The sequence below is a fragment of the Mesoterricola sediminis genome, assembly GCF_030295425.1.
In the GTDB taxonomy this organism is placed as follows: Bacteria; Acidobacteriota; Holophagae; order Holophagales; family Holophagaceae; genus Mesoterricola; species Mesoterricola sediminis.
In genome coordinates this window covers 3,371,230-3,832,602 of the sequence record NZ_AP027081.1, presented here as the reverse complement: position 1 = coordinate 3,832,602, position 461,373 = coordinate 3,371,230, and the positions used below count along the sequence as shown (strand labels likewise).

The window sequence follows — 461,373 nt, the reverse complement described above, 5'->3', positions numbered from 1 at the left end:
CCTGAAGCTGCTCGAGGACAAGCCCGACGACTGGAACCTCATGAACCGGGTGGGCGACGCCTACCTGCAGTCCGGCCGGGTGCCCGAAGCCATGGACATGTTCAAGCGCGCGGGCATCGGCTACGAGCGGGGGGGCTTCGCCGCCAAGGCGAGCGCCGTCTTCAAGAAGGCCCACCGCACGGCCCCGGACGACCTGGACGTGTGCGAGCGCCTGGCCGAGCTGTACCGCCAGACCAACATGATCAAGGACGCCATCCAGATCCACATCGGGGTGGCCGAGGCCTTCACCAAGAAGGGCCTCCTCAAGCGGGCCCTGGAGGAGTTCGCCAAGGTCGTCGAGCTGGATCCCAAGAACCTGAAGAACAAGGTCAAGCTGGCGGACCTCTACAACAAGGAGGGCATGAAGGAGAAGGCGGCCGCCATCTACTTGGATGTCTCCGAAGCCCTGGCCCTGGAGCAGATGCACGCCGAGGCCAGCCAGATCCTGGAGCGGGCCAAGGCGATGGTCTCCACCCCCCAGGTCTTCCTGACCCAGAGCCGGCTCGCGGTCATCCAGAAGGACCTGGCCTCGGCCGCCGCCCATCTGCGGGAGGGCCTGGCCGCCAACCCCCGCAGCGCCGAGATCCTGGACGCCCTCGCGGAGGTGGAGCTCCAGGCCAAGGCTCCCGACCGGGCCCTGGAGGCGCTGGCGGAGGTGCCCCAGCTGCCCGAGAAGAGCCTGGGCCTGGTGGAGCGCTCCCTGCGGGAAATGGTGCGCCTGGGCCACGTGGACGAGGCCCTCAAGCTCTTCAAGCCCATCGGGCGCGAACTGGGCCGGCGCGGGATGGGCGAGGCCGCGGCCCGGACCCTCCGGAGCGGCCTGCAGGGCGCCTTCAACGCCGAAGCCTGGATCCAGATGGCGGAGATCAGCCACCAGTCCGGGAACCGGACCGATCAGGTGGACCACCTGCGGCGCGCCCTGGCCGCCGCCCGGGCCAAGGGGGACGACGAGGTCGCCGCCGCCGTCCGGGCCCAGCTCCAGGGCATGGGGATCTCGGACGCCGACGAGGCGCCCGCGCCCACCGCCAGCCAGATCTCGGGCGCCAGCTCGGGCTGGGTGGCCTCGCCCCTCGAATCCGCCGAGCACCTGGAGGCGGATGCGGCCCGCCGGATCCAGGTCCAGCAGCTGGAACGGGAAGCCGAACAGGCCATGCGCAGCCGGTTCATGGACCGGGCCCACGACGCCTACGCCAAGATCCTCGAGCTGGAGCCCGCCAACTACCAGGCGATCGTCCGCATCGCCGAGATCCACCGCTCCACCGGCATCCTGAGCAAGGTGCAGATGCACTACGTGAAGCACGCCGAGAAGCTGGCGGCCCTGGGGAACCGGGCCCTGGCGGTGGACCTGCTGGACCTGGCCGAGAACCTCTTCCCGGGCTCCACCCGCCTCTACCGGCGCAACCTGGGCCTCCTGGACGCGCCTCCGGCCAGGCCCGCGTCGGCTTCCGCGCCCGCGATCCCGCTGCCGCCGCCCATCGAAGCCCTCCCCGTGGCGCCCCTCGACCTCCTGCCCATCCAGGAGCTGGAACCCATCCAGGAGCTGGAGGCCGCCCACGAGCTGCCCCCGATCCAGGAACTGCCGCCCATCATCCCCCTGGACCTGGAGCTGGAGCTGCCCGCGGCCGTCGTGCCGCCGCCGGCGCCCGAACCCCCCATCGCCCTGGAGGTGCCGGGCTGGGCGCCCCCCGCGGCGCCGGCCGCCTACCCCAGCCAGCCCGACTACGAGTGGTCCGAGATCACCGGCGGCGGGGCCGACCTGCCGCCCCTCGAACTCGAACCGCTGCCCTTCCCCACCGCCCCGGCGACCCCCGCGCCGGTGCCCGAGGACCTCGTCTCCTGGCTGGCCGACATCGACTTCCAGCTGGACTACGGCAGCCCCGAGGAAGCCAAGATCGAGATCGACAACGCCCTCAAGGTCCACCCGGGCCATCCAGAGCTGCTCAAGCGGCTGTCGGCCGCCGACGGCGCCCTCGCTCGGCTGGGCATGCCCACCCCGGGCGCGGCGGCGGAGCCCAAGCCGGAGTACGAGGCCTCCTTCTTCGACCTCTCGGACGTGCTGGGCGACGCCCTCCTGGAAACGGGCGAGGGCGAGGAAATGCACGACGCCACCCACGTGGTGGAGAAGATCCAAAGCGTTGATGAACTTTTCAACGCCTTCCGTGAAGGGGTGGAGCAGCAGGTCAAGGGGGACGACTACGAGACCCACTACAACCTGGGCATCGCCTACAAGGAAATGATGCTCCTGGAACCGGCCATCGAGGAGTTCAAGAAGGCCATGCGGGATCCGGAGCGCACGCTCGAATGCTGCTCCATGCTCGCCATCTGCGAGCTGGCCCAGAACAACCCGGACGCCGCCGCCGGTTGGCTGCGCCAGGGCATCGGGGCGCCGGGCTTCCCGCCCGAGGACGCCCTGGGCCTCCATTACGACCTGGGCATCCTCCTGCTGGGCCAGGGCCACCGGGACGAGGCGATGGCCGAGTTCCGCACCGTCGCCGACCAGGACCCGGACTACCGGGACGTCGCCCAGATGCTCCACGCCTGAAAAATCGGTGGATCCCAATCTGAGGTTGAGACTCTATCCTGATGGAGTCTGGAGGCCGCCATGCCGGACGCGCGTCCCATCCTCCCCCCCCATCTGGCCCGCCACGTGGTGGACCAGGCCTACGATGCCTACACCCCCCGGGACCAGGCCGTTTGGCGGCACATCCTCACCCGGCTGACCACCCACCTCGCCCACCGGGCCCACCCCAGCTACCTGGAGGGCCTGGCCTCGGCGGGCATCGGGGTGGAGGCCATCCCCCGCCTGGAGGAGATGGACGCCCGCCTCCAGCGGATCGGCTGGCGCGCCGTGGGCGTGCGGGGGTTCATCCCCCCCGCGGTGTTCACCGAGCTCCAGTCCCTGGGGATCCTGGCCATCGCGGCCGACATCCGCTCGGTGGAGCACGTCCCCTACACGCCCGCCCCCGACATCGTCCACGAGAGCGCGGGCCACGCGCCCATCCTCGCGGACCCCGCCTACGCCGCCTACCTGAAGCGCTGCGGGACCGCGGGCTTCAAGGCCATCGCGAGCCTCGAGGACGAGGCGGTGTACCAGGCCGTGCGCCACCTCAGCGTCGTGAAGGAGGACCCCGCCTGCGGGCCCGCGGAGGTGGCCGAGGCCCAGGCGCGGCTGGAGGCCGCCAGGGCCGCCCGCACCTACGCCAGCGAGAGCGTGAAGGCCAGCCGCCTCTACTGGTGGACGGCGGAGTACGGGCTCGTCGGCCCCGAGTCGGACCCCCGCATCTACGGGGCCGGCCTCCTGAGCAGCCTGGGCGAGGCCGTCCACTGCCTGGGCCCCGAGGTGCGCCGCGTGCCCCTGAGCCTCGCCTGCGTGGAGCGCGACTTCGACATCACCGCCATGCAGCCCCTCCTGTACGTGGCCCGGGACTTCGATCACCTCACCGAGGTGCTGGAGGCCTTCGAGGCCACCCTGAGCTGGCGCCGGGGCGGGGAGCACGGCCTGCGGGAGGCGATGCGGGCCCGGACCGTGAACCACCTCGTGCTGGACACGGGGGCGCAGCTCAGCGGCCGGGTGGTGGCCGTGGAGCCGGGACTGGCCGTCCTGGCCGGACCCGTCCAGGTCGCCGTGCGGGGCCGGGCCCAGGGCGAGCCCTGGCCGGGCCACGCCGTCGTGCTCCTGGACGCGGGGGACCCCCCCCGGGTCGGGGACTTCCGCCTGGAGACCCCCGGCGGCGTCGAGCTCTCGGGGCTCCGCCTGGAGGGCGGCGAGGTGCTGGACCTGGAGGGCTGGGCCGGAGGGCGGGACCTGGAGCTGCCCGCCGAGGCCCTGCTGTTCACGGCGGACGCCGTGGTCTCGGTGGCCGGCGGCCCCGCGGACCCGGAGGCCTGGGACCGGCGCTTCGGCCAGGACCCCGGGGAGGCGGACGCCGAGCGGCGGGCCCGGGACCGGCGGCGGCGGGCCCTGGATCCGGCCCTGGCCGCCCTGTACCAGGAGGTGCGGGACCTGCGCGCCGCGGGCCGGGTCGAGCCGGCCCGCCTGAACGCCATCCAGGCGGCCCTCGAGGCGTGGCCCGGCGAGTGGCTCCTGGCGGAGGAAGTGGCGGAACTTCGCCCCTCGGGCGCGCCACAGGAGAAGGTGGGCGCCGCGGCGGGGCCCCGTTGCGTGGAGCGACCATGACCTGGATCGAGAAGGACAACGCCCTGGAGCGGGAGATCCGGACCCCGGACTTCCTGTCGGCCTTCAACCTGGTGAGCCGCCTCGTGGCCCCGGCCGAGGCCCTCAACCATCATCCCGACGTGGCCTTCGGGTGGGGCTACGTGCGCATCCGGCTCACCACCCATGACGCGGGGGGCCTGACGGACAAGGACCGGACCCTGGCCGCCCGCATTGACGAGGCGATCAAGCCCTTCGCGGGATGAGGCGGGTCCCCTGGGATCCCAGGGGCTGGAGGGCCTGGAGGGCGGGCTGGACCGGCTTGCCGGGGCGCTGGAGGCGGATCAGCTCCAGGGCCTGGCCGTCGCCCGCCGTGAGCCAGGCGCCGTCCCGGCCCCAGGCCAGGGTGCCGGGCCGCGCGCCGTCGGGACGCAGGTCCCCCACCGCGCAGACCTTCAGGGGCGTCCCCTCCAGGTCCAGCTCGGTGCCGGGCCAGGGCGCCAGGGCCCGCACCTGGCGGTGCAGGTCCAGGGCGGGGCGCCCCGGGTCCAGGGGGGCCAGGCCCTTGTGGAGCTTGGTGGCGAAGGTGGGTTCACCGGCCTGGGGGGTGGGCCGGGCGGTCCCCGCCGCCAGGGCGGGCAGGTGGGCGAGTAGCAGCCCGGCGGCATCCTCCGCCAGGGCCGGCAGGAGGTCCTCGGCGGTGTCGCGCAGCGTGATGGGGCGCCGGGCCTCGGCCAGGATGGGGCCCTCGTCCAGGCCGGGGGTGATGGCCATGAGGCCCACGCCGGTCTCCGGGTCCCCGGCCAGGATGGCGTGGTTCACGGGGGCGGCCCCCCGCCAGCGGGGGAGGAGGGAGAAGTGGAGGTTCCAGGCGCCGAGCTGACAGCCGTCCAGCATCCAGCGGGGGAGGATGTGGCCGTAGGCGACGACGATGGCCAGGTCGATGGACAGGGCCTCCCAGGCCGTCCGGGTCTCCGGGGCCTTCCAGGAGAGGGGCTGGTGGACCGGCAGGCCCAGGGCCAGCGCGGCCTGCTTCACCGGCGGGGCCTCCAGGTGCCGGCCCCGGCCCTGGGGCCGGTCGGGATTGCAGAAGACGGCGGCCACCTCCCGCGCCCCGGCCAGCGCGCGCAGGACGGGCACCGCCGCCGCCGGGGTCCCCAGGAAGGCGATGCGGACCATCAGGCCCTCGACTTGCTGTACTTGCGCTGGATGATCTGGCGCTTGACGGGGCCGAAGTATTCGACGAACAGCCGGCCGCGCAGGTGGTCGATCTCGTGGCAGAAGGCCCGGGCCAGGAGGTCCTCCCCCTCCAGCTCCTCCCAGGCGCCCTCCCGGGTCCGGGTCTTCACCCAGACCTTCCGGGGGCGCTCCAGGATCTCGTGGATGCCGGGGATGGACAGGCAGCCCTCGGGGCCCCGCTGGGTGCCCTCCCCGCGGAGGACCTCGGGGTTGATGAGCACGATGCGGGCGGCGGGATCCTGGCCGCAGGAGGTGTCGATGACGGCGATGTTGAGATTCACGCCCACCTGGGGCGCGGCGATCCCGACCCCCTCCTCCGCGTACGAGGTGTCGAACAGGTCCTGGACGAGGGTCTCCAACTCGGGCGTCCAGTCGCCCACGTCCTCGGAGTTCTGCTTCAGTCGGGGATCCCCCCAGGTCAAGACGTTTCGGACTGCCATGAATCCCCCGGTCAATCAGTTTAGGACAAAGGGCATTCCTTTGATAACCTAGAAGATCTGGCCGATCGTCCCCGACCCTGGAGAACCCATGCTTCGCAATTTCCGCCAAGTCTTCAAAGGCAACCAGACGCCCATGGCCGTGGTCATGATGGTCGTTCTGCTGGGCCTGGTGGCCTACCTCGCGCCCAGCGGCGGCGGCGCGGCGGCGCCGGACAACGTCATGGCCCGCGTCTACGGGCGGGACGTGCTGCGGCGGGACATCGACCAGCTGATCGCCCAGTACATCAAGAGCCTGGGCCGCAACGCCAACATCGAATCCCGGCTGCCCATGCTCCAGGACCAGGCGCTTGAATCACTCATTCAGCGCGAGCTGCGGCACGAGCTGGCCGACCGGCACGGCATCGTCGTGACCGACGCGGAGATCCGCGCCGCCCTCGAGGCCCGCCTCAAGAGCATCCCCCTCTTCCTGGCCGAGAACGGCCAGCTGCGCGAGACCTCCGAGATCAACGGCATCCTGCGCGAGAACGGCACCTCCCTCAAGCAGTGGGAGCAGGAGGTGGCCAGCGACCTGAGCCTCTCCAAGCTGGTGGCCCAGGCCGCGAGCCGCGTGCCCGTGGACCAGGCCTGGGTCGACCTCGAGCACCGGGTCCGGGCCGAGAAGATCACCTTCGAGGCCGTGACCCTCGCCCCCGATCCGTCCCAGGTCCAGGATCCCGGCGACGCCCGGCTCGAGGCCTTCCTCAAGGCCTCCGGCGCCCGCTTCCAGGTGGGCCCCCGCCGCGTCATCGACTATGTCTCCGTGGACCAGGCCGCCCTCGGCCTCACCCCCGTGGACGACGCCAAGGTCAAGGCCCTCTATGAGACCCGCAAGGCCCAGTACACCGAGCTGAAGGCCCGGCACATCCTCTTCATGGTGCAGGGCGAGGCCCAGGCCGCCGAGGCCTTCAAGAAGGCCCAGGACCTCCGCGCCAAGATCGTCGCGGGCCTGGATTTCGCCAAGGCCGCCGAAGCCAGCAGCGAGGACCCCAGCGCCAAGGGCAAGGGCGGCGACCTCGGGTGGTTCAACCCCGGCCGCATGGACAAGGCCTTCTCCGCGGCGGCCGCCTCCCTCAAGGAAGGCGAGATCAGCCAGCCCGTGAAGAGCCAGTTCGGCTACCACCTCATCAAGCTCGAGGGCCGCCGCGAGAAGCCCTTCGACGAGGTCAAGGAGGAGCTGCGCGCCCAGATGGAGCGCGAGGCCTTCGCCACCAAGGCCAAGGACAAGCTCGAGCAGCTGCGCAAGCGCGCCGGTGAGCGTGGCGACCTGGCCGCCCCCGCCCGCAACCTCGGCCTGAAGGTCCAGACCTCCAAGCCCTTCACCATCGAAGACAGCATGGGCATCGATGGGATGCCCGGCAGCCAGTTCCTCGCCCCCGAGGCCTTCCGCCTCGAGGTGGGCCAGGTGTCCAAGGTCCGCCTCGCCGGCATGGCCTACGTGGTCTACCGGGTGAAGGAGGAGCGCCCCGTCGCCGTGCCGCCCCTCGCCGAGATCCGGGGCCGGGTGCTGGAAGGCTGGAAGCAGGATGAGGCCCGCACCGCCGCCATGGCCAAGGCCCAGAAAGCCGGCGCCGACCTGGCCGCCCTCGGCACCCCCGAGACCAAGACCGACGTGACCATCGCCACCCTGGGCGAGCTGGGCCAGCACCCCGCCATCCGCAAGGCGCTGCTGGACACCCCCGCCGGCAAGACCACCCAGCCCCTCTGGTCTCCCGATGGCAAGGTGTGGATGGCCCGCATCAAGGCCCGGACCCCCGCCGAGCCCCTCACCTTCGAGGGCCGCCGCACCCTCGTCACCCAGCTCCAGACCCAGGTCGCCGAGAAGCTCCTGACCGCCGAGCTGGTGACCCTGAGCCAGGAAGGCCGCCTGCACCCCGGCTTCAGCTCCCTCTACGGGCGCTTCAACGGCATCTGGCGCAACGAGGAGGCCATCCGGCGCGCCCAGGGCGATATGCCCGACACCCTGCCCGACTTCGAGTAGGGTTCCCCCGGGCCGATCCCCGGTCTTCGCGGCGCGCCGCGGGGACCGGGGACCTCGCGTACGGGGAGCTTTCCTGGCGCGGGAGGCCCGGGCGCGGCATACTCGGGGCACTTCGGCGGGAGGGCGGGGCATGGGGCTGGCGGGCAAGACGTTGTTCATCACCGGGGCGACCCGGGGCATCGGGCTGGCCATCGCCCTGCGCGCGGCGCGGGAGGGGGCCAACGTGACCGTCTTCGGGAAGACCGCGGCGCCCCATCCCCGCCTGCCGGGCACCGTCGCCTCCGCGGCCGCGGAGGTGGAGGCCGCCGGCGGCCGGGCCCTGCCCTGGGTGGGGGACGTGCGCAGCGAGGAGCAGGTCCTGGCGGCCGTCGCCGCCACCGTCGCCACCTTCGGGGGGCTGGACATCCTCGTGAACAACGCCAGCGCCATCTCCCTGGCCGGCACCGAGGGCACCGACCTGAAGCGGTGGGACCTCATGCACCAGGTGAACGCCAGGGGCACCTTCCTCTGCGCCAAGGCCTGCCTGCCCCACCTGCGGAAGGCCGCCAATCCCCACATCCTGACCCTGAGCCCGCCCCTGGACCTGCGGCCCAAGTGGTTCGCCCCTCACGTGGCCTACACCCTGGCCAAGTTCGGCATGAGCCTCTGCACCCTGGGCATGGCGGAGGAGTTCAGGCCGGACGGCGTGGCCGTCAACAGCCTGTGGCCCCTCACCACCATCGACACCGCCGCCGTGCGCAACCTCCTGGGCGGCGACGCCCTGTCCCGGGCGAGCCGGCGCCCGGAGATCGTCGCCGACGCGGCCGCCCTGATCCTGGACCGGGACGCCCGCGCCTGCACCGGCAACTTCTTCATCGACGAGCTCGTCCTCCGCGAGGCCGGCGTGACCGACTTCTCCCCCTACGCCGTGGATCCCTCCGCCGTCCTGGTGGCGGACTTCTTCCTGCCCGACGCCGTCCTGGAGGCGAGCGGGACGCCGCTCCAGGTCCTCGGGTAGCTTTCTCGTGCAGGTGGATCGCATCACCGGAACGCGATCGTTCCGGTGATCCGATCTGCCTGCTAGCGGATGACGTCGCAGCCCAGGTAGGGCCGGAGGGCCTTGGGCACGGTGATGGTGCCGTCCTCGTTCTGGTAGTTCTCGAGGATGGCCACCCAGGTGCGGCCCACGGCGAGGCCGCTGCCGTTGAGGGTGTGGAGCATCTGGGGCTTGCCGGCCGAGGGGCGGTAGCGGATGTTGGCGCGGCGGGCCTGGAAGTCCCCGAACCAGGAGCAGGAGCTGATCTCCCGGTAGGTGTCCTGGCTGGGCAGCCAGACCTCCAGGTCGAAGGTCTTCCGGGAGGAGAAGCCCATGTCGCCGGTGCACAGGAGCATGCGCCGGTAGGGCAGCTCCAGCGCCTCGAGCACGGTCTCGGCCTCGCGGGTGAGCGTCTCCAGCTCCTCCTGGGCCTTCTCGGGCGCCGTGAAGGACACGAGCTCCACCTTGTGGAACTGGTGCTGGCGGATGATGCCCTTGGTGTCCCTGCCGTAGCTGCCGGCCTCGCTGCGGAAGCAGGGCGTGAAGGCGAAGTGGCGCAGGGGGAGCTGGTCCTCGGCCAGGATCTCCTCCCGGTAGAGGTTCGTGACCGGCACCTCGGCGGTGGGGATCAGGTAGAGGGTGTCCTCGCCGCGGCTCGTGCGGAAGAGGTCCTGCTCGAACTTGGGGAGCTGGCCGGTCCCGTACATGGCCTCGGGGAGCACCATGTAGGGCGGGAGCACCTCGTTCCAGCCCGCGCCGGCGTGGAGGTCGGCCATGAAGGAGACCAGGGCCCGCTCCAGCTTGGCCCCCAGGCCCTTCAGGACCGCGAACCGGGCGCCGCTGAGCTTGGCGGCGCGGTCCAGGTCCAGGATGCCCAGGCGCGTGCCCAGCTCGACGTGGTCCTTGGGGGCCGCGATCGCGCGGGGGGCGCCCCAGCGCTTGATCTCCACGTTGGAATGCTCGTCCTTGCCGACGGGGACGCTCTCGTGGGGCAGGTTGGGGATCGTGGCGAGGAAGGCCCGGAAGGCGGCCTCCGCCTCCTTCTCCGCGGCCTCGAGGGTCTTCAGCTTGTCGCCGGCCTCGCGCTGCGCGGCGATGAGGTGGTCGGCGTTCTCCTTGGCGCGCTTGAGGCGGGCCACCTCCTCGGAGACGCGGTTGCGCTCCGCCTTGAGGACCTCGGCTTCCTGGATCACCCGGCGGCGCTCCTCCTCGAGGCGGGAGAAGGTCTCCCGGTCGAAGGCCGCCCCCCGGGCGGCGAGGCCCTGGACCACGGCGTCCAGGTCGGTGCGGAACAGGGCAGCGTCGAGCATCGGGTCCTCGGAAAACTCCAGTGTAGCGCGGACTAGAGGGGCTCCCCCGCCCAGGACGTGGCGAAGGCCTCCTCCGCCTCCTTCCGGCCGCGGCCCGCGCCCAGCACCAGGGCCAGTTTGGCCACCGCGGCCCAGCGCGTGTGGCGGCCGCCCGGGATGGCGCCGAGCTCCCGGGCCTGGCGGCCCAGATCGTAGGTCTGCAGGTCCACTCCGCCGGACAGGCACTGGCTCACCACCACCACGGGCACGCCGCGGTCCCGGCAGCTGGCGAGGAAGGCCTGGAGGTCGGGGCGGTCCATGGGGAGGTTCCCCGCCCCGAAGCCCTGGATGACGACGCCCCGGGTGCCCTCCCCGAGGGGCAGCCAGGGCTGGCCGGGGAAGGGGGTGCGCACCTCGATGGCGGGCTCCAGGGCCTCGCGCACCCAGGCGGGGGTGCGCCGCTCGAAGGCGCCGGCGTGGGGGTGGAACTGGATGGTGAGCCCCAGCTCGGCCAGGGGCGGCAGGTTGGGAGATTCGAAGGCCTGGTAGCGGTGGACGCTGACCTTGTCGCAGGCCACGCCCCGGAGCCAGTGGTCTCCGAAGCAGATCCCGACTTCCGGCACGCCCTGGGCCGCGATGGAGACCGCGTCCACCAGGTTGCCGCGGGCGTCGGTGCGCACGTAGGCCAGGGGGCGCTGGGAGCCCGTGAGCACCACCGGCTTGCCCTGGCCGCCCAGGAGGAAGCCCAGCACCGAGGCCGTGAAGGCCATGGTGTCGGTGCCGTGGACCACGACGGCGCCCTGGCAGTCGGCGAGGCCTTCGCGAAGCAGACGCGCGAGCTGGAGGATGTGCTCGGGCTCCAGGGCCGCGGAATCCCGGTTGAAGGGCACGGCCAGGCTCAGGTCCGCCACCTTGGCCAGTTCGGGGACCTGCTCCAGGATCCGCTCCAGGGAGGGGCCCGGGGCCAGGGAGGAGGGATCGCCCTGGGGGGCCATGCCCAGGGTGCCCCCGGTGTGGATCATCAGAATGCGAGGCTTCATGGCGGCTCCCGTCGGCGCGGATCGGCAGGGGAAGGGCGGGGAAGGGCCGATGGGCCGAAGCTTCCCCGCCCGGCTTCCTCTATCTTACTGTGCCCGACCCGGCCGGCGCCCGGCCTCAGGGCCGGGGCGTCGCCGCCAGCAGGGCCTTGATGACATCATCGGTGGTGACGCCGTCCGCCTCGCTTTCGTAGGTCAGGAGGAGGCGGTGCCGCAGGACGTCCGGCGCCAGGTTGGCCACGTCCTCGGGCAGCACGTGGTCACGGCCGGCCAGGTAGGCGACGGCCTTCCCGGCGGCCTGGAAGGCCAGGGCCGCCCGGGGCGAGGCGCCGCACCGGAGCAGTTCCCGCCCTTTCCACGCCTTGCCCTGGCCCGGGCGCGTGCCCTGGACCAGCCGGACGATGTAGGTGCGGATGGCCTCGTCCAGGCGGACCCGCTGGGCCTCCTTCCGGGCCTCGATGAGGGCCTGGGCGTCCACGGCGGGATGGACGGGCTCCTCGTGCCCGTCGGCGCGGCGCAGCACCTCCGCCTCTTCCTCGGCGCCGGGATAGTCCACCTTCAATTTGAAGAGGAACCGGTCCATCTGGGCCTCGGGGAGGGGGAAGGTCCCCTCCTGCTCGAGGGGGTTCTGGGTGGCGAGGACGAGGAAGGGGTCCGGAAGGGTGAAGGCCTCCTCGCCCAGGGTCACCTGACGCTCCTCCATGGCCTCGAGGAGGGCGGACTGGACCTTGCTGGGGGCCCGGTTGATCTCGTCGGCCAGGAGCAGGTTGGCGAAGATCGGGCCGATGCGGGGGGAGAAGGTGAGGTTCCGCGGGTCGAAGACGAGGGTGCCCACCACGTCCGAGGGCAGGAGGTCCGGGGTGAACTGGATGCGGCGGAAGGCCATGCGGCTGGCCGAGGCCAGGGTCCGGATGGTCCGGGTCTTGGCCAGGCCGGGCAGGCCCTCCAGGAGGACATGGCCGGGGACCAGCAGGGCGGCCATCAGCCGCTCGAGGACCCGGGGCTGGCCCACGATGACCTTCCGGCATTCGTGCAGCAGGGGGGCAAGGGGGAGTGCGGGTTTCGCGGGCATGGACGGTCCTGGGTTGCCCTGATTCTGGCCCCAACCGGATCCGAAGGAAAGGGAGGGGAGGCCGCCTGGCTGTGACAATCGGAGGCGGGGGGGGCGCCGCTCCCCGGCCAAAAGGGGCTGGACGGCCCTTCGCCATGGGGGTCGGCCGCAAACCTCTTCGGATCGGAAACCGACAAGGACATCCCTTGATCCATATGCGTTTTGCAAGAACATGCCGCCCGATGGCGCGGCCCTTGTGCCTTAAATCACGAGAAAGTTCCTGTATCATTCACAAAATTTCTCATCGTCATTCGAAGTGTGCTAACCTACGTGACAAATCCATCCCCGGATTGAAGCTCCCAGTAGCAAGGCCACTTTTGCCTGCAGGTAAGGTCTACCCCTCTGCCCTTTGCGGCAAAAACTTGCAACCAAACAACTTAGGAGGATGCAGATGCATCGCTACTTCAACCAGCTCGGCAGGATCGGCGCCATCATCGCCGTCGGTTCCGTCTCCCTCATCGCCCAGGGCACGCAGACCTGCACTATCACGGGTGAGGTGCTTGAGTCCAACGGCGCCGGCATCGCGGGCGTCACGGTCCGCCTGACCTCCCCCAACCTGCAGGGCGCCCGCGTCCTGGCGTCGGACGAGAAGGGCCGCTTCATTGCGCGCCTCCTGCCTCCCGGCGTCTACACGATTGAACTCACCAAGACCGGCTACAACGCCTTCAAGACCACCGAGAAGATCGGCATCGACCAGAACTACCAGCCGCGCTTCACGATGGCCAAGACCGTCGGCGCCGTGGTCGAAGTGGTCGCCACCAACACCGCGGTTGACAAGACCGACGTGAAGACGGCCTCCAACTACAGCCTCGACAACGTCGACCAGCTGCCCACCACCAACCGCACGATGGAGACCGTGGCCCTCCTGACCCCCGGCGTCGTCTCCGGTGTCGGCGGCCGCGTCCAGATCCGCGGCGCCATGACCAGCGGCAACCTCTACCTCGTCGACGGCCAGAACGTGGCCGACAACGCCTACGGCAACCGCGGCGTGCGCATGATCGATGACGCGGTGGAAGAGATGCAGGTCATCACCGGCGCCATCTCCGCCGAGTACGGCAGCGTCGACGGCGGCGTCATGAACGCCGTCACCCGCTCCGGCGGCAACACCTTCACGGGCCAGTGGCGCGAGGAGCTGAGCAATCCCCAGTGGAACGCCGTGCAGCCCATGCAGAACCGGGCCGCCATCACGAACCAGCTCTCCGAGCAGAAGACCTTCAGCCTGGGCGGCTACATCCTCAAGGATCGCCTCTGGTTCTCCGGCTCCTACTTCCGCACCAGCGTGAACACCTCCTCCTCGCTCGGCTCCGGGGCCCTGGGCACCATCGCCGGCAACAGCAACTACAACTACAACCGCGAAGAGATCCGCCGCCAGCTGAAGCTGACCTGGCTCATCAACCAGAACCACACCCTGGTCTATGCCTGGCAGAACAGCCAGAACGCCGAGAACCTGCGCGACTACAGCGCCGGTGAGCTGGCGTCCCTGATCCCCCAGACCTACAAGGACAGCCTCTACAACGTGGCCCTCCGTTCCGTCTGGAGCTCCAACCTGACCTCCGACCTGCGCTTCGGCCAGAAGAAGCAGACCTACGGCGCCGGCCCCAGCGTCGACGGCAGCCAGATCGCCAACAGCCCCATCTATGACGATGCCACCGGCTACTACTACAATCACGGCATCTTCAACGCCAACGACGGCGGCGACCACCGCGACAACCACACCATCAACGCCAAGGTGAGCCTCTTCTGGGATGCCGCCGGCTCCCACGCCACCGACTTCGGCGCCGACTACTACGAGGGCATCCGCCGCTCCCGCAACGAGCAGACCTCCACGGGCTACATCCTCGAAGTGGACGCCTTCAGCTACGCCGCCCGCACCGGCATCCCCGTCGCCATGTGGGTCTACGAGTCCGGCGCCGGCGAGGCCAAGACCAAGACCACGGGCGTCTACCTGAACGACAAGTGGACGGTCAACAACAAGCTGGCCTTCCAGATCGGCCTGCGCTACGACAAGTACAAGGCCGAGTCCGACACCGGCATCACCACCGTGTCCGCCAACGGCTTCTCCCCCCGCCTCGGCCTGAAGTACGACATCCTGGGCGACGCCCAGTGGGTCCTCGGCGCCAGCTGGGCCCGCTACAACTCGGCCGTGGCCGAGGGCATCACCACCCAGGTGACCCGTCAGGGCAACCCCAAGGAAATCGACTACTACTGGACCGGCGATCCCAACACCGCCCTCCCCGTCGCCCCCGGCAGCGACATCTGGAACCTGGCCAAGTACCCCCAGACCGCCGCGAACGTGGCCTGGTATGGCAACCCCAGCCTGAACGTCAAGCTCTCCAACGACCTCAAGGCCCCCCACGTCGACGAGACCCAGCTGTCCGCCGCCTACTCCTTCAAGAGCGACCTCTTCGGGACCGGCGCCGTCAAGCTGACCTACGTCAACAAGGAATGGCATGACCTGCTCGACTACCAGCAGGGCAACATGGGCACCGTCACCGACACCGCCGCCGCCTTCACCGCCTACATGAAGGTGTGGGGCAACAGCAGCGTCGCCAAGCGCAAGTACCACGACCTCGAGCTGGACGCCCAGGCCCAGAAGGGCACCTGGTCCTTCGCCGGCAACATCACCTGGGCCCGCACGGAAGGCAACTACGAGGGTGAAGGCTCCTCCACCCCCGCTCGCGGCGAGGGCCTCCAGGCCTGGACCACGACCAACATCGCCTCCTCCCATGCCGCCGCCACCCTCGGCCAGCCCCGCACGGTCTCCTTCTCTCCCGACATCACCTCGCCCTACGGCGCCCTCACCGGCAACGTTCCCCTCCGCATGCGCATGACCGGGTCCTACTACCACGACAGCGCCTACGGCCGCACCACCTGGGGCCTCATCTACCGCTTCGATTCGGGCGCGCACTACAGCCTGACCCGCAACATCACCCCCGGCCAGATCGACGTCGACCTCGCCTACGTCGGCGCCGGCACGAACTTCACCCAGTACTACGGCAACCAGCGCGGCCAGTTCGTGGCTCCCGCCTCGGCCTTCATGGACCTTTCCATCACCCAGGACTGGCAGCTGGCCAAGGTCAAGGGCACGCCCGTCAAGGCCTTCGTGAAGATGGTCATCACCAACGTGTGGAACCACCAGCAGATCCTCGGCTGGAACACCACCATGAACAAGGCCACCGGCGTCGCCGCCAACAGCAGCAGCTACAACGGCAGCAACCTCGCCGTGAACAGCGCCTGGGTTCCCGGCTCCTCCTTCGGCAAGCAGACCGGCTCCTCCAACTTCGGCGCCGCCCGCTCCTTCTTCCTGTCCGCCGGCGTCCGCTTCTAGGACACCCGCCGCACCACCTGAAGGGGGGCCCGCAAGGGCCCCCCTTTTTTGGTGTCCCGAAGGCGAAAGGGGCCCCCATCCGGGGGCCCCTTTTCGCGTCCCGCGGCGCGGGCGGGTCAGGCGTCCATGGCCTGCAGGCGCTCCGCCTCGAAGGCGGCCCGCAGGGGCTCCAGGATGGGCTCGATCTGGCCCTGCATGAAGGCGTCGATCTGGTGGATGGTGACGTTCACCCGGTGGTCCGTGACCCGGCCCTGGGGGAAGTTGTAGGTGCGGATCTTCTCGCTGCGGTCGCCGGAGCCCACCTGGGTCTTGCGCAGGCTGGCCTCGGCCGCGTCCTTCTCGGCCTGGGCCTTCTCCAGGAGGCGGGAGCGGAGGACGGTCATGGCCTTGGCCATGTTCTTGAGCTGGCTGCGCTCGTCCTGGCAGCTGACCACGGTGTTGGTGGGCAGGTGGGTGAGGCGTACGGCGGAGTAGGTGGTGTTGACGCTCTGGCCGCCCTTGCCGCCGGAGCAGAAGGTGTCGATGCGCAGGTCCTTCTCGTGGATGACGATGTCCACCTCCTCGGCCTCGGGCATGACGGCCACGGTGCAGGCGGAGGTGTGGATGCGGCCCTGGGTCTCGGTCTTGGGCACGCGCTGGACCCGGTGGACGCCGGACTCGAAGCGGAAGAGGCTGTAGGCGCCCTCGCCTTCGATCTCCGCCACCACCTCCCGGAGCCCGCCCTGTTCGGCCTCGCTCTCGCTGAGGACGGAGACCCGGTAGCCGCGGCGTTCGGCGAAGCGCACGTACATCCGGAACACCTCCGCCGCGAAGAGGGCGGCCTCCTCGCCGCCGGTGCCCGCGCGGACCTCCAGGATGACGTTCTTGGCGTCCTTGGGGTCCTTGGGCACCAGGAGGGCCCGGAGTTCGGTCTCGCCCTGCTGGATGGCCTCCTTCAGCTCCGGGATCTCCAGGGCGGCCAGGTCGCGCAGGTCGCTGTCCAGGGTCTTGTCGGCCAGGATGGCCTCGGCCTCCTCCAGCTGGTGGAGGCGGGTGCGCTGGGCGTGCCAGGCGGCCACGACGGGCTCGAGCTCGGCCCGGTGCTTGGTCAGCTCGCGCAGGCGCTTGGGATCGCTGACCACGGCCGGATCCTGGAGCTGGGCCTCGATTTCCTGGAACTTGGCATCAAGGGATTCAAGCTGGTCGAGCATGGGACCTCCGGGGGCGGGGCACAAAAAAAGAACGGGCCGGTGACCGGCCCGTTCCTGGGAAACGCCTCGCTACTGGTTGGCTTCGGTGGCTTCGGGAGCGGCTTCCGCGCTCACGGGAGCTTCCTTCTTCGCATACTTGCGGTTGAACTTCTCCACGCGGCCGGCGGTGTCCATGACCTTCTGCTTGCCGGTGAAGAAGGGGTGGCAGGCCGCGCACACTTCCACGCGGAGCTCCTTCTTGGTGGAGCGGGTCTGGAACTCACTGCCGCAGGCGCAATGGACGGTCACGTCATGCAGCTGGGGATGGATCTTGTCCTTCATCGAGGCCTCCTGGAACCGACCGGATGCCAAGGCGGCACGCGGCTTGTTCACGCACAAGGGGAATAGTTTATCCAAGATACCCTTGGATCTCAACGGGAAATCACTGGGGCGCCAGCAGCCAGCGGCCGGACATCAGGCGCTTCAGGTGGATGGCCACGAGGACCCCCAGGGCGAGGGTGAAATTGAAGCTGAGTTCAAGGAGCCAGGCGTACGGGCGCCGGTGGTGGAACACGAACGTCCACAGGAAGGCATCCACGAGGGTGAAGGCGAGGGTCTCGGCGACGGCCTGCCAGGCCGGTCGCGTCGTGGAGTGCCGCTCCAGCATGTAGCCCGTGAAGGCGCCGTACATCAGGCGGCTCGCCATGAAGCCCCGCAGGCTGGTGAAGCCCAGGGGAATGGCCATGAGGGTGCCGAAGAGGGCGGAGGTCAGGACGCGCACGCCCGGGCGCAGCGTCTGCCAGCGGCGGCGGACCAGGAAGAGCCCGGCCCCGACGGCGAGCCCGTGGGCGAAGCAGAAGGCGAGGCTCAGGTGCCAGGGCCAGTTGCCCTGGAGGAAGAGGTAGCCGCCCGTGGCCAGGCCCAGGAGGGAACCGGCGAGGAGGGAGGTCTCGCTGCGGTGCGTGGTGTCGGTGTCCTCGCCCTCGGAGAGCTGGGAGGCCAGCTCCCGGGGCATCTCCTTCTCGGCCAGGAGGGCCTCCATGTCCGACTCGGTCAGGAGGCCGCGGGCCTCGGCCTCGTCCCGGAGGTGGGCTTCCAGTTCGCGCACGATGAGGCGGCGCCTGCCGGAGGACAGTCCGCGGAGGGACTGCTCCACCTCGGCGAGGTAGCCCGCCAGCGCCTGGTTCACGGCCGGGGCCCCACGAACCCGTCGACCATGGCGACGAACCGGCCCCACTCGGCCTTCTTGGCGTCGAGGAAGGCGGTGCCGGCCGGGAGGATCGCATAGTAGCGGCGGTCGCGGCCATTGGGCTGGGTCTGCCAGTACGAGGTGATGAATTCGGCCGCCTCGAGCTTGTGCAGGGCGGGGTAGAGCGCGCCCTCCTTCAGCGTGTAGCTTCCGTCGGTGCGCTGGCGAACCGTCTCGATGATCTGGTACCCGTACATGGGTCCGTCCGTGAGCAGGGACAACAGAAGGAGCGGTGTGCTCCCCTTCAGCAGTTCACGGTCCATGGTGCCTCCCGTTTAGGCTTCAAGTTTACCTCGCCTTGCGATAGGGTCAACGCGGCGAGCCGGCCCAGTCTAGCATAAAATATTAGACATTCATCCTCGCATCGCCTCGGTGACGGGAATCCTGCTCGCTCGCCAGGCGGGCAGGAAGCCCCCGGCGAGGCCCATGAGGATGCTGAAGGCCACGCCCTGGGCCATCAGGCCCGGGGTGATCGCGAAGGCGTAGCTGACGTCGGACCAGGTGGTCATGTTCACGCCCCCGGACCGGGTGCCGTTGAAGAGGAGGGCGAGGGACGCGCCCAGGAGGCCCCCCAGGGCGGTGAGGAGGATGGCCTCCCACTGGAAGCTGGCCAGGATCTCCCGGCGCTTGAAGCCGATCGCCCGGAGGGTCCCGATCTCGGAGGTGCGGCCGGCGACGGCGGCGTACATGGTGTTCATGGCCGCGAAGATGGCGCCCACCGTGAGGATGGCCGTGATGATCTGCCCGAGCACCTGCATGGGCCGGCCCGCGTCGCCCAGGTCCGCGAAGTAGGCGGGCTCGGGTTTCGCCTCCAGCTTGAGGCGCACGTCCCGCTCCATGTCCCGGACGAAGGCGGGCACGTCCTCCGCGCTGCGCAGCCGGACCGCGACGGAGGAGTCCACGCCGTAGCGCCGGTAGGCCTGGCGCAGGTCCGCCACGTCCGTCCACACCTCGGAGTCGTAGACCGAGCCGCTGCCGTCGAAGACCCCCACCACGGTCCAGGTGCGGCCGCCCATGGCGATGGTGCCGCCGAGATCCACGCCCGCGTAGCGGTTCTGCATGCGCCGGGGCACCACGGCCTCGGATAGCCCGGGGCGGAACCAGCGCCCAGCCACCAGGGTCACCTGGCTGCGCATGCGGGCCCCGGCGCGGGTGGTGCCGCGCACGGTCACGGTGAGGCTGCCCGAGCCGTCCGCGAGGGGCAGCTGCTTGCTCACGATGATGTCCTCGGTGAGGAGGGGACCCTGGGCGTCCCGGGCGATGAGGGGATGCGTGGCGATGAGGCGGGCCTGGGCGAGGGTCACCGAACTCATCATCTCGACCCGTGCGTTCTGGCGCAGGATGATGACCTGGTCGTCGCGCCCGCTGCGCACGTAGGCCCGGGAGACGCCCTGGGCCATGGAGAGCACCACGACGAAGATCATCACGACGATGGCGATGGCGCCCACGGTGGAGAGGGTGCCGGCCTTGCGGACCCAGATGGAGCGCCAGTTGTAGGCCAGGGGCACGGGGTGGAAGAGGGCGGCGTGGAGCAGCCAGAGCAGGTAGGGTGCCAGCGGCACGAAGAGCCAGCCGATCATAGCGCCCTCAGGCCGTCGGTGATGGGCCTGCGGCTGGCGCGGTAGGCCGGGGCGAAGGTGGAGAGGAGGCCCAGGGCGAGGGTGATGAGCACGCACAGGAGCAGCGTCTCGCCTGTGATGATGAAGTCGGCCATCCAGGGCAGGATCGCGCCGCCCACCTTGGCGGCGAGGTCGGCGGCGCCCATGGCCATGAAGATGCCCAGGCCGCTGCCGAGAAGGGAGAGGAGGAGGCCCTCGGCCATGAGGAGGCTCAGGATCTGGGAGGACCGGAATCCGAGCGCGCGCATGGTGGAGATCTGCGTCGTCCGCTCCCGGATGGCCATGGCCATGGTGTTGGCGGTGACGATGAGGATCGCCACGAGGACCGCCCCGGTGATGGAGTGGATCATGGTGGAGTAGTCGCCCAGCATCTTCATCATGTTCAGGTTGAAGGCGTTCTCCGTGATGGTGAGGGTCTCCTGGGCGGAGTTCGCGAAATGCCGGTCGATCCGCTCGCAGAGGCGGGGGATGTCGGCGGGGTTGCGGGCCCGGGCGGTGAAGGCGCCCACGCGGCCCTTCATGAAGGGGACGGCCTCCTGGAGCTGGCGGATGTTGAAGGCCAGGAACATCTCGTCGGACTTGCGCTTCCCCACGAAGATGATGCGGATGTTGAGGCGGACGGTGATGTTGAAGATGCTGCTCCGCAGCGGCACGACGTCGCCCACCTTCCAGCCGAAGCGGTCCGCGAGCGTCTTCCCGACGATGCAGCCGTTGCCGTCGCGCAGGAAGTCGCGGACCTGGGCCGGGGGGATGCTCGCGAGGTTGGCCTCCTCGCGGTACACCTGCAGGTACGTCTCGGGCTCGACGGCGAAGTTGGCGAAGAAGTTCTTGGGGTCCTTGTACTCGCCGCCGAACCACTGGAAGGCCGTGAAGGCCTCGATCTCGGGCTGGGCGCGGAGGTAGTTGGCGTAGGACTGGGGGATCACGTTGGTGAAGGAGGCCTTGTCCTGCACCACGAACCGGGTGCCGCTGCCGCCCGAAACCGTCAGGGCGTCCATGGTGCCCAGGAGGCTCTGGAGGAGCGCGATCAGGAAGACCGACACGGCGAGGCTCAGGACGGTGAGGACCGTCCGCCGCTTGGAGCGGAACAGGGAGCGCAGGACCAGGGTCAGGAAGTTCACCCGCGGTCCTCCAGGATGCGGGGGAGCACGGGGCGGTCGTGCACCTCGACGGTGCGGTCCAGCACGCCCTTCTCCAGGTGGATCTGGACCCGTGCGTGCTGGGCGGCCTTGGGGTCGTGGGTGACGAGCACGATCGTCTTGCCCAGCTCCTGGTTCAGGTGCTCGAGGAGGACGAGGGCCTCCTCCGCGTTGCGCGCGTCCAGGGCGCCGGTGGGCTCGTCGGCCACCAGGAGGCCCGGATCGTGGACGATGGCCCGGGCGATGGCCACCCGCTGCTCCTGGCCGCCGGAGAGCTGCCGGGGGTAGTTGCGCATGCGGTCCGCGAGGTTGACGAGGCGGAGGGCCCGGTCGACCCGGTCGCGGCGTTCGCTCCGGGCCATGTCGGTGAGGAGGAGGGGCAGTTCCACGTTCTCGAAGGCGGTGAGCACGGGGATGAGGTTGTAGTTCTGGAAGATGAAGCCCACGTTCCGGCTCCGCCACCCGGCGAGCTCGTCGTCGTCCAGGCCGTTGAGGTCGTAGCCGCACACCTCCAGTTCGCCGCCGGTGGGGCGGTCGATGCCGGCGATGAGGTTGAGGAGCGTGGTCTTGCCCGAACCGCTCGGCCCCATCAGGGCGTAGTAGCCCCCCCGGGGGATGTCCAGGTCGACGCCCGTGAGGACGGGGATCTCCAGGGCGCCGCGCCAGTAGCTCTTGGCGAGTCCGCGCAGCCGGACGCTGAGCTCGGGGGCCGCCACGTCAGCGCTCCTTGGGGGCGACGCGCTTGCCGGGCTCCAGCTTGACCTCCTGCGGCACCACGAGGAGGGGCAGGTCGGGCGGGATGCCCTTCACCTGGCACCCGACGGGGTTCTCCGCCCCCGCCTCCACCTTCCGGAGGACGGCGCGGCCGTTCTCGACGGTCCACACGAAGGTGGCCCCGTCCCGGGCCACCAGCTGCTCTCGGCCCACGTAGACCGCGCGCTCCGCGAAGGGCTCGCCCATGAACGTGACCTTCGCGCCCATGTCGGGCACCAGCAGGGGATGCCGGTCCACCAGGGCCACGCGCACCAGGACGGTGGCCTTCTGGCGGTTGGAGGCGGGATAGATCTCCCGGAGGGTGCCGCGGAGCGGCTTCGCGCCCGGCTCCGCGTCCAGGGCGTCCACGCGGATCTCCGCGGGCATGCCCCGCTTCAGCCGGGGCAGGCCGGTCTCGTTGACCTCCACCTCCAGCTCCAGGCTGTCGAAGTCCGCGAGCGTCGCGATGGCGTTGATGGCGTTGGCGCCGCCGGCGGTGCCGGGGCTCACGGTCTCGCCCACTTCCGAGAGCTTCTGGGTGACGGTGCCGGTGAAGGGGGCGCGGAGCACCATGTTCTCCAGGAGGGCGTCCTGGTAGGCCAGCTGCGCCTTGAGGGTGGAGACGGCGGTGCGCAGGCGGTCCAGGCTCGCGCGGTCCAGCACCCCCTCCTTGAAGAGGGTCTCGCCCCGGTCCCGGTCCAGCTCCGCCTGGCGGAGGCTGGCCTCCACCTGGGCCCGGGAGGCCTCCAGGTCGGGGGCCTCCAGGCGGGCGATGATCTGGCCCTTGGTCACGCGGGTGCCCTCCTCCACGCCCAGCCAGGCCAGGCGCCCGGGGACCTTGGCGGAGAGGGTGGCGCGGTGGCGGGCGACGAGGTAGCCGCTGGCGGTCAGCACGGGATTCCGCTCCCCGGCCTGGAACACCGTGGGCCGGCTGATGGCCAGGCGCAGCGGCGCGTTCCGGGCCGCCACCATGCCGGCCACCGCCAGGCCCGCCACCGTCGCCAGGAGCACCCAGCCCCACGGAAAGCGCTTCTTGAACACAGGCTTCGGGCTGCCATCAGCCATGGATTCCCCCCGGGCAAGATCATTTCTTCAAGTAGACACCGGGCGGCCATGTACGTCATCCCCGGATCGGTGAAAAACCGGCCCGGACCGGTGAACGCCGTCCTGCCGCCGGCGCCTTCAGCGCCCCAGGGTCCGGGGATGGCTCACCCAGGGCGAATCCGCGTCGGCGAAGCGCCACGGGCGGTCGCGGTCCGCGGGGTCGGCGAAGTCCACGCCCACGCGGGGGCCCGTCCGCACCCTCCGGGGCGGGGTGCCGGCGAGGAGTTCCAGGCCGCCGGCCTCGTAGAGGCGGTGGCGGGTCCAGGCGAGGTCGAGGCCGAGGGCCTGGGCCACCTTGCCGGGGCCCGTCAGGAGGGCCGGACCCTGGAGGCCGCCCCGGCGTTCCCGGATGCGCTCCAGCCCGGCCACGGGCTCGCAGCTGCGGATGAGGACGCCCTCCGCCCGGCCTTCGGGGCCCGAGATCACATTGAGCATGTGGTGCATGCCGTAGCAGAAGTACACGTAGACCCGGCCCCCCTCCTCCCACATCACCCGGTTGCGGGGCGTGGGGCCGGAGCGGGCGTGGCTGGCGGTGTCCCGGGGGCCCCCGTAGGCTTCGGTCTCCGTGATGCGCAGCTCCACCTCGCCCAGGCGGAGGTGGCGCCCCAGGAGGTCGCGGGCGACCGCCGTCACGGCGCGGAGGTAGAAGGCGAGGGGAAGCCGGTCGCCGGGCTGGAAGGGAGGGCGGGCCATGGGCCCAGGGTACCCGGGGGCGCCGGCAACCCCCAAGGCCCGCGGCTACCGCCCGTGGACCCTGCGGCCGCGGACGTAGGCGGCCTGGACCATGCCGGGGGTGGAGCGGTAGATGCAGCGGGAGAGCACCTCCTCGGGCCGCAGGACCGCGCGGTCCGCGAGGGGGTCCGCCGCCCGGGGATCCAGGACGATGAAGTCCGCGTCCTTGCCCGGTTCCAGGCTGCCGATGGTCCGCTCGAGCCCCAGGGCCCGGGCGCCGCCCAGGGTCGCCAGGTGGAAGGCCTCCACGGGGGTGATGGGCGCGTGCGCGTGGAGGCCGAGGGCCTCGGCCACGCGGCCGCGGGCGTCGGCGTCGAGGTCGAGGGCCTCCAGGCGCCGGAGCTGGGCCCTGCGCTCGGCCCAGCGCTGCTTGGACTGGTCGCAGGCGGCGGCCATTTCGCCCCAGAGGTCCAGGCTGGGGCCGCCGCCCACATCGGAGGCCAGGCCGACGCGGTGGCCCTCGGCGAGCCACTGGCGCAGGGGCATGATGCCGCTCTTGATGAAGGCGTTGGACCGGGGGCAGTGGACCAGCGTCGCGCCGGCCTCGCGCAGGACGGCGCGCTCGCCCTCCGACAGGTGGATGCAGTGGCCCAGGAGGGTGCGGGGCCCGAGCATGCCGGCCCGCGCGTACACGTCCGTGTAGTCCCGCGCCTCGGGGAAGAGCTCCCGCACGCGGGCGATCTCGTCCAGGTTCTCGCTGAGGTGGGTCTGGATCCAGGCGCCATGCTTCTCGGCCTCCCGGGAGAGGCCGGCCATGAGGTCCATGGAGCAGACCGGCGCGAAGCGCGGCGTGAAGGCGTAGCCCAGCCGGCCCCCGTCCCGCCCGTGCCAGGTCTCGCAGAGCTCGGCGCTCTGGGCCAGGGAGGCCGCCGTGTCCTCCCGGAGGGCGTCCGGGCAGTGGCGGTCCATCATCACCTTGCCGAGGATGGCGCGGATGCCGCACGCCTCGGCCTCGCGGAAGGCGCGGTCCGCGGCCTCCTGGTGGACGGTGAGGTAGGCGACGGACGTGGTGGTGCCCCAGGCGAGCTGGTGCGCGAAGAAGAGGCGCGCCGCGGGGACCGCCGCTTCCGGATCGGCGAAGCCCGCCTCGAGGGGGAAGATGTGGTTCTCCAGCCAGGGCAGCAGCTCCAGGCCGTCCAAGGCCACGGCGCTGTACTGGGGCAGGTGGGCGTGCAGATCCACGAGGCCGGGGAGGATCCAGGCGGGGCGGAGGTCCTGGACGGGTTCGCCCGGATGCAGGCGCTGGAGGGCGGCGAAGGGCGCGGCCGCCAGGATCCGTCCGGCCCCGTCCACCATCAGGCCGCCGTCCGGAATGTCCTCCAGGCGCGCAGGCGAAGCGGGGCTCAGCAGGTGAGCGCGATAGATCAAGACGGTTCCCCCAGATGGCCGACAGCCGGGTCGGCGCAAAACAGGGGGAAGATAGCATGATTTTTTCAGTGGACGGACAAGAATCTTTCCAAGGGCCGCCCGGCGGGCCCCGTCAGTGCAGCTGGATGGGGCGGAGGAAGCCGAGGGCCCGGTCCTTCTCCCCGTCCATCACCACGTCCAGTTCGTGCCCTGGGCGCACCTTCTCCAGGTCGATCACGCGCACGGCCTTCTCCAGGCGGATGTGTTCCGGGAGGAGCTGGGTGAGGACGCTGGGGCTGTTCCGCAGGAAGTCCTCGTTGAAGAGGTTCCCCTCCTCGTCGGGGTACAGGGCCAGGTAGTGGATGCGGGCCTCCACGAGGTCCTGGAAGAAGTGCGTCCCGAAGGAGAGGTCGGGGACGTAGTTGCCCTTCTTCCGGGCGATCTCCACCAGCAGCTGCGTGTTGTTGATGCCCGAGTAGGTGATGCCCACGCCGAGGGTGACGTCCCCGCGGCTGCCCCAGCGCCCGGGGCCCATGAGGATGAACTTCCGGCGGGGGAGCATCCCGTTCAGGCGGTTGACGCAGTCCGCGATGGCCAGGAGGTCGGCGAGGTCGGGGATGGTCCGGTACTCCTCCGGGTCCACGTAGACGATGTAGCGGATGCCCTCGACGTAGCCGTTGGTGATGTACTTGCTCGCCGAGAAGAGCTTGTCCTCGTAGGGGACCTTGGTGGGCATGTGGATGCGGCCCTCCTCGTCCATGCGGCTCTGGGGCCGGCACTGGAGCAGGTAGAGGTTGGACCCGTCGTGGGCGAACTCCAGGTCCACCGATGTGCCCAGGGCCTCCTGGAGGATGCCCAGGACCGTCCGGATCTGGGCCACGAACTCCGTGCGCTCGACCAGGCCCGCGAAGGTGACGACGAGGTCGTCCTTGGCGGCGTTGATCATGCCCCGCATGGGCTTCTTCAGGAAGCCGTCCTCGAGGAGGGAGACGATCTGCTCCAGCATCGGGTAGTCGTCCCCGGCCTCGCGGAGCAGGTCGGGGATGGCGAGGCTCTCGAACCGGCCGGTCTCGAGGTTGATGACGTCCATGGAGGTCTGGGCGTAGTGGGCCACCTGCTCGGGCGTGACGTTGACGCGCAGGTTGGGCTGCCCCGGGCTCATCATGAAGGGGAAGTCGCTGCCCAGGCGGTCCACGGCGCGGGTGCCGAGGCCCATGACCATGCGGACGATGCCGTCCTCGCGGCGCAGGCGCGGGGACCAGCGGAACTCGTTGTGGCTGAAGGCCACCCCCGCGAAGGCGGGCATGAAGTACTTGCCGACGCGGTGGCCCACCACCTTCTGGATGATGATGCCCATCTCCTCCACGAAGTCGAGGAGCCCGCGCTCGGCCCGGTACTGGATCGGGTCCGGCCCGAAGACCGACGCGTAGACCTCGGCCACGGCGTCGACGAGGGCCTCCAGGCGCTCCTCGCGGCTGCCCACGTTGGCGAGGAAGAGGCTTCGGTACTTGCCGGAGAAGGCCATGCCCTCGCTGTCCTCCAGGAGGGAGGAGCTGCGCACGATCAGCGGGCCCTCGCCCAGGTCGTCCATGGCGAACTGGATCTGCTGGAACATCTCGGGGGAGAAGAAGGAGTTCTTGAAGACCTGCTCCAGGTAGGGGAAGGTCTGGCGGACCTCCTCGATGGGGCTGAACTTCAGGCTCCACAGGTCCTCCAGGCTGTTGTGGCGGAGGAAGTTGTAGATGCCGTCCGAGGTGATGTACCAGGTCTTGGGGGTGCGGATGGAGTCGATGAGCGGGTTGCCCGTGCCCTGGCGCTTGAGGATGCGGGCGGCGAGGATGAGGCCGGCCGCCTTGCCGCCGAGCTTGCCGTTGCCCTGGGCGGGCCCGAGCACGTGGGTGAGGATGTTGCCGAAGTCGTAGACGGAGAGGTGGGCCTTGGCGATGCCGATGAACTTGAGGCTCTCCGTGAGGAAGCGGCGGATGAGCGCCACGCGGACGTTCGTGTCGTCCGGCACGGCCAGGGCGGGGAGGTCCTCGCGGGTCTCCCGGCAGAACCGGTCGACGATCTCCTTGATCTCCACCAGGGGGATGTCCCGCTTCTCGGTGGCGATGGCGAGGAAGCCGAGCTTGTCCTGGCGCATCCACTGCTTGAGGAGGGCCGTGAGATCCGCGTCCTCGAAGACGATGGAGGCGATCTCCTCGATCTCCTTGAACGTCTGGCTGACCAGGTTCATGTCCCGCTTGGGCAGCGGGGCATTGGAGCCGTGGGAGGCCTCCTCGCCCTGGGCGTAGATGGCCGGGTCGAACTGGGCGATCATCTTCTGCACGCCCGGGACGCCCACCTTGGTGGCGTGGTTCATGAGCCGGCGGATGATGCGCAGGTGCAGGGCCGGATCGATCTCCGTCAGGAGGTCCAGGATGTAGCGCCACTCGGGCTTGGCCGCGGGGGCCGGCGCCGCCGGGGCGGAGGTCTTCTCCTCCTCGCGCTGGGCGATGCGGATCTCGGCGAGCTGGCCCAGCTTCTGGGCGGTGAGGTCGACGAGCTTCTTCTGGTCCAGGTGGAAGGGGCTGCCGGGCGCCCGGGACGAGCGGTTCTCCAGGTAGACCACCTCCACCTCGCCGAGGGTCTCGCCCTTCACGACGATGGGGGCGCGCAGGGTCCAGGGGCCCGGCTGGAAGCCCTTGGTCTCGAAGCACTCGCCCCAGAAGTGGATGCGGGCCTGGCAGACCTCCTCGTGCTTGAATCCCTTGGGCAGGGCCTCGGCCACCACCTGGAGGATCTGGGTGAGGCTGAGGTCCTCCCGCGCCAGCAGCCCGGCGATCGTGAAGATGGTCTGCAGTTCTCGGGACTGGCCGAAGCTGGGGTCGTTGATCATCTGGAGATCCCTTGCGAAGGTGGGACCATTATGACCAGGGGATGCCGCCCGGAGCCAGGAACTGCCAGCGCCAAGGCCTGAGGGCCCGCTGCGGCTTCGCGACCAGCCGTTAGGGTCCTTCAAACCTCCGCCATGATTGAGCGCACTTTTGGCTCGAAGGGGGTAGTCATGGGTCGGGCTTGGGGCGAAGGTTGGGAAGACCGCTCAATTTCCATACCAGGCTCCTCCTTATGGCGAGGTCTTTTCCGCTACACCCTTATCGCCGAAGTTCCAATCTGGATCTGGGTGGCCATCCTGGCCATGGCGTACCGTCGCGGAATATATACAGGCGATTCGACGCCCTCCCCGTTCCTGGGGTGGGGAGTCCTCGAACTCCTGTTCTGGGGCGCAATCTGCGAATCATTCCTGGTGGCGGGTCTGGCAGAGCTCCTCCGCCGGACCTCTCTGTCGCCGCTTTGGATCTGTGGCCTTGCCGGTTTCGCATGGGGCGCCCTCCACGCCAAGGACCTGGGGGTTTCCTTCTGGAGCCCTGCCTGGGGGTTCTTCGTGTACACGGCTGGGTACCTGGCGTGGCGCCCTCGATCCTTCTGGCACGGCTACCTCGTCGCCATGGTCCCCCATCTCTACCATGACATCCAATGGAAGCTCCTGACCCTTCGCTGATCCACGGTCCAGGGCTCCCCGGCAGATCCGGTGTCGCCCTGCGGAGGGGCCCACCTCCCTTGGGGGCGTGAGCGGCCATTCCGGGCGTCCAAGAGGCATGCCTCTGCTCCGGCGGATAAGGCGGGGGAAGGCGTCGAGGCGCGGGTCTGGGGTGGCAAAGAAAACGGCCCGCGTGGGCGGGCCGTTTTCCTGCGGTTACGGATGGTTCGGTTTACACCCAGCCGCGCAGGTGGGCGGCTTCGGCGACGCGCTTGATGGAGATCATGTAGGCGGCGTCGCGCATGTAGACCTTCTTCTCGCGGGCCAGGGCGGACACGGCCTTGAAGGCGTTGGTCATCTTCTGGTCGAGCTTGGAGAGGACCTCTTCCTTCTCCCAGAAGTAGTTCATGTTGCACTGCACCTGCTCGAAGTAGGAGCAGGTCACGCCGCCGGCGTTGCAGAGGAAGTCGGGGATCATGAAGATGTTGCGGCTGTGGATGACCGCGTCGGCCTCGGGGGTGGTGGGGCCGTTGGCGCCCTCGGCGATGATCTTGACGCTGGGCTTGATCTTGTTGACGTTCTCAGCGGTGATCATGTGCTCCTGGGCGGCGGGGATCAGGACGTCCACGTCCTGCTCGATCCAGGCGTCGCCTTCCAGCTTCTCCCAGCCCATGGCCTTGGCCTTGGCGGGGTCGATGGTGCCGAACTTGTCGATGGAGCCCATGAGCTGGTCGAACTTGATGCCGTCCTTGCAACGGTAGGTGTAGGGCTTCTTGTCGGTGTTGTCCCAGCAGGAGATCGCGATGACCTTGCCGCCGTACTGGGTGAAGAGGTCGAGGCTGTACTGGGCCACGTTGCCGGCGCCCTGGATGGAGGCGGTGGCGCCCTTGATGTCCAGGCCCAGCTCCTTCATGGCTTCGCGCACGGTGTAGATGACGCCGTAGCCGGTGGCCTCGGTGCGGCCCAGGGAGCCGCCCATGCCCACGGGCTTGCCGGTGATCATGCCGGGGAAGCGGCCGCCCATGATCTGCTCGTACTCGTCCATCATCCACAGCATGTGCTGGCCGTGGGTCATGACGTCAGGGGCGGGGACGTCCTGCAGGGGGCCGACGTTCTTGGCCACCTGGCGGACCCAGCCGCGGCAGATCTGCTCCTGCTCACGGTCGCTCAGCTCGCGGGGGTCGCAGATCACGCCGCCCTTGCCGCCGCCCAGGGGGATGTCCACCACGGCGGTCTTCCAGGTCATCCAGGTGGCCAGGGCGCGCACGGTGTCGACCGTCTCGTGGGGGTGGAAGCGGATGCCGCCCTTCGCGGGGCCGCGGGCGTCGCTGTGCTGCACGCGGAAGCCGCGGAACACCTTGACGGAGCCGTCGTCCATGCGGACGGGAATCGTGAAGTGGTACTCACGGGTGGGGTTGCGCAGGAAGTCGCGGCTTCCCTGATCCAGGTTCAGCTTCTCGGCGACGCCGTCGAACTGCTTCTGGGCCATTTCGAACGGATTGAAGGGCTTCTCAGCCATGACTCAACTCCTTGGTGGAAGGGATGGAAGGTGGGAGGGACGCCACTCAGGCGGGCATGGGATCCAGGCGTGACGGCCTGACGCCGATGACTATACTCCCTTGGTTCGGCCGGAAACCCGCGCCTGGCAAGTACGTGACTTTGCTCACTGGGACGCGGATGCACCAAGGGCCCGGCGGTCGGATCAGGTCATGAACCTGTGACAGTCGGGCCCCTGGAACGGAAGGGAGACTACTTCTTCTCGGCCATCTGCGCGGCGGCCTTGGCGAGGACCTTGGGCTGGACGAGGTAGTGGATGTAGATGATGCTCTGGGTGCCGTCAGCCTTCTGGCGGGCGGTGAGCTCCATGATGGGCTTGCCCTGGAGGCCGAGGAGCAGCGCGGTCTCCTGGGTGTTCTTGGGATTGGGGGTGCTCTTCATGACGGCGATCTCGCCCCAGAGCGCTTCAGGAACGCCCTTGATGAGGCGGTAGAGGCCGGTGTTGTAAAGGGCGCGGAGCTGGGGGCCGTTGAGGGCGGCGAAGTCCTTGGCCTTGGTCTTGTCCTTCTCGTCGGTGGGGACCTGGTCGAGCTTCAGGACGTCGAGGCCCTGCATCTCGGCCGGGAGGGCCGGGATCTGCTTGGCGCTGAGCTTGTCCATGGCGGCCTGCAGGGAGGCCATGCTGACGCCGGGGGCGATGTAGCCCATGGCCTTGATCTCATCGGCGCCCAGGGCCTTGATCTCCTCGGCGGTGAGGCTCAGGTCCATGCTGCCGGCGTGCTTGTGGAACCACCAGGCGTTGCCGTACAGGCCGGCCAGGTCCTGGGGGGCGATGACCGCCACGTCCTGCAGGTCCTTGCGCACCCCGATGTACTTCAGGTGGGGCAGCAGGGCATGGGCCTCCTTGGCGGCCATCGGCGCCGTCTTGGGCACACTGTCCGCTGGCTTGGAATCGCAGCCGACCAAGAGGGCAAGGCCTGCGAGGGCGGGTAGGCACAGGTTCTTCAAATTCATGGGACCTCCTCATCGGAACCGCTAGATTATGGGAGGTATTGATCGCCTTTTCAAACGGGATTCCCTTGTACCCCATCCGCCTCATCACCGTCGGACGTCCGAAGACCGGGCCGATCCGCGATCTGGACCAGCACTACCGCACGCTGCTCAAGGCCCATGCCCGCCTGGACGTGGACGAGCTTCCGGAGGGGCGGGGCGATGCGGCCCGCCAGCTCAAGGAAGAGGCCGAGCGCATCCGGGCCCGTCTGGAAGGCATCCGCTGTCCCGTCCTCCTGTGCGCGGAAGGGCCCGCCCGGACCTCCGAGGACTTCGCCCGCTGGCTCGGGGTCCGGATGGACCGGGGCGAGAGCCTCGCCTTCGCCATCGGGTCCAGCCACGGGCTGGACCCGGCGCTCAAGGGGGAGGTGCGGGAGCAGCTGAGCCTCTCCCCCATGACCTTCCCCCACGACCTCAGCCGGGTGCTCTTCCTGGAACAGCTCTACCGGGCCTTCACGATCCTGAAGGGCGGACCGTACCACAAGTGACGGCGGTCACCCGACCGGCGGATTTCGGTCCCGGGGTTCTGAAATTTAATAAAAACTTTATATATGATTTTTTTGGGACATCAATCCCCGCTTCCGACTGACCCGCAAGGGGAAGCCTGGATCGGGCGCCGGATCCAGAGACTCGGTATCCGTGGGTTTCGGAGCATGAAAATTTTTTTGAGATTCCCGGGAACCTTTTGGAAACTGGATCATTGGTCGCTCCCCCGCACGCAACGTGCCGGAAATTTCATAATAAGGACCATAGAATCTGTTTTATGTCGGAGATGAATGTCCGATTTGAAACGTCGCGAGGGCGGGGGAAAAGGGCCCGATTTCGCGATAGCAGAGCGAATTCGTCGGATTTATTCGTGGCTTGCGGCCCCCCGGCAGGCTTACTAGCATTCTTCAAAACAGATCTTCGGAGCCAGACGTCTGGTTTTCCGCGTTCCCATTTTTGATCGGAAATCTCACCTTTCATTTCCCGTGGAGGAGGCCCTCGATGCGCACGCGACCCATGGTCTTGCCGACCGCTCCGTTGCGGCGGATTGCGGCTGGAGGCCAGTCATGAAACAGCGAATTCACCTGGCCCTCCTGGCCGCCCTGGTCCCCGCGGCGGCGTTCGCCCAGGACGTCAACGTGTACAGCACCACGATGGCCCAGATGTGGAAGACGGACACCCCCGGCTTCGACAAGGCCACCTACGCCCCCGTCACCGAGTTCCTCGGCATCGACGCGACGAAGCTGGGGACGGACGCCCTCTCCCTCCATCTGTACGGCTGGGGCCGCACCGACCTGAAGGACCAGTCCGCCCTCGGCGGGAAGTCCGCCGGGGACCTCACCTACGGGTACCTCCAGTACGACTTCGCCCAGGCCAACGGCCAGATCAAGGCCGGCCGCATCACCGCCTTCGGCACCACGGGCGTGGAGCAGCTGGACGGCGTCTACGCCCGCACGGACCTCAAGGGCGGCTTCGCCATCTCGGCCTTCGGCGGCATTCCCGTCATCTACAAGAACTACGGCGTCCTGCCCCAGGCCGACATCACCTTCCAGAAGAACTTCCTGGCCGGTGCCCGCCTGTCCTACCGGATCCCCCGCATGGGCGAGCTGGGCGTCTCCTACCTCCAGGACGGCTCCAACGCGGCCAAGGACCTGGACGTGGCCACCCCCCGCACCGTCGACTACTCCCGCCGCCAGGTGGGCGTCGACCTGACCCTGGCGCCGGTGGCCTTCTTCGACTTCACGGGCCGCACCGTGTTCGACGTGGCCAACCATCCCGCCGCCGCCCCCGGCGAGGACCGCAAGCGCGTCGCCGAGCAGGAATTCCGGGGCACCTTCCACATCCTCGAGAACCTCTCCGCCACCGGCGGCTACGTCCAGCGCAACTTCTACTCCTACTACGCCGGCGGCACGCTCCCCTCCCTCTTCAACCAGAACGAGCGGGGCACCTACACCGCCACCAGCGGCGCCGTCACCTACGCGCCGGTCTCCGCCCTCACCCTGACGGCGGACCTGCGCCACACGGAGCGCGAAGTCTACGGGTACACCACCCGGGCCGGCCTCGAGGGCCGCCTGAACGTGCCCGCTGCCAACCTCGTGTTCGGCGGCGCCTACCACAAGACCGTCGCCTTCCGCGTGACGCTCGTCGACTCCGTCACCCCGGCCTACAGCCTCAGCCACAGCGAGATGCGCGGCTGGGTGATGTACGAGAAGGGTCCCTTCTCGGCCAGCCTCGACGGCATCCGGCTGCACTTCACGGACGCCGCCCTCAACCCCGCCCTCAACGGCAAGGCCATCCAGTCCGCCATCGTGGGCTCCGTGGGCTACCAGGCCGCCAAGTCCTTCAAGGTCTCCGGGGATCTGAGCGTCGAGGACACCGCCCTCTACAAGAAGCAGGTCATGGGCCTCCTCCGGGCCGAGTACCGCTTCGGCTTCGCCCTCAAGGGAGGCAAGTGATGCACAAGAAGATCCTCCTCCTCGCGGCCGCCCTCGGCCTCGGGATCATGTCGGCCTGCGCCCTCGTCTCTCCCGAAGCCAGCTTCGCCCGCACCCACCCCCAGGAGCTCCCCAACGGGCGCCCCACCTGCTCCGAGTGCCACGGCACCGAAGTGGTGAAGAGCACGCAGAAGACCTACGCGTCCCTGAACCACACGGCCGCCTTCGCCAAGGACCACAAGGTCCAGGCCACCCAGGACGCCACGACGTGCGCCACCTGCCACGCCCAGTCCTTCTGCGCCGACTGCCACGGCGGCAAGACCGTCATGCCCGCCTCCACCAAGCTGGGCAACCGTCCCGACCGGGTCTCCCCGCACCGCGGCGGCTACCTGACCATGCACCGCATCGACGGGAAGATCGATCCCACGGGCTGCTACAAGTGCCATGGCCGCGCCAACAACGAGAAGTGCAGTGCTTGCCACCGGTAGAGGTCCCGTCATGAACCAGCGTCTGATTGCCAAAACCCTCCTCACGGCGGCGGCGGCCCTGGTCTTCTGGGGCTGTTCCACCAGCGCCACCAACGCGCCGTCCCTGAACCCGACCACCGGCCAGCACCCCGCCACCTGGCAGTCCTCCCACTGGAAGGACTACCTGATGAACCCCGACAGCTGCAAGCCCTGCCACGGCTCCACCACGGACAAGACCCAGGCCGGCGGCACCTCCAAGGTCAGCTGCTTCGGCTGCCACCACCCCGACGGCCCCCACCACCCCGCCGACTGGGCCCAGGCCAGCCAGCACGGGCGCCTCGGCGCGCAGCCCAAGGACAACGGGCTGACCGGGCTGCTCCGCACCAGCTTCGTGGCCTGCACCCGCTGCCACGGGGACCAGTACACGAACCCGGTGGGCATCACCCCCGCCTGCACCGCCTGCCACACCACGGCCCCGCACCCCGCGAAGCCCTGGGTCAGCGGCGTCTCGCCCAGCAACCCGAACCACGACCGCACCGACCCCAGCAATGCGGCCGAATGCGCCAAGTGCCACGCCCTGGGCGCCCACTCCTCCATCACCCCCAAACCCCCCGCGGCAGCGGGCACCACCCCGGGCTGCTTCAACGGCACCCTCTGCCACACCACGAATCTCTAGTCCGACGGCTTCCAACAACCCTGCGAACCCCATCGCACGCTGAGCCCCCAAGGGAGGTGCCCGACTTGAATGATCCCCGACATCCCGATCTGCAGTTCCATCGCAATTGAAACAATCATGCGTTTTCAACAAGGAGGAAAAAGCATGGAAATGAAACCTCTGAAGAGGTTGGGCGCCCTGGCCGCCAGCGCGGTCATCGCCCTCGCCCTCGTCGGCTGCCGTGGTGAGAAGGGTGATACCGGCGCCGCCGGCCCCGCCGGCCAGAACGGCAGCAACGGCACCAACGGCACCAACGGGACCAACGGCACGAACGGCACCAACGGGACCACCCCGACCGCCAACGTCGCCAACATGACCCAGGACCAGTGGGCCAACCTCGCCCTCACCGGCACGATCACCAAGGCCGCCGTCGTGAACGGCCAGCCCGTCGTGACCTTCAAGGTGACGGACGCCAACGGCACCCCCGTGACCGGCCTGGGCTGGACCTCCAAGTCCGCCACGGCCCTCTACGCCAGCTACCCCAACGTCGCCCTCTCCATCGCCAAGCTGGTGGTGGGCGCCGACGGCAGCGGCCAGTGGATGAACTACATCGTCACGTCCAACCCGACGACCACCACGGCCGCCGGCCCGACCAAGCCCACCACCGACAGCATCGGCACCCTGGTTGACAACGGCGACGGCAGCTACGTCTACACGTTCCGCCGCGACATCACCAAGGCCCAGGGCATCCTCGACGCCGCCACCTACACCGGCAACAACGTCCGCGCCGACCTCGGCGACGTGACCTACGTCGACACCCTGACCCACCGCGTCTCCCTGCAGATCGCGGGCGCCTTCCGCGGCACCGGCAGCAACACCGCCGACGGCTCCACGTCCGCCCAGAGCGCCGTGAACCTCAAGGTTCCCGTCAACGCCACCTACGACTTCATCCCCAAGACCGGCGCCGCCATCACGGCGACCGACGCGGGCCGCACCATCACCACCACCCAGGCCTGCAACGACTGCCACACCCGCCTGAGCACCTTCCATGGCGGCAGCCGCTGGGATCCCAACTACTGCTCGATCTGCCACACCGACCAGCGGAAGTACGGGAACGCCGAGGCGACCACCACCACCGGCGGCTACACCGGCAGCACCAACAAGATCGCGAACCAGGCCGTGGGCAACATGCCCCAGTTCATCCACCGGCTGCACGCCGGCGAGATCCTGAGCAAGACCGGCTACAACTACGCCGGCATCGCCTTCAACGAGACCACCTACCCGATGGACCACCGGAACTGCGTGCAGTGCCACGACGGCTCCAAGTCCGCCCAGGGCGACCGCTGGAAGACCAACCCCGGCCGTAACGCCTGCGGCGCCTGCCACGACAGCATCGACTGGGTCCTCGGCACGAACCACCCCGGCGGCTCCGCCTCCGACGACAAGTACTGCTCCCAGTGCCACAGCGCCAGCGACATCGCCACCGTCTACCACGTGGCCGTCGTTCCCCCCAACCCCAACAACACCTGGCTGGGCGGCACCAACGCCAACACCAACGCGTCCTACGTGGCCGGCATCACCAGCAACCTGCCCGCCGGCGCCATCAAGCCCACCTGGGACCTGAAGAGCTTCACCCTGAACGCCAGCAGCCAGCCGGTGTTCGTGTTCCGCTTCCTCCAGGACGGCCAGCGCGCTGACTTCAACACCTACAGCGCCACCGGCAAGACCGAGTTCTGGGACAACTTCGTGGGCGGCCCCAGCTTCTACGTCGCCATGGCCCTGCCGCAGGACGGCATCGCCACCCCCGCCGACTACAACGCCACCGCCAGCACCTACTTCAAGAACGTCTGGAACGGCACCGCCACCGGCACCGCCGCGGGCACCCTCACCGGCCCCGACACCAACGGCTACTACACCCTCACCATGACCGGGGTGAAGATCCCCACCACCGCCACCATGGTCACCGGCGGCATCGGCTACACCTACGGCCTCACCTCCACCCAGCCCCTGACCCAGACCAACGTTGCCGGCTACGCCTACAACGTCGAGGGCAAGCGGCAGGGCGGCCTGTCCGTCCCCGCGCCCAACGTCTACAAGATGGGCGCCACCTCCAGCACCCTGCTGTCCACCCAGGTGGCCGCTCGCCGTGCCATCGTCAGCAACGCCAAGTGCAACGAGTGCCACGCCGCCCTGGGCGTGTTCACCGAGAAGGTCTACCACGCCGGCCAGCGCAACGACGCCCCCACCTGCGTGTTCTGCCACAACGTGAACCGCGTCAACAGCGGCTGGTCCGTGAACATCAAGGACGCCATCCACGCCATCCACGGCGCCGGCAAGCGGGTCAACAAGTTCAGCTGGGAAGTCTCCGCCGGCGACTACTACTGGCAGGTCGAGTACCCCGCCATCCTGAACAACTGCGAAGCCTGCCACGTTCCGGGGTCCTATGACTTCCAGAACACCGCCAGCGCCAACGCCCTGCCCAACCTGCTGTGGAGCACCGTGGCCACCGGCACGACCCCTGCCACGATCAACGCGATCGTGACCGGCACCGAGACCGTCCCCGGCACCTACTACAGCCCCTTCGTGGCCGCCAACACCGCCTACGGCAGCGGCTACTCCACGAACCTGGCCACCGCCGCCACGACCAACTACACGGATGCCGCCAGCACCACGCTGGTGAACTCCCCGATGGTCGCCGCCTGCGCCGGCTGCCACGACACCCCCGTCGCCATCGCCCACTACAAGACGAACGGCGGCGCCTTCTACGAAGCCCGCGCCACCGCGCTCCTGAAGGTCGAGCAGTGCGCCCTGTGCCACGCCTCCGGCAAGACCGCCGACGTCCGCACGGTCCACATGACCTTCAAGTGATGTCCAGGCCGGGGCGGGCCCTGCCCGCCCCGGCGCGTTGATCCACGAACAGGGATGACCCGGGTGCCCCGCATCCGGGTTATCTTTTTCAGGCACCATCGTGACGGAGATCCCGCATGACCCGATTCCCCCAGCTCCTCCTCGCCGCCACCCTCGCCCTCTTCGCCGCCGCGCCCGCCATCGCCCAGGAGGAGGAGGCTCCCCGGGCGCCGGTGCACAAGAAAACCACCAAGCAGGCGAAGCCCCGCAAGGCGCCCAAGAAGATCCCCTACGAGAAGCGGGTGGACATCAACAAGGCGAGCCGGGAGCAGATCCTGAAGGTGAAGGGCATGACCCCCACCCTGGTCGACCGCATCCTCCGCGACCGCCCCTACAAGACCAATGCGGAACTCATCACCCGCAGCGGCTTCCAGCGGAAGGACTACGACGCCGTCCGCGGCCTCATCGTCTGCGGCCAGGACCTGAAGGCCCCCGCCAAGCCCGCCCCGAAGAAGTAGCCGGCCCGCCCCCGGGGCGGAGGCCCGGAAGGCCCTGGCGGCCATCCGGCCTGTCCCGGCCAAGGCTTGAAGGCGAACCTGCCTCGCTTTGCCTCGGAAGCCTGCTCGACGCACGGCGTCGAACAGGCTTCCGAGGAAGGACTTCTGGCGGCCCGTGTTAGCGGCGGACCGTCGCCAGTTCCCGGTGCTCCCGGTGGTGCTGCAGGTCCAGGATCTGCAGGTCCCGGATGGTCACGTGGGTCATGGACGCGTCCATGTGCGCCTTGACCTCGTTCCAGGCCTTGTGGAGGGGGCAGGGGTTGTCGTGGTTGTCGCACTGGGCGAAGCCCATCACGCAGCCCGACATCGTCTCGATGCCCTCGAGGGCCTCGACGACCTCGCCCACGGTGATGCGGTGGGCCGGCCTGGCCAGGCGGAAGCCGCCCCGGGGCCCGCGCACCGAATGGAGGATGCCCTCCTGGGCCAGGGACTGGAGGATCTTGGCCAGGTAGGGGCCAGGCAGGCTGAGGTGCGAGGCCAGGTCCTTGGCGAGGCTGTACGTGCCATCCTCTGGCATGGCCGCCAGGGCCCTGAGTGCGTATCCGGTGGCAGTCGAGAAAAGCATATCGAATCCAAGGTCTAATTCAGGATAGGTTTGTCGGATTAAAATTCAATTAAAAAAAATGCAGGGGGCCTAGGACCGGCCCCGGCGCAGCACCCGGCCCTTGACTTCCAGCAGACCCTCGTCCTGCATGGATCGCAGTCCCCGGGACAGGGTCTCGGGGGTCATCCCGAGCTGGGCGGCCAGCGTCTTCTTTGTGACGGGAAGCACGAAGCTCCCCCCCCGGGGCACATATTCCTCCACCCAGGACCGGAGGCGGTCCGAGCTGTCGGAGGCCGTCAGCTGCTCCACCTTCTGGATCAGGCGCCGGAGCCAGAGGGTCTGGGCGTGGATGATGGCCAGGGCCAGGTCCGGGTCCTCCCGCATGGCGCCGAGGAAGGCCGCCTTGGGGAAGTGGACGACCCGGGAGGGCTTCACGGCCGTGGCCGTGGCCGGGAAGGCCTCGCCTCCGAAGAGCGCAGCCTCGGCGAAGCTGTTGACGGGGGTGACCACGGCCAGGGTGGGGTGGGCCCCGGGAACGGAACTGCTCCGGGTGAGCTGGATCGCCCCCTCGACGAGGACGTAGAAGCCGGTGCAGGGATCCTGCTCCATGAACAGCATGGCCTCGGGTTCGAGGGTCCGGGTGGTCACGATGCGCGCGAGGCGCTCACGCTGGGGGGCCGCCAGGGTGCGGAAGAGGGGGGCTTGGTACCAGACCGGGGTGTCCATGCTGCCATTCTGCCATCAGCGGGCGGGTCCGCGCGCCGGGAGGACCAGGGCCGCGGCCAGGGCGGCGCCGAGGAGGGCGAGGAGGGCCGGGACGAGCCAGGGCGCCCGGGCCGGGGTGGCCACAGGGCGCCACGCCAGGGGGAAGGCGTAGGCGGCTTCGGTCATGGGGCCGCCCCAGAGCTCCCAGCTCCCGTCGGCCCGGAAAAGGCCCGACTTGCCGGTCAGGGTGGCCCGGAGGAGGGGGAGGCCGGTCTCCACCGCCCGCAGGCGGACCTGGGCCGCGTGGAGGTCGGTGGCGGGGCTCCGGTCGAACCAGCCGTCGTTGGTGTGGTTGGTGAGGAGATCGCCGCCGGCCAGGGCCAGGCCGCGGGCCACGCGGGTCTCCACCAGGGCCTCGCTGCAGATGAGGGGGTGGGCCTTCAGGAGGCCGCCGGGGGCGGGGAAGGCGAAGCTGGAGCCGGGGCCCAGGTCGCCGGGTTCGGCGGAATAGAATCCCAGCTGGGCGTCGAGCCAGGCCCGCACGGGGGCGGGCCCGGGCATGCGCTCGCCGAAGGGCATGGGGAGGACCTTGGCCTGGACGAAGGCGGGCCGGCCCGCGGCCTCGCCCCGCACCAGGTTGAAGGGGCCGCCCTCGGTGCCGTAGAGCCAGGCCACTCCGCGCCGGCGGGCCTCCTCCCGGAGGCGGTCGGAGGCCAGCCGGTCGTCGCGGCCGAGGACGGCGCTCTCGGGCCAGAGCACCAGGGTGGCCCGCTCCGGACGGGGCAGGGACGCGGCGCGGAGGGCCGCGTCGGTGCGGCGCCACATGTCCGCCTCCATGAGGGGGAGCCGGACGCCGGGGGGATACCCCGGCTGCACCATCACCACGTCGAGGCGGTGCTCCGGGCCGCGGGGCAGCAGGCGCCACGCCCCGCCGAGCCCGGCCAGGAGGGCCAGGAGGAGGCAGGGGGCCGTGAGGCGCCGCCGCCAGGGGGCGCCCGCGGCGGCCTGGAACCCGCTCCAGGCGCCCAGGCCCCAGAGGAGGGCGGCCAGCCCGTGGGTGCCCAGGAAGGCGGCGCCCCGGGCCATCCAGGGCACTCCGCCCAGGGAGGCCCCGAAGCTGAAATCGTAGATGTGGAACGCGAAGGCCTGCCACAGGACGATGCCGGCGGCCGCCGCGAGGGCGCCGGCGGCGGGGCCCCGGCGCAGGGCGAGCCGCCCCAGGAGGGTGACCGCCAGGAGCCCCGCGGCCTCGTAGCCCCAGAAGAGGAACCCGGCGCCCAGGGCCCCGGCCCAGGGCAGGCCCCCCTTGCTGCGCATCACCTCGGGCACCCAGTGGAACCCCCCGGCGGTGCCGGCCAGGAACCCCAGGAAGATCCATCCCGCCCGGCGGCCCCGGCCCAGGGCCGCGAAGGCCGCCGCGGGCAGGAGGAAGGCGCCCGCGGCCTCGGCGTAGCCCCATCCGGAGGGCGCGGGAAAGCGGTTCGCCAGCAGGTAGGCCAGGGCCACCAGGGCCGCGTCGCGGAGGCCCCTCACGGCCGGAACCCCCGGCGGCGGGCCGTCTCGTGGCAGGCGATGCCCGCGGCGACGGCGGCGTTCAGGCTCTCCACCCCCCGGGTGGGGATGGCCACCCGGATGAGGCCCGGGGGCAGGTCCGCGCCCCGGAAGCCGTGCCCCTCGTTGCCCACGAGGAGCCGCAGGGGGCCCTCCAGGGGGGCTTCGGCCAGGGGCAGGGCGCCCTCGCCGCCGTCCAGGGCGAGCCAGGCCGCGCCGTCGGGCTCCAGCCGCGGGACGCGGCGGAGGGGCATGAGGAAGGCGGCCCCCATGGAGCCGCGCAGGGCCCGGGGGGCGAAGGGGTCGGCGCAGCCGGGGCCCAGGAGGGCCTCCCCGAAGCCGAAGGCGGCGGCGCTGCGCAGGATGGCCCCCAGGTTGCCGGGGTCCTGGATCCCCCAGGGGACGATGACCCGGTCGGGAAGGGGCCCCTCGGGGTCCGGCCGGAGGCGGGCCAGGAGGGCCTGGTCCGGGGGGCTCCCCGCGTCCGCCAGGTCCCGCATCAGGGTCTCGCCGAGGACGAGGGCGGGCAGGCCGAGCCCCGCCTCCAGGGGGTGGGGCGCGGCCCCCTCCAGGCGCAGCCACAGTTCCGGTTCGAGCCGGGAGGCGTGGGGGGCCGCCGCCCAGGCCTCGATGAGCTTGGCGCCCAGCAGCAGGGTGTGGGACCGGCGGGCACCCCCCTGGGAGATCCGGTCGCGGAGGTCCCGGTATCTGGGATTCGCCCGGCTAGTGATCAAATTCTCTTTTTCCATGCGGACGCACCCAGCTTGAAGGAAACCATAGGACGCACGGCCGTAACAAGGCAGAATCAAGACAACGTCCAATGGTAGGCCGGGCCGAACCGGTCCAACAAATGCCTCATTCAGGGGGGAAGGAATGCAACCGTATGTCTCATCGGACCAGAACCTGAGGGAATTCTCCCTCAGGGCCGTCCTCATCGGCCTCGTCCTGGCCGTCGTCCTCGGGGCCGCGAACGCGTACCTGGGCCTCAAGGCCGGCATGACGATCGCCGCCACGTACCCGGCCGCCGTGATCTCCATGGCCCTCATCAAGCTCATGAAGGGCACGATCCTCGAGGAGAACATGGGCCGGACCGTCGGCAGCATCGGCGAGTCCGTCGCCGCCGGCGCCATCTTCACGATCCCGGCCTTCGTCATCTCCGGCATCTGGCCGAAGTTCTTCTCGGCCGCCAACTACCTCACCTCCACGGCCATCATGTTCGTGGGCGGCACCCTGGGCATCATGTTCGTCGCCCTCCTCCGCCGCGTGATGGTGGAGGACGCCGAGCTGCCCTACCCCGAGAGCGTGGCCGCGGCCGAGATCCACAAGGCCGGCGCCAAGGGCGGCGGCGGCACGAAGATCCTGTTCACCGCCATGGGCGTGGGCGCCGCCATCCAGGCCCTCGTCCAGGTGCAGCTCTTCAGCAGCTTCTGGCAGGAGTTCGTCTACTTCAAGGAGAACGCCTTCACCCTCATCGGCAAGGGCAAGGCCGCCCTGGCCAAGGGCGGCATCTACCTCACCGCCCCCGGCATCAGCCCCGCCTACATGGGCGTCGGCTACATCATCGGGCCCAAGCTGGGCGCCCTGAACTTCGCGGGCGGCATCCTGGCCTGGGGCCTCATGGTCCCCCTGATCATCTACTTCATCGCCCCCTACGCCATGCCGGCCGAGGCCACCAAGGCCGACTGGTTCGCCCTGTCCGCCGCCGTCTGGAAGTTCATCGTGCGGCCCATCGCCATCGGCGGCATGCTCGTGGGCGCCGGCTACACCCTCTTCCGCATGCGCAAGAGCCTCACCACCGGCCTGGCCCGCTCCGTCTCCGACGTGAAGAAGGCCGCCGCCGGCGAGGGCTCCATCGACCGCGTCAACCAGGACCTGCCCTTCACCTGGGTCCTGATGGGCATCGTGGGCGCCGCCGTGGCCACCTTCCTCATCACCTGGCAGGTCTTCCACCTGACCTTCATGGTCTCCGTCGTGGCCGCCCTCGTGATGGTCATCGTCGGCTTCTTCTTCTCGGCCATCTCCGGCTACCTGGTCGGCATCATGGGCTCGAGCAACAACCCCATCTCGGGCCTGACCCTGTCGGCCCTGGTGGTGACCGCCATCATCATGGTGGCCCTGGGCGTCAAGGGCCAGGCCGGCGTCGCCGCCGTGCTCGGCGTGGCGGCCATCGCCTGCGTGGCGACCGCCGTCGCCGGCGAGATGCTGCAGGACCTCAAGGTCGGCTACATCCTGGGCGGCACCCCCTGGCGCATGCAGGTGGGCGACATCCTCGGCGTGGGCCTGGCCGCGGCCGTGCTCTTCCTCCCCCTGATGATCCTCCACGAGGGCGACATCAAGAAGGTCGGCGAGGCCCAGATCGTCCAGCTCGAGAAGCAGAACATCAAGTCCGTCACCTACGGCGAGCAGACCTACACCATCGAGCAGCTCCGCCAGCTCCCCGCCGACCAGAAGAAGGTCGTCATGCAGCTCGACGCCGGCTTCGGCAGCCCCAACATCCCCGCCCCGCAGGCGGGCCTCATGGCCATGCTCAGCAAGGGCATCGTCGAGGGCAAGATGGCCTGGCCCCTCATCATCGTGGGCATGCTCATGGGCTTCGCCTTCATCCTCATGCAGGTCCGCAGCCCGATGCTCGTCAGCGTCGGCATGTATCTGCCCCTGGGCACGACCTTCGCCATCTTCCTGGGCGGCTGCGTCAAGGGCATCGTGGACATGATCGCCGAGAAGCGGGGCCTCAACGAGGCCCAGAAGGTGCGGGTGGAGAACACCGGCGTCCTCGTCTCGGCGGGCCTGATCGCGGGCGAGGCCCTCGTGGGCCTGGCCTTCGCGGCCCTCACCTTCTTCGAGGTGAAGTACACGATCTTCGCGGATCCGGCCCGGATCACCTTCCTGGTGAGCCTCGCCATCCTGGTCGCCATCGGGATCTACCTGGTGCGGCTGCCCCTCGCCCACGCCGGCGAGGCCGACGAGCCCGCGCCCCCCAGCGCCAACTTCTGATCCTGTCCTGCCTGCGCGCGGGTCCCGGCCAGCCGGGACCCGCGCCCTTTGTCCGGAGGCACCCATGGCGGGCCTGTCCCTCGATGCGTTCATGGCCCTCGTGCCCGTCCAGGCCGTGGCCTGCGAGCGCCTGGAGGACGGGCGGGCCGTGCTCCTCCGCCCCAAGTTCACGAGCCCGCGCCTGGCCTGGCTCCAGAAGCGCCTGCCGAAGCCCCACTTCCGGGTCCGCCTGGACGTGCGGGGCTCCTTCATCTGGGACGCCATCGACGGGCGGAGGACCGTTCGCGAGGTCGTCGAGGCGGTCCGCGCGGGCCTGGGCCCCGAAGCGGAGCCCGTGGAGGAGCGGGCGGTGGCCTTCCTCCATCACCTGGTCTCCGGGCGCTTCGTGCGCCTTGAAACGCCGACGATCCCCGCGGCCACTCGTATACTGGAGTCATGAACGTGCGCAGCCTGAAGGCCCGGTCCATCCTCACCCTGCTCAGCGTCTACCTGGGGGTGGGGGTCCTCTGTCTGCTGGCCTTCCTCTGGGCCGCCCGGGGCCTGTCCCGGGCCTTCGCCCGGCGCTACGCCATCACCCACGCCCAGCTTGATAAAGAAAGGTTCATGGGACCCGTCATGCGGGAGGCCGCCCTGGCCCGGAAGATGGCCGGGGAGGGCACCATCCGGGCCCTCTGCCTGGGCGACCAGGATCCCCGCGTCCGCGCCGCGGGCCTGGCGGAGCTGGAGGCCTACCGCCGGACCTTCGCCGACCGGAGCTGCTTCCTCGTCGCCGCAGCCACCCGCCACCACTACTTCGGCGGGGACGACCGCGGGCCGGCCAAGGCGCCCTTCCAGACCCTGGACCCCGCCAACGTCAACGACCGCTGGTTCTTCGACGGCATGGACCGGGGCCGGGATTTCGAGCTCAACGTGGATTCGGACGTGGCCCTCGGCCTCTACAAGGTCTGGATCAACGTCCTCGTGAAGGACGGGGGCCGCCGCATCGGCATGGCGGGCACCGGCATGGACCTGTCGGAATTCGTGCGGGACATCGTCCGCAGCGGCGACCGCGGGGCCACGACGATCATGGTGGACGCCAAGGGCATCCTCCAGGCCCATCCCGACGAGGCCCTCATGGCCCGCAATGCGGGCATCAAGGACGAGGCCCGGCGCACGACCTTCTACCAGCTCCTGGAGACCGACGCAGACCGGGCCCTCCTGAAGGAGCGCCTGGACCGCCTCATGAAGGGGGGCTCCCCCCGGGAGACCTTCGTGCTCCGCCTGGGCGGCAAGCGCCAGCTGGTGGCGGCCCTGCCCATGCCCGAGATCGGCTGGGCCACCGTCACCCTCGTGGATCCCTCCCAGGTCATCGGGGTGCGGCGCTTCCTCCCCATCCTCGCCGTCCTGGCCCTCGGCTTCCTGGCGACGGTCGCCCTGGCCTCCTGGTTCCTGAACCGCACCGTCCTGATCCCCCTGGCCCGGCTGACGGCGTCCGCCGGGGAGGTGGCCTCCGGCCACTACGACGTCGCCCTGCCCGTGGAGCGGGACGACGAACTGGGCCGCCTCACCGCGGTGTTCAACCGCATGGCCGGGACGGTGCACGAGGTGACCACCGGCCTGGAGCGCCTGGTGCAGGCCCGCACCGCGGAGCTGGAGCGCTCCCGGGCCCAGATCCTCGACAGCGTGGCCTACGCCCGCCTCATCCAGGCCCGCACCCTGCCCACGGCCCAGGAGCTGGGCTCGGCCCTCCCCGACCACTTCCTCCTCTTCCGCCCCCGGGACCTGGTGGGCGGCGACTTCTACACCCTCCGGAGCCTGGAGGGCGGGTTCCTCCTCGGCGTGGGCGACTGCACCGGCCACGGGGTTCCCGGGGCCTTCATGAGCATGGCCTCCCGCGCCGCCTTCGACCAGGTCGCGGCCCGGCACCCGGAGGCCGATCCCGCCATCCTCCTCGGGGAGATGAACGTCGCCCTCCGGACCCTCCTGAACCAGGAGGACCCCGAGGGCAGGGATCGCGCCATGGACAACGGCCTCGACCTGGGCCTGCTCCGCTTCGTGGGCGGCCGGATCCGGTTCGCCGGGGCCCGCATCCCCCTGTGGATCCTCCGCCCCGGCGCCGGCGAGCCCGAGATCCTGCCCGGCGACGCGCACAGCCTCGGCTACCGCCGGAGCCGCCCCGACTTCGCCTTCACGGGCCAGGAGCTGGACCTGCCCGCGGGCACCTCGGTCTACCTCTTCACCGACGGCATCCTCGACCAGCACGGGGGCCGCCACAACTTCGGTTTCGGCCGCCGGCGCCTGGCGCGGATCCTCCTCGGGGTCCGGGACCTGCCCATGGCCGCCCAGGGCGAGGCCCTGGCCCTGGCCCTGGCGGAATACCAGGGCGCCAATCCCCAGCGGGACGACATCACGATGCTCGGCTTCCGCATTCCGGAGGTCCGATGAGCGACCTGCACGCCATCCACCAGTACCTCGCCGGCGACGGCATCCTCATGTGCTTCAACGGCCCCTTCCGCCACAGCCTCATCGAGGAGCTGGGCAAGGCCGTGCGCCGCCACCTGGAGTGCGAGGCCGTGGCCAAGCCGGCCATGGCGGACGTCTTCACGGTGTTCATCGAGGCCGCCCAGAACGTGGCGAACTACGCGAACCGCCCCCTGTGGGACGAGGCCACCCGCTCCCGGGTCCAGCACGGCGTGCTGGTCATCGCCCGCCATGAAGACCGCTACGTCGTCCGGTGCGGCAACCTGGTCCACCCCGCGGACGGTCTGGCCCTGATGGCCCGCCTGGATGACCTGGCGGCCCTCGACCAGAAGGCCCTCAAGGCCCGCTTCAAGGCCCAGATCCACGCCGGGGGCTCCGCCGCCGGCGGCGCCGGCCTGGGTCTCATCCGCATGGCCCGCACGGCGAGCCTCCCCCTGGAGTACCGCCTCGTCTCCGGGGACGGCGGCCTGGACTTCTTCTCCCTGACGGTGACCCTATGAGCGCGCCGGTCCTGGACGACCTCCACATCGCGGCCACCGCCTCGAGCCCCGCCGTCGAGGCCCTGGCGGGCGACGGCTGCCTCCGCATCGCCGGTGAATCGTACCCCGAGAACGCCTTCGCCTTCTTCTCGCCCGTGCTGACCTGGGTGGACGCCTACCTGGAAACGCCGGACCGCCCCCTGCGGGTGGAGCTGGAACTGACCTACCTGAACACGAGCAGCATCAAGTGCATGATGGACCTCCTGGACGGCCTCGAACTGGCGCACGCCGGGGGCCGGGAGGTGCGCATCGTCTGGTTCTACGATCCCGAGAACGACCGGGCCCTGGACCTGGCCGAGGAGTTCCGGGAGGACCTGGCCCTGCCCTTCGAGATCGTGCCGCGGGCCCTCCACGGGGAGCCCGCATGAACGCTCCGGTCGAGGAACGGGGTCCCCTCCTCGAGCCCGAGGCCGTCGCCCTGAAGGCGCGGCTGGAGGCCCTGCGGGAGAACCCGGCCTTCCGGAGCCACCCGCTCATGGAGGAACTGGAGGCCCTGGCCCGGGACCACCTGCGCCTCCTGCGGCGCATGGACAAGATCACCCGCATCTCCGACGGGTTCCAGATCCAGCTCAAGGAGCTGAACGACTCCCTGCAGGTGGCCAGCCGCACCGATCCCCTGACCGGCATCCCCAACCGCCGGGCCATGCTGGAGGCCCTGGAGGCGGAGCACGCCCGGACCCTGCGCGCCCGGGGCGAGCTGTGCATCGTCATGGCCGACGTGGACCGGTTCAAGCACATCAACGACACCTTCGGCCACGCCGCCGGGGACCGCGTCCTGCACACCCTCGCGCAGGCCCTCCGGGACGCTCTGCGGGGCTACGACCTCTGCGCCCGCTGGGGCGGGGAGGAGTTCCTGGTCCTCCTGCCCGGAACGGGCCGGGCGGGGGCCCTGGAAGTGGCGGACAAGCTGGTGCGGGTCGCCGCCGGCCTCGAACTCTCCTCGGGCAGCGAGGCGATGCCGGTGAGCCTGAGCGTGGGCGTGGCCCAGCTGGAGCCGGGCGAGAACCTGGACGCCCTCCTGCGCCGCGCCGACGGGGCCATGTACGAGGCCAAGGCCGCCGGCGGGAATGGCGTGAGGGGCTGAGGCGCCGCGCCTACTCGATGGGCAGGCGGCCCTGCGTCATGCGGATGATGGCGGGGACGTGCAGGTCCTCCTGGATGCCGGGCATCTCCCCGCTGGGGGTGGGGGCCTGGGGCAGGAGGCGGGTGGGGGTCAGGGGGGGCACGGCGTCCGCCTGGACGGGAGCCTCGCCGTAGACCCGGCCGCTGTCCCCGTAGGCCTGCCGGGGCAGCTCGGCGAAGCCGGAGCGGTCCTGGGGCTGCACCTCGACCACCGCCATGGGGATGGGTTCGATGGCGTCCTCGGGCTCCTGGAATCCGGAGGCGAGCACGGTGACCAGGGCGCGGTCCTCCAGCTCGGGGGCCTCCACCTGGCAGAGCTTGATGTCGGCCAGGCCGTGGTAGTGGCGGCTGAGGAAGCCCATGGCCGTCTCGACGGCGGAGAGCTCGACCCGGTCCCAGTCGGCCATGACGGAGACGATGACCTGTGTGGCGGAGCCGCGGTTGTCGCGCTCGAGCAGGGGGCAGTCCAGCGCCCGCTGGAGGGCGTCCAGGAGGGCCTCCTCGCCCCGGCCGGAGCCGGTGCCGATGAGGGCCTCGCGGCCGTTGCGGAGCACGGCCTCCACGTCGGCGAAGTCGCCGTTGAGGATGCCGGGGCGCAGGATGAGGTCGGTGATGCCGCGGACGCCCTGGATGAGGACGCCGTCGGCGACGCGGTAGGCCTCCTTGGCCTTGACCCCGCGGTCGCACAGGGTGAGCAGCTTCTCGTTGGACACGACGATGACGGTGTCGGCCGTGTTGCGCAGGTTGTCGAGGCCCTGGTTGGCGCGGTCGGCCTTGTTCACGCCCTCCCACTTGAAGGGGGTGAGCACGACGGCCACGGTGAGGGCGCCCTGCTCGCGGGCGCAGGAGGCCACGATGGGGGCCGCGCCGGTGCCGGTGCCGCCGCCCATGCCGCCCGTGATGAACACCATGTCGGCGCCCTGGAGCTGGGCCAGGATCTCGTCCCGGCTCTCCTCGGCCGCGACGGCGCCGCGCTCGGCGTTGCCGCCGGCGCCCAGGCCGCGCATGGACATGGGGCCGAGGGGGATCTTCACGTGGGCCCGGCTGAGCGCGAGGCTCTGCTGGTCGGTGTTCATGGCGATGAACTGGACGCCTTCGACGCCGCTCTGGATCATGCGGTCCAGGGCGTTGCAGCCGGCGCCGCCCACGCCGACGACCTTGATGTTGGCGCCGGGGAGGTGGACGGGGTTGGGAAGGAAGGGAATGTCGTTCATGGGCATCAGATCCATCGCTTGAGCTTATCCAGGATCCCTCCCGTCCGGGGGGCGCGGGTGGTGGTCTCGTTCATGCTGCGGTGCAGGGCCTTCACGGCGCCGAGGGCGTTCGTGTAGAGCGGGTTCGCGATCGCGTGGGACAGGCCCTGGACGCCGCTCACGCGGCCCAGCACGACGCGGGGACGGCCCAGGATGTTCTGGGCCAGGATGGGCAGGTGGGGCAGGAGGGCGCCGCCGCCGACGAGGTGGACGCCGCCGTGGATCTCGTGGATGAGACCGGACCGGCCGATCTCCGCCAGCACCATGTTGAGCAGCTCGATGGCGCGCGCGTGGAGCACTTCCGCGAGCTCGCGGCGGGAGACCTGGCGGCCCTCCTCCTCCAGGTCCACCATCTCCTCCGCGGGGACGTGGCCTGGAAGGGCGGTGCCGTAGACGCGCTTGATGCGCTCCGCGCGGGAGATGCCGCCCAGGTGCTTGGTGATCTCCAGGTCCTTGGTGAAGTGCATGCCGCCGATGGGGATGACCGCGGAGTGGAAGAGCGTCCCGCGCAGGAAGACGCCGAGGTGGGTGAGCTGGTCGCCGATGTCCACGACCACGGCCCCGTTCTCCGCGTCCTCGCGGCTCAGGACGGCCTCGGCCGAGGCCAGCGGCGAGTACATGAGCTCCGCGCCCTGGAGGCTGGAGAGGTGCAGCGCGCGGTTGATGTTCTCCAGCACCGAGCCGGGCGCCACGATGATGCGCACCTCGGCCTCGAGGGTGTCGCCGATCATGTTCACGGGGTTGCGGATGTCGCGCTGGCCCTTGATGTGGAACATCTGGGGGATGCGGTGCAGGACCGTCTCCTCCTTGGCGAGCTTGCAGCCGTTGGTGGCCTGCTCCATCACGCGGTCCCGGTCCTGCGTCGTGATGACGCGGTTCGCGGACGCGATGGTGATGGAGTCGCGCAGGTTCTCGCCCTTGAACTGGATGCCGTCCACGGCGACGCGGATGCCGTCCACGCGGGTCTGCCCCGCCGTGCGCATGGCCTCCTCCACCGCCCGCATGATGGCGGCGACCGTGAGGTTGATGTCCGTGATCTCGCCCTGGCGGATGCCGCCTTCAGGGGCGGCCAGGCTGGCTCCGGTCACGTTCAGCAGGCCGCCTTCCTCCTGGACTGCGACGACGGCGACGACCTTGCTTGCTCCGAGATCCAGTCCTAGCAGTACGGCTGGTTGCACCATGAGAATTCCCGTATCCTTGGTCCAAAGCATAACCGCGCGTCAACTGAATTTACAGGGCGGAAATCAGCGGGGGCGCGCCTGGGTCCGCGGCGGCTGGGCATCCATGGGTTCTCCGACCGCGATCTCGTCGTCCCAGCGCAGGTCGACGTAGCGCAGGGAGGCGAGATCCGGACGTTTTGAGAGTTCATTGAGGTACAACATCTGGAAATTTGGAATATTCTTGGTGGGTTCCGCTTTCGAGAGATAGATCGGCGCGTCAAGCCCTTCCAGGTAGGCGACGGGGCCCTTGGCGCTCCAGCGGAGCTCCGTGAGGCGGTCGTAGAATTCCTTCTGGCGGTTGCGAAGGCTCGTCGCGGCCCGGATGAGCTGGACCATGGGGCCGTCTTCCTGGCTTTTCGGGTCGGCGACGACGGGAATGGCCGATAAATCGACTTGATTGAGCCTGTCGAGCACAATGCCGTCGTCCGAGACGAGGTAGACGCCTTCCGGGCGGGCGAGCCAGAGGATGGGTTTTCGCTCCTCGATGACGAGGCTGAGGCGGTCGGGGGGATCCCTGCGGATGAGCAGGCCCTTGACCCACCGGCGGGCCTCCAGCGTCTCCCGGAGGCGGTCCGCGTCGAACCAGAACAGGGGCTTGCCCAGGCAGAGGCGGTCGGCGATGGCCTGGGCCTGTTCCAGACGCTCGCCCCGGCAGCCGGAGATGGACACCGTCTCGATGGTGAGCTTCTGGAGGCCCAGGAAGCGGTGGCCCAGCTCCAGGGCGGCGTAGGCGGCCCCGGTCACCAGCAGGGCCACGAGGGCCACCCGGGCCCAGGGCATCCAGGGACGTCGCGTGCGGGTGCGGGGGAGCAGGGGCATGGGAGACCAGTCTTACCAGATCTCGACCTCGGGTTCGAGGTCCACCCCATGGTGGTCCCGGACCCGCTCCCGCACCAGGGCCATGAGCTCGCCGAATTCGGCGGGGGTGGCGGCGCCCAGGTTCACGAGGAAATTCGCATGCTCCAGGCTCACCTGGGCGTCCCCGATCCGGGTCCCCTTCAGCCCGGCCTCGTCGATGAGGCGCCCCGCGCTGGTCCCCGGGGGGTTCCGGAAGATGCAGCCCGCGTTGCGCCGGCCCAGGGGCTGGCTGGAGCCCCGCCGGGACCGGCAGGCCTCCACCCGCTCCCGGATGGCGGCGGGGTCCCCCTCGGCGAGCCGGATCCGCAGGCCCAGGGCCAGGCGGTCCCCGGGCAGGCCCCGGCGGTAGGCGAACTCCCCGGGGGCGGGGGCCGCGTCCACGATCTCCCCGTCCGGCGCCACGTACCGGCAGCGCGCGAGGACGTCCACCAGTTCCCGCCCGTAGGCCCCGGCGTTCATGCGCAGGGCCCCGCCCACGGTCCCCGGGATGCCCGAGGCGTATTCCATGCCCGAGAGGCCCATGGCCGCCACGTCCGCGGCGAGGCGCATGTGGCCGTAGCTGGCCGGGGCCTCCACCTCGCACCCCTCCCGGCGCAGGACGGCGGGGAGCCGAAGGCGGACCACCGGGATCTCCACGTCCCCCAGGACCACCAGGTTGCTGCCGCCGCCCAGGACCTTGAAGGGGATCCCCTCCCGGGCGCAGGCGCGCACGAAGGCCGCGGCCTGGGCCTCCTCGACCGGCTCGAAGAGCCAGCGGCAGGTCCCCCCCACGCCCAGGGTCGTCAGGCGGCTGAAGGGCACATCCCGCCGGTGCGGGAGGGCCAGGAGATCGTCGGGCCAGGGGTTCACGGCACCTCAATCATGCCAGGAAGCCGCACGCCCTCCAGGGCCAGGAGGCGGGCCTTGGTCTCCAGGCTCCCGAACAGCGAGAACCCGCCGGGGCCGTCCGAGGCCACCACCCGGTGGCAGGGCACGAGGACCGGGAGGCGGTTGGAGGCCACCGCGCGCCCCACGGCCCGGGCCGCCCCCGGCGAGCCCGCCATCAGGGCCACCGCCCCGTAGGTGAGGGTCTGCCCCGGGCGGGTGGCGAGCAGGACCTCCGCCACCCGGCGCTGGAAGGGCGTCAGGCCCTCCAGGTCCAGGGGGATCCCGTCGAGCCCGTCCCCGGCCCCGGCGAGATGGTCCGCCAGGCGCCGCGCCGCCTCCGCCACGAAGGGCGGGGGCGGGTCCCCGGGGCCGGGTTCCACCCCGAAGGAGAGCGAGCGGATCCCCCGGGAGGTCCATCGGATCCGGCAGGGGCCCAGGGCGGTGGGCAGGTCCAGGAAGCGCTCCATGGGGTTAGGATGGCACATATGCGCTGGATCGGCCTGGACCACGGAACCAAGAACATCGGCATCGCCTTCACGGACGAACTGGAGATCCTGGCCTCCCCCTTCGAGGTGTGGCCGAACCAGGGCGAGCCCACCCTGGCGAAGCTGGCGCGGCTGGCCCGGGAGGAGGGGGCCCAGGCGCTCCTGGTGGGCCTCCCCGTCCACAAGGACGGCGCCGAGAGCGCCACGGCCCCTCTGGCCCGGGCCTTCGGGGAGGACTTGGCCGCGCGCACCGGCCTGCCCCTGGTGTTCTGGGACGAGCGCCTCACCAGCGTGGAGGCGGAGCGCCTCCTGGCCGCCCGGGGGGTGAAACCCCGGGATCGAAAGGCTCGCTTGGACGCCGCTGCGGCCGCTGTCATGCTGAATGATCTGATCGAGACCCGCCGGACCCGTGGGATCCCCGCCAACCGGCTGGACTGAGCGAGGGACCATGGACGAAGGGACCGCCTCCCTGGGGGCTTGTCTGGATTGCGGCGCCGAACTGCACGGCCGCTACTGCTCCGCCTGCGGCCAGCGCGGGGGCCCCCGCGACCTGCGGCTCCTGCACGTGCTGGAGGAGATGGTCCACGACCTCTCCCATTTCGACGGGCGCCTCCTGCGCACCCTGCGGCTGATGCTGCTCCGCCCGGGCCAGGTCACGGCCGAGTACCTCGCCGGACGCCGGACCCGCCACGTTCCGCCCTTCCGCCTCTACGTCTTCATCAGCTTCGTCCTCTTCCTCCTCCTGGGCTTCGCCCCCGCGCGGAAGGGGGCCCCCGCGGCCCACGGCCCGGCCGCGGTGCGTGTCGCCGAGGACGTGCCCGTGGATGCGGACATCCGCGTGGAGGGCATCCCCCACGCCGAGCAGCTCCGCAAGGGCGTCCTCTGGGCCAAGGAGGACCCCCGCGCCTTCCGGGAGGCGCTCCTCCACTGGACCTCCCGGGCCATGTTCGTGCTCCTGCCCACCTTCGCGGCCCTGCTGTTCCTGGCCTTCTTCCGGTCCCGGCGCTACTTCGTGGAGCACGTGATCTTCTCCCTGCACGTCCACGCCTTCGCGTTCTCCGTCTTCATCCTGCAGCGGCTGCTCGACCTGGTCCCCTGGGAACCCGCGGGGAGCGCGGGGAGCTGGCTGATCCTGGCCCTGCCGGTGCACCTGGGCCTGGCCATGAAGCGCGTCTACGGGGGTCCCGCCTGGAAGATCGTCCTGAAGGGGGCCCTGATCTCCGCCGCCTACCTGATCCTCGTCCTCGTGGTCCTCTTCGGGGCCCTGCTCTGGGTGCTGGACCACGGCGGCCACTGACGGAAACGCCCGTCCCGCCGGAGCGGGACGGGCGTTCCGGCCGCGGGCCGGACCCGGGTCAGGGGGCCATCGTGGTGATCTGGAGGCTGGGGCTGCTGCCCCACCCGTCCGTGAGGGTGACGACCCGCAGGCCGTCCCCGCTCACCTTCATGCCCGAGCTGCGGATGGGCGAACCGGTGTTCACCAGCTTCATGGCCTTGAGCTGCACGCCGGCCGCGTTGTAGATCCAGAAGTCGTACGGGGAGGCCGATTCGGACAGGCAGAAGATCCGGCCGTCCTTGGCCACCTCCACGTTGCCGGGGTAGGCGGCGCCGGGCAGGGTCTGCACGAGGGGCATCAGGATGTCGGTCCCGGTCGTGTCGAAGACGTAGAAGTCGTAGGGGGCCGCGAAGGCCGCGTAGAACCGGGACCCGTCGGCGTTGAAGGCGTAGTCCGCGGTGTTCCAGGCCGTGCCGTTGGGCCAGCGGCCCATTCCGAGGAGGAGCTTCCCGCCGCCCAGGGCGGTGTAGTCGAGGCTGTAGACGGAACTGTCCAGCGACATCAGGCCGCCCTGGAGGCTGGCGGAGACGGGCGCGCTGGAGGAGAGCCGGTCGGCGGCCTGGCCCAGGGCGGCGCCCGTCAGCGCGTCGAACACCGTGCCGGTGCCCGTGAGGAGGACGAGATGCCCGTTGGCGCGGGCGCAGGCGAGGTGGGGCCCCGCGGTGGCGCCCACGGCCCAGGAGGCCTCCACGGTCCCCGCGGGCAGGGCCACGCGGGCGATCCTGAAGTTGGTGGCGTCGGAGACGAAGAGCTTCGAGCCGTCCGGGGCCACGGCCAGGTGCCGGATCTGGGCCCCCAGGGAGGCCAGGGTGGCGACCTTGGCGTTGGTGTGGACGTTCCACACCTCCACGTCGGAGCCCCCGGTGGCCACATAGACATAGGGGCGGACGGGGTCCGTGGCGAGCTCCACGCCCGCCGTGAGGTACTGGGACAGGGCCGCCGGCGCGGTGCCGCCCACCCAGCATCCGACCTGGATGCGTTCGGCGCCTTCGACGGTCGGATCCGCCGCGGTCAGGGTCACCGTCGCGAGGTGGATCTGCCCCGCGGCCAGGCCCGCCGGGTTCGCCACGAGGGTGACGGTCCCGCCCGCGGTGCCGGAGGGGGTCACGGCCAGCCACGGCTGGTCGGAGACCGCGGTCCAGGCGGTGGGCAGGCCCAGGTTGTCGCGGACGGGGATGGCCCGGGTGAGGGCCGTGAGCCCGGGCATGGAGGCGAAAGCCGCCCCGGTGTCCTGGGCCAGGAGCCGGTGCGCCTCCAGGTTGAGGTCCACGGGGACGGCGGCGGTGAGGACATCGCCGTTGACGGTGGCGTTGACGGTGATGGACCCGGTGTAGGTGCCCGCCGTCAGACCCGCCGCGACCGGCGCGACGCTGACGGCCGCGGGGGTGGCGGAGGCGCTGCCGGCCTTGGCCGCGGGCGCGATCCAGGGTTGGCTGGCCGTGAGGGTCCAGGGGAAGGCGGCCGCGCCGGTGCCGAGGGCCACCTGGAGGGTCTGGGCCGAGAGGTCCCGGCCGTTGGCGCCGCCCAGGGTGAGGCTGGCCGGGGTCACGGAGAGGGCGGGCCGCGCCAGGGCCAGGGTCACCGGCACCGTCCGGGTGAGGGTGGTCCCGCCGGCGACGGCGCTGAGGGTGATGGTGCCCGCGTAGGACCCGCTGGCGAGGGGCCCCCGGGAGGGATCGGCGGTCACGGCCAGGGACCCGGGCGTCGTCCCCGAGGTGCGGTCCAGCACGATCCAGCTGTCCGAGGCCGAGGCGGTCCAGGCCACGGCGGCCCCGCTGGTGAGGGTGACCGGGAGGGACTGGGGGGCCAGGGCGGTGCCGTTGGTGCCGGAGAAGGCGAGGGCGGCGGCGGGCGCCTGCAGGGCGGGGGCGTTGACCGTGAGCTTCACGGCGAGCGTGGCCTTGTCCGTGCCCCCGGTGTGGGCGAGGATGACGGTGCCCGTGTAGGTGCCCGCGGGGAGCCCGGTGGGATCGGCGGAGACGGAGAGGGTGGCGGGGGTGACCCCCGACGCGGCGCCCAGCTTGATCCAGCTCTGGTCGGCCGAGGCGGTCCAGGGCAGGGCCTCGCCGGTGACGGCGACCTGGGCGGCCGCGGGCGGCGTCCCGCCCTGGATGAAGTCGAAGGCGAGGGACGAGGTGTTCGTGCCCACCTCCGACGTCACCTTGTAGGTGACCGGGATGTCCTGGGCGTCGATGACGCTCTGGTCGGCCTTGCCGATCCCGGCCCGCAGGGTGCAGGTGTAGGTGCCGGCGGGAAGCCCCGTGGTGTTCACGTGGACCGACAGGGTCCAGGCGCGGCCCGAGCCGGTGAGGGTCGGAGTGTCCATCCACGCGGGCGGGGTGCCCACGAATCCCGCGGCCACGTAGGCCGCCTCGGAGGTGGTGAAGGTCATCGTGACCGCCTGCGCCGCCGGCGCGGCCTTCCCCTGCACGCCGTTGAAGGTGAGGGAGGCCGGCGTGACCTTGAAGCCGCTGCCGCCCCCGGAGCCGCCCCCGCCGCAGGCGGAGAGGAACAGGCACAGAAGGGCGAGGGCGGCACAGGCCAGGCGCTGGCGCATGGAGACTCCGGAGCAGGGCCTCCCCCGCGATCAGGGGCAATCCGGACTGGAAGGGGAGGGATGACCGGTCATTCTCGCAGGTCCCGCCACGCCCGTCCGTCCTGATTCATGCCCTGCGTCACAACCGGGGCGCCTCGGGGGCCCGGCCCCGGCGGCCGCCGTAGCGCAGCTTCGCGACGAGGATGGACAGGGCCAGGGCCAGCGTCACCGCGTTGGCCACGGCCACGGGGGCCGAGCGGATCCAGAGGCCGTACACGAGCCAGAGGAACACGCCGGAGGTCATCATGGAGTACATGGCCAGGCTGAGGTCCTGGACGGAGCGGGTGCGCCAGGCCTTGATGACCTGGGGGAGGAAGCTACCGGTGGTGAGGAAGGCGGCGAGGTATCCGACGAATTCGGCCATGGCTGGCTCCAGGGTTCACGCCCAAGGTAGGCGGCGCGGATTCCGGCGCCATCCGCTGTTTTGATGAAAGTTGATGAGTACCGGGGCCTCAGGCGCCCAGTCGTACGATGCGTCCGCAGCGCTCGGCCAGGGCCGGGTTGTGGGTCACCAGCAGCGTGGTGGGCCGCAACTCGCGATGGAGCTTGAGGAGGAACTCGAAGACCTCCAGGGCGGTCTCCGGGTCGAGGTTGCCGGTCGGCTCATCCAGGAGCCAGAGGCCCGGCCGCCGCACCAGGGCCCGGGCGAGGCCGGCCCGCGCGGCCTGGCCTCCCGACAGGGTCGAGGGCAGCCGGCCCCCGAGGCCGCCGAGGCCGACGGTCTCCAGCAGCTCCTCCACCCAGGCGTGGCCGCCGGGCTCGGGGCCGCCCGCGATCCGCAGGGGCATGAGGAGGTTCTCCTCCACGGTGAACTCGGGCAGCAGGTGCGGCTGCTGGAAGGCCAGCCCCACGTGGGCGCGCCGGAAGAGGGCCGACGCCTCGGGCCGGCCCATGGGGACCTCCTGCCCGCCGGCGTTGATGGAGCCGCCCTCCCAGCGGTCCAGGCCCGCGATGCAGTTGAGGAGCGTGGTCTTGCCCACGCCCGAGACGCCCATGACGGCGCAGAGCGAGCCGGCCTCGACCTCCAGCGAGAACCCGTCGAACACGGGGTGCTCCGCCCCCGCGTAGGTCTTGTGGAGGTCGCGGATGCTCAGGGCGAGGCCGCTCATGCCATGCGCCCCACGAGCTTCCAGTAGAGCTCGAAAGTGGCGAGCGCATCCCCGAGGGCGGTATGCCGCTTCTCCTCGGGGACCTCGATGCCGAAGTGGGCGAACAGGCTCGAGGAGCCGAGGTCCTCCAGGGGAAGGCGGCCCGCGTCCCGCAGGGCGGCGGCGATCGCGTGGGTGTCCACCGTGCGGTGCCCGAACCGGGACTCGAAGGGGATCCCGAGCCCCTCCCAGAACGTCTCCAGGAAGGCCTGGTCGAAGGCCACGTTGTGGCCCGCCAGGATCACGGGCTTGCAGCGGTGCGGGAAGTGCTGGTCGAGGAAGACGCCCATCACGTCCATCGCCATCCGCGGCTCGAGGGCCGCCTCGGCGTGGCGGACCAGGTCGATGCGGTTGACCCGCATCCCGCCCGCGGACACGACGAAGGGCTCGTGGCGGATGAGCACCTCCAGGCTGTTGATGACCTTCGGGCCGTCGCCCACGACGAAGGCCACGCTCAGGAGGCTGTGCTTCCGGGGGTCGACGCCGCCGGTCTCGGTGTCCACGAAGAGGAGGGGCTGGGCCATGTCAGGTCTCGGTTCACTGGGCCCGGAGGGCGTCCACGGGGTCCACGGACGCCGCCCGGCGCGCGGGGTAGCGGCTCGCCGCCCACGCGACGAGGAGGGGGAAGGCCGCCACCACCAGGATGTCCGTCACCGAGAGCCGCAGGGGCACGTAGGTGATGAAGTCGTACACCGCGGAGGGCAGCTTGATCAGGCGGTAGTGGTCGGCCAGGAGGCACAGGGGCACCGAGGTGCCGAGGCCCCAGAGGGTGCCCACGGCGCCGATGCGCACGCCCTGCAGCTCGAAGAGGCGCTGGACCTGGGCCGGCGTCGCCCCGAGGGCGAGGAGCACGCCCAGGTCGCGGCGCTTCTCCGTCACCAGGAGCACGAGGCTGGCCACGATGTTGAAGACGGCGATGAGGACGATGAGGCTGAAGATCGCCCCCATCATCCACTTCTCCACCTTGAGGGCCGCGAACAGGGCGCGGTTGGTGTCCCGCAGGTCCTGGGCGAACCAGGGGCCGTGGGGCTTGCCGTTGAGGCCGGCGAGGACCTGCCCCTTGACCCGCTCGATGGCGTCGACGCCGGTCGTCCTGACCTCGATCATCTCCGCCTCGGAGGTGGAGGCCAGGCGCATGGCGTCGTTGATGTGGATGATCCCCCAGCTCTTGTCGTACTCGCCGATGTGGCTCTCGAAGATCCCGGCGATCCGGTACGCCGCCATGCGCGGCTGCAGGCCGGAAAGGCTCATCTCCAGCCGGAGGAAGACCACGGCCACGGTGTCGCCCACGCGGAGGCCCAGGTCCTGGCACAGCTGCCGGCCCAGGATGATCTCCCCCTCCTTGAGATCCTCGACCCGGCCCGGCTTGAGCGTGTCGAAGATGCGGGAGGTGCCGTGCGCCGAGGCGGGGTCGACGGCCTTGACGAGGATGGGCGAGGGTGGCGCGTCCGTGGCGACGGGGCGCACCAGGCCGCGGTCGAGGCGCATGGGGTTGGCGGCGACGACGCCGGGCGTGCTGCGGATCTTCGCCAGGGCCGCGTCGGTGCCGGGAATGTCGCCGGACACGTGGCAGACCGTGAAATGACCCGTGGCCGAGAACAGGTTGCCCTGGATCTCCTCCATCAGGCCGTTGGCGATGGCCAGGGCCACCACCATCGCGAAGACTCCCAGCGCAATGCCCCACCGCGCGAAGCGGACCATGACCTTGACGAAGGCCCCCTTGGTCCGGGTGTGGAGGTAGCGCGCGGCGACGAACGACTCGAAGGTGGCCACTAGCGCTCCCGTTCCCTTTCGTGATCGTGGAGGAACCTCACGAGGATCCGGTCCACGAGCTCCCAGACCTCGATGAGCGCGGCCACCGACATGGCCAGGCCGATGCCCAGCAGGAGCCCGCGCCCCAGGGGCGTGTAGAAGAAGCGCGCCACCTTGGGCCAGGTCCAGACGAAGGCCGGGAGGCGGATCCGGTTGTAGGCCGCCAGCGTCCCGAGGAGCATTCCCCCCCAGAGGAGGTAGAAGAACCTCAGGCTCCGGCCGAGGGAGTCCATCAGCGGGGAGTACGCCCGGGTTCTGGCCATCAGTTCCGCGCTGCGATCTGGGAGCCCTTGGGCGCCTGGAGGCTGAGCACCTTCCGCTTGAGCATGGAGGTGGCCTCGGGCAGGACCTCCAGGGCCTTCTTCACCTGGGGGTCGCGGGCAGTGATGTACTTGAACCCGGCGTCCATGCCGAAGGCCACGTTCTGCATCTCCATGGCCAGCTGGTCGCGCATGTCGGCCTGGTTCTGGGGATCCTTCCAGTCCGCGTCGGAGCATTCGATCTTCTGCTCGTGCATCCAGGTCCGGAAGCGCGCCATGAGGGCGTCGTCCGGGACCTCCTGGGGACGGATCCCGCGCTTCTCCTTCTCCAGCACGGCGAACTTGAAGAAGGCGCTGTACCGGCCCCGCAGGTTGCCCACGAACGTGGTGAGCCTGCCGGCCTCCACTGTGAAGTCCGGGGTGATGCCGCCGCCGCCGTAGACCGTGCGGCCCAGGTCCGTCTTGTAGACCGGGCCCTTCTGGCCGAGGGGCTCCTTGGCGTCCTCCGGCAGGAGGTAGTCGTCGATGTTGTGCTGGTAGTCGCGCTGGATGCAGCGACCGGAAGGCGTGTAGTACCGGGCCGTGGTGAGGGCGAGGCCGCGGGTGCGGTTGATGGGCATCACTGCCTGGACGAGGCCCTTGCCCCAGCTGGTCTGGCCGACCACGAGGCCGCGGTCGTGGTCCTGGATGGCCCCCGTGACGATCTCGGAGGCCGAGGCGGTGGCGCGGTTGATGAGGATCACCAGCGGGAAGGATTCCAGGGCGGATCCGCGGGGGGTCCGGGTCTCCTGCACGTCCCGGCCGTCCCGGCCGCGCTGCGTGACGATCAGCTCGTTGGGTCCGAGGAGCTGCCGGCAGATGCCCGTCGCCGCGTCCAGGAGGCCGCCGCCGTTGTAGCGGAGGTCCAGGACGAGGTCGACCATGCCCTGGGCCTTCAGGTTCCGGACCGCCTTCTCGAACTCCTCCGAGGTGGTCTCCCCGAAGTCCTTGATCGCGATGAATCCGGTGGTGGGGGTGAGCATGAAGGCGTACTGGACGCTGTTGGCGGGGATCTCCGACCGGGTGATGGAGAAGCGGAGCAGGCCGGGGAAGCCTGCGCGCTGGACGGCGACCTCGACCACGGTCCCCTTGTCCCCGCGGAGCCGCTGGACGACGGCGTTGCTGGTCAGGCCCTCGGTGCTCTTCCCGTCCACCTCGCGGATGAAGTCGCCGGCGCGGATCCCCACCTTCTCGGAGGGGCCCCCGCGGACCGTGCTGACCACCACGACGCCGTCGGCCTGCTGCTGGATGATGGAGCCGATCCCGAAGAACGACCCCCGCTGGTCCTCGCGCAGGGTCCGGAACTCCGTCTCGTCCATGTAGTACGAGTGCGGGTCCAGGGTGTGGAGCATGCCGGAGATGGCGGCGTGGGAGACCTGCTTGGGGGTCGGGGGGTCCACGGACTGCTTCTGGACCAGCCCCATGATCTCCGTGAGGGTGTCGACGCTGCGCTGGCGGGCGCGCTCCTCCCCGGTGCGCCCGGCGAGGGGGGCGTACACGGCCGTGGTGCCCACGATGACCAGCCAGATCCAGCTCTTGTTGAACCACCGCGCCATGCCTGCGTCCCCTCAGAAGCCCTTCAGTATCGTTTCCGCGACGGCACCCATCCGTTCACGCCGGGCCCGGGTGGCCAGGATGACGGCCTGGAGGTCCCGGTAGGCCAGGTCCAGGGTGTCGTTGACCACAAGATAGTCATATGCGGGGAACTGCGACAGCTCGTGGCGCGCGTGATCCAGCCGGACCTGGATCTCGGCTTCCGGGTCCCTCCCCCGCTTGCGCAGCCGGGAGGCCAGCTCCTCCGCCGAGGGGGGAATGAGGAAGATCATGACGGCCTCGGGCATGGCCGCGTGGACGTTCCGGGCCCCCTGGGTCTCGATGTCCAGGAGGATGTCGCGTCCGGTCGCCAGGTGGGAATTGATCCAATCCTTGCCCGTGCCGTACTTGTGCCCGTAGACCTCCACCCATTCCACCAGGCCGCCCTCGGCGATCATCCGGTCGAACGTGGCCGTGTCCACGAAGAAGTAGTCCTTCCCGTCCACTTCCCCCGCCCGGGGGGCGCGGGTGGTGAAGGAGATGGAAAAATCAAGATCCGGCAGCTCCTGGACCAGCCGCTTGGCGAGGGTGGATTTCCCGGTGCCCGAGGGGGCGGACAGGACAAAGACATTCCCGGAATGACTGGTCAATGCACGACTCCAAAGGAACATCTTAGCCGCTTGCGGGCCCGCGAAGGCGGTTCCATACTTGGGATCCCTGACCGGCCGGACCTCGTGGGGCGAGGCGGCGGGGACGCCAACCCGGGGGTGACTGGTTTCGACAGGTTGCCGCAGGGGTGAGAGGCGCAGGCGGGGGTTCATCGGTTGGCCCCCTTATCAAGCCGATGAAAACCAAAACGCCAACGATAACTTCGAACTGGCCCTCGCCGCTTAACCGCGACGAGCGAGTCCCCGTGATCTTCCGGTAGCGGGCTCGTAAAACCTCCCGACGGGTGACTTCGGTCTGCCGAAAGGAGGGACGGAATGGATGGCCGCGACGCTCCCTGACGGCCATCGAGACCAGGGAGCACGTCCTCGATCAGGGTCGTCCGGTCCCCTGCAGAGGTCACGCGAACCGGACCAAGCCTGTAACGACCCTCCACGTCTCGCTTCTTGGACGCGGGTTCAATTCCCGCCACCTCCACCAATCCGCAAAATCCCAACCCTCATCGGTTGTGTGTCGCGGAACCATAACCTGTCGAGAACGACAGGTTATGGTTCAAAGTCCGCGGCGACAAGTTATGGTAAATTTCCGGTCCGGCAGGCGTTTCGGCGATAATTGGTGAATGTCGCCTCCAAAGCCTGATACCAAGCCCTCCAAGGCAGAGATGCGCCTCCTCTCCAAAGAATGGACGGAGGAATCCCAGGATCATGACCAGGACCTCCTGGAATTGCTGGCTTCCGTGGGAGTCAGGGCGCCCGATTGGTCGATTGCAGCCGACTGGCTGGAACCGGCCGTCCGTCTTGGAGAAGGGATGGAAGTTCCAATCAAACGGCCCGGGGAAACCGAGGTCTCCGGAGTCTATCTCTTCTACGATTGGACGCCATCGTTGGACCCGAGTGAACTCAGTGCTGGTCGAATTGTAGAAATACCACGGCATATCGTCCCTTTGTACGTCGGCAAAGCCGCGAACCTATGGAACCGCATGCAAGCGCACTGGGCCCGTCCCCAGGAAGGCGCCTGGATTACCACCTACTTTGAAGAGGTCGAAAAGGACCTTTTGGCCGGCCATTTGCAGGCATGTGCCTGGAGGGAGGAGGAGCGAGCCGGAATGGAAGCACGCTTGCTTAAACGCCTGCGACCCAGGTACTGCAAAAGAATGGAATGATCTGGCGGAGAAGGATTTATGGAATCGAAGCCTCAACGACAATCTGAGCCAGAGGATTCTGGACACCAGGACCCAGAAGAAGGGTTCACCTGGTCGCCCAAACCTCTCTCCGAGTTGACCCAGGCTGATGTCCAGCGCCTCGCGGCGCCAGCTCTCCGCATCTTCCACCACGTGGCAGACGCATGGCAGTTGAATGCGGATCAACGCCGTGGGCTCCTCGGGGCGGATTCGATCCTCGGAATCGAACAGATCGAGAGGGTCAGCCTGATCCTTGGAATCTACCGCAACCTTCACACGGTCCTTCCTGCCAGCGCGGATGGCTGGGTTCACCGGCCCAACAGCAATCCCAGGTTCGATGGGCAGAGTGCCTTGGCCTTGATGATCTCCAATGGCCTTGATGGGATTTGGCTGGTCAGGAACCATCTCGAAGCCTGGGCTCAAGGAGAATGAGGGGCTCCGGCGGACGAGGACCGAAAAAGGACTGCCCCCTTTGAACCATGGGGGGGGCCATCTCAGGCAAAGGTCCGAGCCACCGTTCCTGATTCCGGCTCCCCTGGCTCTCTGCCGTCGTGCCATGCCAGACTTGGGTTATTCGGTCCAATAGATCCGTAGGGTGCCACTATGCCTTCTCTGGCTTCCATCGTCCTCTGTCCCCTGGTGGCCCTGGGGCTCCTGGCCGCACCGCCCATCAAGGGGCACCAAGGTTTCCCGGACGGCACCCTGGAGGCCGTTTACGTAACCCCTGATCCCGGGGCCTGGCTCCCCGAGGACCTTGGCATGCCTCCGCACCCCGACAGGTTCAACGTGGCCTTTCAGCACACAGGCATCCGCGACACCCGCGGCGTCGACGTCAAACCGATGATGGCCATCACGGCTTGGAAGCTACCGGCTCCGAATGGGATAAGCTTGGAGGACTTTTCGGCCTACCTGCTCCGCCAGGTCCCCATGAAGAATCCCAAGAGGGAGATCCGGGATGGAAGGCTCTACGTCACGGGTACAGCGGAATACGGGGGCTATACCCACATCCTCCGCCGTGCCTTCGTCGTCAAAGGCCGGATCGGCCTGGACCTGCTTTGCGATTCCACCGACACCGTCTTCGATAAGGTCCGGGAAGACTTCGAGAAATGGGTCTCAACCGTGGCTCTTGAGCCCAGGATCGTGCCCGTCGACGTTCAACTCCCGGAACCTCCGAAAGAGAAGGGCAACCGCGTGGTTACGGCCTATACCCACACTCTGGAGAAGCAAAAACCCGGGGGCAAGCTCGAGGGCGACGTGGTCGCGATGTATGTGAAAGACGGCATGGCGATCTACTGGAACCGCTCCAAGCCCTATTTCAAGATCATGGTGGAGGGACGGACCTTCGAAGGTTTCAGCGGTTCCCCGCATATGGCCTTCACCGCCGACGGCGCGTTCCTCCAACTTGTCTGCGCAGATGCGGATGAGTTTTGTCCTGATCACGCCTCGCAGAACCCAGAACGGGTGCTCCTGGCCCATCGGGACTGGGAGTTCCGCTACTTGGAAGAGACCACCGGTGTCCCATTCCAGCTGCGTTCCTGGGCCGGGACTTTGGCGGACGGGACGCCGATTCTCTATTGGGACGTCACGCCGGAAAAGACTCCCGCTAAGGACCTGCCGCGGCATGTCTTCTGCACCCGATACAAAGATGGCGTCGTGATCGGCCTCAATTCCGTTGAGGAGAAGGCAACCACCCTGGCACGCGCGATGGACCTCGTCTACGCCGGCACGGCCACGATCCAGTTCTCGGGCCAGGCGTTTGATCTCGGGAAGATCCAGGAGCAGGAACGGAAGCACGCCGGCGCCCCCGCCCAAGGGAAGTCCGATTGACCAGCGCACGCCTTCCCTTCGCCACGGCTCGGGGGCTTCCTCACCCGATCCAGAGGAAGGCCACGGACAGCAGGAGCACGGCCAGCAGGAGGTTGAGGACCCAGCGCCCCGATCGGTGAGGGTCGCCGGGGGATGCACCCGGGTGGATCACGTCAGCTCCTCAATGGGACGCGCGAATGGGTTGCCCCTGGCTGTCCAGGAGGTCCACCGTGGTTCCTTCCCTGGTCACGGTGCGGGCCATGAAGACCTCTCCATCGGGTCCCTGGGTGGACGCTCCGAGGATCGTCAAGGCATCGCCGATCGCCAACGCGAGGCCTCGGCGCGCGAGCATGCCCTCCGGCCCGACACAGACGGTCCTGGACCCCGACGCCACGGTGAAGGTGAGCATCACCATGTTCATGGGCCCTTGCCCCCGGGTTTGGATCCGGGCCACCGTGCCCTGGAGGGTCTGTTCCTGGCTCAGGTCGTACTGCATGCGGGGCGGCTGCCCCGAGGCGGGAGGGGGAGGTGGGGCCTGGTGGGCGATGCCGAGGGTGCCCATGGACAGGACAAGGCTCAGAAGGGGGAGGTGTTTCATCTGGGGCTCCAGGCCGGAAGGGCCGGCTGACCTTCAGATGCGCCGACGGCGTTCGGGCGCTTTCCGGACCTGCGACGCCTGGGTGAACGTTGTTGATCCGCCGTCGAAGGGTGCGCCCGGACCGACGAAAGGCCGGATCCCCCGGCGGATGGGGAGCGGGAGGGGCCCTGCGCGCCTTCCTTCGGCGCCGGGGCGCAGGCCGTCGGCGGGCGCATGGACCTGCCCGGCGCCCCGGAGGGGGACCGCTTCCGCCGGTCCGGGTGGAATCCCACCGACCCGCCGCCGGATTCCGGATGGGGCCGGCACCCGGCTCCTGGAGGGGGACCTGGCCACCTGCTCGGCATGCGGAGCCTGGCCGGAGGGGCGCGAGGGCGCCTGGACCCGGGCTGCCCCGGGGGCCCTGGCCTGCATGTTTGCCCGTGAGCCAGCCCGTGGATCGCGGGCGGCCCTGCTCAGGCCTGGGCCGTGATGCGCCGGAGGTAGTTGGCCTGGCCCAGGTGGTAGGTCAGGTGGACGGCGAGCCGCAGCAGGAAGACATCGGTGGGGAATCGCTGGCCGTCCTTGGTGAGCGGGAATTCCTTCTGGAGATCGGCGTCGGTGAGGCGGGGCAGGACCGTCTCCACGGCCCGGCGGGCCTGGTCCAGCTCCCGCACCACCTCCTCGCGGGTTCCGGAGCGCCGGCTGAATTCCCCGTCCCTGTCCCGCTGGTAGCCGCTGCCCCCCAGCAGGGCCCCCACGCAGAACTGGAGGTTGCCGGCCACATGCAGCGCCAGGTTGCCGGCTGGATTGGCGATGCCCTGGGGCGCCCGCCAGAGGGCCGAATCGTCCGGGAAGGCTTCGATCTCCCGGGCGAAGGCTTGCAGATCCTTGATGAAGTGGGCCTGGAGGTGCTCGAGCAGGGGGTTCATGGTCGCCTCGTCCGGGTGGGGCCGGCGGACGCGGCCGGCGGCCCTGGGGCCAGTCTAGCCGATCCTGCGGCCCCCCTTCGTTTCAACCGGCCGGGCTTGATGCGGTCACCGGCCGGAAGCAGGGGCGGGCGCCTGGGTGGGGGCCGCCGGCTCCCGCAGGGCGAAGGCGAGCATGTCCCCGTGCCGGAAGCAGAGGAAGAGGGACTTCCCCACCACCTTGGCGGGCGGGACGGCTTCGTCGGGGATCTCGGTGCGGGAGATCTCCGCCCCGGTGGCCAGGTCCAGGAACTGGAGGATGGACTTCTTCCCGTTGACGGTCTGGATGACGAAAAGGGACCCGCCCAGGATGATGGGCTTGGAGTCGAGGAATTTCATCTTCTCGGTGGGATTGGCGACCCACAAACGCTCGCCGGTCCTGGCGTTCAGGCCGATGAGCCGGCGGTTGGTGTCGAGCACGCAGATGTCGCCGTTGGAGATCACGCCGCCGATCTGCTCGTGGAACCAGCCGTCGTCCGCGCTCGTGGTGTACTGCCAGAGCTGCTTCCCGGTCTTGAGGTCGACGGCGGTGACGAACACGGTGCCGCCCACCCCCACGATGGGCGTGACGTTCCGGCGGGTGAGATACATGACGGACTTGTGGACGGAGCGCTCGAAGGCGTCGGACTCGAGGGGGAACGTCCAGGCCTCGGTGCCGTCGGCGAGGTTCAGGGCGATCACCTTTTTGCCGGGGCCGGGGGTGAAGATGGCGAAGGCCTCGGTGAAGAAGATCCGGCTGGCGCCGCGGGTCTTGTAGGTCCAGATGTCCTTCCCGTCCTTGCCGAGGCAGTGGAGGGTGGAGGAGAAGGTCGAGCAGAAGAACTGGTAGATGCGGCCATCGAAGACATGGAGCCAGGCGCCCCGGGTATTTTCAATGGTCCAGCGTTCCGTGTTCGTCCGCATGTCGAAGCCGTGGAGCCAGGTGTCGCCGCCCATCAGGCCCATGCGGTGGTCCGTGTAGACGAGGAGGTCCCCGTCGCTGATGTAATCGTCCAGGTCCCGCTCGAAGGTGTGGTCCCACGTGAGTTCGCCGGTGGCGGGGTCCATGGCGGCGAGCCGCTTGTGGTCGCACAGGAGGATGCGCTCCCGGGTGAAGCCGGGGTTGTAGACCTTGAAGCCGGCCTCCACGAGGTTCTTGCTCCACAGGGGCCTGCGCCCGACTTCCAACTCGAGCGGATAGACCGGGTTGTTGTTGTAGAAGTCGTAGTCGGGGGGGGCGCTCCGGGCGGGGCTGGGGGTGTCCGCGCCGCTGGCCGCCGGGACGGAGACGGGCGGCGGGGCCTGCTTCGGGGCCGTGGCGCCAGGTTCCTGGGCCAGGGCGAGGGACGACAACAGGCAAAGCGTGGCCAGGGGGCGCACCATGAATCCACCTTTCTCGGTTCGGGTCAATGGGATGGGCTCCAGTGTAGACGAGGCGCCCGGTCCGGTCAGCCCCGGAAACGCCGCCGGTACTGGCCCGGGGTGAGGCTCGTCGCGCGCTTGAAGAGGCGGCGGAAGGTGGCGGGGTCGGCGTAGCCCACCCGCGCGGTGATGGTCTCGAAATCGTCGGCAGTAGCCTCCAGGAGCTCCTTGGCCCGGTCGGTGCGCAGGGCCTGGAGGCAGGCCATGGGGGCCAGGCCGGCCCGGTCGCGGAAGCGGCGGAAGAGGGTGCGGGGGCTGGCGTTCACGGCCCGGGCCAGGGCCTCGAGGGTGATGGGTTCGGCCAGGTGGGCGGCGAGCCAGTCCACGGCCCGCTGGACCAGGGGATCGGGGTAGCGCCGGGCCAGGGAGGTGAAGGGCAGCTGGGAGGTGCGGGCGCCGTCCAGGAGCATCACGGCGCCCACCTGGCGGGCCAGGGCGGCGCCCCCCAGGCGGCGCAGCAGGTGCAGGGCCAGGTCGGCGTGGGCGGTCATGGCGCCGGCGGTCACAACTCGGCCGCCGTCCACCAGGGCCTGGTCGGCGTCCAGGCGCACGCGGGGGTAGCGGCTCCGGAAGGCCTGGGCCAGCCACCAGGTGGTGGTGGCGGGGCGGTCGTCCAGGAGGCCCGCCTCCGCCAGGGCGAAGGTGCCGTAGCAGCTGGCGCCCACGAGGGTTCCGGCGGGCAGCGTCCGGAGCACCGCGACGGCGTCCCGCCACGTGGTCGCGAGGGCCTCGGCGATGCCCTCCGGCGATTCCGCGAAGAACCCGGGCAGAAGCAGGGCCTCCAAGGGCGGGAAGGGGCGGGGCCGGGCTTCGGTCGCCACCGTCACCGCTTCCGTGAGCTGGACGGGGCCGCCCCGGCTGGAGAAGAGGGCGGGGGTGAAGTCGCCGCTGGGCTGGAAGCGCTGGGCGAGCCGGAAGAGGTCCAGTGTCGTGGCGACGCTCGAGGCCGTGGCGCCCGCTTCCACCCACAGTGCGATCCGCATGGCGGCAGTATGGCAGGATCGGCCTTTTTTTGGGCGGAGCCGCCACTTCTGTCCGGAGGCCGGGCCGGGGACCCTGGACCCGGGGCCCGAGGCCCCGTGGAGGTTGCCATGACGATCCGTTCCCTGGCCCTGACCGTCGCGCTCGGCCTGCCCGGCGCCGCCGGGACGCCCCGGACCCTCTTCCAGATGGGGGGCGCGGTACCGGCGCCGGCCCGCCTTTCGGAGGCGGTCCTCGTGCTCATCGACGCCCAGCGGGAGTATCTGGACGGGGCGCTGCCCCTGGCGGGCATGGAGGCGGCGGTGGGGACCGCGGCCGGCCTCCTGAAGCGGGCCCGGGCCGCCAACACGCCCGTGATCCACGTGGTGCACCGGGGCGGGGGCGGGGTCTTCGATCCCGCGACGCCGGGCTTCGAGATCGTGGCGCCCCTGCGCCCCCTGGCCGGGGAGCCCGTGGTGGAGAAGCGGCGCATCAGCGCCTTCGCGGGAACGGGCCTGGAGGCGGCCCTCCGGCGCACGGGGCGGACCCGGGTGATCCTCGTGGGGTTCATGACCCACAACTGCGTCAGCACCACGGCCCGGGACGCCAACGACCTGGGCTTCTCCGTCACCCTCCTGGCCCCGGCCACGGCCACGCGGGACCTGCCCGACGGCCGCGGGGGGGTCCTGTCCGCCGCGGCCCTCCAGGCGGCGGAACTCGCGGCCCTGGCCGACCGCACGGCCTGCGTGGCGTGGCGGAGCGAGGAGATTCCCGACTAGTGCAGCGTCCGCCAAGTTGCCTGAATCATCCGAGGGGAGCGGCCGCTGCACGTCCATCGGGGGCATAGCCCCCCATGGCGTCGGGAAGGCAGTGCCTTCCCGACTGTCGCCCCCTGGGGGCCCCATGCCGGGCCCCCAGACCCCCGGCCAATGCCGCTCCCATCGCGAACGGATGATCCAGGAGCCTTGGCGGACTCGGCACTAGGCGTTCGCCGGGTCCTCGCGGGCGGCCCGGTGGCGCTGGGGGGCGATGCCGACGCTGCGTTTGAAGGCGTGGCTGAAGGCGCTCTCGGAGGTGTAGCCCAGGGAGAAGGCGAGGGTCGACACCGGCGTGTCCGTCTCCCGCAGGGCCTTCCGGGCCAAGCGCATGCGCCACTCGGTCAGGTAGGCCAGGGGTGGCAGGCCGGCGGCGGCCCGGAACCGGGTGGCGAAGCTCGTGCGGGACATGCCGGCGGCCTTGGCCAGTTCGCCGAGCTGCCAGGACCGGCCGGGCTCCCCGTGCATGAGGCGGAGGGCGGGGGCGAGCTGACGATCGGTGATCGCCCGGATCCAGCTGGGGGGGAAGGCCTCCTGGCTGGCCAGGTGGGCCCGCAGCAGGTGGAGGAAGAGCAGCTGGGCCAGGTGCGCGGTGGCGGAGCCGGCGCCGGGCTGCCCTGTCAGCCGCTCCTGGACCAGCTGGTCCAGGATCCACTGGGAGGCCGTGGCCGGGGCGGAGCCGGCGCGGGCCAGCAGCATGGGCGGCAGCACGGCGTGGAGGAGGTCCCCGTTGTCCGGATTCAGGTCCACGTGGCCGCCCACCATCAGGAAGTCGTCGCCGTCGTTGAGGCGGGCCGCGGCGTCCGCGCAGCCGCGGAACGCGGCCGCCACGTCCAGGGGCGGCAGGGCGGGATCGCTGGCCAGCACGAAGGCCAGGGGGGCCGACAGCAGAAACACGTCGCCCGCCTCCAGCCGCGCGGGCTCGGCGCCCTCCAGCCGCATCCAGCAGGCGCCCCGGGCGATGCCGAAGAACTTGACCTGGGCGGGCGGCGGGAACCGCGCGGCCCAGTCGCCGCCGGCCTGGAGGGCCCCCGTCACGACGGACTGGGGATTGGCCAGGGAGAGGATGTCCGAAAGCAGGTCCGGCATGGCTGAACGATCGCGCATGTCTTTGGGACTTGCAAGCATTCAGGGTCCAGGCGCGGCGGCGTAGGCTTGCTGCCTGGCAACCCGGGACGGTCCCGGGCCCAGGGTTCCGAACGCAGGAGTTCCCATGTCCCTCGACCAGTACGTCACCCTCGGGCGATCCGGCCTTCGGGTCAGTCCCATGTGCCTCGGCGCCATGACCTTCGGCGAGGACCTCGGCTGGGGTTCCAGCGTGGAGGAATCCTGCCGGATCATGGACCGCTTCCTGGAGCTCGGCGGCAATTTCATCGACACCGCCAACTTCTACACCAAGAGCCACTCGGAGAAGATCATCGGCGATCACCTCGGCCGCCACCCCGCCAAGCGGGACCGCCTGGTGCTCGCCACCAAGTTCAGCGGCAACCTCTATCCCGGCGACCCCAACGGCGGCGGCTCGGGACGCAAGTCCATCCTCGCGGCCTGCGAGCAGTCGCTGCGCCGCCTCCAGACCGACTACATCGACCTTTACTGGCTCCACAACTGGGACGTGCACACCCCCATGGACGAAACGATGGCCGCCCTGGAGGCCCTGGTGCAGGCGGGCAAGGTCCGGTACATCGGGGTGTCGGATACGCCTGCCTGGAAAGTGGTGGAGGCCAACATGCTGGCCCGCTTCCGGGGTTGGGCCCCGTTCATCGGCCTCCAGATCGAGTACTCGCTGCTGGAGCGCTCGGTGGAGCAGGACCTGGTGCCCATGGCCCTGGAATTCGGGCTCGGCATCACCCCCTGGTCCCCCCTCAAGAGCGGGGCCCTGAGCGGCAAGTACACCCGGCTCACGGCGGCCTCCCAGCCGCGGGACCGGGGTCCCTTCCTGGACGCGGCCCTGAACGACCGGGCCTTCGCCCTGATCGATGAGCTGGCGGCCATCGCCGCGGCCCACGGGACGACCGTGGCCCGGGTCGCCCTGGCCTGGGTGTGCGGCCGGCCCGGTGTGGCCTCCCCCATCATCGGCGCCCGGCGCCTGGCCCAGCTGGAGGACAACGTGGGGGCCCTGGACCTGAAGCTGGCGCCGGAGGCCGTGGCCCGGCTGGACGAGCTGACCCGGCCCACCTTCGGGTTCCCCCAGAGCATGATGCCGATATTCCCGTCCATTCATAACGCCGGGACCACGGTGAATGGGGTGTACGGGGCTCCCAGCCCCTTCTCCATCCAGCCCGGGGAAGCTACGTATTGATCATTCAATGGCCCGCGGCCCGGCAGGATCCCGCGGGCCATTTTGCTTCCAGGCAGGGGTTTCCTGGGTGAGAATGGAGGCATCAAATCCATCGCTTCGCCTTTTTCAAGGACCCCGCCATGCGTTTCTGGCTTCGATGCCTTATAACCCTCTGTTCATCCCTGGCCTTCGCCCAGGCCCCTCCGGCGGGCCTTCCGTTGGGTTTCAAGCTCACCTTGGCCGGCACCCCCCGGCAGGTGAGCGGCCTCACCTGGAAGACCGGGCGCGCGGAACTCACCGTGAAGTCCGGGGTGGCCGACCGCGTCATGGCCAACGGCACCTGCGTGGGCCTGTACTTCACGGGGGCCGGCTCCTTCCGCTACGTCTCCACCTTCCAGCCCGATATCAAGGTGTTCCGGTACAACGGGGAGAACAGCTCCACGCCCATGGGCGTCCTGAACTACAAGTGGGAGGAGAAGGACGGCAGCCTCGGCGCCGCGATGCCGGTGGAGGATGGCCTCGTCCTGGGGGCGCCCGAGAGCCTGCTCAACGGCCCCGCCGCCACCGACGCCGACCTCGACAAGGCCTTCCAGGAACACGCCAAGCGGTTCCGGCTGGACTTCCAGGTCGGGCAGCTGACGGCCCCCTATTGGCACGGGAAGGAGGAACTGCTGGCCTACGCCTCCCGGAATGCCCCGGGCAAGGCCGCGGCCGTGGCCGAACTCCGGAGCGGCAAGTTCGCGCTCATTTACCGCCTCGACGAGGCCTGGAGCAAGGTGGAGGCCCTCGACGCCATCCACGTGGAGTTCCACAACAACGAGGAATACCACCACTTCCAGCCCCTGTCCTTCCAGCCCCTGGGGTGGAAGCCGGGCGTGCCTTCGGACCCCCGGTACATCCTCAAGGATGTGGACCTGAAGTTGACGGCAGAGCCGACCGGCATGGCCGCCCTGACGGCGGTCGAGACGGTGGTTCCCTTCGAGGCCATGCGGGTGCTGCCCCTGCGCCTCAACAGCAAGCTCTACCGCTTCGGCGCCCGGTTGTGGGAGGCCTCGCCCGTCCGGGTCACCTCGGTCACGGACGCCGCCGGGCGCGCCCTGGCGTTCCACCACGGGAACAATGATCTGCTGGTGGACCTCGGCCGCACCGCTTCCCCCGACGAGGTGATCACCCTGCGGGTCGAGATCCAGGGCCGGCTCCTGTTCAATCCGGACAACGTGGACTGCTTCAAGTTCGACATCGAGCCGTGGTTCCCCCTGCCGGAGGCGTCGGGCGAGTACTACACCCTCCGCGCCGAGGTCCGCACTCCCAAGGCCTGGGTGGCCGTTTCGGGCGGCGAGACCATCAAGCGGTCCGAGGAGGACGGCATGAACGTGATGCGCGTCGCCTTCAACCGGCCCGTGTGCAACTACGCGTTGTTCATTGGCAAGTTCGTGCTGACCGAGGAGGTCTTCGGGAAGCGCCGGATCAACGTGGCCAGCTACGTCTCGGCCGGCGTCCAGTCCAAGCAGATCGCCAAACTCGCCAACGCCTTCATCGACCTCTACGGCGAGATCCTCGCCCCCTTCCCCTACGACGAGTTCGTCATCGTGCAGGACCGGGACCTGGGCTACGGGCAGGCCCCTCCGGGGATGATGATCCTGAGCGACGAGGCCTTCGAGGGCAAGACGGACGACTTCGCCAAGTTCTTCACCCACGGCCTCAACCAGCGCATCGCCCATGAGGTGGCCCACCAGTACTGGGGCGGCCTCCTGAAGACCCCCTCGGCCGAGGAGGAGTGGCTGGACGAGGCCTTCGCGGAGTACATGAGCGGCGAGGCCATGAAGTTCGTCCGGGGCAAGGGCGACTCGGCCTTCGACGGCGTCGTGGGCCGCTGGAAGGTCAACGCGGAATTCGCGGCGCCCCTCGGCCCCATTCCGATGGCCAACCGCATCCACCTGGCGAAGGACAGGCGACATTCCGCGCTCATCCGGTTCGCCCTGCTCTACGGGAAGGGGCCCTTCCTGCTCCAGCGCATCCGCGAGCGGATCGGGGACAAGGACTTCTGGCGCTTCATGAAGTCCATGCAGATCAACTTCAAGGACAAGTTCGTCACCACGGACGACGTGCGGATGGTCCTCGAGGCGGTCACCCGGCAGGACTTCAAGCCCTTCTTCGACAAGTACTACTACGGCCTGGCCCTGCCCCCGAAGGGCGGCCAGTAGGCGGGTCCGGCGACGGCCCCGGGCGGCTCAGGCGCCGCCCGGGGCCGCGTTCATGGCCTCGAACAGCGCGGGCACCTGGTCCCGCATGGTCTCCACGAAGCGCCGCAGCCGGGTGGGGTAGCTGGGGGCGTAGGGGTAGACGAGGCTGAGGGGCAGGGGGGTGCCGCGCCACGCGGGCAGGGGCTGCACGAGCCGCCCCCGGGCCAGGTCCTCCGCGAAGATCCACGCCGATCCCACGCAGGCGCCGAGGCCGGCCGAGGCCGCGGCGCGGAGGGCGACCAGGTTGTCCGTGCTCAGGCGGGGCTGGATGCGGAACGTGCGGGTCTCGCCGGTGGCGGCGTGGACCAGGGCCACCTCCCGGTGGTAGTAGGTGCGCAGGGCGAGCCAGGGCAGGGCCGCCAGGTCCTCCGGGGTCCGGGGCGGGGCCGCTCCCAGGAGGGCGGGGGCCGCCACGGCGATGCGGGGCACCTGGGCCAGGCGGATCGCCACCAGGTTGGGATCCTGCACCTCCCCCACCTGGAGCGCGCAGTCGATGCCCGCGGCGATGAAGTGGCCGGGCTCGTCATGGAGGATCCACTCCACCGCGACGCGGGCGTGGCGCTCCAGGAAGGTCGCCAGGGGCCCGACCAGCACCTCCTGGCCGAAGGCGTGGGGCACCACGACGCGCAGGGTGCCCTCGGGGTCGCCGGCGGGCAGGGAGAGTTCCGTCTCGAAGCCCTCCCAGTCCGCCAGGAGGCGCTTGACCCGCTCGTAGCAGGCCTCGCCCTCGCGGGTGAGGCGGAAGCTGTGGGTGGTGCGCTGGACCAGGTGGACACCGGTGGCCGCCTCCAGCTGCTGGAGGCGGCGGCTCACCGTGGGCTGGGTGGTGCGCAGGTGGCGGGCGGCGGCGGTGAGGTTCCCCGCCTCGACGATGCGCACGAAGGTCTGCCAGAGCTCCAGGCGGTCCGCGGGGGACGGGGAGGGGGGATGGTGAGGGAGGGGCTTGGCCATACGCCAGAAGTATAAGCCTCATGCCCCCGGCGGGCCTACGCAGGATGGAGCTCCGGCCGGACACTGATCCTGCATTGGATCAGACAGGAGACCGACCATGGCCTGGCACCCCGAACCCCTCACCGCCCCGGCATCGGCCGCCGTCCCCGTTCATTCGCAAGAGGTATTGACCCCGGGCCTCCTGGGCCTCATCGGCGCCGGGGCCGGCCTGTCGGTGGCCACCCTCTACTACAACCAGCCCCTCCTGGGCCTGCTGGCGGAGAGCCTGGGCGCCGGGAGCCAGGCCATCGGCTGGATGCCGACCCTCACCCAGTGCGGGTACGCCCTGGGCCTGCTCTTCCTGGCGCCCCTGGGGGACCGGTACGACCGCAAGCGGGTGATCCTGGCCAAGGGGGCCGTGCTCATCGCGGCCCTCCTGCTGGTGGCCTCGGCGGGCTCGCTGGCCCAGCTCCTGGCGGGGAGCCTCCTGGTGGGGCTGGCCGCGACCCTCGCCCAGGACTTCGTCCCCGCCGCCGCGGCCCTCGCGCCCGAGCGCACCCGGGGCCAGATGGTGGGCTACGTCATGACGGGGCTCCTCCTGGGCATCCTCCTGTCGCGGGTGGTCAGCGGGGTGGTGGGGGCCCGCTTCGGCTGGCGGTGGACCTTCGGCGGGGCCGCCCTCAGCGTCGCCGGGATCCTGGCGGCCGCGTGGCGCCGCCTCCCCGCCTTCCGCCCCACCACGTCCCTCGCTTACGGGGACCTGCTGCTGACCCTGGCCGCGCTCCTGCGCCGCCACCCGGCCCTGCGCCGCGCGGCCCTGGCCCAGGGGCTGCTCGCGGTGGGCTTCAGCGGCTTCTGGTCGACCCTGGCCGTGTACCTCCACGGCGCGCCCTTCCACCTGGGCTCCGCCGCGGCCGGCGCCTACGGGCTCGCGGGCGCGGCGGGGGCCCTCCTGGCACCCCTGGCGGGCCGGCTTGCGGACCGCAGGGGGCCGGCCTGGGTGGCCGGGGCCGGCGCCGTCCTGACCCTGGCGGCCTTCCTGCCCATGCTCGCCTTCCCCTGGATGGCCCCGCAGACCCGGCTCTGGGTGCTCGGCGTGAGCGCGGTGGGCTTCGATCTCGGCGTCCAGTCCACCCTCATCGCCCACCAGACCCTCGTCTACGGCCTGGAGCCCGAGGCCCGCAGCCGCCTCAACGCGGTGCTCTACGTGGGCATGTTCCTGGGCATGGCGGCGGGGTCGGCCCTGGCCTCGGCGCTCTTCCAGCGCGCGGGATGGCAGGGCGTGGCGGGCCTGGCCGTGGGCGCGTCGGTCCTGAGCCTCGTGGCGCGCCGCCGGTCCTGATCAGGCCTGGCGGCCCTTCCAGAAGGCCTCGAGGGCCGCGACCAGGGGCCGGGAGGCGGGCTCGCGCCGCGCGGCGGCGAAGGCCTCCGCCAGCGCCGCGTCGTGGGCGGGCCGGGCCCGCTCCAGGACGGCGAAGCCCTCGGGGGTGACGTTGGTGTAGATGCCCCGGCGGTCCGTGGGACAGAAGAAGCGCGCCAGGAGGCCCCGCTCCTCGAGCCGGGTCACCAGGCGCGTCGTCGCGCTCTGGCTCAGGAGGACCGCGTCCGCCACCTGCTTCATCTGGAGGTGGCCGCCGGGACCCGCGTGCTGCCGGCTGAGGACGTCCAGGAGGTCGTATTCCCGGGCGGAGAGGCCCCAGCCCTCCGCGAGGACCCGCTCCAGGTGGCCCTGGACGTGCGCGTGGAGCAGCGACAGGGCGCCCCAGTTCCGGGCCAGGACCGTGCCTTCTGGGGGTTGTGGGGCCATCGCGCCTCCGGGGGCTGCCCCAGAATCATGGCACAAGACAAAATTTGCAGCGTCAAATAGTTTTTATTTGAAATAGTCGGCGCGTGCAATTAATTTGGAACCTGTCCCTCGCGGAGGTTCCCATGCCCGGACTGTTCGACCCCCTCGCCCTCAAGGGCGTCACCCTGCGCAACCGCATCGCCGTGCCGCCCATGTGCCAGTACATGGCCGACGAGGGCCGGGCCACGGACTGGCACCGCGTCCACTACGGCTCCCTGGCCCGGGGCGGCGCCGGGCTCGTGGTGGTGGAGGCCACCGCCGTCTCCCCCGAAGGCCGCATCACCTGGGCGGACCTGGGCCTGTGGAACGACGCCCAGGCCGCGGCCCTGGAGCCGGTGGTCGCGGGCATCCGGAGCGCGGGCGCGGTGGCGGGCCTCCAGATCGGCCACGCGGGCCGGAAGGCCTCTGCCAACCGGCCGTGGGAGGGTGACGATCACATCCCCCTGGGCCAGCCCAACGCCTGGGAGACCCTGGCGCCGTCGGCCGCGGCCTTCGGCAAGGGCCTCGACCGGGTGCCCCGGGCCATGACCCTGGAGGACATCCGGCGGGTCCAGGCGGACACGGTGGCCGCGGCCGTCCGGGCCCGGGACCTGGGGTTCCAGTGGCTCCAGCTGCACATGGCCCACGGCTACCTGGCCCAGGCGTTCTTCTCGCCCCTGGTCAACGCGCGCACCGACGCCTACGGGGGCAGCGCGGAGAACCGGGCCCGCTTCCTCCTCGAGACCTTCCGGGCCGTCCGGGAAGTGTGGCCGGAGGACCGGGTGCTCAACGTGCGGCTCGGCGTCGTGGAGTTCCACGGCGACGACGAGGCCATGTTCCTGGAATCGGTGGACCTGCTCAACCGCATGAAGGACGGCGGCCTGGACTTCGTGGACGTCTCCATGGGCTTCAACACGCCGGACGCGCAGATCCCCTGGGGCCCCGGCATGCTGCTGCCCCACGCGCGCCGGATCCGGGAGGCCACGGGCCTCCCGGTGGGCACCAGCTGGAACCTCAGCCGCGACGCCCGGGAGGCCGACGCCCTCCTGCGGGAAGGCCAGCTCGACCTCTACACCCTGGGCCGCCCCTTCCTGGACGATCCCCACTGGCCGTTCCACGCGGCCCGGGAGCTGGGCCTCGAGGACGCCGCCGCCCGGACCCTGCCCCCGCCCTACGCGCACTGGATCGCGCGGTACCGGTGAGCGGTCTCACCGGCCTCCGCCGAAGCGCACCCCCACGGAGACGTCGAGCCAGGTGAGGGTGTCGAAGGGGAAGGGGTCGGAGCCGGACTTGTCCACGAACACGTGGTGGTAGGTCGCCGAGGCGAAGACGCGCGGCGTGAAGAAATGCCCGCCCCCGATCTGGAGGGCGGGCTTCGTGTCCTGGCGCGCCGTGTAGGTGGACCCGACGGTGGGCCAACCGGGGCCGGCCGTGTAGTGGGTGTTGAGGCCGAGTTTGGGGGAGGCGAAGCCCGCCCCGGCCTCGACGAACCACCCCGCGCCGCCCTTGAGCCAGTCATGGCGCCAGTCGACGCCGAACTCGGGAATGCTCCACTCCGGTTCGAAGGTCAGGGTCTCGTTCGGGTCGCCCGTGTCGATGCGGTGGCTGGCGCTGGTGCCCAGGCCCGCGAGGTCGAGGCGCACCCGGAGGCTGTCATGGGGGCGGAGCCTCCAGACGACGGCGGCCCCGAAACTGGTGCCGATCGAGCCGTCCATGCCCGCGTCGGGATGGGTCCGGACGGACCCGAGGGGCGCGGTGAGGCCGGCCTTCAGTTCCCAGGCGACATCGGCGGCCTGGAGCAGGGGGGTGGCAAGCACAAGGAGGCTGATCCGTACGAGGGGAATCCGCATGGCCCGTTCCTTTGATGTTGATTTTGTCCAAACTACCAGGAGGCGGTAGAACGGACAAGCACGATCGTTCAGCGGGCCAGGGGCGCGGGGGGACCCTCGGTCCACGCCTCGCAGCGGTCCCGTCCGAGGGACTTGGCCCGGTAGAGGGCCTCGTCGGCGCGGGTGAGGAAGGTCTCGAGGCCCTCGCCCTGGGCGGGGACGGCGGCGTGGTAGCCCAGGCTCAGGGTGACGGGGATGGCGGTGTCGCCCCAGATCACCGGCGCGCCGCGCACCGCGAGGCGGAACCGCTCGAAGGCGAGGGCCGCGCCGGCGGGGCCGGTGTCGGGCAGGAGCAGGGCGAACTCCTCGCCGCCGTAGCGGCAGAGCACATCCCCGGCCCGGAGGGCGCGGGACAGGCGGCGGGCCACCTCCTTCAGGGCGGCGTCCCCGGCGTCGTGGCCGTAGTGGTCATTGACGAGCTTGAAGTGGTCCACGTCCAGGAGGGCGACGGCCAGGGGCCGGCAGGTGCGCTGGGCCAGGCCGGCCTCGCGCGAGCCCAGCTCCTGGAAGCGCCGGCGGTTGAAGAGCCCCGTGAGCTCGTCGGTGACGGCCATCTCGGTGAGGCGGTCCATGAGGACGGTCAGTTCGGTGACGTCCCGGATGACCACCACCGAGCCCGTGAGCCGGCCGCGCGGGTCCCGGAGGGGCAGGGCCTCCAGCGCCAGGTGCCGCGCGTCTCCGCCCGGCTGGACCGCGCGGATCTCCAGCCGCTCGGACCCCGGTCCCCGGCGTTCGCCGCGGGCGAGGGCGATGACCCCGGGAAGCCAGGGCGCGTTGCCGCCGGGGTCGGCGATGGGCAGGCCCTCGCGGACGGTCACCCCCGCCAGGAGGTGGCGGGCGGCGGCGTTGGCGTCGGCGACGACGCCCTTCCGGTCCAGGACGAGGAATCCGTCCCGCAGCGAGTCGATGGCCAGTTCCCGGGCCGCCGGGACGAGCTCGAGGATGCCCAGCCGGAAGATGGCCCAGGAGAACAGGAGCCCCGAGCAGACGGTTCCGAGGGGGGAGATGTCCAGGTGCCAGGGCGTCGCCCCCGCCAGGTAGGCGAGGAAAACGACCATGGGAAAGGCCGAGGCGAAGGCCGCCGTCAGGGCCTGGCTCCGGTGGCGGTGCCGGGCGCCCCGGGCGTAGGCGAGCAGGACGGCGATGCCGGCCATGAGCTCGACCTGGGCGATCCCCACATGGATCCAGTACGCCGGCCCGTGAACCACGCCGATGAGGGGGAAGGGGGCGTCTGTGCGGACCCAGGAACGGACGTAGAACCACCCGTGCAGGTCGTTGGTCCAGAAGAGGAGGACCGCCGCGACCGCGGGGGCGGCCAGGACCGGGCGCAGGATGCGGAAGGGCCGCTCCAGGCCGGTGAACCTCAGCGCGAAGAGCAGCCAGCAGTAGCAGATGAAGGGGATGCCCAGGTACTGGAAGCGGAGGGCGCCCAGCATGCCCGGCAGGTCCGCGCACCCCAGTTCCAGGGCATAGCCCAGGGCGTAGATCGCCGAGGCGCCCATGAACCCCGAGAACTCCACGGCTCCCCGGCTCCCCCGCCGGGACAGGCCGAAGCCCGCCAGGAAGAAGGACAGGGCCGACGAGGCCGCCAGGGTGGCCGCGAGCAGGTCGGGGGTCCTCAACGGGCGCCTCCACGGCCGAACGGCCAAGCCGGTGTGCGGACGGTGCGTGCCTGGACGTGGGTTCCTGTAATTTCCATAGAATCGGCGAAGTCGTTTCAATCCATCATAAGGCCGGAGCCTCCGCCGGTGGGCCCTGGATTCCCGGAGCCAAGCTAGACATCATGCATTGGCCCCTCAAGCAGTGACGGGCCAAAACATGATGCCTAGCCGAGCTGGCCCAGGCAGGCCTTCAGTTCCAGCGCGGTGAAGGGCTTGACCAGGAGGGCCACCTTCGGGAACCGCGCGAGGATACGCTCGGCACGCTCGTCCAGGTACCCGGAGGAAAGGAGGACGGGCACTTCGGGGAGCAGGAGGCGGAGGCGGGCCAGGGTCGCCTCTCCGTCCATCTCGGGCATGCTCAGGTCCAGGATGATCGCGTCCGGGGGGGCGCCTTCGCCCAGGCGCCGGAGGGCCTCCAGGCCGCCGGTGAAGGACCTCACCCGGTGCCCGAGCATGCGGAGCATGCCGGCGACGGAGTTGCGGACGAACTCGTCGTCGTCCACGAGGACGATGTCCAGGAGCCGCCCGGGACCGGTCCCGGCCTCGGGGGCCTGGGCGGAGGCCGGCGCCTCGGCGCGGATGGGGGGGAAGGCGAGGATGACGCAGGTGCCTTCGCCGGGGGTGCTCGCGATGGCCACGCGTCCATCGTGGGCCTTCATCACCCCGAAGACCTGGGACAGGCCGAGCCCCGTGCCCTTCCCGGCGGGCTTGGTGGTGAAGAACGGCTCCATGGCCCGCTGCAGGACCTCCGGGGCCATGCCCTGGCCGCTGTCCCGGACGGTGACTTCCACGAAGCCGTCCGGCGCCAGCCGGGTCCCGAGCTCCAGGCGGCCACCGCCGGGCATGGCGTCCAGGGCGTTGACGCAGAGGTTCATGAGCGCGTTGGAAATGGAGCTGGCATCGCCCATCACCCCGGGGAGGCCCTCGGCCAGCAGGGCCTCGACCCGCACCCGCTGCAGGGTGGTCCGGCTCAGGAGGTCCGCCTCCTGGCGCACGAGGACGTTCAGGTCCAGGGCCCGGGATTCGGCCACGTCCTTGCGCACGAAGTCCCGCAGGCCCTTCACCAGGTCGCGGCCGCGTTCAGCCGCGCGCAGGAGCATGTCCAGCCCGCGGCCCAGTTCGGGGTCCTCCCCGTGCCGGGCCTGGAGGGCGGAGCCGACGGCCATGATCGCCGCCAGCACGTTGTTCATGTCATGGGAGATGCCCCCGGCCAGGGCGCCCAGGGACTCGAGTTTCTGGGCGTGGGCCACCTCCGCCTCCAGGCGGCGGCGCTCGGCCTCGGAGCGGACCTGCTCGGTCCGGTCCTGGAGGAGGGTCAGGAGGACGCGCTCCCCGTCCATGTCCACCAGGTCCGTGGTCCAGGTGACGTGGACGGGCGCGCCGCCGGGGGTCCGGAGCTCGTGGTCCTCGGCCCGGAACCGCCCCTCGCGGAGCAGGGCCTCCATGATGCGCTCCCGCGCGCCGGGGTCGGGCCAGAGGCCCAGTTCCGTGCTGGTGCGGCCCACCACCGCCTCGGGCTCCAGGGCGAAGAGCCGGATGAAGGCCGGATTGGCCTCCAGGATGACGCCGTCCCGGGCCCGGCTCAGCACGATGGCCACGGGGCTCACCTGGAAGACCTTCTGGAAGCGGGCCCGGCTGGAACGGAGTTTGAGCTCGGCCACCTTGCGGTCGGTGATGTTCTCGACCATGGTGATGAACTCGTCTTCCGCCTGCCGGTAGGCGGTGATTCCGAACCAGCGGGCCAGGGCCGGCACGTAGGTCTCCAGCTTGCCCAGCACGCCGGTGCGGACCACGCCCGCATAGAAGGGCAGGAGCTCGGGGTTGTCGGCGAGGAGGGTGGGGAGCACCTCCGAGGCCCGGCGCCCGGCGATCCGCCCGAGGCCGGTGATGCGGTGGTAGGCGGGGTTGGTGGCCAGGAACAGGTAGTCCCGGGGCTCCCCGTCCTCCAGGATGAGGCGGCAGTGGGCGAAGCCCTCCTCCAGGTGCTCGAACAGGCTGCGGTAGCGCTGCTCGCTGGCCTGGAGGGCCCGCTCCGCCTCCTTCATGGGCGTGACGTCCGAGAGGATGCCCAGCATGTAGTCGCGGCCGCCCAGCTTGACCAGGGCGGCGGAGACGAGCAGGTCGAACTCCGAGCCGTCCGCGCGCCGGGCCCGGCAGGACCAGTTGCTGACGCGGCCCCGGGCCTCGAGGAGGGCCCCCAGGGACGCCCGGTCCCCGGGGTCGACGAAGTGCCCGGCCTCGAGGGAGGTCCGCCCGATGAGCTCCTCCCGCCGGTTCCCGAAGATGGCGAGGAGGGCCGCGTTGGCCTCCACGAGCCGGCCCGAGGCCCAGTCGCTGAGGCCCATGCCCAGGGGGCTCAGGTTGAAGAGGGTGCTGAAGCGGTCCTCGCTCTCGCTGAGGGCCGCGGCGAGGGTGCGCGCCTCCCGCGCTTGGCGGAACCCCTCCAGCGCCTGCAGGAGGGCGCCGGCGAGGCGGGTGGGGCGGTCCTTGAGGACGAAGTCGGTCAGGCCCTGGCGGAGCAGGTCCAGGGCGGTCTCCTCCCCGATGCTCCCGGAGAGGAGGATGACGGGGACCTGGGGGAGGCGGGTGCGGAGCGTGGCCAGGGTCCGGCCGAAGTCCAGGGACGGGACGTTGTAGTCCGAGATCACCGCGTCCCAGGGCCCGGCGTCCAGGGCCGCCTCCAGCCCGGCGGGATCGTCCACCCGGTGCAGGTCGGCCTGGATCCCGTGCTGGCGGAGGTTGCGGGCCGTCAGCAGGAAGTCGGGCTGGGAATCCTCGATGACCAGGATCTTCATGGGCGTCAGTTCGCCTCCGGGGGTTCGTTGAGGGCCATCCAGTAGAGGCCGAGGCGGGCGACGGCGTCCGCGAACGCGGCGAAATCCACGGGCTTCCGGACGAAGCTGTTGGCGCCCATGCGGTAGCTCTGGAGGCGGTCCTGCTCCTCATCGGAGGAGGTGAGGATCACGATGGGGATGAGGCGGGTGCGGGCGTCGGACCGGAGCCGCTCCAGGACCTCCAGGCCGCTCACCTTGGGCAGGCCCAGGTCGAGGAGGACCACGGCGGGCTGGTCCGTCCCGGGCCGGCCCGCGAACTCGCCCTCGCGGAACAGGAAGTCCAGGGCCTGCTGGCCGTCCCGGACCACCTGGACGGCATTGGCGAGGTGGGCCTTGGCCAGGGAGCGCAGGGTGAGGCGCTCGTCCTGGGGGTTGTCCTCGACCAGGAGGATGTGGCGGGGGTTCATGGGGTCGTCTCCTCCGGGGCGGGCAGGGTGAAGCGGAAGGCCGCCCCCCGTCCGGGTTCGCTGCGGGCCTCGATCCGGCCGCCGTGGCGGCGCAGGATGCGCTGGACCGTCGCGAGTCCGATGCCGAGGCCCTGGAACTCGTCCTGGCGGTGGAGGCGCTGGAAGGGCTTGTAGAGGCGGGCCGCGTGGGCCATGTCGAAACCGGCCCCGTTGTCCGTCACGCAGATCCAGGAGGCCCCGTCCTCCCGGGATCCGTGGACCCGGATGAAGGGATGGGCCGTCCGGGCGGTGTACTTCCAGGCGTTGCCCAGGAGGTTGCGGAGGACGACGTCGAGGAGGCGCGGGTCCCCGTGGGCGGCGAGGCCCGGCTCGACCTCCCAGGCGACGGCCCTGTCCGGGTCGCCGGCCTGGAGCTCGCCGAGGATCCGCCGCGCGAGGTCGCTGAGGTCCACGTCCTCCCGGGCCAGGTCGCCCCGGGTGCTCCGGGACACGTCCAGGAGGCCGTCGATGAGGAGGCCCATCCGGCGGCTGGCCTCCATGATCTCCTCCAGGTACCCGCGGGCGTCCGGGGCGAGCCCCTCGCCGAAATCCTCGAGGAGGGCCTGGCTGAACCCGTTCATGGCCCGCAGGGGGGCCCGGAGGTCATGGGAGACGGCGTAGGCGAAGGCCTCCAGCTCCTGGTTGGCGGCCTGGAGTTCCGCGGTCTTCTCCTCCACCCGCTGCTCCAGGGTGGCGTTGAGGGCCCGGATCTCCTCCTCGGCCCGGCGCCGGCCAGTGATGTCCTCGACGACGGAGATGAAGTAGTCGGGATCCCCCTCCGGCGTCCGCGCGAGGGTCGTGGTGAGCTGGGCCCAGAACCAGGTCCCGTCCCTGCGGAGGTAGCGCTTGGGGAGGCTTTCCGAGCGGCTCTCTCCGGCCATGAGGCGGGCCACGGCCTCCGTGGAGGCGGTCAGGTCCTCGGGGTGGGTGAGGGCCTGGTACGAGGATCGGGCCAGGTCGCCGGGCTCGTAGCCGAGGAGCTCGCACAGCTTCCGGTTCACGCGGAGCCACCGCCCGTCGGGGGCGACCATGGCCATGCCCACCGCGGCCTGCTCGAACAGGGCCTCGAAGCGGTGTTCGATGGAGGCCAGCCGGCCCTGGACGGAGGAGATCTCCCGGAAACCCGCGTAGGGGAGGATGGCCGCGTCGTCCCCGCGGCCCATGCCGGCCACGGCGCGGCCGAAGCGGCGCGCGGCCCAGGCGGCCGCACCCAGGCCCACGAGGCTGGCCGCAACGAGGCCCAGGCCGAGACCCAGGAGGACGGAGAGGGCCGGCGCGCGCCCCTGGGCGCGGGGGACGGCCGTCACCGCCGTCCACGGCGCCAGGGGCGAGGTGGCCGCGAACCGGGTGACGTCCTGGTCCGGGGCCGGGTCGCCGGCGATGAGGGCCCCCGTGGAATCCACCAGGGAGAGGCGCCACCCCGCGGGGAGGGGGACCCGGTCCACGCAGTCCTGGAAGGCCCGGATCTCGAAGGTGGTGAGGAGGCCCGCCACCGGCGCGCCGTCGCGCAGGACGGGCACGGCGATGGTCACCAGCAGTTCGTCCGCGACGGGACCCAGGAGGCGGTCGCTCACCGCGGGCCGCCGGGAGGCGAGGGCCGTCGGAAAGGCCGCGCGGCCCTTCACGGGGGGGAGGAGGGGGAGGGGGCTGCCGAAGGGGGCGCGCGTGTTGAACCGCATGCGGCGGTCCAGGTCCGCCAGGATCACGTGGCTGCCGAAGATGGCGCGGAAGCTGAGGGCCTCCTGGTAGAGGAGGGGCCAGGTTGCCGGGCCGTCAGCCGCGGGGGAGGCCGCGAGCATGGCGAGGGCGCCGATGCGCTCGTTGAGGCGGCCCTCGGCGAGTTCCATGCACCGGTGGGCGATGGCCGAGGCCTGGGCGTCCCGGTTCGCGCGGGCCCGGCGGGCCTCCTTCCACACCAGGCCGAGCCCCACGACCATGAGGGGCGCCATGCCCAGGGCCACGAGGCGCAGCAGGTAGGCGCCCAGGGTCCCCCCGCCCCGGGGCCGGGGCGGTACGGCGGGGTCCTTCGGATGGGCTCGCATGGAATGGGGACGTCGCTTCCGGGGGGCGCGATGGGATTGGGAAGGGTCTGGACGTGATGGATAGGATTATCAGCCGCCTTCGGGTCCCGTCATCCGGGTTTTTTCAATAATTAATTCAATCAAACGGGGGTTCTAATAGCTCATAGGAAGGTTCGGGACCGGGGCCGGGGGGGCTGGATCGTGAAGCTGTGCAGCTGCCGGTCCCGGGGGCCGGAGCTGATCCAGATCCGGAGCGTGAAGGGGCCCTCGGGCAGGGGGGTCCCGGGGAACCATTCGTCGATGACGCAGGCCTGCTCGGGGATCGCCACCTTCGGCAGGGCCAGGAGGTGGAAATGGTACCCGGTGTAGCCGTGGAAATTGAGCAGTGGGCCGCTCGAGGCCTCGTCCCCGGTGACGGGGACCTCGAGGGACCGGCCCCCGCCCCCGAGGAGCTGGGACTGCTGGATGTTCCAGTTCCTGGGCTCGCCGGGCGCCAGGGCCTCGGCCACGTAGAGGATGCCCAGGCCCCGGACCACCTTGGCCCTGGGGCCCCCGCCCGGATCGGGGACGTACCGGATCTGCTCGGAGCACTCCAGGAGGCGGACCCGCACCTCGCCCCGGATGGATTCGGCGTTGACCTCGGGCGCGGGGGGCGTGAACCGGGCGCGGCGCGGGATCCGGGCGCAGGCCAGGGGCAGCAGGAGGCACAGCAACAGCGGAAGGTATCGCACGGGAGCTCCCGGTGGATGGGGGGGGTGGCCCCAGCCTAACGCCGGACGGCCCCCGTGTCAGGCCCCCGTCAGGATCGCCCGGCGGACGGGCCCCTCCAGGCGTCCGGGGGCGGTGAGGGGGGCGAAGCGGCGGAGGGGCCTCCCCTCCCGGTCCACCAGGAACTTGGTGAAGTTCCACATCACCCGCGGTCCGAGGAGGCCCGGCAGGGCCCGGGTCAGCCACTGGAAGAGGGGGTGGGCCCCGGGTCCGTTGACCTCGACCTTTCCGAAGACCGGGAAGCTCACCCCGTAGTTGAGGAGGCAGCCGCCTTCGATGGAGGCCGCGTCCCCGGGCTCCTGGCCCCCGAACTGGTTGCAGGGGAAGCCGAGAATGGCGAGGCCTTCGGGGGCGAGGCGCCGGTGGAGCTCCTCCAGCCCCCGGTACTGGGGCGTCAGCCCGCACTGGCTGGCCGTGTTGACCACGAGGACCACCTTCCCGGCGAAGCGGGACAGCGGGACCTCCTCGCCGCGGAGGGAAGGGGCCGAGAAATCGTGGAGCGTCGGCATGGCGCCTCCGGGATGGCGTGCTCGCCGGATCCTGTTATAGCGCATGCGGCAACGCGGGGCGGCTCCATCCGAGGGGGAAAAGGGCCTGGATGGCTTCCAACCCCGCCGCGGGGCCGGTGCAGTGGCCAATCCTTGATCCGGAGCACGCGCGGCCCGGGCGCCGGCCGAATACTGGAGCCTCCGGCCCCACCCAGATGCGGGGCAGGCGCCGGGTTGGTTGATGGAAGGTCGAACCCATGCTTGAAGGCGTCGAGTGCTGGTCCCATCCCCTGGTCTCGGCCCAAGGGCTGACAAAGCGGTTCGGCGGCACCCTCGCCCTGGATCAGGTCTCCTTCGTCCTGTCCCCGGGCGAACTGGTGGGGTTCGTGGGGCCCAACGGGGCGGGCAAGACGACCACCCTGCGAATCCTGGCGGGCATGGAGACGGCCTTTGAGGGGGGACTTCGCCTTTCTGGCAAGGGGTTCGCCCAGGACCGGCGGGAGATCCTGGCCCGGATCTCGTACCTGCCCCAGGATGTGGCCTTTGCCACCTGGAGGACGGCCGGTGAGACTTTGTTGTTGTTCGGGCGGCTCTCCGGTATTCCCGACGCCGCCCTCCGGTCGCAGATTCCGACGGTCCTCCGGCAGGTCGGTTTGGGGGGCAGGGAGGCCTCGCGGGTCGAGACCCTGTCGAGGGGCATGCGTCAGCGTCTCGGGCTGGCCCAAGCCATGCTGAACCAGCCGAACCTGATGATCCTGGACGAGCCCTTCAATCACCTCGACCCGGCTGGCCGGCAGCATCTCAAGTCGGTGCTCGCGGAGCTGAACGAGCAGGGCGTGGCCATCCTCTTCTCGAGCCATATCCTGGCGGATGTGGAGGAACTCATGCGACGCGTCCTCATCCTCAAGGCGGGCCGTCTCATCTATGATGGCGGCGTCGACGCGCTCCGGGCCGGCCATGGGAACGCCGGCGTCCTGGACATCGGCTTCACCGGGATCCTCGCGCACGCACGGCTGAGCGCGCTGAACGGTGTCGCCCGGCTGGAGCTGACGGCCCCCAACGTGGTGCGCCTGCACGTGGCGGAGGAGGGGGATGTCCTGGCGGTGGGGACGGCGCTGCTGGGGCAGATGATTGCGGGCGGGCACGCCATCCGGTTCGTGAAGCCCGTGGTGCCCACCCTGGAGGCCATTGTCGGAGGGCTGACGGACGATTCGGTCGAGATGGAAGGAGCGTTGCCCGCATGTTTGTCCTGATGGTTCGCGATGAATGGAGGCACCTCCGCAGGAACCGCCTGCTCAAGGTCGTCCTCGCCCTCCTGGTGTGCCTGATGCCCGTCACCCTCGTCGCGAGCGGGACGCTGGCGTCCCGACTGGTTCCGGTCGCCGTCATCATGCTCGTTTACCTGTCGGCCCTGACGATGGGTGCCATGATCGCCACCTCCCTGATCGCGGATGTGCAGCAGGGCATCCCTGTCCTGTATGCCGTGCGGCCCATTCCCAGGACCTCCTTCCCGCTCGCCCGGGCCGCAGGCCAGGCCAGCGCCCTCCTGGCCGCCACGGGCCTGGGCCTCGCCGGCCTGTTCCTGGTGAACGAAGGGGTCGTCAAGGCGCCCCTGGCCTGGGGGCCGATCCTGCGTGGCCTCGTCCTGCTGCGGGTGCCAGGCGTCCTGCTCGCGGTGGCCTGCGGGACGCTGATCGGCGTGGCGAGCCGAGGGCTCGCAGCTGGGATCGCGGGCTTCCTCGTCCTGGCCAACCTCCTTGCCATCCTGATGCCCATCCTGTCTGAACGGCTGGTCCGGTGGACGGGGTGCCCCGCCGCCCGGGCAGATGGGGTGCAGGCGGGGCTGACCGCGCTGGTCGCGGTGCTGCTGCTGGCTGGCGCCCTCCGGACCTACGCGCGGCGTTCCATTTGAAGGACCGTTGCACGCTCCGGTGCAGTCGGCAGGCAGGGGACCGGTGCACATCCAGGAAGCGGGTCGGCCGTATCCAGGGGTGGGCGATGTCCGCCCGGGGGACCGTGAATTCATGCGCCTGCGTTGCCGTCCAGCACCCTTCCTGTTGACCCTCGGCCTGGCCATCGGGCCCCAGGCGTCCGCAGCCGGCCCAGGCGGCGCGGGGGTCCGTATGGCGGAGGCGGCACCCCGGGAGGCCGCCCCGGGGCGGTCGGCGCTGGCCGGGTCCCGGCCGTCGGCGGACGGACCCGCCATCCCGGGGCACCCACGCGGGACGCCCATCTTCTTTCGGAGTCGGATTGTGCCGTGGGCCCAGCGGATCGCCCCTGGCCTGCCCTGGCTGGGCGCCTATCTGTGCAACCTCCTCTGTCTCCTGGCCTGGGTGGGCGATGCCCTCCTGGGCATCCATCAGCTGGGCTGGATTCTGGTGGCCCTGCTCACGCTCGGGCTCGTGGTGGTCGGGTTGCTCACCCTGGAGGGCCGGAAGCGGCGGCAGACCCGGTGACCCCTCAGCCCGGCAACTGACGGGAGGCCCGCTCCAGGCGGTTTACCGCCTCCTCGAGCTCCACGGGGTCGGCCTGGGCGAACCCCAGCCGGAAGGCGGCTGGCGGTTTCTCCAGGCCGAAGTGCGAGGGCGGATTGAGGATCAGGCCGCCCTGGCGCGCGATCCGGACGAGACCCTCCACATCCGTTCCTCCGCGGCCCCGGACCCACAGACTGAGGCCGCCGCCCGGCACGGTGAAGTCCAGCCTGTCGCCCAGCCGTTCACGCAGGAGCCCGGCCAGGATATCCCGGCGTTCCGCGTAGATCCTGCGCACCTTCCGGAGGTGGCGGATGAGCTCGCCGTCCCGGATGAGGTCGGCCACCGCCCATTCGAGGACGGGGTCGCCCAGTTCGCTCCGGCTCCGTCGGAGCTTGGTGACATAAGGGATGAGCGGTGTCGGGAGCACCATGTAGCCCATCTTGAGGCCGGGCGCCAGGAGGCGGGACAGGGAGCCGATGTGGATGACCTGGCCCGTGCGGTCCAGGGAGAGCAGGGGGGCGGTGCGGCCCTCCTCGAAGCAGTACTCCCCGTCGTAGTCATCCTCGATGATCGCCGTGCGGTAGGTCTCGGCCAACCGCAGGATCTCGTGCTTCCGCGCCTCGGACAGGACGGCCGTCGTGGGGAACTGGCGCCGCGGGGTGATGTAGAGCAGGCGGACCCGCTCCCGGCTCAGCACCTCCCCCAGGGCGGAGGGCAGGAGGCCTTCCGCGTCGACGGGCACAGGCCGGAGATCCATCCGCCCGACCTGCTGGAACAGGGTCCAGGCAGCCCGGTTGCCGGGGTCTTCCACAGCCGCGAGGCCGCCCGGCCTCATCATGGCGGTCGCGAGCAGGGCCAGGGACTCCCGGCTGCCCCGGGTGATGAGGATGCGTTCCGGGGGAATCGCCACGCTGTGGCGCTCCGCCAGCCACTGGGCGACCACCTCCCGCAGCAGGGGGGTTCCCTGGGGGTCCCGGTCGTCCAGGATCCGGGGGCCGTTGCGGCGGAGGGCGCGCTGGTAGCCCTTCGCGAGCTCATCGGCAGGCGCTAGCCGGGGGTCGGGGGATCCGTCCTCCAGGAGCAGGTCCCCCGCCACGGTGGTGGAGACGGCCTGCATGACGCTGGGGAGGTCGAAGCCCACCTGGGCGTCGGACGCCCCGGTCTTGAGCACCTGGGCCGCGGCGCCGGACGGGAATTCATCGGCGATGAAGGTACCGCTGTTGGGCCGGGTGACCAGCCATCCCTGCGCCTCGAGGTCCTGGAGGGCCGCGATGACGGTCCGCCGGTTGACATGCCAATGGTCGGCCAGGATCCGGGAGCCGGGCAGGGCGGATCCCCTGGGAAGCCGTCCCTCCAGGATGGCGTTCTGGAGGGTCTGGGCGATCCGCTGGTAGAGGACGCCCCCCGGGGCGCCGGCGAGTTCGAGGAGGAAGTCGTTGGGACGCATGGGGCCGCTCAGGAAAGGGGGATCGACAACTGTCTGGCCTTCGCGGCCAGGGGGGCCAGGCGCCGCGCCACGAGGGGATCGCCCGCAAGGCAAGCCTGGATGACGGCCAGGGCCTCGCGCGCCAGGTGGGCCCGCCGTTGGGGCTGGGTGTTCCGGCCGGCCAGTTCGACGAGGATCTCGGCCTTGAGGAGGCGGATCCGGCCCAGGGCGGCCACGTGGTCCGGGAACCTTTCCGGCCGGGAGCGCTGGGCGGCTCCACGCGCGGTGGGGCTCGGCGGGAGCACCTGGACCAGGGCCCGGTCCACGGCGTCCAGGGCCTGCCCCAGCTCCCGCCCGGGATCGGGGGCCCGGCGCGCGCCCAGGAGATGGAGGGTCGCAGACCAGGTGAGCCAGTCGGGACTCAGGGCGTACTGATTGAGGGGAGGCTGGTGGAGGCAGGCCTGGACCAGGCTGAGGCGGGGGCCGGGATCCAGGTCCGATGTCAGCTCATGCCGGGCGAGGAGCTCCTGGAATTCGATGTACCAGGTAAGCTCCCGGTCCAGGGTCCCGCGACGGGGCGCCTGCATGTGCGTCACCTCGTCCCGCAGGCGCCGCCAGGTGGCTTCGTCGCCGATCAGCCTGGCCTGGGTGCTCAGCAGCTCCCGGGCGAACTCCGTCCGGAAGGGGGAGGGGGTGGGCATCCCTTCGAGGACGGCTTCGGCCCGCTGGATCCAGGGGGCGGGATCGCCGCCCCGTTGCCACTGCTGCTCGGCCACCCTGAGGTCGGCTCGGCCGAGGGCATACTGCCCTGGAGGTTCGGCGGGGAGGGGCGCTTGATGCACCGCCTCGAGGAGGGGGGTCGCGTCCTCGCCCATGTCCAGGAGGGTCGTGGCCAGGTCCAGGCGGGTCGTGGGGTCCGAGGGCGCCGTACGGGACCAGGCCTCCTGGACCTGGCTGCGCAGGGCGTCGACCAGGGCCCGCGGAGGGGCGGCGCCCAGGGACCGGCAACACCTGACGAAGGTGGCTCCGGTGGCCCGGAGGCCCTTCCACACCTTGGCCTGGGGTCCGGAGGCGGGGTCGGGCCGGAGCTTCAGCCAGGCTTCCGCCAGGGGGCCGGGGTCCTGGCCCGCGGCGAGGCGGAGCGGCAGGAGGTACCGCGCCAGGCACTGGGCCTGGAGGACCACCAGGGTGGGGTCGTCCCGGCGCACCGCGAGGCCCGCCCTTAGCCAGGTTTCCGTCCTGGAAAGCAGTTCGAGCGTCGGTGCCGTGGCCGTCGTCGGCATCGTGTTCTCCCGGAGGCAGCTCTCCGCCAGGGCCGCATAGACCTTGGGGAGGCTGGGGGCAGTCCGCTGGATGCGGAGAAGCAGGTCCCGGGCCTTGGCCCGGCAGGCGTCCGCCTCCGGGGCGTCCGGAGGGGCGCCGCCTTCCGGCTTCGTGTAGGTGGGCATCAGCAGGAGGACCGCTTTCAGGTTGAGGGCCGCCGCCTCCTCGAGCTGGCCGTCCAGATCGTCGGGGCGCTGAGCGCGGAAGGCCTGGACGATCTGCAGCTGGCGCTCGATGTTGGATACATCGAGGGTCTGGGCGTCGGCAAGGTCCACGAGGAAGGCGAGCTTGACCTGGTCAGCGCTGGAGCGGCCCTTGAGCATCGCCCGGGCCGGATCCAGGTATTGCCGCCGGATCTCCCTCACCCGGCCCGCGTTGGCCGGATCCTGGATGCCCGGCATGAAACTCCACATGGCCCCGCGGTAGTGGGCGAGGCGCGCGACCGTGAGCCAGGCGCGGGCGCTCTCGGTGCGGTAGCCCAGGTCCCAGGCCTTCTGGAGCAGGGCTGCAGCCTGCGGGTCCTCGGGGTCGATCATGAAGTGGGCCTGGCCGAGCGCGAGGCAGGCCGGACCGGCAGCCGCCTCGCCTCCGCCGCCCATGGAGGCCTCGATCTGCCCCAGGCTGGTGGAGGCCTCGTCCAGATCCCCGCGGATGTCGTGGGCCGGACGCCGATGGATCCGGTCCAGGCGCGCGCCGAGGTCGCCGACGATCTTCTGGAAATGGTGGTCCCACTCGGCCTGTTGGGAGACAAAGGTCAGGCGCCGAAGGAAGAGCCCTAGCGCGGCCAGGAGGAGGGCGAGGCTCGCCGCGCCCATCCACTGGAGCTTCCGGTTCCGGCGGAGCCATTTGGCCAGCCGGTAGCCGGGGGCGGCGCCCCTCAGGGCGAGGGGCTCGCCGCGGAGGTAGCGGTCCAGTTCCTCGGCCAGGTCCCGGGCACTGGCGAACCGGGCACCGGGTGCCTTCGCCATGCACTTGGCCACGATCGAAGCGAGATCCCGGTCCACGCTGGGCACCCGGGTCCGCAGCGGGACGGGGGGATCCTCCGCCATGGCCCGGAGCAGGCCGGGGAAGTCGCTGGCCTCGAACGGGATCCTCCCGGCCAGGAGCACGTACGTCATGACGCCGAGGGCGTAGACATCCGTGGCCGGCCCGAGGCGGGTGGGGTCCTTGGCCAGCTGCTCAGGGCTGGTGTAGGGCGGCGTTCCGAGGTTGCAGCCCTGGTCCGAAGGCCCGGAGGCGCCCATGACCATGCCGAAATCGCTGACGATCGGATGGAAGGATCCGTCCTCGTGGGGATCCATGAGGATGTTGTTCAGCTTCAGGTCCAGGTGGATGAGGCCCTTCTGGTGGGCGGCGTGGACCCCAAGGGCGATGTCCCGCATGATCCGGAGCTTCTCCCGGACCTCGAGCTGGGGGGCCAGCTGGGCGAGGGTCGGACCTTCCACGAGCTGCATGACCAGGTAGCCCTGTCCGACTTCGTAGACACGGCAGACCCCGGGGTGCTCGACCCGCGCCTGGGCCCGGGCCTCGACGAGGACAGGGCCGCGCGGGTCCTTGAGGGCCTTGATGGCCACGTGGCGCTGCAGGAGGGTGTCCATGCCCTTGAAGACATGGGCGCTGGCCCCTTCGCCGATTCGAACCAGGTCCTGGTAGCGGTCGCCCAGGCCCTTGAGCCCACCCATGGGCGCGGGGCCCCGGAAGAGCGGGTCCGCCCAGGACCCGGCCTCGCCGCCGATGGCCTCCCAGGCGAGGCCATGGAGCGAACTTTCGGTCAATTGGCCGGTGGCCAGGAGAGAGGCCAGTTCCGTGCCCCAGTAGGCGGCCTCCCGGTCCTGGTAGCCCGCGGCATCCCCTTCCTGGCCCGGGCGCGGTTCGCCCAGGAGCCCGCGGGACTGGGCCTCCTGCTGGATCCTGGACGTGAGGTGGGCGGAGAACATGGGAGGGGAGTCCAACGGACGGCGTGGGCGGAGGCAACCTAGGGGGGAGGCTCAGGCTTCAGCCTAAGGTTGGCAGGCCGGCGGGTCACCCGGGAAGTTCTACGGCGGAAGGCCATGCTGGCTTATCCAGGGTGGGGTCAAGGGTGGGCGGGCGCTTTCCCGGAGGCTGACGGCTCGACCTGGGCGAGGCGTTTCTGGAGCCCCTCCAGGGTCGCCTTCGGCGCTTGCTCGGCGTTGGCCGCCTGGACGGCGCGCCGGAGCGTGACCAGGGCCTTGCCGGTGTCGCCGGCCTTCTGGTGGGCGGACGCGATCTCGCCAAGGAGGGCCGAGGGGGATCCCCCCGTGTTCGGCGCCATGTCCGGGTTGTGCAGGCAGCGCTCCAGCACTTTGACGATGGCGGTGTAGGCGGCCCGGGGAAGGTCGTCCCTCCGTAGGCTCATGGCCGCCGCATCATGCAAGTTGAGGTAGCGGGACAGAGGGTCGGAAGCCATCTGCTCCAGGATCCCGGGGAGGCGGCCCGGATCGAGCTCCAGGAGGGCCATGAATTTGTAGAAGGCGACGGCGTCCTTCCGGTCGGGGAACTGGGCTTCGAAAGCTTCGGCCCTCGCCAGCATCTCGCGGAGCGCCTTGTCGTGGGCCGGGCCCTGGACCTTGAAGGAGGCGATCATCGCGTCCTCGGCGGCGTCCCGGCCCTGCATGACGTCCCTGGCTTTTGCGCTGTCCCAGGTGCCCGCCAGCACCTGGTCCAGGGCCCAGGTCAGGTGGTCGAGGTTGACATCGATCCAGGCGATCCGCCCCTCCTGGTCCACGATGAAGGTCGTGGGGAATCCGCCCCTCCGGAGCGGCTTGATCCAGGCCTGGAACAGGGGGTTGCCGGGGCCGTCCACGGCGACATCCAGCGTCAGCTTCTTGCCGGATGGCGTGGCGAGGAAGGCCTTGACGAGGGCGACGGGGTCCTTGCCCTTGTTCTCCCCGAGCCCCTCGTAGCTGTCCACGGACACGAAGGTGACCCGGTCCCGGTACTGCTCGGCGATGCCGCTGATGCGGGGGAAGGACATCACACACCCTCCGCACCAGGTCGCCCAGAAATCCACCACGTGGACACGCCCCTTCCTGAAGCCGGACAGGGGCTGACCCCTCACCCACGCCTGGGGGGTGAAGGCGGGGGCGGCGTCACCGATCGCCAGGGTCGGGTTCGGATTGAACTGGGCCTGGGCGGGCGTGCAAAGGGCTACCAAACAGACCGCTGAAAAGAGGCGGGGGACACGGGCGGTCAAAAGTCGCACGTTCAACTCCATGGCTGGCCCGGAGGCGTTCCGGGGGCCCCATCATCTTCCTTGCGCCGGTCCGCCAGGTGCTCCGGATCGCGCATTCCCGGGCGCACCGGCAAACTGGAGGGGCCGGTGCGCATGGATCTTCAAGAACCGGTGCGCAACCAGCCTCCCTCGCCACCCTAAGCTTGGGGGAAATTCCACTCCCCATCCTTCCAGCCTTGAGGTGACCATGCATTCCTCATCAAGCCTCCTGACACGCGGGCGCCTATGCGCCCTGCTCATCGGGGCCTCGCCCCTCCTGATCGGTCAGACGAGTGCGGTCGGTCATGTCACCGGCACTGTCGCCCGGCCTGACGGATCGCCTGCTGTTGGCCAGGCCATCCTCGTGGAGACGCCCCGCGGCGCGCGGGAACTCCGGACCGACGAGAAGGGCCAGTTCCGCCTTCCCAACCTCGTTCCAGGCAAGGTGGTGGTGAAGGTCCATGCTGCCGGCATGATGGACTTCCGGAGCGAAGTCCTGGTGATGGTCAACCAGACCACGGCCCTTGCCATCCGGCTCAAGCCCCAGGCCTCGACGACGGTCGAGGTGGTGGCCATCAACTCGTCCGTGCCCCTGAATACGACCGATCTGGACCAATCCAAGACGGGTTTCACGACCACCATGGAGCAGATCGACAATCTGCCGATCCCGCTGACGACGACCACCGATCGCCTTTCCCAGACCCTCCTGCTCGTGCCTGGCACCAATACTGGGTACGCCTACCACGGGGCCTCCAACCTGGCCTACAACGTGGATGGTGTGGACACCACCGATTCCAACTATGGACAGGCCATCACCCAGCTCAACAACGACCTCCTCGACCAGGTCCAGGTGATGACAGGCGGCGTGTCCGCGAAGTACGGACGGTTCGATGGTGCCCTGGTCGCCGTGACGACCCGGAGCGGATCCAACGCGTTCGAAGGCTCCATGAGAATGGTCCTCAGCAATCCCAAATGGCAAGGACTCGGCAAGACCCCCGAACTCTACAAGGCCCTCGGGATCTCCATGACCCGGTCGGCCGACGCCACCACCACCATTCAGTCCTACACCTTCCTGGGTCCCATTCTCAAGGACCGGCTGTTCTTCTCCCTTGGCTACCAGACGTACTCACCTGAGCAGAAGACCTACGGGAAGACGGGTGGCTTCGTCTTCAGCGGACTACCCTATGTCGCCAGCCTCAGCGAAGAGCGCAAGGACGCGAAGCTGGATTGGATCGTCGACACGGCCAATCGGATCTCCTTCCAGTGGAACGCGTCGGAAACCCGTTCCGAGAACCGGTTCAACAACCTCGGGAACCCGTCCACCCTTGAGACCCTCAGCGGCCTCAAGCGCGAGAAGCGGGGCTACTACTCCGTGGGCTGGACGAGCCAGCTGACGTCGAGCCTCCTCCTGGACCTCAAGTACAACGATGCCTACTACAAGTCGGGCGGTCCGGGCACGGGGTCCACCGGCGGAGCCCTGGTGCCGACGTGGAAGGACATGACGACCTCCACCCTGTTCGACAACGGGACCTTCAGCAGTGAACCGGAGGAGCGCCACCAGAAGGTGTTCAGCCTGGGTGTCACCTGGTTCGCCCACGGGATGGGCGAGCACCAAGTGGAGGCCGGGGTCCAGGGGTACGAGTACACGCTGGAATCAGCGGCCCTGGATTTCCCGTCCGGGTACCTCATTTCCTTCAACGGGTTCGTGCCCGGCGCATCCACGCCGGCCCTCGCGAACCGCGTGATGGCGGTCCAGAACGCCGCCCTGACCAGCCTGGTCTGGCAGGTTCCGGTCCACGGCAAGTCGAACACCAAGAACAAGGCCGTCTACCTGAACGATACCTGGACCCTGGACAAGCATCTCTCCTTCAACCTGGGCCTGCGGTACGACGGGTTCACCAGCGACACGACGCCCGAGAACAACCACTATTCGGCCAGCGCCCTCGCGCCGAGGCTGGCCGTCAATGTGGATCTTGCCGGGGACAAGCGCCACGTCGTCAGCTTCACGGCGGCGGAGTATGCCTCGCAGATCCTCCAGAGCAACCTGGCCGGCGCTTCGGTCACCAAGACGCCTATCACCCGGACCTACCTGTACGTGGGCACCGGAGGCGCCAACCAGGGCCTGGGCACGGATGCCTTGACTTCCACCGGCGCCATCAATTGGGCAGCCTGGGGCAAATCCGCGGGGGTCACGGGGCAGGCCAACCCGGTCACCACCCAGGATCCGATCCAGAACCGAACGACCTTCGTGGACCCCAACCTCAAGGCCCCCCGCACGCGGGAGCTGACCCTGGGCTATCGGCATGAGATCCCCCAGCAGGCCTTCAGCGCCACGCTGGTCAGGCGCTGGATGGATCGGTTTGTGGATGATATCTGGTATGGCGACGGGATCGCCCCTGGCCGGGCCAAGATCATCATCTCCAACGATCCCGATGGGAAGCGCGACTACTACGGGCTGGAATTGACCTACCGCAACAATGCGATCGAGCATGTCTCGTTCGGGGGCAACCTCACCTGGTCCCGGTCCCTGGGCAATGATTCCGCCGTGACTGGGGGGCAGGCCAACAACTTCGGGAACGGCATTTCCCGTGACCGCCTGGCACCTCAGGGGCCGACGGCGTCCTTCGACCGTCCCTTCATCCTCCATGCCGACGCCACCTACCAGAACACCCTCGGGCAGGGCCGCTACAATTTCTCCTTGCTGGGCAGCTACTTCAGTCGGCAGATCAGCAGCTGTCCTTGGGGCACCGCCAACACGCCGGCCAATCTGGTCGCCCAGGGCTACGCCGCGACCTACCGCAAGTTCTTCCCGGAGCTGGGGGTCCTCCACCAGCCCGAGTACTTCACGTTGGACCTGCAGATCGGCTACGAGCACCCGATCGCCGGGAAGGCCAAGGCCTTTGGCAAGGTGAACATTCTGAACATCCTGAACTACATGCCCACCACCTCGATCCAGTACTACGGGACCGCCTACGCTGGCCCCTACGTCCCCTTCACCCTCTACGACGGCAAAGGGGTGGTCAATCAGCCTGCCCGGTCGTTCAGTTTCGACCTGGGGATCCGCTTCTAGGACGTTCGGCACCGCCCAGGAAGGCCCCGGCAGCAGGACCGCGGGGCCTTCCTGGACACCGTCCGGCTCCGGGAGCAGCGTCCTGCCTCCGGTGCAGCCGGCAATCCGTGAACCGGTGCCCAACCCCGCCGTTGCTCACCCGAATCCCTGATATCCGGACCGGTCCGGACCCCTCTGGAGGACACCATGTCCTTGTTCAAATCTCTCGGCCCCCTGGCCCTTGTTCTGGCGGCCACGCACGTCTGCCTTGCCGCGGCGCCAGCGCCCCGGGCTGCAGCCGTTCAAACCAAGACGGTGACGCTCAAGGAAGGGGATCCTGCCCCCGCCTTTACACCGGGCGCCTGGGTGAAGGGGGAACCCGTCAAGGCCCTCGCCCCGGGGAAGATCTATGTCATGGAGTTCTGGGCGACCTGGTGCGGCCCCTGCAAGGCCGCCATCCCCCACCTGACGGCCCTGGCCCGGCAGTATGCGGGCAAGGTCACCATCATCGGCGTGAACGTGATGGAGACCGGCAAGCCGGAGGAGGTCGACCGCAAGGTCAAGGCCTTCGTGGACGGCAAGGGCGCCGAGATGGACTATCTGGTCTGCCGGGACACTCCGGACGGAGCGATGGCAACGAAGTGGCTGAAGGCGGCCGGGAAGGAAGGCATCCCCGCCACCTTCATCGTCGATGGCAAGGGCCGGATCGTCTGGACAGGCCATCCGATGGCCCTGGACCCCATCCTGCAGAAGGTGGTCGCGGGCACCTTCGACCCCGCCGCCGAAGCGGCCGCGACCGAGGAGAACAAGAAGGTCGAGGGCGAGATCGCCAAGGCGGCCCAGGCCCAGGAATGGCAGCGCGTCCTGGACCTGCTCCCGGGGTTCAAACCGATCAACCCCATTGCGACTGCCTGGGCGGGCTTCTATCGATTCCAGGCCCAGCTCCACCTCGATCCGAAGGTCGCCGAGGCCCAGCTCGCCAAGGTGAGGAAGGACCAGCCCGAGCTGCTGATCACGTACCTGGGCATGATCACGGGGACGGATGGCCTCGCCGCGTCCTGGTACGAGATGGCCGTGGCGGACCTCAAGGGCATGGTCGAGCAGAACAAGGCCTTCTACGGCATGCTGGCCAAGGCCCAGGCCAAGGCTGGCGACTTCAAGGGCGCCGCCAGGAGCAAAGCGGAGGACCTCAAGCAACTGCGCGCGCGCGTTCCCGAGATCCTCAAGGATCACCCCGAAGCCGGCCCCATGATCAAGGAGCAGCTGGCCAAGGACGAAGCGCTGCTGAAGGATTACGAGGCCAAGGCCGCGAAGCGGCCCTGAGCCCGCAGGAAGCCTGGCGAGGCGGACCTCCGCGGGCCGCGGAGGTCCGCCTCGCCCCCGTACCGGACTCAGGCCCCCGTCGCCCGCGCCCACTCGCGGAGGGCGCGGCCGGCGCAGTCCTCGATGGACATGCCGGAGAGGTAGTTGCCGGCCACCAGGAGGTCCTGGCCGGCCAGGGCCCGGTCCAGCTCCGCCAGCCAGGCCTCGTGGCCCAGGGCCAGGGCGGGCATGGTGTGGTCCCGGCGGTGGGCGGCCTCGATGCGGGCGGGGTCGGCGCCCAGGACCTGGCAGGCGTAGGCGCGCATGGCCGCCTCGCTGTCGTCGCGGTCGCCCCGGAAATGGAAGCTCCAGGCCCGCTTGCCCTCCACGGGGAAGGCGTCGCCGGAGACGGCGGAGAAGCAGGGACCCTCGGGAAGGATCAGGCCCGTGAGCCGGGGCAGGTGCGGCAGGGGATCGGCGAGGACGAGGCCCAGGGTGCGCACCGTGACGGTGCGGATCCGGCCCAGGACCTCGGCCACCCCCGGGAAGTCCGCCGCCGCCAGGGCCGCGGCCTCGGGGGCGGGGACGGCCAGGGCCACCCGCTTCGCGGCGATCTCCTCGCCCAGGCCGGTGCGCACCCGGAACCCGTCGCCGGTGCGGGCGAGGCCCGCGGCCTCACGGCCCGCGGCCAGGTGGATGCCGGGATGCTCCGCCAGGGCCTGGACGGCGGGCCCCAGGCCCCCGCGCACGGCGAAGCTGCGGAGCACCTCCTTGCGCCGGGAGGGGCGCTTCTGGAAGAGGGCGCCGGCGGGGAATCCCGCGGTCTCCTGGGAGGCCACGGCGTTGAGGGCCGGGTGGAGGACGCGGTCCCAGTTGCCCCGGCCCAGGATGCGGCCGTAGTAGCCCTCCACGGTGAGGCCCTCCTTCCGGGTCCAGAAGGCCTTGGGGACGGAGACGGCCGCCTCCAGGACGTTCAGGCAGGAGCCGATGGAGCGGACCTTGCCGCCCACCACCATGCGGAAGCCCAGCCCCTTGCGGGGGGAGGGCAGGGCCAGGAATCCGGCCTCCTCGGCCAGGCCCAGGAACTGGGTGTAGGAGTTGTAGCAGGTGTGGGCGCCCAGCTCGAGGACGCCGGCGGGGGGCACGGGGGCGGAGCTCAGGCAGCCGCCGGCCTCCGGGCGGCGCTCGAGGACGATCACCTTCTGGCCGGCCCGGGCCGCGGCCCGGGCCAGGCAGAGGCCGCTGACCCCCGCGCCGACGACGCAGAGATCGAAGGAGGTGCCGGGGAGGGGGGCCATGTCGCGCATGGCACTACGCTAGCAGGATTGGGGGCCCCTCCGGCGGGGAGGATGGGTCAGGCCGCGCGCCGCGCCGCCCCGCCCAGGAGGCCCGAGGCGAAGGCCAGGCCCAGGAGGGGGGAGATGCCGTAGCCCAGGACGGGCACGGGGAACTGGCCCAGGGCCGGCGCGAGGAAGGCCCCGGCGGCGAAGGCCGCCAGGCCGGCGGCGACGGGGGCCGCGCCCGGGTCCCGCCGGCGGGTGTCCAGGGCGAGGATCGCCAGGGAGGCCGGCAGGGCCAGGGCCGCCAGGCGGGCCAGGACCCCCAGGACGCCGGCCGTGGTCGCGGCCAGGGCCAGGATGCCCTCCACCACCGGCACGGGGGAGAGGTGATCGGGGCGTGTCCAGGCGGGCACGGCCAGGGCCAGGAGGGCGAGGGCCAGGCCGGTCCGGGCGGGCCGGGCCAGGGCGGGGGTGGCGGCGGCCGCCGCCGCGGCGCCCAGGGCGAAGGCGGTGGCCGTTCCGGCATCGGGCTGGAGGCAAAGGAGGGCCTGGGTGGCCCCGGCCAGGAGCAGCGCGGCCCGCCAGCGGCCTTCGGCGAGCCCGCGGGCCAGGGCCACGAGCAGGAGGGGACAGGCCAGGAAGCCGGTGTGGAGGTGGATCGGGCCCAGGCTCACCCACCGGTGGATGCCGATGAGGCCCACGTCCAGGAAGGCGGCCCCCAGCAGGGCCAGGGCCGGCAGCCAGAAGCGCGCCTTGGCGACCGCCTCGGCGGGCACGGACCGCAGGACCCAGGCCAGGCCCAGGGCCGCCCCCAGGGCAACCAGCTGGGTCGCCACCCGCGCGGGCGCCGCCCCGGCCAGGGCCATCACCAGGGCGCCGATGAGTCCGCCGAAGGCCAGGCAGGCGATGGGCGCGAGGGGGGTCCAGGGGGGGAGGGTACGGTCCACGGGCAATCCAACCTTTCCTCCATTGGACCACGGCCCGCCACCTCAGGCCGGGGGCAGGTCCTCGTGGCGGAAGGGCCGCGCGCCGGGCCCGGCGTAGTCGGCGACGCGGTGGCCCTGGCCCTGGAGCAGGTACTTGACCGTCACCAGGCCCTCCAGGCCCACCGGGCCCCGGGCGTGGAGCCGCCCCGTGGCGATGCCCACCTCGGCCCCGAACCCGTAGCGGTAGCCGTCGGCGAAGCGCGTGGAGGCGTTGTGGTAGACGCCGGCCGCGTCCACCTCCCGCAGGAAGCGGGCCGCGGCCTCCGGATCCCCCGTGACGATGGCCTCGGTGTGGCCGCTGCCGTGGGCGGCGATGTGGGCGAGGGCCTCGTCCAGGCCGTCCACAACCCGCAGGGCGAGGATGGGCGCGCCGTACTCGGCGTCCCAGTCCGCCTCGGCCGCCTCGGCCATGGGCGCCAGGGCCCGGGCCCGGGGGCAGCCCCGGAAGGCGACCTCCGGCAGGGCCGCCACCAGGGCCGGGACCAGGCGGGGGGCGGCCGCGGCGTCCACGAGGACCGTCTCCACGGCGTTGCAGGCGGCGGGGTACTGGAGCTTGGCGTCCCGGACGAGGTCCAGGGCCATGGCCGGGTCCGCCGCGGCGTGCAGGTAGAGGTGGCAGACCCCTTCGGCGTGGCCGAGGACGGGGATGCGGGTGCGGGCCTGGATGGCCCGGACCAGGTCCGAGGAGCCGCGGGGGATCACCAGGTCCACGTCCCCGTGGAGGGCCAGGAGGGCGTCCACCTCGTCCCGGTCCTCCAGGCGCTGGAGGGCGCCGGGGGGGAGGCCCTCCGCCGCCAGGGCCCCGCGCAGGAGGTCCACGAGGAGGGCCACGGTGCGCGCGGCCTCGCGGCCCCCCTTCAGGAGGGCGGCGTTGCCGCTCTTCACGGCGAGGGCGCCGATCTGGACGGCGGCGTCGGGCCGGCTCTCGAAGATCACCGCCAGCACCCCCAGGGGGACGGTGATCCGGGTGAGCTCCAGGCCTTCGTCCAGGCGACGGCGCAGGTCCACCCGGCCCAGGGGGTCGGGGAGGGCCGCCACCGCCTCGAGGCCCCGGGCCATCTCCTCCACCTTGGCCGCGTCCAGGTGGAGGCGGGCCAGGAGGGCCGCGGGCAGGTCCGCGGCGGCGGCGCAGTCGGCCGCGTTGGCCTCCAGGACGGCCTGGCGCCCGGCGCGCAGGGCCCCCGCGGCCTGGCGGAGGGCGCCGGCGCGCTGGGCGTCGGGGCAGGTGCCCAGGGTCCGGGTCGCCGCCCGGGCGGTGGCCGCGAGGACCTTCATGGCCTGGCTCATGCCTCCACCTCCTTCAGCCACCGGTCCAGGGGATCCTTCTTCGGACGGGCCCCCGGCACGAAGAGCGTCCCCGCCTCCGCCCCGGCCAGCACCGCCTCCACGATGCCGGGGCGCTCCCCGGGGGCGATGACCACGGTCACGCCCGCCGCCATGCCCAGGCGCGCCGCCTCCAGCTTGGTGGCCATCCCCCCCCGGCCCCGGGCGCCGCCGCCCTGGGCCAGGGCCTGGATCCGCGCGTCGATGCGCCGCACCTCGGGCAGGAGGGGGGCCCCGGGGCTCTGCCGGGGGTTGGCGGCGTGGAGGCCATCCACGTCCGAGAGCAGCAGGAGCAGATCCGCCCCGAGGCCCGCGGCCACCAGGGCGCTCAGCTTGTCGTTGTCCCCGAAGACCCGCAGCCGCTCCAGCTCCAGGGTGGCCACGGTGTCGTTCTCGTTGATCACCGGCACCACGCCCATGCGCAGGAGCTTCTCCAGGGTGGCGCGGAGGTTGGCGCGCCGGCCCGGGTCCCGGAAATCGTCCTGGGTGAGCAGCACCTGGGCGCAGACCGTCTCCAGGCGCAGGAACCCGGTCTGGTAGAGGGCCATGAGCTCCCCCTGGCCCACCGCGGCGCAGGCCTGGGCGAGGGCCAGGCCCTGGGGCTTCCCGGCCAGGGCCAGGCGCCGCGCCCCCAGGCCCGTGGCGCCGCTGGTCACCAGCAGCACCTCCCGTCCCTGGCGGCGGAGGCCCGCCAGGCTTTCCACCAGCGCGAAGAGCCGCCCCAGGGCGGGCAGCCCGTCCTCCCCCAGGAGGACGTTCGTGCCGGCCTTCACGACGATGCGGCGGGCCTGGGCGAGGCGGGCCCGGGCGGGGGATGGGGAGGTCTGGGGCGGGGTCATGGGGGGTCCTGGCATGAAAAAGCCCCCGGAGGACGGGGGCGGGTGCGGAAGGGGGCGGCTTCGCTCAGGCGGACGGCACGCGCTCCGGGGCACCCAGGTGGCTAGGGCGCGGGGAGGCGGGGCGCACGGCGGCGGAGGTCATGGGGAGAAGATAGGCTCCCCCCGCGGGCGCCGCAAGCGGCGCGGGCGGGGGGAGGCATTCACGTTGCTTATCGATGATCCCGCGGGCATCGGGCCGCGGTCGATGGGACCTCGGAAGTTTGATAAGCCTTTTTGTTGAAGCTTTTGAATGTGAAATGGCAACTGGACTACTGGGATTGTTCAGGACTGGATCACTGGCTGGCGGGCAGGCCCAGGCACCCTGGAGCACGGCCGCACGTCGCGGCCCCCCTTCCCGTTCATTCAAAACCCGGAGCGCCTATGGGCAGAACATGTCAACCCGCCAGGGCCGTCCTGGCCTTCCTTTGCGCCCTGGCCCCCCTCGCGGGCCAGGAGGTGAAGGTCCTCGAGCGCACGCTGCCCAATGGGTTCAAGGTGCTGCTGGTGGAGCGCCACGACGAGCCGTCCATCGCCTGTGGCTGGGTGGCCCGGGCCGGAAGCGCCAACGAACGGCCTGGCATCACGGGCGTGGCCCACCTCTTCGAGCACATGATGTTCAAGGGCACCCGCACCATCGGCACCCGGGACGCGGTCCGCGACGGCGAGCTGAACCGGAAGCAGGACGAGGTGATGAAGACCGTCCGGGGGGAGCAGGCCCTCCTCCGGGAGCGCCTGCGCCGGGGCGAGATCCAGGACCTGCGGGACCCCGCGGTGCGCACGCCGCGTCTCCAGGCCGCCCTGGCGGAGCTGGACACCCTGGTGAAGGCCCAGCGGGAGCTCATCGTCAAGGACGAGCTCATGAAGCTGTACGGCCAGGCCGGGGGGACCGGGCTCAACGCCAACACCACCATGGACCGGACCTTCTTCCACATCGACCTGCCCGCCAACAAGCTGGAGCTGTGGGCGTGGCTGGAGTCCGACCGGCTCCTGAACCCGGTGTTCCGGGAGTTCTACAGCGAACGTGACGTGGTCCTGGAGGAGCGCCGCTTGCGGGTAGAGGCCACCCCCACGGGCAAGGCCCTGGAGACCTTCCAGGCCATGCAGTGGCAGGCCAGCCCCTACAGCTGGCCCGTGATCGGCTGGCCCAGCGACATCTCCAGCCTCACCCGGGACCAGGCCGACGCATTCTTCTCGACGTACTACGCGCCCGGCAACATCACGCTCATCCTGGTGGGCGACTTCAGAGCCGACGAGGCGATGGCGACCGTCACCCGCTACTTCGGCCGGATCCCTGGGAACCCCGTGCCGCCGCCGCCGGTCACCGTGCTCGAGCCGCCCCAGGGCGGCGAACAGCGGCTGGTGGCCACGGTCGAGTCCATGCCCTTCGTGCTGATCGCCCAGAAGGCAGTTCCCGCCGTCCACCGGGACGCCGCGGCGCTGGACATCCTTTCGGGCATCCTGAACGGGGACTCGGGCCGGCTCAAGCGTGCCCTCGTGCAGGACCGGAGCGTGGCGGTCTTGGCCGGCAGCGGATTCGACGGCATGAAGTTCGGGGGCGTCTTCCGCCTCTACGCGGCCCCGGTCCCGGGGAAGGCCCCCGAGGAGATGGAGGGACTGCTCCTCGAGCAGGTCCGTGCCATCCAGGAGCAGGGCGTCACTGACCACGAACTCCAGAAAGCGAAGAACCAGATCGCCGCCAGCATGTACCGGCGCATGGACAGCAATGCCGACCTGCGTGACCAGCTGGCCGAGGCCGAATCCGCCGGGACCTACCGGGATTTCCTGGAAGAGCCGGGACTGCTCCAGGCCGTGACCCGTGAGGACGTGCAGCGCGTGGCCCGCGCCTATTTCGCCCTTGAGGGCCGCAACACCCTGGTGGTCCGCCGGAAGGAGGCCAAGTGATGATCCGCCCCATCCTCCTCTCCCTGGCCGCGGGCCTGGCCCTCCAGGCCCAGGCCATCCCGCCCCGGCCCGAGGCCATCGCGTTCAAGCCCCTCGCCTTCTCCGTCCCCAAGGCGGGCGCCTTCAAGGCCGACCTCTCCAACGGCATTCCGGTCTACATCGCCGAGGAGCCCGACGGTCTTCCATTCGTGCGGATCCGGGTCTTCATCAAGGGGGGGGCGTACCTGGATCCCGCGGGCAAGGAGGGCCTCGCGGCCCTCGCCGGAGCCCAGCTGCGCGCCGGAGGCACCCTTCGCACCCCGGCCGCGGCCCTGGACGAGCGCCTGGAATTCCTCGCCGCCTCCATCCAGAGCAGCCTGGGCGACACCAGCGGCTCGGTCTCCCTGGATATCCTGGAGAAGGACCTGACCGAAGGCCTGGACCTGTTCATGCAGGTGCTGACCCAGCCGGCCTTCGCGCCGGAGCGGCTGGACCAGGCGAAGCGGGCCATCCGCCAGAACCTGGCCTCCCGCGGCGACAAGCTGGAATCCATCGCGGCGGTGGAGCTGCCCCGGCTGCTCTACCGGGCGGGCCACTTCACCTCGGCCCAGCCCACGGCGGCCAGCGTCGCCGCCCTCACCCGGGAGGACCTGGCGGCCTTCCATGCCCGGCTCCTCCACCCCGCCAATCTGGTCGTCTCGGTTTCGGGCAAGTTCCAGCGCAAGGCGATGCTGGCCCGCCTCGACGCGACCCTGGGCCGCCTCAAGGCCGGCCCCGCGGCGAAGCCGAGCCCCGTCGTGCCCGCTCCCGGTGCGCTGGCGAAGCCCGGCATCTACGTCGTCGACAAGGCGGTCCCCCAGAGTCTCGTCCAGTGGGCCCTGCCCGGCCTGCGGCGCACCGATCCGGACTGGGCCGCCGCCACCGTGCTGAACAGCATCCTGGCCAGCGGCGACTTCACCTGCCGTCTGATGAAGAAGATCCGCAGCGACGAGGGCCTCACCTACGGCATCGGCGGCGCGTTCGGCGAGGGGTCGTACTGGCGGGGCCACTGGAGCGGAAGCTTCCAGACCAAGAACAAGTCCGTGGCCTACGCCCTGAGGCTCTTCCTGGGCGAACTGGACCGCATCAAGCGCGAGCCCGTTCCCGCCGAGGAGCTGGGCTCCATCCAGAACACCATCGTGGAAGCCTTCCCCGCACGGTGGGGGCGGAAGGCCAACGTGGTGAACCTCTTCGCCGGTGAGCGGCTGGTGGGCTGGCCTGAGGACGGGTGGACCGACTACCGCGAGCGGATCCGGGCCGTGACGGCCGCGGACGTGCAGCGGGTGGCCAGGACCTACCTGGACCCCGCGAAGCTCGTCCTCCTCGTGGTGGGGAAGGCCGACGAGGCCCTGGCCGGCGATCCCGAGCACCCCGGTCCCCTGGCGGCTGTCGCCCCGCTGCCCGTCGTGCGCCTGCCCCTGCGCGACCCCCTGACCCTGAAACCCCTTTCCTGAGGCCTGCCCCATGTTCCTTTCCAGACTGCTATCCCTCGCGGCCCTGGTGCTCGCGTTGACGGGGACGAACCCGGCCGCCGCCGCGGATCCCCGGATCGACGTCGCCTTCAAGAAAGGCGAGGTGGTGATCACCGTCCCCCAGGGGACCCACATCAAGAAATCCTTCACCGAGGTGCGTCTGGACGGTCGCGGCCGTCTCAAGCCGGCCGCCCTGCCCAGGGCCGACGCGAAGGACGAGCTCGGCGACGACATCTACCACGGCACCGTGCGGATCCCCGTGGCCGGGGAGGGCCTCCAGGACCCGGCGAAGCTCCTGGTGCAGTACCAGGCCTGCACGGAGGGCGAGGGCGGCAACTGCTACCCGCCCACCGAGGTGGAGCTGAAGATCAAGGCTGCGGACCTGAACCGGGCCGCGGACTCCCAGGGGAAGGCGGAGGCCGTACCGGCCATGGCTGACGCCGCCGCCGGGACCGCCCAGGCCGAACCCGCCTCCGGGACGGCCGAGGCCGCCCCTGCCCCCGGGGCCGCGCCCGCCGCGGCCCCCGCCCATGCCGAGCCCCCCGCGCCGGCCGCCGAGGACAAAGGCTTCCTCCTGAGCCTCCTCGTGGTCTTCCTGGCGGGGCTCGGCGCCTCCCTCACGCCCTGCGTCTACCCCATGATCCCCATCACCATGGCCATCATCGGCGCCAAGGGCGGCGGGAAGCTGAAGGGTTTCTCCCTCTCCTTCGTCCTCGTCCTGGGCATGGCCGTCACCTACACCGTGCTGGGCGTCGTCGCGGCCCGGAGCGGCGCCACCTTCGGGGCCTTCGCCCAGAAGGCCGCCTTCCTCGTGCCCGTGTCCGCGCTCTTCGCGGTCTTCGCCCTGTCCCTCTTCGGCGCCTTCGAGATCAGCCTGCCCCAGGGTCTCCAGAACCGCCTCCAGGGCGGCGGCCCCCGCAAGGGCTACGCCGGCGCCTTCTTCATGGGCCTCGTCCTGGGCCCCCTGGCCGCGCCCTGCGTCGGCCCCATCATCGGCACCGTGCTGGTGGGCATCGCCCAGAAGGGCAGCATGGTCCTGGGCGGCCTGCAGCTCTTCGTCTTCGCCCTGGGCATGGGCGTCCTCTTCATGGCCGTGGGCACGTTCAGCGCGGGCCTGCCCCGCAGCGGCGACTGGCTGACCCGCCTCAAGCACGTCATGGGCCTGGTGGTCCTGGGCTTCGCCGCCTGGAACGTGCGCTTCGTGGTGCCCGGATGGGCCAACTACGCCCTGTGGACCGCGACCGCCCTCGCTGGTGCGGCGGTGTTCGGGGTCTTCGAGGCCGCGGAGGGCCTGGCCGCCCAGGCGCGCAGGGCCCTGGCCGCCGTCCTCCTGGTGCTCGCCGCGGTCCTCGCCCTGAAGGCCGTGGAGACGGGCCTGGACGTGCAGCTCCTGCCCGCCGGCGGCGCCGCGCAGGCCGGGAAGGCCGAGGCCTCCGCCTGGGGGACCGATTTCGAGAAGGCCCTCGCCGAGGCCAAGGCCTCCCGCAAGGTGGTCCTCCTGGACACCTGGGCCGTGTGGTGCGCCCAGTGCCGGGAACTGGACGAGAAGACCTGGCCGGATCCCGAGGTGACGGCCTGGATCAAGGCCAACGCCGTGGCCGTGAAGGTGGACGCCGACAAGGTGCGCCCCGACCTGGCGAAGACCTACGCCATCCGCAGTTTCCCCACCGTGATCCTGATGGACGCCGAGGGCCGGGAGATCCGGCGCAGCCTGGGCTTCCGCAAGCCGGCCGAGATGCTGGCCTGGCTCCGCTCCTGAACCCGAGGTCCCCATGTCCCAACCGGTCCGCAACGTCCTCATCATCGGCGGAGGCCCCGCCGGGTATACCGCCGCCATCTACGCCTCCCGGGCGGGGCTGCAGCCCCTCCTGCTGGAGGGGCCCCAGCCCGGGGGCCAGCTCACCATCACCACGGACATCGAGAACTTCCCCGGCTTCCGGGACGGCATTGCCGGCCCCGAGCTGATGGCGACCATGCGCGCCCAGGCGGAGCGCTTCGGGACCGAGATCCTGACGGCCACCGTGGCCTCGGCCGACCTGTCGGCCCGTCCCTTCGCGGTGGAGACGGACCAGGGCCGCATCCTCGCAGAGACTGTCATCCTCGCCACGGGCGCCTCGGCCAAGTGGCTGGGCCTGGGCAAGGACGAGTCCCTGAGCCGAACCGGGGGCGGGGTCTCGGCCTGCGCCACCTGCGACGGATTCTTCTTCCGCGGGCGGGAGGTGGCCGTGGTGGGCGGGGGCGACACGGCCCTGGAGGAGGCGCTGTACCTGACGCGCTTCGCCTCGCGGGTGCACCTGGTGCACCGCCGGGACGCCTTCCGGGCCTCCAAGGCCATGCAGGAACGGGCCCTGGCCCACGAGAAGATCACGATCCACTGGAACAAGCGCGTGGCGGACCTGCACACCTGGAAGACCGCCGTCGCCGGCGGAGAGCAGGAACGCCTCGAGGGGCTCCTCCTGGAGGACACCCGCGACCAGTCCATCTCCCGCCTCTCGGTGCAGGGCCTTTTCGTGGCGATTGGCCACCAGCCCAACACGGGCTTCCTGAACGGCCAGCTCCCCGTGGACGAGGGCGGCTACCTGAAGGTGGAGCCCGGAACCTGCCGCACTATCATCGAAGGCGTGTTCGCCGCCGGCGATGTGGCGGATCCCACCTACCGCCAGGCGGTCACCGCTGCGGGCCGCGGCTGCATGGCGGCCATCGAGGCGGAGCGCTGGCTGGCCGAACGTGAGGCCCTGGCCGCCGCCGGCGGCCGTTGATGCCTGGAGGACGGCCATGAACCTCGCCGACCTGGAAGTGCTGGTATGCCTCGCCGAGGAGGGCCGCTTCACCTGGGCCGCCCAGAAGCTGAACCGGTCCCAGCCCGCGGTGAGCATGGCCGTGCGCCGTCTGGAATCGGAGTTCGGGTCGCGCCTCCTGGGGCGCAACTCCCACCGGGTGGTGCCCACCGAGGCCGGCAAGCGGGTCCTCGTCATGGCCAAGCACATGCTCCAGCTCCGGGAGAACGCCGCCCGCGACCTACGGGACCTGGAGGGCGGAGGGCAGGGCCAGCTCCGCGTCATCGCCAACGAGCTGCTCTGCTCGTACCTTCTTCCGCCGCTCCTTGAGACCTTCCACAACCGGTCCCCGGGCGTGCGGGTGGAGGTGGTCCAGGGGGCCTCCTCGGATGTCCTCAAGGGCCTGCTTGACCAGGACTACGATTTCGGGTTCGTGACCTTCGCCCCGTGCTCGGGAGAGCTGACCCACCGCTCCCTCTTCGCGGATCCGCTGGTGATCTGCGTGCCCGCGGGCCACCCCCTGGAGCGGCTCCCCTCGCTGACCTGGGCCCACCTGCGCTGCTGGCCCATCCTGGCCCACTCCCGCAGGACCCCCACCCGCCAGCGGCTGGAATTCCAGCTCACCCAGTCCGGCTCGGGTCTCGTGAACGCCATGGAACTGCCCTCCCTTGAGACCCTCAAGCGCTTCGTGGCCGGCGGCGCCGGCGTCGCCATCCTGCCCCGGCTCTGCCTGGCGCGGGAACTGGCCGAGGGTTCCCTCACGGCGCTGCCCCTGCCGGGCCAGCCCATCACCCGCGACATCCGGGTGGCGCACCGCCGGGATCCCCGGTGCTGCCCCGCCGCCCGCGTCTTTCTGGACCTCCTGCAGGTCCGCTACGCCCTCAGCCCGCCGCCCCAGGCGGGCCTTCCCCCTCTCCGGAGCATCCATGTCCCGACTTGCTGAAATCACTGACCAGGGCTTCCAGGAAGCCACCGCCCAGGGCTGGGTCCTGGTGGACTTCTGGGCTCCCTGGTGCGGCCCCTGCAAGGCCCTGACGCCCACCCTGGAGGCCGCGGCGGAGGAGCTCGGGGACAAAGTCCAGATCGTCAAGATGGACATCGACGCCAACCCAGACACCGCCACGGGCCTGGGGATCATGTCCATCCCCGCGCTGGTGCTCTTCAAGGATGGCAAGGTCACCGCCCGTACCGGCCACCCAGGGAACCTCGCCGGCCTGAAGACCTTCCTGGGACCGGCCCTCGCCTGAGGGGGCCCCGCCGTTCCGTCAGCTCCTGGGCTTCACGCCCAGGAGGCTGCGGACGAAGAAGTCCTTGAGGCGCCGCTCCACGTGGGGGATGCGCATGGTGCCGTGGTCCGAGCCGGGGACGACGAGCATCTCGAAATCCCGGTCGGCCTTCACCAGGGCGTTCACCACCTGGAGGGTGGAGGCGGGGTCCACGTTGGTGTCGGTCTCGCCCACGAGGAGGAGCAGGTCCCCCCGGAGGCGGTGGGCGTTGGTGACGTTGCTCTGCTCGGCGTAGGCGGGGCCGACGGGCCAGCCCATCCACTGCTCGTTCCACCAGACCTTGTCCATGCGGTTGTCGTGGCACCCGCAGTCGGCCACCCCGGCCTTGTAGAAATCGCCGAAGGCGAGGAGGCCCCGGAGGGCGTCCTGGCCGCCGGCGCTGCCCCCGAAGATCCCGACCCGGCCCAGGTCCATGGCGGGGTCGTGGGCCGCGGCGGCCTTCATCCAGAGGATGCGGTCCGGGAAGCCGGCGTCGCCGAGGTTCTGCCAGCAGACGTCGTGGAAGGCCTTGGACCGCCAGTTGGTGCCCATGCCGTCGATGCAGACGAGGATGAAGCCCAGCTCGGTCAGGTCCGCGTGGAGGGGCTGGTGGGTGAAGGCCTTGGGGGCGAAGGCGCCGTGGGGGCCGGCGTAGATGTACTCGATGACGGGGTAGCGGCGGGCGGGGTCGTAGGTGCTGGGGCGGTAGATCACGCCGTGGATGTCGGTGCGCCCGTCCCGGCCCTTGGCCACGAACCGCTCGGGGAGGCGCCAGCCGGCCTTCAGGAGGGCATCCGGGTTCCAGCGCTCCACCTCCGCGATCCGCGCGCCGTCGGAGGTCCGCCGGAGCTCGGCCACGGGGGCCTGGTCGACCCGGGACCACACGTCCACGAAGGCGCGGCGGTCAGGGCTCAGGGTGACGGTGTGGGTGCCGTCGCCCTGGGTGAGGACGGTCAGGCCCGCGCCGTCCAGGCCCACCCGGGCCAGGTGCAGCTGATAGGGATCCTGCCCGGGCACGAGGCCCCCGGCGAGGAAGAGGATCTGGCGCTTCTCCCGGTCCACGTGGAGGACGCGGCGCACCACCCAGGGCCCGCGGGTGATGGCGTTCTTCACCTGGCCGGTGCGGCTGTCCACGAGGTAGAGATGGTTCCAGCCGTCCCGCTCGCTCATCCAGACCAGTTCGCCGGTGTCGTCTAGGAAGTCCAGGAACTGCTTGCCGGAGTAGTCGATGAAGGTGGCGCTGCGCTCGTCCACGACGGCGGAGGAGGCGCCGGTGGCGGCGTCCACGGCGATGACCCGCAGGACCTGGTGGCCGCGCTGGTTGTACACGTAGAAGAAGCGGCTTCCGTCCTTGGCCCAGTGGATGTCCAGGTCCTCGCCGTAGCCGAAGTAGGGGGTGGGGGCCAGGGTCTCGTCGGCGGGGAACGCGCGGCCGCCGCCCTCGAGGCGGATGAGCACCGGCCGCACCACGGGCAGCGGGTCGCCGGGCTTGGCGTAGTCGTGGACGTGCACCTTGGGCTGGAGCTGGTCCTTGGGGGACGATTCCACGAAGGTCACTTTGCGGACGGGGACGACGGTGGTGCGCTGGGCCACGAGGCTGCGGCCGTCGGGGCTCCAGTCCAGGGCGCCCGTGTAGGGATTCTGGGTGTCCCCGTCCTGGGTGCGGAAGAGCTCCTTGCCCCCGAGGGTCCGCACGACGATGTTGGCATCCCGGAGCTGGGCCGTCTTCAGGCCGTCGGGACTGCGCACGGGCGCGGCGGTGCGGCGCGGGGGCGGGTCGTCGTCGGGGCGGGGCGCGGGGGGCGCCTCCGGGGGGGGCTGGACGGGGCTCACCGCGCCCTTGCGCGGATCGATGCTCCACCAGCCTTCGTCGGTGCGGAAGCGGAGGCGCTTCCCGCCGTCCAGGAAGGCCAGGTCCTGGAGGGGCAGGCGCTCGGCGTCCACGGGCCGGCCCGTGACCCGGGCGAGGGCGGCGGCCAGGGCCGCGTGGTCGAAGGCGGGGCGCCGGGCGCCGCTCCGGGCCTCCACCCGGATCCAGGCGGCGCCGCCGCCCGGGAGACCCTTGCGGTACCAGAAGGCCGAGCCATCCTCCAGCCAGGTGGGGCGGAGGGCCATCTGGCCCAGCTCGGCGGTGACGAGGGCCTTCATGCGGGCGGCCCGTTCGTAGTCGGCCCGGGTGCCCTGGGCGGCGAGGACGCCGGCGAGGCCGAGGAGGATCAGCGCGGGTTTCAGCATGGGGACTCCGGGCGGTTCAGGGGAAGTAGACCTGGCGGACGAAGGGTTCCTGGGCCTCGAAGCCCCAGTGCACGTCCCGCAGGTGGGCGGCGGCCTCGGCGGGGGACCCCGCCTCCAGGAGGCGGAGGATCTCCTCGTGCTCGAGGATGCCCCGCTCCTCCCAGGGGACGTGGATGCGCTCCGCGCGCCGGGTCCAGTCGTAGAGCTGGTGCTTCTTCAGGTGGACGAGGGCGATGATCCTGCGGTTTCCCTGCCGTTCCAGGAAGAAGTCGTGGAAGGCGTAGTTGTGCTCCCGGTAGGCGTCCGGGTCCCCGTCGGCGACGGCCCGGGCGCAGCCCCGGTCCAGCTCCCGGAGGCGGTCCAGGTCCGCGGGCGTGATGCCGGGGGCCGCCGCGAGGAGGGCGGCGGCCTCCAGGGCCCCCACCAGCTGGTAGATCTCCCGGATGTCCCGGGGCTCCAAGGTCCGGATGGAGACGCCGCGCCGGGGGGAGATGGTGACGAACTCCTCGGCCTCCAGCTGCAGGAGCGCGTCCCGCAGGGGCGTGCGGCTCACGCCCAGGTCGCGGGCCAGGCGGTTCAGGTCGAGGAAGGAGCCCGACGCGAAGGCGCCGCGGCGGATCTCCGCCTTGAGGTGGTCGTAGACCTGCTCCCGCAGGGGCCGGGCGTCGATGGGGCGGGGGGCGTCCGGGGCGGGGCTCATCCCTTGGCCGCCTCGATCTCGGCGGCGGTGCGCGGCTTGGGCGGGCCCAGCCGGCGGGCCCCGTCCTCCGTCACCAGGAAGTCCTCCTCGATGCGGAGGCCGCCGAAGCCGCGCCAGGCCTCCAGGGCCCCGTAGTCGATGAAGTCCCGGAAGCGGCCCTCCCCGCGCCAGCGGTCCGCGAGCTCGGGCATGACGTAGATGCCGGGCTCGACGGTGAGGACGAAGCCCGGCTCCAGGGGGCGCGCCAGGCGCAGCGACTTCAGGCCGAACTGGGTGCTGCGGGGGCGGCCCTCGTGGCCCACCCAGCCCTCGCCGAGGTTCTCCATGTCGTGGACGTCCAGGCCCATGAGGTGGCCCAGCCCGCAGGGGAAGAAGAGGGCGTGGGCGCCCTGGGCCACGGCCTCGTCCACGTCCCCCTTCATCAGGCCCAGGTCCCGGAGGCCGGAGGCCAGGGTCCGGCAGGCCAGGCGGTGCACGTCCTGGAAGGGGACCCCGGGCCGGAGGGCCGCGACGGCGGCCAGGAAGGCCGCGAGGACGAGGTCGTGGATGTCCCGCTGGCGGGAGGTGAAGGCGGGGTCCACGGGGAAGGTGCTGGAGAGGTCGCCGGCGTAGCCGTTGGCGGTCTCGGCCCCCGCGTCCAGCAGGAAGAGCTGCCCCGGCTCGAGGGCGTGGCTGTAGTCGTGGTTGTGGAGGACCCCGCCCCGCACGGTGGCGATCACGGGGAAGGAGAGGCCGCCGCCGGCGGCCAGGGCGATCTCCGTGACCCGGCCCCGGATCTCGGATTCCAGGACGCCGGGGCGGGCCATGGCCATGGCCGCCAGGTGCATGCGCACGGAGACCTCCACGGCCGCCTCGATCTCGGCGATCTCCTCGGGGGCCTTGCGGATGCGCAGGTCCGCCACCGCGCGGATGAAGGGCACCGAAGCCCGGGCGGCCTGCTCCGCCGGGGCCAGGCCCAGGGCCGCCTGGAGGCGCAGCTGGTGCTCCCCCCGGTAGGGCGGCAGGAAGTGGACCGGGCGGCCTCCGGCCAGGGCCCGCTGGACCTCCGTTTCCAGGGCTGCCGCCGCGGCCACCCCCTCGATGCCGGCCGCGTCCGCCAGATCCCTGGCGGAGGGCTGGGGGCCCGTCCAGACGATGTCGTCCAGGGTGGGGTCGTCGGCGTAGAGGGTGGTGCGGCCCGCGTCCAGATCCACCAGGGCGGCGAAGCCGGGCCGGGCGATTCCCGTGAAGTAGAGGAAGGTGCTGTCCTGGCGGAAGGGGTAGGGGTTGTCCGGGTAGTTCATGGGACTCTCCCCGTTGCCCAGGAGCAGGAGGAGACCTCCGGAAAAGCGGGCCTGGAGGCGGCGCCGCCGTTGGGCGTAGGGGAGGGATCCGGCCATGGGGACCTCGCGGGCGATGGGGGTGTGATATGTGATATATCAGATGGCCGCTTGGTCGGTCAATCCTGGGCGCCCCACAGCGAACGGGGCGGGTCCGGGCCATCGCCAGGTTGGAAGGCCCGGCGGGGAGCCACCCATCGCCCGCTCGGAGGCCGCGCCGCCCCAGGGCCGTGGGGCCCCCCGGGGCCGAAGGGCGGGGGATTTCCCGTGGTCCGGGCCCGCGATTCTTGTAAAATCCTGTCAACATCCCTTTCGCCGGAGCCCCAATGCTCCTTCGACCGCGTGGTTCCATCGCCTCCCAGGTCCGCGTCGGCCTGCTCGTCATCGCGAGCATGGCCATCGCCGGCTCCCTGGCCGTGCTCGGCCTGGCCATCGCGACCGAAGGCAAGGCCCTGCGCCTGTTGATGGGCCACGCGGGCAGCCTGGGCGTCCCGGAGGCCCAGATCGCGGCCCTGCGGAGCCAGGGGCGCCTCTCCCTCGCCCTCGGCCTGGCCCTGGCGGTGCTCACCCTGGTGGTGACGGTGGCCTTCAGCAACCTCATCGCCTACCGGGTGCGCCGGGGCGTGCAAAAGCTGCTGACCCAGCTGCGGGCCGTCCATACGCCGGACGTGCCGCCCTCCGAGGACCTGCCGGAGGGGGATGAACTGGCCCTGGTCCGGCGGGAGCTGGGCCGGACCCTGCGCCAGAACCAGGTCCTCCTCCAGACGGTGCGCCAACAGCAGGCCTTCCAACGGGCGGTGCTCGACGGGGCGTCCGCGGCCATCATCGGCCTGGATCCCGACGGGCGGGTGAACCTGTGGAACCGGGGCGCCGAACGCATGACGGGGTTCACGGCCGAGGAGATCGTGGGGCGGGGGGATCCCGCCTGGTGGCGCCTGTCCGAGGAGTTGGAGCACCTGGCGGCGGAGCTTTCGGCCCAGCTGGGCCGGCCCGTCGAACCGGGGATCCCGGCCGTGCAGGAAGCGGCCGCCCTGCCCGGGTTCTCCAGCGAGTGCCACTATCGCCACCGGGACGGCCACCTCACCGAGGTGCTGCTGGGCATCTCCCAGGTGCGGACGCCGGAGGGGGAATTCCTGGGCACCATGGGCGTGGCCCAGGACCTCTCCCGCATCAAGGCCCTGGAATCGGAGCTCACCTCCAGCGAGGCCCGGTACCGCTCCCTGGTGGACCGGTTGCCGGACGTGGTCTACCAGACGCGGGTCTGGCCTGACGGACGCCGCGCCTGGCCCTTCTGCAGCGCCCAGTTCGAAGCCTTCTACGGCGCGCCCCCTTCGGTGCTCGAGGCGAACCCCGCCTATTCCCTGGACAAGGTCCACCCCGACGACCGGCCCGGATACCTGGCCGCCCTGACGGAAGCCGCGGCGCAGCTGTCGCCCGTCACCTGGGAGGGGCGGTCGTACACGGAGCGCCCGGGCGAGATCAAGTGGGTGCGGGTCCGGCGTTCGCCCACCCGCCTCGAGGACGGGAGCATCCTGTGGGACGGCCTGCTGGAGGACATCACCAAGCTCAAGGAGGCCGAGGAGCGGCTGCGGGCCAGTGAGGCGCGGGCCTTGGAGGCCTCCCGGGCCAAGTCCGTCTTCCTGGCGAACATGAGCCATGAGTTGCGGACGCCCCTCTCCGTCATCCTCGGCTACGCCAGCCTCCTGGCGCGGACGCCGGGGCGGCCCGCCGCGGAGCAGGGCCAGCTCCTGCGCATCCAGCAGGCCGGGGAACACCTCCTCTCCCTCATCAACGACGTGCTCTCCCTCACCAAGATCGAGGCCGGCCGCAGCGAGGTGAAGCTCGAGCCCTTCGAGCCCGAGCGGCTCTTCTCGGAGCTGGAAGGGCTCTTCCACCTGACGGCGACCCAGAAGGGGCTGCGCTTCTCCGTGGACCGGCTGGGGTTCCCGCCCTACGTCAACGGCGACAAGGCGAAGATCCGCCAGATCTTCGTCAACCTGCTGGGCAACGCCTTCAAGTTCACCAAGGCCGGCCACGTCACCGCCCGCGCCGCCTGGGCGGAGGGTTCGGCGGTCTTCGCGGTGGAGGATTCGGGCCCCGGCATTCCCGTCGAGGACCAGGCGGGGCTCTTCACGGCCTTCCAGGAGACCCGGCGGGGGGCGGCCCTGGGCGGGGCGGGCCTGGGCCTCCACATCAGCGGCGCGCTCGCGGAGAGCCTCGGGGGCCGTATGTCCCTGCAGAGCGCCGAGGGCCGGGGCTGCGTGTTCACCTTCACCCTCCCGCTGCCCGAGATCGAGGGCCCGATGGTGGGGCCCGGCGAGCACGCCCTCCCCAGGCTCGCCGGTTCCGGCGAGGCCCCCCGGATCCTCGTGGTGGACGACAGCGAGGGCAACCGCGAGATCCTCTCCGAGATCCTCCTGCAGGTGGGATTCCGGGTGGAGACCGCCGCGAGCGGGCTCGAAGGGGTGGAGAAGTGGCGGAACCTGAGGCCGGACCTCATCCTCATGGACCTGCGCATGGAGGAGGTGGACGGCTTCGAGGCGGTGCGGCGGATCCGCCGGCGGGAGGAGGCCATGGCCACCCGCGTCCCCGTGATCGCCGTGAGCGCGAGCGTCTTCGACGTCACGCGCGAGATGATCGTCGAGCACGGCTTCGACGACTTCCTAACCAAGCCCCTCGACCTCAACCGCATGCTCGACCTCGTCCGGGCCCTCCTCGGCGTGAGCTGGGAGCGGGAGGCCGCGCCCGGCGCGGCCCAGGGCATGGGCGACATCACCGCCCTGGGCGCCCAGGACCCGGCCTGGCTGGAGCGGTTCGCCGCCCAGGTGAAGATGGGCGACCTGGACGCCGCCGACGCCCTTCTCGCCGAGCTGCCCGAAGCCGGGCTCCGCGAGGCCGTCCGGGGGCGGCTCCGCGCGTACCGCCTTCAGGACCTGCTCGAACACCTCGGCTGAACCAGGAGACTCCCGATGCTCGTTCCTCCCGCCGACATCCTCCTCATCGACGACAACCCAGCGAACCTCGAGCTCCTCACCGTGGTCCTCAAGGTGGACGGGCACCGGATCCGGACGGTGACGAGCGGGCCCATGGGCCTGGAGGCCGCGCGGCGGCACCTGCCGGAACTCGTACTCCTGGACGTGACCATGCCGGGCATGGACGGCTACGAGACGTGCGAGGCCATGAGGGCCGACGAGGTGCTCAGGGGGGTTCCGGTGATCTTCATCAGCGCCCTGGACGATCCCCTGGACAAGGTGAAGGCCTTCCAGTGCGGGGGCAGGGACTACATCACCAAGCCCTTCTCCATCGAGGAGGTCAAGGCGCGGGTGGAGCACCACGTCACCCTGGCGCGCCTGGGCCGCGACCTGGAACGGCAGAACCAGGCCCTCCTGGACGCCAACCTCAAGCTCAAGGAGATCCACACCCTCAAGGCCAATTTCACCGCCATGCTGGTCCACGACATCCGATCCCCCCTCACCAGCGTCGGCCTGGTGCTGGGCATGGTGAAGGAGGGCTCCCGGGTCGGCCCCGGCGCCATGGCCCAGGCCGAGGAGAGCTTCGAGCGCGTCAACCGGCTCCTGGAGGAGATGCTGGAGCTGCACCGGAGCGAGCACCAGGGGCTGCCCGTGGATCGCGCCGACTTCGAGGCCGGCGCGTGGCTGGAGGCGGTGGCGGAGCGCTTCCGGTTCCGGGCCGAGCGCCTGGACCTGGCCTTCCAGGCCTCCCTCCACCCGGGCATGCCCGTCCTGCACGGGGACCGGGCCAAGCTGGACCGCGCCCTGGACAACCTATTGGACAACGCCCTCAAGTTCACCCCCCGGGGCGGCGCCGTGAAGCTGGAGACGGGGCTCGAGTACGGGGCCGGCGTGGAGGCGGGGCTGACCTTCCTCCGCATCGACGTCATCGACACGGGGCGGGGGATCCCCGCCGAGGAGCTGCCCTTCATCTTCGACCCCTTCCGCCAGGTGAAGGGCGAGGACGCGCCCAAGGGCTTCGGGCTCGGCCTCGCCATCACCCAGCGGATCGTGGCCTCCCACCAGGGGCAGATCCACGCCCAGAGCCAGGTGGGCTTCGGCAGCTGCTTCCGCATGCTCCTGCCGGTCTGAGCGCCTCAGGCGTCCTGCGCCGCGAGCCAGGCGATCGCATCCTCCGGGGGCGCCTCCCGGCCCTCGCCCCGGCGGGGGCGGAGGTGGAGGGGGCCCCCCGCGGCCTCCCGGTCCCCGAGGGCCACGAACCAGGGGATGCCCAGGTCCCGCGCCGTCCGGACCCTGCGGCCCAGGCTGTCCCCGGGCGGCGCGATCACGGCCCGGAGGCCCGCGGCCTGGAAGCGGGTCCGCAGGTGGGCGGCGAAGGCCTGGTGGGCGGCCTCCACCGGCGCCAGCATCACCTGCTCCGGGGCCAGCCACAGCGGCAGGTCCCCCCCGTGGTGCTCCAGGAGGATGCCCAGGAAGCGCTCCAGGCTGCCCAGGAGGGCGCGGTGGAGCATGACGGGGCGCAGCGGGCCGGCGGGACCCGCGACCTCCAGGCCGAAGCGCTCGGGCATCACCAGGTCCAGTTGGAGGGTGCCGCACTGCCAGGGCCGCCCCTGGCGGTCGCGCAGGGTGAACTCCAGCTTCGGCCCGTAGAAGGCCCCGTCCCCCGGATGCACTTCGAAGGAGAGTCCGGCCTGTCGGGCCGCCTCGCCCAGCCAGGCCTCGGCCCGGTCCCAGGTGGCGTCGTCGCCGGCCCGCACTTCGGGCCGGGTCGCCAGGGCCACCTGGGCCGAGGGGAAGCCGGAGGCCGCGTAGAAGCGGAAGAGGCTGGCCGCGAAGCCGGCCACCTGCGGCACCACCTGGTCCTCCAGGCAGAACAGGTGTCCGTCGTCCTGGGTGAACTGGACGAGGCGGAAGAGCCCCTGCAGCGCCCCGCTGGGTTCGTTCCGGTGGCAGACGCCGAACTCCGCCACTTTGAGGGGCAGGTCCCGCCAGCTGGGCGCCAGGCGCTGGACGATCTGGATGTGGCCGGGGCAGTTGACGGGCTTGATGGCCCGCTCAGGCGCCCCCGCCACGATGAAGAGTCCGTCCCGGAACGCGTCCCAATGGCCGCTGCGCTCCCACATGGAGCGGGCGAGCACCTGGGGGGTGCGCACTTCCAGGAAGCCGTCGGCCTCCATGACGCGGCGGACGCGGGCTTCCAGGAGACGCAGGCAGGCCAGCCCGCGGGGGTGCCAGAAGACCATGCCGGGGCCTTCCTCCTGGAGGTGGAACAGGCGCATCCTGCGGCCCAGGGCGCGGTGATCGTGGGGGTCCAGCATCGTTTCCTCCGTGCGGGAAAGGCGGCGGAGGCGGCCCGTACGCGCCGACCCCGCCGGGGGGGCGGGGTCGGGGTCGTGCGCTCGTTTCAGGTCCGCACGATCCTCACCCGCCGGGGGCGGTGGTGGTCGTGGTGGTGACAACGGCGCAGGCCATGGATCCAGGCTACGTCCCCGGAACCGGGGGCGCAAGGGGGGGCTCGGTCAGGCGCGCAGGGCCTGGGCGAGGCGGTAGTCCTCGCCCTGGATGTGCTCCACGAGCCAGCCCTCCAGGAAGTCCATCACCTGGAGGGTGAGCATGGCCTGGCCGCTGTTCAGCTTGTGGACCAGGTCGGTGACCTTGGCCACCAGGTCCGCGTGCAGTTCCTTGTGCCGCTGGGCACCGGCGTACGCGTGGGCGGCCATCAGGTCCTCCTCCATGCGGAAGTGGGACACCGTGTAGTCGGCGAGGAAGCTCAGCACCTTGTGGAGTTCGTCCTTGCCCTTCCCCTGCTTCATGGCGTAGTGGAGGGCGTTGTAGGCATCGATGAGGGCCTTGTGCTGTTCGTCGATGGTGGGGTGCCCGGTCTCGAGCCGGGCGTCCCAGGTGATGAGGGCCATGCAAACCTCCAATGGTTATGAGTTACCATATGAATCACCTACCGGTCGATCCTTTATTGTAAAAATCATGTTTCATGGAAAGGGGTAGGCTGGAGGCATGCTCTACGATGTCACCGCCCCCCTCTCCTCCCGTCTCGCCGTGTGGCCCGGCGACACCGGCTTCCAGCGGAAGGTCGGCCTGAGCCTGGACGCCGGCGACTGGGTGACCACCAGCACCTTCAGCACCACCTCCCACGCGGGCACCCACGCCGACGCGCCGGCCCACGTGGTGCCGGGGGCGCCGGCCATGGACCAGGTGGACCTGGCGGCCTACTTCGGCCCCTGCGAGGTCATCGCCGTGGACCTGCCGCCCCGCGCCCGGATCCTGCCTGAGCACCTGCCCCACGAACCGCGGGCCCCCCGGGTGCTCTTCCGGACGGGATCCTATCCGGATCCGGAGGCCTTCCGGGAGACCTTCAATGCCCTGTCGCCCGACCTGGTGAACTGGCTGGCCGACCGGGGCTGCCGTCTGGTGGGCCTCGATACGCCCAGCGTGGACCCCTTCGACAGCGCGGCGCTGGAAAGCCACCATGCCTTGTTCGCCCGGGACCTCCGCTGCCTGGAGGGCCTGCGCCTGGATGCCGTCCCGCCGGGTCTCTACTTCCTGTCGGCCCTGCCCCTGCGCATCGAGGGCGGCGACGGCTCGCCGGTGCGGGCCATCCTGGCCACCGGTGTGACGACCGAGCTCTGAGCGAGGGCCCGTAGGCTCCAGCGAGCACGTGATAAGCTCCCCATAGATTTCTGATCCCTCAGAACCTAGGGGAGTTCCCGTGAAAGCCCTGCGCCTGGCGATCCTCCTGCTGGCCACGTTCGCCCTCCAGGCGGCCGATCTGTTCTTCGGGGGGCAGGCCCCCCGGGCCCCGAAGCCCGTCACCGTGGTCACCTACATGGCCTACGCGGTGGGCTACTCGGAGGCGGACAAGGCGCCCCTGTGGAGCGTGTACCGGGTGGACGGCGGGGGCGGGGAGCCCCGGGAGGTGGCCCGCAAGGCCATGCCCTTCTTCGCGGAGCCCCTCACCCAGGCGGCCGTCTCCCCCCGGGACTACACCGGCACCGGCTACAGCCGCGGGCACCTCACGCCCTTCGCCGCCATCGCCTACGCCTTCGGCCGGGAGGCGGCCCGGGAGACCTTCTCCATGGCCAACATGGTGCCCCAGCTCCAGGCCCACAACGGCGGCATCTGGGCCCGGCTGGAGGAGGCCGTCAGCGGCGCCCGCGCGGCCGGGACCTTCCGGCCCGGCCTCACCGCGCGCACGGCCCACATCTGGGTGTACACCGGGCCCGTGCTGGCGGACCAGACCCTGGCGGACACGGGGATCGCCGTCCCTTCGGCCCTGTGGAAGGCCGCCATCTGGATCACCCCCGCCGGAGAGACCCATGCCTGCGCCTGGTTGATCCCCCACGAGGCGGGTCTGCCCGCGGCCGCCTGGCCCCGGTACGCCACCACCCTGAAGGCCGTGCGGGAGCGGGCCGGGGTGGACGTGGCCCCGGACCGCCCGGACCTGGAGGGGCGCTGCGACGCCGCGGAGGTGGAGGCCCCCCAGCCCTGACCCGGCCGCGCGGACCCTGGCTATACTTTGGGAAATCCCGAGGTCCTCATGCACGCGCTCTGGCTTCTCCCCTGCCTTGCCTTCCATCTGGCCGCCCAGACGCCGCTGACGGCGCCCATCCGGCGGGTGCGCCTCCACCCCGACACCGCCTGGGTGACCCGGAGCGGGGCCGCCCGGGTCGCGGCGGCCGGCGTGCACCGCTTCGTGATCCGGGACCTGCCCCCGGGCCTCTCCCAGGATGATGTGCGGGTCGCGGCCCGGGGGCCCGAAGGCAGCCGGCTGGGGGACCTTTCCCTGGGCGCGGAGGTCCGCAAGGTCACGGAGACGCCCGAGTACAAGGCCCTCAAGGCCGAGTGGGAGGCCGCCCGGGACCGGGTGGACGGCCTTGAGGCGGAGGGCGAGGCCCTGCAGCGGGAGGTGACCTTCCTCACGGGCCTGCAGGCCGCCTACGACAAGGAGATCTCCGCCCGGCTCACCAGCGCCCTGCCGGGGGCCACCGCCGTCGTGGACCTGAGCAAGGGGCTCCAGGGACGTCTGGCCGAGGTCCTGACCCGGGACCGCCGCCGCCGCCGGGACCTGGAGCAGGCCCGGGAGGTCTTCCAACGGCTGAACCAGGACCTGGCCAAGCGCAACGCCGAACGCAGCACCAGCCCCTCCACGGCCACGGTGGAGGTGGCCACCAGCCGTCCGGGGGAGGTCGAGGTGGACCTGACCTACCGCCTCCCCGGCGCGGGCTGGCGCCCCTCGTACGAAGCCCGCCTCGCCGGGGACGGCCGGACCCTGGAACTGGTCCTCCAGGCCACCGTGCAGCAGACCACGGGCGAGGATTGGAAGGGGGTCCAGGTGGAGATCACCAACGCCCGGTCCGGCCGGAACCTGGCCCTCGCGGCCTACCGCGGACCCGCGGAGCTGGACGCCGCCCTGCCGGCGCCCCCGCCACCCCCGGCCCCGCGCCAGGTTGCCAAGCGCGCCGCCGCAGCGGTGGTGGAGCTGTCGGCCGGCATCACCCAGAACGCCTATGTGGCGGACGTCGCGCCCGCGGAGGCCGCGCCCCTGGAGGAGGCCCAGGGCCTCGCCGCCACCTGGGTCCTGGAGGGCGCCAAGGACATCCCCGCCGACGGCGAGGAGCACCGCTTCCGCGTCCTGGCCCGGGACCTCCAGCCCGAGCTCTCCCTCGTGGCCACCCCGCGGCTGGATCCCCTCGTCCACCGCGTGGCGCGCTTCCAGATGCCCCAGGGCGTGCCCCTCTTCCCCGGCTCGCAGGTGGTCCACTACGCCGGCACCCAGCGGGTGGGCCAGGGCGCCCTGGAGCTGCCCGCCCCCGGCCAGCCCTACCAGCTGGGCTTCGGCCCCTACCGGGGCGTGCGCGTGGAGCTGAAGCGCACCCAGGCCCTGCGCGAGAGCGTCGGTACCTTCAGCAAGGACCTCCAGTGGACCCTGCGCGAGCGCATCGTCGTCGCCAACGAGACGGCCTCGCCCGTCCAGGTGGAGCTCCTCGACCGGGAGCTCAAGCCCAGCAGCGACAAGGTGCGGATCACCGCCCTCCCCGAGGCCACGCCCTCCCAGGAGGGCCCCGTCCCCGGCGTCCGCGCCTGGCGCGTGGCGGTGCCCGCCAAGGGCGAGGGCGCCGTCGTCCTGGGGACGCAGATCCGGATCCCCGCCGGCATGGTCCTCTCCGGCGCCGGGGATCTGCACCTGCCCCAGTGACCCCTTGACGGCCCGGCCTGTCCTCCGCTGAAATCAGCCCCATGGCTGACGACAAGAAAGAACCCTGGCTCAACTTCCTCGCCCTCTCCACCGTGATCCTCGCGGTGTGCGCCACGCTGGCGACCTTCCGGGGCGGCGGCCACTCCACCCGCTCGGTCATGCGCCAGACCCAGGCCTCGGATCAGTGGGCCTTCTACCAGGCCAAGAGCATCAAGGGGAACCTCTGCGAGATCACCCGCGACCAGCTCGAACTGGAGGCCAAGGGCGCCACCGGGGCCCGCGCCGCGGACCTCAAGGCCAAGGCCGACGACTACGCCAAGAAGGTGGCCCGCTACGACCAGGAGAAGGCGGAGATCCAGGCCAAGGCCCAGAGCCTGGAGCGGGAGCGCGAGGATGCCCTCAAGCACGGCGCCGCCTTCGGCGTCGCCGTCATCTACCTGCAGATCGCCATCCTCCTCTGCTCCATCGCCGCCCTGCTCAAGAAGCAGCCCGTGTGGTGGCTGGGCATGGCCGTGGGCGCGGTGGGCATCGTCAACTTCGTGAACGGGTTCCTGCTTTTCTTCTAGCCGAGCCGCTTGCGGACCAGCCGTTCCACAGGGCGGCCGCCCTTGATGTGGGACTCGATGATCTCGGGCACGTCCCCGGGCTGGACGTGGGCGTACCAGATCCCGTCGGGGTACACCATCACGGCCGGCCCGATGGCGCAGAAGCCGATGCTGCCGCAGTGGGTGCAGGAGACGGAGCCCTTCCGGTTCCCCTTGTGGAAGAGGAGCTGCTCGTCGGCGAGGATGCGGCGGAAGGCCTCCAGCACCGCCCCGCTGCCGTTGGCGGCGCAGCTGGTGTGGGTGCACACGAGGACCTGGCGCCGGATGGGGGTGTCGATCACGGGGGACTTCGCGGCGTCCTCCTCCGGGGCGGGCGGGACCGGAATCTCGGGCATGGCGGCCTCCTGCGCCCATTGTAGCCGCGGGGCCCCCGGGCGTATCCTGGGGCATTCCCAGAGCGCCCATGGTCCCCGCCCCGTTCGATGGTGACACCCATTTCCTGCCCGCCGGCCGAGTGGACGAGGCCGAGCTCCGGGTGCAGGTGGAGGCCTGCGTGGAGAGCCCCGTCGCCCAGGCGATCCTGGAATCCCTGGACGGGTACGTGGTGATCCTGAACGACCAGCGGCAGATCCTGGCCGCCAACCCGACCCTGCTGGAGGCCCTCCGCGCCGAGGGCCTGGTGGACCCGCTGGGCATGCGCTGGGGCGAGGCCGCCCACTGCGTCCACGCCCAGGAGGGGCCCGACGGCTGCGGCACCTCCCGCGCCTGCCGCTATTGCGGCGCGGCCCTGGCCCTCCTGGCGGCCCAGGAGGGCCAGAGCCCCGTCTCCAGCGAATGCCGCATGTCCATCCGCAAGGAGGGGCGATGGGAGGCCCGGGAATTCCAGCTCCGGGCCACCTCCCTGCGCCTGCCCCTGGGCCGCGTGCTCATCCCCGTCTTCCACGACATCAGCGACCAGCACCGGCGGGAGATGCTGGAGACGGCCTTCCTCCACGACCTCGGGAACACCTTGTCGGCCCTCAGCTGCTGGGCGGACCTCCTCAAGGAGGGCGACGTGGACCTGGCGTCCGCCGCGGCCCGCATCGTGGACCTCTCGGGCCGGCTCAGCGATGCTGTGAACCACCAGCGCCTGCTCGTGCAGGCCGAGCGGGGCGAGGTCCCCGTCGACCTCCAGCCGGTGGAGGCGGATCCCTTCCTGGCCTCGCTGCAGGAGAGCCTGGCGCCCCACCCCATGGTGCGGAGCAAGGGCCTCCACCTGCGGCTCCGCGGCCTGCGGGGCGCCCGCATCACCACCGACCCGGTCCTCCTCCTGCGCGTGCTCTCCAACATGGCCGTCAACGCCGTGGAGGCCGCCGGGCCCGGGGAGACCGTGACCCTGGCCTTCGCCCTGGACGGGACCGCCCCCGCCTTCTCCGTGCACAACCCCGGCTGCATGAGCGAGGCGGTGGCGGCCCAGGTCTTCCAGCGCAGCTTCAGCACCAAGGCGCAGGCGGGGCGCGGCCTGGGGACCTACGCCATGAAGCTCCTGGGCGAGAACCTCCTGGGCGGCCGCGTCGGGTTCACCAGCACCCCCGAGGACGGCACCACGTTCACGATCAGTTTGCCCGCTCCAGGTTCGGGTGCCCCAGCAGGGCGTTGAAGGCCGAATTGATCTGGGTCTCCAGGTGGATCCCCATGGCGGCGGCCTCCATGGGCCGGCCCATGAGGTAGCCCTGGAAGCTGTGGCAGCCCATGGCGTGGAGCGTCTCCTTCTGGGCCTGGGTCTCGACCCCCTCGGCCACGAGCGCGAGCCCCAGGTTGTTGCCCAGGTTCACGATGGTCTGGACGATGGGGTTGCTGGAGATGACGCCGGGGCGGTCCGGGTGCATGTTGCGCACGAAGGCCTGGTCGATCTTGAGGGTGTCGATGGGCAGCTGCTGCAGGTAGCTGAGGCTGGAGTAGCCCGTCCCGAAATCGTCGAGCCCGATGCGCACTCCCAGGGCCTTCAGGTCGTGGAGGGGCGTATGGCGGGGATCGGGGTTCTTGAGGAGGGTGCTCTCGGTGATCTCCAGCTCCAGGCAGGACGGGCTGAGCTTGGATTCGCGCAGCACCCGCGCCACCTGGTCCACCAGGCGGGGATGGGCGAGCTGCACAGGGCTCACGTTGACGGCCAGCTTGATGGGGCGGGGGCTGAGGGCCTGCCAGACCGCGGCCTGCCGGCACGCGGTGGCCAGGGCCCATTCGCCCAGGGCGTGGATGAGCAGGTTCTCCTCGGCCAGGGGCACGAACTTGGAGGGAGGCACCGAGCCCAGCACCGGGTGCTGCCAGCGGAGGAGGGCCTCCATGCCGATGATGTGGCCCTCCATGTTGAACTGCGGCTGGTAGAAGAGCCGCATCTCGTTCTTCGCGAGGGCCTCGCCCAGGGCCGCGTCCATCTGCTGGCGCTCGAAGGCCGCCTCGGAGAGCGTGAGGGTCGTGCACTGGATGGCGTTGCCGCCGCCGTTCTTGGCGCGGTTGCACGCGTTCTCCGCCTCCTTCTGGAGGGTCGCCGCGTTGTCGCCGTCCTGGGGGGAGAGGCTGATGCCGATGCTCGCCGTGAGCCGGACCTCCCGCTGGGAGACCCGGTAGGGGATGGCGAGGGCGTCGAGGATGCCCTGCGCGATCTTGAGGGGCTCGAGGGGATCACGCACCTCGGGCAGGAGGACCGCGAACTGGTCCGTGCCCACCCGCGCCAGCGTGTCGCCGGGGCGGAGCAGCACGGAGATCCTGCGGGTGAGCTGCATGCAGAGGTCGTCCGCGTCCGCGAAGCCGAGGGTCTGGGTGACGCTCTTGAACCGGTCCAGCTCCACGAACAGCACCGCCACCATGTTGCCCTGGCGGTGGGCCATGAGGATGGCCTGCCCCGTGCGGTCCGCGAGGCGGATGCGGTTGGGCAGGCCCGTCAGGGGGTCCTGGTCGCGCAGGCTTTCCAGCTGGGACTTGAGCTGGGCGACCTCCTTGCGGGCCTGGGCCAGCTGCTCCACCAGCTCGAGGGCGTCGGAGTCCTTCAGTAGCATGTCACGGGGTTCCGGTTCGGGATGGGGAGAGGCCACGGATGCGACTCCTGGGGTGCCTGCTCGGGATCAAGGCGTTGGGGGCCGGGACCAGTTTCTCCGGCCCGGCCGCTCAAGGCGATAGAAATTAATTGGGAAATTATAGTGTCTCCGGCCACGTCAGGCGGTAGCGGTGGCGGCAGGGGGGCTCGGCGCAGGCCTCGACTGCGGCCCCTGGGGCCCCGGCCAGGCGGAACGCGTGGCCCAGCCACCCGGGGAGGTGGGTGTCGAAGAAGAGGGGGACCGCCCAGTCCGCCCACACCTCCACCTCCGCGGAGGCGGGGCCCGTGCGGTGCGCGTCGAGCCGGCCGCCCTCCACCGAATGCGCCCAGATCCTGGGCAGGAAGCCGATCAGGGCGTCGGGATCCTGGAAGGCCTCCGGATGGCGGAGGCGCATGGTTTCGGCGCCCAGGGCGGAGGGGATGGAGCCCAGGGTCACCACGCCCGCCAGATGGGCCAGGCATTCGGCGACCAGGTCCGCGTCCACCCAGGTGTCGAGGCCGACCGGCTCCTCCAGGAAGGCCTGGACCTCCGGTGAAAAGACCTGGATGCGCTCGAGCCAGGCCGCTTCGCCCGCTGCCGCTCGGGCGGCGGCCACCATCAGGGGGATGCCCGTGCCGCGCACACGGCGGACCTTGGCCGGGTCGGCGGAGGAGGTCTGGGAGGGAGACATGGTTGAACTATAAAACATCTGGAGGATATGAAAAAAAGGTTGTGACGCTAGAATGAACAATCATTCGGTTGCACGTCCCTTCCCTCAGGAGGGCCAGCCCTTGCCCGACCGTCTAATCACCTTGCTGGACCAGCGCCGCCTCGGCACGAACCGGGGCCTTCCGTCGGTGCGGACCACGCATCCCGGGGTCCTGGCCGCCGCCGTCCGGGTGGCCCGGGACTGGGACGCCCCCCTCATCCTCGCCTGCACCTGCAGTCAGGTGAACCACCTGGGCGGCTACCTGGGCCGGACCCCGGCCGAACACCGCGAGCGGCTCCACACCCTGGCCGTCCAGGCCGACCTGGATCTAGGCGCCCTGATCCTCGGGGTCGATCACCTCGGCCCCGGGGCCTTCCGCCACGACGGCCCCGCGCAGGCCATGGAGAAGGCGGCGCAGACGGCGCGGGCCTTCGTGACGGCGGGCTTCCGCAAGCTCCACATGGACACCGGCCATCCCTGCAACGGCGACGGGCCCGACTTCGGCCCCGCCGTGGCCGCGCGCCGCGCCGCGCAGCTCTGCCGGGCCGCGGAGGAGGCCTACGCGGCGGCCCCCCTGGCGGGCGCGGCCCCGGTCTACGTCCTGGACGCGGAGATGCCCGCGCCGGCCCTCCTCCCCGGACAGCAGGCCCCCATCACGGATCCGGAGACCGTCTTCCGGACCGCCGACCTGCACCGCGAGGCCTTCGAGGCCGAAGGCATCGCCGGCGCCTGGGAGCGCGTCGTGGCCTTCCGCGTCAGGTGCGGCGCCGACTTCACGGAATCGGCCATCCACCGCTACAACCCCCGCCGCTCCCTGCCGCTGGCGCGGGCCTTCCGGGGCGGCCCCTGGCTCTTCGAGGTCCCCTTCACGGACTACCAGAGCCCGGCCTCCCTGCGGGAGATGGTCGAGGACGGCTTCGGCATCCTCCAGGTGGGCCCCTGGCTCACCTACGCCTGGCGGGAGGCCGTCTTCGCCCTGGAGGATCTGGTGCGGGACATGACCCGCCTGGAGGGCGAGCCCGGCCCCGTCCAGGTGCGGGAGGTGCTGGACCAGGCCATGCGCCGGGATCCCGCCCGCTGGAAGGACCATCACCGGGGCACCCCCCGGGAGCAGGCCTACGCGCGCCTCTTCAGCTATTTCGACCGTTCCCGGTACTACTGGACCGACCCCGCCGTGGAGCGGGAGGTGGAGGCCCTCTTCGAACTCACGGAAGGGCCGCTCCCCCTCCAGCTGCTCAGCCACCACCTGCCCCAGGCCCTCGAAGCCGTCCTGGACGGGCACCTGGAGGCGTCCGGCCGAGCGATTCCCCCCTTCGCCGTCAGCCAGGTCCTGGGTAGCTACTTTGAAGCCTGTCAGTTACATAAAGGTGACAAGGTTGATCCCCCAGGATCAGGAAATAATTGATAATAGGAACATGGCGTCCAAGCCAGCCGTCCCCCGAGGAACGCATGCGGAATAACCAGCCCATTACGCAGGTCGAGCACCAACTCCGGGAGGGTGCGTTCATCGTCTCCATGACGGATCCCCAGGGGCGGATCACCTACGTGAATGATGAGTTCATCCGTATCAGCGGCTTCACCGAAGCCGAATTGATCGGGCAGCCCCACAACCTGGTGCGCCACCCGGAGATGCCCGCGGCGGCCTTCGCCGATCTCTGGGCGACCGTGAAGGCGGGCAAGCCCTGGTTCGGCCTCGTGAAGAACCGCTGCAAGAACGGCGATTTCTACTGGGTCGACGCCAACGTCACGCCGGTGATGGAGCGGGGCCAGGTCGCCGGCTACGTCTCCATCCGCTCCAAGCCCAGCCTCGCCCAGATCCGCGAGGCCCAGCGCGTCTACGCCCTCGCGAACAAGGGCAAGACCCTGGCCGAGACCGCCATCCACCCCTGGATCCCCTTCGCCGGCATCCCCACCCAGACCCGCTTCTGGGCCGGGCTCGGCATCAAGACCGCCCTCGTCGCCGCCGTCGCGGCCATCGCCGCCCAGGGCGGCGCCTGGGCCTGGGGCGCGGGCATCGCCGGCGTCGCGGTCTCGGGAATCATCGGCGTCCTGCTCATGAAGGGCCTCAAGGGCCAGCTGGGCGGCGATCCCGGCGAGGCCATCCGCCTCGTGCGCGCCATCGCCGCCGGCGACATGCGGGTCGAAGTCGACACCGCGCCCGGCGACACCACGAGCCTCCTGGCCACCCTGCGCGTCATGCAGTCCAACCTCAAGGGCATGGTCAACCGCATCCGCTTCGATGGCGTCCGCGTCGCCGAGACAGCCGAGCACTTCGCCGCCGCCACCCACCAGATCGCCGCCACCAGCCGGGAAGTGGCCCGCAACTCCGAGGAGGAGCGGGAGGCCGTGGAGCGCATGGCCTCGGCCATGACCGAGCTGTCCGCCTCCATCGTCGAGGTGGCCGGCAACGTCAAGGCCAGTCAGCGCCAGGCCCAGCAGGCCGTGGAGGCCGCCGAGGCAGGCGATCGTTCGGGCGAGGCCGCCATCGCCGCCATGGGCCAGGTGGAGGATTCGGCCGCCAAGGTCGTCCACGCCGTGCGGGTGATCCAGGAGATCGCGCGCCAGACCAACCTGCTCAGCCTCAACGCCGCCATCGAGGCCGCCAAGGCCGGCGCCTCCGGCAAGGGCTTCGCCGTCGTGGCCGAGGAGGTCCGCAAGCTGGCCGAGCGCAGCGCCCAGAGCGCCCGCGAGATCGCCGGGCTCATCGAGGTCAGCAACGAGGCCGTCACCCGCGGCAAGGACACCGTCCAGGAGGCGGTCCAGTCCCTGGGCGACATCCGCGAACACATCGGCCAGGTCACCTCCATGGCCCTGGAGATCAGCTCCGCCGCCGAAGAGCAGTCCATCGCCAGCGCCGAGGTCGCCAAGCAGGTCGACCTCACCGCCCAGAAGGCCACCGAGAACGCAAGCGCCAGCGTCCAGCTCAGCAGCACGGTGGAGAACATCAGCCGCAGCTCCGACGGCCTCGCCCTCACCGCCGCAGGCCTCACCGCCCTGGCCAAGCAGTTCCGGACCTAGTCCGCGCCCATTGCGTCCGGATCCTTCAGGAGACTTGGCGGACGCGGCACTCGCTACCGGATCGCCTTGAAGGAAGCCTCCACCTTCGCCAGGCCGGGGAACCCGGGCAGGGCGGAGGTGCGCCGCGAGACGGCCCTGCCTTCGAAGATGTAGGGCCTGGCCTCGCCGCGTCCTCCCGGCAGCGCGAAGAACACCCGCGAGGCCTTCCCCTCCAGGAAGCTGGAGGTGAGGTAGCCCACCAGGGCGTGCTCGGCGCTGTGGTAGCCGTTCTTCCACATGTGGATCTTGGGGGCCCCTTCCGGGGCCTCGCCCTTCGGACCGACCCAGCCCCACACCTCGTGGCCGCGGTGATCCACCATCTTCTCCAGCCAGAAGGCGGCGGTCGCGTCCAGGGGACCGGCCCAGGACCGGTCCGCCAGGGCCAGGGTCTCGGCCAGCTGGTCCAGCTCCGCGTAGATCCACCATTCCTTCGACGTCTCCACCTCGCCGTCGCGGCGCAGGCGCGAGCCCCAGGTCCCGTCGGGCAGCTTCGCCATGCGGAGGACCTGTTCCGACTCCCGCCGCGCGAAGGCCTGGAGGTCCTTGTCGCCGGCCAGGAGCCCGATGCGCCCGATCATCCACAGCGCCTTGGCGGTGTGCCCGAAGTCCGTGTGCCGCGAGCCCAGGCGCCGGGGCTCGTGCAGCGTGCCCCAGAAGAGGTGCCGCCCGGGTTCGAAGTACTTGTCCACCATCACGTGGGCCAGCTTCGCCAGGTCGGCGATCCACGCCTTCCGGTGGGGCTCGGGCAGGAGCGGCGCCAGCAGGAGCATGTAGGCGTTGACCTGGTCCAGCTGGGCGACCAGCTCCTGCCGGGAGGTCTCCTCGGCGGGGCCGGCCGCGGCCCATCGGAGCATGCCCCATTCCGCGCTCCAGTACCGCTCGAAGATGTGCGCCTTGAGGCGGAGGATGTCCTCCAGCACCTCCGGGTCGCGGGTGAGGTACCAGTACATCGCGAGCCCCAGCTGGGCGTAGGCCAGGTCCTGGCTCGTGCGCTCCAGGACGGCGGGTCCGGGCCGGCCTTCCTCCCACCAGGACACGGCGCTGCCGGTCTCCTTCTCCAGGGCGCGCTCCCGGATGAAGCGCACGCCGTCGCGGGCCAGGGCCAGCATGGCGGGGTCCCCGGTGAGGTGGTAGGCCACCCCGTAGAGGTAGGTCTGGCGCGACTTCATCCGCGTGAACTCGATGCCGAGGTTCGCCTTGATCCAGCCCGGCGCGTCGCCCAGCTCGGGGCAGGGGGAGGCCGCGCTGAACAGCGAACCGTCATTGCAGCGGAAGGTGGGGAAGTCCCCCCGGGGCGTGCCCCAGGCCGCCGGAACGTTCCAGTACGGCAACAGGTCCTGATTGAAGTGGTCCAGCCACCGCTGGCCGGGCACCGCGGCGCTGAGCACCGCCGTCAGGGAGGGGATGAGGAGCCGAAGGATCGAGCGTGACATGCCTTCAGTATGCCCCCCTGGGCGCCGGGTGACCCTCCTGGACCTCGGGAGGCTCGATCCAGAATCCTGCCCCCCGGGATCAGCCAACCCCCAGGTTGTTGGGACGGTCTTCTGCTTGTACCCTCGCCTCACACCATGAGGCGCCGGTCCAGCCTGACGGACCGGCTTCCCCAGGAGGACCCCATGCCCATTCCGGCGCTGACCCGCGTCATGGCCCTGCTCGTGGCCGCCAACCTGTGCGCCGCTCCGCCCCGTCCGGCCGCGCCCAAGGGCGAAGCCCGGACGCCCCCCGCCGTCGCGCCCAGGCCCGAGGCCCCCCGGAGCCCGGAGGGCGAGCCCAGGCCCTTCGACAAGGTCGTCACCGCCGACTTCAAGACCCAGGAGGGGCTCTTCCGCGTCCACAGCCACAAGGGCAGGCACCTCTTCGAGATCCCCAAAGCCGAGCTGGGCCGCGAGATGCTGCTCATCGCCAGCGTCAAGGCCAGTCCCGCCGGCGTGGGCTACCCGGGCCAGGGCGCCGGCAGCATCACGGTGCGGTGGGAACTGCGGGAGCACAAGGTCCTCCTGCGCCTCTGCAGCCACGTCGCCCTGGTGGATCCCGCCAGCGAGCTCGCCCCCAGCGTCAAGGCCATGGGCACCGAGACGATCATGGCCGCCTTCCCCGTGGAGACCTTCGGGAAGGACGGCGCCCCCGTCGTGGACCTGACCCGGTTCTTCAGCGGGGACATCGGAGAGCTCCACGTCAAGCAGGCCGTCCAGGGCTCCATGGCCGACCCGGGCCGCTCCTTCATCGAGCAGGTGCGGGCCTTCCCCGAGAACCTCAACATCGAGACGCTGCTCACCTACAACCCTGCGGCCATGCCTCCGCTGCCCGGGGTCCTGGGCCACGCCGGGGTCCTGCCGTCGCCCCCGGCCCGCACCGCGGTGGTGGTCTACTCCATGGTCCGCCTTCCCGCGACGCCCATGATGCCCCGCCTCGCCGACGAGCGCGTGGGCTACTTCGGCCAGAGCGTCCTCGATTTCGCCAAGGAGGACCACGAGGCCTCCCGCCGCGCCTTCATCGCCCGGTGGCGCCTCGAGAAGAAGGATCCGGCCGCGGAGCGCAGCGAGCCCGTCAAGCCCATCGTCTTCTACATCGACCCGGCCACCCCCGCCAAGTGGGTCCCCTTCATCAAGCGCGCCGTGGAGGCGTGGCAGCCGGCCTTCGAGGCCGCGGGCTTCCTGAACGCCATCCAGGCCCGCGAGGCCCCCAGGGACGACCCGGCCTGGTCCATGGATGACGCCCGCTACTCCTGCATCCGGTGGATCCCCTCCACCACGGCCAACGCCATGGGCCCCCACGTCTCCGACCCGCGCAGCGGGGAGATCCTCGAGGCGAAGATCGAGATCTACCACAACGTCCTGCAGATCGCCTCGGACTGGTACTTCACCCAGGTCGCGCCCCTGGACCCGAGGGCCCGCACCCTGCCGCTCCCCGACGACCTCATGGGCGACATCCTGGCGTTCGTCGTCACCCACGAGGTGGGCCACAGCCTTGGCCTCGCCCACAACTTCAAGGCCAGCTCGGCCTACACCCTGGCCCAGATCCGCGACAAGGCCTGGGTGAAGCGGAACGGGCACGTGCCGTCCATCATGGACTACAGCCGCTTCAACTACGTGGCCCAGCCCGAGGACGGCCTGGACCCCGCCGACCTGATCCCCCGCATCGGCGCCTACGACCGCCTCGCCATCCAGTGGGGCTACACCCCTGTTCCCGGCGCCGCCAGGCCCGAGGACGAGAAGGCCTTCCTCGCGAAGCTCCTCGAGCCCCAGAAGAACGCCCCCTGGCTCCAGTTCAGCAACCCCCGGGCCGAGGGCACCGATCCCGGGGACCAGGCCGAGGCCGTGGGCGACATCGACGCCGTCAAGGCCACGGCCCTGGGCCTGCGGAACCTGAAGCGGGTGATGGACCTCCTGCCGGGCGCCACCCTCAAGCCCGGCGAGAACCTGGACAAGCTCGCCCGCGGCTACGAGGCCCTCCTCGACCAGTGGAGCCGGGAACTCGGCCACGTGGCGGCCCTCGTCGGCGGATGGACCAGCACCCCGCGGTTCGGCACCGATCCCGGCGTCCAGTTCACCCCCGTGTCCCGGGAGCGCCAGCAGGAGGCCGTGCGCTTCCTCAACGAGCAGCTCTTCCGGACCCCGGCCTGGATCCTGCGCGAGGAGATCCTCCGCAAACTGGAACCCGGCAGCGGCCAGGTCCAGCTCCTGGGCGTCCAGCGGGGCCTCCTGAACGCCCTGCTGGCCCCCAGCCGCACGAGCCGACTGGAGGACCAGGAGGCCGTCCTGGGCGCCAAGGCCTACACCGCCGCCCACCTCCTGGCCGACCTGCGCAAAGGCATCTTCAGCGAACTCCAGACGGGGACCCGCGTGGACCCCTACCGCCGGAACCTGCAGCGGGCCTTCCTGGAGGTCCTGGCCTCCCGCCTGGCGCCCGCCCCCGCCCAGACCCTGGTCCTCGGTCCCCAGGGACCCGTTCGCCAGCGCCTGAACCCCCTGGACGACACCCGCGGCGCCGTCCGGGCCGAACTGAAGGCCATCCAGGCCCTCTGCGCCAGGCCCGCCGCGGACCGCGCCACCGCCATCCACCAGGCCGACCTCAAGGACCAGATCGCCCGCTATCTGGACCCCCGCGCCTCCGCCCCCGCCGCGGCCAGCGCGCCGGCGCGCTGAACCCGCCCCGCCGGCCCGAGGGCGGCCGGCCAGCCCCGTCCTCCCTCCCCCAGGATCCCCCGCATGGCCCGTTACCTCCCATCCCGCCCCCATGACCCCGCCGACGGCTTCCACGGCGGCGACGGCGCCCCGTCCCAGGCCTCCGTCGGCGGCTTCTGGCAGTGGGCCTTCTCCAACTTCGCCGACAACACCATCCGGGGCATCCTGGCCGAGTACCTCGTCGGAGCCGCCCTGGGCTGTCCCATGGACGTGCCCCGCAACCCCTGGGCCGACTTCGATCTCCTGACGCCCGACGGCATCAAGGTCGAAGTCAAGGCCAGCGGACGCGTCCAGTCCTGGGACAGCCGGGGCTCCGCCGTGGTCTTCTCCGGGCTCAAGGGCCAGGCGGTCACCGGGGACGGCGCCGCCTACGAGGGCCGCCGCCAGTTCCGGGCCGACGTCTACGTCTTCGCGCTCCAGACCGCGACCCATCCCGGCGACCTGCGGCCCCTGGACCTCGGCCAGTGGGCCTTCTGGGTGATCCCCCGGCCCGTCCTCCAGGAACTGGACCAGCGCTCCATCAGCCTCTCCCGGGTCGAGCGTCTGGGCACCCCCGCCACCTACGCCACCCTGCGCGAGACCGTCCTCGCCTGCCACGCCGCCGCCAGCCAGGACGCGCCAGCCCTCGTTTGACCGCCTGCGCGCCAGGGACGATTCAGCTCCCTCCGCCAAAAAGGAAGGCCCCCTGACGGGGGCCTATCGATCTGGCTCCGGCGGAGGGATTTCGCTGTGCGCCGCGGCCCTGGCTGCGCCCGCCCATCCGCCTTCGGCGGACCGTCGGCCACGCATGCGTGGCCGCCTTGGGCTACCGGCGCGCCAGGGACGATTCAAATCCCTCCGCCAAAAGGAAAGGCCCCCTGACGGGGGCCTGTCGATCTGGCTCCGGCGGAGGGATTTGAACCCCCGACCCATCGGTTAACAGCCGATTGCTCTACCACTGAGCTACGCCGGAAACGTAGAAGGACTATTCTACAGGAACTCCGGCGGGAATCAACTCCTCTGTAGCTCCATGAGGATCTGGCGGGCGCAGGCCTTCAGGGTGTCGATCACCCCGGTGCCCTGGGAGGCCACCGCCTCGATCATCGGCTCGTTGCGGAAGCGCAGCAGCTCTTCCATTTCCTGGACGGGCGCGGCGGTGGGCATGTCCCGCTTGTTGAGCTGGAGGACGTAGGGCATGGTGCGGATGTCGAAGCCGTTGTCCTTGAGGTTTGTCGCCAGGTTGGCGATGGACTCGATGTTGGCCTCCATGCGGGGACGCTGGCTGTCCGCGACGAAAATGACCCCGTCGCAGCCCCGGAGGATCAGCTTCCGGGAGGCGTCATAGAAGACCTGGCCGGGCACCGTGTAGAGGTGGAACCGGACCTTGAAGCCCTTCACCGTCCCCATGTCCAGGGGCAGGAAGTCGAAGAAGAGGGTCCGGTCCGTCTCCGTGGCCAGGCTCACGAGCTTTCCCCGCTTCTCAGGATTGGCCTGCTCGTGGATCCACTGGATGTTCGTGGTCTTCCCGCACAGGCCCGGACCGTAGTAGACGATCTTGCAGTTGATTTCCCGTGATGCGTAATTGATGAAGGTCATGGGGATCCGTCCGCGTGGGCCCTGATCAGTCGCCGAACAGCTTGTCGATGTCCTCGTCCGTGATCTCGGAGAAGGGGCTTTCGAAGTTGGAGGTGTCCGTGCTGGAGGCCTGGGCCCGCGCTTCCACCTTCTCGAAGATCTCCTGGAGATCCCGGCTGGCCCGCTTCACCCGCAGGCGCACCAGGGCGAGGCTCGACGTCTGGTCGAAGATCACGACCAGGATGCCCCGCTTGCCGACGATGGAGATGTGGAGGTTGTCCTTCTCTCCCTCGTGGAAAAGGAGGCTGAATTCCTTCTCGCCGATGAGCTTCGCCAGCCCATCGGTGGCCGCCACGTTTCCGGCCGTCAGCGAGGCCAGGCTGGTGGCGTCGATGCTGCGGACATCCCCGCTGGCCGCAATCTGCTGCCCGTTCTTGTCGACGAGGAAGACGACCTTGCTGGCGGAATCAACCTGGAGACGGCTGATGATCGCCTGCAATGCCTGGTATTCCTCCTCGTACATGACCATGTCGGGCTTGGCCACAGACCCTCCGAACGCTTTCCGTTCCGTTGAGCATACCGCACTTGGAAAGATCCTCCCCGTCCCAGCCCAAAATCGTCCCCAACCCGGCCAGCCGGGACCGCCCAGGAATCCCTCCTTGGTTCCCGGCGGCCTTCGTGTTAGGCTGTCAAGTCCCCGCGCAAGCGGACCACGACACCCCGGAGAGTTGTCCGAGTGGTTGAAGGAGCACGACTGGAAATCGTGTATACGTCAAAAGCGTATCGGGGGTTCGAATCCCCCACTCTCCGCCAACTTAGCCCCCTCAACCGAGGGGGCTTCGTTTTGGGCAATCTACCACCCGTCTACCACGCGGCAGACAAACCAATGCCCCTTGCGGGGGCGGGTCGGGATGGATGGGCAGCCGATGATGGCGCACAACGGCACGCCGCGCTAGTCATTCAGGCCTGAACGCTTAGGCCGGCCATCACCAGGCGGCAATCGCAGCGCTATGGGTTACACCTTAGGAGGCGACTGTGATCTCCTCGACGGTGTGCTCGCTCAGCCACCTTCGCAGGGCATCCAGGTCGTAACGGACGCAGCTCCGGCTGATGCGGATCCATGGCGGGCCGAGGCGCTTCCAACGCCAGTCCTCCAGGGTATGGCGTGATACTCCGAGGAGTGATGCAGCTGCCTCGGTATCCAGCAGGGTAAAGGCGGGCGTTGTCGAGGCCATGTGGTTCTCTAGTCGAAATGTTGATCAAAGGGCTCTGAATAAAGTCAATCACCGCCACCCGAAGGATCCCGATGGCGAATGTGGATCGATTGGAATCACCAGGAAGGGCAAGGAGCACAACCTGGACTGGAAAAAATTTGGTTGGTTCGGTTTGTTTGTCAAGTGTGGTTGCAAAGCGAAACCATAAGGCCTGGAGAAACAATTGGTTTCCGCCTGCGATCCATTCTCGCGAATGCCAAGCTCAGGGTTTAGGCGAACAGAACCTGGAAGAGAACATTATGTATAAATTGTTTTGTGTTTAAGTAAAAATTCTTGTATGCATATAGCTATGACAAGGGCTCTCGTCAGTTGGATCGGCAAAACCGACCTTCGCGCCCCATCCGAGACTGATAAGGTCGGGGTGGGGCCGATCGCGCAGGCGCTAGATGCCCGGGCCTTCGATAAGGTCGTCCTAGTCAGCGACTATCCCGAGGAGGAGGTGAAGGCGTTCGTCGAGTGGATCAAGCAGCGCACCTCGACAAGCATCGATACCTTCACCGTGAAACTATCGGGTCCCACCAATTTCGGCGAAATCTATGAGGCTGCCGCCAAAGCCTGCGCCAAGGCGCTCGGCAACCAGCGGACCACAACGTCGCTCACCTACCATCTCAGTCCTGGCACCCCTGCGATGGCTGCCGTGTGGATAATCCTCGCCAAGACGCGATTCCCAGCCGAGTTGATCGAGTCCTCGCGCGAGAGGGGGGTGCAGACGGCCTCAGTTCCTTTTGATATCTCGGCAGACTTCCTTCCGGATCTTCTCCGGGAGCAGGACGAGCGCTTGCGCTTGCTCAGCACCGTGGAGCCTCCAGCTGCTCCAGAGTTCGCTGATATCGTTCATCGGAGTCGGGTTATGGACCGGCTTATCCAGCGTGCGCGTCGCGTCGCCATCAGGACCGTGCCAGTCCTCATCGAAGGTGAATCTGGTACCGGCAAGGAAATGCTCGCACGGGCAATCCACCGTGCAAGCCCACGCCGAGATAATCGGTTTGTTGCCGTTAACTGCGGCGCGATTCCCGGTGAACTATTGGAATCCGAGTTGTTCGGCCATGAGAAGGGCGCATTTACTGGGGCTACCCAGGCTCACAAGGGATACTTCGAAGCGGCCAATGGCGGCACCTTGTTCCTGGACGAGTTGGGTGAGTTGCCTGGACCAGCGCAAGTGAAGCTGCTTCGAGTCCTCCAAGAGGGAGAGGTCGTTCGCCTCGGGTCCACCAAGCCGGCCAAGGTCGATGTGCGCGTCATAGCGGCAACCAATAAGACGCTGACCGAGGAGATTGGCGCTGGCCGGTTTCGAGAAGACCTCTTCTATAGATTAGCGGTCGCGGTTCTAAATATCCCGCCATTGCGTGAGCGCACTGGCGATATCAGCCTGCTCATTGACACTCTGTTAGAGCAGGTAAACAGAGAGGCATCATCCGAGCCCGGAGCCAAGAATAAAAAACTTTCTGCAGGCGCAAGAAATCTTATGCTCGGACATCCCTGGCCGGGTAACGTTCGCGAATTGGCGAACACACTTCGTCGTGCTGTCATATGGTCTGATTCAGCAACCATCAGTTCGGAGGACATGAGGGAGGCCCTTCTCCCGTCGAGCGCCGCAACCCGTACAGGAGTTCTTGGCCGGCCCTTAGGTGGCGGTCTGAATCTGCCGGATTTGCTCAAGGATGTAGCCCGCCATTACCTCGGCCGGGCGATGGATGAAGCAGCAGGCAATAAGACCAAAGCCGCGGAGTTGGTAGGCCTGCCGAGCTATCAGACACTCACCAACTGGCTAGCTCGCTATGAAGTAATTTTATAATGGCACGATCCTTGATGAGGAAGCGGACGGAGCAGCCATGAGTCGCAACGAAAGACAGACCTGCCGAGAGCTCATCGAGCCCGCCCTCAAGAAGGCGGGTTGGAGCTGGGATTCGCAGGTTGAGATCGGGCCTGGTCGGGTGAACCTGACCGGTGATTCGATGTACGACGACTCGCAACGAATCATTGCCGACTACGTGCTGCGTTTCTGGAAGATGCCCCTTGCCATTCTCGAGGCGAAGGCTGAGGGTGAAGATGCTGCCGATGGGATTCAGCAGGGCGCTCGCTACGCTATGCGCCTGGGCCTGCGTTTCTCCATCTCCAGCAATGGCCGTCAGTACATCGTCACTGACAACAAGACTGGAAACTACGAGACTCACGACAAGCCGCTGAGCCCGGGGGATGTCCTCCGTCTACTTGGAAGGAAAATCGTCTGGGAGGAGTGGCGTTCCGTCTTCGAGGCACCCTGGTATGAGGACCAAGTCTCGAGACGCAAAGTCCGCCCCTACCAGGAGATGGCCATCTTCGAGACGCTGTGCCGCTTCTCCCAGGGAGAGAAACGCGTGCTGCTGCTCATGGCGACGGGCACCGGAAAGACCTTTACTGTCTTTCAGTTGGCCTGGAAGCTCTTGGCCGGCAGCGTCCTCAAGAACAACCGTATTCTCTTCCTCACGGACCGCAATAGCCTCAAGGACCAAGCATACCGCGCGTTCGCAGCCTTCGACTCCCGTGAGCGGGTCGTCGTCGACAAGGACACCGTTGCTCGCGGCGAACACACCGTCGGCAAGATCTACTTTGCGAACTACCAAAACCTCGACGAGGAGTATCAGGGCAAGAAGATCTACGAGCATTTCGAGCCGGACTTCTTCGACTTGGTCGTGGTCGACGAGTGCCACCGGTCAGGCTTTGGTGACTGGTTCGGGGTCCTCGAACACTTCGGCACCGCCTATCAGCTTGGCCTCACGGCCACGCCACGCGAGTTGGACCAGAGCGGCCGTGAACTTACCGATGAGGAAATCCGTCGGGACACGTTCTATTACTTCACCGGCAGTCCCGACGGTGAGCCCGCATACACCTACTCCCTCAAACAGGCGATCGACGACGGCTTCCTCGTGCCTTACCTGCTTGAGGAACGAATCAGCAATGTTGATGACGAGGGCTACACTGGCCCTGATGGTCGCCACTACACAACCAAGAACTTCGAACGGGACATTCGGCTTCCGGAGAGGACGCGACTGATCGCCGAAGACCTGTGGCAGATGCTTGGCAAGTACCAGCTCACCGACGAGAAGAGCATCATCTTTTGCGTTGACGACACACATGCTGCCTTCATGGCCGCAGAGTTGCGTCGGTTAAGTGGCGATCCGGATTACGCGGCTCGAATCACCCGTTCGGAGCGCAACTCCCACCAACTCGAGCGTAACTTCGCCGAAGTCGGCCGCGCCAAGCCGCGTGTCGCGGTAACAGTTGACCTGCTCACCACGGGCTTCGATGCGCCCGACGTGAAGAACATCATTTTCGCGCGACCTCTGCTTAGTTCCATCCTCTACAAGCAGATGAAGGGCCGCGGTACGCGGCTCTGCGACGACATCGATAAGCGCTACTTCACCATTTTTGACTATGTTGGAGCATCCCAGCTCGAGGACAGCGAGTTTGACGGCCATCCGGCAAACGTCCAGAAGGCCGCGCTTTCGCCCAAATCGAAGAATAAGCCCGGCGGACCTGTCGAGAAGCCAATTGGCGACGGCATTAATATCTTCATCGCACGGGAGGAGCGCTATGTCTGCCTTGCCGACGGCAGGAAGATCCCCTTCGATGAATATCGCGAACAGTCCAAGGAGGTCATCCGCGGCATCGCGCCGGCGAGCATCTCTGATCTCCTCAAGATCTGGATTAACAAGACCACACGCCGCGACTTGCGCGCGGAGCTCAAGGATCGCGATATCCATGTGGCGGCTTTCAGGCATTTCTTCGGGCTCGAAGCTACCGACGATGTCGACATCCTAGCCAAGGTGGGATTTGACTTGGTCCGCGTGCCGAGTCGCCACGACCGCGTGACGCGCTTCTGGGACCAGGACGACGCATGGCTACTCACACAGCTCAAGGAACAGGCGCTTTCGGCTGACAAGCGCTTCAAGGCACCGTTCTGGCAAACGAGCCTCGACCACTACGCGCTCTACGGCATCGACGACCTGGAGCAGGGATCCACCTACAGCGCCCCACAGTTCACGAACCAGTTCGGGAGTTTCAGCAGCCTCCTTCAACGTTACGGTGGTCCGGTGGCACTCAAGGATGACCTTGAGGCAGTGAAGCAGCACTTATACATTCCAATGGCATCTTAAAAGGAATTACTCATGGCAACCCTGAACAACGGCAATGGCCAGGCGGAGCACCGACGGCAGGAAGTACAGCAAGCTGTCAAAAACGCATGCGACCAACTCAACAGCGATGGCGTCACGCCCCGTGACTACGTGGAACAGCTTGCATGGCTATTTTTCCTCAAAGCATTTGACGAAGCCGAAACTCGCCATGAAAAAGAAGCGACCTTCGAGGACAACGCATACACACGCCGTATCGATGGCGACTTCCGATGGTCTGTCTGGTCAAGCTGGACCAACAAGCCCGACGCCATGCTCGAATTCGTCGATGGGAAGCTCTGGCACTACCTCCAGAGCTTCGGCACGACGGCCGGAACCAAGCAGTTTACCGAAGACCCAATTGCAGAGCGATTCCGGCGCATCTTCTCGACTGTACGCAATCACTCTCGCCGTGGTGCCAGCTTCGCTCGGGTTGTTCAGCAGGTGAACCGGCTGCACTTCTCGGATGAGACCGACGTAATCGTTCTATCGGAGCTATACGAGGATCTTCTCAAGCGAGTTGCCAGCGACTCTGCCGGATATGCGGGTGAGTTCTATACCCAGCGACACATCATCAGGGCAATGGTAGCTGTGGTAGAGCCAAAAGTTGGAGACAGGATTTACGACCCATGCTTTGGAACAGCCGGCTTTCTCTCAGAGTCCGCCAAGTTCATTCGGGCGAACTCCGGTACCTTGAGCCGCAAAGACAACGATACATTGAATCGGAAAACCTTCTTTGGGGTCGAGCTAAAGCCGCTTACCTACCTGCTTGGCATCATGAACATGATTTTGCACCGTATCGAGGGTGCAAACCTCGAGCAGGCGAATACGTTGGAATTGCACTCAGCCAATGTTCCCGAAAAGAACAAGTACGACGTCATCCTCTCCAATCCGCCCTATGGCGGAAAGCTGGCCCGCGAACTGCAGACAAATTTCACGATCCACTCTGGCGCCACCGAGATCCTGTTCCTACAACACATTATGGCGAATCTTAAAAAGGGTGGCCGAGCAGCGGTGATTGTTCCCGAGGGTGTGCTTTTCCGTGGCGGGCCTGACGCGAAAGTACGTGAACGTCTGCTAACGGAATTCGATGTTCACACTATCCTATCCTTGCCAGCTGGCTGCTTCTTGCCATACACCGGGGTTAAGACAAATGTAATTTTCTTTAACCGCCGGGAAGACGGCAGGGGAACCAATGATGTGTGGTTCTACGAGGTTAAGAACGATGGCTTTGAATTGAAGCAAACGCGTCGCCCGATCGAAGGGGACCAATTGCCCGAGTTCGTGAAGCAATTCAATGCAAGGCCGAAGGCAGATAATTCTTGGGTTGTTTCGGCCAGCGAAATCGTCAAACGCGGCTACGACCTTTCTGCTCGTAACCCGCACCGTGAAAGTGATGACGAACATCGACCTGCACTCGAACTGGTACAGTCCATCCGAGCCCGAGAGGAACGGGTCTTTGATCTTCTCGAGGAACTTGAGGCGCTCCTGGAGGAGACGGTATGAAGCCAGGGTGGCGTGTAGCGCCAATCCGAGACATTGCAGACGTTAATCCTGGCCGAGGGAAGCGATTCAAAAACCTCGAAGCCAAGACAGAGGTGACGTTCGTCCCCATGTCTGCGGTGGACGAAGCGTCCGGAATCATATCTCGACCTGAGATGCGCGCATATTGTGATGTGCGTAAGGGGTTCACGCACTTCTGCGAAGGGGACGTGATTTTTGCAAAAATTACGCCCTGTATGCAGAACGGGAAATCGGCGGTGGCCCGCAACCTTCGTAACGGCATTGGCTTTGGGTCTACCGAGTTCCACGTCCTGCGTGCAGGGGACAAGGTACTGCCAGAATGGCTCTGGCACTTTATTCGCCAACCATCATTCCTAGAGGAGGCGCGGAGGCACTTCAAGGGTTCGGCCGGCCAACAGCGGGTTCCAGCCGAATTCCTTGAGGCGGCTCTTATCCCGGTTCCACCCATCGACGAGCAGCGCCGCATTCTTGCACGAACGTCTGAGTGCCTCGGACGAATCGAAGAAATGTGTGATTTGAACTATTGTGCACAACGTGAGGCTCGCGCGCTTCTGCCATCATCGTTGGCTTCAGTGTTCCATGAGCTTTCGCTGGCGTATCAAACGGCTGGCCTCGGAACAGTCCTCGCAGATAGCAGGTATGGCACGAGCAAAAAATGTAATGCCAGTGAGGATGCCACCCCCGTCCTCCGGATTCCAAATGTGGCCGGTGGACGGGTCAATACAACAGACCTGAAATACTGCGCTCTCGAAGAGAATGAGCAGGCTCGGTTGGCCCTCAAATCGGGTGACATTTTGATTGTGCGGACTAACGGAAGCCCAGAGCTTGTGGGCCGATGCGCGGTGTACGACCTCCCTTGCGATGTGACGATGGCTTTCGCCTCGTACTTGATTAGATTGCGAGTCGATGCGAGCAAGGCGGATCCTCGATTTGTCGCCTTTTTTCTGATGTCAACCCTTGGGCGCGATGCAATCTCTGCGATACGGCGTACATCTGCCGGTCAGTACAACATCAATTCCGAGAACCTGCGGAGCATCAAGCTGCCCTTACCGCCCTTGCCTAAACAGGAAGAAGTCGCTGAGCTCCTACAAAGGCAGAGAGAAATCATCTGGCAGATAGCTAGTGAACAGATGGAGAGGTCCCATGGCTGCGATGGGCTGAAGCCGGCTGTCCTTCGAAAGGCGTTCAGGGGTGAACTATGATGGCCTCGAGGTCTCGCAAGCCATGACAAGAGGCACCCACAGCACCGATGCCCGGAAGGCTTCTGATGCCATTTGGGCTGTGGCAGACCGATGGCGGTCTTCATCTGCTGCAAACGTTGTCGAATTTCTGTCGCCGCTGGCGGGCCTCCTCGTGGTTCGCTGGGCGGCTTTCATGGATGCGGAAATGGAGGCAGTGTCTGCGTTCGACGACACGCCATTCGTGCCGCAACTTCCTGAGACGCTTAGGCAGGTTTCCTGGTGTGATGCTCAGGGGCTTGTGGCACGGCTGAGCACAGGCCTGCTCGAAGTGGGCCCGGGCCATCAAGCCACGATCGGCCGATATGTTGCCGCAGCTGCCCCTCCCGTGCTGGAGTGCTATACGCGGCACCGTGAGGTATTCGCGGGCCTTGTGGAATGGGTGGCAGGATTGCCATTTGACGGGGCCGATGGGCGGAATATTGCAGCGGCAGCCTTCGACGAACTGCTAGAGAAGGTCATGGAGGGGCAGGGAAAATTTGGTGGTGAGTATACAACCCCGAATTCCGTAGTTAGCCTCATGGTTGACCTCGTCAACCCGAAGCCTGGTGATCGAGTCTACGACCCATGCTTCGGTGTCGGTGGTCTGCTCGTCGAAGCCTCGCGGCGACTGTGGAAGACTATTGCTACCCAAGGTCTCCAGCGCTGGGACGACGTGCGCAACAACGGCATCTTCGGTGTCGAGATCAACGCTGCGCCGTTTGTCATCGGGTTGTGCCGTATGGTCCTTGCGGGCATTGACAAGCCCGGGCTCGAGCTCGGCGACGCTCTTGAGCGTCCGCTTCCAAGAAACCGGGCAGTGGAGGGGTTTGATTGCATTTTAGCGGCACCGCCATGGGGCGGCCGTCTTTTGGATGCCAGATCTCGCCAGTATCCAGTCCCATCAGGAGGCATAGAAAATCTCTTCCTTCAGCATGTGATGGCAAACCTCCGGCCGGGAGGACGCGCGGTTATCGCTCTTCCCGAAGGTACACTCTTTCGCACGGGTCCTGATCGGCTGGTTCGAAAGGTGCTGCTCGATGAGTACCGCGTAGATGGCATCATCGCGTTACCCGAAGGGGCATTCGCCCCATGTACCGCCGTCCCGTCGAGCCTGGTTGTCTTTCGGCGTGAGGCCCCCCGCTCCAACGTGCGTTTTGTCACCGTCCCTGGAAAGGCTTGGCGTGTCAACGCTGGCGCCAGATTCGGCGATGGCGACGGCTATGTTGCGGCAGGTGGCCAAAGCCGATCAGGTGATGGAATTGATTCCAGTGAAGGGCAACCTGGAAGCCCTACTTTAAGTGCCCCTTCGCATAGCTTATTCCGTGACCTCCCGATGCTCATCCGGCATGAGCGAATTGATTCCATCGGGCTAGCTCCCGGTGTGGATGCATGGGATGTTGACGTTTCAGCCCTCGCAGCGCGCGATTACGAGCTACTCGCGAAGCACACCGGAGCAGATGAGTTACGTGCCACGCTTGAGCGCATTGTTGCCACTGATCCTTCCATCAAAGTTGTCCCCCTCCGCCAAGTGGCTGATCTTGCGCTCGGGGTGACGTACGACAAATCGGTCACTTCAACAAACCCGAAGGAAGAAGGGACATTGGGGCTACTGCGTGTCGGTGACTTTTCCGACTTCGGGGCAAAGATCCCCGGCATGCGCCTCACCCGAGAAGGGGCCATTCGGCTGAAAGAAAAGCAACTTCTGCGCGCCGGTGATGTCGCAGTCACATTGTCGGGCACCGTCGGGAAGGCAGCGGTCATTTCCGATGCGGCTGGCACCGTCGGATCTGTCCCCGCAAAGAGCGTCGCGGTTGTTCGGTGCAATGCGGATGTTCAAGCGTCCTTCCTGGCAGCACTGCTTAGGTCTCCTGCCTACCAATCGTGGATGCACGGCCATGCCCGAGGCGTGACGATCCAGCACTTATCTGTGCGAACGCTCGGGAACTTGCCGGTGCCTGTGTTGCCGATCGCAATCCAGGACGCTGTCCTTAGGACGCTTGAACCTCGAGGGGATGCTCTCTTGCTCCTCCTCAGATTTGCTGCCGGTGGCACCTCTGATCCTATGGCCGCATGGCTTGAGCGACCAGGAGTTGTCTCACTCCTGTCCGACAAAGCACAAACGACTGATGTCACTCACGCACTCTCAGGTGCTGGCCACGAACTTCAGGAACTTCGGTCCCTTCGGAATCGCATTGTTCATGGTAAGGAAATAGTGCTGACGGACGCAGTGAGGCATTGGCTGATCGCGGCCGCTGAATTGGCTCCAATCCTTGTGGGCATCGACACCGTTCCAGAAGGAGCTCCGCGAATTGCTGTGCTCGAGTTAGCAAAGAGCCGGCTGGAAATCGCTCGGCGCGCGCTTGGATTCGACGGTGACGAGGAATTGATCACGCGCGGATCACAGTCGGGATCGAAACATGAATTGGGGTCGCATTCGCGATCGAGGTTGCTCGTTATACGCCTTAGAAGCTTGATGGCCGCACTGGAACATCTTCTCGACGCGGCAACGGCAGAGATGCTTGGGCCTGCCAAGCTCAGATTGAAAGCCGAGCCCCCTGAGGTGGTTGTGGGGGTTCCAACAGAGGTGCGACTTGAATTAGAAAACGCATCAACATTCGGTCTACGTGCAGTTCGCGTTTTCACTGATCCCGATGTCGGGACGGGAAACGCGTCCTATGTGGCAGAGGGCAGTATGATGCGGGTCCCGCTCACCATCCACGCGATCGACTCGAGTAGGGCTCTTGAGATCCGAGTGCGTTGGGAGGCTATGCGACTGGATGGGATGCCTGTGCGCGGTGACGAAACCATCGAAATCCTCGTGCGGTCCACCAGGCAGGCCGTCCTAGCGGGAGATCTTGGACCGAGTCCGTACATCGTTGGAAACCCAATCGATCGGGATGACATGTTCTTCGGCCGTGCCGAAGTGATTGAGCGCATCAGGCGACAGCTGGGCTCTGAGGCTAACGCCAATGTCATCCTGCTGGAAGGCAACCGGCGGACGGGTAAGACTTCAGTTCTCAAGCAGTTGATGAAGAAGGGCGCGCTACCAGGCTGGATACCGGTCTATTGCTCATTCCAAAATACTGAGGGTGACGAATCCAAGGCAGGGATCACGACCCAGAGCGTTTATAGACTAATGGCAAGGATGCTTGGATGGACTCTTTCCGATGCAGGCATACGCACCTGGTTCCCCGGTGGTCCTAAACTTGAAGGCGACCGTCCCTTTAAGGTGGAGTTTCGTGCTGCGCTTGATCATGCATTCTCCGGGCCCCACCCATTCGAGATCTTTGAGGAGTACCTCTCAGCCGCACTTGAAGCAGCACGACCTCGACGCGTACTCCTTATGCTCGATGAGTTTGACAAACTGCAGGAAGGTATCGATAGCGGGGTAACGAGCCCTCAGGTTCCTGAGAACATTCGTCACCTCCTGCAGCATCATGCGGGACTATCGGCCGTTCTTACAGGGTCGCGCAGGTTTAAACGTCTTCGTGAAGAGTACTGGTCAGCACTTTTCGGGCTTGGGTACCGGATCGGTATCAGTGCACTCCCACCTGAGGATGCGCAGCGCCTTGTCATCGAGCCCGTTGTTGATCGACTGAGTTACCTACCGGCCGCACGAGATCTGCTTGTTGATCTCTGCGCACGCCAGCCGTTCCTTGTGCAGTCCCTTTGCAACCGTGTGTTCGAGCGGGCCGCAAAAACCAAAGAGCGCATCATCACGCTTGCGGCGGTGAATGAGGCCGCTGCCGAAATGGTTCGCGACAATGAGCATTTTCGGACACTCTGGGGCTACGCACAGACGCACAGGCGCCGGTTGCTTCTTGTGTTATGTGACCGTCTCGCCGATGGTCCGGACCCAATAAACCTTGCTTTGTTTTCTGCCCAACTCGAAGCCCTGGGCGTCCATGTCGATCTGGACAGTCAGATCGGCGACGACCTGGAGTATTTGCGCGAACTTGAATTGATAGAATTTGATAAGGCATATCGTGGAGGCACGTACCGGATTGCCGTGCCTTTGCTCGGCATGTGGATTCGAACCTCAATCGATTTTGATGACGCGGTTGCCCGCGCCCGGGAAGAAGCAGAGGAGTCGCGCGCATGAACCACCCCTACCAGGTGATGGGCACAACGGTGCCAAAGATGCTCGGCCGGCGCCGCCTCATTGAACAGATCGAACGTCACGTCTCGAAGCCATCTCCCGACCACGTCCAGATTGTTGGGCCGAGGTTGTACGGAAAGTCTGTGCTGCTTGCGGATCTGGCTGGGCGCCATAAGACGGGGAAGACCCAATATGCAACGGCAGCCTACGTTGACTTGCGCCACGCTCCGCCCGCAGACGATGCAAATTTTCGGCGACGATTCGCCGAAACGGTCAAGGTGGCCCTCGCGCCCGTGTTTCCCGAAGTGGCGGAATTCATCGACTTGGCCGACGGTGGCCTTCATGAGCTCCTGGATCTAGCATTCCAGGAACTGGAGCAGCGACAAGCCCGCATGCTGGTCGTTCTCGACGGCTTCGACCATGTCCTCTCGGGGGCAGGGATCACGAGAACGTTGTGGGATCAGCTCCGGTCGCTCGCACAGAAATCCAGCTTACGTCTCGTTACCGGAAGCAGACAGCCATTGCGAGAGCTTTGTCGTACGGAGGAATCCCGTACCTCTGATTTTTGGGAAATCTTTTACGATGCGCCGATTCTCATCGGACCTTTTATAGAAGACGACTGGGACGACCTGCTTGCACCGCTGATTGCCAATGGTGTCGCAGTAGACTCATCGGCAAGGAAGGAGCTAATGAATTGGTCCGGTGGCGTGCCAGTTCTAGCAGCTGCGCTTCTTGAGCGCATTGCCGAGACGGCGCAAAGCGGGCAAGCGGTAACGAAGAACAACGTCGATATTATCGCGACGAGGATGCTGGAGCAGCCCCCCGCCCACCTGGAGCAACTCTGGGATGACTGTAGTGTCGAACTGCGCGGTGATATTGCCGCTGTCTCCGAGAGCGAAGGCATTGCCCTTTCCGAGCTGTCTGCTCCGAGGCAGCGCGCGCTTGAAGGCCGCGGCTATGGGTTGCCATCAGGGAACAAGATTCGGTCGGCTTGCCGGCTCATGGCGAAGTATTCGTTAGAGCAGGGGCCGGTAGTGGCCGATCTGAAGCGATTGTTCGGCGCCATGACCGACTACATGGCAAACGTTGAGGGATTCCTCGAATTGCGAGTCGGCCATTTGGCCTCCCAAGGTGCAGATCAGCAGTTGGTCACCTACCTGAAGCACTCCATTCGCGATGTCGCGACCTCGCCCGAGATGAGCCTAGTAGCCATCAGGAGCCTTGTGCAGCGAGCACTCCAACTGATTTGGGCAAAAGAACTTGATTCTAGTCGGACATTCCCAGACGACTGGATCATGGAATGGCAATACGGTGGTGCGACTCCAAGATGGCTCGACGATAGGAAGCGACTCCCTTCCGGTGACGGCGAGCAAATGCACGCCCTCGATTTGCTCACCGGCAAAAAGATAGGCCCCAGATTGATTGATAGGAAGGCAAAGGCACTGACGAGGTCAACGTTCCTATTGCTGGACAATCTGCGGTCGATCGGTGATTTCGGCCAGCACTTGAAGGACTACCCCGAGTGCCCTCCTACGACGAGTTTCGCCGTGGCGGTCATTGGCATCGCCATCGAGTGTGTCTCGGCGCTCACAAGGGACTTGGCGTGATCGAGCGTCCGCGGGTGGTGTATGTATTGGGGTTTTGGCAACCGCCTAGGAATACCCAATATGGGGATAGCTGTGACCTTGGACCAGGAACCTGTGCATTTGCTCGGCGATCAGGTTCCAAGGCTCCATCAGATCAAGGGTGCAGGCGCGAATACGCTTACCGGCGAGGACCAAGTCGGTGGAGAACTGAATGCCAGTGGCAGGGTAGATGAGAAGCCCTTCGGGTGGGGTACCATCAAGCCCTGGCTGCAAGTGCTGGAGGTAGGTCGATAGCTGGTAGAGATGGGTGGAATGGAGCTTCGGCGAGGTGCCTAGGTAGTGGGTCTGAAGAGCCTCTTCATAGAACTTGCACTCCACCACGATGGTGCGGTCTTTCCTCTTGAGGATCAAGTCCGCCTTCATGCTAGGGAGCAGAGGGTTGGGCTCCTGACTATCCCAGTCGATGGGGACCTCCTGGCTAACAACGAACTGAGTTTCTTTGCGGTAGAAGTTATAGACAAAGCTTTGGAAAAGCTTCGCCATCTGACCCTTCTCCCGCATGAAGTTCTTGAATGTGGTTTTCCCGGTCTCCTCACATACCAGGAGATTGGCATTCACCAGCCGGCAGAGGTGCATCAGGAGGGCGTAATGAGCATTGTTCCGGTGAAGACGGACCGAGCCGAAATGGGTGGACCTGATCTTCAAGGGCGTGATCCCCTCCATTCGCCTCAGCAGAACATGGACTTCGGATCTCTGCCGTTGAGCAACCTCTGGATATGCCTGTAGATTCCTGAGGGTCGATTTGAGAATTCGGTTGTGGAGCAGGTCGGGCAGGAATTCCTCGAAGTCGCATTGCACCTTTGCCCGTTCCATCAACATGCGTCGGGCTGAAGCCGTGAAATCGATTCGCCCGCGGATCGTGGTTAGGACATCCGCCTGTGCCATGTACCCATGATCAATTCCCCTTCTCAGTAAACGCTGGGTCCCGCGGAGGATCAGCCGAGTGAGGAGGTCGAGTCCGGTAGGCAGGTTCTCCAACTCTACCTGCCACGTCTCGGCCTCCTCCAAAAGGTCCCAGGCGTAACCGAGCAGATAGTAGAGATTCCGGATTGGGATTCCCGTCATTTCAGATCCCAAGGAGATCCTGGATCCAGCCTTCCGCCACCTTGGGTGCGTCGAACCAGTACTCCCGCAGCAGGGGCGCGATCTGGTAACCGATGATGTCCAGGTATTCTTCCCGTGATTTTAGCTTGCAGAAGTAACTGTGGCCGATGCAGAAGCCCGGGCCAAGGTTGGCTACATCCTTGGCGATATCCGCATTCAACCTTCCGATGCGGGTGATGATTCGGTCGGCCAGGTCATCACTTTCGCAGGACTCGACCAGATGTTCCCGGAAGGGCTTTGAATCAAGGGCCGCCTTGAGGGAAGCGAAGCGGAAGCGCCTGCGCAGGGCATAGTCGACCATTGCGAGAGAACGATCGGCTGTGTTCATCAGGCCGAGAATGTGTACATTCTCCGGCACGAAGAAGGTCTGCCCTTCTTCCTGGTAGGCCAGCCTCAGAGCGTTGTCCTCTCCCCGCTTGTCCTTCTCTATGAGCATCAGGAGTTCCCCGAAGATCCTGGAGATGTTGCCCCGGTTGATCTCATCGATGACGAAGACATAGGGCTTGTTCCGTTCCTCCTTGGCCTTCAAGCAGAACTCGTAGAAGGCGCCCTTACGGAGCTCGAACCCCTTCTCCTTGGTCGGCCGGTATCCTTGGACAAAGTCTTCGTAGCCATAGGACTGGTGGAACTGGACCATGGCGACTCTCTTCGGATCCTCGGCTTCCATGAGGGCATACGCTAGCCTTCGGGCCACGAAGGTCTTTCCCACCCCAGGAGGTCCCTGGAGCACAAGGTTTTTCCCGTCCGCCCACTGCCTTAGCCAACCCCGGAACGTCTCCTCGCTGACAAAGAGGCCCTCCAGGGCCTCCTCGATGGAATAGCTCTCTTCGGCAACCTCCGGTTCGGGCTCACCTGGGGCCTCCACCGGCTCCTCTCCAAGAATGGCCTCATATTCGGGCTTCGTGATCCTGAAGAGGCTGCCTTGCCGCTTATCCATCACAGGGCTGCAGTCGGACAGGGCTTTGATGTCTCGGAGGGTTTCCAGGCTTCGAGGCTCCTTTAGCTGCTTCAGAACCCGGAATGTGATGGTCTCTCCTGCCACTGGATGGTCATGGATCCCTTGTACGATCTCAAGGATGGTTGTGACCTTCCTGACCGGGGATGTTTCATATCCGATTACCAGGTCACCGGGCTTGGATTCCTTGAAGCAAGCGTAGACCTGGCGCTTGTTTCCCTCATCGTTGTGGGTCGTGTAGGATTCTTCCGAACCGGGAAGGCACTCGGAGACCTTCCAGATATCCGGCGAACAGTTGAGCCAATAGTGGTTAGGGCCAGCGACCGTTGCAACCGCGTGGGATTGGATCCCAATGGTGTCTAGGAGTTTTCTTGTGGAGTCTTTAAAACGTGTGATGTTCGTGAGGGTCTTGGTGGCAAGCGCCCCATCCTCGGAAGGGACGGCCCACTCTCCCTTTTTGACCCATTCCATGTCGCGAACATGCCGGTATTCCGGGCGGGATGGGTCGAACCGGTAGTCTCCACGGACATATCCGGCGCCGATAATTTTCTTGTTGCCCTTCTTCACCAGGACGATGTCCCCATCCTTCATGACATGGCAGAAGTCCCATGTCGTCCTGGCGTTATTCGTTTGGACCCCTTCTGAAGGCCATAGCTCTTGGAGGCGGCTCTGTACCGCCTCCTTGTTCGGGTAGGAGTTCAGCGGGCCTAGTTCGTCCCATCCCATCACCGCCACCTGGTCTTGAAGGCACTCCTCCCAGTACTTCGCCTGGCGACCTGGGGCGAACACCCAGACCTGTTGCCCTTTGGGTAGGTCCTTCTTGGTTTCAGTTCCCTCCTTGGGCAGCTTGGTCTCATAGATCCAGCTGAGGAACTGGTCCACTTCAAGTCCAATTGGCACCCCTGTGTGGCAGCCAACGACCTCGTTGTACTTTGAGAAAACCAGCGTCAAGGCTGCGTTGAACGCAACGAACCTTGCTGGAAAGTCCGCTCCTTTGGGGTAGGACGGATGGATTCCCAAGTATTCGGCTGCTTCCAAGTCCCGGCGGTTCATGAACACGAACTGTTCGGCGAAGAGCTGGCCTATAAACTCGGAAACCACCGCGATGCCGAGGTACTTACTTGCATAGGTTTCGTTGTCGTCCATGAACAGACGCATCCGCTCTTCGACGGTGCCTGGACCGTGGGCTAGAAAACGAAAGGACTCCCGATAGCGCTCGATCGGGTAATTCGGGTTGCCGAATGCGTTGCCTTTGGCGATCGCAAGGCTGTTAAGGCTATGCAAGTGGTTCGCAAGAGCCTGGAAGGCAGGCCACTCGGCGGCCTGCAGGTTCTCCGGACGAAAGAAATCTTTCACGAAGCGATGGAATTCCTGGACGAAAGGCCGCTCATGGAACCACGCTTCGGCGACCAGAGAGAATTCCTGCAAGAGTTCGGAAAGGTTCGGGCTTCCAGGCGAACGCTCAACCATGGCACACCTCCTGCGCGGGTGATGATCGGGGACTTATTATCATTCCATCACAACGCAGGCATGGGTGAGCATGCGAACGCTGACCAAAGTTCCGGCCAGCATTCCGCATCCCCTGCTCGGGCGCGGATTTCCCATGGACAGCTGGGCCCCTCCCATGGAAATCCTGTTTTGCCATCAGGTTCCGGTCGGGAGGAGCCCATTCTGGCCTCTCCCGACCCACGGTGGATCCGGCCAGGATTTCCACAGTGCCCCGTTCCCGCCAGACAAGTTGACAGTTTGAGGTGAAGGAAATCCTCTCCTGTTGGGGGATTTCCTTCACCTCAAACTGTCAACTTGTCTGGCGGGAACGGGGCAGCGGTAATAGGAGGAGTGCAGATGCGATTGTGGGCGAGCCTGAGAATGGCGGCCAGCGAAGGAGCAGGAGTGGGGGCGAACCGGCGCCTGGTTAGGCTTCTTGGCAGGACTTGGCAGAGGAAAAAGAGGACCCAAGGCCAAACTACTTCCAGGCTGATAAGTCGGTTCTTGGCTGCCGCAACCATTGCAGTCTATCGATTTGGCCCGGGCTGGACTCGGCGGGAGGTAGGGAACCGTCCCGTTGGGGTTTGGCTCCTGGTCCTCTTGTGGATGTTACCGTTCTTAATCGTGGTCGTTACCACCCTTTCCAATGGGATATAGGTCAGGAGGTCCACGTACAAATATATTGATCTCCCAGTCCCAGAAGCACTCTGATTCGCGGCCGATAGGCCTTTTTTGCTTCTGATGGCTAGGAAATTCTGATGGTTTAGGAGAATGGAGGAGTGTATGCTAGGTCTGATCTTATGAATTATACAGGTTTGTGAAACGATGGCCTTTCTTTTGTCGCATCTCCATGCGAAGGGATGTGGGAAATGAAAATTGGAGGACCAATGCTTCAATCCCTCTGGCTTCCTGCGATTATCTTTCAAAAAAAACATCCGGTCGGTAACATTGTGTGCCTCCTCAGATTGGGAGAGAATCAGAATATTGTCGGTGAAGAATATATTAATATTTCTCCACGGATAAAAGAAAAGGTTATTTCCCTTCAGTCTGGGGATAAAATCATTGTTACCGAAAGAAGAAAAATTGAAAGACCAGATGATATAGAGGGCGTTCTATTTGTAGGCGATGGTGAATCGAGCAAATGGCTTTCGCATCGGTTGCTGGACCAATTTCGTGAGAGGGTTGCCGATCGCGGGCTTGGCGAAATTGCAGAAGAAAATGCTGGGGAATGGGCTAAAAATTTTTCCTTCTCGGCACAGCGAATGGGTGCGGATGGATGCCTGGTCTCTAATGGTCTCCGACCTCCACAGCTAGGCGCATTACATGCTATCGGTTCTCATTGGAGCCTTGACGAATCTCCTGCAACGATCGTTATGCCAACAGGCACTGGTAAGACCGAGACAATGTTGGCCACAATGGCGGCCTATTTGCGAGGTCCGCTACTTGTGGTTGTGCCATGGGATGCATTGCGGACTCAGGCGATGAAAAAATTTATACAACATGGAATTTTAAAAAAATTAGGTATTTTGAGAGAAAACTCTAAGAACCCAATCGTTGGTATAATATATAAAAAGATTAAATCGTTTGAATCAATCTCAATCTTTGATCAATGCAATGTTGTTATATGTACCGCCAGTTCATTGGCTGGAATAAACCCTGGGCTGCTTCAGGAAGTGGCATCCAAATGCGAAGCTGTGATCTTTGATGAGGCGCATCACCTTGCCGCAAGTGGCTGGGATCAAATCAAGCGAGCTTTCGACGGCAAGAAGATTTTGCAATTTACTGCCACGCCTTTTAGGCGAGATGGTGAATTGGTTGATGGAAAAGTAATTTTTAATTATCCGTTAGGCACAGCTCAAAAAGATTCATACTTTAAGCCCATCGAATTTATACCCATTTTTGAGCTTGTACCGGAATATGCTGACAGGGCTATTTCTGAAAAAGCAGTTGAAGAGTTAAGACTGGATCTAGAAAATGGTTATGACCACATTTTGATGGCCAAATGTAAAACGGTTGCTCGAGCTAAATTGGTGTTTCAAGAATATAAGTCAATCGCTGACGATCTAAACCCAATGATACTGTATGCCAACCTTGAAAACATTTCAGAGCGATTGGGGGTATTGTATTCGGGTGGTTGTCGAATTGTGGTGTGTGTTGGCATGCTCGGTGAGGGTTTTGATATGCCAAGGCTTAAGATTGCCGCAATTCATGATATGGTGCAAAGCTTAAGTGTATTTCTTCAATTTATTGGGCGCTTTACACGTGTTTCAGATGCTAATATAGGAAACGCAAAAGTAATTGGAAATATCGCAGAAGAAAATATCTCTTCAGCATTAGAATGTCTATATAGCCAAGATGCTGATTGGAATAAACTTTTAAGAGAGATGAGCTCCTCGGCAGTAAGGGAACACCAAGCACTTGTTGAATTTTTAGCTAATTCTCAAAAGTTGGTAGATTTAGATAGAGAGGAAGTTATTTCTCCAAGGGTTTTGCGGCCTGTGTACAGTGCTTTGGTGTACAGGGCTAAAGAATTTTTCCCGAAAAGATTTTTCAATGGGTTAAGTGATGACTTCCAGGTTAAGGCGGCATGGTTGAATGAGAAGGATAATACTTTATTCTTCGTCACCAAATCTGTAGGGAAACCAGGTTGGCTAAAAACGAAAGTTCTTTGGGATAGCTCTTGGGATCTATTTGTATTGCATTTCGATGAAAAAAAATCCTTACTCTTCTTGGCTTCTTCTAATAAGGACTCTTGTTTTGGTGAAATGGCAATGGCTGTCTCTGGAGAAGCAAATTTAGTGGCAGGTGAACAAGTTTTTCGTTCTCTTGGAGGAATCAAGAGGCTAATTTTCCAGTCCATGGGTGTTAAAAAATATGGGCGGCGAAATCTAAGCTATGCAATGTATACAGGCGCTGATGTTATGCAGGCTCTTACTGTAACAGAAGGAGCTGGCTCGGTTAAGAATAATGTGAGTGGTGCGGGCTGGGAAAATGGAAAGAGAATCGCAATTGGTTGTTCAGCTAAAGGACGCGTTTGGTCAAAAGATGCTGGAACTATTCCGCAGCTTGTCGGGTGGTTTGGAGAAATTGGGGCAAAGTTGATAGATGATAATATTTCAGTGGATAATATCATTTCTAATGTTCTTATACCCGAACCAATTGTCTCAATCCCTCAGATTGCTGTGTTGGGTGTTGATTGGCCAGTGGAGTTGTTGGGCGTATCTGAGGAAAGAGTTAAGTTTTCCCATGGCGGTGATATTGGCAGTAGTTGGCCATTGTATTTGATTGACATTCAATATAATGATTCTACCGCAATATCCGTCGATTTTATTTTGTGTGTTGATGGCGATTCGGCTCTTGGAATATTTAGAATAGAACTCGGGGCTGAATTTGGCCACAGGGTAACTCAGATTGATGGAGAGAAATTGTATGTCGAGATAGGCTCACTATGTGTTACGGCAGAACAATATTTCTCGGACTATCCTCCAATTGTGAGGTTCGTTAATTTATGGGAAATGGATGGCGGTTTGCTGATCAAGCCAAAGGATCCCAAAGATATTCATGTCGAAGATTGGAGATTTGATATTTGGGAGTGGGACGGGGTAGATTTTAAAAAAGAATCGATATGGAAAAATGGTTTTTCGAGGTCGGATTCCATTCAGAATAAGGCGGCTTCATACTTTATCGAAAATGACTTTGATATCGTTTTTAATGATGATGGGGCAGGCGAAGCCGCTGATCTGGTTTGCTTGAAGGAAGCAGAAACGAAGATCCAATTAACCCTTGTTCATTGCAAATTTGCTGGTTCAGACACAGTTGGAAGTCGGATTTCGGATGTCGACAAAGTATGCTCTCAGGCGGTCAGGTCCTCTAAGTGGAAATGGCGCTTTAAAGACCTCAGGAATCATTTGATTAACCGCGAGAGCAAATTCCCTCTCCCGGTCTCGAGATTTCTCCGGGGAGATAGGTTGGTCTTGAATCATCTTCTAAAGAACTCAAAGTACAAAGAAATTGGCTTCGAAATTGTCATTGTTCAGCCTGGGTTATCTGTAATGAATAGGACGTCCGAGCAGAATATGGTGTTAGCCTCAACTGCAACCTATTTGAAAGAGACAGTTGATTGTGAGTTGGTAATAGCATGTAGTAACTGAAATAAATGAACTTTCTCTATAGATTTTCTATTCTTGCTCCTCTTCCGGGGTTTTTCTTGGGCCGGGTGCCTTCCCGGAAAGCGCCCTTGCGATGGGCGCCGCCACCTTGGCAGCGGCCTCTCGGGTCTTCCTGGCCCGGGTGTAATGTTTCAGGGTGGTTCGGATGTCCTTGTGTCCGAGGATAGCCGCGCCGGTCTTGGGCCCGAGGCCCTGCGCCTCGGCCTCACTGGCTGCCAACGATCGGAAGTCGTGGATGTTCAGGTCCTCCACGCCAGCTCGGGTGCACACCTCCTCCCAGACCTTGTGTAGTCGGCCCTGCTGTCAAGCGACATCAGAATCGACCCACCAGGCGACACGAAAACTGACCCACCTGGTAGTTGGAAATTGAAGCCGCCGGGGTGTCCGGAGCGGAGGCCGTAGGCCGTAGCGGAGGACATCCCGGCGGGCGCGACCATCATCCGGCCACTTCCTTGGCTGGCACGACGCCAGCCCGGCGCTTTTCCTTGAGGCGGTAGCTCTCGCCCTTGATCGTCACGATGTGGCTGTGGTGCAGGAGCCTGTCCAGGATGGCCGTCGCGACCACCTCGTCCCCCAGCATCTCCCCCCAGGAGCCCACGGGCTGGTTGCTGGTGATCATCAGGCTGCCCTTCTCGTATCGCTTCCTCACCAGATGAAAGAACAGATGCCCTGACCTGCGCTCCATGGGCAGGTAGCCGAGCTCGTCGACGACCAGGACATGGGGGCGGGCGAAAACCCTGAGGGCCTCATCCAGCGCCCCGTGGTCCGAGGCCGCCGCCAACTGGTAGACCAGGTCCGCGGCATGGATGAACCGGGCGCTGTAGCCCTGCTCGATGGCTTTCCGGGCTAGGGCGATGGCCAGATGGGTCTTTCCCACGCCCGGCGGCCCCAGGAGCAGGACATTCGTTGCGTTGGCGACGTAGCGTCCCGTCTCCAGCTCCGCCACAAGGCGCCGGTCCAGGCTGGGCTGCAGGCTGAAGTCGTAGTCCTCCATGCGCCGGTCCAAGGGGAACTTGGCCATCTGGATCCGCATCCGGGCGCGCTTCTGGTCCTTGCTCTCGATTTCCTCCTTGATCACCAGGTCCAGGAAGTCGAGGAAACTCATTTCGTTCTGAGCTCCGCGGTCCAGGAGGGTGTCCAGGCGTTCCCGGGTGCTGACCAGCTTCAGCCGGGTCAGGTGACGCTCCAGGCGTTCGAGGCGGGGATCTACCATGCCTCACCTCCCACGATGGCGGCATAGTGGGAGAGCGGCCGCCGGATCTCGCCGGGTTTGCCCACCCGGGCGATGCCGTTGGTGAAGCTGACGACGTGACCGGGATCCTCGATGACCTGGCGGCGTCCAGGATGGACCGGATGCTCCGCGATCACTTGGTCCTGGCAGAACACCTGGATGGTGTCGGCCTCAATGGTCACCTCCAGGGTGGCCCCGATGAACTGGGGCGGGACGCTGTAGCGGTTGGTATCCACATCGATCCGCCCATCCGCGGCCACCGTCCTGGACAGGTGGCGCACCCGGAGGTAGCTGGGATGGTTTCCCATCGGGCGCAAGGCCGCCTTCTCCGCCGGGAATCGATCTATCGGCCTCTCGCCGGTGGTCCCGTGGATCCGGGTGTCGGCCACGTTGAGCATCCACCAGACCAGGTGCTCGTCCAGGGCCTCATCGGATTCCCAGCCCTCGCGGCCAAGGGCATTCCCTTTGGCATAGCCGACGCTCCGTTCCACCTTGCCTTTCGTTTTCGCCCGGAACGGCTGGCAGGCCCTGGGAACTGTGCCCCAGTGCCGGCAGAAGGCGTCGAATTCCGGGTGGAAGACGGGGATACCAGCCTTGCGCCTGTCCACCAGTGGCTTGGCATTGTCGGTTAGGAGGATCTCCGGGACGCCCTCGAAGTGCTGGAAGGCCCGTTCGATGCCCATGATCCAATCCCGCTGGCGGAGGCTTCCGGAGATCTCGATATGGCACCGCCGACTGTAGCCGAGGGTCGCCACGAACACATAACGCTTCTGACGGACGCCCCCGATCTGCAACCACTTCTCCCCGAAGTCCACCTGCATCTGCTTGCCTGGCGGGGTCTCGAACCGGACCGTGGCCTGCTCAGCCCTTTCGTAGCTCTGCCGGAAAGGGCGGAGGGCTCTCTCGACGGTCCGCAGGCTCACGGAAACGCCGATGGCCTCCAGTTCCTGGCGGAGGACATCGGCGTTGCGCACCCCGGCGTTGAACTGGTTCTGGAACCAGAAGTAATACCTGTCCAGGAGGCCGGCCCGGGAGCCGTTTCCATAGCTTCTGTCCGGCCCTCCGCGAACCCAGTCCCGAACCGTATTCCGAGAGAGGCCGACCTCCCGGGCGATCTTTCGGATCGACCAGCCCAAGTTCAGCAAAGCAAATATTTGGGCCACTGCACCGTCTCCGAGCATCCTGGCCTCCGGCTTATGGAGACCAGCGTCCCGCGGTTCGAACTCCATGCCCTCCTCCTTTCGGGGGGGTGGGTCAGAATTCGTGTCGCAAGTGGGTCAGTTTCGGATGTCGCCCGATACCTGCAATACGTACAACCAACAAATAAATCAGTAACTTGATGAAACTTTTCATGTATGAGGTACACAAGATAGTAGGGGGCGACCCCCCGGATTCCGGTGTACCGATGAAGCCCAAGCCCAAGGCAACCACCCACGAACGCCCCCTGATGGGAACCATGCGCCTGGACCTAGCCCTGGACATGAACCACGAGCTGGTCCGCCTTGCCGCGGCCATCGATTGGGATGCAATCGCCGCTGAATTCCGGCCCATGTACTGCCCCAACAACGGCAGACCGGCGGTCCCCACCCGGCTCATGGCCGGCCTCCAACTCCTCAAGCACACCTTCAACCTCTCCGACGAGCTGACCGTTGCCCGCTGGGTTGAGATCCCCTACTGGCAGTTCTTCTGCGGCGAGGAGTTCTTCCGCCATGACTTGCCCGTTCATCCGACCCAGATGACCCGCTGGCGGCAGCGGATCGGCGAGAAGGGCGTGGAGAAGCTGCTCCAGATCACGATCGAGGCGGGCAAGGCCACCCGGACCATCACCGAGACGAGCTTCGACAAGGTCATCGTGGACACCACCGTCCAGCCGAAGAATGTGCAGCACCCCACCGACGCGCGCCTCTACCGCAAGGTTCATGCAGCCATGCTCCGCGTGGCCAAGGACGAAGGTCTGGTCCTGCGCCAGAGCTACCGCCGGATGATGGACCGGGCCTTCCGCAAGCACGGCGGCCATTCCAAGGCCAGGCAATTCAAGCGCGCCAAGAAGGTCCTGAAGAGCCTGAAGACCATGGCCGGCCGGGTGATGCGCGATGTCGAGCGGAAGATGTCCGATGTCGCCTTCGACCGCAACAAGCGGACCATGATTCTGGCGGAGCTCATTCTCGGTCAGACCCGGCTCACCAAGGGCAAGATCTACAGCCTGCATGCACCCGAGGTGGCGTGCATCGCCAAAGGGAAGGCCCACCGCCCCTACGAGTTCGGGGTGAAGGTCAGCCTCGCCGTCACGCACAAGGAAGGCTTCATCGTCGGCATTCAGACCTGCCCGGACAACCCCTACGATGGCCACACCTTGGAAGGTCAACTCGACCAGGTCGAGCGGCTCATAGGCAAGGTTCCGGCCCACACCTTCGTTGACCGAGGATACAAGGGGCATGGAGTTCCCGAGGAACGAAGCCGGGTCCTCATCAGCGGCACCCGGAAGCTCGGCTACACCCTCAAGCGCCACCTGCGACGGCGATCCGCGGTGGAGCCGGAGATCGGGCACATGAAAGCAGACGGGTTGCTGGGACGGAACTTCCTCAAAGGCATGGCAGGGGACGCGATCAACGCGATCCTCTGCGGGGCCGGGCACAACCTCCGGAAGATCCTGGCCCGCCTCAGGGCCCTTTTGTACATGCTCACCGGCAACGCCTGGGAGGCCCTACAAGCCCTCTGTCGTCACCTGGAGGTGCTCCGGCTCGATCGGGAGGCCTCTGGGGCCCTCTGAATGCCGGGAGGGGTTTCGCAGGATCGACGAATTCGCGAGCGGGAACCCGAAGGAGCGCCGCTAGCCGGTGGTCGGGGGACATGGCGGCATACAGCCGACTGAACTTGATGCTCCCCGCGGGCGCAGGGGCCTGCCGCAGGAGGTTGAGGACGATAGGACGCAGGATCGCGCTGCACGCGGGTCCATGGCCCTTTCGGGTGCGGTTCGCGCCCTCGATGAAGGCGACGTCGGGGGAGGGGGGGTCTGGACCTGTTCCGCTACTGCCGGATGACGACCGTCTCCGCGATGCGGTCGTGCACGGTCTGGCGGTTCGGATGGATGAAGAACTGAAGGAAGCCGAACCCGCCCTCGAGCATGGACGCGAAGTAGCCCAGGGTGCGCTCCAGGCAGGCCCAGAAGGTCAGGTGGGGGTGCTCCAGCGGCACGACCCGGATTCCCAGGAGGCGCTTGCCCAGGGTTCGCCCATGGCCCAGCCATGTGCCGAGGGTGAAATACCCCAGGGCCAGGGGGAGGAACACCCAGCTGCCGGGGCCGGCGTTGGCGGCCAGGACGATGTCCCGGTGGGGCGCATGGCCTGCGGCGCCGCGGCTGAGGGCCAGGGCGACCAGCAGCGCCAACGGCAGCCAGGCCGCGAGCAGGATCCCCAGGTCGGCCAGCAGGGCCAGGAAGCGGCGCCAGAACGGTGCGAGGGGCGTGCCCTCCGGCAGCTGCCCCGGATGCACGCGGGGCGCGGAAAAGGTGCGGTCCGAGAAATCAGGCCGGGGGAAACCCCACCGGGAGGGTGATGTGTGCGTCATGGGAGGCCCGGCAAGGGAGGTTGAGCGAGCGAGCGGAAGGCAGCCCTCAGTGTAGGGCAGGTGGGTGGATGGGTGTAGGTGGACGTGCCCCGAGAGGGGGCCTCTGGAAGGCCCGCGCGCCGCCCTGGCTGCGGGCTTCGGTCAGGGGGGGCCTAGCGGCCGCACGCCTGGAGCGGCACCTCGTAGATGCCGGGCTTTCCGTCCCGGATGCTGAAGAACAGCAGGGTCTTCCCATCGGGGGTGATCCGCGGGTTCGCGTCGGGCCCGGGGGTGTTCAAGGCGTGCAGGGGCTGGGCGGGTTCCCAGGTGCCGTCGGGTCTGCGGCGGCTCTGGTAGAGGTCGAGGCCTCCGGCGCCTCCGGGGCGATCGCTGGAGAACACGAGGAGGTCTCCGGCGGGGGAGACGGCCACGTCGGATTGGTCCGAATCGGGCCGGTCCAGCTCGGGGCCCAGGGGGCGCGCGCGATAGCCGTCGCCGTCGGGCACGGCGCAGAACAGGTGGGAGCGGTTGGAGCCGGGCACCGAGACCGCGGTGAAGTAGAGGGTGCCGTCGGCGGCCAGGGACGGGGAGTCGATGAAGAGGTCCCGGGACGGGTCCACCAGGTTGTCCAGGTAGCGGGGCGGGCCCCAGGTCCCGGCCTCGCGGCGGGTCATCCAGAAGGCGGCGTGGTGGGCGCTGGCGTCGGACCGGGCCCCGGGCCCCGGGCGGTTGGAGGCGAAGATGGCGGTGGCGCCGTCCGGGGACAGGGCCGGCGAGAGGTTGTGGTAGGCCTGGGTGAACGGCAGGTCCAGCTGCTCCTCCACCCGCGCCCGGCGCCGGGCGAGGTTGATCTGGGCGCGGGCGCTGGCGAAGCAGACGGTGTTCCCGTCGGGACTGAAGGTGATGCCGAAGGCGCCGGGGACCGAGATCCGCCCGGGCGCGACGGGGACCGCCGGCGCCGCGGGGGCGCGGAAGGCCAGGACCTCGGCGCCCACCTGGTAGATGCCCGGCGCCCAGCCGCTTCCGCCCGGGGTGGTGAAGAAGAAAGTCTTCCCATCGGGGGAGAAGGAGGGGCAGTAGGCGCCGTGGCTGCCGTTCACCTCGGGCCCAAGCTTGCGGGGCGCGCCCCAGCCGCCGCCCTCGCGGCGGCTCAGGAACAGGTCGCAGCCGGTGGCGTCGGCCCGGGTGAAGACCAGGCATTGGCCGGTGGGATCCAGGGCCGCGTCGAACTCGTCGGCCGCGGAGTTCACGGGGGGGCCGAGGTTCTCCGGGGCCGCGAAGCCCTCGCCGGTCTTGCGGGCCCGGAAGAGGTCCCGGCGTCCCAGGGAGCCCCGCTGGCTCGTGAAGTACAGGTCGCCGTCCGGGGCCAGGGACGGGAATACCAGCCCTCCCGGTTGGCCCTGCACGGTGACGGGGAGGTGTTCGGCGGGGCCCCAGCCCTCCGCGGCGCGCCGGGCCCGCCAGAGGTGCGTGGTGCTGTCCGGCGCGGTGTGGGCCGGATCCGGGTGGCGGTTGGACCAGAAATAGAGCCAGGCGCCGTCCGGCGAGAACCAGGGATCGCCGTACCGGTGGGGGCCGCAGAAGGGCAGGGGCGCGGGGACGCTCCACCCGGTCCCCTCCCGGTGGGCCACCTGGAGATCGGACACGTTCCTGGACACGAGCCAGGTGTCCCGGTCGGGTCCGGGGAAGAGCGCGATGCTGCGGGCATCCGCCAGGAACAGCTTCGGGGCCGGCGGAGGGGTCGCGGCGCAAGCCACGGCCAACGGCAGAGCGAGGGCGGATCGGAGCATCGGGGAACCGGATGGAGGTGGAGGCACCCAGTTTCCGACACCCAGGGGCGTGCCGTCCAGCCTTGCTCCGCTGGGGCGCGATCGCCCTCAGGCTTCCCCGGCCACCGGCAGATGGATCCGGAACGCGCTGCCGCCACCCGGCCGGCTCGTCACCGTCATGCCTCCGCCGTGGGCCTGGGCGATGCCCAGCACCACGGCCAGGCCCAGGCCGCGGCCGGTGAACTTGGTGGAGTAGAAGGGGTCGCAGAGCTTCTCCATGTCGGCGGGCTCGATGCCGACGCCCGCGTCCGCCACCTCCAGCCAGGCGTGGTCCCCGGCCTCGGGCTGCCATCCCACCGGGAAGCGGTGGGCGGCGGGGATGGCGGCGGCGGGACCCTGGCCGACCTGGACCCGCAGGTCCCCGCCGGCCTCGCCCATGGCCTCCAGGGCGTTCTCGGCCAGGTTGGCCAGGGCCACCAGGAGGTGCTCGGCGTTGGCGTGGACGCGGGGGCCGGGGTCGGGCAGGAGGGTCCGGAGGTGGACCTGGGGCGGCAGGGTGGGTTCCATCGCGGCCAGGTGGGGCCGGCAGAGGGCGGAAAGGTCCTGCGACGCCAGGTCAAGGGAGGCGCGGCCCAGGTAGAAGAGCATGTGCCGGGCCATCTCCGAGGCGTGTTCCGTGGCGCGTTTGGTCTTGGCCAGGGCCCGCTCGAAGGCGGGGCCGGGGGCCGCGGTCTCCAGGAGGTCCAGGCCCGTCATGACGGCCTGCAGGCGGTTGTTGTAGTGGTGGGCGATGGCTCCGGCCATGCGGGCCAGGCTCTCCGCCTTCTGCAATTGCTGGTTCCGGAGCTCCAGGTCCGCCTTTTCCTGCAGGGTCCGGCGCCATTGGGTCTGGGAATCCAGGCGTTCGGCGTCCAGGCGCTTGTTCAGGAGGAGGATGAATCCGAAGGTCCACAGGGTGCTGGCGACGGCCGGCAGCACGAATACGAGCCGCTGGACCAGCGCGTAGTCGTGGTAGGTCTGGATGGGGGTCCGGACGAGGGTGAAGCCGGCCACGATCAGCAGGAAGGCGCCGTGGGCCAGGAACACGATGGCCGTGAAGCGGGCCGGCTGGGCGATCCGGCGCCCCTGGAGGCCCAGGAGGGCCCGGGCCGTGGCCAGGTCGAACCCGCCGATGACGGCGGAGACCAGGGCCGTGCGGAGGGTGATGGACGGGAAGAGGATGAGGAAGACCTCGTAGACGGCCACCGCGGCCCCCAGGGCCGCCAGGGCCCACCGCAAGCGGTCCGGCCGTTCCAGGAAGCGCAGGGTGCCCACCAGGAAGCCCAGATGGGCCACCATCAGCATGGGGTTGCCGAGGACGCCGAGCACCCACCAGCCCAGGGCATGGTTCGCGATCAGGAAGAAGAACCCCGCCGCGAAGGCGGTGGACCCCGCCAGCCACCAGCCCGTTCCGGCATAGGCCCGGCTCCCCCGGTACTGGACCGCGAGCGCTGTGACCTGGGCCAGGATGAAGAGCCCCTGAAGGAAGACCAGGGAAGGCAAGTCGAGATGCATCATCCACCAGTGTGCCGGAAAGGCCCCTGGCGAGGGGCCAGGGAGTGAGGCCGAAGGGGCGGCCAGCGGCTTTTTCCTGGCGGCCCCCTCGGCCTGCTTTCCCGGGGCCGGCCCGGTGCGGGATCCCGCGCCCCTTGAGACCTCTTCGCGGGTCGGGGTGCCCTCAAAAGTGTGCAATCCGGTCCTGGCGTTGCCTCGCATGGGAACCGAAGGAACCGGCGGCACCGGTTTCCGCAGGGCCTGCGGAAACCTCGGCAATGCCGCGGAAAACCTAGGCGCCACGCCGTTTCGCAAAGTTTTTCACTCCGGGGCGAAAGGCCGGAATCCCCTTGTGATTCCGGGGAAGTCCGGCCCCCCGGGCGCGGCAGGACATCGTGGATTGGCCCCTCATCCGTTGCGGGGCCCATCCACGATGTCTAGAAGGTGAAGAGCAGGCCCACGCCGAGGCCGCGGGTATCCGCGCCGGGGGCGACGGTGCCCGGGCTGGGGAAGACGGCGTACTGGGCGGAGCGGTCGTTGCGCATGCCGTAGCAGGCCGCGAAGAGGTCCGCGGCGCGGCTCAGGCTGTAGGAATATCCGAGGGAATATTCGCGGCCGCCCAGGCCGTCCGTGCTCGCGGCGCCCCCGCCGACGCGGCCGCAGCTGCCCGCGGCGGCGCTGCCGAAGGCCGCCCATACCTGGTGGGCGCCGGCGCGCTGCTGGAGGAGGGCGTACCAGGCGGCGCGCTTGTAGGCGTTGATGTTCCCGGCCACCGTGTCGTCGGTGCGGTACCGCAGCTGTTCCCCGATGACGGAGAGCCGCGTGCCGGTGGGGAAGCTGTACGAGGCCACCAGCTCCACGCCGGTGTCGCGGCTGGAGGCGTTGGTGAGGGTGGCGCCGGCGGCGCCGCCCAGCTGGGCCAGGCCGAAGTAGTCGTTGTGCTGCTCGAAGCCCACGCTGACGGTGAGGGGGCCGGCCTTGTAGCTGGCCAGGGCCGAGATCACCTCCGGGTTCACGGAGGGCGCCGCCGTGGTGGCCGCGGTGCGGCCCTCGCCGACGCTGTAGGCCAGGCGGAAGCTGAGGCCCGAGAGGTCGGGGCTCCAGTACTGGACGCTGTTGCCCTGGCGGCGGTTGAAGGCCGCGTCGGCCTTGGCGTTGGCGCGGCCCGACTGGGTGGTGGTGCCGGGGACGTTGAAACCGGGGTTGGCGGTGAGGTTGTTGTCGAAGGGGCTGAGGCCGCGCAGGGGGCCCACGGCGAGGAGGGGGAACTTGTAGGGGGTGTCCCAGTTGCCGTAGAACACGGTGCCCCAGGACCCCTCGAGGCCCAGGCGGGTGTTGCGTCCGGCCAGGGTGTTGGGGGCGTCGCCGTCGGGGCTGACGGCGCTCTCGATCTGCCAGACCACCTTCAGGTCGTCGGAGAGGGGCACGGTGCCCCGGAAGCCGAGGTTGGAGGTGCCGGAGGTGATGCGGCGGCGCTCGGGCAGGTCCTGGCCGGTGTAGGCCGAGGCGGGGACCTGGCTGGCTCCGCCGGAGGCGGGGGAGAGGCCCGGGGCGGTCGCGCCCGAGGTGCGGGCGGTGTCGAGGAAGGGCAGCAGCGTGCCGTAGATCTGGACGTTCACGCTCTGGGCGGAAGCGATGGCGGGCAGCAGGGCTGCCCCGGCGAGGGGGAGGAGGGTTCGGCGCATGGTGGGCTCCGGAGGGGTGGACGACGGCCAGACGGCCGCCCCGTGGGCCCCGCGGACCGGGGGAGGTGGGCCATCCTGGCAGGTTGCGATACCGTTGACTTCATCCCCAAAGCCAGCAGGGCACCAATACCAATTGGCGATGGCCGGCATTTCGGGCTGATATAGGGATCCCATGGACCTCAAGCGCCTCCACTACTTCTGCACGATCGTCGAGCAGGGCCAGATCAGCCGGGCCGCGCGTCTCCTCCACATGTCCCAGCCTCCGCTGAGCCAGCGCCTCAAGGAGCTCGAGGACGACCTGGGGGTGCAGCTGATCATCCGGGAGGGCCACGCGTGGCAGGTCACCGAGGCCGGGCGGGTGCTGTACGACCGGGCCCGCGCGATCCTCAACCAGCTCTCGGACATCCCCACGGAGGTCAAGCAGGCCGAAGGGGGCGCCGGCGGGGTGCTCCGCATCGGCGCGTCCAGCACCTGCGTATCCAGGCTCCTGCGCGTCCTGCCCAAGCTCACGCAGCGGTTTCCCAAGCTGCGCTACAGCCTGCTCATCACGGACAGCGGCGACCTGGAGGCCCACGTGCTGGAGCGGGACCTGGACTTCGCCCTCCTCCTCATGCCCGTGAAGACGGACGCCTGCGTCACCCACGTGATGCCGGTGGACAACTTCTCGGTCATCCTGCCCCCCGAGCTCGCCCGGCCTGGCCTGCCCACCTGCCTGGGTGTGGAACATCTGGCGGACATGCCGATCGCGTGCCTCAGGCGGTGGCAGGGGGGCGGGACCTATGACCTCCTGCTCAAGGAATTCCAGCGCAAGCACATCCAACCCAACATCATCCTGGACACCCCGGACGTCCGGACCCTCATCGCCAGCCTGGACCGGGGCCTGCGGGCGGCCTTCCTGCTGCCCACCGACGAGGTGCCCTTCGAGATCGCCCGCCGCTACGCGGTCCACGCCATCGACCTCCCCGAGGTGGTCTTCCATCCGGTGCTGATCCACCTCCGCGACCGCTACCTGAGCCGGGCGGCGCAGGAGGTCATCCGGTCCGTGGTCGAGGGCTGACGGGTCCATATCGAAGCGCGATGGCCGGCAGAGGAAAACGGTATTTTTCTCGTGGTCCGGCCCCGGCTCTCATGGGACATCCCCATCAGGAGGCTTCCCATGACCCAAACCCATTCCGCGGCCGCCGCGGTCAACGACCTCAGGAGCGCCCTCGAGCTGCTGGCGCAGCACGAGGGGCAGCTCCTCTCCACGGACGTGGAAGTGGACCCCCACGCCGAGCTCTCCGGCGTCTACCGCCACGTCGGCGCGGGCGGCACCGTGATGCGGCCCACCCGGTCGGGACCCGCGATGCTCTTCAACCGCATCAAGGGCTACGACGATGCCCGCGTCAGCATCGGCATGCTGGCCGACCGCAAGCGGGTGGCCCTGCTCCTCGGCACGGAGCCCGAACGCCTCGGTTTCCACATGTGCGAGGCCCTCAACAACCCCGTGGAGCCCGTCAAGGTGCCCCAGGGCGCGGCCCCCTGCCAGGAAGTCGTGCACCGCGCCAGCGACGCCGGGTTCGACATCCGCAAGCTGATCCCCGCCCCCACCAACACCCCCGAGGACGCGGGCCCGTACATCACCATGGGCCTCTGCTACGGCCAGGATCCCGAGACCGGCGAGGAGGACGTCACCATCCACCGCCTCTGCGTCCAAGGGCCCGACACGATCTCGATGTACTTCGTCCCGGGCCGCCACCTGGACGCCTTCCGCATCAAGGCCGAGAAGGCCGGCAAGGCCCAGCCCATCTCCATCAGCATCGGCCTGGACCCCGCGGTGTACATCGCGGCCTGCTTCGAACCCCCCAGCACGCCCCTGGGCTTCAACGAGCTCACCATCGCCGGCGCCCTGCGCAACCGCCCCGTCGAGCTGGTGGACTGCCTTACCATCAAGGCCAAGGCCCTGGCCCGGGCCGAGATCGTCATCGAGGGCGAGCTGCTGCCTGACGTCCGGATGGTGGAGGACGCCAATTCCAGGACCGGCAAGGCGATGCCCGAATTCCCCGGCTACAACGGCCCCGCCAACCCCAGCCTCCCGGTCATCAAGGTGACGGCCGTGACCCACCGGGTCCACCCGATCATGCAGACCTGCATCGGCCCCTCCGAGGAGCACGTGAGCCTCGCCGGCATCCCCACCGAGGCGAGCATCATCACCATGGTCAACCGGGCCCTGCCGGGCTTCCTGAAGAACGTCTACGCGCATCCCTCGGGCGGCGGCAAGTATCTCGCCGTGCTCCAGGTCAACAAGCGCATCCCCGTCGACGAGGGGCGGCAGCGGCAGGCCGCGCTCCTGGCCTTCTCGGCCTTCTCGGAGCTGAAGCACGTGATCCTCGTGGACGAGGACGTGGACCCCTTCGACACCAATGACGTGCTCTGGGCCATGACCACCCGCTTCCAGGCCGACACGGACGTGGTGGCCATCCCGGGCGTGCGCTGCCATCCGCTGGATCCCTCCCAGTGCCCCGAGATGAGCCCCTCCATCCGCGGCAAGGGCATCACCACGAAGGCGATCTTCGACGCGACGGTCCCCTTCGAGCTGAAGTCCCGGTTCCAGCGCGCCCCGTTCCTGGACGTCGACCCCACCCGTTTCGTGAAATAGGAGCAGCACATGATCGGACCCTTCGTCAACGGCGCCTCCGTCATCGTGGGCAGCCTCACGGGCGCCGCCGCCGGCAACCGGATCAGCGAGAACCTCCGCACCAAGATGCCCCTGGTCTTCGGGGTGTCGTCCATGGGCCTCGGCATCGCCATGATCGTCAAGGTGAAGTACCTGCCGGCCGTGATCCTCTCGCTGCTGGTGGGCACCATGATCGGCGAGCTCCTCCACCTGGAGGACGCGATCATGAAGCTGGCCGGGAAGACCCGCGGCTTCATCGACCGCATCGCCAAGCCCGCCGACGCGAACCTCCCCCACGACGAGTTCCTCAGCAAGTTCGTGGCCATCCTGGTCCTCTTCTGCGCGAGCGGCACGGGGATCTTCGGGGCCATGAACGAGGGCATGACGGGCGATTCCTCGCTCCTGATGGTGAAGTCCTTCCTGGACCTCTTCACGGCCGCGATCTTCGCCACGGCCCTGGGGTTCTCGGTGGCCACCCTCGCCGTGCCCCAGTTCATCATCCAGAGCTCCCTGTTCCTGCTGGCCACCCGGATCCTGCCCATGACCTCCCCGGTCATGATCGCGGACTTCTCGGCCTGCGGCGGCCTGATCATGGTCGCGACCGGGTTCCGCATCGCGGGCATCAAGCCGTTCGCGGTCGCGAACATGCTGCCGGCGCTGTTCCTGGCCATGCCGGTCACCGCCCTCTGGGTGCGCTTCTTCGTCCACTAGTCCCGAACCGCCGGGGGAGGTCCGCCTCCCCCGGCCTTTCCATGCACGGAAGACCATGATCCAGGAATCCAGGCGCCTCGTGGTGGGCGTCAGCGGCGCGAGCTGCGCCAATCTCGCAGTGCGCCTCCTGAAGGCGATGCAGGACCAGCCCGGCTGGGAGACCCACCTCGTCGTCACCGAGGGCGCGCGTCGGACGCTGGCCCACGAGGCCGGCATCGGCCCCGGGGAGCTGGAGGCCCTGGCCACCTGCGCCCACGACCTCCGGGACATCGGCGCGAGCATCGCCAGCGGGACCTTCCGCACCGCCGGCATGGCGGTCGTGCCCTGCAGCATGAAGACCCTCGCCGGGATCGCCCACGGCTACTCGGACAACCTCCTCCTGCGCGCCGCCGACGTCACCCTCAAGGAGCGGCGGAAGCTGGTGCTCGTGGCCCGGGAGGCGCCCCTGGGCGTCATCCATCTCCGCAACATGCTGGACCTGGCGGGGCAGGGCGTCGTCATCCTGCCGCCCGTCCTGACCTCGTACCACGGGCCCGCCTCCGTGGCGGACCTGGAGGACCACATCGTGGGCAAGGTGATGGCCGAATTCGGGCTGGAATACGCCCGGTTCCGCCGCTGGCAGGGGCCGGCCGGGGCTTGACCCGGGGGACCGCTCATAATTAGAATTCTAATTATGAGCGGACGCATCCTCGAGCTCGTGGCCCGGATCCACCTGGACTGGAAGCGCCAGGTGGCCCGGGCCCTGGCGCCCCACGGCATCAGCCCCAAGCAGATCTTCCTGCTGCGCCGGCTGAAGGAGGCGGGAGGGCTGGCCCCCAGCGCCATCGCGGACCTGCTGCACGCGGACCGGCCCAGTGTCACCTCCCTGCTGGACACCCTCCAGCGGGCGGGCTGGATCCGCCGCGGGCGGGATCCGGAGAACGGGAAGCGGGTGATCGTCTCCCTGACTCCCGAAGGGGCCGACAAACTGGCTTCGGTGCCGGAGGTCCTGTGGCGGAGCGGCCGGACGGCCTTCGATCCCGAGGCCTGCCTGGAGCCCAGCGAGCAGAAGGAACTGCTCCGGCTCCTGGACAAACTGCAGCGGGCCCTGGCGGCGCGGGCCTAGCCATGGGCGCCTGGCTCTCCTACCTCACGGTATCCCTGGTGTGGGGCTCCACCTTCCTCGGCATCGCCTACGCCGTGGACGCCTTCACGCCCTTCGGGCTGTCGGCCGCGCGGTTCCTGCCGGCGGGCCTGATCGCCCTCATCCTGGCCCGCCTGCGCGGGGAGCGGATGCCCAGCCGCCGGGAGCTGGGACCGCTGATGGGGCAGGGGGCCCTCCTGCTGGCGCTGTGCATGGCCCTCCTCGCCTGGGCCGAGGGACGGGTGAGCAGCGGCGTCGCGGCCACCCTGGGGGCCACGGTGCCCCTGTTCCTGGGGGCCCAGGAGCCCCGGGGCCTCGGCCCCAAGGGGTGGCTGGGGCTGGGGGTGGGCTTCCTGGGGGTCGCCGTCCTCCTCTGGCCGGGGGGCCGGGGGCCGGACCTGCTGGGCGCCGGGGTGCTGGTCCTCTCCGCGTTCATCTGGTCCTTCGGGACCCTGTACGGCAAGCGCCACCCCTGCGGCGCCGGCCACTTCAGCCAGGTGGCCGTGGAGATGCTCACGGCGGGCCTGCTGTCCCTGGCCGCGGCCCCCTGGGCCGGGGGCTTCACCCACGGGCCCGTCGGGAGGCCGAGCCTGCTGGCCCTGGCCTACCTGATCCTGGCCGGGTCCATCGTGGCCTACTCGGCCTACCACCACCTGACCCGCGCCTGGCCCGCGGCCCGGGCGGGCACCTACGCGTACTGGAACCCCGTGGTGGCGGTGGTCCTGGGGTGGGCCGTCCGCCACGAGGCCATTCCGGCCCGCATGGTTCCGGGCCTGGTCCTGATCCTCGCGGGGGTGCTCCTGGTGCAGATCCCCTGGCCCCCGAGGCCGGCCCGGCGGGCCTGAGCCCGGCGCGGGCCGCCTTGACAGGGCGGCGGCGCCGCACCATGTTGCGATTTTCGCACCTCCGCCCCCGGCGCGCTTTTTGAAGCCCTTTTCAGAACGGCCGGCTCCTGTCCGGCCACCCTTTCAGCTCCTTGTCCAGGTGATCCCCCATGGCCTGTCCCCGCCTGTTCCGCGCCAGCCTCCTGATGTCCATCGGCTGGGTCGCGATGGCCGTCGCGCCCGCTTCCCGGCCGCTCCTATTCTTCTTCCTGCCCCGGCACGGGGCCCCCGGCACCCGGGTCACCGTCTACGGCACCGGCCTGGAGCAGGTGAAGGCCGTGGCGGTGGGGAAGGCCAACGCCCCCTTCCAGGTGCTGGATGACCGGCGGCTCCTGCTCGTGGTCCCGGACGACGCGGCCACGGGGCCCATCGTGGTGGCGACCGCCGCGGGGACCTTCCGGGCGCCGGGCGCCTTCACCGTCGACCCCGTGCCGGCCCCGTTGGCAGGGGGTCCGCCCGTTCCCGGTCCGGGGCGGAGCGCCGCGGCGACGGGCCCGGAGGCGCCGGTGGCGGGCGTCCCCTGCCTCCTGGTTTCCGGCCGCTGTCGCCAGGGGCGGTGGACCCTCGCCCCCGCCTACACCCTCCTGGCCCTGCCGGCCATGCCCACGGGAGGCGAGGCCGTCCTGGAACTCACCGACGCCCACGGGACCCCGCTCCGTTCCTTCCCCTTCACCCCCGCCGAGGTCGCGGACCTGCCGGGGGGGGAGACCCAGTTCAGCTTCGCCCTGCCCCTGGACGGGGCCACGACGCGGCGCCTGGCGGGGCTCCGCATCCGCGCCGGGGGCGCCGTCGCCGCGGCGCGCCAGGGTGGCTGGCAGGCGGCGCCCCGGCCCCCGAAGGCGGTTTCGCTCGGCGCGGGCCGGGTGCACCTGACCTGGAACGGCGAGGTGGGCGTCGGCGTGATGGTGCGGGACCCCGCCACGGGCCAGGTGCTGGCCTTTGGCGAAGGCGGTTCGGCCACCTTCCAGGCCCCCGGGCGGGAGCTGGAGGTGCACGTGTCCAACGGGGTGACGAGCCAACCCTTCCGGGTGACCGTCGACTAGCGCCGCGTCCGCCAGGTCTCTTGGATCATCCGTACGCGATGGGAGCGGCACTTGCCGGGGGTCTGGGGGCCCTTTGCCGGGCCCCCAGGGGGCGACAGTCGGGAAGGCACGGCCTTCCCGACGCCATAGGGGGCGATGCCCCCGATGGACCTGCAGCGGCCGCTCCCCTCGGATGATTCAGGCAACTTGGCGGACGCTGCATTAGCAGAGGGCCGCGAGTTCCCGGGCCGCGCGCTCGGGGTCGGGGGCGGCGCAGAGGGCGGAGACGACGGCGATGCCGTCCGCGCCCGCCTGCACCACCCCGGGGATGGTGCCGGCGTGGAGGCCGCCGATGGCCACCAGGGGGTGCCGGCTGAAGGCCCGGATGCGGGCCAGGCCGTCCAGGCCCCAGGCGCCCTTGGTGTCGGTCTTGGTGGGGGTGCCATAGACGGGGCTGACGCCCAGGTAATCCACGGGCTGGTCCTGGGCCCGGACGACGTCCTCCCAGGTCTCCACCGACAGGCCCACCAGGACGCCGGGGCCGGCCAGGCGGCGCACCACCTCGGGCGGCAGGTCGTCCTGGCCCACGTGGATGCCTTCGGCCCCCACGGCCAGGGCGATGTCCACCCGGTCATTGATGATGAGGGGGACCCCCCGGGGGCGGAGGAAGGCGTGGAGGCGTTCAGCCGTTTCCAGGAAGGCCCGGGTGGGGAGGTCCTTGTCCCGGAGCTGGACGGAGGTGGCGCCGCCCTGCACGGCGAGGCGCACCACCTCCTCCACGGTCCGGGGGGCGCAGAGGGCCCGGTCCGTCACCAGGCAGAGGCCCTTCATCGCACGTCCGCCCGCAGACGGGCCTCCAGGGTGGCGGGCTCCAGGTTGTAGAGGGCGTCCAGGAATGCGAGTTGGAGGGTGCCCGGGCCCTGGGCACCCTCGGCGGCGATCTCGCCCGCCACGCCCATGACGGCCATGGCCTGGGCGGCGGCGGTCCCGGGATCCGGCGTCACCGCCGCGAAGGCCCCGCAAAGGGCGGTGGCGGTGCAGCCGAGGCCCGTCACCCGGGGCATGAGGGGGTGGCCGTTGTGGATCCGCCAGGCGCGGCCCCCGCCGAGGATGTGGTCGGTGGGGCCGCTGACGGCCACCGCGCAGCCGTAGGCCGCCTGCAGGGCCTGGGCCGCGGCCAGGGCGTCGTCCGAGGCGGAGGTGGCGTCCACGCCCTTGGTGCGCACCTGCTCCCCGGCGACGGCCTGGATCTCGGAGGCGTTGCCGCGCAGGATGGCCGGGCGCAGGGCCTGGAGGAGCTCCCGGGCGGTGGCGGTGCGGTAGGGGGTGGCGCCGGCGCCCACGGGGTCCAGCACGATGGGGATGCCCTTGGCGTTGGCGGCCTCGCCGGCCTTGACCATCGCCGCCACCCAGGCCGGCGTGAGTGTGCCGAGGTTGAGCACCAGGGCGGAGGCCAGGGCGACCATGTCGGCCATCTCGGCCTCGGCGTGGGCCATCACGGGGGAGGCGCCCAGGGCCAGCAGGGCGTTGGCCGTGGTGTTCATGACGACGAAGTTCGTGATGTTGTGGACAAGGGGGGCCTTCGCGCGGACGGCCGCGAGGGCGTCTCCCGCGCCCAGGGCTTGGAGGTTCGGCATGGGATTCCTTTCTTCCGGGGCGGGGCCCCCTTCCGTTGTAGCACCCCCCGGGGCCTCAGGCCCCCGCCAGGAGCACCGTCTCCACGAAGCGCCGGTCCGAGGGCGCCAGGGGCAGGGCGGCCAGTTCCGCGGGAGTCGCCCAGGCGAGGGCCGCGTGCTCCAGGCACCGGGGCTCGCCCCGGAAGGTCACGGGGTGGAAGGCGACCCGGTAGGGGGACCCGGGATCGTGGAAGGTGGCCAGGCAGGGACCCGCCTCCGTCCCTTCCACCCCCAACTCCTCCGCCAGCTCGCGCCGGACGGCCTCCTGGAGGGTTTCCCCCGGTTCCAGCTTGCCGCCGGGAAACTCCCAGAGTCCCCCGTGGCGCTTGTGGGCGGGTCGCTGGCACACCAGGTGGCGCCCCTCCCGGACCGCCACCGCCGCCACGACTTCGATCACCGATGCGTCCACCGCGCCGCCTCCCCGCATGCCATTCTCGCCGGGGCCCCGGCCCCGGGAAAGGTGGTCAGGCTCCGGGCTCCGGCGGATCCCCGAGCGTGAAGTGGAAGGCGGCCCCCCGCCCGGGGGCGGCCAGCACCCGCAGGTGGCCGCCGTGGCGCTCGATGATGCGCTTGACGGCGACGAGGCCCAGGCCGATGCCGGGGAAGGCCTGGGCGTCGTGGAGGCGCTGGAAGGGCTGGAAGAGGCGGTCGGAGACGGCCATGTCGAAGCCCGCCCCGTTGTCCCGCACGACGAAGGCCCCGTCCCCCTCCCGCTCGAAGGCGATGCGGGCCTCGGGGGTGGCGGCCGTGTACTTCCAGGCGTTGCTCAGGAGGTTGCGGAGCACCACTTCCAGGAGGGCGGGGTCCCCCCAGGCGTGGAGGCCGGAGGCCACGGTCAGGGCCACGGCGCGGCCGGGGTGGCCGGCCTGGAGTTCGCCGCAGACCCGGGCGGCGATGGCGGAGAGGTCCACGGGCTGGCGGGTCAGGGGCGAACCGCTGGCCCGGGCCAACTGGAGCAGGCCGCCGATGAGGGTCTCCATGGAGCCGGCCGCCCGCAGGAGCTTGGTCAGGCGGGTGGCGTCGGGCGCCGCCAGGGTGGGCCCGGCGCTGGCTTCCAGGGCCTGGCCCAGGGCCAGGATGGCCTGGAGGGGGCCGCGCAGGTCGTGGGCCACGCTCCGGGCGTAGGCGTCCAGGTCCTTGTTGGCGCTGGCCAAGGCCTCCGTGCGCTCCGCGACCTTGGCCTCCAGGTCCAGGTTCAGCTCCCGGAGGGCCTCCAGGGCGTCCTCCGCGGCCCGGTTGGCCTTGATGAGCTGCTCCTCCCAGGCCCGGCGTTCCGGCGCCTCGATGAAGGTCAGGCGGTCGTGGGGCGGGTCCCCCTCGGTTCCAGCCACCCGGGCCACGTGGACCACCGCGTGGATCCGGCGGCCGTCCCGGGCCAGGAGGTCCAGGATGAGGCGGTCGAGCCGTCCTTCCCGGGCGAGGATGGGCAGGATGTGGGTTCGGGCGAGGACCCGGGCGCCCGGGGAGAGGAGGCGGTCGTACCAGACCTGGTCCAGCAGGTCCGCGGCGGCGTAGCCGGTCCAGCCCAGGAGGGTGGCATTGACCCGCCGGATCCGGCCGTCGGGATGGGCCTCCACCAGGCCCACGGGGATCGCGTCGAACCAGGCGGTCAGGTCGGGAGGCCGGTCATCCACGGGCGCCTCTCCCGTTGGCGAGGAAGGCGCGCAGGTGGCGTTCCACCTCGTCGGGGGCGCTGAGCTGGGCGAAGTGGCCCGCCGTATCGAGGAAGACCAGGTGGGCCTCCGGGAGGCCAGCGGCGAGGTAGTGGCTGACCGCCTCGGGAACGATGGGGTCCTCGCGGGACTGGAGCAGGAGCACGGGCACCGGGCACCGGCCCAGCAGGGGACGATCGTCCACCGAGAAGGTGACGCGGGCGAACTGGCGGAGGATGGCGGGCACCGCGTGCAGGAACTGGGCCTCGATCTCCTGGACGATCCAGGGCTGTTCCGGGGCCGCGGCGGCGGTCACGGCCAGGTGGCTGGCCCACACCTCCCGGTTGAGGTCGAAGGCCTCCAGCAGCTCCTCCACGTCGGAGGCGGTGAACCCGCCGTGGTAGTCCGCGTCCTCCAGGTAGCGGGGCGAGGCCCCCACCATGGCGAGGCAGGCGAAGCGCTCAGGTTCGGCCAGGGCGGCCCGCAGCCCGATCATGGCGCTCACCGAATGGCCCACGTAGACGAGGTTCCGGAGATCCAGGACGCGGCAGACCTCGAGCACGTCCTCCACGTACCCGTCCAGCGAGGCGTAGCGCTCCTTGCGGTAGGCGGAGGTGTCCGAGCCGCCGGTGCCCACGTGGTCCATGAGGACGACCTGGTGCGTGTTCCCGAAGCGCGGCGCCAGCAGGCGCCACAGGCTCTGGTCCGTGCCGAAGCCGTGGCAGAAGAGCATGGGGGGACCCCCGGCGCCGAGGACGGTAAGCCGGTGCCTGCGCTGGACCTGGGCCAGGGGGGTGTCCGGTTCGTGCGGGGGCATCACGCGGCGATTATGGCCGAATTCCGGCCGGGGGAAACGAGGAAACTTGATGAAGGTAAATGGATTATATTCCAGGGTTCCCGGGGGCGGGCGGAGCAGAAAAGGGGGGACGGTCCTGGCTGGGCACGAATTTTCACCAGTTCGCCCCCGCCTCGTGGATACTGGGCCCAATCCGATCCGCACGGGAGGGACCCTTGGCCAGCGACGACAACGCCTTCGTCCGCAATCCCGCCGTCATCCGGGACACCCTGAAGCGCGTCTGCGATCGCAATGAACTCGCCATCCTCGTCACGCCGAACGCCAAGTTCGACCTGAACTTCCTCTGGCTGGACCAGGAGGTCTTCCATGTGACCGCGACCATGAGCCGCGATGAGGCGCTCTTCGCGCTGAAGGCGCCCGGCCTCAAGGTGCGGTTCCCCTTCGGCCCGCGGATCTTCAGCGCCGGGACGCGGCTGGCGGGCCTCGGCGTGGCCCGGGGCCGGCGCTCCCTGCGCCTGGCCATTCCCGAGGAGCTGGAGAACGACGATTTCCGGCGGGCGTACCGGGTGGAGAAGGTGGGGCGGGTCCAGGTCACCTTCAGCTCGCGGCGCTACGAACTGCTCCGGGGGAGCCTGGTGAACATCAGCACCGGGGGGGCTCGGGTCTTCGCGGGGCAGAACCTGGGCGACGAGGACGTGCAGATCGACGACGAGATCCACGTGTCGATCCCCCTGACGCCCGCGATCACCATCAACGGCCGCGCCCGGGTCCGGCACCGGCGCGGCAACAGCGTGGGGATGGAGTTCCGCCCGACCCTCCACGGGGCCCTCCTGGACGACCTCGCGCGCTGGACCTTCCAGAAGCGGGAGGAGGCCCTCGCGCAGTTCCTGGAAACGGAGGAGGAGGGGCCCCGGCCCGCCCCCCGCGAGGCCCTGGACCTGGCCCCGGAGGTCCCCGTGATCGGGCTCCTGGGCGGGGGCCCGGAACTGGAGGCCCGGCTGAGGGAGCTCTTCGAGGGGCTGCCGCCGGTGCGGCGCCTGCCGGCGACGGTCCAGGGCGTCCGGATCCTGGGGGAGCGGGCCCGCGTCCTCGTGCTCTGCCACGTGGCGTCCCTGGATCCGGACCAGGTCCGGCGCCTGGCCATCCTGCTGGAGCCCCTCCGCGGGAAGCGCCCCTTCGCCCTGCTGGGCGAAGGGGTCGAGCCGGCCCGGATGATGGCCCTGGCCAACGACTGGGAGGCCGTCCTCGGCACCACCCTGGACCGGGACGGCGGGGCCCCCCTCCGCCGCCTCGCCCAGGGCCTGTTCGCCCAGGAGCCGGGCTCCTAGACACCATGCAGTGGCCCCTCATTCATTGCGGGGCCACTCCATGATGTCTAGAGCAGCAGGGCCCGGTAGGCGGGACTGGCCGTCTCGTCCACCCAGGGATAGCCCAGGTCGGCGAGGGCGTCGAGGAGGTCCGCCTCGTCCTCGGGGGGGACGAGGAGGCCCGCCAGGACGCGCCCCACGTCCGCGCCGTGGTTGCGGTAGTGGAACAGGGTGATGTCCCAGCCCGGCGCCATGCGGCGGAGGAACTTGAGGAGGGCGCCGGGGCGCTCGGGGAACTCGAACCGGAAGAGATGCTCCCGGCCGGGGTCCGGGGCCCGGCCCCAGGTCATGTGCCGGAGGTGGGTCTTGGCGAGCTCGTCGTCGGTGAGGTCCAGGGCCCCGAGGCCAGCGCCGCGCAGGCGATCCACGAGCTCCCGGGCCTCGGCGCGGCCCCCGGCCTTCACCCCCACGAAGACGTGCGCGGCCTCGGGATCCGAGCGCCGGTAGTTGAATTCGGTGATGGGGCGCTGGCCGATCAGCTCGCAGAAGGCCAGGAAGCTCCCGGGGCGCTCGGGGATGGTGACGGCCAGCACCGCCTCCACCGAGTCGCCGGTGCCGGCGCGCTCCGCCACGAAGCGGAGCCGGTCGAAGTCCAGGTTGGCCCCGCTGAGGATGGCGGCCAGGTCCAGGTTCCGCCGGCCCGCGGCCCAGGTCCGGAGTCCCGCCACCGCGAGGGCCCCGCTGGGCTCCAGGAGGGAGCGGTTCTCGCAGAACACGTCCTTGATGGCCGCGCAGATCTCGTCCGTGCCCACGCGCACCACCTCGTCCACCGTGTCCCGGCAGAGGGTGAAGGGCAGGGCCCCGACCTGGCGCACCGCCACCCCGTCCGCGAAGAGCCCCGGATGATCGAGGCTCACGGGGCGTCCCGCCTCCAGCGCCCGGGCGAGGCAGTCGGAGTCGGCCGGCTCCACGCCGATCACCTTCACCTGGGGCGCGAGCTGCTTCAGGCAGGTGGCCACGCCCGCGATGAGGCCGCCCCCGCCCACCGGGACGAACACCGCGTCGAGGCCCCCGGGCCGCTGGCGGAGCAGTTCCAGGCCCACCGTCCCCTGGCCGGCGATGACGTCGGGATCGTCGTAGGGGGGCACGGGGGTGAGGCCGCCCTCCGCCAGGGTCCGGGCCAAGGCGGCGGCTTCGTCGAAGGTGTCGCCGTGGAGGCGCACCTCCGCGCCCAGCCTGCGGACGGCTTCCACCTTGAGGACGGGGGTGGTGACGGGCATGACGATGACGGCCTGGCATCCCAGCCGGCTTGCGGCCAGGGCCACCCCCTGGGCGTGGTTCCCCGCCGAGGCGGCCACCACCCCCCGGGCCCGGGCCTCGGGGGACAGGCGGGCCATCTTCACATAGGCGCCCCGGAGCTTGAACGAGTGGACCGGCTGCAGGTCCTCCCGTTTCAGCCAGACCCGGTGGCCCAGGGCCGCCGAGAGGATGGGGGCCGCCTGCAGGGGGGTCTCCAGGGCCACCTCGTACACGGGGGCGGTCAGCATGGCGGAAAGGATCGGGGCGGCGGGCATGGGCGGGTCCTGGGGGTGACATGAAACGACCCGCCGGAGCGGGTCGGGGCGGTGATCGGGGCCGCGGCGGGCCGTCCGGATCACCCGGGAATGCGAATGCGGATCGTCCGGCCCTGGCGGGCGGAGGCGGCGGCGGGGGGGAGGACGGTCATGGCCCCATTCTCGCCCCCGCCCCGGCCCGGGTCCACGGACCGGCCCCCGTTTTCGAATTCCGGATGGACCCATAACGCCGGCCTTAGTGCACCATCACGGCGCCGGCCTGGCGCTTGCCGGGGCTCTTGCAGAACAGCACGAAGGGCACGGCCACCACGAAGACCAGCACGATGAAGGCGAAGACGTCGTTGAAGCTCATCACGAAGGCCTGGCGCGTCACCTCGCCCCCGACGAGCCCCACGGAGAGCTTGCCGGTGGTCAGCGGGTCCATGCCCGCCCGGGGATAGAGGCCCGCGGTCATGGCCACGAGGCCGTGCTGGGCCACGGGATTGTAGGGGGTGATCCACTCCGCGAGGCGGGCGTGGTGGAACTGGGCCCGCTGGGTGAGGATCGTGGTGCAGATGGCGATGCCCACGCTGCCGCCCTCGTTGCGCAGGAGGTTGAACATGCCCGAGGAGACGCCGATGAGCTTGGGCGGCACCCGGATGATGGTCTCGGTGGCGAGGGGGACGAGGACGAGGCCCAGGCCGAAGCCCTGGAAGATCCAGGCGATGATCATCCAGGAGATGCCCACGCCCAGGCTCAGGTGGGTGAGCATCCACATGCTGATGATGAGGGCCGCGAAGCCCGTGCCGACGAGGATGCGCACGTCCACCCGGCCCGCGCTGGCCCCCGCGAGGCCCATGGCCACGATGGAGGCGACGCCGGCCGGCGCGAGGATGATGCCGGCCCAGGTCGGGGTGTAGTTCAGGAGGGTCTGCACGAACAGGGGCAGGCACACGAAGGCCCCGTACATCCCGAAGCTGGCCAGGAAGATCAGGATCATGCCGCTGGAGAATTCCCGGAGCTTGAACACCCGCAGGTCCACCAGGGGGTTCTCGGCCGTGAAGGAGCGCCAGATGAAGAGGGCGAGGCCCAGGAAGGCCGTGCCCGCGAAGACCTGGATGAAGGTGCTCTCGAACCAGTCGTAGCGGTCGCCCCGGTTGAGGAAGACTTCGAGGCAGCCCAGGCCCACGGCGATGAAGACCAGGCTCTGCCAGTCCACCCTGCCTTCGGGCTTCTCCAGGTAGGGCGGGTCCTCGATGAGGGTGTAGGCCATGTAGAAGGCGATGAGGCCGGCCGGGATGTTGATGTAGAAGATCCACGGCCAGGACCAGTTGTCGGTGAGCCAGCCGCCCAGGAGGGGCCCGGCGATGGGGCCGCAGATGGCGCCCATGCCGTAGAGGGCGGCGCCGTAGCCCTTCTCCTCCTCGGGGAAGGCGTCCAGGGTGATGGCCTGGGACATGGGGACCATGGCGCCGCCCGCGAGGCCCTGGATCACCCGCATGAGGATGAGGAACCAGAGGGTGGGGGCCAGGCCCGAGGCCAGGGAGGCCAGGGTGAAGACCGCCAGGCAGACGAGGTAGAAGCGCTTCCGGCCGAACTGGTTGGCCAGCCACCCCGTGATGGGCAGGACGATGGCGTTGGCCACGAGGTAGCTCGTGATGACCCACGTGATCTCGTCGGTGCCCGCCGCGAAGTTCCCCTGGATGTGGGGGAGCGCGACGTTGGCCACGGAGGTGTCGAGCACCTCCATGAAGGTGCCGAGCATGCACGTGATGCCCACCAGCCACTTGTAGCTCGGGCCGTGCTTGGCGGCGAGGGAGAGGGTGCCGTTCATGGGGGGCTCAGTCGCGGGTGTCGATCTCGGCGCTGACGGTGAGGCCCAGGCGCAGCCTGTGCGCGGGATCCGCGCCCGGGTCGAGCTTGATGCGCACGGGCACGCGCTGGACGACCTTCACCCAGTTGCCGGTGGCGTTCTCGGCGGGGAGCAGGGAGAACGCGGCGCCGGTGCCGGCGGAGATGCTCTCCACCCGGCCCCCGAAGACCGCCTTCTCGTCCAGGTCGGCCACGAGCTTCACGGGCTGGCCGGGGCGGACGCGGCGGAGCTGGGTCTCCTTGAAGTTGGCCTCGATCCAGACCTCCTCCTGGCCCAGGGGGACGATGGCGCAGATGGGCTGGCCGGGGGCGACGACCATGCCGGCCTCGCCCATCTTGCGGCTCACGTAGCCGTCGCAGGGGGCGACGATGGTGCAGTAGGAGCGCTGGAGCTTGGCGGCGGCCAGCGCGGCCTGGGCGCCGGCGACCTTGCCGCGGCTGACGCTCAGGAGGCCCTGGGCGGCGGCGACCTGCTTGCGGGCGGCGTCCACCTGCGCGCCGGCGACCTCCGCCTGGGTCTGGACGTGGTCGAACTTCTGCTTGGCGATGGACTGGCGCTCGTAGAGGGCCTTGAACCGGGCGAGTTCGGTCTCCGCCAGCTTCTTCTGGCTGAGCGCGGCCTCGACCTGGGCCTGGGCCTGGGCCACGCGGGCCTGGTCGAGGGTCACGGAGGAGCTCGCCTCCTGCAGGGAGGCCTCGGCCCGGGCGGCGTTGGCGTCGAAATCGCGGGGATCGACGGTGGCCAGGACCTGGCCGGCCCGCACGAACTGGTTGTCGGTCACCTCCACCGTGAGCAGGGGCCCCGGGATGCGGGAGGCCACGGAGGTGACGTGCCCCTTGACGTAGGCGTTGTCGGTCCCGATGAAGACCTGGCCGTGGCGCCACCGGGCCACGCCCCAGGCGGTCCCGGCGGCGGCGACGGCGAGGATGGCGGCGAGTGAGATCCACTTCTTCGAAAGCATGTCACGGCTCCTTGACGGTCGAACGTTCGTAGAAGGCGGGCAGGTCCTCGCCGATCACGGCGAGCAGGGCGGCCTGCTGGGCGTAGGCGCGGTAGCGGCGGGCGGCGAGGGCGAAGCGGCTGTCGGCGAGCAGGGCCTCCGCGTCGAGGGCGTCCGAGCTCGGGGCCAGGCCCTCCCGGTACTGGTCCTCGAGGATGCGGAAGTTCTCCTCGGAGGCCGCCACGTTGGCCTCGGAGGTGCGGGCCTCCTGGAGGGCCACCTGGTACTCGCGCCAGGCGGCGGCCGCGGCATTGCCGGCCTGGTGACCGGCCTCCCGGAGCTGCCGCCGGCCCAGCTCGGCCTCGCTGGCCGCGGCGCGGACCCGCGAGGCCCGGGCGCCGTCGAAGAGTTTCCAGGAAACCCCCAGGTAGAGCCCGTTCTGGTTGGGGTTGGGGGTCCAGGTGTTCTGCTCGTACGAATGGAAGGCGGAGGCGACGATATTGGGCGTGTAGTCGCCGCGCTTCAGGGCGACCTGGCTGTCCAGGGCCTTCACCTTGGCCTGGAGGGCCTTCACGCCCTCGTTGGCGGCCTCGGCGCGGGCCCGGGCCTCGGTCTCGGTCCAGGGCACCGCCGGCGGCGCGGCGAGGTCGTCGGGGAGTTCCAGCGCGGCGGCGGGATCGAGCCCCATGGCCACGTTGAGGGCCTCGCGGGCGCCGGACTCGGCGCTGTCGAGGGCGCGCTCGGCGTCGCCCACGGTGCGCAGGGCCACCTCCGTGCGCAGGAGGTCGTTGCGGGCCACCACGCCCTGCTGGTACAGGTCCTTCACGATCTTCAGGTGGTCCTCGATGGCCTTCCGCCGCTGGGCGAGCACCCGGCGCTGGGCCTTGAGGTGCAGGAGGCCCACGTAGCGGGAGGCGACCTCCGCCTGGGTCCGGCGGACCTCGCCGTCCTCGCGGGCGCCGATGGCGGCCTCCTTGCTCCGGACCGCGTCCAGGGCGCGGCCGCGCTTGCCGAAGTCGTAGACCAGGTAGTTGACCGAGAGCTTCCAGCGCCAGGAGGAGGTGTCGGCCAGGGGACTCACCAGGGGGCCCACGTGCATGCCCGCGATGGTGAGGGGCTCGCCCATGAGCTTGGGCTGGTGCTGGAGGTTGAGGTGCCCGCCGTCCAGCTCGACCTCGGGGAGGTAGAGGCTCTTGACCTGCGCGGTCTCCTCCAGGGCCTTGGCCCGCTCCACCCGGGCCGTCTCGGCCTTGAGGCTGTTCCGGGCCGCGGTGCGCAGGGCCTCCGGCAGGGTGAGGGGGGCGGCGGGGAGCTGGGCCGCGGCCAGGAGCAGCGCGGCGCCGGTGAGGAGGGCCCTCACGGCCGGGCTCCCACGCCGCAGAGCAGGCTGTCCATGGCTCGGGTTACGCATGTGGTCACCTCTTCCTCGGGATGGTGGTGGCTGAAGTTCATGGAGGCCTCGAGGCCCGCCATGCAGAGCTGGGCCAGGAATCCGGGATCCAGGGGGCGCACGGCGCCGCGGTCGATGGCGGCCTGGAGGATGTTCCTCAGGCGCCGGATCTCGTCCTGGTAGATGCCCTGGAGGCGCTCCCCGAAGCGGGACTGGACCCCCCAGTCGTGGTTCACCCGGTCCCGGATGAACATGGGCAGGAGCATGGGCTGCTCCCGGAACTGGCGCGCGTAGACGTGGGCCAGGGCCCACAGCTGGTCCAGGGGCTCGGTGAGGCCCGCCAGCGCCTCCTCGGCCAGGTGCCGGAACATGTCCGCCCGGCGTTCCATGAGTTGCTCGTACAGGTCCTGCTTGGACGGGAAGTGCTCGTACAGCCCCTGCATGCCGATCTCGGCCTCGGTGGCGACCTCCTGCATGGTCGCTTCGTCGAAGGGTTTGCGTCCGAACACTCGGGCTGCCGCGTCCAGGAGGAGGGTCCTCCGCTGCTGGCGTTCCAGGTCTTTCCGGGAGATGCGCATGACTCACCCACCTTCAGAATTCCAATTCTAGAATTTGAATTCTGATTTGGGAAGGGGGAATTTCAACGCTCCGGTCCCGGGGCGGAGGGGTGGGTCACCCGGCGAGGGCCCGGGCGCCTTCCACGGCCAGGAGGAGGCGCTTGCGCTCGGAACCCCAGTGGTAGTCGCCCACGGCGCCGGTGCTGCGGATGACCCGGTGGCAGGGGATGAGGTAGGCGATGGGATTGGCGGCCAGGGCGCCGCCGGCAGCTCGGGCGGCCCCTGGGTGGCCGGCCAGGTCCGCGAGCACCTGGTACGAGGCCAGCCGCCCTTCGGGGATGCGGAGCAGGGCCTTCCACACCTGGACCTGGAAGGGGGAACCCTTCAGGACCAGGGCGAGGGGGCCGGGGGTTCCGCCGGACATCCGGGCATCCACCTCCCGGGCCAGGGGGGCGGTGGCGGCCGGGTCCTCCCGGAGGACGGCCCCGGGCCAGGCGGCCTGGACCTCCGCGAGGGCGGGTCCCGGGTCCCCGTCCACGAAGGCGAGGCCGCAGAGACCCCGGGGAGTGGCCGTGAAGAGGGCCGGGCCGAAGGGGGTGGGGTGGAGGCCCCAGCGCAGGACCAGGCCAGCGCCGCCCCGCTTGTAGTCGCCGGGGGTCATGGCCTCGAGGCTGAGGAAGAGGTCATGGAGCCGGCCGGTGCCCGAAAGGCCAACGGCCTGGCTGGCCTCCAGGAGGCTCCGGGCCTCCGCCAACTGCGCCTTGGCGCGGGCCAGGGTCAGGCACTGGAGGAAGGCCTTGGGGGTGATGCCGGCCCAGCGGTGGAACATGCGTTGCACATGGAAGGGGCTCAGACCCACGAGGCTGGCCAGACGGGCGAGATCGGGCTGGTCTTCCGCCTGCTCTTCCAGGTGCCGGATGACCCGGGCCACCCGGCTGTAGTCGCTGTCGGACATGGGAGCCTCTCAGTGGCTGTCGATGAAGGCCTGGACCTCCGCGTGCCAGGCGTCGGGGTCGCAGGTGCCCACGGGGGTCGGTTCGCCGAAGAGCAGATCCACCAGGTGGCGGGGCCTCCGGCCGCCCAGGTGCATGGATTTGACGCAGGAGACGCAGTACACCACGACTTCGGGGCAGGGCATGGAGGCGGCACGGCGGGTCATCTGGGCCTTCACCTGGTCCACGGGCAGGGCGCCGTAGGCGCTGTCCCCGCAGCACACGGACCGGGTGCGCGTCTGGTCCGGCTCCACCACCCGGATGTTCATGCGGGAGAGGAGGGTCCGCACGGCGGCGTGGACCCGGTCCTCCGTGCGGGTGGGGCAGGCGTCCTGGATGGCCATGGCGCGGCCCCCATAGTCGGGGAAGGGGAAGTCCAGGGACTCGGCCAGGACCTCCCACAGGGACACGGTGCGGATGCCCGGGTAGTCCTGCCGGTAGCGCCGGTCGCAACCCGGACAGACGTTGATGACCACGGTGCCGGGGGCCAGGTCCGGGGTGTGGTGGCAGCAGGTCAGGTGCTCGGGCATCGGGTCCGGGCGGCCCAGGAAGGCGCCGATGCGGGCTGCCAGGTGGGGCTTGTGAAGGAGGAGAGCGCAGCCGGGCGCGAAGACGTGGGGGGCATCGGATCTCAGCATGGATTCATCTTCGGGCCGGCCCGCTCCCGTGGCGACCCGATTCTTGCGGGGTGTTACCCTCTTCGAGTCCCGCCATGACCCAGCCCGCCCCTTCCCCAGAACTGGCCTTCACCCTCCGCCTCGGGCAGACCCTGCAGGCCTTCGGGGAGAGCGCCCAGACGGTGGAGGAGGCCCTGGGCCGGGTCGCCCGGCACCTGGGCCTGGAGGGGGCGGTGTACGCCACGCCGACCGGCCTCCTGACCACCTTTGGCCGGGACGGGGCCCCGGCGCGCACGGACCTCATCCGCACGGCGGCCTACGGGGCGGATCTGGAGCGGCTGGCCGAGACGGGCGACCTCGTGGACCGCGTCCTGGCGGACCGCATCGGGGCCGAGGCCGCCCTGCGGGAGCTGGAGGCCCTCACCGCGCGGCCCCCCCGCCACGGGCCGGGGCGCATGGCCGGCGCCTACGCGCTGTCGGCCCTGGGCATGGCCGTGGTGTTCGGGGGCGGCTGGCGGGAAGCCCTCCTCAGCGCCGTCATCGGCCTGCTGGTGGGCATCGCCGCCCAGGTGCTGGACCGCCACCGCACCCAGATCAGCCTGCTGCCCCTCGCCGGGGGCCTCATCAGCAGCCTGGGCGGGCTGGCCCTGGGGGCCCTCTTCCCCGCCGTGTCGAATCCGGTGCTCATCCTCAGCGGCTTCATCGTGCTGGTGCCCGGCCTGGGCCTCCTGGTCTCCATGCAGGAACTGGGCACGGGGAACCTGGTCGCGGGCACCTCCCGGCTGATGGGGACGGGCTTCGTCCTCCTCCTGATGGCTTCGGGCGTGGCCCTCGGCCAGCGCATCGGCGGCGGCTGGCTGCGGGGGACGCCGCCGGATCCGGCGCCCCTGCCGGCCTGGGCCGTCCTGCCCGCCATCGCCCTCGCCTCCCTCGGCTTCCTCATGGTCTTCCGGGGCGCCCGCCGCGACTATCCCTGGACCTTCCTGGCGAGCCTCCTGGCCTACGCCGCCGCCAAGGCGGGCGCCGCCCTCCTGGGCCCCGAGGTGGGGGCCGGCGCGGCCGCCCTGGCCCTGGGGGCCGCCTGCAACCACTACGCCAAGCTCACCCGGCGCCCAGGGGCCGTCCTCCTGCTGCCATCCCTCATGCTCATCCTCCCCGGCAGCCTCGGCTTCCGGAGCTTCCTGCTCATGCTGCACAAGCAGACCCTGGAGGGCCTCCAGGCGGGATTCCAGTCGATCTTCGTGGCGGTGGCCCTGATGCTGGGCCTCCTCCTGGCCAACGTCCTCGTCCCGAGGCGCCGATTCTAGGTTCCTGACGAGAGGTCGAGATAGGCCTTCTTGCGCTCCATGTCGGAGTCGGCGTCGGCGAAGGCGGCGGCGATGGCCTGGAATTCGGGCTGGAGGGCGTCGAAGGCGGCTGCCACGTCGGGGTCGAAGTGGCTGCCGGCCCCGGCGAGGATGATCCCGGCGGCTTCGGCGTGGGGGAGGCCCTGCTTGTAGACCCGGCGGCTGATCAGGGCGTCGTACACGTCGGCCAGGGCCATGAGGCGGGCCGAGACGGGGATGTCGTCCCCGCTCAGGCCCTCGGGGTAGCCGGTGCCGTCCCACTTCTCGTGGTGGGCGTAGGCGATCTCCTTGGCCAGGGCCAGGAACTCCACGGGGGTGCCGAGGGCGCGTTCGGCGTGCTCGATGGCCTCCCGCCCCAGGGCGGCGTGGGTCTTCATGATCTCGAACTCCTCGGGGGTGAAGCGTCCGGGCTTGAGGAGGATGCGGTCGGGGATGCCCACCTTGCCGATGTCGTGCAGGGGGGCCGACTTGAAGAGCATGGCGATGCGGCCGGGGTCCAGCTCCCCCGAGAAGCGGGGGTTGCCGGCGAGGTGCTCGGCCAGGGCCTTCACGTAGGCCTGGGTGCGGCGGATGTGGTTCCCGGTGTCCGTGTCCCGGGTCTCGGCCAGGGAGGCCATCGCCAGGATGGTCACGTCCTGGATGGCGGTGATGTCCCGGGTCCGCCGCGCCACCTCGGACTCCAGGAAGACGGCCTTGTCCCGCAGGAAGTCCGCGCTCTCCTTGAGGCGCAGATGGGCCTCCACCCGGGCCAGGACGATGGGGGGGCTGATGGGCTTGGTGATGTAGTCGACCGCGCCCAGGGCGAGGCCCTTCTCCTCGCTCTCCTCCGCGGTCATGGCCGTCAGGAAGATCACCGGGATGTCGCGGGTGCGGGGGTCGGCCTTCAGGCCGCGGCAGACCTCGTAGCCGTCCATGCCGGGCATCATGATGTCCAGCAGGATGAGGTCGGGCGCTGGGTCCGCGGCGGCCACGGCGAGGGCCTTGGGGCCGCTGTTGGCGATCCGCACGCGGTAGCGGTCCTTGAGGAGGCCCCCCATGAGCTTGAGGTTGTCCGGGGTGTCGTCCACCACGAGGAGGGTCTTGCGCAGGTCGTCGGTCATGGCGTTCCTCGGCCGGGATCGGGGCGGGCGCCCGGCTCCCCGTCAGGGAGGAGGGCGAGGGCCTGGTCGAATGCGAAGGCGCGGACGGCGGCCAGGACGGCCTCCGCCCGGTCCCCCAGGGCGGCCTTCAGCGGCTCCGGGTGGGCAGCCGCCAGCTCTTCCGCTTCGGGGTCGTTGTCCGCCAGGAGCTGGCGGAGGCGGGCCACCAGGTCCCCGGGGGCCGGGTCCGCCGGCGCGGGGGCGGGGAGGAGGGGCCGCAGGGCCGCGATGAGCGCCGCCAGCCCGGTTTCCAGGGTGGCCAGCTCGCGGCGCGCGGGGAGGCCGTCCCGCAGGCGGGCCTCCACGGTTTCCGCCGCCGCCTGGAGGCCGGCCGCCCCGATGTTGCCGGCGACCCCCTTGAGGGTGTGGGCCACCCGCTGGGCGGCGGCCGCGTCCCCCCGGGCCAGGGCCTCGCGGATGGCCTGGGCGTCGCCGCCCTGGCCCTCGCAGAAGACCCGGAGCATCTCCAGGTACAGGTCCCGGCGGCCCCGCATGCGCTTGAGGCCCAGGGCCGCGTCCAGGCCCGGGACCGCGGGCAGGTCCCCGGCGGGCGCGGCCGGGGCAGGGGGCGGGGCCTGGCGCCGGACGCGGCGCGCCAGGGCGGCGAAGAGCTCGTCGGGGTCGATGGGCTTGGCCACGTAGTCGTCCATGCCGGCCTCGGCGCAGCGGTCGCGGTCGGCCTGCATGACATTGGCCGTCATGGCGATGATGGGGAGGGCGAAGCCCGCCTCCCGGAGCCTCCGGGTCGCGGCCAGGCCGTCCATCACCGGCATCTGCATGTCCATGAGGACGGCGTCGTAGGCGCCGGCGAGGGCCATCTCCACGGCCGCGGCGCCGTCGGGGGCCACCTCCACCTCGGCGCCCGCCTCCGCGAGCAGCTCCGTGGCCACCTGCTGGTTGAAGGCGTTGTCCTCGGCCAGGAGGACCCGGACGCCCTCCAGGCCGGCCACGGCCGCCGGGGCCGGGCCGCGGGCCTCCGCCTGCTCGTCGGCGCCGCCCGCGTGGAAGGCGCGCATCACCGCGTCGAAGAGCATGGAGGGCGACACGGGCTTGATGAGGATGTCGTCGAACCCGGCGGCCTCGGCCCCGGCCAGGACCTCCTCGCGGCCGTAGGCGGTGACCATCACCAGGTGGGGCCGCGGCGCCAGGGGCAGGGCCTGGATGGCGCGGCCCGCCTCCAGCCCGTCCAGGCCCGGCATCCGCCAGTCCAGGAAGACCGCCTCGAAGGGCTCGGTCCCGGGGGCGCCCTGGACGGCGGCCACCGCCTCGGCCCCGGAGCCCACCGCCTCGGGCCGGAAGCCCATGGCGCCCAGGAGGTCCACCAGGACCTGCCGGGCGCTGTCGTTGTCGTCGGCGACGAGGACCCGGCGGCCCCGCAGGTCGGGGCGGGGGAGGAGGGGGCGGCGCGCCTGGCCCCGGCCCAGCCGGGCCGTGAACCAGAACGTGGACCCCCGCCCGGGCTCGCTCTCCACGCCCACGGTGCCGCCCATGAGCTCCGCGAGGCGCCGGGAGATGGCCAGCCCCAGGCCCGTGCCGCCGTAGCGGCGCGTGGTGGAGGAATCCGCCTGCTGGAAGCTCTGGAAGAGGCGGCCCTGCTGCTCCTCGGTCAGGCCGATCCCCGTGTCCCGCACCTCGAAGCGGAGGACGACCTCGGCCCCCAGGTCCTCCTGGACCCGGACGCGGATGTCGATCTCGCCCGACTCGGTGAACTTGACGGCGTTGTTGGCGTAGTTGACGAGGATCTGGCCCAGGCGGAGGGGATCGCCCACCAGGTCCCCTGGCACGTCCCGCGCCACGTCGAGCACCAGCTCCAGCCCCTTGGCCTGGGTCTTCTGGGAGATGAGGGTGGCCACGTTCTCCAGGACCTTGTCCAGGCGGACCTCGGTGGCCTCCACCGAGAGCTTGCCGGCCTCGATCTTGGAGAAGTCCAGGATGTCGTTGATGATGCCCAGCAGGTGCTGTCCGGACTGCTGGATCTTCCGCAGGTAGTCCTTCTGGCGGGGATCCTGGCCGGTGCGCAGGGCCAGGTGGGCCATGCCGATGATGGCGTTCATGGGCGTCCGGATCTCATGGCTCATGTTGGCCAGGAATTCGGCCTTGGCCTGGGAGGCCGCCTCGGCGAGGCGCTTGGCCTCGAGGATCTCCAGTTCGGCCTTCTTGATCTCCGTGATGTCCTGGGCCACCCCGAAGAACGAGCGCGGGGAGCCGTCGGGGTCGCGCTGCAGGGTGCCCTTGGCCCGGATCCACACGACCTGGCCGTCCGAGGGCCGCAGGAAGGGGTAGGTGACGTCGTAGGCCGGTTCGGCCCCCTCCAGGACCCGGGCGAAATGGGCCGCGGCCGCGTCGGCGGCGGCGGGGTCCACGGCCCGGACCCCGGCGAGCCAGTCGTTGGCCAGGTGGTAACGGCGTCCGGGCCGGGGGGCGAGGCCGTGGATCTGGGTGTTCCGGTCGGAGTTGACGTAGTGGTCCGGGTCGGCGCAGTCCTGCTCCCAGTAGCCCGAGCGGCTGAGATCCAGGGCCGCCTCGGCGAGGAGCTTGGCCTTGCGCACCTCCTCCTGGGCGGTCAGGGCGGCGCGCTCCGCGGCCTTGCGGGCGCCGATGTCCCGGAAGGCCACCACCGAGCCCACGCTGCCGCCGTCCTTCAGCACGGGCGTGGTGGCGTATTCCACGGGAACGGCCGTGCCGTCCTTGCGCCACATCACCTCGTCGCTGACCAGGCGGGGCTGGCCGTCCAGGGCGGTGAGGTACATGGGGCAGGCCTCCACCGGGTAGGGGCTGCCGTCCTCGTGGCTGTGGTGGAGTTCAGCGTGGAGCCTGCGGCCGGTGAGTTCCTCCGGGCCGTAGCCCAGCATGCGGCAGCCGGCGGAGTTGATGAAGGAGATGCGCCCGTCCATGTCCAGGCCCACGATCCCCTCGTCCACCGACGCGAGGATGAGGCGGGACCGCTCCTCGGCCTCGGCGAGGCGGAGGGCCTGGGTCTCCATGCGCTCGTTGGCGGCCTCCAGTTCCTCCTTGCGGGCCTTCAGCTGGGTCTCGGACACGGCCAGGGTCTCGGCCTGGATCCGGGTGGCCTCCAGGAGGCGACGGGTCCGGAGGTTGCCCGCGAGGATCAGGACGTTGGCGGCCAGCACCGGCAGGGCCTCGTCCAGCAGGGCCCGCTGGCGCCGCCCCAGGGGATCCCGCAGGGCCAGCTCCAGCACGCCGGCCACGGTCTCCTGGTCCAGCATCGGCAGGATCACGAGGCAGCGCACCTGGAGCCGGCCGAGGCCGGCCTGGATCTCCAGGTCCTGGTCGGCGCCCGTGTCCAGGAACAGGGGCCGCCCGTCGGCCGCCGCCTGGCCCACGAGCCCCTCCCCCTTGCGGAAGGACCGTCCGTGGGCGGGGTCCGCGAGGGCGTACCCCCCGGCCCGGACGTAGGCGGGCCCGTCGTCCTCGGCCACGTAGAGGGCTCCGTAGAGGATGGGGATGCGGGCCGAGATCCAGGCCATGAGCTCGGCGGTGAAGGCTTCGAAGTCCCGGGCGGCCTGGAGCCGCTCGATGAGCCGTCCGGCCTGGGCCTTCACCCAGGCCTGGATCTCCTGGTCCTGGGCGGTGCGCTGCAGCCCCGCCAGGGCCCGGGCCATCTCCCCGGTCTCGTTGGCCTGGTCGAGCCGGTCGATGGGCTCTTCGTTGCGCCCCTCGGCCATGGCGAGGATGCTGCGGCGGAGGGAGAGCATGACCTCCACCACCTCCTGCCGGGCCACGAGGAAGGTGGCGAGGCTCGACCCCAGCAGGCCGAGGGCGATGACGATCCAGGTGACGAGGACCGTCCGGTCCGTCCTGCGCGCGTAGTCCCGGCGCAGCCCGCTGGCCTCCAGCTTCAGCTCGTCCACCTGGGCCGTGGTGAGGGCCCGCGCGGTCTCCAGGCGGTTGGCGTGGCGGGGGGCCTGGAGGTCCCGCAGGGCCCCCCGGTCACCCTGGGCCGCCCGGGCGAGAAGGGGGCGGATCCCGGTCATGATCTCGTCGGCCTGGTCGTGGGCCTTGGCGATGCGCGCCGCCCGGTCCGGCACGGCGGCCATGGCTTCGTTCATGAAGCCATGGAACTCCCGGTAGGCGTCCTCCATGTCCGCCTCGGCCTGGCGCAGGCCGGCCTCGTCGCCGCCGGAGGCCCCCCGGTACAGGCTCATGCCGAAGCGGTACAGGCGCTGGTTGGCCCGGGCCAGGGCGATCTGGGCCTGCCCCTGGTGGGCGGCCAGCTCGGTGTACCGGCGCTCCACCCGCCGCATCTGCACGGAGGCGTGCAGGGTGGCCAGGACCACGAGCACCACCATGGGAAGGAGGGCCATGGCGACCTTGGTCCGGATGCTCAGGTTGGTGTACGGGCGCCACACGTGCGGTCCCTCCTCCGGTTCAGCCTTGGTGGGGCGGGGCCGCGCAGCGGACCCGCAGGGCGTCGATGCCCCCCTGGAGCAGGGCGAGCCGGGCATCCCGGTCCTGGGCCGCCCCGGCCAGACGGGCAAGGGCGTCCAGGCGCGTGTCCAGGTCCCGGGTCTGGGTCCGGGCCGCCTCCAGGAGCCGCGCCGTCTCCAGGTGCCCCGCGAGGATCTCCAGGTTCAGGGCGAGCATGGGCAGGAGTTCCGCGAGCAGGTCCCGCCGTTCCGGGGGGAAGGCCCCCAGAAAGGCCAGGGTGAGCACGCCGAGGGTGCGGTCCTTGCTGCGGATGGGCTCGAACCTGAGGCGGCGCGGCGCGAGGGTCCCCCAGCCGGCCGCGAGGCGCAGGGGGATGCCCCCGGGGTCGTCCAGTTCCACCGGGGCGCCCGCGAGGGCGCACTGGCCCACTAGGCCCTGGCCCAGGGCCACCGGGCCGAGCTCCCATTCCACGCCGGCCCCGCCGTAGGTGGCGACCGGGGTCAGGACCTCCGGCCCGTCCAGGACGTGGAAGACCCCGTACTGGGCCCCCAGGAGGGGCGCCGCCTGGCCCAGGAAGGCCTCGGCCAGGTCCGTGCGGGTGCGCGCGGCCTGGAGGCTGGCCGACACCTGGGCCACCTGGGCCTTCAGGCGCGCCTGGGCCTCGAGGCGCGCGGCGTGCTCCCGCAGTTCGGCCTGGATGCGCTCCCGTTCCCGGACCACCCCCTTGAGGTGGCGGTTCCAGGCCAGGATGCCCGCGAGGAGGGCGACGACCGCGGCGGCGTAGGGCGCGAGGGCCCGCCAATCCAGGCCGGCGCGGTCGAGCACGGGCACCCAGCGCCGCTTGATGGCGTTCCGCTCCGAGGCGGGCATGCCGGCCAGGGCCTTGTCCAGGGCGGAGCGGAGCAGGGGCATGTCCCGGCGCACCCCGAAGGCGAGGTCGTGGCCGTACGGGGTCCGGGCGGCGATCCGGAGGTTGGTGAGGCCCAGGGTGTCGATGCCGTGGCTGACCGTGCCCAGGTTGTCGATGAAGGCGTCCAGTTGCCCGGTGCTGAGCCGGAGAAGCCCTTCCTTCACGTTGGGCGCCTCCTCCAGGGGCAGGCGCGGCCTGTCGCGGCGGAGGACCTCCTCCACCACGAGCCCCTTGACGACGCCCACGCGGAGCCCGTCCAGGTCATCCAGGCCGGCCACCTCCCGGAAGTCGGCCCGGGTCACGATCACGGAAGGGAAGGTGACGTAGGGCGCCGTGAAGAGGATGGACCGGCCGCGCTCGGGGGTGGGCGTGATCTTGGGGATCACATCGATCTCGCCCGCCTCGGCCCTGGCGACGGCCTCGCCCGCGGGCAGCCCCGGGACGATCTCCAGGTCGAGGCCCAGGGTCCTCGCCGCGGACCGCATGTAGTCGGCGCAGAGGCCCGCGTAGCGTCCCCGCTCGTCCACGTATTCGAAGGGCGGCCGGGCCGCGTCCACGGCGATGCGGATCTTCCGGCCGGCCACGAAGGTCCATTCCTCCGGGGTCAGGCCGAGGGCGGACCGCTCCTGGACCTGGGCCCGCCCCGGCGGGCCCGCGAGGGCGAGGAGGGCCAGCGCGGCCGCGGCGAGACCCCGGAACGGCGTCCCGCGTGGGCGTGGGGCTGGAGGACTGGGCATGGGGATCCCGGGGGGGATGGGCTGGAGCGACCGATGCAGTGTAGGCCCTTCCGCCGGCGCGCGCCATTCCGCCCCCCGGGATCGAGGAGTCCGACCACGAAATGGACTTGGATTCCTCTATTTGCCGAAGCGCGCCTTGAACGAGGCGTCCCGGGCCAGGTCCGGGAGGAGCGGGCTGAGGGGCCTGAGGCCCGCGTTGTCCACCGCCGTGGCCGTGGCCGCGAACACCTTCACCCGCGCGTCCTTCGGCAGGGCGAGGGCGGGGGCCCCCGCGGGCACCTCGACGCTCACGGCGTAGAGGACGCCATACTCGTAGATGGCGTCCTGCCCCTTGGCGTGGTGGTGCGAGGCCCACCAGGCGGGGCGGCCTTCCCGCAGGAAGGCCGGGTCGATGCGCTCGAGGTCGTTGTCGACGCTGTAGGTCAGGTCGGGGACCTCCCCCTTGAAGACGCGGTTGTCCCAGGAGCCCAGGTAGCCGCGCCAGTCGGGCACGGTCACCGTGGCCGCGGCGCCGCCGGCGGTGAAGGCGGCCTTCACGTCGCCGCCGGTGGCGGCCACGAGGAGGTGGACCCGGGTCGTGCCCGCGGGGAGGGGCAGGACCTGGCCGTCGCAGGCCAGGGCGTTCTTGGCGCCCTTGCCCAGGGGGCCCATGCGGAAGGTCACGCCGCCGGCGGTCACCGTGTCCCCGATCATCTCGGCGGGCAGGCTCGTGAAGGGGCCGTCCAGCGCCCCGGAAGCGCGGTCGTCGTTGGTGGTGAAGGCCTGGAGGCCGTAGGGCAGGGCCAGGGGCGTGCCGGCGGGGGCCGGCACCTGGGCCGGGGCCTTCAGGCGGAGGCCCACGGTCCGCACCTGGTAGGGGGTGAAGTCCAGGGCCAGGGCGCCCTTGGCGGGGGCCAGGGCCCGGAGGGGCCGTTCGAGGCCGTCCAGTTCGTCCGCGCCCTGGATGGCGCCGGCGCCCTGGAGGACCAGGTGCTTGGCAGGGCGGCCTTCCAGTTCCTGGAGGCGGACCACGAAGCCCTCCCCGTCCTCGGCGCGCTTGATGGCCTGGATGGCCACCTGGGGCGAGGAGGTGGCGAGGAGGCTGAGCCGCTTGCCCAGGGGGCCCGGATGGGCGGGAGCCTGGAAGGCCACCAGGGGCTGGTCCTGGCGGAGGGCCTGCCAGGGCGCCTGCCCCTTGCGCCAGTCCCCGGCGTGGCCGGCCAGGCCGTAGGTGAAGGCGTGGTGGCCCCAGTCCTGCCAGCGCTGCTCGCGGTAGTCGCGGTTCACGCCGGGGGTGTAGAGGAGGGTGAGGCGGAGGGTCGCGTCGTCGGGCTTGTCGGTGCCGTACTTGGCGCCGGTGAGCACGGTGACGCCGAAGGCGCCGGTGGGGTCGGTGAGGTCCATCCAGCCGTGGGTGGGGACCTCGTACTTCTTCGGGTCGTTGTTTCCGCGCTCGACGGTGCCCAGGTCCCAGCTGTACGTGGCCCGGGGGGCGGCGGAGGCCAGGGGGAAGGCGGCCTTGAGGCTCGCCTGGGAGGACTTCCAGTCGACGGCGCAGGCCACCTCCAGGCGGGAGCCGGCGCCCCCGGCGGCGAGGCGGTAGACCTGGACGAAGCGGGAACCCTCGGTCTCGCGGGCCACTTCCACGGCCACCCGCACGGGGCCGGCCTCCAGGACGCGGACGGTGGCGGCGCCGCCCACGTAGGCGCGGGGCGGATTCCTGCGATCCTTCCAGTCCATGTTCCAGGCCGGCCAGCGGTTGGGCTTCTCCTCCTGGAGCGCGAGGCGGGCGGGGGCGGCCAGGAGCTCCCGGCCCACCTCCTTGTCGTAGAGGCTGGCCAGGTCGCCGGCGGCGTCCAGGGTGGCCCGGTAGCGGCCGTTCTCGAGGGCGCCCGCGCCGGCCTTCAGGAGGCCCTGGGCGGGGGCCTTGCCGGGGCGCAGGCCGTAGACGGCGAAGCCCACGGCGGGCACCTTGGCGGCGAAGATGACCCGGGGGCGTCCGTCCACGCCGACGGTGCGCTGGGCGGGGGTGGCCTTCCCGGCGCCGTCCACGGCCTCCAGGGCGCCGTCGCCCTCGAGGCCGGCGGGGAGCAGGGCCTCCACCACGTCCTCGCGGTCGATGCCGAGGGGGTTGAAGACGACGAGGGGGATCCCGCCGGTGCGGGTGTCCAGGCCCCGGGCCACGGCGGCGGCGCCGTCGTGGAGGGCGCCCTCGAAGGCGCGGGCCGCGAGGATGCCGTCGTTCCAGGCGTATTCGTAGGACTTGGGCAGGCAGGTCCCGGGCAGGATGTCGTGGAACTGGTTGCGGAGCATCAGGCCCCAGGCCTTGTCCAGGGTCGCCTTGGGCCAGGCGCAGCCGCCCAGGAGGTCCGCGGCGGCGCTGGCCTTCTCCGCGGCGTCGGCGAGGAGCTCGTCCCCGCGGTTCAGGCGCTTCAGGAAGGCCTGGGAGGTGATGGATCCGGCGGAGTGCTCCGTGAGCAGCAGGTCCCCCCGGTACTCGGGCAGGGCCTTGCGCTGGTCGGGGGTGATGCTGGTGAAGAGCTGGTCGGCGCGGCCCATGACGATGCGCACGGGGCCGGGGCTGGCCATGGAGGCCCACACGGTGGCCATGCTCTCGGGCATGGGGGAGCCGCCCTCGTCGCCGGTGCCGTTGTAGAGCATGTCGGCCTTGATGCCCAGCTTGGCGCCGTTGGCGTCGAGGCGGGCCACCCAGGCCGGCCCTCCCAGGGGCTCGGTGAGCCTGGCGTCGTAGGCGCCGGGGTTGAGGGCGGCCACGATCCCGTTGCCGTCGGGGCCGGTCCAGCGGCCCACGTTGAAGGGCACGCCCACGGCGGAGCCCCACGTGAGCTTCTGGGTGGAGAAGCCCTTCAGGCCGGCGTGGGCCAGGATGGAGGGGAGGGAGGCCGGGAACCCGAAGCAGTCCGGCAGCATGAAATCGTAGCTCTCGGTGCCGAAGGCCCGCTTGAAGAACCGGTGGCCCACGAGGAGCTGGCGGAACAGGGACTCGGACGACGGCACGTTCACGTCGCACTCCTCCCAGGCGTTGCTGCTGGGCCACCACTGGCCCTTGGCCACGTAGCCCTTGAGGCGGGCGTACTCCTCCGGATAGTACTCCTCGAACATCTGGTAGCGTCCGGCGCCAGTCCAGTTGAAGAGGTACTCGGGCTTCTGCTCCATGATGGCGAAGTTGTCGTAGAGGGTGTCCCTCAGCATGCGCCGGACCACGAGCGGGTAGGCCCACCGCCACTGGGTGTCCAGGTGGGAATAGTTGACGAGGAAGAGGGTCCGCTCCTTGGCGAGGTCGGGAGCCTCGGGGGGGGCGGCCGCGAGCAGGGTGCCCAGGGCGGTGAGGGCGGCGGCGCGGAAGGCGGAACGCATGGGGGCTCCTTGGGGTCAGGGATTCAGGGTCTCGAGGAGGGTGACGGCGTCGGCGGGAGCGGGGGCGGTCTCCAGCGCCTCGCGGAAGGCGGGGTCCATGAGGCGCCGCGCGAGCCGCGCGAAGGCCCGCAGGTGCTCCGCGGCGCCGGCGCTGGCGAGGAGGAGCACGAGGCGCACGGGGCTGCCGCCCCAGTCCAGGGGGGCCCGGAGGCGCAGCAGGGCGAGGCCTCCGGCGCCCGGCCCGTGCCCGTGGGGGACCGCCAGGCCGTGGCCGATGGCGGTGGCGCAGGTGTCCTCCCGGGCCCACACGGCGGCCTCGAGGGCGTCCGCGTCGGGCACGCGCCCGGTGGCGGCGAGGCGCTCCACGAGGAGCCGGATGGCCTCCTCCCGGGTGGCGCAGGCCTCGTCGAGGACCACCAGGTCGGGGTCGAGGAGGGGCAGGTCCGGGGCCGCGGGGACGAAGGCCTCCAGGAGGGCCTCCACCGCGCCGGGACCGTCGGCCTCCAGGGCCTGGTCCGCGAGGGTCCGGCAGGCGGGGAGCTCGAGCCGGGCGGCGGCTTCGGCCAGGGCCGGCAGGGCCGCCGGCGCCACGCTCAGGGACCGGAACCCCAGGCCGGCCAGCAGGGGCAGGAGGCGCGGGTCCGAGGCCAGTTCCCCGCACAGGGAGACCTCCTTGCCCAGGGCGGCCGCGTCCCGGACGAGGCCCGCCAGCACCCGGAGGGCGGCGGGGTGCCAGGCCCGGTCCCGCCGCGCCAGGGCCGGCTCGTTGCGGTCCTCGGCGAACAGGTACTGGAGGAGGTCGTTGGTGCCGACGCTGAAGAAGTCCGCCGCGCCGAAGGCCCGCAGGTTCAGGGCCGCCGCGGGGACCTCGACCATCATGCCCACGGGCGGGGCGGGCCGCCCGAGCCGCGCCGCCTCCTCGGCCACGAGGGCCCGCACCCAGGCCAGTTCCTCGGGATCGGCCACCATGGGCACCATGAGGCGGAGCTCGCCAGGGCCGGCGCCGAGGGCGGCGGCCACCTGGGCCCGCACGAGGCCGGCGTGCTGGGGGTACCACCGCACGCCGCGGCGGCCCAGGAAGGGGTTGGCCTCCCGGGGGAGGGGGAGGAAGGGGAGGGGCTTGTCCCCTCCGGCGTCCAGGAGGCGGAGGACCACGGGACGGCCGTCCGCCGCCCGCAGGACCCGGCCGTAGGCCTCGGCCTGGGCCGCCACGGAGGGGGCCTCCCGGCGGTCCAGGAAGAGCAGTTCCGTGCGCAGCAGGCCCACGCCCTGGGCTCCGGCCCGGAAGGCCCCCTCGGCCTCCTCGGCGCAGGCCAGGTTCGCCAGGAGCCGCAGGGGGTGGCCGTCCCGGGTCCGGACCGGACCTGCGGCGGCCTCCCGGCGGGCCTGGCGGAAGGCCCGGCCCTCCGCCTCACGGCCGAGGTAGGCGCGCACCTCGGGGGGCGCGTCCTGGACCAGGAGGCCCCGGCGCCCCTCCACCAGGAGGGGGGTGCCGGGGGCCAGGCCGGCGGGGAGCGGGGCCAGGGCCACGCAGGGAATGCCGAAGGCCCGGGCGAGGATGGCCGTGTGGGAGGCGGCGCCCCCCTCGCCCAGCACCAGGCCGCGCAGGCGGCTCCGGTCCAGGCCCAGGAGGCGGGTGGGGGTGAGGTCGGGGGCGAGGAGGATGCCATCGGGCGCGGGGTCGGGCGCCGGGGGCGCCAGGATCCCGGCCAGGCGCTCCCCCAGGCCCTGGAGGTCCAGGGCCCGCGCCCGCAGCAGGGCCTGGTCGGAGGCGAGGAGGCGCGCGCAGGCCGCCTCTGTGGCCAGGCGGACGGCGGCCAGGGCGCCCTGGTCCGCGGACCGCAGCATGGCGCCAGCCCAGCCATCGTCTTCGGCCAGGGCGCGGTGGGCCTGGAGGATGGCCCGGATCTCGGGGTCGTCGGCCTGGGCGGCTTCCGCGTCCAGGGCGGTCCGGAGGGTGGCCAGGGCCTCCGCGAGGCGGGCCTGAGGGGGATCCCCCGCCGGCGGTTCGGCGGGTCTGGCATCGGGCAGGAAACAGGCCGGGCCCTCGCCCAGGCCGTCGACAACCGGAAGGGCCGCCCACCAGGGCGTGGGGACGCGGGCCAGGATCCGGGGCACCCGGGGGGCGGCGCCACCGGCGGGGGCCGGCCCGGTGTCGCGGAAGGGGCCGGCGAAGAAGGCATCCCAGTCCGCCAGGGCCTCGGCGTCCTCGGCGAGGAGGCGGCAGGGGTCGCCCGGTCGGGTGTCGGTGGCCAGGAGGTCCAGCACGCTGCCGAGGGGCGCCCGGCGGCCGTTGCGCGTGTTCTCCCACACGAGGGGACGGCCCTGGGCCCACGCGCCCAGGGCCGCCGCGGGACGCGCGTGCAGGCCCTCGGCCAGGGGGAAGGCGAAACGGCGTTCGGTCATCAGGCTTCCAGGCGCGCGAAGATCTCCGCGGGATTGCGGATGGCCGCTTGGACGGGCACCTCCACCACCCGGGTGAGGGCGGCGAAGCGGTCCCGGCCTTCCACGGCGATGTCGGCGGCCAGGATGAGGGCGTCGGCGTGGGCGATGTCCTCCTCGGTCAGGCGGTTCTCCAGGCCCATGGCCCCCTGGGTCTCCACCTTGATGGTGTGGCCCAGCTGCTTGCCGGTGCGTTCCAATTGCTCGGCCGCCATGTACGTGTGGGCGATGCCGGTGGGGCAGGCGGTGATGGCGAGGATGTTCATGCGTGCTCCTTCTTGCCGCGGAGGAGGTTCAGGGTGAGGGCCACCGCGAGGACGCCCACGAGGATGCAGAGCAGGTACCAGAGCCGGTGCTCGACCACGGGCAGGACGATGAGCCCGCCGTGGGGGGCCCGGTCCAGGACGCCGCCCAGCATGGCGAGGGCGCCGCCCAGGGCGGATCCGCCCACGATGGTGGGGATGACCCGCAGGGGGTCGGCGGCCGCGAAGGGGATGGCCCCCTCGGTGATGCCGATGGCGCCCATGGCCAGGGCGGCCAGGCCCGTCTCCCGCTCCTGGTCGGTCCAGCGGGAGGGGAAGAGCCGGGTGGCGAGACCGACGCCCAGGGGCGGAATGCAAATGGCGGCCGCACAGGCGCCCATGACCGCGGGGTTGCCCTCCCGGATCATGGCCGCCCCGAAGAAGAAGGCCGCCTTGTTCACCGGTCCGCCCATGTCGAAGGCGATCATGGCCCCCAGCACCAGGCCCAGGAGGACCTGGTTGCCGTGGCCGAGGTTCGCCAGGCTGCGCCCCAGCAGGGCCATGAGCTCCTTGATGGGGGCGCCGAGCACGAGGTACATGCCCGCGCCGACGCACACGGCCGAGATCACGGGGATGACCAGGATGGGCATGATGGGACGGAGGGTGCGGTGCACGGGCAGGCGCTTCAGGCCCTGGACGAGCCAGCCCGCCAGGAGGCCGGCGACGAGGCCGCCCAGGAACCCCGCCCCCACGGCGTTGGCGATGAAACCGCCGACCATGCCGGGGACGAGGCCCGGGCGGTCGGCCATGCCGTACGCGATGTAGCCGGCCAGGACCGGCACCACCAGGGCGAAGGCGGCGCCCCCGATGTCCATGAGCAGCTTCAGCAGGGGGGCCTGGCTGAAGTCCGGCCCCGAACCCGGCCGCATGGGCGCGAAGGCGATGGCGGTCGCGATGAGGATGCCGCCGCAGGCCACGAACGGCACCACGTGGGAGACGCCGCACAGGAGGTACTGCTTCAGGCGTTGAAGGGAGGGATGCATCGGGACTCCGGGGGGGACAGCCCAGGATAGGAGGGGGCCCGCGGGCCCGGGAGCCTGAACTTCCGGCCCAGGATTTGCACTTTCCGGCACCACCGGGCGACACTGGAGCCCGGAGGTTTCCCGTGGCCCAAGGCCCGTCCCCTCGATGGAAGCTGGCGCCGACCCCCCAGGACGAGGCCTGGGGCTTGTACGTCACGGCTCTGGGGTCGTCGGACCGGCCGGAGGAGGAGGGTGGCCCGGGCTGGCGCCTGATCTTCCTCGTGCGCGGGGGCGCCACCGTCGCGGGCCCTGGCCGCCGGCGCATCCGCCTGGAAGCGGGGGAGGCCGTGCTCCTGGAGGCCGGCGCCGGGGGCGCCTTCCTGCCCGATCCGGCGCGGGGCTGCCGGCTGCACCAGGTGGACTTCGCCGGCTGGCAGATGGAGCGGTGGCTGGCCGCGGGCCTCTTCGGGCCGCTGCCGAGGGTGTTCCGCACCGGCTTCGACGAGGGGCAGCTGGGCTTGGTGGCGCGGCTGGTGGAGCTGGTGCGCAGCCGGCCCCCAGGCGCCGCCCGGCTCATGGCGGGAGCCCTCGGCCACCTCCTGGCGCGCCTGGAGACCTCCCTGCGGAACCAGCCCGGCGGCCCCCGGGCCCGGCTCGTCCAGGAGGTCCGCAGGCGCCTGGCGGACCCCGAAGGGGAGCCCCAGGGCACCGGGCCCCTGGCCGAGGAACTGGGCGTGAGCGAGACCTGGCTCCGCCGCTGCTTCCGGGGCCAGACCGGCCTGTCCCCGCGCGGCTTCCGCATGCGGAGCCGCCTGGACCGGGCCTGCGAGCTCCTGGCGGACACGGACGAACCCGTGCGGGCCGTCGCCGAGCGCCTGGGCTTCTCCTCCCAGGCCTACTTCAGCCGGGTCTTCCGCCAGCAGACGGGCCTGGCCCCCACGGTCTGGCGATCCCGCCGCACGAAGGGCTAGACAGGGTGGATCGGCCCCTCCCTCCGTGCGGGGCCGATACCTGACGTCCAGGCTGTGTTCGGAATCTAGGATAGTAAGGGCTAATACCCATCCGTGCCGGAGCATGGAGGAGCTGGAATAGTGAGTCTGTGCTGCAGTGCCTGATGGCGCCGCGCATTCGCAGCATCCTATTGGAACGCGGAGGCGCGGAGGATCTCGCTGAGGCTCGCGGAGAAAGGATCAAGCCCACAAGCCCCCTCCACTCGATATCCAGGAAAACCTCCCGCTTCACCTTATGGCCGGCCAGTCTCAGGGAGTGCGCCAGACAGACCTTGTAGGGATCTTCCAGGAGTCCGTGCCCCAGAGCCTTCTGGATCTCGATGGCCTCCCCGATGATGGCCTGGGTGATCTCCTTGTGCGGATGATCCTCCCCGTCGACCTCTCCCCAATGCCTTCCCATCACGCCTCCCGTTGGGACGTGTCATTGGGAGGTGGCAGGTTCCAGGAGCGCTTTCCTCCGCGACCCTCTGCGAGATCCTCCGCGCCTCCGCGTTTCATAGGATCAATGAGGATCCGGAACGCTTGTCACCCTCCGCTCATAGCCTCAGCCAGATCACGATGCAGGCCAAAGCCACCTGGGCTGAGAAACTTCGCGCCGTTTTGTCGAACCTGGTGGCCAGCGCCCTGAACTGTTTGAGCTTGGCGAACCCATGCTCGATGGCATGGCGGGCCTTGTATAGGTGTGAGTCCCAGGCCGCCGGATTCTTGCGCCGGGGATGAGGTGGGATGACGGCTGTCGCACCCATGGCCTCGATCGCCTTCCATACCGGGTTCCCATCGTAGGCCCGATCTCCGAACCCGTACTCTGCCTGCCAACCGCACAGCAATCCTTCAGCAGACCGGCTTTCATGGGCTTGCCCCGGAGTGACCAGGAAATCCAAAGGATTACCGTGGGCATCGCAGATCAAATGGATCTTGGTCGAGCATCCACCCCGAGATCGTCCGAGCGCCTGGTTCCAGAGCCCCCCCTTTTGCCTGCTGAATGTTGATGAGCGCGAAGGATGGTGCCATCCAGCATGACCCACTCCAGGTCGGCTTCCTTGCGCAGGAACTCCAGGATCCTTTGCCACACGCCGCGCTTGGTCCAGGCCTCAAATCGCGTGTACACGCTTGTCCAAGGTCCAAATTCCTCCGGCAGGTCCCTCCACGGCGCCCCAGTCCTGTGCCTCCACAGGATCGCCTCCACCATGGGACGGTTGGGGTGACGGGATCGCCCCATCCCTCCACGCTCTGGCGGAAGGAGCGGTTCAAGCTTTGCCCACATGGCATCGGTCAGGAAACTTCTCGGCATCGTTACCCCAGGAAAATTCGTGGTGTACGAGCCGTTACGTATGAGTACACGTTAACTATTTATCTAATCTATAGATTCCGAACACAGCCTAGTCGATCAGGAGCGCGCGGAGGCTCTGGTCCAGGTCCTGCAGGCTGTAGGGCTTGGGCAGGAGGCGCACCCGGGGGCCGGAGGCGTCGAAGGTCATCGCGAAGGCCTCGAGGCTCCCGGTGGCCAGGAGCACGGGGACGTCCGGCGCCAGGCCGTGCAGGAGGGGCAGGGTGGCCGCGCCGCCGAGGCCGGGCATGTTGAGGTCCAGCACCACGAGGTCCGGCTTGAGGCCCTCCCGGATCCGCGCCAGCGCCTCCTCCCCGGAGACGGCGAGGACGGCCTCGTGGCCCAGGCGCTCCAGCATCGCGCCGGTGCCCTCCCGGACCAGGTCGTCGTCGTCGGCCACCAGGACGCGGAGGCGCCGCCGGGCGCCCACCGGGGACGCCTCGGGGCCGGGGCGCCCGTCGCCGGCGTCCTCCCCGGCCGGGAAGCGCAGGCGGATCTCCGTGCCCTGCCCGGGCTGGGAGCGGATCTCCAGGTCCCCGCCATGGGCCTTCATGGTGCTGAAGGCCATGGATAGGCCGAGTCCGGTGCCCTTGCCGGGGGCCTTCGTGGTGAAGAAGGGCTCGCAGGCCCGCGCCGCGACCTCGGGGGGCATGCCGGTGCCGGTGTCCGCCACCCGCACCAGGGCCCAGGCGCCTTCGCGGCGGGTGCCGAGGGTGAGGGTGCCCCCCCCGGGCATGGCGTCCACGGCGTTGACGCAGAGGTTCACGATCATCAGGGAGAGGGCGTTCGCGTCGCCGCGCACCGGCGGCAGCCCGGGCTCCAGGTCCCGGACCAGGCGCACCGTGGCCAGGGTCGTGCGCTCCAGAAGCTGGACGCTCTCGTCCAGGAGGGCGTTCAGGTCCACCTCCCGCACCTCCTCCGGCTGCTGGCGCGCGAAGGAGAGGAGGCCGCGGACCGTCTTGCCCCCGCGTTCGCAGGCCCTGAGGATGGTCCGGAAGGCCTTGGCCGAGGGGCTGTCCTCCGGAAGGATCTCGACCTGGGCGCTGGCGAGCCCGAGGATGGCCCCCAGCACGTTGTTCATGTCGTGGGCCACGCCCCCCGCGAGACGGCCCAGGCTCTCCATCTTCTGCGTCTGGGCCAGCCGGGCCCGGAGGGCGTTCTGCTCCGTGACGTCGCGCCAGACGGAGTGGTAGAAGCCGGCGCCCTCGTTGCGGATGAACTGGGCCGTCACCTGGACCTCGCGGATCCGCCCGTCCCGGGTGCGGTGGTGGGTGTCGAAGGTCTCGTGGCCGGCCTCCATGATCTGTTCGATGTGCGCTTCGCTCTCGGGGGCGGTCTCCTGGGCCTCGATGTCCTCGAGGCTCAGGCCGGCGAATTCATCCCGGGTGTAGCCCAGCTGCCGGCAGGCCTGGTCGTTGAAGGCGAGGAAGCGCCGGGTGACGGGATCCATGACGACGATGCCGTCGGAGCCCCGCTCGAAGAAGGTGCGGTAGCGCTCCTCGCTCATCCGGATGGAGCGGTAGCGGGCCTTCAGCAGGTCCCAGGCCCGGTGCAGATCCTGGTGCAGCTCCGCGAACTCCGCCCGGAAGCCCCCCCCGGCCGGGACGGGCGCGGCCGGGTCCCCGCTGCCCACCGCCCGCGCCAGGCGCCGGATCTCCGCCAGGGGCCGCAGCACGGTGCGCCAGAGGAGCTGCTGGAGGCCCAGGACCAGCAGGAGGTCCAGGGCGAGCAGGGTCGCGGCCTGGATGCGCAGCCGCCGGGCCAGGGCCGCCTCCATGGGCCGGGTGGTGTAGGCCACGCGCACCGTCGCCAGGGCCTGCCCGTCGTGGACGGCGGGGCGCTCCGAGGTGAGGAGGGGGCCCGGGTCGGCGGCGTCGTCCCCGCGGGCGCGTACGAGGTCCGGATGGCCGACGCCCAGCAGCGAGACCCGGATGGACTGGACCTCCCGTCCCCGCATGCGGCGGTCCAGGATCTCCTCGATCTGCGCCTCGTCCAGGTACCAGATGGGCAGGGTGAGGCTCGCCGCCAGGTCCTCGGCGGCGCGGTCCACCTCCCGGGCCAGCTCCTGGCGGGCCTGGCGGGATTCGATCCAGGCCGCCGCCCCCATGGCGCCGCCCAGGAGCAGGGTCGCCCCGGCGACGATGAGGGTGAGGAAGAGGGTCCGCAGGGAGGGCTGGGCGGCGGGCCCGCGCGCCGCCTCCGGGACGACGCCGGGGTCGCCGCCGGGAGGGGTCGGGGAAGGGTCGGCCATCGTCGCCTGCCTTTCGCGGGGGTGCGGTCCAGGGGAGCGAGGTGCTGGGAAATGAACACTTGCTTGATCGGGCGGCTAACATCCTAGCCGAACCCGGGGATGGGGCGAAGGCGTTTCCTTCCCAGGCGCCGGGGGCCGGGCTCGCGGCGATCCCCCCTTCGTGCATAATGGTCCCGCCGCCCCTTCCCCCTCCCCGCGCGGCGCCCACCCCCATGTTCCCTGGCACCCGCAGCCTGCTCCGGCGCGCCCTCCTGGCGGGGGCGGCCGTCGCGCTGCTGGGAGCCGCCCCCGGCTGGGACGGGCCGACCCGGGGACCTGCCGCGAAGCCGGGACGTACGATCGTTTATCTGGCTTCCGATTCCCGCAACGGCGGCGTGACGGGCGTCTTCCGCGGGCTCCAGGCGGCCACCGGCCAGCTGGGGTGGCGGATCCACTTCCTGGACGGGGCCGGGTCCCCCGGAACCCTGGACGTCCAGTGGGAGAAGGCGATGGCCCTCCGGCCCGACGCCATCGTCCTGGGGGGCTTCGACGCGTCCGCCTGGCGTGACCGCTTGGCAGGGGCCCGCAAGGCCGGCATCCGGGTCGCCGGGTGGCACGCCGCCCCCGAGCCGGGCCCCACCCCCGACCTCGTGGTGAACGTGGCCACCCAGGCCCGTGCCGTCGCCGAACTGGCGGTGGCGGCCGTGGCCCGGGACGCGGAGGCCCGGGGCCGGGACGCAGGCATCGTCGTGTTCACGGATTCCCGCTTCGCCGTCGCCCGGGCCAAGACCACGGCGATGGTCCAGGCCGCGGCCGCCCACCGGGGGCCGCACCGCCTCCGGATCCTGGCCGTGGAGGACGTGCCCCTCCCCGAGGTCCACCGGGCCATGCCCGCCCTGGTGCCCGCGCTGGCGAAGCGCCACGGGGCGGCCTGGACCCACTGCCTGGCCATCAACGACCTCTACTTCGACAACATCCACTACCCCCTGGCGCAGGCGGGACGCGCGGACGTCGTCCAGGTCTCCGCGGGGGACGGATCCAGCCTCGCCCTGTCCCGCATCCGCTCGGGCCTGTCCCGCCAGGTGGCCACCGTCGCCGAGCCCCTCCGCCTCCAGGGCTTCCAGCTGGCCGATGAGCTCAACCGGGCCTTCGCCGGCGAAGCCCCCAGCGGCTACGTGAGCCGGCCCCTCCTGGTGGACGCGGCCGCGCTCAAGGCCGCCCCGGGGGGCGACATCGAGCGCGGGCTGGGCTTCGAGGCGGCCTACGCGCGCATCTGGCGGGTCCGGACGGGCCCCTGAAACGCCCGGAGGGAGCCCGCGCGGGCTCCCTCCGGGGACTTGACCTGGCTCCTAGGCCTCGACGGTCAGCTCAAGGGCGATCTCCAGGTTGAGGACCTTGGAGATGGGGCACCCGGCCTTGGCCGCGGCCGCGGCCTCCTCCACCTTGGCGCGGTCGGCGCCGGGGGCGGTGACCTTGGTGCGCAGGAGGCTCCGGGTGAGGGCCAGGTTCTCGAAGGTCACGTCGCAGGCCGTCTCCACGGACGCGGGGGTGATGCCGCGCTCCCCGAGCTGCGCGCTGAGGGCCATGCTGAAGCAGCTGGCGTGGGCGGCCGCGATCAGCTCCTCGGGGTTCGTGCCGGGTTCGGTCTCGAAGCGGGTGCGGAAGGAGAACTTCTGGTTCGTGAAGGCGCCGCTCTGCACCCCGAACGTGCCGTTGCCGTCCTTGAGATTCCCGTTCCACCTGGCCGTGGCGCTGCGTTTCATGGTCGCTCCTTTCAAAGGCGCCGGCCCCGGGGGCCGGCCTGGATCCAGGGTACCGCGTTCCACGCCGGGATGGGTCATGGCAGAATGGCTGAATCCCCCCCACCCTCGCCCCGCCAGGCGCCTTTCCGGATCCGCCATGAGGACCTTCACCTGCGCCTACTGCGGCGCCAGCTCCCCGCTCCAGGGCTCGTACCGGCATCGCGGGGCGGGCCTCTGCAAGGCCTGCGCCGCCCGGGCGATGGAGGAGGGCGTGCCCGGCGCGGAGATCGAGCCCGTCATGGACCACGGCACCTGCCATGTCTGCGGCGCCGACCGGGCCCGGGGCGACTGGCCCCTGGTGGCGGGAAGGCCGACCTGCGACCGCTGCCGGCCCAAGCCCGCGCATGCGAAGGTTCCCCGCTGGCTCCTGGCCGCGGGCGCCGCCTGCCTCCTCCTGACGGTGGCCAGCACCCTCCATTCCCTGCGGTTCGTGCGGGGCTACGTGGCCTACCGTCTGGGGGTGAAGGCCTACCGTGCGGATCGGACCGAGCTCGCCGCCGGGCGCCTGGCCCAGGCCGCGGCCCTGGTCCCCGAGGAGCCTCACTTCGCGGGGTTGGCGGCCTACTACCGGGGCCTCACCCACCTGGCGGCGGACCGCCCCCGGGAGGCCCGGGCCAGCTTCCGGGAGGCCTGCGCGCGGGAGGAGGACGTGCCGCCCTACAAGGCCGCCCTGGCCCTCGCGGACCGGGACCTGGCCTGGCTCGCCAAGGACTACCGCGCCTTCCTGAAAGCCTCGGAGGCCTTCCGGGCCGCCGAAGGCGACACCCAGGAGGCGCTGGGCGCCCTGGCCTCGGCCCAGGCCTGCCTCTTCGCCGTGGAGGGCGATCCCGGCCTCCGGGACCGGGCCCAGGCGACCCTGGCCCGGGCGGAGCGGGCTCCGGCGACGGACCCGGGCTTCGCCGGGTTCGCGGCGCGCATCCGGCACCGCCTCGCCACCCGGGAGATCCTGGACAAGGCCGCCTTCGAGGCGCGATATCCCCAGGGCTGGCCCGGACCCGGAGGCCGTCCATGATGATCATCCCCGGATTCGTCGTCAGCATCGTCACCTTCCCCGGGGTGGTGGTGCACGAGGCCGCCCATCTGCTGTTCTGCCGCCTCTGCGGCATCCAGGTGCACGAGGTCTGCTTCTTCCGCGTGGGCAATCCCTCCGGCTACGTGGTCCACGACGCGCCCTCCCGCTTCCGGGACACGCTGCTCATCTGCGCCGGCCCCCTCTTCCTCAACACCGTGCTCTGCCTCCTGTTCTGCCTGCCGGCCTTCATCCCCTACCGGATCTTCGGGCGGGAGGACGATGTCCTCGTGCTCTTCCAGCTGTGGCTCGGCGTCAGCATCGGCATGCACGCCTTTCCCAGCACCGCCGACGCCCGGATCCTCTGGGACCATGCCCGGACCGCGGCCCGGCGCAACGAGGTCCTGGCCTGGTTCAGCTTCCCCCTGGTCGGCCTCATCTGGGTGGCGAACCTGGCGTCCTTTTTCTGGTTCGACCTCTTGTACGGCGTCGCGGTGGGCGTGGGCCTGCCGACCCTGATCCTCGACCTGCTGAACTGAGGCCGGTGGGCCGCAAAGCAAGCGAACAAACAATCAAACGGAATTCGTAGAGAAATTCAATTTGGCATGACATCGGCGGCGCGCGCCCGGCCATGATGGGAAGGCGCGCCTCCGGCGCCGCAGATCCCCGCCCCACCGGACCCGAGGGCCGCCCTGTCCCCGGGCTTCCCCTTCCTCCTTCCCGCAGGAGCCCCCCTGGACCTCGCCGCACCGCCTCCGCCCGGAACCGCGCCTTCCGTGCGGCGCCTGCGCCAGATCCAGTTCGTTTCCGCCGCCGTGCTGGCCGTGAACCTGGGGATCAGCCTGGCCCACCACAACACCCTGGCCCTGGTCGAGACCGGCCTGGGCATCGCGGCCCTCCTCGGCGCCTTCGCCCTGACCCGCCGGGGCCGCATCTCCGCGGCCGTGGACACCACCCTCGTGGTGCTCACCGTGATGGCCACGGCGCTCATGTGGTCCTTCCAGGGCCTGGCCGACCCCGCGGTCCTCGCCCTGCCGGCCATCCTCGTTTTCGCGGCCCTGCTGGGCCAGCGGCGGTTCTTCCTCGTCCTGGTGGGGGTGATGGTCGCGAGCATGTTCCTCCTGGCCGCCGGCACCGTCCAGGGCTGGCTCGTGCCCCGGCGGTTCGCGGTGGGCTACGCGACCTTCCTGGGCATGTCGGCCATCCTGCTGGCGACGGGCCTGGGCGTGTGGATGCTGGCCCAGGATCTCCGCCGGGCCCTGGCCCGGGTGCAGGAGGAGAACGAGCGGGTCGTCCATTCCCAGGGGCACATCGAGTTCCTCGCCCACTACGACGGCCTCACCGGCCTTCCGAACCGGACCCTGGGCCGGGACCGGCTCCGGGTGGCCCTGGAGCAGGCCGAGCGCACCGGGCGCTTCGTGGCGATGGCCCACCTCGACCTGGACAATTTCAAGACCATCAATGACTCCATGGGACACCTCGCGGGGGACCGCCTCCTGGTCGAGGCCAGCGCCCGCATCGTGGCCGCCCTGGAGCCCGGCGACACCCTCTGCCGCCAGGGCGGGGACGAGTTCCTCGCGGTGCTGGCGGACCTGGGCTCCGAGGACGAGGCCGCGGCCCGGACGGCCCGGATCACGGGGGCCCTGGCCGACCCCTTCCCCATCCAGGGCCTGGACGTGGCCGTGACCGCGTCGGTGGGCCTGGCGATGTTCCCCGAGGACGGGCGCGACTTCGAGACCCTCCTGCAGAAGGCCGACACGGCCATGTACCAGGCCAAGGCGGCCGGCAGGAACACCCTCCGGTTCTTCGACGCGGCCATGAATTCCGCGGTCCGGGAGCACCTCCACCTGGCCTCCGCCCTCCGCACGGCCCTGGACCGCGGCGAGCTGAGCCTCCACTACCAGCCCCTGGTGGACCTGGCCACGGGCCGCATCGACGGCGCCGAGGCCCTCCTGCGGTGGCGCCATCCGGAGATGGGCCTCATCGCCCCGTCGGTCTTCATCCCCGTGGCGGAGCGCTCCGGCCAGATCGGGCCCATCGGCAGCTGGGCCCTGGAGGAGGCCTGCCGGCAGTGCAGGGCCTGGCGGGACCTGGGCATGCGCCTCACCCTGTCCGTCAACCTCTCGCCGGTCCAGTTCCGCCGCGACGACCTGGAGAGCACCCTCCTGAACGCCATCGAATCCGCGGGCATCCCCGCCGGCGCCATCGAACTGGAGCTGACGGAAGGGATGCTCATCGAGGACACCCCGGCCCTCACCCAGAAGCTGCGGAACCTCCGGGCCATGGGCGTGCGCTTCTCCATCGACGACTTCGGCACCGGCTACTCGAACCTGGGCTACCTCCAGCGCTTCGAGGTGGAGCGCCTCAAGATCGACCAGTCCTTCGTGCGCCGCCTCACCCAGGGGCCCCAGGACGAGGCCCTCGTCCTCGCCATCATCCAGATGGCGCGGAGCCTCCGCCTGGGCACCGTGGCCGAGGGCATCGAGGACGCCGCCACCCTGGAGCGCCTGCGGGCCCTGGGCTGCACCACCGGCCAGGGCTTCCTGTGGAGCCGCGCCGTTCCCGCCGATGCCTTCCTGGCCCTCTACCGCGGGTGGGACGGAGCACCCCAGGCCGGTTGAACGGGATGCCTTGCCCTCCGCCGGCCCCGCGTCCAGACTGACGGGATGCGCATCTACTTCTCCTGCTCCATCACCGGCGGACGCGGCGACCAGCCGGCCTATGCGGCCCTGGTGGCCCACCTCCAGGCCGCGGGGCACCGCGTCCTCACCGCCCACCTCGCCAGCCCCGACCTCCAGGGCCAGGAGGGCGGCCTGGAGCCGGAGGCGGTGTACGACCGCGACACCGCCTGGGTGCGCGAGGCCGACGCGGTGGTCGCCGAGGTCAGCACCCCCAGCCACGGGGTGGGCTTCGAGGTGGCCTACGCCCTGCACCGGGCCAAGCCCGTCCTCTGCCTCCACCGCCGCGGCGCCCGCGTGAGCCGCATGATCACGGGATGCCGCGAGCCCGGCATGGCCTGCGCCGAGTACGGCACTGAGGCCGAGATGCTGGCCCTCGCGGACGCGTTCCTGGCGGGAGGCGCGAGCCGGCCCTGAACCCGGGCGGCGCCGGATCCCGGGGCACGCCAGGAGGGCAAGATCAGAAGGCCACCAGCCGGTGGATGGCCTTGAGGATCAGGTTCGCCGAACCGAGGAAGTAGACCGTGTTGGCGGCCGCCGCGGCCAGGGCCACCCAGGCCCAGGCGGGACGCTCCTCCAGGATGGCGGCCCCCAGGAGGCAGAGCACGGCGGCCGGGAGGATGTTGCCGAAGGGCAGGGGGACCGGGATCGCCAGGAGGAGGCCGGTCCAGGCCACCAGGGCGCCGGTGCCGCGGGCGTTCACGGGCATGGGGAGCACGGCGCGGCTGGCGAAGCGGTCCAGGACGCCTTCCACCCGGGCCAGGCCGTCCTTGAGGCCGCTCTTGTGGAGGGGCAGCCGGCGGAGTCGGCGCGGGATCCAAGGCCGGTCGGCCCCCCAAGCGAGCTGGAGGCCGAGGGCGGCCACGGCCGTGCCGCCCACGGGGGCCAGGCCCAGGTTGAGGCCCGGGACGAGGCTGGGCAGGGAGAGGACGAGGACCAGCAGGCCGTAGGTCCGCGGTCCCGCCACGGCCAGCAGGTCCTCCAGGGTGACCTCCGGCTTGCTGTCCAGCAGTTCGTGGAGGACCGAGAAGAAGGGGCGGGGCGCCATGCCCCAGCTTACTGCGGACCCGTCAGATGAACGAGACCCGCCGGGTCGCCGCCGCGTTCACGTAGCAGCGCTCCGTGTTCCCCTTTCGGTCCGCGGGCACCACGAAGAACCCCGGGCGGTTGGGGGCGTAGCCCTGGGTGACGCCGTCCAGGACCTCCCCGTCCTTGAACTCGATGTGGATCTTCCGGCCCGCGGCGGCGTCCTGGGGATCGAAGACGTTGGACTTGGCGTGGCCCAGGTCCCCCTCCAGGTCCTTGACGAAGAAGAGCCCCTTGAGCTCGCCCATGGCGATCTCCCGGGGGGCGGCGCCGGGGATCTCCTCCTCGACGATGTGGAAGCGCTCCTTGGCGGGCGTGAAGTCCATGGTGAGGCCCTTGAGGATGCGGCCGTTCAGGAAGTGGGCGACGACCTTGTTCATGGGGGCTCCGGGCTGGGGTGCCGCCATTCTGCACGGGTACCGGCCGGAATTCAACCAGCGGATTCCATGGGGCGGAAGGATTCCTCGCCTATTCCGCCAGCTCCCGTTCCAGGTCCGCCAGGAAGCGGCGGAGGACCCGGGTCCGGCCTTCCGCCAGGCGCCGCCCCTCCGCGGTGCGCATCAGGGAGGCCAGGCGCAGGAGCTTGAGGGGGAAGTGGTCCACGCTGTAGGCCGCGTCGTCCAGGGCCCGGCCCCCGCGGCCGAAGGGGTCCTCCGCGTGCCAGAGGGAGCCGCCCATCCTGCCGCCGGTGTAGAAGCAGCGCGCGAGGCCGATGGCCCCGAGGGCCTCGAGGCGGTCGGCGTCCTGGAGGATGCGCGCCTCGGGGGTGCGGGGCTCGATCCCGGCGGAGAAGCTGTGGGCCTCGATGGCGTGGGCCACGCCCGGAAGGCGGGCGGGATCGAAGCCCATCCTGCCGAGGATGCCCGTGGCCGCCTCCGCGGAGAGCCGCGAGGCCCGGGAGCGCAGGGGGTTGTCCTTGGGGGGGTTCACCGCGTCGTGGAAGTAGGCCCCCGCCAGGAGGACGAGGAGGTCCCCCTCCCCCTCGGCCCGGGCGATGGCGCGGGCCGAGCGCCACACCCGCCGGAAGTGGTGGATCCCGTGGGCCGCGTCCGCGGCCCCCTCCGCGGCCCAGTGGGCCTCGAAGCGGGCCTGCCAGGCCGCGATCTCCCCGTGCTCCCTGTTCATGCGTCCTCCCCATCGGCGTACTGGACCCGGACCACCCGGGCATCCACCCCCGCGGCGGCGAAGATCCCCAGCCACCGCTCCTGCTCGGGGCGGAGGGTGTCCCCGGGACCCTTCACCTCCCACAGCATGCACTGGCCCTCCCGGCACAGGAAGAGGTCCGGGAACCCGCTGCGCCAGGCCGAGGGCTGGGGGGCCATGGTCCCGAGCACGGCGAGGAGGGCCCCGTGGGGCACCGTGTCGAGGGCCGCCGCCACGACCTCGTCCGGCAGGGCCTTCCACGCCACGAAGGGGTTGGCCGTGCCGCGCTTGGCCGCGAGGGCGCCCAGGATGAGCCGGCGCGCCTCCGCCGGGTCCGACAGGCGTTCCAGCCGCGCCGCCAGCAGCTCCCGCCGGGCCTCCGCGAAGGCCGGGCTGCGGAGGTCCGCGGGGCCGGCCTGGAAGGGGTGGAAGAAGGCGCCCGGCACCGGCGCGAAGACCACGTCCCAGAAGGCCAGCCCGAAGAGGGCGTTCCAGAGGACGTTCTCGGTGTGCCAGCCCCGCCAGTCCGGCGCCGCGGCCAGGGCGGCCTGCTCCGGCAGGCCCGAGGGATGGCGCGGGACCGTCAGGCGCAGCTCGGCCGGGGCCGGCGGGGGGGGATGGGCCGCGAGCCACGCGGCGGCGGCGGGTTCGTGCCGGGCGAGGCGCGCGAGGATCCGGCGCGCCGCCCGGGCCTCCCCGGGATCCAGGGGGGCGCGGGCCATGGCCAGGGCCGCTTCGGCGGCCTCGGGCCAGCGCGCCGCGGCCAGGTGGATCCGGGCGACGCGCTCCCGGGCCGGGGGCAGCCCGCTCCGGCCGTAGCAGGCCAGGGCGGCCTCCTCCCGGCCCAGGCGCTCCCAGGCCCGGCCCGCCTCGTTCAGGAGCCGCCGGTGGCGCCGGCCTGCGCGGAGGCCGGGGCAGGCCTCCATGGCGAGCAGGGCCCCGGTGGGCCCCGCCAGGTCCTCCCCGGCCTCGAGGGCGTCCCGCAGGGCCTCCAGGGAGCAGAGGGCCTCCACCTCGGCCCGGGTGCGGAAGGCCCGGCCCGCGGGGTCCAGGGGGTAGGCCTCGTACCGCACGTGGCCCAGGTCGGCCATGACGAAGTCCGCGAGGCCCTGTTCCCGGTTCCCGAAGAAGAGCAGGAGGGCCAGGTCGGCCCAGGCCCGGTCCCGGAGGGCCACGGCGGGAAGGCCGGCCGCCTCCGGCGCCGAGGCCAGCAGCTGGTCCGCCAGGGCGTCCCGGCTGGCCCGGGCCGGACAGGGGAGCCCTGCCGCCCGCAGGCGCGCCGCCAGTTCGTCCCGGCGCAGGAGGGCGGTCAGGTCGGCGGGCGTGGCCCCGGTCTCGGTCTGGCAGAGGCCGGCGGCCTCCAGGCGCCCGAGGGCGCCGGGCAGGTCGCCGATCTCCGCGTAGGCCAAGGCGTCCCGCCGGATCCAGGGCCCCTTGCGGGTAAGGAGGCGCACGAACAACATCCGCGCCTCCGGATCCAGCTCCCTGAACCCGGCCAGCCGGGCCGCCTCGTCCGGGGTGAGGAGATCCCCGTACCGGCCTTCCACGTCCGAGAGGACGGTCTGGAAATTCCGGAGATAGTAGGGTTCTCCCATGCCCCCATTCTGGCCCAGAAGCGGGGGACGCAGAACCCGGACCGCCCCCCGGGACGGCTCAGCGGTGGACGACGATCTCTTCCACGGGGAAGCGGACCTTGGCCAGGGCGGCGTACTTGTCGTCGCCGGACCGGTAACCGGCAGGGCAGGCGCAGACGGTGTGGTAGCCCGTGCCGGCCAGGCCCAGGATCTCGTCGTAGCGGGCGGGGTCCAGGCCTTCCATGGGGCAGGTGTCCACGCCCAGGAGGGCGGCGCTGGTCATGAAGTTGCCCAGGGCGATGTAGACCTGGCGGGTGGCCCATTCCTGGATGTGGGCGGCGCGGGGGCCGGTCACCAGGGTGCCCACCATCATGTCGCGGTACCCGGCCAGGCTCTCGGGAGCCACGCCCCGGACTTCGGCGATGCGCGCGATGAAGTGCTGGACGTCCTCGGCGCTCAGGGTGTCCTTGGCGAGGAAGACTACGAGGTGGCTGGCCTCCTCCACCTGGGCCTGGCCCCAGGAGGCCTCCTTGAGCTTCGCGCGGACCGCGGGGTCGGAGACCACGAGGAACTTCCAGGGCTGGAGCCCGAAGGAGCTGGGGGTGAGCACGAGGGAGGCCTCGAGGGCGGCCCAGGTCTCGGCGGGGATGGGGGTCGTCTCGAACTTCTTGGTGGCGTAGCGGCGGTTCTGGACGGTGAGCAGATCCTGGGCGCTGAGGGCTGCGGTCATCGGTCACTCCTTTCAAGGGGTGGGTTGCGGCGTTCAAGGCCGTAGGACAAAATTAGGATGGCTGCTCTCTTTTGGATAGTAGGCACCTGAATGGAAGGTAGGCACCCCATGGTTCGCAAGGCCTGTTCCGCCGCTCCCAACGTCCTGAGCCCCCAGTGCCCCACCCGGATGGTCCTGGACCTCATCGCCGACAAGTGGACCACCCTCGTGATCTACCTCCTGTCCCAGGGCACCCGCCGCTATGGCGAGCTCCAGCGGGAGGTGGGCGGCATCAGCCAGAAGATGCTCACCCAGACCCTGCGCAAGCTGGAGCACGACGGCCTGGTGAAGCGCGTCGTCTACCCCGAGGTGCCGCCCCGCACCGAATACTCCCTGACCGAGCTGGGGACGACCCTGCGCGAGCCCCTGGGCGCCCTGTGCAAGTGGGCCGTGGAGCACCTGCCCGATGTGGAGAAGGCCCGCAAGGCGGGGGCCCGCCAGCGCGCCCGGGCCTCCGAGGCGCTCTCCGCCTGAGCCCTGTCCGGGCGGTTTCCCCTGCGGCCCTGGCGCGGCGGCTCAGACGCCCATCTTCGGGGTATGCACCCGGTGGCCGCCGTAGATGCCGCGGTGGCCGACCAGGACGTACGCGAGGAAGCAGGTGAGGACGAGGGGGCCCGCGAAGGCCGCCCCGAACAGTTCGACGCCCATGATGAGGGAGGCCAGGGGGGTGTTGCTGGCCGCGGCGAAGACCGTGACGTAGCCCACCGCCGCGGCGAAGGGCACGGGCATGCCCAGGACCGGCGCCAGGGCGGCGCCCAGGAGCGCGCCGATGACGAACAGGGGCGTCACCTCGCCGCCCTTGAAGCCGAAGCCCAGGGTCACGGCCGTGAAGAGGAACTTCAGGAGGAAGGCCCAGCCCGGGACCGGCCCGGGCGCGTCCAGGACCCGCGGAAGCCAGACCGTGCCCAGGTTCAGGTAGTCGGGGGTCCGGAAGGCGAGGGCCAGGAGGATCACCGCGCAGCCGCCCGCGAAGGCCCGCAGGCAGGGGTGGGGAAGGCGGGCCCGGGTCCAGGCCGCGAGGCGGTGCGTGGTCTCCGCGAAGGCTCCGGCCACCAGGGCCGCCGGCACCGCGAAGGCCAGGAGCTTCAGGCCGAGGAGCCCGTCCAGGGGCGGGGCCGCGGGGCGCCAGTGGGCGTGGTGGGCGCCCAGGAGCCGGCAGACGCCGTCCCCGGCGAAGCTGGCCGCGGCGCACACCAGGAGCCCCTCGTAGCGCAGCAGGCCGATGGTGATGACCTCCATGCCGAACACCGCGCCGGCGGCGGGCGTCCCGAAGAGGGCCCCGAAGCCGCCGGAGACCCCGGCCATGAGGAGGAGGCGCTGGCGGCTGGCGTTCAGGCCCAGCCAGCGCCAGCGGAGGCGGCCCAGGCCCGTGGCCAGGCCGGCGCCCATCTGGATGGCCGTGCCCTCCCGGCCCGCGCTGCCCCCGCCCAGGTGCGTGAGGAGGGTGCCCGCCAGGACCAGGGGGGCCATGCGCACAGGCACCCGCCCGCGGAAATCCACCACCTCGTCCAGGATGAGGGCGCCGCCCCGCTCCGATTCGCCCCCCCACCGGTGGTACAGCCAAGCGGAAGCCGCCCCCAGGACGGGGAGGGCGAAGAGGAGCCAGGTGTGGTGCTCCCGGGTGGCGATCACCCGCTCGAGCAAGTAGAGAAAGAGCGCTGACGAACAGCCCGCCAAGGCCCCCACGGCGGAGCCCAGGCCCAGGTCCCAGACCGTCCGCTCAACCCGCCAATTCCACGCCATGCCGCCTCCGCAGGGGAAAAGTCAGGCGCCATCAGCCATCGGGGCGGTTACAGGGCGGACACCATCGCCACCGCCATTCAATCACGAACCGGCGACCGCGGGAACTTGGGAAACGGACAGTACCCGACTATTCTGGTCGGGTACCCGTTCGCTTCCTGGAAGGCCCGATGCTGCCTCGACCCTCCGTGTCCCGCCCCTGTCTCCTCGCCCTGGCCGGCACCCTGGGCCTGAATGCCCAGCCGGCGCCCCTGCCGGACGGCGCCGCCCTCCAGGGCATGCTCGACCGCCTTCGGGTGCTGGGGACCGTCCTCTACGTGGCCGCCCACCCCGACGACGAGAACACCCAGGTCCTCGCCGCCCTGGCCCGGGGCCGCAAGGTCCGCACCGCCTACCTGTCCATGACCCGGGGCGGCGGCGGCCAGAACCTCATCGGCACGGAGCTGGGCGAGGCCCTGGCGGCCGTCCGGACCCAGGAATTGCTGGCCGCGCGCCGGGTGGACGGGGCCGAGCAGTGGTTCACCCGCGCCGTGGATTTCGGCTTCTCCAAGACCCCGGCCGAGACCCTGCGCGTGTGGGGCCACGACGCCGCCCTGGCCGACGTGGTGTGGGTCATCCGCCGGGTCCGCCCCGACGTGATCCTCACCCGCTTCACCCCCGAACCCGGCGGCACCCACGGCCACCACACGGCCTCCGCCATCCTGGCCCTGGAGGCCTTCCGCGCCGCGGCGGACCCCGCGGCCTTCCCCGAGCAGCTGGCCTACGTCCGGCCCTGGCAGGCCCGCCGCATCCTCTGGAACAGCTTCCGGCCCCGGGAGGGCCAGCCCGACGGCACCTTCACGCGGCTGGACCCCGGCGCCTACGATCCGCTGTTGGGCCGGTCCTACGCGGAACTGGCGGCGGAGAGCCGCAGCCAGCACCGGAGCCAGGGCTTCGGCGCCCTGCCGGTGCGGGGCGCCCGGCCCGAGACCTTCGAGCCCCTGGACGGGCAGAAGGCGCCCGGGGATCTGCTGGAGGGCGTGGACCTCACCTGGAACCGGGTTCCGGGCGGCGGCGAGGTGGACGCGCTCCTGGCCAAGGCCCGGGAAGCCTTCCGGCCGGAGGACCCCTCCGGCGCGCTGCCCTGGCTCCTGCGGGCCCGGGCGGCCCTGGACCGGCTGCCCCCGGATCCCTGGAAGGCCGTGAAGGGCCCCGAACTCACGGAGGCCATCCGCTGCGCGGCGGGGCTGTGGGCCGAGGCCACCGTGGAGCGCCCCAGCGCCGCCCCGGGGGAGACCGTCCCCGTCACCCTGACGGTGCTCTCCCGCCTGGCCCCGGGCATCGTCCTGGAAGGGATCGATCTGGGCGGAGGCGCCACGGCGCCGCGGACTTTGGAGGTGAACCAGCCCTTTTCCGAGACCCGGAGGCTCGCCGTGCCGGCCGACGCGGCGCCGGCCCCCGCGCCGGGCGCGGCGGCCCCCCCGTCGCCCCTGGCCGGCCTGCCCGAAGCGCCCCCCGCCTTCACGGCGGTGTTCCGGTTGTCCAGCGGCGGTGTCCCCTTCAGCCTCGCCGTGCCCGTGGTGCGCCGCCACCGGGACCCCGTCCTCGGGGAGCGGCGCGAACCCTTCCTCGTCGTGCCGCCCCTCCTGGTGAACCTGGCCGAGCCCGTCCAGATCCTCGCGGACGGGACCCCCCGGGTCCTGCGCCTGGACGTGATCGCCGGGCGGGGCCCCGTGGCCGGCACGGTCCGCCTGGCGCCGCCCCCGGGCTGGACGGCGGAGCCCGCCGCCTTCCAGGTGCGCCTGGACCGCGCGGGGGACGAGGCCCGCCTCGAGACCCGCCTCACCCCGCCGCCCGCCCCCGGCGGCGGCGCCCTGGCCGTGACGGTGGACACGGGCGCGGGGCCCGTCCCGGCCCTCTCCCGGCGCCTCGTGGACCATCCCCACATCCCGGTCCAGACCCTCCTCACCCCCGCCGGCGCCCGCGTCGCGCGCCTGGACCTGAAGAAGGGCGGCACGCGCATCGGCTACGTCATGGGCCCGGGCGACGAGATCCCGGCCCTGCTCCGGCCCCTGGGGTACCGGGTGGACCTCCTCTCCGACGAGGAGCTCGCCACGGCGGACCTCGCCGTCTACGACGCCATCGTCGTGGGCATCCGGGCCTTCAACACCCGGCCGCGCCTCGCCCAGCTCCGCACCCGGCTGCTCGACTACGTCGCCGCCGGCGGCACCGAGGTCGTGCTCTACGCCACCGACCAGGGCCTCGTGACCCCGGCCCTGGGGCCCTATCCCTTCACCGTGGGGCGCGGGCGCGTGACGGAGGAGGACGCCCCCGTCACCTTCCTCGCCCCGGACCACCCGGTCCTCGCCGGGCCCAACCGCATCGGCCCCGCGGACTTCCAGGGCTGGGTCCAGGAGCGCGGCCTCTACTTCGCCCAGGACTGGGACCCGCGCTACACCGCCGTCCTGGCCTGCTCGGACACCGGCGAGAAGCCCCTGGCCGGGGGCCTCCTGGCCGCGCCCTGGGGCCGCGGGCACTTCGTCTACACGGGGATCTCCTTCTTCCGCCAGCTGCCGGAGGGGGTGGGCGGGGCCTACCGGCTCTTCGCGAACCTCCTCGCCCTGAAGGGCGCCCGGTGAGCGGCCCCGAGGCGGGCGGCAGGCGCTGGGGGGCGGTCTACGCCCTGGTGATCCTGAACCTGCTGGCCTGCATCGTCCTGATGCGGGTCTTCTCGCGGGTGTTCTCGTGAGCCCCCTGGACTGGGCGGTCCTCGCCGGGTGCCTGGCCTTCGTGGTCCTCTTCGGGCTGTGGAAGGGCCGGGGGCACCGGGACGCCGAAGGCTACATCCTGGCCAACCGGGACGCGCGGTGGTTCACCATCTGCCTCTCCATCATGGCCACGCAGGCCTCGGCCATCACCTTCCTCTCCACTCCGGGCCAGGCCTACGTGGACGGGATGCGCTTCGTCCAGTTCTACCTGGGCCTGCCCCTGGCCATGGTGGTCCTCTCCGCCACCCTGGTGCCCCTGTTCCACAAGCTCAAGGTGTTCACCGCCTACGAGTTCCTGGAAGCGCGCTTCGACGCCAAGACCCGCACCCTCGCGGCCGGGCTCTTCCTCCTGCAGCGCGGGCTCGCGGTGGGGCTCACGATCTACGCCCCGGCCCTCGTGCTCTCCGTCCTGCTGGGCTGGGACATCCGGGTGAACCTGGCCCTGGTGGGCACCCTTGTGCTCATCTACACGGTCACCGGCGGCACCCGCGCGGTGAGCTGGGCCCAGAGCTGGCAGATGCTGATCATCACCTGCGGCATGGTGGCCGCCGGAGCCCTGGTGGCGCGGAGGCTCCCCGCGGGCGTCGGGTTCGCGGACGCCCTGCACGTGGCCGGGGGCCTGGGCCGCCTCAACGCCATCGACACCTCCTTCGACGTCACCAACCGCTACAACCTCTGGTCCGGCCTCATCGGGGGGTTCTTCCTCTCCCTCTCCTACTTCGGCACCGACCAGAGCCAGGTGCAGCGGTACCTCTCGGGCAGCTCCGTCTCCCAGAGCCGCATGGGCCTGCTGGCCAACGGCCTCCTGAAGGTGCCCATGCAGTTCCTCATCCTCCTGCTGGGGGTCCTCGTCTTCGCGGCGCACCAGTTCAGCCCGCCGCCGGTGTTCTTCAACCCCGCCCCCGTGAAGGCGGCCCTGGCGGGACCCCAGGCCTCCGAATGGCGGAAGATCGAAGCCCGGTGGGAAACGGTCGCGGGCGAGCGTGCGGCAGCCGCCCGGGCCTTCGCCGAGGCCCGCCGCCGGGGCGACGCGGCGCCGGAGCGGGAGGCCCTCGTCCGCGCCGACGCCCGGGCCGTGGAGGTGCGCAAGGCCGGCGTCGAGGTGCTCCGCAAGGCGGCCCCCGGCACCAATCCCAGCGACGTGAACTACATCTTCCTCTGGTACGTCCTCCACGCCCTGCCCGCGGGGGTCGTGGGCCTGGTGCTCGCCGCCGAGTTCTCCGCCTCCATGTCCAGCATGTCCGCGGAGATCAACGCCCTGGGGGCCACCACGCTCGTGGACCTGTGGCGCCGCTTCCGCAAGGGCGCCGGCCCCGCCTCGGAGGTGCGCGTCACCCGCCTCGCCACCCTGGGCTGGGGGATCTTCGCGGTGGCCTTCGCCGAGTACGCCAGCCGCCTCGGGTCCCTCGTGGAGGCCGTCAACCTCCTGGGCTCCCTCTTCTACGGCACGATCCTCGGCATCTTCATCGTCGCCTTCTACCTGAAACGGGTCCGTGGCGGCTCGGCCTTCTGGGCGGCACTGGTGGCCGAGGCGGCGGTGCTGGCCTGCTTTTTCCTGACCCCCATCTCGTTCCTTTGGTACAACGTCATCGGCTGCCTGCTTGTGGTCCTCCTGGCCTGGGTGTTCCAGGCCGCCGCCGGCACCGGCGTCATTGACAAGGCCCCGCCTGGGCTTGAAAATTGCAGTCGCATGTAGAGTGCCCCCCCTGGGGGGTCGGCAACCGAGCAGGATGCTGCGGTGCCCTGGACCTCACGGACCCATGCGCAGGAACCTCAACCTGAAACCCTGGAGAAACGCAATGTCCCATGAATTCCTCTTCACCTCGGAGTCGGTGTCGGAAGGGCATCCCGACAAGGTGTCCGACCAGATCTCCGACGCGGTGCTGGACGCCGTCCTGGCCCAGGACCCCCGCTCCCGGGTGGCGGCGGAGACCCTCTGCAACACCGGCCTCGTCGTGATGGCTGGGGAGATCACCACCGACGCCGTCGTCGACTACATCCAGGTGGCGCGCAACGTCATCCGCGACATCGGCTACGACAACACCGACTACGGCATCGACTACCGCGGCTGCGCCGTGATGGTCTGCTACGACAAGCAGAGCCAGGACATCAGCCAGGGCGTCTCCGAGGGCCAGGGCCTGGACAAGGAGCAGGGCGCCGGCGACCAGGGCCTCATGTTCGGCTACGCCTGCGACGAGACCGACGTCCTCATGCCCGCCGCCATCCACTACGCCCACCGGCTCATGGAGCGCCAGGCCGCCCTGCGCAAGTCCGGCCGCCTGCCTTGGCTCCGTCCCGACGCCAAGAGCCAGGTGACCCTCCGCTACGTGGACGGCCGGCCCGTTTCTGCCCGCAGCATCGTCCTCTCCACCCAGCACGCTCCGGAACTGGAGCACGCGGTGATCCGCGAGGCCGTCATCGAGGAGATCATCAAGCCCGTCATGCCGGCGGAGTGGCTCAAGGACACCGAGTACCTGGTGAATCCCACCGGGCGCTTCGTCATCGGCGGCCCCCAGGGTGACTGCGGCCTCACGGGCCGGAAGATCATCGTGGACACCTACGGCGGCATGGCCCCCCACGGGGGCGGCGCCTTCTCGGGCAAGGACCCCTCCAAGGTCGATCGTTCGGCTGCTTATGCCGCCCGCTATGTGGCCAAGAACATCGTGGCCGCCGGCCTCGCCTCCCGCTGTGAGATCCAGGTGGCCTACGCCATCGGCGTGGCCCGCCCCGTGAGCGTCATGGTCACCACCTTCGGCACCGGCAAGGTGGACGACGCGGTCCTCGAGCGGCTCGTCGCCGAGCACTTCGACCTGAGCCCCAAGGGCATCATCCGGTCGCTGGACCTCCTGCGCCCCATCTACCGCCAGACGGCGTCGTACGGCCACTTCGGCCGCATCGGCGACTTCCCCTGGGAAAAGACGGACAAGGCCGGCCTCCTGGCCGACGCCGTCAAGCGCTGACCGGGGTCCACCCTCCGCGTCCGTCCTGGCCGCCGCATCCACCGGCGGGAAGGACGGACGCGGAGGCGCGTCGGCCCCGGGGCTGATCAGGGAACGGGCTGGGTCTCGGGCGCCTGGGGGGCATGGAGGGGGCAGGGGGTCTGGGGCTCGGTGCCGGCCACGAACCAGGCCTCGGCGGTGGCGGGGCAGGCGTCGGTGGCCACCTGGCCGCTGGCGGGATCCACGGTCACCTGGACGGCCCCTTCAGGGGCCTGGAAGGGCTCGGGCTCGGCGTGGCCCACGGCCTTCCTCATGAAGCGCTCCCAGATGGGGGCCGCCACGGCGCCGCCGGTGAAGCCCCGGCCACCCGGGCGGGGCCGGTCGAAGCCCACCCACACGCCGGCGGCCAGGTGGGGGGTGAAGCCCACGAACCAGGCGTCCTGCTGGTCCTCGGTGGTGCCGGTCTTGCCGGCGCAGGGGTGTTCCTGGGCGAAGGTGCGCAGGGCCTTGGCGGTGCCGTGCAGGAGGACGTCCTGCATCATCCAGGCGGTGACAAAGCAGGCGGCCGGGTTGAACACCGCCTGGACCGAGGGCGCGTGCTCCACCCAGGCCCCGGTCCGCAGGTCATGGGTGCGGAGGATCGTGCGGGCCTGGGCCAGGTTGCCGGGGTTGGCCAGGGGCGTGTAGGCCTGCACCAGGTCCTTGAGGGTCACCTCGCTGGTGCCCAGGGCCAGGGACAGCCCGTTGGCGGCCCGGAGGGGCAGGCCCATTCGTCCGGCCGCTTCCACGAAGGCGGGGAGGCCCACCCGGTCCAGGACCTTCACGGCCACGACGTTGCTGGAGTGGGCGAGGGCCTCGGCGAGGGTGGGGTCCTCCAGGTGCTCGCCGGCGAAGTTCCGGGGCTTCCAGGGGCGGCCCCCGGCGCCCGGATAGGCGACGGGGTCGTCGTTCCAGCGGCTGGTCGCGGTGAGGCCCTGGTCCACGGCGGTGGCGTAGAGCAGGGGCTTGATGGCGGAGCCGGGCTGGCGCCGGGAGGTGAAGGCCCGGTTGAGGGACCGGGCCTGGCCCTCGGCGTCCCCCACCGCGGCGAGGACGTCCCCCGTGAGGGGATCCAGGGCCACCAGGGCGCCCTGGAGGTCGGGGGAAAGGCGCTTCACCCCCTCCCGGAGCGTTCGTTCCGCCGCCTTCTGAAGTTCCAGGTCCAGGGCCGCGAAGACCTCCAGGCCTCCCCGTTCGACGGCGTCCTCCCCCAGCTCGGTCGCCAACTGGGCGCGCACCTGGGCCAGGTACGAGGGCGCCTGGGGCAGGGGCTGCACGGCGGCCGGATGCCGCCAGAAGTCCTGCTTCCGGGCGGCGGAGACGTAGCCCAGCTCCTCCAGGCGCTTCAGGACCACGTCCCGGCGCAGGGCCACGTCCGCGGGCTTCCCCAGGGGGTTGTAGCGGCCGGGGTTCTTGGGGACGCCGGCCAGGAGGAGGCACTCCGCCTCCGTGAGGGCCTCGGGGTTCTTGTCGAAGTAGAGGCGGGCCGCCTGGGCGAGGCCCCAGGCGCCGTTCCCGAAGTAGATCTCGTTGAAGTACATCTCCAGGATCTGGTCCTTGGAGTACTTCTTCTCGAAGTCCATGGCCATGCGCGCTTCCTGGAGCTTGCGGTCCAGGGTCCGCTCGTTGGAGAGGAAGCGGTTCTTGATGAGCTGCTGGGTGATGGTGGAGCCGCCCTCGGCCATGCGCCCGTGGGTGACGTCCCGCACCAGGGCGCGGGCGATGCCCTTCAGGTCGATGCCGCCGTGCTCGTAGAACCGGGCGTCCTCCACGGCCAGGAGGGCCTGGCGCAGGAAGGCGGGGATGCGGTCCAGGGTGACCCACGTTCGCCGGCTGGGCTGGATCCGCCCCACGAACCGCCCCTGGCGGTCCATCACCGTGATGGAGGCGGTGCCGGGCGGCAGCTGGGGGAACCGGGCGATGGGGTCCTGGCCCCAGGCGGTGACGGCAAGGAAGAGAAGGAACCAGGGACGACAGGCCATCCCCCCATTCTACCGGAGCGGGGCGGGGGCCAGGCCCGAGAGGGCGGGGCCGTTGAGAACCTCGCCCAGGGCGCTGAAGCGGGACCCGTGGCAGGGGCAGTCCCAGGTGTGCTCGCCCGGATTCCAGGCGACGATCCCCCCCAGGTGGGGGCAGACGGCTGAGCATGCATGGGCGCTTCCCTCCGGGTCCCGGTACACGGCCACCTTGGACAGGCCCCGGCGGACGACGGCGCCCTCGCCGGGGGGGATGACCTCCTCGCCGGGCACCTCCCCCGGGGTGACCCAGGCCGCGAACTGGAGGGCCGCGTTGGCGTTCTCCCGGGTGAAGACGGAGGCCGCCCGCAGGGTCTTGCGGGCGGGATCGTACAGGGGGGCCCAGGGGTTGGGCAGGCCCACGATGAGGTCGGTGATGAGGAGGCCGGCGATGGTGCCGTGGGTCATCCCCATGCCGGAATCCCCCGTGGCGATGTACACGTTGGGGGCGTCCAGGGGGTTGCGGCCGATGTACGCCAGGCCGTCCACGGGCTCCAGCACCTGGCCGGACCAGCGGTGGTCCACGGGGCCGAGGGTGGGGAAACGCACCCGGGCCCAGGCCTCCAGGCGGTCGTAGGGGCCGGTCCCGTCGCCCTGCTGGCCCGTCTTGTGATCCTCCCCGCCCACGATGAGCACATCCTCGCCGGTGCCGTCGCCTCGCAGGCGAACGTAGTGGTACGGGTCCCCCGTGTCCCAGTACAGGGCGGCCTCCAGGGCGCCGGGGGGGATCCGGGCGCTGATGGCGTAGGTGCGGTAGGGGGCCTGCTTGGTGTGGATGGCGTACCGGTCGTTGATGGGGGTGTTGGTGGCCACCACGACGGCCCGGGCCGTCACCGTGGGGCCGGTGGCCGTGCGCACCCGGGCGGGGTCGCCCCCCTCCACCGCGATGACGTGGGCGCCGGACCAGAGGTGGCCGCCATCCCGGAGGATGCCGGCGGCGAGGCCGGCCATGTAGGCGACGGGGTCCAGCTGGCCCTGGCGGGCGAAGCGGAGGCAGGCGCCCGGGTCGAAGCCGGCCATGGGGAGGCGGGGCACCTTGTCCACCTCCAGCCCGGCGCGCCGGGCCGCCACCAGTTCCTGGTCCAGGAGGTCCGGCGGGCCCCCGGGCGCCAGGAACAGGTAGCCGGGGAGCCGCCTGAACCCGCAGGGGATGCGCTCCTGGACCACGATCCGGCCGATGTGGTCGATGGCGGAGGCGTGGCTGTCCGCCGCGAGGCGGGCCCCCTCGGCGCCGTGGAGCCGCTCGAGCTCCACGAAACGATCGTCCACGGCGCTGGCGAGGTGGGCCGTCGTGCGCCAGGTCTGGCGCCGGCCGGGGAGGCCCTCGTCCAGGACCGTGACCGCCCGGCCCGCGCGGCCCAGCTGGTAGGCCGTCGTCAGGCCGGCGATCCCGGCGCCGATCACGCACACATCCGTGTCCAGGTCCGCCGCCAGGACGGGCGGGGCCGGGGCCGGCCCCTCCATCCACAGGGAGACGCTCTGCCCGTCGCGGTCCTCCATGCTCCACCTCCGCGGAGCTTCGATGACGCGAAGGGGCGCCGGGTTCAGCCGGCGGGCGCATTCCTGAAGAAGTCCGTGAGGCGGGCCAGGGCCCGGTCCAGGTCCGGGAGGGGGGCCGCCAGGGAGATCCGCAGGTGGCCGGGGGCTCCGAAGGGGGTGCCGGGCAGGACCTTCACGCCGGCGGCGTCCCGCAGACGATCGGCCAGCTCTCCGTCCGTGGCCACCCCATGGTCGGCCATCCAGGCGCCGACCCCGGGAAAGAGGTAGAGGGCGCCCTCCGGCCGCTGGCAGGTGAGGCCGGGCAGGGCCGCCAGGCCCGCCTGGAAGCGGTCGCGGCGGAGGCGGAGGCCGTCGCGCACGGCGGCCTCCCAGGTCCCGTCCAGCGCCAGGGCGGCGATGCCCGCATGCTGGGCGAGCATGGAGGCGTGGGTGACGCTGGTGGAGGCCAGGGCCGTCATGGCCCGCACCAGGGCGCGGGGGCCCGCGGCGCAGCCCAGGCGGTACCCGGTCATGGCGAAGCGCTTGGAGAAGCTCTCCACGACGAGGGTGCGGTCCGCCAGCTCCGGGTGGGCCCGCAGGAGGGGCCGTTCGGGACCGTCCAGGGTGAGGGTGCCGTAGACCTGGTCGGCGATGACGAGGAGATCCCGGTCCCGGGCCAGGGTGGCCAGCTCCGCGAGGCGGGGGGCGTCCCAGACCCGGCCGGTGGGGTTGCAGGGCTGATTGAGGATCACCGCCCGGGTGCGCGGCGTGGCCGCCGCGGCGAGGGCGCCCGGGGCGGGCAGGAGCCCGGGGTCCGGGCCCACGGCCACCGGGATCCCCCCCGCCCACGCCACCTGGTCCCGGAAGGTGGGCCAGGCGGGGAGGGGGATGAGGACCTCGTCCCCGGGCTCCAGGACGCAGCGCAGGGCGTCCAGGATCGCGGGCTTGCCGCCGGCGGTGACGAGCACGTCGTCCGGGTCCCGCGCCACCCCGTCCCGGGCCGACAGGTCGCGGGCGAGGAGCTCCCGCAGCCGGGGCAGGCCCTGGACGGGGCCGTAGCGGGCGCGTCCCTCCAGGGCGGCCCGGGCCGCGGCCTCGCGCACCTCCGGCGGGGGCGGGCCCTCGGGCTCGCCCACGGTGAGGTCGATGGGGTCGGGATGGCGGCTGGGCCGGGCCGCGGCCGCCATGGTGGGGGAGAGGCCGGCGCCGGCCGCGCGCGCGTTGAGCTTCACCACGCCCTCCCCTGGGACGCGAGGATGGGCCGCAGGCCCGCGGCCAGGGCCGCCATGTCCTCCCGGGTGAGGGCCTGGGCCTTGTCGCACAGGGCCGTCTCCGGCCAGGGGTGCGCCTCCACGATGAGGCCGTCGGCCCCCGCGGCGGCGGCGGCCAGGGCCAGGGGCACCACGAGCTCGCGTTCCCCGGCGGCGTGGCTGGGGTCCACGATCACCGGCAGGTGCGTCATCCGCTTGAGGACGGGCACGGCGCTCAGGTCCAGCGTGGCGCGGGTCGCGGTCTCGAAGGTGCGGATGCCCCGCTCGCAGAGGATCACCCGCTGGTTGCCCCCGGCGAGGATGTACTCGGCGGCCAGGAGGAACTCCTTCAGGGTGGCGCTCATGCCCCGCTTGAGGAGGATGGGCTTGTCCAGGCGACCCAGCTCCTTGAGCAGGGCGAAGTTGTGCATGTTGCGGGCGCCGACCTGGAGCATGTCCACATGGGGGGCCACGTCGGGGATGTCCTCCTGGGTGAGGATCTCGGTGACGGTGGGCATGCCCGTCTCCCGCCCGGCCTCCTTGAGCAGGGCCACCCCCTCGAGGCCGAGGCCCTGGAAGGCATAGGGGGAGGTGCGGGGCTTGAAGGCGCCGCCCCGGAGGATGGCGGCCCCGGCGGCCCGGACCATGCGGGCCCCCTCCAGGATCTGGTCGCGGCTCTCCACGGCGCAGGGGCCGGCCATCAGCACGAAGGCGCCTTCGCCGACCTGGATGGGACCGACGTTCACCCGGACCCGGCCCGGGCGCGGCGGCGCGGGCTCGGGCTCCACGGCGCAGGAGAGGGGCGCGGGCGGCTCCAGGACCGCGGGGACCTGCTCCATCGCGGGCTCGGCGCCCCGGGCCCGGTGGGGGTAGCTCCCGAGGACGCGCAGGTGGTTGCAGGCGCTCCGCAGCTCCTTCAGGGCCCGGGCCAGGTGGGGCGAGGCCTGGTTGCCCTCCACGTCCACGAAGAACAGGTACTCCCAGGGCGTGGCCGGCAGGGGGCGGCTCTCGATGCGGGTGAGGTTGGCCCCCGCGGCGGAAAGGATGCCGAGGGCCCTGGCCAGGGTGCCCTCGTGGTGGTTGAGCCGGAAGACGAGGGAGGTCTTGGCGGGCACCCGGGGATCGGGGCCCTCCGGTTCCCGGGCGATGAGGAGGAAGCGGGTCTCGTTGCGCTCCTGGTCCGCGATGCCCGTCGCCAGGACGTCCAGGCCCCGGGCCCGGGCGGCCTCCTCGGAGCAGATGGCCGCGATGGCGGGGTCCCGGTCCTCCAGGAGGGACTCGGCCGCGCCCGCGGTGTCGAACCAGGGCTGGCGCACCACCTCCTCCAGGCCCCGCAGGTAGCCCTCGCACTGCACGAGGGCCGCGGGGTGGCTGCGGACGGTGCGCACCTGGTCCAGCGCGGCGCCGGGAAGGCCCGCCAGCACCTGGTCCACCTCCCACACCTCCTCGTCGACGATGTGCAGGGTGTTGTCGATGAGGAGGCGGTTCACGTCGGCGATGGCCCCGCCGATGCTGTTCTCGATGGGCAGGAAGGCGTAGTCCAGGGTCCCGGCCTGGAGGGCCTCCACCACGTCCTGGAAGAGGGCGTAGCCCCGGAGGTCGGCGCCCCGGACGCTGCGGGTGGCCAGGAGGTGGGCCGCGGCCAGGGAGCTGTGGGAGCCCGGGACGCCCTGGTAGCCCACGGTGATGCGGCGGGCGCTGGCGGGGCTGCCCTCCACCAGCGGCTCCTGGAGGCGGCGGGAGTGGCTGAGGATCTCCTTGAGGACCCGGCGCGTGAAGGGCGCGGACAGCCCCAGGGCCTCCGCGTCGCGGAGCCAGGCGGCGAGGACCCCCCGCTCCCGGTCGTTGTCCAGGATGGGGCGGTCCCCGTCGGTGGCCTTGGCCTGGGCCACGGAGCGGACGGCGTCGAAACGGCGGGCCAGGAGGCGGATGATCTCGCGGTCCGTCTCGTCGATGAGGGTCCGGGCGGCGCCCAGGGTGTCGGGGTTCGGGTGCATGCGGTACTCCAGGTGGGGAATGCCGCCGTCGCCGGATGGATGAGGAAGACCCCGCCCGCCGGTAACGGCGGACGGGGTGAAGGGGTGAGCGCGTTCTTCCTTAGGCTCCGGCCTTGCCCAGTCCACCGCCGAAGCCGAAATAGAATCGGCCGGCGGCGCAGGTAAAGGCGTAGAACATCCTCATGAGGCAACTATCCGATCGGAGGGGCCTCCTGTCAATGGAACGGGGCGGCATCCGGAGATCGAATGGGCCGATAAGCGGAAGGGCGGGGGGTCACGCCGGCGTAGCGAACCAGGAAACGGTCCACCATGTCCGCCAGGGTGGCGTCGGTTTCCAGGCAGCCGGCGACGCTGATGGACCCCGCGGAGAGGACCGCGCCCCCCGCCGGCGTCTCGAAGAACACGATGTCCCCGCCCCCGTCGCCGGGGTTCAGGCCATGGGCCAGGAGGACGGCCCCCGGGGGCGTGCCGGGGCCGGCCTTGTCGGTCTCCCCGCCCGACCCGCCCCCCCGGTTCTCCCCGTGGGCCGCCAGGAGGGCGCCCCGGGTCAGGCCCCTCCGGGCCAGCAGCCAGTGGCCGGGCGCGAGGACGCGGAAGGGCGCGTAGGTGTGGAGGCCCCGGGGATCGGACTGGACGCCCAGGAGGGGCCGGCTGGGGACCCCCAGCTCCTTCCAGAGGCCGCCCCGTTCGCCGGTTTGCGCATGCAGGCCCCGGTCCTTGCGGCACTCCAGCTGGTCGCCACGCAGCGTCACCTTCCACCAGAGGACGTTGCCCGACAGGTTCAGGACGCTGCCGCCGGCGGCCAGGAAGGCCTCGAGGCGGTCCACCATCTCCCGGCTCCAGTACTCGGCGTGGGTGGTGATCACGAAGGCCTTGCAGGCCGCCAGGGCCGCGGGGTCCCCGTGCAGGTCCTGGTCGGCGATCTGGCGGTAGGGGATCCGCCGCGCCTGCAGGAACCGGTGGATGGGCTTCTCGGCGTAGCCCGTGTGGCCCTTGGGGCTGTCGGTGGAGGCCGCCAGGTCCGGCCGGGCCAGGCTGACCAGGGTCTCGAAGCCCGCCTCCGGTTCCCGGGGCTCCTCGCCCTTGTAGAAGGACCCCCCGCCCCAGGGGTTGTAGGCCTGCCAGGTGAAGGTGTTGGCCATGACCACCACGGGCGGGCCCGGGGGGCCGCGCAGCACGAAGGGCACGTAGAAGGCGCTGCGGGCCCGGGGGTCGGCCAGCTTCACCGCGTACAGGCCCGACGGCCAGTCCCGGGACAGGGGGATCGTGCAGGTCACGGGCCAGCCCGCCCCCGTGCGGAAGCCCTCGGGGGGGATGAACCGGGGTTCGGCCGGGACGTCGGCCTGGAGCGCGAGGGGGCGTTCGTCGGCCCCGACGCGGAAGACGTCCCAGGCGAAGGCGCCGTGCAGGGCGTGGGCCCGCAGGGCCAGGGCCTCCCCCGGATCGTGGCTGACGCCGTCCACGTACCCCGCCACCACCGCCGCCTCCCGCTTGGGCGGCTCCGCGCGGGCGGGGGACAGGAGGGCCAGGAGCAGGGGGAGCAGGGCCGGGAAGCGCATGGAGCTTGGATGCCGCCCCCGCCCCCTTATGTCAGCGGTAGGCGGGGATGCCCGTGACCTGCTCGCCCACGATGAGGGTGTGCATGTCGTGGGTGCCCTCGTAGGTGTAGACGCTCTCCAGGTTGGCCATGTGGCGCATGACGGGGTACTCGTCGAGGATGCCGTTGGCCCCGAGGATGGTCCGGGCCTTGCGGCAGATCTCCAGCGCCACGTTGACGTTGTTCATCTTGGCCATGGAGACCTGGGCGGGGGTGCTGGCGTCGGCCCCCTTGAGGCGGCCCAGCTGCAGGGCGAGTAGCTGCCCCTTGGTCAGCTCGGTGACCATCCAGGCCAGCTTCTCCTGCTGGAGCTGGTAAGAGGCGATGGGCCGGTCGAACTGGACCCGGCTCTGGGCGTAGTCCAGGGCGCACTGGTAGCAGGCGTCGGCGGCCCCCAGGGCCCCCCAGGCGATGCCATAGCGGGCCTGGGTGAGGCAGGAGAGCGGGGCCTTCAGGCCCTTGGCGCCGGGCAGGAGGCTCGTCTCCTCATCCACCACCACGTCCTCCAGGACGAGCTCGGAGGTGACGGAGGCCCGGAGGCTCCACTTGCCGTGGGTCTCGGGGGCGCTGAAGCCCGGCGCGCCCTTCTCCACGAGGAAGCCGCGGATGCCGCCGTCCGTCTTCGCCCAGACGATGGCCAGGTCGGCCACGGTCCCGTTGGTGATCCACATCTTGGTGCCGTTCAGGCGCCACTTCCCGCCCCCGAGGCGCTCGGCGCGGGTCAGCATGCCGCCCGGGTTGGAGCCGAAGTCGGGTTCGGTGAGGCCGAAGCAGCCGACCTTCGCCCCGGAGGCGAGGAGGGGGAGCCAGTGGGCCTTCTGGGCCTCGCTGCCGTAGGCGTGGATGGGCCACATGACCAGGGAGCCCTGGACGGAGGCGAAGGAGCGCAGCCCCGAATCGCCCCGCTCCAGCTCGTACATGAGGAGCCCGTAGGCGGTCTGGGAAAGGCCCGCGCAGCCGTAGCGCTCCGGGAGGGTGGGCCCGAAGAAGCCCAGCTCGCCCATGGCGGGGATCAGGTGGGCGGGGAAGGTCATGGCCTGGGCGTGGCCCTCGATGATGGGCAGCACCTCCCGGTTCACGAACTCCCGGGCGGTCTCCCGGACCATCCGCTCCTCTTCGGTGAGGAGGCCTTCCAATCCCATGTAGTCCGTCATGTGGGTGAAATTCGCGTAGGCGCCGGCCATGGTTCCTCACCTCCAAGGAAGGATGGTGCCACAATGTGGCCACGGACCCCACACCCCGCGAGAGCCGACCATGAAGAACAAGATCCGACGCATCGCCATCAGCACCGGCGGAGGCGACGCCCCCGGCCTGAACGCCGTGATCCGGGCCGCCACCCTCGCCGGCATGGACCGGGGCTGGGAGGTCTACGGCATCCGGGAGGGCTTCAACGGCATCTTCTTCCCCGAACGCTACGCCGACGGCGGCTTCATGCGGCTCACCCGGGACCGGATCCGGGGGATCACGCACCTGGGGGGGACCATCCTGGGCACCACCAACAAGGGCAACCCCCTCCACTTCCCCCTGAAGATGCCCGACGGCACCGTCAAGGAGGTGGACCGCACCGGGGAGATCCTTGAATTCTTCGCCAAGCGCGAACTGGACGCCCTCATCTCGGTGGGCGGCGACGGCAGCCTCACCATCGCCAACGCCCTGGCCGAGCGCGGCCTCCGGGTGGTCGGGGTCCCCAAGACCATCGACAACGACCTGGACAAGACCTTCACCACGTTCGGCTTCGACACGGCCGTGGCCTTCGCCACGGAATGCCTGGACCGGCTCCACAGCACCGCCGAGAGCCACCAGCGGGTGATGGTCGTGGAGGTGATGGGCCGCTACGCGGGCTGGATCGCCCTGCACGCGGGGATCGCCGGCCGGGCCCACGCCATCCTCATCCCCGAGATCCCCTTCGACCTGGAGCGCGTCGTCGAGAAGATCCGGACCCGGGACGCCAACAACCAGCAGTACACGATCGTCATGGTGGCCGAGGGCGCCACCCCCAAGGACGGGGCGCGCATCCTGGCCGCGCCGGCGGAGACGGGCCACGCCGAGCGCCTCGGGGGCATCGGGGAGCAGGTGGCCCAGGCCCTCCAGGAGCGCACCAACAAGGACGCCCGGGTCGTCGTGCTGGGCCACCTCCTGCGGGGCGGCAGCCCCACGGCCTTCGACCGCCTGGCGGCCCTGCGCTTCGGCGCGGCGGCGGTGCGCGGCCTGGAACAGGGGGAGACCGGCGTCATGGTGGCCCTGGCCATCGACGGCGTCCGCTATGTGCCCCTGGAGGAGGTCGCCGGCCGCATGAAGGCCGTGCCTCTGGACGGGGACACCGTCCAGACCGCCCGGGACCTGGGCATCTGCATGGGCGACCGCTAAAGGGACGGACGGGATTCCGGCTGGGCAACCAGCCTGCTGTGTGCACTTGGACACAAACCGGACGGAGGGGCTCAACAAAACCGGGCCCCGCGCCGTCCATTAGGTGTGGACGGCTCTCCGGAGCGCCTGCCGTGGTTTAGGGCCCCCTTTCCATGGGAAGTTGCTAAAATACCTCTACACACGAGGTTTGATCCGGCCGCCCGGTCCGGTGGGATGATGCCCGCCGGTCCATCATTCATGCCCAGGGTACCCATGGACGCCAACGACACCACCTACCAACCTGCCGCCGTTCCGGCGGCCGCTTCGAGGCCCTGGTGGGTCTGGGCCATCGGGGCCGCGGTCGCCGCGGGTGTCCTGATTGCCATCGTCCGCCTGGGCTTCGGCGGCAAGAAGCCCGCTCCGCCCCCCCGCGCGGTCCCCGTCAGTACCGCCACCGTGAAGACCGGCGCCATGCCCGTGAACCTGAGCGGGCTGGGGACAGTCGTGCCCACGGACAACGTGGTCATCAAGACCCGGGTCGATGGGCAGATCATGAAGATCTTTTTCCGGGAAGGGCAGATGGTGAAGGCGGGCGAGCTGCTCGCGCAGATCGATCCCCGGCCCTTCCAGGTGGCCCTCCTGCAGGCCGAGGGCCAGATGGCCAAGGACCAGGCGGCCCTGAAGAACGCCCGCATGGACCTGGCCCGGGTCCGCACCCTCTTCAACCAGAAGATCGTGAGCCAGCAGCAGCTGGACACCCAGACGGCACTCGTCGATCAGTACGAGGCCGCCGTGAAGAGCGACCTGGGCTCCGTGGAAAGCGCCCGCCTGAACCTGACCTACAGCCGCATCACCTCCCCCGTGGCCGGCAAGGTGGGCCTCAAGCTGGTGGACACGGGCAACGTGGTCCGCGCCAGCGACACCACCGGCCTGGTGACCGTCACCCCGGTCTCCCCCATCAACGTGGTCTTCACGGTGCCGGCCGACGCCATCCAGAGCGTCCTGAAGAGCAGCGGCGGCGGCAAGATGCCCGCGGTCGCCGTCTTTGACCGGGACATGGACACCCGCCTGGCCGAGGGCCGCCTCCTGGCCGTGGACAACCAGGTGGACAGCGCCACCGGCACGGTGCGCCTCAAGGCCCAGTTCGACAACGGGGCGGGGACCCTCTTCCCCAACCAGTTCGTGAACGCCCGGCTCCTGGTCGACACCCTCAAGGACGCCCTGATGGTGCCCGCCGCCGCCCTCCAGCGCAGCCCGGCCGGGACCTACGTCTACGTCGTGAAGCCCGATTCGACCGTGGACATGCGCGTCGTCGAGCCCCTGTTCACCGAAGGGGACGTCACGGCCCTGAAGAAGGGCGTGGCCCCCGGCGAGAAGGTGGTGATCAGCGGCCTGGACAAGCTCCGCCCAGGCAGCAAGGTCGCCGAGGACGTCCCGGGTCCCAAGCCGGCCGCCGGTGAGCGCAAGGCCGCCCCATGAATCCATCCCGGCCGTTCATCCTCCGGCCCATCGCCACCTCCCTGATCATGCTGGGGATCCTGCTGGTGGGCTTCGTGGCCTTCCTGCAGCTCCCCGTCTCGGCCCTGCCCCAGGTGGACTATCCCACCATCCAGGTGCAGACCTTCTACCCCGGGGCCAGCCCCGACGTGGTGGCCACCGCCATCACGGCGCCCCTGGAGCGCCAGTTCGGCCAGCTTCCCGGCCTGAACCAGATGACCTCCAGCAGTTCGGAGGGCAGCTCCCTCATCACCCTCCAGTTCGCGCTGGACCTGAACATCGACGTGGCCGAGCAGCAGGTGCAGGCCGCCGTGAACGCGGCGGGCACGTACCTCCCCTCCGACCTGCCCAATCCGCCCATCTACAGCAAGACGAACCCGGCCGACGCGCCCATCCTCACCCTGGCGCTCTCCTCGGACACCCTCGCCCTGCCCAAGGTGGAGGAGTACGCCGACACCCGCCTGGCCCAGAAGATCAGCCAGCTGCCGGGGGTGGGCCTCGTGAGCATCTCCGGCGGCCAGAAGCCCGCGGTGCGCGTCCAGGCCAACCCCGCCGCCCTGGCCTCGTACGGGCTCACCCTGGCCGACCTGCGCTCCGCCGTGGGCGCGGCCAACGTGAACCAGGCCAAGGGCGCCTTCGACGGCAAGATGCAGTCGTACGCCATCGGCGCCAACGACCAGCTGATGAACTCCGGCCAGTACCGGCCCCTGATCATCGCCTACAAGAACGGCAACCCCATCACCCTCCAGGACGTGGCCAACGTCATCGACGACACGGAGAACGTGAAGCTGGCCGCGTGGATGAACCGGACCCCGGCCGTCATCCTGAACATCCAGCGCCAGCCCGGCGCCAACATCATCGCCGTCGTCGACCGCATCAAGACCCTTCTGCCCACCCTCCAGGCCTCCATTCCGGCCGGGGTCAAGCTGCAGATCCTCACGGACCGCACCACGACCATCCGGGCCTCCGTCGAGGACGTGGAGTTCGAGCTCCTGCTCACCATCGCCCTGGTGATCATGGTGATCTTCCTGTTCCTGCGCACCTTCGCGGCCACGATCATCCCGAGCTTCGCCGTGCCGCTGTCGCTGGTGGGCACCTTCGGGGTGATGTACCTGCTGGGCTACAGCCTCAACAACCTGACGCTCATGGCCCTGACGATCTCCACCGGCTTCGTGGTGGACGACGCCATCGTCATGATCGAGAACATCATGCGGTTCATCGAGGAGGGCATGCCGCCCATGGAGGCGGCCCTCAAGGGCTCGGAGCAGATCGGCTTCACGATCGTCAGCCTGACGGTCTCCCTCATCGCCGTGCTGATCCCCCTCCTCTTCATGGGCGACATCGTGGGCCGGCTCTTCCGGGAGTTCGCCGTCACCCTGGCCGTGACCATCATCGTCTCGGCCGTGGTGTCCCTGACGCTGACCCCCATGCTCTGCGCCCGCCTCCTGAAGCACAAGCCCGAGCACCAGCAGGGGCGCTTCTACATGGCCTCGGAGCGGGTGTTCAAGCGCGTCATTGACGACTACGGCAGGACCCTCACCTGGGTGCTGAAGCACCAGAAGGCGACCCTCTGGGTGGCCGCGGGCACCCTGGGCGTCACCGTCCTCCTCTACGCCTGGATCCCCAAGGGGTTCTTCCCCGTCCAGGACACCGGCGTGATCCTGGGCATCTCCGAGGCCCCCCAGTCCGTTTCCTTCTCGGCCATGGCCAAGCGCCAGCAGGCCCTGGCCAACGTGATCCTGGAGGATCCGGCCGTGGAGAGCCTCTCCAGCTTCATCGGCGTCGACGGCACGAACACGACCCTCAACAGCGGGCGCATCCAGATCAACCTGAAGCCCCTGGACGAGCGCGGGCTGAGCGCCAGCGACGTGATCCGCCGCCTCAAGCCGAAGGTGGAGGAGGTGGGCGACATCAAGCTCTACATGCAGCCCGTGCAGGACCTCACCGTGGAGGACCGGGTCAGCCGGACCCAGTACCAGTACTCCATGGAGGATCCGGATCCCAAGGTCCTCGCCACCTGGGTGCCCCGGTTCGTGGAGGAGCTCCAGAAGGTGCCCATCCTCCGGGACGTGGCCAGCGACCTCCAGGGCAGCGGCCTCCAGACCCGCCTGGTCATCGACCGGACCTCCGCGGCCCGCCTGGGCATCACCCCCAAGATGATCGACGACGCCCTCTACGACGCCTTCGGGCAGCGCCAGATCTCCACCATCTTCACCGAGCTGAACCAGACCCGCGTCGTGCTCGAGGCCATGCCGGCCTTCCGGGAGGGCCCCCGGGCCCTGGATAACATCTACCTGAAGTCCACCACCGGGGCCCCCGTGCCCATCACGGCCATCACGCGGATCGAGAACGCCTACGCCCCCCTGGCCATCAACCACCAGGGCCAGTTCCCGGCGGCCACCATCTCCTTCAACCTCGCCCGGGGCGCCTCCATCGGCGACGCCGTCGAGGCCATCGAGAAGGTGCGCGAGGGCATGCCCGACCTGCCCGCCAGCATCCAGGCCGAGTTCAAGGGCACCGCCCAGGCCTTCCGGGCCTCCCTCGTCAACACGCCGTTCCTGATCCTGGCCGCCCTGGCGACGATGTACATCCTCCTGGGCGTGCTCTACGAGAGCTACATCCATCCGGTGACCATCCTTTCCACCCTGCCCTCGGCCGGGGTGGGCGCCCTCCTGAGCCTCATGATCTGCCGCACCGACTTCAGCGTGATCGCCCTCATCGGCATCATCCTGCTGATCGGCATCGTGAAGAAGAACGCCATCCTCATGATCGACTTCGCCATCGAGGCCGAGCGGAAGGAGGGCCTCAGCCCCCTGGACGCCATCTACCAGGCCTGCCTCCTCCGGTTCCGGCCCATCATGATGACCACCATGGCGGCTCTCCTGGGCGCGGTCCCCCTCGCCCTGGGCACGGGCGTGGGCGCCGAGCTGCGGCGGCCCCTGGGCATCTCCATCATCGGCGGCCTGATCTTCAGCCAGGTGCTGACCCTCTACACCACCCCCGTGATCTACCTGGCCTTCGACCGCGCCGCGAAGCGGCTCGGCCGGCGCCGGTCCGAGGCTTCGCTGGAATCCCGCCCCGCGGAAGCCCCATGAGCATTTCCGCGCCCTTCATCCGGCGGCCGGTCGCCACCTCCCTGCTCACCCTCGCCATCGCGCTGGCGGGGAGCCTGGCCTTCAAGTTCCTGCCGGTCTCGCCCCTCCCCCAGGTGGAGTTCCCCACCATCCAGGTCTCCGCGGGCCTCCCGGGCGCCAGCCCGGAGACCATGGCCTCCTCCGTGGCCACGCCGCTAGAGCGCCAGTTCGGGCGCATCGCGGGCGTCACGGAGATGACGTCCAACAGCAGCCTGGGCTCCACCAGCATCACCCTCCAGTTCGACCTGAACCGGAATATCGACGCCGCCGCCCGGGACGTTCAGGCCGCCATCAACGCGGCCCGGGGCAACCTCCCCGCCAACCTGCCCAACAATCCCCGGTACCGCAAGGTGAACCCGGCCGACGCGCCCGTGATGCTCTTCAGCCTCACCTCGGACATCGTGCCCCGGGAGGAGATGTACGACATCGCCTCCAAGGTCCTCCAGCAGAAGCTGGCCCAGGTGCCCGGGGTGGGCCAGGTGTTCGTGTGGGGCGGCGCCCTGCCCGCGGTGCGGGTGGAGGTCGACCCCAACGCCCTCCACGCCAGGGGCGTCGGCCTCGAGGACGTGCGGCGGACCCTGCTCCAGGCCAACGTGAACCAGCCCAAGGGGGCCCTGGTCGACGGGGACACCACGAGCATCCTGGACACATCGGACCAGCTCCTGAAGGCCAAGGACTACCAGGACCTGGTCATCAGCTTCAACAAGGGCGCCGCCCTCCAGGTCCGGGACGTGGCCCGGGTGGTGGACGGCGTGGAGGACCTGCGCAACGACGGCGTGACCAACGGGAAGCCTTCGGTGAGCATGGCCGTCTTCCGGCAGCCCGGCGCCAACATCATCGAGACCGTGGACCGGGTGCGGGCCCTGGAGCCCTCGCTCAAGGCCAGCCTGCCGCCCGCGGTCCAGTTCTCGGAGGTCCTGGACGCCACCCAGACCATCCGCGCCTCCGTGAAGGACGTGGAACGCACCCTCCTGCTGACCATCGCCCTGGTCATCGGGGTCGTGTTCATGTTCCTGCGGGACTGGCGCTCCACCCTCATCCCCAGCGTCGCCGTGCCCGTGTCCCTCGTGGGGACCTTCGGGGTCATGTACCTGCTCGGCTACAGCGTGGACAACCTGTCCCTCATGGCCCTGACCGTCGCCACCGGCTTCGTGGTGGACGACGCCATCGTGGTGGTCGAGAACATCACCCGGCACCTGGAGGCGGGCCTGAGCCCCTTCGACGCCGCCCTCGAGGGGGCCCGGGAGATCGGGTTCACGGTCCTGTCCATCAGCATCTCCCTCTGCGCCGTCTTCATCCCCATCCTGCTCATGGGCGGCATCGTCGGGCGGCTCTTCCGGGAATTCGCGATCACCCTGTCGGTGTCCATCCTCATGTCCATGGTGGTCTCCCTGACCACGACCCCAATGATGTGCGCCCGCCTCCTCCGGCCCGCCGCGGAAGCCCACCACGGGGCGCTCTACCAGCGCACGGAACGCTGGTGGAACGCCATCCTGGACGCCTACCGGCGGAGCCTCACCTGGGTGTTCGCCCACAAGCGCGCCACCTTCGCGGTGACCGTGGGCACCTTCGTGGCGACCATCGGGCTGTACGTCTTCGTGCCCAAGGGCTTCTTCCCCCAGCAGGACACGGGCCGCATCATGGGCGCCATCCAGGCCGACCAGTCCATCTCCTTCCAGGCCATGAAGTGGCGCCTGCGGGAGTTCGTCCGCATCGTCCAGGAGGACAAGGCCGTGAGCGCCGTCTCCGGGTCCGTGGGCGGCGGCGGCACCACCAACACCGGCCGCCTCTTCGTGGCCCTGAAACCCGTCGAGGAACGGGACGTCACCGCCGACCAGGTCATCGCGCGCCTGCGCCCCAAGCTGTCCCGGATCCCCGGCGCGAACCTCTACCTCCAGCCCGTCCAGGACATCCGCGTCGGCGGACGGGGCGGCAACGCCCAGTTCCAGTACACCCTCCAGGGCGACGACTCCCGGGAGCTCTTCCAGTGGGCGCCGCGGGTGTTCGAGCGCATGCGCACCCTGAAGGAACTGGCCGACGTGAACACCGACCAGCAGAACCAGGGCCTCCAGGCCTCGGTTGTGGTGGACCGGGCCACGGCGAGCCGCCTCGGGGTCACCACCCAGGCCATCGACAACACCCTCTACGACGCCTTCGGCCAGCGCCCCGTCTCCACCCTCTACACGAACCTCATCCAGTACCACGTGATCCTGGAGGTGGCCCCCGAGTACTGGCAGAACCCCGACTCCCTGGACCGCATCCAGGTCAAGTCCTCCACGGGCGCCATGGTCCCCCTCTCGGCCTTCGCCAGGTTCGACCGGCAGACGACGCTCCTGGCCGTGGCCCACCAGGGCCAGCTCCCGGCCGTGACCATCACCTTCAACCTGGCGCCGGGCGTGGCCATCGGCGATGCCGTGACCGCCATCGAGAAGGCCAAGGAGCAGATCCGCCTGCCGGCCACCATCCGGGGCAACTTCATGGGCACGGCCCAGGCCTTCAAGGCCTCCATGGCCAACCAGCCCATCCTCCTCCTCGCGGCCTTCGCGGCGGTCTACCTGGTGCTGGGCGTGCTCTACGAGAGCCTGGTCCACCCGCTGACCATCATCAGCAGCCTGCCGTCGGCGGGCGTGGGCGCCCTCGTGGCCCTCCTGGTGTGCGGGACGGAGCTGAGCTTCATCGCCTTCATCGGCATCATCCTGCTGATCGGCATCGTGAAGAAGAACGCCATCCTCATGATCGACTTCGCCATCGAGGCCGAGCGCCGGGAGGGCCTCACCTCCGAGGAGGCGATCTTCCAGGCCTGCCTCCTGCGCTTCCGCCCCATCACCATGACGACCATGGCGGCCCTCCTGGGAGGCCTGCCCCTCGCCCTGGGCCACGGCGCCGGCGCCGAGCTGCGGCGGCCCCTGGGCATCGCCATCGTCGGGGGCCTTCTGGTCAGCCAGGTCCTGACCCTCTACACCACCCCCGTCATCTACATCTTCATGGACCGGATCACCGGCAGGTCCAGGCACCGCCGCGGGAATGCGGAGGTTCCGGCCCTGGAAAGTTGAAAAAAAGCGCCCTTTCAGGTCATCATGGGGCCAAGACCCGGAAAGGGATGATGACGGTGCGGCGAGGATTGCTCCCCTGGAGCGAGGCATGACCGGCACGGGCGCGACACCGAGGCCCGGGGACGAACTGTACCTGAGCGAGCAGCGCTTCCAGGCCATCTACGACTCGGTCAACGACGGCATCATGATCCAGGACATGGAGTCCGGGGCGATGCTGGACGTGAACCGCCGGCTCTGCGAGTGGCTGGGCCTCACCCAGCAGGAGCTCCTCCAGCGGGACCTGGGGGACCTGAGCCTGGGCATCTGGCCCTACACCCGCGAGGTCGCCATCGACTGGGCCATGAAGGCCATCGATGGCGCCCCCCAGACCTTCGAGTGGCTCTGCCCCGCGCGGGGAGGGCAGCTCGTGTGGCTCGAGGTCAACATGCGCCGCACCCCCATCGGCGGGGTGGACCGGCTCCTCATCACCGCCACCAACATCACCCAGCGCAAGCGCCTGGAGATGGAGGCCACCGCCCGGCTCAAGCGGGCCGAGGCCCAGAACGCGGTCTCCCTGGCCCTCGCCGGGGTGGGGCCGGACCACGCCGCCGCCCTGAAGCTCATCGCCCACCACCTGGCGGTATCCCTGGGGGACCTGTGCGTCCTGGACCTCCTGGGCGACGACGACCTCCTCCACACGGAGGTGATCAACCAGGTCTACGTGGGCGGGGACGCCTACCTCCCCGAGGCCCGCTCCCTGACGCCGACCCCCGCGGGCATCCTCAGCCCGGGCCGGGTCCTGGGCACGGGCCAGGTCGCGGGCACGGCGGAGGCCATCCACCTGGAGCAGCGCACCTGGCAGGAGCTGCGGGACTACCTGGATCCCGCCTTCCACGCCTACCTGGAGCACTTCAAGGTGCACAGCCTGCTCGTGGTGCCCATGCGCACCGACGGCCGGGTCATCGGGACCATCACCCTGGCCAAGGGGGGCGGCAGCCGAGCCTACTCCGTGGAGGACCTGGCGACCCTGCAGAACCTGGCCGACCGGGCGGCCCTCACCCTCGTCAACGCCCGCCTCTACGCGGAGAACCTGGAACAGGCCCGGGCCCTCAAGCTGGTCAACCAGGAACTGGAGCGCCGGGTGGAGGAGCGCACCGCCGAACTCGAGCGCGCCAACGCCAAGCTCCAGGAGCTGGCCATGCAGGACGGCCTCACCGGGGTGGCCAACCGCCGCATGTTCGACCAGGTCCTGGACACGGAGGTGCGCCGCGGCCGCCGGGCGGGATCCTGGCTCGCGATGCTCCTGGCCGACGTGGACTGCTTCAAGAAGTACAACGACCGCTACGGCCACCTGGCCGGAGACGCCTGCCTCCAGGCCGTGGGGCGGGTCATGCGTGAGCTCTTCCGGCGCGGCGACGACCTGCCCGCCCGCTACGGGGGCGAGGAGTTCGCCGTCATCATCCCCTGCGCCTCCCCCGACCAGGCCGCCTTTTCCGCCGAGATGTTCCGCAAGGCCGTGGAAGCCCTGGCCATCCCCCACGAGGATTCCGAGGCCGCCGAGGTGGTCACCATCAGCATCGGCCTGGCCGTCGCCCAGGTCTCCCCGGAGACGAGCCCCGGCTGGTTCATCAGCCGCGCCGACGAGAGCCTCTACGTCAGCAAGGCCAACGGCCGGAACCGGGTGACGGTCGCGGATTGAAGGACCCGGCGGGGCGTCCGGCGTGACGCCTGGTCAGGCGGTCGAGAATGCGACGCAAAAACGGAAACCAAAGGGGTAATGATTTCGCTGCAAGGCACCTTGCGAACGGGAAATGAACATTCCCTCGCGTCCGCCTTGAGAAATGCGTCCCCCTGGCCGATGATGGGGGGTCGGCGTCACCGCCGAGGGGGGGCATGTGCAGAAAAAGCGACATTGGGATCTTTTGAACACCACCTTCCTGGTCGGCACCCTGGTCGCCGCCCTGGTCCTGGTGCCCCTGAACTTCCGGCATTCGCTGGAACACTGGGGAGAATGGGTGATGTTCGGGGTCATGCTGGTCAGCATCGGCCTGGGGGTGACGGCGGGCTACCACCGCCTGTTCAGCCACCGGTCGTACCAGGCCGCCTGGCCCGTGCGGGTGGTCCTCCTCCTCCTGAGTTCGGCCGCCTTCCAGAACTCGGTCCTCCAGTGGGCCAGCAGCCATCGCATCCACCACCGCCACGTGGACGGCGACAAGGACCCGTACAACAGCACCCGGGGCTTCTGGTACGCCCACTGGCTCTGGGTCATGGAAGCCGAGGCGACCCCCATCGAAGGGGTGGCCGACCTGGAGAAGGACCCCCTCGTTCGCTGGCAGCATCGCTACTACTTCCTCATCGGCGCCGCCGTGGCGGCCCTGCCGCTGGCGGTGGGGCTCCTCCTGCGGGACGTGTGGGGCCACCTGGTCATCGGCGTCCTCCTCCGCATCGTCGTCACCCACCACACCACCTTCTTCATCAACTCCGCGGCCCACTTCTTCGGGACCCGCCCCTACACCGACGCCAACACCGCCCGGGACAACGCCTTCCTGGCGCCCCTGACCTACGGCGAGGGCTACCACAACTACCACCACCTCTTCCAGTGGGACTACCGCAACGGGGTGCGCTGGTGGCAGTTCGACCCCACCAAGTGGCTCATCTTCACCCTCGCCTGCGTGGGCCTGGCCCGGAACCTGCGCCGGGTGCCGGACGCCGCCATCCGCCGGGCCCGCCTGGCCATGGAGGAGAAGAAGCTCCTGAAGCGCCTGGACCGCGCCCCCGCCCACCCCGCCCGGGAGGAACTGAACCGCCGCCTGGTCGCCGCCCGCGCCGCCCTGGATGCCGCCCTGGCCCGCATGCAGGCCCAGGTGGAGGGCTGGGAGGCCCGCAAGGCCGACCGGTCCGCCGTAAAGCGGGAGGCCTGGCGTGCCCGGAAGGCCGAGTGGCGGGCCTCCATGGCCCAGCACCGGGACGAGGTGGCCGAAGCGTGGCAGGCCTGGAAGGCCGCCAAGCTTCAGGTGAGGCGGCTCGCCCTGACCTGAGCCGGGGCCGTCCGGCGCGAGGCCACGGAGGGGAGGCGGGGGACCGGGGTCAGCGCCTCGGCGCGGGCACGTGCTCGCCCAGGAAGCGGACCTCGCCGCCCGCCGTCGCCTCCTCCAGGCGCACGGTGAAGCCCCAGAGGAAGGCGGCGTGGGCGAGGACGGCCTGCCAGTCCCCGCCCAGGTCCCGGCGGTTCCGGCTGGTATAGCGGAGGGTCAGGCTCCGGTCCCCCCGCCGGTCCACGTTCCAGACCTGGATGTCCGGCTCCCGGCTTCCCAGGTTGTACTGGTCGGCCAGGGCGTTCCGGAGGGTCCGGTAGCCGGATTCGTCGTGGATGGCCCCGATGGCCAGGGTCCTCTCCCGGTCGTCGTCCTGGACGGTGAAGAACCGGAAGGCCCGCATGAGCCGGGGGGAGAGGAACTGGGCGATGAAGCTCTCGTCCTTGAAATTGGCCATGGCGAAGGGAAAGACCTCCCCCCAGGGCTGGCCGGCCACCTCGGGGAACCAGGCCCGGTCCTCGGCGTCGGGGGCCTCGCACATGCGGCGCAGGTCGCTCCAGAGGGCGAAGCCGAGGGCGTAGGGGTTGATGCCGGCGTAGGCCGGGCTGTCGTGGGGCGGCTGCATCACCACGTTGGTGTGGGCATGGAGGCACTCCAGCATGAAGCCGTCCCCGATGCGCCCCTGGGCGTGCAGTTCGGTCAGCAGGGTGTAGTGCCAGAAGGTGGCCCAGCCTTCGTTCATGACCTGCGTCTGGCGCTGGGGGTGGAAGTACTGGGCGATCTTGCGGACGATGCGGACCACCTCGCGCTCCCAGGGCTCCAGCAGGGGCGCGTGCTTCTCGATGAAGTAGAGGAGGTTCTCCTCGGGCTGGGCGGGGAACCGCTCCGGCTCGCCCGGGGCCTCCCGGGCGCGGCCCGCGGGCAGGGTGCGCCAGAGCTCGTTGACCTGGCTCTGGCGGTGGGCCTCCCGCTCCTGCCGGCGCTGGATCTCCCGCGCGAGGCTGGGCCGGGGGGCGCGGCGGAACCGGTCCACGCCGAAGTTCATGAGGGCGTGGCAGGCGTCCAGGATGGCTTCCACGGCCTCCACGCCGTGCCGTTCCTCGCACGAGGCCAGGTAGTTCCGGGCGAAGACCAGGTAGTCGAGGATCGTGTCGGGGCTCGTCCACTGCCGGAAGAGGAGGTTGCCCTTGAAGAAGGAGTTGTGGCCGTAGGCCGCGTGGGCGACGACCAGGGCCTGCATCGGCAGGCTGTTCTCCTCCATGAGGTAGGCGATGCAGGGGTCGGAGTTGATGACGATCTCGTAGGCCAGCCCCATGCGGCCCCGGCGGTAGCGGCCCTCGGTGGCCAGGAAGTGCTTGCCGAAGGACCAGTGGTGGTAGTTCACGGGCATGCCCGCGCTGGCGTAGGCGTCCATCATCTGCTCGGAGGTGATGATCTCCAGGCGGTGGGGATACCGTTCCAGGCCGTGGGCGTCGGCCAGCTCCGCGATGGCCGCGTCGTGGGCGGCGATCGCCTCGAAGGTCCATTCGGAGCCGGAGGGCAGGGGGGACCCGGTCACGGACGCCTCCGGAAGAGCTCGTGGAAGACCGGGTAGATCTCCGAGGGCTGCGTGACCCGGCGGAGGGCGAAGGTCTCCGGGTGGGTCCGGTGGACCTCCGCATACTCCTGCCACAGGTTCTGGGGGCGTCCCTCCGTGATCTCCACGTAGGCGAAGTGCTGGACCAGGGGCAGGATCTCCTTTTCCATCAGGTCCTGGCACACCGAGGAGTCCTCCTGCCAGTTGTCCCCGTCCGAGGCCTGGGCGCCGTAGATGTTCCAGAGGCCCGAGGCATACCGTTCCCGCGCGATGCGCGCCATGAGCCGGAGGGCCGTCGACACCACGGTCCCGCCCGATTCCCGGCCGTGGAAGAAGGACTGCTCGTCGACCTCCTCCGCCTGGGTGTGGTGGCGGATGAACACCACGTCGGTGCGCTCGTAGTTCCGCTTGAGGAAGAGGTAGAGGAGCGTGAAGAACCGCTTGGCCATGTTCTTCTTGGCCTGGTCCATGGATCCGGAGACGTCCATGAGGCAGAACATGACGGCCTGGGTGGTGGGCAGGGTGCGCCGGACCCGGTGATTGAAGCGCAGGTCGCAGGTGTCCAGGAAGGGCACCTGGCGGCGCCGGGCCAGGAGGGCCTCCAGCTCCGCCGCCAGGCGCCGCGTCTCCGGGGCCTCCGGCCCCCCCTGGGCCAGGGCGGCGGCCAGTTCCGCCTCCAGGGCGGCGATCCGGGCGGCAGAGGGGCCGCCCATGGCGAGGCGGCGGCCGGCGGCGCCCCGCAGGGTGCGCACGAAGGCGATGTTGGCCGGGACCCCCGTGGAGGTGAAGCCGGCCCGGACCCACACGGGCTCCTCGAGGCTGGCCAGCTGGCGCTTCACGAGGTTGGGCAGGGCCAGCTCCTCGAAGAACACGTCCAGGAATTCCTCCCGGGTCAGCTGGAACGTGAAGGGATCGACGGCGGTGCCGTCGGGGCTGCCCTGGGTGCCGGAGGCCCCGCCCTGGCCGCCCTGGGGCCGCTCCACCCGGTCCCCCGTGGCGAAGGTCTCGTTGCCGGGGTGGATCCGCTCCCGCACCCCCGCCGAGCCCAGGGCGAACTGGGGCTCGGCCAGGTCCCGGACGGGGATGCCGATGCGCCGGCCCTCGTCCACGTCCCGGATGCCGCCCGCGTCCACGGCGTCGGCGACGGCCTTGCGGATCTCCTTGCGGAAGCGGTGGAGGAAGCGGCTCCGGTTCACGGAACTCTTGTTCCGGCTGTCCCCGCGCCGGTCGATGATGGAGGTCATGAGGCCTTCCTGACCCGCAGATACCAGTCGCAGAGCAGGCGGACCTGCTTCTCGGTGTAGCCCTTGGCGCGCATGCGCTCCACGAAGTCCTGGTGCTTCTTCTGCTCCTCGGCGCTGCCCTTGGCGTTGAAGGAGACCACCGGCAGGAGCTCCTCGCTGGAACTGAACATCTTCCGCTCGATGACCGTGCGGAGCTTCTCGTACGAGGTCCAGGCGGGGTTCCGGCCGTCGTTGCGGGCGCGGCTGCGCAGCACGAAGTTCACGACCTCGTTCCGGAAGTCCTTGGGGTTGGCGATGCCCGCGGGCTTCTCGATGCGCTCCAGCTCGTCGTTGAGGGCGGCCCGGTCGAGCATCTCGCCCGTGTTGGGGTCCCGGAACTCCTGGTCCTGGATCCAGAAGTCGGCGTAGATGATGTAGCGGTCGAAGATGTTCTGTCCGTACTCCGAATAGCTCTCCAGGTACGCGGTCTGGATCTCCTTGCCGATGAACTCGGCGTAGCGCGGCGCCAGGTACTCCTTGAGGAAGCGCCGGTAGGCCTCCTCCTGCTGGGCGGGGAACTGCTCCTGCTCGATCTGCTGTTCCAGCACGTACATCAGGTGGACCGGGTTGGCGGCCACCTCGCGATGGTCGAAGTTGAAGACCCGCGAGAGGATCTTGAAGGCGAAGCGGGTGGAGAGCCCCGTCATGCCCTCGTCCACCCCCGCCGCGTCGCGGTACTCCTGGTGGCTCTTGGCCTTGGGGTCGGTGTCCTTGAGGTTCTCGCCGTCGTAGATGCGCATCTTGGAGAGGAGGTTCGAGTTCTCCGGCTCCTTGAGGCGGCTGAGCACCGAGAACTGGGCGAGCATCCGCAGCGTGTCCGGCGCGCAGGGGGCGGCGGACAGGGAGGATCCCTCCAGGAGCTTCCGGTAGATGCGCACCTCCTCGGAGACCCGCAGGCAATAGGGCACCTTGACGATGTAGATGCGGTCGAGGAACGCCTCGTTGTTGCGGTTCCCCTTGAAGGCCAGCCATTCGGCCTCGTTGGAGTGGGCCAGGACGAGGCCGTCGAAGGGGATCGCCCCGAAGCCCTCGGTGCCCTTGTAGTTGCCCTCCTGGGTCGCCGTCAGCAGGGGGTGGAGGACCTTGATGGGGGCCTTGAACATCTCCACGAATTCCAGGAGCCCCCGGTTGGCCAGGCACAGGCCGCCGGAGTAGGCGTAGGCGTCCGGGTCGTTCTGGCTGCAGGTCTCCAGCTTCCGGATGTCGATCTTGCCGACCAGGCTGGAGATGTCCTGGTTGTTCTCGTCCCCGGGTTCCGTCTTGGCGACCGCCACCTGGGACAGCTGCGAAGGGAAGCGCCGGACGACGCGGAAGCGGGTGATGTCGCCCCCGTACTCCTGGAGGCGCTTGACGGCCCACGGGCTGAGGATGGTGCCAAGGCACCGGCGGGGGATGCCGTAGTCCTCCTCCAGGATCCGGCCGTCCTCCGCCGGGTTGAAGAGGCTCAGGGGGGAGTCGTTCACGGGCGAGCCCTTGAGGGCGTAGAAGGGGACCTTCTCGATGAGCGCCTTCAGCCCCTCCGCGAGGCTGGACTTGCCGCCGCCCACGGGGCCCAGGAGGTAGAGGATCTGCTTGCGCTCCTCCAGGCCCTGCGCCGCGTGGCGGAAGTAGGCCACGATGGATTCGATGACCTCCTCCATGCCGTAGAAGTCCCGGAAGGCCGGGTAGATGCGGATGACCTTGTTGGAGAAGATCCGGGACAGACGGTCGTCCAGGCGCGTGTCCACCAATTCCGGCTCCCCGATGGCCTTGAGCATGCGCTCGGCGAAGGTGGCGTAGGCGGAGGGATCCCGGCGGCAGAGCTCCAGGTACTCCTGGAGGGACATCTCCTCCTCCCGGAAGGCTTCGAAGCGGTCCTGGCAATGGGTGAACAGGGACATGGGACCTCCTCCCCGGAACGAATTAAAGATTAATATTTCGTATTTCAGGGTAGGTCGCGGCCACCCAGCGTCAAGGGCTTCATTCCTGGATCCTGCGCCCAGGGGGAGATCTTGGGGACGAGCCATTTATTTGTTGAAACTTTAAACATGGCTGGAGAGCGGGCGCGGGGCCGGGATACAATGGAGGGACAGGGGGGCCTCCCACCTCCCGGCAGGCGGGTCTTCGGCCGTTCCTGGCCACGGGGTCCGCGCATCTCCGACGAGCGTGGTCCCGATGGCGTCTGGCAAGCACTCCACAGTCGTGAAGGGAGCCTTTGCGGCTTCCCTGGTCCTCCTCCTGGCCGCACCCGTGGCCGTTCGAATGGGCGCACCGGCGTGGGTGTGGATCCCGGAGCTGGGGGTGGGGCTCGTCATGAACGCCGCGGCCGCGGCCTTCCTGTGGACCTCCTTCAGCCTCCTGGCCGGGCGGGCCCAGCCGGCGCCCCCGCCGGCGCCCCTGGCCCTGGACGCCACGCGGGAGGGCATCCTGGTCACCGATCCCCAGGGCCGGGTGCAGGTCTGCAACCGGGCCTTCCGGGAACTGTGGGGCCTGCCGGCGGGGGGTCTGGAGCCCGGGTCCGACGGCATCGGCCCCGATTTCCTCCTCGCCCAGGTCAAGAACCCCGCCGCCTGCCTGGCCGGGGCCCGGAGCCTCCTGGAGGACCCCGCCTCCGTGTGGAGCGACACCCTGGAACTCTGGGACGGCCGCGTCCTGGAGCGGCACGGGCGCCCCTACCTGGGCGCGGACGGCATCCAGGGCATCGCCTGGGGCTTCCGCGACGTCACTTCCCGCGCCAAGGCCGACCTCTTCGTGCACCGGCTCTCCCTGGCCGTGGAGCAGAGCCCCATCTCCGTCCTCATCACCGACACAGCCGGCTCCATCGAGTTCATCAATCCCAAGTTCACCCAGCTCACCGGCTACGCCCTCGACGAGGCGCTGGGCCGGAACCCGCGGATCCTCCAGTCCGGGTTCACCCCCGCCAAGGTCTACCGGGACCTGTGGTCCACCGTCACCGCCGGCGAGATCTGGGTGGGCGAGCTCCAGAACCGCCGCAAGGACGGGGAGCTCTTCTGGGAGCGGGCCACCATCTCGCCCCTCCGGGACGCCGACGGGGTGATCACCCACTACCTGGGCCTCAAGGAGGACATCACCGTCCAGAAGCGGCTGGAGCAGCAGCTCCGGCACGCCCAGCGCCTTGAGGCCGTCGGGAACCTCGCCGGCGGCGTGGCCCACGACCTCAACAACATCCTCCAGGTCATCAACGGCTACGGCAGCCTCATGCAGATGACCCAGGCCGCGGACGACCCGAACCGGGCCGGGCTCGCCGAGATCCTCAAGGCCGCGGAGCGCGCGGCCTCCCTCACCCACAGCCTCCTCGCCTTCAGCCGCAAGCAGGTCATGAACCCGCGCACCCTCGACCTGAACGGCGTCGTGGGCAACGTGGAGAAGCTCCTGAAGCGCATCATCGGCGCGGACATCCGGCTCACGGTGGAAAAGGATCCCGAGCCGCTCCACGTCCACGCCGACCTGGGCCAGATCGAGCACGTCCTCCTGAACCTGGCGAACAACGCCCGGGAGGCCATGCCCACCGGCGGCTCCCTGGCGATCGCGACCCGGACCACGGCCATCGACGCGGCCTGGCGCGATAGCCGCGGCTTCGGCCAGCCCGGCCCCTACGCCCTCCTGGAGGTGCGGGATTCGGGGGTGGGCATGGACGCCGAGACCCTCCGCCGGGTCTTCGACCCCTACTTCACCACCCGCGAAATGGGGCGGGGCACGGGGCTCGGCCTGGCCACCGTGTACGGCATCGTCAAGCAGCACGGCGGCTACATCGTGGCCGACAGCGAGCCCGGGCGCGGCGCGACCTTCCAGGTGTACCTGCCCATCGCCCCCGACCCCGTCACCCCCCAGGCGGCCCCCGACCCCGACCGGGACCAGGTCCGGGGCACGGAGACCGTGCTCGTGGCCGAGGACGACCCCTCCGTCCGGGGCTTCCTGGAGATGGTCCTCCAGCGCCACGGCTACCAGGTGGTGTCCGCCTCCGACGGCCAGGAGGCCGTGGAGCGCTTCGCGGAGCGGCGCGGCGAGGTGAAGCTCATCCTCATGGACGTGATCATGCCCCGCAAGGGCGGCCGCCAGGCCTTCGAGGAGATCCGGGCCGTGGAGCCCGCCGCGAAGGTCCTCTTCATCAGCGGCTACACCGCCGATTTCATCCAGAGCCGCGGCGAGCTCGGCCAGGACATGGAGCTCCTGATGAAGCCCGTCCAGCCCCTGGTGCTGCTCAGGAAGATGCGGGAGATCCTGGACGGCCGCCCATAGCGGCGAGGGTGCGGAGATCCGTCTCCGTCCCCCGGCGCTCCAGGAGGTCCAGCACCCGCGCGCGCTTCTCCGGCGTGAGGCGGGCCCCCGTCTCCGCCTTGGCCGTCACGCGCGTCACCCTCATCTCCAGCACCGCCACGTGGGCCACGGACCCCGCGTAGAGCGGGTCCCCGGCGGTGATGGCCCGGAAGCCCCCCTCCGGCTGGAGCTTCTCCATGAGGGCCTGCAGGGCCTCGGCCTTGCGGGCGGGGTCCTTCAGCTCCGTCACCCGCCCCTCCAGGATCACCGAGCGGAAGTACTGGGTGGCCGGACAGGCGCGCTCGGGGTCGGACACGGTGGAGGGAATGATGGCCAGCGGGTCCACGACGCAAAAGGTCGCCTCGCCGCCGGCCCGGATCAGGTCCATCTTTTCCCCCTCCGCGGAGCCGTGGAACCACAGCCGGTCGCCCCGGGCCGCGAAGTCCAGGGGGACGAGGGCGGGAGGCCCGCCGGGCCGCGCCAAGCCCAGGGTGCCCCAGGCCACGTCGGAAAGCAGCTGGTCGACCAGCCCGGTGTCCGTCACGTCCTTCTCCTGCCTGCGCATGGGGCCTCCCGCCCACCAGGATGCCAGAGGGGCGGCGCTTCCCCGGCACCTTTCCCGCAGCGGGCCCAGGTAAGGGTGGGGCCCATGCCCCGCAGGAGTCGCCATGATCAGTGCCGCCACCCTGGCCGCCCTCAACGCCCAGATCAACGCCGAACAGTACACGGCCCAGCTCTACCTCGCCATGAGCGCCCATCTCGCCGAACGCAGCTACCTGGGCTTCGCCCACTGGCTGCGGGTGCAGTCCCAGGAGGAGGCCGAGCACGCCCTGAAGCTGGTGGACTTCGTCCTGGATCGCCGGGGCAAGCTCGAACTCCGCGCCATCAACCCGCCCCCCTCCGAGTTCGACGGCCCCACCTCCATCTTCGAGCAGGTGATGGCCCACGAGCGCGAGAACACGGTCAGCATCAGCCGCTGCTTCGAGCTGGCCCGGGCGGGCGGCGACCACGCCACCGAGATCGCCCTCCAGTGGTTCGTGACCGAGCAGGTGCGCGAGGAGCAGGCCGTCAGCTCCGTCGTGGACCGCCTCCGGGCCGTGGGCGAGCAGGGCGGGGCCATCTGGCACCTGGACCACCAAATGAGCAAGCGCGGCCGCTGATCGGCCCCGTCCCGATTCCTGGTACCCTCGTCCCCGGAGGGGCCATGGCTGCCACCGACACCTTCCATGCGAGCCTCTTCGACGCGGCGCCCGACCCCGCCCCCGACCTGGATCCCGGCTTCCGCCCGTGGGCCCTGGGGGCGCGGCGCTTCCGCGCAGCCCTGACGGCCTCGCCCCGCCGGGAGCCGGTGGTCCTCGGCCTGGCCCAGGGCGACCGCCCCGTGGCGCGCCTCGAGCTGGAGGTGTTCCCCGAGGGCGCGGGCCGGGACCGGGAGAACCTCCGCTACGTCACCGCCCACCTGGACGGGCTCCTCTGGGCGCGGGGCGGATCCCGGGTGCGCGTCGCCGCCCCGCCCCGGCTGCGGGAGGCCCTCCTGGCCTCCTTCGGCCCGGACGGGGACTGGGCCTTCGAGCGCGAGCTCCTGGGCCGGGCCTACGACGAGCCCCTGGCCGCCGAAGCGGCCCAGGCCGGCGACATCCCCCCCGAGGCGCCCTGCGGATCCATCCTCGGCGGCCACCTGGACGGGTGCCGCATCGGCTTCGACCTGGGGGCCTCCGACTACAAGGTGGCCGCCGTGATGGACGGCCGCGAGGTCTTCTCCGCGGAGCTCCCCTGGGAGCCCAAGGGCGCCGCGGACCCCGCCTACCACGTGGAGCGCATCGACGCGGGCCTGCGACTCGCGGCGGCCCACCTCCCCCGGGTGGACGCCATCGGCGGCTCCTCCGCGGGCATCCTCGTGGGCAACCGGGTCAAGGTGGCCTCCCTCTTCCGGGGCGTGCCCGAGGCCGTCTTCCGCACCCGGGTGGAACCCCTCTTCCTGCGCCTGGGCCGGGCCTGGGGCGTCCCCTTCGAGGTGATCAACGACGGGGACGTGACCGCCCTCGCCGGCGGCCTCTCCCTGGGCGTCCGGGGCCTGCTGGGCATCGCCCTGGGCTCCAGCGAGGCCGCGGGATACCTGGACCGGGAGGGGCGCATCACCGGCTGGCTCAACGAGCTCGCCTTCGGCTCCGTGGACGCGGCCCCCGGGGCCGCCGCCGACGACTGGTCGGGGGATCCCGGGGCCGGGGCCGCCTGCTTTTCCCAGCAGGCCGTGGACCGCCTCGCCGCCGCCGCCGGCCTCCCCTTCGAGCCGGGCCTGGACCTGCCCGGGCGCCTCCGCGAGGCCCAGGTCCGCCTCGGGGCCGGAGACCCCCGGGCCCTGCGCCTCTTCCGGACCATCGGCCACTGGCTGGGCCACACCCTGCCGTGGTACGCCGCGTTCTACCCCCTGGACCACGTGCTCATCCTGGGCCGGGTCACCTCCGGCGACGCCGGTCCCGTGATCCTGGAGGCCGCCCGGGCCGCCCTGGCCCGCACCGACCCCGCCCTGGCCGGGACCCTCGCCCTCCATCTCCCCGACGAGAAGAGCCGTCGCGTGGGCCAGGCCGTGGCCGCCGCGAGCCTGCCCCGCCTGGCCGGAGGCTGACATGGAAGTCCTCATCCTGCCCGACCGCGAACGCGCCGCCACCCTCGCCGCGCGGATCATCGCCCGCGAGCTCAGGGCGGACCCCGGCCTCGTCCTGGGCCTCGCCACGGGCCGCACCATGGAGCGGGTCTACGCGCGTCTCGCGGACCTGCACGCCCGCGAGGGCCTGGACTTCTCCCGCTGCACCACGTTCAACCTGGACGAGTACATCGGCATCCCCGCCGATCACCCCGGGTCGTACCGCCGCTACATGGACGAGCGGCTCTTCGGGCCCGTGGACATCCCCCGGGCCCGCACCCACCTCCCCGACGGCATGGCCCCGGACCTCGCCGCCGCGTGCCGCGACTACGAGGCCCGCATCCGTGACGCCGGCGGCATCGGCCTCCAGCTCCTGGGCCTGGGCAGCGACGGCCACATCGGCTTCAACGAGCCCCTCTCCGCCCTGCGCAGCCGCACCCGCGAGAAGGCCCTCACCCCCGCCACCCTGGCCCAGAACGCCGAGATGTTCGGCGGCGACCCCGACCGCGTCCCCCGCCGGGCCCTGACCATGGGCGTCGGCACCATCCTGGACAGCCGGCGCTGCCTCATGCTCGTCACCGGCGAGACCAAGGCCGACATCCTCGCCCGCGCCGTCGAAGGCCCCATCACCGCCATGGTCACCGCCAGCGCCCTGCAGCTCCACCCCTGCTGCCAGGTCGTCGTCGACGAAGAGGCCGCCGCCCGCCTCCAGGGCACCGACTACTACCGCTGGATCCTCGCCCACGAGCCCGAGTGGGCCTCCGACCGGGACCTCCTCGCTTAGCGCCGCCCCCCGTTTCCGGTTATCATGGCCGAGGCTGCATCAAGGTCCCGTAGCTCAGGGGATAGAGCAACCGCCTCCTAAGCGGTAGGTCGGCAGTTCAATTCTGCCCGGGACCACCAGCCGCCTTGAAGCCCGCCCATCAAAGGGTCGGGCTTATTTATCGCGGGTCATCCCGGGCACCATTGGACTGCCGACCTACCGCTCAGGAGGCGGTTGCCCTATGCGTTGCTTCAGTTCGGCGATTAGGACGTCCTTCTCGGCCAGAGCCTGGTCCTTCTCGGCCAGGGCCTGGTCCTTCTCGGCCAAGGCTTGTGTCTGGTCGGCCACGACCTGGCGCAGGTCCGAGGATTCCCGGGCCTGGTCCCGGATCGCGGCCAGCATGTCGTCCTCCACGTCCATCTTCTCGCGCACCTCCTGTTCGGCGCTGGCGCGCAGGAGGCGACGAAGCACCTCGCGATTGCGCTCCGGGAAGTTTTCCTCCAGGATGTCCAGCAGGTGCGGGTCCGTCCGGGACGCCAGGCCCTGGTCGAACACTTCCAGCAGCCGCTCCAACTCGGTGCGCCGGCGGTTCTTCAGGCGGTTGACCTGGACCACGATGGCGTCGTGCGTGAGCGCCTCCACGAAGGGATCGGTGATCTTCACCTCCTCGCCCGTGGCCACGTCCAGGTAGTGCCGGTTGATCTTCAGCACCGGCACGTCGACGCACTCCAGGCCTTCGCCCAGGAAGTAGATGGTCACGATGGGCAGCGCCTGCTTCTTGCCGAACGGATCCACGTAGACGTTCTCCGGGCTGGCGTAGTTGGAGCCCAGGTAGCGCCGGAACCTCTGCACGTCCCAGGCGCTGCGGGCCTTCTGGATCTCGATCAGGACCAGTTTCTGAGCCCCGTCCTCCATGCGCACGGTGGCGGCGAAGTCCATGCGCAGGACCAGGAGCTGGGTGGCGTCGGGGCGGGCCGCCTCGTGGTGCACTTCCGTGGGCCGGAACTGCAATTCGAGCACCTCCTTGCCCAGGAGGGCGGAAAGCACGAGCCGGGCCACCTTCTCGTCGTCGAGGAGGTACTTGAACACCACGTCATAGATGGGGTTGGCGATGCGCACCGGCCCGGGACCTCCCGGGGGAAGTCTAGCGACCCTCCGCGAGGAGAAGCCACGGAACGACTCATGCTCTTGGCTCTCGTCACGCCTCGGAAGCGGCGAACCGGACCTTGCAGGCTACTTGGCAGCCTCCGCCTCCAGGAAAACCTTCCTGGCGATGGCCTCGTTGGCCCTCTCCCTTCGCACCTCGGCCTTGAAGTCGGCCACCCAGATGGCGGCCTGCTTCTTGTCCCGATGGCCGGTGCTTCCGCAAAATCGCCTGCCATTCACCACCCCATCGTAGTGGATGAAGCCACCTTGATCGATCCGATCGGACGTCCTTGAAATCCTTCGTAAATCAAAAGAAATCATTAAATCACGTGGGAGTCACGCGTACGGGAAGTCCATCTTCGAGAGCCCGCGTCCCACCTGGCTTCAGGACATGGGGGACTACCGCCCAGGAGGCGGTTGCCCTATGCGTTGCTTCAGTTCGGCGATTAGGCGGTCCTTCTCAGTCAGAGCCTGAGACTGGTCGGCCAGGGCCTGGTCCTTCTCGGCCAAGGCCTGGTCCTTCTCGGCCAAGGCCTGGTCCTTCTCGGCCAAGGCTTGTGCCTGGTCGGCCACGACCTGGCGCAGGTCCGAGGATTCCCGGGCCTGGTCCCGGATCGCGGCCAGCATGTCGTCCTCCACGTCCATCTTCTCGCGCACCTCCTGTTCGGCGCTGGCGCGCAGGAGGCGACGAAGCACCTCGCGATGGCGCTCCGGGAAGTTTTCCTCCAGGATGTCCAGCAGGTGCGGGTCCGTCCGGGACGCCAGGCCCTGGTCGAACACTTCCAGCAGCCGCTCAAGCTCGGTGCGCCGGCGGTTCTTCAGGCGGTTGACCTGGACCACGATGGCGTCGTGCGTGAGCGCCTCCACGAAGGGATCGGTGATCTTCACCTCCTCGCCCGTGGCCACGTCCAGGTAGTGCCGGTTGATCTTCAGCACCGGCACGTCGACGCACTCCAGGCCTTCGCCCAGGAAGTAGATGGTCACGATGGGCAACGCGTGCTTCTTGCCTTCCTGATCCAGGTAGACGTTCTCCGGGCTGGCGTAGTTGGAGCCCAGGTAGCGCCGGAACCGCTGCACGTCCCAGGCGCTGCGTGCCTTCTGGATCTCGATCAGGACCAGTTTCTGAGCCCCGTCCTCCATGCGCACGGTGGCGGCGAAGTCCATGCGCAGGACCAGGAGCTGGGTGGCGTCGGGGCGGGCCGCCTCGTGGTGCACTTCCGTGGGCCGGAACTGCAATTCGAGCACCTCCTTGCCCAGGAGGGCGGACAGCACGAGCCGGGCCACCTTCTCGTCGTCGAGGAGGTACTTGAACACCACGTCATAGATGGGGTTGGCGATGCGCACCGGCCCGGGACCTCCCGGGGGAAGTCTAGCGACCCTCCGCGAGGAGAAGCCACGGAACGACTCATGCTCTTGGCTCTCGTCACGCCTCGGAAGCGGCGAACCGGACCTTGCAGGCTACTTGGCAGCCTCCGCCTCCAGGAAAACCTTCCTGGCGATGGCCTCGTTGGCCCTCTCCCTTCGCACCTCGACCTTGAAGTCGGCCACCCAGATGGCGGCCTGCTTCTTGTCCCGATGGCCGGTGCTTCCGCAAAATCGCCTGCCATTCACCACCCCATCGTAGTGGATGAACCCGCCTTGATCGATCCGATTGGACATCCTTGAAATCTTTCGTAAATCGAAAGAAATCATTAAGCCACCCGGGAGTCATGCGTACGAGGGGCCCACCTTCGGAGGCCCGCGTCCCACCTCGCTTCGGGCCATGGGGGACTACCGCCCAGGAGGCAGTTGCCCTATGCGTTGCTTCAGTTCGGCGATTAGGCGGTCTTTCTCAGCCAGAGCCTGAGCCTGGTCGGCCACGACCTGGCGCAGGTCAGAGGACTCCCGGGCCTGGTCCCGGATCGCGGCCAGCATGTCGTCCTCCACGTCCATCTTCTCGCGCACCTCCTGTTCGGCGCTGGCGCGCAGGAGGCGACGAAGCACCTCGCGATGGCGCTCCGGGAAGTTTTCCTCCAGGATGTCCAGCAGGTGCGGGTCCGTCCGGGACGCCAGGCCCTGGTCGAACACTTCCAGCAGCCGCTCAAGCTCGGTGCGCCGGCGGTTCTTCAGGCGGTTGACCTGGACCACGATGGCGTCGTGCGTGAGCGCCTCCACGAAGGGATCGGTGATCTTCACCTCCTCGCCCGTGGCCACGTCCAGGTAGTGCCGGTTGATCTTCAGCACCGGCACGTCGACGCACTCCAGGCCTTCGCCCAGGAAGTAGATGGTCACGATGGGCAACGCGTGCTTCTTGCCTTCCTGATCCACGTAGACGTTCTCCGGGCTGGCGTAGTTGTTGCCCAGGTAGCGCCGGAACCGCTGCACATCCCAGGCGCTGCGGGCCTTCTGGATCTCGATCAGGACCAGCTTGCGGCTGCCGTCCTCCATGCGCACGGTGGCGGCGAAGTCCATGCGCAGGACCAGGAGCTGGGTGGCGTCGGGCCGGGCCGCCTCGTGGTGCACTTCCGTGGGCCGGAACTGCAATTCGAGCACCTCCTTGCCCAGGAGGGCGGAAAGCACGAGCCGGGCCACCTTCTCGTCGTCGAGGAGGTACTTGAACACCACGTCATAGATGGGGTTGGCGATGCGCACCGGCCCGGGACCTCCCGGGGGAAGTCTAGCGACCCTCCGCGAGGAGAAGCCACGGAACGACTCATGCTCTTGGCTCTCGTCACGCCTCGGAAGCGGCGAACCGGACCTTGCAGGCTACTTGGCAGCCTCCGCCTCCAGGAAAACCTTCCTGGCGATGGCCTCGTTGGCCCTCTCCTTTCGCACCTCGGCCTTGAAGTCGGCCACCCAGATGGCGGCCTGCTTCTTGTCCCGATGGCCGGTGTTTCCGCAAAATCGCCTGCCATTCACCATTCCATCGTAGTGGATGAACCCACCTTGATCGATCCGATTGGGCCTCCTTGAAATCCTTCGTAAATCAAAAGAAATCATTAAATCACGCGGGAGTCACGCGTACGGGAAGTCCATCTTCGAGAGCCCGCGTCCCACCTGGCTTCAGGACATGGGGGACTACCGCCCAGGAGGCGGTTGCCCTATGCGTTGCTTCAGTTCGGCGATTAGGCGGTCCTTCTCAGTCAGAGCCTGAGACTGGTCGGCCAGGGCCTGGTCCTTCTCGGCCAAGGCCTGGTCCTTCTCGGCCAAGGCTTGTGCCTGGTCGGCCACGACCTGGCGCAGGTCCGAGGATTCCCGGGCCTGGTCCCGGATCGCGGCCAGCATGTCGTCCTCCACGTCCATCTTCTCGCGCACCTCCTGTTCGGCGCTGGCGCGCAGGAGGCGACGAAGCACCTCGCGATGGCGCTCCGGGAAGTTTTCCTCCAGGATGTCCAGCAGGTGCGGGTCCGTCCGGGACGCCAGGCCCTGGTCGAACACTTCCAGCAGCCGCTCAAGCTCGGTGCGCCGGCGGTTCTTCAGGCGGTTGACCTGGACCACGATGGCGTCGTGCGTGAGCGCCTCCACGAAGGGATCGGTGATCTTCACCTCCTCGCCCGTGGCCACGTCCAGGTAGTGCCGGTTGATCTTCAGCACCGGCACGTCGACGCACTCCAGGCCTTCGCCCAGGAAGTAGATGGTCACGATGGGCAACGCGTGCTTCTTGCCTTCCGGATCCAGGTAGACGTTCTCCGGGCTGGCGTAGTTGGAGCCCAGGTAGCGCCGGAACCTCTGCACGTCCCAGGCGCTGCGGGCCTTCTGGATCTCGATCAGGACCAGCTTGCGGCTGCCGTCCTCCATGCGCACCGTGGCGGCAAAGTCCATGCGCAAGACCAGGAGCTGGGTGGCGTCGGGGCGGGCCGCCTCGTGGTGCACTTCCGTGGGCCGGAACTGCAGCTCGAGCACCTCCTTGCCCAGGAGGGCGGACAGCACGAGCCGGGCCACCTTCTCGTCGTCGAGGAGGTACTTGAACACCACGTCATAGATGGGGTTGGCGATGCGCACCGGCCCGGGGCCTCCATGCGGAAGTCTAGCGACGCGATGTGAAGGGAGGCCACAGAACCACTCATGTTCTCAGTTCTCGCAATTCATCGAACCCATGCCTTGAACCTGACCTAAGGCCCAGTTAACGCCAAACCAAGCTGCTCAGCGCACCTTCGAGCGCAAATCCATTGGCCTTGAACCGGCGTATTGAGCAACTCATGGCCCCGCGCCAAAACAAGCCTGCGCCTCGCCGAGCCGCCAAGGGCTTCATGTTGTGGTGATCTCGCGGCCGGTAGGGTGCTCGATGGCCTTTAGGCCGGGGCGAGCGCGAATGGCCAGGCCGGCTTCAGATGCTGAGGATGGAGGCGCAGGACCTGTAGCCGAGCGTGGCACATGATGGCATTCGCCAGCTTGAGGGTGAAGGCCCGGAACCGGGCCAAGCTCGGCAGGACCGGCGAGGACTGGTAGGTGGTGGCGAGGACGGACCAGCCCGAACCGCCTCGGAGAGGCTTGAGGCTGGGCCTGGGCTTCAGTTCCGGTTCGCCCTTCACGCGCTCCCGGAGGTCCACCAGGACATTGTGGGCCAGGGCCAGGAGGCTGGCCCACACCTGGTTCTTGTCCATCTCCGCGTGCCGGAAGGTGGGCTCGAAGGCCGCCTTGAACTCTCCGATCCTGCGCTCCGCCTCGCCCCTGGCCAGGTAATGCTCCACGACCTCCGCAGGAGCGTCCTCGCGGGTTGTCACGAAGTAGAAGTTCTCCGTGAACAGGGCAGGCGCACCGTTCTCGTCCTGGGGCACCTGGAACTTGACCACCACGCGCCGCTCCCGATCCCAGGTTCCAGCCCGGTATGGGAACTCGGAGAAGGCCACCGCCCCACCCATCTTTGGAATGGCGGGACAAAGATCCTGGGCCAGTTCGTCGAGCTTCGAATTGGCGTGCAGGCGCATGGTGAAGTCCACTCCGCCTTGGTTCAGGAGCTTCATGAGCCGGGCGCTGAGCATTCCGGCGTCGCCCCGGTAGGAGGCCACCGGAAGGCCGGCCTCCAGCATCCAGGTCAGGCGCTCGGCCTGCCCCCGGGCTGTATGGGCATTTCCCTCCATCAGCCACAAGGCCGCGAGCCTGCCGGAGCGATCAAGGAGTCATCCGGCGTGATAGCCGAAGTCCTTGTAATGCCCATTCCAGGCTCCGCCCTCCTGCTTGCCGTGCAATTCGAGGAGGCTGGAGTCGCCATCCAAGTGCAGGGGACGCCCTCCATCGGCGGCCGACCCTGCCAGGGCCTTGTCCAGAGCCGTTTGCCCGCGGCCGGAGAGGACCTGAATGAGCCGGGACAGATCGATCTAGGGGACCCGCCCGCCGAGCATTTCCCGCCAAAGGCGGTCGGCCCCGATGACATCAGCGATCTCCTTGCCGGAGCGGTAGCCCATCGCCATGCCGGCGATCAGGGCGACCAATTTCCGTTTCAGCTTGGGCTCCGCGGCGAACCCATATCGATCACCGTTCATCGCACAGATGACCGGCAGCAGTTCGGCAAGGAGGGCACGGAACCATGCGGACCTGCGGATCCGCCGGGCCACAAACACCACGCCGCCATCTGTAGAAACCGGACGGCCAAACTCCACCTTCATTCCCTCGATCTCGAACACCGCACCACTCCTGGCTCTGCACCCATTGGGTGATCGCAGGTGGCGACGAATTCCCAGAAATGACGCGGGTTTCAGGCGGGAAATTGGTTGGCGGCGCTTAGGTCAGGATGAAAGCAGACGGGTTGCTGGGACGGAACTTCCTCAAAGGCATGGCAGGGGACGCGATCAACGCGATCCTCTGCGGGGCCGGGCACAACCTCTGGAAGATCCTGGCCCGCCTCAGGGCCCTTTTGTACATGCTCACCGGCAACGCCTGGGAGGCCCTACAAGCCCTCTGTCGTCACCTGGAGGTGCTCCGGCTCGATCGGGAGGCCTCTGGGGCCCTCTGAATGCCGGGAGGGGTTTCGCAGGATCGACTAACATACAGAAACCTTTGTACACAACCACCCTACGGGCCTGCCCACCGCCATCCCACCGCCTCGAGCTGCGCCTGGAGACCGCTGCGCGTTCTCCACATTCCCCACAGCGGGTGATCAGCAGCAGCGGATTCATGCCGGTCGGGGTCCGCCTTCGGCAGACCTCCCAAGTCTCAGGAAATCCCTACTGGAGCGAACTTGCAGAAAAGACTGGACTCAACTCTTGAAACCCCATCCCGCCGTTCAAGAAAGGACCGGTTCCGCGACACAATTGTGGCGAGAAGCGATTACCATCTCCGTGTGAAGGATAAAATTTGCTTCACCCACTTACATTGCAGAACTGCTCTATCCCATTCTCAGCTCAATAATTTTGAAGGGTCAAGGATTACGCCCCGGTGCACGGAAAAAAATGCGCCCAGGAGTGATGCGACAAATAACAAACCGGAGCAAAGCCAGAGCTGGACCCAAGGGGGAGAAGGGAAGCCATAGAGCCTTGTCGTTAAACACAGACCTAATATCAAGGTCGCCAATAGGCCAATTACAAGGCCCTTGACCAGCCATCCCGAAATATACATTAAGACAAGCTGAAGCAGCGAATTAGGAGTTGCGCCAAGGGCCATGCGGATATTCAGTTCCTGTTGCCGCTCTTGAATGACCAAATTGCCAAGTCCCCAAGATCCAATTATGGTAAGAACAAGTGTTGCGAAGGTGAGGACTCCAAGAACCCAAGACCCAAGCCTCTGATAGTGTAATTGTGCCCCCAAAAGGTCCGTGAATTTCCGAACCCCTAGAGTTGGAACCTGAGCATCTATGCCATTTAAGGCTGCTGTGAGCTTAACTTCGAGGTTACCTTTGCCTCTAGCTAGTATCGAAAAGCTTGACGGATTACCTAGTTCAAAGGGAATGAGAACAGTCGGCATTTCCGTGGCCGAAATGGAAGCCAAGGGGATATTCTTGAAAACTCCGACGATGGTCAATTGCTTCCCATAGGCATTGATAGACACGCCTACCGGGTCTTGTCCGGGCCACCAATGATTTGCGAGCGACTCACATATCAAGCAACCCTGCTGACCCACTTTTAGATCCTCACCGCGAACAAAGATGCCGCCGAGAGTTTTAATTAAACCAGGGCTAACCTGGGCTACTGAAATAAATTCAATAATTCCGGTTGATGGATGGGGAATTGAAACTATTGTGAGTTTACCTTGCAATGGGGCATAGGACATTATGCAGGCATCTCTTACTTCTGGTATTTTTAGCGCTCGATCCATTGCTTTTTTTGCTAACAATTGCACTTCTATAGGTGTTTTGCCTTGTGCGCCGGGCTCAAAATATCCTGTCCAAAGGCCCTCGGGATTCAAACCAATAGGCTTATTAAATCCGGCCTGCAAGGAGGCAAATGCAGTTAATGTCCCTGCCAGCAGTGATATGCACACTGCAAATTGAATCATGATTGTCATTCCAAGACTCTTGGCTCCATGGCGCGAAGAACCCTTGGACCCATTCCCCAAAGCGGATACAAGATCAACTTGACACAACATTTTAATCGCCGGGAATACTCCAGCCAAAGTCCCCAGCAACGAAAAGACAGACAAAAAAGTAATCAAGGTCCAATTCGGAGCCAGAACGGGAATAAAACTAGTATCCTTAATGGGGGCAAGTGCAAAGATTGCTTTTGCCCCTAGAAGCGAAACCGCCACCCCGCCGCCAATGCCAAGGAGCCAAATATAGAAAACTTCAAAAATGTTTGTTTGAATGCCTTCAAAAAAACTTGCGCCTAGAGCCATCCGAATCGCCAGATTCCCAATTCGCGCTCTGCCATAAATGATGTGTAGACACGCCATATTCAATATAACTAAGGCCAGGATTGTAATTCCGGCCGCTAAAATTGTTGCAGGATTGGGGATAACCCTACGAATTGACGCTAGTCGATAGGATGAATAAGATTCCCATCTAAACTCAATATTTCTATTTGTTTCCGGGTATTCTGTCTGCAATACTTGGGATAACTTGGCAAGTCTCTGTTCAATTCCCTTTTGGGATGCGCCGCGATGGGTTCTTGCAATTACATCACGCTTGGTCCTTGCTCCCCGGTTCGTCCTTAAGTCAAGGGCGCCGGTGGCTATCTCTATCCCATTTCTTGCGGAGTCGGAAATCCATAAATCTATATACTCATCGGGCACAATCCCGTTGAATCCTTCAGGAAGAATGGCACGAATAACAAAAGGAACTTGATTGATGGTAAGAACATTCCCGATAACCCCGGTATCGCTTTGAAGGTGCTGTTTCCACCAGCGATTGCTAACAAATACAAAATGATCGTCGTCTACATCAATAACCCCATAACTAGGGAGGATCCCGAGGCATTTAAAGAATCCGTCCGAGACGGACGCTATACGCGCTGCCTTGCCTATGCCTTTCACCCCAACGGCCATAAAATCAACCCGGTAGGATGATACAAATTGAAACAAATCTCCTTCGGCCTTTAGATCCAAAAGATCTGGTTCGGACATAGAAGCGGTGTCCTTCCCGCCCCGATAAACCCGGATGACTCCTAAACATCCTGGATCTCGCACCGGAATGGGCTCTCGCCCAAAAGCAAGCAGGACTGCTGCAAAGACGCCAACCGTGCCGAGCCCAAAGGACAAAAGAAGTGAAGAAATGAGGATCAAGCGCCGTCCACGGTAGCCGGCCTCAAATAACTTTAAAAGGAATGCCAATGCAATCCCACAAGGATTTGACGATGTATTCTCGGTCACCTGAAGTCCTAGTTTGGGGTAAGGTTCAATTCTGATGTAACCCTAAAGGCTCCGGGAAGCTTGATGTCTATAGAGAAAGTTATCAGGTTTAGATTCCGATAAACAAATAGTTTGGGCGACTCGGGGTGTGACAGGTTAATAATTTCTCTTCCGTCACGATCTATCATCTTGCATTCGAAGATCTCTAATTCAACAGGCTTTTTCAGGTCTTCATTAACCGCTAGTTGCAACCAGTCTGTGTCGCGAAATGTTTCCAATTTTGAAAAATTTGGTTCCTTAACGACTAACCGTACCTTGTATATCGGGCTTTCACTGGTCAGGCGGGAAGATTTGACCTTGAAGACAACTTTGTAATTGAATGGAGGGCGGTATTTTGTATCTACCGAACCACTCACCGATAAACGATGAACAACAGCCACATTATGAATTTCTGGCACAACAGCTGCAGCAGCGAATCCGATGAGCATTGGAAAAACAACCATACAGCCCTCCATCCTTCTATTAGTTACTAACAGCGATAGGTGACTTCCGTTACAGACGAGGTGGTGCCATTATCATTTTTGGTAATAACTATCTTTACGGATACCAGCTGGCACCCAATGACCATAGGGCAGTCGGCAGCAGCAGGTGGGATGGTTGCACCCAGAAGCAACCCGACAAGCAGGAGGCTCGTGATTCTAGACCTTGTCTCTCCAGAAAGAAGGGCTACCCGACTGTTGTCTCGGATAAGGGTGGTCAAGGTAGCAGGGTTTTGAGGCATCTTATATAGAAATGAGCCAATAGCAAGAAAAAATAGAGTCTCCGAGAACAGACCAAAATCCATCGGCTCCCCGGAAAGTAGCGTGACTTAAATTAGTCGGCCCTTCAATACGTACAACCAGCAAATAAATCAGTAACTTGATGAAACTTTTCAAGTATGAGGTACACAAGATCGTGAATCCGTGCGGATCCCTGCGGGATCCGACGGAACACGCTCCGAATGGGGCCATTGTCGCCGACCAGGCGCCGGGTTGAGATGTCGAAGGCCGCCTTCGCACCTTCACGGTCCCTTCGTGGGCCGGGAAACAGGGGCGTTTGGCGGGATACCCCAAATTCCGGATGGTCCTCCGGCCTGACGCCGGTGGTTTCTGGAGGCATCCGATCGAGAGCGTGGAGGCCGTCAGGCGCCGCAGAAATGGGCTCGGAGCAGGACCAGCCGGTCGAAGGCCAGACAGGTCCGCCCGAACTTGTAGGCCACCTGGCCCGCGTGGTGAACGACCCGTGCCGCCACGCACAGCAGTTCCTGGATCACCGTCCGGATGCGGCGACGCTTGCTCTCGTGCCGCTGCTTGTACCCCTTCAGGCCGATCTGCCCCATGAGGCGCAGGACGTTGTAGGCCAGGACGCCCATCTCCAGGATGAGGGCGTTGGTCATGAACTTGCCGCTGGGAAGCCGCTCCAGATCGAGTTCTCCCTTCATCTCGGAATGGAACTGCTCGCTCGTGCCGTGGTCCCGGTAGATGGCGACCACGTCGGCTTCCGGCAGGTCCAGGCTGGTGATCCAGGCATCCACGCCCACCAGGGGGAGCAGCAGGGCGTTGCCCTTGGCGTCCGTGGTGCGCTCGGAAACCTCCACCACCATCCGGTAGCGAACAACCCTTTCCTCGCCTTTGAACTTCACCGTTCGTTCCATCCGCTCCGAGAAGCGCACCACCCGCTTCCCTTCCCGGGGGTGGCTCCAGGCGGATTCCGGCATGCCCGCGGCCTTGTCCGCCCAGACCTCCAGGTTCTCCGTGCGCCAGTTGTGCTTGACCAGGTAGTCGATGCCTTCCTCGGCAGCCAGGGCGTAGTTCTCCAATGCGTCGTTGCCGGAATCCATGCGGAGCAGGATCCTCCTCCCGCTCACCAGTTTCTTGGCGAGGGCGCTCACCCGCGCCAGGAACGCGGGGGTCTCCTTCTGCGAGTGTTGGGTCCCCTCCCGCAATTCGAAGCCCAGGGCCCAGCCCTCCTCGCCCAGGTAGGCGGCGATGGGCGCGTAGCCCTCGAATTGCTTGTAGGTCCAGCCGATGCCTTCCTTCTTGGAGTTGGAGTTGTCCAGCGGGGTGACATCGACGTCCAGGGCCACGTGCCCGGTGGAGAGGGCGGTGATCGGGGCCTTGCTCTTGCGTAGGAGGTCGCCGGTGGCTTTCTGTACGTAGGGCATGTAGAGGTCCGCCCCTTCGTCCAGCCGCTGCCGGACGGTGACCGGCGAGGGGAAGGCCTGAAGGCCCAGGCTCTCCGGCGCGAGCACCTTGTCCTCCAGGGTCGAGACGGCCTCGAAGTCGCTCTTCCCCGTGCAGAGGGTTGCGACGTAGGCCAAAGCCACGTCGCCGGTCGGCACGGCTCCGGTCCGCTTGGGGAACTGCCGGGTGAGATCCTTGCCCAGGGTCGTGCACCGGTTCAGGATCTGGCCCACCAAGGCAAGCCCTGCGCCTCCAACCAGTTCCATCTTCTCAGACTTGATGAACTTGATTTCCATTCGGGTCACCCGTTGGGTGACACCGATCACCCGACTACAATGGTACCAAACCCTCATGGATATTGGGTTTCCGGAGATTCGCCGCAGGCGGATTGCACGGACTCAGGAAGATAGTAGGGGGCGACCCCCCGGATTCCGGTGTACCGATGCGGAACGCTCTATCCCTCGTTCAGGAGATCCAGAACCTCACTGTAGGCATAAAGTCGATTTCTGGCGCTTCCCGTGATTTCGCGGATGAGGCCGGCCCTTTCGAGGTTGGCCAAGGCGTTGTTCACGGTAGATGGAGCCAGGTTCTCTTCCCGGCAGATGGTGGGAGAAGAGGCGATAGGGTGCTCTTGCAAGTAACGGTGGACTTGGAAGGCTGAGGCCGCCATTCCCTTCGATTGAATCGTCCTGATGTCCTTTTCAAACAGGTCAAGCAGCCGTTTCGCCACGGTCACTGCACCCTGGGCGGTTTCGGCCATCCCCTGGAACATGAAGTCCAGCCAGGCTTCCCAATCGCCGTCTTCCCTCACCTCCTGGAGCAGTGCGTAGTAACGGGTGCGGTGGCTCTTCAGGAAAAGGCTGAGATAAAGCATGGGCTCACGCAGGACCCCCTCCTGGCAAAGGATGAGGGATACCAGGAGGCGGCCAACGCGTCCGTTGCCGTCCAAAAAGGGATGAAGTGTTTCAAACTGAAGATGAGCCAATGCGGCCTTTGTCAGTGGGTCCATGTCCGAGTGCAGAAAGGATTCCCACGACGAAAGGCAATCGGGAAGGCATTCATGTGGAGGGGGCACGAACGTTGCGTTTCCCGGCCGACTACCTCCGATCCAATTCTGGGAGCGCCTGAACTCACCTGGATGTTTCCCGCTACCACGCCCCTTTGAAAGAAGCACCTCGTGGATCTCCCGCACAAGCCGAAGGCACAGCGGAAAACCTCCCCGGAGCCTGCCCAGGCCATGGTCAAGGGCGGCCACGTAATTTGAGACCTCGACCACGTCTTCCATCGGGACGCCAGGGGCCTGGAGGTTCTCGTAGGCAAGGAGGTCGGAAAGTGACGACTGGGTGCCTTCGATCTGAGAGGAAAGAACCGCTTCCTTCCGGACGTAGCTGTATAGGAACATTGCGGGATGCGGGAGAAAGGCGGTCACTCCGTCAAGGCGGCCAAGGGCGGCTGAGGCCCTCTGATGCCTCTGCAGAAGTGAGGTACTCCACTGGATGGGAGGATCCGGCGGAAGGGGCTTCGGAAGGAAGGCGTGGACCTCCTCCCCGAGCGTGGTTTGGACAAGGTAGGAACCGGTTGGTTCTCGTCGCATAGGGGGCTTATTCCAGGAATCGAAACAGGGGAGAAACAAATTTTCATTTTCCCCCAAAATCAAAATAGGCCCTTTGGGTCAGATTCACCAGGGGAAGGACGGCGTGCCACCCTGCACGGGTGGCAAGGCCCCCCCATGGCCATCTCCCTACCAACCTTGGCGTAGGAATCGGCCACCCTGATGGCATCCTGCTTCCTGGCTTGGTGGCCGGTGTTCCCGCAAAATCGCAGGCCATTCACGACGACACCGACCCTGGGTTCTCCGTTGGCGCTCGCATCCTGGATCCGGAAGCAGGGCCGCGACGCCATCCAGCCTGCCGAGGGCCGTGCATGCTTTGGGGTGGGCCGGCAGCAGGGGGGCGCTCCCGTCCTGCGGAGGATCCGGTGGGAGGGGCTCCGGCGGGACGGTCGGTTCGAGGGGTGTTCAACGGCTGTTGAAATATTCCTTGCATCCCCGCTCGCTCCGCTCCATATTGAACGGGTGTTGAACGCAGGAGCCCCCGTGCCCACGCCCCGCCGTCCCAAGCATGCCCGCCTTGACCAGGGAAGCCTCCTGGCCGCGGCGCTCCGGGTGTTCGCCCGGGAAGGGTTGGACGGGGCGAGCATGCGTGCAATCGCCCGGGAGGCCGGCTGCGACGCATCGCTTATTTACTATTACTACGAAAACAAGGATGCGATCTTCGAGGCGGTCCTGGACGAGCGCCTGCCGCCCGTGATCCGGAAGATCCGCCGCCTCGCCAATCCCCGGGACCCGCGCACCACGATCCAGAAGCTTTGGGAGGTGATCCGGATCTTCCGGGAGCATGCGTCGGATCCGGGCCTGCGGAGCCTGGTCAAGGGGCAGGTGCTCCAGGGGGGGCCGAGCATGGCCAATGCGGTGGGCCGGCGCCTCCTGGGGGCCCAGGTGGCGATGCGGGCCATCTTCCGCCGGGGCCAGCGCCGGGGCGAGGTGCGCCCGGACCTGCCCCCCATCCTGGCCACCCTGTTCCTCATGCGCATGGAGGCCGAGATCCTGGATCTGGTTCCGGTGATGGCCCCCGCGTTCACCCGGCTGGATCCGGCCGAGGCCCTGGACCGGGCCGAGCGGATCTGGCTCGACGTCTACTGGCGGGGGATCGCCGTCGATCCGACCCAGCCGCTGCCCTTCCCCCCGGCCCTGATCGCCCCCGAGGAGCTCCGATGATCAAGAAGCAGATCCTGATTCCCGTCGCCGTCCTGGCCGTGGCCGGGCTGGGGGCGGGTTACGCGTGCCGCGCTTCCCGGGCCTCGGCCCGGACGACCCTCTACGGGAACGTGGACATCCGGGAGGTGAGCCTGGCCTTCCGCGTGGGGGGGCGGGTGGCCGGGATCCAGGTGGACGAAGGTTCCGCGGTGAAGGCCGGGGACCTGATCGCGGTCCTGGACGAGGAGCCGCTGCGCAACGCCCTCGCGGCGGCGGAGTCCACCGCCGCGGCGGTGGCGGCGCGGAACGCGCTGCTGCACCGGGGCTACCGCGCGGAGGACGTGGCCCAGGCCCGGGCGCGCCGGGACCAGGCCCGGGCGGGGGCGGCGGAGGCGGAACGGCAGTGGGCCCGGCAGCGCACCCTGCAGCCGGAGGGGGCCTCGTCCCAGAAGGCCCTGGACGCCGCCCTGGCCCAGCGGGACCAGACCGCGGCCGCCCTGAAGGCCACCGAGGAGGACCTGCGCCGCCTGGAGGCGGGCTACCGCAAGGAGGAGATCGCCGAATCCGACGGCCAGCTCCGCCAGGCCCAGGCCGCCCTGGAGACGGCGCGCCTGAACCTGCGCGACGCCCGCCTCACGGCGCCCAGCGACGGGGTGATCCTCACCCGCGCGGTGGAGAAGGGCTCCATGGTGCTGGCGGGGGCCCCGGGCTTCAGCCTGAGCCTCACCCGTCCCGTCTGGGTCCGCGCCTACGTGGAGGAACCCGTGCTGGGCCGGTTCAACACGGGCACGGCGGTGACGCTGCACACGGACCTGGACCCGGCCAAGGTCTACCACGGGGTGGTGGGCTTCGTCTCGCCGACGGCGGAGTTCACGCCCAAGACGGTGGAGACCGCCGATCTCCGGACGGCCCTGGTCTACCGGATCCGGGTGGTCGTCAGTGATCCCGACCCGGCCCTGCGCCAGGGGATGCCCGTCACGGTGAGGCTCGCGAAATGAACGAATCCGCCATCGAGGTCCGGGGCCTGCTCAAGACGTTCCCGGGCATGGCGCGGCCGGCCCTGGACCGCCTGGACACGGCCATGGCCGCGGGCACCATCACGGGCCTCGTGGGCCCGGACGGGGCGGGGAAGACGACGTTCCTGCGGGCCCTGGCGGGGCTCTTCCGGCCCACGGAGGGGACGGTGCGCCTCCTGGGCATGGACCCGGGGGCCCAGAGCCCGGAATTGCGGGAGCGCATCGGCTACATGCCCCAGAAGTTCGGCCTCTACGAGGACCTGTCGGTGCTGGAGAACCTGCGGCTCTACGCGGATCTGCGGCACGTGACCGGGGAGGCCCGGAACCGGGCCTTCGGGGAGCTGTTGGCCTTCACGGACCTCGCCCGGTTCACCTCCCGGCCGGCGGGCAAGCTTTCGGGCGGCATGAAGCAGAAGCTGGGCCTGGCCTGTTCCCTGCTCGGGCAGCCTGAGGTCCTGCTGCTGGACGAGCCCGGGGTGGGGGTGGATCCCATCAGCCGCCGGGAGCTCTGGCGCATGGTGCGGGCGTTGGCCGCCGGCGGCATGACCGTGGTCTGGAGCACGGCCTACCTGGACGAGGCGGAGCTGTGCGATGACGTGCGGCTCATGAACGAAGGGCGCATCAAGGCGAGCGGGCCCCCCGCCCAGCTCATGGCGGCCATGGCGGGGCGCACCTGGCACATCCAGGGGCTGGCCGGCGCCGCGCGCGCGATCTTCCACCGGGTGCTGAACGCGCCGGAGGTCATCGACGGGGCCATCCAGGGCGCGCGGGTGCGCATCGTGCTGCGGGAGGCGGGGCGCTTCCCCGACCTGGCGGCGCTGGGGGCGGCCCCGGGGGCGGACTTCGCGCCCGCGGCCCCGCGCCTGGAGGACGCCTTCATCGACCTGCTCGGGGGCGGGCCCGGCGGGGATTCGGCCCTGGCCGACCTGACGGAGCCCCACGAGCTCCCCGCCGGGGTGGACCTCGGCGCGGTGGTGCGGGCCCAGGACCTGACGCGGCGCTTCGGGGACTTCACGGCCACGGACCATGTGAGCTTCAGCGTGGCCCGGGGCGAGATCTTCGGGCTGCTGGGCCCCAACGGGGCGGGGAAGTCCACCACGTTCAAGATGAAGTGCGGCCTCCTCAAGCCGACCTCGGGCCTGGCGGAGGTGATGGGCATCGACCTCAAGAAGAGCCCCGCCGCGGCGCGCCAGCGCCTTGGCTACATGGCGCAGAAGTTCAGCCTCTACGGCCAGCTCCCGGTGCGGAGGAACCTGGAGTTCTTCGCGCGGATCTACGGCCTGGAGGGGGCGCAGCTCGCGCGCAAGACCGCCCAGATGATCGAGGCCTTCGACCTGGAGCCCTACCTGGACATGCCCGCCGGGGACCTGCCCCTGGGCTTCAAGCAGCGGCTGGCCCTGGCCTGCGCCGTCATGCACGAGCCGCAGGTGCTCTTCCTGGACGAGCCCACGTCGGGCGTCGATCCGGTGACGCGCCGGGAGTTCTGGAACCACATCCACGGCCTCGCCAACAAGGGCGTGACCATCGTCGTCACCACGCACTTCATGGACGAGGCGGAGTACTGCGACCGCATCGGCCTGGTCTACCGGGGGAAGATGATCGCCCTCGGGCCGCCCGACGCCCTCAAGGCCCGGGTCGCGGGCCCGGACCTGCCGGATCCGACCATGGAGGACGCCTTCATCGGGCTCATCCGGGAGGCCGAGGCATGAGGATCCCCGGCGTCTCCCCCAGGCGGCTCTTCGCGCTCTGCCGCAAGGAGTCCTTCCAGATCGTGCGGGATCCCTCCAGCATCCTGATCGCCTTCGTGCTGCCGGTGATCCTGCTCTTCCTCTACGGCTTCGGCATCAACCTGGACATGGACCACGTGCCGGTGGCGGTGCTGCGGCTGGACGACGGCCCCGCGGCGGTGCGCTTCGAGCAGGCCCTCTCGGGCTCGCCCGCCTTCGCCGTCCACCGGGTGGGCTCCCGCGCGGAGCTCATGGGGGAACTGGGCCGGGGCGACGCGCGGGGCGCGGTGGTCATCCCCAACGACTTCTCGGCCCGGGTGCTGCAGGGCAGGGGGGGCGCCCTCCAGGTGCTCACCGACGGCGCCGAGCCCAACACCGCCAATTTCGTCTCCAGCTACGTCCAGGGCGCCTTCGACCGCTGGCGGGGCGGGGGCGGGGCGGGTCCCGAGGTGCGGCAGCGGGCCTGGTTCAACCCCGACACCGTGAGTCGCAACTTCCTGGTGCCCGGCTCCATCGCCGTGGTCATGACGATCATCGGGGCCCTCCTCACCTCCCTGGTGGTGGCCCGCGAGTGGGAGCGCGGTACGATGGAGGCCCTCCTGGCCACCCCCGTCACCAAGGCCGAGCTGCTGCTTTCCAAGATCATCCCCTACTACGTGCTGGGCATGGCGGCGATGGCCCTCTGCACCGCGGTCGCCGTGTTCCTGCTGGGGGTGCCCTTCAACGGCTCCATCCTGGCGCTCGGGGGGATCACGACGCTCTTCCTGGGATGCGCCCTGGGCTTCGGGCTCTTCCTGTCCACGGTCCTGCCCACCCAGTTCAACGCGGCCCAGGCCTCGCTGGTCGCGGGCTTCCTGCCGGCCATGATGCTCAGCGGCTTCGTCTTCGAGATCTCCAGCATGCCCGTCGTCCTCCGGGCCATCACCCGCATCGTCCCCGCCCGGTACTTCACCCGCGCCCTCTCGACCCTCTTCCAGGCGGGGACCCTGCCGGAAGTCCTCGTCCCCAACGCCCTCGCCCTGGCCGCGCTGACGGTCTTCTGGCTGGGCATCACCGCCCGCAAGACGCGGCGGACCCTGGACTGAGCCATGTTCCGACGCCTCATCGCCCTCATCCGCAAGGAGCTCCAGATCGTGGTCGGGGACCGGAAGACCCTGCGCATGCTCATCGCGCCGGTCATCCTCCAGACCATCCTGTTCCCCTTCGCCGCCACCATGGAGGTCCGCAACGCCACGCTCGCCGTCCTGGACCAGGACGCGGGGCCGGCCTCCACGGAAATCGTCCAGCGCCTGGCCAGGACCTCGGCCTTCTCCCGCGTCCTGCCCGTGCGCAGCGAGGCCGAACTGCGGGAGCGGGTGGACGCGGAGGACGCCCTCATCGCCATCGCCTTCCCCCAGGACTTCAGCCGTCGCGTCGCGGCGGGCCAGTCCGCGCCGGTGCAGCTGATCCTGGACGGCCGGCGCTCCAACAGCGCCCAGATCGCCGGCGGCTACGCCACCCAGGTCATCGCCGGCTACGCGGCGGAACGGGGCGGGGGCGGCGCCTCGGCGGTGACGGTGCGCCACCTCCACAACCCGAACCTGCACTCGGCCTGGCACGTGCTGCCCAGCCTCGTGGCCATCATCACCACGATCGGGTGCCTCTTCGTGGCGGGCCTCTCCGTCGCGCGGGAGCGGGAGGAGGGGACCTTCGACCAGCTCCTCGTATCGCCCCTCACCCCCGCCTACATCATGGTGGGCAAGGCGGTGCCCGGGGTGCTGGTGGCCTTCCTGCAGGGGCTCTTCATCGCCGCGGCGGCGCGCTTCGGCTTCGGGGTGCCCTTCACGGGGTCCCTGCCGGCCCTCCTCCTGGGGATCCTCCTCTACGGGATCGCCCTCTCGGGCATCGGGCTCTACATCAGCTCGGTGTGCATGAACCAGCAGCAGGCCTTCTTCGGGGTGTTCGCCTTCATGAGCCCCGCCGTCCTGCTCTCGGGCTACGTCTCGCCCATCGAGAACATGCCCTGGGTGCTCCGGGCCATCGCCCAGGCCAACCCGCTCACCCACGTGATCCTCATCGCCAAGGGCACCTTCCTGAAGGGCTGGGGGCTCCTGGACGCGCTGCCCCACCTCTGGCCCCTCGCGGCGGTGGCCGTCTGCACCCTGTCCGCGGCCCTGGTCCTCTTCCGCCGCCACATCGCCTGATCGAGGCCTCCATGCGCAAGCTCCTGCTCCTCCCCCTGGTTCCTGCCCTCCTGGCCTGCCGTCCCGTGGGCACCGACTACCGCAGGCCCGCCCTGCCGCTGCCCGACCGGTTCTCGCCCCCCCAGGGGGCGGGCGCGGACCCCTGGTCCGGCCTCCACGATCCGGTGCTGGACGGACTCGTCCGGGAGGCGCTGGCCGCGGGGCCGGATGCGGCCGCGGCGGAGGCCCGGCTGCGCCAGGCCCGGGGGCTCCAGGGGGTGCAGGACGCCCAGGGGGGCCCCACGCTGGGCTTCGGCGCGAAGGCCACCCGGGACCGCCTGAGCCGGAACGGGGAGCAGCTGGCCAACATGCCCCTGCCCAACCCCAAGGTGGATTTCACCAGCTACCAGGCGGGCTTCGACGCCAGCTGGGAGCTGGACGTGTTCGGCCGGACGCGTCGTCTGGCGGAGGGCGCCGCCGCCCGCACCGGCGCCGCGGAGGCCCGTCTGGCGGACGTGCGCCTCATGGTGGCCGCGGAGGTGGCCCGCACCTGCATCGAGGCCCGCGCCTGGCAGGCCCGCATCGGGATCGCGGCCGAGAGCCGCGCGGACCTGGACGAACAGGTGCGCCTGGCCCGCCTCTCCCGGGACGCCGGGGAGCTCTCGGACCTGGAGCTGCAGGGCGTGGAGGCCGCCCGGGAAACCTACGTCGCGGCCCTGCCCGCGCTGGAGACCGGGCTGCGGCAGAGCCTCGCGGCGCTGTCCGTGCTCACGGGCCTGCCGGTGGAGGCGGTGCGGGCCCGGCTGGAGCCGGCCCGGGACCTGGTCCCCGTGCCTCCCCCGCCCGCCGCGGGCCTGCCGTCGGACCTGCTGGACCGCCGCCCCGACCTGCGGGCCGCGGAGGGGGACCTGGCCGCGGCCACCGCCGACGTGGGCGCCGCCAAGGCGGCCCTCTACCCCCGCTTCACCCTCGCCGGGAACGGCGGCTGGACCTCGGTGCAGTCCGGGACCCTGCTGGACAACGCGAGCCGGACCTGGAGCCTCGGTCCCCAGCTGAGCCTGCCCCTCTTCAACCGGGGCCTCCTGCGGAGCCAGGTGAGGGCGAACGAGGGCGCCCTGGACGCGGCCCTGGCGGCTTACCACAAGGCCGTGCTCACCGCCCTGGCCGACGTGGACGTGGCCTTCACGCGCATGGCCCGGTGCGAGGAGCGCCGGAGTTCCCTGGCCCGGGCCGAGGCCCTTCAGGCCCGCGCCGCGGACCTCACGGAGCGCCAGTTCAGGGCGGGCGAGGTTTCCCGGACCGCCGTCCTCCAGGCGCGCCGCGCCCTGCTGGAGCAGCGCGACCAGGGGGTCCAGGCCCAGGCCCAGAGCCTCACGGCCCTCATCTCCATCGGCAAGGCGCTGGGCACGGGCTGGACCGCGGGCCGGCCCTGATCCGGACGTCCCCGTCTACCGCTCCAGGCGCTTCAGGGCGATGGTCAGGAACTCGTGGGGCGCGGGCAGGAGGCCCACGTCGGCGGCCACGCCCTGGCCCTCCTGGCTGAGGAGGAAGTGGAGCACCTCCCCGAGCGCGGGGTCGAGGGCGGCGCCGGGGGCCCGGTTCAGGTAGGCGTAGTAGAGCCGCGGCATGGGGTAGCGGCTCAGGGTGACGTTGTCCTGGTTGGGGAGGCGGGCGTCGGAGGACTTGTAGGGGATGACCGGGAGGACCTTCACGCCGGCGTACCAGCTGGCCAGGGATCCGAAGGCGATGCCGGCCTCGTCCGTGATGACGCTCTCGGCCAGGGAGGAGGCGTCGGGCTTGGCGATGACGCCGGCCTTGAACGGGCCGTTCAGGAGCACGGAGGCCTGGAAGGCCTCGCGGGTCGTGGTGCCTTCGCCGCGGCCGTAGGCGACGATGGCGCGCTTGCCCAGGTCGCCCCGGACCCTGAAGTCGGACCAGGTGGCGGCGGGCTCCTTGTAGCCCCCGTGGCGCTCCTGCCCGAAGATGGCGTCCAGCTGCTCCATGGAGATGCTGCTGATCGGGTTGTTCTTGTGGACGAACACGATGATGGCGTCGAGGCACACGGGAATGCGCATCGGCATGTAGCCGTGCTTCGCCTGGAAGGCCTTCATCTCGTCCTGGGAGAGCTCCCGGGCCGTGATGACCAGGGGGCGCGTGCCCTCGGTGAGGTCCTTGACGGCCTCCTTGGTGAGCTTGGGCACGTAGACGATCCGCCCCTGGGGCTGGTACTGGTGGAACAGGCGTCCCCACTCCTCGCCCAGGTCCGAGATGGCGTCGGTGCCCGGGATCTCCACCGCGCCGTTGACGGCCACGGTCGGGTTGTAGTGGGGCAGCGCTTCCGAGACCTTGGCCCGCATCTGGGCGGTCTGGGCAGCCTGAGGCAGGGCGGCCAGCGCGAGAATGGCGGCGATGCGGAGGATGGAAAGGCCCATGGGTGCTCCCGAATGGAGGGCTGGCCGCCCGGTCTCCGTACCGGCCCTAAGGAAGAAGCAGGCGACCTATGGATCGTAGTTTAGTAGACTAACGCTACCCCGTCACCTGACCAAGACCAAGCTTCCGCGGGAGGAAATGAATATGCGAGCCCTCCAGTCCCTGACGCTGATCGTGGGCTGCATGATCCTGTCCGCCCAGGGGTTCGCCGCCGACCCCCGGCTCAACGCCAAGCATGTGAAGGCAGGGGTCACCTGCCACAACTGCCATGGGACCGAGAATCCGGACAAGGCGGCGGTCCCCGACAGCTCCTGCTACAACTGCCATGGGGACTATCCGGCGATGGCGGCCTACACCAAGGCCCTGCCGCTGAACCCCCATGCGCCCCTGAAGGCGGGCCACCCGGGGCCCTTCGCCTGCGTCGACTGCCACCGCCAGCACAAGCCGCCCGTCGTCAAGTGCTTGGAGTGCCACCCCGATTTCAAGCTGAAACCCCGGTAGCCCATGCGCATCGCCGTGCTCGGCCTCGGCAGGATGGGCGCCCCCGTGGCGCGGAACCTGGTCCAGCTCGGGCACGAGGTGATCCTGTACGACCGGGTGGGGGAGAAGGCGCTCCAGCTCGCGTCGGAAACGGGGGCCCGGGTCGGGGGCACGGTGGCCGAGGCGGCCGCCCGGGCCTCGGTGGCCCTCAGCCTGGTCCCGGACGACGAGGCGGAATGCGCCATCACCCTGGGGCCGGACGGGTTGGTCGCCCACCTTGCCGATGGCGCCGTCCACCTGTGCATGAGCTCCATCGGCATGGACACGTCCCGGCGGCTCGCCGTCGCCCATGAGGCGGCCGGGCAGGGTTTCGTGGCCGCCCCCATCCTGGGCAAGTCGGCCCTCGTCAGCGCCCGCCAGGGCTGGATCCTGGCCGCCGGGCCGGAACTCCACCTGAACCGCTGCATGCCCCTGCTGGAATCCCTGGCCAAGGGGGTCACCCGGGTCGGCACCCGGCCCGAGCTGGCCCATGTCCTGCGCCTGGGGGCCACGGCCATGACGGCGGCGGTGGTGGAGAGCCTCGCCGAGGCGCTGGCCGTGGGGGAGCGCGCCGGGATCCCCCCCGCCGAATACTTCCGGGTGCTCAATGGCGTCCTGTTCAAGTCCCCCCTGCTGGACGGACTGGGCGGGCTCATCGTCCGCCGGGACTTCGCGCCCACCGACCTCACCCTGGACCTGGCCGCCAAGGACCTCCGCCTGTGGCTGGACGCCGCGGTGGAGACGGGCGTGAGCGTGCCCGGGGCCCGCACCCTGGCCCGGGCCTTCGACGAGGCCTGCCGGCAGGGCTACAGGGGCCAGGACCTCACCGCCCTGGCCGCGGTGCGGCCGCCCGAACTGCCTGAGGCGGCCGAGCCGGTGCCGCCGGCGACCCTCCCCGCGCCGGCCCCCTGGCCGGAACCGCTCCCGCCCCCCCCCGCGCCGGCGCCGCCGCCGCCACCCCCTGCGCCCGAACCTCCGCCCCTCCGCCCCCTCCGCCCCCTCCGCCCCCTCCGCCCCCGCGCCGGAGCCGCCGCCCCCGCCCCCGCCCCCGCCCCCGCCTTCAGAGCGCCGGAATGGCTCGCACCGGAAGCGCCAGAACGGGGAGCGCAGGAAACCGGCGCCGCCGGCCCCGCCTGTCCCGACCCCGCCGGCTCCGCCTATCCCGGCGCCACCGGCCCCGCCTGTCCCGGTCCCGCCGGCTCCGCCTGTCCCGGCCCCGCCGGCTTCGCCTGTCCCGGTCCCGCCCCCCGTCCCCGAGCCGCCCCTCCCCGCCGCGCCGGAGCCGGCGAGGACCTGGGAGCCGTCCGCGGGCCCCACCTATCCGATCCGGGGCCCGGAGGGGACCCGGCAGGCGCCGGTGGGGCGGACCTCCCATTTCCAGGTGCACGGCGGGGTCGTGTGGGCCTGGGTGGACGGCGCGCGGGAAGCCACCTTCTGGACCACGCTGGGGGAGGTGGAGCAGGCCTTCGCGCACCTGCTCTTCGTGCGCCTCGAGGACGGCGTCCTCCTGAACCCGCTGGGCGTGAAGGAGATCAAGCCTCTGTTCCCGGGCCGGTCCCGGATCACCGTGGCGGGCGGGATCGTCTTCACCGCCGGGCGGGAGGCGACCAGGAACCTGAAGTTCATCCTCGGCGTGTGAGGGGGTGGCCATGATCGGAACGGCGGATCGGCGGGATGGGGACGGACGCGGGAGGCGTCCATGAGCGGAGGTTCCCGGCCCGTTGGCGTGATGCGGCTGGTGCTGCTCTATGCGGGCTTCAGCGCCCTCTGGATCCTCCTGTCGGACCAGGTCGTGTCCTTCCTCGTCCGGGACCCGGCCCGGCTCGCGCTGGTCAACACCCTCAAGGGCTGGCTCTTCGTGGGGGTGAGCTCCCTCCTCCTCTACCGGGGCATGGGGGGGCTGCCGGAGGGGGACGGCCCCCAGCGTCCCCGGGGCTGGCGGCGGATCTTCCAGCCCGCGGCCATGGCGGCCCTCGCCATCCTCCTCCTGGCCTGGTTCGGGGCCGGGGAGGCGATGCGCTACCAGGAGCGCAAGGAGGGCGCGCGCCTTCACGCCATCGCGGAGCTGAAGGCCCGGCAAACCGCAGAATGGATCCAGGAACGCACCGGCGACGCCGAATTCACGGCCTCCTCCTCCGTCTGGAGCGAAGCCTACCGGAAGTGGAAGGTGAAGGGGCTCGACGAGGGGCGTCAGCACATCATGGGCCGCCTGGAGGTCTACCGGGAGGCGCGAGGCTTCTCCTCCATGGGCGTCCTCGACGGCGGGGCGTGGGTCCTGCCCCAGCCCAGCCAGGACGTGGCCCCCGAGGTGGGGCAGGCGGCGGAGGCCTCGGCCCTGGACCAGCGGGTCCGGGTCGTGGGGCCCTACCGGGACGCCGGCGGCCGGCTCCACCTGGACTTCCTGGCGCCCCTGCGGGCCCCCGGCGGCGGGCGGGTGCCGGTGGTGGTCTTCGGGGCGGACATGGCGCGCCAGGTCCACGCGCGCCTGCAGGACTGGCCCTCGCCCTCCACCACGGGCGAGGCGATCCTCTTCCGCCGGGACGGGGACGACCTCCTGCCGCTCACGGACTCCCGCTTCCAGGAGGGCCTGGCCCTGAACCGCCGGTGGCCCCTCGCGACGTCGTCCCTGGTGGGCGCGCGCGTCCTGAGGGGCGAGGTGCGGCCCGGCACCTGGCTGAAGGGTCTGGATTTCCGGGACCGGGCCATCGCCGGCGTCGTGGTGCCGGTGGCCGGCACCGACTGGTTCCTCCTGGCCAAGATGGACCAGGAGGAGATCGTGGCCGCCAGCCGCAACCAGGTGGCCATCATCGGCCTCGCGGCGCTCCTGGGCCTGTTCCTCGTGGGCATCTCGGCCCACCTCTTCCGGCAGCAGCGCCTCATGGCTGACACCCGGCGGGAGCGCGCGGTCCAGGCGGAGCGCCTGCGGACCCTGCGCCTGCTGGACAGCATCGCCAGCGGGTCCAGCGATGCCATTTTCGCCTTCGACCGCCGGGGTCGGCGCCTGGTCTTCAACCCCGTCGCGGAGCGGGTCTTCGGGAAGCGGGAAGGGGATTCGGTGGATCCCGAGGCGGCCCGGGCCCTGGCGGCGGGAGAGGCGGTGCTCGTGCACGGCCGCACCGACACGGTGGAGGAGATCCTGCCCACCTCGGCCGGACCCCGCACCTTCCTGGTGACCCGGGGGCCCCTGCGGGAGGAGGAGGGTTCCATCACCGGCCACTTCGGCATCGCCCGGGACATCACCGAGCTCAAGTGGACCCAGCGGAGGCTGGCGGCCCAGAACCGGTTCCTGGAGCGCATCGTCGCCGGCGAGCCCATCCAGGCCCTGCTCGGGGCCGCCTGCGGGTTCGTGCGCGACCTGGCCCCCGACGCCATGGCGGGGATCCTGCTGGTGGACGAGGGGGCCGGGGGGCTGAAGTGGACGGCCTACGCGGGCCTCCCGCCGGGCCTCATCGAGGCCCGGCCCGTCATTCCTCTCCAGGCCGGGGCGGGGGCCGGGCCCTCGGGGCGCTGCGTCGCTGCGCAGGCCGACGTCGTGGTGGAGGATCTCATGACCGATCCCGCCTGCGACCTGGCCATGCGCCACCACCTGGGGTCGTACGGCATCCGGGCCGTGTGGGCCACGCCCATCCTCGCCGCCAACGGGCGCGTCCTGGGCGCCTTCACCCTCTACCGCGCCGCCCCCGGGAAGCCGTCGGAGCAGATGCGGACCCTCATGGCCACGGCGGCCCAGGTCACCTCGATCGCCCTGGAGCGGGACCGGGAGGAGCGCGCCCTGGTCGAGAGCGGCACCCGGTTCCGGCAGCTGTTCGAGGCCGCGCCCGTGCCCATGTGCCTTCTCGGCGAGGCCGGGCGGGTCACGGCCCTGAATTCCCAGTTCACCCGGACCTTCGGGTATTCCCTCGACGAGGTGCCCGCGCTGACGGATTGGCTCCACGCGTCCCGCCCCGGAGGGGCGGAGGCGGCCTGGACCCTCCGCACCGACCCGGGCAGCGGGATCCCCGTCCTGGAATCCACCGTCGCCTGCCGCGACGGGGGCCAGCGCACCGTCCTCGTCTCCGCGACGGCCCTGGGCGGCGAATCCCTGCTCACCCTGTCCGACATCACCGACTGGGTGCGCGCGGAGTCGGAACGCCAGCGCCTGCAGGAGGAGGTGCAGCAGGCCCAGAAGCTGGAGTCCATCGGGCGCCTCGCCGGGGGCGTGGCCCACGACTTCAACAACATGCTCGGGGTCATCGTGGCCAACGCCGACATGGGCATCCTGGCGAGCCCCCCGGGGCGGGCCCTGGACCGCTTCGAGGAGATCAAGAAGGCGGCGGTCCGTTCCACGGAACTCACCCGGCAGCTCCTGGCCTTCGCCCGCAAGCAGGCCACGTCGCCCAAGGTGCTGGACCTCAACCACGCCATCCCGGACATGATCCAGATGCTCACCCGTCTCATCGGGGAGAACATCACCCTGGACTACGGGCCCGCGGACGGCCTCTGGCGGGTCCGCATGGACCCCGCCCAGCTGGACCAGGTGCTGGCGAACCTGACCGTGAACGCCCGGGACGCCATCGCCGGCATCGGCCGCATGTGGATCCGGACCGAGAACGTGACGGTGCAGGCCGATCCCGCGCTGCCCCACCGGCCCGCCGGGGACTTCGTCGTCCTGGAGGTGGGGGACACGGGCTGCGGCATGGATCCGGAACAGCAGAAGCACATCTTCGAGCCCTTCTTCACCACCAAGGCCGTGGGGCGCGGCACGGGCCTGGGGCTGGCCACCGTGTACGGCATCGTGGAGCAGAACAGCGGCTTCATCGAGGTGGAGAGCGCCCCGGGCCGGGGCACCCGCTTCCGGGTCCACCTGCCCCGCTGCGGGGAGGCGGAGGCCGGCGAGGTCCTGCGCGAGGAGAAGGCTCCCGCACGGCGCGGGGGCGAGACGATCCTCGTGGTGGAGGACGAGCCGATGAACCTGGAGGTCGCCCAGATGCTGCTGGAGACCCTGGGCTACACCGTCCTCCCCGCCGCCACGCCCGCGGAGGCCCTGGCGATCATGGAGGGCCCGGTGGCCCTGGACCTGCTCCTCACCGACGTCATCATGCCCGGCATGAACGGCCGGGACCTGGCGGCCAAGGCCCGGGGGCTGAGGCCGGACCTGCGGGTGCTCTACATGTCCGGCTATACGGCCGACGTGATCGCCACCCAGGGGTCCATCCCGGAGGAGGTGCAGCTCCTGGACAAGCCCTTCACCCTGGAGGAACTGGCCGCCCGGGTCCGGGCCGTCCTGGACGCGCCGTCCGGGCTACCCCTCGCTTGAGCTTTCCTGGGAGACCAGCCAGCCTTCCACCTGCTCCGCGGGCATCGGCCGGCCCAGGTGGAAGCCCTGGGCGGAGGTGGCGCCGAACCGGCGGATCATCTCCAGTTCCGCGGGGGTCTCGACGCCCTCCACGGTGGTGGCGATGCCCAGCTCCCGGGTCATCTGGCAGAGCTTCTCGAGGATCACCTGGCCGGTGCGCGCCTGGGGCTCGCCGGAGAGCAGGCTGCGGTCGCACTTGATGCCGGCGACGGGGATGGCCGGCAGGACGCCCAGGGACGAGAACCCGGTGCCGAAGTCATCCAGGTAGGTCTGGATCCCCAGGGCCTCCAGGCGCAGCAGCACCTCGGCCAGGGGGCCGCGGTTGGCCACCATGGCGTGCTCGGTGATCTCGAGCTGGAGCCAGCCCGTGGGCAGGCCTTCCCGGGCCGCCGCCAGCCATTCGGGGAAATCCGGGTCCAGCAGCGTCCTCGGGCTCACATTGACGGCGATGCCCCGGCAGCCCGGAAGGCGCCTCGCCCAGCCGCGGGAGCGGCGGATGGCCGATTCCAGCACGATCCGGTCGGCCATGGGGGTGATGCCCCGGCGGTCGCAGGCGAGGAAGAACGTCTCCGGATGGATCGGGCCCAGGTCCGGATGGCGGGGGCGCAGGAGGGCTTCGAACCTCACGCCCGGGCGTTCAGGCAGGAGGGAGAAGATGGGTTGGAAGTGCATTTCGAACTGGGTTTCGGCCAGGATGGCCTCCGCGCGTTCGGCCACCCTGCTCAGTTCCTCGCGCTGGGTTCCGGTCCGGGAGGCGCTGCTCCGGAGGAGGGCGTGGGCCTGGTCGAAGACCTCCCGCCGGGCGCGCTCCGCCCGCATGGACAGCCACTGGTCCAGGCCCACCACCGCCGCGAAGAAGGCCACGCCGACGAGGGTGGACACCGCGTCCGGGAGCATCGGCCGGGGGTCGGAATGGAGGGGAATGGCCGCGCAGAGGGTCCGGTGCAGGAGCACGACCAGCACGGCGGCGGTCACCTTGCCGTTCCAGGAGAGGGTCCGGGGGGATCGCCCCCGGAACCCCCGGTGGTTGCGGTGGAGCATGGCCAGCCCGCCGGCGATGGCGGCGGACAGGAGGAAGGCCAGGAGGAGCTTGGGGAAGATGACCCCCCCGGGGCGGGCGCCGAAGGCCGAGGCCGCCAGCACGTGCACGCTGAGGACCCCCCCGCTGAGGCCGAACGCGCCGACCCAGGCGCGCCCCACGGCCTGGGTGCCCACGAACAGGGGGAAGATGGCCTGGGCGAGCACCAGCATCGCCGCCAGGGCCAGGAGGGCGGGGCCCAGGTGGACCGTGGCCAGCCGGGCCCAGGGATACATGGCGTAGCCCGCCATGTCGAGGGCCCAGACCAGGAACCCCAGGTAGAGGGCGCCCCGGAGGAGGCCGGTCCGGCGTTCCACCGGCTCGATGTGCTGGGAGGCGTGCTCGACCAGCCGCTGGCAGGCCTGGACCACCAGCAGCGCGAAAACGAAGAACCCCAGGGCCAGAAGCCCATCCTTCGGGGGGGTGCCTCCCAGGAGGCCAGGGGAAACCATGGATATTTATACCTGTGTGAAAAGGTCGACTGGACGAGGTCCGGACAGACGGATTTAGCGTCCATGCTAGCCTGGAATACCCATCAATTGAAGAAGATTGCGTAGGTTGACCCCGGCGCGGGCGCGGATTTGATGATATTTATACCCGGGTTATTTGCTTGGGGTTTAATCCGGGCGATAATAGGCGCGGAGGCACCCATGAACGACCCCGGCCAGCCGACCTTTACGGCCTTCACGGGCACCCTGCGCCTCGCCAACGGGGGGCTGGAGACCGTGATGCAGGGCCTGCGCGCCTGGCGCGCGGAGCACCCGGGGCGGCCCTGGGTCGTGGTGCGGGACGATACCGGGCAGGTGACGGACCTGGATCCGGACCAGCCCTTGCCGCCCATGGCGGGGCCGGCGGTCCCGGAACCCGCCCCCCCCGGCGGCGCCCCCCGGGGCGTCCGTGGGCGCCCGCGCCTGGGGGTGGTCGCCCGGGAGGTGACCCTCCTGGAGGCCCACTGGACCTGGCTCAAGGCCCAGCCGGGCGGAGCCTCCGCGACCCTCCGGCGGCTCGTCGAGGCCGCCAGCCACGCCCCGGATCCCCGGGAAACCGTCCGCCTGGCCCAGGCGCGCACGGCCCGGGCCATGGCCAGCCTCACCGGCGACTTGCCGGGCCACCGAGAGGCCCTGCGGGCCCTCCAGGCCTCCGACGCCACGGCTTTCCGCGTCCACGTGCGCACCTGGCCCCCCGACCTGCGGGACTACATCTTCCGCCTCGCCGCGCCCGCGTTCCCGGGCGGCATGCGGGCCTGAGGCTAAAGCGTCCCGATCAGCGCGTGGAGGCCGTTCCAGATGATCTGGACGCCGATGGCCAGCAGCACGAAGGCGGAGAGCTGGGAGACGGTGGCGGCGCCGGTGGTGCCCATCCGGCGGATCACGGCGGCGGCGAACCGGTAGAAGATGAAGACCGACGCGGCGGCCAGGGCGATGCCCCCGGTCACGGCCAGGTACTGGACCAGGACGGGCGGTTCGAAGACGTTGCCGGAGGGCACCAGGCTGAGGGTGACGGCGATGGCGCCGGGGCCGGCGGTGACGGGCAGGGTCAGGGGGAAGAACGCCTTGTCCCGCATGCTGGAGCGGATCTCCTCGCGCTCCGTGTCGCTCATGCGCGGATCCTTGTTCAGCATGTGCCAGGCGGAGTGGAAGAGCAGGAGGCCCCCCGCCACGCTGATGACGGGGATGGAGATGCCCAGCAGCTTCAGGGCCCAGCCCCCGAGGAAGAGGAGGGCGGTCAGGAGCGTGAAGGTGTGCGTGCCGATGAGCCGCGCGAGGCGGTTCCGCTCCTGGTCGGAGACCCCGCTCGTCAGATTCAGGAACACCGGGGCCATGGCCGGCGGATTCAGGATCGGAAAGAGGGCCAGGAAGGTGAAGAAGGTCCGGTTGAGCAGGTCGGGCATGGAAGTTCCGTGTCGCAGGCGGCCTGCGCTTCCGTGGAAGGGGGACGAGGGCTACTTGCCCCGGTTGGAGGAGCGGGTGTGGCCCTGGACGGAGGACTTCTCCGCGGAACGGGCGCTGGGCTTGGTGCCCCGGGGACCGAGCACGGACGCCTTGGTCAGGGTCGGCACATGGGTCTCCGCGTGCGTTTCGGTCTTCTGCGTGGGCAGCTTGCCCAGGAGGCCAGCGGTGATGGAAGGATCGGGCTTGGACACGGCGGCGCCTCATTGGAAAGGAGCGGGGAGCGGGTGCCGGGGGTGCCGGAATCCGTCCTCTCTCTCCAGAATAGCACCGCTCGCCCCTGTCCGCCCGTCCTGCCGGGGCCAGCCTTCAGCGCGCGGCGGTGCCGGTGTGGAGGGCCACGATGCCCCCGGTGAGGTTCTTCCAGGCGACGTCCTGGAAGCCCGCGCGGCGGAGTTCCTCCGCCAGGGCCGGCTGGTCCGGGAAGGCGCGGATGCTCTCCGGCAGGTAGGTGTAGGCGCTCCGGTCCCCGCTGATCCAGCCGCCGATGGCGGGGAGGATGCGCAGGCTGTAGAGGTCGTAGAAGGCCCGAAGCCAGGCGAACCGGGGCCGGCTGAACTCCAGCACCGTGAGCCGGCCGCCGGGCTTGAGCACCCGGTTGAACTCCCGGAAGGCCCGGTCCCGGTCCTCCACGTTGCGGATGCCGTAGCAGATGGTGACCCCGTCGAAGGAGGCGTCCCGGAAGGGGAGCTGCTGGGCGTCGGCGCCCACGGAGGCCCAGATGAGGTCGGCCCGCCCCTTGCGCCGGAACTTGGCCGGACCGAGGCGGAGCATGGCCTGGGTGAAATCCGTGGAGATGACCTCGGCGCCCCGGCGGGCGAGAGCAAGGGAGGAGTCGCCCGTGCCAGCGGCCACATCCAGGTAGCGGCGGCCCGGAGCGGCGCCGGAGACCCGCGCCATGCGGGCCCACCAGTAGAAATCCGTGCCCAGCGAGAGGACGTGGTTCAAAAGATCATATTTCCCGGCAATGCCGGAAAACATGGCCTGCACGCGCGTTCCCTGGGGCATGACGGTCTCCTCCTTCACATGATCCACGGTCCGCGCCCCGGGGGACAGCCCGTCCGGGTAAACTTGATCTTTCATAGGCACGGATGTACGCATCCCCCCCTTGGAGGATTCATGGAAGGCATGACCAGCGACAAGCTCTTCGGCGGCAGTTTCCTCATCTCCCCGATCGGCTCCCAGCCCCAGTTCACGCCCGAGGAACTGAGCGACGAGACCAAGGCCATCGGCGAAGCGGCCCGCGACTTCATGGAGGGCGAAGTCCTCCCCGTGGAGAGCGCCCTGGACCAGGTGGACCTGGACCTCAGCCGGAGCCTGCTGCAGAAGGCCGGCGAACTGGGCCTCCTGAGCCTGGAGATCCCGGAAGCCTACGAAGGCATGGACCTGGACAAGAAGACCGGCCTGGTCCTCCTGGAGGAGATGGGCAAGCAGGCCTCCTGGTCCGTCAGCTACGGGGCCCACACGGGCATCGGCACCCTGCCCATCGTCTACTTCGGCTCCCCCGAGCAGAAGGCCAAGTACCTGCCCGCCCTCGCCTCCGGCGAGAAGCTGGCCGCCTACGCCCTCACCGAGGCCGGCTCCGGGTCCGACGCCATGGGCGCCAAGACCACGGCCGTCCTGGACGGGGACCACTGGGTGCTCAACGGCTCCAAGATGTGGATCACCAACGCCGGCTTCGCCGACGTCTTCATCGTCTTCGCCAAGGTGGACGGCCGCAAGTTCAGCGCCTTCATCGTCGAGAAGGAGGACGCGGGCTTCTCCACCGGCGCCGAGGAGCACAAGCTGGGCATCAAGGGCTCCTCCACCCGCGCCCTGGTGCTGGACAACGTCCGCATCCCCAAGGATCGCCTCCTGGGCGAGGTGGGCCGCGGGCACCGCATCGCCTTCGGCATCCTGAACATCGGCCGCTTCAAGCTGGGCGCCGGCTGCACCGGCACCGCCAAGCAGGTGCTGGCCTACACCATCAAGTATTCCGGCGAGCGCCAGCAGTTCGGCAAGCCCCTCCACGCCTTCGGCCTCATCCAGGCCAAGCTGGCCGACATCGCCACCCGCATCTTCGTGGGCGAGGCCATGAACTTCCGCACCATCGGGTACGTGGACGAGGGCATGGGCGCCATCAGCTGGGACGACGCCGGCGCCGCCAAGGCCAAGCTGGACATCATGGACGAGTACGCCATGGAGGCCAGCATCGCCAAGGTCTGGGGCTCGGAGGCCCTGTTCTGGAGCGCCGACGACGCCGTCCAGGTCTTCGGCGGCTACGGCTTCTCCACCGAGTACCCCCCCGAGAAGATCTACCGCGACAACCGCATCAACCGCATCTTCGAGGGCACCAACGAGATCAACCGCATGATCATCGCGGGCGCCCTGTTCAAGCGCGCCGGCAACGGCACCCTGGCCCTGCGCAAGGACGTGGGCGACGTGCCCGTCCGTCCCGAGGGCCCCCTCGCCGGCAGCCGCCACGCCGTCGAGCTGGGCAAGCGCCTCTGCGCCTACGCCTCCGCCGCCGCCCTCGAGGTCGCCGGCCAGAAGCTCATCGAGAACCAGGAAGCCTCCGCCCGGGTCGCGGACATGCTCACCGAGATCTACGCCATGGAGAGCGCCGTGGGCCGCGCCCACAAGATGGCCGCGGACGGCCACCGCTGGGCCGGTCTGGCCGCCCAGTTCGCCGACAGCTACGTCAACGAGAACTGGCACAAGGTGCAGGTCAACGCCCGCATGCTCCTGGCCGAGGTCCTGGAAGGGGAGGCCCTGACCGCCGCCATCCGGGACCTGGAGGCCTTCGGCGGCTTCGTGCCCCAGGCCAGCTCCCGCCTCCGCGGCGCCATCGCCGCCCAGCTCATCGAGAAGGGGTCGTACCCCATCGTCCAGTACTGAGCCGGTCCTGACCTCCGCCCCGCTGGACGAACACTCGGTCAGCGGGGCGGAGCCGCGTCCGGGGGGTGGAACCGGCCCCGGGATGGGTCCATAGTGGGGACGTCCAGGAGGAGGGACCCATGGCCGCCTTCCACCTTTGCCGTTGCTGGCCCGTCGCCGTCCTCGTCGCCGGAATCGCCGCCCAGGCGCAGCTCGTGCGCCCGCCCTGGGCGGCGGGCACCCCGTACCGGGCGGGGGATCTGGTCGCCTACCTGGGCGTGGACTACCGCTGCCTCCAGGCCCACCTGGCCCGGACGGGCCTGGAGCCGCCCGCGGCCCCCCAGCTCTGGCGGGTCTTCACCGCGCCCGAGGCCACGCCTCCGGCCGTGCCCCGGGGCCTGGCGGCGACCGCCGACGGGCCGGCCCGGATCCTGGTGACCTGGGGGCCGGTGGAGGGGGCCCAGAGCTACGACCTCCAGGTGGACGGGACCCTGCGCTCCGGCATGAAGAGCCCCTTCGTGCACGCGAACCTGGCGCCGGGCTCCAGTCACACCTACCGGGTGCGGGCGGTGAACGACGCCGGTCCCGGGGCCTGGAGCGAGGCCGTCCAGGCCGCCACCGAGCGCCGGTCCCCGGGCTCGCGGACCCCTTGATTGCCTCGAAAAGCTTGAAATGCAAGCGCCTGGCTGGGAATAATCATTGGCGAACGGTCGACGGTGTGGGAAAATCATGATGAATCCGCTCCTGATCGGCGGGTTCATCCCTTCTCAAAGGAGGTCACATGAAACGGACGACCTTGCTGGGCCTCGGTTTATGCCTGGCTGCCAGCGCCCTGGGCGCGGAGGAGGGCCAGAAGTGGGTGGGACTCATCGGCGGCTATGACCGGCAGATGTACGCCAGCCGCCGGGTCCAGGACAACTCCATCTGGGGCGCCACCTACGGCACCTGGCTCACCAACCGCTGGGGCTACGACGTGTCCGTCCTGGGCACCCAGTTGATCGGCAAGCATTTCAAGGCTGACGCCATGGAATACCACGGCCAGCTGTCCGCCCTCTTCAACCTCGCCCCCTCCGCCCGCACCTGGGTCCCCTACCTGCGGGCCGGCGCCGGCGCCACCCAGGTGGAGGCGCCCTGGTCGTACAAGGAAGGCACCACGACCCGCCTGAGCTTCAACGGCGGCATCGGCGTCCAGGGGAACCTCGCCGAGCATCTGCTGCTCGGCTTCGAGGCCCGGGGCCAGCGCATCTACACCCAGGTCCACGCCAACGAGATCCTGGGCCTGGTGACCCTCGGCTACCGCTGGGGCGGCAAGGCCGCGCCCATGGCGGCGCCCGCGCCCGCCCCAGCGCCCGCCCCCGTGCCGCCGCCCCCGCCGGTGGAGGAGAAGCCCGTGCCGCCGCCCCCGCCACCTCCGCCCCCCGTGGAGGAGAAGCCCGTGCCGCCGCCGCCTCCCCCGCCGCCCCCGGCCCCCGCGCCCATGAAGATCACCCTCGACAACGCGGTCCTCCACTTCGCCAACGGCAGCAACGTCCTCCCCGCCAAGGGCGTGGCCGCCATCCAGGAAGTCGCCGCGAAGCTCAAGACGTTCAAGGGCGAATACACCCTCCACGTCACCGGCCACACCTCCTCCGTGGGCAAGGCCGCCTTCAACAAGGCCCTCAGCAAGCGCCGGGCCGACGCGGTCGCCAAGGTGCTCGTGGCCTCCGGCATCCCCGCCGCCAGCGTCACCACCGCCGGCGTGGGCCCCGACGAGCCCATCGGCGACAACAAGACGGCCGAAGGCCAGGCCCGGAACCGCCGGGTGGAGATCGACGTGAAGGTCAAGGGCGCCCAGGTGGAGACCCGCACCCTCACCACCGATCTGGAAGAGGGCAAGGCCAAGAACTGAGCGGCCCTCCGCCCACCTCCGCGCCCCGCCCGGACCTACGCCGGGCGGGGCGCGGCCGCGCGGGGGCGGGCCTGCGCCGGTCTCACTTCCGGAAGGTGAACCACACGGCGCCCATGAGGCAGAGGCCGGCCCAGGCGTGGTTCAGGGTGAGGCGCTGGCGCATGTAGACCACGGCGAAGACGGCGAACACGGCCAGGGTGACGCCCTCCTGGATGACCTTGAGCTGGGGCAGGGTGTAGCGGCCGAACCCGATGCGGTTGGCGGGGACCATGAGCATGTATTCGAAGAAGGCGATGCCCCAGCTGGAAAGGATGGCCCAGAGCAGTGGCGTGTCCTTCTGGGTGCGCAGGTGGCCGTACCAGGCGAAGGTCATGAAGACGTTGCTGAAGACCAGCAAGGTGATGGGGAGCCAGGTTCGGACCTGCATGGTGCGCCTCTCGATCCTTCGAGTCTACCCTTCGGCTACCCGCCGGAGGGGAGGCGGGCTATGCTGGGCTTTTCCAAGGAGCAGCCATGCGCGCAATCCTGTTGGCGACCCTCGCTTCCGTGGCCCTGTGCGGCCAGTCCATGGACGACCTCAAGGCCGCCGCCAAGGCCAAGGCGGACCAGAAGGTCGAAGAGACCAAGGCGAAGGCGGACAAGAAGGCTGAAGAAGGGAAGGCCAAGGCCGAGGCCAAGGTGGACAAGGCCAAGGCGAAGGCCGAGAAGAAGGCCGGCGAAGCCCCCGTGGGCGGCGACACCGCCAAGGCCGCCGTGGCCGCCGGGGAGGCCAAGGCCAAGGCCGCGACCGCGAAGGGCGGCTCCAAGGCCAAGAAGGCCACCGCCAAGACCGCGGACAAGGCCAAGGAGAAGACGGAGAAGGCCCTGAAGTAGTCAGGACGCCCTCAGGACCGCTCCCGGCGCTCGGGGTGGTGCCAGGGCTTCCCGCCCTCCTCCCGGCGCGGCTCCTCGCGCCGGGGGGGCTCGGCGGGGCGGGGCGGCTGGACCCGGGGCCCGGGGTTCACGGGCGGCCGGGGCGGTTCCGCGGGCCGGGGCGCCGGATCCCGGCGCGGTTCGACGGGGCGGGGCACCGGCTGGCCCTGGGGCTCCCGGGGCGGCTCGGAGGGCCGGCCCACGGGCCGGGTTTCGGGCGCGCGGGGCGGCTCCACGGGCCGGAAGCCGGGGGCGCGGGGCGGTTCGGAAGGACGGGCCTCCGGCTGCCGGATGGGCCAGGGCCTGGGTGACCGGGGCACGGGCGCCTCGGCGCGGGGCTGGAAGGGCGGACGGACGGGTTCCGGCCGGTACGCCCCGGACGGCGGAGGCTCCTGCGGGCGGTACGGGACGGGGGCTCCCACCCGGCGTCCCCAGGCCTCGGCCCGGGCCCGGGCCACATCCGGGTGCGCGAGCACGTGGCGGAAGCGGTCCGGATCCCGCCATTCGCCCCGGTCCATCACGAGGCGGCCGGCATACCAGGGGCGGGGGCCGGGGCGGGGCTCGGCGAAGGCCCGCAGGACGCGGGGATCGGCGTGCAGGTGGCGGTACAGGTCCCGGGATCCGGCGTCGCGGAAGGCCACCACGTTCCAGCAGGGGCCGCTGGCCCACACGGTGGGGTGACCGTGGCGGCCGAGGGGGGCCCACCCCAGCCAGCCGCCCTCGCTGCCCCAGGCCACCCAGGCGGGGCTGTAGGCCGCGCCGGGGATCCAGTACCAGCCATAGGCCGGGGACCAGCCCCAGCGGCCGTGGTGGTGGGTCACGTAGCCCCAGGGCTCGGCGCTGATCCAGGTGAGGCCGCCGCGGAAGGCGCCCCAGCGCCCGTGCAGGTACGGCCGCCAGCCCACCTCCACCCGGAGGGGGCGCCAGCACCAGGTGTTTTCCACCTGGATCCAGGTCCCGTCCCGGTCCAGGTCATCGGCGTAGTACCGCAGGGGGGCGGGGACCCGGCCGGCACTTTCGCCCAGGCGGACCACCAGGGCCTCGTCGGCCCAGCCGTCGAAGGCGTCGCCGCCGTAGGCGGAGGCCGTGGACACCCGGTCCAGCGTGTCCGAGGGGCCGTACACCGTCAGGCGCTCCCCCGCGAAGATCCGCTCGGAGCCCCGGGTGTTCTGGAAGGTGGCCCGGCCCTGGTGGACCCGGAGGACCGTGGGGCGGCCGGGATCGGCGTCGAGGGTGAAGTCGCCCCGGGCGCCGTCGGCCAGGCGGACCTCGCCGGCGCCGGTGGCCACCTCCAGGACGGCCTCGCCGCGGGTGGCGCGGCGCAGGCGCACCCGTCCCGCCTCCAGGACGAGCCGGGTGGCGCGTTCGCCGGGCTCTCCCGCGAAGAGCTGCTCCAGCCGCAGGCGGGTCCCCGGCCCGAAGGCCACCAGCGTGCCGTCGCCCAGTTGCAGGATGCCACGCCCATGGCTTTCCACCACATCCCCTTCGCCCAGGGGGAAGCCCCGGCCCAGGGTCTCCGCCTCCCCGGACCCGGCGAGGAGGACGGTGCCGTCCACCTCGCGGACCATGGCGTGGCGCAGGGGATCCTCCCCGGGGTCCTCCCAGCCGTCGCCGGGGTCCGTCTGGGCCGCGGCGGGAAGGCCGGGGGCGAGGAAGGCGGGCAGGAGCAGGAACGCGGGGATGAGGGCCGCGTGGATTCGCTTGGAGAACATGGCTGCCTCCTTGGGGGTTCCCGCCTCTATTGCGAGAACCTTGCCAAGGCGGTTCAGTCCCGGGGGAAGGGGATCAGGGCGGTGCCCGAACCCCGGGCGGAGGGGGCGGCCTGGCCGAGCTGGATGAGCTGGGGCAGGAGGGTCAGCCAGGGCAGGGACCAGCACTCCCCGCGGCGGCTGGACCGGGCTTCCAGACGGTCCGCATGGAAGGCGAAGGCCAGGTCCCCGTCGTCGGGCAGGGGGAGGTAGACCGCGCGGCCGGTGGCGGGCAGGACCAGGGTGAGCACCCGGCCGTCGTCGCACTGGATCCAGAGGAGGCCCTCCAGGGCCTTGCGGAAATCAGGGTCGGCCACGGGGAGGGCGCCCAGGCCCCGGGCCAGGGGCGGATCCTGGCCGAACACGAGGGGGGCGCCCAGGTCCGCCACGGGGACGCCTCCGTCCCGCCAGGCGCGGAGGGGGCGCCCGGGGAGGCCGGAGCGCAGGTGGATCATGCCCCGGTCGTCGACCACCCGGAGCACGCCGTCGGCGGCGATGCGCACGGTGAGGCCCGCCTGGGGCGCCGCCACGGCGGCGGGCGGTGGGGAGGGGGGCGCCGTCTCCCCGGCCTTCCAGGGCAGGGAAGGGATGGACAGCCAGGGCAGCCGGCCCGTCTGGACCGGGGGCTCGGCCGGCGCCACCTGGGCCGGAAGGGCGGGGGCCGCCAGGGCGGAGATCAGCAGGAAGGTGCCCAGCCGCACAGGGCCTCCAGGTTGGCGGCGGCGGTCTCCGCCAGGGATTCGGGACGGAGCCCCCGCAGGGCGGCCACCTGGGCCGCCACATGGGTGACGAAGGCGGGCTCGTTGGCCTTGCCCCGGAAGGGCACCGGCGCCAGGTAGGGCGCGTCGGTCTCCACCAGGATCCGGTCCAGGGGGGCCCAGGCGGCCACCTCCCGGATGGCCTGGGCGTTCTTGAAGGTGACGATGCCCGAGAAGCTGAGGTGGAACCCCAGGTCCAGGGCGGCCCGGGCGAAGGCCAGGTCCTCGGAGAAGCAGTGGATGACCCCCCGGTCCGCGCCCTCCTCCCGGAGGATGGCCAGGGTCGCCTCCGGCGCCTCCCGGGTGTGGATCATGAGGGGCTTGCCGAGGCGGCGCGCGAGGCGGATCTGGGCCCGGAAGACCTGCTCCTGCTCCTCCCGGGGGCTGAGGTCGTAGTGCCAGTCCAGGCCCGTCTCCCCCACGAAGACCGCCGCCGGGTCCGCCAGCAGCGCCTCCAGGGCGTCCAGCGTGAGGGGGTCCCAGGTGCGGGCGTCGTGGGGGTGGACGCCCAGGGAGGCCGCGAGGCAGGGGTGGCGCCGCGCCAGGGCGAGCACCAGGCGGGAGTCGTCCAGATTGCAGCCCACGGCCACCATGCCCGTGACCCCGGCCTCCCGGGCCCGGTCCAGCACGGCCTGCAGCTGGTCCTCGCCGAGGTAGCTGCCCGTGAGATGGCAATGGGAATCCACGAGCATCGTACCCTCCGGCCCCCATGGTGCCACAAAAGCGCGATAGGCTTTATTCATGCGGCCGCTGACCACCATCCTCATCGTGGACGACGAGCCCGGCATCCGCCGGAGCCTGGGCGAATCCCTGGCCGAGGAAGGCTACGGCGTCCTCAAGGCCGAGCGCGGGGAGCAGGCCCTGGACCTGCTGGCCCAGGCCGACGGGGAGGGCATCCATCTGCTGCTGCTGGACGTGTGGCTGCCCGGAATCGACGGCCTCGAGACCCTGACCCAGGCCAAGGTCCTGCGGCCCGAGCTGCCCGTCATCATGATCAGCGGCCACGGCAACATCGACACCGCCCTCCAGGCGACCAAGCTTGGCGCCTTCGATTTCCTCGAGAAGCCGGTGGACCTGGACCGGCTCCTCCTGGTCATCGCCAACGCCCTCAAGCAGCGCCGCCTCGAGGAGGAGAACCAGCGCCTCCACCAGGAGGTGGACGCCGACCGGTTCTTCATGGCGGACAGCCCCGCCATGCGGCGCCTCATCTCCGACGTGGACCTCGTGGCCCCCACCGAGGGCCGGGTGCTCCTCATGGGCGAGAACGGCAGCGGCAAGGAGGAGGTCGCCCGGCTCATCCACGACCGCAGCCCGCGGGCCCGCGGACCCTTCGTGGAGGTGAACTGCGCCGCCATCCCCGAGGAGCTGATCGAGAGCGAGCTCTTCGGGCACGTGAAGGGCGCCTTCACCGGCGCCGTCCGGGACCAGAAGGGCAAGTTCAAGGAGGCCCACCAGGGCACCCTCTTCCTGGACGAGGTGGGGGACATGTCCCTCAAGACCCAGGCCAAGGTGCTGCGGGCCCTCCAGGAGGGCCGCATCGAGCCCGTCGGCGGCGGCGGGGCCGTGAGCGTGGACGTGCGGATCATCGCCGCCACCAACAAGGACCTGACCGAGGAGATCAAGGCCGGGCGCTTCCGCGAGGACCTCTACTTCCGCCTCGCCGTCGTCCCCCTGCGCCTGCCGCCCCTCCGGGAGCGCGTCGAGGAGCTGATCCAGCTGGCCGAGGCTTTCATCTCGCGCATCGCGCGGAGCTACGGCAGGCCCCCCAAGCGCCTCTCCCAGGACGCCCGCGAGACCCTCCTGCGCCACGACTGGCCCGGCAACGTCCGCGAGCTGAAGAACCTCATGGAACGGGCCGTCATCCTCGCCCGGGGCGCCGAGATCACCTCCCGCGACCTGGGCCCCCTCGCCGTGCGGCACCTGGCGGAGCCCGACCCCTTCTCCTTCCCCGAGTTCCCCAGCCTCAAGGATGCCCGCGAGTGGTTCGAGGGCGCCTACATCCAGCGGGAGCTCAAGCTCCAGAACGGCAACATGACGCGGGCCGCGGAGCGGCTGGGCCTGGACCGGTCCAACCTCTACAAGCGCCTGAAGGCCCTCGGCATCGAGGCCCGGGACGCCTGATGGAAAAGGTCTGGATGAAGATCGGCGAAGCCGCCCGCCGCATCGGCGTGAGTCCCAAGGACCTGCGCTACTGGGAGTCCATCATCCCCGAGATCCAGCCCCGGCGCAGCCGCGGCAACCTGCGGTACTACCACGTGGACGAGCTGGACCGCCTCCAGCGCATCCGCGGGTGGCTGCAGGAGGGCCTCACCGTCGGCGACTGCCGCCAGCTCCTCCTCCACGGCCAGCTGACCCGCGGCCTGGGCCTCGGCCTGGACGAGGAGGAGGCCCCGGCGCCCCTTCCCGCGCCGGCGCGGGCCCCCCGCCGCGCGCCCCAGTCGGCGCCCCGGGAACCTGGCCTGGCCAAGGTACGCGCGGCCCTCAAGCGCCTCCTGACCCAACTGGGCTAGTGTCGGGAGATCGAATCACCGGAACGATCGTGTCCCGATCCTTCGTGCTGGCAAGGGTAAGTAAAGTACCCGTACACCGAGTGCGCTGAGATGTCGAGTCACGCGGAGTCGGCTTCGCGGTTCAGCACGCCGACCCATCCCACCCAGGCCCTGGCCCTCAAGCGCCTCCTGACCCAGCTGGGCTCGTGTCGGTAGATCGAATCACCGGAACCGCCTTGTTCCTATCCTTCGTGCTGGCGAGGGTGAGTAATAAACCCGTACGCCGAGTGCGCCGAGAAGCCGAGTTTCGCTGAGTCGGCTTCGCGGTTCAGCGCGCCGACCCATACCACCCAGGCCCTGGCCCGCTGGCGCGGGCCGCGATGCTGCGCATCGCTCGGCTGGGGGCTCCGGGCCTTCCGCAGGCACGCCTGCGGGTGCCCTGCGCCCCCAGCCTTGGACGGGCCTGGGTCGGAGGTTCGGCCCACCGCCGACCAGCCCCAGGTGGGTTACAACACCGTCCGGCGGTGGCGGGACCGGTTCCTGGAGGCCGGGTGCCACCCTCCCGGCGGAGCGCAAGGCCGAGATCGTGCGGATGACCACCCTGGCCAAGGCCTCGGGGCTGAGCCCCTTCGCGGTGTGGAAGATCTGGAAGGCCTACGGGCTCAAGCCTCATTTCAGGCCTTGGACCGGACTCGGCCCGGGCTGCCCCTGAAACAGGGCCGCTGCGGAACGATGACCCACGACTCCAAGCGGCATGGCACCACCACCCGGAATGGCTGACGTTCCTCAAGCAGATCCGGCGGCTGAGCCCAGGCCCGTCCAAGGCTGGGGGCGCAGGGCACCCGCAGGCGTGCATGCGGAAGGCCCGGAGCCCCCAGCCGAGCGATGCGCAGCATCGCGGCCCGCGGCAGCGGGCCAGGGCCTGGGCGGTGTGGGGCGGCGCGGAGGATCGCGAAGCTGGCTCAGCGTAACTCTGCTTCTCGGCGAACTCGGCGTACGGGTTTTTTACTCACCCTCGCCAGCACGAAGGATCGGAACAAGGCGGTTCCGGTGATTCGATCTACCTACCCGAGGTTCCGGGCGGCCCCGCGCACAAAAAACGAGGGCGGCTTTGGGGAGCCGCCCTCTCTTCTTACTATTGGTCGGCGCGAGAAGATTCGAACTTCCGACCCCTACCACCCCAAGGTAGTGCGCTACCAGGCTGCGCCACGCGCCGTGAACCTCTGATTCTAGGACGGTCTGGGGGCGGGGTCAAGGCTTGTTTGGGGTGGGGTAGACTGTCCCCATGACGGAACGACTCATCCTCATCACCAACGACGATGGATGCTGGGCCCCGGGACTCGCGACCCTGGCCCAGGTGGCCTCCCGCTTCGGGCGGGTGGTCGTGGTCGCGCCGGACCGGAACCGGTCGGCGGTGTCCAGCGCCATGAGCCTCAACGACATCCTGCGCCTGGTGGACCTGGGCGGGGACCGGTACGCCTGCAACGGGACGCCCGTGGACTGCGTGCTCGTGGGGGTGCGGGCCGTCCTGGAGCGCGCGCCGGACTGGGTGCTCTCGGGGGTCAACCACGGCTACAACCTGGGGGAGGACGTCTTCTACTCCGGGACCGTGGGCGCCGCCTTCGAGGGCTCCCAGCAGGGGGCCCGGTCCGCGGCCTTCTCCATCGATCCCCTGGGGGACCTGGCGGCCGCGGGCGCCTGGATCACCCGGTTCCTGGAGCGCTGGGAGGCCCTGCCGCTTCCGGCCAACCGCATCTGGAACGTGAACTTCCCCAAGGAGGAGCCCCTGGGCTTCCGGGTGACGGGGCAGGACACGCGCAAGTACCACGACCAGGTGGAGCAGCGCATCGATCCCCGCAAGAACCCCTACTTCTGGATCGGCGGGGAGATGGGCCCCACCTACGCCCGCGGCCCCGGCAGCGACGCCGAGGCGGTGCACGGCGGCTGGGCCAGCCTCACCCCGCTGCGGCTGGACCTCGCCTGCCCGGACATCATGGGGCGGAAGCAGACCTACGAGCAGGCTTTCAACGGCAGCCTGCCGTGAGGATCCACTTCCACGTCCACGGGCGCGTCCAAGGGGTGGGGTTCCGCTGGTTCACCCTCCAGGCCGCCCGGGACCTGGATCTGGCGGGCTGGGCGCGGAACGAGCCGGACGGCAGCGTCTCCGGGCAGGTGGAAGGGGATTTGGGGCGGCTCGACCTCTTCCGGGAGCAGCTGGCGCAGGGACCCCCCTTCGCCCGCGTTTCCCGGCTGGACTGGGGGGCGGTGGATGGAGGACAATCACTTCCCCATCCATTCGAGATCCAGCGATAGGAATGCCATGAACCTGAAAACCTCCGTCCTCGATGTCCCCGGCTTCCCACGGGAAGGCCTCCACTTCAAGGACATCACCCCCCTCTTCAGCGACGCGGCCGCCTTCGCCCGGGCCATCGAGGCCATGGCGGAGCCGGTCCTGCCCCTCCACCCCACCCACGTCCTGGGCCTGGAGTCCAGGGGCTTCATCTTCGGGTCGGCCCTGGCCCACAAGCTCGGCCTGGGCTTCGTCCCGGCCCGGCGCGCCGGGAAGCTGCCCCGGCCCGTCCTCCGGGAGACCTTCGCCACCGTCTGCGGGGAGGAGGGCCTGGAGATCCACCAGGACGCCTTACAGGCGGGCGACCGTGTGCTCATCGTGGACGACATCCTGGCCTCCGGGGCCACCGCCGCCGCCGCCCGGAACCTGGTCGAGCGCGCCGGGGCCCATCCCCTGGCCCTGACCACCTTCATCGAGATGGTGGGCGCCGGCGGGCGGGAGGCCCTGAAGGGCATGCCGGTTTTCAGCGTTCTTACGTATTAAGACTCAAGGATATTTTTTTGACTAAGCAATAATACATATCGAAATCGACCCTCCCTTGCATTAATCTAGATCCCGATCCAGGGCGTCCCAACCGCCTCGTTTTGCAGGCCGTTCCATACCCGCATGCCGGGTGGGGCAGGTCTGCGCTTGTAAATATGACCCAAGACGTCACCATGTGGCGCCCCCCGATCCCCTTCCCGGTCCGCGAGGTCCCTTGTCCTTCCTGCGCGCGTTACGCTTGTTTGCTTGTCTGCTTCTCGGCGTCGGCGCCCTGGCCCGGGCGGAGGCGCCCACGGGTCTGGTCTTCCAGGAGGCGAGCCATGATTTCGGCCGCATCGCCTCCGGACGGAAGGTGACCCACGTCTTCAAGGGCGTCAACGGCGGCCAGGTCCCCCTGCGCATCACCCAGGTCCAGCCGGGCTGCGGCTGCACCTCGGCGGTCCTGGGGCAGTCCACAGTCGCCCCCGGCGGAAGCGTGGAGATCCAGGTCACCTTCGATCCCGGCGCCTTCTCGGGGCCGGTGAACAAGTCCGTGGTGCTCCACACCGACGATCCCGGCCGGCCTCTCCAGACGCTGGGTTTCCGGGCCGACGTGTTCCGGCCCCTGGAACTGATGACCAAGGCCCTGATCTTCGACGACGTCCCCCGCACCGCTGGCGGACGGGGCGAGGTCCGGGTGCGCAGCAACACCGGCCGCCCCGCGGCCATCGCCCGCCTCGCGGTCCCCGCCAAGCCCTACCTGGAGGCCGCCGTCCGCATGGATGGCGCCGAAGCCGTGGTGGAGGTGACCCTCCGCGGCGATCGCCTCCCCGCCGAAGTCTGGCGGGGCGCGGACGACATCCAGATCATTCCCGCCGATCCCGAGGCGGGGCCCCTGACGCTCACCCTCTACTGGACGGTCCAGGGCGCGCCCACCCGTTCCCGGTCCTCCCACCCCTGAATCCCTGAGAGAGTCCCCATGCGCTTGAATCCGGTTCCCTCCCTCGCGATCCTCGTCCTCGGCCTCCTGGGGCTGGGGTTGCCCATGGGCTGCGGCAGCAGCCGGAGCTACTGCGAGCAAGCGACTGAAGTGGTCGCCCCCACGGCGGCCTATCCCGACCAGACGGGCCTGGTCGGCACGGCGCTCACGGCCGCGCCGACGGTGGGCGGCCATGGGCCGATCACCGGGGCCGACGTGGCCTCCGGCACCCTGCCGCCCGGGCTCGTCCTCGGGCCCGACGGGCGCCTCACCGGCGTGCCCACGGTGCCCGGGATCTACACCGTCACCGTCACCCTCCGCAACGCGGAGGGCGGTCGGGTCGACGTGCCCGTCCGGGTCACCGTCCTCCCGGCCGGGAGCCTCCACCTCACCTACGTCTCGCCCCTGACCTTCGCGGCCGGCACCGCCATCCCGGTGCAGAAGGCCACGGCCGAGAACCTGCTGCCCGGCGCCGCCTCGACCTTCGCGGTGACCTCCGGGAATCTGCCCGCGGGCCTCAACCTGGACGCCGCCTCCGGCGATATCCAGGGCACGCCCACCACCCCGGGCCTCTACACCTGGACGGTGGCCCTCGCCAACGGCGGCCGCTCGGCGACGGCCACGGTGAGCGCCCTCGTCGAAGCCTCCGGCGCCCTCGCCCTCAGCTACCCCACGCCGCGCTGGTTCCCGATGCTCCGCCTCATGGGGCCTGAAACGCCGACCCTCGCGAACGCGACCGCGGGCCTGACCACCGCCTACAGCCTCAGCGGCGACGTGCCGCCGGGCCTCATGCTGGACGCCAGCGGCAGCCTGCGCGGGACCCCCACCGCCACCGGGGTGTACGCCTTCTCCATCACCGCCGTCAACGGCACCCGCACGGCCACCGCCAACCTCGTCTACACGGTCGAGACGGACGCGCCCCTGGCCCTGACCTACGGCGGCCGGAAGTTCTTCACGGTCGACGCCGCCATCGCCCCCCAGCCCCCCGCCCTGACGGGCGCCACCCCCAGCCTGTCCACCGCCTACCAGGCCTCGGGCCAGCTGCCGCCGGGCCTCGGGGTGGCGACCGCCGGCGCCCTGACCGGGACCCCCACCCAGGTGGGTGACTACGACTTCACCATCAGCGCCCAGAACGGCAGCCGCACCGCGGCCGCCCGGGTCCTCGTGACCGTGGAGACCCCCGGACCCCTGGCCCTGGCCTACGCCACGCCCCGCGTGTTCCCCGTCAACACCGCCATCCCCGTCCAGCTTCCGGCCCTCGGCAATCCCACCTCGGGCCTGGTCACCACGTACGCCCTCTCCGGCAACGTGCCCAAGGGCCTCGCCATGACCCCCGACGGGCAGATCTCCGGCACCCCCACCGTGCCGGGCATCTACGCCTTCACCATCACGGCCGTCAACGGCAGCCGGGTCGCCGCCTCCCAGGTCACCTACTCCGTGGAGAACCAGGGTCCCCTGGCCCTGGCCTACGCCACGCCCCAGTACTTCCCGGTGAACGCGGCCATCGCGACCCAGAGCCCCTCGCTGGGCAACGCCAGCCCCGGCATCCCCACCACCTATGCGGCCACGGGCCTCCCCGCGGGCCTGGCGATCAACGCCGACGGCACCATCACCGGCACCCCCACCGCGCCGGGCACCTACCCCGTCTCCGTGACGGCCACCAACGGCAGCCGCGCCGCCACCGCCGCCCTGACCTACTACGTGGAGAACACCGGGGTCCTGACCCTGGCCTACGCCACGCCCAAGTACTTCCCCGTGAACGCGGCCATCGCCACCCAGACCCCGTCGGTGGGCAACGCCAGCGCCGGCGTCGCCACCTCCTACGCGGCCACGGGCCTCCCCGCGGGCCTGGCCATCAACGCCGACGGCACCATCACCGGCACCCCCACCGCGCCCGGCACCTACCCCGTCTCCGTGACGGCCACCAACGGCAGCCGCGCCGCGACCGCCGCCCTGACCTACTACGTGGAGAACACCGGGGCCCTGACCCTGGCCTACGCCACGCCCAAGTACTTCCCCGTGAACGCGGCCATCGCCACCCAGACCCCGTCGGTGGGCAACGCCAGCGCCGGCGTCGCCACCACCTACGCGGCCACGGGCCTCCCCGCGGGCCTGGCGATCAACGCCGACGGCACCATCACCGGCACCCCCACCGCGCCGGGCACCTACCCCGTGTCTGTGACCGCCACCAATGGCAGCCGCACCGCGACCGCCGCCCTGACCTACTACGTGGAGAACACCGGGGCCCTGACCCTGGCCTACGCCACGCCCAAGTACTTCCCCGTGAACGCGGCCATCGCGACCCAGACCCCGTCGGTGGGCAACGCCAGCGCCGGCGTCGCCACCACCTACGCGGCCACGGGCCTCCCCGCGGGCCTGGCGATCAACGCCGACGGCACCATCATCGGCACCCCCACCGCGCCGGGCACCTACCCCGTGTCCGTGACCGCCACCAACGGCAGCCGCACCGCGACCGCCGCCCTGACCTACTACGTGGAGAACACCGGGGCCCTGACCCTGGCCTACGCCACGCCCAAGTACTTCCCCGTGAACGCGGCCATCGCCACCCAGACCCCGTCGGTGGGCAACGCCAGCGCCGGCGTCGCCACCACCTACGCGGCCACGGGCCTCCCCGCGGGCCTGGCGATCAACGCCGACGGCACCATCACCGGCACCCCCACCGCGCCGGGCACCTACAGCGTGTCCGTGACGGCCACCAACGGCAGCCGCACCGCGACCGCCGCCATGGCCTACTACGTGGAGAACACCGGGGCCCTGACCCTGGCCTACGCCACGCCCAAGTACTTCCCCGTGAACGCGGCCATCGCGACCCAGACCCCGTCGGTGGGCAACGCCTCCTCGGGGATCACCACGGCGTTCGCCGCCACCGGCCTGCCCACGGGGCTGACCCTCAACGCCGACGGCACGATCACCGGCACTCCCGCCGCCACGGGCGTCTACAGCGTCTCCGTGACGGCCACCAACGGCAGCCGCACCGCGACCGCCGCCCTGACCTACTACGTGGAGGCCACCGGTTCCCTGGCCCTGTCCTACGCCACGCCCCGGTACTTCCCCGTGGGCGCGGCCATCGCCACCCAGACCCCGTCGGTGGGCAACGCCTCCTCGGGGATCCCCACGACGTTCGCCGCCACGGGCCTGCCCACCGGGCTGACCCTCAACGCCGACGGCACGATCACCGGCACTCCGACGGCCCAGGGGATCTACAGCGTCTCCGTGACGGCCACCAACGGCAGCCGCACCGCGACCGCCGCCATGACCTACTACGTGGAGAACACCGGGGCCCTGACCCTGGCCTACGCCACGCCCAAGTACTTCCCCGTGAACGCGGCCATCGCCACCCAGAACCCGACCGTGGGCAACGCCACCGCGGGGATCACCACCACGTTCGCCGCCACGGGCCTGCCCACGGGGCTGACCCTCAACGCCGACGGCACCATCACCGGCACCCCCACCGCGGGCGGCACCTTCTCCGTCTCGGTGACCACCACCAACGGCAGCCGCACCGCCACCGCCGCCCTGACCTACTACGTCGAGAACACCGGGGCCCTGACCGTCTCCTACCCGACCCCGGTCTACGCCACCGTGAACGCGGCCATCGCCACCCAGACGCCGACGGTGGGCAACGCCACCAGCGGCATCACCACCACGTTCGGTTCCGCCGGGGGCACCTTCCCCGCCGGCCTGACCCTGAACGCGGACGGCACCATCACCGGCACGCCCACCGCCACCGGGACCTACGCCTTCTCCATCGCGGCCATGAACGGCAGCCGGTCGGGCGTGGCCTCGCCCACCTACTACGTGCAGAACGCCGGGGCCCTCACCCTCAGCTACGCGACGCCCCAGACCTTCACCTCCGGCACGGCCATCTCGACCCAGAGCCCCACCCTCGGCAACGCCACGACGGGCTTCTCCACCAGCTACGCCGTCGTCTCCGGCACCCTCTCGCCGGGCCTCACCCTGAACGCGGACGGCACCATCACCGGCACGCCCACCACCGTGGGGACCTACGCCTTCTCGATCCGGGCCACGAACGGTAACCGGACGGCCACGGCCGCCCTCTCCTACACCACCGTCTCCGCGGCGCCCACCGCCCTCAACTACACGACGCCCGTCACCTACACCGCGACCGTGGCGATCACCCCCAACCTGCCCAACGCCTCCGGCGGCGCCCCCACCTCGTACGCGGTGACCTCCGGCAGCCTGCCGACGGGCCTCACCCTGAACACCACGGACGGGACGATCTCCGGCACGCCCACCGCGGCGGGCACCTTCTCCGTCACGATCCGCGGGACCAATGGCTCGGGCAACGCCAGCCAGAGCCTGAGCATCACGGTCCTCGCCTACCCGACGGCCAGCCTCACCTCCAACCCCACCATCGTCCCCGTCGGCCAGAGCTCCAGCCTCACGGCCATCTTCAAGGGCGGGACGGGCGTGGTCACCGGCGGCAACCTCTCCGGCCCCACCCCCACCACCGACGGCAACAGCGTTCCCACGGGCATCATCCTGTCGCCCACCTCCTACACCTACACCCTCACCGTCACCAGCCCCCAGGGCTACGTCGCCACCTCGAGCACGACGGTCCAGTGGATCCCCGTGCCCTCCGACACCTGGACGACCACCATCCCGAACACGGGCGGCAGCTTCGCCCCCGACGGCAGCAGCGCCCTCAACGGCCAGATCTCCCTGGTCGTGCCCTCCCAGGGCGGCACCTGCGGCGACATCACCCTCACGGTCAACCGCGAGGACACGCTCCCGGGGAGCTTCCCCGCCAGCGTCGCGACCTACTCCAAGGTCTTCAACATCGCCACCGACCTGGGCTACCCCTTCAAGGTACCGGTCACCATCACCCTCACCTACGATCCCACGGCCGGCAGCCCCAACCTCGGCGGCGCCGACCTGCCCGTCCCCTTCTACTGGGACGCCAACTACGGCGCCTGGGTGGCCACCGGCCTGAAGAGCGTCAACACCAGCGCCAAGACCGTCACGTTCACCACCCTGTCCCCCGGCCGCTACGTGGTCGCGGCGGTGCCCGGCCTCGCCAGCGCCCTCGCCACCCAGGCCACGGGCTTCGCCGCCGGCACCGACGGCTGGCTCCAGAACAACGTGGACGTGTATGACCTGCCCGGCGGCGCCGGCCTCGGCATGAGCAGCTTCGCCTCCTGGTATTACAACTTCCGCAAGGCCGCCAACGGCGGGACGGGCCTCTACAGCCTGTTCCCCTCCGCCTCGGACACCGCGGCCAAGGGCCTCATCAGCCGCCTGGCCAACGGCACCGCCGACGACTGGAACCAGGTCTGGGACCAGAGCGCCTACAGCCTCACCGACGTCCAGACGGGCCTGGCCCTCATCACGGGCCTGAAGGTGACCGGCCAGCCCCAGCTCTTCCTCATGGGCGACGCCCGGCCGGCCGTGAACAACGCCCTGGCCACCCTGGCCACCAAGTACGACCTGAGCACCGGGAAGTTCACCCTGCTCGACCCGAACTACCCCGGCAACACCCTGACCATCGCCTGGAACGCCTCCACCGGCGCCTTCTCCAGCTACGACCGCGACATGGCCTACAGCCCCTCCTTCGCCGCCTACGCCTTCGAGGGCCAGACCACGGTCCATCGCCTGGCGGACTACGAGAAGGTGCTCTCGGGCGCCGAGGCCGGCTACCCGACCTCCTCCTTCGCCACCGTGGCCCTGGACAGCATCGGCGGCGTCACCAGCCCCGACGTCTCCACCACCGTGACCGTGGCCAGCAACCTGAACGTGCGGGTCACCGGCACGGTCACCAACGGCGACGAGACCGCGACCGCCCTCTTCTGGAGCCAGAACGACCAGGCCCCGCGCACGGCCGTGACCCTCACCCCCGTGGACGCGACCCACAGCACCTTCGATTTCACCATCCCCCAGCTGGCCGACCCCTACGGGACCACGGTCATGCTGGAGACCACCAGCAACCCCTGTGATCCGACGTTCTCCCACTCGGGCTTCCAGCAGTTCTCCGTCAAACAGGCCAGCCTCACCCCCTGGTTCCCCAACGCCTGCTTCGAGGACAGCACGTCCAGCGCCTCGCCCTGGAGCCTCCAGCAGGGTTCCAACTCCGGCGTCGCCTACCCCAACGTCGACTCCACCAACCCGCTCGCCTACAAGGCCAACACCTTCAGCTGGCCCTCGGGGGAGATGAACGGCTACAGCGTCAGCTGGAGCGCCGGCAGCATCGACAGCGCCGTGGTCAACAGCCCCACGCACGCCGCCGACCCCTACGTCCCGAGCATCCTGTCCGTGCTCGACGGCAACAACGCCTTCCGGATCAACAACGCCGCGACCGGCGCCCACATCAGCCGCCTCTACCAGACCATCACCGTCCCCTCCAGCGTCCAGCGCCCCAAGCTCTCCTTCTACTGGGCCTTCGTCGCCCAGAGCGCCGGCCACATCCCCTCCCAGGAGCCCTACGTGGACATCGTGGTCCTGGACACGACCACCGACGAGGTCCTCTACTACGTGCACCACTTCCCGCCCTCCACCGTCAGCGGCACCGCCTACTCCGACGGCTACCCGGGCTGGATCTCGGGCGCCGGTTCCGGCTCCTCCCAGTGGTTCGGCATCTCCTGGCAGAAGGTGTCCCTCAACCTGGGCACGGGCCGCGCCAACCACAACCTCCGGATCGTGGTGACGGCTGCGGACTGCACCCAGGGCGGCCACGGCGGCTACGCCTACCTCGACAGCATCGGCTGCCAATAGCTTCCTGACCTGATACCGGAGTCCCCATGCGCACATCCTCCATGTCCCTCCTGCTCGCGGCCCTGGGCGCGACCCTCGCCGCCGGGGAGCCCCTCCCCGAAGGCTGGGTCCAGGCCAAGGCGGCCGTGATCAAGCCCGACGGCTGCAACTGCCTCAAGGACGTCCTCGGCGGCGGGGGCGGCGTCGGCGCCTGGATCACGCCCCGCTGGGGCGCGGAACTGGACGTCCTCCAGCTCCGCCTGAAGAGCAAGCACACCACGGCCGCCAGCGACGAGACCCATGTCCTGGCCTCCGGGCTCTTCAACCTGGCCCCCGCGGCGGCCCCCTGGATCCCCTACGCCCGGGCCGGGGCGGGCCTGGCCACCATCCAGGCCCCCTACTCCCTCGCCGACCACGGCACCACCCGGGCCGCGTTCCACGCCGGCGTGGGCGTTCAGCGCCCCTTCGGCCAGCGGGGCCTGTTCAGCGCCGAGGTCCGCGCGGTGACCATCGAGAACGAGATCCGCCGCACCGAGTACCAGGGCCTCGTGGGCCTCGGCCTCCGCTGGGGCCGCAAGGCCTCCGCGGTGGCCGCGCCGGCCCCCGTCGTGGCCCCGGCCCCCGCGCCGGCACCCGCTCCCGTGGCCGAGCCGCCCGCGCCGTCCCCCGTCGTGGCCCCGGCCCCCGCGCCGGCTCCCGCCCCCGTGGCCGAGCCGCCCGCGCCGGCCCCCGTCGCGGCCCCGGCGCCCGCCCCCGAGCTCCCGCGCCGCCTGGTGCTGGACGAGGCCGTCCTGCACTTCCAGAACGACCGCGCCGAACTGGACGCCGCCGCCGAGGCCGCGATCCGGAAGGTGGCCGAGACCCTGAAGGGCTTCGGCGGCCAGTACGACCTCCGCGTGGTCGGCTACACCTCCTCCACCGGCAACGCCGCCCACAACCGGGCCCTCTCCCTGCGCCGGGCCCGCGCCGTGGCCAAGGTCCTGGAATCGGCCGGCATCCCCGCCGCCCGCCTCAAGGCCGAGGGCGCCGGTCCGGACGCCCCCATCGCCGACAACGGCACGGCCGAAGGCCGCGCCCGCAACCGGCGCGTGGAGATCGAGGTCAAGGCCGACGGCGTCGAGACCCGCCGCGCGGAGACGGGCCTCCGGGACTGAGCCCCCGGAACGTCGGTCGAACCCCGCCGTCCAGCTGGGCCCCAGGGCCCGGCTGGACGGCGAATGGGTAGAGGCGTCCAAGGCGCCGGGGAGGCCGAGGAAAAGCCGAAGGCGGGTTCGCCTTCAACCCCAGGGCGGGCTAGGCGCTGACGAGGGTCTTCAGGCCATCCCGGAAGAGCACGTCCACCTTGCGGCCGGCGCGCTTCTGGACGCGGCCCAGGCCGAAGTTGGGGTGGTCCATCCAGGTGCCTTCCTCCCACTTGACGCCGACGGCGTAAGGCACGGCGCGGACGCCCGCCTGCTCCTCGATCATCAGCTCCTGGAACCGGGAGGGGGAGATGGCGGCCTTCATGGGCGCCACGGTGCGGGCCGCCGCCGTGGGACGGGCGGGGCGGGGGGCCGGGGCCGGCTTTTCGACCCGGAACTTGTGAATGGACTTGCAGGCGCCGCAGATGAGCTTTTCGGGCACTCCATCGGTGATGGAGAGGATCATGTGCCGGGTTTCCCCTTTGCATCTCCCACAGGGGGCGTCTACTTCCTGGCCGGCGTAGTACGATTTCACCATGGTTCTAGTTTGCCGGAATTGGCCGGCCATGGGAAACCCCGAGCGAGCCTAGATGCCCGTCCATACCTCTGCCTGTCCACGCAATTGCTACAGTACGTGCGGCCTTCGCGTGACCGTTGACGAAGGTCACGTTACCGCCATCGATGCTCATCCGGCCAACCGGGCCACCCCGGAGGGGCCCTGCCTGAAGGGCCTCAGCTACCTGGAGCGCTCCGATCCCGCCTCCCGCCTCCTGACGCCCCTGCGCCGGGGCCCGGACGGCACCTTCCGGGCCATCGGCTGGGACGAGGCCCTGGACCTCCTGGCCACGCGGTTCCTGGACCTGCGGGCCCGGTTCGGGCCCCAGGCCGTGCTCTACTACGCGGGCAGCGGCACCAAGGGCCTCCTCAACGGCGTGGGCATGGCGTTCTGGCGCCGCTTCGGCGGCTGCACGACCACGTACGGGGACCTGTGCTGGCCTGCGGGCCTGGAGGCCACCCGCCTGACCCTGGGGGACAACCGGCACAACGCGCCCTGGGACCTGGCCAACGCCCGCCTCATCGTCATGTGGGGCAAGAACGCCGCCGAGACCAACGTCCACCAGATGCGCTTCGTGGACCAGGCCCTGGCCGCCGGGGGCCGCCTCGTGGTGGTGGACCCCCGCCGCACCCAGACCGCGGAGCGGGCCTCCGTGCTCCTCCAGCCCCGGCCCGGCACCGATGGGGCCCTGGCCCTCGCCCTCGCCCACGTGATCTTCCGGGAGGGCCTGGAGGACCGGGCCTTCCTGGCCGCCCACGTCCTGGGCTGGGAGGCCTACGCGGAGCGGGTGCGGGCCTGGACCCCGGCGCGGGCGGAGGCCGTCACCGGCGTGCCGTCCGCTGAAATCGAGGCCCTGGCCCGGGACCTGGCCACCGCCGGCCCCGTCACCGTGTGCGCGGGCTTCGGGATGCAGCGCTACCAGGATTCGGGCCAGACCATGCGGGCCATCCTCGCCCTCCTGGCCCTCACGGGGAACGTGGGCCGGCCCGGGGCGGGCTGGGTCTTCGCCAACCTCCAGACCCAGGTCTTCGGGGGGCTCAAGGATCCCCTGGATTTCTACCCGCCGGAGCGCCCCGACGGCGTCGTCCGGGTGGGGGTGTCCACGGCCCGCCTGGGCCGGGACCTGGCCGCCCTCCAGGATCCGCCCGTGAAGGCGGCCTGGGTGGAGCGGGGCAACCCCCTCTGCCAGAACCCCGCCACCCCGCGGGTGCTGGAGGCCTGGCGGGCCCTGGACTTCCGGGTGGTCGTGGACGAGCGGCTCACGGACACCGCCCGGGAGGCGGATCTGGTCCTCCCCTCCAAGAGCCTCTTCGAGCAGACCGATGTCATCGGCGCCTACTGGCATCCCTACCTGCAGCTGCGGCCCCGGCTCGTGGATCCCCCGGGCCAGGTGCGGCCGGAGACCGAGGTGTACTGGGACCTGGCCGGCCGCATGGGCCTGGACCGGACGGGACTGGTGCCCCCCGGCGGGGAGGAGGCCTGGCTGGAAGCCCGCTTGGCGCCCCTCCCGGGCGTCACCCTGGACCGCCTCCGGGAGGGGCCCGTCCTGGCCCCCGGCGCGGAGGAGGTGGCCTTCGCGGACCGGGTCTTCCCCACGCCCTCCGGCCGGATCGAGCTGGCCTCCGCGGAGGCCGCGGCCCGCTGGGGGGTGGATCCCCTGCCGGACTACACCCGGGCCGACGCGCCAGGATCCTTCCCTTTGCGCCTCCTGACCCCCAATCACAAGAACAGCATCCACAGCCAGTTCATCGACCTGGCCGTCCTCCGGGCCCTGGATCCGGGTCCCCGCCTGCTCCTGGGCGCGGAGGAGGCCGCCGCCCGGGGCCTCCGGGAGGGGGACCGGGTCCGGGTCCACAACGCCCGGGGCGGACTGGTGCTGCCCCTCAGGCTGGATCTCAGCCTGCCCAGGGGCGTGGCCGTGGCCTTCAACGGCTACGGGGCCGCCCACGGCGGATCCGTGAACCTCCTGAGCCAGGACCTGGAGACCGACATGGGCCACGGCGCGGCCTTCCACGAGACCTTCGTCGACGTGGAGCGCGCGCGATGACGGCCCTGCGCTTCCGCTTCGACGCCTCCCGCTGCACCGGGTGCGAGGCCTGCGCCGTCGGGTGCTGGATGGAGAACCGGGCCCGCATGTCCCGGCCCTGGCGCAAGGTCCTCACCTACAACGCCCACCGCCACCCGGACCTGCCGGTCTTCCACGCCTCCCTGGCCTGCCACCACTGCGACCGGCCCGCGTGCCTGGAAGGGTGCCCCGCGGGCGCCTACGCCAAGGACCCCGCCACCGGCGCCGTGACCCTGGACGCGGACCGGTGCATCGGGTGCCGGTACTGCACCTGGACCTGCCCCCACGACGCCCCCCGCTTCTCCGAGGCCACGGGGACGGTGGAGAAGTGCACCTTCTGCCCGGAGCGCCAGGCCCGGGGCGAGGTCCCGGCCTGCGCGGCCCGGTGCCCCGTGGGCGCGCTCGGGGTCGAGCCCCGGGAGGGGGATCCCGGCGCCGCCGCGCCCCCGGGCTTCCACGGGCGGGACCTGGGGCCCGGGATCCGCTTCGTGTTCGACCCGGCCGCGCCGCGCCTCGCGGCGCCCCCGGACCGGGCCGCGGCGGACCTGGCCCTCCCCGGCCTCGTCCAGGCGCCGCCCCGGCGCGTCACCCTGCGCGGGGAATGGACCCTGGTGGTCTTCACGATGGTCCTCTCCGCCGCCACGGCGGTGATGGCCGCCGGGGGCCCCTCCCGCGTCCCCTGGGCCCTCCCGGCGGCCCTGGCGGGGGCCATGGGCCTCAGCCTCGCCCACCTGGGCCGCCCGGAGCGGGCCTGGCGCGCCGTCCTGAACCTGCGCACCAGCTGGGTGAGCCGCGAGATCGCCCTCACGGGGCTCTTCCTGGCCCTCTGCGGGGCCTGGAACCTGGGCCTGGCGCCGGCCTGGGCCGCGGCCGCCGCGGGCTTCGCGGCGCTCTTCGCGGTGGACCGGGTCTACCACGCCGCCCTGCGCATCCGCGTCCACGACCTGCACAGCGGGGGGGCCCTCCTCAACGGGGTCTTCCTGGCGGCGGTCCTGGCCGGGTCCCGGGAGCTGGCCCTGGCCGCCGGCGCCGTGAAGGCGGGGGCCTATCTGGCCCGGAAGGCGCGGTTCCTGCGCGCGGGGCGGCCCTGGAGGCCCCTGGCGGCCCTGGCGCGCCTGGGAGGCCTCGCCCTGCCGGCGGCCCTGCCCGGGACGCCCTGGGCCCTCCTGGGGGCCCTGGCCGGGGACCTGGTGGACCGGTGCGAGTACTACGACGAACTGGTCTTCCCCTCGCCCGAGGACGGGATGAATGGTCCCGCACGCCCTCCGGCCCTCCAGGTCCGGCCCCGTCCTTGACCCACCTGCGGGGGACCCCGGACCGGGGGGCGGTGGGCGGACGATTGGATTATAAGTATAAATAATGGAATATTTGGCCTTGGAGGAGCGCCGGCGGCGGTGCCAGACTCACCCCCTCTTCGAGGGAGCCTCTCCATGATCAAGATCCTCAGTCTTCCCCTCCTGGCCCTGGCCTGCGCGGCCCAGGCGCCCCTTTCCGCCCAGGGCTGCAACGCGGCCCTGATGGACGTCACCGCCGCCAACACCGCCGTCCAGCGCTACGGCCACCTCCGGGACGGGGCCATGCGCGAGGAGGTGGCGGTGATGCTGTGGCTGCAGCGGACCCGCACCCAGGCCGACATCGCCCGCGTCCGGTTCGACAGCACCCCGACCCTGGAGTGCTTCACCGAGGAGCTGGCCCACGACCCGAACCCCGGCCTCATCATGCCCCACCGCCCCTACAGGGCCGCGGACCACCCCCGCACCCGGGCCCTCCTCGCGCACGCCCGCGAGGACCTCCTGCCCCTGGTGTCCGCCCTGCGCAACTACTACGCCCGACCCCGCCCCTACGTGACCTACCCCGCCATCCTGCCCGTGGAGGAGAAGCTGACCACCCCCAGCTTCCCCAGCTCCACCGCCGCCCTCGGCTGCGTCTACGCGCAGATCCTCTCCCAGTTCCGCCCCGACCTGCGGGAGGCCCTCTGCGAGAAGGGCTGCCAGCTGGGCGCGGACCGGGTGCTGGCGGGCAGCCACTATCCCAGCGACGTGCTGGGCGGCGAGATGCTGGGCAAGGCCTTCGCCACGGCCTGGATCAACCAGCCCGAGCACCGGCAGCTGATCAAGGAGGTCTGCGAAGCCGAGTGGCGGTAGGCCCGGTCCCGGCCCGCGGCCTCCGGGCGGAGGCCGCGGGCCGGGCCGCTACCGCACCTTCCCCAGGGCCGCGGCGGTCGCCTCCAGGAGGGCCTCGGGGCCCACGGGCGACCCGGTGGCGCGGGTCATCCAGAGGTCGGGGGTGAGCGCGCCCTGGCTGGTCATGCGCTCAACCTCGCCGCCCAGGTCGCCGGTCTTCTCGATCTGGCGCTGGATCTGGAAGGCGATCATGTGGCCCACTGGGTAGTCGGGCAGGTAGAGGAAGCTGTTCACCATGTGGCTGTAGATGCCGAGCAGCACGCAGTCCCGCTGGCCGAAGACGGGGGCGTAGTACTGGTTCCACACGTCGCGGCTGAGCTTGAGGACGGCCTCGCGGAATTCGGCGGGCTTGGCGTCCGGGTGTTCGTACATCCAGTGCCAGGCGGCGATGTCCACGAGGGCCACGCCCGCGATCTCGTAGGTGCCCCAGAAGTCGTTCAGCACGGCCAGGGCGCGGTCCTCCTCGGAGGGCTTCGGCTGGCCCAGCAGCTCCAGGTCCCGGGCCTGGAAGGTGAAGGCGATGGCCTCCGTGAAGGAGGTGTTGGGCACGCCGGCCATGAGGGGGGAGGGGGCCCCGTGCATGGAGAAGGACTGCTCCACGTTGTGCCCGTTCTCGTGCACGGCGATGTTGAAGCCCTTGTAGTCCATGCCGTCCTTGCCCACCCGGGTGCGCAGGCGGGGGTGGTCGCCGCGGCGGCCGGTGCCCATGGCGTGGCCGGAGCCCCGGGCGGGATCCACCTCGATGTTGGAGGCGAGCCAGGCGGCCTTCTCCGGCTTGAAGCCCAGGGCCAGGAGGAGCTTGGGCATCTCCTGCTTGTAGGCCTCGGCGGTGGGGAAGCGGCGGCGCACCAGCTCGTCCAGCTTGGCCTCGTCCAGGTGGGAGCCGGGGCGGAAGCCGTTGAACCAGATGTCGAAGGGCTCCAGCTTCCGCCCCAGGCGGGCCTGGATCACCTTGGCCGTGCGCGCCACCAGGGGCGAGCCGCAGACGTCGCGGAGCATCTGGACGACCCGGGCCTCGGGCAGCTGGCGGCCCTGCTCGAAGCTGCGGGCGATGTGGGTGGGGGCGGCGGGGCAGTAGGGATCCGCCTGCCGTATGGCCTTGAAGTCGTCCAGCCACACCTTGTAGCGGGTGTCGGGCTCGGGGGCCGCGCTCACCGGCTGGGCGGCGGCGGGCCGGTCCGAATCCTTCACGGCGGCGGGGGCCACCTGGTTCGTGAAGGGGTCCCAGTCCACGGCGGGGTTGTCGATGACGACGGCGGGGATCGTCTGGGTGACGATGCGCTCCATGACCTTCTGGATGGTGCGCTGCCGGCCCAGGCCCGCGGCGCCCTGGGCGTACTGGCTCTTGATCTCGTCCCGCAGGTTCCAGTGGGAGAGGAGGCGCTTGCCGGCGGGGAAGGCGCGGTGGCCCTGGGCGTCCACCAGGTGGTGCATCCAGAGGTTGTAGCCGGCGATGTAGCGCTCGGCGGCGCCGGAGGCCTGGGCGATGGCGAGGTTGACCGAGGCCGGAATGCGCTCGGCAAAGCGGTCCACGAGGCGGGCTTCCGCCCACTGGCGGCCGGTCCAGGCGGCCCCTTCCTTGAGGCGCTCGTCCAGCGTCGACATGCGGAAGTTGAGGAGGACGACGAAGGCCAGCTTGTTCTGGAAGGCGTCATCCCGGACGTGGGCGCCCGGGTCGTAGCCGGAGAGGATCTCGTCCACGGGCTGGAGGGGGCCCAGGTCCAGCTCGGCGTGCCACTTGAAGTCGCGGCCGATCTCCTGCATGTGCCCCTCGAGGCTCTCCAGGGCGAATTCCAGGCGCTTGAACAGGGCGTCCTGGGCCTTGGCGTCGCCGGCGAACTGGGCGCGGACGAAGGCCTCGAGGTCCGCGCGGCTCCCGTCCTCCGCGCGCCAGAGGGCCTTCACCTGGCGGAGGCCGCGCTCGGCGCGGGCGGCCTGGGCCTGGCCGTACTTGGCGACCAGTTCCGCGACGAGGGGATCGGACTGCAGCGCGACCTCCGCGGGGGGGGCCGCGACGGCCGGCAGGGCGGCGGAGGCGGCGAGCATGGCGGCAAGGCCAAGGATCTTCATGGGGACTCCCGGAAACGGAGGCCAGTGTACCCCGGCGCCGGGTGGATGCCTGTGCCAGAGGGCACAGACCCCGGGCCTGGGAGGTCGCGCGGAGGATCGCCGAGCACGGGCCATCCAGGGGATGGGCCCTTCGGTCCGGCGACCCCTTCCAAGCCGGTAAGCCATGCGGACGCCCGCATGGGGCGTGCGGGAATCCGCATGGTCCGCCCCGGGGCGGGGAGGTCGGGCGTTGAGAAGACAGGGGTTAGGGTTTGGCCTGCCCGTTGCTGAGGGTCCCCATCCCTTTCCATGGAGTCCTGATGAAACCGCTCTTCTCCCTGCTCCTGGCCGCGGCCCTGCTGCCCGGTCTGATCCTTGGCGCCGAACCGGCCAAGGCGCCCGCCGAAATCCTCGTGGTGGGCCACAAGAACCCCGACACGGACAGCATCGTGGCGGCCCTCGCCGTGGCGCACCTCAAGGGCGCCCTCGGGGTCCCGGCCACCGCCGTCGCCCAGGGTCCGGTCAACCCCGAGACCCGGTACGTCCTCGACACCTTCAAGCTCACGGCCCCGGCCGTGGAGACCCACGTGGCCGGCCGCAAGGTCATCCTGGTGGACCACGCGGACGGCCCGCAGGCCCCCGAGGACCTGGCCAAGGCCGAATTGGTGGGCATCGTGGATCACCACAAGTTGGGCGGCCTGGCCACCGACAAGCCCCTGGAGGTGGTGATGGGCCCCGTCGGCTCCACCAGCACCCTCATCGCCCGCATGTACGCGGCGGCCAAGGTGCCCATCCCCAAGCCCCTCGCTGGCGGCATGCTCTGCGCCATCCTCTCCGACACCGTGATCTTCAAGTCGGCCACGTGCACGCCCGAGGACCGGGCGACGGCGGCGCGGCTGGCCAGGCTCGCGGGCGTGAAGGACATGGGGGCCCTCGGCCTGAAGCTCTTCGAGGTGAAGTCCCAGGTCGCCGGCGTGCCCGCCAATGACCTGCTCCGCCGCGACCTCAAGACCTTCACCATGGGCGGCAGGAAGGTGGCCGTGGCCCAGCTCGAGGTGGTCGACCTGGCCATCCTGAAGCCCCTCCGCAAGGACCTGGTGAAGGCCGTGGCGGCCTTCAAGGCCGACGGCTACCACAGCGTCCTGCTCATGCAGACCGACATCATGAAGGAGGCCACGGACCTGGTCTTCGCCTCGGACGACCCCGCCCTCCTGGAGCGCGCCCTCGGGGCCACCGCCAAGGACGGCGCCCTGTGGCTCCCCGGCGTCATGAGCCGCAAGAAGCAGGTCATCCCCAACCTGGAGAAGGCGTTCAAGTAGGAACGCGCCTCCCCGCAAGGCCCATCCCCGGTGGTGACGGCGCCCGGCACGCGCGCCGCCCCCGCCGGGGATGGCGCGTGCGCCCGGACCCGCTACTTGTGGGCGTAGGCCTTGAATTCCATGTCGGTGCCCAGGATGTGCTGGGCGAACCAGTCCTGGACCGTGTGCAGGAGCTGCTCGGCGCCCACGGAGCCGGGGTCCTCCTTGTAGGACTTGCGCAGGGCCTCGATGCGGTCCCGGAAGGCCTGGTGGACCTGCTTGTGGGCCTCCAGGTCGGGGTAGCCGACCTTGGCCATCCAGCGCTCCTCGCTGTCGAAGTGCATGAGCGTGTAGTCCACCAGGAACTCGATGCGGTCGCCCATGGGGGGCGGGACCTCCTCGTCCATGGCCCGGCGGAACTCCTCCACCATCTGGAAGAAGATGTGGTGGTAGGCATCGATCAGGGGGTTGCCGACCGTGAATTTCTCAGTCCATTCCACGAATTCCATGCAGGCATCCCCCGGGATCGGTCCAGTCTAGCGGAAAACCCTCAGCCGAGGGGCTCCTCGTGGTGGCAGGCGGGGCAGAGCAGGACGGTGATGGGGTCCTTGCCCCTCGGCTTGCGGGTCTTTTCGGTGACGTAGGGGTTCTTGCACTTGGGGCAGGAACGGGGCACCGGCTTGTCCCAGGCGGTGAAGTCGCACTTGGGGTAGTTGGTGCAGCCGTAGAACACCTTGCCGAAGCGGGTCTTGCGGGGGCTCAGGTCGCCGCCGCACTTGGGGCAGGGGACCCCGAGGATCTCCTTCTTCACCGTCTTGCACTTGGGGTAGTCCACGCAGCAGACGAACTCGCCGTACCGGCCGTGGCGCTTCACGAAGTGCTTGCCGCAGGTGGGGCACTTCTCGTCCAGGGGCTGGTCGGGGGGCACGGGGATGCCCTTGGGGTCGGCCTTGCGGATGCCCTTGCAGCCGGGGTAGTTGGGGCAGGCCCAAAACGGCCCGAACTGGCCCTTGCGCAGGGTCATGGGGGTGGCGCCGCACAGCGGGCACTCCGGGGCGTCCTCGGGCTCCTCCAGCTTCTCCAGCTCCTCCGTGTAGTCGCACTCGGGGTACTTGGAGCAGCCGAGGAAGAGGCCGTTCTTGCCGATGCGCTTGAGGAGGGGGGCCCCGCACTTCTTGCAGGGGGCGCCGGCGGGGATGCCCGCCTTCAGGTTGGCCATGTGCTTGCCGGCCTTGGCCAGCAGCTTCTCGAAGGGGCCGTAAAAGTCCTTCATCGCCTTCAGGAAGGTGAGATCGCCCTCCTCCACGCGGTCCAGCTGGGATTCCAGGCCGCTGGTGTACGACGGGTCCATCAGCTCCTCGAAGCCCTGGACCAGCAGGTCGGTGACCACGCATCCGAGCTCGGTGGGCTTGAAGCGGCCCTCCTGCTTCTTCACGTAGTCCCGGTCCTGGATCGTGGCGATGATGCTGGCGTAGGTGGAGGGGCGGCCGATGCCGTCCTCTTCCAGCTCCTTGACGAGGGTGGCTTCCGAGAACCGCGCGGGCGGCTTGGTGGCCTGCTGATCGCAGTCCAGCTCGTCCAGCTTCAGGGGCATGCCCACCTTGAGGGGTGGCAGGCCGACGGAGGATTCCTCCTCCTCGTCGTCGGCGACGGGCTTCTCCGTCTCCTCGGCGCGGTAGAGGACAAGCCAACCGGGGAAGCGCTCGATCTCGCCCTTGGCCTCGAAGGCGGCCAGCTCGCCGTTGCCCAGGCGGGTCTCGGCCTCGACGACGGTCTCGTCGAAGACCGCGGCTTCCATCTGGCTGGCGACGGTGCGGCGCCAGATGAGGGCGTAGAGGCGGTACTGGTCGGGCTCCAGCCGGTTCTTCAGGCTCTCGGGGGTGCGGGTGATGTCCGTGGGCCGGATGGCCTCGTGGGCGTCCTGGGCCCCGGCCTTGCCCTTGTAGATCCGGGCCTTGGCCGGCAGGTGGTCCTTGCCGTACTTCTGGAGGATGTAGTCCCGCACCGCCGTCACGGCCTCGGGGGCCAGGCGGGGCGAGTCCGTCCTCATGTAGGTGATGAGGCCCACGGGGCCCTCGCCGAAGTCCACGCCCTCGTAGAGGCGCTGGGCGTTCTGCATGGTCCGGGTGACGCTCATGCGCAGCTTCTGGGCGGCCTCCTGCTGGAGCTTGGCCGTGGTGAAGGGGGCCGCGGGGTTCCGCTTCTTCTCCTTGGTTTCCAGGGAGGTGACCTTCCAGGCGGCGGCCTTCACCAGGTCGCGCAGGGCGTGGGCCCGCTGGGCGTCCCCGATGCGGACCTTGGTCTCCTTGTTGCCGAGCTGGACCTGGGCGCCGTCCAGGCGGGTGAGCTTCATCCAGAAGGCGGGGGGGACCTTGGCCGAGAAGCGGCCCTTCAGCACCCAGTATTCGATGGGCTGGAAGGCCTGGATCTCCCGCTCCCGGTCGACGATGAGGCGGACGGCGACGCTCTGGACCCGTCCGGCGCTCAGGCCCCGGCGCACCTTGTCCCACAGCACCTGGCTGACCTTGTAGCCCACCAGCCGGTCCAGGACCCGCCGGGCGCGCTGGGCGTCCACCAGCTTCTTGTTGATCTGGGTGGGGGCCGCCATGGCCTTCTGGATGCCCGACGGGGTGATCTCGTTGAAGAGCACCCGGTGGACCGGGGTCCCCTTGGCCGGCTTGATGGCCTCCAGGAGGTGCCAGCTGATGGCCTCCCCCTCCCGGTCAGGGTCGGTCGCGAGAAAGATTTCATTGGCGTTCTTGGCGGCGGCCTTCAGCTCGGTGACGACCTTCGCTTTGCTGGCCGGTATTTCGTATTCCTCCTGGAAACCATGCTCGATATCCACCCCGAGCTTCTTGGGCAGATCCCGGATGTGGCCCACGCTGGCTTTGACCGTGTAGCCCTTCCCCAGGTATTTGGTGATGGTTTTCGCCTTGGAGGGGCTTTCGACGATGACGAGTCTGGTCAAGGGAGTCTCCAAGGTTCGAGTTTGGAACCCATCATGGGTGATTTGTCAAGAAATTCACGTCAAACGATAAATCCTCAATTATATCGCCGGGTCCCAGGCAGGGGCGGGCGGCCCCCTCCCGGAGGAGGCGATTTGGTCCTTCATAGGCGGGGTTTTCGGGTGCGCCGGGGCACACCCAGAGGTCCCGGCCGAGGTCCAAAGCCAGGCGAGCGGTCACCAGGGAGCCGGAGGCGTACCGGCCCTCCACCACCAGCACCCCCTGGGTCCAGGCGGCCAGGAGCACGTTCCGCCTCGGGAAGTGCCAGGCCCGGGGCGGGGCCGCCGGGGGGAAGGGGGTGATGACCCCGCCCCCGGAGGCGGCGATGCGGTCCATGAGGCCGGCGTGCTCGGGCGGGTAGGGGTGGTCCAGGCCCGAGCCCAGGATGCCCCACGTGGGGCCGGCCTCCAGGGCCCCCAGGTGGGCGGCCCCGTCGATGCCCCGGGCGAGGCCCGACACCACGCCCACCCCGGCCTCGGTGAGCGCGCGGGCCCAGCGCCGGGCCCGGTCCCGGCCGGCGGCGGTGGCCCGTCGGCTCCCCACCATCGCCACGGCCGCGCCGGCGGGGGGCAGACTGCCCCGCACCCAGAGGGCCAGGGGGTAGGGCAGGAGGGCCAGGAGCCGGTCCGCGTCCGCCTGGCCCGGCAGGGCCAGGCGGGCCCCCCGGGCCGCGGCCTCCGCCTCCAGGGCGGGCCGGAGCCGCCCCGCCCCCTCCGCCTCCCGCAGGTCCGGGTCCTCGGGCTCCAGCCCGCCTTGCAGGCGTTCCCAGGCCGCGGCCTTCCGGCGTTCGGGCCAGGGCAAAAGGGTGAAGGCGAGGGCCCAAACGGCGAGATCCACGGAAGCCTCCAAGGCGGACCCACGTTGGGGCCTTCCGTCGCGCGCGCAAGGGACGCGATATTCGGGCTTGCCATCGCCGCTGGGTTTGGTAGACTGTCCCTTCCTGGTCTTGCCCTACTTGTGTCCGTGAGGTTCCCATGTCCCGTCAGTGCGAAATTTGTGGTAAGAAGCCCCAGTTCGGGCACAACGTCTCCCATGCCCACAACATCACCAACCGGCGCTGGAACCCCAACATCCAGAACGTGCGCGCCCTCGTGGCCGGCGTTCCCAAGCGGCTGCGCGTGTGCGCCTCCTGCATCCAGGCCGGCCGGGTCGTGAAGAACGTCTAGGCCCCGCCCGACTTTCCACACGGCCCCCTGCGACTGGGGGCCGTTTTGTTTCCGGATGGACCCTTGATCCTCGGCATCGACACCACCACGGAGCGCCTCCACCTGGCCCTGGCCGGGGCGGGCCGGGACTGGACCCGGGCCGTGGAGGTGGGCGTCGGCCGCAGCCACAGCGGCACCCTCCTCCCCGCGGTGGAGGAACTGCTGGTGTCCGCGGGGGCCGCCCCCGCCGACCTCACCGGCGTGGTGGCCTGCGTGGGCCCCGGGGGCTTCACGTCGCTCCGCATCGGCGTCGCCACGGCCGAGGGGCTCGCCCTGACGGGCCTGCCCACCTGGGGCTTCTCCGCCTTCGAGCTCCGCAGCCGCGCCCTCCGCAGCGCCGGCCTGAAGGGGCCCGTGTGGATCCTGCTGGACGGCCAGCGCCAGGAGACCTTCGTCCAGCTCTGGGACGAGGCGCCCCGCACCCCGGCCCTCAAGGTGCCCCTGGCCGAGATCGCCGCCAAGGTGGGCGGCGCCGCCTGGTGGACCCCCGCCGGGTTCCGGGAGAAGGCCGCGGCCCATCTGCCCCAGGCCCCCCTGGCCCTCGCGGACGAGGCGGGCGCGACCCTGGCCGGCCTCGCCGCCCTGTGCCACGACCTGCCGGGCCGGCCCTCCGAAGCGCCCCTGGTCCCCTTCTACCTGCGGGAGACGGACGCGGAAGTGAACTTCCCCGAGGCCTCCGCCCATCTGCCCGAGGCCCTGCGCCGGGGCATCGCCCGGTGATCCACCTGGCCCCCGGTTCCCAGGTTCCGGCCTGGGCGGAGGCCCTCGAAACGGCCTGCTTCGGGGACGCCTGGGGGGACCTGGACGACCTGGAGCACCTCTGGGCCGAGCCCGGCGTGGGCTTCGCCCGCTGGCAGGTGGTGGAGGCCGCCGGCGAGGCCGAGCTGATCCGCATCGCCGTGGACCCGGCCCACCGCCGGACCGGGGCGGGGCGCCGGATCCTGGCCCACAGCCAGGCGGCCATCGCCCGCCTGGGGGTGGCCACCGCCCACCTGGAGGTGCGCCTCGGCAACGACGCCGCCCGGCGCCTCTACGCCGCCGAGGGCTGGCGGGAGTGCGGCCTGCGCCGCGCCTACTACCGGGACGGCGAGGACGCGGTCCTCTACGTCCGGACGCTGTAGGCCGCGTTCCTGATCCAGGCGTTCAATCGCAGGGACGCGGGTCCCCCTTGCGGAAGAGGACGATGCGGTTGGTGTTGGTGCCCCGCGCGTTGTTGGCGATGCCCCAGATGTTGGCGGTCTTGGTGAAGGTCTGGCGGTTCAGCAGGACGGCCACCGGTTCCAGCCCCGCGGCCGCGCCCAGGGGCAGCACGGCCTCCTCCAACTGCACGGTGCCCTTGCGCACCTCCCCCACCTCGAAGGCCACGTGGCCGCCGGGGGCCGTCACCCGGGCCAGCTCCCGGAAGACCCGCCCCATGGCCTCGGACCAGGCGGCCACCGTGCGGGCCTGGGTGATGGCCCGGCCCAGGGCCTCGGCGTCCAGGCCGCAGAACCAGCAGCGCAGCCAGTTGTCGTCCGCGTACTGGACCACGTCCAGGAAGGGGGGGGAGGTGACGGTGAGGGCCACGGAACCGTCCGCCAGCTCCGGGGTGGCGTCGGCGGGGCCGGTCAGGAGCCGGGGCTGGGCGGCCGCGAGCCGGCTCCGCTCCGCCTCCCCGAGGCCCTTGAGGAGGCTGGCGGTCTTGCGGAGGATGAGGGCCCGGGTGTCCCGGTAGGGGGGCACCTGGCCCAGGCGGCGGTTGATGGCCTCCTGCTTGTCGGGGCGCACCGCCTGGTTGGGGGGCAGGGTGTACACGGAGAAGAAGCCGGCGCTGTGGCCGGTGAGGCGGTTGGTGGCCACCATGCGGATCCAGGCGTCCACGCCGTCGAAGGTCCCCTCGGCCTCCCGGGCGGCGAACCAGGCCCGGTAGGCCCGGATCTCCCGCTCGGTGTCCGGGTGGAAGAACATGCCCCAGGTCGCCGCCTCGTCGTTGGCCAGGGGGATCTGGGCCAGGCGCGCGGCCACGGCCTCGGAGGCCGGCGGCGCCAGCCGGGGGGCCAGGAGGATGCGGGCGAGGGGGTTCACATCGTTGGCGGCGGCGCGCCGGCCCAGCAGGGCCGCCTCTAGGGCCGTGGTGCCCCGCCCGCTGAAGGGGTCGTAGACGAGGTCCCCGGGCCGGGTCAGGCCCTCGATGAAGAAGCGCGGCAGCTGGGGCTTGAAGCAGGCGCGGTAGCTCACCTCGTGGAGGGGCGCCGCCTGGCGCTGGCGGGGCGTCCAGAAGGAGCCCCCGTGGTGGGGCACCCCCAGCTTCACCTCCTCCGGGCACTCCCGCAGCAGGTCCCTGATGTCCGACGTCGTTCCCAAGATCCCCCTCCGTGCGGCTTCCAGGGTAGCCTGGATGCATGGCCCCCAAGCCCAAGCGCCACCCCGAACTCACCCGGCTCTATGCCGCGGTGGGGCTGTCGGTTCTCATCTGGGCGATCTTCATGGGCTACCGGGTCCTCTCCCGGCAGGTGGAGATGGGGCTGGACGCGCCCAGCAAGTGGAGCCTCATGGCCCTGGGCCTCACCAACGTGCTGGCCATCGGGACCCTCCTGTTCATCGTCATCCGGAGCATCGCCAAGCTCTACTTCGAGCGCCGCTCCGGCATCCTCGGGGCCCGCATCCGGACGCGCCTCGTGCTGGCCTTCCTCGCGGTGGGTATCGCGCCCACGATGCTGCTCTTCGCGCTGGGGCGCAACTTCATCCGCAAGAACGTGGACCGCTGGTTCATGCCCGAGACCATGGAGGTGATCCAGGACGGGCGCCACGTGAACGAGGCCTTCCGGGAGCAGGTCCGGCTCCGCCTGAAGGCCGCCGCGGCCCGCCTCGACCCCGCCCGGGTGGCGGACCTGGAGGCGGAGCGCGAGGCCCTGGGCTTCGACCTGCTGGCGCGGCTCCGCCAGGGCGCGCCCGCGGGCGCGGCCCTCGCGCCGGGACGCCAGACGCCGGCCCTGCAGGGCCTGGGCGAGGGCTCCCACGTGGTCCACGGGACCGGCGGAGAATGGCAGCTGGGGGTGGGCCCCGTCCGGGGCGAGGGCGACCGCATCGTGGCGGGGATCTTCGTGACCCGGGAGACCCTGGAGGGCATGACCCGCCTGGACAAGCGCTACCGCGAGTCCTTCCAGATCCACGCGGGCCGCGAGAGCCTGGAGAGCCTGCCCCAGAGCACCCTCCTGTTCCTGACCGTCCTGACCCTCTTCGTGGCCGTGTGGACGGGCCTCGCCATCGCCCGCACCATCTCCGAGCCCGTCCGGGGCCTGGCCCGCGCCGCCCAGCGCGTGGGCATGGGGGACCTGGAGGTCTCCCTGCCCGAGCAGGGCGAGGACGAGCTGGCCTTCCTGTCGCGGACCTTCAACGCCATGACCCGGGACCTGCGCCAGTCGCGCAGCGCCATCGAGGCCCAGGCCGAGCGCATCGAGGGCCACCGGGCCTACCTGGACCAGCTGGTGGAGGCCCTCCCCGTGGGGCTCCTGAGCTGGCAGGCCGACCTGGAGCTCCGCACCTTCAATTCCGTGGCCCGGGGCTGGCTGGGCGTCACCGGCGAGTCCTCCCTGGACCGCACGTGGGCCGCCTTCAGCCGCCTGCCGAGCCTCGGGCGCCTGCCGGAACTGGTGGCCGAGGTCCGGGGGGCCAACCGCGCCCACGTGGAGGAGATCCGCATCGGGGGCGGGGGGGACGGACGGCCCGTCCGGGCCATCATCATCCCCCTGACCGGCGGCGGGGTGCTGGCCGTGCTCGAGGACCTCTCCCTCCTGGCCCACGCCGAGAAGCGGGCCGCGTGGCAGGAGGTGGCCCGGCGCATGGCCCACGAGGTGAAGAACCCCCTCACGCCCATCAAGCTCACGGCCCAGCGTCTCCAGCGGCGCAGCCGGGACGGGCGCCTGGATCCGGACACGGTGAGCGACGCCGCCGCCACCATCCTGGCCGAGGTGGCCAGCCTGACGCGCCTGGTGGACAGCTTCACCCAGTTCGCCAAGCTGCCCGCGCCCCACCCCGCGGACCTGGACGCGACCGAGCTGGTCCGCCACGCCCTGCGCCTGTACGAGCCCACCCACCCCGGCGTGGCCTTCGACCTGGACCTGCCTGACCACCTCCCCGTCCACTGGGACGGCGACATGGTGAAGCGCGCCCTCATCAACATGGTGGACAACGCCATCAGCGCCATGGAAGGCCAGGGCCGCATCCGCGTCTCCCTCCGGGCGGAGGCCGGCGTGGCCCGCCTGGACATCGAGGACGACGGTCCGGGCGTCCCGGAGGAGAACCGGCACCACCTCTTCGAGCCCTACTTCTCCACCAAGCAGCGGGGCACGGGCCTGGGCCTGGCCATCGTGCGCCGCATCGCCGAGGACCACCACGGCGAGGCCCGCTACGCGCCCCTGGCTCCGGGCAGCCGCTTCACCCTGAGGCTGCCCCTCCGGGGGTAGGTCCCCGTACGCGCGCCGCCCGGTGCGGAGGCGCGGGCCTGGCACCGGGCGGGGACGGGAACGGGAGGCTACTTGGCCTTCTTGGCGTTCTTGGGGGTGCCGTCCTTCTCGAGGAACTTGTCGGGGTTGGCCGCCAGCTCCTTGTCGCAGCCCTTGCAGCAGATGTAATACTCCTGGCCGCGGACCACGACCTTGGGGCTCTTCTTGGGGTCGACCTTGCCGCCGAGCACGGGGCAGATCGTATTGGTGGCAGGCTTCACCTGTCCGGCCTGAGGGGCGATGGAGAGGGCGGCGGTGAGGACGAGGGTCAACATGGGAACTCCTTTGAAGCGATCATCATCCTTCAGACCCTGCGGAGCCGCAAGGCGTTGAGGACGACGGTCAGGGAACTGAGGCCCATCGCCGCGCCGGCCAGCATCGGGCCACCCAGACGATCGAGCAAGTTGAAAGCAGCCAGAGGAACGAGGACCAGGTTGTAGCCGAAGGCCCACCCCAGGTTCTGGCGGATGACGGCGCGGGTGCGCAGGGCCAGCCGGCGGGCCTGGAGCAGGGGGACGAGGCCCTCCCGCAGGAGGTTCAGGGGGGCGGCGGCCTGGGCCGCCTCCAGGCCCGGCAGGCTGATGCCAGCGTCCGCCTGGGCCAGGGCCGGGGCGTCGTTCACCCCGTCGCCCACGAAGGCCACGACGGCCCCCTGGGCCTGGAGCGCCTGGACGCCAGCGGCCTTGTCCGCCGGAGCGCAGCCGCCCCGGGCGTCCGGGATGCCCAGGGAGGCCCCCAGGGCCTGGGCGGCCTCCGCCCGGTCGCCACTGAACAGGTGCAGGCGCAGGCCCTGGCGCCGCAGGTCGGCCACGGCCTCGGCGGCGTCCTCCCGCAGGGCGTCGGTGAGGGTCAGGGTGCCGAGCAGGCGATCCCCTTCCGCCAGGCCGATGCGGACGCCGGCCGGCGCGGCGGGGAAGGGCACCCCCAGAAAGGCGGGGCTGCCGAGGCGGAGCCAGCGGCCTTCCACCCGGCCCTCCACCCCCAGGCCCGGAAGGGCGCGGAAGTCCTCCACCTCCGGCACCGGGAGGCCCTCGGCGGCCTCGCGCACGCCCCGGGCGACCGGATGTTCGGAGGGGCGCTCCAGGGCGGCGGCCAGGCGCAGCGTGTCCGGATCCCCCGCCACGTCGGCCAGGGTGGGCCGCCCCTGGGTGAGGGTGCCGGTCTTGTCGAGGACCAGGTCCGTGGCCCGGGCCAGGGCCTCCATGGCCGAGGCGTCCCGCACCAGGAGGCCGTTCCGGGCGGCGGTGCCCAGGGCCGCGGCCGAGGCCACCGGCGTGGCCAGGCCCAGGGCGCAGGGGCAGGCGATGACGAGGAGGGTGACGGCCGGGCGCCAGGCTTCGGCCAGGTGACCCGTGTGCCACCACCAGGCGGCCAGGGTCAGGAGGGAGAGGGCCAGCACCGCCGGCACGAAGACCGCCGAGACCCGGTCCGCCAGGTCCTGGGCCGGAGCCCGGGACCCCTGGGCCTGGGCCACCTGGCGGGCCAGGCGCGAGAGCCAGGTGTCCTGGCCGGTGCTGGCGGCCTCGATCTCCAGGGCGCCGCCGTGGACCATGGCCCCCGCGATGACCCCGTCCCCCGGGCCCTTGGGCACGGGCAGGGGCTCGCCGGTGAGGAGGGCCTCCTCCACCTCGGCCCGGCCCGCGAGGACGGTGCCGTCCACGGGGCAGGCGGTGCCGGGGCGCACCCGGAGGCGGTCCCCGGGCTGGACGAAGCGGGTGGGCACCTCCTCGTCCCCGCCGGGGCCGATGCGCACGGCCAGGACGGGCGCGAGGCGCACCAGGGCCTCCAGGCTCCCCGTGGCCCGGTGGCGGGCCTTGGCCTCCAGGTACTTGCCCGTGAGGAGGAAGGCCGCGAGGGCGGCCGCGCTCTCGAAGGGCGCGTGGGGGGAGCCCTGCAGGGCCTCCCGGATGGCGAAGAGCCAGGTCACGGACGCCCCCAGGGCGATGAGGGTGTCCATGCTCGTCTCCAGCCGCAGGGCCTGGGCGGCGGCGCGGCGGAAGAACCCGGAGCCCGCCCCGAAGGCGGAGCCCGCGGCCAGGGCGGCCTGGACCTGCCAGGGCAGGTGGAAGAGGTGGAACATGCCGGCCATCAGCGGCAGGGTGCAGGCCCAGGCCGCGGCGACGCGGACCAGGGCCTCCCGTTCCGCGGACGTGTCGGCGGGGGCGTCCTCCGCGGCCATGCGGTAGCCCCGCGCCTCCAGGGCCCTGGCCAGGGCCGCGTCGTCCGCGGGCCGGTCCCGGAAGACCACGCGGGCCTCCTCCGTGGCCAGGTTCACCTTGACCTCGGCGACGCCGTCCACGGAGGCCAGCGCCTTCTCCACCCTGCGCAGGCAGCTGGCGCAGGTCATGCCTTCGACCTTGAACGTGCGGTCCACGGTCCCTCCTAGCGGTACTTGAGGATTTCCATCAGCTCGGCCACGATGCGGTCCTCGTCGCCGCGCTCGTGGGCCGTCACGACGTGGTGGCGCAGGTGGCTCTGGAGGACCAGGTTCCCCACCTTGCCCAGGGCGCCGTCCACCGCCTTGAGCTGCTTGAGGACGTCCACGCAGTAGACCGTGTCGTCCTCGAGCATGCGGAGGATGCCCTCCACGTGCCCCTTCACCGAGAGGAGGCGGCGGCGCGCGTCGTCGCGCACCGGCCCGTCCAGCCTGAGTCCGTGCCCGCAGCAGCCGCCTTCCATGGGAGCCTCACTGCGCCAGGGTGGCGGTGAATCCCTCGTCGGCCACGGCGGCGACGAGGGCCTGGGGATCGGGGCTGCCGGGCACCTTGGCGGCACCGGAGCGCAGGTCGACGTCGACGGGGCCGTCCACGCCGGGGACGGCCGCGAGCGCCTGCTTGACGCTCATCACGCAATGGCCGCAGGTCATGCCTTGGATGGTCAGTTGGATCATGGTGGATCTCCTTACCCCTCCCCCCCTGGGGTGGGGTTGGTCCAGCTTAGGTCCGCCCGGGATCCCCGTCAAGATGCCACAATGGAGCCGGAGAGCCTATATCCATGGAACGCGCGGAGATCCTTATCATCGGCGGCGGCATCGCAGGCCTGTCCACCGCCTTCCACCTCGCGCGCGCGGGCAGGGGGGACGTGGTCCTGGCGGAGCGGGAGGACCTTCCGGGCTTCTACGCCAGCGGCCACAACGCGGGCATCGCCCGCCAGCTTACCGGCCGGGCGGAGCACACCGCCCTGACCGTGCGGGGCCGGGACCGGCTGGCCGAGGCCGGCCTCATGACGGTCACAGGGGGCTACCTCCTGGGCGCCGAGCCCGGCGGGGCCGGGGCCCTGGCCCGGGAGGCCGCGGCCTTCGGGTTGGACGTTCGTCTCACCCCCGGCTCCCCCTTCCCGGATCTGCGGGCCGCGGAGGCCCTGCACATCCCCGGCGACGGGGCCATCGACGTGGACGCCCTCCTGCGCGCCTGCGCCGAGGGGGCCCGGGCGGGGGGCGCCCGCCTGCGCTTCGGGTGCCAGGTGCGCGCCCTCCAGCCGGAGGCCGACGGGTTCACCGTGGACCTGGACGGCGGCCCCCTGCGGGTGGGCCGGATCGTGAACGCCGCGGGCGGCTGGGCGGGCGAAGTCGGCCGCTGGGCGGGGGGCCTGGACCTGGCCTTCCAGCCCCTGCGGCGCCACCTGGTGTGGAGCCGCACCCCCTACGCCGCCGACCGGCCCTATGTGTGGTGGGCCGACCGGCCCCTCTACCTGCGGCCCGAATCGGGGGGCGTCCTCTTCTGCGCCTGCGAGGAGCAGCCCGTGGTGCCCCCCGGCCGGGGCGTCCAGCCCCCGGTGGACCCGTCGATGCTGGAAAGCCTGTCCGCCTCCCTCCGGGACCTGGCCCCCGCCTTTGGCGAGGCCTCGGTGGACCGCCTCTGGTGCGGCATCCGCACCTTCGCCCCGGACCGGCGCTTCGTGCTGGGCCCCGACCCCGTGAACCCGCGCCTGTTCTGGGTCGCCGGCCTGGGCGGGCACGGCATGACGTCGGGCCTGGCCGTGGGCGAGCTCGCCGCGCGGGCCCTCCTGGAAGGCGCCTCCACCGGAGCCCTGGAGCCTGGACGGTTCCTGGCGCACTAGGTTCATGTGAACCGCGCGCTGATCTTCCTCGCTTTCTCAACGGTCCAGGCCCTGGCCGGACCCTGGGACGACTTCCTCCAGGCCCGGGGCCGGGCCACGCGGGGCGAGCCCCGCTGGACCCTCTGCGTCCGCCCGAACCTGGTCGCCACCCGGGACCTGGTGAAGGACGAGGCCTACCAGCGCCTGGCCGTGGGCGGGGGCTGGGGGCTGGAGGTCCTCAACCCGGCCCAGGCCCAGGACCTGAAGGGGGCCCTGGGGGCCGACTGGGCCCTGCTCGGCCCCGCCGGGGACGTGGCCGGGAAGGGGCGGGGGATCCCCACCGGGGAGCGCCTCCTGGCGGCCCTCCACGCCCGGGGCGCCCGGGCCCGGTGGGAGGAGCGGGAGGCCTTCCTCCACGAGCACCCCGGCCAGGGAGACGCCCTGCTGGAGGACCTGGCCCTGGCCATGAACCTCCTGCGGGCCCGCCTGGCGGCCCTGGACGCCCAGGGGCGGATCCAGGTGCCCCTCTGGCACCCCGTGCCGGGGCCGGCCCCCGCCGACGACCGCATCGCCCTCGCCGGCTCCGGGGCCGACGCCCTGGCCGGGGAGCTCTACCGGGAGGCCGAGGACGCCTTCCGCCGCCTGACCCGGGCCCCGGGCTGGCACCTGGAGGCGTCCGCCATCGTCGCCCGGCTGGGGTCCATCCAGCTGGGCCAATCCTCGGGCTGGCGGGACCTCTTCGCCCAGGTGGCGGAGGACCTGGAGCCCCGGGTGGCCGCGGACCCCCGGAACGGAGGCCTGCTCCGCCTCTGGATGACCTGCCTGGAGGGGGCCGGGCGGCTGCCCGAAACCCTGTCGGGGCGCTTCACGGCGCCGCCGGGGAGCGTGTGGCCCCGGGCCGAGGACCTGACCTCGCTCCTCGAGCCGTACCGCCGCAGGCGGGATTTCACGGCCGTGGCCCGCCTCCTGGAGGATCTGACCCCGGCCGGCCCCCCCGAGCCCCTCGCCCCGAAGGGCTGGGAGGCCTACTGCGACCTGCGGTCGGCCCTCCTGGCCAACCAGGCTGTGAACTCGGCCAGCCAGGGCGCCTGGGACCAGGCCCGGGCCGCCATGGACGAGGCCTCGGCCTGGGGCGGCTCCCACGCCGTGCGCACCGCCTTCCTGGCCCGGGGCCACCTGGACACCACCGCCGACCCCGGGGCCTGGCGCCGCCTCCTCTTCGCGCGGGACGAGGTCCGGCACCGGCGCCCGCCCATGCCGGAGCAGCCGCCCCCGCTGCGCCTGGCCCTCCTGGGCCTGCCGCCCTGGCTCCTGCGCTGGACCGCGCTGCGGGAGGCCCCCGAACTCGCGGCCTGGTCCCCCTCCGAACTCCGCTGGGAGATCCCGGGCCCCCGGGCCCACGCGGAGGCCCGGGCCCGCCACGGCTGGGACGCGCGGCCCCGCTGGGCCCTCCTGCGCGGGGAGGAGCTGCTGGCCTCCGGGGACGCCCTGCCCGCGCCCCAGGCCCTCGCCGCGGAACTGGCGGCCCACGGCACCCCCCTCCTGGAGCGCCTGCGGCGCCTCCTCTCCGCCGAACCCGGCCACGAGGGCGCGCGCCGGGCCCGGTTCCGCCTGCTCCTGGCGCGCATGCCCGAGCGGGGCCTGGAGCCGGAGCTGGCCGGGGACGCCGCCGAGGCCCTTCTCGAACTCCCCTTCGGGCCCGACGCCCCCTGGAAGCCGGACCCGGACCTGTGGGGCGCCGCCGCCCAGGCCGTCCTGCCCCGGCTGGAGGAGCGCCTCCGCACCTGGCCCCGGGACGCCGGGCTCTGGAAGGCCTGGATCGCCTGGTCCCGGTTCCATCCCGGGTGCCCCTCCCTCCTCGCCTTGGCCGAGGACCTGCCGCACTGGTCCCCGGGCGCCGACTGGCGCGCGGCGCTGCCCTATCCGGTGCTGCGGCGCGTGGCCGCCGAGCTGCGCCGGCAGGGGGCCTTCCCCCAGATGCGCGCCTGGTTCCAGGCCGCGTGGGACCGCCTCGACCAGCGCCCCGCCAGGGACCTGCGCCCCTGGGAGCGTCGCTGGATCCTGGAGCGGCGCGCCGAGGAGGACACCGCCGTCTACCAGCCCCTGCGGGAGGCCCTGCGGGCCCTGGGCCTCCACGCGGAGCAGGTGGACCTGGAGCGGACCTTCGCCGCGATGATGGCAAGATAGGAGCCGGGAGCGGCTGCATGTGGTCGGGCGATGACATCTACTTCATGAAGCTGGCCCTGGAGGAGGCGGAAAAGGCCGACCGCCTCGACGAGGTCCCCATCGGGGCCGCCCTCGTCGCGGACGGCAAGCTCGTCGCCCGGGGCCACAACTGCCCCGTCACCTCCCACGACCCCTCCGCCCACGCCGAGATCATGGCCCTGCGCAGCGCCGGCGCCTGGCTCCGCAACTACCGCATGACCGGCGCCACCCTCTACGTCACCCTCGAGCCCTGCCTCATGTGCTTCGGCGCCCTCACCCACGCGCGCGTGGCCCGGGTGGTCTTCGGGGCGGCGGATCCCAAGGTGGGCGTCAGCGGCATGCTGGACACCCTCGCCGGCGCCAACCTGAACCACCGCATCGCCTTCGAAGGCGGCCTCCTGGCGGAGGAATGCCGGGAGCAGCTCCAGGCCTTCTTCCGCCGCAGGCGCTAGGGCAGGCGGATCGAATCACCGGAACCGCGTTGTTCCGATCCTTCGTGCTGGTGAGGGTGAGTAAAAATCCCGTACACCGAGTGCGCTGAGATGTCGAGTCACGCGGAGTCGGCTTCGCGGTTCAGCGCGCCGACCCACACCACCCAGGCCCTGGCCCGCTGGCGCGGGCCGCGATGCTGCGCATCGCTCGGCTGGGGGCTCCGGGCCTTCCGCAGGCACGCCTGCGGGTGCCCTGCGCCCCCAGCCTTGGGCGGGCCTGGGTTGGAGTTTCGGCCCAAGATGCCGGATCCTGCTGCTGCTCGCGGACGGGACCGGGGATCGGCCCACCGCCGACCAGCTCCAGGTGGATTGCAACACCGTCCGGCGGCGAAAGGCCACCCAGGATCAGGCGGACCGTGCACGCGTCCTTGCACCGGCACCCGGAATGGCTGAAGTTCCTCAAGCAGATCTGGCGGCTGAGCCCAGGCCCGTCCAAGGCTGGGGGCGCAGGGCACCCACAGGCGTGCATGCGGAAGGCCCGGAGCCCCCAGCCGAGCGATGCGCAGCATCGCGGCCAGCGCCAGCGGGCCAGGGCCTGGGTGGTATGGGTCGGCGCGGTGGGTCGCGAAGCTGACTCCGCGTGACTCCGCGTCCCGGCGCTCTCGGCGTACGGGTTTTTTACTCACCCTCACCAGCACGAAGGATCGGAACAACGCGGTTCCGGTGATTCGATCTACCGACACGAGCCCAGCTGGGTCAGGAGGCGCTTGAGGGCCAGGGCCTGGGTGGTGTGGGTCGGCGCGCTGAACCGCGAAGCTGACTCCGCGTGACTCCGCGTCCCGGCGCTCTCGGCGTACGGGTTTTTTACTCACCCTCGCCAGCACGAAGGATCGGAACAACGCGGTTCCGGTGATTCGATCTACCTGCGCTAGCGCGGGGCCTCCATCATCCGCACCGCGAAGGTGGCCAGCCAGTGGTCGCCCTCGTAGTTGCCGTTGAGGACGTGGGGCAGGGCGGCCTCCTCGTGGGCCTGGGCGGAGACCAGCAGGGCCTTGCGCCGGGCGTCGCGGGGGGGAAGGCCGGCCGCGATCTCCCGCAGGCACCGGGCCCGGCTCAGGTTGAGGCCGTCCAGGTGCACGATCCGGGGATCGGTGCGGTCCGACACGTGGGCCGGCCGGGGCACCGCTCCCTTGAGAAGCCCGGGCAGGAAGCCCTCCAGCCAGGGCCGGAACTCGGCGGGCGGCAGGACCTTGCCCATGAGCGCCGCCTCCTCCAGGCAGGGGGAGATGAAGTCCTCGCCGCCGGGCTCCCAGGCCAGGGGTCCCTGCCGGTCCCGGCCGTAGTAGGCGCGGGCCCGCTCCGTCAGCAGCGCCTGCAGGGGGCCGTCCTGGGCGGCCTTGGCGTAGTCCAGGGCCAGGGAGAGGGTGAAGGCCGTGTTGGGGTGTACCCCGGTGCGGTTGGGGTAGGTGAGCTTGGGCAGGAAGGCGCGCAGCTCCGCGGCCACCGCGTCCGCCAGGGGCTGGAGCTGGTCGGCCCAGCGCCGGCCCTCCGGGCTGTCCCAGGTGCGCAGCTCCGCCTGGAGCTTGAGGAGCCAGGCCCAGCCGTAGGTGCGCTCGAAGCCCCGGTGTCCCGGGCTCCGGAAGTAGTCCACCTCGGCCTTCACCGCGGCGGGGGCGAAGTGGGCGTCGAAGACCCGGCGGATCCCCGCGGCCTCGGGCAGGGCGGGGTGGGTCCGCAGGACGCGGGCCAGCATCCAGTGGCCATGGACGGAGGAATGCCAGTCGAAGCAGCCGTAGAAGGCCGGATGCAGGTCCTTGGGCCCGCGCACGTCCTGGGGGCCCGCCATCGTGTGGTCCAGCTTGTTGGGGTACTCCCGGTCCACCGACACGAGCACGTGCCCCGCGAACCGCGACGCGGTCTCCCGCGAGACGCCCTGCGCCCCCAGCGCCCCCGCGGCCAGCACCGCGACCAGTGCCATCCTGCCCACCATGACCTGCCTCCCTTCACCAGACGATGGGGTCCATTCTACCTGGGACCCCGGCCGTCCAGGGCCGGGCTCACCGCTTCCGCGGGCCATCCAGGCCCCGCAGCGGGACCCGCACGGACTGGATCGCCCGTCCCGGGATGGCCACCCTCGCCCAGGCCCGGCCGGCCCGCAGGGCGTAGGCCACCGGCGCATCCCCGGGGTTGTGGATCACCACCTTCAGGTGGGCGCCGTCCCGGGCCGCGGCGGCGAGGAGCCCGCCCCCCGCGTCCACCGCGAGCACGCGGTCGCCGGGGCGGAAGTAGCGGCTCAGGTGGGCCAGCACCGGGTGGAGGGGCGTGACGTAGACCTCCCCCGCCGCCGTGTCCACCATCACGGGCGCGCCGCAGACGTTGCCCACGTGGTTGGGGCCGCCCCGGCGGTCCAGGACGATGTTCCAGTCGATCCAGCCGGCGAGGCCGTGGTTCAGCCCGGTCAGCATGTCCCGGGCGTAGCGCAGGGCCGGGGCGTAGAGGGGATGGTCGGCCCGGTCCGCCTCGGGGGCCCAGCGGTGGCCCCAGTCCGCGGCCCCGGCGGTCCACCACCAGGCGTCGTTCCGCCAGCCCAGGAACCTCCCCCCGGGCGCGTTGACCTCGTCGGCGAGGGCGTCGACGCAGCCCTCGGTGTGGAGCAGCGTCCACTGGGGCGCGAGGGCCCGGAGCCGGTCCAGGACGTCCGCGCCCGCGTCCCGGGTCCGCTCGTACCAGTGCACCCCGGTGCCCCACACATAGGGCGCCGCGGGCCCCTTCAGGGCGGCCTCCGTGAACCGCACCGCGGCGGCGTCCCGGTTGTGGTCGTACTGGATGATCCTGACGCCACCGAAGCCCGCCGCCTTCAGGCGGGGGCCCAGATGGAGGCCGATGTAGTCCGAGAGGGCCTCCGGCGTGAACTCCATGCTCTCCCACTGGCCGCCGTTGCCGCCGGGCTCGTTCTCCGGGGTCACGGCCCAGATGGGGACGCCCTCGTCCCGGTAGGCCTGGAGGTAGCGCACCATGTAGCGCGCGAAGGTGTCGTAGTGCCGGGGCAGCAGGGCGCCGCCGCGGCCCTCCCCGTACCAGGCCCCGTTGTCCTTCATCCAGGCCGGGGCCGTCCACGGGCTCGCCACGAGGCGCAGCCCGGGCTCCCGGGCCAGGGCGTCCTTCACCAGGGGCAGGAGGGCGTAGGCCGGATCCCGGGCGTCCTTGAAACCGCGCCGGTCGGGCTCGATGGAGAAGTGCGCGAGGGCCTCGTCCCCCGGGTGGTCGTCGTACGACCAGCGCCCCTCCACGCTGAAATCGCAGGCCCCCACGGGCACCCGGGCCAGGGTGAAACCCGCCCCGCCGGGCCCGAAGCACAGGTCCAGCACCTCCTGGCGCCGCGCGGGAGGGAGCTGGGCCAGGACCCAGGCCGAGGCCTCGGTCAGGGCGCCGCCGAAACCCTCCACCGTCTGGCGGGGCTCCCCGAGGCGGACGGCGACGGCGGGTCCCGGGGGCGGGGCGCCGCGGCGGAACCGGGGCGCCGGCAGGGGCCGGAGGCGGTCGCCGGCGGCCGTGGTCTGGACGAAGGGGGCCTGGCCCGCCAGGGCCAGGGCCGCGAGCCCGAACACCGCCGCCCGGGCCCTCATTCCTTCACCCGCAGCGGGTCCGCCCAGGTGCCGGGGTAGAGGAAGCGCCGGGCCGTGAGGGTCTTCACGAACTTGCCGTAGCGCACGTCGACGCCCGCGTAGACGGCCCCCACGGGGCAGTCCGCCGGGACCCGGAAGGTGTCCTTGAGGGTTCCGCCGGGCGCCAGCGGCCGGCTCCGGGTCTCCCCGGGCTCCCAGCCCTTGTGGGCGGAGAAGGCGTAGCGCAGGTCCCCCTCCACCTTGAAGGGGCCCGTCGCCCCCAGGCGGACCTCCACCGGCACCTCGGCGGCGCCCGTCAGGTCCACCACGCCGGTGCGGAGCTCCAGGGAAGGCCACACCACCGGCTCGGGACCGGTGAGGACGACCAGGGATTCCCACTTGAGCACCCGGCCCGCGGCGTCCAGGGCCTCCACCACCAGCTCCCGGTCCGCGAGGCCCTCGCCGGGGAAGCGCAGCTCGCCCCGGGCCAGGCCCCGGGCGTCGGGGGCCGTCTCCAGGAGCACCCGGTCCCGGTGGAGGACCCGGACCTTGCGGACCCCGGGCAGGCAGTGGGCCTCCAGGGGCACCGCGTTCAGGTAGAAGGCGTGGTTCCGGGGCGAGGCCACGAGGGCCTGGTTGTACTGGGCCAGGGCGTGCCACACGGGCCGCGGCCGGCCCACGGTGTCCTTGAGGTCGGCGAACCCGAGGAAGCCGAACCACTCCTCGGCCTCGTCGTCGTGCACGGCGGGGTTGCCCGCCTTCCACCAGCCGTCGGCGTAGTAGAAGGGGCAGAGCCCGGCCCCGCCCGCGTCCAGGAAGTCCCGATAGGACTGGAGCACCGAATCGGCCTGCTGGCGCAGCGTGTTGCCCCCGTAGAGGCCCTGGCCCCGGCCCGAGACGGACCGGCCGAACTCCGTGAGCAGGGCGGGCTTGCCGTCGGCGCCCGCCAGCATCCGCTGGGCCTCCGCGAAGCCGTGGGTGAAGTTGGCGCTGTCATGGTAGTCGTAGGCGTTCCGGGCCCGCACGTCGAAGATCCCCATGTCCACCCACTCCGTGATGGCCGAATTGCCGGAGATGGTGACGGGCACCCCCGGGTGCAGTTCGTGGATGAGGGCCTGGACCTTCATCCAGAGGTCCTTCGTGGCCTGGGCGCCCACCTTGCGGATGTGCTCGGGCATGGGCTCGTTCATGACCAGGTAGGTGACGACGCAGTCGTACTTCCGCGTCCAGGCCACGGTGCGCCGCACCAGGTCCAGGTCCCGGGCCACCACGGCCGGGTCGGCGAAGTCCTCGTCGGGCTTGAGCCAGATGCCGTAGACCGCCTTCAGCCCCGAGGCCTGGACGAGCTTCAGCTCCGGCTCGCTCAGCTGGGACCAGGTCCGGATCCCGTTGAAGCCCGCGGCCCTGATGACCGCCAAGTCCGTCGCCACCTGGCCCAGGTCGCGGGCCGCGCTCTGGTAGGGGGCCTCCCCCGGGCGGGCCCCGGTCTCGTAGCCCAGGGCGTTCAGGAGGAAGGGATGGCCGTCGAGGAGATAGCGGCCGTCCCGGGTTTCCAGGCCGCCGGCCAGGCACTGACCCGCCAGGGCCAGGCCAAGGACGAAGCGCTTCATGTCGGACCTCCTAGGAGCGGCGGTAGACCCGCACGTAGTCCACGTACATCTTCTGGGGCCAGGTGGTGCTCCCGTCGGGGCTGCCGGGCCAGTTGCCGCCCACGGCCACGTTCAGGATGAGGAAGAAGGGGTGATCGAAGACCCAGAGCCCGCCCGTGGGCACCTCGGCCGAGGTGCGGGTCGCGTAGAGGGTGTCGTCCAGGTAGAAGCGGATCGTCGTGTTCTCCCACTCCACCGCGTAGACGTGGTAGTCGTCCGAGAGCTTCCCGGAGGTCAGGGTCTTGCTGGCGGAGAGGCCGTTGCCGCCCGAGTACCCGGGGCCGTGCAGGGTGCCCCACACGGTGGAGGGCTGCTGGCCGACCACTTCGGCGATGTCCACTTCCCCGCAGGCGGGCCAGGGGTTGTTGGCCAGATCGGTGCCCAGCATCCAGAAGGCCGGCCAGATGCCCTTGCCCGTGGGGACCTTGATGCGGGCCTCGAAGCGCCCGTTGGCCTGGGAGAACAGGCCCTGGGTCTTGAGGCGGGCGGAGGTGTAGGACCGGGTGATGCCGTCCGTGCCCGTGAACGTTTCGGCCTGGGCCGTGATCACCAGGTTGCCGCCGGTGATCTGGGCGTTGGTGGACCGGCTGGTGTACGTCTCCAGTTCGTTGTTGCCCCAGCCGTTGCCGCCCACGTCGAAGGCCCACTTGGAGCTGTCGGGCGCGCTGCCGTCGGCCCCGTTGAACTCGTCGCTCCAGCTCAGGACCCAGGTGCCGGTGCCATTGTTGTTGTTGTTATTCCCACCGGTGGAGGTGGACCCCCCGCCGCAGGCCAGGGCCAGCGACAGGGCGAAGGGAAGAGCGAAGACGGCTTTCATGGGAACTCCGGGGATTGCCTGGCTGTCAGCGGGGGAAGGGGCCGAACCAGGGTGCCAAGTGAAAGGGGGACGTCCTATAGTCTTTTTTCGTAAACGCGGGATGTTCTTTCCTGGCCCCTCAGCGGAGGGCCTGGGCGCTGCGGTACTGGGCGGGCGTTGAGCCGCTCTCCCGCTTGAAGAACCGGCAGAAGTAGGTGGCCGACTGGAAGCCGCAGGCCGTGGCGATCTCGTCCAGGGTCAGGGTCGTGTTCTCGAGCAGGCGCATGGCCGTGCCCAGGCGCACCCGCACCATTTCACCGGCGATGGAGCGGCCCAGGTGCTTCTTGAACAGGCCGTCCAGGGTCGAGCGGGAGCAGCCCGCCAACTCGCACACCTGTTCCACCGAGATCCCCCGGCAGGCCCGGTCCCGGATCACCCGGGAGGCCGCCAGCACCAGGGGGTTCTGGGCCGTCGTCACATCCGTGGATTCCCGCTCCACCACACGCAGGGGCGGCTGCTTGTACAGGCGGGGTTCCACCGCCTCCCCCTCCAGGATGGCGTTGAGGAGCCGGCCGGCCAGGATGCCGATGCCCTCCGTGTCCGGGGCGATGCTGGTGAGGGTCGGCCGGCACAGGCGGCAGAGGATCTCGTCGTTGTCCACGCCCATGACCGACACGTCGGCCGGCATGGAGATCCCCAGGTCCCGGCAGGCGGTGATGATCTGCTGGCCCCGGGTGTCGTTGCAGGCCAGGATGGCCACGGGCTTGGGGAGGCGCGCCAGCCAGGCCGCCAAGGCCGGCTCGTACTCCAGGCCCCGCATTTCCCGGAACTGGTTGCGGATCGTCGTGGTCACCCGGGGCGGGGGCTCGTACACGTGGGGTTCCACGCCCTTGCCCCGCACCAGGCCCGTGAAGGCGTCCGACCGCCGGTCCGAGAAGAACACCCCCGGATAGCCGCAGAAGGCGAAGTGCGCGAAGCCGGCCTGGGTGAAGAAGTCCTCGGCCAGACCGGCCACCACCTCGGCGTCCGTGTCGATCCAGGGGAAGTCCGGGCAGTTGCCCTCCCCCTGCACATCCACGATGGGCACGCCCAGGGAGGTGATCTGCCGGCCCAGGTCCGGGTTGGAGATGAAGCCGATGATCCCGTCGATGTGGCCCTTTTTCAGCCAGGGCGGGAGCTTGGTGAACTCCGCCCGCTCATAGGGAAAGATGAGCCAATCGTCCCGGTCCAGGGCGAAGGTGGCCACCCCGCGGCAGACGCCCCGGGAGTAGCCGCCCGAGGCGGGGACCAGGAGGGCGATATGGCGGATTCGGGGCATGTGATGATCCTTTCTTGTCTAAGCCAGACAGTCAAGGAGGGGCATTTTTGGCCATTTTGTGAAGAATCTGGGCTTTGCGGCGGTCCCCAAAGCTTACCTGAAAAAATAAAAAAAGACCATTTACTTATCATTTTTCATGATTCAACCTGCTTCAGTCCTCTTTGAGCCTGGTCCATCCGGCGGTCCCCTCGCGTGGGTCCTTCCTTCCGCGCGCAGGTCAGACCGACCCGTTATGCAAAGCCTGCAATGCTTCTATCTAAAGGAGACCTCATGTCCACCCCCCGCTTCCGGGCAAGCTTGGCGCTGCTGGCCTTGATGCCCCTGTTCTGGCTGCTGGGTTGCGGCAGCTCGTCCAAGGGAGGGCGTGCCCTCTCGTTCGTCTCCGTGGCGCCCACCCACGTCGCCCTGTTCCCCGGCGAGACGGCCCAGCTGACCGTCACCGCCCACTACAGCGACGGCACCTCGGAGGCGGCCACCACCCAGGCCACCTACACCGCCTGGGCCCCCAACGTCGCCACCATCGCCGCCAGCGGCCTGGTCTCCGGCGTGGGCGCGGGCACCGCCACCGTCTCGGCCACCGTGGGCGGCAAGAGCGCCGACGCGACCGTGGACGTGGCCCCCACCAACTTCCCGGTCTTCGCGGACGCCTACGCCAAGAACGTCACCTTCGTGCCCTTCGGCGGCTCCAGCAACGCCCTGGCCGTGGACACGGCCGAGCACCAGGCCGGCACCGCCTCCCTGCGCATCGACGTCCCCTCCACCGGCTACACCGGCGGCGCCTTCAAGGCCGCCACGGCCCAGAACCTGAGCCTCTACAACGCCGTCACCTTCTGGGTGAAGGCCAGCAAGGCCGCCACCCTGAACGTCGCCGGCCTCGGCAACGACGGCAGCAACAGCGACTGGGCCGCCGAAGTCGCCAACATCCCGGTCACCACCGCCTGGGTCAAGCAGATCATCCCCATCCCCAACAAGGCCAAGCTCACCTCCACCACCGGCCTCTTCCACTTCGCCGAAGGCGCCGATGAGGGCGCCTACAGCATCTGGCTGGACGACATCCGCTACGAGAAGCTGAGCGCCGCCGAGCTTGCCGCCCCCACGGCCGCCACCATCGCCTGGGCCCCCGCGCAGGTGGAGATCTCCAAGACCAAGTCCCTGGGCCTCACCGGCACCCTCACCTACGCCACCCCCGCGGTCACCGTCAGCAACGTCAGCCTGCGCTGGTTCGACCTGGCCTCCAGCAATCCCGCCGTCGCCACCGTCGACAGCACCGGCCTCGTCTCCGGCCTGACCCTGGGCACCACCGACATCACCGCCACCCTGGCCGGCATCAACGTCACCGGGTCCTCCACCGTCACCGTCATCACCCCGGTGGTCCCGACGACCGCCCCGGCCCGCCCGACCGTTGACCCCGCCAAGGTCATCTCCCTCCTGTCCAAGGCCTACACCAACATCCCCGTGGACACCTGGGGCACCAGCTGGAGCAACGACGGCGCCGGCCCCAACGTCACCGCGCTCACCATCGGCGGCGACGACGTCAAGAAGTACGCCAACCTGAAGTACGTGGGCGTCGAGTTCTTCGCGGCGGGCAACGCCGTCGACGCCACCAACATGACCTACCTCCACGTCGACGTCTGGACCCCCGACATCACCAAGTTCGGCATCAAGCTCGTCGACTTCGGCGCCAACACCGTCTACGGCGGCGGCGACGACTCCGAGAGCGAGGTCGACCTGGACGCCACCACGACCCCGGCCCTCAACGCCCAGAAGCAGTGGGTGTCCCTGGACATCCCCCTGGCCAACTTCGGCAGCCTGGCCAGCCGCAAGCACCTGTCCCAGCTGCTCTTCGTGGGCGCCACGCCCTACGGCGCCGGCACCGTCTACGTAGACAACGTCTACTTCCACAACAGCCCCTTCATCGACAACACCCCGCCGACCCTGGCCATCACCGACAACATCGCGGCCGCCACGGCCAACGGCACCGTCACCTTCAAGTTCACCTTCAGCGAGAGCGTCGGCACCAGCTTCACCGCCAGCTCCATCACCGTCACCGGCGGGACCCCCGGCACCCTCACCAAGGTGAGCGACACCCTCTACACCCTGGACGTCGTCCCGCCCCCGACCACCGCGGGCACCATCACCGTCACCGTCCCCGCCGGCGCCTTCTCCGACCTGGCCGGCAACGCCAGCCTCGCGGCCGTCAGCGCCTCGCAGGACTACGACACCCGCATCGTGATGCGCCAGATGGACCTGCCCATCGTCACCTTCGACGCGGCGACGGTCTCCTACGGCCTCACCGACTTCGGCGGCGTCGCCTCTTCCTTCGCCGCCGACCCCGGCAACGCGTCCAACAAGGTCGTCAAGGTCGTCAAGCCCACCACCGCCCAGTTCTGGGGCGGCACCACCCTGTCCGCCGACGGGACCCTCGGCTTCAAGCACGCCATCCCCTTCGACGCCACCCACACCCGCATCAACGTCCGGGTCTACTCCCCCGACGCCGGAACCCCCGTGCGCCTCAAGGTCGAGGACCACACCAACAGCAGCGTCACCTGCGAGGCCCAGGTCAACACGACCGTCGCCAACGCCTGGGAGACCCTGGTCTTCGACTTCGCCAGCCCCGTGAGCGGCACCGCCGCCCTGGACCTGGCCAAGACCTACGACAAGGCCTCCATCTTCTTCAACTTCAACTTCGGCGCCGGCGGAACCGCCATGGCCGCCGACAAGACCTACTACTTCGATGACGTGGCCTTCGACCACTTCACCACCGTCACCTTCGACGATCCCGCCATCGCCTACGGCCTGACCGGCTTCGGCGGCGCCGAAGGCTCCAGCATCGCCGCCGACCCGGCCAACTCCGCCAACTACGTCGGCAAGGTCGTCAAGGCCGCCGGCGCCCAGACCTGGGCCGGCGTCACCCTCGGCACCGGCGCCGCCAACCTCGCCCTGGGCCGCATCCCCCTGGGCAACGGCTCCACCCGCATGCTGGTGCGCGCCTACTCCCCGGCCGCCGGCCTCAAGGTCAAGCTGAAGGTCGAGAACGCCGCCGACGGCACGATCTCCTGCGAGACCGACGCCACCACCACCGCGGCCAACGCCTGGGAGACCCTGGTCTTCGACTTCGCCAACCCGAGCAGCGGCACCGCCGCCCTCAACGCCAACGCGGTCTACAACAAGGCCTCCATCTTCTTCGACTTCGGCAACCCCGGCACCGGCGCCTCCTACTACTTCGACGACGTCACCTTCGACGCCTTCGACGGCCCGGTCACCTTCGACAACTTCCTCGTCGCCTACACCCTGGCCGGCTTCGGCGGCGCCGAGGACGCCACCGTCGCCGCGGATCCCGTCGTCGCCACCAACAAGGCCCTCCGCATCTTCAAGGCCAGCGGCGCCCAGACCTGGGCCGGGGCCACCGTGGCCACCGGGGCCAACTTCTCCATCGGCCGGATCCCCTTCGGCAGCGGCGCGAACAACAAGTTCACCGTCCGCGTCTACAGCCCCGCCGCCGGCACCCAGATCCTCCTCAAGGTCGAGGACCAGGGCAACAACACCGTGTCCTGCGAGAAGAAGGTCGCCACCACCACGGCCAACGCCTGGGAGACCCTGACCTTCGATTTCACCGGCCTCTTCGACGCCGCCAAGACCTACGACAAGCTGTCCCTCTTCCCCGACTTCGGGAACGCGGGCACCGGCGTCGCGTTCTACTTCGACGACCTGACCTTCGTCCCCTGACCTGGACGGTTCCGGCGGGCCGGCCCCACGGCCAGGCCCGCCGGACCCCTGACGTCCGACCCCACCCCTCGACCTTTCCCCATTGGAGGATGTCATGATCGAAGCAACCAACCTGGTCCGCTGGGGCCTCGCCATGTGCCTGTGCGGCACCCTGGCGCCCCTGGGCGCCCAGGAGACGGGCTTCACCAAGGCCTTCAAGTTCCGCATGGCCTACGGAAGCCAGAAGGACCACCTGCGCGCCACCTACACCGGTCTCGGCTTCAACGTCGGCTACGGCGTGGGCCCCGGCACCGTCGCCCTGGAAGTGGGCTACATGTACAAGACCGGCGACGACTACTTCACCACCCCCGACGATTCCTCGCTGAATGCCGGGCTGCTGCCCATGAACCCGGCCAAGTCCGTGGAATCCAAGCGCAACCAGCTCTCCGGCCTCACCCTCCGCGCCTCCTTCAGCCGGGCCATCAACCCCACCTGGCGCTGGCAGGCCGGCCTGCAGTTCGGCGGCAGCTTCAAGCACCAGTACGTGGGCGACGCCCAGAGCGCCCCCTGGGACGTGGCCTCCGGCAACAAGGCCTGGCGCGACTTCTACCTGGGCACCCCCCAGAAGGCCAAGTACACGCCGAGCCCCTACGCCGGCGTCATCTGGCGGATCGACAAGGACTCCAGCCTCGAGTTCAACGTCGTCCTCCTCGCCTACCAGGCCATGGAATACCACCACTATGTGGGAACCGCCTCCGCCTATGACGCGGGCGCCCCCGGCCGGCGTTCCTCCCAGGACGCCACCTGGCCCCTGGACGGCCTGGTCACCCGCAACCGCGCGGTGCCCCACGCCGAAATCGCCTACGCGTTCCACTTCTAGGCCATGCACACGCATCGCGGAGACTTGAGATGACCATGCGAAATGTGATGTTCCGCTCCACCATCGCGGCCATGCTCGCCGCCGGGGCGACCCTGGTGGCCCAGACCACCAGCGGGGCCCTGAGCGGCCTCGTGACCGACGAGGCCGGCAAGCCCATCAAGGGCGCCCGGGTGTCCCTGGAGAGCCCCGCGCTCTTCCAGACCAAGGTCTTCACCACGGACGAGAAGGGCGAGTACCACGCCCTGCTCCTCCCGGTGGGCAACTACACCATCCGGGTCAGCGCGCCCGGGATGCTCGGCCGCACCGCCAAGAACGTGCGCGTCGGCGTCGGCTCCAACCAGTCCCTCCCGTTCACCCTGAAGGCCGTCCAGCAGGCCTCCGCGACCGTCGAGGTCGTGGCCTCCGCCGCCGCGGCCGAGGCCAAGACCAGCGACAAGGTCTCGGTGAACTACTCCTCCGAGCAGCTGCTCAAGATGCCCGTCTCCATGCAGGGCTTCGACGCCATCACCAACATCGCCCCCGGCATCGCCGGCTACGGCAAGGACGCCCGCGTCCGCGGCTCCGACACCAACCAGATCCTCTACAGCATCGACGGCATCAACGTGAAGGACGACACGGGCACCTACTCGTCCCTCTACGCCCCGCTGCCCGACTCCATCGAGGACGTCCAGGTGGTGACCTCGGGCCTCAACGCCCGCAACGGCATGGTGAGCGGCGGCCAGGTGAACATCGTCACCAAGAGCGGCTCCAACACCTTCGAGGGCACCGTCCGGTCCAACATGTCCCGGGCCTCCATGGGCGCCGACAACCCCCTCACCAACGCCAACAACAACTCCAACCTCCTGCGCGAGGACCTGACCCACACCACCGACTTCACCTTCAGCGGCCCCATCATCAAGGACCGCCTGTGGTTCACCCTCGGCACCCGCCTGACCCCCAGCCAGGCCACCACCGGCCTCCTGGGCTACACCGTCGTCGGCGTCAAGGCCGGCCAGCCCAACATCCCCTGGAGCCAGGTCCAGACCATGCTCCGGCCCATGGCCACCTACGGCCTGAACCCCAACGTCGACTCCGTCATCAACACAGGTCCCGGCGGCAACTACGGGATGAGCGCCGAGGATGCCGGCACCAAGCTCAGCTCCAACATCAAGTTCCAGAAGTTCGAAGGCAAGCTGACCGGCATGGTGAGCTCCAACCACTCCGTGAGCGCCACCTTCCTCACCGAGAAGACCACCCAGGGCGGCGTCCAGGGCCAGCGCAACACGGATCCCTGGGAGGGCAACATCCTCCGCGGCGTCGGCGACATGGTGACCGAGACCAAGGCCTGGACCCTGGGCTGGAACGGCATGCTGAGCCCCAACTGGTCCATCGAGGCCCGCACCACCTACGCGGCCAACACCTTCAACGACGTCAAGAACCCCAACCCCAGCGTCTCGGTCTCCGGCTATTTCGCCAGCCCCGACCCCGGGATGGTCCTGCGCGGCGAGAGCGGCGCCCACTCCTGGCTGGGCAGCCCCGACAGCTACGACTACGGCCCGCTGCTCACCAACATGTCCACCTACGACGTCAGCCCCCTGAAGAAGGGCAACCGGACCTGGTCGGTGAACGTCAAGACCCTCCAGGACTGGCACGGCAACCACGACATCGACATGGGCGCCGAGCGGGTGCAGACCCTCTACAACTTCGGCCGGTCCAAGTACGGGAACCGCGGCGTCTTCACCGGCGGCTGGTACCTCGACGAGGCCACCGGCAAGTACCTCTACCCCGTCTTCCACCGCGGCGACCCCGGCACCGACCCCACCGAGATCCTCCAGATCGGCCCCGGCGAGAACCCGGTGGCCAACGGCTGGTCCGCCTGGGGCAACATGCCCAACGGCCTCGGCACCCAGGCCCCCTTCCTCCACTGGGAGGCCATCCGCGGCCCCAGCGCCCACATGGAGAAGTTCTACGACAACCCGGGCGATTCCAAGAACAGCACCACGTCGGTCTACCTGAACGACAACTGGACCGTCAGCCCCAACCTGAACATCATGGCCGGCTTCCGCTACAACAAGCTGGTGATGCAGGACCAGGGCGGCAACCGCCTCGACGACATGAACATCTTCGAGCCCCGCCTGATGGTGAAGTTCAACCCCGACGGCAAGAACCGCGAGATCTGGTCCGCCTCCGCCGCCAAGCTGGCCTCCGCCTACTCCGACGCCATCGCCAACAACTTCCGCGGCAACGCCTGGGAAGTCCGCACCGTCCACCTCTGGAACGGCGGCAACCTCGGCGTGAGCCAGCCCGGCTTCGACACCGCCGCCGCCTACGGCGACGCCCCCGTGGGCACCTACAACGGCTACACCTACACCGGCCAGTCGATGTACGGCGTCCGCTTCGTGGACTACAACACCCTCATCGACCCCAAGAACTACGGCCCGGCCTACGACATGCTCGACGCCCGGCAGACCTACGTCGCCAAGGGCCTCCGCGCCCCCTTCGCCTATGAGTTCAGCGTCGGCTACCAGCGCAACTACGAGACCGGCTACTTCAAGATCAACGGCATCCGCCGCATCTACAAGGACAGCATCGTCAGCTCCATCCACGACTACGGCATGGACGCCATGGTGCACATGGTCAGCCCCGACCCCAACGATCCCCTCCGCATGTGGAAGCAGAAGACCTCGTGGCTCAACTCCGAGTTCGACCGCATCTACACCGGCATCGAGATCGCCTTCCAGAAGCAGCTCAGCGCCCGCTGGAGCATGATCGGGTCGTACACCATCGACCAGTCCACCGGCACCAACGATCTGGACTACTACAACTACAAGAGCCTGCGCGAGAAGCTCCTCACCCCCGAGCAGCAGGCCCGCGCCGTCGGCCACGGCCTCCTGAGCCGCAACCAGATCGCCCACCTGTTCCTGACCTACACCCACCCCGTGGGCGCCGGCAACGTCTCCTTCTCCCTGAAGGCCGACACCTGGACCGGCGGCGTCATCCAGGCCCAGGGCTGGACCGACTACCGCACCCTCCCGGGCTTCTCCGCCCTGCAGCTCCCCGGCACCATCAACGGCGAGCGCGTCATCGACGTCGACCAGCGCACCGGGAACTGGCAGACCTACTTCCCCACCTACTACGGGGACATGGGCTCCTTCAAGACCGGCGTGGACTACTACCAGATCGGCGCCAAGATCCAGTGGGACATCCCCCTGGGCCTCGGCAAGGTCCGCCTCATCGGCTACGTGTCCATCGACAACCTCTTCAACCACTTCGTGATGACCAACGTGTACGGCTACTTCACGGGTGACCAGCCGACCACCACCAACAACGTGGCCGCCGGCAGCCCCATGGCCCTCTACTACGGCAACCGCTTCTATGGCCAGACCCCCGGCGACGCCGGCGCCAAGTACGGCGACTACAACCAGGGCTACGGCGGACGGAAGGTCAGCGACTTCAGCATCGGCCTCAAGTTCTAGGAGAACGCCATGAAACTCATCCGCACCGTCCTGACGGGCCTCCTGGCGCTACCGCTGGCCGCCGCCCAACCCACGGGCCTCTCCGTGGGCGGGGGCGTCATCCTGGGCCTCGACAGCTACAAGAAGGCCGTCAACGCCACCACCGGCTTCCTCGTCAACGTGGGCTGGGAGACCCAGCTCCTCAAGTCCGGCGTCCCCGCCCGGGTCTCCCTGGCCGCGGCCACCATGCCCGGCAAGGAGCGCAACGGCCTCAAGACCTCCCTCACCCTCGTCCAGCTCACCGGCGACCTCCTCCTGGAGACCCCCTCGCCCAGGCTTCGCGGCATCTTCGGCCTCAGCGTCAACAGCTACACGGCCAAGTTCAGCGGCGACGAGAGCCCGAGCATCTTCGACGCCGAGCACCACTTCCCCTTCCACGACTGCAAGGGACTCAAGGGCGGCGTCCGCCTGGGCCTGGAGTACGTCCAGAACCCCCACCTGAGCTACGAGGCCATCCTCCAGGTCACGGAGCTCGCCGGCCGCCAGCGCAACGACACCCTGATCCGCCAGGGCGCCATCAACCCCGGCTGGATCCAGCTCGGCGCCCGCTACACGTTCTGAACCTGGAGTCCCCGTGACCGAGACTGCGCAGCACGAAGACACCGGCCTCCTCTCCTTCCGGGAGAAGGCCGGGTACGCCCTGGGAGACGCGGCTTCCAACTTCTACTGGAAGACCTTCGAGTTCTTCATCATCTTCTTCTACACCGACGTGTTCGGCATCGCCGCCGGCACCGTCGGGACGATGATGCTCGTGACCCGGGTCGTGGACGCCGTCGCCGATCCCGTCATGGGGACCCTCGCGGACCGCACCCGGACCCGGTGGGGGCACTTCCGCCCCTACCTGGTCTGGTTCGGCCTGCCCCTGGCCGCCGCCGGCGTCCTGACCTTCACCACGCCCAACCTGGCCCCCGGCGGCAAGGTGGTTTACGCCTACGTCACCTACTGCCTCCTGATGATCCTCTACACGGTCGTCAACATCCCCTACAGCGCCCTGCTGGGGGTCATGACCTCCAACAGCAAGGAGCGCACCTCCCTGGCCTCGTACCGGTTCGTGGGCGCGTTCTCCGTGGCGGTGATCGTGCAGTACTGCACCCCCAGCCTGGCCCAGTGGTTCGGCCTGGCGCCCGCCCTGCGGGCCCAGCACGCCTTCCTCGCCCACCCCGGCGCCTGGGTCCGCTGGTTCCTGTCCAAGGAATTCCTCGCCCTCCCCTCCGACCTGGCCAAGGGCTGGCAGCTCACCCTGGTGCTCTACGGCGCCGTGGCCGTCGTCCTCTTCGCCCTGTGCTTCCTGACCACCCGGGAGCGGGTCGCCCCGCCCGCGGACCAGGAGGCCGATCTCCGGCGGGACTTCAAGGACCTCCTGGGCAGCCGGGCCTTCGTCGTGATGATCGCCGCCTGCGTGGTGGTGATCACCTCCTTCGTCCTCAAGGGCTCCGTCTCCGCCTACTACTTCAAGTACTACCTCCACCGCACCGACCTCCTCGGCCCCTTCCTCGTGAGCAACGCCCTGGCCTTCCTGGCCGCGGTGACCCTGGCCCCGCCCGTGGCCCGCCGCTTCGACAAGAAGGCCCTCTTCATGGCCGCCATCGGCGGCGGCGGGGTCGTCATCCTCGGCTTCTGGCCCGCGGGCCCCGACAGCCTCCCCCTGATCTTCGGCCTGCAGATCCTCTCCAGCTTCATCATCGGCTTCAACTCGCCCCTGCTCTGGGCCATGTTCGCCGACACCGCCGACGACGCCGAATGGCGCGGGGGCCGCCGCAACACCGGCCTCGTCTTCGCGTCCGCCATCTTCGGCACCAAGATCGGCCTGGCCGTCGGCGCCTGGGTCACCGGCCTGATCCTGTCCTGGTTCGGCTACGTGGCCAACGTGGAGCAGACCGCCCGGTCCCTGACCGGCATCCGCCTCTCCATGAGCATCTTCCCGGGCCTGCTCCTGATCCTGGCGGCCCTCCTGATGAAGTTCTACCCCCTGGACGACGCCATGATGGTCCGGATCGAGCAGGACCTCAAGGACCGCAAGTCCCAAGCCTGAGCGGAACATGCGCATACCCCGACCCCTGATCCTCCTCCTCGCGGCCCCGCTCTGCGCCCAGGCCGCCCCCGATCTGGCCCGCCAGGCCTGGTGGGGCCCCGCCGTGTGCTACTCCGGCTACCGCGAGGGCCAGGACCCCGACAAGCAGCTCTACCCCAGCCCCGCCCAGGTGCTGGAGGACCTGCGGATCCTGGACCGGGAGTGGAAGCTCATCCGCCTCTACGGCTCCGACCGCCACGCCGCCGACGTCCTCGCCCAGATCCGCGCCCACAAGCTGGGCCTCCGGGTGATGTTGGGCATGTGGCTGAGCGGCAAGCCCGGCAAGGCCGAGGAGAACGAGCGCCAGGTCGCCGAGGGCATCCGCCTCGCCAAAGCCTACCCCGACGTCGTCGTCGCCGTCAGCGTCGGCAACGAGGCCCTCGTGGACTGGTCCGACCACAAGCTCACCGAGGCCGACGTCATCGGTTTCGTGAAGCGCGTGAAGGCCGCCGTCCCCTGCCGGGTCACCGTGGCCGACGACTTCCTCTACTGGGTCAAGCCCGGCACGAAGCTCGCCGCCGAAGTGGACTTCATCACCCTCCACAGCTACCCCATGTGGGGCCGTCAGGACATCGACGAGGCCTTCGGGACCACCGTCGACAAGTTCGAGGCCGTCCGCAAGGCCCATCCCGGCAGCACCATCGTCTTCGGCGAAGTCGGCTGGGCCACCTTCACGGATTCGAATCCGCAGCACGTCCCCGGCGCCGGCAGCGAGGCCAAGCAGGACCGCTACTTCCGGGAGATGAACGCCTGGGCCAAGGCCAAGGGCGTGACCACCTTCTTCTTCGAGGCCTTCGACGAGCCCTGGAAGGGCAAGGGCACCGAGGGGCACTGGGGCCTGTTCAGCGTGGACCGCAAGGCCAAGCCGGCCGTCCTGCCCCGCTACCCCGAGCTCCGCCCCGGCGGGCCGACCACCCCGGGCCAGGGCCCGGTGGGCAACTGAAAGCGAACATGACGAGCATCCACGTTTCCGATCTGCCCCTGTCCACCCCCGGCCTGGAGGTGGACGGCGGGTTCACCGACCTGGACGGAGCGCGCTACTTCCGCGTCTCCAACCTGGACGGCATGCCGCCCTTCTTCATGAGCGTCGTCAGCGACTCCGACCACTGGCTCTTCCTCAGCAGCAACGGCGCCCTCACCGCCGGGCGCCGGGACCCCGACCACGCCCTCTTCCCCTACCACTCCGACGACCGCATCCACGACAGCGTGGAGCACACCGGCAGCCGCACCCTCCTGCGCGTCGCCCGGGACGGGCGCACCTGCCTCTGGGAGCCCTTCTCCGACCGCTGGCAGGGCGCCTACCGCACCGCCCGCGACCTCTACAAGCACGTGCGCGGCGACCGGGTCGTCTTCGAGGAGCGCAACGAGGACCTGGGCCTCGCCTTCCGCGTGGCCTGGTCCACCAGCCACCGCTTCGGGTTCGTGCGCCGCTGCACCCTCGTGAACACCGGCTCCGGCCCCGTGACCGTGGACCTCCTGGACGGCATCCAGAACGTGCTCCCCGCCGACATCGGCTGGCGCTTCCAGCTGGAGTTCAGCACCCTCGTCGACGGCTACAAGCGCACCGAGCTCCTGCCCGCGACGGGCCTCGCCCTCTTCCGCCTCAGCTCCGTCCCAGCCGACCGCCCCGAGCCCAGCGAGGCCCTGCGCGCCAACGTGGCCTGGTCCCTGGGCCTCGACGCCCCCGTCCACCTCCTGTCCAGCACCCAGCTCCCCGCCTTCCGCCGGGGCGCGGCCCTCGTGGAGGAGACCGACATCCGCGGCCGGCGAGGCGCCTACCTGGCAGGTTCCACCCTCACCCTGGAACCGGGCGCCTCCCGGTCGTGGTATCTGGTGGCCGACCTGGGCCTCGACGCCTGCGCCGTGGCCGCCCTGGAAGCCCGCTTGGCCGACGGCCGCGACCTGGAAGCCGAACTCCTCGCCGACATCGCCCGCGGCGCCGAGGGCCTCCAGCGCCGCGTGGCCGCCGCCGACGGCCTCCAGGCCACCGCCGACGAGCGCAGCGTCGCCCGCCACTTCTCCAACACCCTCTTCAACATCATGCGGGGCGGCATCCCCGGCCTGGGCACCCGCGTGCCCGCCGATGACTTCCGCCGCTACGTGGAGGCCTCCAGCCGGGCCACCGCCGCCCGGGCCCAGGCCTTCCTGGACAGCCTGCCCGCCGAGCTCGAGCGCCCCGACCTCGTCGGCCGCGCCGCCGCCACCGGCGACCCCGACCTGGAGCGCCTGGCCCGGGAGTACCTGCCCCTCACCTTCAGCCGCCGCCACGGCGACCCCAGCCGCCCCTGGAATATCTTCTCCATCCAGGTCCAGGCCGAGGACGGCTCCCGCGCCTACGCCTACCAGGGCAACTGGCGCGACATCTTCCAGAACTGGGAGGCCCTCGGCCACAGCTACCCCGTGTTCCTGGAGGCTATGATCGCCAAGTTCGCGGACTGCTCCACCGCCGACGGCCACAACCCCTACCGCGTCCTGCGCGAGGGCTTCGACTGGGAGACCGTGGACCCCCACGACCCCTGGTCCTTCATCGGCTACTGGGGCGATCACCAGATCGTCTACCTCCTGCGCCTCCTGGAGGCCTCCGAGCGCGCCCACCCCGGAGCCCTGGCCGGCCTCCTGGACCGGCGGATCTTCGCCTTCGCGGACGTGCCCTACCGCATCAAGCCCTACGCCGACCTCCTCGCCGACCCCCACCGCACCATCGACTTCGACGAGCGCGCCCACCGGGCCGTCCTGGCCCGCGCCGCCGCCCAGGGCGCCGACGGCAAGCTCCTCCAGGGCCCCGGCGGCCCCGTCCGCGCCGGCCTCGGCGAGAAGCTCCTCATCGCCGCCCTGGCCAAGCTCTCCAACCTCGTCCCCGGCGCCGGCATCTGGATGAACACCCAGCGCCCCGAGTGGAACGACGCCAACAACGCCCTCGTGGGCTATGGCCTCTCCGTCGTCACCCTCTGCCACCTGCGCCGCTACCTGGCCTTCTGCCGCGGCCTCCTCGCCGGCGGCGTCACCGTCTCCGCCGAAGTCGCCGCCTGGCTCCAGGCCGTCCACGCCGCCCTCCAGGGCGCGACCCCCGAAGCCGCCGACACCCCCCAGGGCCGCCGGTCCCTCCTGGACGCCCTCGGCCTCGCCGCCTCCCGCTACCGCGAGGGCCTGTACCGCGAAGGCTTCTCGGGCCGCCTCGCGCCCCTCGCCCCCGGCCTCGTCCAGGGCCTCCTCGACGCCGCCCTCGGCCACCTCGACCACGCCGTGCGCGCCAACCGCCGCGACGATGGCCTCTACCACGCCTACAACCTCATGGAAGCCGGCCCCGACGGCATCCACATCCGCCGCCTCCAGCCCATGCTGGAAGGGCAGGTGGCCGCCCTCTCCGCCGGCACCCTCCGCCCCGCCGAGGCCGCCGACCTCCTGGACGCCCTGCGCCGCAGCCCCCTGCGCCGCCAGGACCTGGACAGCTACCTCCTCTACCCCGACCGCGCCCTGCCGCGCTTCCAGGACAAGAACAACGTCCCCGCCGAGGCCGCCGCCGCCATCCCCCTCCTGGCCCGGCTCCTCGAGACCGGCGACACCTCCCTCGTCGCCCGCGACGTGGCCGGCCGCGTCCACTTCAACGCCGCCTTCCGCAATCGCCGCGGCCTCGAGGCCGCCCTCGACGCCCTCGCCGGCGGCCCCCACGCGGAGGCCGCCCACCGGGACCGCCAGGCCGTCCTCGACCTCCACGAGCAGGTCTTCGACCACCGCGCCTTCACCGGCCGCTCCGGCACCTTCTACAAGTACGAAGGCCTGGGCTGCATCTACTGGCACATGGTCTCCAAGCTCCTCCTCGCCGCCGACGAGGCCCGCAGGGCCACCGACCCCTCCGACCCCGCCTTCCCGCGCCTCCAGGCCCACTGCGGCCTCATCCGCGAAGGCCTCGGCATCCACCGCGGCCCCGCCCAGGTGGGCGCCATCCCCACCGACCCCTATTCCCACACCCCCAGCTTCGCCGGCGCCCAGCAGCCCGGCATGACCGGCCAGGTGAAAGAGGACTTCCTGAGCCGCTTCGGCGACCTCGGCGTCCAGGTCGAAAACGGCCGCATCACCTTCCACCCCGCCTGGATGCCCCAGGACGAGTTCCTCACCCGACCCGTCCCCTTCCCCCACTACGACGTCCACGGCACCCCCGCCACCCTCACCGTCCCCGCCGGCGCCCTGGCCTACACCCTCTGCCAGGTTCCCGTCCTCGCCCACCGCGAAGGCCCCCCCGCCGTCCAGGCCCACCTCGCCGATGGCACCCTCCGCACCTGGGACACCCTCGCCCTCGACCACCCCACCACCCGCGCCATCCTCGACCGCACAGGCCAGGTCGCCCGTGTGGAAGTCTGGTTGGGCTTGTAGATCTGGAGAATCGGGGCGGGACGCCAAGCGGAGCCGGGCCTGGCTGCCCTGTCCGAAGGGTTCCAAAGGTCGGAATCGTTCGAGTTGTCTGTGCTGTCAGCCCCTGGAAGGGGGCGGACAGGGCAGGGTGAATCGGCAGGGCGGATCGGCGGGGTGGACCGGGCAGGGCAGAGCGTGAAGACGGAGGCGGCAGGGCAGGGGGGAGGTCCGCAGCGAAGCGCCGCCGCGAAACCTGTCTGCGCAAACCTGGCCGGGTAGATGGATTCCGCGAGGCCTTCCACCTCGCCCCAGCTCCAGCTTCCAGCGATTCCCGGCCCTGGAAGAGGCCCCTGTTTCTGGTAAACTAACCGTCCTGGAGAGATGGCAGAGTGGTCGAATGCGCCTGACTCGAAATCAGGTGTGGGAGTGATCTCACCGGGGGTTCGAATCCCTCTCTCTCCGCCACTTAGGCCTGATTCTCGGATCGGGCCTTTTTGATTCATCCTACAGGTGTCCTACATTCTCGACGAACGAACAGAGTCGAGATGAGGCGCATGAGGTAGTGTGCTCCCAGAGAGACCTATGGCCATGCCTGAGCAATTCCTTACGTTAAAGCAGCTGCAGATCGCCCTCTCGGAGGTGCTTCCGACAAACGATGATGGAAGCCCGCGCCCCCCGTCCAGGAGGACCCTGTACAACTGGATGGACCGGCCGCAACATCCCATGCCATTCATCACGAAACCAGGAACGGGTAAGGGCACAGGCCAGCGGACTGGGCGCTGGTTCCGCCTCTCGGAAGTGCTGCGATGGATTGAGGATCCCGCAGGGTATTGGCTAGCCAAAAGCCGCGAATGATCCCTTCCTTGGCAGGGCAGACAGCGCCAGGTCATAGGAAACGCCTCGCCCATTCTCCTCGGCGAGTGGTGCGCTCCTCGATGACCATGAGCAGGTCCTCGAGCAGGACCTCGATGCGGCGAGATGGCCCGGAATGGCCGTTGGTGCACCGGAAGGTGACCTGGGCGGGGCCGTCCTCGGGCACCCATTCGGACCGGAAGCGCTTCTCGGAGATGCCGACCATGGCCGCGGCCTCCTTGACGTTGATCCAGGTGCGCATTGCTTCCATCCGCTTCCCTCTTGCTCCAGGGTAAAAAAATCCCCCCAGGGAGAACCGTCCTGGGGGGACCGGGCTGAAGGCGAGGAGGCACCTCCCGCCCTGAAGGGGATCAGGCAGGATTGCCCGTCAGGGCGTCGAGCCACCTGAAACCATCGAAGACCAGTTCGGCGCCGGCCACCAGGTCGAGGAATCTCTCGCCTCGCCCAGGATTGAAGGGGCGCTTTGCTCCCACTTCCATGAGGGGGATCCACCCGTTGGCCTTCAGCACCCTGGCGTCGCTCTCCGGGACATCGAGGGGGCTGCCAGGAGTTCCGTCGTAGATGCGCCCCTCGTACTCGAGGTATGCCTTGCCATGTCCCTGGGGTGGAAGCATGCGGAAAACCCGCTGGCCAGGTGCGAGGGCAGGATAGCTCGGGGGGGCTTTGGGGGCCTTCTCCAGGTCCTCGGGTGTGGGCTCGGGCCGGTCCGTGCGGAACCAACCCGCCTTTTCCAGGTCGGCCACATCATCGGAATGGACCTGGATGGCGCGACCGGAAGCGGTTGAGTAGGACCTCCCGTTTATGATCGGGGACACGTTTGTAGCCCCGGCCTGGGGCGCCATCATGGGGCCTGTGAAATTAGATGTGTTCATGGTGTTCCTCTCCTGCGGTGAGGGCGTTAAACGATGGCCCCGGTTGCGGCGTTCCGCCAGGCGCTGCCGTCGAAGATGATCAGGGCCCCGAGGGTGGTATCGATGTACTCCATGCCCGCGAAAGGCTCGCGCGGCACAGTCGAGTTGTTGAGGGGGCGCTGGCTGGTGGGTCCCACCCGGCCAAGGATGTTCCAGCCATTCGCGCCCAAGATGAGGGCATCCCCATCAGGAACGTCCTGGGTAACCCCGGGGGATCCGACGTAGACGCGCCCGTAGGCCTCAGATGTTTTGGGGTAGTTGGGGGGCAAGACGCGGGTCGTCATTTCGAACGTCCTTTCGCCATGTGAAATGAGGTTTGGGGGAGGGAATTGGTTACTGCTGAAAGATGCAGAAGGTCGACGGAGGGTCGGCGGTGGGTCGACAATGGCCGGCTTGGAAAGGCGAACACATGAGACCTAACAGTCGACCCAGAGCAACGGCTCCGAACAGGGGGGGGGGAGCGTGGCAGGTAGTGCCCTCAAACCTGCACCGTTTGGGAAGGGAGGATGAGGTGAGCCTCGGCCTGTCCGATTGACGGGGGCCAACGGATCAGCCTGGCCCGCAGAGTGAAGATGCGTGCGGCCGCGAGGATTGCATGGGCGTCGCCCTGTTCAATCCGTCGCGTTAGGAGTGAGAGCACCCTCTCGATCCTTGCCAGCTCTATATCTCGAACCTGGCCGGCCATGTCTTGAATCGACGTCCGGAGGGCATTCTGGACCAGTTTGAAGGCCATTGTCCGACCGACCCCCAAGGCGGCCGAGATCTCAGCGTAGGTCTTTCCAGCTTTCCGAAGTTCCAGGGCATAGGCTTGGCGCTCCAATGAGCGCGGAGAATCGCCCCTTGAACGTATTTGTTTGGGGGAATTGATTCTCTGCCTTCTTGAGATGCTAGTAATCACCTGGCCGCCCTCCCGTTTTTGATGCCCGTCTTGAGGACACCGAAGAGTCCATCCTGGTTGCGCTTGCACATATCGATGAAACTCTGAGCGTCTGCGGCGTGGATGTGGTAATGGTTTCCGGTTTCTCCCCGGCGCCCTCCGCCATGGCCGGCGCCACCGCCGGACTCCTCCGCGAACATGCGCCTGGCGCCCTCGGCCGCCCAGGCGGGGAGCACCATCTCGTTCTTGTGGATCATGGCGACCTGGTCGGAGGGCACGTCGAGGTAGCCGCCCTCCGCGAAGGCCATGACGCCGGCGAAGGCGGCCGCGCCTGCAACTGGGGCAAGGATAGGGCCGATGTAAGGGATTCCCACCGTAGCCTTGTAGGCGCCAGTGAAGGCCTCCTTGGCGTCAGTCATTACTTGCTTTTCATGGGCCTTGTCGCTGATCAGCGCTTTGAGAACGCCGAATTTGACCCATTCCATGCCGGCATTGAGAAGTGCTTTCTCGGTAACGTCCTCAAATTGTTTCATGGCCGCCTTCCCTCCATCGGCAATGCTCATCTGGCCGTGGAGGATCTTCTGGAGGGCCGTATCCCAGTTCGCGAATATAGAGTCGACGCCTTTCTCCCAGGTTTTCACCCACTTCTTGGAGGCGTCCTGGTCGAGCTTCTGCTTCTCGATGCGGGCCTTGGCCTCCACGGCGGCGATCTGCGCCTGGATCTTGGTGACCTCGGCCACGTGGGCGAGGCCGTCCTTCTTCAGGGCCTCCAGCTGGGTCTGCAAGGCGGCCACCTGGAGGGCGGCCTCCTGATCCAGAATGCGCTTGCGCGCCTCCAACTCCTTGGAGCTGCTGATCAGGCCGAGTTCTGCGGCATAGTCCAGGCTCTGCCGCTGCATCTCCAGGGCCAGCGTGCTGGCCTTCGTCTGTGCCTCCGCCTTCGCCTTGGCGATCTCCGCCGCCTCGGCGGCCGACTTCTCCTCAATCTCGTGAGCAAGCCGGGTGGCCTCCCGCTCCATGCCGGTTCGCCACTCGGCCGACCTCTGGTCCAGGGCGTTGATCGTGGAGTTGTACTGGCGGCGGGCTTCTTCCATCTGGTTGAGGATCTGCCGTTGCTGGACCGGCTTGTCCTTCAGGGTGCCGAGGATGGCCCGGTCCGCCTGCAGCTGGGCCTGGAGCAGCTCGTAGGCGCCGCTCTTCTCCATCTCCACCATGTCGGTGAAGCTCAGCTTCTGCTCCTTGTAGAGGCTCTCCTCGGCCTTCCGCTGCTCCTCCACGACCCAGAGGGTGGTCTTGACCTTCTCCTTGGCGGCCTCGACCACGAGGGCCTTGTCGCGCTCGATCTGGGCCGCAGTCCGGACGTCCCCATTGGAAACTGAAGTTGACGGGGGCTGGACGACACCATCCTTCACGTTTGGAGATGCGGGTACTTCATCCTCAAACGAAGGCGTAGCGAGAGGGATCGGTACGGGTCCAGGGACCCAGGTCATCTGTGTGTTGCCACCAGTGAGTGCATCTAAGTACTGGAGCAAGGCGGTCTTTGAAGCCTCCCAGCCCTGCTTCACGGCCATGCCATGCTCGGTCATGGACGCCATCACCGCCTGGTCTGCGGCCTTGAATTTCCCGAGTTCCTGCTCGAGCTCGTCGATCTTGGCAATCATGTCCTCGTCAATCGTGACGCCGAATCTGCGGAGCCCGTCCGAACCGTATTTCTCGAAGACCTCGTGGAGCTTCATCAGCTCAGGGCCCGCGCCCTTCGCGGCCCGGCCGAGGGTGTCCATCAGGAATTCCGCGCGCTTGCCCGGATCCTGGATGGTCAGCATCTTCTCGGTGACCTTCATCAGGGTTGTGATGAGGTCCTGGTGCTGGAGTTCGGCCTTGCTCGCCGCGATGCCATTCTCGATGAAGACCTCGGAGTTCGTCTTCATGGCCTTGGACAGCCCGAAGGCGATCCCCTGGAGGTTGTCCATGCTGCCGCCGATGAACAGCTCGGCGACGTTCAGGGATGCCAGGCTCTCGTAGGATGCGCCGGTCTGGAACTGCAGACCTTCCATCTTCTGGGTAAGGGCTACAGTCTGCTCGATGGCGTGGTCAACCCATTCCCAGGCCTTTTCTAGGCCCTCCATCGCGACGCCCACGCCGCCGAGGACGATAGCTCCGGTACCGAAGTGGTCGACCGCGGCACGAAGGGCATCCATATCACCCTTCATTCCTGCCGAGGCCGACTCGAAGGCCTCCCGGCTCTCCTTCATGCCGCCGAGGAACTCCTTCACATCGGCAATGATCTTGACAGTGAGTTCGTTGTCGCTGCTCACCCTACCCTCCTTAGTTAACGATCAACGTCGTGAGGTGGCTCCAATTCCGGGCTTCTGGGGAATTGGAGCCTCTTCTTCCGGGACGTTCAGGCCAGAAGCGGTGAGGCTATCGATCGTGGTTTGGCTGTCGCACACCTGCTTGTAGGTCAGTGTTTCAATAGGGATTTCGGCCAACGCAACTTTGCTCATTTTCACTCTTCCTGGAAACGGGCTATCGCACCTCTGGAGCCAATTTGGCTTTCTGGAGGAGAAGAAAATAGGGAATTAAGGCATAAACGTGAATCCGTGCGGATCCCTGCGGGATCCGACGGAACACGCTCCGAATGGGGCCATTGTCGCCGACCAGGCGCCGGGTTGAGATGTCGAAGGCCGCCTTCGCACCTTCACGGTCCCTTCGTGGGCCGGGAAACAGGGGCGTTTGGCGGGATACCCCAAATTCCGGATGGTCCTCCGGCCTGACGCCGGTGGTTTCTGGAGGCATCCGATCGAGAGCGTGGAGGCCGTCAGGCGCCGCAGAAATGGGCTCGGAGCAGGACCAGCCGGTCGAAGGCCAGACAGGTCCGCCCGAACTTGTAGGCCACCTGGCCCGCGTGGTGAACGACCCGTGCCGCCACGCACAGCAGTTCCTGGATCACCGTCCGGATGCGGCGACGCTTGCTCTCGTGCCGCTGCTTGTACCCCTTCAGGCCGATCTGCCCCATGAGGCGCAGGACGTTGTAGGCCAGGACGCCCATCTCCAGGATGAGGGCGTTGGTCATGAACTTGCCGCTGGGAAGCCGCTCCAGATCGAGTTCTCCCTTCATCTCGGAATGGAACTGCTCGCTCGTGCCGTGGTCCCGGTAGATGGCGACCACGTCGGCTTCCGGCAGGTCCAGGCTGGTGATCCAGGCATCCACGCCCACCAGGGGGAGCAGCAGGGCGTTGCCCTTGGCGTCCGTGGTGCGCTCGGAAACCTCCACCACCATCCGGTAGCGAACAACCCTTTCCTCGCCTTTGAACTTCACCGTTCGTTCCATCCGCTCCGAGAAGCGCACCACCCGCTTCCCTTCCCGGGGGTGGCTCCAGGCGGATTCCGGCATGCCCGCGGCCTTGTCCGCCCAGACCTCCAGGTTCTCCGTGCGCCAGTTGTGCTTGACCAGGTAGTCGATGCCTTCCTCGGCAGCCAGGGCGTAGTTCTCCAATGCGTCGTTGCCGGAATCCATGCGGAGCAGGATCCTCCTCCCGCTCACCAGTTTCTTGGCGAGGGCGCTCACCCGCGCCAGGAACGCGGGGGTCTCCTTCTGCGAGTGTTGGGTCCCCTCCCGCAATTCGAAGCCCAGGGCCCAGCCCTCCTCGCCCAGGTAGGCGGCGATGGGCGCGTAGCCCTCGAATTGCTTGTAGGTCCAGCCGATGCCTTCCTTCTTGGAGTTGGAGTTGTCCAGCGGGGTGACATCGACGTCCAGGGCCACGTGCCCGGTGGAGAGGGCGGTGATCGGGGCCTTGCTCTTGCGTAGGAGGTCGCCGGTGGCTTTCTGTACGTAGGGCATGTAGAGGTCCGCCCCTTCGTCCAGCCGCTGCCGGACGGTGACCGGCGAGGGGAAGGCCTGAAGGCCCAGGCTCTCCGGCGCGAGCACCTTGTCCTCCAGGGTCGAGACGGCCTCGAAGTCGCTCTTCCCCGTGCAGAGGGTTGCGACGTAGGCCAAAGCCACGTCGCCGGTCGGCACGGCTCCGGTCCGCTTGGGGAACTGCCGGGTGAGATCCTTGCCCAGGGTCGTGCACCGGTTCAGGATCTGGCCCACCAAGGCAAGCCCTGCGCCTCCAACCAGTTCCATCTTCTCAGACTTGATGAACTTGATTTCCATTCGGGTCACCCGTTGGGTGACACCGATCACCCGACTACAATGGTACCAAACCCTCATGGATATTGGGTTTCCGGAGATTCGCCGCAGGCGGATTGCACGGACTCAGGATAAATATACGCAGATTGATGAAGATGGTATTTAAATATTGGCAATAAACAAATTGTTTACACGGATGCCAAGAATGGGCGCCTTGATTAATTGATGATCAGCTCATGTTCGCCGCAAAAAACTGCACACAGGAATTGATCGGCCATTCGATAATCTTGCAATATCAATCTAAAGTCATTATTTAATGGACTTGCGTCAAATGCCTATGGGTGACAGAATCGACGTTATCGAAAGCGCCCGAGTCCCGTCAAGTGGTGTAGCAAGAGCGGCCAGCGAAGCGCCGCCGTACCCGTATGATCCGATTTCAATGAAATGCTGCTGCTGATGGACCTTTGGCCGGGGCGGTGTGGAAAACGCGCCAGCGTTTTCCAGGCGAAGCCCGCGGGTGTTGGAAGGTTGTGGACCCGAAGGGCGCCCCGCAGGGGCGTTGCCTGTGGACCCGGAGGGCGGGCCGGAGGCCCGTTTCGCGCAGCGAAATCCAGCGGGCAATCCATCAGCCTTTCCATGCCCGCGCACCGCCCCGGCCGGGTGGGTCGCGACCTCGCCCCAGGGCCATCACGCCTTCACCTTCAAGTAAGGGAACCGGGCAGAAACCCACTCAGCATGCTGGTCCGCGAGCAACGAGCCCAGAAGGCGCAGCACTGCGGCCCGGTTCGGAAAGATGCCCACCACGTCGGATCGCCGGCGAAGCTCACGGTTCTCCCGTTCCAGCACGTTGGTCGAGTGGATCTTTCGCCAGTGGGCTTTGGGGAAATCCATGTAGACCAGGACGTCCTCCACCGCCTCGTCCAGCAGGGCCGAGAAGCCGGGGTGCTTGCGCTGGGTATCCAGGGCCAGGGCTGCGAACAACCGCTGCGCATCCTCCTTGCAGGGCGCCTGGAAGGCCTGCTTCAGGCGGTCCAGAAGCTCCTCCTGCGCCGCCTTGGGCAACCGCGTCGCTGCATTCCGCATGAAATGAACCCGGCACCGCTGCCAGGAGACACCGTTCAGGACCCGCCGCACCGCCGCCTTCAGCCCAGTGTGGGCGTCCGAAACCACCAGCTCGACGCCCTTCAGCCCGCGCTTGACCAGGCCCTCCAGGAAGCCGCTCCACGCCGATTCCATCTCGCCATCAGCAACTTCCAGGCCCAGCACCTCCCGGTATCCCTGCTGGTTCACGCCAATGGCCACGAGCACTGCCAGGCCCACCACCCGCTGACCTTCCCTAACCTTCGGATACATGGCGTCCAGCCAGATGTAGCGGTAGGGGCCCTCCAGGGGCCTTTCACGAAACGCCGTCACCTCGGTATCCAGGTCCTTGGCCAGCCTGGAGACTTCGCTTTTCGACATCCCCTTGGCCCCCATGGCCTCGACCAGGTGCTCCACCTTGCGGGTGGAGATCCCGAGCACGTAGGCTTCCGAGACCACGCTCAGGAAGGCCCTTTCCCAGCTTCTGCGCGGCTCCAGAAAGTCTGGCATGTAGCTTCCCTGACGAAGCTTCGGAATCCGCAGCGGCATCGTCCCCAGGCGGGTTTCCCAGGCCCGGTCCCGGTACCCGTTCCGTTGATTCTCGCGCAAGGGCGAACGTTCCCCGGCCTCCGCCTGGCAGAGAGCGGTGACGTCGCTTGCCATGATCCGTTCCAGGGTCATCATCACGAGCTGGCGCAGGAAATCCCCGCTGCCTTCCTCCAAAGCCTTGCCCAGGGCCCCAAGACCCTCCACACTTTCTCTGGCCATCGTTCTCCGCTCCTATGTTGTTTCCGCAAAAACAAACATACGGAGGACGGTGGCCATCTGTCTGCCTACCCGGCTCTTACACCACTCCCTGGGACTCTATCTCGAAAGCTGGAGGCTTTTTCGGTTACCTTTATTCAAAGCTGGGGCGCGTACTTAATTGATGTTTGTTCTATTATACTTCCGTCTGTATCACCCCCTGGGGCCTGGCCCGGCCCTCCCGTGGCTTCTCGCGCGATCATCTCCTGGAGTCTGGGGAGGCTCACGAAAACCCTACGGCGGCCGCCTGGCGTCACTCTTACGCGCAGCGCTCCGGCCCGGTCCATGATCCCGCCTGGATCGCAGTAGTTCCGTCGGAAATAGTCGGTCCCAAGGCCATATTCGGCGGCCGCCTCTTTGACGGTTATCCAAAGTCTGGAACCTGGCCGGGGGATCATAGCGGCATGTCCTCCGGCTTATAGAGCCTCGGCTGGGCAGGCTGGGAGGTTAGAGAGGACTCCTGCACCAGGTCGCGGAAGTGCTGGGTGCGGCCGTCGAAGTCCAGCGAGAACACCTTCCCGACGTAACTCCCATCGCGGTGCTTGTGCAGTTTGGCCTTCACTTCACCGTTCTTTGCACGCCACAGGTGCAGAATGACCCCGGCGTCCTTGGCGGGCCGGTCGCTGTCCGCGTGATCGCTGAGGGTGGGCTCCCGGTCCTGGGCGTCGCCCTTGAGCTGGCACAGGAGCACGAACCCGATGCCCAGGTCCTTGGAGACCTCCAGGATCGACGTCGACACGGCGCCGAAGGCGTATGCCTCGGAGCTGCCACGGCCCACCGGGGGGCGGCCGATCTTGTCGAACTGGTCCAGGAGCACGAGCTCGATGCCGTGGCGCGCCTGCTCGAACCGGATCAGCGCCTCGATCTTGGCCCATGGGATGCCGGCAGGCAGTGCGTGCGTCCGGCCCATCTCCAGCACGTTGGCCTGCAGGCCGACCGCGTCGATGTGGCTGCTCTGGTAATCCCCGCGCTTCAGGGCCGTCACGGAGATGTGGGCCAGGTAGCTGGCGAGGCGGGCCCGCATGGTGAGCTTCGGGAGCTCCAGGGTCAGGACGAGGACCTTGATGCCGCGGCGGGCGGATTCGATGGCGATCTGGGTCAGGAGGGCCGTCTTGCCGATGCCGGGCCGGGCCCCCAGGGTTGTGAACTCGCCGGCAGGGATGGGGCAGGTCTCGTCCAGGCTCGGGATCCCCCACCATCCGCCGCGCTCGGGCCCGGGGCGACGGAAGGGCTGGTGAGCCGCCATCTGGACCAGGATCTCCTCCCAGCTCTCACCCTCGTCGCGGCGGCCGTCGCGGCTGATCCGGGCCATTTCGGCCTGGGTGTCGTGGAGGATGCCCTCGGGATCGTCCGTGGTGTCCTCGGCTCGGAGGTAGGCCTGGTGGGCCCAGCGCATGACTTCCCGGCGCCGGCGGTGGGCCTGGAGGATGTCCACGAGCACTTCGGGTCTGGCGACCTCTTCGGCGCCGAGGATGTCGGCAAGGCCGGCCACGCCACCCACGCGGTTGGCCTGACCATGGGCCTCCAGCTCGTGGAGGATGGAAACCAGGGAGATCTCAATGCCGGTCTTGAGCAGGGCCCGCAGGGCCTCGAGGATCACCTGGTGGGCGGGGACCATGAAATCCTCGCGCTGCAGGCCTGGGACGAGCCTGGCAGCCGCCTCTTCGGCGCCTGGTGCGCAGAGGGTCGTGAGGAGGGCTCGCTCGGCCCCGACGTCTTGGGGGGGCGGCTTCTTGGTCATGCCTGCACCTCGTCGGGCGCCTGGTCATGCATGCGGCTGGCCTTGGCCTGCCTGTGCCAGATCAGCGCAGCATAGGCCCTCCAGTGGGCTCCGTCCTTCTGGTCGTCCTTGCGGCCGAAGAAATACTGCGGAGCCTTGACCATGGCCGGTTCTGTCGCCAGGTAATCCGCCCAGGACTGGACCAGGACGTCCCCCGTGAGGGCCTGATGTTCCCTGAGAAGCCCATTCACCCGCTCGGCCAGGGTGGCTGCGTCGAGCCTGATCTTGCGCCCGGCGGGATCCTCCTTCGGCGTCATGCCGACGATCCGGTTCACGGCGTCCACGGTGTCCTCGGGGTATTCGGTCGGAGGTGTGACCTCCTCCACCTTCGCCTTCCTCCCCCGCCTGCGGGGGGTAGGGGGGGTAGTGGTTTCTGGATTCTCGGGTACTGAGTTAAAGGATTGTGGATTGTGGTTAGGTTCGGGGTCACTTCGAGGTGACTTCGAAGACTCTTCGAGGTTGCTTCGACTTGGTTGTGCGGTCCCGTACTTCTGGGCCCTGCTGGCTGCGCTCCGCGCTCCGCCTACCCGTTGCCTCTCTCGGAAGTCTTCAGCCTCTCCCCTGGCCTCTTGGCCGAAGGTGAACCCTGCGTCGAAAGCCTCGGAGGGGCGAGAGGGGGGCTTGGCGCCGTTCATGCCGCGGCACATCCCCGTGAAGAATTCCGCCTTCTCTTCGTCGCTCGAAAGCGCCATGAACTCAGCGTTCAGCTCGTCCAGGTTGATTCGGAGGTTCCAGACTCTGGCGGGATTCATCGTCCATCCCTCACGGCCGCGAAGAATGGCCTATCCTCCGGGTTGCAGTGTTCGAACTCTTGCTGGGCACAGGTCTCATCCTCGAGGTACCTACAGCTTTGGTTCCGGCGGTTGAACTGGTAGATCGCCAAAAGCCTTCCGTGGGCATCACGAAGGGCGACCAAGAGGCACCCGGTTCTCAGCCTCTCGGGGGCGACGTAGCTCGTGCACCAGGCGAGGCAAGGTGTCTCGAATGGCGTCCAGGAGGCCCGGCTGCACCACGCCCTGACCGCACGAGCAATGGCGGAGTTTCGCATGGCCTACTCCTCGCCGAGCCTGGCCGACCCCGCCAGGGGATGGCCGGCCAAGTCTTCCTCCGCCCCACCTGTCGGCTGGCAATCTTCCAAGAGCCATTGAAGGTATTCCTGGTCTCCTTGCGAACGGCTTGCATGCGGTGGGTGAATGCTGAGGGGCTTCATTCCGCACCTCCGCCCAAGGGGTTTCCAACCTCTTTCGAGGGGAGGGACGACTGAGAGGACCGAATCAAGGAAAGTGCCGCGGCCTTGTTCGGGGCGACCATCACCCCGGGGAGTCCGATCTGGGGGTTCGGTCGGACCCAAACGGCTGCAGGGACCCGGCCGTACGTGATGACGGTGCGGAACTGTTTCCAGGCATGTGCACCCAGCTGCGAGCGGGTGAGGGACTGGCTCAGGCCTTCGGCCTGATTGGTGTTTCCCATCGCTTCCATGGTCCCCTCTCTCTCAGCAAGCCGGATTGGTTTCGACTTCGTGGGCCTTCAGCCAAGCCTCCACATCCGCGCGGCGATAGAGGACCTTGCGGCGGCCGAGCCTGGTGAACCGGGGGCCTTCCCCCTTGCAGCGAAGGGCGCTGAGGAATGCGGCAGAGAGGCGGAACTGTTTGGTGACATCCCTGCTGGTCAGGAAGTCATCCGGGGATGCCTGAGAGGTCGACGGGGTGTTGAGGGGCTTCATGGGTTTCTCCCGTGATGATGGGGCCTTGAAGTTGCACCAGATCCGCCTTGGACCCATCATGGGGAGGCCTGGTGTCCTGCTGGGCACCCCTCGGGTTTGTCCGTCCGTCCAAAGAAGGAACAAATCCGAGGGGATCATTGTATTAACTTTCTTTTTCGTCGGTTATCTGGAGAAGTAGGCGTTCGAGTTCCCAGGCGAAGTCGGCGTCACGCTCTTCGTTAGATGCGGCAATGGCAATAGTCATCGCTTCAGTCATCCTGTTGCTCCCGCATCTCCAGAAGTCTGCCAGGGCAAGGAGGTTGGACTGAAGCTCAATGGCTCCCTTCCGAAGGAGGTAGTTGCCAAGATCCGAGCGCGTCTGTGGAACATGGATCCAATCAGGAGTTCGGTCAGCAAGTAGCCTCATGGCAGCTGTAAGTCGATCCAGCAGCTGCGCAGTCGACTCCTCGGCCTTGAGGCTTACGGTTACCTTCGGTGAGTTCTTCATATTGGTCCCCAAGACCCATGGTATATCAAAGTAGACCATCGTCAACCCTGTATTTTTGGATCAATTCCGGGTTGATGGAAAATGTAAAACTTGACCAAGTGTATCCAGAATTCCATACTTGGATGTCCTTGGTCCCCGCCTTGGAACCCCTGGCCCCCAGTCCTCCGCCGAGATGGGGGCCTTCTTCTCGTAAGCTGCTTATTCCTGCGCCGTGGGATTCTGCCATCATTCCCTCATCCAGAGGCTCAAATGGGGGAGCCCTTCTTCTCTGAAAAGGGTGCGTGTGGGACCGTCTATGCGAACCTCTTGGCTCTGGACCAGGGTGACCCCATGCGCCAGATTGTTGAGGATTTGTGGGCTCGGTTCCAGCCATCCCACGACCGCCACTTCCTTCGGGAGGCTAGGACGAGTTTCCAGGAGCGCTTCTGGGAGATGTACCTCTTCTCCGCCCTTCAAGACCAGGGCCTGAACCCCCAGAAAGGGGAGGGGGCCGGCCCAGACTTCTCGGTTCTGATCGAAGGTCGGCGCTATTGGATTGAGGCGGTGGCGCCGGGGAAGGGAAATGGCGCCGACCAAGTCCCTGCGATGGACTTCGATTGCCATGAGGCCCGACTTGTCCCCCATGCTCAGATCCAACTTCGTTACGCCGCCTCGATTGCCGACAAGGCCGGCAAGTGGCCTGGGTGGCTGGAGAAGGGCATTGTGAAGGAAGGGGACGGATTCCTGATCGCCCTAAATGGATTTGGCTGCAACGAATTCATGGACGCCACGCCACCTCTCTTCGTGCGGGCTTGCCTCGGAATTGGGCACCCAACCATCGCGATTGATGCCAAGACCCTGGAGGTCGTGGATAGCTTCTACGCTTTCAGCGACTCGATCACCAAGAAAAGCGGAGAAGCTGTTTCTACAACCCCATTACTGAACCCCGCGTTTGCGCATGTGTCGGGGGTCATGCACAGCTTGGCCTTCTGTGGGGCCCGACGCGGGAGCCTCCTTGAGGGAATGGAATTCCTGCAAAACCCGCTGGCCTCAATTCCCTTCCCTGGGGAGGCGGTGGCCGGCTTCCGGAGATACTCTTGGTCCGAAAGAGGGCTGACCACCATTAATCCCGAACCGGCATGGGACGAGGATCCTGATCTTGAGGCGGAATGAGCCCGTGCCACAGCTTCGCGGTGACCGGTTGCTTGATGCCCCTCCGCCAGACCGGGGCTTTCCGTTTCCCTGGAGTAGGATAGGGCCCCAGAAGGAGGCAGCATGGCACCCATGGATGAGTCCATCACACGCCAACTCGCGATGGAGATCGGGGAGTTGCAGCGCCAAATCGAATCCCTGGCCCGGATCGTCTCCGCCCTGGTGCAGCGGATCCCGGAACCGGAGCAGTCGGAGATCCTGCGTCTGGTGTCGGATTGGCCGAAGGTATCTGAGAAAAAGACCTGACTCCTCCATTCCGATGTCAGGTGGAGCGAGATCCCAAGAAGTTTGAGGCCCCAAAAAGGAGATTTCCGACCTCCATCTTTATGCAATGATGGGGAATCCACCATCGATAGGGGACTGATATGGCGGCACGTTCATGTGCTGGTTGCAATTCCGAGGTCGAGGCTGAATACGCATATTGCCCCCAATGCGGCAAAACCCTGACTTCGGATTCTGTGAATCCTCAGAATCCACCTAAGAGGAGATCTCGCGTTGGCGGGCGTTACCTTGTCTCAAAAGACAAACAGCATCTATCTGTATTGGGTTTCATGGATTCACTTTATGCTGGGAGTATTGCTTTTGCTGTTTCAATGGTTGCACCAAAAATAACGCCGCATGGAATTAATAACGTAAAGGTATTTTTGGGCGAAATAGTTCCGCTTGGAATTGCGACGCTATGGGTTGTAGATGATTGGATTTGTGCGAGATTGATTTTGCAAAACCACGGCTATCCAGAATTCGATAAACGAGCTTCGTGTAGATTGATTATTGATCTTATGATTGTGCTTCTGTCGTTTTTGTTGATTCTGGCAAGCATCCCATTCAGGCCATTTTGGTTTTTTGCTGGATTTACTCTGATTTCCTTCTTTGGATGGCTTTGGGCAGTCCTGCTCAAGTCAGAAAAGAAGGGATTCAAGGGGCCCTCGATCGATGACATCAATGCCATTGTGATTTCGCACCAGGAGCCTACTGTTGTGTTATTCTCTTTAACCATTGCGGTCCTGTGGTTCAGAATGACCGCAGCCGCCCCCGAAGCCCTAGCTGTATTGCACCGATGGGCGTGGTGGGTTGCCATAATCCTTCCAGCCTTCATTTTCCTTTGGTACAAGGCCCACATTATCTCTTTCCGGAGGAGGTTGATAAATGGATAGCCTTATCATCCCCGTGGTATTAATCGGGATGGCAGTCCTCGGTGGGATTTGGATTGCCATATCAACGCACAGGCACCTTGGCAACATGAGGCATCACCACAAAGCCTAGTCTGGTGGCAACCTGATCGCCCTCAGGCCCCTTCGGGGGCCTTTTTCATGGCGGCCGCCAACCGTGCGCTAATGCCCTCGGAGGCCTCCTGGAGAGGCGACGGCGCAAGGTGGGCGTATCGCTGTGTTGTGGAGGCCTGGGAGTGCCCCAGGAGGCCGCCGATGAGGGGCAGGGACAGGCCCGAGCCGGCGCCGAAGGCCCCGAAGGTGTGGCGCAGGTCGTGCAGGTGCACGTCCATGATGCCGGGCGCTTCCATGGGGCTCTTGAGCCGATCGGGCGCTGGCAGCGCGGCCCACTTCTTCCAGGCGGCCACCTTCTTTGCGCTGGTGAGCTTCACCGACACGGCCTCGCGGATGACCTTCCAGGGGCCTTGCAGGTCCATGAGGTGCCAGGGCAGGCGCCGGTCCGGGTGGGACGGATCCTCGCGGCCGCTTCCCACCAGGACGAAGGGGTTGCCCAGGACGCGGGGCAGGGCCCCCGGGCGCCGCCGGGGCCGGCCCTTGCCGTCGAGGACCAACTGGCCCTCCTTGTCCAGCTGGAAGCCCAGGACGTCCAGGGCCCCCCCGTTGAGGGGCAGGTACTTGTCCCCCATGGTGCCGCTCGTCTTGTGTTCGGTGATGCGCACCTGGCGCCGCTCAAGGTCGATGTCCGCCCACTTCATGCCGAGGACCTCGTCCTTCCGGGCACCGGTGAAGATCAGGAGGCGCACCGCGGCCACGGAATAGGGCCAGCAGGCTTCCCGCTGGCCCAACTCGGCGCCCAACTCCTGTAGCTCCTCAGTGGCGAGGAACCGCTTGCGCGGGTTTTCGGGGTACTTCGAGACAAGCGCGCAGGGGTTCGAATTCTGGGGGCGCCACTTCCAGAGCTCCGCCAGGCCAAAGGCGACGGAGAGCGCGGCGCGCGCCCGGTTGGCACGGATGGGGGTGTCCTCCAGGGCGTCCATAAGCTTCACCTGGACGTCGGTGTCGGTGCAGTCCTTCACCTTGAGAGCGCCGAGCCGCTCCTTGATGATCCGGATGTTGGTCTGCGCTTCGCTCTGGGTCCGCGGCTTGTTCTTCCGGAGCACGTGCTTCTCGAAGTAGTCGTCCATGAGCTTGGCCATGGTGGGGGCCTCGAGCTCGTCTAGGCGGAGCCGACGAGGATCGCGCTTGTTGTCCACCTCCTCGCGGAGCTGGGCGGCGTACTTCCGGGCGCGGTCGGCGTTCCATGCCGGCGTCTGGCCGATGGTGAGCCAGCCCTGCTTGCCGCTGAGGACCCACTTGAAGACGTAGGACTTCACCCCCGCCGGCGTGACCTGACAGCCAAAGCCGGGTTGCTTCGCGTCCCACACGGAGTAGTTCTTCTCGCCGGGCTCCAGGCCCCGGACCAGGCTGTCGGTGAGCGCCTTCCGTTCCGTTCCCATGGGACCTCCGGAGTGGTTTCCATCCTACAGCCATCCTACAGGGACGACGATAGAATGGGGCCTATGGGAACATGATGGAAATATGCGGTATTGAAATGATCTGATTTAGCTTGATGAGGTGAGCATGAATTACTAAACGTGCACGACTCGAAATCAGGTGTGGGAGTGATCTCACCGGGGGTTCGAATCCCTCTCTCTCCGCCAGAAGAAGCCTGCTGCCATTAGGTTTGCGGGCTTTTCTTTTGGAGTGATACCAACCCCTGGCGCTCCTGCTGGGGCAACTGGTATCTCACTGGTATCTCCGAAATCGAGGTGCCGGAGATATCCTGGGGGATGGTCAGCGCGCCGCGCGGCACATCCAACTCCCTCTCCGTCCGGTTCTACTGCCTGACTCCCGCTGGGCTCCCTTTGCGCCTCACCCTGTCCGGGATGGCGCTGATCCACCTGGAGCCTTGCCCTGTCGTCGTCACAGCGTTTGCCGGCCATTCCATCCGGTTCGCTGAGTTGGTCCTGCGGATGGTCGACCGTAAACCTGACAGCGTGGAGCGTGCCGGCTACTCCCTGATCCGTTTTGACGCCAAGGGCCGGCCCGACATGGACCGTTATCGGCGCCAATCTGAGGCTTCGATCCGTGCTCATCAGGAGGCATTCTTCGATGACCAGGGCGGTCCCGGCAACATCGTGGACATGCGGGACAGGTTCACGGCCATGGGCGGGCGATGGACGCCTTCGTTGCAGGAATCCATGCTTCTGGAACAAGCGGCCCTGGGCCGGACCAAGGCGAAGACCTTGCGGTTTGATGACGAAACCTTCGATTTGGAAGGCGGCCACCAGGCGCCGGATCCTGTGGCCGAAAAGCGGGGAACCCGGATCTTCGATGAACTCCCTTTCCCGGTCCTATGCGATGTGCGGCTTCGGAAACTCCACCAACGGCAGCCCAAAGCCACACCCGCCGAGGTGCCCCTCGGCTGCCCCGTGGACCTGGTCGTGCTTGCCACCAAGACCACGGGCGCTACCTGCCGCCTCCAAGGGCATGAGGGTGTCCTCGTCCTGCGTGACGACCCCACCAAGGATTTGATCCCCGGCCGGGTCATCACGGTCAAGCCGGAACGGGTCTGGTCCTATCAGGGCAGCACCTACCTGAGGGGGGAGAAGGTCGCCAACCGGCTTGATGCAGCTGCCCTGGGATTGGTCCCGCTGGCTCTGAAGGCTTGGGGACTCTGGGACCCGAAGGATTGCTACTGGGGGGAGGAGGATCAACCGCTGGAGGCCTGGGCGCGGCCGATTGTTGCCCGGGGGCCACGCCCGTCCTTCGAGTTCGAGGCCTGCCTGCCGGGAACTGACCCTGAGGACTGGGAATCGGACCCGATCCAGGTAGCCATCGGGGATTGGAATTCGGGCAGGAAAGCCCAGGCCATCCGGGTGCTGGAAGCCCTTTGCCGGGCCGATCTCCGTTGCCTGGACGCCCACGCCCACCTCGGCGCCTTCCACTTTGAACGCCATCCAGAACGGGCCTTGATGCATTACCAGGTGGGGGTCGCCATCGGTCGGCTGTCCCTTGGATCGAAATTCGATGGGGTCCTGGCCTGGGGTTGCCTGGGCAACCGGCCCTACCTGCGTTGCCTGCATGGGGTAGGGCTCTGTATGTGGCGCCTGGGCTGCTTCGATGACGCGGAGACCGTCTTCGATCGCCTGCTGTGGCTGAATCCGTCCGACAACCAGGGTGCCCGCTTCATCCTGCCGGAGGTGCGGGCCCGGAGGGACTGGAAGGACTTTGCGGACGCCGAGAAGGCAGAGCTTTGACGATTCGAACCCCTTCCATTCATGGGAGGCGCTGGTATCTCGCCGGTATCTCCATTCGCGGTTTTCGATGGGCGGTCACCCGCCGCCCAGTTCGCCCTTGATGAGCCGATCGAAGTCGGATTCGTAGAGGCGATCCTGGATGAGACGGTACTTTTCGAATTCGCTCTCTGCAAAGGCCTTGGCTACCTCCTGGGTCACCTTCCCGGAGTCATGAAGGATGTCCCGCTCATTGAACTGGAGGAAGGCATTCAGTTTGCTGGCCCAGTCCGCCATGGTCATGGGAATGCGGCGGATGGCTTGGTCCTCGGCATAGTTGAGGTACATTTCGACGATCCGCTCGAGCGTGCTCAGTTCCTCCCGGGTCAGGTAGTTCTTGGCGACGGACACGTCCGGCTTCAGGATTTTTCCATGGGGCGCGTTCTTCCAGGAGGTGAGTCCCATGCGGTCCTTCTCTGCATCCGCCCTCTGGACGATGATTTCCGCTGCGGTGTGGCCATGGATGGCGAAGTGGAGTTTGTTCTGGACGGTCGCGAAGAAGGTCTTGGTGGTCTCCGCATCCCTGTTATAGTCCATCGCCGTGGCATAGATATCGGTGATCTTCTGGTAGAACCTGCGCTCGCTGGAACGGATCTCCCGGATTTCCGCGAGGAGATCCTCGAAGTAGTCCTGGGATAGGAACGCCCCATTCTTCAGCCGCTCCTTGTCCAGGACGTAGCCCCGGATCGCGAACTTCCTGAGCACGTCCCGGGCCCACTGGCGGAACTGGAGGGCTCGTTCGGAGTTCACCCGGAAGCCGACGGCGATGATGGCGTCCAGGTTACCGAAATCGACTCCGCGCGTAACTTTCCTATTCCCTTCTTTTTGAACTATTCGGAAATTCCGAATGGTTGCTTCCCGTCGAATTTCCCCTTGGTCGAACAAGGTGGTCAGGTGTTCGTGGATCGTGGGGACGGTCACGTCGAAAAGGGCGGCCATCTGTTTCTGAGACAGCCATACCGTCCCATCCTCAACCCTCACTTCAATGGTGTTTTCGCCAGTCTGATTGGTGAAGATCAGGAACTCAGCGGTGCTGTTCCGAATCTGCTTGGCATCGCGTGAGATCATGCAGGTGCTCCCATCCTTCCTTGGTAAGGTACAAGATGGTTCGCTGCTGGCGAGGCATTTTCGCGCCTCGCGGTTCCGATGGTCGCAGAAGGTTCCAGGCCCGATGGTCCATGGCTTTGGGCGCATCCTACCAGGGGTGCACCGGAGCAACAGGGCGATCCTTCTTACAAACGTCGGGTTGCAACCTATTGCTGTATTATATGGAATTAAGAATTTCTTGCGCGGGATGTCCACCGTGCCATGGCTCGAAATCAGGTGTGGGAGTGATCTCACCGGGGGTTCGAATCCCTCTGGAGGACCTGCCGGAGTAAGGCGGTGGGGTTAACTCATTCCCTGGGAGGCATTGGGCGTACGGACAGCCGCGAATGGTTGGGTGTGCTAATAATGTCCTCATGTCCCCAACCTGGACGAGCTACGAGGACCATGCGGGAGCCTATGCTGCTCTCTTTGAATCCCTCGCCTTCGAGACGATCCATGCCTCGATCCTGGATCTGATCCCCGACGGTCCGCTTCGCGTCCTGGACATGGGCGCCGGCTCTGGGCGGGATGCCGCCTGGTTCGAGGCGCGGGGGCATGAGGTGGTGGCCTGCGAGCCTTCCCCCGCCATGAGGCAGGAGGCCGTCCGGATCCGGCCAGGCTCAAAGGTCCGATGGCTGCCCGATGCGCTTCCGGACCTGGCCACCCTCTCCCGTTCCGGTGTGAGCTTCGATTTCATCCTCGTGGCCGGCGTGTGGATGCATGTGGCCCCGGCCGACCGCCCCTGGGCTTTCCGCAAGCTGGCGGCCCTTCTGGCTCCCGGCGGGCGACTGGCCATCAGTCTGCGGCATGGCCCTGATCCCGAGAACCGGGGGTTCCATCCGGTCTCCGCCAGCGAGCTGGAGGTCCTGGCGGCAAACCTCGGCCTGGTGTGCCTCAGGAAAACCGATGAGGCGGATGAACTGGGTCGGGAGGGCGTGTCCTGGAGCGTTCTCGTCTTCCAGTTGCCCGATGATGCCACCGGGGCGCTGCCGCTCCTGCGCAGCATCATCCTGCGCGACCGCCGCTCGTCCAGCTACAAGTTGGCCCTCCTGAGGGTCCTCTGCCGCATCGCCGAGCATCACCCGGGCGTTGCCAGGGAAGCGGAGCATGGGGGTGTTGATCTGCCCCTTGGCCTGGTGGCCCTCACCTGGCTCCGTGCCTACCTCCCCCTGCACCGGGCCGGGCTTCCGCAGCACCCCCAACAAGCCCGAGGGTTCAGTGAGGATCTTGCGCGGCTTTCGGACCTGGACCCACAGGACCTCCGGCCGGGATGGGTCGTGGTGGGGGGCGCTGCCACGGCCTTGCGGGCCTCCCTTCGTGGGGCCGCAACGACCATCAGGAAGATGCCGGTGACCTATATCACCTACCCGGGGGACGGCTCCCAGGTTTTCACGGCGCTCCCGGGGCCAGGTCCCGCGGAGGCTGGGCGGCTTTGCCTGGATGAGCCGTGCCTTTGGGCCTTCGGGCGTTTCCAAGTGCCTGGCGGCCTGTGGCAGGCGCTTTGTCGGTTCTCCGCCTGGATCGACCCCCTCCTCCGGCAGGCCTGGGCGGACTACATGGAATCGCTGCCGGAATCCCCCCAGGGCGCGCAGCTCTGGAACGCGCTGAAATGGGTGGACCCGCGCCGGGACACGACCCTCGCGCGTGCTCTCGCGGAAGGCCTGCGGGCCAAGGGCCGCAAGATCCATTGCGTCTGGAGCGGCAAGGAGCTCCGCCGCGAACTGGAAATTGATCATTGTTTCCCCATGGCCGTCTGGCCCTGTCAGGACCTCTGGAACCTGCTGCCCGCAGCCCCTGCGGTGAACAACCAGAAACGGGACCGGCTGGTCAGCGCAGCCCTGCTCCATGCCGCACAGGATCGGATTCTGGACTGGTGGGACCAGGCCTACCTGCGGTCCCCCGATCCCAGAATCGCGGAGCGCTTCCCCATCGAGGCCCGGATGACCCTGGCCCTGGATGCCGGCCGGGTGCCCTCCCTTGAGGACATGATGCTGGGGGTGGACCTTAAACGGATGGCCCTGGGGCGTAACCGGGAAGTGGACGTCTGGGAATAAGAGGCTGCCTGCAAACGAGCTTGGCGTCGGCCCGTACCCTGGGAGACCTGACCCGCTCCAAGTCCACGAGGTAGGCGGCGCTCCGCGCTTCGCCCTCGGGAACTAGCAGGCCCAGGTCTGCTCGATCCGCAAGGTCACGAACGGCACCGGCCATTCGGGCGGCTCCCCCATGACGGTGGGCGCTGGGGTGGCCCTGACCCTGCTCCTTCCGCCTCGAGGCCGCCCTCGGTCGAGAACGACGCCTGACCCTGCTGGGTTTGGGGTATCTCGGGGGTCACCACCGCCGGGATTTCGACTCGGCGTGCAGATGGGGGCTGCGCGGAGTCGGGGCTCGCAGGTGAATGCGGCGGGAACCCCCGGTACCCCAAGCCGGATTGCCCCTCCCCGGTTGGCAGTGGTCAACCGGGGGCTGGAGCACCTTTCTGCCTGGGTCAACGCCCTGTCCGCGAGGGCGGGGCCGCAGGGGTGGGAGCGTCCGGGAACCGGGCCGCCCGGGGGGCCTCGCAGGGCGGAGGGCATCGGGAGCGGTGCGGGTTGCCCGGCCCCCGGGAGCCCGGATCCGGGCGGACGCAAGCCCCAGGCTCGTCACCCGGTTTCCGCGCGCCGCCTTTCGGGTCTGCGGCGACGGAACGAATGCGACCCCAGGGGAGGGGGCTGGGCCCCTCCCCGGGAGCCCCGGCCACCTGGGACGCGGGTCCAATGCCCCGGGGCGTTCCCGCGCGGGGGCTCCGATCGGTTCCGCCCTCCGTCCGGCCTCCGGCTATCCTGGTCCCCTCGACGCCGGGAGTGCTTCCGGTGCGCTTGAAAGGAGGCCCGACGTGGATCCCTGGCTGGACCGCCTCTACCGCCACCTGGCCTGGGCCGACGGCCGCGTCCTGGACGCGCTGGAAGTCCAGGAGAACCCGCCGGAGGGCGCCCTGAAGCTCATGGCCCACGTGGCCGTGGCCGAGCACCTGTGGCTGGCGCGGATCGAGGGGTGGGACACGGGGAACCTCGGGCCCTGGACTCCCCTTTCCCCGGAGGCCTGCCGTTCCCTGTCCGCGCGGACCCTGGCGGGCTTCGCCGAGCTGGTGGCGGGGGCCACCTCGGAGCGGCTGGCGGCGCGCGTCGCTTACCGGAACACCCGGGGGGAGGCCTTCGAGACGCCGCTGGGGGACCTGCTCCTCCACGTGGCCCTGCACGGGGCCCACCACCGGGGGCAGATCGCGGCCCTGCTGCGGGGCGGGGGGCTCCCGGTCCCGGTGACGGACTTCGTGATCTTCAGCCGGGAGGGGGCGTAGGCGCCGCCCTGGGAGATTCCAGCCGGGGATTTTGCAAGCGACCCGCCTGTGGGCCGGGGCGCTCCGCGTCCCTCGGGCTCCGCGGGCTTGCTTCTTTGACGGAATTGATCATGATGATGCGGAAACCAACATCATGAGGACCTCGAATGGTGTCGCGGGAAAGGGCCGGACCGGGCTTCAGATCGCGCAAGCCGGGGGCCCTCCTGTGCCTGGTGGGGCTGCTGGTGCTGGGCCTCGCGTCCTGGGTCCGCGCGGGGGCCGAGGCGCGGCCGGAGCCTGAGCGGGCGCCGCAGATCCTCGTGCTCCTGGGCGACGCCAACGGGGCGCCCTTCTCGGAGCTGTTCTCCAGGGCCTTCTTTTCGGAATTCATCGGGGCCGGCGGCACCCTCCGCTCGGTGCGGGTGGAGTACCTGGACCTGCTCCATGTGGTGGACCGGCCTGCGCGGGAGCGGCTGGTGGCCCTGCTGCGCATGAAATACGCGAACCAGAGGTTCGCCCTCGTGGTGGCCCTGAATCCGGCGGCCACCGGGTTCGCGCTCGGGGAGGGGGCCTTCCTGGCGGGGAACGCCCCGCTCATCGCGCTCTACCCTGGTTTCCCGCTCCCGGAGCGGCCCGAGGGGCGGCTAGGGTTGATCGGCTCCTCCTTCGACTACGGGGGCACCCTGCGGCTGGCCCTGGGGTTGCGGCCCGGCGCCCGGGAGGTGCTCCTCGTCACCGGGTCCAGCGCCCAGGACCGGATGTACGAGGCGCAGGCCTGGGAGGCCCTCGCGCCCTGGGCGGGGAAGCTGGCCATCACGTCCACCCGGGGCCTGGCCTTCCCGGAGATCCTGGCGCGGGTCGCGGGGGCCGGGGAGGGAACCCTGGTGCTCTACTCGACGATCTTCGAGGACGGGGCGGGGAGCGGCTTCGTGCCCAAGGAGGCCGCGGCGAAGGTGGTGGCCCAGACCCGCCAGCCGGTCTTTGGGACGTTCGAGCCGCTCCTGGGCACGGGGGTGGTCGGCGGGTCGATGCTGAGCGTCACCGAGAGCGCCCATCAGATCGCGCGCATCGCCCTTGGGGCCCTGCGCGGGGAGGCGCCGTTGCCGGGGAAGGAGCCGGTGGTCCGATTCCCCAACCGCCCCATCCCGTTGTTCGATTGGCCGGCCTTCGAGGGGCACGGGCTCGATCCCGACCGCCTGCCCCGGGGGGCGGTCCTGCTGCGCCGGCCGCCGAGCCCCTGGGCCCAGTACAAGGTCCAGATCCTCTCCATCGCCGCCATCATGGCGGTGCTGGCTGGGTCCACGCTGGGGCTGGCCGTGCAGAACCGCCGCAGGAGGGCGGCGGAGCGGGTCGCCGTGGAGCAGCGGCGGTGGGTCCAGGTCCTGATCGACACGGCGCCGGAGGCCATCGCCGTCTATGACGCGGACCTGGGGCGCTACGTCGATGTGAACCCCGCCGCGGAGGCGATCTTCGGGTGCGGGCGGGGGGAACTGCTCCAGTTGGGGCCGGCGGACTTCTTCTCGGAACCGATCCCGGGCTGCCAGGACGTGTCGGAGAGCATCCGGAAGCTCACGGACCGGGCCCTGGCGGGCGAGGTGTTCTCCTACCCGCGGGACGTGCGTAGCCGGGACGGGCGCCTGATTCCGTGCCAGGTCCACCTGACGAGCCTGCCGACTCAGGACCGGCGGCTGCTGCGGGTCAGCTACGTGAGCCTGTCCGACCTGCGGCGGGCGGAGGAGGAGCTGCGCAGCTCCCAGGCCAGCCTGAGGGCCCTGTTCGAGAACACGGCCGATTCGATCTGGTCGGTGGACCTGGCTTACCGGTTCCGCACCTTCAACCAGGCGCTCGTCGAGCGCCTCCGCCGCCGGTTCGACGTCGAGATCGCCCCGGGGATGGGGCCCGCGGATTTCCAACCGGCGGACCAGGCCGCGGTCTGGATCGGGTTCTATGAACGGGTGCTCCGGGAGGGGGCCTTCCGCCAGGAGTTCATGGAGCCCAACGGGGGGGGCCGGCTCGAGCTCTCCTTCAACCCGATCCGCCAGGACGGCGCCATCGTCGGGATCTCGGTCTTCAGCAAGGACATCACGGAGCAGAAGCGCCTGCGGGAGCAGCTGAACCAGGCCCAGAAGATGGAGGCCGTGGGGCAGCTCGCGGGGGGCATCGCCCACGATTTCAACAATGCCCTCGCGGGGATCATGAGCGCGGCGGAGGTGCTCCGGGGTCTGGACGTGTCCCCGGCGCAGCGGCTGGCCTTCGCGGACATGATCCTGGTGGGCGCTGAACGGGCGGGGGCCCTGACCAAGAAGCTCCTCGCCTTTTCCCGGAAGGCCGAGACGGCGCACGTTCCGGTGGACGTGGCGGCCGTCGTGAACGACACCGCGGCCATCCTCGGCCGGACCCTCGACAAACGCATCCGCGTCCACGTGGACAACCGGGCGGAAAGCGCCCGGGTCCTCGGGGACGACGCCCTCCTGCAGAACGCCTTCCTGAACATGGGGATCAACGCCGGCCACGCCATGCCCGAAGGGGGTGTCCTCACCTTCCGGCTGGAGGCCGTCACCCTGGATGAGATCTCCTGCGCCAACGCCCCCTTCGACCTCGTACCCGGGCCCCACCTCCAGGTGTCCGTGGAGGACACGGGCTGCGGCATGTCGCCCGAGGTCCAGGCCCGGATCTTTGAGCCGTTCTTCACCACCCGCAGGCAGGGGGAGGGGACGGGGCTCGGCCTCTCGGCGGTGTATGGCACGGTCCTGGATCACCATGGTGCCATCCAGGTGTACTCCGAGCCCGGCAAGGGCACGGTGTTCCACCTGTACCTGCCTTTGGCCACCGGCGCGGGGGCCCTCCAGGTCCCGGAGCCCCCGCTCGAGCGCGGCTGGGGCACGATCCTCCTCGTGGATGACGAGGCGTTCGTGCGGCTCACGGGCAAGGCCCTCCTGGAGCGCCTCGGCTACACCGTGCTCACGGCGGAGGACGGCACCACGGGGCTCGCCGCGTTCGAGGGAAGGCGGGACGAGATCCGGTTGGTCATCCTGGACATGATCATGCCGGTCATGGGGGGAAGGGACATCCTCAGGAGGATCCGGGCCCTCGACCCGGGGTTGCCCGTCCTCATCTGCTCGGGGTTCTCCCGGGAGGGGGAGCTGGCCCAGATCCGGGAGGAGGGGGCCTTTGCCTTCCTGCAGAAGCCCTTCCGCCAGGCGGAACTGGCGGCGGCCGTGGCGGCGGCGCTGCGGGGTGGGACCTCCTCCCCCTAGGCGGGCCCGGGGCAGATCCTCAGGCGCTTCGACGCTTTGTCCTCCTGGTGCCGGTGGCCAGCGCTTCGGGCACCTCTTTCGCGCTCGTGGCAGGGGTGCGTGATGATCGGGCTGTTGAACGAAGGCTGCGTTCGCAGCCGGAGGAGGATCGCGCCGGCAGCGTGAGGGATTCGGAACCGGCTAGCGGAATTGGCTGAAATGAGGCTCCTTGAATGTGGCGGTGTTACAGCACCGTCCCCCACATTCAAGGAGGTTCATCATGAGCCACAACCCCGTATTGTCGCGACTCGAGTCCGATCTTAGGATGGCCGGGCGTGCCAAAGGAACCATCCAGCAATATCTGGCCTCCATCCGGCGGTTCCAGGAGATGGTCGGCAAGTCGGCCGACCGTGCCTCCCAGGCGGAAATCCGCCGCTGGGTGGAGCACCTCCAGGCCCAGCCCATCGGCCCGGAACGCCTGCGATGCCACTACTCGGCGCTGGCCTTCCTATTCCGGAAAACCCTGGGCCAGCCCGACAAGGTGGCCTTCATCTCCATGCCCAGGAAGGATGCCCCGCTGCCCACCATCCTGACCGCGGCCGAGGTGGGCCGGGTGCTCAAGTCCTTCACTGTGGCCAAGTACAGCGTGTTCTTCGCCCTGATCTACGCCACGGGCCTCCGGATCAGCGAGGCCATCGGCCTGGAGACCCAGGACATCGATGCCCTGCGGGGGGTGATCCACGTCCGACATGCCAAGGGTGGGGGCCAGCGCCTAGTCATGCTCCGCTCCGTCCTGCTGGATATGCTCCGGGAATATTGGAAGTACGAGCGCCCCACGCCACCCCTGCTGTTCTCAACCCGCTTCGGACGTCCCCTCTGCCCGGAGACGGCCCGTCGCGCCCTCCTGTGCGCCTCGGCGGCCTCGGGCATCGGGAAGGTGGTCACGCCCCACATGCTCCGGCACAGCTTCGCCACCTCCCTCCTGGAGAACCGCACGGACCTGAGGACCATCCAGGTCCTGCTCGGCCACAAGTCCATCAAGTCCACCCAGATCTACACCCAGGTCTCGGCCAGCCAGATCGCTGCCGTCCGGAGTCCCTTGGAGGACCTGGTCCCGTAGGCGGTGGCCTACTCCCGACCCCGGTTCGACATTGCGGATATCGTCAGGCGCCATCTCCCTGAACTGGAGGCGGACGCATCCCTGGGTCATCGCCAGACGAAGGTCCTCCGGGCCATCAGCCGCTGCCGCACGGCCGCCATGGGCGGTCATGTGGACGTCTGCCCGGACTGCGGCCGGGAGCACCCCAGCTACAACTCCTGCGGCAACCGGCATTGCCCGAAATGCCAGAACCTGGCCCAGGAGAAGTGGATCGAGGCCCGGGCCAGGCGGCTCCTGGCGGCAGCGCACTTCCATCTGGTGTTCACCGAGCCGTCCGAACTGCGCCCGATCGCCATGAGCCACGCGCGCCTGCTCCACGGGATCCTGTTCCAGGCGGCCAGCGCCACGCTCCTGGAACTGGGGCACACCCACCTGGAAGCCACCCTGGGGGTGACGTTCGTGCTCCACACCTGGACCCGGGACCTCCGCTACCACCCGCACGCCCATGCCCTGGTCTCCGCCGGCGGCATCGCCTTGGACGGGAGCCGGTGGGTCCCGACCTCCCAGAAATTCCTGTTCCACGTCCATCGCCTGGGCGCCCTGTTCAAGGGCAAGTTCATGGCCCTACTGCGCGAGGCTCAGGAGCGGGGCGAACTGGGCCTGACGGGGGTGGCCTTCAATGTGCTCATGGCAAGGCTCGCCAAGCGGAAGTGGGTGGTCTATGCCAAGCGCCCCTACCGGGAGGCCTGGCACGCCCTCGCCTACCTGGGCCGCTACGTTCACCGGGTGGGGATCTCCAATTCGAGACTCCTCGAGGTTGCCGATGGCCAGGTGACTTTCCGGACCAAGGGCAAGGCCACGGCCACCCTGCCGGAGGTGGCCTTCCTACGCCGGTTCCTGCTCCATGTGCTTCCGGAGCAGTTCACCAAGGTCAGGCACTACGGCCTATACGCCTCGCCCAAGCTGCTGGAGAAGGCCAAGGCCCACCTCGGCGACCAGGCCATCCCGGACCTCTGGCGAAAGCCCGCTCCCGACGATGGCGTGGAGGATCGGCTCATCGCCATCGTCGAATGCCGGGACATGCTGTGCCCCGACTGTGGCTCGATGATGGCCCGCAAGCACCTGCCCAGGCCGCGGGCGCCACCCGAGGGGACACCAGCATGACTGCCGTCCCTACTGCGCCCATCACCACCATCCCGTGCCTGGCGTCCCTGCCCGGATTGGGAAGGGTCTGGCCCGAATGGGTCGGCAGCCCGGGACCAGGCTGTCGCCAGAGAACCTTGCGGACCATGCAGGGCATCGTCGGGGCCCTCCGCATGCCCAAGGGAGCCCGACCCACCCCGAATTCCGCATAACGAGCGCGCCGGCTCCGCTGCGAACGAGCTTGTTCAACCCCGCAATTCTGGGGGGCTGGGGCCGTCATGCACGCATGGCCGACCGGTACCTGCCCCCGGAATTGCTAACAGTTTGCACGCCGGCCCATGGACCCTGGGGTTGGCGTTTCGGGCCGATTAGGCGATGGATCGGATCGCAGGCGGGTCCATCGCCAGGCCTGGTGGGGTTCACGTCCCTGGAGAGGGCGGCGCGGAACGTCCCCTGGTGGGGGGTCATATGGGGAGGGATCCATTTCGAATGCCGGCCGGCATGCTTCGAAAACCGCGTTGGGTCGCCAGGCGTACGCGCCTCGCGAGGCCTTGCATGGGGGTCTGCGTGGGGCCTGCGTGATCCATGGGGTCCAGCTGCAGAAGGGCCCGTCGACCCGGCGAATCCCGGGTGGCAACCAAGCGTGATGGCGATCGGCAAAATGGCTGAAAAGTGTAAATGGTTGGGAATGGGGTCGTGGCTCATGGCACCCAAGGAAAACCCATGGCTGGAGAATGGAATTCGATGTTGTGGCTTGAGTTATGAGGGGTGAATGGTGTCGGTTGGCCCGAGGGGATCCGGTGCTTGAGGACATTTCTCCAGAGGCGCATCACCAGGCATATGCAGAGAATAGTTAGTAAATCGGGCTCGCAGGAACACGAGCGTACGCCTTGACCGGCGCGCTGACGCGCAGCCCGATCTTACGTTCTTGGACAGGCCCGTAGCGGCAGGGGGCCGGCGCAACCGGGCTATGGGGATTTCGAAATGGGTCGGAGCCCGGGAGGGGACCCGATGGCTCCCTGGATCGTTCCGTGGGGCTCAGATCCGCCCTTCGGGATCACCGTTCCCGGCGGGATGCTGAGGTGCAGGCAGACCCCGGTCCAGCCACCCCAACCGGGCAGGCCGGGAGTTGATGTCATGGGCGTTGTGGGGACGGTCAGCATGGATCGTCCTCGGGCGGTGCGCGGATGGTGGCGGGCAGGGGTGTCCGACGGAGGGCCCCGCCGCAGACCGGGCAGGTCTGGGATTCGCGTTCCACCCGTTCCAGGTCGGATGGATCCTTCCGGGGCTTCTTGCAGGTCCCGACGATGGCCCTGGCCTTCTCCAGAAGGCCGCCAGCCTGGAGGGAGCCGTAGAGGCCGGCATGACGGATCTTGTGGAAGCCCGGGGGGAGGACGTGCTGGACCAGGCGCTCGAGGAACTCCACGGGGTGGACCGTTGCAGTGTTGCCGTTCTTGGTGGCGAACGTCACCCGGTCCTCGGTGACGTCCAGGAGCCGGGAGTTGGCGATGCCGACCCGGTGGGTGTACCGGGCCAGGTAGCCGGCCACATGGCTGGAGTGCCCGAACGGCTTCTTGGCGTGGACGCCCCAGTCCAGATCGCTGACCGTGGCCATCCGACTGGCGTAGAGTTCCTTCGGGACCTCAGGGAAGGCGCCCTTCGCCTGGAGCCGGCCCAGGGCGTTGAGCATCTTGGCCCGGAACACCTCACCCATCATGGCCACCGGGAACAGGTAATTCTTCCCGCTGGGGATGAAGCCTCCGCCGTCGAGGGCGAGGCCCCCGGCGGTGACCAGCACATGGAGGTGGGGGTGGAAGGTCAACTCCCGGGTCCAGGTGTGCAGCACCAGCAGCAGGCCGGGAATGGCCTTCAGTCGGCTCCGGAACAGCTTCAGGAGGGTCTTCGTCGCTGCCCGGAACAGGGCGCCGTAGAACTTGGCCGGATACTGCCGGGCCAGGAACCGCAGTTCCGCCGGGAGGGTGAACACCAGGTGGAAGTGGGGCACGTCCAGGAGGCGCTGGGTCTCCTTGTCGAGCCAGCGTTCCTGGGCCAGGGCCTGGCACTTGGGGCAGTGCCGGTCCCGGCAGGAGTTGTAGGCGATCCGCTCGAAGTCACCGTGCTCGCAGACCTCCTTGTGCCCGCCCAGGGCCGCGGTGCGGCATTGGCCGATGGCCGTGAGGACGCGGCGCTGCTGCCGGTTCAAGGCAACCCGGCTTTCCAGGGCGTCGCGGTGGAGGCGGACGATGTCGGCGATGTCGAAACGGGGTCGGGTGAACCCCACCGCCCTACTCCGGCAGGTCCTCCAGAGGGCTTCGCACGGCGGCGATCTGGCCTGGCGCCACCTGGGTGTAGATCTGGGTGGAGGTGATGCTGGCGTGGCCCAGGACCACCTGGATCTTGCGCAGGTCCTCGCCGCTCTCCAGCAGGTGGGTCGCGAACGCGTGGCGCAGAAGGTGGGGGTTCACGAACTTGCCGATGCCGGAGACGGCCGCTGCGCAAAGGAGGGCGCGCCGGGCGGTGTCCGCGCAGAGGGGCCCTCCCGACTTGGAGGCGAACAGCCAAGGCTTCGGGGGCTGCATGTGCTTGTAGTAGGTCCGCAGCGCCCGGTAGAGCTTGGCCCCCATGGGCACCATCCGGTCCTTGCCGCCCTTTCCATCGCGGACGTGGATCACCTGCTGCATGGCGTCGATGTCCCGGGTCTCGAGCCGGCAGGCCTCGTTGATCCGCAGGCCGGTGGCGTAGACCAGAGTGAAGAAGGTGCGGTATTTCGTGGTGGTGAACCCGTCCAGCAGCCGCGCAACCTCAGCCTGGCTCAAGGTGGAAGGCAGGTGGGCCTTGGCCTTGGGGACGGTGATCCAGGCCACCTTCTCGGGCTGGCCCAGGGTCCGGGCATAGAGGAACTTCAAGGCTGAGTAGTGGAGGGCCAGCCGGGAGGCTCCGATGGCCTGCTGCCGGAGGACGTCCACCCACCGCCGCACCGATTCCTGGCTGGCGTCGCATGGGTCGTGGCCAAGGAATTCCTCGAAACGCCTCACCGATGCGACGTACTGCTGGATCGTCTTATGGGCGCGGTTCGCCATTTGAAGGTCCCCGGCGAACCGGGACAGAGATAAACTGACCGCCATTGCAGTCCTCCATGAATGTGGGGCTGGTGCTGTAACACCGCCACATCCATGGGGACTGCAAGCTGTAGATCCCGCAAGCCTTATTGGACGATCAGGCTGGACGGACGCTGATCACCCCTGCCGCGAAGCGGCTTCGTCCAAGGTTGGCTATGGCTGTGGTTTTGAACGGGGCGCCGGTGGCGCGGCTTCCCCTGGCAAAGGTGGTGGGGGCAACGCGGGAAACAACAGAGAGCATGCGTTGACCTCCTTTGGGAAGGATCTAATTAAAGGCGAGCATGAGGGTGGCAGGCCTGATACCCATTCCTGCCATTCTGGGAAATGGTCCGACACATTTTGTGGAGTGAGTGTCAACAAATGTTATTTTTGGAATGTGATAATAGTATATCAATTATTTTGTCGTTAAATTTCTGAAAGTGTGACTTCGGTGTGTGAAGGGGCCGCATGTTACTGAATTTCATGCTTTCAAGCGGTGAAGTGCTATGAATTTGCATGTGGCAGGTCTGATGTTTGGGTGTTCGATTTCCTTGCTTGGACAAGGGGAAAGATCGTTTTTTATGCAACCCGGGGCTTCGGCTCTGGTCATGGTGGGGCCCCGATCCGCAAAAGACTCCATTTCGAAGCAACTGAATGCGTTGCTGCTGGAAACCTATCTCCTCGATTTCCGGTTGAAGGGGCGGATCGTGCGGGATGACGCCGAAACGGGGTCCAGTCTCGGGCCCTGGCTGAGGGCGCGGGCGGGGCTGGGGACCGTGGCGGAGGCGCCCTGGGTCTGGATCCTGCTCGGGAGGGACGGTCAGACGTTGGCCTCGGGGCGCGGGTTTCCGGAGGAGGGGACCCTTCGGCGGGCCCTGGAGGCGGCCGGGGCGCCCAATCCGATCGGCGAGCTGATGGCCTTCCTGGAGCGGTGGCCGGACCATGCGGAAGCCCGGCGGGATCTGGTGGGGCTGCTTGAGCCGCAGATCGAATTCCTCCTCCGGGTGGAAGGGCGGGGTGAGGAGGGGCCGGATCTGGCCCCAGAGGTGGACGACCGGATCTGGGGCCGCTGCGCCGGGGCCTTGGACGCCCTGTTCCAGCAGGGGGACTGGCTGGGGCTCAACCTCAGCCTGGACGAGGTCCTGCCCGGTCCGGGGGTCCCCGAGCGGGCCAGCCCGCGCATGCGGGACCTCTACCGGCGGCACCTCCCGGAGGTGATGGCGTTGCTCCGCCGCTGTCCCGAGGCCGCCTGCGGGTGGAAAAACCTGCTCCGGATGGACCGGGCCCTGGGGGAATCGCACCTGCTCCCGGCGTTGAAGGGCACCACCTGGGACTTGGCACGCCGGGCCCAGCTCCTGCTCATGCCCACCCTCGCCCTGGCGGAACGGGTGACCGAGGACGCGCGGGCCACCGGGGCGTGGGGAGAGGCCCGGGAGATCCTTCATGCCCTCTGGACAGACCTGGCCCGGCCCCGGTTGACGCGGTGGAGCCAGAGCGAGCTCATGCCCGATGGGGCGGACGAGGGTCTGCGGGCTGAGGCGGATCTGTCCGAACGGCAGGCAGTCTGGGAGGTGCTCCTGGCGCCCTGGGTGGAGGCATGCGTGCGGACCGGCGCGGAGGCGGACGTTCCCGTCCTTCTGGAGGATCTGGATGCGACCTGGGCCGGGGCCGGCCTGGACGGCCGGATCCGGCGCCTGGCCCATCAGCTCGGGCGGCCCGAGCTCCCGGGGGTCTGGTGCCCCGCCCTGCGGTTCCAGCGGCCCCGGCTTCCCCGGTACTGGCAGGACGGGACGAACCTCAAGCTGCTCCACCAGGGGCAGGGGGTGGCCGTGGCCCAGGGACCGCCCCCGGCCCAGGGACCGCCCCTGACCCAGCCCCTGCCCGCGCTCTGGAAGGCGGGCTACCCGATCGAGGTCGTGGAGGTCCTGGAGGCCTCGAATCCGTGGCGCAAGGTGCTCGGCTGGGACGGCCGGTCCCCCCAGTGGGCCGTGGCCACGGCCGAGGGCAGGGTCCTTCTGGCCGGGCGGCGGCTGCCCACGGACGGGGACCTCCTGGCCGCCCTCCGGATGGAAGGCTTCCCCACCGAGGCGGACCGGGCCCAGGCCCGGCTCCGGGCCCATCCAGAGCTGGTGATACCGATTGCCCAGATGACCAAGACGCTCGGAACCCGGGCGGAGGCCCTTCTAGATGCGCGGTATGACGCGCGCCGCAGCTTGCCGTTTCCCAGGACTGCGGAGGAAATGGAGGTCTGGAACGCCCCGCCGGCCATGGAGCCCGAGGAAGTGGAGGCCTGGGGCGCGAAGATCGCGGCCCTGCATCGCCTGTTCGAGGACCCCCTCGCGACCTATCCCCAGGTCCTTTATCAGGCCTCCCTCTCCCTCCCGGATCCGAACGACATGCCCGCGGACCTCCGGTCCCGGGCGGCGGAGCTGGCCCGGGTGACCCTGCCGTGCATCGAGGCGGCCCTGGCGCGCCGTCCCACGGATAGCGCGCTCTGGAGGGCCTGGCTGGACCTCGCCCGCTATGGGGAGCGGCCCCTCCTGGAGGTGGTGGGCGCCCTGGTTCCCAGCCCGGTCGCGCCCGTGGCAGCCTTTCCCCCGACGGACGTCCTGGCGCCCATGGCGGAGGCCCTGGGCGCGCGCGGCCAGTGGAAGGTCCTGGCGGATCTGCTTGGCGCCCGGCTGGAGGCGGGGGACGGCCAGGGGGAAGCGAAGGGGCCCGCGGACGCCGACCCCGCTTCCCGGGACCGCCGCCCCTTCCGATCTGCCCGGAACCTGTCGTTGCGGCTGGCGGAGGCCTGCCTGCATCTGGGGGACACCCAGAAGGCGGACACCATCCTGCGGGCGCTGAAAGGAGACGGCGAGGAGGACGCTTCCGAATTCTGGCCACTGGTCCGGCTGGCCCGGGAACTCGGGCAGGATGCCTTCGCCGATCGCTGGGACCGGACCCGGAAGGCCGGGGCACGGCCCTGACGGGGCCGCCCTCAGCCATCCGAATCCTCCAGCCTCCACCCGCCTTCGGTGGCCCGGAGGGTCCACCTCCGGGTCACGAGGCGCGCCAGGAACCTGCGGTCGTGGCTGACGAGAAGGAGGGCGGCGGGGGTGGTGGCGAGGGCCGCCTCCAGGCAGGCCACGGAGGGCAGATCCAGGTGGTTCGTCGGCTCGTCCAGGACGACCAGGTGGGGTGAGGCGCTGAACTGGCCGGCCAGGTGAAGCTTGCGGATCTCGCCGGGGCTGGGGGCGCGGCTCTGCAGGAGCCGGGCGGGGTCGGAGCCCAGGCGGCGCACGAGGGTGAGGGCGCGGCCCAGGGCCTCGGGGGGCTGCCGGCGGAAGGCGTCCAGGATGGCCACGGCGGCCTCCAGGGGGAGTTCCTGGGGGAGGTACGCAGTGGGTCGCCCCGCCAGGGCGGGATCCGCCATCAGGCGCCGAACGAGGGTGCTCTTGCCGGAGCCGTTGGGGCCTTCGAGGCCGATGCGGTCGCCGGGGCGGATCATCAGGGCGGGCACGCGCAGGGTGCGGCCGGGGCCCAGGGGAAGCGTCTGTTCGGGCAGCGCAAGGAGGAGGCGACCGGAGGGAGGCCCGCCGCCGAGGGTGATGCCAAGGGCATGCTGGCGCTGGACGGGGAGCTGGTCCAGGCGCTGGGCGGCCTGGCGCACGCGGCCGTCCAGCTGGCGCAGGCGCTGGCCGCTGCCGCCGTCGGCGACGCGGGCGGCGTCCACCCGGCCCTTGGCATCCCGGTCGCCCGGGGGAATGCCGCGCTTGGAGCGCTGGCGTTCGGCGCGGTCGGTCTGCTCCCTGCGGCGGTGCTGCTCGTGGCGGAGGTCCTCCACCTCCCGGGCGGCCCGGGCCCGTTCCCGGACCTGGTCCTTGGCCTCGGCGTCGGCCTGGGCCCGGCCTTCGGTGTAGCCGCCGGGTCGCAGGACGGGGCGGGGGGGCTCCAGGAAGAGGCACTGACCGCACAGGGCGTCCAGCAGGTCCCGGTCGTGGCTAACGAGGAGGCCGAGGCCCCGGAAGCCGGCCAGGGCCGTCCGCACCCGGTCACGGCTTTCGGCGTCCAGGTGATTGGTGGGCTCGTCCACGGCCAGGAAGGGGGGCGCCAGGTGCAGGAGGACGGCCAGCTGGGCTCGCTTGCGCTCGCCGTGGCTGAGGGTGGCCCAGCGCCTGGTCCAGTCGGGCTGGAGCCCCAACTGGTGCTTCAGGCGCTGGGCGGCGGAACCGGGATCCAGGAGGAGGCGGGCCAGGCCGGGAGGCGCGTGGTCGGTGCGCTGATCGGCGAGGTACCCGGGGCCGGGCCGCCGGATGTGGCCCTGGGTGGGCCGGAGCTCGCCCAGGGCCAGGCGGAGGAGGGTGGTCTTGCCGGAGCCGTTGGCGCCCACGAGGCCGGTCCAGCCGTCGCTGACGGTGAAGCCGAGGTGCTGGACGACGGGGTCCAGCGCGCCTTCGTGGGTGAAGGTCACGTCCGTGAAGGACAGAAACATGGGGGCCTTTCCAAGGCCCGGGGGCACGGGCTCGCGGGAACGGGATCCGTGGCGCCCCGGGCCTCGCGCGGTTCGAGGGGGCGGATGCTCCGCCTCGAGGGTCTGCGGTCGGGGTTCCTGGTTCCGGTTCCACCTACTTCATCGGGGGCCTCCGGCGCGGTGCCCCGCGCCCGGATCCCAGCATAGCCGATTGCGCCGGATCCTACGCTCAGCCCACCCGGAAGACCACCGCGCCGGTGGGGTCCTTGATGACGAAGGCCTCGCCCAGGCCGCGGCGGCGCAGGCGGATGGCCTTGACGATGGCATCCTCGCGTTCCGGTTCGAAATCCTGGAGGATCTCCTCCTCGTCCACCGTCCTCAGATAGACCTTGTACTCCACAGGCACCTCGTGACGGGACTCAACATGGGTCCGATCCCGGGTCCGCTCAAGGCTGAAATGCGTCCAATTGCTGAAATGGCTAGGGTGGGAAGAGCCCGCCGAGCAGGATGCCCGCGGCCCGGTGGCCCTGGGCGGCGGCCTTCTGCAGCCAGGTCCTGGCGGCGGCCGGGTCCTCCGGAACGCCCCGGCCCTGGTAGAGGAGCAGGGCCCATTCGTACATGCCCTGGGGATCGCCGGCGGTCGCGGCCTGCTTGAACCAGCGGACCTTCTCGGCGTTGTCGTCCGCGGCGTAGCCGAGGGCCAGGATGGCGGCCATGTCCCCCTGGTCGGCGCGCTTCAGGAGCTCGGGCCGCGCCCGGGCGTCCTCCTCCCGCTTCCGCAGGAGGGTGGCCTCCCAGGTGTCCTCGGCGTTGGCCGGGTGCGGCTGGGTGGGCAGCACCTGGCGGATGGCCCCGCTGTCCAGGTCGAGGCCCAGGGCGCCCTGGGGCGTGTCGATCCACAGGGTGTCGCCGGCGAGGCTGGCGTGGTGGGGCGCGAGGCCCGCGGGGAGGGGCCGCCAGCGCCGGCGGGGCGGGAAGCCCTGGTCCTGGATGGACCAGGCGAGGAGGCCGCGGCTGGCCTGGCACTGGATGAAGGTCTGGCCGGTGGCCAGGGTCAGCGGGGTTTCCGGGCGGAGGGACTTCCATGTGGTGGGCAGCGCGGGCGCGGGGCGGGCCTCCGTCAGCCGGGCGCGGTGCGGCGCCAGGGCCCACTGGAATCCGTCCACCTGGCCCTGGGCGAAGGTGTCCAGGCCCTGGCTGTAGAAGGTCTGGAGGATCAGGCCCGTCGCGGGATCCACCTCCACCTCCGGAGGGGGCGCGACCGCCTGGGGCGCGGCGCCACCGGGGTGCACCTCCAGGGTGAGGGGCCGGGCCGGGGCGACCCGGGGCAGGTACGGGCGCTGGCCGAGGGCCAGGGCCGTGTCGATCATCCGGGCGCCGTTGGCGAAGCCGCGCACATAGTCCGCCCGTCCTGAGGCGGGGAAGGCCAGGGCCCCGGCCTGGGCGGCGGCCTCGGCCCGGCTCGCCGGGGAGGCGGGAAGGGTGGCCGGCTTCTGGCAGGCGGCGAGGGCGAGGAGCAGCAGGGTGCCGAGGGAGAGGGGTGCGCGCATGGTCGGCTTCAGGAGGCTTTGCGGGACTTGAGATATTCGAGGAAGACGGGCGAATCGTAGCGGAGCTCAACGATCTTCCAGACGCCGTCGGCCTTGCGGAGGGAGACGAGGAGGGTGCCGGGGCCCTTGGCGAAGTCGCAGGTGTACGCGATGCGGCCCCAGGTGCCCTGGCCGTCGACGCCGGTCTGGAAGGCCTGGGGCTTCTTGGTGAGGAGGGGTCCGAGCTTCTCCTGGAAACCGGTCTCCAGGGCGATGTAGTCGGCTTCCTTGACGACCTTGTGCATGGGCTCGCCGAACTCCCGGTAGGCGCCCGCGTAGTCCCCGGCCCGCACGTGGGCGAGGTAGGCGTCCACGGCCGGCGCGAAGGTGCGCTCGCTGGCGGCCAGGCCGCCCTTCACGAAGAGCACGCAGCTGCCCAGGAGGAGCAACAGGAGCGCCAGCGCGCCGCCGCAGCCCCACAGGAGCCACTTGGCCCGGAAGCCCCGCCTGGGGGGCTCGCCCACGGGCGCGTCCGGCGAGGCGTAGGGGGTCCGGCCAGGCTGAAGGGGCGAGCCGCAGTTGAAGCAGGTCGGCGACTCGTCCAGGTTGAGGGCTTCGCAGGTGGGGCAGCGCACGGTTTCGGACTCCACAGGAGGGCGGGGGGCGCGAAACAGGGCGCGGGGGGAACTTCCTCCCGGCCCCGCGCCATGCCCCAGGACCGGCGCAGCCTTCCCCTTTCCCCCGCCCCGGGGCAGGATGGACCCATCCCTTCCCAGGACCCGCCATGCTTCGAGTTGCCGCCGCGCTGTGTCTCCTTCCTGTCCTCGCGGGCGGGGCGCTCCTGGCGGGGGCGCCGCCGACGGTGGTGACGTCGCCGCGGCCGGACGGGTTCGTGGCGGCGCCGTGGCTGGTCGGGGTCGAGGCGCCGGGGCGGTGGGCGGGCCTGCCGGATCCGGTGAACGCGCCGGACCTGAGGGAACGGGTGGCGCCGGGGCAGGGGCTCACGGTGATGGTGGGGGCGGAGGGGACGGGTCGGGACGCGTTCCTCCAGGCGCGGACCTATGCGGTCACGTTCACGCTGGGGGCGGCGTCGCGGACCTTCGAGGGGCTGCGGCCGTCCCGGGTGCGGCGGATCAAGGCGGTGGGTTCGGACATGGCGTTCTCGGTCCTGGCCGCGGGGGGGATCAAGCCGGACAAGGCGGAGGGACTCCGGTCCCTGGTGAGCGCGGCCTGCTTCGAGGTGGCCTGGACGCCGCCGGCGGGGGCCCAGGACGGGCCCGTGCGGGTCCAGGTCCGGGCCACGGGCCCCGGCGGGGAGGTCCATGTGTTCCCGGAGGTCACGGCGGCCTTCTGGACCTATGACCGGACGGCACGGGAGGGCGGCTTCGGGGACGCCAAGGCCGCGGAGACGTGGACGATGGGCTACTACCAGCATCCGGAGCCGACCCGGCTGCTCCATTTGTGGCGGGCCCTCCAGAAGGAATCGGCGGGGTACCGCACCTCGAGCCGGGCCTTCGCCGCGGCGGTGCTGCGGTCCGACCCGGCGGCGGCCCAGGACCTGCTCCAGCGCCTGCGGGGGGAGGCGCCGGTGATCCGCAGGATGGGCGCGGCGGCGTTCCTGGACGCGGGCCAGCCGCGGGACGCGGTCGCCGCGGCCCTGCCCCTGGAGGACCACGGGATGCTCCAGGCCCTCCCCAGCCAGCTGCCGCCCCTCCCCGACCCCCTGGACCTGGAACCGGACACGGCCCATCCGCTGAAGGTTGCGGACGCCTTCGACCAGCTCTGGAGCCGGTTCCTGGTGACGGGGGACACGGCGCACGTGCGCCTCATCGCGGGCCGCCTGGCGTGGCGGGAGGAGGGCAAGGCCTTCGTGGCGCTGCGGAAGTCCGGAGGGAAGCCGGCCGGGATCACCCTGGACCTGGTCAAGGGCCTGGCCTACATGGCCGCGGGCTGGTCCCTGGGGTCCTTCTACCGCACGCACCCCCTGGTGGCGGACGCCATCGAGGCCTGGAAGCGGGATCCGGCCGTTCCGGAGGTGGTGCGGCAGGAACTGGGGACGCTCCTGGGGAACGAGGCCTTCCGCATGTAGTGAGGACTCCCTGATCCGGGAGAGCAGCCCACTCAGTCGGCTGTTTGTTATGACCAATTAAATAGTAAGTGACCCGGGGTCAGGGTTCTGGAGGGCCTGCGGGCGCCGTTCTGACAAATGTAACTTTTCCGATTTCATTGGTTGGAAAAAGTGCAGCCGGCCTTGGAACGGCTGTGCTTAAATCTTGAAATTCTCATGGGAGTTTTGAATGCTGAAGCGATTCCAGATCGGGCAGCGGCTTTATGCAGCCTTCGGAACCGTGATTGCCCTGTTCTCCATCGCCAGCCTTTTCGCAGTGATCCAGATGGGCCGGATGGGGGAGGATCTCCGGCGCGTCGCCCAGGTCTACGCGCGGGAGAATCGCCTCGCGACGGGCATGGAGATCGAGGTGCAGGGGGTCCAGAGGTTCATGCGGACCCTGCTCCTGACGGAGGATCCTCGGGAAACGGCCCAGATGATCGAAAGGATCCACGCGGCGCGGGCCGCTTATAACCAGGCCAGCGAGGAACTGGAGACCCTCCTGATCTCCGAGGAGGCCAAGGCGTTGCACCGCACGGTCCAGCAACAGGCCCGCGTTACTCGGGAGGCCAACGACCGGATCATCCAGCTCGGGAGCCAAGGGCAACGGAAGGAGGCGGCGGTCCTGCTCCTGGGGGAGGCACGGGCCGACAACGACAAGTGGCTGGAGGACCTGAAAGCCCTCTCCGCCTTCACGGAGACCCAGATCCAAAAGGGGTACGCCCATGCCGCGAAGGCGCGCCAGTCGGGCACGGCGGCCATGGCCATGCTGGGCCTGGTGGCCCTGGCGGCCGGAGTGGCCGCGGCGTGGTTCATCACGCGGAGCATCACGGAACCCCTCCGTTCCTTCATGGCTGTCCTGGGCCAGGTGGCCACCGGCGACCTGAGGGTGCGGGCCGACCAGGGCGCGGAGGACGAAACGGGCCAATTGGGACGCTCCTTGAACCTGGCGCTGGAAAGCCTGAGTGCGGCCCTCCGGCAGGTCTCGTCGGCGGCCCTCTCCGTCGCCAGCGGAGCCACGGAGCTGTCCGCCTCGGCGGAGGAGATGACCGCCACGACGGACCAGATCGCCAAGGGGAGCGAGCTGACGCACCGCTCCACCCAGTCCATGGCCGCCGCCGTGTCCCAGCTCTCCGCGAGCGTTCATCAAGTCGCGGGCCACGCCCAGGATTCGGTTCGCCACTCGGAGCTGTCCGTGAAACACACGGAGGAAGGACATCGCGCTGGCGAGCGAATGGCTGAGGGGATGGGCCGCATCAAGGAGACCACGGCCAACATCCGGAAGGCCATCCTCGTGATCCAGGAGATGGCCCAGCAGACCAACCTCCTGTCGTTGAACGCGGCCATCGAGGCGGCCAAGGCGGGGGACCACGGCAAGGGCTTCGCGGTCGTCGCGGAGGAGGTCCGGAAACTGGCGGAGCGGAGTCGGCAATCGGCCATTGAAATCGAGGGCCTGCTGGTGGAGAGCCACGACGCGGTGGAGGGCGGCCTGTCCGCTGTCGGTACCACCCAGGAGCAGCTGGGGCAGATCCGGGGTGCCATCCGCTCGGTCTCGGAGGTGCTGCTGGGCATCGGATCGGCGACCCTGGAACAGGCCACCACGTCTGAGGAGGTGGCGCGACGGGTGGAAGGCGTGAGCCGGGAAATGGAACAGAACGCCGCGGCCACCCAGCAGATGGCCGCCACGGTGGAGGAGATTGCCCGAACGGCTTCGACCCTCGCGAAGGTGTCCGACGACCTGTCCCAGACGCTGGGCCAGTTCAAGGTGTCCTGAGCGGACCGGGCTCCGCCACGAGCAGACAGTGGCGAGGGCCAGGGTATTTCATGGAAAATGTCTGCCACGTCCACCGGAGCCGGGGCGGTGGGGGGCGGTTCGCCCCCTGGGTTCGCGCGGGCTCCCGAATGTTCCCAGGAGATGATCTTGGCTCCCTTCCGCAAACAGGCCCTCGAGGGTGCCCCCCGGGACCCGCGCCGCGAGGCGACAGGGTTCCTCCGCCTGGATGGAACCCCCCACCTTGTCTTCTGGGAGACGGATGCGACGGGCGCACCCGCGCCTCCCGTCTGGCTGGATGAAGTCTGGGGGCCGGACCGGGAGCCCTGCAGGGCCGCCTGGGAGGAGGCGCTGGCGGCGCGGCTTCCCCTGGCCATCCGTTTCAGGGCGGGCCTGGACGGGGACAGGACCTGGCTTTGCCGGGCGGTGCCCCAGCGGGGACAGGATGGCCGATTCCTGGGGTTCCGGGGCTACGCCGAGGACGTGACGGAGGCGGCGCGCAAGGAGGCGCGGCAGGCCGACAGCCTGCACCTGGCGGTGGACACGGTGGATGAATCCCCTCTGCCCATCACCGTGGTCTCGATGGTCACCCAGAAGATCCTCTACGCGAACCCGCCCGCCATCGCCCTGCTCGGGCTCCAGCTGGATTCCCTCGAAGGGGAGACGGCGGGCACCGTCTATGAGGACCCCGCCTGCCTCGAGGCGTTCGTGGCGGGCCTCCAGGCGACGGGCAAGGTCGACCGCCTGGAATGCCGGATGCGGAGCCTGTCGGGGCGCACCTTCTGGGGCAGCCTGTCGGGTCGGACGACCACGCTTCGCGGGGAGTGGGTGCGCATCGTCACCACCCAGGACATCACGGAGGAGAAGGCCATCCGGGACCGACTCTCGGAGAGCGAGCACCGCTTCCGCCTGATGTTCGAGAGCCACACGGCGATCATGCTGCTGATCCGGCCCCGGGACGGTCAGATCCTGGCCGCGAACCCCGCGGCCAGCGCGTTCTACGGCTATCCGCTGGACGAGCTGAAGCGCATGGTCATCAGCGACATCAACCTGCTGTCGAAGGAATTCGTCCTCGATGAGCTCGCCCGGGCCACGACCTCCCGCCACAACCGGTTCGTGTTCCCCCACCGGTTGGCGAGCGGCCTGATCCGCACGGTCTCGGTGGAAAGCGTGCCGATCCACGTGCGGGGGGAGGATGCGCTCTTTTCGATCGTCCATGACATCACCGAGCGGCAACTGGCCCTCGAGGCGCTCCGGCGCAGCGAGTGGGCCCTGCGGGAGGCCCAGGAGCTGGCGCGCCTGGGGCATTTCTGCGTGGACTTGGGGACCGGCAAGGTGGAGACCTCGGTCACGCTCAACCGCCTTCTGGGCCTGGAGGAGGCCCCGCCCAGGGTGATCGGGCAGCTGCGGGAGATCCTGCATTCGGAAGCCTTCGACCGCTGGCTTCGGGCCGGGATGGAGGCGGATCCCCGCTTCCAGGAGGAGATGGCCATCGGGGGCGGCGGGATGGGTCCGGGCCTCTGGGTCCATGTCCGCGTCCAGCGGGAGCCTGGGCCCCCCTGCACCCGGGGGACGCTGATGGGCACGATCCAGGACGTCACCCAGCGCCGCCGGCAGGAGCTGATGGGCGTGGCCATGGAGGCCCAGATCGCCAAGGGGAAGATGGCGGCCTATGTCGCCCACGAGATCAACGGGCCCCTGGCGGGCATCCAGAACGCCTTTCTCCTGGTCGAGGCCGCCATTCCTGCCGATCACCCCGACCGGCGCTTCGCGGATCTCATCAAGGTCGAGATCGGCCGCATCAGTACGATCGTGAAGGTGCTCTACGAACTGAACCGGCCCGTGGACTACACCCCCGTGGACACGGAGGTGGCCGGGATGCTGCGGGACGTGCAGACCCTGCTGGCGACCCGGGCCCGGGCCCGGAAGGCCGAACTCTGCCTGGACCTCCCCGATCCCGCCCTGCGCGCGGTCGTCCACGTGAACCCCATCCGCCAGGTCCTGTACAACCTTGTCCAGAACGCCATCGATGCCTCGCCCCAGGGCGGCCGGATCACCTGCGGCGCCCGGATCGAGGGGGATACGCTCTGCCTGGACGTCACCGACGAGGGCGCCGGGGTGCCCGAGGCCTGGCGGGAGCGAATCCTGGAACCGGGCTTCACCACCAAGAAGGGCGGCGCGGAGAGCGGCCTCGGCCTGGGCCTCTCCATCTCGCGCCGGCTTCTGGAAGTCATGGGCGGAAACCTGTCCCACGCCAACGGCGACGGCGGGGGCTGCACCTTTCACGCCAGGATCCCCCTGTCCCACGGGTCGGGGCCGGGAGCCCTGCTCAAACCGGAGACGCCCCCATGACCACCCAACCCTGCCAGGGATGCGACCGCATTCTCCTGCTGGACGACGAACAGACCTTCCGGGAAAGTACGGCCGAACTCCTTGCGCGAAGCGGATTCGAGGTCCAGACCGCGGCGGACTCGGCCGAGGCGCTGGTCCTGATGGGCAGCCGGCCCTTCGATGGGATCATTTCCGACATCCTGCTGGCGGGGGAGGACGGCCTCGCCTTCGTGCGGTCCGCGGCGGCCCTCGATCCCTGCGTCCAGGTGATCCTCGTGACGGCCTTCCCGGCGCTGGAGACGGCGATCGACGCCATCCAGCTTCCGGTGGCGGCCTACATGGTGAAGCCCGTGCCCTTCCCCGACCTAGTGGACCAGGTGCGGAAGGTCGTGAAAGAGACCCGGGTGCGGCGCGTCATCCGCGACAGCCAGGATCGTCTGGCCCACTGGAACGAGGATCTCCGCCTCATGCGGTCCCGCATCCCGTCCGGCGCCCAGGTGGGGGAGATCAGCATGGCTCACGACTTCCTTCGGCTGGCGGTGGGAAACCTCGCAGGCACCCTGCTGGACATGCAGACGCTCCTCGACCTGACCCGGGATCAGGCCGCGGACCTCGCCACGTGCAGGGTGGAGCGCTGCCCGCGCATGGCGGTGCACCGGGAGGTCATCCAGGACTGCGTGCAGATCCTGGAACGCACGAAGAACGCCTTCAAATCGCGCAGCCTGGCCCAGGTGCGGCAGAACCTCGAGCACCTGCTGAAGGTGTGACGGGATGCGCGCGGACAACCGGCTGGACCGGCTCATTTGGTTTTGACAACATGCTGTAACTTAATTTACACTTCCGCTCAAATTCGTTCCGCTTGTTGAGTGGGACGCCTTGACGGGCGGGTGCTGAGGAATCCGCAAGTCGTTAGGCACAACTGCCGCGCTGGTCGCGGCGGTTGTGCCTTTTTTCGTTTTCCGGAGCTGCATGAATCCCCCGAACGAGCACCTCCATCCGATGACCCATCCGGCGCGCGGGTGCCTCCTCATGGCGAGCGCCACCGCCTGGCTGGGGGTTGTCGGCTTTCTTTCCGGCAGCCCCGTCCTGAGGCTGGGGGGGCTTGAATCGGCCTGCCTCGGGGGGCTGAGCCTCGCCCTGCTCCTCGCCGAGGTCCCCACGGTGGGGCCCCGGGTCCAGCAGGCCCTGCTGGCGGCCCTCGGGGTCCTGCTGGTGGCGGGAACCGCGGCCCATGTCCTCCGGGGGCCTGGGGCGCCGGCGGCGGCCTGGGGGCTCACGGGGCCCGTGGCCGCCGCGGGGCTGGCCCTGGCGGCGGCGGAGGGGGCCGCCCGCCATCGCCCCCACCTGGCCGCGACCCTGGGCCTGGTGCCCCTGCTTCTGGGCGGGTTCGGGATCTACCACCATCTGGCCGGGCTGCCCCATCCCCTCGGCGTCGGGCCGGGCTGGGGCCTGGAGCCAGGGGCGGCCCTGCTGCTGTGGCTGCTGGGGGCCGGCCTCATCCTGCGGCTCGGCCTCCGGGCCTGGCCCCTCGCGCTCTTCGGCAGGCCCGCGAAGCGTTCGGAGGGCCAGGAACTGGCCCTCTCGGCCTTCCTGGGCTACCTCGGCATCACGGCCATCCTCGGGGTGGCCGGAACCCGCCGTCTCCGGGTGGAGGTAGACCGGGAGTGGCGGGCCCAGAGCGCCGAGCTCCAGGCCATCGGGACCCTGAAGGCCCTGGATCTGGCGGGGTGGCACCGGGACCGGCGGGCGGATGCCACCCTCCTGACGGCGGGGAATCTGCTCACCCGACATTTCGAGCCGGTGCTCAAGGATCCGGCGGCCCTGGAAGGGCACTTCCGCGCGTGGCTGGAGGCGCTCCGGGGGCATGCCGGCTATGAGGCGCTCGTGCTCCATGATGCTGCGGGGCGGCGGGTCCTGGCCCTGCCGCCGGGCATCCCCCCCGCGGCGCCTCCACCTGGCGGCGCCGCGCCCCTGGCCCTGCGGGACGCAGGGGGGGGCATCCGCCTTTCGCAGTGGGTGCCCATCCGGCGCGACCGGGATGGGGCTCTCATGGGCACCCTGGAACTCCGCACGGATCCGGCCCAGGCGGTCCAGCCGATCCTGGACGCCTGGGCCGCCTCCCAGCGCATGCGAATCCACCTGTTCCAGGGCCACCCGGGGCACGGCTTCCAATTGGGATCCGGGGAGGCGCCGTCCCGCCTGGAAGCCTGTCAGTCGGGGGCCCTCGGGGGCTGCCTCGCCGAAGCCCCGGCGGGGCTGACCCGATTGAACGCACCCGGCGGGGGCCAGAACCTCACCTACCAACTGGCGGTGACGGGGACCCCGTGGATGCTGGCCGCGACCGCCAGCGTTGATGGGTTCCTGGCGCCCTACCACGCCAAATCCATCCGCGAATTCGGGGTCCTCGCGGCCCTGTGCGCGGGGGCGGCCTTCGCCATCCGGGCCTGGCTGGCCTGGCAAGCGGAGGCGGAAACCAGCGCCCGGCTCGAGGCGCGGGTGGAACGGCGGGCCCTGCAGGACCGCCTGGACCTCTTCCTGGACCTGGGCAGCGACATCGTCTTCCTCCTGGACGCCCAGGGCCGGATCCAGGAGGCCAATGCCCGCGCGGAGGCGGCCTACGGAAGGTCGTCCGATTCCCTGCGGGGCCTGCCCTTCGGCGCTTTGCGGGGGGCCATGGAGGCTGCCGCCTTCCCGGCGATTCTGGAGCGGGTGCGGCGGCGGCAGATGGTCCGGGTGGAAACCCACCATCAGCACCGCGATGGCACCCTCTTTCCCGTGGAGGAGACCCTCCGCCCGGTCACCCTGGCGGGGATCCCTTGGGTCGCGGTCCTGGTCCGGGACCTGACCCAGACCCGGGAGCGGGCGCGGCTCATGCGCAGCCTCAACCGCATCCACGCGACCCGGGCGCGCATCCACCAGGCGATCGCCGACGCGCGGGACCTGCCGGACCTCCTGCGCAAGACGCCGCGGATCCTCGCCGAAACCGGGCGCTTCCCCTGGGCCTGGGTCAGCCTGGAGGCGGAGGCCGGGGAGGCGCCCCTCTCCGCGCAGGCCGGAAAGGGCGGACCGCCGCCGGATCTGGGCGTCCTCGACGAGGGCCCCCAGGGCCGAAGCCTCCGGGACGGCCACGCCCTGGTGCTCCGCGCGGGAAGGGACGCGGCCCCGCCCCGGCCCTGGGCGCCCGGCTGGGATGGGCTTTCCGCGGTAGCGGTGTTCCCCCTGGTCCGGGGAGAGGGGGTCCGCGGCCTCCTCGTGGTCCATGCGGCGGAAGCCGCGAGCCTGACGGGCGCCGGGGTGGGTCTCCTCCGGGAGGTCTCCCGGGATCTGTCCAGCGCGATCCGCCAGCTCGACCGCGACGCCGCGCGACGCCGGGCGGAGGCCGACCTGCGGGAGCTCAACGGCATCCTGGACCAGGCCCAGGCGGTGGGCAACCTGGGGGCCTACGGCCTCGACGTCGAGAACGGCGCCTGGGTCTGCACCCCGAACCTGGACCGGATCCTGGGCATCGGCCCCGGCCACCCGAAGACCGTCGAGGGCTGGATCTCCATGGTGGCGCCGGATCAGCGGGACGCCATGCGCGCCTACCTGGTCCGGATCCTCGAGGACCGGTCCCGGTTCGACAGGGAATACGCCATCGTCCGGCCCGCCACCGGGGAGACCCGGTGGGTGCACGGCTGGGGGGAGTTCCAGCTGGATCCCATGGGCCGGGTCCAGCGGATGGTCGGCGTGATCCAGGACATCACCGAGCGCAAGGCCTCGGAGAAGGCCCGGCTCGAGCTGGAAGCCCACCTGGCGCAGGTCCAGCGCCTGGAGAGCCTCGGCATCCTCGCCGGCGGCGTCGCCCACGACATGAACAATGTCCTCGCCGCCATCCTGGCCATCGCCTCCCTCCAGGAGGGCGCGGCGGAGCCCGGGTCGGCCCTCGCGCGGCGCATGGGCACCATCGTCAAGGCCTGCGATCGGGGACGGGAGGTGGTGAAGAGCATCCTGTTCTTTGCGCGGCAGGGCCTGGCGCGGACCGAGGGGACCGACCTCAACGAGGTGGTCCAGGAGGTGTGTCAGCTCCTGAGTTCGACCACGTTCAAGCGGATCCAGGTGCGGCTGGAGCTGGAGCCGGATCTGGCGCCGGTGCTCGCCGATGGGGTGGCCATCAGCCATGCCCTCATGAACCTGTGCGTGAACGCGGTGGACGCCATGCCCGCCGGAGGCGCCCTCCTCCTCCGGACCGGAGCCGGCCCGGACGGCTCGGTGGACCTGGAGGTGGCCGACTCCGGGGAGGGCATGCCGCCCGAGGTCCTCAAGCGCGCCATGGAGCCGTTTTTCACGACGAAACCGCAGGGAAAGGGCACCGGCCTCGGCCTCGCCATGGTCTACGGGACCATGCAGGCCCACGACGGCGAGCTGGTGCTGACGAGCCGGCCCGGAGAGGGGACCCGCGCCCTGCTCCGGTTCCCCGCGAGCCGGGTGCTCCCCGTGAAGGGGCCGGGCCCCGAGGAGCTTCCGGACGAGGGCGCCGACCCGCGGCGCCGGGTGCTGCTGGTCGAGGACGACCCCCTGGTGCGCGCGGCCCAGCGGGACGCGCTGGAGGCGCTCGGGCACGAAGTGCGCACGGCCGAGAACGGCCTGGAGGCCCTTGTGCAGTTGGAAAGCGGTCTCCGCCCGGACGTGGTGGTCCTGGACATGAACATGCCCGTCCTGAACGGCCCGCAAACGTTGCCACGGATCCGGCAGTTGTGCCCCGGGCAGCCGGTGATCGTCGTTTCAGGCCACATGGACGCCCAGGTCTCCGCCCTGCTGGAGGGCGATCCCACGCTTTGTTTCCTGCCCAAGCCCTTCACGCCCGCCGAGCTGCGGACCGCGCTCCGTACCGCCGTCCGGCCCAATCCCCCCACCCCTGAACCCTGAAGGAGGACGCATGGCCCTTGTTGCCTGGCACGACCGATTCATGACCGGCATCCCGACCATCGATGAGCAGCACCGCACCCTGTTCACCGCCGTGAACGATTTCTACGCGGGACTCCAGAGCGGCCAGCCCCGGGACCACGTGGGCAAGACGCTGGACTTCCTGGTCGTCTACACCGCTCGCCATTTCCGGACCGAAGAGGAGGCCATGCAGCGGCATGCCTACCCGGAGCGGGCCGCCCACAGCCTTGAGCACTATCAGCTCATCCAGGACGTGGGGGTGTTCAAGGAGCAGTGGGACCGGCAGGCCGCGAACCTCCGCACCTTGGAAGTGGCGCGCTTCCTCGGGGATTGGCTGACCCAACACATCCAGGTCCGGGACATGGCCTTCGCCCAGTACCTCAAAGGCCTCGGCCTCACCAACCTCGGTTGAACCCCCGCTTGGAGCATGAGATGCAATTCCTGAAAGACCTGAGCATCCAGAAGAAACTCCTTGCGCTGATCGGGTTCATGTCCGTCATGAGCCTCCTGATCGGAGCCCTGGGCCTGCGGAACATGGCCACCTTCCACGAGAACGGCCAATCGATGTTCCGGACGGAAATGACCGGGCTGTATTTCGCCGAGGAGGCGGGCTCCGAGATCCAGGCCATGCTCGCGGCCGAAAAGGACATCATCCTGGCGGCGGATGCATCGACGAGGGCCAATCGGCTGGCCGAATACAACCGCGCCGAGGCTGCCCTCCAGCGGCACCTGGTGAGCGTCCGTCCCCTCTACTACACCGACAAGGGGCGGGCGACCTTGAGCCGCCTGGAGGACACGCTGCGGGCATGGTTGCCTGTCAGTCGAAGGATTGTGGAGACGGCGGCCCGGGAACCCCTGGGCGCGGCTCGGGAGGCTGCCCGGCTTTCGCTGGGGGAGGGGGCCCAGCGGGTCCAGCCCGTCCAGGGCATCGTCGACGCGCTGGCCCAAATGAAACAGGAGCACTCCGAGCGCCTGACCCTGACGAACGCCCAGCTCTACGGGCGAACCTGGCTCCTGACCGTCCTCCTCGTGGCCGGTGGGGTGGGCGCGGGGGTGGCTTTGGGGCTGGGGATCGGGCGCATAATTACCCGTCCTCTCGCGGAAAGCGTTCGGGCCGCGGAACGCATTGCCCAGGGGGACCTGCGGGTGGACCTGCGGGTGGACTCCCGGGACGAGGTGGGGACCCTGGTGGGGGCCCTCCAGCGCATGACGGCCCACCTGAAGGAGACCCTCCGCCACGTGCAGGACGCCTCCGCCTCTGTTGCCAGCGGAGCCAATGAGTTGTCGGCGTCCGCCGAACAGATCTCCGCGACCACCACCCAGATCGCCAAGGGCGGCGAGGCCATCCACGCCTCGACCGAGGCTGTGGCCGCGGCCATCAGCCAGTTCACGGCCAGCCTTCAGCAGGTCGCGGGTCATGTCCGGGAATCGGCTGGGCGCTCTGACGCCGCCGTCCAGGCCACCGCTTCGGGCGCCCAGGCGGGGTCGGCCATGGCCGGGGGCATGGCGCGCATCCATGAAACCACTCAGGCCATCGCCCGTTCGGTCCAGGTGATCCAGGCCATCGCCGGGCAGACCAACCTCTTGTCCCTGAACGCCGCCATAGAGGCGGCCAAGGCGGGAGCCCATGGCAAGGGGTTCTCGGTGGTGGCGGAGGAGGTGCGCAAGCTGGCCGAGCGCAGTCGCCAAGCCGCGATCGAGATCGAAGGGATGCTGGGGGAGGGGCGAGAGGCCGTGGAGGCGGGCCAAACGAACGTGGCCACCGCCAACCGGCTTCTGGAGGAAATCCACCAGGCCATCACCACCATGGCCCGCATGATGCAAGAGATCGGGGTCGCCACCGAGGAGCAGGGGCGGACGGCCGTGGATGTCTCCCAGCGCTTGGAGGAAGTCACCCAGGAACTCGGCCAGTCCGCCTCCGGCGCCCACGAAATGTCGGTGGCGGTCCAGGAGGTGGCCCGGACCGCCCAGGGCCTGGCCCGGATCTCGGAGGACCTCTCCCAGGCCCTGGCGGCTTTCCAACTCTGAGCGGGGAGCCCCCGCGGGCGATGGCCGCGGGGGGGCGGGCCTCACCCCACGGCCTCCTCCAGGCCCCGGAGGAGGCCGCGGAGGAGGTCCGGGTCGTCGTCGCCGGCGACCCGGTTGGAGCGGATGGTCCCGCAGCGGCGGCATCGGTGGAGGAGGGCCACTTCGCCGCCCTGGCGCACCCAGAGGCTGATGGGGTCCATGAGGCCCCGGCAGAGGCTGCGGCGGTCCCCGACGGCCACGTCCACGTGGAGGCTGCCCAGGCACCGGGGGCAGTGGTTGCGCTGCCGGGTGCCCAGGGCCTCGCCGGGGACGGTGGCGCCGCAGTGGGCGCAGAGGAAGGCGTCCCCGGGGGCCTGGGCCGGGGGGCGGAGGTCCCGGCTCATGGGCGCTCCTTCTTCATCTGCTTCAACATCTTCCCGATGCGCTTCCACTTGTCCTCCCGCTCCCGCCACAGGCGCGCGTCGCTCCGGGCCGCTTCGAAGGCCACCTCCCGGCGCAGGCGCAGGTAGTGGCCGTAGCGCTCGGGGTCGAGGCGGCCCTCGGCGAGGGCGGCCTGGACGGCGCAGCCCGGCTCGGCGCCGTGGGTGCAGTCCCGGAAGCGGCACGAGGCGGCCCAGGCGGCGAGGTCCGAGAAGGTGCTGTCCAGGTCGGCGCCCCCGGCGCAGAGCCCCACCTCCCGGATGCCCGGGGTGTCGATGAGGCAGCCCAGGTCGGGGAGCCGGAACAGTTCCCGGAGGGAGGTGGTGTGGCGCCCGCGGCCGTCGGAGGCGCGGACCTCCCGGGTCCGGCGCACCGCCTCCCCCATGAGGGCGTTGAGCAGGGTGGACTTGCCTGCGCCGGAGGACCCCACCAGCACGGCGGTGGCGCCGGGCGGGAGGCAGGCGCGGAGGCCGTCCAGGCCCGTTTCCGTCAGGGCGGACACGGCGAGGACGGCCACGCCGGGGGCGACCCCCTCCACCCGGGCCACGAAGGGCCCGGCCTCGCCGGCGAGGTCGGCCTTGGTCAGCACGACCACGGGCCGGGCGCCGCTGCCCCAGGCCAGGGCGAGGAGGCGCTCCAGGCGGGGCAGGTTGAAGTTGCGGTCGAGGCCCATGACGAGGAAGACCACGTCCAGGTGGGCGGCGAGGACCTGGGGGCGGCCGCTGGCGCCCTGGCGGGTGAGGGACGGCCCCCGGGGCAGCAGGTCCAGGGCGGAGGCCCGGCCGTCTCCGGGCGGGCGTTCAAGGAGGAGCCAGTCGCCGGCGCAGAGGGTCAGGTCCTCGGCCTGGAGGCGGGCCCGGAAGCGGCCGGTGGGCGCGCACCAGGTTTCGCCGGTGGCGGTCTGGACGAGGGCGAGGCCCCGGCTGGCCGCGACGACGCGGCCGGGCTCGGCGCCAGGGGGACAACGGTCCTGGCAGACCTCGGCGAGGGCGGGGGACCAGCCCCAGGGCTGGAGGGATTCGAAGGGGCGAGACGCCGGGGCGTGGCCCGGCAAGGCGTTCGCAGGCTGATGCATGGTTGGATTCCTGGAAGGATGTCAGCGCAGGCCCCAGGCGGGGCCGCTCGGTTCGACGCGGGATCGGCTCCTAGCGGGAGCCGCCGGCAAGCTCCGGCATCATCCAGGTTGTCGTGGGCATCAGGCGCATCCAGACTCCGGGACCAGGATGCACCTGCCCGGCCGGTCACGCAAGGGCCTCCGCTAAGTGGAACCGGATCAAATAGAACTGACTCTCATTCATTTTTGATGTTACGTAAGACGAGGTTCATTGGTAGGCTTGCTCTTTTGACCATCGGGGCCCTCATGATGAATCCTTCCTCCCTCCCCCTCCGGGGCGCCTTCCGCCTTCCTCTGGTCGCCATCCTGGCCGCCCTCCCCCTGGGCGCCTCCGGCTTCCAGCTGCGGGAGCAGAGCCCGAGCGCCCAGGGCAACGCCTACGCCGGCATCAGCGCCGGCGGCACGGACGTCGGCGGCATGTTCTTCAACGTGGCCACCCTCACCCGCTTCGACGGCAATGAGATCGTGGCCGGGTTCAGCACCATCAAGCCCTCGGCGCGCCTGGTCGACGGGAAGGCCACCCGGGCCACCACCCTGGGCGGGTCCACCATCTCCGGCGGGAACGGGGGCGATGCGGGCGAGACGGCGACGCTGCCGGCCCTGGCCGCCCTCTGGAGCCTGAGCCCGGATCTCAAGCTCGGGCTGTCCCTCAACAGCCCCTTCGGGTTGAGTAGCTCATACTCCTCCGGCTGGATGGGCCGCTACCACGCCCTCCGTTCGGAGATGACCATCATCGAGCTCGCGCCCAGCATCGCCTGGCGCGTCAACCGCCAGTGGTCCGTGGGCGCCGCCCTCGCCGCCCGCCACGTGGACGCCGAGCTGAGCAATGCCGTGGACTTCGGGGCCGTGGCCGCCGCCTACCACGTCCCGGGCTACGCGCCGGGTTCGGCGGACGGCTTCGCCAAGGTGCAGGGCAAGCGCTGGGGCCTGGGCTGGAAGGCCGGGGTGCTCTTCGAGCCGTCGTCCACCCTCCGCTTCGGGGCCTCGTACCGCTCCGCCATCGACTACCGCCTCAAGGGCGACGTGCACTACGAGGGCGTCCCCGCGCCCCTGGCCGGGGTCTTCAAGGACGGGGGCGCGCGGCCCATGGCGAACCAGCCCGCCACCGCCTCCCTCGGGGCGGCCTGGGAGGCCTTCCCCGGCGTCACCCTCCAGGCGGAGACCGCCCGCACCTTCTGGACGCACTTCCAGGACATCCGCATCGCCTTCGCCACCGGCCAGGCCGATTCCGTGACGGTCGAGAACTGGAAGGACTCCTGGTTCCATTCCGTGGGCGCCACCTGGCAGCCCGCGGGCCCCTGGACCTTCCGGGCCGGCGTGGCCCTGGACCAGACCCCCACCACCGACACCTACCGCACCCCGCGCATCCCCGACGCCGAGCGCTTCTGGGCCTCCGTGGGCGTCGGCTACGCCTTCACCGCCAAGGTGTCCATGGACGTGGCCTACACGCACCTCTTCGCCAAGGATTCCGTCCTGGACCTGAAGGCCACGCCGGGCAGCCCGGACTTCCTGCGGGGCAACCTGTCGGGCACCTACCACAACAAGGTGGACATCGTGGCCCTGCAGGTGCGCTGCAAGCTGTAGCCGCGGACCCCGCGCTCCCCAGCGCCTCCGCCCCCCGTGGTCCGCGCCCGCCGGCGCGGCCCAGAAGACGGGTGGGGAGGCGCTGGGCCTGTCGGGGGGGCTTGACCGGGTTGGCCCCTCGTGTTGAGATTGAGACTCGCTATTATGATGCCGCCCGCCCTTCAACCCCCCCATCCTGTGGACCGCACGGTCCTGGCCATGGGCACCCGCCTCACCCTGGCGGACCTGCCCCCGGCCGCCGCCGAGGCCGCCCTGGCCGAGGTGGCCCGGATCGAGGCCGCCTGCTCCACCTGGCGGCCGGATAGCGCCTGGAGCCGGGCCAACGGGGCGGGGGAGGCCTGGACCCCCCTGGACGGGGCCTGGCTGGACCTGCTCCGCCTGGCCCGGGCCTGGAGCGAACGCACGGAGGGCGCCTTCGATCCCGTGCTGGGGACCCTCGTGGCGGCCTGGGGCCTGCGCACGGGGGGCGCCCGGCCCGGCCCCGCGGAGCTCGCGGCGGCCCGGGCGGCCTCGGGCATCGCCCGGCTGGAGGTGGGGCCCACGGCCATCCGCCTCACGGGCGGGGCCCAGCTGGAGGAGGGGGGCTTCCTCAAGGGCTACGCCCTCGACCGGGCCCGGGCCGAGGCCCAGGCCCGGGGCGCCGCCCGGGGCCTGCTGGACTTCGGGGGCCAGCTCCTGGCCTGGGGCGGGGCCTGGCCCGCCGACATCGCCGACCCCCGGGACCGGTCGCGGGCCCGGGTCCGCCTCCGCCTGGTGGACGCCTCCCTGAGCACCAGCGGCTGCGCGGAGCGGGGGCGCCATCTGCTGGATCCCCGCACGGGCCGGCCCTGCCCGGACTGGGGGGCCGTGGCCGTGGTGGCCCCCGGGGGCCTGGAGGCCGATATCCTCAGCACGGCCCTCTACGTGCTCGGCCCCCGGGCGGGGCTCGCCTGGGCGGAGCGGAACGGGGTGGCGGCGCTCTTCCTGGGCCACGGGGCGCCGCCCCGGGCCTCCCGGGCCTTCCAGGCCCTCCATCCCATCTACCTGAAGGAGGCCCCGTGAAGCCGTCCCTCGTCCTGGCCGCGCTTCTGGCCGCGCCCCTGACCGGCGCCTTTCCCGCCCCCCAGGAGGCGGCGGCCCTGGCCTTCCCGGGCGCCGCGCTGCAGAAGCGGGACCACGCCCTCACCGAGGCCCAGGCGAGGGAGGCCCAGGCCCTGGCGGGGACGCCGGTCCGGCCCTCGGCGGTGGCCTTCGAGGCGACCCGCGGCGGGGTCCGGGTGGGGGTGGCCTTCCTGGACACCCACCGGGTGCGGACCCTGGACGAGACCGTGCTGGTGGCCGTGGGCGCCGACGGCCGGATCCTCCGGGTGGAGCTGGTGGCCTTCCGGGAACCGCCGGACTACCAGGCCCGGGAACCCTGGCTCCGCCAGTTCCAGGGGCGGCGGCTGGATGGCGACCTGGCCCTGAAGCGGGGCATCCGCCCCCTCTCCGGGGCGACCCTCACCGCGGGCGCGCTCACGGACGCCGCCCGGCGGGGCCTGGCCCTGGCCCAGGTGCTGTACGGGATCCACCCGTGAGCCGGCCGGTGCGCATCCTCTTCCGCTGGTCCGCGGCGGCCAGCACGGCCACGGGGCTGGGCTACGGGTGGACCCGCTACTTCGGCGCCCGGATGACGGAGTTCGGGCCGGAGGCCCATCCCTGGCAGGCGGGGCTCCAGCACGCCCATGTGCTGGCGGGCCCGGTGATGGTCTTCATCCTGGGGGTCGTGGCGGGCCTCCACGCCCTGCCCGCCTACCGGGGCGGGGGCGTGCCCGGCCGGCGCACGGGGGTGCTCGTCGGGGTGGCGGCCCCGGTGCTCGTCCTCAGCGGCTACCTGGTCCAGGTGGCGGTGGCCCCCGGCCTCCGGGCGGCCTTCGCCTGGGTCCATGGCGGCGCGGCCCTGGTGGCGCTGGCCGCCGGCCTCGGCCACCTGGTCCGCGCGGCCCGGGTCCGGCGGAACGGCGGCGCCACCCTCGGTTGACGGTCCCTTCGAGGGCGCCCATGATGCGGGGGGCCGGTCGAAGCGCCCGCCGGAGGACCCCATGGGCCACCCCCTGGATGTCGTCGTCATCGGATGCGTGGGCCTGGACACCAACGTGTACCTGCCGGGCCGGGACATCGATTTCGAGGTGGAGGCCAACTTCACGGAGAACCTGGACTGCGTGGGGCAGGCCGGCGGCTATGCCAGCCGGGGCTACGCGCGGCTGGGCCTGCGCACGGGCTTCATCGGCCACGTGGGGGACGACTTCGCCGGCCGCGCCATCCGGGAGACCCTGGCGGCGGACGGCATCGATGTGCGGGCCCTCGCCCCGGATCCCGGCGGCACGGCCCGCAGCGTGAACTTCATGTACGGGGACGGCCGCCGGAAGAACTTCTACGACTGCAAGCGCCACGCGGATCCGGACCCCGCCCTCTGCCGGGCGGTGATGGCGGGCGCCCGCCTGGCCCACGTCAACATCCCGGATTGGGCCCGCCGCCTCCTGCCCCTGGCCCGGGAGGCGGGCCTCCGCATCGCCTGCGACCTCCAGGACGTGGTGGACCCCGCGGATCCCTACCGGCGCGACTTCATGGAGGCGGCGGACCTCCTCTTCTTCTCGGGGACCAACTTCCCGGATCCGGCGCCCTTCATGCGCCGCCTCGCCGCCCAGCGGCCGGACCGGGTGGTGGTCTGCGGCCGGGGCGCCCAGGGCTGCGCCGTGGCCACCGGGCGGGAGGTGCGGTTCTTTCCGGCCGTGGACACGGGCACGCCCGTGCTCGACACCAACGGCGCCGGGGACGCCCTGGCCGTGGGCTTCCTCACCGCCTACGTCCTGGAGGGCCGGTCGCTGGAGGAGGCCGCGCTGCGGGGCCAGCTGGGGGCCCGGCACACCTGCGGCCTCCGGGCCACGTCCGATGGCCTGATCTCCCGCGCCCAGCTCGAGGCGGCCGTGGCGCGGGTGCGCGCGAAGGGGTGACAGGGCCGGAGGATTGCGGCATGCTGGGCCCCCCGGAGGCCCCATGATCCGCGCCGTCCCCGTTCTCCTGACCTGGGTCCTGGCCGCCGGGCCCGCCGAAATGACGCCCCTGGTGACCGAAGCGGTGATCCAGGCGCCGCCCGAGGAGCTCTGGCGGGTGCTCACCACGGCCGAGGGGGTCCTGAAGCTGGGCGTGGGAGCGGCGGACATCGACTTCCGGCCCGGCGGGCTCCTGCGCACCGCCTACGACCCCAAGGTCCCCCTGGATTCGGAGGCGGCCATCCACACGGAGATCGTGGCCTACGACCCGGGGCGCGTCCTCGTGACCCGCATCCATCGGCCGCCGAAGGGTTTCCCGTTCATGAACGCCTACGCCAGGGTGTGGACGGTCTTCACCCTCACGCCCGAAGGGAAGGGGGCCACGCGCCTGCGGGTGGCCATGGTCGGCTACGGACCGGACGAGGAATCCCAGAAGATGAAGGCTTTCTTCGAGAAGGGGAACGCCTGGGTGCTGCGCGAACTCCAGGCCCATTATCCGGGGGGCCGGTAGCATCCAACCCTCCACCGGGGTCCGGGACCCCGCGGGAGGCACCATGGACGCTCGACCTGACACCGCACCGCCCCCCGGCCCCTGGCTCCTCGCCATGCGCTGGAACGACCTCGCCTTCCTCCACTGGCCCGTGCCGGCGGAGGCCCTGGCGTGCCGCTTGCCGAAGGGCCTGACCCTGGACACGCACCAGGGCGTCGCCTGGCTGGGCATCGTGCCCTTCGCCGTCTCCGGCACCCGCCTCCGCTGGCTCCCCCCCATTCCCGGCGCGGCCTCGTACCTGGAGCTGAACCTGCGCACGTACGTGACCGACGGACGGAAGCCCGGCATATGGTTCTTCAGCCTGGACGCGGACAAGGCCCTCCTCGTCCGGGCCGCCCGCATCCACCCGCGCCTCCCCTACCTGCGGGCCCGCATGGCCCACGTGCGCGGCGGGGGCTGGGTGCACTTCGCCAGCTGGCGCACCCACCGGGGGGCGCCCTCCGCCTCGTTCACGGGCCGCTACCGCGCCGTGGGCGCGCCCTTCCGGCCCGTGCCCGGAAGCCTGGAGGACTGGCTCACCTCCCGCTTCGCCCTTTACACCCGGGCCCGGGACGGCGGCCTGCTCCGCAGCGACCTCGACCACGGCCCGTGGGAACTGCGGCCCTGCGAGGCGGACCTGCAGAGCAACACCCTGGCCGAGCCCCTGGGCCTGCACCTGCCCCCGCGGCCGGCCCTCGCCCACCTGGTGGAGCGCCAGGATGTGCGGATCTGGGCCGCGCGGCGGGTGGAGCGATGATCAGGGCGCGTCCGGCGCCTCCTCGCCGGTGGTGCGGGTCGCGGGGGATTTCAGGTTGCCGTCCTTGGGCATGGGCTCGGTCATGGGACCTCCTCCCCTGTTGGATGTCGCCCAGGCGCCTACAATGACCCCGGGAGGCACCCATGGACCAGGTGACATTCGGACGGACGGGGTTGCGGGTCTCGCGCCTGGCCTTCGGGGCGGGCCCCATCGGCTACCTGGGCGCGGACGCGGACCGGGCGGCGGAGGTGCTGGGCTTCCTCCTGGACCAGGGGGTGAACGTCATCGACACGGCGGCGGCCTACCTGGGCTCCGAGGAGCTGATCGGCGGGGCCGTCGCCCACCGGCGGGGCGACTTCGTCCTGCTGTCCAAGTGCGGCCGGAAGCTGCCGGACGTGCCCGGCGAGGACTGGTCCGCGGACGTGGTGACCCGGACGGTGGATCGTTCCCTGCGCCGCCTCCGCACGGATCACCTGGACGTCATGCTCCTCCACACCTGCCCCCTGGAGGTCCTCAAGGCGGGCGAGGCCCTGGGGGCCTTGCTGAGGGCCAAGGAGGCCGGCAAGATCCGCTTCGCGGGCTATTCGGGGGACAACGCCGCGGCCGCCTACGCCGCGGAGCTGCCCGGCGTGGACGTGCTCATGTGCTCGGCCAACCTGGTGGACCAGGCCAACCTGGAGACCGCCCTGCCCGCCGCCGCCCGGGGCGGCCAGGGCGTCATCCTCAAGCGGACCGTGGCCAACGCCTGCTGGAAGCCCCTGGAGGCCCAGGAGGGCATCTACCGGGACTACGTGAAGCCCTACGTGGACCGCTTCAAGGCCATGGGCCTGGATCCGGAGGACCTGGGGGGCCAGGGGCCCGATCCCTGGCCGGAGCTGGCCCTGCGCTTCAGCCTCGCCCTGGCGGGGCCCCACGTGCTGTCCATCGGCACCACCCGCCGGGAGAGCGCCGAGGCCAACCTGCGCATTCTGGCGCGGGGCCCCCTGCCGGCCCCGGCCGTCGCCCGCATCCGGGAGGCTTTCGCCCGGGCGAGGGGCACCGCCGACTGGCCCGGCCTCACCTGAGGTCTGCGGCGCTAAACTGGGGACCCCCTGGAGCGCCGCCATGACCACCTCCTCCCTCGATCGCCGGGACCTCCTGAAGCTGGGCGCGGGCGCGGCCCTGGGCCTGATGGCGACCCGACTGGGCGCCGAGGAAGCGGCGCCGGCCGCCCCCCGCCCGGTCCTCGAACCCTGGAACCCCCGCACCGCCAAGGCCATGCCCACCCGGAACCTCGGGCGGACCGGCCATTTGGTCGGGATCTTCAGCCTGGGGGGCCAGGCCGCCATCGAGCAGCCCCACAACGAAGCCATCGCCGTGCCCCTCATCGAGCGGGCCCTGGACCTGGGCGTCAACTACCTGGACACCTCCGCCCGCTACGGGGGCGAGGCCCGCTGGAGCGAGCAGTACCTGGGCCGGGTCCTGAAGCGGCGCCGGGCCGAGGCCTTCGTCGCCACCAAGACCCACGCCCGGGACCGGGACGGCTCCCTGCGCCTGCTGGAGACCTCCCTCAAGCTCCTGCAGACCGACCACGTGGACCTGTGGCAGCTCCATGCCATGGCCACCCCCGCCGACGTGGACGCCGTCTGCGCCAAGGGCGGCGCCCTCGAGGCCTTCCGGGAGGCCAAGGAGCAGGGCCTGGTCCGCTTCCTGGGCCTCTCCGGCCACACGGATCCCCAGGTGCTCATGGAGGCCATCCGCCGCTTCCCCTTCGACACGGTGCTCATGGCCTTCAACGCCGCGGATCCCCACCACCTCACCTTCCAGCCCCTCCTCGCCCTGGCCCTGGAGAAGGGCATGGGGATCATCGGCATGAAGGTCCCGGCCCGGGGGCGCCTGCTGGCCTCCTGGACCCCGCCGCCCGTGGCCCAGCAGCGGGGGGCCGTGAAGGCCACCCGTCCCGGCACCCTGACGATGCGCGAGGCCATGGGCTACACGCTCAGCCACGGGGTCTCCACGGTCATCGTGGGCGTCGACAACGTGGCCCAGCTGGAGGAGAACGTGCGGATCGCCCGGGAATTCACCCCCTACGCGCCCGCCCAGCTCCGGGAGCTCGAGGCCAGGGCCTTCCCCGTCATGGGCCAGGCCCAGTTCTACAAGCGGGACGCGCCCCAGAACCCCAAGTAGCGCAGTCCTTTCCGGGCCGGATCACTCTTGCCCGAGGTCACAGCCCCGGCTAAACCGGCGGTCCCCGAGGCGCGTTACCCTTGCAGGATCATTCCCAAGGGAGAACGTATGTCTCGACATGGAATCCTTCTGGCCCTCGCCGCCGGCGCCCTGGTGCTGTCGGCGCCCCTCGCCGCCCGCGCGCCTGAGACCCGGGCCGCGGTCAAGGCCCAGAAGCCCACCCTCGGCACCTTCGGCATCGATCTGGCCGGCATGGATACGGCCGTCGCCCCCGGCGACGACTTCAATGGCTACGTCAACGGCCAGTACGTGCGCAAGCTCGAGATCCCCGCCGACAAGGCCAGCTTCGGCATGTTCCATGTCCTGCACGACCTGAGCCAGGAGCGCACCAAGGGCATCGTGGAGGCCGCCGCGGCCGCCAAGGGCGCCCGGAAGGGCAGCGAGGCCCAGAAGGTGGGCGACTTCTATTCGAGCTTCATGGACGAGGCCACCATCGAGAAGAAGGGCCTGGCCCCCCTCAAGACCCACCTGGACGCCATCGCGGCCATCAAGGACCCCCAGGGCCTGGCCCTGGCCTTCGGCAAGGCCATGCGGCAGGGCATGGACCTCCCCGTCGGCATGTCCCCCATGCAGGACCTGAAGAACCCCGCCATCTACTCCGTCTATGTGGGCCAGGGCGGCCTCGGCATGCCCGACCGGGACTACTACGACGTCAAGATCGAGAAGTTCAAGGAGATCCGCACCAAGTACCAGGCCCACCTGGCCGCCATGCTGAAGCTGGCCGGGCTCCCCGACGCCGAGGCCCGGGCCAAGGCGGTCTACGACCTGGAGACCAAGATCGCCGCCTCCCACTGGACCAAGGTCCAGTCCCGGCAGGTCGACAAGCTCTACAACCCCTGCAAGGTGGACGAGCTCGACGCCAAGTACCCCGGCGTGGACTGGAAGACCCTCCTCGCCTCCGTGGGCGTGGCCTCCCAGAAGGAGCTGGTGGTGACCACCCCCAGCGCCATCGAGGGCGCGGCCCGCCTGATGGCCTCCGAGCCCCTGGCCGTGTGGAAGGACTACCTCACCGTCCACACCCTGAAGGGCGCCGCCGCCTTCCTCCCCAAGGCCTTCGTGGAAGAGAACTTCGCCTTCAACGGCAAGGTCCTCATGGGCCAGCCCGAGATGCAGCCCCGCTGGAAGCGCGGCGTCGACATGACCACCGCGGTGCTGGGCGAGGCCGTGGGCAAGCTTTACGTCGCAAAGTACTTCCCCCCCGAGGCCAAGAAGCAGGCCGATGCCCTCGTGCAGAACCTGATCGCCGCCTTCGACCAGCACCTGGCCAACCTGCCCTGGATGGACGCCAAGACCAAGGCCGAGGCCCGCACCAAGCTGGCCAAGTTCACCCCCAAGATCGGCTACCCCTCCAAGTGGCGTGACTACTCGCGCTTCCGGGTCGAGCGCGGCGACGCCCTCGGCAACGCCATGCGCGCCGCCGACTTCGAGTACCAGCGCAACCTGGACAAGATCGGCAAGCCCATCGACCGCTCCGAGTGGGGCATGACGCCCATGACCGTCAACGCCTACGCCAACCCCCTCTGGAACGAGATCGTGTTCCCCGCCGCCATCCTGCAGGCGCCGTTCTTCGATCCCAAGGCCGACCCCGCGGTCAACTACGGCGCCATCGGCGTCGTCATCGGCCACGAGCTGAGCCACCACTTCGACGACCAGGGCCGCAAGTTCGACAAGGACGGCAAGCTCTCCGACTGGTGGACCCCCGAGGACGTCAAGCGCTTCACGGCCCTGACGGAGAAGGTGGTCAAGCAGTACGCCGACTACGAGCCCCTCCCGGGCACCAAGGTCAACGGCGAGCTGACCCTGGGCGAGAACATCGCCGACCTGGCCGGCCTCACCATGGCCTATGACGCCTACCACCGCAGCCTGAAGGGCAAGCCCGCCCCGGTCGTCGGCGGCTTCACCGGCGACCAGCGGTTCTTCATGGGCTTCGCCCAGGTGTGGCGCACCAAGTACCGCGACGCCGCCCTCCTCAACCAGCTCCAGAACGATCCCCACACCCCCGGCCACTTCCGGCCCGCGGTGGTGCGGAACCTGGATGCCTGGTACGAGGCCTTCGGCGTGAAGCCGGGCCAGAAGCTCTACCTGGCCCCCGCGGACCGCATCAAGGTCTGGTAGGGCCGGCTCCGGCCGACGGAAGGGGATGGGCGCTCCGCCCATCCCCTTTCCCGTTTCAGAGGCCCAGGATCCGCGCCGGGAGCAGGAAGACCGCCTTCACCAGGGCCAGCGCCCCGTGGACCGCGAAGCCGAGGATCTGGAAGGGCAGCAGCACCAGCCAGACCAGGGGCAGGAGGATCAGCAGGGCCAGGGCCAGGGGCCAGCACAGCACCAGGAGGATGAACCAGAGCAGGATGTGGACCATGGGGGCCTCCCATGCCCAGTCTCGGTCCTCCGCCCGGCCCGCCAAGGGCCCCATCGGCCAGCGCCCGCCCCGCGTCGGTGAACGGACCCGCCGGAGGGGCGCGCGGGCCTACGTGGCGGCGGGGGGGTCGAAGCCCCAGGCGAGGAGGCGGCTGCGCTTTTGGCCCTGGGCCATGTCCAGGATCCTCAGGCGGGTGGCGCCGGCGCGCAGGACGGCGGCGCGGAGGGCGGGGAGGTTCTCGGACCGGGAGACCAGGCTGGAGAACCAGGTGCAGAGGCCAGGCTGGCGGGCGCTTTCCTCGGCCATGCGCGTGACGAAGGCGGTTTCGCCCCCGGGGCACCAGAGTTCGGCGCCCTGGCCGCCGAAATTGCGGGCCTGGGGCGGGCGGCGGCCCAGGTTGCGCCACTTGCGCCGGGTGCCTTCGGCGGCCTCGGCGGCGCTGGCGTGGAAGGGGGGATTGCAGAGGCTCAGGTCGAAGGCCTCGCCGGGGGCCGTCACCCCCTCGAAGATGCGGCCGGGGTCCCGCTGGAGGCGCAGCTCGACGGCGGCGGCCAGGGCGGGGTTGGCGGCGAGGATGGCCCGGCAGGAGGCCAGGGCCGCGGGATCCACGTCCGTGCCCACGAAGGTCCATCCGTAGGCGGCGTGGCCGAGGATGGGGTGGATGAGGCCCGCGCCCACGCCGATCTCCAGGACGCGCAGGCCCCGGGGGGCCGCGAAGAGCCCGGCCAGGTGATGGATGGTGTCGGCGCGGCCGGGCACGGGGGGCACCAGGTAGCCCTCGGGCAGGTCCCAGTCCCGGACCCCGTACGTGGTGGCGAGGAGGGCCCGGTTGAGGAGGCGGACAGCGGTGGGATCCGCGAAATCGATGGTCGGCAGTCCGGCCGGATTTCGGCGCACGTGGGGGCCGAGGGAAGGGACGGCCGCCACCAGGGCCTCGAAGGCGTAGGGGGCCCGGTGGGGGTTGGCGGGGTGCAGGCCGGGCCTGGTTGCGGGGGGCTGCAGCTTCCTCATGGAAGGCAGGATACCGCGCCGGCGCCCCGTCTTTGGGCTGGCCAACCCGGCGCCCCCCTCCTACCATTCATAACGAGGTATATCCCTGGAGCTCCCATGATGCGAACGTCTCTCCTCGCACGGCTTGCGGCCGGCGCCCTCATCCTCGCCCCCACGGTCCTCGCGGCCGCCGACAAGGCCCCCGCCCACGCTTCCCGCTGCGTGCTCGGCGCCTTCGGCATCGACACCGAGGGCATGGACCGGACCCTCCTGCCCGGCGACGACTGGGCGGGCTACGCCGGCGGCGCCTACATGCGCAAGCTGGAGATCCCGGCGGACCGCTCCGACTACGGCATGTTCACCATGCTCCGGGACCTGAGCCAGAAGCGCACCCGCGTCCTGGTGGAGGCCGTGGCCAAGAAGCCGGCCAAGCCCGGCACCGAGGCCCAGAAGATCAAGGACCTCTACACCAGCTTCATGGACGAGAAGGCCATCGAGGCCGCCGGCCTCGCGCCCATCCAGCCCATCCTGGGCGGCATCCAGGCCATCGGCGACCGCCAGGCCCTGAGCGCCTGGCTGGGCAAGGCCATGCGCACCGGCGGCCGCGGCCCCCTGGGGCTGCGGGCCGCGCAGGACATGAAGAACCCCGACATCATCTCGGTGATGGTGGGCGCCGGCGGCCTCGGCCTCCCGGACCGGGACTACTACCTGGACGCCAAGAACCCCAAGTTCGGCCCCATCCGCGAGAAGTACGTCAAGCACATCGCGGCCATGCTGACCCTGGCCGGGATCAAGGACGCGGACGCCAAGGCCGCGGGGATCTACGGCCTGGAGAAGAAGCTCGCCGAGGTCCACTGGACCCGCGTGCAGTCCCGCCAGCGGGAGAAGCTCTACAACCCCTGCGCCGTCGCCGACCTGGAGACGACCTATCCGGGCGTGGGCTGGGCGGCCCTCCTCCAGGCGGCGGGGATCCCGAAGCAGGAGCGCCTGATCGTGACCCAGCCCAGCGCGGTGGCGGGCACGGGCAAGCTCCTCGCCTCCGAGCCCCTGGAGGTGTGGAAGGACTACCTGACCTTCCACACCCTGGGCCACTTCTCCTCCGTGCTGCCCAAGGCCTTCGGCGAGACCTCCTTCGCCTTCAACGGCCGGGTCCTGAACGGCCAGCCCGAGGAGACCGCGCGCTGGAAGCGGGGCGTGGACCTCACCGACCGGGTCCTCGGCGAGGCCGTGGGCAAGCTCTACGTCGCCAAGTACTTCCCCCCCGAGGCCAAGCAGCAGATGGACGTGATGGTGAAGAACATCATCGCGGCCATGGACCGCCGCCTCTCGAACCTGGCTTGGATGGACGCGCACACCAAGGCCGAGGCCCGGGCCAAGCTGGCGCGCTTCACCCCCAAGATCGGCTACCCCGGGAAGTGGCGCGACTACGCCAGGCTGGAGGTCAAGGCCGGGGATCCCGTGGGCAACCTGCTCCGCGCCGCCGAGTTCGAGTTCCAGCGCAGCCTCGACAAGATCGGCAAGCCCATCGACCGCTCCGAGTGGGGCATGACGCCCATGACGGTGAACGCCTACGCGAACCCCTCGTGGAACGAGATCGTGTTCCCCGCGGCCATCCTGCAGGCGCCGTTCTTCGATCCCAAGGCCGATCCCGCGGTCAACTACGGGGCCATCGGCGCCGTGATCGGCCACGAGATCAGCCACCACTTCGACGACCAGGGCCGGAAGTACGACAAGGACGGCAAGCTCTCCGACTGGTGGACCCCCGAGGACGTGAAGCGCTTCACGGCCCTCACGGACCGCCTGGTGAAGCAGTACGCCGCCTACGAGCCCCTCAAGGGCAGCCACGTGAACGGCGAGCTGACCCTGGGCGAGAACATCGCGGACCTGGCCGGCGTGACCGTGGCCTACGAGGCCTACCACGCCTCCCTCGCCGGCAAGCCGGGGAAGGTCCTCGGCGGATTCACCCCCGACCAGCGCTTCTACCTCGGCTTCGCCCAGGTGTGGCGCCAGAAGTACCGGGACGAGGAGCTGCTCAAGCGCGTCATGACCGATCCCCACACCCCCGGCTTCCTGCGGCCCAACGTGGTCCGCAACCTGGACGCCTGGTATGAGGCCTTCGGCGTGAAGCCCGGGCAGAAGCTCTACCTGGCCCCGGCGGACCGCGTCCGCATCTGGTAGCCGGCCTCCCGGCCAGGGCCGGCGTGGGATCCTGGAAGGGAGGTGGTCCATGCACGTCATCGCCGATTTCACCGTCGTCCCCGTGGGGGTCGGGGTCAGCCTCTCCCCCTACATCGCCGAGCTGGAGCGGGTGCTCCAGGCCAGCGGCCTCACCTTCGAGACCCACGCCAACGGCACCAACCTGGAGGGGGACTGGGAGGCGGTCTTCGGGACGATCCGCGCCTGCCACGAGCGGCTCCACGCCATGGGCGTCCCCCGCATCCACACCGACGTGAAGTTCGGCACCCGCTCCGACCGGGAGCAGCGGATGGGGGACAAGCTGCGCAGCCTCCGGGAGAAGCTGGGGTAGGCGCCGGACGCCCTCCCCGCGCGGGGCCCTTCGCAGGGGGTTTCCGCCTCGGCGTGACGCCCTCGTGACGGAAGGGCCTTGCCGCGGGGGGTTTCTCACGGCCGCGTAACTTCAGGCGGGGCGATCTTGACGGGCGAGCGAATGGCCTGAAGCTTGGGCAACGCTCTTTGAGGAACAGGTTCAGACGCCGGCCCCCGGGCCGGCGTCGGCCGTTTGTGAAGGGCGCGGGGAATCACCTGCCAGGCCTTCGGCCTGCTTCAAGGGAGGGAACCATGGACCTGAGCCGCGCGCGCGCCGACATCAACATCACGCCCCTCATCGACATCGTGCTGGTGCTGCTGATCGTCTTCATCGTGCTGGTGCCGGGCCTCGTGCCGGCGCTGAAGGTGGCCGTGCCCCAGATCGTGGACGGCCCCCGGGGGCTTCCCGCCCCGCCCATCGTGGTGAGCCTGGACGGGGAAGGCCGGCTCTTCCTGCAGCGGGAGGCGGTGGACGCCGCGACGCTCCGGGCCCGGGTGGCCGAGGCCGTCCTGCTCCAGCCCGCGGGCCTCCGCAAGGTCTTCCTGAAGGTGGACGCGGCGCTCCCCCACCAGCGGGCGGTGGACGTGCTCGGCGAGCTCCATGCCGCCTCGGACCTGGCCCGGGCCGCGACCCTGGCCAAGGTGGGTCCGCGGGGCGAGGACGGCGGCGAGATCCGGGTGGCGGTCTCCCTCCTGAAGACCTCGCCCGCCGCGCTATGATCGAAGGCAACGGAGCCCTGCATGCGCGCCTTCCTCGTGACCGCCCTTCTCGCCGCGACCCTGCCCGGCCTCGCCGCCCCTCCCGACGCCAAGGCGCCCCAGACCGGACCCTACGATCCGGCCCGGGACAGCTTCAAGGATCTGGAGGCGGCGAAGGCGGAGGCAGCCCGGTCGGGCCGCCGCATCCTCCTCATCGTCGGCGGCAACTGGTGCCCCTGGTGCCACCGCCTCCACGGCCTCTTCGCCGCCGACGCGGAGCTGGCGGGCCTCCGGGACCGCGCCTTCGTGACCGTGCCCGTGGACTTCAGCAAGGCCCACCGGAACGAGGCCTTCCTCGCCCAGTTCCCCAAGGTGCCGGGCTACCCCCACCTCTTCGTGCTGGATGCGGCGGGCAAGCTGCTCCACAGCCAGGACACCGGCGTGCTGGAGCAGGACAAAGGCTACGACCGGGCGAAGATCGCAGCCTTCATCGAAGCCTGGAAGCCCAAGGCCTGAGGCCCGGCCTCAAAACGCCCAGCCCAGTCCCAGGTTGAAGCGGTCCTGGTTCCGGTCCTCCCGGAAGCGGCGGAGGTCCGCCTTCACGACCACGTGGGGGTTGAGGTTGAAGCTGGCCCCGGCGGTCCACACCCGCTCCGCCCGGGCCGGGGCGGGGGTGAGGCTGGCCGGGCTCAGGGTCGCGAAGGCGGCCGCCGTGTTCACGGTCTCGAACCGGGCGAAGGCCGCCAGGGCGCGCGGGCCGGAGGCCCACACCTGGCGCGCGGCCTGGACGTACCAGCCGTCGAAGGTCCTGGGCATGAGGGTGGGGAAGCCCACCAGGGGCTGGTTGAAGGCGGCGGTGCCGGAGATCTCGCCCCGGGCGTAGAGGGCGCTCAGGTCCCAGGCGCCGGGGGTCCAGCGCCCGTGGGCCTCCCAGAGGGTCGCGGAGAGGGGGGGGACGCCGGAGGCGGCGTGGCTGCCCTTGCCGTGGAAGATGGAGGCCCCCAGGTGCAGGCCCGGCACGCCGCGCCAGTTGAGGGCCCCGAAGACGGCCAGGTCGTGGGCCTTGGCCCCGCTCAGCTCCTGGTGGACCGCGCCGAGGGGGGATTCGGCGCCCTCGGTGGAGGAGGCGTCCCACTTGCCCAGGTCGAAGCCGGTGCTGACGCCGGCCTGGAGGAGGAAGCCGGACCCCAGGTCGCCGGCGACCTGGACGCCGCCCTCGCGCCAGGTGCTGGGGATGATGGCGGTCTCCACCAGGTTGCGCTCCACGCCGTAGTAGACGGTGGGCTCGTGGCGCTCGTTGAGGAGGCCCGAGGGCACCAGGAAGAGGCCGGCGCGGATGGACCAGGCCGGGGAGAGGCGGTGGAGGATGTAGGCCTGCTCGATCTCCACTTCGCCCTTGTCGTCGGCGGAGCTGACGGCGTGCTCCACCTCCACCTCGGTGACGAGTTCGGTGTCGGCGTCGAAGGCGTGGGTCACCCCGAGGACGAAGCGCCGCAGGTCCGCGGTGTCCTTGGCGCCGTCCCGGCGGTAGCGGGAGAAGACGATCTCCCCGTAGCCGAGGATGCTGGTGCTGGAGGGCTGGGCGGGGGCGGCTTCGGCCTTCAGGCGCTCCACCTCCCGGGAGAGGCGCTCGACCTTCTCGGCGAGGTCCGGGGTCTGGGCGGCCAGGGGCGCGGCGGCGAGGAGGAGGGCGAGGGAAAGGGGGGCGGTGCGCATGGGGGCTCCTGGGCGGGTCACGGCTGGAAGCCGTCGTTGAGGGTCTGGAGGAAGGCGACCAGATCGTCGATCTCGGCCTCGTCGAGGGCCGGGGCCTGGCCCGGGGTCCGGTCGTACGGGGCTTCCGTGACGTTCACGTTCCGGCGGAAGGCGGGGGGCAGGTCGTCGAACTTCACCACGTTGCCGTCCGCGTCGCGGGGGTACCACTTCTCCGGGTTGGTGTCCCGCTGGACGTAGAAGGTGACGGCCTCCTTGAGGGAGGTGAACCGGCCGTTGTGGAAGAGGGCCTTGCGCCTGGCCACGTTGCGGAGGCTGGGCACCTTGAAGGCGCCGTAGAGGTCCTCCCGGCCCAGGCGCGCCCCCAGGCCCAGGTCGAAGTGGGCGGGATCGGCGTTGGCCTGGAGGGCGGGGTTCCGGGGGACGCCGAGGGCGTCGTAGGTGAAGTCGGTGAACAGGGGGCGGCTGCCGTCGGCGCCCCGGGTGGAGGGGTGGCAGGCGGCGCAGTTGCCCTTGCGGGGATCGTTGAAGAGGGCGAGGCCCCGGGCTTCGGCGTCGCTGAGGCGGACCTTCCCGTCCAGGAAGGCGTCGTACTTGCTGTCGTAGGGCCGGAAGGCGGGATCCTCCAGCTGGTAGCGCTGGAGGGCCAGGGTCATGGCGCGGTAGGCCGCCTCGGTGTCGGCGAAGATGGCGGCCCCGTAGGTCTGGCGGAAGGCGTCCGCGTACGCCCCCTGGGCGAGGCGCTCCACCACCGCCGCCTTGCCGGGCATGGCCATCTCCAGGGGGTTCAGGAAGGGGCCTCCGGCCTGCTCCGCGAGGGTGTCCACCCGCCCGTCCCAGAAGAACCCGCCGGTGGGGGTCCCCTCCTTGTCGAAGAAGAAGGGGGTGTTCGTGGCGAGGTAGCGGATGGAGGGGGACTGGCGGGTGCCCTGGAGGTCCAGGGCGGCGCCGCCGAACTGGGCGGGGAAGGCGTTGGGGGCGCCGTGGGCGTCGGCGGCCACGTGGCAGGTGGCGCAGGCCTGCTGGCCGGAGGCCGACAGGCGCGTGTCCTTGAAGATGGCCTCGCCCAGCTGGGCTTCAGCGGACAGGCCTCCGCGGGTGGGGGCGAGGGCGCCGCCGCAGGCCAGGAGGGCGACGGGCAGACAAAGGGCGAGCGTGCGCAGACGCATGGCGGGCTCCGGGGGCCGGGTTCGGGGGGACGCCGGGCGGGCGTCACACAATAGGATCGAGACTCATTCTCAACCAAAGCGGACGGAACGTCAAGCGGCTCCGCCCGCCTGTGACCGCCGTCACCGGGGTGGCGCCGCCTCCCGAACCCGCCCGGCTCCCCGTGAACGGGCCTCCCGCACGGCCCCAGCGCGCCGGACCCAGGATGGATGGGACGCTAATGGGCGGCGTCGTGGAGGGCGAAGGTCAGGGCCATGCAGTCGGCGACCCCGCCCATGGTGAGGTTGTCCCGGCACCAGGCCAGGTTCAGGGCGGTCAGGTAGGGGAGGGGGTCGTCCCCGGCGTCCAGGAGGGCCTCGAGCTGGGCGCCCGCCTCCCGCAGGCGGGCCAGGCCGGCCAGGCCTCCGCGGCGGACCATGGTGGTGTCCTCCAGGACCTGCATGAGGACGGCCATGAGCTTGAAGGCGGCCCGGTCCGGGTCCCAGCCCCGGGCGAGGGCGGCGCGGTAGGCGGGCCAGCCGGTCTCGAACACGGCCGGCAGGCCGCGTTCGGCCTCCGCCTGGATGCCCCCCAGACCCAGGCGGGCCCGGATGCTGGCGCCGTGGGTGGAGGGGGCCGGCGGATGGGCCTGGAAGAAGGCGGCGGCCACCTGGGCGATGGCGCCGGGGAGGGCCTCCAGGCGGCCCCCGGAGGCGCAGGCCCCCAGGAGGGCGAGGCCCGACAGGAAGATGTAGCCGCGGTGCCCGTTGGTGCCGATCTCGGCGAACATGCGGGCCTCGGCGTCGCGGCCGGCCTCCACGCATCCGGCCAGGGGCGCCTGGCAGCCGCCCCGCCCGAGGAGGTCCTCGTAGTACTGGGGCAGGAGCTGGGCGGAGGTCCGCATGGCGTCGAAGGAGAGGTCGGGGTGGCTGCCCCGGTCGCGCCGGTCCACGAGGCCGGGCTTGGGGGTCAGCTCCAGCTCCCGGAGGGCGCCCAGGTGGAGGCCCTCGGCGAGCTGGTCGATGGCGATGCGGGTGGGGGCGCGGCGGACGGTGGCCAGGAGGCGGTCGACCTGGGCGCGCAGGTCCTCCACCGGGTGGGCCTGGCTGCGGATGCAGTCCACCGCGGGCCGGTCGCACAGGAGGCAGGTGCGGGGGGGCAGGCCCAGGGCGGCCCGGCCCGCCTGGGAGCCATTGGGCCGGTACACGTCCAGGTCCAGGAGGCGCGCGGCGGGGTCCAGGCCCTCCACGGCCACCGCGGCGGCCTTGACGGCCTCGGCGGGGGCGGGGACGTGGGCCAGGCGCCAGGGCCCCAGGGCGTCCAGGCCCGACACCAGGATCCGGAAGGGATGGGTGCGGGCCAGGCGCTCCAGGGCCTCGTCCAGGAGGGCGGCGAGGCCCCCGGCGTGCTTGTCCGGGCCGGGCACGTTGGTGCCGGCCATGAGGAGGCAGCCCGATCCCTCGAAGAGGAACAGGGCGCGCGTCAGCTCGCGCTGGCGCGCGTCCCGGGCTTCGAGGAAGTCGGCGGGGTCAGTCACGGACCTGCCTCACGACGTCGATGATCGTGCCGTCCCGGTATTCCACGAGGGCGACGATCTCGTCCTCGAATTCGAGGGCCCGGGGCTTGCCGGTCACGCGGGTGATCTCCTCGTGGAAGTCGTGGATCTCCTTGACGGGGAGGTTCCTGCGCAGGAGCTCCCGCTTGAGGTCCTCGTGGCGGTCCGCGACGCAGATGCCCCGCTCGGTGACGACCACGTCCACGGTCTCGCCGGGGGTGGTGACGGTGGTGACGGACTCGCGCACCACGGGCAGGCGCCCGCGGATGGAGGGGGCCACGACGATGGCCAGCTTGGCCCCGGCCGCGACGTCGCAGTGGCCGCCGGTGTTGTGGAGGAGCCAGCCGCTGGACTCGGTGTTCACGTTCACGTTGTAGTCAACGTCGACCTCGGTGGCGCCGAGGATGACGCAGTCCAGCATGTTGGCGATGCAGCCGCGGTTGAAGGGGCTGGCGTAGAGGTCGGCGCTGATCTCCCGGTGGCCGGGGTTCACGCGCATGGACTCCACGGCGCGCTGGTCGAAGCACTGCACGTCGAAGAGGGTCTGGAAGTAGCCCTCCTCGAGCATGTCCACGAAGTAGCCGGTGATGCCGCCGCAGCCGAAGCTGCCCTTGACCCGGGCCTCGGCCATCATCTTCCTGACGTTGTCGGCCACGGCGAGGGAGGTGCCGCCGGCGCCGGTCTGGAAGGAGAAGCCGTCCTTGAGGAGGCCGGAGGCCTGGATCACCTCGGCCGCGTACTTGGCGATGAGGAGGCCGGCGGGGTCGCGGGTGACGCGGGTGGTGGTGCTGACGATCTTGGAGGGGTCCCCGAGGCTCTCGATCTGGACGACGTAGTCCACGTCGCTGGAGCTGATGCTGATGGGGGCGGCCGGGAAGCTGACGAGGTTGTCGGTGACGGCCACGACCTTCTTGGCGTAGCGGGCGTCGGTGTGCGCGTAGCCGAGGCTGCCGCAGGCGGAACGGCCCATCACCCCGTTCATGTTCCCGGTCTCGTCGCAGCAGGGGGCCGCGATGAAGGCGGCGTCGATCTCCACCTCGCCGGTGACGATGGAACGGGCGCGGCCGCCGTGGCTGCGGACGATGATGTCGCAGCGCAGCTCGCCCCGGCTCACCATCTTGGCGATGAGCCCGTTGACGCCGGTCTCGATGCGGGTGATCACGCCCTTGCGGATGTAGGGGATGATCTCCGCGTGCACGTCGTGGACGGAGCTGGAGGCGATGCCCATGTCCTTCAGGCCCATGGCGTCCAGCTCCTTCACCAGGAGGTTGAGGAGGAGGTCGCCGTTCCGGAGGTGGTGGTGGGTGGAGATGTTCATGCCGTCCCGCAGCTCGCAGGCCTCGAGGGCGGCCCTCAGGCTCGGGAGGAGCTTGCTGTCGCCGGGGAAGCGCCGCACCAGGGGGCGGGTCGCGCGCAGGACTTCGGGCTTCTTCGACCAGGGATCCCGGTAGGGCTCCAGCTTCCGGCCGCGCCAGACGTCGGGGATCTCCCGTCCAAGGCTATTTCGTGCCATGAATCACCTCGTCGGAAAGGTCCACCTCGATCATGCCGAAGGCGACTGCGGTCTTGAGGACGCGGGCGGCGCGGGTGACCACCGGGGCGTCCACCATGCGCCCCTTGAGGCTGATGACGCCGGTGCCCATCTCGCGGGCGCGCTTGATGGCGTCCAGCACGGCGAGGGCGTGGTCGATCTCCGCCTGGGTGGGCCGGAAGACCTCGTGGATGACCTCGATCTGCCGGGGGTTCACCAGGGACTTGCCGGTGAAGCCCAGGCGGCGGCCCAGCTCGGTCTCGGCGCGGAGGGCGTCCATGTCGTTGACGTCGGGGAAGATCGTGTCGATGGCCTGGAGGCCGGCGGCCTTGGCGGCCCAGATGATGCGGGTCCGGGCGGAGAAGAGCTCCTCGCCGGACTTGGTGCGGTCGATCTCCATGCTGGCGGTGAAGTCCTCGGCGCCGAAGGCGAGGGCGACGAGGCGGGGGGAGGCCTTGGCGGTCTCCACGCAGTTGAGGACGCCCTGGGCGCTCTCGATGGAGGGGATGATCTTGAAGTGCCCGATGGGCAGGCCCAGGCGCTCCTCGGCCTCGGTGAGCATGGTGTCGAGGCGCTCGACGGTCTCGGGGTTGTCGGCCTTCGGGAGGCGGATGCCGTCGGGGACGGCGGGCAGGACCTCCCGGAGGTCGTCCTCGGCGTAGGGGGTGTCGAGGCCGTTGATGCGCACGAAGAGCTCCAGGCGGCGGTCCTTGAAGCCCTGGATGAAGTTGCGGGTCAGGAGGCGGGCGGCGTCCTTCTCCTGGAGGGGCACGGCGTCCTCCAGGTCGATCATGACGCCGTCGGCCTGGAAGACCGGGATGTTCTGGAGCATCCCGGGCATGTTGCCGGGGACGTAGAGGAAGGAACGGCGGAGTTTCACGGTCATTCCTCCTCGAAATACAGCGTGTCGACCCCGCTGGAGGCCGAGTGGTAGCGCTCGATGCCCTGGACGAGGTATTCGGCCAGCACGATCTCGCAGGTGCCGAAGACCTCGGCCTCCACGAGCCGGCCGCCGACGACCTCGCCGCTGGCCTTGGAGCCCAGGAAGTAGAACTGGCCGTGGAGGCGGCGCTCGGGCCCGGGGGCGATGTTGCCCTGGAGGCCCAGCATCTCGAGGGGGCCCTCGACGCGGTGGGTGCGGATGCGCGGCTCGGTCATGGGCAGGTGGGCCCCGGTCTGGATGTCCCGGAACACCACGTTGCGGACGGAGCCCACGGCGGAGACGAGGGAGGCGAAGGGGAGCTCCTTGCAGGCGGCGAAGGCCAGGATGCTCTCGGCCAGGTTGGCCCCGGGCTCGATCTTGATGATGAAGCGGCGTCCGGTGACGCACTCGCGATGCCAGATCTTGTCCATGGCTACTCCTGGTCCGCGCGGCGGACGGCGGCCTCGACCCGGGCGGCGATGGCGTAGTCCAGCGCGCCCCGGTCGGAGACGTGGATCCGTCCGGAGGTGACGCCGAGCGTCTCCAGGGTCGCCTCGATGCGCGCCCGGATGAGGTGCTCGAACTGCTTCTTGACGGTGGACTCGATGTCGATCACGAGGCCCTCGGCGGGCTCCACGACGACGACGAGGTCGCTGGACTGCATGGTCCCGGCGGTCGCCTTTTTTCGTATGTTCATGGCTGGGGTTCCTTGGTGAGCTTCAGATGGGCGAGGGTGGTGGGCGGGACGAGGGCGGGCAGGGCGGCCCCGTCGCCGGCGGCCAGGGCCTCCCGCACGCGGGACGCGCTCACCGGCGCGCCGTCCGCCTCCAGGCGGGGCACGATCTCCACGGCCACGCCCAGGGGCGGCAGGAGTTCGGCCATGGCCCGGTTGTACGCCGCGGTCAGGGGGCAGCGGGGCTCCTCCCCGGCGAAGCGCGCCGCGATGTGGAAGGCGGGGGCGATGCGCCGCCCGAAGAGGTCCAGGTCCAGGCCCATCTGGGCCTCGGCGCCGGCCTCCAGGCGCTTGAGGAAGTAGGTGGGGAAGGTCGCGGCCGAGACGGCGTAGGGCCCGGTGCCCAGCACCGTCACGTTGGGGAGGTGGGCGGTGCCCTCCCGGGCGAGGCGGAGCCGGGTGGCGTAGGGGAAGGCCGACCGGTCCTCGGCGACCACGAACAGGTAGAGGTGATCGACCCGGGCGGCGGCGGTCTCCGCCAGGTACTGGTGCCCCCGGGTGAAGGGATTGGCGTTCATGACGATGGCCCCGTTCCGGCCCGGCCGGACGAGGGGCGCCTGGCGCTCCAGCCAGGCGGCAAGCCCGGGGCCGTGCTCCAGGAGGACGGCCGGGCCGTGGGCCGCCAGGAGGCGGAAGGTGAGGGCCTCGAAGCTGGGGGCGTTGGCCGGGGCGGTGAAGACGAAGAGGGTCTCGTGGCCGGCGGCGGCGGCCGAGGCCCGGAGTTCCGTCACCAGCTGCCCCAGGGCATCGGTGCCCTGGTGCTCGGGGGCGATGGCGAACATCTTGAGGACCTGGCCCGCCCGGGCGCCCACGGCGACAAGCCGGCCGTCCTCGTAGAGCCCGGCCCAGGCGTCGGCGCCGGGTTCATAGCGGAGCCCGTGGCCTTCGACGAAGGCCCTGGCTTCGCGCTCAGTGGGATGGTCGATCAAGGCAGGCTCCGGTCCGGGTCTCACCTGGACTTCCAGCCTACGCATTTTCGGCGTGCCTGCCCGGCCGGAAATGTGCTGTTCGTCACCAAGCGCGCCCGCGCGCGGATCAGGCCTCCTGGGGGACGCCGGGGTGGTCGGGGATGCGGCTGGCCTCGTACTCCTCCTCCTCCACGACCTTGGGATGATCCAGGAAGTAGCGGGCCCGGGCGAGGTCCAGCTCGCCCTCCCACTTGCTGACGGCCACGGAGGCGATGCCGTTGCCGATGAGGTTCGTGATGGCGCGGGCCTCGCTCATGAAGCGGTCGATGCCCAGGAGGAGGGCCAGGCCCGCCACGGGGATGTTGCCGGTGACGGAGAGGGTGGCCGCCAGGGTGATGAACCCGCCCCCGGTCACCGCCGCGGCCCCCTTGGAGGTGAGGAGCAGGATGGCCAGGATGTAGAGCTGCTGGCCCAGGGTGACGGGGGTGTTGGTGGCCTGGGCGATGAACAGGGCGGCGAGGGTCAGGTAGATGGAGGTGCCGTCCAGGTTGAAGGAGTAGCCCATGGGGATCACCATGCCCACCACCGACTTGGAGCAGCCCAGGCGCTCCATCTTCTCCATCATCAGGGGCAGGGCCGACTCCGAGGAGCTGGTGCCCAGCACGATGAGGATCTCCTCCCGGATGTAGCGCAGGAACTTGAAGACGGAGAGGCCCGCCCACCGCATGACGAGGCCGAGGACGAGCACGACGAACAGGAGGCTCGTGGCGTAGAAGCACGCGATGAGCTTGCCCAGGCTGACCAGGGTGTGGAGCCCGTACTTGCCGACGGTGAAGGCCATGGCGCCGAAGGCGCCGATGGGGGCGAGGCGCATGACCACGGCCACGATGCGGAAGAAGACCTTGTTGAGGGCGTCCAGGAACTTCATCACGGGGAGGCCGTCGGCCTTCACGAAGGCCAGGGCGCTCCCGAAGAGCATGGAGAACAGGAGGATCTGGAGGATGTCCCCCTTGGCGAAGGCGTCGGCCACGTCCTTGGGGATGATGTTCATGATGAATTCGGTGGTCGTCAGGTGGGCGCCGTGGGTGTAGGCGGCGATGGCCTTGGCGTCCAGGGAGGCCGGGTTGATGTTCATGCCGGCGCCGGGCTTGAAGACGTTGGCGATGACCAGGCCGATGGCGAGGGCCACCGTGGTGAGGACCTCGAAGTAGAGGAGGCCCTTGCCCCCGACCCGGCCCACCTTCTTCATGTCGCCCATCTTGGCGATGCCCATGACGACGGTCAGGAAGATGATCGGCGCGATGAGCATCTTCACCAGCTTGATGAACCCTTCACCCAACGGCCGCATGGACGCGCCTACGTCCGGTTTGAAGAACCCGAGGAGGGCGCCGAGCACCACGGCGACGATCACCTGGACGTACAGGCTCTTGAAGAGTCTTCGCATGGGGGCTCCTGGACGGGCGGGCGCTGGTCATGGCCAGGGACCGGGCACCGGTTCCTTCCAGCAACCTTTCAGTCGGCAGAATTTCGGATGCGAAGACTCTTTTTTTAATTTCTTAACATTCGGGCCCACCGAGCGATCGGATGGAGCCTGGATCAGAGTTTGGAAGTGCAGAATTTACACCGGGTTGCCTCAATCGGAATGGTCTCGCGGCATTCGGGGCAGGTCTTGGTGGTCGGGGGCGGGGGGGTCTCCCCCTCGAGGCGCTTGATGAGGGCGACGGACTTGACGAAGAGCAGGAAGACCACGGCGGAGGTGATGAGGAAGTTGAGGATGTCGCCCAGGACCAGGCCGATGCGGAGCCGGCCGAGGGTCCACTCCTCCCAGGCCATTTCGGGCGGCATCACGTAGCTCACGATGGGCATGATGATGCCGCTGACGAAGGCCTTGACGATCGTCTGGAAGGAGCCGCCCACGACGACGGCCACCGCCAGGTCCACCACGTTCCCCCGGGCGATGAACGCCTTGAAGTCTTTGAGGAGGGACATGAACGGTTCCTTCGGTCCGGACCCCGGGGGCGGCTCAGAGGCCCATGGCGAGGCGGCCCCGGACCTCCTGCTCCAGGCGGTCGAGGAGGGCCGCCTCCCGCGGCGCCAGGAAAATGGTGTCGTCACCAGCGATCGTGCCGGCCAGGGAGGGCAGGGCGGCCTGGTCCAGGGCGAGGGCCATGGGCTGGGCGAAGCCGGGGGTGGTCTTCACGACGATGAGGATGGGGGGGACCTTCTGGAGGGTGAAGGGGTGGGTCGGGACCGCGGCGGGCCGCATCCGCTGGTAGCGGCCGTCCTCCTTGCGCACGTTCAGCTTCTTGAAGTGGCGGGACAGGGTGGACAGGGTGAGGTCGTAGCCCTCCGTCTTCAGGAGGGCGAGCAGGTCCGCTTGTTCGGTGATGGGCCGCCGGGAAAGGTGGCTGAGAATGGCCTCGTCCAGGTTCATGGAGCCAATGTGGGATCAATTGCAGGAAATTGCAACCGCCTGGGTTGGGGGAGACTTTGTGGAAAAGCTGAAAAAGGCTGAATTTCTTACTTGACCCCCCTCCTGGACGGGTGCACAATTTGCAACATGTTGCCGGTATTTCCGGGTATTTGCATTCCATGAACGCAAATTTGCAGGCTCCCGCCCTCCTCCCCACCTACACCCCCTTCCCCTTCCCGCTGCTGCGGGGCGAGAACGACCGCGTTTTCGACCCGCTCGGGCAGAGCTACTGGGACTTCTACGGCGGCCACTGCGTCGCCAGCACCGGCCACGCCCACCCCCGGGTGGCGGAGGCGGTGGCCGCGCAGGCGAAGGAGCTGATCTTCTACAGCACCGCCGCCGAACTGCCGGTCCGCAGCCGGGCCGCCCAGGAGCTCCTGGCCTTCACGGCCTCGGGCCGGGAGACGGGGCTGAGCTCCATCTTCTTCTGCAACAGCGGGGCGGAGGCCAACGAGAACGCCCTCAAGATGGCCTGCCGGATCACGGGCCGGAAGCGCTTCGCGGCCTTCCAGGGCGGCTGGCACGGCCGGACCCTGCTGGCCCTCTCCGTCACCGACGACCCCCCCATCACCGGCCCCTACGAGGGTCTCCTGGCGCCCTGCCTGCGCCTGCCCTGGAACGACCTGGAGGCCCTGGCGGCGGCGGACTTCTCCGACGTGGCCGGCGTCATCCTCGAGCCCATCCAGAGCATGTCCGGCATCCGGCCCGCGACGCCCGAGTTCCTCCAGGCCCTCCGGGCCAAGACCCTGGCCGAGGGCGCCCTGCTGATCTACGACGAGGTCCAGACCGGCGTGGGCCGGCTCGGGCACCCCTACGCGGCCGGCCTCCACGGCGTCCGCCCCGACATCGTCACCTCGGCCAAGGGCCTCGCCTCCGGCGTGCCCATGGGCGCCATCCTGCTGGGCTCCGAGACGGCGGCCTGCATCCGGCCCGGGGACCTGGGCAGCACCTTCGGCGGCGGGCCCATCGCCTGCGCCGCCCTCATCGCCACCCTCCAGGTGATCCGGCAGGAGGGCCTCCTCCAGAACGCCCTGGCGCGGGAGGCGGCGATCCGGAAGGCCCTGGCCGGCACCTGCGTCACCGAGGTCCGGGGCGCGGGCCTGCTGCTGGGCCTCGTGGTCCCGGGCAGGGCCAAGGCCCTCAAGGCGCACCTGCAGACGCATCGGATCCTCGTCGGCGGGAGCTCCGACCCGGACGCGCTGCGCCTGATGCCCCCCCTCACCCTGACCCAGGCCGCCGTGGACGCGCTGGCCGAGGCCGTCACCGCATTCGGCAAGGAGAACTGAACATGAGGCATGCAACCGGCATCAGCGACCTCGGCGTCGAGGGCCTCGAGAAGGTCCTGGCCCAGGCCATCCAGTGGAAGCAGGGGCCGCACCCGAAGCACCTGGTCGACAAGATCCTCGGCATGGTCTTCTTCAACCCCAGCCTGCGCACCCGCGCCTCCTTCGAGGCCTGCATGGCCCGGGGCGGCGGTTCCAGCATCGTGCTGGAGGTGGGCAACGGGGTCTGGAAGCTGGAGGACCGCGCGGGCGCCGTCATGGACGGGGACCGGGCCGAGCACATCCGCGAGGCCGCGCCGGTCCTGAGCCGCTACGTGGACGTGCTGGCGGTGCGCACCTTCGCCGGCAACACCGACGACGCGGAGGATCACAAGGATCCCGTCATGAACGGGTTCCGGAACTTCGCCACCGTCCCCACCCTGAGCATGGAGAGCGCCCGGGAGCACCCCTGCCAGGGCCTCGCCGACCTCATGACCGCCCGGGAGACCTTCGGGACCACCAAGGGCCTGCCCGTGACCCTGAGCTGGGCGCCCCACATCAAGCCCCTGCCCAAGGCCGTGCCCAACAGCTTCCTCCTCACCGCCGCGGCCGCCGGCTGCGAGGTGCGGGTGGCCCATCCCAAGGGCTTCGAGCTCCAGCCCGAGGTCCAGGCCCAGGCCGAGGCCCTGGCGAAGGAGGCCGGCGGCAGCGTCGCCTTCACCCAGGACCTGGACGAGGCCGTCAAGGACAGCCGCGTCGTCTACGCGAAGGCCTGGGGCCCGGCCACCGGCGGCCCCCTGGGGCCCGAGGCCGTCAAGGCCTTCCCCGCGTGGATGACCTCTCCGGAGATCATGGCCAAGGCCGCCGCGGACGCCATCTTCATGCACTGCCTCCCCGTGCGGAGGAACGTCGAGGTCGCCGACGGCGTCCTGGACGGGCCCTGGAGCCGCGTCGTGGACGAGGCCGAGAACCGTTTCCACGTGCAGCGGGCCCTGCTGCAGTGGCTGCTGGAGGCCTGACATGCCCCGGACCGCCCATCCCTTCGCCGCGCTCCACAACGCCGCCGTCTACGTGCGCCGCTTCCGGAACCGCCCCTTCGTCGTGAAGCTGGGCGGGGACATCCTGGAGGACGAGGCCCTCTGCCGTTCCGTCTGCGGCCAGCTGGCCCTGCTCTGGAGCTTCTCCATCCCCCTCGTCATCGTCCACGGCGGAGGCACCGGCCTCGACGCCCTCTGCGAGCGCCTGGGCCTCCCCACCGAGAAGGTGGAGGGACGCCGCGTGACCCCGCCGGGGGTCCTGGACGCCGCCAAGATGGCCTTCAAGGGCCGCATCCAGATGGGCCTCCTGGCCGCCCTCCAGGCGGCCGGGCTTCCGGCCGTGGGCATCTCCGGCCAGGACGCGGGCCTGGTCAAGTCGACCCGGCGCAGCCCCGTGCCCGTGGACTACGGCATGGTCGGGGACGTGGCGTCCGTGGACCCCGCCCTGCTGAAGACCCTCCTGGACGGGGGCTTCGTGCCCGTCGTCGCGCCCTTCTCCGCCACGGAGGAAGGCGAGGTGCTCAACACCAACGCCGACACCGTCGCCGCCGAGATCGCGGCGGCCCTGGGCGTGGAGAAGCTGTTCTTCATCCTCAAGGTGCCCGGCCTCATGCGGGACCTGAAGGACGCCAGCAGCCTGGTGCCCCTGGCGGACCTGGCCACCCTCGAGGAGCTGAAGCCGGTCATCCAGGGCGGCATGAAGCCCAAGATCGCGGCGGCCAAGCGTGCGCTCGCCGCCGGGGTGGGCAGCGTCCACCTGGTCTCCGGCAGCCGCTCCGACGCGATCCTCGCGGAGGTCTTCACGAACGAGGGCAGCGGGACCATGATCGTGTCCGACAAGCACGAGGTGGCTCCGTGATGGAACCCGGCCCGCTCCTGGAATCCCTGGTCGCCATCCCCAGCGTGAGCGGGGCCGAGCAGGCGCTCGGGGACCACGTGGCGCGGCTCGTGGAGGGCCTGGGCCTGGCGCCCCGCCGCTCCGGCCCCAGCGTGTGGTTCGAGACCGGCGGCGAGGGTCCCCGGATCCTCTTCGTCAGCCACCTGGACACCGTGCCCCCCTGCGACGGCTGGAGCTTCGACCCCTTCAAGCCCCGCTGGGACGGGGACCGGCTCACGGGCCTCGGCGCCAACGACGCCAAGGGCTGCGTCGCGGCCATGCTGCTGGCGGCCTCCCGCCTCGGGGACCTGCGGGGCGCCCGGGCCGTCTTCGCCTTCGTGGCCGGCGAGGAGGTCGGCGGCAAGGGCATCCAGGAGATCCTGCCCGACCTGGGCCCCCTGGACGCCGCGGTGGTGGGCGAGCCCACCGGCCTCGACGTCTGCGCCGCCCAGCGCGGCATGCTGATCCTGCGCTGCACCGCCCGGGGCGAGAGCGCCCACGTGGCCCACGCGGGCCTGGGCGACAACGCCATCCACAAGGCGGCCCGCGACATCGACCGCCTCGCGCGGATGACCTTCGAACCCCACCCCCTGCTGGGCGCCACCCGGGCCCAGGTGACGACGGTCCAGGGCGGCCGGGCCCGGAACATGGTCCCCGACGCCTGCGAATTCTTCGTGGACCTGCGCACCACGCCCAACCTGGACCACGAGGCCACCGCGGAGCGGATCCGCACGATCCTGGAGAGCGACGTGGCCGTGCACTCCCTCCGCTACCGGGCCGTCGCCACCGACGCCGCCCAGCCCGTGGTCAAGGCGGCCCTCGCCGCTTCGGGCCGCAAGGCCCCGGTGGGATCCGCGACCGCCTCCGACTGGGCCTTCCTGGCCCATCTCCCCGCCGTCAAGGCGGGTCCGGGCGACACGCACCGGAGCCACCGCCCCGACGAATGGATCACCCTGGCCGAGCTGGAGGCCGGCGCCGCCTTCTACGACGCCCTGGCGCGGCACTACGCCCGGGAGGCCGCCGATGTCCGATAAGCCGCTCTGGGCCAAGGACCTGCCCCTGGACATGGAGCTCCACCGCTTCACGGTGGGCGCCGATCCGGTCACGGACCTGAGCCTGCTGGCCAGCGACGCCGCCGGCAGCGCGGCCCACGCCCGCATGCTGGGCGAGACGGGCCTCCTGCCCGAACCCGAGGCCCGGGCCCTCGTGGGGGCCCTCCGGGACCTCCGCGCCCAGGCCCTGGCGGGGGAGCTGGTCATCCGGCCCGAGGAGGAGGACGGCCACACCGCCCTCGAGCACGCCCTGGAGGCGCGGCTGGGCACCACGGGCCGGCGCATCCACCTGGCCCGGTCCCGCAACGACCAGGTCCAGACCGCCCTCCGGCTCTTCATGCGGGAGCGGGCCCTGGACCTGGGCGAGGCCGTGCACGCCGCGGCCGCCGCGTTCCTGGACCTGGCCCGGCGGGAAGAGGCCTCCGCGCTGCCCGGCTACACCCACCTGCGCAAGGCCATGCCCGCCACCTGGGGCATGTGGGGGGCCGCCTTCGCCGAAGGCCTCCTGGAGGAACTGGAGGCCCTGCCGGCGCTCTGGGGCCGCCTCGACCGCTGCCCCCTGGGCGCCGCCGCGGGCTTCGGCTCCCCGGTGCCGCTGGCCCGGGGCCGCAGCGCCTCCCTGCTGGGCTTCACCCGCGTGCAGGCCAGCCCCATGGACGTCATGAACAGCCGGGGCCGCCACGAGCAGGCCCTGGCGGCCTGGATCGTCTCCGCCGCGGGCACGCTGGAGAAGGCCCTCTGGGACCTCAACCTCTACAGCACCGAGGCCTTCGGCTTCATCAGCCTGCCCGACGCCTTCACCACCGGCAGCAGCCTCATGCCCCAGAAGCGGAACCCCGACGCCCTCGAGCTGGCCCGGGCCCGCTGCCGGGAGCTGCGGGGCCTGGCCGGGGTCCTGGCCCACCTCGCCGGGGGGCTGCCCTCCAGCTACCACCGGGACCACCAGTTCCTGAAGGCCCCCTTCGTGGAGCTGGTCGCCAAGGGCGAGGAGCTGTTCCGGGTCACCGCCCGGCTGCTTCCCGGCCTCGTCATCCACCGGGAGGCCTGCGAGGCCGCCTGCACCCAGGAGCTGCACGCCGCGGCCCGGGCCTGCCGGCTGGCCGCGGAGGGCCTGCCCTTCCGCGACGCCTACGTCCAGGTGGCCAAGGAGATCCAGGACGGCACCTTCGTCCCGGAGCCCGCCGCCGCCGCCGGCCTCCAGCTGGAGCGCACGGGCGAGTCCCTGGACGCCTCCCGCGCCTGGATCCGGGACCGCCGCGCCGCCATCGACACCGCCTTCGAATCCCTTTTCGCCTGGGGCAATCCATGAGCCACAAAGTCCTCCTCGCCTTCTCCGGCGGCCTCGACACGTCGTACTGCGTCCTGCTCCTCAAGAGCCGGGGCCACGAGGTCCACACCGTCACCGTCGACACCGGCGGCTTCTCCCCCGAGGAGCTGGCCCGCATCGAGTCCATGGCCACCCGGCTCGGCGCCGCCAGCCACGCCACCCTCGACGCCCGGGAGGAGCTCTTCCAGGACTATCTGCGCCACCTGGTGGCGGGCAACGTCCTCCGGGGCGGCCTCTACCCCCTCTCGGTGAGCGCCGAGCGGGTCTGCCAGGCGCGCCGGGCCGTCGCCTACGCCCGGGAGATCGGGGCCACCGCCCTGGCCCACGGGTCCACGGGGGCCGGCAACGACCAGGTGCGTTTCGACGTGGCCTTCCGCGCCCTGGCGCCGGAGCTGGAGCTCATGGCCCCCATCCGGGAGCTGGCGCCGAGCCGCGCCGAGGAGCGCGCCTTCCTCGAGGCCCGCGGCTTCCCCTTCCCCGAGAAGGTGGAGGCCTACAGCGTCAACGAGGGCATGTGGGGCACCAGCGTGGGCGGGAAGGAGACCCACGACTCCTGGCAGCACCTCCCCGAGGAGGCCTACCCCGGCGGCGGGATCGATCCCGCCCTCGCCCCGAAGACCATCGTGCTGGGCTTCCGCAAGGGCGTTCCGGTCTCCCTGGACGGGGAGCCCATCGGCCCCGTCGGCGTGGTCCAGGCCCTCAACAAGCTCGGCAGCGCCTACGGCATCGGCCGGGGCATCCACCTGGGCGACACCATCATGGGCATCAAGGGCCGCGTGGCCTTCGAGGCCCCCGGCGCCCACCTGGTCATCGGCGCCCACCGGGAGCTGGAGAAGCTCGTCCTCACCGGCAAGCAGCTCTTCTGGAAGGAGAGCCTCGGCAACCTCTACGGCAGCCTCCTCCACGAAGGGCACTTCTTCGATCCCGTCGCCCGCGACCTGGAGGCCTTCCTGGACTCCAGCCAGCAGGCCGTGACCGGCGACGTGCGCGTGGAGATCCGCCCCTACGCCTTCACCGTCCAGGGCGTGCGCTCCCCCCGCACCCTGATGCGCAAGGACCTCGCCGCCTACGGCGAATCCACCAGCCTCTGGAGCGGCTCGGAGGCCGCCGGTTTCGCCAAGGTCTTCGGCGTGCCCCAGATGATCGCCCTGAAGGCCAAGGAATGATGGGAGACGCCATGAGGATCCACCTGGACAAGATCGCCTCGGTGACCCGGAACCTCGGTCTGGGCCGCTGGGTCACCCTCACCCCCGACATCGAGGCCCGGGAGGGCGCGGTGGTCGCGGGCCGCATCGTGGGCGAGAAGACCGTCTACAACGAGCTCGAGGACGTGCACGGGCGCATGAGCGTCCTGCACGACGGGGACGTCATCGTGGGCGCCCTCGGGCACCGGAACGCCCTCCAGGGCTACGAGGGCGTCATGCCGTCCCGGGTCGCCCAGGGCGACCGGCTGCATCTCCTCAACCTGGGCGGGGTCATCGGCCAGTGCGTCTCCCGCAATCCCGGGGTGGGCGCCCCCTTCGAGGTGGAGATCCTGGGCCAGGTGCTGGAGTTCCCCCAGTTCGGGAGCCGCCTCGGCCAGCCCGCCTTCATCCAGTCCGGCGCCGTGGAGGGCAAGCCCGGCGCCCCCAAGGTCCCCGTGGTCTACGTGGCCGGCACCTGCATGAACGCCGGCAAGACCCTGGCGGCCTGCGTCCTCGTGCGGGCCCTCTCCCAGGCCGGCTACAAGGTGGGCGGCGCCAAGCTCACCGGCGTCAGCCTCCAGCGGGACATCCTGGCCATGCAGGACTACGGCGCCGACGCCATCCTCGACTTCACCGACGCGGGCGTGGCCTGCTCCGGCCCGGCCACCGCGCCCGGCGCGGCCCGGAAGATCTTCACGGAGCTCGCGGCCAAGGGCGTGGACGTCATCGTGGCCGAGACCGGGGACGGCATCATGGGCGAGTACGGCGTCCAGGCCATCCTGTCCGACGAGGAGCTCCTGGGCTGGGGCGTGGCCCACGTGCTCTGCGCCAACGACCCCGTGGGCGTGGAGGGCGGCGTGCGCAACCTCCGGGACGCCTACGGCATCCAGGTGGACGTCGTCGCCGGCCCCGCCACCGACAACCGCGTCGGGGGCCGGTTCGTGGAGAGCCTGGGCCTGCCGGCCTGCAACGCCCGGACCCAGGCCGCCGAACTGGGCCGCATCGTCGTGGCCAAGCTCAAGGCCGCCACGGAGGTGAAGGCGTGAAGCTCGACGTCGCGATCCTGGGCGCCTCCGGCTACGGGGGCGGCGAACTGCTGCGCTGGCTCTCGGGCCATCCCGCCACCGCCTCCCTGCGGGGCACCTCCCGCCACGCGGGCCGCGCCTTCGGGGACGTGCACCCCAACCTGCGGGGCATCGTGGAAGGCCGCCTGGAGGAGACCATCGCCTGGGACCGGTTCGGCGCCGCGGGCCAGCCCGTCGTCTTCTCCGCCCTCCCCCACGGGGAGCTGACGGCCCTCCTCCCCTCCCTGGAGGCGGCCTGGGCCGCCGCGGGGATCGCGGAGCAGGTGGTCCTCCTGGACCTGAGCACCGATTTCCGGGGGGCCGAGCACCGGGACCGCTTCGCCTACGGCCTCCCCGAGTGGAACCGCGAGGCCCTGCGGGGCGCCAGGCGCATCGCCTGCGCCGGATGCTTCGCCACGGCCCTGCAGCTGGCCCTCCTGCCCCTCCGGGGCCTGGACGTGGGCTGGATGGCCGCCACCGGGGCCACGGGCTCCAGCGGCAGCGGCGCCAGCCCCTCCGAGGGCACCCACCACCCCCTGCGGGCCCAGGATTTCCGGGCCTACAAGCCCCTCGTCCACCAGCACATGGCCGAGGTGAAGCTGGGCATGGCCGCCCTGGGCATCCAGGGCGAGCTGGCCTTCATCCCCCAGAGCGCGCCCCTGGTGCGGGGGATCTTCGCGGCCCTCCAGTTCCGCCTCCCCGAGGGGCTCACCGGGGCCGACCTGAAGGCCCGGGCCGAGGCCACCTACCGGGACGAGCCCTTCGTTCGCCTGGTTTCCGATTCCCCCCGGGTGGGGGCCGTGGCGGGCAGCGCCTTCTGCGACCTGGCCGTGGCCGCGTCCGGCGGCAACGGGGCCGTGATGACGGCCATCGACAACCTGGGCAAGGGCATGGCCAGCCAGGCCGTCCAGTGCATGAACCTGGCCCTGGGTCTCAAGGAAACCACCGGCCTCCTCATCCCCGGCACCTGGCCCGGCTGAACCCCGGCGGCCCTCCCCCGTAACCCGGGGCATGAAACGCACGGCCCTCCTCGCCTTCCTGGGCGCGGTGGGGATCTGGCTGGCCCTCAACGGTTTGGCCGGCTGGATCCTCCTGCCGCCCCGTCTCCTCCGGGTGCCCCTCCCGCCCCGGACCGAGCAGGCCAAGGCCGACCTCCGGGCCCAGATCGCGGGCGGGGCAGGGCGGTGGTCCGCCTTCCCCTGCCAGGGTGGCCAGGGGCGCCGCCTCCAGGTCTGGCGCCTGGACCGGCCCGGCTCCCGCGGGGTCGCCGTGCTGCTTCACGGGTTCGGCGACGATGGGTGGGGCCCCGCGCCCCGGCTCCTGGACCTCCCGGGCTGGGACGGGGCCGTCTTCACCTTCCGGGGCCGGGACGCGGATCCCACGGCGCCGTCCACTCTGGGCGCCTGGGAACAGCAGGATGCGGAGGCGGTGGTGCGGGCCCTCGAGGCCGCGGGCACGCCCAGGGAGCGGATCCTGCTGGTGGGCGCCAGCCAGGGAGCCGGTGTCGCGCTGCTGGCCCTTCAGCGCCTTGAGGCCCACGGCGGACCCCTGGCGGGGGCGCTGTTGGAATCCCCCTTTGCCAGCCTGCCGGAGGCGGCCCGGGATCATCTGCGGGGTACCCTCGGCTGGCTGGAAGTCCTCCTCCGACCCGCCCTCCGGCTTGCCCTATGGAAGGCCAGCCGGGAGGTCGGCCTCAATCTGGCGGACGTGGCCCCATCCCAGGCCGCCCGGGGCCTGCGCACACCCCTGGCCTTTCTGGCCGGTGACCGGGACGGCATCACCCCGTTGACCGGGGTTCGCGCCGTGGCTGGGCCGGGCGCGGACCTCACCGTCGTTCCCGGGGCGGATCACCTGGAGGCGGGGCGGAAGGTGGCCGGGGGCTGGCGGACCTGGGCGGGGAGGCGGCTCCGGGCCTGGAACCTCGATCTCTGACCGCGGCCCCGGGTTGCCTCAGGGACGGCCCGCGAGGCGCTTCCAGGTCCATGCCCCGCCGGCCCCGCGGGTGAAGGCGTAGACGTCGAAGGGGCCACGGCGGTCCAGGTTGCGGTAGGCGGTGACCGTGCCGCTCCGGAAGCCCCAGGCCTCCGAGGCGCCCCGGACCAGTTCGAAGGCCTCCGCCGCCTCCCGGTCCCGGGCGGCGGGGTCGGCGAGGGTGGTGAGGATCTCCAGGCCGAAGGCGTCCTGGTCCGGCAGGCGCTCGTCGTGCTCCGCGCCCCAGGTGAGGCCGCAGGCCAGGACCTGGACCGTGGCGCCGGAGGGGAGGGCCTGGCTTCGGACCGGGGACCTGCCCCCGCCGCATCCGGCCAGGGCCAGGGTCAGGAGAAGGGCGGCGGCGGGTCGGGTCATGGGGGCTCCGGGCGGTGCGTCGGCATCCTACCAGGGACGCCCCATCCGCCGGGACGCCCTTGACGTTCGGCGGTGGCGATTCAACGGTCGGCGGTCGGCCTGAACGCGCGTGCGGGGGGCGCGTCTACCCTCATGGAAGCGGAGCCCAACCGCCCGTTCCTTGGAAACCTCCCATGCGCCGATCCCTCCTCGTGGCCCTCCCCACCGCCGCCGTCCTCGCGGGCTGCGCCGCCCTGGCCGCCTTCCGGCCGAAGCCCGCGCCGGCCTGGCGCTTCGTTCCCATCGAACGGGGGGAGGTGGTCCGCAAGGTCACGGCCACCGGGACGGTGAACGCCCTGATCTCCGTGTCCGTGGGCACCCAGGTGTCCGGTTCGGTGACGGACCTCAAGGCCGACTTCAACAGCGTGGTGCGCAAGGGCCAGGTGATCGCCCGCATCGACCCCACGGTGAACGAGACGCAGGTGGCCGACGCCAGGGCCGCCCTCCGCAAGGCCCAGGCCTCCTGCGACCTGGCCCGGGAGGAGCGGGACCGCTACCGGCGGATGGCCGCCCAACAGCTGGTTTCCAAGGCGGACCTGCAGGCCAAGGAGACCGCCTTCGAAACGGCCTCGGGCGACCTCGAGGCCGCCCGGTCGGCCCTGCAGCGGGCCCGCATCAACCTCGCCTACTGCACCATCACGGCGCCGGTGGACGGGGTCGTGGTGAGCCGCGTGGTGGACGTGGGCCAGACCGTGGCCGCCAGCTTCAGCACGCCGAGCCTCTTCGTCATCGCCAAGGACCTGTCGCGGATGAAGGTGTCCGCCTCCATCGACGAGTCGGACATCGGGCAGATCCGGCCCGGGCAGCAGGCCACCTTCACCGTGGACAGCTACCAGGGCATGACCTTCCGCGGCGTCGTCAGCGAGGTGCAGCTCAATCCCACCGTCTCCAACAACGTGGTGACCTACACCGTCGTCATGGAGGTGGACAACGTCCCCCGGCCCGCGGGGAGCGCGCCCGTCGCCAAGGTGGCCGGCACCTCCCGCTACCGGGAGCCCGGGGCCGCCATCTACCAGGGCGAGCTCGCCCTGTTCCCGGGCATGACCGCCAACGTGGCCATCCTCACCACGGAGCGGAAGGGGGTCCTGAGGGTCCCCAACGCCGCCCTGCGCTACAACCCCGGGACCACCGGAGCGAAGCCGGAGGGCGGGGCCCGCGTCTGGGTCCTGGAGAACGGCGCGCCCCGGCCCGTGCCGGTGGTCCTTGGCGCGGCGGGGCAGCAGTACACCGAGATCTCGGGCGAGGGGATCCGGGAGGGCCTGCAGGTGCTGGCGGGCTCCGACCAGGCGCAGGCGGCCGCCCCCGCCCAGCAGAAGGCCACCCTCGGAGGCCCTCCGGGGCCGCCCCGCTAGGGGGCCGCCATGAGCCTCGCCGAACTCCTCCGCCTCGCCTTCGCCGCCCTCCGGCGGAACCTGTCCCGGGCGCTCCTGACGATGCTGGGCATCATCATCGGCGTGGGGTCGGTCATCGTGATGATCGGCATCGGAACGGGCTCCAAGGAGGCCACCCTCCGGGTGATCCGGAACATGGGCTCGAACACCCTGATCATCTTCAACGGGGGCAGTTCCTCCAACAGCCGCATGGGGCCCATGGCCGCGGGCGGGGTGGAGGTGCTCCGCGAGGAGGACGCGGCGCTCATCGAGCAGGAGCTGACGGCCTCCAGCGTGGTGGCCGCCATGCCCCAGGTCCGGACCCAGGCCGCGGCCATCTTCCAGAACGCGAACTACCTCACCAGCGTGCAGGGGGCGGGGACCTCCTTCCCCCTCATCCAGGGCTGGACGGTGCGGGACGGGCGGGTCTTCACGCCGGCCGAGGTCAAGGCCCAGGCCAAGGTCTGCCTGGTCGGGACCACCGTCGCGCGGAACCTCTTCCCCGGCGGGGACGACCCGGTGGGCCAGACGATCCGCCTGGGCAAGGTGCCCTTCGAGGTCATCGGCGTCCTCGCCTCCAAGGGGGCCGGGATGATGGGGGACCAGGACGACGTGGTGGTCGCCCCCTATTCCACCGTCATGCGCAAGCTCATGGGCCGGGACCGCATCTCGAACCTCCTGGTGAGCGCCCGGGAGGGCCGGGCCCAGCTGGCGGAGGCCGAGATCACCGCCCTGCTGCGCCAGCGCCTGCACCTCCAGGGGGGGGAGGAATCCACCTTCACCATCCGGAAGCAGGACGACCTGGTGAAGATGATGAGCCAGCAGGCCGACGTCCTCACCTTCTTCCTGGCCATGGCCTCGGCCATCTCCCTCGTCGTGGGCGGCATCGGCATCTCCAACATCATGCTCGTCACGGTGACGGAGCGGACCCGGGAGATCGGGGTGCGGCGGGCCCTCGGGGCCTACCGGCGCACGATCCTGCTCCAGTTCCTCGCCGAGGCCGTGGTGCTCTCCCTGGCCGGGGGCGCCGCGGGCGTGGCCGCGGCGGCGGCCACCCTGGGCCTGCTGAGCGCCTTCTCCTCCACCACCGCGGTGATGGCCCCCTGGGCCGTGGCGCTGGGCATGGGCTTCAGCGGCGCGGTGGGGGTGGCCGCGGGGTTCCTGCCCGCCCTCAAGGCCTCGCGCCTGGACGTGATCGACGCCCTCCGCTACGAGTGAGCCAGGGCCGCGATGCGGTACAGGGCCTCGGCGAGGGCGGCCCGGTCCGTGGCGGCGCCCAGGGAGAGGCGCACGCCGTCCTGGGCCTGCCGGCCCGTGGAGAACACGTCCGCGGGGACGACGATGACGCCGGCCTCCGCGGCGCGCTTGGCGAAGGCCGCGGAGCCGCCCCGGGGGGAGGGGATCCACAGGTGGGGGCAGTGGGGGGAGCCCTTCCAGGGCATGCCCGCGAGGGCGCCCCGGCAGAGGCGGTGGCGGGCCGCGAGTTCGCGGCGGAGGGCCTGGAGGCGGCGCCAGGCGGTGCCGTCCTCCATCCAGCGGGAGGCCAGGGCCGCGGTGAGCGGCGAGACGTACCAGGTGGTGTGGTGCTCGGCCTCCCGGGCCCGGGCGCGCATGCCCGGCGGGAAGGCCAGGTAGCCCAGGCGGAGGCCCGGGGCCACGGTCTTGGACAGGCCGGTCAGGTAGACCACGCGCTCGGGGGCGAGGGAAGCCAGGGCGGGGGGCGCGCCCGGCTCGAGGAGGCCGTACACGTCCTCCTCGATGAGGACCGCGTCCCACTTCCGCGCGATGGCCGCGAGGGTGCGCCGGCGCTCCAGGCTCATGGTGCTGGCGGTGGGGTTGTGCAGGGTGGGGGAGACCACGGCGAGGCGGACGCCGCCCCGGAACGCGGCCTCGAGGGCCGACGGGAGCATGCCCTCGCCGTCCATGGGCAGGGACTGGAGGCGCCGCTTCCAGTGGCGGGCCGCCGCCTTGAGGCCGGGGTAGACCAGGGCCTCGCAGGCCACCTCCTCGGCCTCGGGGAAGAGGGAGATGGCGGTGTCCATGGCGTGCTGGGCCCCGGCGCAGGGCAGGAGGTCCTCGGGGGCGGCCTCCACGGCCCGGCGGCGCAGCCAGCGGGAGGCGGCGTCCAGGTGCACGAGGGCGTCCCCGGCGGAGGGGTAATGGAGCAGACGGGCAGCGTCCGTGGCGTCCATACGACCGAGCGTGGCCGCCAGGTCCGGGTCCTGGGGCGAGACGGGGGGCACGTTGGCGGAGAGATCGATGACGCCGCCGATGGGCTTGCGCTGCAGGGCGAAGAGGGCGGCCTCGGAGGCGACGCCCAGGACGTACGTGCCCCGGCCCACTTCCCCGCCCAGGTAGCGCCGCCGGGCGGCTTCCCGGTAGGCCCGGGTGACGGTGCTGACGTTGATGCCCAGGAGATCCGCCATGAGGCGGTGGGTGGGGAGCTGGTCCCCCGGCCGGAGCTGGCCCAGGCGGATGGCGGTCCCGATGGCGTCGGCGATCGCCAGGTAGGCCGGTTGGGAGGACTGCTGGATCTGAGGTACCCACATTGTCATACGTACAATCATGCGATAGATGCACACAAAAATGGAAGCCGGAGGTACGACCATGCCGACTGTCCAATGCCAAGGCACCGCGGTGGAGCTGAACGAGGAAGGGTTCCTCGTCGATCCCCAGATCTGGAACGATGAGCTGGCCAAGGCCCTCGCGGCCCAGGAGGAGGGCCTCACCGAACTGACCGACCAGCACTGGGCCGTGATCCGGTTCATCCGGGGCCACTTCGTCGAGAACGGCACCGCCCCCATGGTGCGGGTCGTGTGCAAGGGCTCGGGTGTGCCCCTCAAGCAGATCTACGATCTCTTCCCCAGCGGACCGGCCCGCGGGGCCTGTAAGCTCGCCGGCCTGCCCAAGCCCGACGGCTGCGTGTAACGCCATGCTGCCCCTCGCCCTCGCCGCCGCCTGGTGCGGCCTCCTCCTGGGGGCCCAGGTCGTCGCCGCCCGCCGTCTCGGCCGGCGTCCCCTCTACGCGCCGGCCTCCGGCCGCGCCGGGGCGGGCGTCTTCTACGCCTTCACCGGGGCCCTGATGCCCTGGGCCAAGGAGAGCGTCCGCGGACATCTGGTCACCTATGCGGCCGGGATCCTCTACCACGCGGGGATCGCCGCGTCCTTCGCCCGGCTCGCGGTGCCCGCCCGGGCCCTGTCCGTCGTGGCCCTGGCCGGCGCCCTGGCGGGCCTGGGCCTGCTGGTCAAGCGGGCCTCCGTCGCCGATCTGCGCGGCCTCTCCCGCGCCGACGACTTCCTTTCCAATGGGCTCGCCACCGCCTTCGCGGCCCTGGCGGGCCTGGCCTGGCTGCCCTGGGCCGCCGCCGCGCTGCCCTGGGCCTGCGTCGCCCTCCTCGTCTATCTCCCGCTCGGGAAGCTGCGGCACGCCGTCTTCTTCTTCCTGAGCCGCCGCCACCTGGGCGCCTTCTTCGGCCGCCGGGGCGTGTGGCCCACCGCGCCCCAGGAGTGAGCATGGACGCCGTCCTCGACACCCAGACCGGCCTCCAGGCCTTCCGGGACAAGCTCCAGGAGGCGGGGGCCTGCCACCTGGAGGCCTGCGTCCGCTGCGGCCTCTGCGCGGAGAGCTGCCACTACTACCTGGCCGATCCCGTTCCCGAAAACATCCCCGCCCACAAGCTCGCGCGGGTCGCCGACCTGTACCGGCGCCACTGCTCCCCCCTCGGCCTCCTGGGCCTGGGGCGCAGGCTCGACGAGAAGGCCGCCGACGATCTGGTGGACGCGGTCTTCGGCCGATGCTCCCTCTGCGGCCGCTGCTCCATCAACTGCACGGTGGGCATCAACCTGCCCCGGGCCTTCCGCGCCGCCCGCGCCGCCCTGACGGCCATGGGCAAGGTGCCCAGGGACCTGCAGGGCATCGTGGACCTGGCCCTGGCCTCGGGCAACAACATGGGCATCACCCGAGAGGATTGGCTGGAGACCGTCTCCTGGCTGGAGGAGGAACTCCAGGCGGAGACCGGCGATCCCAACGCCCGCATGCCCGTGGACAAGCAGGGCGCCAGGATCCTCTTCACGGTGAATCCGCGGGAGCCCAAGTTCTTCCCCCTCTCCCTCCAGGCCAGCGCCAAGGTCTTCTGGGCGGCGGGCGAGGACTGGACCCTGGCCTCGGAGGGCTGGGACCTCACCAACTACGGCCTGTTCAACTGCAACGACAAGGAGGCCGGGACCATCACCCAGGCCCTCGTGGACGCCATGGAGCGCCTGGGCTGCGAAACGCTCGTCATCGGCGAGTGCGGCCACGGCTTCGCCAGCGCGCGCTGGGAGGGGCCCGAGTGGCTCGGCGGGACCTTCCCGTTCAAGGTCCGCAGCTTCCTCGAGGTGATGGATGAGTACGTGGCCGAGGGCCGGATCCAGCTGGACCCCGAACGGGTCTCCGAGCCCGTGACCCTGCACGACCCCTGCAACCTCGTCCGCCACGGGGGCATCCGCGAGCCCCAGCGCCGCATCCTGCGCAAGGCCGTCAAGGACTTCCGCGAGATGGCGCCCTGCGGCACGGAGAACTTCTGCTGCGGCGGCGGCGGCGGCCAGCTCGCGATGGGGGCCTACAAGGAGCGGCGCATCGGCTCCGGCTCCGTCAAGGCCCGCCAGGTGAAGGCCACCGGCGCCCGGATCCTCTGCGCGCCCTGCCACAACTGCATCGACCAGCTCTCGGAGCTGAACAAGGAATACAAACTCAACGTCAAGATCAAGTCGGTGGCCGAAATCGTCGCCGACGCCCTCGTCAACCCCGTTCCAGCAGGTGAACCATGACCACCACCGCAGCGCCTTCCCCCTTCCAGGCCGAGACCCCGGCCAACGGCCTGATGTACCTGGACAACGGGGCCACGTCCTTCCCCAAGCCCCCCGAGGTGTACGCCTTCATGGACAGCTTCTACCGCAGCTACGGCGTGAACCCGGGCCGCAGCGGGTTCGACCTGTGCATCGAGGCCGGCAGCATGCTGGACAACACCCGCAAGCTGATGACGGAGTTCTTCGGGGGGACGGATCCCAATCGCCTGGTCTTCGGCTACAACTCCACCGACGCGCTGAACCTGGCGATCTTCGGGACCATCGGCGAAGGCGACCACGTCGTCTCCACCCACATCGAGCACAACGCGACCCTGCGGCCCCTGTGGCACCTCTCCGAGCGCGGCACCCAGGTCGACTGGGTCGATTTCGACGCGCGCGGCTACGTGGATCCCGCCGAGATCATCGGCCGCCTCCGCAAGGACACCCGCGCGGTGGTCATGAACCACGGCAGCAACGTCCTCGGCACCGTCCAGGACGCCGCGGCCGTGGGCCGGGCCTGCCGCGAGCGCGGCATCCTCTTCATCCTGGACGTGAGCCAGACCGCGGGCATGGTTCCCGTGAAGATGGACGAACTGAACGCCGACATCGTCTGCTTCACCGGCCACAAGAGCCTCATGGGCCCCATGGGCATCGGCGGCATGTACGTGCGCGAGGGCGTCGAGGTCCGCCACACCCGCGCGGGCGGCACCGGCGTGCGCAGCGCCCAGCGCCACCACTTGGACGAGTACCCCTGGCGCATGGAGTACGGCACGCCCAACCTGCCCGGCGTCGCCGGCCTGAACGCGGGCGTGAAGTGGGTCATGAGCCACGGCCTGGACGCCATCCACGGCCACGAGATGGCCCTGTGGCGGCGCCTCCGGAACGGCCTGGCGGCCATCGAGGGCGTGACCCTCTACTGCCAGGAGGACTGCGGCCTCCCCCGCATCAGCGTGCTGACCTTCAACGTGGACGGCCTCGAGGCCGCCGACACCGGCACGATGCTCGACGTGGACTACAACATCGCCTGCCGCACCGGCCTCCACTGCACGCCCATGGTCCACGAGCACCTGGGCACGGACAAGCTCCACGGCGCCGTCCGCTTCGGCATCGGCCCCTTCAACACCGAGGAGCACATCGACAGGGCGATCCTCGGGGTCTCCGAGATCGCCGCGATGCAGCGGAAGCGGCAGCGCTAGGCCAGCCCAGCTCTCCGACCCGCTCGAACGATCATTAACGATCCCAACGGGTAGCTCCGCGGCCAGCCCGGCACCGGCCATGGGGGGGATCAAGGCGAGGGTCAGGGCGGGGAAGCCTGGGCAGCATCCCAGGATTCCCCGTCCGTCCTCGCGCATCCCGGCTGCTGAAAAGGCAGGGAGGGGGCGGCGCCATCGTATGACTGATGCGCCGCCCCATCTCAGCTGTGTTGTTTGCCGGGGATGGAGGGGCTGCACGGGGATGCCTGGGAGGAAAGCTTCCCGGCCCCCTCCAGGCGCGAGCGCTGGCGTTCCGGCAGACGGGCCTGGTTTCGCAGCCCATGCCACGTGCCCAGGCCGCGCGCCCCTGCTCCGGCCCGAACGGGGATCCGCCCTCCCTGATCGGACCTTCCGGACCCAGCCCCGTCTGAGGGGTTCCCGGGTCAGGCCCCCTGGCTCAGGGCCTCGCGCATGCTCTCCTGGGCCCGGCGGATGGCGCCCCGGATGGCCAGGTCCTCGCGGTCCTCGGTGTCGGTGGGATCCCAGACCGCGACGCCCACGGGGACCTGCCCGAACTTGGTGAGGACGCGGTTGACCAGGAACTGGGCGCCCTCGGCGCGGGTGCGGGGCAGGAGCAGGAGGTAGATGTCCTTGCCCAGGTCCACGAGCAGGTCCTCGCCCCGGGCCTGGTCGGAGATCTCGCGCAGGGCCTTCCGGGCTTCCCGGCCGGGCCGGACCTGCCACATGACGAGGGCCAGGGGCTCGGAGCGGCGGCGGGCCATGAACAGGTAGGCCTTGAGCCAGATGTCCATGTAGCGCCGGCTGGGCAGGCGGGTCGTCGCCGCCTCCAGGGCGCTGTCCTCCACCACGGACATGGTGAGGTCCAGGGCCTCCCGCGTCATGTGGAGCTCCTGCTTGAGGAGCTCGATCTCCATGGCGCTGCTCATGAGGTTGGCCACCATGCTCACGAGGATGATGTCGTTGCGGCTGAACTTCTTGGGACGGCTGCCCTGGACGCTCAGGACGCCGATGACCTGGTCGCCGCGCCGGAGGGGCACGCCGATGTAGGAGCGCACCGACATGTCCTGGAAGGCGGTGTGGGTCTGGAGCTCGTTGTCCTGCTTGGCGTCCCGGATGACCAGGGTGCGCGGGGCGTGCTCGACCACCTGGGGGCAGAAGTTCTTGTTGGGGTCGAAGGTGGAGAGGTCCAGGTCCGAGCCGTCCTTGGTGGCCCACCACAGGGTCTCGTAGCCCAGGTCGGTGATGCGCACGATGACGGCGCGGTCGGTCTCGAGCTGCTTCACCAGCAGCCGGAGCCCCTTCTCGAACAGCTCGGTGGGGTCGGCCGAGACCGGCTCCACCAGCTCCCGGAGGGCGTCCATGTGAAAGTCGCGCCGGGTCCTGGACAGGATGGCGGTCCTGACGGCGGCTTTCCTGAGGATGTTCATGACCCGATTATAACAATGGGGCACGCGGCGCGCGTCCCTTTTGAGCCCCGGGTCCCGCCTCAGAATTCGGGCGGGGCCAGGGTGAGCAGGAACTCGGTGAGGAGGCGGTGGCGGCCCAGGGCGGCGCGGCGGCGCTTCTGGTAGATGGCGAACCGGTCCTCCCGCGGGCGGACCCCGGGAAGGAGGGGCACCAGGTCGCCCCGCTCCAGCTCCCCCAGCACCGCGTAGGCGGGGGCCAGCAGCAGGCCGAGGCCCTCCGCGGCCGCGTTGATCATGGCCCGCACCTGGTTGACGGCGATGATCCGGCCCAGCTCCGGGCGCTGGCCGGGGGGGAGGGCCGAGAGGAGGCGGTTCCACCAGGCCCCGCCCTTGTCCAGGGAGAGGACGGGGCACCCCGCCAGGTCCATGGGGGAGGCGATGGGCCGGGTGGCGAGGAAGGCCGGGGAGGCCGCCGCCACGTAGGTCTCCACGAACCAGGGCAGGCGCTGGAGGCCCGGGCCGGCGTGCTCCCGGCAGTCGATGGCGATGTCCAGCTCGTCCCGGAGCAGGGGGGCCAGGAGGTCCTCCGCCAGGTGGAAGTCCACCTCGATGTGCGGGTGGGCCTCCAGGAAGGGGCGGATGTGGCGCATGAGGATGCTGCTGCCGAACTCCAGGGTGGCGCCGAGGCGGATGCGCCCCCGGGCGGACGGGGGCGCCAGGTCCTCGGCGGCGGCCTCCAGCGTGGCGAAGACCTCCTCGCAGGCCTGGAAGAGCCGGCGCCCCTCCTCCGTGAGCCGGAGCTCCCGGGTGCTGCGGTCCACCAGGGGCAGGCCGGCCGAGGCCTCGAGCTTCGCCACGGCGTGGCTCACGGCGGACTGGGTGAGGTTCAGTCGCTCGGCCGCCCGGGTGAAGCTCCCCGCCGTGCCGAGGGCATGGAAGGCCTTGAGTTGGTAGAGGTCCAGGTGCCGCGCCATGGGTATGAATTGTACTCATATCAGGGGTGAACCGTATGATTTTGAGATGGCTTCGCATCTGGCCTATGCTCTGGGACATGGAGGACACCATGCCCACGACCGTCGAACGCGCACTGGAAGCCCTGGGGCTCACCGATCTGAACCCGGGCGGGTTCGCGGGCTCCTGGATGGGGGGCGGCCGGCCCCAGCAGGTGGTGTCCCCGGTGGACGGCCAGCCCCTGGCCTCCGTGGAGAACGTGGACCGCGACGCCTTCGAGGCCATCCTGGCCCGCTGCTCCGAGGCCTTCCTGGTCTGGCGCCGGGTGCCCGCCCCGAAGCGGGGCGAGGTGGTCAAGGAGCTGGGCCTGGAACTGGCCCGCAACAAGGAGGCCCTGGCCGACCTGGTGACCCTGGAGATGGGCAAGACCCGGCGGGAGGCCCTGGGCGAGGTCCAGGAGATGATCGACATCTGCGATTTCGCGGTGGGCCTGTCCCGGCAGCTCTACGGCCTGACCATGCCCAGCGAGCGCGGCCGGCACCGGATCCAGGAGCAGTGGCACCCCCTGGGCGTGGTCGGGGTGATCACGGCCTTCAACTTCCCCGTGGCCGTCTGGAGCTGGAACACCGCCATCGCCCTGGTCTGCGGCGACACCGTGCTGTGGAAGCCCTCCAGCCGGACCCCCCTGACCGCCGTCGCCTGCACCCGCCTCGCCGAGCGCGTCCTGCGCCGTATGGGCTACGATCCCGCGGTGTGCAGCCTCGTGATCGGGCGCGGCTCCGAGATCGGCGACCTCATCAACACCGACCCTCGCGTCGCCCTGGTGTCGTACACGGGCTCCGTTCCGGGCGGCCGCCACGTGGGGCGCCTCGTCCAGGAGCGCTTCGGGCGCCACATCCTGGAACTGGGCGGCAACGGGGCCGTCATCGTCAGCGAGAAGGGGGACCTGGACACCGCCCTCCGCGCCGTCTACTTCGGCGCCATCGGCACCGCCGGCCAGCGCTGCACCTCCACCCGCCGCGTGATCATCCACGCCTCCATCTATGACACTTTCGTCGCGCGGCTCCAGGACCTGTACGGCCGCACCCCCATCGGCGACCCGCGGGATGACAAACAACTCATGGGCCCCCTGGTGGACGCCGGGGCGGTGGACACCATGATGGCCGCCATCGAGGCCGTGAAGGCCCAGGGCGGGTCCATCCGGTGCGGCGGCGAACGCCTGGATCTGCCGGGCGGCTGCTACGTGACCCCCTGCCTGGCCGAGGTCCGGCCCAGCATGCCCATCGTCCGGGAGGAAACCTTCGCGCCGGTGCTCTATCTGATGCGCTACGAGACGATCGAGGAGGCCATCCGCATCCAGAACGACGTGCCCCAGGGCCTCTCCAGCGCCATCATCACCAACGACCTCCGGGAGGCCGAGCTCTTCACCTCGCCGGAGGGCAGCGACTGCGGGCTGGCCAATGTCAACACCGGCACCAGCGGCGCGGAGATCGGCGGCGCCTTCGGCGGCGAGAAGGAGACCGGTGGCGGGCGGGAGAGCGGGTCCGACGCCTGGAAGGCCTACATGCGCCGCCAGACCTCCGCTATCAATTACTCAGGAGGCGTCGAGCTGGCCCAGGGCATCGTGCTCGAGATCTGATTTTGGGGCATGTCAAGGGGGGGGCAGTCACCCTATCATGGGTGCAGGCCCCCCTCTCCCTATGCGCATCCTCATTGTCGACGACGAGCCCATGCTTCTCCTGTCCCTCCAGCGGACCTTCCGCGTGGAGCAGCCGGACTGGGACGTGGTCCTGGCCCGGAGCGGCGCCGAGGCCCTCGAACAGCTGCGCCTCCAGCCCTACGACGTGCTGGTGACGGACATCCTCATGCCCGGGATGGACGGCATGGCCCTCCTCGGGGAGGTCCGCCGGGACCCCAAGCTCACGGACACCACCGTGATCTTCATGACGGCCAAGGACGACCGGGACAGCATGCGGGCCGGGATGACGGCCGGGGCCGACGACTACCTGACCAAGCCCTTCACCCCCGCCGAGCTCCTGGCCGCCATCACGGGCCGCCTCCGCCGCAAGGACCTGGTGCCCGTGCTCTCCCAGGAGGCCCGGGCCTCCCGGGAACAGGTGCGCACCCTCCTCACGGAGCGGGAGACGGAGATCCTGGCCCAGATCGGGCGGGGCCTGGTCACCAAGGAGATCGCCGCCGAGCTGGGCATCAGCCCCCGCACGGTGGACGTCCATCGCACGAACCTCATGCGCAAGCTGGGCCTGCACAACGCGACGGCGCTCGCTCGCTTGGCGATCAAGGCCGAGCTGGTCTGAGCGCGAGGGCTTCCAGGCTTAGGTAATAGAGCGTATGGTAGGCGGCCGGGGTGGGTTCTAGCCTTGCGGAAGGGGACGTCCCCGATGCCAGGACACCGATGGAGACTCGAGATCTGACCAGCGCGCCCAGCCTGCCCACCGACCTTCTGGCGACGGCCCTCCGCATCCTGCCCCGCCCGATCCTCGCGGTGGCGGGGGACGGCCGCGTGATCCTCTGCAACGAGGCGGCGGTGTCCCTGCTGGGCTGCGCCGGGCCCGGGGACCTCCTGGGCCGTCCCCTGCCCCGGGGCCTGGAGGACGTGAACCTGCCCGGACCCCGGACCGTGTGGACCGCCGGCGGCCTGGGATTGGCTGTGGACCTGGAGGCCATGCCCCTGGGGGACGGGACCCTGCTGATCCTGGCCGACGCCTCGGAGCGGCGGCGGCGCGCCGAGGCCAGCGCGGGACCCCGCGTGGCCTCCCTCCAGGGGCTGGTCCAGGGCCTCGCCCAGGAGATGCACACCCCGGTCCAGTTCCTGGGCATCAACCTGGGCTTCCTGCGCCACGCCTTCGGCCGCTTCGAACGGGGCCTGGAGGCGGTCCAGGCCGCCGCCTGCGATCTGCCCGAGCACCGCCGGGTCATCCTCGCCCGCATGGAGGAGGACCTGGATCTGGCCTTCCTGCGGGCCGAGGTCCCCTCCGTCCTGGGGGAGTGCCTGGAGGGGCTGGCCAAGGTGGCCCAGGCGGCCGCCGCCCTGAAGCACCTGGCCGGCGCCGGTTCCCCGGCGTCGGCGGACCCATGGGAGGGGTCGATCCATGCCATCTAGGGTCCTGTTCGTCGACGACGATCCGCTCATCCTGACGGCCCTCGCCCGGGCCTTCCGGAAGCGCTTCGACCTGACGACGGCCACCTCGGGCCGCGAGGCCCTGGACCTCATCCGCACCGCGCCGCCCTTCGCCGTGCTCGTCGCCGACATGCGCATGCCCGGCATGGACGGGGTGGAGCTCCTCCAGGAAGTGAAGGTGCTCTCGCCCGACACCACCCGCATCATGCTCACGGGCCAGGGCGACCAGCTCACCGCCATCGAGGCCGTGAACAGCGGCAGCGTGTTCCGCTTCCTCACCAAGCCCTGCGACCTGGGCGCCCTCGGCGACATGGTGGAGGCCGGCGCGCACCAGTACGACCTGGTCACCTCCGGGCGGGAGCTCCTGGAGCAGACGCTGTCGGCCAGCATCCAGATGCTCGTGGACCTCCTGTCGAGCTTCGACCCCCACGCCTTCGGCCAGGCCGAGCAGGTGCGGGACCTGGCCCTGCGGGTGGCCACGATCCTCGGCATCCCTTCGCCCTGGGACCTCGGCCTCGCGGCCCTCCTGTCCCCCGTGGGCCGCATGGCCCTCCCCCGGACGCTGCAGGCCCGGGAGGCCGCCGGCGAGCCCCTGACCGCGGAGGAGCGCCTCCTCCTGGCCGACGTGCCCGACGAAAGCGCCCGCCTCGTGGGGGCCATTCCCCGCCTGGCCCCGGTGGCGCGGATCATCCGCGGCTCGAAGCGGGACCTCCTGGGGGACGCCGCCCGCGAGGCGCCGCTGGAAGCGCGGATCCTCCACGCGGTGGCGGACTACGTGGAGGAGGTCCGCCAGCGCAGGAACCCCGCCGCCGTCCTCGGCAAGCTCCGCCTCGCCGAGGGGGCCTACGATCCCCACGTCCTCGCCGCCCTGGAGCGGGTGGTGGAGGGCCGGGGCCCCGCGGAGGAGGGCGGCCGGCAGGCCCTCCCCGTCTGGGGGCTGCAGCCCGGCATGTGCCTGGTGGAGGACCTCGTCACCCTGGAGGGCGCCCTGGTCCTCTCCGCCGGCACGCGCCTGAGCCCCGTGCACCTGGAGCGCCTGCGCAGCGTGGCCGCCGTGTCCCGCCTGCCCGAACCGGTGCTCGTGACGGGGTGAGCCCCTTCGCGCCCCCCACGACCCGCCCTTCCCAGCTCGAGCCGAGGCTGGGAAGGGCGGGTTCCTGAGGGCGCGGAGGGCCTCCTACCCCTGGGCCTCGGCGTCCCGCAACCGGGGCGCTCCGGGTTCCTGCCCCTCGGGCGCCACCTCCCGCCGCTTCCAGAGGAGGTAGACGGCGGGGTAGACCAGCAGCTCCAGGAGGAAGCTGGTGGCGAGGCCGCCGACCATCGGCGCGGCGATGCGCTTCATGACGTCGGCCCCGGTGCCCGTGGACCACATGATGGGCAGGAGCCCCATGAAGGCCGCGAAGACCGTCATGGCCTTGGGGCGCACGCGCTTGACGGCCCCGTGGATGATGGCCTCCTCCAGGTCGGCCAGGGTGCGGAGGCGGCCCTGGGCCTTGGCCTCGTCGTGGGAGAGGTCGAGGAACAGGAGCATGAACACGCCGGTCTCCGCGTCCAGGCCGAGCAGGGCGATGAGGCCCACCCAGGCGGCGATGGAGGTGTTGTAGCCCAGGATCCACATGAGCCAGAAGGCGCCCACGGCGGAGAAGGGCACCGCCAGCATCACGAGGGACGCCTTGAAGGCGCTCTTGGTGTTGGCGTAGAGCAGCCCGAAGATCAGCACCAGGGTGATGGGCACGATGATCTTGAGGCGCTCCTTCACGCGGATCATGTTCTCGAACTGGCCGCTCCAGGTGAGGCTGTATCCCGAGGGGAGCTTGAGCTCCTTCTCGACGGCGGCCTTGGCGTGCTTCACGTAGGTGCCGACGTCGGTCTTCGAGGTGTCGAAGTCGACGAGCACGTAGCCGTTGAGGAGGCCGTTCTCGTCCCGGATCATGCCGGGGCCGGTGGCCAGGCGCAGGTCGGCGATCTCCTCCATGGGTACGGTGCTGCCGTTGGGCAGGGGCACCAGGACGCGGTTGAGGGAGGCGACGCTTTCGCGGTAGTCCCGGGCGTAGCGGACGTTCACCGGGTAGCGGGCCCGGCCGTCGAAGACCGTGGTCTGGTTGTCGCCGCCCACGGCCGTCATGACGAGCATGTTGGCCTCCTCCACGCTCAGGCCGTAGCGGGCGAGCTGGTCGCGCCGCAGGTCGAAGTCCAGGAAGTAGCCCTCCGCGGTGCGCTCGGCCAGGGCGCTCCGGGTCCCGGGGACCTTCTGGAGGATGCCTTCGGCCTCCACGGCGATCTGCTGGATCACCTTCAGGTCGGCCCCGTTGATCTTGAGGCCCACGGGGGTCCGGATGCCGGTGCTCAGCATGTCGATGCGCGCCTTGATGGGCATGGTCCAGGCGTTGGGGATGGCCGGGAGGCGCACGGCGCGGTCCAGGTCGGAGACGATGTCCTCCTCGGTGATGCGGTCGCGCCAGAAGGGGCGGAGCATCCCCTTCAGCCATCCGGGGGCCCAGGAGGAATACCAGCGCGGACGCTCCCGCCACTGCTCCTCGGGCTTGAGCTGGATGACCGTCTCCATCATGGAGAAGGGGGCGGGGTCGGTGGCCGTGTCGGCCCGTCCTGCCTTGCCGTAGACCCGCTCGACCTCGGGGACGGTGAGGATGAGGCGGTCCTGGACCTGGAGGATCCGCTGGGCCTCGGTCTCGCTCAGCCCGGGCAGGGTGCTCGGCATGTAGAGCAGGGTGCCCTCCCCGAGCCGGGGCATGAACTCGGAGCCCAGGTGCAGGAAGACCGGGACCGTCGCCAGGACGAGGAGGAAGGCGACGGCGATGGTGGCCTTGGCGTGGCGGAGCACGAACCGGCAGGGCGGCTCGTAGATCCGGTGCAGGAACCGGCTCACCGGATGCTTCTCCTCGGGGTGGTAGGTGCCCACGAGGGCCTGGGTGGCCATCCAGGCCAGCCACCTGGGCTTGAAGTG

At 69.8% G+C, this 461,373-nt stretch carries 365 protein-coding genes, 5 tRNA genes, 1 other RNA gene, 4 pseudogenes and 1 riboswitch (2 of these 376 cut by a window edge); of the genes and pseudogenes, 183 read left to right on the top strand and 192 right to left on the bottom strand.

The window, feature by feature from the left end; translation table 11 throughout:
- The 3 genes in view from R2J75_RS16605 to R2J75_RS16595 are tightly spaced (at most 60 nt apart) and all read left to right on the top strand, a layout consistent with a single transcriptional unit that may run on beyond the window.
- Positions 1-2,581, top strand: partial view of a tetratricopeptide repeat protein gene (locus R2J75_RS16605; protein ID WP_316410653.1) — the 3' portion only. It extends 83 nt beyond the left edge of the window; the window shows 2,581 of its 2,664 coding nt (coding positions 84-2,664); the start codon falls outside the window, past its left edge; the stop codon is at positions 2,579-2,581.
- 60 nt (positions 2,582-2,641) lie between these two features.
- Positions 2,642-4,216, top strand: a complete 1,575-nt coding sequence (locus R2J75_RS16600) for an aromatic amino acid hydroxylase (protein WP_316410652.1) — start codon at positions 2,642-2,644, stop codon at positions 4,214-4,216.
- Positions 4,213-4,458, top strand: a complete 246-nt coding sequence (locus R2J75_RS16595) for a 4a-hydroxytetrahydrobiopterin dehydratase (protein ID WP_316410651.1) — start codon at positions 4,213-4,215, stop codon at positions 4,456-4,458. The genes R2J75_RS16600 and R2J75_RS16595 overlap by 4 nt, the downstream gene beginning before the upstream one ends.
- Here R2J75_RS16595 and fmt read toward each other — a convergent pair.
- The gene (fmt, locus tag R2J75_RS16590) at positions 4,439-5,371 is read right to left on the bottom strand and encodes a methionyl-tRNA formyltransferase (RefSeq protein WP_243329771.1); all 933 of its coding nucleotides are present in this window, start codon (positions 5,369-5,371) and stop codon (positions 4,439-4,441) included. The genes R2J75_RS16595 and fmt overlap by 20 nt on opposite strands.
- The gene (gene def / locus R2J75_RS16585) at positions 5,371-5,871 is read right to left on the bottom strand and encodes a peptide deformylase (RefSeq protein WP_243329769.1); all 501 of its coding nucleotides are present in this window, start codon (positions 5,869-5,871) and stop codon (positions 5,371-5,373) included. The genes fmt and def overlap by 1 nt, the downstream gene beginning before the upstream one ends.
- Positions 5,872-5,959: 88 nt before the next feature.
- On the opposite strand from def, the gene R2J75_RS16580 reads away from it, so the two are divergent.
- Together R2J75_RS16580 and R2J75_RS16575 are read left to right on the top strand one after the other, a co-directional pair.
- A complete protein-coding gene (locus tag R2J75_RS16580) occupies positions 5,960-7,888 on the top strand; it encodes a peptidylprolyl isomerase (protein WP_316410650.1) in 1,929 nt (642 codons plus the stop codon).
- A 130-nt stretch (positions 7,889-8,018) separates the two neighbouring features.
- Entirely contained in the window at positions 8,019-8,885 is an 867-nt protein-coding gene (locus tag R2J75_RS16575; protein WP_316410649.1) for an SDR family oxidoreductase, read from the top strand.
- Between the two features lie 62 nt (positions 8,886-8,947).
- On the opposite strand, the gene serS is transcribed toward R2J75_RS16575, so the two are convergent.
- From serS to R2J75_RS16560, 3 genes are all read right to left on the bottom strand, one after another.
- The gene (serS, locus tag R2J75_RS16570; RefSeq protein ID WP_316410648.1) at positions 8,948-10,213 is read right to left on the bottom strand and encodes a serine--tRNA ligase; all 1,266 of its coding nucleotides are present in this window, start codon (positions 10,211-10,213) and stop codon (positions 8,948-8,950) included.
- Positions 10,214-10,245: 32 nt separating this feature from the next.
- The gene (locus R2J75_RS16565; RefSeq protein ID WP_316410647.1) at positions 10,246-11,232 is read right to left on the bottom strand and encodes an asparaginase; all 987 of its coding nucleotides are present in this window, start codon (positions 11,230-11,232) and stop codon (positions 10,246-10,248) included.
- A gap of 115 nt (positions 11,233-11,347) precedes the next feature.
- Complete coding sequence (locus R2J75_RS16560) at positions 11,348-12,301, bottom strand: AAA family ATPase (RefSeq protein ID WP_316410646.1); 954 nt, start codon at positions 12,299-12,301, stop codon at positions 11,348-11,350.
- Positions 12,302-12,725: 424 nt separating this feature from the next.
- Here R2J75_RS16560 and R2J75_RS16555 point away from each other — a divergent pair, with 424 nt between their 5' ends.
- Complete coding sequence (locus R2J75_RS16555) at positions 12,726-15,668, top strand: TonB-dependent receptor (RefSeq protein WP_316410645.1); 2,943 nt, start codon at positions 12,726-12,728, stop codon at positions 15,666-15,668.
- Between the two features lie 116 nt (positions 15,669-15,784).
- Here the strand turns inward: R2J75_RS16555 and prfA are convergent, their stop codons facing one another.
- The 13 genes from prfA to R2J75_RS16490 all read right to left on the bottom strand — a co-directional run bounded on the left by prfA (position 15,785) and on the right by R2J75_RS16490 (position 30,811).
- A complete protein-coding gene (prfA, locus tag R2J75_RS16550) occupies positions 15,785-16,858 on the bottom strand; it encodes a peptide chain release factor 1 (protein WP_316410644.1) in 1,074 nt (357 codons plus the stop codon).
- A 69-nt stretch (positions 16,859-16,927) separates the two neighbouring features.
- A complete protein-coding gene (gene rpmE / locus R2J75_RS16545) occupies positions 16,928-17,179 on the bottom strand; it encodes a 50S ribosomal protein L31 (protein WP_316410643.1) in 252 nt (83 codons plus the stop codon).
- A 100-nt stretch (positions 17,180-17,279) separates the two neighbouring features.
- Entirely contained in the window at positions 17,280-18,026 is a 747-nt protein-coding gene (locus R2J75_RS16540; protein ID WP_316410642.1) for a DUF1700 domain-containing protein, read from the bottom strand.
- Entirely contained in the window at positions 18,023-18,349 is a 327-nt protein-coding gene (locus tag R2J75_RS16535; protein ID WP_316410641.1) for a PadR family transcriptional regulator, read from the bottom strand. The genes R2J75_RS16540 and R2J75_RS16535 overlap by 4 nt, the downstream gene beginning before the upstream one ends.
- A gap of 90 nt (positions 18,350-18,439) precedes the next feature.
- Positions 18,440-19,666, bottom strand: a complete 1,227-nt coding sequence (locus R2J75_RS16530) for an ABC transporter permease (RefSeq protein WP_316410640.1) — start codon at positions 19,664-19,666, stop codon at positions 18,440-18,442.
- Positions 19,663-20,826 (bottom strand): ABC transporter permease, encoded by a 1,164-nt coding sequence (locus R2J75_RS16525; protein ID WP_316410639.1) that lies wholly within the window; start codon positions 20,824-20,826, stop codon positions 19,663-19,665. The genes R2J75_RS16530 and R2J75_RS16525 overlap by 4 nt, the downstream gene beginning before the upstream one ends.
- Positions 20,823-21,560 carry an ABC transporter ATP-binding protein gene (locus R2J75_RS16520; RefSeq protein WP_243329735.1) on the bottom strand — a complete coding sequence of 246 codons (738 nt, stop codon included), beginning with the start codon at positions 21,558-21,560 and terminating at the stop codon, positions 20,823-20,825. Before R2J75_RS16520 ends, R2J75_RS16525 begins: the two co-directional genes overlap by 4 nt.
- A 1-nt stretch (position 21,561) precedes the next feature.
- On the bottom strand, positions 21,562-22,662 hold the full coding sequence (locus R2J75_RS16515) for an efflux RND transporter periplasmic adaptor subunit (protein ID WP_316410638.1): 1,101 nt from the start codon (positions 22,660-22,662) through the stop codon (positions 21,562-21,564).
- A gap of 117 nt (positions 22,663-22,779) precedes the next feature.
- On the bottom strand, positions 22,780-23,394 hold the full coding sequence (locus R2J75_RS16510) for a DNA-3-methyladenine glycosylase (protein ID WP_243329732.1): 615 nt from the start codon (positions 23,392-23,394) through the stop codon (positions 22,780-22,782).
- 45 nt (positions 23,395-23,439) lie between these two features.
- Positions 23,440-24,801, bottom strand: coding sequence for a guanine deaminase (guaD, locus tag R2J75_RS16505; RefSeq protein WP_243329730.1), 1,362 nt, complete (start codon positions 24,799-24,801; stop codon positions 23,440-23,442).
- A 112-nt stretch (positions 24,802-24,913) separates the two neighbouring features.
- A complete protein-coding gene (locus R2J75_RS16500; protein WP_243329727.1) occupies positions 24,914-27,658 on the bottom strand; it encodes a PEP/pyruvate-binding domain-containing protein in 2,745 nt (914 codons plus the stop codon).
- A gap of 874 nt (positions 27,659-28,532) precedes the next feature.
- Entirely contained in the window at positions 28,533-29,819 is a 1,287-nt protein-coding gene (locus R2J75_RS16495; RefSeq protein ID WP_243329724.1) for a Glu/Leu/Phe/Val family dehydrogenase, read from the bottom strand.
- A 230-nt stretch (positions 29,820-30,049) separates the two neighbouring features.
- Complete coding sequence (locus tag R2J75_RS16490) at positions 30,050-30,811, bottom strand: hypothetical protein (RefSeq protein ID WP_243346525.1); 762 nt, start codon at positions 30,809-30,811, stop codon at positions 30,050-30,052.
- 65 nt (positions 30,812-30,876) lie between these two features.
- Here R2J75_RS16490 and R2J75_RS16485 point away from each other — a divergent pair, with 65 nt between their 5' ends.
- The 6 genes from R2J75_RS16485 (at position 30,877) to R2J75_RS16460 (ending at position 37,754) form a co-directional block, all read left to right on the top strand.
- Positions 30,877-31,335, top strand: coding sequence for a 23S rRNA (pseudouridine(1915)-N(3))-methyltransferase RlmH (locus tag R2J75_RS16485; RefSeq protein WP_243329719.1), 459 nt, complete (start codon positions 30,877-30,879; stop codon positions 31,333-31,335).
- 564 nt (positions 31,336-31,899) lie between these two features.
- Positions 31,900-33,288 carry a hypothetical protein gene (locus tag R2J75_RS16480; RefSeq protein ID WP_243329717.1) on the top strand — a complete coding sequence of 463 codons (1,389 nt, stop codon included), beginning with the start codon at positions 31,900-31,902 and terminating at the stop codon, positions 33,286-33,288.
- On the top strand, positions 33,288-33,755 hold the full coding sequence (locus tag R2J75_RS16475; RefSeq protein WP_243329714.1) for a hypothetical protein: 468 nt from the start codon (positions 33,288-33,290) through the stop codon (positions 33,753-33,755). The genes R2J75_RS16480 and R2J75_RS16475 overlap by 1 nt, the downstream gene beginning before the upstream one ends.
- Before the next feature lie 10 nt (positions 33,756-33,765).
- Positions 33,766-34,410, top strand: a complete 645-nt coding sequence (locus tag R2J75_RS16470; protein ID WP_243329713.1) for a hypothetical protein — start codon at positions 33,766-33,768, stop codon at positions 34,408-34,410.
- 150 nt (positions 34,411-34,560) lie between these two features.
- On the top strand, positions 34,561-37,257 hold the full coding sequence (locus tag R2J75_RS16465) for an OmcA/MtrC family decaheme c-type cytochrome (RefSeq protein WP_316410637.1): 2,697 nt from the start codon (positions 34,561-34,563) through the stop codon (positions 37,255-37,257).
- Positions 37,258-37,373: 116 nt separating this feature from the next.
- Positions 37,374-37,754: a ComEA family DNA-binding protein gene (locus R2J75_RS16460; protein ID WP_316410636.1), complete on the top strand. Its 381-nt coding sequence runs from the start codon at positions 37,374-37,376 to the stop codon at positions 37,752-37,754.
- Positions 37,755-37,911: 157 nt separating this feature from the next.
- Here R2J75_RS16460 and R2J75_RS16455 read toward each other — a convergent pair whose 3' ends face one another.
- From R2J75_RS16455 to R2J75_RS16440, 4 genes are all read right to left on the bottom strand, one after another.
- Complete coding sequence (locus R2J75_RS16455) at positions 37,912-38,358, bottom strand: RrF2 family transcriptional regulator (RefSeq protein ID WP_279342623.1); 447 nt, start codon at positions 38,356-38,358, stop codon at positions 37,912-37,914.
- Positions 38,359-38,427: 69 nt separating this feature from the next.
- Positions 38,428-39,063: a Crp/Fnr family transcriptional regulator gene (locus R2J75_RS16450; protein ID WP_243329709.1), complete on the bottom strand. Its 636-nt coding sequence runs from the start codon at positions 39,061-39,063 to the stop codon at positions 38,428-38,430.
- Positions 39,064-39,078: 15 nt separating this feature from the next.
- The gene (locus tag R2J75_RS16445; RefSeq protein WP_243329708.1) at positions 39,079-40,575 is read right to left on the bottom strand and encodes a nitrilase-related carbon-nitrogen hydrolase; all 1,497 of its coding nucleotides are present in this window, start codon (positions 40,573-40,575) and stop codon (positions 39,079-39,081) included.
- On the bottom strand, positions 40,572-41,327 hold the full coding sequence (locus R2J75_RS16440; RefSeq protein ID WP_243329707.1) for a TrmH family RNA methyltransferase: 756 nt from the start codon (positions 41,325-41,327) through the stop codon (positions 40,572-40,574). Before R2J75_RS16440 ends, R2J75_RS16445 begins: the two co-directional genes overlap by 4 nt.
- A gap of 139 nt (positions 41,328-41,466) precedes the next feature.
- Here R2J75_RS16440 and R2J75_RS16435 point away from each other — a divergent pair, with 139 nt between their 5' ends.
- The 6 genes from R2J75_RS16435 (at position 41,467) to R2J75_RS16410 (ending at position 47,670) form a co-directional block, all read left to right on the top strand.
- On the top strand, positions 41,467-43,587 hold the full coding sequence (locus R2J75_RS16435) for an OPT family oligopeptide transporter (RefSeq protein ID WP_243329706.1): 2,121 nt from the start codon (positions 41,467-41,469) through the stop codon (positions 43,585-43,587).
- Between the two features lie 64 nt (positions 43,588-43,651).
- Entirely contained in the window at positions 43,652-44,026 is a 375-nt protein-coding gene (locus R2J75_RS16430) for a PqqD family protein (RefSeq protein ID WP_243329705.1), read from the top strand.
- The gene (locus R2J75_RS16425) at positions 44,023-46,011 is read left to right on the top strand and encodes a SpoIIE family protein phosphatase (protein WP_316410635.1); all 1,989 of its coding nucleotides are present in this window, start codon (positions 44,023-44,025) and stop codon (positions 46,009-46,011) included. The genes R2J75_RS16430 and R2J75_RS16425 overlap by 4 nt, the downstream gene beginning before the upstream one ends.
- Positions 46,008-46,547: a SiaB family protein kinase gene (locus R2J75_RS16420; protein ID WP_243329702.1), complete on the top strand. Its 540-nt coding sequence runs from the start codon at positions 46,008-46,010 to the stop codon at positions 46,545-46,547. Before R2J75_RS16425 ends, R2J75_RS16420 begins: the two co-directional genes overlap by 4 nt.
- Positions 46,544-46,954: a biofilm regulation phosphoprotein SiaC gene (siaC, locus tag R2J75_RS16415; RefSeq protein WP_243329699.1), complete on the top strand. Its 411-nt coding sequence runs from the start codon at positions 46,544-46,546 to the stop codon at positions 46,952-46,954. Before R2J75_RS16420 ends, siaC begins: the two co-directional genes overlap by 4 nt.
- Positions 46,951-47,670, top strand: coding sequence for a diguanylate cyclase (locus R2J75_RS16410; protein ID WP_243346532.1), 720 nt, complete (start codon positions 46,951-46,953; stop codon positions 47,668-47,670). The genes siaC and R2J75_RS16410 overlap by 4 nt, the downstream gene beginning before the upstream one ends.
- A 10-nt stretch (positions 47,671-47,680) precedes the next feature.
- On the opposite strand, the gene ftsZ is transcribed toward R2J75_RS16410, so the two are convergent.
- The 5 genes from ftsZ to R2J75_RS16385 all read right to left on the bottom strand — a co-directional run bounded on the left by ftsZ (position 47,681) and on the right by R2J75_RS16385 (position 52,391).
- Positions 47,681-48,922: a cell division protein FtsZ gene (ftsZ, locus tag R2J75_RS16405; RefSeq protein WP_243346533.1), complete on the bottom strand. Its 1,242-nt coding sequence runs from the start codon at positions 48,920-48,922 to the stop codon at positions 47,681-47,683.
- Between the two features lie 5 nt (positions 48,923-48,927).
- Positions 48,928-50,142, bottom strand: coding sequence for a cell division protein FtsA (ftsA, locus tag R2J75_RS16400; RefSeq protein WP_243329692.1), 1,215 nt, complete (start codon positions 50,140-50,142; stop codon positions 48,928-48,930).
- Between the two features lie 63 nt (positions 50,143-50,205).
- Positions 50,206-51,000, bottom strand: coding sequence for a cell division protein FtsQ/DivIB (locus R2J75_RS16395; RefSeq protein ID WP_243329691.1), 795 nt, complete (start codon positions 50,998-51,000; stop codon positions 50,206-50,208).
- Between the two features lie 12 nt (positions 51,001-51,012).
- Positions 51,013-51,888, bottom strand: a complete 876-nt coding sequence (murB, locus tag R2J75_RS16390) for a UDP-N-acetylmuramate dehydrogenase (protein ID WP_316410634.1) — start codon at positions 51,886-51,888, stop codon at positions 51,013-51,015.
- Complete coding sequence (locus tag R2J75_RS16385; RefSeq protein ID WP_243346537.1) at positions 51,885-52,391, bottom strand: methylated-DNA--[protein]-cysteine S-methyltransferase; 507 nt, start codon at positions 52,389-52,391, stop codon at positions 51,885-51,887. Before R2J75_RS16385 ends, murB begins: the two co-directional genes overlap by 4 nt.
- Between R2J75_RS16385 and ruvX the strand changes: the two genes are divergently transcribed.
- Complete coding sequence (ruvX, locus tag R2J75_RS16380) at positions 52,392-52,829, top strand: Holliday junction resolvase RuvX (protein WP_243329686.1); 438 nt, start codon at positions 52,392-52,394, stop codon at positions 52,827-52,829.
- A gap of 10 nt (positions 52,830-52,839) precedes the next feature.
- Positions 52,840-53,688 (top strand): DUF3667 domain-containing protein, encoded by an 849-nt coding sequence (locus R2J75_RS16375; RefSeq protein ID WP_243329683.1) that lies wholly within the window; start codon positions 52,840-52,842, stop codon positions 53,686-53,688.
- Between the two features lie 58 nt (positions 53,689-53,746).
- On the opposite strand, the gene R2J75_RS16370 is transcribed toward R2J75_RS16375, so the two are convergent.
- From R2J75_RS16370 to gmk, 8 genes are all read right to left on the bottom strand, one after another.
- Positions 53,747-56,284 carry a BACON domain-containing protein gene (locus R2J75_RS16370; protein WP_316410633.1) on the bottom strand — a complete coding sequence of 846 codons (2,538 nt, stop codon included), beginning with the start codon at positions 56,282-56,284 and terminating at the stop codon, positions 53,747-53,749.
- Between the two features lie 118 nt (positions 56,285-56,402).
- Positions 56,403-56,687 (bottom strand): SemiSWEET family sugar transporter, encoded by a 285-nt coding sequence (locus tag R2J75_RS16365; protein ID WP_243329679.1) that lies wholly within the window; start codon positions 56,685-56,687, stop codon positions 56,403-56,405.
- 88 nt (positions 56,688-56,775) lie between these two features.
- Positions 56,776-57,432: an ABC transporter ATP-binding protein gene (locus R2J75_RS16360; RefSeq protein ID WP_243329677.1), complete on the bottom strand. Its 657-nt coding sequence runs from the start codon at positions 57,430-57,432 to the stop codon at positions 56,776-56,778.
- Entirely contained in the window at positions 57,429-57,995 is a 567-nt protein-coding gene (locus R2J75_RS16355) for a 3'-5' exonuclease (RefSeq protein WP_316410632.1), read from the bottom strand. The genes R2J75_RS16360 and R2J75_RS16355 overlap by 4 nt, the downstream gene beginning before the upstream one ends.
- A gap of 13 nt (positions 57,996-58,008) precedes the next feature.
- Positions 58,009-59,244: an ABC transporter permease gene (locus R2J75_RS16350; RefSeq protein ID WP_243329673.1), complete on the bottom strand. Its 1,236-nt coding sequence runs from the start codon at positions 59,242-59,244 to the stop codon at positions 58,009-58,011.
- Positions 59,244-59,546, bottom strand: a complete 303-nt coding sequence (locus R2J75_RS16345; protein WP_316410631.1) for a hypothetical protein — start codon at positions 59,544-59,546, stop codon at positions 59,244-59,246. The genes R2J75_RS16350 and R2J75_RS16345 overlap by 1 nt, the downstream gene beginning before the upstream one ends.
- The gene (locus R2J75_RS16340; protein WP_243346542.1) at positions 59,546-61,138 is read right to left on the bottom strand and encodes a S41 family peptidase; all 1,593 of its coding nucleotides are present in this window, start codon (positions 61,136-61,138) and stop codon (positions 59,546-59,548) included. Before R2J75_RS16340 ends, R2J75_RS16345 begins: the two co-directional genes overlap by 1 nt.
- A gap of 12 nt (positions 61,139-61,150) precedes the next feature.
- Positions 61,151-61,765, bottom strand: coding sequence for a guanylate kinase (gmk, locus tag R2J75_RS16335; RefSeq protein WP_243329659.1), 615 nt, complete (start codon positions 61,763-61,765; stop codon positions 61,151-61,153).
- Between the two features lie 113 nt (positions 61,766-61,878).
- On the opposite strand from gmk, the gene ssrA reads away from it, so the two are divergent.
- The 4 genes from ssrA (at position 61,879) to R2J75_RS16315 (ending at position 64,788) form a co-directional block, all read left to right on the top strand.
- Positions 61,879-62,261: a transfer-messenger RNA gene (gene ssrA / locus R2J75_RS16330) on the top strand.
- A 181-nt stretch (positions 62,262-62,442) separates the two neighbouring features.
- Positions 62,443-62,943: a GIY-YIG nuclease family protein gene (locus R2J75_RS16325; RefSeq protein ID WP_316410630.1), complete on the top strand. Its 501-nt coding sequence runs from the start codon at positions 62,443-62,445 to the stop codon at positions 62,941-62,943.
- An 18-nt stretch (positions 62,944-62,961) separates the two neighbouring features.
- The gene (locus R2J75_RS16320) at positions 62,962-63,393 is read left to right on the top strand and encodes an antitoxin Xre/MbcA/ParS toxin-binding domain-containing protein (RefSeq protein ID WP_316410629.1); all 432 of its coding nucleotides are present in this window, start codon (positions 62,962-62,964) and stop codon (positions 63,391-63,393) included.
- 327 nt (positions 63,394-63,720) lie between these two features.
- Positions 63,721-64,788 (top strand): hypothetical protein, encoded by a 1,068-nt coding sequence (locus R2J75_RS16315; RefSeq protein ID WP_316410628.1) that lies wholly within the window; start codon positions 63,721-63,723, stop codon positions 64,786-64,788.
- A 160-nt stretch (positions 64,789-64,948) separates the two neighbouring features.
- Here the strand turns inward: R2J75_RS16315 and R2J75_RS16310 are convergent, their stop codons facing one another.
- From R2J75_RS16310 to R2J75_RS16295, 4 genes are all read right to left on the bottom strand, one after another.
- The gene (locus R2J75_RS16310) at positions 64,949-65,365 is read right to left on the bottom strand and encodes a hypothetical protein (RefSeq protein WP_316410627.1); all 417 of its coding nucleotides are present in this window, start codon (positions 65,363-65,365) and stop codon (positions 64,949-64,951) included.
- Between the two features lie 452 nt (positions 65,366-65,817).
- Positions 65,818-66,273 carry a DinB family protein gene (locus R2J75_RS16305; protein WP_243329654.1) on the bottom strand — a complete coding sequence of 152 codons (456 nt, stop codon included), beginning with the start codon at positions 66,271-66,273 and terminating at the stop codon, positions 65,818-65,820.
- Between the two features lie 105 nt (positions 66,274-66,378).
- A complete protein-coding gene (locus R2J75_RS16300; protein WP_316410626.1) occupies positions 66,379-67,671 on the bottom strand; it encodes a PQQ-binding-like beta-propeller repeat protein in 1,293 nt (430 codons plus the stop codon).
- Between the two features lie 65 nt (positions 67,672-67,736).
- Positions 67,737-68,693 carry a GlxA family transcriptional regulator gene (locus R2J75_RS16295; protein ID WP_316410625.1) on the bottom strand — a complete coding sequence of 319 codons (957 nt, stop codon included), beginning with the start codon at positions 68,691-68,693 and terminating at the stop codon, positions 67,737-67,739.
- 108 nt (positions 68,694-68,801) lie between these two features.
- Here R2J75_RS16295 and R2J75_RS16290 point away from each other — a divergent pair, with 108 nt between their 5' ends.
- Complete coding sequence (locus R2J75_RS16290) at positions 68,802-69,449, top strand: cysteine hydrolase family protein (protein ID WP_243345743.1); 648 nt, start codon at positions 68,802-68,804, stop codon at positions 69,447-69,449.
- Between the two features lie 201 nt (positions 69,450-69,650).
- Here R2J75_RS16290 and R2J75_RS16285 read toward each other — a convergent pair whose 3' ends face one another.
- The gene (locus R2J75_RS16285; RefSeq protein ID WP_243329647.1) at positions 69,651-70,592 is read right to left on the bottom strand and encodes an AraC family transcriptional regulator; all 942 of its coding nucleotides are present in this window, start codon (positions 70,590-70,592) and stop codon (positions 69,651-69,653) included.
- 106 nt (positions 70,593-70,698) lie between these two features.
- Between R2J75_RS16285 and R2J75_RS16280 the strand changes: the two genes are divergently transcribed.
- Positions 70,699-71,784 carry an aldo/keto reductase gene (locus R2J75_RS16280; RefSeq protein ID WP_243329645.1) on the top strand — a complete coding sequence of 362 codons (1,086 nt, stop codon included), beginning with the start codon at positions 70,699-70,701 and terminating at the stop codon, positions 71,782-71,784.
- 215 nt (positions 71,785-71,999) lie between these two features.
- Positions 72,000-73,967 (top strand): M1 family metallopeptidase, encoded by a 1,968-nt coding sequence (locus tag R2J75_RS16275; RefSeq protein ID WP_243329643.1) that lies wholly within the window; start codon positions 72,000-72,002, stop codon positions 73,965-73,967.
- 27 nt (positions 73,968-73,994) lie between these two features.
- On the opposite strand, the gene R2J75_RS16270 is transcribed toward R2J75_RS16275, so the two are convergent.
- The gene (locus R2J75_RS16270) at positions 73,995-74,957 is read right to left on the bottom strand and encodes a LysR family transcriptional regulator (protein WP_243346389.1); all 963 of its coding nucleotides are present in this window, start codon (positions 74,955-74,957) and stop codon (positions 73,995-73,997) included.
- Between the two features lie 97 nt (positions 74,958-75,054).
- Here R2J75_RS16270 and R2J75_RS16265 point away from each other — a divergent pair, with 97 nt between their 5' ends.
- Entirely contained in the window at positions 75,055-76,278 is a 1,224-nt protein-coding gene (locus R2J75_RS16265) for an MFS transporter (RefSeq protein WP_316410624.1), read from the top strand.
- On the opposite strand, the gene R2J75_RS16260 is transcribed toward R2J75_RS16265, so the two are convergent.
- Positions 76,279-76,743, bottom strand: coding sequence for a MarR family winged helix-turn-helix transcriptional regulator (locus R2J75_RS16260; RefSeq protein ID WP_316410623.1), 465 nt, complete (start codon positions 76,741-76,743; stop codon positions 76,279-76,281). It abuts the gene before it with no gap.
- Between the two features lie 122 nt (positions 76,744-76,865).
- Between R2J75_RS16260 and R2J75_RS16255 the strand changes: the two genes are divergently transcribed.
- Positions 76,866-77,963, top strand: coding sequence for an NADH:flavin oxidoreductase/NADH oxidase (locus tag R2J75_RS16255; RefSeq protein ID WP_316410622.1), 1,098 nt, complete (start codon positions 76,866-76,868; stop codon positions 77,961-77,963).
- Between the two features lie 6 nt (positions 77,964-77,969).
- On the opposite strand, the gene R2J75_RS16250 is transcribed toward R2J75_RS16255, so the two are convergent.
- The 7 genes from R2J75_RS16250 to R2J75_RS16220 all read right to left on the bottom strand — a co-directional run bounded on the left by R2J75_RS16250 (position 77,970) and on the right by R2J75_RS16220 (position 86,889).
- Entirely contained in the window at positions 77,970-78,611 is a 642-nt protein-coding gene (locus R2J75_RS16250; RefSeq protein WP_316410621.1) for a hypothetical protein, read from the bottom strand.
- Positions 78,612-78,679: 68 nt separating this feature from the next.
- Positions 78,680-80,272, bottom strand: coding sequence for a histidine kinase N-terminal 7TM domain-containing diguanylate cyclase (locus R2J75_RS16245; RefSeq protein ID WP_316410620.1), 1,593 nt, complete (start codon positions 80,270-80,272; stop codon positions 78,680-78,682).
- Between the two features lie 203 nt (positions 80,273-80,475).
- Entirely contained in the window at positions 80,476-83,106 is a 2,631-nt protein-coding gene (locus R2J75_RS16240) for a hybrid sensor histidine kinase/response regulator (RefSeq protein ID WP_316410619.1), read from the bottom strand.
- 5 nt (positions 83,107-83,111) lie between these two features.
- Complete coding sequence (locus tag R2J75_RS16235; RefSeq protein ID WP_243329635.1) at positions 83,112-83,552, bottom strand: response regulator; 441 nt, start codon at positions 83,550-83,552, stop codon at positions 83,112-83,114.
- Entirely contained in the window at positions 83,549-85,633 is a 2,085-nt protein-coding gene (locus tag R2J75_RS16230) for a sensor histidine kinase (RefSeq protein ID WP_316410618.1), read from the bottom strand. Before R2J75_RS16230 ends, R2J75_RS16235 begins: the two co-directional genes overlap by 4 nt.
- Before the next feature lie 140 nt (positions 85,634-85,773).
- The gene (locus R2J75_RS16225; protein WP_243346396.1) at positions 85,774-86,343 is read right to left on the bottom strand and encodes a hypothetical protein; all 570 of its coding nucleotides are present in this window, start codon (positions 86,341-86,343) and stop codon (positions 85,774-85,776) included.
- A gap of 57 nt (positions 86,344-86,400) precedes the next feature.
- Entirely contained in the window at positions 86,401-86,889 is a 489-nt protein-coding gene (locus R2J75_RS16220) for a glutathione peroxidase (RefSeq protein ID WP_243329630.1), read from the bottom strand.
- A gap of 236 nt (positions 86,890-87,125) precedes the next feature.
- Between R2J75_RS16220 and R2J75_RS16215 the strand changes: the two genes are divergently transcribed.
- The 3 genes from R2J75_RS16215 to R2J75_RS16205 all read left to right on the top strand — a co-directional run bounded on the left by R2J75_RS16215 (position 87,126) and on the right by R2J75_RS16205 (position 89,324).
- Positions 87,126-88,121, top strand: a complete 996-nt coding sequence (locus tag R2J75_RS16215; protein ID WP_316410617.1) for an ABC transporter ATP-binding protein — start codon at positions 87,126-87,128, stop codon at positions 88,119-88,121.
- Entirely contained in the window at positions 88,121-88,780 is a 660-nt protein-coding gene (locus R2J75_RS16210; protein WP_316410616.1) for a hypothetical protein, read from the top strand. Before R2J75_RS16215 ends, R2J75_RS16210 begins: the two co-directional genes overlap by 1 nt.
- A 340-nt stretch (positions 88,781-89,120) precedes the next feature.
- Positions 89,121-89,324 carry a hypothetical protein gene (locus R2J75_RS16205; RefSeq protein WP_316410615.1) on the top strand — a complete coding sequence of 68 codons (204 nt, stop codon included), beginning with the start codon at positions 89,121-89,123 and terminating at the stop codon, positions 89,322-89,324.
- Between the two features lie 4 nt (positions 89,325-89,328).
- Here R2J75_RS16205 and R2J75_RS16200 read toward each other — a convergent pair whose 3' ends face one another.
- From R2J75_RS16200 to R2J75_RS16190, 3 genes are all read right to left on the bottom strand, one after another.
- Complete coding sequence (locus R2J75_RS16200; protein ID WP_316410614.1) at positions 89,329-90,789, bottom strand: aminotransferase-like domain-containing protein; 1,461 nt, start codon at positions 90,787-90,789, stop codon at positions 89,329-89,331.
- Positions 90,790-90,797: 8 nt separating this feature from the next.
- On the bottom strand, positions 90,798-94,028 hold the full coding sequence (locus R2J75_RS16195; protein WP_316410613.1) for a protein kinase domain-containing protein: 3,231 nt from the start codon (positions 94,026-94,028) through the stop codon (positions 90,798-90,800).
- 137 nt (positions 94,029-94,165) lie between these two features.
- Positions 94,166-95,326, bottom strand: a complete 1,161-nt coding sequence (locus R2J75_RS16190; RefSeq protein WP_316410612.1) for a TlpA family protein disulfide reductase — start codon at positions 95,324-95,326, stop codon at positions 94,166-94,168.
- Here R2J75_RS16190 and R2J75_RS16185 point away from each other — a divergent pair.
- Both R2J75_RS16185 and R2J75_RS16180 read left to right on the top strand, forming a co-directional pair.
- Positions 95,325-98,393 (top strand): TonB-dependent receptor domain-containing protein, encoded by a 3,069-nt coding sequence (locus R2J75_RS16185; RefSeq protein ID WP_316410611.1) that lies wholly within the window; start codon positions 95,325-95,327, stop codon positions 98,391-98,393. The two genes, R2J75_RS16190 and R2J75_RS16185, sit on opposite strands and share 2 nt — an antisense overlap.
- A 186-nt stretch (positions 98,394-98,579) precedes the next feature.
- Positions 98,580-99,695 carry a TlpA disulfide reductase family protein gene (locus tag R2J75_RS16180; protein ID WP_316410610.1) on the top strand — a complete coding sequence of 372 codons (1,116 nt, stop codon included), beginning with the start codon at positions 98,580-98,582 and terminating at the stop codon, positions 99,693-99,695.
- Positions 99,696-99,763: 68 nt separating this feature from the next.
- On the opposite strand, the gene R2J75_RS16175 is transcribed toward R2J75_RS16180, so the two are convergent.
- The 4 genes from R2J75_RS16175 to proB are packed head-to-tail and all read right to left on the bottom strand — an operon-like array spanning position 99,764 to position 104,102.
- Complete coding sequence (locus tag R2J75_RS16175) at positions 99,764-100,981, bottom strand: FAD-dependent oxidoreductase (RefSeq protein ID WP_316410609.1); 1,218 nt, start codon at positions 100,979-100,981, stop codon at positions 99,764-99,766.
- A gap of 47 nt (positions 100,982-101,028) precedes the next feature.
- Positions 101,029-101,901, bottom strand: coding sequence for a hypothetical protein (locus tag R2J75_RS16170; protein WP_243329627.1), 873 nt, complete (start codon positions 101,899-101,901; stop codon positions 101,029-101,031).
- 42 nt (positions 101,902-101,943) lie between these two features.
- Complete coding sequence (locus R2J75_RS16165) at positions 101,944-103,227, bottom strand: glutamate-5-semialdehyde dehydrogenase (RefSeq protein ID WP_316410608.1); 1,284 nt, start codon at positions 103,225-103,227, stop codon at positions 101,944-101,946.
- Complete coding sequence (gene proB, locus R2J75_RS16160; protein WP_316410607.1) at positions 103,224-104,102, bottom strand: glutamate 5-kinase; 879 nt, start codon at positions 104,100-104,102, stop codon at positions 103,224-103,226. The genes R2J75_RS16165 and proB overlap by 4 nt, the downstream gene beginning before the upstream one ends.
- A gap of 420 nt (positions 104,103-104,522) precedes the next feature.
- Between proB and R2J75_RS16155 the strand changes: the two genes are divergently transcribed.
- The 6 genes from R2J75_RS16155 to trxA are packed head-to-tail and all read left to right on the top strand — an operon-like array spanning position 104,523 to position 111,557.
- Positions 104,523-106,043, top strand: coding sequence for a M16 family metallopeptidase (locus tag R2J75_RS16155; RefSeq protein ID WP_316410606.1), 1,521 nt, complete (start codon positions 104,523-104,525; stop codon positions 106,041-106,043).
- Positions 106,043-107,515, top strand: a complete 1,473-nt coding sequence (locus R2J75_RS16150) for a M16 family metallopeptidase (protein WP_316410605.1) — start codon at positions 106,043-106,045, stop codon at positions 107,513-107,515. The genes R2J75_RS16155 and R2J75_RS16150 overlap by 1 nt, the downstream gene beginning before the upstream one ends.
- Before the next feature lie 10 nt (positions 107,516-107,525).
- A complete protein-coding gene (locus R2J75_RS16145) occupies positions 107,526-109,292 on the top strand; it encodes a protein-disulfide reductase DsbD family protein (protein ID WP_316410604.1) in 1,767 nt (588 codons plus the stop codon).
- Between the two features lie 13 nt (positions 109,293-109,305).
- Positions 109,306-110,292, top strand: a complete 987-nt coding sequence (gene trxB, locus R2J75_RS16140) for a thioredoxin-disulfide reductase (RefSeq protein WP_316410603.1) — start codon at positions 109,306-109,308, stop codon at positions 110,290-110,292.
- A 16-nt stretch (positions 110,293-110,308) separates the two neighbouring features.
- Positions 110,309-111,253, top strand: coding sequence for a LysR family transcriptional regulator (locus tag R2J75_RS16135; protein ID WP_316410602.1), 945 nt, complete (start codon positions 110,309-110,311; stop codon positions 111,251-111,253).
- Positions 111,237-111,557 carry a thioredoxin gene (trxA, locus tag R2J75_RS16130; RefSeq protein WP_316410601.1) on the top strand — a complete coding sequence of 107 codons (321 nt, stop codon included), beginning with the start codon at positions 111,237-111,239 and terminating at the stop codon, positions 111,555-111,557. The genes R2J75_RS16135 and trxA overlap by 17 nt, the downstream gene beginning before the upstream one ends.
- 18 nt (positions 111,558-111,575) lie before the next feature.
- On the opposite strand, the gene R2J75_RS16125 is transcribed toward trxA, so the two are convergent.
- From R2J75_RS16125 to R2J75_RS16115, 3 genes are read right to left on the bottom strand one after another with little or no spacing between them, the layout of a single operon-like run.
- A complete protein-coding gene (locus tag R2J75_RS16125; RefSeq protein ID WP_316410600.1) occupies positions 111,576-113,810 on the bottom strand; it encodes a prolyl oligopeptidase family serine peptidase in 2,235 nt (744 codons plus the stop codon).
- A 16-nt stretch (positions 113,811-113,826) separates the two neighbouring features.
- Positions 113,827-114,510 carry a GntR family transcriptional regulator gene (locus tag R2J75_RS16120; RefSeq protein WP_243346400.1) on the bottom strand — a complete coding sequence of 228 codons (684 nt, stop codon included), beginning with the start codon at positions 114,508-114,510 and terminating at the stop codon, positions 113,827-113,829.
- Positions 114,507-115,889 (bottom strand): aminopeptidase P family protein, encoded by a 1,383-nt coding sequence (locus R2J75_RS16115; protein ID WP_316410599.1) that lies wholly within the window; start codon positions 115,887-115,889, stop codon positions 114,507-114,509. Before R2J75_RS16115 ends, R2J75_RS16120 begins: the two co-directional genes overlap by 4 nt.
- Positions 115,890-116,155: 266 nt before the next feature.
- Between R2J75_RS16115 and R2J75_RS16110 the strand changes: the two genes are divergently transcribed.
- Positions 116,156-118,783, top strand: coding sequence for a response regulator (locus tag R2J75_RS16110; RefSeq protein WP_316410598.1), 2,628 nt, complete (start codon positions 116,156-116,158; stop codon positions 118,781-118,783).
- 15 nt (positions 118,784-118,798) lie between these two features.
- A complete protein-coding gene (locus R2J75_RS16105; protein ID WP_243329613.1) occupies positions 118,799-119,932 on the top strand; it encodes a hybrid sensor histidine kinase/response regulator in 1,134 nt (377 codons plus the stop codon).
- Between the two features lie 5 nt (positions 119,933-119,937).
- Here the strand turns inward: R2J75_RS16105 and R2J75_RS16100 are convergent, their stop codons facing one another.
- Positions 119,938-121,119 (bottom strand): threonine--tRNA ligase, encoded by a 1,182-nt coding sequence (locus R2J75_RS16100; RefSeq protein WP_243329611.1) that lies wholly within the window; start codon positions 121,117-121,119, stop codon positions 119,938-119,940.
- 201 nt (positions 121,120-121,320) lie between these two features.
- The gene (locus R2J75_RS16095) at positions 121,321-121,716 is read right to left on the bottom strand and encodes a bacteriohemerythrin (protein WP_243329609.1); all 396 of its coding nucleotides are present in this window, start codon (positions 121,714-121,716) and stop codon (positions 121,321-121,323) included.
- 97 nt (positions 121,717-121,813) lie between these two features.
- Here R2J75_RS16095 and R2J75_RS16090 point away from each other — a divergent pair, with 97 nt between their 5' ends.
- From R2J75_RS16090 to R2J75_RS16075, 4 genes are all read left to right on the top strand, one after another.
- Positions 121,814-122,446 carry a cyclase family protein gene (locus R2J75_RS16090; protein ID WP_243346402.1) on the top strand — a complete coding sequence of 211 codons (633 nt, stop codon included), beginning with the start codon at positions 121,814-121,816 and terminating at the stop codon, positions 122,444-122,446.
- A 79-nt stretch (positions 122,447-122,525) separates the two neighbouring features.
- Positions 122,526-123,305: a DNA/RNA non-specific endonuclease gene (locus R2J75_RS16085; protein WP_243346403.1), complete on the top strand. Its 780-nt coding sequence runs from the start codon at positions 122,526-122,528 to the stop codon at positions 123,303-123,305.
- Between the two features lie 48 nt (positions 123,306-123,353).
- Complete coding sequence (locus R2J75_RS16080) at positions 123,354-125,012, top strand: DUF4139 domain-containing protein (protein WP_243346405.1); 1,659 nt, start codon at positions 123,354-123,356, stop codon at positions 125,010-125,012.
- A gap of 41 nt (positions 125,013-125,053) precedes the next feature.
- Positions 125,054-125,578: a DUF4337 domain-containing protein gene (locus R2J75_RS16075; protein WP_243329603.1), complete on the top strand. Its 525-nt coding sequence runs from the start codon at positions 125,054-125,056 to the stop codon at positions 125,576-125,578.
- Here R2J75_RS16075 and R2J75_RS16070 read toward each other — a convergent pair.
- Entirely contained in the window at positions 125,575-125,952 is a 378-nt protein-coding gene (locus R2J75_RS16070; RefSeq protein WP_243329601.1) for a (2Fe-2S) ferredoxin domain-containing protein, read from the bottom strand. The genes R2J75_RS16075 and R2J75_RS16070 overlap by 4 nt on opposite strands.
- A 68-nt stretch (positions 125,953-126,020) precedes the next feature.
- On the opposite strand from R2J75_RS16070, the gene R2J75_RS16065 reads away from it, so the two are divergent.
- Positions 126,021-127,196 carry a sensor histidine kinase gene (locus R2J75_RS16065; RefSeq protein WP_243329600.1) on the top strand — a complete coding sequence of 392 codons (1,176 nt, stop codon included), beginning with the start codon at positions 126,021-126,023 and terminating at the stop codon, positions 127,194-127,196.
- On the opposite strand, the gene R2J75_RS16060 is transcribed toward R2J75_RS16065, so the two are convergent.
- Positions 127,153-128,592, bottom strand: coding sequence for a putative bifunctional diguanylate cyclase/phosphodiesterase (locus tag R2J75_RS16060; RefSeq protein WP_243329598.1), 1,440 nt, complete (start codon positions 128,590-128,592; stop codon positions 127,153-127,155). The two genes, R2J75_RS16065 and R2J75_RS16060, sit on opposite strands and share 44 nt — an antisense overlap.
- 136 nt (positions 128,593-128,728) lie before the next feature.
- Positions 128,729-129,301 carry a hypothetical protein gene (locus tag R2J75_RS16055; protein WP_243329596.1) on the bottom strand — a complete coding sequence of 191 codons (573 nt, stop codon included), beginning with the start codon at positions 129,299-129,301 and terminating at the stop codon, positions 128,729-128,731.
- Positions 129,302-129,401: 100 nt separating this feature from the next.
- Here R2J75_RS16055 and R2J75_RS16050 point away from each other — a divergent pair, with 100 nt between their 5' ends.
- Positions 129,402-130,724: a class II D-tagatose-bisphosphate aldolase non-catalytic subunit gene (locus R2J75_RS16050; protein WP_316410597.1), complete on the top strand. Its 1,323-nt coding sequence runs from the start codon at positions 129,402-129,404 to the stop codon at positions 130,722-130,724.
- Between the two features lie 44 nt (positions 130,725-130,768).
- The gene (locus R2J75_RS16045) at positions 130,769-132,337 is read left to right on the top strand and encodes a methyl-accepting chemotaxis protein (RefSeq protein WP_243329592.1); all 1,569 of its coding nucleotides are present in this window, start codon (positions 130,769-130,771) and stop codon (positions 132,335-132,337) included.
- Positions 132,338-132,390: 53 nt separating this feature from the next.
- Here the strand turns inward: R2J75_RS16045 and R2J75_RS16040 are convergent, their stop codons facing one another.
- Positions 132,391-133,809, bottom strand: coding sequence for an AGE family epimerase/isomerase (locus R2J75_RS16040; RefSeq protein WP_243329590.1), 1,419 nt, complete (start codon positions 133,807-133,809; stop codon positions 132,391-132,393).
- Between the two features lie 183 nt (positions 133,810-133,992).
- Here R2J75_RS16040 and R2J75_RS16035 point away from each other — a divergent pair, with 183 nt between their 5' ends.
- Together R2J75_RS16035 and R2J75_RS16030 are read left to right on the top strand one after the other, a co-directional pair.
- Positions 133,993-136,521, top strand: coding sequence for a zinc-dependent metalloprotease (locus R2J75_RS16035; RefSeq protein WP_243346411.1), 2,529 nt, complete (start codon positions 133,993-133,995; stop codon positions 136,519-136,521).
- A 63-nt stretch (positions 136,522-136,584) separates the two neighbouring features.
- Entirely contained in the window at positions 136,585-137,193 is a 609-nt protein-coding gene (locus R2J75_RS16030) for a hypothetical protein (RefSeq protein ID WP_243329586.1), read from the top strand.
- A gap of 244 nt (positions 137,194-137,437) precedes the next feature.
- On the opposite strand, the gene R2J75_RS16025 is transcribed toward R2J75_RS16030, so the two are convergent.
- The 3 genes from R2J75_RS16025 to R2J75_RS16015 form a co-directional block, all read right to left on the bottom strand.
- Positions 137,438-137,512, bottom strand: a tRNA-Asn gene (locus R2J75_RS16025).
- A gap of 38 nt (positions 137,513-137,550) precedes the next feature.
- Entirely contained in the window at positions 137,551-138,135 is a 585-nt protein-coding gene (locus tag R2J75_RS16020; RefSeq protein WP_243329584.1) for a GTP-binding protein, read from the bottom strand.
- A gap of 25 nt (positions 138,136-138,160) precedes the next feature.
- On the bottom strand, positions 138,161-138,658 hold the full coding sequence (locus R2J75_RS16015) for a roadblock/LC7 domain-containing protein (protein ID WP_308220509.1): 498 nt from the start codon (positions 138,656-138,658) through the stop codon (positions 138,161-138,163).
- A 178-nt stretch (positions 138,659-138,836) separates the two neighbouring features.
- Here R2J75_RS16015 and R2J75_RS16010 point away from each other — a divergent pair.
- Positions 138,837-138,927, top strand: a tRNA-Ser gene (locus R2J75_RS16010).
- Between the two features lie 209 nt (positions 138,928-139,136).
- On the opposite strand, the gene R2J75_RS19990 is transcribed toward R2J75_RS16010, so the two are convergent.
- On the bottom strand, positions 139,137-139,349 hold the full coding sequence (locus R2J75_RS19990) for a helix-turn-helix transcriptional regulator (RefSeq protein ID WP_394365858.1): 213 nt from the start codon (positions 139,347-139,349) through the stop codon (positions 139,137-139,139).
- Positions 139,350-139,749: 400 nt separating this feature from the next.
- Here R2J75_RS19990 and R2J75_RS16005 point away from each other — a divergent pair, with 400 nt between their 5' ends.
- From R2J75_RS16005 to R2J75_RS15980, 6 genes are read left to right on the top strand one after another with little or no spacing between them, the layout of a single operon-like run.
- Positions 139,750-141,183: a sigma-54 interaction domain-containing protein gene (locus R2J75_RS16005; protein ID WP_316410596.1), complete on the top strand. Its 1,434-nt coding sequence runs from the start codon at positions 139,750-139,752 to the stop codon at positions 141,181-141,183.
- 37 nt (positions 141,184-141,220) lie between these two features.
- Entirely contained in the window at positions 141,221-143,524 is a 2,304-nt protein-coding gene (locus tag R2J75_RS16000) for a type I restriction endonuclease subunit R (protein ID WP_316410595.1), read from the top strand.
- Between the two features lie 12 nt (positions 143,525-143,536).
- Positions 143,537-145,045 carry a class I SAM-dependent DNA methyltransferase gene (locus R2J75_RS15995; RefSeq protein WP_316410594.1) on the top strand — a complete coding sequence of 503 codons (1,509 nt, stop codon included), beginning with the start codon at positions 143,537-143,539 and terminating at the stop codon, positions 145,043-145,045.
- Entirely contained in the window at positions 145,042-146,265 is a 1,224-nt protein-coding gene (locus tag R2J75_RS15990) for a restriction endonuclease subunit S (RefSeq protein WP_316410593.1), read from the top strand. The genes R2J75_RS15995 and R2J75_RS15990 overlap by 4 nt, the downstream gene beginning before the upstream one ends.
- Entirely contained in the window at positions 146,255-150,385 is a 4,131-nt protein-coding gene (locus R2J75_RS15985; RefSeq protein WP_316410592.1) for an N-6 DNA methylase, read from the top strand. Before R2J75_RS15990 ends, R2J75_RS15985 begins: the two co-directional genes overlap by 11 nt.
- On the top strand, positions 150,382-151,989 hold the full coding sequence (locus tag R2J75_RS15980; RefSeq protein ID WP_316410591.1) for an ATP-binding protein: 1,608 nt from the start codon (positions 150,382-150,384) through the stop codon (positions 151,987-151,989). Before R2J75_RS15985 ends, R2J75_RS15980 begins: the two co-directional genes overlap by 4 nt.
- A 45-nt stretch (positions 151,990-152,034) precedes the next feature.
- Here the strand turns inward: R2J75_RS15980 and R2J75_RS15975 are convergent, their stop codons facing one another.
- Entirely contained in the window at positions 152,035-153,093 is a 1,059-nt protein-coding gene (locus R2J75_RS15975; protein ID WP_316410590.1) for a 5-methylcytosine restriction system specificity protein McrC, read from the bottom strand.
- A 1-nt stretch (position 153,094) separates the two neighbouring features.
- Positions 153,095-155,557 carry an AAA family ATPase gene (locus tag R2J75_RS15970; protein ID WP_316410589.1) on the bottom strand — a complete coding sequence of 821 codons (2,463 nt, stop codon included), beginning with the start codon at positions 155,555-155,557 and terminating at the stop codon, positions 153,095-153,097.
- Between the two features lie 905 nt (positions 155,558-156,462).
- Between R2J75_RS15970 and R2J75_RS15965 the strand changes: the two genes are divergently transcribed.
- On the top strand, positions 156,463-159,726 hold the full coding sequence (locus R2J75_RS15965) for a DEAD/DEAH box helicase (protein ID WP_316410588.1): 3,264 nt from the start codon (positions 156,463-156,465) through the stop codon (positions 159,724-159,726).
- 27 nt (positions 159,727-159,753) lie between these two features.
- Here R2J75_RS15965 and R2J75_RS15960 read toward each other — a convergent pair.
- From R2J75_RS15960 to istA, 3 genes and pseudogenes are all read right to left on the bottom strand, one after another.
- Positions 159,754-160,023: pseudogene (locus R2J75_RS15960) on the bottom strand (tyrosine-type recombinase/integrase); the annotation flags it as partial.
- A gap of 157 nt (positions 160,024-160,180) precedes the next feature.
- A complete protein-coding gene (gene istB, locus R2J75_RS15955; protein WP_243347639.1) occupies positions 160,181-160,957 on the bottom strand; it encodes an IS21-like element helper ATPase IstB in 777 nt (258 codons plus the stop codon).
- Entirely contained in the window at positions 160,951-162,204 is a 1,254-nt protein-coding gene (istA, locus tag R2J75_RS15950) for an IS21 family transposase (RefSeq protein ID WP_316410587.1), read from the bottom strand. The genes istB and istA overlap by 7 nt, the downstream gene beginning before the upstream one ends.
- Positions 162,205-162,380: 176 nt before the next feature.
- Here istA and R2J75_RS15945 point away from each other — a divergent pair, with 176 nt between their 5' ends.
- Entirely contained in the window at positions 162,381-163,745 is a 1,365-nt protein-coding gene (locus tag R2J75_RS15945; RefSeq protein ID WP_316410585.1) for an IS5 family transposase, read from the top strand.
- Between the two features lie 257 nt (positions 163,746-164,002).
- Here R2J75_RS15945 and R2J75_RS15940 read toward each other — a convergent pair whose 3' ends face one another.
- The 4 genes from R2J75_RS15940 to R2J75_RS15925 all read right to left on the bottom strand — a co-directional run bounded on the left by R2J75_RS15940 (position 164,003) and on the right by R2J75_RS15925 (position 169,508).
- A complete protein-coding gene (locus R2J75_RS15940; RefSeq protein ID WP_243346415.1) occupies positions 164,003-164,467 on the bottom strand; it encodes an RDD family protein in 465 nt (154 codons plus the stop codon).
- Between the two features lie 227 nt (positions 164,468-164,694).
- Positions 164,695-166,311: a TolB family protein gene (locus R2J75_RS15935; protein ID WP_316410584.1), complete on the bottom strand. Its 1,617-nt coding sequence runs from the start codon at positions 166,309-166,311 to the stop codon at positions 164,695-164,697.
- Between the two features lie 87 nt (positions 166,312-166,398).
- Entirely contained in the window at positions 166,399-167,832 is a 1,434-nt protein-coding gene (locus tag R2J75_RS15930; protein WP_243346418.1) for a sensor histidine kinase, read from the bottom strand.
- A gap of 428 nt (positions 167,833-168,260) precedes the next feature.
- On the bottom strand, positions 168,261-169,508 hold the full coding sequence (locus R2J75_RS15925; protein ID WP_243329557.1) for a porin: 1,248 nt from the start codon (positions 169,506-169,508) through the stop codon (positions 168,261-168,263).
- 172 nt (positions 169,509-169,680) lie between these two features.
- Here R2J75_RS15925 and R2J75_RS15920 point away from each other — a divergent pair, with 172 nt between their 5' ends.
- The 7 genes from R2J75_RS15920 to R2J75_RS15890 all read left to right on the top strand — a co-directional run bounded on the left by R2J75_RS15920 (position 169,681) and on the right by R2J75_RS15890 (position 175,925).
- Positions 169,681-170,565: a LysR family transcriptional regulator gene (locus tag R2J75_RS15920; RefSeq protein ID WP_243329556.1), complete on the top strand. Its 885-nt coding sequence runs from the start codon at positions 169,681-169,683 to the stop codon at positions 170,563-170,565.
- Between the two features lie 99 nt (positions 170,566-170,664).
- On the top strand, positions 170,665-172,146 hold the full coding sequence (locus R2J75_RS15915; protein ID WP_316410582.1) for a UbiD family decarboxylase: 1,482 nt from the start codon (positions 170,665-170,667) through the stop codon (positions 172,144-172,146).
- 9 nt (positions 172,147-172,155) lie between these two features.
- On the top strand, positions 172,156-172,875 hold the full coding sequence (locus R2J75_RS15910; RefSeq protein WP_243329554.1) for a DUF554 domain-containing protein: 720 nt from the start codon (positions 172,156-172,158) through the stop codon (positions 172,873-172,875).
- 55 nt (positions 172,876-172,930) lie between these two features.
- Positions 172,931-173,515: a UbiX family flavin prenyltransferase gene (locus tag R2J75_RS15905; protein WP_316410580.1), complete on the top strand. Its 585-nt coding sequence runs from the start codon at positions 172,931-172,933 to the stop codon at positions 173,513-173,515.
- A 33-nt stretch (positions 173,516-173,548) separates the two neighbouring features.
- A complete protein-coding gene (locus R2J75_RS15900; protein ID WP_316410579.1) occupies positions 173,549-173,980 on the top strand; it encodes a MarR family winged helix-turn-helix transcriptional regulator in 432 nt (143 codons plus the stop codon).
- 2 nt (positions 173,981-173,982) lie between these two features.
- A complete protein-coding gene (locus R2J75_RS15895; RefSeq protein ID WP_316410577.1) occupies positions 173,983-174,843 on the top strand; it encodes an EamA family transporter in 861 nt (286 codons plus the stop codon).
- A gap of 149 nt (positions 174,844-174,992) precedes the next feature.
- Positions 174,993-175,925 (top strand): hypothetical protein, encoded by a 933-nt coding sequence (locus tag R2J75_RS15890; protein ID WP_316410576.1) that lies wholly within the window; start codon positions 174,993-174,995, stop codon positions 175,923-175,925.
- A 201-nt stretch (positions 175,926-176,126) separates the two neighbouring features.
- Here R2J75_RS15890 and thiE read toward each other — a convergent pair whose 3' ends face one another.
- Genes thiE through R2J75_RS15865 form a run of 5 tightly spaced genes read right to left on the bottom strand, consistent with a single transcriptional unit; the run spans position 176,127 to position 180,049 of the window.
- Positions 176,127-176,735, bottom strand: a complete 609-nt coding sequence (thiE, locus tag R2J75_RS15885; protein WP_243329546.1) for a thiamine phosphate synthase — start codon at positions 176,733-176,735, stop codon at positions 176,127-176,129.
- Positions 176,732-177,541, bottom strand: a complete 810-nt coding sequence (gene thiM, locus R2J75_RS15880) for a hydroxyethylthiazole kinase (protein WP_316410575.1) — start codon at positions 177,539-177,541, stop codon at positions 176,732-176,734. The genes thiE and thiM overlap by 4 nt, the downstream gene beginning before the upstream one ends.
- A gap of 55 nt (positions 177,542-177,596) precedes the next feature.
- Positions 177,597-178,007 (bottom strand): (deoxy)nucleoside triphosphate pyrophosphohydrolase, encoded by a 411-nt coding sequence (locus R2J75_RS15875; protein ID WP_279341978.1) that lies wholly within the window; start codon positions 178,005-178,007, stop codon positions 177,597-177,599.
- A 37-nt stretch (positions 178,008-178,044) separates the two neighbouring features.
- Positions 178,045-179,214, bottom strand: coding sequence for a sensor histidine kinase (locus R2J75_RS15870; protein ID WP_316410573.1), 1,170 nt, complete (start codon positions 179,212-179,214; stop codon positions 178,045-178,047).
- Entirely contained in the window at positions 179,207-180,049 is an 843-nt protein-coding gene (locus R2J75_RS15865; protein ID WP_316410572.1) for an alpha/beta fold hydrolase, read from the bottom strand. Before R2J75_RS15865 ends, R2J75_RS15870 begins: the two co-directional genes overlap by 8 nt.
- Positions 180,050-180,243: 194 nt before the next feature.
- Between R2J75_RS15865 and R2J75_RS15860 the strand changes: the two genes are divergently transcribed.
- Positions 180,244-181,356, top strand: coding sequence for a PilZ domain-containing protein (locus tag R2J75_RS15860; protein ID WP_243346424.1), 1,113 nt, complete (start codon positions 180,244-180,246; stop codon positions 181,354-181,356).
- 47 nt (positions 181,357-181,403) lie between these two features.
- Here R2J75_RS15860 and ilvA read toward each other — a convergent pair whose 3' ends face one another.
- The 7 genes from ilvA to R2J75_RS15825 all read right to left on the bottom strand — a co-directional run bounded on the left by ilvA (position 181,404) and on the right by R2J75_RS15825 (position 189,278).
- Complete coding sequence (gene ilvA / locus R2J75_RS15855) at positions 181,404-182,909, bottom strand: threonine ammonia-lyase, biosynthetic (protein WP_243329534.1); 1,506 nt, start codon at positions 182,907-182,909, stop codon at positions 181,404-181,406.
- A gap of 235 nt (positions 182,910-183,144) precedes the next feature.
- Positions 183,145-184,722, bottom strand: coding sequence for a DHA2 family efflux MFS transporter permease subunit (locus R2J75_RS15850; RefSeq protein ID WP_243329533.1), 1,578 nt, complete (start codon positions 184,720-184,722; stop codon positions 183,145-183,147).
- A gap of 7 nt (positions 184,723-184,729) precedes the next feature.
- Positions 184,730-185,722, bottom strand: coding sequence for an HlyD family secretion protein (locus tag R2J75_RS15845; RefSeq protein WP_243329531.1), 993 nt, complete (start codon positions 185,720-185,722; stop codon positions 184,730-184,732).
- A gap of 1 nt (position 185,723) precedes the next feature.
- Positions 185,724-187,061 (bottom strand): TolC family protein, encoded by a 1,338-nt coding sequence (locus R2J75_RS15840; protein ID WP_316410570.1) that lies wholly within the window; start codon positions 187,059-187,061, stop codon positions 185,724-185,726.
- The gene (locus R2J75_RS15835) at positions 187,058-187,669 is read right to left on the bottom strand and encodes a TetR/AcrR family transcriptional regulator (RefSeq protein ID WP_243346427.1); all 612 of its coding nucleotides are present in this window, start codon (positions 187,667-187,669) and stop codon (positions 187,058-187,060) included. The genes R2J75_RS15840 and R2J75_RS15835 overlap by 4 nt, the downstream gene beginning before the upstream one ends.
- 94 nt (positions 187,670-187,763) lie before the next feature.
- Positions 187,764-188,603, bottom strand: coding sequence for a methylated-DNA--[protein]-cysteine S-methyltransferase (locus tag R2J75_RS15830; protein ID WP_243329525.1), 840 nt, complete (start codon positions 188,601-188,603; stop codon positions 187,764-187,766).
- Between the two features lie 9 nt (positions 188,604-188,612).
- On the bottom strand, positions 188,613-189,278 hold the full coding sequence (locus tag R2J75_RS15825) for a (Fe-S)-binding protein (protein WP_316410568.1): 666 nt from the start codon (positions 189,276-189,278) through the stop codon (positions 188,613-188,615).
- A gap of 74 nt (positions 189,279-189,352) precedes the next feature.
- On the opposite strand from R2J75_RS15825, the gene R2J75_RS15820 reads away from it, so the two are divergent.
- Entirely contained in the window at positions 189,353-190,564 is a 1,212-nt protein-coding gene (locus R2J75_RS15820) for a threonine/serine exporter family protein (RefSeq protein ID WP_243346431.1), read from the top strand.
- On the opposite strand, the gene R2J75_RS15815 is transcribed toward R2J75_RS15820, so the two are convergent.
- From R2J75_RS15815 to R2J75_RS15785, 7 genes are all read right to left on the bottom strand, one after another.
- A complete protein-coding gene (locus R2J75_RS15815) occupies positions 190,561-191,703 on the bottom strand; it encodes an HD-GYP domain-containing protein (RefSeq protein WP_243329511.1) in 1,143 nt (380 codons plus the stop codon). The genes R2J75_RS15820 and R2J75_RS15815 overlap by 4 nt on opposite strands.
- The gene (locus R2J75_RS15810; protein ID WP_316410566.1) at positions 191,700-196,112 is read right to left on the bottom strand and encodes a response regulator; all 4,413 of its coding nucleotides are present in this window, start codon (positions 196,110-196,112) and stop codon (positions 191,700-191,702) included. The genes R2J75_RS15815 and R2J75_RS15810 overlap by 4 nt, the downstream gene beginning before the upstream one ends.
- 19 nt (positions 196,113-196,131) lie before the next feature.
- Positions 196,132-197,778 carry a transporter substrate-binding domain-containing protein gene (locus R2J75_RS15805; RefSeq protein WP_316410565.1) on the bottom strand — a complete coding sequence of 549 codons (1,647 nt, stop codon included), beginning with the start codon at positions 197,776-197,778 and terminating at the stop codon, positions 196,132-196,134.
- A 117-nt stretch (positions 197,779-197,895) separates the two neighbouring features.
- Positions 197,896-201,135: an alpha-mannosidase gene (locus R2J75_RS15800; protein ID WP_316410564.1), complete on the bottom strand. Its 3,240-nt coding sequence runs from the start codon at positions 201,133-201,135 to the stop codon at positions 197,896-197,898.
- Positions 201,136-201,150: 15 nt separating this feature from the next.
- Positions 201,151-203,541, bottom strand: coding sequence for a phosphoenolpyruvate--protein phosphotransferase (locus tag R2J75_RS15795; protein WP_316410562.1), 2,391 nt, complete (start codon positions 203,539-203,541; stop codon positions 201,151-201,153).
- Positions 203,541-203,843 carry a PTS fructose transporter subunit IIB gene (locus R2J75_RS15790; RefSeq protein WP_243329502.1) on the bottom strand — a complete coding sequence of 101 codons (303 nt, stop codon included), beginning with the start codon at positions 203,841-203,843 and terminating at the stop codon, positions 203,541-203,543. Before R2J75_RS15790 ends, R2J75_RS15795 begins: the two co-directional genes overlap by 1 nt.
- On the bottom strand, positions 203,840-204,862 hold the full coding sequence (locus R2J75_RS15785) for a PTS fructose transporter subunit IIC (RefSeq protein WP_243329499.1): 1,023 nt from the start codon (positions 204,860-204,862) through the stop codon (positions 203,840-203,842). The genes R2J75_RS15790 and R2J75_RS15785 overlap by 4 nt, the downstream gene beginning before the upstream one ends.
- A gap of 122 nt (positions 204,863-204,984) precedes the next feature.
- Here R2J75_RS15785 and R2J75_RS15780 point away from each other — a divergent pair, with 122 nt between their 5' ends.
- The gene (locus tag R2J75_RS15780; protein ID WP_243329497.1) at positions 204,985-205,812 is read left to right on the top strand and encodes a helix-turn-helix domain-containing protein; all 828 of its coding nucleotides are present in this window, start codon (positions 204,985-204,987) and stop codon (positions 205,810-205,812) included.
- Here R2J75_RS15780 and R2J75_RS19985 read toward each other — a convergent pair.
- From R2J75_RS19985 to R2J75_RS15770, 3 genes and pseudogenes are all read right to left on the bottom strand, one after another.
- Positions 205,742-206,251 carry a GxxExxY protein gene (locus R2J75_RS19985; RefSeq protein WP_394365857.1) on the bottom strand — a complete coding sequence of 170 codons (510 nt, stop codon included), beginning with the start codon at positions 206,249-206,251 and terminating at the stop codon, positions 205,742-205,744. The two genes, R2J75_RS15780 and R2J75_RS19985, sit on opposite strands and share 71 nt — an antisense overlap.
- A gap of 136 nt (positions 206,252-206,387) precedes the next feature.
- Positions 206,388-207,115 (bottom strand): annotated as a pseudogene (locus R2J75_RS15775) (IS5 family transposase).
- A gap of 115 nt (positions 207,116-207,230) precedes the next feature.
- Positions 207,231-209,429, bottom strand: coding sequence for a hybrid sensor histidine kinase/response regulator (locus tag R2J75_RS15770; RefSeq protein WP_316410561.1), 2,199 nt, complete (start codon positions 209,427-209,429; stop codon positions 207,231-207,233).
- Positions 209,430-209,641: 212 nt separating this feature from the next.
- On the opposite strand from R2J75_RS15770, the gene R2J75_RS15765 reads away from it, so the two are divergent.
- Positions 209,642-210,706: a substrate-binding domain-containing protein gene (locus R2J75_RS15765; protein ID WP_243333523.1), complete on the top strand. Its 1,065-nt coding sequence runs from the start codon at positions 209,642-209,644 to the stop codon at positions 210,704-210,706.
- Between the two features lie 51 nt (positions 210,707-210,757).
- Here R2J75_RS15765 and R2J75_RS15760 read toward each other — a convergent pair whose 3' ends face one another.
- Positions 210,758-211,171 (bottom strand): OsmC family peroxiredoxin, encoded by a 414-nt coding sequence (locus tag R2J75_RS15760; RefSeq protein ID WP_243333522.1) that lies wholly within the window; start codon positions 211,169-211,171, stop codon positions 210,758-210,760.
- 136 nt (positions 211,172-211,307) lie between these two features.
- On the opposite strand from R2J75_RS15760, the gene R2J75_RS15755 reads away from it, so the two are divergent.
- From R2J75_RS15755 to R2J75_RS15740, 4 genes are all read left to right on the top strand, one after another.
- Complete coding sequence (locus tag R2J75_RS15755) at positions 211,308-212,222, top strand: hypothetical protein (protein WP_316410560.1); 915 nt, start codon at positions 211,308-211,310, stop codon at positions 212,220-212,222.
- A complete protein-coding gene (locus R2J75_RS15750) occupies positions 212,219-212,758 on the top strand; it encodes a zinc metalloprotease (RefSeq protein WP_243333521.1) in 540 nt (179 codons plus the stop codon). The genes R2J75_RS15755 and R2J75_RS15750 overlap by 4 nt, the downstream gene beginning before the upstream one ends.
- A gap of 237 nt (positions 212,759-212,995) precedes the next feature.
- Positions 212,996-214,840: a putative bifunctional diguanylate cyclase/phosphodiesterase gene (locus R2J75_RS15745; RefSeq protein ID WP_243333520.1), complete on the top strand. Its 1,845-nt coding sequence runs from the start codon at positions 212,996-212,998 to the stop codon at positions 214,838-214,840.
- Between the two features lie 45 nt (positions 214,841-214,885).
- On the top strand, positions 214,886-215,314 hold the full coding sequence (locus R2J75_RS15740) for a nucleoside 2-deoxyribosyltransferase (protein ID WP_243346757.1): 429 nt from the start codon (positions 214,886-214,888) through the stop codon (positions 215,312-215,314).
- Positions 215,315-215,357: 43 nt separating this feature from the next.
- On the opposite strand, the gene R2J75_RS15735 is transcribed toward R2J75_RS15740, so the two are convergent.
- The 5 genes from R2J75_RS15735 to R2J75_RS15715 all read right to left on the bottom strand — a co-directional run bounded on the left by R2J75_RS15735 (position 215,358) and on the right by R2J75_RS15715 (position 219,430).
- Positions 215,358-215,945, bottom strand: a complete 588-nt coding sequence (locus R2J75_RS15735) for an exopolysaccharide biosynthesis protein (RefSeq protein WP_243333518.1) — start codon at positions 215,943-215,945, stop codon at positions 215,358-215,360.
- Positions 215,946-215,967: 22 nt separating this feature from the next.
- On the bottom strand, positions 215,968-216,363 hold the full coding sequence (locus R2J75_RS15730; protein WP_243333516.1) for a DUF6982 domain-containing protein: 396 nt from the start codon (positions 216,361-216,363) through the stop codon (positions 215,968-215,970).
- An 88-nt stretch (positions 216,364-216,451) separates the two neighbouring features.
- Positions 216,452-217,108, bottom strand: coding sequence for an HD domain-containing protein (locus R2J75_RS15725; protein ID WP_316410559.1), 657 nt, complete (start codon positions 217,106-217,108; stop codon positions 216,452-216,454).
- On the bottom strand, positions 217,105-218,721 hold the full coding sequence (locus tag R2J75_RS15720; protein WP_316410558.1) for a VRR-NUC domain-containing protein: 1,617 nt from the start codon (positions 218,719-218,721) through the stop codon (positions 217,105-217,107). Before R2J75_RS15720 ends, R2J75_RS15725 begins: the two co-directional genes overlap by 4 nt.
- 58 nt (positions 218,722-218,779) lie before the next feature.
- The gene (locus R2J75_RS15715; RefSeq protein WP_243333512.1) at positions 218,780-219,430 is read right to left on the bottom strand and encodes an NAD(P)H-dependent oxidoreductase; all 651 of its coding nucleotides are present in this window, start codon (positions 219,428-219,430) and stop codon (positions 218,780-218,782) included.
- A 108-nt stretch (positions 219,431-219,538) separates the two neighbouring features.
- Here R2J75_RS15715 and R2J75_RS15710 point away from each other — a divergent pair, with 108 nt between their 5' ends.
- Complete coding sequence (locus tag R2J75_RS15710) at positions 219,539-219,943, top strand: winged helix-turn-helix transcriptional regulator (RefSeq protein ID WP_243333510.1); 405 nt, start codon at positions 219,539-219,541, stop codon at positions 219,941-219,943.
- A 42-nt stretch (positions 219,944-219,985) separates the two neighbouring features.
- Here R2J75_RS15710 and R2J75_RS15705 read toward each other — a convergent pair whose 3' ends face one another.
- Positions 219,986-221,212, bottom strand: a complete 1,227-nt coding sequence (locus R2J75_RS15705; RefSeq protein WP_316410556.1) for a chloride channel protein — start codon at positions 221,210-221,212, stop codon at positions 219,986-219,988.
- A gap of 15 nt (positions 221,213-221,227) precedes the next feature.
- Positions 221,228-221,290: riboswitch (Fluoride riboswitch) on the bottom strand.
- A gap of 89 nt (positions 221,291-221,379) precedes the next feature.
- Here R2J75_RS15705 and R2J75_RS15700 point away from each other — a divergent pair.
- The 3 genes from R2J75_RS15700 (at position 221,380) to metK (ending at position 226,916) form a co-directional block, all read left to right on the top strand.
- Positions 221,380-223,827, top strand: a complete 2,448-nt coding sequence (locus R2J75_RS15700) for a PIG-L family deacetylase (RefSeq protein ID WP_316410555.1) — start codon at positions 221,380-221,382, stop codon at positions 223,825-223,827.
- 106 nt (positions 223,828-223,933) lie between these two features.
- Positions 223,934-225,652, top strand: a complete 1,719-nt coding sequence (locus R2J75_RS15695) for a sodium:solute symporter (protein ID WP_243333505.1) — start codon at positions 223,934-223,936, stop codon at positions 225,650-225,652.
- Positions 225,653-225,755: 103 nt separating this feature from the next.
- Positions 225,756-226,916: a methionine adenosyltransferase gene (metK, locus tag R2J75_RS15690; RefSeq protein WP_243333503.1), complete on the top strand. Its 1,161-nt coding sequence runs from the start codon at positions 225,756-225,758 to the stop codon at positions 226,914-226,916.
- Positions 226,917-227,002: 86 nt separating this feature from the next.
- On the opposite strand, the gene R2J75_RS15685 is transcribed toward metK, so the two are convergent.
- From R2J75_RS15685 to R2J75_RS15660, 6 genes are all read right to left on the bottom strand, one after another.
- Entirely contained in the window at positions 227,003-228,916 is a 1,914-nt protein-coding gene (locus tag R2J75_RS15685) for a transglycosylase domain-containing protein (protein WP_243333501.1), read from the bottom strand.
- Between the two features lie 9 nt (positions 228,917-228,925).
- Complete coding sequence (locus R2J75_RS15680) at positions 228,926-230,449, bottom strand: FAD-dependent oxidoreductase (RefSeq protein WP_316410552.1); 1,524 nt, start codon at positions 230,447-230,449, stop codon at positions 228,926-228,928.
- Between the two features lie 44 nt (positions 230,450-230,493).
- Entirely contained in the window at positions 230,494-231,660 is a 1,167-nt protein-coding gene (locus R2J75_RS15675; RefSeq protein ID WP_316410551.1) for a pyridoxal phosphate-dependent aminotransferase, read from the bottom strand.
- Positions 231,657-233,675 (bottom strand): 3-deoxy-7-phosphoheptulonate synthase, encoded by a 2,019-nt coding sequence (aroF, locus tag R2J75_RS15670; RefSeq protein ID WP_243346767.1) that lies wholly within the window; start codon positions 233,673-233,675, stop codon positions 231,657-231,659. The genes R2J75_RS15675 and aroF overlap by 4 nt, the downstream gene beginning before the upstream one ends.
- A 215-nt stretch (positions 233,676-233,890) precedes the next feature.
- Positions 233,891-235,234: a N,N-dimethylformamidase beta subunit family domain-containing protein gene (locus R2J75_RS15665; protein ID WP_316410550.1), complete on the bottom strand. Its 1,344-nt coding sequence runs from the start codon at positions 235,232-235,234 to the stop codon at positions 233,891-233,893.
- A gap of 31 nt (positions 235,235-235,265) precedes the next feature.
- Positions 235,266-236,456, bottom strand: a complete 1,191-nt coding sequence (locus R2J75_RS15660; RefSeq protein WP_316410549.1) for an acyl-CoA dehydrogenase family protein — start codon at positions 236,454-236,456, stop codon at positions 235,266-235,268.
- A 70-nt stretch (positions 236,457-236,526) separates the two neighbouring features.
- Between R2J75_RS15660 and R2J75_RS15655 the strand changes: the two genes are divergently transcribed.
- From R2J75_RS15655 to R2J75_RS15630, 6 genes are all read left to right on the top strand, one after another.
- Positions 236,527-237,639 carry a 6-phosphofructokinase gene (locus R2J75_RS15655; RefSeq protein ID WP_243333489.1) on the top strand — a complete coding sequence of 371 codons (1,113 nt, stop codon included), beginning with the start codon at positions 236,527-236,529 and terminating at the stop codon, positions 237,637-237,639.
- Between the two features lie 252 nt (positions 237,640-237,891).
- Positions 237,892-239,097 (top strand): MdtA/MuxA family multidrug efflux RND transporter periplasmic adaptor subunit, encoded by a 1,206-nt coding sequence (locus R2J75_RS15650; protein WP_316410548.1) that lies wholly within the window; start codon positions 237,892-237,894, stop codon positions 239,095-239,097.
- Positions 239,094-242,210, top strand: coding sequence for a multidrug efflux RND transporter permease subunit (locus R2J75_RS15645; protein WP_243333484.1), 3,117 nt, complete (start codon positions 239,094-239,096; stop codon positions 242,208-242,210). The genes R2J75_RS15650 and R2J75_RS15645 overlap by 4 nt, the downstream gene beginning before the upstream one ends.
- Positions 242,207-245,302, top strand: coding sequence for a multidrug efflux RND transporter permease subunit (locus tag R2J75_RS15640; protein WP_243333483.1), 3,096 nt, complete (start codon positions 242,207-242,209; stop codon positions 245,300-245,302). Before R2J75_RS15645 ends, R2J75_RS15640 begins: the two co-directional genes overlap by 4 nt.
- A gap of 88 nt (positions 245,303-245,390) precedes the next feature.
- Positions 245,391-246,980, top strand: a complete 1,590-nt coding sequence (locus R2J75_RS15635) for a sensor domain-containing diguanylate cyclase (protein WP_243333481.1) — start codon at positions 245,391-245,393, stop codon at positions 246,978-246,980.
- Positions 246,981-247,176: 196 nt separating this feature from the next.
- On the top strand, positions 247,177-248,319 hold the full coding sequence (locus R2J75_RS15630; RefSeq protein WP_316410547.1) for an acyl-CoA desaturase: 1,143 nt from the start codon (positions 247,177-247,179) through the stop codon (positions 248,317-248,319).
- 49 nt (positions 248,320-248,368) lie between these two features.
- Here R2J75_RS15630 and R2J75_RS15625 read toward each other — a convergent pair whose 3' ends face one another.
- From R2J75_RS15625 to R2J75_RS15615, 3 genes are read right to left on the bottom strand one after another with little or no spacing between them, the layout of a single operon-like run.
- A complete protein-coding gene (locus tag R2J75_RS15625; protein WP_394365856.1) occupies positions 248,369-249,988 on the bottom strand; it encodes a SpoVR family protein in 1,620 nt (539 codons plus the stop codon).
- Positions 249,871-251,136 carry a YeaH/YhbH family protein gene (locus R2J75_RS15620; protein WP_243333474.1) on the bottom strand — a complete coding sequence of 422 codons (1,266 nt, stop codon included), beginning with the start codon at positions 251,134-251,136 and terminating at the stop codon, positions 249,871-249,873. Before R2J75_RS15620 ends, R2J75_RS15625 begins: the two co-directional genes overlap by 118 nt.
- Positions 251,133-253,055: a PrkA family serine protein kinase gene (locus tag R2J75_RS15615; RefSeq protein WP_316410545.1), complete on the bottom strand. Its 1,923-nt coding sequence runs from the start codon at positions 253,053-253,055 to the stop codon at positions 251,133-251,135. The genes R2J75_RS15620 and R2J75_RS15615 overlap by 4 nt, the downstream gene beginning before the upstream one ends.
- A gap of 361 nt (positions 253,056-253,416) precedes the next feature.
- Between R2J75_RS15615 and R2J75_RS15610 the strand changes: the two genes are divergently transcribed.
- A complete protein-coding gene (locus tag R2J75_RS15610) occupies positions 253,417-255,414 on the top strand; it encodes a PAS domain S-box protein (RefSeq protein ID WP_243333470.1) in 1,998 nt (665 codons plus the stop codon).
- Here R2J75_RS15610 and R2J75_RS15605 read toward each other — a convergent pair.
- Positions 255,377-255,997, bottom strand: coding sequence for a pyridoxamine 5'-phosphate oxidase family protein (locus R2J75_RS15605; protein ID WP_243333468.1), 621 nt, complete (start codon positions 255,995-255,997; stop codon positions 255,377-255,379). The two genes, R2J75_RS15610 and R2J75_RS15605, sit on opposite strands and share 38 nt — an antisense overlap.
- A gap of 103 nt (positions 255,998-256,100) precedes the next feature.
- Between R2J75_RS15605 and R2J75_RS15600 the strand changes: the two genes are divergently transcribed.
- The 4 genes from R2J75_RS15600 to R2J75_RS15585 all read left to right on the top strand — a co-directional run bounded on the left by R2J75_RS15600 (position 256,101) and on the right by R2J75_RS15585 (position 258,979).
- Complete coding sequence (locus R2J75_RS15600) at positions 256,101-256,592, top strand: ferritin (protein WP_243333466.1); 492 nt, start codon at positions 256,101-256,103, stop codon at positions 256,590-256,592.
- Positions 256,593-256,636: 44 nt separating this feature from the next.
- Positions 256,637-258,058: a hypothetical protein gene (locus tag R2J75_RS15595; RefSeq protein WP_316410544.1), complete on the top strand. Its 1,422-nt coding sequence runs from the start codon at positions 256,637-256,639 to the stop codon at positions 258,056-258,058.
- A gap of 1 nt (position 258,059) precedes the next feature.
- Positions 258,060-258,860, top strand: coding sequence for a glucosamine-6-phosphate deaminase (nagB, locus tag R2J75_RS15590; protein ID WP_243333461.1), 801 nt, complete (start codon positions 258,060-258,062; stop codon positions 258,858-258,860).
- 43 nt (positions 258,861-258,903) lie between these two features.
- Positions 258,904-258,979 (top strand) — tRNA-Arg (locus R2J75_RS15585).
- Between the two features lie 76 nt (positions 258,980-259,055).
- On the opposite strand, the gene R2J75_RS15580 is transcribed toward R2J75_RS15585, so the two are convergent.
- The 7 genes and pseudogenes from R2J75_RS15580 to R2J75_RS15550 all read right to left on the bottom strand — a co-directional run bounded on the left by R2J75_RS15580 (position 259,056) and on the right by R2J75_RS15550 (position 265,588).
- The gene (locus R2J75_RS15580; protein ID WP_316410543.1) at positions 259,056-259,958 is read right to left on the bottom strand and encodes a hypothetical protein; all 903 of its coding nucleotides are present in this window, start codon (positions 259,956-259,958) and stop codon (positions 259,056-259,058) included.
- 426 nt (positions 259,959-260,384) lie between these two features.
- Positions 260,385-261,329 (bottom strand): hypothetical protein, encoded by a 945-nt coding sequence (locus tag R2J75_RS15575; RefSeq protein WP_316410542.1) that lies wholly within the window; start codon positions 261,327-261,329, stop codon positions 260,385-260,387.
- A 114-nt stretch (positions 261,330-261,443) separates the two neighbouring features.
- Positions 261,444-261,644, bottom strand: coding sequence for a hypothetical protein (locus R2J75_RS15570; RefSeq protein ID WP_316410541.1), 201 nt, complete (start codon positions 261,642-261,644; stop codon positions 261,444-261,446).
- A gap of 111 nt (positions 261,645-261,755) precedes the next feature.
- On the bottom strand, positions 261,756-262,616 hold the full coding sequence (locus R2J75_RS15565) for a hypothetical protein (RefSeq protein ID WP_316410540.1): 861 nt from the start codon (positions 262,614-262,616) through the stop codon (positions 261,756-261,758).
- A 426-nt stretch (positions 262,617-263,042) separates the two neighbouring features.
- Complete coding sequence (locus R2J75_RS15560; protein WP_316410539.1) at positions 263,043-263,966, bottom strand: hypothetical protein; 924 nt, start codon at positions 263,964-263,966, stop codon at positions 263,043-263,045.
- 290 nt (positions 263,967-264,256) lie between these two features.
- Positions 264,257-265,057: pseudogene (locus R2J75_RS15555) on the bottom strand (transposase); the annotation flags it as partial.
- Positions 265,058-265,282: 225 nt separating this feature from the next.
- Complete coding sequence (locus R2J75_RS15550) at positions 265,283-265,588, bottom strand: hypothetical protein (protein ID WP_316410538.1); 306 nt, start codon at positions 265,586-265,588, stop codon at positions 265,283-265,285.
- A gap of 107 nt (positions 265,589-265,695) precedes the next feature.
- Between R2J75_RS15550 and R2J75_RS15545 the strand changes: the two are divergent.
- A pseudogene (locus R2J75_RS15545) lies at positions 265,696-265,917 on the top strand (hypothetical protein); the annotation flags it as partial.
- A gap of 383 nt (positions 265,918-266,300) precedes the next feature.
- On the opposite strand, the gene R2J75_RS15540 reads toward R2J75_RS15545, so the two are convergent.
- The 4 genes from R2J75_RS15540 to R2J75_RS15525 all read right to left on the bottom strand — a co-directional run bounded on the left by R2J75_RS15540 (position 266,301) and on the right by R2J75_RS15525 (position 272,498).
- On the bottom strand, positions 266,301-268,703 hold the full coding sequence (locus R2J75_RS15540) for an ABC transporter permease (RefSeq protein ID WP_316410537.1): 2,403 nt from the start codon (positions 268,701-268,703) through the stop codon (positions 266,301-266,303).
- Between the two features lie 8 nt (positions 268,704-268,711).
- Positions 268,712-269,185, bottom strand: coding sequence for a hypothetical protein (locus R2J75_RS15535; protein WP_316410536.1), 474 nt, complete (start codon positions 269,183-269,185; stop codon positions 268,712-268,714).
- Positions 269,186-269,862: 677 nt separating this feature from the next.
- Positions 269,863-271,200, bottom strand: coding sequence for an IS1380 family transposase (locus tag R2J75_RS15530; protein ID WP_316410509.1), 1,338 nt, complete (start codon positions 271,198-271,200; stop codon positions 269,863-269,865).
- Between the two features lie 158 nt (positions 271,201-271,358).
- The gene (locus tag R2J75_RS15525) at positions 271,359-272,498 is read right to left on the bottom strand and encodes a Fic family protein (RefSeq protein ID WP_243335829.1); all 1,140 of its coding nucleotides are present in this window, start codon (positions 272,496-272,498) and stop codon (positions 271,359-271,361) included.
- 501 nt (positions 272,499-272,999) lie between these two features.
- On the opposite strand from R2J75_RS15525, the gene R2J75_RS15520 reads away from it, so the two are divergent.
- Genes R2J75_RS15520 through R2J75_RS15495 form a run of 6 tightly spaced genes read left to right on the top strand, consistent with a single transcriptional unit; the run spans position 273,000 to position 279,997 of the window.
- A complete protein-coding gene (locus R2J75_RS15520) occupies positions 273,000-273,680 on the top strand; it encodes a TetR/AcrR family transcriptional regulator (protein ID WP_243335827.1) in 681 nt (226 codons plus the stop codon).
- The gene (gene hlyD, locus R2J75_RS15515; protein WP_316410535.1) at positions 273,677-274,657 is read left to right on the top strand and encodes a secretion protein HlyD; all 981 of its coding nucleotides are present in this window, start codon (positions 273,677-273,679) and stop codon (positions 274,655-274,657) included. Before R2J75_RS15520 ends, hlyD begins: the two co-directional genes overlap by 4 nt.
- Positions 274,654-276,384, top strand: coding sequence for an ATP-binding cassette domain-containing protein (locus R2J75_RS15510; RefSeq protein WP_243335821.1), 1,731 nt, complete (start codon positions 274,654-274,656; stop codon positions 276,382-276,384). The genes hlyD and R2J75_RS15510 overlap by 4 nt, the downstream gene beginning before the upstream one ends.
- Entirely contained in the window at positions 276,381-277,487 is a 1,107-nt protein-coding gene (locus tag R2J75_RS15505) for an ABC transporter permease (RefSeq protein ID WP_243335819.1), read from the top strand. Before R2J75_RS15510 ends, R2J75_RS15505 begins: the two co-directional genes overlap by 4 nt.
- Before the next feature lie 3 nt (positions 277,488-277,490).
- Positions 277,491-278,585: an ABC transporter permease gene (locus R2J75_RS15500; RefSeq protein ID WP_243335817.1), complete on the top strand. Its 1,095-nt coding sequence runs from the start codon at positions 277,491-277,493 to the stop codon at positions 278,583-278,585.
- A gap of 11 nt (positions 278,586-278,596) precedes the next feature.
- The gene (locus R2J75_RS15495; protein ID WP_243346904.1) at positions 278,597-279,997 is read left to right on the top strand and encodes an efflux transporter outer membrane subunit; all 1,401 of its coding nucleotides are present in this window, start codon (positions 278,597-278,599) and stop codon (positions 279,995-279,997) included.
- Positions 279,998-280,012: 15 nt separating this feature from the next.
- On the opposite strand, the gene R2J75_RS15490 is transcribed toward R2J75_RS15495, so the two are convergent.
- Positions 280,013-280,996 carry a PstS family phosphate ABC transporter substrate-binding protein gene (locus R2J75_RS15490; RefSeq protein ID WP_243335813.1) on the bottom strand — a complete coding sequence of 328 codons (984 nt, stop codon included), beginning with the start codon at positions 280,994-280,996 and terminating at the stop codon, positions 280,013-280,015.
- Positions 280,997-281,138: 142 nt separating this feature from the next.
- On the opposite strand from R2J75_RS15490, the gene R2J75_RS15485 reads away from it, so the two are divergent.
- The 3 genes from R2J75_RS15485 to R2J75_RS15475 are packed head-to-tail and all read left to right on the top strand — an operon-like array spanning position 281,139 to position 286,809.
- Positions 281,139-281,495 carry a cytochrome c3 family protein gene (locus tag R2J75_RS15485; protein ID WP_243346905.1) on the top strand — a complete coding sequence of 119 codons (357 nt, stop codon included), beginning with the start codon at positions 281,139-281,141 and terminating at the stop codon, positions 281,493-281,495.
- A gap of 3 nt (positions 281,496-281,498) precedes the next feature.
- The gene (locus tag R2J75_RS15480; protein ID WP_316410534.1) at positions 281,499-283,166 is read left to right on the top strand and encodes an NAD(P)-dependent oxidoreductase; all 1,668 of its coding nucleotides are present in this window, start codon (positions 281,499-281,501) and stop codon (positions 283,164-283,166) included.
- Between the two features lie 46 nt (positions 283,167-283,212).
- Positions 283,213-286,809: an ATP-binding protein gene (locus R2J75_RS15475; protein WP_316410533.1), complete on the top strand. Its 3,597-nt coding sequence runs from the start codon at positions 283,213-283,215 to the stop codon at positions 286,807-286,809.
- Here the strand turns inward: R2J75_RS15475 and R2J75_RS15470 are convergent.
- On the bottom strand, positions 286,795-288,378 hold the full coding sequence (locus R2J75_RS15470) for an EAL domain-containing protein (RefSeq protein ID WP_243335900.1): 1,584 nt from the start codon (positions 288,376-288,378) through the stop codon (positions 286,795-286,797). The genes R2J75_RS15475 and R2J75_RS15470 overlap by 15 nt on opposite strands.
- 198 nt (positions 288,379-288,576) lie before the next feature.
- On the opposite strand from R2J75_RS15470, the gene R2J75_RS15465 reads away from it, so the two are divergent.
- On the top strand, positions 288,577-289,173 hold the full coding sequence (locus R2J75_RS15465) for a DUF2239 family protein (RefSeq protein WP_243335903.1): 597 nt from the start codon (positions 288,577-288,579) through the stop codon (positions 289,171-289,173).
- Between the two features lie 2 nt (positions 289,174-289,175).
- On the opposite strand, the gene R2J75_RS15460 is transcribed toward R2J75_RS15465, so the two are convergent.
- The 3 genes from R2J75_RS15460 to ubiE form a co-directional block, all read right to left on the bottom strand.
- The gene (locus R2J75_RS15460; RefSeq protein WP_243335905.1) at positions 289,176-289,817 is read right to left on the bottom strand and encodes a MarC family protein; all 642 of its coding nucleotides are present in this window, start codon (positions 289,815-289,817) and stop codon (positions 289,176-289,178) included.
- 51 nt (positions 289,818-289,868) lie between these two features.
- Positions 289,869-290,069, bottom strand: a complete 201-nt coding sequence (locus R2J75_RS15455; RefSeq protein ID WP_243335907.1) for a hypothetical protein — start codon at positions 290,067-290,069, stop codon at positions 289,869-289,871.
- 115 nt (positions 290,070-290,184) lie between these two features.
- Positions 290,185-290,883, bottom strand: a complete 699-nt coding sequence (gene ubiE, locus R2J75_RS15450) for a bifunctional demethylmenaquinone methyltransferase/2-methoxy-6-polyprenyl-1,4-benzoquinol methylase UbiE (protein ID WP_243335909.1) — start codon at positions 290,881-290,883, stop codon at positions 290,185-290,187.
- Between the two features lie 111 nt (positions 290,884-290,994).
- On the opposite strand from ubiE, the gene R2J75_RS15445 reads away from it, so the two are divergent.
- From R2J75_RS15445 to R2J75_RS15435, 3 genes are all read left to right on the top strand, one after another.
- On the top strand, positions 290,995-292,752 hold the full coding sequence (locus R2J75_RS15445; RefSeq protein ID WP_279342131.1) for an acyl-CoA dehydrogenase family protein: 1,758 nt from the start codon (positions 290,995-290,997) through the stop codon (positions 292,750-292,752).
- A gap of 119 nt (positions 292,753-292,871) precedes the next feature.
- A complete protein-coding gene (locus R2J75_RS15440) occupies positions 292,872-293,384 on the top strand; it encodes a carbohydrate-binding protein (RefSeq protein ID WP_243335911.1) in 513 nt (170 codons plus the stop codon).
- Between the two features lie 128 nt (positions 293,385-293,512).
- Positions 293,513-294,619, top strand: coding sequence for an OmpA family protein (locus tag R2J75_RS15435; protein ID WP_316410532.1), 1,107 nt, complete (start codon positions 293,513-293,515; stop codon positions 294,617-294,619).
- Positions 294,620-294,701: 82 nt separating this feature from the next.
- On the opposite strand, the gene R2J75_RS15430 is transcribed toward R2J75_RS15435, so the two are convergent.
- Positions 294,702-295,046 (bottom strand): DMT family protein, encoded by a 345-nt coding sequence (locus tag R2J75_RS15430; protein WP_243335707.1) that lies wholly within the window; start codon positions 295,044-295,046, stop codon positions 294,702-294,704.
- 86 nt (positions 295,047-295,132) lie between these two features.
- On the opposite strand from R2J75_RS15430, the gene R2J75_RS15425 reads away from it, so the two are divergent.
- Positions 295,133-295,492, top strand: coding sequence for a hypothetical protein (locus tag R2J75_RS15425; RefSeq protein WP_243335709.1), 360 nt, complete (start codon positions 295,133-295,135; stop codon positions 295,490-295,492).
- A gap of 11 nt (positions 295,493-295,503) precedes the next feature.
- Here R2J75_RS15425 and R2J75_RS15420 read toward each other — a convergent pair whose 3' ends face one another.
- From R2J75_RS15420 to R2J75_RS15410, 3 genes are read right to left on the bottom strand one after another with little or no spacing between them, the layout of a single operon-like run.
- Positions 295,504-297,243 carry a DUF6600 domain-containing protein gene (locus tag R2J75_RS15420; protein WP_316410531.1) on the bottom strand — a complete coding sequence of 580 codons (1,740 nt, stop codon included), beginning with the start codon at positions 297,241-297,243 and terminating at the stop codon, positions 295,504-295,506.
- A 53-nt stretch (positions 297,244-297,296) separates the two neighbouring features.
- On the bottom strand, positions 297,297-297,980 hold the full coding sequence (locus tag R2J75_RS15415; protein ID WP_243346926.1) for a hypothetical protein: 684 nt from the start codon (positions 297,978-297,980) through the stop codon (positions 297,297-297,299).
- The gene (locus R2J75_RS15410; protein ID WP_243346912.1) at positions 297,956-298,729 is read right to left on the bottom strand and encodes a TatD family hydrolase; all 774 of its coding nucleotides are present in this window, start codon (positions 298,727-298,729) and stop codon (positions 297,956-297,958) included. The genes R2J75_RS15415 and R2J75_RS15410 overlap by 25 nt, the downstream gene beginning before the upstream one ends.
- Positions 298,730-298,778: 49 nt before the next feature.
- On the opposite strand from R2J75_RS15410, the gene R2J75_RS15405 reads away from it, so the two are divergent.
- The 3 genes from R2J75_RS15405 to R2J75_RS15395 all read left to right on the top strand — a co-directional run bounded on the left by R2J75_RS15405 (position 298,779) and on the right by R2J75_RS15395 (position 301,238).
- Positions 298,779-300,158 (top strand): sigma-54-dependent transcriptional regulator, encoded by a 1,380-nt coding sequence (locus R2J75_RS15405; RefSeq protein ID WP_243335714.1) that lies wholly within the window; start codon positions 298,779-298,781, stop codon positions 300,156-300,158.
- The gene (locus R2J75_RS15400; protein WP_243335716.1) at positions 300,158-300,547 is read left to right on the top strand and encodes a helix-turn-helix domain-containing protein; all 390 of its coding nucleotides are present in this window, start codon (positions 300,158-300,160) and stop codon (positions 300,545-300,547) included. Before R2J75_RS15405 ends, R2J75_RS15400 begins: the two co-directional genes overlap by 1 nt.
- Before the next feature lie 565 nt (positions 300,548-301,112).
- Complete coding sequence (locus R2J75_RS15395; RefSeq protein WP_316411610.1) at positions 301,113-301,238, top strand: hypothetical protein; 126 nt, start codon at positions 301,113-301,115, stop codon at positions 301,236-301,238.
- A 427-nt stretch (positions 301,239-301,665) separates the two neighbouring features.
- On the opposite strand, the gene R2J75_RS15390 is transcribed toward R2J75_RS15395, so the two are convergent.
- Positions 301,666-301,742 (bottom strand) — tRNA-Pro (locus R2J75_RS15390).
- 69 nt (positions 301,743-301,811) lie between these two features.
- Here R2J75_RS15390 and surE point away from each other — a divergent pair.
- The 6 genes from surE (at position 301,812) to R2J75_RS15360 (ending at position 312,200) form a co-directional block, all read left to right on the top strand.
- Positions 301,812-302,570 carry a 5'/3'-nucleotidase SurE gene (surE, locus tag R2J75_RS15385; protein WP_243335718.1) on the top strand — a complete coding sequence of 253 codons (759 nt, stop codon included), beginning with the start codon at positions 301,812-301,814 and terminating at the stop codon, positions 302,568-302,570.
- Positions 302,567-302,839 (top strand): acylphosphatase, encoded by a 273-nt coding sequence (locus R2J75_RS15380; RefSeq protein WP_243335720.1) that lies wholly within the window; start codon positions 302,567-302,569, stop codon positions 302,837-302,839. The genes surE and R2J75_RS15380 overlap by 4 nt, the downstream gene beginning before the upstream one ends.
- A 7-nt stretch (positions 302,840-302,846) precedes the next feature.
- On the top strand, positions 302,847-303,359 hold the full coding sequence (locus R2J75_RS15375) for an adenine phosphoribosyltransferase (RefSeq protein ID WP_243335722.1): 513 nt from the start codon (positions 302,847-302,849) through the stop codon (positions 303,357-303,359).
- Positions 303,360-303,573: 214 nt separating this feature from the next.
- On the top strand, positions 303,574-304,299 hold the full coding sequence (locus R2J75_RS15370; protein WP_316410530.1) for a DUF1573 domain-containing protein: 726 nt from the start codon (positions 303,574-303,576) through the stop codon (positions 304,297-304,299).
- A gap of 18 nt (positions 304,300-304,317) precedes the next feature.
- Positions 304,318-311,067 carry a beta strand repeat-containing protein gene (locus tag R2J75_RS15365; protein WP_316410529.1) on the top strand — a complete coding sequence of 2,250 codons (6,750 nt, stop codon included), beginning with the start codon at positions 304,318-304,320 and terminating at the stop codon, positions 311,065-311,067.
- A gap of 26 nt (positions 311,068-311,093) precedes the next feature.
- Positions 311,094-312,200 carry an OmpA family protein gene (locus R2J75_RS15360; protein ID WP_316410528.1) on the top strand — a complete coding sequence of 369 codons (1,107 nt, stop codon included), beginning with the start codon at positions 311,094-311,096 and terminating at the stop codon, positions 312,198-312,200.
- 139 nt (positions 312,201-312,339) lie between these two features.
- On the opposite strand, the gene R2J75_RS15355 is transcribed toward R2J75_RS15360, so the two are convergent.
- Positions 312,340-312,693 carry a hypothetical protein gene (locus R2J75_RS15355; RefSeq protein WP_243333846.1) on the bottom strand — a complete coding sequence of 118 codons (354 nt, stop codon included), beginning with the start codon at positions 312,691-312,693 and terminating at the stop codon, positions 312,340-312,342.
- Positions 312,694-312,817: 124 nt separating this feature from the next.
- Here R2J75_RS15355 and R2J75_RS15350 point away from each other — a divergent pair, with 124 nt between their 5' ends.
- The 3 genes from R2J75_RS15350 (at position 312,818) to R2J75_RS15340 (ending at position 316,992) form a co-directional block, all read left to right on the top strand.
- Positions 312,818-314,830, top strand: coding sequence for a molybdopterin-containing oxidoreductase family protein (locus R2J75_RS15350; RefSeq protein WP_316410527.1), 2,013 nt, complete (start codon positions 312,818-312,820; stop codon positions 314,828-314,830).
- Positions 314,827-316,143 (top strand): DmsC/YnfH family molybdoenzyme membrane anchor subunit, encoded by a 1,317-nt coding sequence (locus tag R2J75_RS15345; RefSeq protein WP_316410526.1) that lies wholly within the window; start codon positions 314,827-314,829, stop codon positions 316,141-316,143. The genes R2J75_RS15350 and R2J75_RS15345 overlap by 4 nt, the downstream gene beginning before the upstream one ends.
- Before the next feature lie 135 nt (positions 316,144-316,278).
- Positions 316,279-316,992: a phosphatase PAP2 family protein gene (locus R2J75_RS15340; RefSeq protein WP_243333841.1), complete on the top strand. Its 714-nt coding sequence runs from the start codon at positions 316,279-316,281 to the stop codon at positions 316,990-316,992.
- A 48-nt stretch (positions 316,993-317,040) separates the two neighbouring features.
- Here R2J75_RS15340 and R2J75_RS15335 read toward each other — a convergent pair whose 3' ends face one another.
- Positions 317,041-319,101: a hypothetical protein gene (locus R2J75_RS15335; RefSeq protein WP_316410525.1), complete on the bottom strand. Its 2,061-nt coding sequence runs from the start codon at positions 319,099-319,101 to the stop codon at positions 317,041-317,043.
- A gap of 299 nt (positions 319,102-319,400) precedes the next feature.
- Here R2J75_RS15335 and R2J75_RS15330 point away from each other — a divergent pair, with 299 nt between their 5' ends.
- Entirely contained in the window at positions 319,401-320,399 is a 999-nt protein-coding gene (locus R2J75_RS15330; protein WP_243333837.1) for a manganese-dependent inorganic pyrophosphatase, read from the top strand.
- 92 nt (positions 320,400-320,491) lie between these two features.
- Here R2J75_RS15330 and R2J75_RS15325 read toward each other — a convergent pair whose 3' ends face one another.
- Genes R2J75_RS15325 through R2J75_RS15315 form a run of 3 tightly spaced genes read right to left on the bottom strand, consistent with a single transcriptional unit; the run spans position 320,492 to position 324,220 of the window.
- Entirely contained in the window at positions 320,492-320,887 is a 396-nt protein-coding gene (locus tag R2J75_RS15325; protein WP_243333835.1) for a bacteriohemerythrin, read from the bottom strand.
- Positions 320,888-320,928: 41 nt separating this feature from the next.
- A complete protein-coding gene (gene topA, locus R2J75_RS15320; RefSeq protein ID WP_243333832.1) occupies positions 320,929-323,346 on the bottom strand; it encodes a type I DNA topoisomerase in 2,418 nt (805 codons plus the stop codon).
- Between the two features lie 31 nt (positions 323,347-323,377).
- Positions 323,378-324,220, bottom strand: coding sequence for a DNA-processing protein DprA (locus R2J75_RS15315; RefSeq protein WP_316410524.1), 843 nt, complete (start codon positions 324,218-324,220; stop codon positions 323,378-323,380).
- 137 nt (positions 324,221-324,357) lie between these two features.
- Between R2J75_RS15315 and rpmB the strand changes: the two genes are divergently transcribed.
- The 3 genes from rpmB to R2J75_RS15300 all read left to right on the top strand — a co-directional run bounded on the left by rpmB (position 324,358) and on the right by R2J75_RS15300 (position 325,709).
- Positions 324,358-324,549, top strand: a complete 192-nt coding sequence (rpmB, locus tag R2J75_RS15310; protein WP_243333829.1) for a 50S ribosomal protein L28 — start codon at positions 324,358-324,360, stop codon at positions 324,547-324,549.
- Positions 324,550-324,612: 63 nt separating this feature from the next.
- Positions 324,613-325,308: a tRNA (adenosine(37)-N6)-threonylcarbamoyltransferase complex dimerization subunit type 1 TsaB gene (gene tsaB / locus R2J75_RS15305; RefSeq protein WP_316410523.1), complete on the top strand. Its 696-nt coding sequence runs from the start codon at positions 324,613-324,615 to the stop codon at positions 325,306-325,308.
- The gene (locus R2J75_RS15300; protein ID WP_243333825.1) at positions 325,305-325,709 is read left to right on the top strand and encodes a GNAT family N-acetyltransferase; all 405 of its coding nucleotides are present in this window, start codon (positions 325,305-325,307) and stop codon (positions 325,707-325,709) included. Before tsaB ends, R2J75_RS15300 begins: the two co-directional genes overlap by 4 nt.
- A 22-nt stretch (positions 325,710-325,731) precedes the next feature.
- Here the strand turns inward: R2J75_RS15300 and R2J75_RS15295 are convergent, their stop codons facing one another.
- Positions 325,732-326,931: a DNA methyltransferase gene (locus R2J75_RS15295; protein WP_316410522.1), complete on the bottom strand. Its 1,200-nt coding sequence runs from the start codon at positions 326,929-326,931 to the stop codon at positions 325,732-325,734.
- A gap of 38 nt (positions 326,932-326,969) precedes the next feature.
- On the opposite strand from R2J75_RS15295, the gene R2J75_RS15290 reads away from it, so the two are divergent.
- The gene (locus tag R2J75_RS15290; protein ID WP_243345854.1) at positions 326,970-329,033 is read left to right on the top strand and encodes a sensor histidine kinase; all 2,064 of its coding nucleotides are present in this window, start codon (positions 326,970-326,972) and stop codon (positions 329,031-329,033) included.
- 68 nt (positions 329,034-329,101) lie between these two features.
- Here the strand turns inward: R2J75_RS15290 and R2J75_RS15285 are convergent, their stop codons facing one another.
- The 4 genes from R2J75_RS15285 to R2J75_RS15270 are packed head-to-tail and all read right to left on the bottom strand — an operon-like array spanning position 329,102 to position 331,962.
- A complete protein-coding gene (locus tag R2J75_RS15285) occupies positions 329,102-329,347 on the bottom strand; it encodes a hypothetical protein (RefSeq protein WP_243333821.1) in 246 nt (81 codons plus the stop codon).
- A 29-nt stretch (positions 329,348-329,376) separates the two neighbouring features.
- Positions 329,377-331,446 carry a heavy metal translocating P-type ATPase gene (locus tag R2J75_RS15280; RefSeq protein ID WP_243333819.1) on the bottom strand — a complete coding sequence of 690 codons (2,070 nt, stop codon included), beginning with the start codon at positions 331,444-331,446 and terminating at the stop codon, positions 329,377-329,379.
- 8 nt (positions 331,447-331,454) lie between these two features.
- Positions 331,455-331,751 carry a metal-sensitive transcriptional regulator gene (locus tag R2J75_RS15275; RefSeq protein WP_243333817.1) on the bottom strand — a complete coding sequence of 99 codons (297 nt, stop codon included), beginning with the start codon at positions 331,749-331,751 and terminating at the stop codon, positions 331,455-331,457.
- 7 nt (positions 331,752-331,758) lie between these two features.
- On the bottom strand, positions 331,759-331,962 hold the full coding sequence (locus tag R2J75_RS15270) for a CopZ family metallochaperone (protein ID WP_243333816.1): 204 nt from the start codon (positions 331,960-331,962) through the stop codon (positions 331,759-331,761).
- Positions 331,963-332,066: 104 nt separating this feature from the next.
- On the opposite strand from R2J75_RS15270, the gene R2J75_RS15265 reads away from it, so the two are divergent.
- Genes R2J75_RS15265 through tadA form a run of 3 tightly spaced genes read left to right on the top strand, consistent with a single transcriptional unit; the run spans position 332,067 to position 335,767 of the window.
- Complete coding sequence (locus tag R2J75_RS15265) at positions 332,067-333,131, top strand: NAD(P)/FAD-dependent oxidoreductase (protein ID WP_243333815.1); 1,065 nt, start codon at positions 332,067-332,069, stop codon at positions 333,129-333,131.
- A 6-nt stretch (positions 333,132-333,137) separates the two neighbouring features.
- A complete protein-coding gene (locus tag R2J75_RS15260) occupies positions 333,138-335,297 on the top strand; it encodes a hypothetical protein (RefSeq protein ID WP_316410521.1) in 2,160 nt (719 codons plus the stop codon).
- A gap of 17 nt (positions 335,298-335,314) precedes the next feature.
- Positions 335,315-335,767: a tRNA adenosine(34) deaminase TadA gene (tadA, locus tag R2J75_RS15255; RefSeq protein WP_243333850.1), complete on the top strand. Its 453-nt coding sequence runs from the start codon at positions 335,315-335,317 to the stop codon at positions 335,765-335,767.
- A gap of 907 nt (positions 335,768-336,674) precedes the next feature.
- Here the strand turns inward: tadA and R2J75_RS15250 are convergent.
- From R2J75_RS15250 to R2J75_RS15230, 5 genes are all read right to left on the bottom strand, one after another.
- Positions 336,675-337,724, bottom strand: a complete 1,050-nt coding sequence (locus R2J75_RS15250) for a DUF2891 domain-containing protein (protein ID WP_243333814.1) — start codon at positions 337,722-337,724, stop codon at positions 336,675-336,677.
- Positions 337,725-337,803: 79 nt separating this feature from the next.
- A complete protein-coding gene (locus R2J75_RS15245; RefSeq protein WP_316410520.1) occupies positions 337,804-339,372 on the bottom strand; it encodes a glycoside hydrolase family 30 protein in 1,569 nt (522 codons plus the stop codon).
- Complete coding sequence (locus tag R2J75_RS15240) at positions 339,369-340,961, bottom strand: glycoside hydrolase 5 family protein (protein ID WP_316410519.1); 1,593 nt, start codon at positions 340,959-340,961, stop codon at positions 339,369-339,371. Before R2J75_RS15240 ends, R2J75_RS15245 begins: the two co-directional genes overlap by 4 nt.
- A gap of 10 nt (positions 340,962-340,971) precedes the next feature.
- Positions 340,972-341,817: a glycoside hydrolase family 16 protein gene (locus R2J75_RS15235; RefSeq protein ID WP_316410518.1), complete on the bottom strand. Its 846-nt coding sequence runs from the start codon at positions 341,815-341,817 to the stop codon at positions 340,972-340,974.
- A 118-nt stretch (positions 341,818-341,935) separates the two neighbouring features.
- Positions 341,936-343,114, bottom strand: a complete 1,179-nt coding sequence (locus R2J75_RS15230) for a XylR family transcriptional regulator (RefSeq protein ID WP_243333810.1) — start codon at positions 343,112-343,114, stop codon at positions 341,936-341,938.
- A gap of 270 nt (positions 343,115-343,384) precedes the next feature.
- Between R2J75_RS15230 and R2J75_RS15225 the strand changes: the two genes are divergently transcribed.
- The 8 genes from R2J75_RS15225 (at position 343,385) to R2J75_RS15190 (ending at position 358,079) form a co-directional block, all read left to right on the top strand.
- Positions 343,385-346,840: an Ig-like domain-containing protein gene (locus R2J75_RS15225; protein WP_316410517.1), complete on the top strand. Its 3,456-nt coding sequence runs from the start codon at positions 343,385-343,387 to the stop codon at positions 346,838-346,840.
- 94 nt (positions 346,841-346,934) lie between these two features.
- Positions 346,935-347,699: a hypothetical protein gene (locus R2J75_RS15220; RefSeq protein WP_316410516.1), complete on the top strand. Its 765-nt coding sequence runs from the start codon at positions 346,935-346,937 to the stop codon at positions 347,697-347,699.
- 29 nt (positions 347,700-347,728) lie between these two features.
- Positions 347,729-351,154 (top strand): TonB-dependent receptor, encoded by a 3,426-nt coding sequence (locus tag R2J75_RS15215; protein WP_243345864.1) that lies wholly within the window; start codon positions 347,729-347,731, stop codon positions 351,152-351,154.
- Positions 351,155-351,163: 9 nt separating this feature from the next.
- Positions 351,164-351,754, top strand: coding sequence for a hypothetical protein (locus tag R2J75_RS15210; RefSeq protein WP_243333802.1), 591 nt, complete (start codon positions 351,164-351,166; stop codon positions 351,752-351,754).
- A 13-nt stretch (positions 351,755-351,767) separates the two neighbouring features.
- A complete protein-coding gene (locus R2J75_RS15205; RefSeq protein ID WP_243333800.1) occupies positions 351,768-353,225 on the top strand; it encodes an MFS transporter in 1,458 nt (485 codons plus the stop codon).
- Between the two features lie 7 nt (positions 353,226-353,232).
- The gene (locus R2J75_RS15200) at positions 353,233-354,207 is read left to right on the top strand and encodes a glycosyl hydrolase family 17 protein (protein ID WP_243345865.1); all 975 of its coding nucleotides are present in this window, start codon (positions 353,233-353,235) and stop codon (positions 354,205-354,207) included.
- 8 nt (positions 354,208-354,215) lie between these two features.
- Complete coding sequence (locus R2J75_RS15195) at positions 354,216-357,635, top strand: hypothetical protein (RefSeq protein ID WP_316410515.1); 3,420 nt, start codon at positions 354,216-354,218, stop codon at positions 357,633-357,635.
- 354 nt (positions 357,636-357,989) lie between these two features.
- A tRNA-Ser gene (locus tag R2J75_RS15190) sits at positions 357,990-358,079 on the top strand.
- Positions 358,080-358,500: 421 nt separating this feature from the next.
- Here R2J75_RS15190 and R2J75_RS15185 read toward each other — a convergent pair.
- The 11 genes from R2J75_RS15185 to R2J75_RS15135 all read right to left on the bottom strand — a co-directional run bounded on the left by R2J75_RS15185 (position 358,501) and on the right by R2J75_RS15135 (position 370,326).
- Positions 358,501-358,728 carry a hypothetical protein gene (locus tag R2J75_RS15185; RefSeq protein WP_316410514.1) on the bottom strand — a complete coding sequence of 76 codons (228 nt, stop codon included), beginning with the start codon at positions 358,726-358,728 and terminating at the stop codon, positions 358,501-358,503.
- Positions 358,729-358,837: 109 nt separating this feature from the next.
- The gene (locus R2J75_RS15180; protein WP_316410513.1) at positions 358,838-359,101 is read right to left on the bottom strand and encodes a hypothetical protein; all 264 of its coding nucleotides are present in this window, start codon (positions 359,099-359,101) and stop codon (positions 358,838-358,840) included.
- A gap of 284 nt (positions 359,102-359,385) precedes the next feature.
- Positions 359,386-359,682, bottom strand: a complete 297-nt coding sequence (locus tag R2J75_RS15175; protein ID WP_316410512.1) for a hypothetical protein — start codon at positions 359,680-359,682, stop codon at positions 359,386-359,388.
- Positions 359,683-360,292: 610 nt separating this feature from the next.
- Positions 360,293-362,590 carry a coiled-coil domain-containing protein gene (locus R2J75_RS15170; RefSeq protein ID WP_316410511.1) on the bottom strand — a complete coding sequence of 766 codons (2,298 nt, stop codon included), beginning with the start codon at positions 362,588-362,590 and terminating at the stop codon, positions 360,293-360,295.
- Between the two features lie 21 nt (positions 362,591-362,611).
- The gene (locus tag R2J75_RS15165; RefSeq protein ID WP_316410510.1) at positions 362,612-362,779 is read right to left on the bottom strand and encodes a hypothetical protein; all 168 of its coding nucleotides are present in this window, start codon (positions 362,777-362,779) and stop codon (positions 362,612-362,614) included.
- Between the two features lie 314 nt (positions 362,780-363,093).
- Complete coding sequence (locus R2J75_RS15160; protein ID WP_316410509.1) at positions 363,094-364,431, bottom strand: IS1380 family transposase; 1,338 nt, start codon at positions 364,429-364,431, stop codon at positions 363,094-363,096.
- Between the two features lie 663 nt (positions 364,432-365,094).
- Entirely contained in the window at positions 365,095-366,255 is a 1,161-nt protein-coding gene (locus R2J75_RS15155) for an IS256 family transposase (protein WP_316410508.1), read from the bottom strand.
- A gap of 430 nt (positions 366,256-366,685) precedes the next feature.
- The gene (locus tag R2J75_RS15150) at positions 366,686-368,032 is read right to left on the bottom strand and encodes a DnaB-like helicase C-terminal domain-containing protein (RefSeq protein ID WP_316410507.1); all 1,347 of its coding nucleotides are present in this window, start codon (positions 368,030-368,032) and stop codon (positions 366,686-366,688) included.
- Positions 368,029-368,355, bottom strand: a complete 327-nt coding sequence (locus R2J75_RS15145; RefSeq protein WP_316410505.1) for a hypothetical protein — start codon at positions 368,353-368,355, stop codon at positions 368,029-368,031. The genes R2J75_RS15150 and R2J75_RS15145 overlap by 4 nt, the downstream gene beginning before the upstream one ends.
- A gap of 1,208 nt (positions 368,356-369,563) precedes the next feature.
- Complete coding sequence (locus tag R2J75_RS15140; protein ID WP_316410504.1) at positions 369,564-369,794, bottom strand: helix-turn-helix transcriptional regulator; 231 nt, start codon at positions 369,792-369,794, stop codon at positions 369,564-369,566.
- Between the two features lie 142 nt (positions 369,795-369,936).
- The gene (locus R2J75_RS15135; protein ID WP_316410503.1) at positions 369,937-370,326 is read right to left on the bottom strand and encodes a hypothetical protein; all 390 of its coding nucleotides are present in this window, start codon (positions 370,324-370,326) and stop codon (positions 369,937-369,939) included.
- A 387-nt stretch (positions 370,327-370,713) separates the two neighbouring features.
- Between R2J75_RS15135 and R2J75_RS15130 the strand changes: the two genes are divergently transcribed.
- From R2J75_RS15130 to R2J75_RS15120, 3 genes are all read left to right on the top strand, one after another.
- Entirely contained in the window at positions 370,714-371,433 is a 720-nt protein-coding gene (locus R2J75_RS15130) for a hypothetical protein (protein ID WP_316410502.1), read from the top strand.
- Between the two features lie 102 nt (positions 371,434-371,535).
- Entirely contained in the window at positions 371,536-371,718 is a 183-nt protein-coding gene (locus R2J75_RS15125) for a hypothetical protein (protein WP_316410500.1), read from the top strand.
- A 119-nt stretch (positions 371,719-371,837) separates the two neighbouring features.
- Complete coding sequence (locus tag R2J75_RS15120) at positions 371,838-372,626, top strand: zinc ribbon domain-containing protein (protein WP_316410499.1); 789 nt, start codon at positions 371,838-371,840, stop codon at positions 372,624-372,626.
- Positions 372,627-372,757: 131 nt separating this feature from the next.
- On the opposite strand, the gene R2J75_RS15115 is transcribed toward R2J75_RS15120, so the two are convergent.
- On the bottom strand, positions 372,758-374,137 hold the full coding sequence (locus R2J75_RS15115) for a tyrosine-type recombinase/integrase (RefSeq protein WP_316410498.1): 1,380 nt from the start codon (positions 374,135-374,137) through the stop codon (positions 372,758-372,760).
- Between the two features lie 408 nt (positions 374,138-374,545).
- On the opposite strand from R2J75_RS15115, the gene R2J75_RS15110 reads away from it, so the two are divergent.
- On the top strand, positions 374,546-375,940 hold the full coding sequence (locus R2J75_RS15110) for a hypothetical protein (RefSeq protein ID WP_316410497.1): 1,395 nt from the start codon (positions 374,546-374,548) through the stop codon (positions 375,938-375,940).
- A 75-nt stretch (positions 375,941-376,015) separates the two neighbouring features.
- Here the strand turns inward: R2J75_RS15110 and R2J75_RS15105 are convergent, their stop codons facing one another.
- Positions 376,016-377,044, bottom strand: a complete 1,029-nt coding sequence (locus R2J75_RS15105) for a virulence RhuM family protein (RefSeq protein ID WP_316410496.1) — start codon at positions 377,042-377,044, stop codon at positions 376,016-376,018.
- A gap of 392 nt (positions 377,045-377,436) precedes the next feature.
- On the opposite strand from R2J75_RS15105, the gene R2J75_RS15100 reads away from it, so the two are divergent.
- The 5 genes from R2J75_RS15100 to R2J75_RS15080 all read left to right on the top strand — a co-directional run bounded on the left by R2J75_RS15100 (position 377,437) and on the right by R2J75_RS15080 (position 385,874).
- The gene (locus tag R2J75_RS15100; RefSeq protein WP_316410495.1) at positions 377,437-379,116 is read left to right on the top strand and encodes a class I SAM-dependent methyltransferase; all 1,680 of its coding nucleotides are present in this window, start codon (positions 377,437-377,439) and stop codon (positions 379,114-379,116) included.
- An 818-nt stretch (positions 379,117-379,934) separates the two neighbouring features.
- Complete coding sequence (locus R2J75_RS15095) at positions 379,935-380,396, top strand: DinB family protein (RefSeq protein ID WP_316410494.1); 462 nt, start codon at positions 379,935-379,937, stop codon at positions 380,394-380,396.
- Between the two features lie 146 nt (positions 380,397-380,542).
- Complete coding sequence (locus R2J75_RS15090) at positions 380,543-383,632, top strand: hybrid sensor histidine kinase/response regulator (RefSeq protein ID WP_316410492.1); 3,090 nt, start codon at positions 380,543-380,545, stop codon at positions 383,630-383,632.
- Positions 383,633-383,891: 259 nt separating this feature from the next.
- A complete protein-coding gene (locus tag R2J75_RS15085; protein ID WP_316410491.1) occupies positions 383,892-384,731 on the top strand; it encodes a tyrosine-type recombinase/integrase in 840 nt (279 codons plus the stop codon).
- Positions 384,732-384,734: 3 nt separating this feature from the next.
- Positions 384,735-385,874 (top strand): IS91 family transposase, encoded by a 1,140-nt coding sequence (locus R2J75_RS15080; protein ID WP_316410231.1) that lies wholly within the window; start codon positions 384,735-384,737, stop codon positions 385,872-385,874.
- 1,135 nt (positions 385,875-387,009) lie between these two features.
- Here R2J75_RS15080 and R2J75_RS15075 read toward each other — a convergent pair.
- Positions 387,010-388,134: an IS91 family transposase gene (locus R2J75_RS15075; RefSeq protein WP_316410089.1), complete on the bottom strand. Its 1,125-nt coding sequence runs from the start codon at positions 388,132-388,134 to the stop codon at positions 387,010-387,012.
- A 4-nt stretch (positions 388,135-388,138) separates the two neighbouring features.
- Positions 388,139-388,978, bottom strand: coding sequence for a tyrosine-type recombinase/integrase (locus R2J75_RS15070; protein WP_316410090.1), 840 nt, complete (start codon positions 388,976-388,978; stop codon positions 388,139-388,141).
- A 680-nt stretch (positions 388,979-389,658) separates the two neighbouring features.
- On the opposite strand from R2J75_RS15070, the gene R2J75_RS15065 reads away from it, so the two are divergent.
- Complete coding sequence (locus R2J75_RS15065; RefSeq protein ID WP_316410490.1) at positions 389,659-391,923, top strand: hypothetical protein; 2,265 nt, start codon at positions 389,659-389,661, stop codon at positions 391,921-391,923.
- Between the two features lie 11 nt (positions 391,924-391,934).
- On the opposite strand, the gene R2J75_RS15060 is transcribed toward R2J75_RS15065, so the two are convergent.
- The 4 genes from R2J75_RS15060 to R2J75_RS15045 form a co-directional block, all read right to left on the bottom strand.
- On the bottom strand, positions 391,935-393,428 hold the full coding sequence (locus tag R2J75_RS15060; protein WP_316410489.1) for an ATP-binding cassette domain-containing protein: 1,494 nt from the start codon (positions 393,426-393,428) through the stop codon (positions 391,935-391,937).
- Between the two features lie 208 nt (positions 393,429-393,636).
- Positions 393,637-393,807 carry a hypothetical protein gene (locus R2J75_RS15055; protein ID WP_243329822.1) on the bottom strand — a complete coding sequence of 57 codons (171 nt, stop codon included), beginning with the start codon at positions 393,805-393,807 and terminating at the stop codon, positions 393,637-393,639.
- Between the two features lie 79 nt (positions 393,808-393,886).
- The gene (locus R2J75_RS15050) at positions 393,887-394,957 is read right to left on the bottom strand and encodes a tetratricopeptide repeat protein (protein WP_316410488.1); all 1,071 of its coding nucleotides are present in this window, start codon (positions 394,955-394,957) and stop codon (positions 393,887-393,889) included.
- 8 nt (positions 394,958-394,965) lie between these two features.
- Complete coding sequence (locus tag R2J75_RS15045; RefSeq protein WP_243329826.1) at positions 394,966-395,571, bottom strand: DUF4019 domain-containing protein; 606 nt, start codon at positions 395,569-395,571, stop codon at positions 394,966-394,968.
- A 149-nt stretch (positions 395,572-395,720) separates the two neighbouring features.
- On the opposite strand from R2J75_RS15045, the gene R2J75_RS15040 reads away from it, so the two are divergent.
- The 7 genes from R2J75_RS15040 (at position 395,721) to R2J75_RS15010 (ending at position 408,096) form a co-directional block, all read left to right on the top strand.
- Positions 395,721-397,025 (top strand): hypothetical protein, encoded by a 1,305-nt coding sequence (locus tag R2J75_RS15040; RefSeq protein ID WP_316410487.1) that lies wholly within the window; start codon positions 395,721-395,723, stop codon positions 397,023-397,025.
- A gap of 208 nt (positions 397,026-397,233) precedes the next feature.
- Complete coding sequence (locus tag R2J75_RS15035) at positions 397,234-398,817, top strand: methyl-accepting chemotaxis protein (protein WP_243329830.1); 1,584 nt, start codon at positions 397,234-397,236, stop codon at positions 398,815-398,817.
- 147 nt (positions 398,818-398,964) lie between these two features.
- The gene (locus tag R2J75_RS15030; RefSeq protein WP_243329832.1) at positions 398,965-401,166 is read left to right on the top strand and encodes a PAS domain-containing sensor histidine kinase; all 2,202 of its coding nucleotides are present in this window, start codon (positions 398,965-398,967) and stop codon (positions 401,164-401,166) included.
- The gene (locus R2J75_RS15025; RefSeq protein WP_243329835.1) at positions 401,163-401,912 is read left to right on the top strand and encodes a response regulator; all 750 of its coding nucleotides are present in this window, start codon (positions 401,163-401,165) and stop codon (positions 401,910-401,912) included. The genes R2J75_RS15030 and R2J75_RS15025 overlap by 4 nt, the downstream gene beginning before the upstream one ends.
- Before the next feature lie 202 nt (positions 401,913-402,114).
- Positions 402,115-406,050 (top strand): ATP-binding protein, encoded by a 3,936-nt coding sequence (locus tag R2J75_RS15020; protein WP_316410486.1) that lies wholly within the window; start codon positions 402,115-402,117, stop codon positions 406,048-406,050.
- 10 nt (positions 406,051-406,060) lie between these two features.
- Positions 406,061-406,480, top strand: a complete 420-nt coding sequence (locus R2J75_RS15015; RefSeq protein ID WP_243329837.1) for a bacteriohemerythrin — start codon at positions 406,061-406,063, stop codon at positions 406,478-406,480.
- A 20-nt stretch (positions 406,481-406,500) separates the two neighbouring features.
- A complete protein-coding gene (locus tag R2J75_RS15010) occupies positions 406,501-408,096 on the top strand; it encodes a methyl-accepting chemotaxis protein (protein ID WP_243329839.1) in 1,596 nt (531 codons plus the stop codon).
- 41 nt (positions 408,097-408,137) lie between these two features.
- On the opposite strand, the gene R2J75_RS15005 is transcribed toward R2J75_RS15010, so the two are convergent.
- Together R2J75_RS15005 and rsgA are read right to left on the bottom strand one after the other, a co-directional pair.
- On the bottom strand, positions 408,138-408,479 hold the full coding sequence (locus tag R2J75_RS15005) for an RNHCP domain-containing protein (protein ID WP_243329841.1): 342 nt from the start codon (positions 408,477-408,479) through the stop codon (positions 408,138-408,140).
- Complete coding sequence (rsgA, locus tag R2J75_RS15000; protein WP_243345884.1) at positions 408,476-409,591, bottom strand: ribosome small subunit-dependent GTPase A; 1,116 nt, start codon at positions 409,589-409,591, stop codon at positions 408,476-408,478. The genes R2J75_RS15005 and rsgA overlap by 4 nt, the downstream gene beginning before the upstream one ends.
- Positions 409,592-409,876: 285 nt before the next feature.
- On the opposite strand from rsgA, the gene R2J75_RS14995 reads away from it, so the two are divergent.
- From R2J75_RS14995 to R2J75_RS14950, 10 genes are all read left to right on the top strand, one after another.
- Positions 409,877-411,214 carry an OmpP1/FadL family transporter gene (locus R2J75_RS14995; RefSeq protein ID WP_243329844.1) on the top strand — a complete coding sequence of 446 codons (1,338 nt, stop codon included), beginning with the start codon at positions 409,877-409,879 and terminating at the stop codon, positions 411,212-411,214.
- 198 nt (positions 411,215-411,412) lie between these two features.
- On the top strand, positions 411,413-412,255 hold the full coding sequence (locus R2J75_RS14990) for an FAD:protein FMN transferase (protein WP_243329847.1): 843 nt from the start codon (positions 411,413-411,415) through the stop codon (positions 412,253-412,255).
- A complete protein-coding gene (locus R2J75_RS14985; RefSeq protein ID WP_316410485.1) occupies positions 412,252-412,770 on the top strand; it encodes an FMN-binding protein in 519 nt (172 codons plus the stop codon). Before R2J75_RS14990 ends, R2J75_RS14985 begins: the two co-directional genes overlap by 4 nt.
- Positions 412,767-413,213 carry a hypothetical protein gene (locus R2J75_RS14980; protein ID WP_316410484.1) on the top strand — a complete coding sequence of 149 codons (447 nt, stop codon included), beginning with the start codon at positions 412,767-412,769 and terminating at the stop codon, positions 413,211-413,213. The genes R2J75_RS14985 and R2J75_RS14980 overlap by 4 nt, the downstream gene beginning before the upstream one ends.
- A 61-nt stretch (positions 413,214-413,274) precedes the next feature.
- The gene (locus tag R2J75_RS14975; protein ID WP_316410483.1) at positions 413,275-414,186 is read left to right on the top strand and encodes a carbohydrate kinase family protein; all 912 of its coding nucleotides are present in this window, start codon (positions 413,275-413,277) and stop codon (positions 414,184-414,186) included.
- A gap of 43 nt (positions 414,187-414,229) precedes the next feature.
- Complete coding sequence (locus tag R2J75_RS14970; RefSeq protein ID WP_243345887.1) at positions 414,230-414,736, top strand: SRPBCC family protein; 507 nt, start codon at positions 414,230-414,232, stop codon at positions 414,734-414,736.
- A gap of 43 nt (positions 414,737-414,779) precedes the next feature.
- On the top strand, positions 414,780-415,511 hold the full coding sequence (locus tag R2J75_RS14965; protein WP_316410482.1) for a YqjF family protein: 732 nt from the start codon (positions 414,780-414,782) through the stop codon (positions 415,509-415,511).
- Between the two features lie 143 nt (positions 415,512-415,654).
- Positions 415,655-416,575, top strand: coding sequence for an aldo/keto reductase (locus R2J75_RS14960; protein WP_243329857.1), 921 nt, complete (start codon positions 415,655-415,657; stop codon positions 416,573-416,575).
- 40 nt (positions 416,576-416,615) lie between these two features.
- Entirely contained in the window at positions 416,616-417,677 is a 1,062-nt protein-coding gene (locus R2J75_RS14955; RefSeq protein ID WP_243329859.1) for an aldo/keto reductase, read from the top strand.
- A 108-nt stretch (positions 417,678-417,785) separates the two neighbouring features.
- Entirely contained in the window at positions 417,786-419,852 is a 2,067-nt protein-coding gene (locus R2J75_RS14950) for a M13 family metallopeptidase (protein WP_243329861.1), read from the top strand.
- 55 nt (positions 419,853-419,907) lie between these two features.
- On the opposite strand, the gene R2J75_RS14945 is transcribed toward R2J75_RS14950, so the two are convergent.
- Together R2J75_RS14945 and rlmF are read right to left on the bottom strand one after the other, a co-directional pair.
- Complete coding sequence (locus R2J75_RS14945) at positions 419,908-420,096, bottom strand: hypothetical protein (RefSeq protein WP_243345888.1); 189 nt, start codon at positions 420,094-420,096, stop codon at positions 419,908-419,910.
- A 108-nt stretch (positions 420,097-420,204) separates the two neighbouring features.
- The gene (gene rlmF / locus R2J75_RS14940; RefSeq protein ID WP_394365923.1) at positions 420,205-421,116 is read right to left on the bottom strand and encodes a 23S rRNA (adenine(1618)-N(6))-methyltransferase RlmF; all 912 of its coding nucleotides are present in this window, start codon (positions 421,114-421,116) and stop codon (positions 420,205-420,207) included.
- Between the two features lie 87 nt (positions 421,117-421,203).
- Between rlmF and R2J75_RS14935 the strand changes: the two genes are divergently transcribed.
- From R2J75_RS14935 to R2J75_RS14920, 4 genes are all read left to right on the top strand, one after another.
- Entirely contained in the window at positions 421,204-423,264 is a 2,061-nt protein-coding gene (locus tag R2J75_RS14935; RefSeq protein ID WP_316410480.1) for a M13 family metallopeptidase, read from the top strand.
- A 49-nt stretch (positions 423,265-423,313) separates the two neighbouring features.
- Positions 423,314-423,613: an MTH1187 family thiamine-binding protein gene (locus R2J75_RS14930; RefSeq protein ID WP_243329869.1), complete on the top strand. Its 300-nt coding sequence runs from the start codon at positions 423,314-423,316 to the stop codon at positions 423,611-423,613.
- Positions 423,614-423,885: 272 nt separating this feature from the next.
- Positions 423,886-424,353 carry an ExbD/TolR family protein gene (locus R2J75_RS14925; RefSeq protein ID WP_243329872.1) on the top strand — a complete coding sequence of 156 codons (468 nt, stop codon included), beginning with the start codon at positions 423,886-423,888 and terminating at the stop codon, positions 424,351-424,353.
- A 21-nt stretch (positions 424,354-424,374) separates the two neighbouring features.
- A complete protein-coding gene (locus R2J75_RS14920) occupies positions 424,375-424,848 on the top strand; it encodes a thioredoxin family protein (RefSeq protein WP_316410479.1) in 474 nt (157 codons plus the stop codon).
- 9 nt (positions 424,849-424,857) lie between these two features.
- On the opposite strand, the gene R2J75_RS14915 is transcribed toward R2J75_RS14920, so the two are convergent.
- The 11 genes from R2J75_RS14915 to R2J75_RS14865 all read right to left on the bottom strand — a co-directional run bounded on the left by R2J75_RS14915 (position 424,858) and on the right by R2J75_RS14865 (position 435,274).
- Positions 424,858-426,048: a porin family protein gene (locus R2J75_RS14915; RefSeq protein ID WP_316410478.1), complete on the bottom strand. Its 1,191-nt coding sequence runs from the start codon at positions 426,046-426,048 to the stop codon at positions 424,858-424,860.
- 17 nt (positions 426,049-426,065) lie between these two features.
- Entirely contained in the window at positions 426,066-427,214 is a 1,149-nt protein-coding gene (locus R2J75_RS14910; RefSeq protein ID WP_243329878.1) for a cytochrome-c peroxidase, read from the bottom strand.
- A gap of 215 nt (positions 427,215-427,429) precedes the next feature.
- Complete coding sequence (locus tag R2J75_RS14905; RefSeq protein WP_243345890.1) at positions 427,430-428,728, bottom strand: triphosphoribosyl-dephospho-CoA synthase; 1,299 nt, start codon at positions 428,726-428,728, stop codon at positions 427,430-427,432.
- Positions 428,721-430,259: a citrate lyase subunit alpha gene (gene citF, locus R2J75_RS14900; RefSeq protein ID WP_243329882.1), complete on the bottom strand. Its 1,539-nt coding sequence runs from the start codon at positions 430,257-430,259 to the stop codon at positions 428,721-428,723. The genes R2J75_RS14905 and citF overlap by 8 nt, the downstream gene beginning before the upstream one ends.
- A complete protein-coding gene (locus R2J75_RS14895; protein WP_243329883.1) occupies positions 430,246-431,163 on the bottom strand; it encodes an HpcH/HpaI aldolase/citrate lyase family protein in 918 nt (305 codons plus the stop codon). The genes citF and R2J75_RS14895 overlap by 14 nt, the downstream gene beginning before the upstream one ends.
- On the bottom strand, positions 431,160-431,630 hold the full coding sequence (locus tag R2J75_RS14890) for a PPC domain-containing DNA-binding protein (RefSeq protein WP_243329884.1): 471 nt from the start codon (positions 431,628-431,630) through the stop codon (positions 431,160-431,162). The genes R2J75_RS14895 and R2J75_RS14890 overlap by 4 nt, the downstream gene beginning before the upstream one ends.
- Positions 431,631-431,632: 2 nt before the next feature.
- Complete coding sequence (gene citD / locus R2J75_RS14885) at positions 431,633-431,896, bottom strand: citrate lyase acyl carrier protein (RefSeq protein ID WP_243329885.1); 264 nt, start codon at positions 431,894-431,896, stop codon at positions 431,633-431,635.
- Positions 431,893-432,861 carry a [citrate (pro-3S)-lyase] ligase gene (locus tag R2J75_RS14880; protein WP_243329886.1) on the bottom strand — a complete coding sequence of 323 codons (969 nt, stop codon included), beginning with the start codon at positions 432,859-432,861 and terminating at the stop codon, positions 431,893-431,895. The genes citD and R2J75_RS14880 overlap by 4 nt, the downstream gene beginning before the upstream one ends.
- Positions 432,862-432,967: 106 nt before the next feature.
- Positions 432,968-434,284, bottom strand: coding sequence for a dicarboxylate/amino acid:cation symporter (locus R2J75_RS14875; protein ID WP_243329887.1), 1,317 nt, complete (start codon positions 434,282-434,284; stop codon positions 432,968-432,970).
- A gap of 152 nt (positions 434,285-434,436) precedes the next feature.
- A complete protein-coding gene (mscL, locus tag R2J75_RS14870) occupies positions 434,437-434,829 on the bottom strand; it encodes a large conductance mechanosensitive channel protein MscL (protein ID WP_243329888.1) in 393 nt (130 codons plus the stop codon).
- Between the two features lie 34 nt (positions 434,830-434,863).
- Positions 434,864-435,274 (bottom strand): arginine repressor, encoded by a 411-nt coding sequence (locus R2J75_RS14865; protein ID WP_243329895.1) that lies wholly within the window; start codon positions 435,272-435,274, stop codon positions 434,864-434,866.
- Positions 435,275-435,432: 158 nt separating this feature from the next.
- Here R2J75_RS14865 and R2J75_RS14860 point away from each other — a divergent pair, with 158 nt between their 5' ends.
- Genes R2J75_RS14860 through R2J75_RS14820 form a run of 9 tightly spaced genes read left to right on the top strand, consistent with a single transcriptional unit; the run spans position 435,433 to position 445,048 of the window.
- Positions 435,433-436,599 (top strand): aspartate aminotransferase family protein, encoded by a 1,167-nt coding sequence (locus R2J75_RS14860; protein ID WP_243329896.1) that lies wholly within the window; start codon positions 435,433-435,435, stop codon positions 436,597-436,599.
- Positions 436,600-436,601: 2 nt separating this feature from the next.
- On the top strand, positions 436,602-437,594 hold the full coding sequence (locus tag R2J75_RS14855; protein ID WP_243329897.1) for an N-acetylornithine carbamoyltransferase: 993 nt from the start codon (positions 436,602-436,604) through the stop codon (positions 437,592-437,594).
- 1 nt (position 437,595) lies between these two features.
- Positions 437,596-438,471: an acetylglutamate kinase gene (gene argB, locus R2J75_RS14850; protein ID WP_243329899.1), complete on the top strand. Its 876-nt coding sequence runs from the start codon at positions 437,596-437,598 to the stop codon at positions 438,469-438,471.
- The gene (locus tag R2J75_RS14845; RefSeq protein ID WP_243330054.1) at positions 438,471-439,523 is read left to right on the top strand and encodes a M20/M25/M40 family metallo-hydrolase; all 1,053 of its coding nucleotides are present in this window, start codon (positions 438,471-438,473) and stop codon (positions 439,521-439,523) included. The genes argB and R2J75_RS14845 overlap by 1 nt, the downstream gene beginning before the upstream one ends.
- Positions 439,513-440,850: a lyase family protein gene (locus R2J75_RS14840; RefSeq protein WP_243345892.1), complete on the top strand. Its 1,338-nt coding sequence runs from the start codon at positions 439,513-439,515 to the stop codon at positions 440,848-440,850. Before R2J75_RS14845 ends, R2J75_RS14840 begins: the two co-directional genes overlap by 11 nt.
- Entirely contained in the window at positions 440,847-442,034 is a 1,188-nt protein-coding gene (gene argG / locus R2J75_RS14835; protein WP_243329903.1) for an argininosuccinate synthase, read from the top strand. Before R2J75_RS14840 ends, argG begins: the two co-directional genes overlap by 4 nt.
- Positions 442,035-442,045: 11 nt before the next feature.
- A complete protein-coding gene (locus tag R2J75_RS14830; RefSeq protein WP_243329904.1) occupies positions 442,046-443,098 on the top strand; it encodes a hypothetical protein in 1,053 nt (350 codons plus the stop codon).
- A complete protein-coding gene (gene argC, locus R2J75_RS14825) occupies positions 443,095-444,096 on the top strand; it encodes an N-acetyl-gamma-glutamyl-phosphate reductase (RefSeq protein WP_243329906.1) in 1,002 nt (333 codons plus the stop codon). Before R2J75_RS14830 ends, argC begins: the two co-directional genes overlap by 4 nt.
- Before the next feature lie 31 nt (positions 444,097-444,127).
- Positions 444,128-445,048, top strand: coding sequence for an alpha/beta hydrolase (locus R2J75_RS14820; protein ID WP_243345894.1), 921 nt, complete (start codon positions 444,128-444,130; stop codon positions 445,046-445,048).
- A gap of 18 nt (positions 445,049-445,066) precedes the next feature.
- On the opposite strand, the gene R2J75_RS14815 is transcribed toward R2J75_RS14820, so the two are convergent.
- Entirely contained in the window at positions 445,067-445,462 is a 396-nt protein-coding gene (locus R2J75_RS14815; protein WP_243329910.1) for a hypothetical protein, read from the bottom strand.
- A 173-nt stretch (positions 445,463-445,635) separates the two neighbouring features.
- On the opposite strand from R2J75_RS14815, the gene R2J75_RS14810 reads away from it, so the two are divergent.
- Both R2J75_RS14810 and R2J75_RS14805 read left to right on the top strand, forming a co-directional pair.
- Positions 445,636-446,853 (top strand): efflux RND transporter periplasmic adaptor subunit, encoded by a 1,218-nt coding sequence (locus R2J75_RS14810; protein ID WP_243329912.1) that lies wholly within the window; start codon positions 445,636-445,638, stop codon positions 446,851-446,853.
- A 9-nt stretch (positions 446,854-446,862) separates the two neighbouring features.
- A complete protein-coding gene (locus R2J75_RS14805; protein WP_243329913.1) occupies positions 446,863-448,089 on the top strand; it encodes an ABC transporter permease in 1,227 nt (408 codons plus the stop codon).
- On the opposite strand, the gene R2J75_RS14800 is transcribed toward R2J75_RS14805, so the two are convergent.
- Positions 448,080-449,420 carry an aminotransferase-like domain-containing protein gene (locus R2J75_RS14800; RefSeq protein WP_316410477.1) on the bottom strand — a complete coding sequence of 447 codons (1,341 nt, stop codon included), beginning with the start codon at positions 449,418-449,420 and terminating at the stop codon, positions 448,080-448,082. The genes R2J75_RS14805 and R2J75_RS14800 overlap by 10 nt on opposite strands.
- 58 nt (positions 449,421-449,478) lie before the next feature.
- Here R2J75_RS14800 and R2J75_RS14795 point away from each other — a divergent pair, with 58 nt between their 5' ends.
- Genes R2J75_RS14795 through R2J75_RS14780 form a run of 4 tightly spaced genes read left to right on the top strand, consistent with a single transcriptional unit; the run spans position 449,479 to position 452,894 of the window.
- On the top strand, positions 449,479-449,799 hold the full coding sequence (locus tag R2J75_RS14795; protein WP_243329917.1) for a TusE/DsrC/DsvC family sulfur relay protein: 321 nt from the start codon (positions 449,479-449,481) through the stop codon (positions 449,797-449,799).
- Between the two features lie 4 nt (positions 449,800-449,803).
- Positions 449,804-450,382, top strand: coding sequence for a hypothetical protein (locus R2J75_RS14790; RefSeq protein ID WP_243329919.1), 579 nt, complete (start codon positions 449,804-449,806; stop codon positions 450,380-450,382).
- A 2-nt stretch (positions 450,383-450,384) separates the two neighbouring features.
- Complete coding sequence (locus R2J75_RS14785; RefSeq protein WP_243329921.1) at positions 450,385-451,680, top strand: (Fe-S)-binding protein; 1,296 nt, start codon at positions 450,385-450,387, stop codon at positions 451,678-451,680.
- Positions 451,677-452,894, top strand: coding sequence for an aminotransferase class V-fold PLP-dependent enzyme (locus R2J75_RS14780; RefSeq protein WP_243345895.1), 1,218 nt, complete (start codon positions 451,677-451,679; stop codon positions 452,892-452,894). The genes R2J75_RS14785 and R2J75_RS14780 overlap by 4 nt, the downstream gene beginning before the upstream one ends.
- Before the next feature lie 440 nt (positions 452,895-453,334).
- Here the strand turns inward: R2J75_RS14780 and R2J75_RS14775 are convergent, their stop codons facing one another.
- Both R2J75_RS14775 and R2J75_RS14770 read right to left on the bottom strand, forming a co-directional pair.
- The gene (locus tag R2J75_RS14775) at positions 453,335-454,339 is read right to left on the bottom strand and encodes a sensor domain-containing diguanylate cyclase (protein WP_243329925.1); all 1,005 of its coding nucleotides are present in this window, start codon (positions 454,337-454,339) and stop codon (positions 453,335-453,337) included.
- Positions 454,340-454,398: 59 nt separating this feature from the next.
- Positions 454,399-455,292 (bottom strand): LysR family transcriptional regulator, encoded by an 894-nt coding sequence (locus R2J75_RS14770; RefSeq protein ID WP_243329926.1) that lies wholly within the window; start codon positions 455,290-455,292, stop codon positions 454,399-454,401.
- Positions 455,293-455,381: 89 nt separating this feature from the next.
- Here R2J75_RS14770 and amaB point away from each other — a divergent pair, with 89 nt between their 5' ends.
- The 4 genes from amaB (at position 455,382) to R2J75_RS14750 (ending at position 459,501) form a co-directional block, all read left to right on the top strand.
- Complete coding sequence (gene amaB / locus R2J75_RS14765; protein WP_316410476.1) at positions 455,382-456,908, top strand: L-piperidine-6-carboxylate dehydrogenase; 1,527 nt, start codon at positions 455,382-455,384, stop codon at positions 456,906-456,908.
- Between the two features lie 61 nt (positions 456,909-456,969).
- Positions 456,970-457,584 (top strand): response regulator transcription factor, encoded by a 615-nt coding sequence (locus tag R2J75_RS14760; protein ID WP_243329928.1) that lies wholly within the window; start codon positions 456,970-456,972, stop codon positions 457,582-457,584.
- A gap of 98 nt (positions 457,585-457,682) precedes the next feature.
- Entirely contained in the window at positions 457,683-458,390 is a 708-nt protein-coding gene (locus tag R2J75_RS14755; protein WP_316410474.1) for a PAS domain-containing protein, read from the top strand.
- On the top strand, positions 458,380-459,501 hold the full coding sequence (locus tag R2J75_RS14750) for an HD domain-containing phosphohydrolase (RefSeq protein ID WP_243329930.1): 1,122 nt from the start codon (positions 458,380-458,382) through the stop codon (positions 459,499-459,501). The genes R2J75_RS14755 and R2J75_RS14750 overlap by 11 nt, the downstream gene beginning before the upstream one ends.
- An 84-nt stretch (positions 459,502-459,585) precedes the next feature.
- On the opposite strand, the gene R2J75_RS14745 is transcribed toward R2J75_RS14750, so the two are convergent.
- Positions 459,586-461,373, bottom strand: partial view of an efflux RND transporter permease subunit gene (locus R2J75_RS14745; RefSeq protein ID WP_243329931.1) — the 3' portion only. The gene runs 1,509 nt beyond the window's last position; 1,788 of the gene's 3,297 nt are visible here — the last part of the coding sequence; its start codon lies off the right edge, out of view — the gene reads right to left on this strand; it ends in the stop codon at positions 459,586-459,588.

Bases quoted from the DNA above. Each gene is read 5' to 3' on its own strand.
- R2J75_RS16600 (WP_316410652.1), top strand. From the start codon at position 2,642: ATGCCGGACGCGCGTCCCATCCTCCCCCCCCATCTGGCCCGCCACGTG.
- R2J75_RS16595 (WP_316410651.1), top strand. From the start codon at position 4,213: ATGACCTGGATCGAGAAGGACAACGCCCTGGAGCGGGAGATCCGGACC.
- fmt (WP_243329771.1), bottom strand. From the start codon at position 5,371: ATGGTCCGCATCGCCTTCCTGGGGACCCCGGCGGCGGCGGTGCCCGTC.
- def (WP_243329769.1), bottom strand. From the start codon at position 5,871: ATGGCAGTCCGAAACGTCTTGACCTGGGGGGATCCCCGACTGAAGCAG.
- R2J75_RS16580 (WP_316410650.1), top strand. From the start codon at position 5,960: ATGCTTCGCAATTTCCGCCAAGTCTTCAAAGGCAACCAGACGCCCATG.
- R2J75_RS16575 (WP_316410649.1), top strand. From the start codon at position 8,019: ATGGGGCTGGCGGGCAAGACGTTGTTCATCACCGGGGCGACCCGGGGC.
- serS (WP_316410648.1), bottom strand. From the start codon at position 10,213: ATGCTCGACGCTGCCCTGTTCCGCACCGACCTGGACGCCGTGGTCCAG.
- R2J75_RS16565 (WP_316410647.1), bottom strand. From the start codon at position 11,232: ATGAAGCCTCGCATTCTGATGATCCACACCGGGGGCACCCTGGGCATG.
- R2J75_RS16560 (WP_316410646.1), bottom strand. From the start codon at position 12,301: ATGCCCGCGAAACCCGCACTCCCCCTTGCCCCCCTGCTGCACGAATGC.
- R2J75_RS16555 (WP_316410645.1), top strand. From the start codon at position 12,726: ATGCAGATGCATCGCTACTTCAACCAGCTCGGCAGGATCGGCGCCATC.
- prfA (WP_316410644.1), bottom strand. From the start codon at position 16,858: ATGCTCGACCAGCTTGAATCCCTTGATGCCAAGTTCCAGGAAATCGAG.
- rpmE (WP_316410643.1), bottom strand. From the start codon at position 17,179: ATGAAGGACAAGATCCATCCCCAGCTGCATGACGTGACCGTCCATTGC.
- R2J75_RS16535 (WP_316410641.1), bottom strand. From the start codon at position 18,349: ATGGACCGTGAACTGCTGAAGGGGAGCACACCGCTCCTTCTGTTGTCC.
- R2J75_RS16530 (WP_316410640.1), bottom strand. From the start codon at position 19,666: ATGATCGGCTGGCTCTTCGTGCCGCTGGCACCCTACCTGCTCTGGCTG.
- R2J75_RS16515 (WP_316410638.1), bottom strand. From the start codon at position 22,662: ATGGCTGATGGCAGCCCGAAGCCTGTGTTCAAGAAGCGCTTTCCGTGG.
- R2J75_RS16510 (WP_243329732.1), bottom strand. From the start codon at position 23,394: ATGGCCCGCCCTCCCTTCCAGCCCGGCGACCGGCTTCCCCTCGCCTTC.
- R2J75_RS16500 (WP_243329727.1), bottom strand. From the start codon at position 27,658: ATGATCAACGACCCCAGCTTCGGCCAGTCCCGAGAACTGCAGACCATC.
- R2J75_RS16495 (WP_243329724.1), bottom strand. From the start codon at position 29,819: ATGGCTGAGAAGCCCTTCAATCCGTTCGAAATGGCCCAGAAGCAGTTC.
- R2J75_RS16490 (WP_243346525.1), bottom strand. From the start codon at position 30,811: ATGAATTTGAAGAACCTGTGCCTACCCGCCCTCGCAGGCCTTGCCCTC.
- R2J75_RS16480 (WP_243329717.1), top strand. From the start codon at position 31,900: ATGAAACAGCGAATTCACCTGGCCCTCCTGGCCGCCCTGGTCCCCGCG.
- R2J75_RS16475 (WP_243329714.1), top strand. From the start codon at position 33,288: ATGCACAAGAAGATCCTCCTCCTCGCGGCCGCCCTCGGCCTCGGGATC.
- R2J75_RS16470 (WP_243329713.1), top strand. From the start codon at position 33,766: ATGAACCAGCGTCTGATTGCCAAAACCCTCCTCACGGCGGCGGCGGCC.
- R2J75_RS16465 (WP_316410637.1), top strand. From the start codon at position 34,561: ATGAAACCTCTGAAGAGGTTGGGCGCCCTGGCCGCCAGCGCGGTCATC.
- R2J75_RS16460 (WP_316410636.1), top strand. From the start codon at position 37,374: ATGACCCGATTCCCCCAGCTCCTCCTCGCCGCCACCCTCGCCCTCTTC.
- R2J75_RS16455 (WP_279342623.1), bottom strand. From the start codon at position 38,358: ATGCTTTTCTCGACTGCCACCGGATACGCACTCAGGGCCCTGGCGGCC.
- R2J75_RS16450 (WP_243329709.1), bottom strand. From the start codon at position 39,063: ATGGACACCCCGGTCTGGTACCAAGCCCCCCTCTTCCGCACCCTGGCG.
- R2J75_RS16435 (WP_243329706.1), top strand. From the start codon at position 41,467: ATGCAACCGTATGTCTCATCGGACCAGAACCTGAGGGAATTCTCCCTC.
- R2J75_RS16430 (WP_243329705.1), top strand. From the start codon at position 43,652: ATGGCGGGCCTGTCCCTCGATGCGTTCATGGCCCTCGTGCCCGTCCAG.
- R2J75_RS16425 (WP_316410635.1), top strand. From the start codon at position 44,023: ATGAACGTGCGCAGCCTGAAGGCCCGGTCCATCCTCACCCTGCTCAGC.
- R2J75_RS16420 (WP_243329702.1), top strand. From the start codon at position 46,008: ATGAGCGACCTGCACGCCATCCACCAGTACCTCGCCGGCGACGGCATC.
- siaC (WP_243329699.1), top strand. From the start codon at position 46,544: ATGAGCGCGCCGGTCCTGGACGACCTCCACATCGCGGCCACCGCCTCG.
- R2J75_RS16410 (WP_243346532.1), top strand. From the start codon at position 46,951: ATGAACGCTCCGGTCGAGGAACGGGGTCCCCTCCTCGAGCCCGAGGCC.
- ftsZ (WP_243346533.1), bottom strand. From the start codon at position 48,922: ATGAACGACATTCCCTTCCTTCCCAACCCCGTCCACCTCCCCGGCGCC.
- ftsA (WP_243329692.1), bottom strand. From the start codon at position 50,142: ATGGTGCAACCAGCCGTACTGCTAGGACTGGATCTCGGAGCAAGCAAG.
- R2J75_RS16395 (WP_243329691.1), bottom strand. From the start codon at position 51,000: ATGCCCCTGCTCCCCCGCACCCGCACGCGACGTCCCTGGATGCCCTGG.
- R2J75_RS16385 (WP_243346537.1), bottom strand. From the start codon at position 52,391: ATGTGCCATCCTAACCCCATGGAGCGCTTCCTGGACCTGCCCACCGCC.
- ruvX (WP_243329686.1), top strand. From the start codon at position 52,392: ATGCGCTGGATCGGCCTGGACCACGGAACCAAGAACATCGGCATCGCC.
- R2J75_RS16375 (WP_243329683.1), top strand. From the start codon at position 52,840: ATGGACGAAGGGACCGCCTCCCTGGGGGCTTGTCTGGATTGCGGCGCC.
- R2J75_RS16370 (WP_316410633.1), bottom strand. From the start codon at position 56,284: ATGCGCCAGCGCCTGGCCTGTGCCGCCCTCGCCCTTCTGTGCCTGTTC.
- R2J75_RS16365 (WP_243329679.1), bottom strand. From the start codon at position 56,687: ATGGCCGAATTCGTCGGATACCTCGCCGCCTTCCTCACCACCGGTAGC.
- R2J75_RS16360 (WP_243329677.1), bottom strand. From the start codon at position 57,432: ATGAGCGGCCTCGCCCTGAGCATCCGCGACCTCCACAAGACCTACGCG.
- R2J75_RS16355 (WP_316410632.1), bottom strand. From the start codon at position 57,995: ATGGCCCAGCCCCTCCTCTTCGTGGACACCGAGACCGGCGGCGTCGAC.
- R2J75_RS16345 (WP_316410631.1), bottom strand. From the start codon at position 59,546: ATGGCCAGAACCCGGGCGTACTCCCCGCTGATGGACTCCCTCGGCCGG.
- R2J75_RS16340 (WP_243346542.1), bottom strand. From the start codon at position 61,138: ATGGCGCGGTGGTTCAACAAGAGCTGGATCTGGCTGGTCATCGTGGGC.
- R2J75_RS16325 (WP_316410630.1), top strand. From the start codon at position 62,443: ATGCGCCTCCTCTCCAAAGAATGGACGGAGGAATCCCAGGATCATGAC.
- R2J75_RS16320 (WP_316410629.1), top strand. From the start codon at position 62,962: ATGGAATCGAAGCCTCAACGACAATCTGAGCCAGAGGATTCTGGACAC.
- R2J75_RS16315 (WP_316410628.1), top strand. From the start codon at position 63,721: ATGCCTCCGCACCCCGACAGGTTCAACGTGGCCTTTCAGCACACAGGC.
- R2J75_RS16310 (WP_316410627.1), bottom strand. From the start codon at position 65,365: ATGAAACACCTCCCCCTTCTGAGCCTTGTCCTGTCCATGGGCACCCTC.
- R2J75_RS16305 (WP_243329654.1), bottom strand. From the start codon at position 66,273: ATGAACCCCCTGCTCGAGCACCTCCAGGCCCACTTCATCAAGGATCTG.
- R2J75_RS16300 (WP_316410626.1), bottom strand. From the start codon at position 67,671: ATGGTGCGCCCCCTGGCCACGCTTTGCCTGTTGTCGTCCCTCGCCCTG.
- R2J75_RS16295 (WP_316410625.1), bottom strand. From the start codon at position 68,693: ATGCGGATCGCACTGTGGGTGGAAGCGGGCGCCACGGCCTCGAGCGTC.
- R2J75_RS16290 (WP_243345743.1), top strand. From the start codon at position 68,802: ATGACGATCCGTTCCCTGGCCCTGACCGTCGCGCTCGGCCTGCCCGGC.
- R2J75_RS16285 (WP_243329647.1), bottom strand. From the start codon at position 70,592: ATGCGCGATCGTTCAGCCATGCCGGACCTGCTTTCGGACATCCTCTCC.
- R2J75_RS16280 (WP_243329645.1), top strand. From the start codon at position 70,699: ATGTCCCTCGACCAGTACGTCACCCTCGGGCGATCCGGCCTTCGGGTC.
- R2J75_RS16270 (WP_243346389.1), bottom strand. From the start codon at position 74,957: ATGGCCAAGCCCCTCCCTCACCATCCCCCCTCCCCGTCCCCCGCGGAC.
- R2J75_RS16265 (WP_316410624.1), top strand. From the start codon at position 75,055: ATGGCCTGGCACCCCGAACCCCTCACCGCCCCGGCATCGGCCGCCGTC.
- R2J75_RS16260 (WP_316410623.1), bottom strand. From the start codon at position 76,743: ATGGCCCCACAACCCCCAGAAGGCACGGTCCTGGCCCGGAACTGGGGC.
- R2J75_RS16255 (WP_316410622.1), top strand. From the start codon at position 76,866: ATGCCCGGACTGTTCGACCCCCTCGCCCTCAAGGGCGTCACCCTGCGC.
- R2J75_RS16250 (WP_316410621.1), bottom strand. From the start codon at position 78,611: ATGCGGATTCCCCTCGTACGGATCAGCCTCCTTGTGCTTGCCACCCCC.
- R2J75_RS16240 (WP_316410619.1), bottom strand. From the start codon at position 83,106: ATGAAGATCCTGGTCATCGAGGATTCCCAGCCCGACTTCCTGCTGACG.
- R2J75_RS16235 (WP_243329635.1), bottom strand. From the start codon at position 83,552: ATGAACCCCCGCCACATCCTCCTGGTCGAGGACAACCCCCAGGACGAG.
- R2J75_RS16230 (WP_316410618.1), bottom strand. From the start codon at position 85,633: ATGCGAGCCCATCCGAAGGACCCCGCCGTACCGCCCCGGCCCCGGGGC.
- R2J75_RS16220 (WP_243329630.1), bottom strand. From the start codon at position 86,889: ATGCCGACGCTCCACGATTTCTCGGCCCCTTCCCTCCGCGGCGAGGAG.
- R2J75_RS16215 (WP_316410617.1), top strand. From the start codon at position 87,126: ATGCTTGAAGGCGTCGAGTGCTGGTCCCATCCCCTGGTCTCGGCCCAA.
- R2J75_RS16210 (WP_316410616.1), top strand. From the start codon at position 88,121: ATGGTTCGCGATGAATGGAGGCACCTCCGCAGGAACCGCCTGCTCAAG.
- R2J75_RS16200 (WP_316410614.1), bottom strand. From the start codon at position 90,789: ATGCGTCCCAACGACTTCCTCCTCGAACTCGCCGGCGCCCCGGGGGGC.
- R2J75_RS16195 (WP_316410613.1), bottom strand. From the start codon at position 94,028: ATGTTCTCCGCCCACCTCACGTCCAGGATCCAGCAGGAGGCCCAGTCC.
- R2J75_RS16185 (WP_316410611.1), top strand. From the start codon at position 95,325: ATGGCTGGCCCGGAGGCGTTCCGGGGGCCCCATCATCTTCCTTGCGCC.
- R2J75_RS16190 (WP_316410612.1), bottom strand. From the start codon at position 95,326: ATGGAGTTGAACGTGCGACTTTTGACCGCCCGTGTCCCCCGCCTCTTT.
- R2J75_RS16180 (WP_316410610.1), top strand. From the start codon at position 98,580: ATGTCCTTGTTCAAATCTCTCGGCCCCCTGGCCCTTGTTCTGGCGGCC.
- R2J75_RS16175 (WP_316410609.1), bottom strand. From the start codon at position 100,981: ATGCGCGACATGGCCCCCCTCCCCGGCACCTCCTTCGATCTCTGCGTC.
- R2J75_RS16165 (WP_316410608.1), bottom strand. From the start codon at position 103,227: ATGAGCCAGGCCATGAAGGTCCTCGCGGCCACCGCCCGGGCGGCGACC.
- proB (WP_316410607.1), bottom strand. From the start codon at position 104,102: ATGACCCCGCCCCAGACCTCCCCATCCCCCGCCCGGGCCCGCCTCGCC.
- R2J75_RS16155 (WP_316410606.1), top strand. From the start codon at position 104,523: ATGGGCAGAACATGTCAACCCGCCAGGGCCGTCCTGGCCTTCCTTTGC.
- R2J75_RS16150 (WP_316410605.1), top strand. From the start codon at position 106,043: ATGATCCGCCCCATCCTCCTCTCCCTGGCCGCGGGCCTGGCCCTCCAG.
- R2J75_RS16145 (WP_316410604.1), top strand. From the start codon at position 107,526: ATGTTCCTTTCCAGACTGCTATCCCTCGCGGCCCTGGTGCTCGCGTTG.
- trxB (WP_316410603.1), top strand. From the start codon at position 109,306: ATGTCCCAACCGGTCCGCAACGTCCTCATCATCGGCGGAGGCCCCGCC.
- R2J75_RS16135 (WP_316410602.1), top strand. From the start codon at position 110,309: ATGAACCTCGCCGACCTGGAAGTGCTGGTATGCCTCGCCGAGGAGGGC.
- trxA (WP_316410601.1), top strand. From the start codon at position 111,237: ATGTCCCGACTTGCTGAAATCACTGACCAGGGCTTCCAGGAAGCCACC.
- R2J75_RS16125 (WP_316410600.1), bottom strand. From the start codon at position 113,810: ATGCTGAAACCCGCGCTGATCCTCCTCGGCCTCGCCGGCGTCCTCGCC.
- R2J75_RS16120 (WP_243346400.1), bottom strand. From the start codon at position 114,510: ATGAGCCCCGCCCCGGACGCCCCCCGCCCCATCGACGCCCGGCCCCTG.
- R2J75_RS16115 (WP_316410599.1), bottom strand. From the start codon at position 115,889: ATGGCCGGATCCCTCCCCTACGCCCAACGGCGGCGCCGCCTCCAGGCC.
- R2J75_RS16110 (WP_316410598.1), top strand. From the start codon at position 116,156: ATGCTCCTTCGACCGCGTGGTTCCATCGCCTCCCAGGTCCGCGTCGGC.
- R2J75_RS16105 (WP_243329613.1), top strand. From the start codon at position 118,799: ATGCTCGTTCCTCCCGCCGACATCCTCCTCATCGACGACAACCCAGCG.
- R2J75_RS16100 (WP_243329611.1), bottom strand. From the start codon at position 121,119: ATGCTGGACCCCCACGATCACCGCGCCCTGGGCCGCAGGATGCGCCTG.
- R2J75_RS16095 (WP_243329609.1), bottom strand. From the start codon at position 121,716: ATGGCCCTCATCACCTGGGACGCCCGGCTCGAGACCGGGCACCCCACC.
- R2J75_RS16090 (WP_243346402.1), top strand. From the start codon at position 121,814: ATGCTCTACGATGTCACCGCCCCCCTCTCCTCCCGTCTCGCCGTGTGG.
- R2J75_RS16080 (WP_243346405.1), top strand. From the start codon at position 123,354: ATGCACGCGCTCTGGCTTCTCCCCTGCCTTGCCTTCCATCTGGCCGCC.
- R2J75_RS16075 (WP_243329603.1), top strand. From the start codon at position 125,054: ATGGCTGACGACAAGAAAGAACCCTGGCTCAACTTCCTCGCCCTCTCC.
- R2J75_RS16070 (WP_243329601.1), bottom strand. From the start codon at position 125,952: ATGCCCGAGATTCCGGTCCCGCCCGCCCCGGAGGAGGACGCCGCGAAG.
- R2J75_RS16065 (WP_243329600.1), top strand. From the start codon at position 126,021: ATGGTCCCCGCCCCGTTCGATGGTGACACCCATTTCCTGCCCGCCGGC.
- R2J75_RS16060 (WP_243329598.1), bottom strand. From the start codon at position 128,592: ATGCTACTGAAGGACTCCGACGCCCTCGAGCTGGTGGAGCAGCTGGCC.
- R2J75_RS16055 (WP_243329596.1), bottom strand. From the start codon at position 129,301: ATGTCTCCCTCCCAGACCTCCTCCGCCGACCCGGCCAAGGTCCGCCGT.
- R2J75_RS16045 (WP_243329592.1), top strand. From the start codon at position 130,769: ATGCGGAATAACCAGCCCATTACGCAGGTCGAGCACCAACTCCGGGAG.
- R2J75_RS16040 (WP_243329590.1), bottom strand. From the start codon at position 133,809: ATGTCACGCTCGATCCTTCGGCTCCTCATCCCCTCCCTGACGGCGGTG.
- R2J75_RS16035 (WP_243346411.1), top strand. From the start codon at position 133,993: ATGCCCATTCCGGCGCTGACCCGCGTCATGGCCCTGCTCGTGGCCGCC.
- R2J75_RS16030 (WP_243329586.1), top strand. From the start codon at position 136,585: ATGGCCCGTTACCTCCCATCCCGCCCCCATGACCCCGCCGACGGCTTC.
- R2J75_RS16020 (WP_243329584.1), bottom strand. From the start codon at position 138,135: ATGACCTTCATCAATTACGCATCACGGGAAATCAACTGCAAGATCGTC.
- R2J75_RS19990 (WP_394365858.1), bottom strand. From the start codon at position 139,349: ATGGCCTCGACAACGCCCGCCTTTACCCTGCTGGATACCGAGGCAGCT.
- R2J75_RS16000 (WP_316410595.1), top strand. From the start codon at position 141,221: ATGAGTCGCAACGAAAGACAGACCTGCCGAGAGCTCATCGAGCCCGCC.
- R2J75_RS15995 (WP_316410594.1), top strand. From the start codon at position 143,537: ATGGCAACCCTGAACAACGGCAATGGCCAGGCGGAGCACCGACGGCAG.
- R2J75_RS15990 (WP_316410593.1), top strand. From the start codon at position 145,042: ATGAAGCCAGGGTGGCGTGTAGCGCCAATCCGAGACATTGCAGACGTT.
- R2J75_RS15980 (WP_316410591.1), top strand. From the start codon at position 150,382: ATGAACCACCCCTACCAGGTGATGGGCACAACGGTGCCAAAGATGCTC.
- R2J75_RS15975 (WP_316410590.1), bottom strand. From the start codon at position 153,093: ATGACGGGAATCCCAATCCGGAATCTCTACTATCTGCTCGGTTACGCC.
- R2J75_RS15970 (WP_316410589.1), bottom strand. From the start codon at position 155,557: ATGGTTGAGCGTTCGCCTGGAAGCCCGAACCTTTCCGAACTCTTGCAG.
- R2J75_RS15965 (WP_316410588.1), top strand. From the start codon at position 156,463: ATGCTTCAATCCCTCTGGCTTCCTGCGATTATCTTTCAAAAAAAACAT.
- istB (WP_243347639.1), bottom strand. From the start codon at position 160,957: ATGGTAGATCCCCGCCTCGAACGCCTGGAGCGTCACCTGACCCGGCTG.
- istA (WP_316410587.1), bottom strand. From the start codon at position 162,204: ATGGAGTTCGAACCGCGGGACGCTGGTCTCCATAAGCCGGAGGCCAGG.
- R2J75_RS15945 (WP_316410585.1), top strand. From the start codon at position 162,381: ATGAAGCCCAAGCCCAAGGCAACCACCCACGAACGCCCCCTGATGGGA.
- R2J75_RS15935 (WP_316410584.1), bottom strand. From the start codon at position 166,311: ATGCTCCGATCCGCCCTCGCTCTGCCGTTGGCCGTGGCTTGCGCCGCG.
- R2J75_RS15925 (WP_243329557.1), bottom strand. From the start codon at position 169,508: ATGCGCCGAACCCTCCTCCCCCTCGCCGGGGCAGCCCTGCTGCCCGCC.
- R2J75_RS15920 (WP_243329556.1), top strand. From the start codon at position 169,681: ATGGACCTCAAGCGCCTCCACTACTTCTGCACGATCGTCGAGCAGGGC.
- R2J75_RS15915 (WP_316410582.1), top strand. From the start codon at position 170,665: ATGACCCAAACCCATTCCGCGGCCGCCGCGGTCAACGACCTCAGGAGC.
- R2J75_RS15910 (WP_243329554.1), top strand. From the start codon at position 172,156: ATGATCGGACCCTTCGTCAACGGCGCCTCCGTCATCGTGGGCAGCCTC.
- R2J75_RS15905 (WP_316410580.1), top strand. From the start codon at position 172,931: ATGATCCAGGAATCCAGGCGCCTCGTGGTGGGCGTCAGCGGCGCGAGC.
- R2J75_RS15900 (WP_316410579.1), top strand. From the start codon at position 173,549: ATGAGCGGACGCATCCTCGAGCTCGTGGCCCGGATCCACCTGGACTGG.
- R2J75_RS15895 (WP_316410577.1), top strand. From the start codon at position 173,983: ATGGGCGCCTGGCTCTCCTACCTCACGGTATCCCTGGTGTGGGGCTCC.
- R2J75_RS15890 (WP_316410576.1), top strand. From the start codon at position 174,993: ATGGCCTGTCCCCGCCTGTTCCGCGCCAGCCTCCTGATGTCCATCGGC.
- thiE (WP_243329546.1), bottom strand. From the start codon at position 176,735: ATGAAGGGCCTCTGCCTGGTGACGGACCGGGCCCTCTGCGCCCCCCGG.
- thiM (WP_316410575.1), bottom strand. From the start codon at position 177,541: ATGCCGAACCTCCAAGCCCTGGGCGCGGGAGACGCCCTCGCGGCCGTC.
- R2J75_RS15875 (WP_279341978.1), bottom strand. From the start codon at position 178,007: ATGCGGGGAGGCGGCGCGGTGGACGCATCGGTGATCGAAGTCGTGGCG.
- R2J75_RS15865 (WP_316410572.1), bottom strand. From the start codon at position 180,049: ATGCCCCCGCACGAACCGGACACCCCCCTGGCCCAGGTCCAGCGCAGG.
- ilvA (WP_243329534.1), bottom strand. From the start codon at position 182,909: ATGCCCGCCGCCCCGATCCTTTCCGCCATGCTGACCGCCCCCGTGTAC.
- R2J75_RS15850 (WP_243329533.1), bottom strand. From the start codon at position 184,722: ATGAACGGCACCCTCTCCCTCGCCGCCAAGCACGGCCCGAGCTACAAG.
- R2J75_RS15845 (WP_243329531.1), bottom strand. From the start codon at position 185,722: ATGCTTTCGAAGAAGTGGATCTCACTCGCCGCCATCCTCGCCGTCGCC.
- R2J75_RS15835 (WP_243346427.1), bottom strand. From the start codon at position 187,669: ATGCGCATCTCCCGGAAAGACCTGGAACGCCAGCAGCGGAGGACCCTC.
- R2J75_RS15830 (WP_243329525.1), bottom strand. From the start codon at position 188,603: ATGTCCGACAGCGACTACAGCCGGGTGGCCCGGGTCATCCGGCACCTG.
- R2J75_RS15825 (WP_316410568.1), bottom strand. From the start codon at position 189,278: ATGCTGAGATCCGATGCCCCCCACGTCTTCGCGCCCGGCTGCGCTCTC.
- R2J75_RS15820 (WP_243346431.1), top strand. From the start codon at position 189,353: ATGACCCAGCCCGCCCCTTCCCCAGAACTGGCCTTCACCCTCCGCCTC.
- R2J75_RS15815 (WP_243329511.1), bottom strand. From the start codon at position 191,703: ATGACCGACGACCTGCGCAAGACCCTCCTCGTGGTGGACGACACCCCG.
- R2J75_RS15805 (WP_316410565.1), bottom strand. From the start codon at position 197,778: ATGCCCAGTCCTCCAGCCCCACGCCCACGCGGGACGCCGTTCCGGGGT.
- R2J75_RS15800 (WP_316410564.1), bottom strand. From the start codon at position 201,135: ATGCGTTCCGCCTTCCGCGCCGCCGCCCTCACCGCCCTGGGCACCCTG.
- R2J75_RS15795 (WP_316410562.1), bottom strand. From the start codon at position 203,541: ATGACCGAACGCCGTTTCGCCTTCCCCCTGGCCGAGGGCCTGCACGCG.
- R2J75_RS15790 (WP_243329502.1), bottom strand. From the start codon at position 203,843: ATGAACATCCTCGCCATCACCGCCTGCCCCACCGGCATCGCCCACACG.
- R2J75_RS15785 (WP_243329499.1), bottom strand. From the start codon at position 204,862: ATGCATCCCTCCCTTCAACGCCTGAAGCAGTACCTCCTGTGCGGCGTC.
- R2J75_RS19985 (WP_394365857.1), bottom strand. From the start codon at position 206,251: ATGGGAAGGCATTGGGGAGAGGTCGACGGGGAGGATCATCCGCACAAG.
- R2J75_RS15770 (WP_316410561.1), bottom strand. From the start codon at position 209,429: ATGGCCGACCCTTCCCCGACCCCTCCCGGCGGCGACCCCGGCGTCGTC.
- R2J75_RS15765 (WP_243333523.1), top strand. From the start codon at position 209,642: ATGTTCCCTGGCACCCGCAGCCTGCTCCGGCGCGCCCTCCTGGCGGGG.
- R2J75_RS15760 (WP_243333522.1), bottom strand. From the start codon at position 211,171: ATGAAACGCAGCGCCACGGCCAGGTGGAACGGGAATCTCAAGGACGGC.
- R2J75_RS15755 (WP_316410560.1), top strand. From the start codon at position 211,308: ATGAGGACCTTCACCTGCGCCTACTGCGGCGCCAGCTCCCCGCTCCAG.
- R2J75_RS15750 (WP_243333521.1), top strand. From the start codon at position 212,219: ATGATGATCATCCCCGGATTCGTCGTCAGCATCGTCACCTTCCCCGGG.
- R2J75_RS15740 (WP_243346757.1), top strand. From the start codon at position 214,886: ATGCGCATCTACTTCTCCTGCTCCATCACCGGCGGACGCGGCGACCAG.
- R2J75_RS15735 (WP_243333518.1), bottom strand. From the start codon at position 215,945: ATGGCGCCCCGCCCCTTCTTCTCGGTCCTCCACGAACTGCTGGACAGC.
- R2J75_RS15730 (WP_243333516.1), bottom strand. From the start codon at position 216,363: ATGAACAAGGTCGTCGCCCACTTCCTGAACGGCCGCATCCTCAAGGGC.
- R2J75_RS15725 (WP_316410559.1), bottom strand. From the start codon at position 217,108: ATGAACAGGGAGCACGGGGAGATCGCGGCCTGGCAGGCCCGCTTCGAG.
- R2J75_RS15720 (WP_316410558.1), bottom strand. From the start codon at position 218,721: ATGGGAGAACCCTACTATCTCCGGAATTTCCAGACCGTCCTCTCGGAC.
- R2J75_RS15715 (WP_243333512.1), bottom strand. From the start codon at position 219,430: ATGACCGCAGCCCTCAGCGCCCAGGATCTGCTCACCGTCCAGAACCGC.
- R2J75_RS15710 (WP_243333510.1), top strand. From the start codon at position 219,539: ATGGTTCGCAAGGCCTGTTCCGCCGCTCCCAACGTCCTGAGCCCCCAG.
- R2J75_RS15705 (WP_316410556.1), bottom strand. From the start codon at position 221,212: ATGGCGTGGAATTGGCGGGTTGAGCGGACGGTCTGGGACCTGGGCCTG.
- R2J75_RS15700 (WP_316410555.1), top strand. From the start codon at position 221,380: ATGCTGCCTCGACCCTCCGTGTCCCGCCCCTGTCTCCTCGCCCTGGCC.
- metK (WP_243333503.1), top strand. From the start codon at position 225,756: ATGTCCCATGAATTCCTCTTCACCTCGGAGTCGGTGTCGGAAGGGCAT.
- R2J75_RS15685 (WP_243333501.1), bottom strand. From the start codon at position 228,916: ATGGCCTGTCGTCCCTGGTTCCTTCTCTTCCTTGCCGTCACCGCCTGG.
- R2J75_RS15680 (WP_316410552.1), bottom strand. From the start codon at position 230,449: ATGGAGGACCGCGACGGGCAGAGCGTCTCCCTGTGGATGGAGGGGCCG.
- aroF (WP_243346767.1), bottom strand. From the start codon at position 233,675: ATGCACCCGAACCCCGACACCCTGGGCGCCGCCCGGACCCTCATCGAC.
- R2J75_RS15665 (WP_316410550.1), bottom strand. From the start codon at position 235,234: ATGCGCTTCCCGGCCCTGCTCCCCCTGCTCCTGGCCCTCCTGTCCCCC.
- R2J75_RS15660 (WP_316410549.1), bottom strand. From the start codon at position 236,456: ATGGCCGGCGCCTACGCGAATTTCACCCACATGACGGACTACATGGGA.
- R2J75_RS15655 (WP_243333489.1), top strand. From the start codon at position 236,527: ATGAAGAACAAGATCCGACGCATCGCCATCAGCACCGGCGGAGGCGAC.
- R2J75_RS15650 (WP_316410548.1), top strand. From the start codon at position 237,892: ATGGACGCCAACGACACCACCTACCAACCTGCCGCCGTTCCGGCGGCC.
- R2J75_RS15645 (WP_243333484.1), top strand. From the start codon at position 239,094: ATGAATCCATCCCGGCCGTTCATCCTCCGGCCCATCGCCACCTCCCTG.
- R2J75_RS15640 (WP_243333483.1), top strand. From the start codon at position 242,207: ATGAGCATTTCCGCGCCCTTCATCCGGCGGCCGGTCGCCACCTCCCTG.
- R2J75_RS15635 (WP_243333481.1), top strand. From the start codon at position 245,391: ATGACCGGCACGGGCGCGACACCGAGGCCCGGGGACGAACTGTACCTG.
- R2J75_RS15620 (WP_243333474.1), bottom strand. From the start codon at position 251,136: ATGACCTCCATCATCGACCGGCGCGGGGACAGCCGGAACAAGAGTTCC.
- R2J75_RS15615 (WP_316410545.1), bottom strand. From the start codon at position 253,055: ATGTCCCTGTTCACCCATTGCCAGGACCGCTTCGAAGCCTTCCGGGAG.
- R2J75_RS15610 (WP_243333470.1), top strand. From the start codon at position 253,417: ATGGGCGCACCGGCGTGGGTGTGGATCCCGGAGCTGGGGGTGGGGCTC.
- R2J75_RS15605 (WP_243333468.1), bottom strand. From the start codon at position 255,997: ATGCGCAGGCAGGAGAAGGACGTGACGGACACCGGGCTGGTCGACCAG.
- R2J75_RS15600 (WP_243333466.1), top strand. From the start codon at position 256,101: ATGATCAGTGCCGCCACCCTGGCCGCCCTCAACGCCCAGATCAACGCC.
- R2J75_RS15595 (WP_316410544.1), top strand. From the start codon at position 256,637: ATGGCTGCCACCGACACCTTCCATGCGAGCCTCTTCGACGCGGCGCCC.
- nagB (WP_243333461.1), top strand. From the start codon at position 258,060: ATGGAAGTCCTCATCCTGCCCGACCGCGAACGCGCCGCCACCCTCGCC.
- R2J75_RS15570 (WP_316410541.1), bottom strand. From the start codon at position 261,644: ATGTCCAATCGGATCGATCAAGGCGGGTTCATCCACTACGATGGGGTG.
- R2J75_RS15535 (WP_316410536.1), bottom strand. From the start codon at position 269,185: ATGGTTGTTTTTCCAATGCTCATCGGATTCGCTGCTGCAGCTGTTGTG.
- R2J75_RS15530 (WP_316410509.1), bottom strand. From the start codon at position 271,200: ATGGAAATCAAGTTCATCAAGTCTGAGAAGATGGAACTGGTTGGAGGC.
- R2J75_RS15525 (WP_243335829.1), bottom strand. From the start codon at position 272,498: ATGCGACGAGAACCAACCGGTTCCTACCTTGTCCAAACCACGCTCGGG.
- hlyD (WP_316410535.1), top strand. From the start codon at position 273,677: ATGATCAAGAAGCAGATCCTGATTCCCGTCGCCGTCCTGGCCGTGGCC.
- R2J75_RS15510 (WP_243335821.1), top strand. From the start codon at position 274,654: ATGAACGAATCCGCCATCGAGGTCCGGGGCCTGCTCAAGACGTTCCCG.
- R2J75_RS15505 (WP_243335819.1), top strand. From the start codon at position 276,381: ATGAGGATCCCCGGCGTCTCCCCCAGGCGGCTCTTCGCGCTCTGCCGC.
- R2J75_RS15500 (WP_243335817.1), top strand. From the start codon at position 277,491: ATGTTCCGACGCCTCATCGCCCTCATCCGCAAGGAGCTCCAGATCGTG.
- R2J75_RS15495 (WP_243346904.1), top strand. From the start codon at position 278,597: ATGCGCAAGCTCCTGCTCCTCCCCCTGGTTCCTGCCCTCCTGGCCTGC.
- R2J75_RS15490 (WP_243335813.1), bottom strand. From the start codon at position 280,996: ATGGGCCTTTCCATCCTCCGCATCGCCGCCATTCTCGCGCTGGCCGCC.
- R2J75_RS15485 (WP_243346905.1), top strand. From the start codon at position 281,139: ATGCGAGCCCTCCAGTCCCTGACGCTGATCGTGGGCTGCATGATCCTG.
- R2J75_RS15480 (WP_316410534.1), top strand. From the start codon at position 281,499: ATGCGCATCGCCGTGCTCGGCCTCGGCAGGATGGGCGCCCCCGTGGCG.
- R2J75_RS15475 (WP_316410533.1), top strand. From the start codon at position 283,213: ATGAGCGGAGGTTCCCGGCCCGTTGGCGTGATGCGGCTGGTGCTGCTC.
- R2J75_RS15470 (WP_243335900.1), bottom strand. From the start codon at position 288,378: ATGGTTTCCCCTGGCCTCCTGGGAGGCACCCCCCCGAAGGATGGGCTT.
- R2J75_RS15465 (WP_243335903.1), top strand. From the start codon at position 288,577: ATGAACGACCCCGGCCAGCCGACCTTTACGGCCTTCACGGGCACCCTG.
- R2J75_RS15460 (WP_243335905.1), bottom strand. From the start codon at position 289,817: ATGCCCGACCTGCTCAACCGGACCTTCTTCACCTTCCTGGCCCTCTTT.
- ubiE (WP_243335909.1), bottom strand. From the start codon at position 290,883: ATGCCCCAGGGAACGCGCGTGCAGGCCATGTTTTCCGGCATTGCCGGG.
- R2J75_RS15445 (WP_279342131.1), top strand. From the start codon at position 290,995: ATGGAAGGCATGACCAGCGACAAGCTCTTCGGCGGCAGTTTCCTCATC.
- R2J75_RS15440 (WP_243335911.1), top strand. From the start codon at position 292,872: ATGGCCGCCTTCCACCTTTGCCGTTGCTGGCCCGTCGCCGTCCTCGTC.
- R2J75_RS15435 (WP_316410532.1), top strand. From the start codon at position 293,513: ATGAAACGGACGACCTTGCTGGGCCTCGGTTTATGCCTGGCTGCCAGC.
- R2J75_RS15430 (WP_243335707.1), bottom strand. From the start codon at position 295,046: ATGCAGGTCCGAACCTGGCTCCCCATCACCTTGCTGGTCTTCAGCAAC.
- R2J75_RS15425 (WP_243335709.1), top strand. From the start codon at position 295,133: ATGCGCGCAATCCTGTTGGCGACCCTCGCTTCCGTGGCCCTGTGCGGC.
- R2J75_RS15420 (WP_316410531.1), bottom strand. From the start codon at position 297,243: ATGTTCTCCAAGCGAATCCACGCGGCCCTCATCCCCGCGTTCCTGCTC.
- R2J75_RS15410 (WP_243346912.1), bottom strand. From the start codon at position 298,729: ATGCTCGTGGATTCCCATTGCCATCTCACGGGCAGCTACCTCGGCGAG.
- R2J75_RS15405 (WP_243335714.1), top strand. From the start codon at position 298,779: ATGCGGCCGCTGACCACCATCCTCATCGTGGACGACGAGCCCGGCATC.
- R2J75_RS15400 (WP_243335716.1), top strand. From the start codon at position 300,158: ATGGAAAAGGTCTGGATGAAGATCGGCGAAGCCGCCCGCCGCATCGGC.
- surE (WP_243335718.1), top strand. From the start codon at position 301,812: ATGACGGAACGACTCATCCTCATCACCAACGACGATGGATGCTGGGCC.
- R2J75_RS15375 (WP_243335722.1), top strand. From the start codon at position 302,847: ATGAACCTGAAAACCTCCGTCCTCGATGTCCCCGGCTTCCCACGGGAA.
- R2J75_RS15365 (WP_316410529.1), top strand. From the start codon at position 304,318: ATGCGCTTGAATCCGGTTCCCTCCCTCGCGATCCTCGTCCTCGGCCTC.
- R2J75_RS15360 (WP_316410528.1), top strand. From the start codon at position 311,094: ATGCGCACATCCTCCATGTCCCTCCTGCTCGCGGCCCTGGGCGCGACC.
- R2J75_RS15355 (WP_243333846.1), bottom strand. From the start codon at position 312,693: ATGATCCTCTCCATCACCGATGGAGTGCCCGAAAAGCTCATCTGCGGC.
- R2J75_RS15350 (WP_316410527.1), top strand. From the start codon at position 312,818: ATGCCCGTCCATACCTCTGCCTGTCCACGCAATTGCTACAGTACGTGC.
- R2J75_RS15345 (WP_316410526.1), top strand. From the start codon at position 314,827: ATGACGGCCCTGCGCTTCCGCTTCGACGCCTCCCGCTGCACCGGGTGC.
- R2J75_RS15340 (WP_243333841.1), top strand. From the start codon at position 316,279: ATGATCAAGATCCTCAGTCTTCCCCTCCTGGCCCTGGCCTGCGCGGCC.
- R2J75_RS15335 (WP_316410525.1), bottom strand. From the start codon at position 319,101: ATGAAGATCCTTGGCCTTGCCGCCATGCTCGCCGCCTCCGCCGCCCTG.
- R2J75_RS15330 (WP_243333837.1), top strand. From the start codon at position 319,401: ATGAAACCGCTCTTCTCCCTGCTCCTGGCCGCGGCCCTGCTGCCCGGT.
- R2J75_RS15325 (WP_243333835.1), bottom strand. From the start codon at position 320,887: ATGGAATTCGTGGAATGGACTGAGAAATTCACGGTCGGCAACCCCCTG.
- rpmB (WP_243333829.1), top strand. From the start codon at position 324,358: ATGTCCCGTCAGTGCGAAATTTGTGGTAAGAAGCCCCAGTTCGGGCAC.
- R2J75_RS15290 (WP_243345854.1), top strand. From the start codon at position 326,970: ATGGCCCCCAAGCCCAAGCGCCACCCCGAACTCACCCGGCTCTATGCC.
- R2J75_RS15285 (WP_243333821.1), bottom strand. From the start codon at position 329,347: ATGTTGACCCTCGTCCTCACCGCCGCCCTCTCCATCGCCCCTCAGGCC.
- R2J75_RS15275 (WP_243333817.1), bottom strand. From the start codon at position 331,751: ATGGAAGGCGGCTGCTGCGGGCACGGACTCAGGCTGGACGGGCCGGTG.
- R2J75_RS15270 (WP_243333816.1), bottom strand. From the start codon at position 331,962: ATGATCCAACTGACCATCCAAGGCATGACCTGCGGCCATTGCGTGATG.
- R2J75_RS15265 (WP_243333815.1), top strand. From the start codon at position 332,067: ATGGAACGCGCGGAGATCCTTATCATCGGCGGCGGCATCGCAGGCCTG.
- tadA (WP_243333850.1), top strand. From the start codon at position 335,315: ATGTGGTCGGGCGATGACATCTACTTCATGAAGCTGGCCCTGGAGGAG.
- R2J75_RS15250 (WP_243333814.1), bottom strand. From the start codon at position 337,724: ATGGCACTGGTCGCGGTGCTGGCCGCGGGGGCGCTGGGGGCGCAGGGC.
- R2J75_RS15245 (WP_316410520.1), bottom strand. From the start codon at position 339,372: ATGAGGGCCCGGGCGGCGGTGTTCGGGCTCGCGGCCCTGGCCCTGGCG.
- R2J75_RS15240 (WP_316410519.1), bottom strand. From the start codon at position 340,961: ATGAAGCGCTTCGTCCTTGGCCTGGCCCTGGCGGGTCAGTGCCTGGCC.
- R2J75_RS15235 (WP_316410518.1), bottom strand. From the start codon at position 341,817: ATGAAAGCCGTCTTCGCTCTTCCCTTCGCCCTGTCGCTGGCCCTGGCC.
- R2J75_RS15230 (WP_243333810.1), bottom strand. From the start codon at position 343,114: ATGCCCCGAATCCGCCATATCGCCCTCCTGGTCCCCGCCTCGGGCGGC.
- R2J75_RS15225 (WP_316410517.1), top strand. From the start codon at position 343,385: ATGTCCACCCCCCGCTTCCGGGCAAGCTTGGCGCTGCTGGCCTTGATG.
- R2J75_RS15220 (WP_316410516.1), top strand. From the start codon at position 346,935: ATGATCGAAGCAACCAACCTGGTCCGCTGGGGCCTCGCCATGTGCCTG.
- R2J75_RS15215 (WP_243345864.1), top strand. From the start codon at position 347,729: ATGACCATGCGAAATGTGATGTTCCGCTCCACCATCGCGGCCATGCTC.
- R2J75_RS15210 (WP_243333802.1), top strand. From the start codon at position 351,164: ATGAAACTCATCCGCACCGTCCTGACGGGCCTCCTGGCGCTACCGCTG.
- R2J75_RS15200 (WP_243345865.1), top strand. From the start codon at position 353,233: ATGCGCATACCCCGACCCCTGATCCTCCTCCTCGCGGCCCCGCTCTGC.
- R2J75_RS15195 (WP_316410515.1), top strand. From the start codon at position 354,216: ATGACGAGCATCCACGTTTCCGATCTGCCCCTGTCCACCCCCGGCCTG.
- R2J75_RS15185 (WP_316410514.1), bottom strand. From the start codon at position 358,728: ATGCGCACCTGGATCAACGTCAAGGAGGCCGCGGCCATGGTCGGCATC.
- R2J75_RS15180 (WP_316410513.1), bottom strand. From the start codon at position 359,101: ATGCTTCCACCCCAGGGACATGGCAAGGCATACCTCGAGTACGAGGGG.
- R2J75_RS15175 (WP_316410512.1), bottom strand. From the start codon at position 359,682: ATGACGACCCGCGTCTTGCCCCCCAACTACCCCAAAACATCTGAGGCC.
- R2J75_RS15165 (WP_316410510.1), bottom strand. From the start codon at position 362,779: ATGAGCAAAGTTGCGTTGGCCGAAATCCCTATTGAAACACTGACCTAC.
- R2J75_RS15160 (WP_316410509.1), bottom strand. From the start codon at position 364,431: ATGGAAATCAAGTTCATCAAGTCTGAGAAGATGGAACTGGTTGGAGGC.
- R2J75_RS15155 (WP_316410508.1), bottom strand. From the start codon at position 366,255: ATGGCCAGAGAAAGTGTGGAGGGTCTTGGGGCCCTGGGCAAGGCTTTG.
- R2J75_RS15150 (WP_316410507.1), bottom strand. From the start codon at position 368,032: ATGACCAAGAAGCCGCCCCCCCAAGACGTCGGGGCCGAGCGAGCCCTC.
- R2J75_RS15140 (WP_316410504.1), bottom strand. From the start codon at position 369,794: ATGAAGCCCCTCAACACCCCGTCGACCTCTCAGGCATCCCCGGATGAC.
- R2J75_RS15130 (WP_316410502.1), top strand. From the start codon at position 370,714: ATGTACCTCTTCTCCGCCCTTCAAGACCAGGGCCTGAACCCCCAGAAA.
- R2J75_RS15125 (WP_316410500.1), top strand. From the start codon at position 371,536: ATGGCACCCATGGATGAGTCCATCACACGCCAACTCGCGATGGAGATC.
- R2J75_RS15120 (WP_316410499.1), top strand. From the start codon at position 371,838: ATGGCGGCACGTTCATGTGCTGGTTGCAATTCCGAGGTCGAGGCTGAA.
- R2J75_RS15115 (WP_316410498.1), bottom strand. From the start codon at position 374,137: ATGGGAACGGAACGGAAGGCGCTCACCGACAGCCTGGTCCGGGGCCTG.
- R2J75_RS15105 (WP_316410496.1), bottom strand. From the start codon at position 377,044: ATGATCTCACGCGATGCCAAGCAGATTCGGAACAGCACCGCTGAGTTC.
- R2J75_RS15100 (WP_316410495.1), top strand. From the start codon at position 377,437: ATGTCCCCAACCTGGACGAGCTACGAGGACCATGCGGGAGCCTATGCT.
- R2J75_RS15090 (WP_316410492.1), top strand. From the start codon at position 380,543: ATGGTGTCGCGGGAAAGGGCCGGACCGGGCTTCAGATCGCGCAAGCCG.
- R2J75_RS15085 (WP_316410491.1), top strand. From the start codon at position 383,892: ATGAGCCACAACCCCGTATTGTCGCGACTCGAGTCCGATCTTAGGATG.
- R2J75_RS15070 (WP_316410090.1), bottom strand. From the start codon at position 388,978: ATGGCGGTCAGTTTATCTCTGTCCCGGTTCGCCGGGGACCTTCAAATG.
- R2J75_RS15060 (WP_316410489.1), bottom strand. From the start codon at position 393,428: ATGTTTCTGTCCTTCACGGACGTGACCTTCACCCACGAAGGCGCGCTG.
- R2J75_RS15050 (WP_316410488.1), bottom strand. From the start codon at position 394,957: ATGCGCGCACCCCTCTCCCTCGGCACCCTGCTGCTCCTCGCCCTCGCC.
- R2J75_RS15040 (WP_316410487.1), top strand. From the start codon at position 395,721: ATGCTTCGAGTTGCCGCCGCGCTGTGTCTCCTTCCTGTCCTCGCGGGC.
- R2J75_RS15035 (WP_243329830.1), top strand. From the start codon at position 397,234: ATGCTGAAGCGATTCCAGATCGGGCAGCGGCTTTATGCAGCCTTCGGA.
- R2J75_RS15025 (WP_243329835.1), top strand. From the start codon at position 401,163: ATGACCACCCAACCCTGCCAGGGATGCGACCGCATTCTCCTGCTGGAC.
- R2J75_RS15020 (WP_316410486.1), top strand. From the start codon at position 402,115: ATGAATCCCCCGAACGAGCACCTCCATCCGATGACCCATCCGGCGCGC.
- R2J75_RS15015 (WP_243329837.1), top strand. From the start codon at position 406,061: ATGGCCCTTGTTGCCTGGCACGACCGATTCATGACCGGCATCCCGACC.
- R2J75_RS15010 (WP_243329839.1), top strand. From the start codon at position 406,501: ATGCAATTCCTGAAAGACCTGAGCATCCAGAAGAAACTCCTTGCGCTG.
- R2J75_RS15005 (WP_243329841.1), bottom strand. From the start codon at position 408,479: ATGAGCCGGGACCTCCGCCCCCCGGCCCAGGCCCCCGGGGACGCCTTC.
- rsgA (WP_243345884.1), bottom strand. From the start codon at position 409,591: ATGCATCAGCCTGCGAACGCCTTGCCGGGCCACGCCCCGGCGTCTCGC.
- R2J75_RS14995 (WP_243329844.1), top strand. From the start codon at position 409,877: ATGATGAATCCTTCCTCCCTCCCCCTCCGGGGCGCCTTCCGCCTTCCT.
- R2J75_RS14990 (WP_243329847.1), top strand. From the start codon at position 411,413: ATGGGCACCCGCCTCACCCTGGCGGACCTGCCCCCGGCCGCCGCCGAG.
- R2J75_RS14975 (WP_316410483.1), top strand. From the start codon at position 413,275: ATGGGCCACCCCCTGGATGTCGTCGTCATCGGATGCGTGGGCCTGGAC.
- R2J75_RS14970 (WP_243345887.1), top strand. From the start codon at position 414,230: ATGATCCGCGCCGTCCCCGTTCTCCTGACCTGGGTCCTGGCCGCCGGG.
- R2J75_RS14965 (WP_316410482.1), top strand. From the start codon at position 414,780: ATGGACGCTCGACCTGACACCGCACCGCCCCCCGGCCCCTGGCTCCTC.
- R2J75_RS14960 (WP_243329857.1), top strand. From the start codon at position 415,655: ATGGACCAGGTGACATTCGGACGGACGGGGTTGCGGGTCTCGCGCCTG.
- R2J75_RS14955 (WP_243329859.1), top strand. From the start codon at position 416,616: ATGACCACCTCCTCCCTCGATCGCCGGGACCTCCTGAAGCTGGGCGCG.
- R2J75_RS14950 (WP_243329861.1), top strand. From the start codon at position 417,786: ATGTCTCGACATGGAATCCTTCTGGCCCTCGCCGCCGGCGCCCTGGTG.
- R2J75_RS14945 (WP_243345888.1), bottom strand. From the start codon at position 420,096: ATGGTCCACATCCTGCTCTGGTTCATCCTCCTGGTGCTGTGCTGGCCC.
- R2J75_RS14935 (WP_316410480.1), top strand. From the start codon at position 421,204: ATGATGCGAACGTCTCTCCTCGCACGGCTTGCGGCCGGCGCCCTCATC.
- R2J75_RS14930 (WP_243329869.1), top strand. From the start codon at position 423,314: ATGCACGTCATCGCCGATTTCACCGTCGTCCCCGTGGGGGTCGGGGTC.
- R2J75_RS14925 (WP_243329872.1), top strand. From the start codon at position 423,886: ATGGACCTGAGCCGCGCGCGCGCCGACATCAACATCACGCCCCTCATC.
- R2J75_RS14920 (WP_316410479.1), top strand. From the start codon at position 424,375: ATGCGCGCCTTCCTCGTGACCGCCCTTCTCGCCGCGACCCTGCCCGGC.
- R2J75_RS14915 (WP_316410478.1), bottom strand. From the start codon at position 426,048: ATGCGCACCGCCCCCCTTTCCCTCGCCCTCCTCCTCGCCGCCGCGCCC.
- R2J75_RS14910 (WP_243329878.1), bottom strand. From the start codon at position 427,214: ATGCGTCTGCGCACGCTCGCCCTTTGTCTGCCCGTCGCCCTCCTGGCC.
- citF (WP_243329882.1), bottom strand. From the start codon at position 430,259: ATGGCACGAAATAGCCTTGGACGGGAGATCCCCGACGTCTGGCGCGGC.
- R2J75_RS14895 (WP_243329883.1), bottom strand. From the start codon at position 431,163: ATGACCGTGAAACTCCGCCGTTCCTTCCTCTACGTCCCCGGCAACATG.
- R2J75_RS14890 (WP_243329884.1), bottom strand. From the start codon at position 431,630: ATGGACAAGATCTGGCATCGCGAGTGCGTCACCGGACGCCGCTTCATC.
- citD (WP_243329885.1), bottom strand. From the start codon at position 431,896: ATGAACATACGAAAAAAGGCGACCGCCGGGACCATGCAGTCCAGCGAC.
- R2J75_RS14875 (WP_243329887.1), bottom strand. From the start codon at position 434,284: ATGCGAAGACTCTTCAAGAGCCTGTACGTCCAGGTGATCGTCGCCGTG.
- mscL (WP_243329888.1), bottom strand. From the start codon at position 434,829: ATGTCCCTCCTCAAAGACTTCAAGGCGTTCATCGCCCGGGGGAACGTG.
- R2J75_RS14865 (WP_243329895.1), bottom strand. From the start codon at position 435,274: ATGAACCTGGACGAGGCCATTCTCAGCCACCTTTCCCGGCGGCCCATC.
- R2J75_RS14860 (WP_243329896.1), top strand. From the start codon at position 435,433: ATGAACGCAAATTTGCAGGCTCCCGCCCTCCTCCCCACCTACACCCCC.
- R2J75_RS14855 (WP_243329897.1), top strand. From the start codon at position 436,602: ATGAGGCATGCAACCGGCATCAGCGACCTCGGCGTCGAGGGCCTCGAG.
- argB (WP_243329899.1), top strand. From the start codon at position 437,596: ATGCCCCGGACCGCCCATCCCTTCGCCGCGCTCCACAACGCCGCCGTC.
- R2J75_RS14845 (WP_243330054.1), top strand. From the start codon at position 438,471: ATGGAACCCGGCCCGCTCCTGGAATCCCTGGTCGCCATCCCCAGCGTG.
- R2J75_RS14840 (WP_243345892.1), top strand. From the start codon at position 439,513: ATGTCCGATAAGCCGCTCTGGGCCAAGGACCTGCCCCTGGACATGGAG.
- argG (WP_243329903.1), top strand. From the start codon at position 440,847: ATGAGCCACAAAGTCCTCCTCGCCTTCTCCGGCGGCCTCGACACGTCG.
- R2J75_RS14830 (WP_243329904.1), top strand. From the start codon at position 442,046: ATGAGGATCCACCTGGACAAGATCGCCTCGGTGACCCGGAACCTCGGT.
- R2J75_RS14820 (WP_243345894.1), top strand. From the start codon at position 444,128: ATGAAACGCACGGCCCTCCTCGCCTTCCTGGGCGCGGTGGGGATCTGG.
- R2J75_RS14815 (WP_243329910.1), bottom strand. From the start codon at position 445,462: ATGACCCGACCCGCCGCCGCCCTTCTCCTGACCCTGGCCCTGGCCGGA.
- R2J75_RS14810 (WP_243329912.1), top strand. From the start codon at position 445,636: ATGCGCCGATCCCTCCTCGTGGCCCTCCCCACCGCCGCCGTCCTCGCG.
- R2J75_RS14805 (WP_243329913.1), top strand. From the start codon at position 446,863: ATGAGCCTCGCCGAACTCCTCCGCCTCGCCTTCGCCGCCCTCCGGCGG.
- R2J75_RS14800 (WP_316410477.1), bottom strand. From the start codon at position 449,420: ATGTGGGTACCTCAGATCCAGCAGTCCTCCCAACCGGCCTACCTGGCG.
- R2J75_RS14795 (WP_243329917.1), top strand. From the start codon at position 449,479: ATGCCGACTGTCCAATGCCAAGGCACCGCGGTGGAGCTGAACGAGGAA.
- R2J75_RS14790 (WP_243329919.1), top strand. From the start codon at position 449,804: ATGCTGCCCCTCGCCCTCGCCGCCGCCTGGTGCGGCCTCCTCCTGGGG.
- R2J75_RS14785 (WP_243329921.1), top strand. From the start codon at position 450,385: ATGGACGCCGTCCTCGACACCCAGACCGGCCTCCAGGCCTTCCGGGAC.
- R2J75_RS14780 (WP_243345895.1), top strand. From the start codon at position 451,677: ATGACCACCACCGCAGCGCCTTCCCCCTTCCAGGCCGAGACCCCGGCC.
- R2J75_RS14775 (WP_243329925.1), bottom strand. From the start codon at position 454,339: ATGAACATCCTCAGGAAAGCCGCCGTCAGGACCGCCATCCTGTCCAGG.
- R2J75_RS14770 (WP_243329926.1), bottom strand. From the start codon at position 455,292: ATGGCGCGGCACCTGGACCTCTACCAACTCAAGGCCTTCCATGCCCTC.
- amaB (WP_316410476.1), top strand. From the start codon at position 455,382: ATGCCCACGACCGTCGAACGCGCACTGGAAGCCCTGGGGCTCACCGAT.
- R2J75_RS14760 (WP_243329928.1), top strand. From the start codon at position 456,970: ATGCGCATCCTCATTGTCGACGACGAGCCCATGCTTCTCCTGTCCCTC.
- R2J75_RS14755 (WP_316410474.1), top strand. From the start codon at position 457,683: ATGGAGACTCGAGATCTGACCAGCGCGCCCAGCCTGCCCACCGACCTT.
- R2J75_RS14750 (WP_243329930.1), top strand. From the start codon at position 458,380: ATGCCATCTAGGGTCCTGTTCGTCGACGACGATCCGCTCATCCTGACG.